Origin of the sequence: Vibrio iocasae (genome assembly GCF_042245395.1) — a bacterium.
Classification (GTDB): Bacteria; Pseudomonadota; Gammaproteobacteria; order Enterobacterales; family Vibrionaceae; genus Vibrio; species Vibrio iocasae.
The window spans coordinates 2,245,147-2,706,519 of the sequence record NZ_CP145311.1; the positions used below are offsets into that span (position 1 = coordinate 2,245,147).

Annotated in this window: 438 protein-coding genes, 6 tRNA genes, 1 other RNA gene, 5 pseudogenes and 1 riboswitch (1 of these 451 only partly in view); of the genes and pseudogenes, 194 read left to right on the forward strand and 256 right to left on the reverse strand. The window is 43.7% G+C overall.

Annotated elements, in window-relative coordinates; translation table 11 throughout:
- Window positions 1–215: 215 nt before the first annotated feature.
- The 6 genes from ycfP to hinT form a co-directional block, all read right to left on the reverse strand.
- Window positions 216–776 carry an alpha/beta hydrolase YcfP gene (gene ycfP / locus SNR28_RS19890; RefSeq protein WP_375750359.1) on the reverse strand — a complete coding sequence of 187 codons (561 nt, stop codon included), beginning with the start codon at window positions 774–776 and terminating at the stop codon, window positions 216–218.
- Window positions 777–878: 102 nt separating this feature from the next.
- Window positions 879–1,739: a phosphotransferase gene (locus tag SNR28_RS19895; RefSeq protein ID WP_375754124.1), complete on the reverse strand. Its 861-nt coding sequence runs from the start codon at window positions 1,737–1,739 to the stop codon at window positions 879–881.
- 39 nt (window positions 1,740–1,778) lie between these two features.
- Entirely contained in the window at window positions 1,779–2,369 is a 591-nt protein-coding gene (gene lpoB / locus SNR28_RS19900; protein WP_375750360.1) for a penicillin-binding protein activator LpoB, read from the reverse strand.
- Between the two features lie 12 nt (window positions 2,370–2,381).
- Entirely contained in the window at window positions 2,382–2,771 is a 390-nt protein-coding gene (locus SNR28_RS19905; protein WP_375750361.1) for a YcfL family protein, read from the reverse strand.
- On the reverse strand, window positions 2,771–4,186 hold the full coding sequence (locus SNR28_RS19910; protein WP_375750362.1) for a COG3014 family protein: 1,416 nt from the start codon (window positions 4,184–4,186) through the stop codon (window positions 2,771–2,773). The genes SNR28_RS19905 and SNR28_RS19910 overlap by 1 nt, the downstream gene beginning before the upstream one ends.
- A gap of 64 nt (window positions 4,187–4,250) precedes the next feature.
- On the reverse strand, window positions 4,251–4,601 hold the full coding sequence (hinT, locus tag SNR28_RS19915) for a purine nucleoside phosphoramidase (protein ID WP_375750363.1): 351 nt from the start codon (window positions 4,599–4,601) through the stop codon (window positions 4,251–4,253).
- A gap of 242 nt (window positions 4,602–4,843) precedes the next feature.
- On the opposite strand from hinT, the gene SNR28_RS19920 reads away from it, so the two are divergent.
- The 5 genes from SNR28_RS19920 to SNR28_RS19940 all read left to right on the forward strand — a co-directional run bounded on the left by SNR28_RS19920 (window position 4,844) and on the right by SNR28_RS19940 (window position 11,413).
- Window positions 4,844–6,835 carry a methyl-accepting chemotaxis protein gene (locus tag SNR28_RS19920; RefSeq protein WP_375750365.1) on the forward strand — a complete coding sequence of 664 codons (1,992 nt, stop codon included), beginning with the start codon at window positions 4,844–4,846 and terminating at the stop codon, window positions 6,833–6,835.
- Window positions 6,836–6,995: 160 nt separating this feature from the next.
- A complete protein-coding gene (locus SNR28_RS19925) occupies window positions 6,996–8,156 on the forward strand; it encodes a DUF1887 family protein (RefSeq protein ID WP_375750367.1) in 1,161 nt (386 codons plus the stop codon).
- Between the two features lie 430 nt (window positions 8,157–8,586).
- The gene (locus SNR28_RS19930; protein WP_375750368.1) at window positions 8,587–9,693 is read left to right on the forward strand and encodes a carbohydrate porin; all 1,107 of its coding nucleotides are present in this window, start codon (window positions 8,587–8,589) and stop codon (window positions 9,691–9,693) included.
- 261 nt (window positions 9,694–9,954) lie between these two features.
- Entirely contained in the window at window positions 9,955–10,854 is a 900-nt protein-coding gene (locus tag SNR28_RS19935) for a transcriptional regulator (RefSeq protein ID WP_375750369.1), read from the forward strand.
- The gene (locus tag SNR28_RS19940) at window positions 10,841–11,413 is read left to right on the forward strand and encodes a regulatory protein ToxS (protein ID WP_375750370.1); all 573 of its coding nucleotides are present in this window, start codon (window positions 10,841–10,843) and stop codon (window positions 11,411–11,413) included. Before SNR28_RS19935 ends, SNR28_RS19940 begins: the two co-directional genes overlap by 14 nt.
- 60 nt (window positions 11,414–11,473) lie before the next feature.
- Here SNR28_RS19940 and udp read toward each other — a convergent pair whose 3' ends face one another.
- The 7 genes from udp to SNR28_RS19975 form a co-directional block, all read right to left on the reverse strand.
- Complete coding sequence (gene udp, locus SNR28_RS19945) at window positions 11,474–12,232, reverse strand: uridine phosphorylase (protein ID WP_375750371.1); 759 nt, start codon at window positions 12,230–12,232, stop codon at window positions 11,474–11,476.
- A gap of 244 nt (window positions 12,233–12,476) precedes the next feature.
- Window positions 12,477–14,792, reverse strand: coding sequence for a zinc/cadmium/mercury/lead-transporting ATPase (locus tag SNR28_RS19950; protein WP_375754125.1), 2,316 nt, complete (start codon window positions 14,790–14,792; stop codon window positions 12,477–12,479).
- Window positions 14,793–14,903: 111 nt separating this feature from the next.
- The gene (locus SNR28_RS19955; RefSeq protein ID WP_375750372.1) at window positions 14,904–15,377 is read right to left on the reverse strand and encodes a response regulator; all 474 of its coding nucleotides are present in this window, start codon (window positions 15,375–15,377) and stop codon (window positions 14,904–14,906) included.
- Between the two features lies 1 nt (window position 15,378).
- Window positions 15,379–16,707, reverse strand: coding sequence for an ATP-binding protein (locus tag SNR28_RS19960; RefSeq protein WP_375750374.1), 1,329 nt, complete (start codon window positions 16,705–16,707; stop codon window positions 15,379–15,381).
- Window positions 16,708–16,725: 18 nt separating this feature from the next.
- The gene (locus tag SNR28_RS19965) at window positions 16,726–18,144 is read right to left on the reverse strand and encodes an SLC13 family permease (protein WP_375754126.1); all 1,419 of its coding nucleotides are present in this window, start codon (window positions 18,142–18,144) and stop codon (window positions 16,726–16,728) included.
- Between the two features lie 196 nt (window positions 18,145–18,340).
- Entirely contained in the window at window positions 18,341–19,807 is a 1,467-nt protein-coding gene (locus SNR28_RS19970; RefSeq protein ID WP_375750376.1) for an MATE family efflux transporter, read from the reverse strand.
- Window positions 19,808–19,866: 59 nt separating this feature from the next.
- Complete coding sequence (locus tag SNR28_RS19975) at window positions 19,867–20,283, reverse strand: CBS domain-containing protein (RefSeq protein ID WP_375750377.1); 417 nt, start codon at window positions 20,281–20,283, stop codon at window positions 19,867–19,869.
- A 247-nt stretch (window positions 20,284–20,530) separates the two neighbouring features.
- Here SNR28_RS19975 and SNR28_RS19980 point away from each other — a divergent pair, with 247 nt between their 5' ends.
- From SNR28_RS19980 to SNR28_RS19995, 4 genes are all read left to right on the forward strand, one after another.
- Window positions 20,531–21,829 (forward strand): patatin-like phospholipase family protein, encoded by a 1,299-nt coding sequence (locus SNR28_RS19980; protein ID WP_375750378.1) that lies wholly within the window; start codon window positions 20,531–20,533, stop codon window positions 21,827–21,829.
- A 78-nt stretch (window positions 21,830–21,907) separates the two neighbouring features.
- Window positions 21,908–23,263, forward strand: coding sequence for a patatin-like phospholipase family protein (locus tag SNR28_RS19985; RefSeq protein ID WP_375750379.1), 1,356 nt, complete (start codon window positions 21,908–21,910; stop codon window positions 23,261–23,263).
- A gap of 156 nt (window positions 23,264–23,419) precedes the next feature.
- Window positions 23,420–24,511: a PfkB family carbohydrate kinase gene (locus tag SNR28_RS19990; RefSeq protein ID WP_375750380.1), complete on the forward strand. Its 1,092-nt coding sequence runs from the start codon at window positions 23,420–23,422 to the stop codon at window positions 24,509–24,511.
- Between the two features lie 10 nt (window positions 24,512–24,521).
- The gene (locus SNR28_RS19995) at window positions 24,522–25,436 is read left to right on the forward strand and encodes a pseudouridine-5'-phosphate glycosidase (RefSeq protein ID WP_375750381.1); all 915 of its coding nucleotides are present in this window, start codon (window positions 24,522–24,524) and stop codon (window positions 25,434–25,436) included.
- 166 nt (window positions 25,437–25,602) lie between these two features.
- Here the strand turns inward: SNR28_RS19995 and SNR28_RS20000 are convergent, their stop codons facing one another.
- Window positions 25,603–26,229 carry an HD domain-containing protein gene (locus SNR28_RS20000; RefSeq protein ID WP_375750382.1) on the reverse strand — a complete coding sequence of 209 codons (627 nt, stop codon included), beginning with the start codon at window positions 26,227–26,229 and terminating at the stop codon, window positions 25,603–25,605.
- A gap of 54 nt (window positions 26,230–26,283) precedes the next feature.
- A complete protein-coding gene (locus tag SNR28_RS20005) occupies window positions 26,284–27,177 on the reverse strand; it encodes an AraC family transcriptional regulator N-terminal domain-containing protein (RefSeq protein WP_375750383.1) in 894 nt (297 codons plus the stop codon).
- 169 nt (window positions 27,178–27,346) lie between these two features.
- Between SNR28_RS20005 and SNR28_RS20010 the strand changes: the two genes are divergently transcribed.
- The gene (locus tag SNR28_RS20010; protein WP_375750385.1) at window positions 27,347–28,495 is read left to right on the forward strand and encodes an iron-containing alcohol dehydrogenase; all 1,149 of its coding nucleotides are present in this window, start codon (window positions 27,347–27,349) and stop codon (window positions 28,493–28,495) included.
- A 116-nt stretch (window positions 28,496–28,611) separates the two neighbouring features.
- On the opposite strand, the gene SNR28_RS20015 is transcribed toward SNR28_RS20010, so the two are convergent.
- From SNR28_RS20015 to SNR28_RS20045, 7 genes are all read right to left on the reverse strand, one after another.
- The gene (locus SNR28_RS20015; RefSeq protein WP_375750387.1) at window positions 28,612–29,910 is read right to left on the reverse strand and encodes an HlyD family type I secretion periplasmic adaptor subunit; all 1,299 of its coding nucleotides are present in this window, start codon (window positions 29,908–29,910) and stop codon (window positions 28,612–28,614) included.
- 22 nt (window positions 29,911–29,932) lie between these two features.
- Window positions 29,933–31,648: a type I secretion system permease/ATPase gene (locus SNR28_RS20020; RefSeq protein ID WP_375750388.1), complete on the reverse strand. Its 1,716-nt coding sequence runs from the start codon at window positions 31,646–31,648 to the stop codon at window positions 29,933–29,935.
- Between the two features lie 156 nt (window positions 31,649–31,804).
- Window positions 31,805–34,030 (reverse strand): cadherin-like domain-containing protein, encoded by a 2,226-nt coding sequence (locus tag SNR28_RS20025; RefSeq protein WP_375750390.1) that lies wholly within the window; start codon window positions 34,028–34,030, stop codon window positions 31,805–31,807.
- Window positions 34,031–34,589: 559 nt separating this feature from the next.
- A complete protein-coding gene (locus SNR28_RS20030; protein WP_375750392.1) occupies window positions 34,590–36,365 on the reverse strand; it encodes an HD domain-containing phosphohydrolase in 1,776 nt (591 codons plus the stop codon).
- Window positions 36,366–36,440: 75 nt separating this feature from the next.
- Window positions 36,441–37,538 carry a lipocalin-like domain-containing protein gene (locus tag SNR28_RS20035; protein WP_375750393.1) on the reverse strand — a complete coding sequence of 366 codons (1,098 nt, stop codon included), beginning with the start codon at window positions 37,536–37,538 and terminating at the stop codon, window positions 36,441–36,443.
- The gene (locus SNR28_RS20040; RefSeq protein ID WP_375750394.1) at window positions 37,535–40,036 is read right to left on the reverse strand and encodes an FtsX-like permease family protein; all 2,502 of its coding nucleotides are present in this window, start codon (window positions 40,034–40,036) and stop codon (window positions 37,535–37,537) included. The genes SNR28_RS20035 and SNR28_RS20040 overlap by 4 nt, the downstream gene beginning before the upstream one ends.
- Window positions 40,029–40,694 carry an ABC transporter ATP-binding protein gene (locus tag SNR28_RS20045; protein ID WP_375750396.1) on the reverse strand — a complete coding sequence of 222 codons (666 nt, stop codon included), beginning with the start codon at window positions 40,692–40,694 and terminating at the stop codon, window positions 40,029–40,031. Before SNR28_RS20045 ends, SNR28_RS20040 begins: the two co-directional genes overlap by 8 nt.
- Window positions 40,695–40,933: 239 nt before the next feature.
- On the opposite strand from SNR28_RS20045, the gene SNR28_RS20050 reads away from it, so the two are divergent.
- The 4 genes from SNR28_RS20050 (at window position 40,934) to SNR28_RS20065 (ending at window position 45,934) form a co-directional block, all read left to right on the forward strand.
- On the forward strand, window positions 40,934–42,505 hold the full coding sequence (locus tag SNR28_RS20050; RefSeq protein WP_375750398.1) for a BCCT family transporter: 1,572 nt from the start codon (window positions 40,934–40,936) through the stop codon (window positions 42,503–42,505).
- Between the two features lie 178 nt (window positions 42,506–42,683).
- Window positions 42,684–43,787, forward strand: coding sequence for an agmatine deiminase (gene aguA, locus SNR28_RS20055; RefSeq protein ID WP_375750399.1), 1,104 nt, complete (start codon window positions 42,684–42,686; stop codon window positions 43,785–43,787).
- Window positions 43,788–43,846: 59 nt separating this feature from the next.
- Window positions 43,847–45,241, forward strand: a complete 1,395-nt coding sequence (locus SNR28_RS20060) for an APC family permease (protein WP_375750400.1) — start codon at window positions 43,847–43,849, stop codon at window positions 45,239–45,241.
- Between the two features lie 69 nt (window positions 45,242–45,310).
- Window positions 45,311–45,934, forward strand: coding sequence for a TetR/AcrR family transcriptional regulator (locus SNR28_RS20065; protein WP_375750401.1), 624 nt, complete (start codon window positions 45,311–45,313; stop codon window positions 45,932–45,934).
- A gap of 178 nt (window positions 45,935–46,112) precedes the next feature.
- Here the strand turns inward: SNR28_RS20065 and SNR28_RS20070 are convergent, their stop codons facing one another.
- Window positions 46,113–46,643: a transposase gene (locus SNR28_RS20070; RefSeq protein ID WP_375749397.1), complete on the reverse strand. Its 531-nt coding sequence runs from the start codon at window positions 46,641–46,643 to the stop codon at window positions 46,113–46,115.
- Window positions 46,644–46,892: 249 nt separating this feature from the next.
- Complete coding sequence (argF, locus tag SNR28_RS20075; protein WP_375750403.1) at window positions 46,893–47,948, reverse strand: ornithine carbamoyltransferase; 1,056 nt, start codon at window positions 47,946–47,948, stop codon at window positions 46,893–46,895.
- A gap of 317 nt (window positions 47,949–48,265) precedes the next feature.
- On the opposite strand from argF, the gene aguA (SNR28_RS20080) reads away from it, so the two are divergent.
- The 3 genes from aguA (SNR28_RS20080) (at window position 48,266) to SNR28_RS20090 (ending at window position 51,994) form a co-directional block, all read left to right on the forward strand.
- Entirely contained in the window at window positions 48,266–49,363 is a 1,098-nt protein-coding gene (aguA, locus tag SNR28_RS20080; RefSeq protein WP_375750404.1) for an agmatine deiminase, read from the forward strand.
- A gap of 66 nt (window positions 49,364–49,429) precedes the next feature.
- The gene (locus SNR28_RS20085; protein WP_375750406.1) at window positions 49,430–50,818 is read left to right on the forward strand and encodes an APC family permease; all 1,389 of its coding nucleotides are present in this window, start codon (window positions 49,430–49,432) and stop codon (window positions 50,816–50,818) included.
- Window positions 50,819–51,028: 210 nt separating this feature from the next.
- Entirely contained in the window at window positions 51,029–51,994 is a 966-nt protein-coding gene (locus SNR28_RS20090) for a sensor domain-containing diguanylate cyclase (RefSeq protein WP_375750407.1), read from the forward strand.
- 13 nt (window positions 51,995–52,007) lie between these two features.
- Here SNR28_RS20090 and SNR28_RS20095 read toward each other — a convergent pair whose 3' ends face one another.
- The gene (locus SNR28_RS20095) at window positions 52,008–52,568 is read right to left on the reverse strand and encodes a TetR/AcrR family transcriptional regulator (RefSeq protein ID WP_375750409.1); all 561 of its coding nucleotides are present in this window, start codon (window positions 52,566–52,568) and stop codon (window positions 52,008–52,010) included.
- 147 nt (window positions 52,569–52,715) lie between these two features.
- Between SNR28_RS20095 and SNR28_RS20100 the strand changes: the two genes are divergently transcribed.
- Entirely contained in the window at window positions 52,716–53,267 is a 552-nt protein-coding gene (locus SNR28_RS20100) for a dihydrofolate reductase family protein (RefSeq protein ID WP_375750411.1), read from the forward strand.
- Window positions 53,268–53,285: 18 nt separating this feature from the next.
- Here SNR28_RS20100 and SNR28_RS20105 read toward each other — a convergent pair whose 3' ends face one another.
- On the reverse strand, window positions 53,286–55,166 hold the full coding sequence (locus tag SNR28_RS20105) for a methyl-accepting chemotaxis protein (RefSeq protein ID WP_375750412.1): 1,881 nt from the start codon (window positions 55,164–55,166) through the stop codon (window positions 53,286–53,288).
- Between the two features lie 156 nt (window positions 55,167–55,322).
- On the opposite strand from SNR28_RS20105, the gene SNR28_RS20110 reads away from it, so the two are divergent.
- Window positions 55,323–56,036 (forward strand): substrate-binding periplasmic protein, encoded by a 714-nt coding sequence (locus tag SNR28_RS20110; protein WP_375750413.1) that lies wholly within the window; start codon window positions 55,323–55,325, stop codon window positions 56,034–56,036.
- Window positions 56,037–56,091: 55 nt separating this feature from the next.
- On the opposite strand, the gene SNR28_RS20115 is transcribed toward SNR28_RS20110, so the two are convergent.
- The 4 genes from SNR28_RS20115 to SNR28_RS20130 all read right to left on the reverse strand — a co-directional run bounded on the left by SNR28_RS20115 (window position 56,092) and on the right by SNR28_RS20130 (window position 61,938).
- On the reverse strand, window positions 56,092–56,940 hold the full coding sequence (locus tag SNR28_RS20115) for an ABC transporter ATP-binding protein (protein WP_375750415.1): 849 nt from the start codon (window positions 56,938–56,940) through the stop codon (window positions 56,092–56,094).
- Window positions 56,941–56,989: 49 nt separating this feature from the next.
- Window positions 56,990–57,958, reverse strand: a complete 969-nt coding sequence (locus SNR28_RS20120) for an ABC transporter permease (protein ID WP_375750416.1) — start codon at window positions 57,956–57,958, stop codon at window positions 56,990–56,992.
- A 66-nt stretch (window positions 57,959–58,024) separates the two neighbouring features.
- Complete coding sequence (locus SNR28_RS20125; protein WP_375754127.1) at window positions 58,025–59,338, reverse strand: CmpA/NrtA family ABC transporter substrate-binding protein; 1,314 nt, start codon at window positions 59,336–59,338, stop codon at window positions 58,025–58,027.
- A 578-nt stretch (window positions 59,339–59,916) separates the two neighbouring features.
- Window positions 59,917–61,938: an alkyl/aryl-sulfatase gene (locus SNR28_RS20130; protein ID WP_375750418.1), complete on the reverse strand. Its 2,022-nt coding sequence runs from the start codon at window positions 61,936–61,938 to the stop codon at window positions 59,917–59,919.
- A 116-nt stretch (window positions 61,939–62,054) separates the two neighbouring features.
- On the opposite strand from SNR28_RS20130, the gene SNR28_RS20135 reads away from it, so the two are divergent.
- Together SNR28_RS20135 and SNR28_RS20140 are read left to right on the forward strand one after the other, a co-directional pair.
- Window positions 62,055–62,954, forward strand: coding sequence for a LysR family transcriptional regulator (locus SNR28_RS20135; RefSeq protein WP_375750420.1), 900 nt, complete (start codon window positions 62,055–62,057; stop codon window positions 62,952–62,954).
- Between the two features lie 117 nt (window positions 62,955–63,071).
- Entirely contained in the window at window positions 63,072–64,019 is a 948-nt protein-coding gene (locus SNR28_RS20140) for a LysR family transcriptional regulator (RefSeq protein WP_375750422.1), read from the forward strand.
- 328 nt (window positions 64,020–64,347) lie between these two features.
- Here the strand turns inward: SNR28_RS20140 and SNR28_RS20145 are convergent, their stop codons facing one another.
- The gene (locus SNR28_RS20145) at window positions 64,348–65,235 is read right to left on the reverse strand and encodes a LysR substrate-binding domain-containing protein (RefSeq protein ID WP_375750424.1); all 888 of its coding nucleotides are present in this window, start codon (window positions 65,233–65,235) and stop codon (window positions 64,348–64,350) included.
- A 113-nt stretch (window positions 65,236–65,348) separates the two neighbouring features.
- Between SNR28_RS20145 and SNR28_RS20150 the strand changes: the two genes are divergently transcribed.
- The gene (locus tag SNR28_RS20150; protein WP_375750426.1) at window positions 65,349–66,317 is read left to right on the forward strand and encodes a TDT family transporter; all 969 of its coding nucleotides are present in this window, start codon (window positions 65,349–65,351) and stop codon (window positions 66,315–66,317) included.
- A 66-nt stretch (window positions 66,318–66,383) separates the two neighbouring features.
- Here the strand turns inward: SNR28_RS20150 and SNR28_RS20155 are convergent, their stop codons facing one another.
- Entirely contained in the window at window positions 66,384–67,460 is a 1,077-nt protein-coding gene (locus SNR28_RS20155; protein WP_375750428.1) for a bifunctional transcriptional activator/DNA repair enzyme AdaA, read from the reverse strand.
- Window positions 67,461–67,653: 193 nt separating this feature from the next.
- Here SNR28_RS20155 and SNR28_RS20160 point away from each other — a divergent pair, with 193 nt between their 5' ends.
- Window positions 67,654–68,598, forward strand: a complete 945-nt coding sequence (locus SNR28_RS20160; protein ID WP_375750429.1) for a DMT family transporter — start codon at window positions 67,654–67,656, stop codon at window positions 68,596–68,598.
- A gap of 4 nt (window positions 68,599–68,602) precedes the next feature.
- Here SNR28_RS20160 and SNR28_RS20165 read toward each other — a convergent pair whose 3' ends face one another.
- Together SNR28_RS20165 and SNR28_RS20170 are read right to left on the reverse strand one after the other, a co-directional pair.
- Window positions 68,603–69,448, reverse strand: coding sequence for a hypothetical protein (locus SNR28_RS20165; protein WP_375750431.1), 846 nt, complete (start codon window positions 69,446–69,448; stop codon window positions 68,603–68,605).
- 219 nt (window positions 69,449–69,667) lie between these two features.
- Window positions 69,668–69,835: a hypothetical protein gene (locus SNR28_RS20170; RefSeq protein ID WP_375750433.1), complete on the reverse strand. Its 168-nt coding sequence runs from the start codon at window positions 69,833–69,835 to the stop codon at window positions 69,668–69,670.
- A 206-nt stretch (window positions 69,836–70,041) separates the two neighbouring features.
- Here SNR28_RS20170 and SNR28_RS20175 point away from each other — a divergent pair, with 206 nt between their 5' ends.
- From SNR28_RS20175 to SNR28_RS20210, 8 genes are all read left to right on the forward strand, one after another.
- Window positions 70,042–70,938 (forward strand): DMT family transporter, encoded by an 897-nt coding sequence (locus SNR28_RS20175; protein WP_375750435.1) that lies wholly within the window; start codon window positions 70,042–70,044, stop codon window positions 70,936–70,938.
- 95 nt (window positions 70,939–71,033) lie between these two features.
- Complete coding sequence (locus tag SNR28_RS20180; protein WP_375750437.1) at window positions 71,034–71,606, forward strand: TetR/AcrR family transcriptional regulator; 573 nt, start codon at window positions 71,034–71,036, stop codon at window positions 71,604–71,606.
- A gap of 255 nt (window positions 71,607–71,861) precedes the next feature.
- Window positions 71,862–72,635 (forward strand): formate dehydrogenase subunit gamma, encoded by a 774-nt coding sequence (locus tag SNR28_RS20185; protein WP_375750439.1) that lies wholly within the window; start codon window positions 71,862–71,864, stop codon window positions 72,633–72,635.
- Window positions 72,636–72,648: 13 nt separating this feature from the next.
- Window positions 72,649–73,362, forward strand: coding sequence for a 4Fe-4S dicluster domain-containing protein (locus SNR28_RS20190; protein WP_375750441.1), 714 nt, complete (start codon window positions 72,649–72,651; stop codon window positions 73,360–73,362).
- Window positions 73,350–76,412, forward strand: coding sequence for a molybdopterin dinucleotide binding domain-containing protein (locus SNR28_RS20195; RefSeq protein ID WP_375750443.1), 3,063 nt, complete (start codon window positions 73,350–73,352; stop codon window positions 76,410–76,412). The genes SNR28_RS20190 and SNR28_RS20195 overlap by 13 nt, the downstream gene beginning before the upstream one ends.
- 125 nt (window positions 76,413–76,537) lie before the next feature.
- A complete protein-coding gene (locus SNR28_RS20200) occupies window positions 76,538–77,074 on the forward strand; it encodes a GNAT family N-acetyltransferase (RefSeq protein WP_375750444.1) in 537 nt (178 codons plus the stop codon).
- Window positions 77,064–77,555 carry a GNAT family N-acetyltransferase gene (locus SNR28_RS20205; RefSeq protein WP_375750445.1) on the forward strand — a complete coding sequence of 164 codons (492 nt, stop codon included), beginning with the start codon at window positions 77,064–77,066 and terminating at the stop codon, window positions 77,553–77,555. Before SNR28_RS20200 ends, SNR28_RS20205 begins: the two co-directional genes overlap by 11 nt.
- A 17-nt stretch (window positions 77,556–77,572) precedes the next feature.
- Complete coding sequence (locus tag SNR28_RS20210; RefSeq protein WP_375750447.1) at window positions 77,573–78,472, forward strand: GyrI-like domain-containing protein; 900 nt, start codon at window positions 77,573–77,575, stop codon at window positions 78,470–78,472.
- 21 nt (window positions 78,473–78,493) lie between these two features.
- On the opposite strand, the gene SNR28_RS20215 is transcribed toward SNR28_RS20210, so the two are convergent.
- Complete coding sequence (locus tag SNR28_RS20215; protein ID WP_375750448.1) at window positions 78,494–78,685, reverse strand: hypothetical protein; 192 nt, start codon at window positions 78,683–78,685, stop codon at window positions 78,494–78,496.
- Between the two features lie 120 nt (window positions 78,686–78,805).
- Window positions 78,806–80,026 (reverse strand): HD-GYP domain-containing protein, encoded by a 1,221-nt coding sequence (locus SNR28_RS20220; RefSeq protein ID WP_375750449.1) that lies wholly within the window; start codon window positions 80,024–80,026, stop codon window positions 78,806–78,808.
- A 343-nt stretch (window positions 80,027–80,369) separates the two neighbouring features.
- On the opposite strand from SNR28_RS20220, the gene SNR28_RS20225 reads away from it, so the two are divergent.
- Complete coding sequence (locus SNR28_RS20225; protein ID WP_375750450.1) at window positions 80,370–81,305, forward strand: alpha/beta hydrolase; 936 nt, start codon at window positions 80,370–80,372, stop codon at window positions 81,303–81,305.
- Between the two features lie 206 nt (window positions 81,306–81,511).
- On the forward strand, window positions 81,512–81,862 hold the full coding sequence (locus tag SNR28_RS20230) for a YajD family HNH nuclease (protein ID WP_375750452.1): 351 nt from the start codon (window positions 81,512–81,514) through the stop codon (window positions 81,860–81,862).
- Window positions 81,863–81,917: 55 nt separating this feature from the next.
- On the opposite strand, the gene SNR28_RS20235 is transcribed toward SNR28_RS20230, so the two are convergent.
- Window positions 81,918–82,805 (reverse strand): LysR family transcriptional regulator, encoded by an 888-nt coding sequence (locus SNR28_RS20235; protein WP_375750454.1) that lies wholly within the window; start codon window positions 82,803–82,805, stop codon window positions 81,918–81,920.
- A gap of 106 nt (window positions 82,806–82,911) precedes the next feature.
- On the opposite strand from SNR28_RS20235, the gene SNR28_RS20240 reads away from it, so the two are divergent.
- Entirely contained in the window at window positions 82,912–83,778 is an 867-nt protein-coding gene (locus SNR28_RS20240) for an MBL fold metallo-hydrolase (RefSeq protein ID WP_375750455.1), read from the forward strand.
- A gap of 133 nt (window positions 83,779–83,911) precedes the next feature.
- Here the strand turns inward: SNR28_RS20240 and SNR28_RS20245 are convergent, their stop codons facing one another.
- Window positions 83,912–85,549 carry an alpha-glucosidase gene (locus SNR28_RS20245; RefSeq protein WP_375750457.1) on the reverse strand — a complete coding sequence of 546 codons (1,638 nt, stop codon included), beginning with the start codon at window positions 85,547–85,549 and terminating at the stop codon, window positions 83,912–83,914.
- Window positions 85,550–85,702: 153 nt separating this feature from the next.
- Between SNR28_RS20245 and SNR28_RS20250 the strand changes: the two genes are divergently transcribed.
- Window positions 85,703–86,602: a LysR family transcriptional regulator gene (locus tag SNR28_RS20250; protein WP_375750459.1), complete on the forward strand. Its 900-nt coding sequence runs from the start codon at window positions 85,703–85,705 to the stop codon at window positions 86,600–86,602.
- 36 nt (window positions 86,603–86,638) lie between these two features.
- On the opposite strand, the gene malE is transcribed toward SNR28_RS20250, so the two are convergent.
- On the reverse strand, window positions 86,639–87,817 hold the full coding sequence (malE, locus tag SNR28_RS20255) for a maltose/maltodextrin ABC transporter substrate-binding protein MalE (protein ID WP_375750460.1): 1,179 nt from the start codon (window positions 87,815–87,817) through the stop codon (window positions 86,639–86,641).
- A 422-nt stretch (window positions 87,818–88,239) separates the two neighbouring features.
- On the opposite strand from malE, the gene SNR28_RS20260 reads away from it, so the two are divergent.
- Window positions 88,240–88,488, forward strand: a complete 249-nt coding sequence (locus SNR28_RS20260) for a type II toxin-antitoxin system Phd/YefM family antitoxin (protein WP_005377003.1) — start codon at window positions 88,240–88,242, stop codon at window positions 88,486–88,488.
- Window positions 88,478–88,768, forward strand: a complete 291-nt coding sequence (locus SNR28_RS20265) for a type II toxin-antitoxin system RelE/ParE family toxin (RefSeq protein ID WP_375750462.1) — start codon at window positions 88,478–88,480, stop codon at window positions 88,766–88,768. Before SNR28_RS20260 ends, SNR28_RS20265 begins: the two co-directional genes overlap by 11 nt.
- Before the next feature lie 71 nt (window positions 88,769–88,839).
- Here SNR28_RS20265 and SNR28_RS20270 read toward each other — a convergent pair whose 3' ends face one another.
- On the reverse strand, window positions 88,840–90,612 hold the full coding sequence (locus tag SNR28_RS20270) for an alpha-amylase family glycosyl hydrolase (RefSeq protein ID WP_375754128.1): 1,773 nt from the start codon (window positions 90,610–90,612) through the stop codon (window positions 88,840–88,842).
- 210 nt (window positions 90,613–90,822) lie between these two features.
- Here SNR28_RS20270 and SNR28_RS20275 point away from each other — a divergent pair, with 210 nt between their 5' ends.
- Window positions 90,823–91,251 (forward strand): universal stress protein, encoded by a 429-nt coding sequence (locus SNR28_RS20275; RefSeq protein WP_375750463.1) that lies wholly within the window; start codon window positions 90,823–90,825, stop codon window positions 91,249–91,251.
- Window positions 91,252–91,311: 60 nt separating this feature from the next.
- Here the strand turns inward: SNR28_RS20275 and SNR28_RS20280 are convergent, their stop codons facing one another.
- A complete protein-coding gene (locus tag SNR28_RS20280; protein ID WP_375750464.1) occupies window positions 91,312–92,112 on the reverse strand; it encodes a DUF2189 domain-containing protein in 801 nt (266 codons plus the stop codon).
- A gap of 491 nt (window positions 92,113–92,603) precedes the next feature.
- Between SNR28_RS20280 and coxB the strand changes: the two genes are divergently transcribed.
- The 5 genes from coxB to SNR28_RS20305 all read left to right on the forward strand — a co-directional run bounded on the left by coxB (window position 92,604) and on the right by SNR28_RS20305 (window position 97,253).
- Complete coding sequence (gene coxB / locus SNR28_RS20285) at window positions 92,604–93,719, forward strand: cytochrome c oxidase subunit II (protein WP_375754129.1); 1,116 nt, start codon at window positions 92,604–92,606, stop codon at window positions 93,717–93,719.
- A gap of 23 nt (window positions 93,720–93,742) precedes the next feature.
- Complete coding sequence (gene ctaD / locus SNR28_RS20290) at window positions 93,743–95,344, forward strand: cytochrome c oxidase subunit I (protein ID WP_375754130.1); 1,602 nt, start codon at window positions 93,743–93,745, stop codon at window positions 95,342–95,344.
- A gap of 63 nt (window positions 95,345–95,407) precedes the next feature.
- The gene (locus SNR28_RS20295; RefSeq protein ID WP_375750466.1) at window positions 95,408–96,022 is read left to right on the forward strand and encodes a cytochrome c oxidase assembly protein; all 615 of its coding nucleotides are present in this window, start codon (window positions 95,408–95,410) and stop codon (window positions 96,020–96,022) included.
- The gene (locus tag SNR28_RS20300) at window positions 96,019–96,918 is read left to right on the forward strand and encodes a cytochrome c oxidase subunit 3 (protein WP_375750467.1); all 900 of its coding nucleotides are present in this window, start codon (window positions 96,019–96,021) and stop codon (window positions 96,916–96,918) included. Before SNR28_RS20295 ends, SNR28_RS20300 begins: the two co-directional genes overlap by 4 nt.
- 14 nt (window positions 96,919–96,932) lie before the next feature.
- Entirely contained in the window at window positions 96,933–97,253 is a 321-nt protein-coding gene (locus tag SNR28_RS20305) for a hypothetical protein (RefSeq protein WP_375750468.1), read from the forward strand.
- Here SNR28_RS20305 and SNR28_RS20310 read toward each other — a convergent pair.
- Window positions 97,247–97,495 (reverse strand): DUF2909 domain-containing protein, encoded by a 249-nt coding sequence (locus SNR28_RS20310; RefSeq protein WP_375750469.1) that lies wholly within the window; start codon window positions 97,493–97,495, stop codon window positions 97,247–97,249. The genes SNR28_RS20305 and SNR28_RS20310 overlap by 7 nt on opposite strands.
- 52 nt (window positions 97,496–97,547) lie before the next feature.
- Here SNR28_RS20310 and SNR28_RS20315 point away from each other — a divergent pair, with 52 nt between their 5' ends.
- Genes SNR28_RS20315 through cyoE form a run of 4 tightly spaced genes read left to right on the forward strand, consistent with a single transcriptional unit; the run spans window position 97,548 to window position 100,897 of the window.
- Complete coding sequence (locus SNR28_RS20315) at window positions 97,548–98,336, forward strand: SURF1 family protein (protein ID WP_375750471.1); 789 nt, start codon at window positions 97,548–97,550, stop codon at window positions 98,334–98,336.
- On the forward strand, window positions 98,333–98,905 hold the full coding sequence (locus SNR28_RS20320; protein WP_375750472.1) for a hypothetical protein: 573 nt from the start codon (window positions 98,333–98,335) through the stop codon (window positions 98,903–98,905). The genes SNR28_RS20315 and SNR28_RS20320 overlap by 4 nt, the downstream gene beginning before the upstream one ends.
- A gap of 17 nt (window positions 98,906–98,922) precedes the next feature.
- Window positions 98,923–100,005 carry a heme A synthase gene (locus SNR28_RS20325; protein WP_375750473.1) on the forward strand — a complete coding sequence of 361 codons (1,083 nt, stop codon included), beginning with the start codon at window positions 98,923–98,925 and terminating at the stop codon, window positions 100,003–100,005.
- Complete coding sequence (gene cyoE, locus SNR28_RS20330) at window positions 99,998–100,897, forward strand: heme o synthase (RefSeq protein WP_375750475.1); 900 nt, start codon at window positions 99,998–100,000, stop codon at window positions 100,895–100,897. Before SNR28_RS20325 ends, cyoE begins: the two co-directional genes overlap by 8 nt.
- 314 nt (window positions 100,898–101,211) lie before the next feature.
- On the opposite strand, the gene SNR28_RS20335 is transcribed toward cyoE, so the two are convergent.
- From SNR28_RS20335 to SNR28_RS20345, 3 genes are all read right to left on the reverse strand, one after another.
- Window positions 101,212–103,656 carry a molybdopterin guanine dinucleotide-containing S/N-oxide reductase gene (locus tag SNR28_RS20335; RefSeq protein ID WP_375750476.1) on the reverse strand — a complete coding sequence of 815 codons (2,445 nt, stop codon included), beginning with the start codon at window positions 103,654–103,656 and terminating at the stop codon, window positions 101,212–101,214.
- Window positions 103,657–103,687: 31 nt separating this feature from the next.
- Window positions 103,688–104,776, reverse strand: a complete 1,089-nt coding sequence (locus SNR28_RS20340) for a NapC/NirT family cytochrome c (RefSeq protein ID WP_375750477.1) — start codon at window positions 104,774–104,776, stop codon at window positions 103,688–103,690.
- A 168-nt stretch (window positions 104,777–104,944) separates the two neighbouring features.
- Complete coding sequence (locus SNR28_RS20345) at window positions 104,945–106,051, reverse strand: hypothetical protein (protein ID WP_375750478.1); 1,107 nt, start codon at window positions 106,049–106,051, stop codon at window positions 104,945–104,947.
- A gap of 239 nt (window positions 106,052–106,290) precedes the next feature.
- On the opposite strand from SNR28_RS20345, the gene SNR28_RS20350 reads away from it, so the two are divergent.
- Both SNR28_RS20350 and SNR28_RS20355 read left to right on the forward strand, forming a co-directional pair.
- Window positions 106,291–106,842 carry a helix-turn-helix domain-containing protein gene (locus tag SNR28_RS20350; RefSeq protein ID WP_375750479.1) on the forward strand — a complete coding sequence of 184 codons (552 nt, stop codon included), beginning with the start codon at window positions 106,291–106,293 and terminating at the stop codon, window positions 106,840–106,842.
- Between the two features lie 24 nt (window positions 106,843–106,866).
- Entirely contained in the window at window positions 106,867–107,214 is a 348-nt protein-coding gene (locus tag SNR28_RS20355; protein WP_375750480.1) for a hypothetical protein, read from the forward strand.
- A gap of 26 nt (window positions 107,215–107,240) precedes the next feature.
- On the opposite strand, the gene SNR28_RS20360 is transcribed toward SNR28_RS20355, so the two are convergent.
- Together SNR28_RS20360 and SNR28_RS20365 are read right to left on the reverse strand one after the other, a co-directional pair.
- Window positions 107,241–108,200, reverse strand: a complete 960-nt coding sequence (locus SNR28_RS20360; RefSeq protein WP_375750482.1) for a glycosyl transferase family protein — start codon at window positions 108,198–108,200, stop codon at window positions 107,241–107,243.
- Window positions 108,201–108,331: 131 nt separating this feature from the next.
- The gene (locus SNR28_RS20365) at window positions 108,332–108,763 is read right to left on the reverse strand and encodes a c-type cytochrome (RefSeq protein ID WP_375750484.1); all 432 of its coding nucleotides are present in this window, start codon (window positions 108,761–108,763) and stop codon (window positions 108,332–108,334) included.
- 154 nt (window positions 108,764–108,917) lie between these two features.
- On the opposite strand from SNR28_RS20365, the gene SNR28_RS20370 reads away from it, so the two are divergent.
- Together SNR28_RS20370 and SNR28_RS20375 are read left to right on the forward strand one after the other, a co-directional pair.
- Window positions 108,918–109,541 (forward strand): cytochrome b/b6 domain-containing protein, encoded by a 624-nt coding sequence (locus tag SNR28_RS20370; RefSeq protein WP_375750485.1) that lies wholly within the window; start codon window positions 108,918–108,920, stop codon window positions 109,539–109,541.
- Between the two features lie 179 nt (window positions 109,542–109,720).
- A complete protein-coding gene (locus SNR28_RS20375) occupies window positions 109,721–110,692 on the forward strand; it encodes an SLAC1 anion channel family protein (protein WP_375750487.1) in 972 nt (323 codons plus the stop codon).
- A gap of 52 nt (window positions 110,693–110,744) precedes the next feature.
- Here SNR28_RS20375 and SNR28_RS20380 read toward each other — a convergent pair whose 3' ends face one another.
- Entirely contained in the window at window positions 110,745–111,800 is a 1,056-nt protein-coding gene (locus tag SNR28_RS20380) for an MBL fold metallo-hydrolase (protein WP_375754131.1), read from the reverse strand.
- Between the two features lie 138 nt (window positions 111,801–111,938).
- Here SNR28_RS20380 and SNR28_RS20385 point away from each other — a divergent pair, with 138 nt between their 5' ends.
- A complete protein-coding gene (locus SNR28_RS20385) occupies window positions 111,939–112,547 on the forward strand; it encodes a TetR/AcrR family transcriptional regulator (RefSeq protein WP_375750488.1) in 609 nt (202 codons plus the stop codon).
- Between the two features lie 53 nt (window positions 112,548–112,600).
- Here the strand turns inward: SNR28_RS20385 and SNR28_RS20390 are convergent, their stop codons facing one another.
- A complete protein-coding gene (locus SNR28_RS20390) occupies window positions 112,601–112,804 on the reverse strand; it encodes a hypothetical protein (protein WP_375750489.1) in 204 nt (67 codons plus the stop codon).
- A 322-nt stretch (window positions 112,805–113,126) separates the two neighbouring features.
- Here SNR28_RS20390 and SNR28_RS20395 point away from each other — a divergent pair, with 322 nt between their 5' ends.
- Window positions 113,127–113,270, forward strand: coding sequence for a hypothetical protein (locus SNR28_RS20395; RefSeq protein ID WP_375750491.1), 144 nt, complete (start codon window positions 113,127–113,129; stop codon window positions 113,268–113,270).
- Between the two features lie 81 nt (window positions 113,271–113,351).
- Here the strand turns inward: SNR28_RS20395 and SNR28_RS20400 are convergent, their stop codons facing one another.
- Window positions 113,352–113,528 (reverse strand): hypothetical protein, encoded by a 177-nt coding sequence (locus SNR28_RS20400; protein ID WP_375750492.1) that lies wholly within the window; start codon window positions 113,526–113,528, stop codon window positions 113,352–113,354.
- A 240-nt stretch (window positions 113,529–113,768) separates the two neighbouring features.
- Between SNR28_RS20400 and SNR28_RS20405 the strand changes: the two genes are divergently transcribed.
- The 3 genes from SNR28_RS20405 to SNR28_RS20415 all read left to right on the forward strand — a co-directional run bounded on the left by SNR28_RS20405 (window position 113,769) and on the right by SNR28_RS20415 (window position 115,128).
- Window positions 113,769–113,990, forward strand: coding sequence for a hypothetical protein (locus SNR28_RS20405; protein ID WP_375750493.1), 222 nt, complete (start codon window positions 113,769–113,771; stop codon window positions 113,988–113,990).
- A gap of 204 nt (window positions 113,991–114,194) precedes the next feature.
- Window positions 114,195–114,335: a hypothetical protein gene (locus tag SNR28_RS20410; RefSeq protein WP_375750495.1), complete on the forward strand. Its 141-nt coding sequence runs from the start codon at window positions 114,195–114,197 to the stop codon at window positions 114,333–114,335.
- A gap of 235 nt (window positions 114,336–114,570) precedes the next feature.
- Complete coding sequence (locus tag SNR28_RS20415; protein WP_375750496.1) at window positions 114,571–115,128, forward strand: gamma-glutamylcyclotransferase family protein; 558 nt, start codon at window positions 114,571–114,573, stop codon at window positions 115,126–115,128.
- On the opposite strand, the gene SNR28_RS20420 is transcribed toward SNR28_RS20415, so the two are convergent.
- The 5 genes from SNR28_RS20420 to SNR28_RS20440 form a co-directional block, all read right to left on the reverse strand.
- Complete coding sequence (locus SNR28_RS20420; RefSeq protein WP_375750497.1) at window positions 115,118–115,393, reverse strand: hypothetical protein; 276 nt, start codon at window positions 115,391–115,393, stop codon at window positions 115,118–115,120. The two genes, SNR28_RS20415 and SNR28_RS20420, sit on opposite strands and share 11 nt — an antisense overlap.
- Before the next feature lie 134 nt (window positions 115,394–115,527).
- Window positions 115,528–117,642 (reverse strand): alpha-galactosidase, encoded by a 2,115-nt coding sequence (locus SNR28_RS20425; protein WP_375750498.1) that lies wholly within the window; start codon window positions 117,640–117,642, stop codon window positions 115,528–115,530.
- A 67-nt stretch (window positions 117,643–117,709) separates the two neighbouring features.
- Window positions 117,710–120,805 carry a beta-galactosidase gene (locus tag SNR28_RS20430; RefSeq protein ID WP_375750499.1) on the reverse strand — a complete coding sequence of 1,032 codons (3,096 nt, stop codon included), beginning with the start codon at window positions 120,803–120,805 and terminating at the stop codon, window positions 117,710–117,712.
- Window positions 120,806–120,886: 81 nt separating this feature from the next.
- Window positions 120,887–122,251 (reverse strand): melibiose:sodium transporter MelB, encoded by a 1,365-nt coding sequence (gene melB / locus SNR28_RS20435; protein ID WP_375750500.1) that lies wholly within the window; start codon window positions 122,249–122,251, stop codon window positions 120,887–120,889.
- A gap of 305 nt (window positions 122,252–122,556) precedes the next feature.
- The gene (locus SNR28_RS20440) at window positions 122,557–124,110 is read right to left on the reverse strand and encodes a methyl-accepting chemotaxis protein (protein WP_375750501.1); all 1,554 of its coding nucleotides are present in this window, start codon (window positions 124,108–124,110) and stop codon (window positions 122,557–122,559) included.
- Between the two features lie 163 nt (window positions 124,111–124,273).
- On the opposite strand from SNR28_RS20440, the gene SNR28_RS20445 reads away from it, so the two are divergent.
- The 5 genes from SNR28_RS20445 to SNR28_RS20465 all read left to right on the forward strand — a co-directional run bounded on the left by SNR28_RS20445 (window position 124,274) and on the right by SNR28_RS20465 (window position 130,824).
- Window positions 124,274–124,813, forward strand: a complete 540-nt coding sequence (locus tag SNR28_RS20445) for a GNAT family N-acetyltransferase (RefSeq protein ID WP_375750502.1) — start codon at window positions 124,274–124,276, stop codon at window positions 124,811–124,813.
- Between the two features lie 50 nt (window positions 124,814–124,863).
- Window positions 124,864–125,058, forward strand: coding sequence for a DUF2986 domain-containing protein (locus SNR28_RS20450; protein ID WP_375750503.1), 195 nt, complete (start codon window positions 124,864–124,866; stop codon window positions 125,056–125,058).
- Window positions 125,059–125,308: 250 nt separating this feature from the next.
- Window positions 125,309–126,784 (forward strand): putative basic amino acid antiporter YfcC, encoded by a 1,476-nt coding sequence (gene yfcC, locus SNR28_RS20455; RefSeq protein ID WP_375754132.1) that lies wholly within the window; start codon window positions 125,309–125,311, stop codon window positions 126,782–126,784.
- Between the two features lie 121 nt (window positions 126,785–126,905).
- On the forward strand, window positions 126,906–127,901 hold the full coding sequence (locus SNR28_RS20460; protein ID WP_375750504.1) for a succinylglutamate desuccinylase/aspartoacylase family protein: 996 nt from the start codon (window positions 126,906–126,908) through the stop codon (window positions 127,899–127,901).
- 145 nt (window positions 127,902–128,046) lie between these two features.
- Complete coding sequence (locus SNR28_RS20465; RefSeq protein WP_375750505.1) at window positions 128,047–130,824, forward strand: LamG domain-containing protein; 2,778 nt, start codon at window positions 128,047–128,049, stop codon at window positions 130,822–130,824.
- Window positions 130,825–130,932: 108 nt separating this feature from the next.
- On the opposite strand, the gene SNR28_RS20470 is transcribed toward SNR28_RS20465, so the two are convergent.
- Entirely contained in the window at window positions 130,933–131,181 is a 249-nt protein-coding gene (locus tag SNR28_RS20470) for a hypothetical protein (RefSeq protein WP_375750506.1), read from the reverse strand.
- Between the two features lie 92 nt (window positions 131,182–131,273).
- On the reverse strand, window positions 131,274–131,465 hold the full coding sequence (locus SNR28_RS20475; protein WP_375750507.1) for a DUF1289 domain-containing protein: 192 nt from the start codon (window positions 131,463–131,465) through the stop codon (window positions 131,274–131,276).
- A 116-nt stretch (window positions 131,466–131,581) separates the two neighbouring features.
- Here SNR28_RS20475 and SNR28_RS20480 point away from each other — a divergent pair, with 116 nt between their 5' ends.
- On the forward strand, window positions 131,582–132,913 hold the full coding sequence (locus tag SNR28_RS20480; protein WP_375750508.1) for an MFS transporter: 1,332 nt from the start codon (window positions 131,582–131,584) through the stop codon (window positions 132,911–132,913).
- Window positions 132,914–133,060: 147 nt separating this feature from the next.
- Here SNR28_RS20480 and tkt read toward each other — a convergent pair whose 3' ends face one another.
- The 10 genes from tkt to SNR28_RS20530 form a co-directional block, all read right to left on the reverse strand.
- Window positions 133,061–135,049 carry a transketolase gene (gene tkt / locus SNR28_RS20485; protein ID WP_375750509.1) on the reverse strand — a complete coding sequence of 663 codons (1,989 nt, stop codon included), beginning with the start codon at window positions 135,047–135,049 and terminating at the stop codon, window positions 133,061–133,063.
- 1 nt (window position 135,050) lies between these two features.
- Window positions 135,051–136,001, reverse strand: a complete 951-nt coding sequence (gene tal, locus SNR28_RS20490; RefSeq protein WP_375750510.1) for a transaldolase — start codon at window positions 135,999–136,001, stop codon at window positions 135,051–135,053.
- 82 nt (window positions 136,002–136,083) lie between these two features.
- Complete coding sequence (locus SNR28_RS20495) at window positions 136,084–136,533, reverse strand: PTS sugar transporter subunit IIA (protein WP_375750511.1); 450 nt, start codon at window positions 136,531–136,533, stop codon at window positions 136,084–136,086.
- Window positions 136,530–137,786 (reverse strand): PTS ascorbate transporter subunit IIC, encoded by a 1,257-nt coding sequence (locus SNR28_RS20500; protein WP_375750512.1) that lies wholly within the window; start codon window positions 137,784–137,786, stop codon window positions 136,530–136,532. The genes SNR28_RS20495 and SNR28_RS20500 overlap by 4 nt, the downstream gene beginning before the upstream one ends.
- Window positions 137,787–137,798: 12 nt before the next feature.
- Complete coding sequence (locus SNR28_RS20505) at window positions 137,799–138,068, reverse strand: PTS sugar transporter subunit IIB (protein ID WP_375750516.1); 270 nt, start codon at window positions 138,066–138,068, stop codon at window positions 137,799–137,801.
- Between the two features lie 258 nt (window positions 138,069–138,326).
- On the reverse strand, window positions 138,327–138,836 hold the full coding sequence (locus tag SNR28_RS20510; protein WP_375750513.1) for a hypothetical protein: 510 nt from the start codon (window positions 138,834–138,836) through the stop codon (window positions 138,327–138,329).
- A 228-nt stretch (window positions 138,837–139,064) separates the two neighbouring features.
- Window positions 139,065–139,430: a universal stress protein gene (locus SNR28_RS20515; protein WP_375750514.1), complete on the reverse strand. Its 366-nt coding sequence runs from the start codon at window positions 139,428–139,430 to the stop codon at window positions 139,065–139,067.
- Between the two features lie 274 nt (window positions 139,431–139,704).
- On the reverse strand, window positions 139,705–140,964 hold the full coding sequence (locus SNR28_RS20520) for a PTS ascorbate transporter subunit IIC (RefSeq protein ID WP_375750515.1): 1,260 nt from the start codon (window positions 140,962–140,964) through the stop codon (window positions 139,705–139,707).
- Window positions 140,965–140,976: 12 nt separating this feature from the next.
- Window positions 140,977–141,246 (reverse strand): PTS sugar transporter subunit IIB, encoded by a 270-nt coding sequence (locus SNR28_RS20525; protein ID WP_375750516.1) that lies wholly within the window; start codon window positions 141,244–141,246, stop codon window positions 140,977–140,979.
- Window positions 141,247–141,522: 276 nt separating this feature from the next.
- A complete protein-coding gene (locus tag SNR28_RS20530) occupies window positions 141,523–142,017 on the reverse strand; it encodes a hypothetical protein (protein ID WP_375750517.1) in 495 nt (164 codons plus the stop codon).
- 255 nt (window positions 142,018–142,272) lie between these two features.
- On the opposite strand from SNR28_RS20530, the gene SNR28_RS20535 reads away from it, so the two are divergent.
- Window positions 142,273–142,623: a rhodanese-like domain-containing protein gene (locus SNR28_RS20535; protein ID WP_375750518.1), complete on the forward strand. Its 351-nt coding sequence runs from the start codon at window positions 142,273–142,275 to the stop codon at window positions 142,621–142,623.
- Window positions 142,624–142,671: 48 nt separating this feature from the next.
- Here SNR28_RS20535 and SNR28_RS20540 read toward each other — a convergent pair whose 3' ends face one another.
- Window positions 142,672–143,046 (reverse strand): YybH family protein, encoded by a 375-nt coding sequence (locus SNR28_RS20540; protein ID WP_375750519.1) that lies wholly within the window; start codon window positions 143,044–143,046, stop codon window positions 142,672–142,674.
- A 110-nt stretch (window positions 143,047–143,156) separates the two neighbouring features.
- Between SNR28_RS20540 and SNR28_RS20545 the strand changes: the two genes are divergently transcribed.
- Window positions 143,157–144,023, forward strand: coding sequence for a LysR family transcriptional regulator (locus SNR28_RS20545; RefSeq protein ID WP_375750521.1), 867 nt, complete (start codon window positions 143,157–143,159; stop codon window positions 144,021–144,023).
- Between the two features lie 20 nt (window positions 144,024–144,043).
- Here the strand turns inward: SNR28_RS20545 and SNR28_RS20550 are convergent, their stop codons facing one another.
- Together SNR28_RS20550 and SNR28_RS20555 are read right to left on the reverse strand one after the other, a co-directional pair.
- Window positions 144,044–144,454 carry a PPC domain-containing DNA-binding protein gene (locus tag SNR28_RS20550; protein ID WP_375750522.1) on the reverse strand — a complete coding sequence of 137 codons (411 nt, stop codon included), beginning with the start codon at window positions 144,452–144,454 and terminating at the stop codon, window positions 144,044–144,046.
- Window positions 144,455–144,499: 45 nt separating this feature from the next.
- Window positions 144,500–144,922: a DUF3859 domain-containing protein gene (locus SNR28_RS20555; RefSeq protein ID WP_375750524.1), complete on the reverse strand. Its 423-nt coding sequence runs from the start codon at window positions 144,920–144,922 to the stop codon at window positions 144,500–144,502.
- A gap of 180 nt (window positions 144,923–145,102) precedes the next feature.
- Here SNR28_RS20555 and SNR28_RS20560 point away from each other — a divergent pair, with 180 nt between their 5' ends.
- Together SNR28_RS20560 and SNR28_RS20565 are read left to right on the forward strand one after the other, a co-directional pair.
- A complete protein-coding gene (locus tag SNR28_RS20560) occupies window positions 145,103–146,458 on the forward strand; it encodes a patatin-like phospholipase family protein (RefSeq protein WP_375750525.1) in 1,356 nt (451 codons plus the stop codon).
- Window positions 146,459–146,817: 359 nt separating this feature from the next.
- Window positions 146,818–147,744, forward strand: coding sequence for an alpha/beta hydrolase (locus SNR28_RS20565; RefSeq protein WP_375750526.1), 927 nt, complete (start codon window positions 146,818–146,820; stop codon window positions 147,742–147,744).
- 57 nt (window positions 147,745–147,801) lie between these two features.
- Here SNR28_RS20565 and SNR28_RS20570 read toward each other — a convergent pair whose 3' ends face one another.
- Window positions 147,802–148,680: a LysR family transcriptional regulator gene (locus tag SNR28_RS20570; protein WP_375750527.1), complete on the reverse strand. Its 879-nt coding sequence runs from the start codon at window positions 148,678–148,680 to the stop codon at window positions 147,802–147,804.
- Between the two features lie 110 nt (window positions 148,681–148,790).
- Between SNR28_RS20570 and SNR28_RS20575 the strand changes: the two genes are divergently transcribed.
- Window positions 148,791–149,462: a type 1 glutamine amidotransferase domain-containing protein gene (locus SNR28_RS20575; RefSeq protein WP_375750528.1), complete on the forward strand. Its 672-nt coding sequence runs from the start codon at window positions 148,791–148,793 to the stop codon at window positions 149,460–149,462.
- A 160-nt stretch (window positions 149,463–149,622) separates the two neighbouring features.
- Here the strand turns inward: SNR28_RS20575 and SNR28_RS20580 are convergent, their stop codons facing one another.
- Entirely contained in the window at window positions 149,623–150,105 is a 483-nt protein-coding gene (locus SNR28_RS20580) for a DUF2255 family protein (protein WP_375750529.1), read from the reverse strand.
- An 18-nt stretch (window positions 150,106–150,123) separates the two neighbouring features.
- Window positions 150,124–151,137, reverse strand: a complete 1,014-nt coding sequence (locus SNR28_RS20585) for an alpha/beta hydrolase (protein WP_375750531.1) — start codon at window positions 151,135–151,137, stop codon at window positions 150,124–150,126.
- Between the two features lie 985 nt (window positions 151,138–152,122).
- On the opposite strand from SNR28_RS20585, the gene SNR28_RS20590 reads away from it, so the two are divergent.
- A complete protein-coding gene (locus SNR28_RS20590; protein ID WP_375750532.1) occupies window positions 152,123–152,890 on the forward strand; it encodes a hypothetical protein in 768 nt (255 codons plus the stop codon).
- A gap of 125 nt (window positions 152,891–153,015) precedes the next feature.
- On the opposite strand, the gene SNR28_RS20595 is transcribed toward SNR28_RS20590, so the two are convergent.
- From SNR28_RS20595 to SNR28_RS20605, 3 genes are all read right to left on the reverse strand, one after another.
- Entirely contained in the window at window positions 153,016–153,486 is a 471-nt protein-coding gene (locus SNR28_RS20595; protein ID WP_375750533.1) for a GNAT family N-acetyltransferase, read from the reverse strand.
- 91 nt (window positions 153,487–153,577) lie between these two features.
- Window positions 153,578–155,050 (reverse strand): sulfatase-like hydrolase/transferase, encoded by a 1,473-nt coding sequence (locus SNR28_RS20600; RefSeq protein WP_375750534.1) that lies wholly within the window; start codon window positions 155,048–155,050, stop codon window positions 153,578–153,580.
- Window positions 155,051–155,250: 200 nt separating this feature from the next.
- Window positions 155,251–156,123, reverse strand: coding sequence for a LysR family transcriptional regulator (locus SNR28_RS20605; RefSeq protein WP_375750535.1), 873 nt, complete (start codon window positions 156,121–156,123; stop codon window positions 155,251–155,253).
- Between the two features lie 153 nt (window positions 156,124–156,276).
- On the opposite strand from SNR28_RS20605, the gene SNR28_RS20610 reads away from it, so the two are divergent.
- The gene (locus SNR28_RS20610) at window positions 156,277–157,593 is read left to right on the forward strand and encodes an anaerobic sulfatase maturase (RefSeq protein WP_375750536.1); all 1,317 of its coding nucleotides are present in this window, start codon (window positions 156,277–156,279) and stop codon (window positions 157,591–157,593) included.
- A 283-nt stretch (window positions 157,594–157,876) separates the two neighbouring features.
- Here SNR28_RS20610 and SNR28_RS20615 read toward each other — a convergent pair whose 3' ends face one another.
- From SNR28_RS20615 to SNR28_RS20630, 4 genes are all read right to left on the reverse strand, one after another.
- A complete protein-coding gene (locus SNR28_RS20615) occupies window positions 157,877–158,998 on the reverse strand; it encodes a GGDEF domain-containing protein (protein WP_375750537.1) in 1,122 nt (373 codons plus the stop codon).
- Window positions 158,999–159,623: 625 nt separating this feature from the next.
- Complete coding sequence (locus SNR28_RS20620) at window positions 159,624–160,640, reverse strand: IS110 family transposase (RefSeq protein ID WP_375750538.1); 1,017 nt, start codon at window positions 160,638–160,640, stop codon at window positions 159,624–159,626.
- Between the two features lie 346 nt (window positions 160,641–160,986).
- Window positions 160,987–161,083, reverse strand: an RNA gene (gene ffs, locus SNR28_RS20625) — signal recognition particle sRNA small type.
- A 180-nt stretch (window positions 161,084–161,263) separates the two neighbouring features.
- Window positions 161,264–163,180 carry a winged helix-turn-helix domain-containing protein gene (locus SNR28_RS20630; protein WP_375750539.1) on the reverse strand — a complete coding sequence of 639 codons (1,917 nt, stop codon included), beginning with the start codon at window positions 163,178–163,180 and terminating at the stop codon, window positions 161,264–161,266.
- A 141-nt stretch (window positions 163,181–163,321) separates the two neighbouring features.
- Here SNR28_RS20630 and SNR28_RS20635 point away from each other — a divergent pair, with 141 nt between their 5' ends.
- Window positions 163,322–163,861 carry a hypothetical protein gene (locus SNR28_RS20635; protein WP_375750540.1) on the forward strand — a complete coding sequence of 180 codons (540 nt, stop codon included), beginning with the start codon at window positions 163,322–163,324 and terminating at the stop codon, window positions 163,859–163,861.
- A 26-nt stretch (window positions 163,862–163,887) separates the two neighbouring features.
- A complete protein-coding gene (locus SNR28_RS20640; protein ID WP_375750541.1) occupies window positions 163,888–164,250 on the forward strand; it encodes a group 1 truncated hemoglobin in 363 nt (120 codons plus the stop codon).
- Between the two features lie 49 nt (window positions 164,251–164,299).
- Here the strand turns inward: SNR28_RS20640 and SNR28_RS20645 are convergent, their stop codons facing one another.
- The gene (locus tag SNR28_RS20645) at window positions 164,300–165,031 is read right to left on the reverse strand and encodes a hypothetical protein (RefSeq protein WP_375750543.1); all 732 of its coding nucleotides are present in this window, start codon (window positions 165,029–165,031) and stop codon (window positions 164,300–164,302) included.
- Between the two features lie 232 nt (window positions 165,032–165,263).
- On the opposite strand from SNR28_RS20645, the gene SNR28_RS20650 reads away from it, so the two are divergent.
- Window positions 165,264–165,566: an MGMT family protein gene (locus tag SNR28_RS20650; protein ID WP_375750544.1), complete on the forward strand. Its 303-nt coding sequence runs from the start codon at window positions 165,264–165,266 to the stop codon at window positions 165,564–165,566.
- A gap of 78 nt (window positions 165,567–165,644) precedes the next feature.
- On the opposite strand, the gene SNR28_RS20655 is transcribed toward SNR28_RS20650, so the two are convergent.
- Window positions 165,645–166,094 carry a YbaY family lipoprotein gene (locus SNR28_RS20655; RefSeq protein ID WP_375750546.1) on the reverse strand — a complete coding sequence of 150 codons (450 nt, stop codon included), beginning with the start codon at window positions 166,092–166,094 and terminating at the stop codon, window positions 165,645–165,647.
- Window positions 166,095–166,223: 129 nt separating this feature from the next.
- Here SNR28_RS20655 and tesB point away from each other — a divergent pair, with 129 nt between their 5' ends.
- The gene (gene tesB / locus SNR28_RS20660; RefSeq protein WP_375750547.1) at window positions 166,224–167,084 is read left to right on the forward strand and encodes an acyl-CoA thioesterase II; all 861 of its coding nucleotides are present in this window, start codon (window positions 166,224–166,226) and stop codon (window positions 167,082–167,084) included.
- A gap of 16 nt (window positions 167,085–167,100) precedes the next feature.
- Here the strand turns inward: tesB and SNR28_RS20665 are convergent, their stop codons facing one another.
- The 3 genes from SNR28_RS20665 to SNR28_RS20675 all read right to left on the reverse strand — a co-directional run bounded on the left by SNR28_RS20665 (window position 167,101) and on the right by SNR28_RS20675 (window position 171,916).
- Window positions 167,101–167,562: an Lrp/AsnC family transcriptional regulator gene (locus SNR28_RS20665; protein ID WP_375750549.1), complete on the reverse strand. Its 462-nt coding sequence runs from the start codon at window positions 167,560–167,562 to the stop codon at window positions 167,101–167,103.
- A gap of 134 nt (window positions 167,563–167,696) precedes the next feature.
- The gene (vexH, locus tag SNR28_RS20670) at window positions 167,697–170,810 is read right to left on the reverse strand and encodes a vibriobactin export RND transporter permease subunit VexH (protein WP_375750551.1); all 3,114 of its coding nucleotides are present in this window, start codon (window positions 170,808–170,810) and stop codon (window positions 167,697–167,699) included.
- A complete protein-coding gene (locus SNR28_RS20675; protein ID WP_375750553.1) occupies window positions 170,810–171,916 on the reverse strand; it encodes an efflux RND transporter periplasmic adaptor subunit in 1,107 nt (368 codons plus the stop codon). Before SNR28_RS20675 ends, vexH begins: the two co-directional genes overlap by 1 nt.
- Before the next feature lie 306 nt (window positions 171,917–172,222).
- On the opposite strand from SNR28_RS20675, the gene SNR28_RS20680 reads away from it, so the two are divergent.
- The 4 genes from SNR28_RS20680 to SNR28_RS20695 all read left to right on the forward strand — a co-directional run bounded on the left by SNR28_RS20680 (window position 172,223) and on the right by SNR28_RS20695 (window position 174,403).
- Window positions 172,223–172,307, forward strand: a tRNA-Tyr gene (locus SNR28_RS20680).
- A gap of 75 nt (window positions 172,308–172,382) precedes the next feature.
- A tRNA-Tyr gene (locus SNR28_RS20685) sits at window positions 172,383–172,467 on the forward strand.
- Between the two features lie 89 nt (window positions 172,468–172,556).
- Window positions 172,557–172,641: transfer RNA gene (locus SNR28_RS20690), tRNA-Tyr, on the forward strand.
- Between the two features lie 286 nt (window positions 172,642–172,927).
- Complete coding sequence (locus SNR28_RS20695) at window positions 172,928–174,403, forward strand: peptide MFS transporter (protein WP_375750555.1); 1,476 nt, start codon at window positions 172,928–172,930, stop codon at window positions 174,401–174,403.
- Between the two features lie 75 nt (window positions 174,404–174,478).
- On the opposite strand, the gene SNR28_RS20700 is transcribed toward SNR28_RS20695, so the two are convergent.
- From SNR28_RS20700 to moaA, 11 genes are all read right to left on the reverse strand, one after another.
- Window positions 174,479–175,951 (reverse strand): MFS transporter, encoded by a 1,473-nt coding sequence (locus SNR28_RS20700; protein ID WP_375750556.1) that lies wholly within the window; start codon window positions 175,949–175,951, stop codon window positions 174,479–174,481.
- A 261-nt stretch (window positions 175,952–176,212) separates the two neighbouring features.
- Window positions 176,213–177,220 carry a murein tripeptide/oligopeptide ABC transporter ATP binding protein OppF gene (gene oppF / locus SNR28_RS20705; RefSeq protein WP_375750558.1) on the reverse strand — a complete coding sequence of 336 codons (1,008 nt, stop codon included), beginning with the start codon at window positions 177,218–177,220 and terminating at the stop codon, window positions 176,213–176,215.
- The gene (locus tag SNR28_RS20710) at window positions 177,217–178,188 is read right to left on the reverse strand and encodes an ABC transporter ATP-binding protein (RefSeq protein WP_375754133.1); all 972 of its coding nucleotides are present in this window, start codon (window positions 178,186–178,188) and stop codon (window positions 177,217–177,219) included. The genes oppF and SNR28_RS20710 overlap by 4 nt, the downstream gene beginning before the upstream one ends.
- Before the next feature lie 15 nt (window positions 178,189–178,203).
- Window positions 178,204–179,106 (reverse strand): oligopeptide ABC transporter permease OppC, encoded by a 903-nt coding sequence (gene oppC, locus SNR28_RS20715; protein WP_375750559.1) that lies wholly within the window; start codon window positions 179,104–179,106, stop codon window positions 178,204–178,206.
- 16 nt (window positions 179,107–179,122) lie between these two features.
- On the reverse strand, window positions 179,123–180,043 hold the full coding sequence (gene oppB, locus SNR28_RS20720; RefSeq protein ID WP_375750561.1) for an oligopeptide ABC transporter permease OppB: 921 nt from the start codon (window positions 180,041–180,043) through the stop codon (window positions 179,123–179,125).
- 170 nt (window positions 180,044–180,213) lie between these two features.
- Window positions 180,214–181,845 carry an ABC transporter substrate-binding protein gene (locus SNR28_RS20725; protein WP_375750563.1) on the reverse strand — a complete coding sequence of 544 codons (1,632 nt, stop codon included), beginning with the start codon at window positions 181,843–181,845 and terminating at the stop codon, window positions 180,214–180,216.
- Between the two features lie 808 nt (window positions 181,846–182,653).
- On the reverse strand, window positions 182,654–183,109 hold the full coding sequence (gene moaE / locus SNR28_RS20730) for a molybdopterin synthase catalytic subunit MoaE (RefSeq protein WP_375750565.1): 456 nt from the start codon (window positions 183,107–183,109) through the stop codon (window positions 182,654–182,656).
- A gap of 1 nt (window position 183,110) precedes the next feature.
- Complete coding sequence (gene moaD / locus SNR28_RS20735; RefSeq protein WP_375750567.1) at window positions 183,111–183,356, reverse strand: molybdopterin synthase sulfur carrier subunit; 246 nt, start codon at window positions 183,354–183,356, stop codon at window positions 183,111–183,113.
- Complete coding sequence (gene moaC, locus SNR28_RS20740; protein ID WP_375750568.1) at window positions 183,353–183,832, reverse strand: cyclic pyranopterin monophosphate synthase MoaC; 480 nt, start codon at window positions 183,830–183,832, stop codon at window positions 183,353–183,355. Before moaC ends, moaD begins: the two co-directional genes overlap by 4 nt.
- Window positions 183,833–183,837: 5 nt before the next feature.
- Complete coding sequence (gene moaB, locus SNR28_RS20745) at window positions 183,838–184,350, reverse strand: molybdenum cofactor biosynthesis protein B (RefSeq protein WP_375750570.1); 513 nt, start codon at window positions 184,348–184,350, stop codon at window positions 183,838–183,840.
- Window positions 184,351–184,406: 56 nt separating this feature from the next.
- Complete coding sequence (gene moaA, locus SNR28_RS20750) at window positions 184,407–185,396, reverse strand: GTP 3',8-cyclase MoaA (protein ID WP_375750572.1); 990 nt, start codon at window positions 185,394–185,396, stop codon at window positions 184,407–184,409.
- Window positions 185,385–185,518, reverse strand: a riboswitch (molybdenum cofactor riboswitch). Its footprint overlaps the gene before it by 12 nt.
- Window positions 185,519–185,691: 173 nt before the next feature.
- On the opposite strand from moaA, the gene SNR28_RS20755 reads away from it, so the two are divergent.
- Window positions 185,692–186,579, forward strand: coding sequence for a YvcK family protein (locus SNR28_RS20755; protein ID WP_375750574.1), 888 nt, complete (start codon window positions 185,692–185,694; stop codon window positions 186,577–186,579).
- On the opposite strand, the gene SNR28_RS20760 is transcribed toward SNR28_RS20755, so the two are convergent.
- The 3 genes from SNR28_RS20760 to uvrB form a co-directional block, all read right to left on the reverse strand.
- Window positions 186,576–186,917 (reverse strand): Hpt domain-containing protein, encoded by a 342-nt coding sequence (locus tag SNR28_RS20760; protein WP_375750575.1) that lies wholly within the window; start codon window positions 186,915–186,917, stop codon window positions 186,576–186,578. The two genes, SNR28_RS20755 and SNR28_RS20760, sit on opposite strands and share 4 nt — an antisense overlap.
- Before the next feature lie 22 nt (window positions 186,918–186,939).
- Entirely contained in the window at window positions 186,940–188,367 is a 1,428-nt protein-coding gene (luxO, locus tag SNR28_RS20765; protein WP_375750576.1) for a quorum-sensing sigma-54 dependent transcriptional regulator LuxO, read from the reverse strand.
- Window positions 188,368–188,641: 274 nt separating this feature from the next.
- Complete coding sequence (uvrB, locus tag SNR28_RS20770; protein ID WP_375750579.1) at window positions 188,642–190,672, reverse strand: excinuclease ABC subunit UvrB; 2,031 nt, start codon at window positions 190,670–190,672, stop codon at window positions 188,642–188,644.
- A gap of 529 nt (window positions 190,673–191,201) precedes the next feature.
- Here uvrB and SNR28_RS20775 point away from each other — a divergent pair.
- The 3 genes from SNR28_RS20775 to SNR28_RS20785 all read left to right on the forward strand — a co-directional run bounded on the left by SNR28_RS20775 (window position 191,202) and on the right by SNR28_RS20785 (window position 193,859).
- A tRNA-Asn gene (locus tag SNR28_RS20775) sits at window positions 191,202–191,277 on the forward strand.
- A gap of 165 nt (window positions 191,278–191,442) precedes the next feature.
- Window positions 191,443–192,672, forward strand: a complete 1,230-nt coding sequence (locus tag SNR28_RS20780; RefSeq protein ID WP_375750580.1) for an integrase domain-containing protein — start codon at window positions 191,443–191,445, stop codon at window positions 192,670–192,672.
- A 170-nt stretch (window positions 192,673–192,842) separates the two neighbouring features.
- Complete coding sequence (locus SNR28_RS20785) at window positions 192,843–193,859, forward strand: IS110 family transposase (protein ID WP_375748274.1); 1,017 nt, start codon at window positions 192,843–192,845, stop codon at window positions 193,857–193,859.
- 295 nt (window positions 193,860–194,154) lie between these two features.
- Here SNR28_RS20785 and SNR28_RS20790 read toward each other — a convergent pair whose 3' ends face one another.
- Entirely contained in the window at window positions 194,155–195,066 is a 912-nt protein-coding gene (locus SNR28_RS20790) for a LysR family transcriptional regulator (RefSeq protein WP_375750582.1), read from the reverse strand.
- Between the two features lie 92 nt (window positions 195,067–195,158).
- Between SNR28_RS20790 and SNR28_RS20795 the strand changes: the two genes are divergently transcribed.
- A complete protein-coding gene (locus SNR28_RS20795) occupies window positions 195,159–195,434 on the forward strand; it encodes a DUF1330 domain-containing protein (RefSeq protein ID WP_375750583.1) in 276 nt (91 codons plus the stop codon).
- A gap of 243 nt (window positions 195,435–195,677) precedes the next feature.
- On the opposite strand, the gene SNR28_RS20800 is transcribed toward SNR28_RS20795, so the two are convergent.
- The 3 genes from SNR28_RS20800 to SNR28_RS20810 form a co-directional block, all read right to left on the reverse strand.
- On the reverse strand, window positions 195,678–196,169 hold the full coding sequence (locus SNR28_RS20800) for a hypothetical protein (RefSeq protein ID WP_375750585.1): 492 nt from the start codon (window positions 196,167–196,169) through the stop codon (window positions 195,678–195,680).
- Between the two features lie 487 nt (window positions 196,170–196,656).
- Window positions 196,657–197,286 carry a DsbA family protein gene (locus tag SNR28_RS20805; protein ID WP_375750587.1) on the reverse strand — a complete coding sequence of 210 codons (630 nt, stop codon included), beginning with the start codon at window positions 197,284–197,286 and terminating at the stop codon, window positions 196,657–196,659.
- An 11-nt stretch (window positions 197,287–197,297) separates the two neighbouring features.
- Entirely contained in the window at window positions 197,298–197,837 is a 540-nt protein-coding gene (locus SNR28_RS20810) for an NADPH-dependent FMN reductase (RefSeq protein WP_375750588.1), read from the reverse strand.
- A gap of 106 nt (window positions 197,838–197,943) precedes the next feature.
- Between SNR28_RS20810 and SNR28_RS20815 the strand changes: the two genes are divergently transcribed.
- On the forward strand, window positions 197,944–198,825 hold the full coding sequence (locus SNR28_RS20815; protein ID WP_375750589.1) for a LysR family transcriptional regulator: 882 nt from the start codon (window positions 197,944–197,946) through the stop codon (window positions 198,823–198,825).
- Here the strand turns inward: SNR28_RS20815 and SNR28_RS20820 are convergent.
- Window positions 198,822–199,721 carry a LysR family transcriptional regulator gene (locus SNR28_RS20820; RefSeq protein WP_375750591.1) on the reverse strand — a complete coding sequence of 300 codons (900 nt, stop codon included), beginning with the start codon at window positions 199,719–199,721 and terminating at the stop codon, window positions 198,822–198,824. The two genes, SNR28_RS20815 and SNR28_RS20820, sit on opposite strands and share 4 nt — an antisense overlap.
- A 100-nt stretch (window positions 199,722–199,821) precedes the next feature.
- Between SNR28_RS20820 and SNR28_RS20825 the strand changes: the two genes are divergently transcribed.
- Together SNR28_RS20825 and SNR28_RS20830 are read left to right on the forward strand one after the other, a co-directional pair.
- Window positions 199,822–200,727: a DMT family transporter gene (locus SNR28_RS20825; RefSeq protein ID WP_375750593.1), complete on the forward strand. Its 906-nt coding sequence runs from the start codon at window positions 199,822–199,824 to the stop codon at window positions 200,725–200,727.
- A 23-nt stretch (window positions 200,728–200,750) separates the two neighbouring features.
- The gene (locus SNR28_RS20830) at window positions 200,751–201,107 is read left to right on the forward strand and encodes a nuclear transport factor 2 family protein (protein ID WP_375750595.1); all 357 of its coding nucleotides are present in this window, start codon (window positions 200,751–200,753) and stop codon (window positions 201,105–201,107) included.
- Window positions 201,108–201,438: 331 nt separating this feature from the next.
- Here the strand turns inward: SNR28_RS20830 and SNR28_RS20835 are convergent, their stop codons facing one another.
- On the reverse strand, window positions 201,439–202,992 hold the full coding sequence (locus SNR28_RS20835; RefSeq protein ID WP_375750597.1) for a sigma-54 interaction domain-containing protein: 1,554 nt from the start codon (window positions 202,990–202,992) through the stop codon (window positions 201,439–201,441).
- A gap of 164 nt (window positions 202,993–203,156) precedes the next feature.
- On the opposite strand from SNR28_RS20835, the gene SNR28_RS20840 reads away from it, so the two are divergent.
- The 4 genes from SNR28_RS20840 to SNR28_RS20855 all read left to right on the forward strand — a co-directional run bounded on the left by SNR28_RS20840 (window position 203,157) and on the right by SNR28_RS20855 (window position 205,865).
- Entirely contained in the window at window positions 203,157–203,429 is a 273-nt protein-coding gene (locus SNR28_RS20840) for a hypothetical protein (protein WP_375750598.1), read from the forward strand.
- 91 nt (window positions 203,430–203,520) lie between these two features.
- Window positions 203,521–204,390, forward strand: a complete 870-nt coding sequence (locus SNR28_RS20845) for an SDR family oxidoreductase (protein WP_375750600.1) — start codon at window positions 203,521–203,523, stop codon at window positions 204,388–204,390.
- Window positions 204,387–204,962, forward strand: a complete 576-nt coding sequence (locus SNR28_RS20850) for an NAD(P)H-dependent oxidoreductase (RefSeq protein WP_375750602.1) — start codon at window positions 204,387–204,389, stop codon at window positions 204,960–204,962. Before SNR28_RS20845 ends, SNR28_RS20850 begins: the two co-directional genes overlap by 4 nt.
- Before the next feature lie 117 nt (window positions 204,963–205,079).
- A complete protein-coding gene (locus tag SNR28_RS20855) occupies window positions 205,080–205,865 on the forward strand; it encodes a class I SAM-dependent methyltransferase (RefSeq protein ID WP_375750604.1) in 786 nt (261 codons plus the stop codon).
- A 786-nt stretch (window positions 205,866–206,651) separates the two neighbouring features.
- Here SNR28_RS20855 and SNR28_RS20860 read toward each other — a convergent pair.
- Genes SNR28_RS20860 through SNR28_RS20870 form a run of 3 tightly spaced genes read right to left on the reverse strand, consistent with a single transcriptional unit; the run spans window position 206,652 to window position 208,395 of the window.
- A complete protein-coding gene (locus SNR28_RS20860; RefSeq protein WP_375750606.1) occupies window positions 206,652–206,879 on the reverse strand; it encodes a DUF2798 domain-containing protein in 228 nt (75 codons plus the stop codon).
- Window positions 206,880–206,930: 51 nt separating this feature from the next.
- On the reverse strand, window positions 206,931–207,473 hold the full coding sequence (locus SNR28_RS20865; RefSeq protein ID WP_375750607.1) for an NADPH-dependent FMN reductase: 543 nt from the start codon (window positions 207,471–207,473) through the stop codon (window positions 206,931–206,933).
- Between the two features lie 58 nt (window positions 207,474–207,531).
- On the reverse strand, window positions 207,532–208,395 hold the full coding sequence (locus SNR28_RS20870) for a pirin family protein (protein ID WP_375750608.1): 864 nt from the start codon (window positions 208,393–208,395) through the stop codon (window positions 207,532–207,534).
- 109 nt (window positions 208,396–208,504) lie between these two features.
- Between SNR28_RS20870 and SNR28_RS20875 the strand changes: the two genes are divergently transcribed.
- Window positions 208,505–209,416 (forward strand): LysR substrate-binding domain-containing protein, encoded by a 912-nt coding sequence (locus SNR28_RS20875; RefSeq protein ID WP_375750609.1) that lies wholly within the window; start codon window positions 208,505–208,507, stop codon window positions 209,414–209,416.
- A gap of 24 nt (window positions 209,417–209,440) precedes the next feature.
- Here SNR28_RS20875 and SNR28_RS20880 read toward each other — a convergent pair whose 3' ends face one another.
- From SNR28_RS20880 to SNR28_RS20910, 7 genes and pseudogenes are all read right to left on the reverse strand, one after another.
- The gene (locus SNR28_RS20880; protein WP_375750610.1) at window positions 209,441–209,989 is read right to left on the reverse strand and encodes a DinB family protein; all 549 of its coding nucleotides are present in this window, start codon (window positions 209,987–209,989) and stop codon (window positions 209,441–209,443) included.
- Window positions 209,990–210,126: 137 nt separating this feature from the next.
- Window positions 210,127–210,576 carry an anthrone oxygenase family protein gene (locus SNR28_RS20885; RefSeq protein WP_375750611.1) on the reverse strand — a complete coding sequence of 150 codons (450 nt, stop codon included), beginning with the start codon at window positions 210,574–210,576 and terminating at the stop codon, window positions 210,127–210,129.
- A 504-nt stretch (window positions 210,577–211,080) separates the two neighbouring features.
- Complete coding sequence (locus SNR28_RS20890; protein WP_375750612.1) at window positions 211,081–211,599, reverse strand: flavodoxin domain-containing protein; 519 nt, start codon at window positions 211,597–211,599, stop codon at window positions 211,081–211,083.
- A gap of 59 nt (window positions 211,600–211,658) precedes the next feature.
- A complete protein-coding gene (locus SNR28_RS20895; protein ID WP_375750613.1) occupies window positions 211,659–212,072 on the reverse strand; it encodes a DUF4345 domain-containing protein in 414 nt (137 codons plus the stop codon).
- Window positions 212,073–212,105: 33 nt separating this feature from the next.
- The gene (locus tag SNR28_RS20900; RefSeq protein WP_375750614.1) at window positions 212,106–212,933 is read right to left on the reverse strand and encodes a hypothetical protein; all 828 of its coding nucleotides are present in this window, start codon (window positions 212,931–212,933) and stop codon (window positions 212,106–212,108) included.
- Between the two features lie 119 nt (window positions 212,934–213,052).
- Window positions 213,053–214,069, reverse strand: a complete 1,017-nt coding sequence (locus tag SNR28_RS20905; protein ID WP_375750616.1) for an AraC family transcriptional regulator ligand-binding domain-containing protein — start codon at window positions 214,067–214,069, stop codon at window positions 213,053–213,055.
- Between the two features lie 92 nt (window positions 214,070–214,161).
- Window positions 214,162–214,876, reverse strand: a pseudogene (locus SNR28_RS20910) (IS5 family transposase); the annotation flags it as partial.
- A 406-nt stretch (window positions 214,877–215,282) separates the two neighbouring features.
- Between SNR28_RS20910 and radC the strand changes: the two are divergent.
- From radC to SNR28_RS20945, 7 genes are all read left to right on the forward strand, one after another.
- The gene (gene radC, locus SNR28_RS20915; protein ID WP_375750617.1) at window positions 215,283–215,756 is read left to right on the forward strand and encodes a DNA repair protein RadC; all 474 of its coding nucleotides are present in this window, start codon (window positions 215,283–215,285) and stop codon (window positions 215,754–215,756) included.
- The gene (locus SNR28_RS20920) at window positions 215,753–216,190 is read left to right on the forward strand and encodes a DUF2787 domain-containing protein (RefSeq protein WP_375750619.1); all 438 of its coding nucleotides are present in this window, start codon (window positions 215,753–215,755) and stop codon (window positions 216,188–216,190) included. The genes radC and SNR28_RS20920 overlap by 4 nt, the downstream gene beginning before the upstream one ends.
- Window positions 216,191–216,255: 65 nt before the next feature.
- On the forward strand, window positions 216,256–216,699 hold the full coding sequence (locus SNR28_RS20925) for a DUF2787 domain-containing protein (RefSeq protein ID WP_375750621.1): 444 nt from the start codon (window positions 216,256–216,258) through the stop codon (window positions 216,697–216,699).
- Window positions 216,700–216,702: 3 nt separating this feature from the next.
- Window positions 216,703–216,870: a hypothetical protein gene (locus tag SNR28_RS20930; protein WP_375750623.1), complete on the forward strand. Its 168-nt coding sequence runs from the start codon at window positions 216,703–216,705 to the stop codon at window positions 216,868–216,870.
- Window positions 216,871–217,017: 147 nt separating this feature from the next.
- Window positions 217,018–217,758: a transcriptional regulator gene (locus tag SNR28_RS20935; protein ID WP_375750624.1), complete on the forward strand. Its 741-nt coding sequence runs from the start codon at window positions 217,018–217,020 to the stop codon at window positions 217,756–217,758.
- 23 nt (window positions 217,759–217,781) lie between these two features.
- Window positions 217,782–218,162 (forward strand): hypothetical protein, encoded by a 381-nt coding sequence (locus SNR28_RS20940; protein ID WP_375750626.1) that lies wholly within the window; start codon window positions 217,782–217,784, stop codon window positions 218,160–218,162.
- Between the two features lie 46 nt (window positions 218,163–218,208).
- Window positions 218,209–218,436 (forward strand): hypothetical protein, encoded by a 228-nt coding sequence (locus SNR28_RS20945; RefSeq protein ID WP_375750628.1) that lies wholly within the window; start codon window positions 218,209–218,211, stop codon window positions 218,434–218,436.
- 167 nt (window positions 218,437–218,603) lie between these two features.
- Here SNR28_RS20945 and SNR28_RS20950 read toward each other — a convergent pair whose 3' ends face one another.
- The 8 genes from SNR28_RS20950 to SNR28_RS20985 all read right to left on the reverse strand — a co-directional run bounded on the left by SNR28_RS20950 (window position 218,604) and on the right by SNR28_RS20985 (window position 225,186).
- Complete coding sequence (locus SNR28_RS20950; protein WP_375750629.1) at window positions 218,604–218,831, reverse strand: hypothetical protein; 228 nt, start codon at window positions 218,829–218,831, stop codon at window positions 218,604–218,606.
- A gap of 103 nt (window positions 218,832–218,934) precedes the next feature.
- Window positions 218,935–219,936, reverse strand: a complete 1,002-nt coding sequence (locus SNR28_RS20955; protein WP_375750630.1) for an alpha/beta hydrolase — start codon at window positions 219,934–219,936, stop codon at window positions 218,935–218,937.
- A gap of 119 nt (window positions 219,937–220,055) precedes the next feature.
- Window positions 220,056–220,424 (reverse strand): hypothetical protein, encoded by a 369-nt coding sequence (locus SNR28_RS20960; protein ID WP_375750632.1) that lies wholly within the window; start codon window positions 220,422–220,424, stop codon window positions 220,056–220,058.
- Window positions 220,425–220,481: 57 nt separating this feature from the next.
- The gene (locus SNR28_RS20965; protein WP_375750634.1) at window positions 220,482–221,018 is read right to left on the reverse strand and encodes a GNAT family N-acetyltransferase; all 537 of its coding nucleotides are present in this window, start codon (window positions 221,016–221,018) and stop codon (window positions 220,482–220,484) included.
- Complete coding sequence (locus SNR28_RS20970; protein ID WP_375750636.1) at window positions 221,011–221,247, reverse strand: hypothetical protein; 237 nt, start codon at window positions 221,245–221,247, stop codon at window positions 221,011–221,013. The genes SNR28_RS20965 and SNR28_RS20970 overlap by 8 nt, the downstream gene beginning before the upstream one ends.
- 19 nt (window positions 221,248–221,266) lie before the next feature.
- Window positions 221,267–221,836: an outer membrane protein gene (locus SNR28_RS20975; RefSeq protein WP_375750638.1), complete on the reverse strand. Its 570-nt coding sequence runs from the start codon at window positions 221,834–221,836 to the stop codon at window positions 221,267–221,269.
- 108 nt (window positions 221,837–221,944) lie between these two features.
- Window positions 221,945–224,503 (reverse strand): LuxR C-terminal-related transcriptional regulator, encoded by a 2,559-nt coding sequence (locus SNR28_RS20980; protein ID WP_375750640.1) that lies wholly within the window; start codon window positions 224,501–224,503, stop codon window positions 221,945–221,947.
- A complete protein-coding gene (locus SNR28_RS20985; RefSeq protein ID WP_375750641.1) occupies window positions 224,500–225,186 on the reverse strand; it encodes a hypothetical protein in 687 nt (228 codons plus the stop codon). The genes SNR28_RS20980 and SNR28_RS20985 overlap by 4 nt, the downstream gene beginning before the upstream one ends.
- A 139-nt stretch (window positions 225,187–225,325) precedes the next feature.
- Here SNR28_RS20985 and SNR28_RS20990 point away from each other — a divergent pair.
- Window positions 225,326–226,194, forward strand: a pseudogene (locus SNR28_RS20990) (SDR family oxidoreductase).
- A gap of 588 nt (window positions 226,195–226,782) precedes the next feature.
- Complete coding sequence (locus SNR28_RS20995; RefSeq protein ID WP_375750643.1) at window positions 226,783–227,556, forward strand: GNAT family N-acetyltransferase; 774 nt, start codon at window positions 226,783–226,785, stop codon at window positions 227,554–227,556.
- Window positions 227,557–227,687: 131 nt separating this feature from the next.
- Here SNR28_RS20995 and SNR28_RS21000 read toward each other — a convergent pair whose 3' ends face one another.
- Entirely contained in the window at window positions 227,688–229,340 is a 1,653-nt protein-coding gene (locus SNR28_RS21000) for an EAL domain-containing protein (protein WP_375750645.1), read from the reverse strand.
- A 187-nt stretch (window positions 229,341–229,527) separates the two neighbouring features.
- Between SNR28_RS21000 and SNR28_RS21005 the strand changes: the two genes are divergently transcribed.
- From SNR28_RS21005 to SNR28_RS21015, 3 genes are all read left to right on the forward strand, one after another.
- Window positions 229,528–230,496 (forward strand): GlxA family transcriptional regulator, encoded by a 969-nt coding sequence (locus SNR28_RS21005; protein WP_375750646.1) that lies wholly within the window; start codon window positions 229,528–229,530, stop codon window positions 230,494–230,496.
- A gap of 135 nt (window positions 230,497–230,631) precedes the next feature.
- Window positions 230,632–232,089 (forward strand): methyl-accepting chemotaxis protein, encoded by a 1,458-nt coding sequence (locus SNR28_RS21010; protein ID WP_375750648.1) that lies wholly within the window; start codon window positions 230,632–230,634, stop codon window positions 232,087–232,089.
- Window positions 232,086–232,508, forward strand: a complete 423-nt coding sequence (locus SNR28_RS21015; protein ID WP_375750649.1) for a hypothetical protein — start codon at window positions 232,086–232,088, stop codon at window positions 232,506–232,508. Before SNR28_RS21010 ends, SNR28_RS21015 begins: the two co-directional genes overlap by 4 nt.
- A 959-nt stretch (window positions 232,509–233,467) precedes the next feature.
- Here the strand turns inward: SNR28_RS21015 and SNR28_RS21020 are convergent.
- From SNR28_RS21020 to SNR28_RS21050, 7 genes and pseudogenes are all read right to left on the reverse strand, one after another.
- Window positions 233,468–234,160 (reverse strand): DJ-1/PfpI family protein, encoded by a 693-nt coding sequence (locus tag SNR28_RS21020; RefSeq protein WP_375750651.1) that lies wholly within the window; start codon window positions 234,158–234,160, stop codon window positions 233,468–233,470.
- Window positions 234,161–234,762: 602 nt separating this feature from the next.
- Window positions 234,763–235,209 (reverse strand): ribonuclease HI, encoded by a 447-nt coding sequence (locus SNR28_RS21025; RefSeq protein WP_277432736.1) that lies wholly within the window; start codon window positions 235,207–235,209, stop codon window positions 234,763–234,765.
- Window positions 235,210–235,289: 80 nt separating this feature from the next.
- Window positions 235,290–235,490: pseudogene (locus SNR28_RS21030) on the reverse strand (AlpA family transcriptional regulator).
- A gap of 73 nt (window positions 235,491–235,563) precedes the next feature.
- Window positions 235,564–236,163 (reverse strand): inovirus Gp2 family protein, encoded by a 600-nt coding sequence (locus SNR28_RS21035; RefSeq protein ID WP_375750653.1) that lies wholly within the window; start codon window positions 236,161–236,163, stop codon window positions 235,564–235,566.
- Window positions 236,164–236,216: 53 nt separating this feature from the next.
- Entirely contained in the window at window positions 236,217–236,900 is a 684-nt protein-coding gene (locus SNR28_RS21040; RefSeq protein WP_375750655.1) for an inovirus Gp2 family protein, read from the reverse strand.
- 60 nt (window positions 236,901–236,960) lie between these two features.
- Entirely contained in the window at window positions 236,961–237,638 is a 678-nt protein-coding gene (locus SNR28_RS21045; RefSeq protein ID WP_375750656.1) for an inovirus Gp2 family protein, read from the reverse strand.
- Window positions 237,639–238,012: 374 nt separating this feature from the next.
- Window positions 238,013–238,402, reverse strand: a complete 390-nt coding sequence (locus tag SNR28_RS21050) for a helix-turn-helix transcriptional regulator (RefSeq protein WP_375750658.1) — start codon at window positions 238,400–238,402, stop codon at window positions 238,013–238,015.
- A 334-nt stretch (window positions 238,403–238,736) separates the two neighbouring features.
- Here SNR28_RS21050 and SNR28_RS21055 point away from each other — a divergent pair, with 334 nt between their 5' ends.
- From SNR28_RS21055 to gloA, 10 genes are all read left to right on the forward strand, one after another.
- The gene (locus SNR28_RS21055; protein ID WP_375750660.1) at window positions 238,737–239,966 is read left to right on the forward strand and encodes a hypothetical protein; all 1,230 of its coding nucleotides are present in this window, start codon (window positions 238,737–238,739) and stop codon (window positions 239,964–239,966) included.
- Window positions 239,967–240,415: 449 nt separating this feature from the next.
- Entirely contained in the window at window positions 240,416–240,751 is a 336-nt protein-coding gene (locus SNR28_RS21060) for a hypothetical protein (RefSeq protein WP_375750662.1), read from the forward strand.
- Window positions 240,752–240,972: 221 nt separating this feature from the next.
- On the forward strand, window positions 240,973–241,554 hold the full coding sequence (gene rsxA, locus SNR28_RS21065) for an electron transport complex subunit RsxA (protein ID WP_375750663.1): 582 nt from the start codon (window positions 240,973–240,975) through the stop codon (window positions 241,552–241,554).
- Window positions 241,554–242,132, forward strand: a complete 579-nt coding sequence (gene rsxB, locus SNR28_RS21070; RefSeq protein ID WP_375750664.1) for an electron transport complex subunit RsxB — start codon at window positions 241,554–241,556, stop codon at window positions 242,130–242,132. Before rsxA ends, rsxB begins: the two co-directional genes overlap by 1 nt.
- Window positions 242,133–242,140: 8 nt before the next feature.
- On the forward strand, window positions 242,141–244,495 hold the full coding sequence (gene rsxC / locus SNR28_RS21075) for an electron transport complex subunit RsxC (RefSeq protein WP_375750666.1): 2,355 nt from the start codon (window positions 242,141–242,143) through the stop codon (window positions 244,493–244,495).
- Window positions 244,495–245,541, forward strand: a complete 1,047-nt coding sequence (gene rsxD / locus SNR28_RS21080; protein ID WP_375750667.1) for an electron transport complex subunit RsxD — start codon at window positions 244,495–244,497, stop codon at window positions 245,539–245,541. The genes rsxC and rsxD overlap by 1 nt, the downstream gene beginning before the upstream one ends.
- 9 nt (window positions 245,542–245,550) lie before the next feature.
- A complete protein-coding gene (gene rsxG / locus SNR28_RS21085; RefSeq protein WP_375750669.1) occupies window positions 245,551–246,189 on the forward strand; it encodes an electron transport complex subunit RsxG in 639 nt (212 codons plus the stop codon).
- Window positions 246,179–246,871, forward strand: coding sequence for an electron transport complex subunit E (locus SNR28_RS21090; RefSeq protein WP_375754134.1), 693 nt, complete (start codon window positions 246,179–246,181; stop codon window positions 246,869–246,871). Before rsxG ends, SNR28_RS21090 begins: the two co-directional genes overlap by 11 nt.
- Window positions 246,872–246,920: 49 nt before the next feature.
- Entirely contained in the window at window positions 246,921–247,562 is a 642-nt protein-coding gene (nth, locus tag SNR28_RS21095; protein ID WP_375750672.1) for an endonuclease III, read from the forward strand.
- A 14-nt stretch (window positions 247,563–247,576) separates the two neighbouring features.
- Window positions 247,577–247,993, forward strand: coding sequence for a lactoylglutathione lyase (gene gloA, locus SNR28_RS21100; protein ID WP_375750673.1), 417 nt, complete (start codon window positions 247,577–247,579; stop codon window positions 247,991–247,993).
- 53 nt (window positions 247,994–248,046) lie between these two features.
- Here the strand turns inward: gloA and SNR28_RS21105 are convergent, their stop codons facing one another.
- Window positions 248,047–248,643, reverse strand: coding sequence for a VOC family protein (locus SNR28_RS21105; RefSeq protein ID WP_375750675.1), 597 nt, complete (start codon window positions 248,641–248,643; stop codon window positions 248,047–248,049).
- A gap of 205 nt (window positions 248,644–248,848) precedes the next feature.
- Between SNR28_RS21105 and argS the strand changes: the two genes are divergently transcribed.
- Complete coding sequence (argS, locus tag SNR28_RS21110; RefSeq protein ID WP_375750676.1) at window positions 248,849–250,582, forward strand: arginine--tRNA ligase; 1,734 nt, start codon at window positions 248,849–248,851, stop codon at window positions 250,580–250,582.
- 117 nt (window positions 250,583–250,699) lie between these two features.
- Window positions 250,700–251,134 carry an HIT domain-containing protein gene (locus tag SNR28_RS21115; RefSeq protein ID WP_375750677.1) on the forward strand — a complete coding sequence of 145 codons (435 nt, stop codon included), beginning with the start codon at window positions 250,700–250,702 and terminating at the stop codon, window positions 251,132–251,134.
- A gap of 619 nt (window positions 251,135–251,753) precedes the next feature.
- Here SNR28_RS21115 and SNR28_RS21120 read toward each other — a convergent pair.
- Window positions 251,754–252,974 carry a helix-turn-helix transcriptional regulator gene (locus SNR28_RS21120; RefSeq protein WP_375750678.1) on the reverse strand — a complete coding sequence of 407 codons (1,221 nt, stop codon included), beginning with the start codon at window positions 252,972–252,974 and terminating at the stop codon, window positions 251,754–251,756.
- A gap of 185 nt (window positions 252,975–253,159) precedes the next feature.
- Complete coding sequence (znuA, locus tag SNR28_RS21125; RefSeq protein WP_375754135.1) at window positions 253,160–254,038, reverse strand: zinc ABC transporter substrate-binding protein ZnuA; 879 nt, start codon at window positions 254,036–254,038, stop codon at window positions 253,160–253,162.
- A gap of 96 nt (window positions 254,039–254,134) precedes the next feature.
- Here znuA and znuC point away from each other — a divergent pair, with 96 nt between their 5' ends.
- The 4 genes from znuC (at window position 254,135) to SNR28_RS21145 (ending at window position 257,206) form a co-directional block, all read left to right on the forward strand.
- A complete protein-coding gene (znuC, locus tag SNR28_RS21130; RefSeq protein WP_375750680.1) occupies window positions 254,135–254,920 on the forward strand; it encodes a zinc ABC transporter ATP-binding protein ZnuC in 786 nt (261 codons plus the stop codon).
- On the forward strand, window positions 254,913–255,698 hold the full coding sequence (gene znuB, locus SNR28_RS21135) for a zinc ABC transporter permease subunit ZnuB (protein ID WP_375750681.1): 786 nt from the start codon (window positions 254,913–254,915) through the stop codon (window positions 255,696–255,698). Before znuC ends, znuB begins: the two co-directional genes overlap by 8 nt.
- Window positions 255,699–255,778: 80 nt before the next feature.
- Entirely contained in the window at window positions 255,779–256,282 is a 504-nt protein-coding gene (locus tag SNR28_RS21140; RefSeq protein WP_375750683.1) for a VC2046/SO_2500 family protein, read from the forward strand.
- Window positions 256,283–256,525: 243 nt separating this feature from the next.
- A complete protein-coding gene (locus SNR28_RS21145) occupies window positions 256,526–257,206 on the forward strand; it encodes an SDR family oxidoreductase (protein WP_375750684.1) in 681 nt (226 codons plus the stop codon).
- Window positions 257,207–257,322: 116 nt separating this feature from the next.
- Here SNR28_RS21145 and adhE read toward each other — a convergent pair whose 3' ends face one another.
- Window positions 257,323–259,995, reverse strand: a complete 2,673-nt coding sequence (gene adhE / locus SNR28_RS21150; protein WP_375750686.1) for a bifunctional acetaldehyde-CoA/alcohol dehydrogenase — start codon at window positions 259,993–259,995, stop codon at window positions 257,323–257,325.
- Between the two features lie 556 nt (window positions 259,996–260,551).
- Here adhE and SNR28_RS21155 point away from each other — a divergent pair.
- Entirely contained in the window at window positions 260,552–261,397 is an 846-nt protein-coding gene (locus SNR28_RS21155) for an ion transporter (protein WP_375750687.1), read from the forward strand.
- A gap of 47 nt (window positions 261,398–261,444) precedes the next feature.
- Here SNR28_RS21155 and SNR28_RS21160 read toward each other — a convergent pair whose 3' ends face one another.
- The 4 genes from SNR28_RS21160 to yejK all read right to left on the reverse strand — a co-directional run bounded on the left by SNR28_RS21160 (window position 261,445) and on the right by yejK (window position 265,278).
- Window positions 261,445–261,975 (reverse strand): type II secretion system protein, encoded by a 531-nt coding sequence (locus tag SNR28_RS21160; protein WP_375750689.1) that lies wholly within the window; start codon window positions 261,973–261,975, stop codon window positions 261,445–261,447.
- A 149-nt stretch (window positions 261,976–262,124) separates the two neighbouring features.
- A complete protein-coding gene (gene asd / locus SNR28_RS21165; protein ID WP_375754136.1) occupies window positions 262,125–263,237 on the reverse strand; it encodes an aspartate-semialdehyde dehydrogenase in 1,113 nt (370 codons plus the stop codon).
- Between the two features lie 195 nt (window positions 263,238–263,432).
- The gene (locus SNR28_RS21170; protein ID WP_375750690.1) at window positions 263,433–264,122 is read right to left on the reverse strand and encodes a hypothetical protein; all 690 of its coding nucleotides are present in this window, start codon (window positions 264,120–264,122) and stop codon (window positions 263,433–263,435) included.
- Between the two features lie 154 nt (window positions 264,123–264,276).
- Window positions 264,277–265,278: a nucleoid-associated protein YejK gene (gene yejK / locus SNR28_RS21175; protein ID WP_375750691.1), complete on the reverse strand. Its 1,002-nt coding sequence runs from the start codon at window positions 265,276–265,278 to the stop codon at window positions 264,277–264,279.
- An 85-nt stretch (window positions 265,279–265,363) separates the two neighbouring features.
- Here yejK and SNR28_RS21180 point away from each other — a divergent pair, with 85 nt between their 5' ends.
- From SNR28_RS21180 to SNR28_RS21190, 3 genes are all read left to right on the forward strand, one after another.
- Complete coding sequence (locus SNR28_RS21180; protein ID WP_375750692.1) at window positions 265,364–265,582, forward strand: YejL family protein; 219 nt, start codon at window positions 265,364–265,366, stop codon at window positions 265,580–265,582.
- A 31-nt stretch (window positions 265,583–265,613) separates the two neighbouring features.
- Window positions 265,614–267,419: a DUF3413 domain-containing protein gene (locus SNR28_RS21185; protein ID WP_375750694.1), complete on the forward strand. Its 1,806-nt coding sequence runs from the start codon at window positions 265,614–265,616 to the stop codon at window positions 267,417–267,419.
- Window positions 267,420–267,496, forward strand: a tRNA-Pro gene (locus SNR28_RS21190).
- 84 nt (window positions 267,497–267,580) lie between these two features.
- Here SNR28_RS21190 and SNR28_RS21195 read toward each other — a convergent pair.
- The 3 genes from SNR28_RS21195 to SNR28_RS21205 are packed head-to-tail and all read right to left on the reverse strand — an operon-like array spanning window position 267,581 to window position 271,114.
- Window positions 267,581–268,837, reverse strand: a complete 1,257-nt coding sequence (locus SNR28_RS21195; protein ID WP_375754137.1) for an ABC transporter substrate-binding protein — start codon at window positions 268,835–268,837, stop codon at window positions 267,581–267,583.
- Between the two features lie 50 nt (window positions 268,838–268,887).
- Window positions 268,888–270,393, reverse strand: a complete 1,506-nt coding sequence (locus SNR28_RS21200; protein ID WP_375750695.1) for an ATP-binding protein — start codon at window positions 270,391–270,393, stop codon at window positions 268,888–268,890.
- Window positions 270,386–271,114 carry a response regulator gene (locus SNR28_RS21205; RefSeq protein WP_375750696.1) on the reverse strand — a complete coding sequence of 243 codons (729 nt, stop codon included), beginning with the start codon at window positions 271,112–271,114 and terminating at the stop codon, window positions 270,386–270,388. The genes SNR28_RS21200 and SNR28_RS21205 overlap by 8 nt, the downstream gene beginning before the upstream one ends.
- A 378-nt stretch (window positions 271,115–271,492) precedes the next feature.
- Here SNR28_RS21205 and ptsG point away from each other — a divergent pair, with 378 nt between their 5' ends.
- A complete protein-coding gene (ptsG, locus tag SNR28_RS21210) occupies window positions 271,493–272,887 on the forward strand; it encodes a PTS glucose transporter subunit IIBC (protein ID WP_375750698.1) in 1,395 nt (464 codons plus the stop codon).
- Between the two features lie 207 nt (window positions 272,888–273,094).
- Window positions 273,095–273,185, forward strand: a tRNA-Ser gene (locus SNR28_RS21215).
- A 509-nt stretch (window positions 273,186–273,694) separates the two neighbouring features.
- On the opposite strand, the gene SNR28_RS21220 is transcribed toward SNR28_RS21215, so the two are convergent.
- On the reverse strand, window positions 273,695–273,841 hold the full coding sequence (locus SNR28_RS21220) for a hypothetical protein (protein ID WP_375750699.1): 147 nt from the start codon (window positions 273,839–273,841) through the stop codon (window positions 273,695–273,697).
- Window positions 273,842–274,081: 240 nt separating this feature from the next.
- On the opposite strand from SNR28_RS21220, the gene SNR28_RS21225 reads away from it, so the two are divergent.
- Genes SNR28_RS21225 through SNR28_RS21235 form a run of 3 tightly spaced genes read left to right on the forward strand, consistent with a single transcriptional unit; the run spans window position 274,082 to window position 277,764 of the window.
- Window positions 274,082–275,476 carry a 3'-5' exonuclease gene (locus SNR28_RS21225; RefSeq protein WP_375750701.1) on the forward strand — a complete coding sequence of 465 codons (1,395 nt, stop codon included), beginning with the start codon at window positions 274,082–274,084 and terminating at the stop codon, window positions 275,474–275,476.
- A 2-nt stretch (window positions 275,477–275,478) separates the two neighbouring features.
- The gene (locus SNR28_RS21230) at window positions 275,479–276,114 is read left to right on the forward strand and encodes a DarT ssDNA thymidine ADP-ribosyltransferase family protein (RefSeq protein ID WP_375750702.1); all 636 of its coding nucleotides are present in this window, start codon (window positions 275,479–275,481) and stop codon (window positions 276,112–276,114) included.
- Window positions 276,115–277,764, forward strand: a complete 1,650-nt coding sequence (locus SNR28_RS21235; protein WP_375750703.1) for an ADP-ribosylglycohydrolase family protein — start codon at window positions 276,115–276,117, stop codon at window positions 277,762–277,764. It abuts the gene before it with no gap.
- Between the two features lie 168 nt (window positions 277,765–277,932).
- On the opposite strand, the gene SNR28_RS21240 is transcribed toward SNR28_RS21235, so the two are convergent.
- The gene (locus SNR28_RS21240) at window positions 277,933–278,673 is read right to left on the reverse strand and encodes a TrmH family RNA methyltransferase (protein ID WP_375750705.1); all 741 of its coding nucleotides are present in this window, start codon (window positions 278,671–278,673) and stop codon (window positions 277,933–277,935) included.
- Window positions 278,674–278,835: 162 nt separating this feature from the next.
- Here SNR28_RS21240 and rlmE point away from each other — a divergent pair, with 162 nt between their 5' ends.
- The gene (rlmE, locus tag SNR28_RS21245; RefSeq protein WP_375750706.1) at window positions 278,836–279,456 is read left to right on the forward strand and encodes a 23S rRNA (uridine(2552)-2'-O)-methyltransferase RlmE; all 621 of its coding nucleotides are present in this window, start codon (window positions 278,836–278,838) and stop codon (window positions 279,454–279,456) included.
- Between the two features lie 96 nt (window positions 279,457–279,552).
- Here the strand turns inward: rlmE and fdxA are convergent, their stop codons facing one another.
- Window positions 279,553–279,876, reverse strand: a complete 324-nt coding sequence (gene fdxA / locus SNR28_RS21250; RefSeq protein WP_375750707.1) for a ferredoxin FdxA — start codon at window positions 279,874–279,876, stop codon at window positions 279,553–279,555.
- 173 nt (window positions 279,877–280,049) lie between these two features.
- Here fdxA and SNR28_RS21255 point away from each other — a divergent pair, with 173 nt between their 5' ends.
- Entirely contained in the window at window positions 280,050–281,657 is a 1,608-nt protein-coding gene (locus SNR28_RS21255) for an NAD(P)/FAD-dependent oxidoreductase (protein WP_375750709.1), read from the forward strand.
- A 162-nt stretch (window positions 281,658–281,819) separates the two neighbouring features.
- Here SNR28_RS21255 and SNR28_RS21260 read toward each other — a convergent pair whose 3' ends face one another.
- Window positions 281,820–283,661, reverse strand: coding sequence for an acyltransferase family protein (locus SNR28_RS21260; protein ID WP_375750711.1), 1,842 nt, complete (start codon window positions 283,659–283,661; stop codon window positions 281,820–281,822).
- Between the two features lie 430 nt (window positions 283,662–284,091).
- Between SNR28_RS21260 and SNR28_RS21265 the strand changes: the two genes are divergently transcribed.
- The gene (locus tag SNR28_RS21265) at window positions 284,092–284,778 is read left to right on the forward strand and encodes an SDR family oxidoreductase (RefSeq protein ID WP_375750712.1); all 687 of its coding nucleotides are present in this window, start codon (window positions 284,092–284,094) and stop codon (window positions 284,776–284,778) included.
- 83 nt (window positions 284,779–284,861) lie between these two features.
- On the opposite strand, the gene SNR28_RS21270 is transcribed toward SNR28_RS21265, so the two are convergent.
- The 4 genes from SNR28_RS21270 to SNR28_RS21285 all read right to left on the reverse strand — a co-directional run bounded on the left by SNR28_RS21270 (window position 284,862) and on the right by SNR28_RS21285 (window position 291,191).
- Window positions 284,862–286,487 (reverse strand): methyl-accepting chemotaxis protein, encoded by a 1,626-nt coding sequence (locus SNR28_RS21270; RefSeq protein WP_375750714.1) that lies wholly within the window; start codon window positions 286,485–286,487, stop codon window positions 284,862–284,864.
- Window positions 286,488–286,562: 75 nt separating this feature from the next.
- Window positions 286,563–288,491: a DNA topoisomerase III gene (locus SNR28_RS21275; RefSeq protein ID WP_375750715.1), complete on the reverse strand. Its 1,929-nt coding sequence runs from the start codon at window positions 288,489–288,491 to the stop codon at window positions 286,563–286,565.
- A gap of 101 nt (window positions 288,492–288,592) precedes the next feature.
- Window positions 288,593–289,141, reverse strand: coding sequence for an NAD(P)H nitroreductase (locus tag SNR28_RS21280; RefSeq protein ID WP_375750717.1), 549 nt, complete (start codon window positions 289,139–289,141; stop codon window positions 288,593–288,595).
- A 46-nt stretch (window positions 289,142–289,187) separates the two neighbouring features.
- Window positions 289,188–291,191, reverse strand: a complete 2,004-nt coding sequence (locus SNR28_RS21285) for an FAD-dependent oxidoreductase (protein ID WP_375750719.1) — start codon at window positions 291,189–291,191, stop codon at window positions 289,188–289,190.
- Between the two features lie 234 nt (window positions 291,192–291,425).
- Here SNR28_RS21285 and sppA point away from each other — a divergent pair, with 234 nt between their 5' ends.
- Window positions 291,426–293,288, forward strand: a complete 1,863-nt coding sequence (gene sppA / locus SNR28_RS21290; protein WP_375750721.1) for a signal peptide peptidase SppA — start codon at window positions 291,426–291,428, stop codon at window positions 293,286–293,288.
- Window positions 293,289–293,383: 95 nt separating this feature from the next.
- Here sppA and SNR28_RS21295 read toward each other — a convergent pair whose 3' ends face one another.
- Genes SNR28_RS21295 through cysD form a run of 5 tightly spaced genes read right to left on the reverse strand, consistent with a single transcriptional unit; the run spans window position 293,384 to window position 299,126 of the window.
- Window positions 293,384–294,340 (reverse strand): DHH family phosphoesterase, encoded by a 957-nt coding sequence (locus SNR28_RS21295; RefSeq protein ID WP_375750723.1) that lies wholly within the window; start codon window positions 294,338–294,340, stop codon window positions 293,384–293,386.
- 35 nt (window positions 294,341–294,375) lie between these two features.
- A complete protein-coding gene (gene cysC / locus SNR28_RS21300; protein ID WP_375750724.1) occupies window positions 294,376–295,011 on the reverse strand; it encodes an adenylyl-sulfate kinase in 636 nt (211 codons plus the stop codon).
- A gap of 6 nt (window positions 295,012–295,017) precedes the next feature.
- On the reverse strand, window positions 295,018–296,745 hold the full coding sequence (locus SNR28_RS21305; RefSeq protein WP_375750725.1) for an SLC13 family permease: 1,728 nt from the start codon (window positions 296,743–296,745) through the stop codon (window positions 295,018–295,020).
- A gap of 60 nt (window positions 296,746–296,805) precedes the next feature.
- Window positions 296,806–298,218: a sulfate adenylyltransferase subunit CysN gene (cysN, locus tag SNR28_RS21310; RefSeq protein ID WP_375750727.1), complete on the reverse strand. Its 1,413-nt coding sequence runs from the start codon at window positions 298,216–298,218 to the stop codon at window positions 296,806–296,808.
- Window positions 298,218–299,126 (reverse strand): sulfate adenylyltransferase subunit CysD, encoded by a 909-nt coding sequence (gene cysD, locus SNR28_RS21315; protein ID WP_375750728.1) that lies wholly within the window; start codon window positions 299,124–299,126, stop codon window positions 298,218–298,220. Before cysD ends, cysN begins: the two co-directional genes overlap by 1 nt.
- A 245-nt stretch (window positions 299,127–299,371) precedes the next feature.
- Here cysD and ansA point away from each other — a divergent pair, with 245 nt between their 5' ends.
- Window positions 299,372–300,391 (forward strand): asparaginase, encoded by a 1,020-nt coding sequence (gene ansA, locus SNR28_RS21320; RefSeq protein ID WP_375750729.1) that lies wholly within the window; start codon window positions 299,372–299,374, stop codon window positions 300,389–300,391.
- A gap of 8 nt (window positions 300,392–300,399) precedes the next feature.
- On the opposite strand, the gene SNR28_RS21325 is transcribed toward ansA, so the two are convergent.
- On the reverse strand, window positions 300,400–300,675 hold the full coding sequence (locus SNR28_RS21325) for a YeaC family protein (RefSeq protein WP_375754138.1): 276 nt from the start codon (window positions 300,673–300,675) through the stop codon (window positions 300,400–300,402).
- Between the two features lie 129 nt (window positions 300,676–300,804).
- Between SNR28_RS21325 and SNR28_RS21330 the strand changes: the two genes are divergently transcribed.
- Window positions 300,805–301,632: a DUF2989 domain-containing protein gene (locus tag SNR28_RS21330; protein WP_375750730.1), complete on the forward strand. Its 828-nt coding sequence runs from the start codon at window positions 300,805–300,807 to the stop codon at window positions 301,630–301,632.
- 38 nt (window positions 301,633–301,670) lie between these two features.
- On the opposite strand, the gene msrB is transcribed toward SNR28_RS21330, so the two are convergent.
- On the reverse strand, window positions 301,671–302,090 hold the full coding sequence (gene msrB / locus SNR28_RS21335; protein ID WP_375750731.1) for a peptide-methionine (R)-S-oxide reductase MsrB: 420 nt from the start codon (window positions 302,088–302,090) through the stop codon (window positions 301,671–301,673).
- Window positions 302,091–302,415: 325 nt separating this feature from the next.
- On the opposite strand from msrB, the gene gap reads away from it, so the two are divergent.
- The 5 genes from gap to SNR28_RS21360 all read left to right on the forward strand — a co-directional run bounded on the left by gap (window position 302,416) and on the right by SNR28_RS21360 (window position 306,885).
- Complete coding sequence (gene gap, locus SNR28_RS21340; RefSeq protein WP_375750733.1) at window positions 302,416–303,411, forward strand: type I glyceraldehyde-3-phosphate dehydrogenase; 996 nt, start codon at window positions 302,416–302,418, stop codon at window positions 303,409–303,411.
- A gap of 125 nt (window positions 303,412–303,536) precedes the next feature.
- On the forward strand, window positions 303,537–304,418 hold the full coding sequence (locus SNR28_RS21345; RefSeq protein ID WP_375750735.1) for a D-hexose-6-phosphate mutarotase: 882 nt from the start codon (window positions 303,537–303,539) through the stop codon (window positions 304,416–304,418).
- 119 nt (window positions 304,419–304,537) lie between these two features.
- Complete coding sequence (gene rlmA, locus SNR28_RS21350) at window positions 304,538–305,350, forward strand: 23S rRNA (guanine(745)-N(1))-methyltransferase (RefSeq protein ID WP_375750737.1); 813 nt, start codon at window positions 304,538–304,540, stop codon at window positions 305,348–305,350.
- A gap of 76 nt (window positions 305,351–305,426) precedes the next feature.
- On the forward strand, window positions 305,427–306,368 hold the full coding sequence (locus SNR28_RS21355; RefSeq protein ID WP_375750739.1) for a ChaN family lipoprotein: 942 nt from the start codon (window positions 305,427–305,429) through the stop codon (window positions 306,366–306,368).
- Between the two features lie 172 nt (window positions 306,369–306,540).
- The gene (locus SNR28_RS21360; protein WP_375750740.1) at window positions 306,541–306,885 is read left to right on the forward strand and encodes a hypothetical protein; all 345 of its coding nucleotides are present in this window, start codon (window positions 306,541–306,543) and stop codon (window positions 306,883–306,885) included.
- A gap of 78 nt (window positions 306,886–306,963) precedes the next feature.
- On the opposite strand, the gene aqpZ is transcribed toward SNR28_RS21360, so the two are convergent.
- Window positions 306,964–307,656: an aquaporin Z gene (gene aqpZ / locus SNR28_RS21365; protein WP_375750742.1), complete on the reverse strand. Its 693-nt coding sequence runs from the start codon at window positions 307,654–307,656 to the stop codon at window positions 306,964–306,966.
- Between the two features lie 158 nt (window positions 307,657–307,814).
- Window positions 307,815–308,072: a YkgJ family cysteine cluster protein gene (locus SNR28_RS21370; protein ID WP_375750743.1), complete on the reverse strand. Its 258-nt coding sequence runs from the start codon at window positions 308,070–308,072 to the stop codon at window positions 307,815–307,817.
- A gap of 110 nt (window positions 308,073–308,182) precedes the next feature.
- Here SNR28_RS21370 and SNR28_RS21375 point away from each other — a divergent pair, with 110 nt between their 5' ends.
- Window positions 308,183–308,644, forward strand: a complete 462-nt coding sequence (locus tag SNR28_RS21375; protein WP_375750745.1) for a YcgN family cysteine cluster protein — start codon at window positions 308,183–308,185, stop codon at window positions 308,642–308,644.
- A 48-nt stretch (window positions 308,645–308,692) separates the two neighbouring features.
- On the opposite strand, the gene SNR28_RS21380 is transcribed toward SNR28_RS21375, so the two are convergent.
- From SNR28_RS21380 to SNR28_RS21405, 6 genes are all read right to left on the reverse strand, one after another.
- Entirely contained in the window at window positions 308,693–309,292 is a 600-nt protein-coding gene (locus SNR28_RS21380) for a hypothetical protein (RefSeq protein ID WP_375750746.1), read from the reverse strand.
- A 55-nt stretch (window positions 309,293–309,347) separates the two neighbouring features.
- Window positions 309,348–309,947: a recombination mediator RecR gene (recR, locus tag SNR28_RS21385; protein WP_375750747.1), complete on the reverse strand. Its 600-nt coding sequence runs from the start codon at window positions 309,945–309,947 to the stop codon at window positions 309,348–309,350.
- A 17-nt stretch (window positions 309,948–309,964) separates the two neighbouring features.
- Window positions 309,965–310,297 carry a YbaB/EbfC family nucleoid-associated protein gene (locus SNR28_RS21390; protein ID WP_277828474.1) on the reverse strand — a complete coding sequence of 111 codons (333 nt, stop codon included), beginning with the start codon at window positions 310,295–310,297 and terminating at the stop codon, window positions 309,965–309,967.
- 159 nt (window positions 310,298–310,456) lie between these two features.
- Window positions 310,457–312,661, reverse strand: coding sequence for a DNA polymerase III subunit gamma/tau (gene dnaX / locus SNR28_RS21395; RefSeq protein ID WP_375750748.1), 2,205 nt, complete (start codon window positions 312,659–312,661; stop codon window positions 310,457–310,459).
- 13 nt (window positions 312,662–312,674) lie between these two features.
- Complete coding sequence (gene apt, locus SNR28_RS21400) at window positions 312,675–313,220, reverse strand: adenine phosphoribosyltransferase (RefSeq protein ID WP_375750749.1); 546 nt, start codon at window positions 313,218–313,220, stop codon at window positions 312,675–312,677.
- 277 nt (window positions 313,221–313,497) lie between these two features.
- The gene (locus tag SNR28_RS21405) at window positions 313,498–314,598 is read right to left on the reverse strand and encodes a response regulator (protein ID WP_375754139.1); all 1,101 of its coding nucleotides are present in this window, start codon (window positions 314,596–314,598) and stop codon (window positions 313,498–313,500) included.
- 226 nt (window positions 314,599–314,824) lie between these two features.
- Here SNR28_RS21405 and SNR28_RS21410 point away from each other — a divergent pair, with 226 nt between their 5' ends.
- Complete coding sequence (locus SNR28_RS21410; RefSeq protein WP_375750751.1) at window positions 314,825–315,706, forward strand: LysR family transcriptional regulator; 882 nt, start codon at window positions 314,825–314,827, stop codon at window positions 315,704–315,706.
- An 86-nt stretch (window positions 315,707–315,792) separates the two neighbouring features.
- On the opposite strand, the gene purF is transcribed toward SNR28_RS21410, so the two are convergent.
- The 11 genes and pseudogenes from purF to fabB form a co-directional block, all read right to left on the reverse strand.
- Window positions 315,793–317,307 carry an amidophosphoribosyltransferase gene (gene purF / locus SNR28_RS21415; RefSeq protein ID WP_375750752.1) on the reverse strand — a complete coding sequence of 505 codons (1,515 nt, stop codon included), beginning with the start codon at window positions 317,305–317,307 and terminating at the stop codon, window positions 315,793–315,795.
- Between the two features lie 34 nt (window positions 317,308–317,341).
- Window positions 317,342–317,833, reverse strand: coding sequence for a CvpA family protein (locus SNR28_RS21420; protein WP_375750753.1), 492 nt, complete (start codon window positions 317,831–317,833; stop codon window positions 317,342–317,344).
- A 62-nt stretch (window positions 317,834–317,895) separates the two neighbouring features.
- Window positions 317,896–318,183, reverse strand: a pseudogene (locus SNR28_RS21425) (SPOR domain-containing protein); the annotation flags it as partial.
- An 89-nt stretch (window positions 318,184–318,272) separates the two neighbouring features.
- Window positions 318,273–318,459 (reverse strand): annotated as a pseudogene (locus SNR28_RS21430) (cell division protein DedD); the annotation flags it as partial.
- Window positions 318,449–319,723, reverse strand: a complete 1,275-nt coding sequence (gene folC / locus SNR28_RS21435; protein WP_375750755.1) for a bifunctional tetrahydrofolate synthase/dihydrofolate synthase — start codon at window positions 319,721–319,723, stop codon at window positions 318,449–318,451. The pseudogene SNR28_RS21430 and the gene folC, both read right to left, overlap by 11 nt.
- 39 nt (window positions 319,724–319,762) lie before the next feature.
- The gene (gene accD / locus SNR28_RS21440; protein WP_375750757.1) at window positions 319,763–320,731 is read right to left on the reverse strand and encodes an acetyl-CoA carboxylase, carboxyltransferase subunit beta; all 969 of its coding nucleotides are present in this window, start codon (window positions 320,729–320,731) and stop codon (window positions 319,763–319,765) included.
- A gap of 223 nt (window positions 320,732–320,954) precedes the next feature.
- Window positions 320,955–321,752 carry a tRNA pseudouridine(38-40) synthase TruA gene (gene truA / locus SNR28_RS21445; protein WP_375750758.1) on the reverse strand — a complete coding sequence of 266 codons (798 nt, stop codon included), beginning with the start codon at window positions 321,750–321,752 and terminating at the stop codon, window positions 320,955–320,957.
- Between the two features lie 83 nt (window positions 321,753–321,835).
- Window positions 321,836–326,359, reverse strand: a complete 4,524-nt coding sequence (locus SNR28_RS21450) for a FimV/HubP family polar landmark protein (RefSeq protein ID WP_375750759.1) — start codon at window positions 326,357–326,359, stop codon at window positions 321,836–321,838.
- Window positions 326,360–326,579: 220 nt separating this feature from the next.
- Complete coding sequence (locus SNR28_RS21455) at window positions 326,580–327,593, reverse strand: aspartate-semialdehyde dehydrogenase (protein ID WP_375750761.1); 1,014 nt, start codon at window positions 327,591–327,593, stop codon at window positions 326,580–326,582.
- A 3-nt stretch (window positions 327,594–327,596) separates the two neighbouring features.
- Window positions 327,597–328,727, reverse strand: coding sequence for a 4-phosphoerythronate dehydrogenase (locus SNR28_RS21460; RefSeq protein WP_375750762.1), 1,131 nt, complete (start codon window positions 328,725–328,727; stop codon window positions 327,597–327,599).
- 201 nt (window positions 328,728–328,928) lie between these two features.
- Window positions 328,929–330,140 (reverse strand): beta-ketoacyl-ACP synthase I, encoded by a 1,212-nt coding sequence (gene fabB / locus SNR28_RS21465; protein WP_375750763.1) that lies wholly within the window; start codon window positions 330,138–330,140, stop codon window positions 328,929–328,931.
- A 141-nt stretch (window positions 330,141–330,281) separates the two neighbouring features.
- Between fabB and mnmC the strand changes: the two genes are divergently transcribed.
- Together mnmC and SNR28_RS21475 are read left to right on the forward strand one after the other, a co-directional pair.
- The gene (gene mnmC, locus SNR28_RS21470; RefSeq protein ID WP_375750764.1) at window positions 330,282–332,288 is read left to right on the forward strand and encodes a bifunctional tRNA (5-methylaminomethyl-2-thiouridine)(34)-methyltransferase MnmD/FAD-dependent 5-carboxymethylaminomethyl-2-thiouridine(34) oxidoreductase MnmC; all 2,007 of its coding nucleotides are present in this window, start codon (window positions 330,282–330,284) and stop codon (window positions 332,286–332,288) included.
- 115 nt (window positions 332,289–332,403) lie between these two features.
- The gene (locus SNR28_RS21475) at window positions 332,404–332,880 is read left to right on the forward strand and encodes a GNAT family N-acetyltransferase (RefSeq protein WP_375750766.1); all 477 of its coding nucleotides are present in this window, start codon (window positions 332,404–332,406) and stop codon (window positions 332,878–332,880) included.
- 150 nt (window positions 332,881–333,030) lie between these two features.
- Here SNR28_RS21475 and SNR28_RS21480 read toward each other — a convergent pair whose 3' ends face one another.
- The 3 genes from SNR28_RS21480 to SNR28_RS21490 form a co-directional block, all read right to left on the reverse strand.
- Window positions 333,031–333,891 carry a nickel/cobalt transporter gene (locus SNR28_RS21480; RefSeq protein ID WP_375750768.1) on the reverse strand — a complete coding sequence of 287 codons (861 nt, stop codon included), beginning with the start codon at window positions 333,889–333,891 and terminating at the stop codon, window positions 333,031–333,033.
- Window positions 333,892–334,548, reverse strand: a complete 657-nt coding sequence (locus SNR28_RS21485) for a DUF1007 family protein (protein ID WP_375750769.1) — start codon at window positions 334,546–334,548, stop codon at window positions 333,892–333,894.
- 121 nt (window positions 334,549–334,669) lie between these two features.
- The gene (locus SNR28_RS21490; protein WP_375750770.1) at window positions 334,670–335,209 is read right to left on the reverse strand and encodes a helix-turn-helix domain-containing protein; all 540 of its coding nucleotides are present in this window, start codon (window positions 335,207–335,209) and stop codon (window positions 334,670–334,672) included.
- A gap of 101 nt (window positions 335,210–335,310) precedes the next feature.
- Between SNR28_RS21490 and SNR28_RS21495 the strand changes: the two genes are divergently transcribed.
- Complete coding sequence (locus SNR28_RS21495) at window positions 335,311–336,480, forward strand: benzoate/H(+) symporter BenE family transporter (RefSeq protein ID WP_375754140.1); 1,170 nt, start codon at window positions 335,311–335,313, stop codon at window positions 336,478–336,480.
- Between the two features lie 78 nt (window positions 336,481–336,558).
- Window positions 336,559–337,320 carry an alpha/beta fold hydrolase gene (locus tag SNR28_RS21500; protein WP_375750772.1) on the forward strand — a complete coding sequence of 254 codons (762 nt, stop codon included), beginning with the start codon at window positions 336,559–336,561 and terminating at the stop codon, window positions 337,318–337,320.
- Window positions 337,321–337,356: 36 nt separating this feature from the next.
- Here the strand turns inward: SNR28_RS21500 and SNR28_RS21505 are convergent, their stop codons facing one another.
- Window positions 337,357–337,563: a hypothetical protein gene (locus SNR28_RS21505; RefSeq protein ID WP_375750773.1), complete on the reverse strand. Its 207-nt coding sequence runs from the start codon at window positions 337,561–337,563 to the stop codon at window positions 337,357–337,359.
- 16 nt (window positions 337,564–337,579) lie between these two features.
- Window positions 337,580–338,182 (reverse strand): LysE family translocator, encoded by a 603-nt coding sequence (locus SNR28_RS21510; protein WP_375750774.1) that lies wholly within the window; start codon window positions 338,180–338,182, stop codon window positions 337,580–337,582.
- Window positions 338,183–338,321: 139 nt separating this feature from the next.
- Here SNR28_RS21510 and SNR28_RS21515 point away from each other — a divergent pair, with 139 nt between their 5' ends.
- Window positions 338,322–338,804, forward strand: a complete 483-nt coding sequence (locus SNR28_RS21515) for an Lrp/AsnC family transcriptional regulator (protein WP_375750775.1) — start codon at window positions 338,322–338,324, stop codon at window positions 338,802–338,804.
- A gap of 90 nt (window positions 338,805–338,894) precedes the next feature.
- Here SNR28_RS21515 and SNR28_RS21520 read toward each other — a convergent pair whose 3' ends face one another.
- From SNR28_RS21520 to prmB, 4 genes are all read right to left on the reverse strand, one after another.
- Entirely contained in the window at window positions 338,895–339,158 is a 264-nt protein-coding gene (locus SNR28_RS21520) for a YfcL family protein (RefSeq protein WP_375750776.1), read from the reverse strand.
- A gap of 9 nt (window positions 339,159–339,167) precedes the next feature.
- Window positions 339,168–339,698, reverse strand: coding sequence for an elongation factor P hydroxylase (locus SNR28_RS21525; protein WP_375750778.1), 531 nt, complete (start codon window positions 339,696–339,698; stop codon window positions 339,168–339,170).
- Between the two features lie 65 nt (window positions 339,699–339,763).
- Window positions 339,764–340,849: a chorismate synthase gene (aroC, locus tag SNR28_RS21530; RefSeq protein ID WP_375750779.1), complete on the reverse strand. Its 1,086-nt coding sequence runs from the start codon at window positions 340,847–340,849 to the stop codon at window positions 339,764–339,766.
- Between the two features lie 174 nt (window positions 340,850–341,023).
- Window positions 341,024–341,959 carry a 50S ribosomal protein L3 N(5)-glutamine methyltransferase gene (gene prmB, locus SNR28_RS21535; protein ID WP_375750781.1) on the reverse strand — a complete coding sequence of 312 codons (936 nt, stop codon included), beginning with the start codon at window positions 341,957–341,959 and terminating at the stop codon, window positions 341,024–341,026.
- 311 nt (window positions 341,960–342,270) lie between these two features.
- On the opposite strand from prmB, the gene SNR28_RS21540 reads away from it, so the two are divergent.
- From SNR28_RS21540 to smrB, 3 genes are all read left to right on the forward strand, one after another.
- The gene (locus SNR28_RS21540; RefSeq protein WP_375750782.1) at window positions 342,271–342,906 is read left to right on the forward strand and encodes a hypothetical protein; all 636 of its coding nucleotides are present in this window, start codon (window positions 342,271–342,273) and stop codon (window positions 342,904–342,906) included.
- 232 nt (window positions 342,907–343,138) lie between these two features.
- Window positions 343,139–343,813, forward strand: a complete 675-nt coding sequence (locus SNR28_RS21545; RefSeq protein ID WP_375750783.1) for a hypothetical protein — start codon at window positions 343,139–343,141, stop codon at window positions 343,811–343,813.
- Between the two features lie 115 nt (window positions 343,814–343,928).
- Window positions 343,929–344,459, forward strand: a complete 531-nt coding sequence (gene smrB / locus SNR28_RS21550) for an endonuclease SmrB (protein ID WP_375750785.1) — start codon at window positions 343,929–343,931, stop codon at window positions 344,457–344,459.
- A gap of 85 nt (window positions 344,460–344,544) precedes the next feature.
- On the opposite strand, the gene sixA is transcribed toward smrB, so the two are convergent.
- Window positions 344,545–345,009 (reverse strand): phosphohistidine phosphatase SixA, encoded by a 465-nt coding sequence (gene sixA, locus SNR28_RS21555; RefSeq protein ID WP_375750787.1) that lies wholly within the window; start codon window positions 345,007–345,009, stop codon window positions 344,545–344,547.
- Window positions 345,010–345,294: 285 nt separating this feature from the next.
- Between sixA and SNR28_RS21560 the strand changes: the two genes are divergently transcribed.
- Window positions 345,295–348,072 (forward strand): insulinase family protein, encoded by a 2,778-nt coding sequence (locus SNR28_RS21560; RefSeq protein ID WP_375750788.1) that lies wholly within the window; start codon window positions 345,295–345,297, stop codon window positions 348,070–348,072.
- Window positions 348,073–348,134: 62 nt separating this feature from the next.
- Here the strand turns inward: SNR28_RS21560 and nagE are convergent, their stop codons facing one another.
- Window positions 348,135–349,619 carry an N-acetylglucosamine-specific PTS transporter subunit IIBC gene (nagE, locus tag SNR28_RS21565; RefSeq protein WP_375750790.1) on the reverse strand — a complete coding sequence of 495 codons (1,485 nt, stop codon included), beginning with the start codon at window positions 349,617–349,619 and terminating at the stop codon, window positions 348,135–348,137.
- A 251-nt stretch (window positions 349,620–349,870) separates the two neighbouring features.
- Here nagE and nagB point away from each other — a divergent pair, with 251 nt between their 5' ends.
- The 5 genes from nagB to asnB all read left to right on the forward strand — a co-directional run bounded on the left by nagB (window position 349,871) and on the right by asnB (window position 356,684).
- Window positions 349,871–350,674, forward strand: coding sequence for a glucosamine-6-phosphate deaminase (nagB, locus tag SNR28_RS21570; protein ID WP_375750792.1), 804 nt, complete (start codon window positions 349,871–349,873; stop codon window positions 350,672–350,674).
- Between the two features lie 15 nt (window positions 350,675–350,689).
- Complete coding sequence (gene nagA, locus SNR28_RS21575; protein ID WP_375750794.1) at window positions 350,690–351,826, forward strand: N-acetylglucosamine-6-phosphate deacetylase; 1,137 nt, start codon at window positions 350,690–350,692, stop codon at window positions 351,824–351,826.
- 2 nt (window positions 351,827–351,828) lie between these two features.
- Window positions 351,829–353,046: an ROK family protein gene (locus tag SNR28_RS21580; protein WP_375750796.1), complete on the forward strand. Its 1,218-nt coding sequence runs from the start codon at window positions 351,829–351,831 to the stop codon at window positions 353,044–353,046.
- A 145-nt stretch (window positions 353,047–353,191) separates the two neighbouring features.
- A complete protein-coding gene (locus tag SNR28_RS21585) occupies window positions 353,192–354,835 on the forward strand; it encodes a cation:proton antiporter (protein WP_375750798.1) in 1,644 nt (547 codons plus the stop codon).
- A 172-nt stretch (window positions 354,836–355,007) separates the two neighbouring features.
- On the forward strand, window positions 355,008–356,684 hold the full coding sequence (gene asnB / locus SNR28_RS21590; protein ID WP_375750799.1) for an asparagine synthase B: 1,677 nt from the start codon (window positions 355,008–355,010) through the stop codon (window positions 356,682–356,684).
- 60 nt (window positions 356,685–356,744) lie between these two features.
- Here asnB and hemH read toward each other — a convergent pair whose 3' ends face one another.
- From hemH to htpG, 3 genes are all read right to left on the reverse strand, one after another.
- The gene (gene hemH / locus SNR28_RS21595) at window positions 356,745–357,713 is read right to left on the reverse strand and encodes a ferrochelatase (RefSeq protein WP_375750801.1); all 969 of its coding nucleotides are present in this window, start codon (window positions 357,711–357,713) and stop codon (window positions 356,745–356,747) included.
- An 81-nt stretch (window positions 357,714–357,794) separates the two neighbouring features.
- A complete protein-coding gene (gene adk, locus SNR28_RS21600; RefSeq protein ID WP_375750803.1) occupies window positions 357,795–358,439 on the reverse strand; it encodes an adenylate kinase in 645 nt (214 codons plus the stop codon).
- Between the two features lie 237 nt (window positions 358,440–358,676).
- Window positions 358,677–360,581 carry a molecular chaperone HtpG gene (gene htpG, locus SNR28_RS21605; RefSeq protein ID WP_375750805.1) on the reverse strand — a complete coding sequence of 635 codons (1,905 nt, stop codon included), beginning with the start codon at window positions 360,579–360,581 and terminating at the stop codon, window positions 358,677–358,679.
- A 288-nt stretch (window positions 360,582–360,869) separates the two neighbouring features.
- On the opposite strand from htpG, the gene SNR28_RS21610 reads away from it, so the two are divergent.
- Together SNR28_RS21610 and SNR28_RS21615 are read left to right on the forward strand one after the other, a co-directional pair.
- Complete coding sequence (locus SNR28_RS21610; protein WP_375750807.1) at window positions 360,870–361,712, forward strand: transcriptional regulator; 843 nt, start codon at window positions 360,870–360,872, stop codon at window positions 361,710–361,712.
- 14 nt (window positions 361,713–361,726) lie between these two features.
- Entirely contained in the window at window positions 361,727–362,251 is a 525-nt protein-coding gene (locus SNR28_RS21615) for a regulatory protein ToxS (protein ID WP_375750809.1), read from the forward strand.
- Between the two features lie 68 nt (window positions 362,252–362,319).
- Here the strand turns inward: SNR28_RS21615 and yfcE are convergent, their stop codons facing one another.
- The 5 genes from yfcE to SNR28_RS21640 all read right to left on the reverse strand — a co-directional run bounded on the left by yfcE (window position 362,320) and on the right by SNR28_RS21640 (window position 365,202).
- The gene (gene yfcE / locus SNR28_RS21620; RefSeq protein ID WP_375750811.1) at window positions 362,320–362,865 is read right to left on the reverse strand and encodes a phosphodiesterase; all 546 of its coding nucleotides are present in this window, start codon (window positions 362,863–362,865) and stop codon (window positions 362,320–362,322) included.
- 73 nt (window positions 362,866–362,938) lie between these two features.
- A complete protein-coding gene (locus tag SNR28_RS21625) occupies window positions 362,939–363,340 on the reverse strand; it encodes a CBS domain-containing protein (protein WP_375750813.1) in 402 nt (133 codons plus the stop codon).
- Entirely contained in the window at window positions 363,337–363,687 is a 351-nt protein-coding gene (locus SNR28_RS21630) for a P-II family nitrogen regulator (protein ID WP_375750815.1), read from the reverse strand. Before SNR28_RS21630 ends, SNR28_RS21625 begins: the two co-directional genes overlap by 4 nt.
- The gene (locus tag SNR28_RS21635) at window positions 363,677–364,471 is read right to left on the reverse strand and encodes a DUF1538 domain-containing protein (protein ID WP_375750817.1); all 795 of its coding nucleotides are present in this window, start codon (window positions 364,469–364,471) and stop codon (window positions 363,677–363,679) included. Before SNR28_RS21635 ends, SNR28_RS21630 begins: the two co-directional genes overlap by 11 nt.
- Complete coding sequence (locus SNR28_RS21640) at window positions 364,468–365,202, reverse strand: DUF1538 family protein (protein WP_375750819.1); 735 nt, start codon at window positions 365,200–365,202, stop codon at window positions 364,468–364,470. Before SNR28_RS21640 ends, SNR28_RS21635 begins: the two co-directional genes overlap by 4 nt.
- A gap of 270 nt (window positions 365,203–365,472) precedes the next feature.
- Between SNR28_RS21640 and SNR28_RS21645 the strand changes: the two genes are divergently transcribed.
- From SNR28_RS21645 to SNR28_RS21675, 7 genes are all read left to right on the forward strand, one after another.
- Complete coding sequence (locus SNR28_RS21645; protein ID WP_375750821.1) at window positions 365,473–366,381, forward strand: TIGR01777 family oxidoreductase; 909 nt, start codon at window positions 365,473–365,475, stop codon at window positions 366,379–366,381.
- A 1-nt stretch (window position 366,382) separates the two neighbouring features.
- Complete coding sequence (locus SNR28_RS21650) at window positions 366,383–367,210, forward strand: SDR family oxidoreductase (RefSeq protein ID WP_375750823.1); 828 nt, start codon at window positions 366,383–366,385, stop codon at window positions 367,208–367,210.
- 322 nt (window positions 367,211–367,532) lie between these two features.
- Window positions 367,533–368,387, forward strand: a complete 855-nt coding sequence (locus SNR28_RS21655; protein ID WP_375750824.1) for a co-chaperone YbbN — start codon at window positions 367,533–367,535, stop codon at window positions 368,385–368,387.
- Between the two features lie 144 nt (window positions 368,388–368,531).
- A complete protein-coding gene (locus SNR28_RS21660) occupies window positions 368,532–369,461 on the forward strand; it encodes an SPFH domain-containing protein (protein WP_375750825.1) in 930 nt (309 codons plus the stop codon).
- 3 nt (window positions 369,462–369,464) lie between these two features.
- Window positions 369,465–369,917: an NfeD family protein gene (locus SNR28_RS21665; RefSeq protein ID WP_375750826.1), complete on the forward strand. Its 453-nt coding sequence runs from the start codon at window positions 369,465–369,467 to the stop codon at window positions 369,915–369,917.
- A 322-nt stretch (window positions 369,918–370,239) separates the two neighbouring features.
- Complete coding sequence (locus SNR28_RS21670) at window positions 370,240–372,237, forward strand: methyl-accepting chemotaxis protein (protein WP_375750827.1); 1,998 nt, start codon at window positions 370,240–370,242, stop codon at window positions 372,235–372,237.
- 13 nt (window positions 372,238–372,250) lie between these two features.
- Complete coding sequence (locus SNR28_RS21675) at window positions 372,251–373,486, forward strand: ABC transporter substrate-binding protein (RefSeq protein ID WP_375750828.1); 1,236 nt, start codon at window positions 372,251–372,253, stop codon at window positions 373,484–373,486.
- 38 nt (window positions 373,487–373,524) lie between these two features.
- On the opposite strand, the gene cueR is transcribed toward SNR28_RS21675, so the two are convergent.
- The 5 genes from cueR to zipA form a co-directional block, all read right to left on the reverse strand.
- Window positions 373,525–373,917 (reverse strand): Cu(I)-responsive transcriptional regulator, encoded by a 393-nt coding sequence (gene cueR, locus SNR28_RS21680; RefSeq protein WP_375754141.1) that lies wholly within the window; start codon window positions 373,915–373,917, stop codon window positions 373,525–373,527.
- 30 nt (window positions 373,918–373,947) lie between these two features.
- Window positions 373,948–374,715 (reverse strand): hypothetical protein, encoded by a 768-nt coding sequence (locus SNR28_RS21685; RefSeq protein WP_375750829.1) that lies wholly within the window; start codon window positions 374,713–374,715, stop codon window positions 373,948–373,950.
- Window positions 374,716–374,799: 84 nt separating this feature from the next.
- A complete protein-coding gene (locus SNR28_RS21690) occupies window positions 374,800–375,807 on the reverse strand; it encodes a porin (RefSeq protein WP_375750830.1) in 1,008 nt (335 codons plus the stop codon).
- A 464-nt stretch (window positions 375,808–376,271) separates the two neighbouring features.
- Window positions 376,272–378,293: an NAD-dependent DNA ligase LigA gene (gene ligA, locus SNR28_RS21695; RefSeq protein ID WP_375750831.1), complete on the reverse strand. Its 2,022-nt coding sequence runs from the start codon at window positions 378,291–378,293 to the stop codon at window positions 376,272–376,274.
- 141 nt (window positions 378,294–378,434) lie between these two features.
- Entirely contained in the window at window positions 378,435–379,289 is an 855-nt protein-coding gene (zipA, locus tag SNR28_RS21700) for a cell division protein ZipA (RefSeq protein ID WP_375750832.1), read from the reverse strand.
- Between the two features lie 216 nt (window positions 379,290–379,505).
- Here zipA and cysZ point away from each other — a divergent pair, with 216 nt between their 5' ends.
- From cysZ to crr, 5 genes are all read left to right on the forward strand, one after another.
- On the forward strand, window positions 379,506–380,237 hold the full coding sequence (gene cysZ / locus SNR28_RS21705) for a sulfate transporter CysZ (RefSeq protein WP_375750833.1): 732 nt from the start codon (window positions 379,506–379,508) through the stop codon (window positions 380,235–380,237).
- Window positions 380,238–380,408: 171 nt separating this feature from the next.
- A complete protein-coding gene (cysK, locus tag SNR28_RS21710; RefSeq protein WP_375750834.1) occupies window positions 380,409–381,377 on the forward strand; it encodes a cysteine synthase A in 969 nt (322 codons plus the stop codon).
- 301 nt (window positions 381,378–381,678) lie between these two features.
- On the forward strand, window positions 381,679–381,936 hold the full coding sequence (locus SNR28_RS21715; RefSeq protein WP_275129855.1) for an HPr family phosphocarrier protein: 258 nt from the start codon (window positions 381,679–381,681) through the stop codon (window positions 381,934–381,936).
- A gap of 126 nt (window positions 381,937–382,062) precedes the next feature.
- Entirely contained in the window at window positions 382,063–383,790 is a 1,728-nt protein-coding gene (gene ptsI / locus SNR28_RS21720) for a phosphoenolpyruvate-protein phosphotransferase PtsI (RefSeq protein ID WP_375750835.1), read from the forward strand.
- A 41-nt stretch (window positions 383,791–383,831) separates the two neighbouring features.
- A complete protein-coding gene (crr, locus tag SNR28_RS21725; protein WP_277828562.1) occupies window positions 383,832–384,341 on the forward strand; it encodes a PTS glucose transporter subunit IIA in 510 nt (169 codons plus the stop codon).
- A gap of 58 nt (window positions 384,342–384,399) precedes the next feature.
- Here the strand turns inward: crr and fadJ are convergent, their stop codons facing one another.
- Window positions 384,400–386,511 carry a fatty acid oxidation complex subunit alpha FadJ gene (gene fadJ / locus SNR28_RS21730; RefSeq protein WP_375750836.1) on the reverse strand — a complete coding sequence of 704 codons (2,112 nt, stop codon included), beginning with the start codon at window positions 386,509–386,511 and terminating at the stop codon, window positions 384,400–384,402.
- Window positions 386,511–387,818: an acetyl-CoA C-acyltransferase FadI gene (fadI, locus tag SNR28_RS21735; RefSeq protein WP_375750838.1), complete on the reverse strand. Its 1,308-nt coding sequence runs from the start codon at window positions 387,816–387,818 to the stop codon at window positions 386,511–386,513. Before fadI ends, fadJ begins: the two co-directional genes overlap by 1 nt.
- A gap of 513 nt (window positions 387,819–388,331) precedes the next feature.
- On the opposite strand from fadI, the gene SNR28_RS21740 reads away from it, so the two are divergent.
- The 4 genes from SNR28_RS21740 to SNR28_RS21755 all read left to right on the forward strand — a co-directional run bounded on the left by SNR28_RS21740 (window position 388,332) and on the right by SNR28_RS21755 (window position 392,813).
- Complete coding sequence (locus SNR28_RS21740; RefSeq protein ID WP_375750840.1) at window positions 388,332–388,907, forward strand: sigma-70 family RNA polymerase sigma factor; 576 nt, start codon at window positions 388,332–388,334, stop codon at window positions 388,905–388,907.
- Window positions 388,900–389,616 (forward strand): DUF3379 domain-containing protein, encoded by a 717-nt coding sequence (locus SNR28_RS21745; protein ID WP_375750841.1) that lies wholly within the window; start codon window positions 388,900–388,902, stop codon window positions 389,614–389,616. Before SNR28_RS21740 ends, SNR28_RS21745 begins: the two co-directional genes overlap by 8 nt.
- A 276-nt stretch (window positions 389,617–389,892) precedes the next feature.
- Window positions 389,893–391,188 carry an outer membrane protein transport protein gene (locus tag SNR28_RS21750; RefSeq protein WP_375750842.1) on the forward strand — a complete coding sequence of 432 codons (1,296 nt, stop codon included), beginning with the start codon at window positions 389,893–389,895 and terminating at the stop codon, window positions 391,186–391,188.
- Window positions 391,189–391,556: 368 nt separating this feature from the next.
- Entirely contained in the window at window positions 391,557–392,813 is a 1,257-nt protein-coding gene (locus SNR28_RS21755; protein ID WP_375750844.1) for an outer membrane protein transport protein, read from the forward strand.
- Between the two features lie 122 nt (window positions 392,814–392,935).
- Here SNR28_RS21755 and SNR28_RS21760 read toward each other — a convergent pair whose 3' ends face one another.
- From SNR28_RS21760 to SNR28_RS22000, 49 genes are all read right to left on the reverse strand, one after another.
- The gene (locus tag SNR28_RS21760; protein WP_375750845.1) at window positions 392,936–393,724 is read right to left on the reverse strand and encodes a VacJ family lipoprotein; all 789 of its coding nucleotides are present in this window, start codon (window positions 393,722–393,724) and stop codon (window positions 392,936–392,938) included.
- A 69-nt stretch (window positions 393,725–393,793) separates the two neighbouring features.
- Complete coding sequence (gene ccmI / locus SNR28_RS21765) at window positions 393,794–395,017, reverse strand: c-type cytochrome biogenesis protein CcmI (RefSeq protein WP_375750847.1); 1,224 nt, start codon at window positions 395,015–395,017, stop codon at window positions 393,794–393,796.
- Window positions 395,017–395,499: a cytochrome c-type biogenesis protein CcmH gene (locus SNR28_RS21770; RefSeq protein ID WP_375750848.1), complete on the reverse strand. Its 483-nt coding sequence runs from the start codon at window positions 395,497–395,499 to the stop codon at window positions 395,017–395,019. Before SNR28_RS21770 ends, ccmI begins: the two co-directional genes overlap by 1 nt.
- Entirely contained in the window at window positions 395,496–396,050 is a 555-nt protein-coding gene (locus tag SNR28_RS21775; protein ID WP_375750849.1) for a DsbE family thiol:disulfide interchange protein, read from the reverse strand. Before SNR28_RS21775 ends, SNR28_RS21770 begins: the two co-directional genes overlap by 4 nt.
- Window positions 396,051–396,053: 3 nt before the next feature.
- Window positions 396,054–398,012 (reverse strand): heme lyase CcmF/NrfE family subunit, encoded by a 1,959-nt coding sequence (locus tag SNR28_RS21780; RefSeq protein WP_375750851.1) that lies wholly within the window; start codon window positions 398,010–398,012, stop codon window positions 396,054–396,056.
- Window positions 398,009–398,494, reverse strand: coding sequence for a cytochrome c maturation protein CcmE (gene ccmE / locus SNR28_RS21785; RefSeq protein ID WP_375750852.1), 486 nt, complete (start codon window positions 398,492–398,494; stop codon window positions 398,009–398,011). The genes SNR28_RS21780 and ccmE overlap by 4 nt, the downstream gene beginning before the upstream one ends.
- Complete coding sequence (gene ccmD, locus SNR28_RS21790; protein ID WP_375750853.1) at window positions 398,491–398,697, reverse strand: heme exporter protein CcmD; 207 nt, start codon at window positions 398,695–398,697, stop codon at window positions 398,491–398,493. Before ccmD ends, ccmE begins: the two co-directional genes overlap by 4 nt.
- A 20-nt stretch (window positions 398,698–398,717) precedes the next feature.
- Entirely contained in the window at window positions 398,718–399,455 is a 738-nt protein-coding gene (locus SNR28_RS21795) for a heme ABC transporter permease (protein ID WP_375750855.1), read from the reverse strand.
- Window positions 399,456–399,596: 141 nt separating this feature from the next.
- Window positions 399,597–400,265: a heme exporter protein CcmB gene (gene ccmB, locus SNR28_RS21800; protein ID WP_375750857.1), complete on the reverse strand. Its 669-nt coding sequence runs from the start codon at window positions 400,263–400,265 to the stop codon at window positions 399,597–399,599.
- 1 nt (window position 400,266) lies between these two features.
- Window positions 400,267–400,884 carry a cytochrome c biogenesis heme-transporting ATPase CcmA gene (gene ccmA, locus SNR28_RS21805; protein ID WP_375750858.1) on the reverse strand — a complete coding sequence of 206 codons (618 nt, stop codon included), beginning with the start codon at window positions 400,882–400,884 and terminating at the stop codon, window positions 400,267–400,269.
- A gap of 209 nt (window positions 400,885–401,093) precedes the next feature.
- A complete protein-coding gene (locus SNR28_RS21810) occupies window positions 401,094–401,597 on the reverse strand; it encodes a DUF2802 domain-containing protein (protein WP_375750859.1) in 504 nt (167 codons plus the stop codon).
- The gene (locus SNR28_RS21815) at window positions 401,597–402,091 is read right to left on the reverse strand and encodes a chemotaxis protein CheW (protein WP_375750860.1); all 495 of its coding nucleotides are present in this window, start codon (window positions 402,089–402,091) and stop codon (window positions 401,597–401,599) included. The genes SNR28_RS21810 and SNR28_RS21815 overlap by 1 nt, the downstream gene beginning before the upstream one ends.
- Before the next feature lie 35 nt (window positions 402,092–402,126).
- Window positions 402,127–403,227 carry a chemotaxis protein CheW gene (locus tag SNR28_RS21820; protein ID WP_375750862.1) on the reverse strand — a complete coding sequence of 367 codons (1,101 nt, stop codon included), beginning with the start codon at window positions 403,225–403,227 and terminating at the stop codon, window positions 402,127–402,129.
- Window positions 403,220–403,996, reverse strand: coding sequence for a ParA family protein (locus tag SNR28_RS21825; RefSeq protein ID WP_375750864.1), 777 nt, complete (start codon window positions 403,994–403,996; stop codon window positions 403,220–403,222). The genes SNR28_RS21820 and SNR28_RS21825 overlap by 8 nt, the downstream gene beginning before the upstream one ends.
- 9 nt (window positions 403,997–404,005) lie before the next feature.
- Entirely contained in the window at window positions 404,006–405,133 is a 1,128-nt protein-coding gene (locus tag SNR28_RS21830; protein ID WP_375750865.1) for a chemotaxis response regulator protein-glutamate methylesterase, read from the reverse strand.
- Between the two features lie 15 nt (window positions 405,134–405,148).
- Entirely contained in the window at window positions 405,149–407,395 is a 2,247-nt protein-coding gene (locus tag SNR28_RS21835) for a chemotaxis protein CheA (RefSeq protein ID WP_375750867.1), read from the reverse strand.
- Window positions 407,396–407,404: 9 nt separating this feature from the next.
- Window positions 407,405–408,124, reverse strand: coding sequence for a protein phosphatase CheZ (locus tag SNR28_RS21840; protein ID WP_375750868.1), 720 nt, complete (start codon window positions 408,122–408,124; stop codon window positions 407,405–407,407).
- Window positions 408,125–408,167: 43 nt separating this feature from the next.
- Window positions 408,168–408,536, reverse strand: a complete 369-nt coding sequence (gene cheY, locus SNR28_RS21845) for a chemotaxis response regulator CheY (RefSeq protein WP_232767174.1) — start codon at window positions 408,534–408,536, stop codon at window positions 408,168–408,170.
- Between the two features lie 44 nt (window positions 408,537–408,580).
- A complete protein-coding gene (locus SNR28_RS21850; RefSeq protein WP_375750870.1) occupies window positions 408,581–409,315 on the reverse strand; it encodes an RNA polymerase sigma factor FliA in 735 nt (244 codons plus the stop codon).
- Window positions 409,308–410,195 (reverse strand): MinD/ParA family protein, encoded by an 888-nt coding sequence (locus SNR28_RS21855; protein ID WP_375750872.1) that lies wholly within the window; start codon window positions 410,193–410,195, stop codon window positions 409,308–409,310. Before SNR28_RS21855 ends, SNR28_RS21850 begins: the two co-directional genes overlap by 8 nt.
- 14 nt (window positions 410,196–410,209) lie before the next feature.
- Window positions 410,210–411,724 carry a flagellar biosynthesis protein FlhF gene (flhF, locus tag SNR28_RS21860; RefSeq protein ID WP_375750873.1) on the reverse strand — a complete coding sequence of 505 codons (1,515 nt, stop codon included), beginning with the start codon at window positions 411,722–411,724 and terminating at the stop codon, window positions 410,210–410,212.
- A gap of 28 nt (window positions 411,725–411,752) precedes the next feature.
- Window positions 411,753–413,846, reverse strand: coding sequence for a flagellar biosynthesis protein FlhA (gene flhA / locus SNR28_RS21865; RefSeq protein WP_375750874.1), 2,094 nt, complete (start codon window positions 413,844–413,846; stop codon window positions 411,753–411,755).
- A 526-nt stretch (window positions 413,847–414,372) separates the two neighbouring features.
- Window positions 414,373–415,503: a flagellar biosynthesis protein FlhB gene (gene flhB / locus SNR28_RS21870; RefSeq protein ID WP_375750875.1), complete on the reverse strand. Its 1,131-nt coding sequence runs from the start codon at window positions 415,501–415,503 to the stop codon at window positions 414,373–414,375.
- Window positions 415,504–415,512: 9 nt separating this feature from the next.
- Entirely contained in the window at window positions 415,513–416,295 is a 783-nt protein-coding gene (fliR, locus tag SNR28_RS21875) for a flagellar biosynthetic protein FliR (protein WP_375750877.1), read from the reverse strand.
- A gap of 8 nt (window positions 416,296–416,303) precedes the next feature.
- Window positions 416,304–416,573 carry a flagellar biosynthesis protein FliQ gene (gene fliQ / locus SNR28_RS21880; RefSeq protein WP_375750878.1) on the reverse strand — a complete coding sequence of 90 codons (270 nt, stop codon included), beginning with the start codon at window positions 416,571–416,573 and terminating at the stop codon, window positions 416,304–416,306.
- Between the two features lie 16 nt (window positions 416,574–416,589).
- Window positions 416,590–417,462 carry a flagellar type III secretion system pore protein FliP gene (gene fliP / locus SNR28_RS21885; RefSeq protein WP_375750880.1) on the reverse strand — a complete coding sequence of 291 codons (873 nt, stop codon included), beginning with the start codon at window positions 417,460–417,462 and terminating at the stop codon, window positions 416,590–416,592.
- On the reverse strand, window positions 417,449–417,838 hold the full coding sequence (gene fliO, locus SNR28_RS21890) for a flagellar biosynthetic protein FliO (RefSeq protein ID WP_375750882.1): 390 nt from the start codon (window positions 417,836–417,838) through the stop codon (window positions 417,449–417,451). The genes fliP and fliO overlap by 14 nt, the downstream gene beginning before the upstream one ends.
- A 4-nt stretch (window positions 417,839–417,842) precedes the next feature.
- Window positions 417,843–418,250, reverse strand: coding sequence for a flagellar motor switch protein FliN (fliN, locus tag SNR28_RS21895; protein WP_375750883.1), 408 nt, complete (start codon window positions 418,248–418,250; stop codon window positions 417,843–417,845).
- A gap of 54 nt (window positions 418,251–418,304) precedes the next feature.
- Window positions 418,305–419,357, reverse strand: coding sequence for a flagellar motor switch protein FliM (fliM, locus tag SNR28_RS21900; RefSeq protein WP_375750884.1), 1,053 nt, complete (start codon window positions 419,355–419,357; stop codon window positions 418,305–418,307).
- Between the two features lie 7 nt (window positions 419,358–419,364).
- A complete protein-coding gene (fliL, locus tag SNR28_RS21905; protein WP_375750885.1) occupies window positions 419,365–419,868 on the reverse strand; it encodes a flagellar basal body-associated protein FliL in 504 nt (167 codons plus the stop codon).
- A 79-nt stretch (window positions 419,869–419,947) separates the two neighbouring features.
- Window positions 419,948–421,957, reverse strand: coding sequence for a flagellar hook-length control protein FliK (locus SNR28_RS21910; RefSeq protein WP_375750887.1), 2,010 nt, complete (start codon window positions 421,955–421,957; stop codon window positions 419,948–419,950).
- Window positions 421,958–422,070: 113 nt separating this feature from the next.
- Window positions 422,071–422,511, reverse strand: coding sequence for a flagellar export protein FliJ (gene fliJ, locus SNR28_RS21915; RefSeq protein ID WP_375750888.1), 441 nt, complete (start codon window positions 422,509–422,511; stop codon window positions 422,071–422,073).
- A complete protein-coding gene (gene fliI / locus SNR28_RS21920) occupies window positions 422,511–423,842 on the reverse strand; it encodes a flagellar protein export ATPase FliI (protein WP_375750890.1) in 1,332 nt (443 codons plus the stop codon). Before fliI ends, fliJ begins: the two co-directional genes overlap by 1 nt.
- Window positions 423,842–424,645, reverse strand: a complete 804-nt coding sequence (fliH, locus tag SNR28_RS21925) for a flagellar assembly protein FliH (protein WP_375750892.1) — start codon at window positions 424,643–424,645, stop codon at window positions 423,842–423,844. Before fliH ends, fliI begins: the two co-directional genes overlap by 1 nt.
- A gap of 35 nt (window positions 424,646–424,680) precedes the next feature.
- Window positions 424,681–425,742, reverse strand: coding sequence for a flagellar motor switch protein FliG (gene fliG / locus SNR28_RS21930; protein WP_375750894.1), 1,062 nt, complete (start codon window positions 425,740–425,742; stop codon window positions 424,681–424,683).
- The gene (fliF, locus tag SNR28_RS21935; RefSeq protein ID WP_375750896.1) at window positions 425,735–427,477 is read right to left on the reverse strand and encodes a flagellar basal-body MS-ring/collar protein FliF; all 1,743 of its coding nucleotides are present in this window, start codon (window positions 427,475–427,477) and stop codon (window positions 425,735–425,737) included. Before fliF ends, fliG begins: the two co-directional genes overlap by 8 nt.
- Before the next feature lie 15 nt (window positions 427,478–427,492).
- Complete coding sequence (fliE, locus tag SNR28_RS21940; protein WP_375750898.1) at window positions 427,493–427,804, reverse strand: flagellar hook-basal body complex protein FliE; 312 nt, start codon at window positions 427,802–427,804, stop codon at window positions 427,493–427,495.
- 90 nt (window positions 427,805–427,894) lie between these two features.
- Complete coding sequence (locus SNR28_RS21945; protein ID WP_375750900.1) at window positions 427,895–429,313, reverse strand: sigma-54-dependent transcriptional regulator; 1,419 nt, start codon at window positions 429,311–429,313, stop codon at window positions 427,895–427,897.
- Complete coding sequence (locus SNR28_RS21950; protein WP_375750901.1) at window positions 429,313–430,335, reverse strand: PAS domain-containing sensor histidine kinase; 1,023 nt, start codon at window positions 430,333–430,335, stop codon at window positions 429,313–429,315. Before SNR28_RS21950 ends, SNR28_RS21945 begins: the two co-directional genes overlap by 1 nt.
- 144 nt (window positions 430,336–430,479) lie before the next feature.
- Window positions 430,480–431,940: a sigma-54 dependent transcriptional regulator gene (locus SNR28_RS21955; protein WP_375750902.1), complete on the reverse strand. Its 1,461-nt coding sequence runs from the start codon at window positions 431,938–431,940 to the stop codon at window positions 430,480–430,482.
- A 313-nt stretch (window positions 431,941–432,253) separates the two neighbouring features.
- Window positions 432,254–432,664 (reverse strand): flagellar export chaperone FliS, encoded by a 411-nt coding sequence (gene fliS / locus SNR28_RS21960; protein ID WP_375750903.1) that lies wholly within the window; start codon window positions 432,662–432,664, stop codon window positions 432,254–432,256.
- 13 nt (window positions 432,665–432,677) lie between these two features.
- A complete protein-coding gene (locus SNR28_RS21965) occupies window positions 432,678–432,983 on the reverse strand; it encodes a flagellar protein FliT (RefSeq protein ID WP_375754142.1) in 306 nt (101 codons plus the stop codon).
- Between the two features lie 3 nt (window positions 432,984–432,986).
- Complete coding sequence (gene fliD, locus SNR28_RS21970) at window positions 432,987–434,999, reverse strand: flagellar filament capping protein FliD (protein WP_375750905.1); 2,013 nt, start codon at window positions 434,997–434,999, stop codon at window positions 432,987–432,989.
- Window positions 435,000–435,019: 20 nt separating this feature from the next.
- Window positions 435,020–435,451, reverse strand: a complete 432-nt coding sequence (flaG, locus tag SNR28_RS21975) for a flagellar protein FlaG (RefSeq protein WP_375750906.1) — start codon at window positions 435,449–435,451, stop codon at window positions 435,020–435,022.
- A gap of 78 nt (window positions 435,452–435,529) precedes the next feature.
- Window positions 435,530–436,666 carry a flagellin gene (locus SNR28_RS21980; RefSeq protein WP_375750907.1) on the reverse strand — a complete coding sequence of 379 codons (1,137 nt, stop codon included), beginning with the start codon at window positions 436,664–436,666 and terminating at the stop codon, window positions 435,530–435,532.
- 156 nt (window positions 436,667–436,822) lie between these two features.
- Complete coding sequence (locus SNR28_RS21985) at window positions 436,823–437,077, reverse strand: hypothetical protein (RefSeq protein WP_375750908.1); 255 nt, start codon at window positions 437,075–437,077, stop codon at window positions 436,823–436,825.
- Between the two features lie 322 nt (window positions 437,078–437,399).
- A complete protein-coding gene (locus tag SNR28_RS21990) occupies window positions 437,400–438,530 on the reverse strand; it encodes a flagellin (protein WP_375750910.1) in 1,131 nt (376 codons plus the stop codon).
- Between the two features lie 311 nt (window positions 438,531–438,841).
- Window positions 438,842–439,171 carry a PAS domain-containing protein gene (locus SNR28_RS21995; protein WP_375750911.1) on the reverse strand — a complete coding sequence of 110 codons (330 nt, stop codon included), beginning with the start codon at window positions 439,169–439,171 and terminating at the stop codon, window positions 438,842–438,844.
- 289 nt (window positions 439,172–439,460) lie between these two features.
- Complete coding sequence (locus SNR28_RS22000; protein ID WP_375750912.1) at window positions 439,461–440,492, reverse strand: tyrosine-type recombinase/integrase; 1,032 nt, start codon at window positions 440,490–440,492, stop codon at window positions 439,461–439,463.
- A 126-nt stretch (window positions 440,493–440,618) separates the two neighbouring features.
- On the opposite strand from SNR28_RS22000, the gene SNR28_RS22005 reads away from it, so the two are divergent.
- Together SNR28_RS22005 and SNR28_RS22010 are read left to right on the forward strand one after the other, a co-directional pair.
- Window positions 440,619–441,497: a YDG/SRA domain-containing protein gene (locus tag SNR28_RS22005; RefSeq protein WP_375750914.1), complete on the forward strand. Its 879-nt coding sequence runs from the start codon at window positions 440,619–440,621 to the stop codon at window positions 441,495–441,497.
- On the forward strand, window positions 441,484–441,876 hold the full coding sequence (locus SNR28_RS22010) for a (deoxy)nucleoside triphosphate pyrophosphohydrolase (RefSeq protein ID WP_375750915.1): 393 nt from the start codon (window positions 441,484–441,486) through the stop codon (window positions 441,874–441,876). The genes SNR28_RS22005 and SNR28_RS22010 overlap by 14 nt, the downstream gene beginning before the upstream one ends.
- Before the next feature lie 179 nt (window positions 441,877–442,055).
- On the opposite strand, the gene SNR28_RS22015 is transcribed toward SNR28_RS22010, so the two are convergent.
- Both SNR28_RS22015 and SNR28_RS22020 read right to left on the reverse strand, forming a co-directional pair.
- Window positions 442,056–443,966, reverse strand: a complete 1,911-nt coding sequence (locus SNR28_RS22015; RefSeq protein WP_375750916.1) for an AAA family ATPase — start codon at window positions 443,964–443,966, stop codon at window positions 442,056–442,058.
- A 78-nt stretch (window positions 443,967–444,044) separates the two neighbouring features.
- The gene (locus SNR28_RS22020) at window positions 444,045–444,719 is read right to left on the reverse strand and encodes a phage repressor protein CI (protein WP_375750918.1); all 675 of its coding nucleotides are present in this window, start codon (window positions 444,717–444,719) and stop codon (window positions 444,045–444,047) included.
- A gap of 143 nt (window positions 444,720–444,862) precedes the next feature.
- Here SNR28_RS22020 and SNR28_RS22025 point away from each other — a divergent pair, with 143 nt between their 5' ends.
- The 11 genes from SNR28_RS22025 (at window position 444,863) to SNR28_RS22075 (ending at window position 452,853) form a co-directional block, all read left to right on the forward strand.
- Entirely contained in the window at window positions 444,863–445,075 is a 213-nt protein-coding gene (locus SNR28_RS22025) for a hypothetical protein (RefSeq protein ID WP_375750919.1), read from the forward strand.
- Window positions 445,076–445,194: 119 nt separating this feature from the next.
- Window positions 445,195–445,737, forward strand: coding sequence for a phage regulatory CII family protein (locus SNR28_RS22030; protein ID WP_375750920.1), 543 nt, complete (start codon window positions 445,195–445,197; stop codon window positions 445,735–445,737).
- Between the two features lie 9 nt (window positions 445,738–445,746).
- Entirely contained in the window at window positions 445,747–446,031 is a 285-nt protein-coding gene (locus SNR28_RS22035; RefSeq protein ID WP_375750921.1) for a hypothetical protein, read from the forward strand.
- A gap of 92 nt (window positions 446,032–446,123) precedes the next feature.
- Window positions 446,124–446,705, forward strand: a complete 582-nt coding sequence (locus SNR28_RS22040; RefSeq protein WP_375750922.1) for a hypothetical protein — start codon at window positions 446,124–446,126, stop codon at window positions 446,703–446,705.
- On the forward strand, window positions 446,702–446,929 hold the full coding sequence (locus tag SNR28_RS22045) for a hypothetical protein (RefSeq protein ID WP_375750923.1): 228 nt from the start codon (window positions 446,702–446,704) through the stop codon (window positions 446,927–446,929). The genes SNR28_RS22040 and SNR28_RS22045 overlap by 4 nt, the downstream gene beginning before the upstream one ends.
- Complete coding sequence (locus tag SNR28_RS22050) at window positions 446,926–447,267, forward strand: hypothetical protein (protein WP_375750924.1); 342 nt, start codon at window positions 446,926–446,928, stop codon at window positions 447,265–447,267. Before SNR28_RS22045 ends, SNR28_RS22050 begins: the two co-directional genes overlap by 4 nt.
- Window positions 447,268–447,273: 6 nt before the next feature.
- Window positions 447,274–449,730, forward strand: coding sequence for a replication endonuclease (locus SNR28_RS22055; protein WP_375750925.1), 2,457 nt, complete (start codon window positions 447,274–447,276; stop codon window positions 449,728–449,730).
- Window positions 449,731–449,743: 13 nt separating this feature from the next.
- Entirely contained in the window at window positions 449,744–449,944 is a 201-nt protein-coding gene (locus SNR28_RS22060; protein WP_375750926.1) for an ogr/Delta-like zinc finger family protein, read from the forward strand.
- Window positions 449,945–450,204: 260 nt separating this feature from the next.
- Window positions 450,205–451,611: a choice-of-anchor L domain-containing protein gene (locus SNR28_RS22065; protein ID WP_375750927.1), complete on the forward strand. Its 1,407-nt coding sequence runs from the start codon at window positions 450,205–450,207 to the stop codon at window positions 451,609–451,611.
- A 55-nt stretch (window positions 451,612–451,666) separates the two neighbouring features.
- Window positions 451,667–452,254 carry a peptidoglycan-binding domain-containing protein gene (locus SNR28_RS22070; protein ID WP_375750928.1) on the forward strand — a complete coding sequence of 196 codons (588 nt, stop codon included), beginning with the start codon at window positions 451,667–451,669 and terminating at the stop codon, window positions 452,252–452,254.
- Between the two features lie 377 nt (window positions 452,255–452,631).
- Window positions 452,632–452,853, forward strand: coding sequence for a hypothetical protein (locus SNR28_RS22075; RefSeq protein WP_375750929.1), 222 nt, complete (start codon window positions 452,632–452,634; stop codon window positions 452,851–452,853).
- Here the strand turns inward: SNR28_RS22075 and SNR28_RS22080 are convergent.
- Window positions 452,850–453,101, reverse strand: a complete 252-nt coding sequence (locus tag SNR28_RS22080; protein WP_375750931.1) for an ogr/Delta-like zinc finger family protein — start codon at window positions 453,099–453,101, stop codon at window positions 452,850–452,852. The genes SNR28_RS22075 and SNR28_RS22080 overlap by 4 nt on opposite strands.
- Window positions 453,102–453,203: 102 nt before the next feature.
- On the opposite strand from SNR28_RS22080, the gene SNR28_RS22085 reads away from it, so the two are divergent.
- Both SNR28_RS22085 and SNR28_RS22090 read left to right on the forward strand, forming a co-directional pair.
- On the forward strand, window positions 453,204–453,434 hold the full coding sequence (locus tag SNR28_RS22085; RefSeq protein WP_375750932.1) for a hypothetical protein: 231 nt from the start codon (window positions 453,204–453,206) through the stop codon (window positions 453,432–453,434).
- An 83-nt stretch (window positions 453,435–453,517) separates the two neighbouring features.
- On the forward strand, window positions 453,518–453,688 hold the full coding sequence (locus SNR28_RS22090; RefSeq protein WP_375750933.1) for a hypothetical protein: 171 nt from the start codon (window positions 453,518–453,520) through the stop codon (window positions 453,686–453,688).
- Window positions 453,689–453,691: 3 nt separating this feature from the next.
- Here the strand turns inward: SNR28_RS22090 and SNR28_RS22095 are convergent, their stop codons facing one another.
- Together SNR28_RS22095 and SNR28_RS22100 are read right to left on the reverse strand one after the other, a co-directional pair.
- Window positions 453,692–454,726 carry a phage portal protein gene (locus SNR28_RS22095; RefSeq protein ID WP_375754143.1) on the reverse strand — a complete coding sequence of 345 codons (1,035 nt, stop codon included), beginning with the start codon at window positions 454,724–454,726 and terminating at the stop codon, window positions 453,692–453,694.
- Entirely contained in the window at window positions 454,723–456,483 is a 1,761-nt protein-coding gene (locus tag SNR28_RS22100) for a terminase large subunit domain-containing protein (protein WP_375750934.1), read from the reverse strand. Before SNR28_RS22100 ends, SNR28_RS22095 begins: the two co-directional genes overlap by 4 nt.
- 176 nt (window positions 456,484–456,659) lie before the next feature.
- Here SNR28_RS22100 and SNR28_RS22105 point away from each other — a divergent pair, with 176 nt between their 5' ends.
- From SNR28_RS22105 to SNR28_RS22135, 7 genes are all read left to right on the forward strand, one after another.
- Window positions 456,660–457,538: a GPO family capsid scaffolding protein gene (locus tag SNR28_RS22105; RefSeq protein WP_375750936.1), complete on the forward strand. Its 879-nt coding sequence runs from the start codon at window positions 456,660–456,662 to the stop codon at window positions 457,536–457,538.
- A complete protein-coding gene (locus SNR28_RS22110; RefSeq protein ID WP_375750937.1) occupies window positions 457,539–458,540 on the forward strand; it encodes a phage major capsid protein, P2 family in 1,002 nt (333 codons plus the stop codon).
- A gap of 10 nt (window positions 458,541–458,550) precedes the next feature.
- Window positions 458,551–459,264 (forward strand): phage terminase small subunit, encoded by a 714-nt coding sequence (gene gpM, locus SNR28_RS22115; protein ID WP_375750939.1) that lies wholly within the window; start codon window positions 458,551–458,553, stop codon window positions 459,262–459,264.
- A gap of 105 nt (window positions 459,265–459,369) precedes the next feature.
- The gene (locus SNR28_RS22120; protein WP_375750941.1) at window positions 459,370–459,834 is read left to right on the forward strand and encodes a head completion/stabilization protein; all 465 of its coding nucleotides are present in this window, start codon (window positions 459,370–459,372) and stop codon (window positions 459,832–459,834) included.
- On the forward strand, window positions 459,831–460,313 hold the full coding sequence (locus tag SNR28_RS22125; protein WP_375750942.1) for a phage tail protein: 483 nt from the start codon (window positions 459,831–459,833) through the stop codon (window positions 460,311–460,313). Before SNR28_RS22120 ends, SNR28_RS22125 begins: the two co-directional genes overlap by 4 nt.
- A complete protein-coding gene (locus tag SNR28_RS22130; RefSeq protein WP_375750943.1) occupies window positions 460,310–460,969 on the forward strand; it encodes a phage virion morphogenesis protein in 660 nt (219 codons plus the stop codon). The genes SNR28_RS22125 and SNR28_RS22130 overlap by 4 nt, the downstream gene beginning before the upstream one ends.
- A 1-nt stretch (window position 460,970) precedes the next feature.
- A protein-coding gene (locus tag SNR28_RS22135; protein WP_375750944.1) for a DUF2586 domain-containing protein crosses the window boundary here: on the forward strand, window positions 460,971–461,373 show its 5' end (the start). The gene runs 731 nt beyond the window's last position; the window shows 403 of its 1,134 coding nt (coding positions 1–403); the start codon lies at window positions 460,971–460,973; its stop codon lies off the right edge, out of view.

Here is a 461,373-nt window from a genome sequence, read left to right on the forward strand (position 1 = left end):
ATTTTTGTTACATCTCATTCAGGAATGCTCAACTTTTTTTGATATAAATCAACAAAAGTTATAATCCACATTATAACTAGGTATTTTTTTAGAGCAAGAAATAATTGCGCCAGATCAATTTTTAAAGATTAGTCAGAGACGAATGGGCATAAAAAAACCAGCCTTAACAGCTGGTTTTCTGATATATCTTGAGAGACTTTGTTAAGCTGAGACTGTTACTCTGACACAGCCTCAGAAGCTTGTTCTTTAAACGCCTTCATTTTCTGAAGGTGCTGAGAAATCTTCTTGAACTTGTGTTCTTGAGTCTCATCCCAGATGATCTCATAGTAGTCTTCAAGTTCCGATGCGATGCCCTGAGTATCAAGCACACCGTCCTGCTTCGAAAGAATGGCTAAACAACGCCCTTTGTTCTTGGTTCTGAATTGAGAAACGCACTTAGTTGCGATGTCTTCGTACTCTTCCGGACGATCTATCTTACCTTCCATATTACTTTCTGGGTGCAGGTTCGGGTTAAAAATCACCTGCTTAATACCACACAAGAATCCAATACGCTCTGACCAGTATCCACCCAGGCCAACACCACAAATAATTGGGTTCGGATCATTAGACTGATCGACGACCTTATGCACTTCTTTCAGCAGGTGTTGCATATCGTGTTTTGGATGCAGCGTACTGTAGTTAATAAACCTTACATCATCATCAATAAACTGTAGCTGAAGAACCTTCTCGTGGTTACCAGGGCTTGTTGAGTCAAAGCCGTGTAAATATATAATCATGGTACCTCCCCACTCCTCGTAGGTACTTGTTAATGCTCTAGCCGTTTTCTAAATCTACCACGATTCATAACTTTTGAAACATTATTCTTACGTATTAGAACACTAAAAATGAGATTTAAGTTTTACTGCTTCCTCAAGATAGTGCTCTTCCTTCCACAACTGATAGCCCAGCAGATACCACAGAATAGCCATCATCCTGTTTCGTGGAACCCACTGGTTCACTCCTTTAAACCAAATATCAGCATTGTCGATTCCTCTTAGCTTACAGTAGTCTGCAACCGCTTTAGGCATATCAATTCCATTCACATCTATCGTCATTGCCAAGTCCATTCTGGGATCAGCGACGCCAGCATACTCCCAGTCTATAACGCGGATACCTTTGTCTGTCCTGATCACGTTATAACTACCTAAATCAAAATGGCAAAGTGTAGCTTCTACTGGTTCGACATTTGGAAGCTCTCGATATTCCTGGTACAGGGCTTGATATTCTTTTGTTAGGAGGTGTGGTTCTCTGGCTCGAAGCTGATGCCAATAACCATCAACTTTTGCAGTAAATGAAAATAGTGGTATAGGTTTGTTATGGATGTTGATGGCATGAACTCTGGCGAGCGTACCGATGATTTCAGTTTCACTCAATGGAAAGCGTTCTGCCACCTCTCCTTCAATCCATTCGACCAAAAGACCAGAATCGTTGAGGTGTACAGGTTTAGGGGCTAAAAGCTTGTCATGACTGCTGCACAACGCTTCCAACATGCGGTACTCTCTCATTCGGGAGACGCCATAAGTGTTAGTAACAGAAGAGATAGGTCGCCATACGAAGGATTGACTTGTGTTGGAATCAACTTTCCAACAACGATTGGTTAGCCCTCCACTCAGCAGTTCAGCAAGTTTAGGCTTACCATTAAAAAAAGACTCCAGTGACAACAATGACTGGTCTAGCGAACAAGCTTCATTCCAGGTCATTTTAGCCACCAGAGCCTCCTATACGCTTTTGTAGCTGACTTACAGTCCTAACAGGCTCTTAGATTCCTGCTTACGGATCTCAGTTTCGTCAGCCCATTCGATAAGACCTGTTTCAAGATCCATCAGACGCATCGTCATCTTGTAGTATACGTCTTTGTCGCTTCCAGCCTGTTTAACGATACTTGCCAGGTTGCCGTAAAGCATATATTCAGCACCAACCATCTTACCGAATTGAATTGCACTGCTCTGGTCGACTAGCTCATCATTGTTCTGGAAGTTAAGTTGCTTACGAACAGACTCAACACGGTCCATATCAACAAAGCGGAACTTACCAGAATTTAGCATTTTAGTGCTGATTGAATCGGTAATAGATTCTGTATCAATATGTTCAGCTGTTTTGTTTTTAATGGTTTCAACAAACACGATTGGGCGATTGTCACGAGTAATATACGCAACAGAACCAGACATCAGCATGCTATCAACCATTTCACCTGCAATCTTTTGCAGGTCACTTGAGCCAAAATCAATCGTCGTTGTTTCAACGGCTTGAGCATCCCCATAGCTCACTTTGTTAGAACAGCCGCCTAAAATAACCGCTAAACCAAGTAGCGCAATAACACCTTTTTTCATTTTTATTCCTCTTTAGTCCGCCTGACGAATTTGCACGCGGAACTGTTTTCCATTCGGGTTAATCGATACTTCCGAGATTGTAATCGTTTCAAAACCATGAACAATAGTCTGCTTCCAGGCAGCCTGTTTAGAGTTTACTTCAACACCATCGTTGTCATACCAGTAAAAACGGTATTGTAAGTGCTGCTCGCCTGAGTACTGGCTAGAAACAGTAACAGCGCCACGGGCATGTCCATCAACATCGACAGTTGCGATATTCTCAATACTTAAGCGGTTGCCAAGAACGTTGTCACCAAACAGAACATTCTGGGTATCCCCTTCTACTCTTAATCCAGCAGTATTCTTTCCTGAACAACCTGCGATTGCCAGAACTGCTGCCAACGCTAATACTACTTTTTTCATCACAAAGCTCCCAATTGCTTATGCCATACCACGGCGTTGTTTCCTTGCCTTGAAATCCAGACCAAAGCCGTTCTACCTGCTTTTACTGATACTTCATATTCTTCATCGTTAAAGCTTAACATGTGTTGTCCGGCTTCAACGGTATATGAGCTACTATATACTTGGGCTGGTAATGTTTGCCAACTCCGAGTATCTGGCTGTTCGGTTAATACGTTCCATACGTTGAACAGTATATTCCCGATATCTTCAGCACCGCTATTGCCATTACCATTGTTTCCGCCAGACGCCTCTCTTCTAAGCTGCTCTTTAGCAACAACTCTTAACGCTTGCCTCATAACTATAGTCGGCATTCGTTCAGTAAGATCTTGACTCGCCATCAAATTCACATCAACCAACAGTGAGTTGTCTACCTTTCGATCATCCAACCTCAAACTTGGATAGTACTCCGAAACTGCGTTTGGGTAGTATGGCAGAGCCAACGTGTACCATGACGTACCATGACTACTGCTTACTGGTAAAGACTGTTTCCATCCCTGACGAGCAAAGACAACCCCCTGCTCATCGATAATAATAATTCTCGATTGCTCCGCAGAGAGAGCCTCTGGCTTACCATATTGTGCTTCTAGCTGTTTTAAATCTTCCCACATCCCGATTTTTCGGGCGACTCGCAAGGTTCCTTCGACTACCTGATCGTTGTCAGGTAATACAGCTAACGCTCTTTTATAGTCAACATAAGCGCTATTAAGTTCATTCGCAGTTTCGTATAGCAACGCCGAAAGATAGAGAAGATAGCCGTTTTGAACGGCCTGCAGCTTCTGCCCTGCATCAGGGTATTGAGAAAGCACCGAGCCAAGGTTGGCACTCATGCCATTTTGCTGAAGATCGTAAGCTGCTGATTGCAAATCACTCTCACGGGTTCTCTTTGCCCTTTCCTGTACTTGATTTGCTTTTCTAACTTCGACTAAAGCACCTTCCAGCGAGTTTTTATGCAAATAGTTCAATCCAAGATATAGATGAAGAAATCCGAGTTCATAATCTGCAGGAACATAGTTTTGAAGATTGTCGTTGACCGCCAGCGAGCCAATATCTGTTGCCGTTTCAGAAATAGAAATTACGGCTTGATCCTGCTGCTGCCTGACAGCGACTTCGCTCAGTTCAAAATAAGTCTGGCTTGGTTCAAACTGCTGGTTAAGAAAAGTGACTCGCCCTTTCTCAAGGTTATCCAGAATATCTCCGGCCACATACTCGGGTAACAGATCTTCCGCTTTCTGATACTGTCCAGTTTCCACAGCCTGATAGACCCCCCCATTTTGAGCGGAATAATGGCTAAACAAATTCCCGGCAGAAAGTGTAGAACAAGCGGTTACTGCCGCTGTGAATGATGCAACCAAAGTGAGTCGAAAAAACTTCTTCACCAAAAACCTCTAAAAAACAACCTCCCGGATTTTACACCGGAAGGTTTCATTCGAAATCGAGTTGTTAACCTAGTAGTAAAGGACCAAGCGGTCTGCCACCCAATAGGTGCATATGGATATGATAAACTTCCTGACCACCATGAGAGTTACAGTTAACGATCAATCGGTAACCATCTTCGTCAATACCCTCGTCCTTCGCCAGCTTTTTAGCAACAGTGAACAGTCTTCCTAATGCAAGCTCATCTTCTTCTACAATGTCATTAGTAGTAGGAATCAGCTTGTTAGGAACAATAAGAATATGGCTTGGCGCCCTCGGGTTGATGTCACGAAATGCAGTGACTAAATCATCCTGATACAGTACATCTGCTGGAATTTCCTTGCGTATAATCTTGCTAAATATAGTCTCTTCAGCCATTCATAACTCCAATAAGTGCTATCCTTTATAAGGGCTTAAGTATGCGATAAGCCCACCGAAATCACAATAAAAACACTGTTCCGATACAAACTTTAAAATTCGGAGCAATAATTAATTCTGTTTTGCGTGTTCAATCATATTCTGTTGAGAACTTTACCATTAGGATTACATGTTATTTTTATTAATTATTTAGAAAGCCATTTTGCTTTCTGTTCATGCTTAATGCTACGTAGGAGAGGATAATGAAAGGCTCTGTAATCAGACGAATGTACGCTGGTTTTTCATTAATTGTCATCATGTTCGTGATTACCATCGGCTTGATGATGAACGGTATGAATGACATTCATACCAAATTTGGAACTGTAACCCAAAACTCATTGCCGTTTGTCTCGCTATCTAATAAGACAAGCTTGCAATTACTTTCATCAGATAAGTTATTTAAAGACTTTCTCACTTCAGACGACCAGGCAAGAATGGATCAAACTCGTTCTGATTTTGCCGCATCACAAAGTAGTTTTCAGGATATTTTTTCTCAGCTAGAACAAGTTAGTAAAGTTTATCCAGAAGCTCAACAATATATAGATCAGCTAAAAGTCATCGAGAACCAATACTTCTCAGAAGCGCAAGTTGCAATGAACAACTACATTGACATGTTCAACGCTGAAGAACAGGTAGCAAAATCTACTCGCGACTTCCAAAGATTGAATGTAGAGCTGACCGTTGGCATGAAAGAGATGGTTGCGGGAATGCCGAGCATTTCAGTGAAGCTTATGGCAAAAAGCTACTTCTCGAAACTGGAAGAAGCTTCCGATGTGACTGTCGACGCGCTTTCCAGTAGTGATACTGAGTTAGTTAAAAAAGCGGTTGCAGTAAACAAAAAGGCCGTATCACATCTTAACTATGCATTTAATGGACTTGCCGCTCAGTCACCTCAGATAAAAGAAGAGTTCTCAGAAAGAGTGGAAGCATTTACCAAGGATATTGGTAAACCCGGCGGTGTGCTTGATCAGCATTACGCCTTTATTGTCGCGCAAAGCAAATTATTCGAGAACATCGCTAACCTGACAAGACAAGTCGACTCCGCCATGGAAATCATGGACTACTTTAACCAGTTAGCGACTAAAGAGCTGAATACCTCATTGGAAGAAGCTGGCAGTATCTATGATGACGGTGTAATGAAAGCCATTATTATCGGTATCGCCGTTGTTATCTTAGCCGCTGCTATCGGTTACAACGTTGCTCACAGTGTTCGTGAACCATTAACTAGAATTCTGAGTTCGCTGGAAGGACTGGCTAATGGCGATTTAAGCCAGAGAATCGATATTCGTCACAACAACGAGTTTTCTCGTGTTAGCGGACACATCAATACATTAGCTGATAACCTGCATAATATTGTTACCCAGCTTAATCGTGGGTCGGATAACCTGACCTCAGCAACCAACCAAAATCAGAACACATCCCTTGAAGCACAGGAGCAACTCGGCCATCAGCGAGAGAAGACTGCAAGCGTTGCAACAGCGATGACTGAAATGGAGCATTCCGTAGTTGAAGTCGCTCAAAGTGCACAAAGCACTACCGAGAAAGTCAACATGGTTGAGGGGGCTGCCGATACTGGCCGCAACGTGATGAATGCCAACATTACGACGATAAACCAGCTCGAAAACCGCTTGAATGAGTCTGTATCTGCCGTGGCCGAATTGCAGCAGATGAGCGGACAGATAGGTAGCATTCTGGATGTTATCCAAAATATCGCTGAGCAAACCAACCTGCTGGCACTTAACGCAGCTATCGAAGCGGCGCGTGCAGGTGAACAAGGCCGTGGTTTCGCAGTTGTAGCAGATGAAGTACGTGTGCTGGCAAAACGTACGTCTGAATCGACCGCTGAAATTGAAGATATGATCAGCAATCTGCAAGCGAGCTCCTCTACGGCCGGTAAGGTTATAGAAAGCTGTATGCAGGATATGGAAAAATCCGTTGCTCAAGCCTCTGACGCTAATAGTTCAATGGAAGAAATTCAGGCTCTGATTCTGGAAATCAGCCAGATGAGTACGCAGATTTCGCAAGCTGCAAACGAGCAGAGCGAAACGACTTCTGAAATTGCTCGTAGCTTAGAAGACATTAACCACATCGCTGAGCAAAGCCATGAGGCTATGTCTGAAATTGCATCAGTAAATGAAAATCTGACGCAACTTGCCAATGAACAGGCTGGATTGGTACATCAATTCAAACTCTAAGCATGCGTACTGTTAATTAATGGTCAGAAACAAGGGAGAATTATTATAATTCTCCCTTGTTTTTTATAGGATTAATACCATATCTTTAATACAGGCCCGCTGAGCTTCTTTTCTTTATCAATCTTTTGCTGGCCATAAATTATAATTACGAGGGCATGATATGGCCGTTCATGTAGGCATCATAGATCAAGATCCGATAAGACTTGTTACACCACTTTTAGATCACCGTTCAGTTTGCAAACATGTCGTCTTCATTGGCGACGAAACGCAGTTTGAAATGTATAAGAGGCTTGAATCTGTTTTAAATCAAAGAGATATTCAGGCTGAATTTTTTGAAATCCCATCTATTGTCGATACATCTCTGATTCGAAAAGCCATTCATAAACTGGAAAAAGATTTAGCTTCCAGAGGGAAAGAGGTCAAGTTGAATGCGAGCTGTGGCCTTCGTCATCGTCTTCTAACCGTGTATGAGATGTTCAGACAAAACCGATGGGAAATTTTTGTCGTCGAACCAAACAGCGACAAGATTTGCTGGCTCTATCCTGAAGGCTTACCAGATATACAGTTGGCTGACAAAATTACTATCTCCGACTACCTAACTATTTTTGGGGCAAGAGCAGAATTCAATGAGCTGGAGGTTTCTGAGCACCTTGATCAGAAGCTATACGAGTTAGGACAGAAATGGGCGGGTAACGCTCTGGAGCTGGGCCCTGGCCTGGCGACGCTAAACTACCTTGCCACCACTTGCCGTAAAGAGCAGAAACTCGATGTTGAACTGACAGAGAAGCAACAAGGTTACCGAGAGCTGAACATGCTCCTTGAAGACTTAGTTGCGACTGAGCTTGCTGACTACGAAAACGGTATTCTGACTTTCAAGAGCGAAGATGCAAGACGCTTCTCAAATGGTGAGTGGCTGGAAACCCTTGTGCACAGCACCGTAAAACAAATTCAAGATGAACTGCCAACCATTCAGGATCGCTCTCTGAATGTTCAGGTATATCGTCAGCTAGGCGAACGCGAAGTGAGAAACGAGCTTGATGTCGCCTCTGTTGTTAACAATAAGCTCCACATCATCGAATGTAAAACCAAAGGCATGAGAGATGATGGCGATGACACGTTATACAAACTCGAATCCCTTCGAGACCTTTTAGGCGGACTGCAAGCACGCGCTATGTTGGTAAGCTTCCGTCCTTTACGACACAACGATATCACTCGCGCAGAGGATTTGGGACTTGCTCTAATAGGTCCGGACGAGCTAAAGGAGCTGAAGAGCCATCTAAGAGTGTGGTTTAATGACGCTGGCGGCCACGAAGATTTGTGATCATTTGAAATACGCTAATTAGCGAACTCAATACCTTAATACCGCTTTCCCTATATAAGCGGTATTTTTTTGTTCAAAGTTCAGAGCTCAAATTTAATATCTTAACTCTGACTATAAAATCCCACGAGAATTCCCTGAATCACACCATCAACACTTATTAACTTGGCCTTAAACTCCATACCTCTGTTCCTACCTACTTTCAACACCCTCCTCTTTTAGGAAATTTATAGCCAATTAATCTGCTTTTATCTTTATTTACATGTAACCAACTGTTTTTAATTACTTTATTCAGCCACTAAATTTACGTGATTGATATAGAAGAACCCCTCACAACAATTGTTCAGACGGTCCAAAGCCAGCAAACTTTGAGCACAGGTCAACACACAAACTGAACTAAAAAAGTATTCTAATACTCACATAGGGTTAAATAATGAAAAAAGCATTTAAGTACTCGATCGGTGCTATTTTGGTCTCTGCTGCGCTATCAGCAAACGCTGGTGTTACGGTTGTAGATAATGAGGAAGGCAAATTTTCGATCGGTGGTGACGTAGAATTTGATTTCAACTACAGGGATAGCGAATCCAAAGCATACGGTAAAGGCTTTGATCAGTCCGGTCGAATTCTCATGAACTTTGCCGGTGAAAGATATACAACATCTGATCACTATTTCAAATTAAATGCTCAGGCACTGTTTGATACCAGTGGAAACATGGGCGTCGATGATGCATGGTTCTCTTTTGGTAAGAAAGATGGCTGGGATATTAAAATGGGCCGCTTCGAAGGAACAGACATGTTCCCTGTAGGTCAGGATACTTTCCTGGAATACTCTGGCGATACTTCGAACAGCCTGCATAACGACGCAGCTTTCTACACATACCAACTTAAAGAAGCTCGCGGACGTGGTGCAGAAGGTCAAGCCATGTACAGTCAGCAGTTTGGCGACCTATACGTAGAAGTGGGTACCATGTTTGGTGACCGTACTGCAATGTTCACTGACAACACATACCATGGAAGAGAACTGCAATATAATGAAGACTCTTTCCTGATTCGTCCGGTCGTTTCCTATCAGGCAGGTAACTTTAAGATCTCTGCGGCAATGGAAACAAACCTAGTTAGTGATGCAATCACGACAAAAACTGGCAATGTCGATGTATCTGATCGTACCGGATATGGTGTGACCGCAAACTACAGCATCGACGACCTTTCTATAAACCTAAACTGGGCACACATGGATGCGGTTGACGAAACCAACTCAACCGTGGGTCTAAACGTACTCTACAAAGGCTTCGGTGTCGGTTACGTACAGGGGGAAAACGAGTACGAAGTTAACGAGATCAAGGGCGGCTTGCTTGAAGGTGACGCATCCATTGAATCCTGGTACGCCTCGTATCATTTCGCAAATGTTCTGGACGTAGAAGATTTCTCCGTTTATGTCGGTGCTTACCTGTCTAGCATTGATGATGATGACCTTACAAGAGGAGAGTTCACCGAGCACGACGACAAAGGTTACCGTATTAGATTTAAGTACTTCTTCTAAGACTAAAAATAAAGCAACAACAAAAGGTGCCACGCTCTCATAAAAAAGGCGCTTTATATAATACTTAAAACGTCAGTTGGCTACTTCTTGCAACTTGCTGCAAGAAGTAGCCATTAAAATTCAATAAGTTAACAAGGCTCTGATAAAACCATATCTTTGTTAAATGTATGTCATTTAAATATCACTTTAGACACTTCAATAAACCCAGCTGATATAATTTCTTTCAATTTGTCCCTGATTAACAAGATGAAAATTCTATAGATGACTTTAATATTTGAACCATCTGAAACTCTATTGATTGGAAATCGATTTACTTTTCAGCCCGCACGGCATGAACTCATTGACTGCCAAGAAGGTAAAACAATTAAACTCAGTGAACCTGGATCCAGACTGCTTTACTTTCTGGCTTCTCACTCAGGTCAGAAGTTGAGAAAACAGCGGATTATTAAGTATGTATGGCATGATCTGGGACGGATTGTTCAAACCTCAAGTTTGGTTCAGGCCATATACGAACTGCGCAAAGCGTTTGGAGAGAAAGGGCTGAAGCACCCTTGCATTATAACGGTCCCAAACTATGGCTATGTGTTCACTGCTAAGGTCGAGTTAGAAAGTGATGTCGTGGCATCGACTACTGCTAAAGATACCTATGGTAACGACCGTGGTGATGACTTGATTTCTGATGCTTTAGTTTCTGATACTTTGGTTTCCAATGCTATGGCTTCCTCTGTTGCTTCAAGCCAATACGCGCCCAAGCTACATAGCTCTATCTATGCGGGAATAGCACTGATGAACAAAAAGGTGCTGCTATCTATGGCCCTTGTATTGGTAAGCGTCACTATCACAGCGTTTCATCACTTGTCCCCCATGACACTTACTAGCCAGTCATACAACTCCAACATGCAAGAGATAGAGGCGATAAACGGCATAAGCGTTTTTACCACAGAATCTAAAATATCGAATACCTTGTTTTCTAACGCTGAACGCTGCGTAAACCAATATATGGACAAAAGTAACGAAAACTTTGCGAAGCCTTATAAGCTATTAATAACAAAAAACATATTCAACAAAGCATCTCTGCATATCATGTTTCAACCACCGTATCAGCATCTAAACAAGTCTATACGCGCCAACAATAAGAATGAGTTCTATGAAAATTGCTAGCCTATTAAGTAAGTCTAACCTATTGGTGGTGGCCGCAGCTGTTTTGCTTGCTGCCGTATTTTGTTGGACAGATAGTCACAAGGCAGCAAGCCAACTGCTCACCCATAGCGAGTGGCACTCTGAGGTTAAACTCTCGGTAGATGTTCAAAAGGATGATTCTTCTCAGATTGAACACTTAGATGTCGTTGTGACGAATAAATATGAGTTCCTGGATAACAATATATTTATCCGTTCATCGCAAATTGAAGTGCCAGAACAAAAAAAGTCCTATGACTTTGTCGCTATCGGGCACTGGGATTTAGAAGAGGACTATCTGCTCTTTGATAAAGTCAGCTATCAGGGAAAAGATAAAGCTAACGCGCATATGAAGTCGCAAATTGATCGCTTTATCTTCCACTCAGAGCAAAGCTGGCAAATTCTAAGCCTTACTCAGGACACGCTTCTTGTAGAAACCGTAGGAGATGGAAGTATGGTCCTGTCAACCTGCCAGGACGAATGCCTGCAACTGAGTGCTGTCTTGAACGCGAAAGATGACTTAAGAGAGACACAGTACAATTAGTGAATACAAAAAAGGTTGGCAAAAGCCAACCTTTTCAATCAGTCATCTGTTTTTTACAGATTAAAGCATCTTACGTGCTGCTTCGATTACAACCTTGATTGAACGAGCTTCTGTCTCTTTTAGCGTAGAGTGATCTGGAATCTCTTTCTGAGTACGGTTGATGATAACACCAGCTACACAGCCTGCTTTCAGACCAGAGCTTGCACACATAGTAAGAAGCGTTGCTGATTCCATTTCAAAGTTCAGAACACCCATGTCCTGCCACTCTTGCATAGAGCCCTGGAAACGCTTAACTACACGACCAGAGAAAGTATCGTAACGTTCCTGACCTGGGTAGAAAGTATCACTTGAAGCCGTTACACCCATATGAACTGATGCACCAGTCTCTTCAACAGCCGCTTTCATTGCTGTCGCAACTTCAAAATCAGCAACAGCCGGGAACTCCATAGGAGCGAAATGCAAGCTAGCACCGTCAAGACGTACTGAACCCGTTGATACGATCATGTCACCAACATTCACGTCAGGCTGGATTGCACCTGTAGTACCAACACGCAGGAATGTACGAACGCCACACTGTGCCAATTCTTCAACAGCAATAGAAGTAGAAGGACCACCAATACCAGTCGAACAAATGACTACCGGAGTACCGTCAAGCTCAGCCAGGTAAACATTGTATTCACGAGCACGAGCAAGTTGTACCGGATTCTCCATCTCATTTGCAATCTTAGGCACACGATCAGGGTCACCAGGGATAATTGCAACTGTTGCACCTTTAAGGTCTGCTTCAGTAATACCTAGATGGAAAACAGGTTGAGACATAGTTGACTCCTTTTATTGGCGTAATTGTTCGCCGTTCAATGTTGTGGGGATACCAAGAAACTGTAGCTCAAGAATTCAATTATTAAAGTGATAAACATCACATACGAGAATGAATGAAATTTCAATATTACATAATTAAACGGTTTGCATCACACTTTTGACGATAATAGCTTAATAATCACTCTGTAAATAAAAGGGCACCTGCCTAACAGATGCCCTCGCCTACTCGCTCATTTTCATTCTGTTAATCGACTTGTTTCCCAAGCCTTAACAACCGTAACGCATTGATTGTAACTAGTACCGTAGCACCACTATCGGCTAAAACAGCCACCCATAGGCCAGTAATACCCAGGACACTCGTTACCAAAAATACCCCTTTAAGCCCCAGCGCCAACATAACATTTTGTTTTATGTTGCTGATGGTGGCTTTCGACAGTTGGATCATGCCTGCAACTTCGTTCAATCGGTTGTGGGTCAATGCTGCATCTGCTGTTTCCAGGGCAATATCACTTCCCCCTCCCATCGCGACACCAATGGAAGCCGCTTTCATCGCTGGTGCATCATTAATACCATCACCTATCATCGCAACGTTTTTCTCTGCTGCTATGCGACTCACCCATTCGACTTTGTCTTCCGGTAATAACTCTGCCTGATAGTTGATGCCAATTTTTGAACTCATCGATTTGGCACTTCTGCGATTATCTCCAGTAAGCATGATGCTTTCGACACCCATACTGGTTAGCTTACTTATCGTGGCTTTCGCTTCATCCCTTACCTTATCCTGGAGAGCGATAATCCCGATACCCTCGTGGTTTCTGGTCACCACCGCCACCGTTTTCCCTTCGCTCTCAAGTTCGGCCGCTTTTTTGAGAATGGTTTCGCCTATCCCTTCCGGCAGCTTGCTCGGTGAAAGAATCGATAGCTGTTCACCATCAAGTATTCCCTGGACACCCATTCCCGTTAATATCATTCTCTCTTGAGCTTCAGGGATATCGATATTCATGGCTTTTGTTTTTTCAATGATGGACACCGCCAGCGGATGAGAAGACCCTATCTCAATAGCCGATGCATAGGCTAATAGCTTTGCTTCCGCTAAGCCGCCAAATGGTACGATATCTGTAACTTGCGGCCTGCCCTCAGTAAGTGTGCCCGTCTTATCAAACGCTACTGCCTCAACATTGCCAAGCTGTTCCAGCGCAGCTCCACCTTTGATTAATACACCACGTCGGGATGCAGCAGCTAAACCAGAAGTTATTGCTGCTGGTGTTGAGATAACTAACGCACAAGGACATGCGATTAACAGAAGGGCTAAACCACGGTACAACCATGTTTCCCACGGCTGAGCAAAGAGCAATGGAGGAGTAACAATCACAAGCAGCGATACAAGCATCATTAGCGGCGTGTACCAACGGCTAAACTTATCAAGAAAACGCTCCATTGGTGCTTTATGTGATTCTGCATCTTCTATAAGGTGCAGGATACGGTCGACCGCATTTTCACCTTGCTCTGAGGTGACTTGAATACGCGTAACCTTATCTGCCACTACCGAACCGGCCATCACTTGTGCACCTTCCGGGCGCTCAACCGGAACCGACTCACCCGTCAATGCACTCTCATCAAAGCTTGCCGCTGCCTGCACTAAGCCATCAGCGGGTAATCTTTCTCCAGGACCGACTTCAATCACATCACCAGGGATAAGTGATTTTGCAGATACCTCTACCCGCTGGCCATCAACAATCTTGGTTGCCATTTCAGGTAAAAGCTTCATCAGAGACTGCACACCGCTTCTTGCTTTTGAAGAGGCGAAAGCTTCCAGCTTTTCACCAAGCAAGAAAAGCAACAACACCATAGCCGCTTCAGCGGATTCGCCGAGATATAAAGCACCAAGAGCAGCAACACTCATCAGTGTTTCAATAGAGAATGGAGAACCAGACTGTGCTGACTGCCAGGCTTTCTTAAGAATTGGCATTAAACCAAGCAAACAGATGGCAATAAACGCCCAATGACTAAATACAGGAAATGAAGATTTCGCCAGTGCTGATATTCCCATTGCAAGGCCAAGGGAAATAACCTGAATATTCTGCTTCAACAGAGACTTGGGAGAAAAATCGTGTTCGGGAATCGCATTTTTCTCATCATCGATAGTGAACCCAGTATTGATCACTGCATCTTCAACCAGCGCTGCGGTTGCTGAACCATCGAGCTGAACAACGAGTTTTTCTGTAGCAAACAGTACTTTTACCTGACTAACGCCTGCTATTTTGCGAACGGCCGTTTCCACTTTGCGCGCACAGGCGGGGCAATCCATACCACCCACTTTCCAGCTTTGAGTCTGTTGGGTGTTAGATGACGAGTTGGGTTTTAAACCGGAGGGTTCGGGCTCCTCACTGCCCGGATCAGCACCAGAACAGCACGAAGACTCCTGACTATCACAACAAGATGCTGGCTCTGTGCTCTCCATCTTAATGGAGGCAATTTTAGGGGCCTGCGTACAGCCACAAGCGTCGCTTATCTTGTGAATACTCACCTTAGAGTTACAGGCTTTTTGTTTTGCACACATCATTCTTTCCTTTCTATAAACTAGTTAGGCTATTACGCTAGATGTCATAACTCTAAACCTTAGAGCATACTCTAAGGTCAAGAGTTATTTGTACAAAATTAAGAAGTAACTTTATCTTAGCCTTTGTAGAACTACCGACTGATCCAGTTCATTCTGATAATCCGTGTAGTCCAAACCTTTATCGAAAATAAACTCGGTTACCAGTGTTCTTACTCGTTCAACAAGTTGTTCTGCAGACCATGGCTTCTCAAAGTAGCTTTCAATACGAGCTAAGTTAATCGCTGTAATCGTATCGTGATGCGTTGCCTGACCTGTCAGCAGAATCTTTTTAGTCTCTGCAAAACGTGAATCCTGAGAAATCTCGGTCAACAGTTCAACACCGGTTTTACCTGGCATCACATGGTCGGATATCACCAACGCAATAAACTCTCCTTCTGCGTCAAAGTCATCCATTAACTCAAGGGCTTCGTCGGCTGATTCACAATCTTCAATATTGATCCAGCGGCTTAGAGGTTCCAGATCTTGCAATACTGCACTTAGCACCTCTCTCTGGTCATCGACACAGATTAGATTCAACTTCTCCATATTATTCCTCGACTGGTAATTTAATTCTGAATATGGTTTTTTCAGCGCTGCTTTTCACCGCAATCGAACCACCATATCCACTGATTATTCGTTTCACGATAGACAAACCGAGTCCCAGACCAAACGAGAGTCCACCCTTTTTAGTTGTAAAGTTGGGTTGAAATATCTTCCGCCTCGTCGCTTCATCAATTTCAGGACCGTTGTTGGTTATCGTGATTAAAATTCTGTTGTTTGTATGACGCGTAGAAATCTCTATCGATGGTTCCGATGTCCTCTCCATCGCGTCACACGCGTTTTTCATTATGTTGGCCCACACCTGCACGAGCTCGGTTGATGAACCTTTGAACTGTGGTAACGTGGCAGCAGGACTAAGGTGAACAGAGACACGCCTCAGATCGCTTTGTAGCAGTGATATCGCTTTGTTGATCGACTCGTTAATATCAAGCCATTCATCCGTATCGATATCAGTACGACCAAGCTGTTTCACTGACTTAACAATGCCAACAGAATGTTTGGCTGCCAGCCTCATATCTCTGAGATCACGCCCGACACTCCAATACTTCACAGCCTCTTCCGGGTTAGCTAACCAATGTTTTGATATTTCACCTTCCGGTACCGCGCGCGCCATCGCTTTTGCTGTCTCTCTGGAAAACTTATGACTCGATTCCAGCGCTTTGGCTCGCTTACGTACATGTGAGGAGCTGGCAACTTGGCCGTGTTCTAACCCTTGCTTCAGAAAATCCATCGCTTCGGGATGCATCTCCTGTAGCAACTGAGAAACCACGTTCTCCAGCCTTTCCGTTTTGCTGTTTACAACACCGATAGCATTGTTCAGCTCATGAGCGATGCCCGCTGCGAGCTGACCCAGGGTTGTCATTTGCTCTGCGGTATAAAGCTTCTGAAGTGCTTCTTCTTTGGCGACAGCCTCTCTTACCGTTCTCATTTGGCGGTTTCTGAGTTCATGAATCAAAACCGGCGAGAACTGTTCATTGATGTCACCATAGATATCGGATGCAACAGGCCGTGTTTCTTTATCAATCCAGGTAAGGACCGATTTCTCTCTGGCAATCACCGTTGATGATGAAACGCCTTCTGACGAGAAAAAGCTGTATACACCAATAAAAGTGCCCTCTGTCGCTGTGAAGATTTTGGTCAGTCTCATGCCATCTTCATCAGCGACATAGCCTTCTAATGTTCCGCTCTGTACGTAATAGAGGCGATCGTTTTTATCACCTTGGTTAAATACAGGCATGTTTGCCTCTACCTCTATCGAACGCTTTGAGTTCGAGAAGTAGCGACTAATTAAACGGCTAATATTGGAAGCTTCCATAGTCTTAATATAACTCTCTTAACCTATGAATCCGACAACATTTAGAATCCACACAAGTACAAAGCTTCCCATAACACCAACAACACCCAGAATGACACCCACTCTCGCCATCTGACTGCTCTCAACATTACCTGTTGCATGAGCCAGTGCGTTAGGCGGTGTACTGATAGGAAGCGACATACCCAACGATGCAGCGAATGTAACCACCAGAATCAAGGTCATCTCTCCACCTAGCGGCGCTAGTGAGGCCATGGACGCACCAAGTGCCGCCATAATTGGCATCAACAGGTTTGCCGTTGCTGTGTGAGACATGAAGTTTGCCATGACAAGACAAAGGAATGCCGCACCAAACAGAACGATATATGGCGAGAAAGAATCAAATGGAATACTGTTTACAACCAGCTTTGCTAAGCCTGTTTTATCTAACGCCAGGCCTAGTGCAATACCACCAGACACCAACCAAAGTACATCCCAGGAAATCTTCTTCAGGTCTTCTTTATTAATAATCCCGGTAATAGAGAAAATCGCGACAGGGATAAGTGCAACAGTATATGAGTTCATACCATGCGCAGAGCCCATCAACCACAATAGAATAGTCAGACCAAAAGTAATATAGACGGTAATAGCCTTAGGTGTTTTTAGGAACTTACCTTTGATGTTCAACTCAATGGTTTGCTGTTCAGCTTTGTACAGAGTCTTTATCAGGTACCAGGCCAGCGCCATCATCAACACAACAAAAGGAACACCAAATGACATCCATTCACCAAAGGTAATCAGGTTGTCACCGACAAGATATTTAAGTGCAATCGCATTCGGTGGGGTACCAATTGGCGTACCGATACCACCAATGTTTGCCGCAACAGGGATACATAGCGCAAACGCAATTCTGCCTGGATCTTTCGGTCCAAACACCGCGATCACCGGAGTCAGGATCGACAACATCATTGCTGTAGTCGCTGTGTTTGACATGAACATGGAAAAGATACCGGTAATCAGCATCAGGCCAAGCATCACAAATTTTGGATCCTTGCCAAATGGCTTTAACAATACCCTTGCCAGGTTCACGTCGAGACGATATTTGGTCGCTGCCATTGCAAGAAAGAAACCACCAAGAAACAGCATGATGATAGGGCTGGCAAATGTCGCCATAATATCTTTGTAGCTTAACAAGGTACCAAAGCTCGGATCATCAGCACCGAAGCGGAAAAAGATAAGCCCCTTGTTAGAGAGTAACAACAGCTCCAACACAATAATAACGACAGAAGTAGCATAAATAGGGATAGGTTCGAAAACCCAACACAAGGCGGCAAGAAGAAAGATGGCGATAACGCGCTGTTGAATAACCGTAATTCCCTCAAACGGAAATGCAGACAAAGGCATTAACAGTATGATTAATGGGATAATTAACGGAATGATATATTTGCTGTATTGACGCATAACTAAATTTAATTCCATTTTGGAGTCTAAAGTTAAGATGGGCTCAGGATGTTAAAGCCCGAGCCCATCATTTCTGCGTCTATTATGTTTCTATTTCAAAATTAAATATCTGGCTATAGATCAAATTTCATGCAACAGATGAAAAAAAATTACGGTTTTATTGGTTTTAATTACCAAAATTATGCTTGTTGATAATTTACCCTGTAGATAAGCGCTCTTTTTCCTCTAACTCTTTGACAGGTATATCTTTTACACAAACACTATCTGAAGAACAAAATGGTGTCATGTTGACACTTGCTGTTGCAGGATCTTCTTCTTCCAGCTCAACTTCTACGTCTGTCATCAAATCAGAGATGTGTTTACGTAAAACTAAAAAGCCTAATACACCAAATAAAACGCTACCCAAAGCCTGACCATAAAGTACACCTAAAGCGCCAAACCATTGAGAACCAAAGTAAACAAATGGCAAGGTGCCTAAAGTGGCTTTACCCAAATTCAGTGTTGTTGAATAGAAAGGTTTACCCAAATTGTTGAATGAAGCATTCGCAACAAACAAAGCTCCGTTGAAAACAAATGAAAGAGAGACGTAGGTACAAAAAGCCGCCAGTATCACAGCTGCGTCACCGGTTAAGTTAAATCCTGCAATAATTAGATCCTGTAATAGAAACAAAATTACAGATACAGAAACGCAGTAAAGAGTCACAAACAGCAACGCATTGTTTAAAGTTTGCTTCACCCTGTCCAGTCGTTCCGCACCGTAGTTCTGTCCGATTATCGGCCCTACTGCACCAGATAGCGCAAAAATGGCAGCGAAACTTACAGGCATTAAACGACCGATAACAGCGAAACCCGCAACATAGTCTTCCCCAAATCGAGCAATCGAGGTTGTCACAATAGCGTTTCCTATCGGTGTGGCTGTATTCGTAATAATGGCAGGTACAGCAATTGCAACAATGGCACGAATGTCTTCTCTGATTTTTGCGAAACGAGGAAAGGTAACCAGGTTGTGTATCTTAATCAGAGGATAGATAGAGAAGAAAAGAACCGTAAATCTGGCGCAAACCGAAGCCAGTGCCGCCCCTTCTACATTCCAGTTAAAACCAAAGATAAAGAGCGGATCCAAAATGGCGTTAACTATACCGCCAGATAAGGTAGCCCACATTGAACGTTTTGCGTCACCCGCAGCTCTTAAACCTGCGCCCGCGGTCATCGCCAGAGCAATCACCGGGCTACTTGGCAGCAAAATACGCAAGTAAGCTTCTGCTCTCTCAGCCGCAAAACCCTCAGCACCAATGGCCGTAAGAAGCTCCGGAATATGCAGAAACATCAAAATTGTCACAATGACGCTTATCACCACACCAACACTCATGGTGCTTGCAGCAATTTGTCTGGCGTATTCGTGTTTTTTTGCTCCAAGCGCCCTTGATACAAGCGCGCCCATGGCGATAGAAGTACCGATAGAAACCGATGTAGAAAAGAAGATGAGCGTACCGGCAAACCCTACGGCAGCAGCAAGTTCAACCTGACCAAGCAAGCTGATAAAGAACATGTCCAGCAAATCGACAAGAAAAAGCGCCATCAGCCCTACCGAAGCTGAACCGGTCATAACCAGGATATGGCGCATTGTCGAACCTTCAACGAACTTCGCGTTATTGTCTGCCATTCATTTCTCCACCAAAAAAGGCGCATTGTGCGCCTTTTAAGTTAATTGTTACACTAATTTTATACCGGATGTTGGAAGCAATCATCAAGGCTCTGACCAATCGCTCTAAGAACATCACGTCTGGTAATAATACCGACTAATTTCTTATCATCAACAACAGGATACACCTTTGGTTTACCCACCTTTATCAGCTCTGCCAACTCAATGATACCCATATCAGGAGATACCGTTAACACATCCTGATACATACAGTCACTGACTATGTGAGTGTCCTGACAGTAGTAACTCACCTTAACCAGCTTATCGAGTAAATCCTGTTCAGATATAAAACCAATCACTTCGTCGTTCTCATTAACAACAGGCCCACCCAGGTGTTGAGAGGTCATCACCTTATCGAGCGCGGCAGTAAGAGACATTTCTGGTGTAAACCTTACAGCGCGCTTTTCCATGAAATCTTTAACTTTTAATGCATCCATATTTTCCATCTCCAAAAATACTGCGTCATCGCACGTTTACTATAAGTGTAGTCACTTCTTATTATGTGGCTAATTATTATTGTCGTCTAAATTCTTGATTTTGCTAAATGGAAAAAATCAATTTTATTGATAGGCAATATCAATACATAGCATCCATACGATTCACAGCATAATTATTAAACGGTATACTTACCGTTAAGTATCCGTATTTCGTCAATTCGAATCCGTGTTTAGGGAGCTTTTAGCATTGCGTATTCTCACTCTCCTGTTTGTTTGCTCCGCCTTTTTTACATCTAATATTCTCGCATCTATGGGCAACCAGAGACTGCATTATGACACCCAAGTAACTGACCTTTACTCTCTCGCCAGTACTGCTACAAAGCGCCACAATGGTGAACATTCGGTATTTATTGCTATGTCCGGTGGTGGTACACGTGCAGCGGCTCTCTCTTATGGCGTGCTTAAAGCGCTCAGAGAAATACCCATGAAAAAAGAGGAAGAACAGAGCACGCTGCTTGATGAAGTTGATTTTATTAGCGCGGTTTCAGGTGGCAGCTTTACAGCTGCATACTATGGACTTTTTGGAAATAAGTTATTCACGGATTTTGAACGGGACTTTCTTTATGCAGAAGTAGGTAAAGATCTGTTCTGGCGAACATTTAGTCCAAAGTCTTGGATCGGGTCTGGTCCCGATAGCAATAGCGCGATCAGTTACTACCAAAAGAAATTGTTCAAGGGCGCAACCTTCGCAGACTTTGATCAGGAAAACAGCCCGTTTGTTATCATAAATGCGACTGACTTAGGTGGAGAAGTGCGATTCTCTTTTACTCAAGAGTACTTTAATCTGCTTTGTTCAAATATCTCAAGTTACCCCGTAGCTAATGCCGTTGCCGCTTCCTCTGCAGTCCCGATTGTGTTTGATCCGGTTGTTCTGAAAAATCATACAGGTTGCGGTGAACAACAACTTTTAAACCTCGACGAAGAGAGTTACAACGGTGATGATTTAACCAAATCCACTGCTAAGGCCCTTCAACAGTACGCTGACAAAGCAAAAATACAATATGTACACTTAATTGATGGTGGTATCACTGATAACCTCGGCTTGCTCGCGATGTATGACATTATCAGTCTGAGCGATCAACGGTATCTGGATAATGCCCTTTCTGGTGATAAACCAAGCTTATTATCCATATCGGTTAATGCATCCACCACACCGACATCGACGATACACTCATCTCCGGAGGCGCCCGGTGTCGTTGAGATGCTAACGATGATGACAGGTGTTCAGATTCACCGACTCAATGACGTAGCAAAAACATACTTTAAACAATCTCTTTATCGGTATGGGCAGGCTCATAACGTCAAAGTTTACTTTGTAGATATAAATCTCTCAGATATCGCCGATCCTGATCTGCACGAATATATGAACAATATCCCTACTGACATGCAGCTAGAACCTCATGTTGTAGATACTCTTATTGCAGAAGGAATGAAGCAGCTGAATAACAGCACTGCATTTAAGGATTTTCTCCAAACATTGGATTGATACTTTTCGTTATATCCCAAAATCTAACGCATTAGATTATTGATATAAATCTAGAACAGACTAGAGCAAGGACGATTTATGCATAAATGGATTATTGTTGTTTGGCTCTTATTATTGCTTGGGACTCCCGTATACGGTGCTGCGGAAAACACGGCATACACTACGAAAGACTTACAATCTGCGTACTCGATTAAAAACTACATCGAACGTAATAATGGTGGCGAATACCGGATTGTAATCGCAATGTCTGGCGGAGGAACCAGAGCAGCGGCCTTGGCGTATGGGGTACTAAAAGCACTCCGTGCGGAAACGCTTCCCAGACGTTCTCATGAAAGCTTGCTTAACGAAGTAGATGTTATCAGTTCCGTTTCAGGGGGAAGCTTTACAGCTGCGTATTATGGATTATATGGTGAAAAAATATTCAGTGACTTCGAAGAAGACTTTTTATACTACGATGTCGATAGCGATCTCTATAGCATATTATTAAGTCCTTCCCGTTGGTTTTCATCTCAGGGCAGAACAGAGAATGCTATTGAATATTACCAAGATAAACTCTTCCCAAACGCCACCTTTGCAGATCTACAAAAAGCAGATGGGCCATTGGTGATTATTAACGCATCAGATCTAGGGAACAGTGTGCGTTTCTCTTTTTTGCAAGAATTTTTCGATCCTCTTTGCTCAGAACTTTCAAGTTATCCTATCGCAAACGCAGTTGCTGCCTCCTCAGCTGTCCCTGTCGTATTCAACCCTGTAGTACTAGAGAATCATGACACTTGTGACACATCGAAAAACAGATTTTTAGACAATGATTTCAGAGGTATATCTGAAATCACTCGCTCCACTCTTCGCGGTTTACTCGGATACAGGGGGGATAAGAAAAACAAAAAATACATCCACCTTGTAGATGGCGGAATCACCGACAACCTAGGGCTACTTTCATTGTACGACACGGCAGAAATTGCAGGCGGTCATGAAGTCATCATTGGCAAAGACAATAGAAAGCCTTCATCGCACTATGTACTTATTTCTATTGATGCCACAGCAGTGCCAGAGAATGCCATCAACCTATCGACAGAAGAGCCTAGTATTGGCGATACCGTTAGCCTCATGTCCAACATTCAGTTTCTGCGCTACAACACAAGTACCCGTAAGTTAATAAAGGAGTGGGTTGAAGAATATGTAGAAGTAGCAGCTAAACAAGGCGACAAGGTAGAACCCTATATCATCAATATCAACCTGTCAGAAATGGCCATACTGGATAATAAAAGAAGGAAGTTTCTCAACAATATTCCAACGGCTTTGACTCTCGAAAAAGAGCAAGTGGATGAGCTAATACTTGAAGGATACAATCAGTTACAAAACCATCCTGACTTTACGCGATTCCGAAACGATATTTCTAAAGCGAAGGAACCAACGCCGGAAACAAGCAACTAACGGCGATTTAAGACCTGCATCTCAAATTTAATGCAACACCTACATTGTTTCACTTATTATTAGTGACATAATCTAAAAATGTTGAGCGACTTGCTATATCCCTATCTATATTCGCCCTAACATCCAAACAAATGTTTACCAACCAAACATATGTTTATGACTGAACGCGAACAAGAAATTCTTAACCTGTTAAAGAAAGATCCATTGATCCCTCAGCAAGAACTGGCCGACCAACTTGAATTGAGCCGCAGTGCTGTCGCGGGCCATATCATGAACCTAACCCGCAAGGGTTTTATCAGAGGCAAAGGTTACATTCTGTCTCCAGAGCGATATGCCCTCGTGGTTGGTGGTGCCAACATGGATTTGTGCGGTAAAGCCGATGCATTGCTTATTGATGGCGATTCTAACCCTGGCAGGCTCACAAGCAGTGCTGGTGGTGTGGGAAGAAACATCGCAGAGAATCTCAGCCGTCTGGGTAGTAGCGTTCAGTTTATCGGAGCAATGGGCGATGACCAGTGGGGCGCGCAACTAAAACAAGCGTGCATCGATGCGGGTGTGGGAGTTGACCACTGCCTGACGCTTTCTGGCGTTACATCCAGCAGTTACCTGTCCATACATGATAGCAACGGTGAGATGAAGCTCGCGCTCAACGATATGGAGCTGATTAATAGCCTTAACGCTGAGCAGCTTGGCAAACGAGATAGTATTATTTCGAGGGCATCCGCTTTGGTTTTAGATGCCAACTTAAGCGAAGAAGCTCTGGACTATCTATTCAATATCTATGGAGATATGCCAGTTTTTGTGGATCCTGTGTCCACAATTAAAGCCGCTAAACTTCTACCTTATCTAAATCGAATCCATACCCTCAAGCCAAACAAGCTCGAAGCTGAGTTGCTTGCTGAGCACAAAATTGAATCGGATGAAGATCTGCCGATAATCGCGAACCGCATCCACGAAAAAGGGGTAAAGCGCGTTCTTATCAGTCTTGGTAGCAAAGGGGCTTACTCTAGTGACGGCGTCACGCAGAAGTTCATCCTACCGGGTAAAACACAAGTCAACAATGTCACTGGTGCTGGTGACGCTTTGATGGCAGGGCTTGCTCACGGATTTATGCAGCAATGGAGTTGGGCAGATTCTGTCGACTTTTCCCTTGCCGCAGCCAAACTTGCTCTTGTAGCAGACAAAACTATTAATTTATCTATGTCAGAACAGGCTGTTCTGAACTATCAGAAACAGGCAACAGCCTAGAGGAACCCTCATGTTAGAAAATTACCTTGATATTCAACCAGAAGTCGCTGAAGCGCTTAAAAATAACCAACCAGTCGTTGCTCTGGAATCTACGATCATTTCACACGGTATGCCATACCCACGAAATGTTGAAACAGCACTTTTGGTAGAAAACACCATTCGTGAACAAGGCGCTGTACCTGCAACTATCGCGATCATTGAAGGTCGCCTGAAAGTAGGCCTAAATGAAGAGCAAATTACATACTTGGGCAAAGCAGGTCAGGATGTGACTAAGGTTAGCCGCCGTGATATCCCGTTTATCGTTGCTGGTAAAAAAGATGGCGCAACAACGGTAGCGGCAACCATGATTCTTGCTGCAATGGCTGGCATCAAGGTATTTGCAACAGGTGGTATCGGTGGTGTTCACCGAGGAGCTCAGGAAACATTTGATATTTCAGCCGACCTGCAAGAATTGGCAAACACAGATGTCGCTGTAGTATGTGCTGGTGCAAAATCCATCCTGGATCTTGGTCTGACACGTGAATACCTTGAAACACAGGGTGTTCCGGTTATCGGATACCAAACTGACACTCTTCCTGCTTTCTACACGCGTGAAAGTGAGCATTCCATCGACTACCGTCTGGATAGCGCTGAAGAAATTGCAATGGCTCTAAAAGCGAAATGGGAAATGGATCTGAAAGGAGGCGCTGTTGTAGCAAACCCTATTCCTGAAGAGTACGCGATGGCACCAGAAGCGATCAACCAAGCCATTGAAACAGCGCTAAAAGAGCTGGATGAAAAAGGCATTGGTGGTAAAGAATCAACTCCGTTCCTACTTGCTCGCGTTTGTGAACTGACAGGTGGCAACAGCTTAGACTCGAATATTCAACTTGTGCTGAACAATGCTCGCCTAGCCTCTCAGATTGCAATCAACTACTGCAAGTAAGCTCAAAGCGCTCAGAGAAACCTAAGCGGTTTTTAGAATAGTACAAAGCCAGCTTTACGCTGGCTTTGTTGTTCATATTATCTGAGACAAATTAATCAGTTGGGAATTATTTCAAGTAATTCTGTGAAGCTTGAGATTGACCAATACACCAGCTAAAAGTGGTCGATTATATTTCCATTCTCAACTGTTCCAGGAAAGCTTTCATATATGCGGTTCTTTTTTCCGCTTCTTTCTTAGCTGACTCGGTATGCATTAAATCTTTCAATTTGAATAGCTTGGTGTAGAAATGATCTATTGTGTATTGTTTGTCATCCAACTCTCTACTTATGCAAAAAGGATCGTCGGCATTGTACAGGCTGGCACCAAAACCTGTACTCACCTGAAGACACCTTGCAATACCTATCGCACCTAACGCATCTAATCTATCGGCATCCTGTACTATCTTCGCCTCTAATGTTTCTGGTGTGATATTCGCACTGAAACTGTGAGTAATAATTGCGTGACTTATCTCTGAATAATACTTCTCGGGATACTGGATGCTGTTAAGAAACTCGATTGCTTTATCAGCCGCATATTGAGAACTCTTTGCCCTGTCTGGATGGTTCTTAGGGAATGAAAAACAGTCATGCAAATAAGCGGCAGGAAGTACGACTTCAAGTTTCGCTTTTTCAACTTCACACAGAGATTTGGCTGTTTTTACCACCCTAAATACATGATTTAAATCATGCGCTAAATCTTGCTGCATTTCAGACTGAATAAATTCAATCAACTTCGGCTCATACGTTTCCGGCACTTAATCTCCTAAGATGGCTTATAAACTATTGTGATTCAATGCTAACCCGTTGTATTAAGATGCTTTGGCAAAACTCTCTTTTGGTGAGTAGCTGAAGTGACGCTTAAATTCTCGGCTGAACTGAGACGGACTGTTATAGCCTACCTTTCTGGCTGCATCCGCAGCGCGCAATCCCTCCGACATAATCAACTCTCTCGCCTTTGTTAACCTCACCTTTTTCAAGTACTGGAGCGGAGACTCCGTTGTCACCTGTTTAAATGCACGATGAAAGGCTGGAACGCTCATATGAATCTGCTCAGCAAGGCCTTCTACAGTCAAAGAATCAGCAAAGCTAGAATGAACAATATCTAAGACTTTAGCCACTTTCGCATAGTTACCATCCATGTTCGCACGCTCGTATAGGATATGCCCCATAGGGCCCCTCAATACCCTATAAGCAATCTCTCTCACTATCCCATCGCCTAAGAACTCCGCTTCTGAATCATCCTGTAAAACTTTGACCAATCGTAAGAACACTTCTTCCAGCGGATCGCACAAACTCATGCAGCGCAATGCTAGTTGTTCGTTCGCTTTGTTACCTTCGGGGATAGGCTCATACTGCTTAATATGATTTATCGTCGCATGAAGTAACTTTGGTGTGACATCAATGGTGATTCCCAATATCGGTTTGCCCTCTTCCATCTCAGCATCACACTCCAAAGGAAGCGGCACACCTAACACCACATAATCACCTGGGCCATATCTCATTTTATGGTCACCGAGATAAATATTTTTGTAACCCTGCCCCATCAGAATAATGCCAGACTGATACATCAAAGGGACACGAGTGGTTGCGTTTGGTGCCCGGTAGAACTTAACGCCAGACACCGCGGTTTCGACCATCCCTTCCAGATTATGTAGTTGCTTTTTCTCTACGTAAGCATTCATGTATTTGGCTATCTGTTTCAATGTGCACTCCCCTATTGCTCAATAGAAATTAGCAAGATTGATATATTTAGGCAAGAAATCGAAAGAAATGTAGCTATAAATTATTTTAATTGAGTACTATTATGCAATGGTAAATCGAAACACCTGACACTTGGTGTTCTAACAAAAAATAAAACTACGGAGAAGCGTGATGCAGTTTACTTATGGAAACTCAACAACCATCCTGTTTGGACAGGGACAGATTGCAGCAATAAAACAACAGATTCCTGCAGATAACAAAGTACTGGTTATCTATGGTGGCGGTTCGATCAAGAAGAACGGTGTCTACGATCAGGTTGCAGAAGCTCTAGCCGATCATCAGTGGCAAGAGTTTTCGGGTGTTGAGCCAAACCCAACTGTTGAAACCATGGATAAAGCAGTCGCTATTATTAAGAAAGAAGGTATCGACTTTGTCCTTGCTGTTGGCGGTGGTTCAGTTATCGATGGTTCGAAATATGCGGTAGCAGCTGCTAAATATGATGGAGAAGGTTGGGACATTCTAACTGGTAAGCATCAGGTATCTGAAGCGGTGCCTCTGGCAGCAGTGCTCACGCTTCCTGCGACAGGTTCTGAATCTAACTCAGGTTCAGTAATCACAAAAGCAGCAACCAAAGATAAGCTGGCTTTCCTATCTCCGTTCGTTCAGCCTCGCTTTGCTGTGATGGATCCAGACACTATGAAGTCTCTGCCTGTAAATCAGCTACAAAACGGTATCGTGGACGCATGGGTACACATCTGTGAGCAGTATGTGACCACTCAGGAAACTGACATTATGGTTCAGGATGGTTACGCAGAAACCTTGCTGAAGAACCTACTGAAGCTTGGTAAAACATTTGAGGAACGTGACGACAGTTGGCGTGCAAATCTAATGTGGACAGCAAACCAGGCACTAAATGGCCTGATTGGTTCTGGTGTTAAACACGACTGGGCAACACACATGATTGGTCACGAGCTGACTGCACTTTATGGGGTGGACCATGGCCGTTCACTAGCAATGATCCAGCCTTCACTGTACCGCAATCAAATTGGCGCTAAGAGAGCGAAGCTAGAGCAGATGGGGCAAAACGTGTTTGGTCTTGAAGCCGGTGCTGACCTTGCTGAGAGAACCATTGAAGCAATTGAAGCTTTCTACCACAGCGTAGATGTTGCAACTCAGCTAACTGAACATGGCAGTGATAAAGAAGCTGCGGTTAATGATGTAGTTGGACGCCTTGAATCGCACGGTATGGTCGCGCTTGGTGAGCATCAGGCAATTACTCTGACCGAAAGCCGTAAGATTCTGGAATCAGCAATCGCTTAACTTCAGAATAAACTTATGCTTAGAAAACACCCGGACATTGAGTTCGGGTGTTTTTGTTTGGAGAAGGCAGTACATGCTTTCTCTCATCAGCTATTTGTCACATTGCAAACCTTTCACTAATCTTCTGTCAAAGAGCGGGCAAAAGCATTCTCTATAGGTTGCATCAAATACTGAAATAATGTCCGTGATCCTGTGTTGATTAAGACCTCTGCTGGCATACCTGGTATTAAAACAAGTTCATCTAAATCTTTTTTTCCTTTAGGTGTAAGTTCAAGGATAGCCAGATAATAGTATGTTCCAAGCTCCGGGTGAGTATGCGCATCCGCCGAAATACTCACAATGTTTGCCTCTATTACTGGTGTTGTCGCACTCTTAAACGATGAAAATCTGACATTAGCTCGTTGCCCATGATGAACTCTGTCGATATCTTCAGGCTGCACCTGAGCTTCAATCATCATTTCTGTATTTTGCGGAACTATGTATAACAGGTTTTCCGCTGGACTAACTACCTCACCAATCGTCGTCACTTCCAGTCCCATAACGACACCACTTACTGGTGCACGTATTTCCGTTCGATTGACTCTATCCCTGTCGGCTCTGATTCTATCTTCCAACATAAAGAGCTCTATCTGGCACTCATTTAACGCATTTACAACTTCTATCTGATGGGTTTTATCCAGCTGTAGCATTTGAAGTTTGGTCTCTCCAACCTGTATTCGCAATCTAGCAATTTCGGAGTCTAACTCAGCAACATCACTTTCAGTCATAGCAGAGTTGCGTTCCAGCGTTCTGAAATGCTGTTTATCTGTATATCCTTTCTGTAATAAACCAGTTATGTCCTCAATTTCTTCCTGATAGGAACGCATTAATTTCATCTTGCTTTTTTTCATGGTAGCGATGCCACGAATCTGACTTTCTAATTGATGAATACGGTGACTCAGTACATCAACTTCACCAAGACGAGCATTTGTCCCGGCAATAAACACCTGATTCTGGCTCTGTATTGCACTTAAGGCCCTAGGGTCATCCAATTGACTTAGCTCCGTCGGATATACCACTTCCGACAAACCATTTCTCTCTGCGAGTAACCTAGCCTCAAGTGCTAACTGTGCATAATATTGCGCGGTACTGATTTCTAGCTGAGCTCTGGCTTGAGTATCATCCAAACGTATCAACTGCTGATTTTTATCAACCTCTTCTCCATCTATGACCAAGAGCTCAGTAACAATACCACCCTCTAAGTGTTCTACACTCTTTCGATTCCCTTTAACCGTCACAGTGCCTGGAGCTAAAGCTGCGCTTTCTATTGGAGCAATGGCTGACCAAACTCCAAAAAGGCCGAAAGTCACGAAGATGATTAGAAACCCTAATCTCGCTGGTTTCATCATACTGCTGTGTTTGGTTAATAAGCTCACATTTAGTTTTCCTTAACCTTCTTTAACCTATGCTTTTACCTTTACTACCTTGCTTGGGTGAGGCGTGTTTATACTTATTGATGATTGAAGCAGAAGGGCCATAATCTGCGACTATGCCATTGTTCAGCACAAGAATATTATCAACTAACGTCAATACATTAGGTCTGTGAGAGATAATGATAACCGTCGTATGCAGGGCCTTGAGTTTCAGGAGTGTTTGGCATAATGCAGCCTCACCCAGTTCATCCAGATTGGAGTTCGGTTCATCAAGAACAACGAGTTTAGGGTTTCTATATAAAGCTCTTGCCAGGGCGATTCGCTGTCTTTGTCCTGCTGATAGCTGCCCTGACGTTGCTCCGATTACGGTATCGTAACCTTCCGGAAACCTTAAGATCATCTCATGAACATCCACCAGTCTAGCGGCTTCGACAACTAGGTGTGGGTCTACTTCTCCAAAACGAGCTATGTTCTCCGAGATAGTTCCATCAAACAGCTCTATATCTTGTGGTAAGTAGCCAACATAACGACCCAGATCTTCTCTGCTCCATTGATTTATCTCAGCTTCATCCAAGCGAACTGTGCCTGATACCGGGCTCCAAATACCCAATATAATTCTCGCCAACGTCGATTTACCAGCTGCACTAGGACCTATTACTCCTACAGAGCTTCCTGCAGAAAGAGCAAATGTGACATCTCGTAAAGTTGGTGATCTTCTTCCATGGACCAATCTGCTAACCGACTCTACTTTTAATGCCCCTTTTGGCTCAGGCAAACTCATTGGTGTCCGGTCCTCTTTGGTATTATCCAAAAGCTCATCGATACGGGAATATTGTAACCTTGCCTGCTGTATTCCCTTCCACCCACCAATAAGTTGGTCAACCGGTGCCATAGCACGACCAAGTAATATTGAGCCTGCAATCATCATTCCTGGGCTAATTTCCATGTTAATCGCCAGATATGCCCCAAGGCCTAGCGTAAGAGACTGCAGAATCATCCTGGTTGCTCGGGATGTTGCGGTAAAAATCGTGGATGTTTCTACAGAACCTTTCTGATTGACAATGTATTCCAAGTGGTAAGTATTCCAGCGCTTTCTAATATCCTCCATCATTCCCATTCCATAAATAACTTCTGCATTTCTCAAGTGGGCCGCGGCAAAGTTATTACTAACGATCTGAGCATTGTTTGATTTCTCGGTATCAGTCTTGGTTAAGTATTGGTTGACCCAAGTCAGGCAACAAATAATCAGAACACTTGCTATTGCCATCAAACCAAAAGAGGTATGGAAAAAGAACATGACGACGATATAAAAAGGAACCCAGGGAGTGTCAAAGATGGCATTAATCGCAGGACTGGATATAAAATTTCTTATTCCATTTAGATCAGAGATTGGTTGAGTACTACCCTTTCCCCCGTTGCTTATGGGGAGTTTGAACGTCGCCTCAAATACTCGCTTATTCAGAATCTCATCTAACCTAACTGATGCCCGGCTAAGTATGTACCCGCGAACACTATCAAGCGCTCCCATTGAAGTTAAAAGGAAAACCATTATCAACGTCAGTATGGACAGAGTTTCCAGACTTTGACTTGCAAGAGCACGGTCATATACCTGAAACATATAAACTGCAGGTACAATCATTAGCAAGTTGATAAAACCACTAAACACGCCAGCAGCAATAAAATAGGAGTAAAGTGGCTTTAACAAGTCTGGTAATCTGGAATGATTCCTGTTTGTAACCATATCCTGCCCAACATCGGTTTCACTTTGAACAGCAAAACAACTCAAAGTCTGTAATTTTGGTTATTGCTATTAAAATAAGGCAGGTTAGTCATGTTTTCTAACCCACCTTTTAAGTATATACATAAAGTGTGATACGCGAGTTCAGAACAGTATTATCTACGCAAATAAATCAATCTGTTCTGCTTCAAAATTCACTTCAAATGTATCGTTGTATACTTCAAGGCTCGCTATAGGAAGTGTACCTCCCAGATCGACAACAGGACCGAAGCTACCACTGTCTCCGATTGACCCTAGCGCACCGAGGTCGATACCATACCACCAGCCACCTTTGAGTAGATCAAAGTTGTAGCCAACATTAAAACCAACATCGGTTTCGTTAGTAAACATGGTGTCAACCAAGTCCATCATCACTGAAAACTCTACAACGCCATTATTGTCAGTATCCAGATGACTTGCGAAGTCGAAGCTTAGCTCATCACCAAAAGTAAACTCCGTTTCCGTACCATTTTCAAATACAAGCCTGGTATCCAAAATACCTGTATCTAAATGGAAATCCTGTAGGAAGTTCAATCCGGTAAAGACATCTACATCTAACAATTCCAGTTCAACACCTGCGATACCTGCACTCGCTTCCAAATCGAATGGATTGAATCCACCAAGAAATATATCCGAAATGGTTTGGTCTATATCAAGTCCGATATCCAGGAAGTTGTTACTTGCTCCGCTACCCGTATAGGTACCAAGCATATATTCGGAGCTTCCGACTTCTAAGTTAGGCCAGTCGAAAGAAGCATATATGCCGTATGGAAACTCAAATTCGAGTCCATCAGATTCTTCACTATCGTACTCAATCAGTTTGACAGAGTAATCATCACTAATTGACGCATCTATAAGCGGTACGTTTATGTTTGGGAATGGATCCGGTAGGTTTTTGTAAATTCTCAACCCTGCAGATAGTGCATACTCAAATATAAAATCAAGTTGATACTCAAGGCTTGGCCCTTCGGTATCAAAAAATCCTCCAGGCATAATCATCGCTGCGGTATCAATTGTCAGTACATCAGTGGTTCTGTTAAAACTGGTTCCAAAGTCCAACTGCCAGGGTATTTCCGCGCTAACTCCACCACCTTCAAACCGTAAATCCGACTCGAACCCCGCTTTAAGATCATAGGACCAGTCCGTTCTGATGAGTCCTCCGGTACTGCCACTATCTTCGATATCAAAACCTAAGAACCGATTGTCTGTGAAGACAAACTCTTCACCAGAAGTCCACATACTCTGATCTGTCGCGTTGAAGCTTACGTTATTAGATGACTCGTTATAATCGAGTACTACATTGACAGTCTCAGTTGTTGTTGCAGTGTCATTGTTTGATGACTCAGTAGACATCGCACTAACTGAAAAATCAAAATCAAAGTCCATCTCATCACTTAAAAGTAATTTAATGCTCTCTTGTCCACTAGGAAGCAAGACTTGATTACCGTTTACTCCCTGTAAAACAACACCCTCTGGCAGGTCACTGAAATAAAGTACGTAAGACTCAGAACCATCTGTATCAACAAGCGCACTCTGAATATCGATAACAACTTCGTTGACGTTATCACCCGCTCTCACAATTAATGAAAGGTCGGGAGCATCCGCCACCGCTTCCACATGCACAGTTGCTGAAGCCACATCATAACCACCACTACCATCAGAGATTTTATAGGTGAAAGTATCTGTTCCGCTCCAGTGTTCGTTTGCAGTGTAATGAATCTGATTGTCAACGATTTCAATCGTGCCGTTTAAAGCAGGCCCCACCTCTATAATGGTCAGTTCATCACCATCTGCATCCGTATCGTTTGCAGTCGCGTCAATAATTACAGTTTGATCTTCTAACGTGTAACTGGTGTCGTCCGAAGCATTTGGAGCTGCCGGAGATACAGTGGTGATTTTCTGTGCTCCACCATTTCGGTTTCCACCAGAGTTACCAGTGCTACTCATTCGAATACCAAACTCAACCTGCGAAATGAGATCAAGTGATAAAGGCTCACCATCTAAACTAGATAAGGTAAACGAAGTATCACTGATGATATCTTTACCTTTTCCTGCAGTACCAATATCCAAACCTACGTCGTATGGTTCCCTACCACCTCCTTTCATGTTGTTTCCATTATTAAAATTGGAGACATCTTTATACTCCTGGTTGTTGATATCTGAACCAACAACATTAAGATTATCCACTAGCGAAGGATCGGCCAAATTGAAATATAGTCCTCTTAAATCAGCGACTTCACCTTCTGGTGCAGATAGTTCGAATAACAAACTACCATCTGTCTGCTCAGTAGCATGTACTGTAATAGGTGGATAACCAGGTATGACAAATGTAATTTCTCTCATCATCCTGCCCTCCGTGCAACTTATCTTTCTCTATATTCAAGTTCAGGCATCGAAAAGCATAATATCCAGATATTAATTTGATGAAAGAAGTTAAATAAAGAGCGATAAGAACAAAAAACACATAGAAAGTGTCATTTCCTAAATTCCATCTTACAATTAACAACAAGTTATATTAAGGCTGCTCTTTAGATATTTTAATCATTTAAAGAGCCAGGCTTGAATGCAAATAAAAGTAAATACTCTAATTTACATAAATTACAACATGTTATTATAAATATAGCATCAAAAATAACTCATCAGACCAATAGTGGCATGTAACTTAAGAAATTAAGCAGGAGTCTTATAAATAATATTATTAATGTAGATCAATTTAACTCTTCTCAAAATACAAGATGGATAGGTAATTATAACCCCAGTACTTAAGTTTAAATGGAAATTAATATTACCGTAGTACCTAGATATACTAAACTAATCTAATTTAATTATATTAAGATCAATTCTTTGAAACTAACGAATTATAGTGACGAGATTAAAATTCACTAGGTATTAATTATCTGGTTAGCTACTTCGCATAGCTATACAAATGCTGTTCAAACTCATCGATGGATTTGATGCCCTCTTTCTCAAGTTGTTTGTGCTCAACCCTGAACAACAACTGATGATCTGAGAATCGGTTATTTAATTGAGTTGTCAGCCACTCTCTGTCTAGAGGTTCTCCGCTTAAAATCACAAAATCGTCACCGTGAACACGGAACAGAGGATTACCCGAAGCGTGTTCAGATAAAAACTCTGCTAACTCGACAAGCACTTTACTACCACCAGCCCATCCTAAGTTTTTGTTCAGATTGGAGAAGTTTCTGGTCAGGATAATCGTAGCATACTTACACTGAGCATTTTCCGGACAAAGATTAGCGTTATCTCTGGCCGCAAGTACAAGCTTTAAATACCTGAGGTTATACAGCCCGGTAAGCGGATCACTATAAAAATAAGCAAACCGCTTCTGTTCGATTGCGTTGTTCGGCAGTTGTCTGGAACCATCTAACTGAACGGTACTTAAAGCTTTTCTTGCTGCTGGGATTATCTCAGGATTGAACTGACTACCTGATAGGTTATCTAGTTCATTCAGTGTTTCAGCTACCGTTTTTTTGGTCTTGTAGATTCTATCTGTGGTCATGGCATCAAATGAATCTGCAACACTGAGTATTTGTGCGAGCAGGGGTATCTCCCTCCCCTTCAAAGCTGAAGGGTAACCTTTGCCATCGTGACGCTCGTGATGACACTTAACTATTGCTGCGATGTCCTGAAATAAATCGACTTTTTTCAGCAACTCATAGCCGTAAATAACGTGCTGCTTAATGATGTTGTACTCAAGATCACTCAAATCTCCGGGTTTTAGCAAAATAGCATCTGGGGTAGAGATTTTCCCGATATCATGAACCATGGCGGCACGTTGCAGTCGTTCTATTTCATCTTCGGTTAAACCCATCTCTCTGGCAATCAAGGTACTATACTCTGCCACCCTTTTAGTGTGTCCTGCAGTATAACTATCTCTTCCTTCAATCATCTCTACCAGAGAGTAGACATACTGCGTCAGGTTTTGCTGCCTTTCATCGAAGTACTCAACGACTCGCTTACGATAGTGATAGATAATGCCGCTACCCAACACCCAGAAAAACATCAATAAAACGCCTGCGATTCTTTGCTGATTGAATGCCTGGGCATAAAAACCTTCCATAGGAATCGCTATCGATAATCCACCACGAATGTCCCCTAGCTGATAACCCTGTTTCGCGTGACATTTCAGACAAGCGCTTTTAGTTATCATTGGCTGCATCAGCAATGCATAGTTCTTTCCGTCTATTTCGCGAAAATCGAGATACTCTGTTCTGGTTTTTTCCAGTTCTGCCAACGCTTCCGATTCCCACTGCGAGGGGACATTGTTAGGGTTGATGGGATTGAGGCTAGTCAGGTTACCTTTCACTCCATAGGCTTTGGAGTAATCTTCCGTCACCTGGGAAAGCATATAAGCCGGGTTCATCAGTGTCAGTTTCTGACCGTCATCTGTAGTAACGTCTCTGTTCATCACGTCTGACAAGTAGGGATTAGGCGGTGTCTTCTCAGTAACCGGTACATACACGCCACCATGGGAAGCCCCCCATTGACGATAGGCCATATCTTTTCGAATGCCCGCTCTGGCTTCGTTTAAAGCCAACTCCTGCGCAGAGTTATGACTTTGCCAAAACAAGGTTGCAGCAAAAAGGCTAATGATTAATGTCCAAAGAATAAACACCAATACACTTAATCTGTTAACAGTTCCTTGCTTTAACGTTGCATGCATCACTGATTACTTAGTCTTTTTATTATTCGAACAAATAATGGTACGCCATAAGGTCATTTTCAACATTAATAGATATCAATATCCGGTCAACTCCATATAGCCCTCTCCTGAATGGCTCCCAGAGATTAGAATCGGGCCTTCCCAATAAGGAATTGAAAGGGGCATTTTCGCTTTGGGATTTAGCGGTCTCGTTCTTAGGCTAATCTTTTCTTGTGGAATCTCGATTTGCCATCCAACAGGGTAATCTCGCCCTTCGATAGACTGCTGTTTAATAACTTGCATACTCACATCTGACGAATCAATACTATATCCGCTACCATCTGGGAACATTCGCTTCGCACTGTAAAAGTGTTCCATATCTTCGTTTGCGGACCTCAGCTGAAACAACATCAAAGTTGAACCATCACTTAACCGCAGTGAAAACCAGTCCCACCCTTGCTGGTCATCTGTCAGGAACTGAGAACTCCACTCGCGATCAAGCCATGCATTTCCAGTGACCTCTAACTGCTCATCCTGAACTTGTACACTGCCATTTACTTTAATAAAAGGCTGGCTGTAGTAGTACGAAGCAACTGAGCCGTCCGCACTCTTAATGCTGAAACCGTTTTCTCCCTGGAACTGAAGAGGCTTATCCCCCGTTAACGCTAGCTCATAACTAAATTCTGTCGAATCCACACTTAATATTGCTGGAAGTAACTTTTCACCTTCTGACTGCCATCGCCAGTCATCTATCCAGACAGTAAAAGGATTACCGCTTACGCCAGCGAGTTCCTTATGTTGCCGAGACCATTTTTCACTGGCTAAGTGCCTTTCGGAATCGGTAACAGCCGAGTGAGCAAGATAAACCTGATTTGCACGCCAGTGATTAGGCGTTTGTTTAGCAACCTCTTTTGTGCCAAGAGCCATACGAAATTGAGTCCATTGAATTCCGAGCTTTCGTCCATCTTCTGTCTGCAAGTTTGCCGTCAGGTACCACCACTCCTGCCGAAACCCCGGATGGGCAAGATGATCTTCAGGGAAGATAAAGTGCTTTCCTTTAACCACAGGCTCGTACTGGATCTGTTGTTCTGGCTCCCCCTGACCTACGATACTGCTCATCGAGCCATTAGACTCAGTATCTGTGCATCCTACGAGCAACACAATCAGTGATAAAACGAGCGTTAAACTTCTCATATCACCTCACTCTGCAAACTGGATACAAGCGGCCTTCTTGTTAATCGGTATAACGGCAGCGCCACAGCAATAACACTCGCAGTAATAGCCAACATAACAACCTCTAGGTATGCCTGCCAGTTCCAAATCATATGGATACTCCACCCAAACGCCTGAAGGGTGACTTTGTTTATTAAAACATACCCCAGCACTGCTCCTGTAGGTAGCGCAATGAGACAGGTTAGCAAAACTATGATGAGCATCTGGCTGACTACCATCATCGAAAGCTTTTTCTGACTCACACCAAGGCTGTATAGCCTGGCTATTGGTGCAACTCTGGCTTGCGTTAACATAAAACATGCACTGAACAGGCCAATCGCAGCAACCAGTAACGTTAGGCTATTCAACACCTTAGTTATTGCAAAGGTTTTGTTAAAGATGTCTATCGCGTACTGCCTGATCTGTTTCTGATCGAATAGCAAGGTTTCCGGTATGCGTAAATCGTCAATCAGTGCCTGACGAAGCGCTTCCTGACCACCAGCGATACTGGCACCTAAACTCGTTGGCATGGTAGAGAAATCTAGCGCTCGCCAAATAGATGGTGCTATCAGTACCTCTCCATAAGGGTTCCCATAGTCATAGAAAACGCCACCAACGGTGAATGTCCTGTCAGGTATCGCTTCAAGCGTGATAGCCTCCCTTTGCTCAATCCCTAAACGGACGGCCATCGGTTCGCTAAGAATAACCAACTCACCCTGATAGAAACGCTGCCAGATGTCGGGTTCCTTGCTCTTAAATATGGTTGTCTGCTCTAAAGTACTTTTATCTTTGGTTACCAGATAGATCGGAAAGCCTTCATAACTGCTTTCAAGGAAATACTGTTTATAAACCTTTTCCACCTGAGGCTGTTTCAACAAAAACTGTTCCGTTTGTTGCATCTGAGACTCCGCCGGACGCACATAGAGATCAGCATGCAAACGAGCACTCAACCAGTTCGTCAATGTCGACTCAAAACTACCAACCAGTGTGTTCATTGAGATATTCGCGGTTACCGCTAACAGCATCGCCATCATAGCGAGTGAAAGCGGAGCAACCAGTTCCTTGGTTTCCGCAATCTGGTAGTACGTAAGCCCCCTGGCTTTCATTTTGGTTGCCAATTCGGTAATCAAATGTGTTAGTGATTTAAGTAACCAGGGAAGTGCCAAAGGTATCGCAACCACTAAGAGACCCAGTAGCAGCATTGTGACACGATGATCTTTCGTAAGAGGTAATGAGATGACGACAATAAGCACCAGTAAAAGCGAGATTTTAATCTGAATGCGATAGACAACCGATGAATGAGTCTGTTGATTGTACTGACCTGAATGCCTGGAGAGTGGCTGCTTATATAACTGCATTATCAAGGCACTGGATGCAATAAGCGCTGCTCCCAAGGTCAGTGCTATCGCCTGGAAAAGCCAGCTCCAGTTCCATGCTCCGGGGAGTATCGTCGCTCCATAAAGTTGCTCGAGCGTGACAGAGACGAGCGGATGAAACCAGTGACTTAGCTGCAAGCCCAACACAAACCCAATAGTAGAACCGATCAACACCAGCAACAGTAGCTCAAGTGCCAAAGCAAGTATGAGCGACCTTTTTTCTGTACCCAACTGCTGTAACTGCGTAAACAGCCGCTGTCTTTTCAAAAGGCTATACCGAATGCCGTTATATGCGATAAAAAGCCCGACGACAAAAGCAAGCATACTCATTGCTGTCAGGTTTAAATGAAAACTGTCTGTTAGCGCATTCAGGCTATCTCCTTTGTCTGCCTGATTCAGATTTGCATCTTGTCCTATTAATTCAATGATTTGTTGAGTCTGTGCTGAGTTAATATCAAATAAAGCGATATAACTGAGCTGGCCCTCTACCCTTAACAGAGTCTGAGCCAAGGAGATATCCATTAAAATACGATTGCCGAGATTAAAGCTGTCTTCAAGAGTGATGATCTCGACTTCTTGTCCACCAAGCACAAATGGTTGCCGCGCTTCTAACTCATCCGCTTTTGACTGGCTCATTAGAACGACGGGTTCTCCTGCTAACATTCGGTTTAGCGGAATATTCGTATCGAGCAAGGATATCCGCTCAACTTCTTTATTGTTGTCCTGACCCGGCGCAGTAATCGCTGTAATGATATCGCTGCCCTGAATCTGCCAGCGTTTACCATCCGATGAACGGAGTCTACCCTCTACAACTGGCAATGAATGACTGATACCAGCTTTTCTTAACTCAAAATAGACCGTTTCTGTGAGGTGTTTTTGTCCGGTTGCAGGTGTAACAAACCAGTCCGCTTGCTGACTCAGTAACTCCGTCGTTTCGCTGTAGCTCCTTTTGGCATTCTCATTGATGGCGCGCACACCTGTAAGCAGCGTAACCGCCAGTATTATCCCTATGATAATCGCACCTGCCTGCAATGGTGCTTTTCTATAGTGAGCAACGAATACGCGCAAGGATAGAATGACTTTTCTGGCCAGATTGCTACTCATGCACTTTGCCCTTATCAAGGTGCCATCGTCGCTGCATATAGTTCGCACAGGTATGACTATGCGTCACCAGTAGCATGCTCGTGTTGTTTTCTGCTGTAAGCTCGCATAGGAGCTCCATCACTTCAAGACTTGCCGATTGATCAAGGTTGCCCGTTGGCTCATCAGCAAGTAACAGTTCTGGCTTGTGTGCTAATGCCCTTGCTATTGCAACTCTTTGTTGTTGTCCCCCTGACAAGTTTTCCACATGCCTTTGCAGCAGACTTTGTAATCCAAGCTTTTCTACCAGATAGTCACACCAATCATTCCAGTCGAGGTTATTGAGATGAAGAGGAAAAACGATATTCTCAGCAACACTCAATGGTGTAAGCAGGTTGAATTGCTGGAATACGATACCCAGATTTTTAAACCTAAACTCACTCCATTGCTTGTCTTCCCAACCTCTGCTGTTTTGATCTAACAGATGCAAATCGCCAGAACTTAACGGTTCAAAGCCCGCGATAATATTAAGTAGTGTGCTTTTCCCGCTACCACTGGCACCCGTTAGCGCGATGGTATCTCCACGAGATAATGTAAGATCCAGTGCATCTAATACCTGATGTTGCTGATCGCCATCTTCAAATACTTTGGATACCCGCCTGAGTTCAACTATATGAGTCATGCCTCTTCCTGAATTTGTTAACATTTATTTGAACACTACCCATTTCGAGAAACCACATTAGAGCAAAAATTCAGCTAACAAACTGTACTTTCTGCTTTTTGTGGCTAACTCTTAATCACTTAATGGTAATCCAATAGCAAAAGTGTAAAATTCGTCACAAATTTGAACCGATGAAATACAATGAACACAAACGTTTTATTGTGAAATCGGTTTGTGTGTTACTAACTTAGCGAGGAAACATGACTAAAGGCGTAGATAAATACAGTATAGACAGTACTGACTACACCGTTGGACAGGACAACGTCCAAAAGTGGGGGTTTGATGTCCATAACCCAGTATTTGGCACAAGTGCTGGGTTGATTATCCTGCTTCTCATCGCAACGGTTATTGTGGATGCAGAATCTGCGAAATCAGTTCTAGATGGCCTGAAGTGGAAAATCATTGGTGCATTCGATTGGCTGTTTATCTGGTCAGGAAATATTTTTGTCATTTTCTGTCTGGGTTTGATTTTTTCTCCCTTCGGAAAGATAAGAATCGGTGGTAAAGACGCAACAGCTGACTATTCATTTATGTCCTGGCTGGCGATGCTGTTCGCAGCAGGTATGGGTGTGGGCCTAATGTTCTGGAGTGTGGCAGAACCTGTTGCTTACTTTACAGGCTGGTATGAAACACCGCTCAATGTGGAACCAAACACACCTGAAGCTGCCAAACTGGCACTTGGTGCAACCATGTTCCACTGGGGTCTACACCCTTGGGCAATCTATGGTGTTGTTGCACTTTCTTTAGCATTCTTTGCTTACAACAAAGGGCTTCCGCTTTCTATCCGCTCGATCTTCTACCCGCTTCTTGGCGATCGTGCATGGGGTGTTGCAGGACATATTGTTGATATTCTTGCGGTACTGGCAACGCTTTTCGGCCTTGCAACATCGCTTGGACTAGGAGCACAGCAAGCAGCAAGTGGTATTCACCATGTGTTTGGCATTGAATCGAATCTGACCCTTCAGATGACGGTGATTAGCGTTGTTACCTTGTTGGCGGTGATTTCGGTGATTCGTGGTATTGAAGGGGGTGTTAAAGTGTTGAGTAACATCAACATGATTATCGCGTTTCTTCTGGTGATATTTGTTGCTCTGGTTGGATACGCAGTGACATTTGGCTCTATCCCTACAACACTCATGGCCTACATTGAAAACCTTATTCCGCTAAGTAACCCTGTTGATCGTGAAGATGAAGCATGGTTCCAGGGCTGGACAGTATTCTACTGGGCTTGGTGGATTTCATGGTCACCATTCGTAGGTATGTTCATTGCTCGCGTATCTCGTGGTCGTACAGTTAGACAGTTTATTGTTGCGGTTCTACTGGTACCAACAACCATTACTCTAATCTGGATGTCGGTATTTGGTGGCCTGGCTCTGGATCAGGTTGTAAACCAAGTAGGCGAGCTCGGCACAAATGGACTAACTGATGTACCGCTAGCGATGTTCCAAATGTTTGATGTCATGCCTTTTGGTACAGTGCTATCAATAATTGCAATCGTGCTGGTACTGGTGTTCTTCATCACCTCTTCTGACTCTGGTTCGTTGGTCATTGATAGTATTACCGCAGGTGGTAAAGTCGACGCGCCTGTACCTCAGCGCGTATTTTGGGCCATTATTGAAGGTGCTATCGCAGCGGCGCTGTTATGGATTGGCGGCACTGAAGCCATTCAAGCACTTCAGGCTGGTGCTATCTCAACAGCGCTACCATTTACAATCATACTGCTGCTAATGTGTGTCAGCCTGATTATGGGTATGCGTACAGAAGAACGTTAATCGACTCCTTCCAGGTTACAACATTAAACAGGGTGCCATGTCGCACCCTGTTTTTATTTTGACCCAACAGTACTAGTTTTGTTTATCTCTGTGACCTAGATACTGACTCGTCAGTCGCTATCGGTCAGTTTTCCAGTATGATGTTCGACTCAATTACGAAGTCTCTATCAATCTCGCGATGTCCGAAAAACTGAACACCACTCCTAAAGCCGATCACTTTAAAATGCCTGGGGAACATGAGCCTCACGAAGCCATCTGGCTTGCATGGCCAGAACGCTCCGACACCTGGCATTTACAAGCCAAGCCAGCACAACAATCCTTCGCTGAAGTTGCGACCGCTATTTCTGAGGCGACACCCGTCTATGTAGCAGTGTCTAAGTGTCAGTTGACGAATGCAAAGCAAATGCTTCCATCCAACGTTAACATCGTAGAGATGGAAACTAATGATGCCTGGATGAGAGATATTGGTCCAAGCTATGTTGTGGATGAAAAAGGAAACCGACGCGCAGTTGACTGGCAGTTTAATGCCTGGGGTGGTGAGTTGGATGGACTATATAGCCCGTGGGATGACGACGATAAAGTAGCCAGTAAAGTTGCGAGGTTCTATGGCGATGATTACTACAGAGCCCCATTTATATTGGAAGGTGGTTCTATTCATGTAGACGGAGAAGGCACCGCATATACCACTGAAGAGTGTTTGCTGCATCCAAGCCGCAACCCAAACTTGTCTAAACAGGATATTGAGGATTATTTAAAAGCCTACCTCAGTGTCGAGAAAGTCATCTGGTTACCTTTTGGCTTATACAATGACAAAGACACTAACGGACATGTCGACAACCTGATTCATGTTCCACGCCCAGGCGAAGTTGTCTTGTCGTGGACGGAAGATACTTCAGATCCTCAATACCACATCTCTTTAAAAGCGCTTGAAGTGCTGGAGTCCGAAAAAGACGCCAAGGGGCGAACATTAACCGTTCATAAGTTACCTCTACCCTCTCCTCTTTATATAACCGAAGATGAAGCAAAGACATTCGAGCAAAGTGATGGCATGGACAGAAGCACCGGAGAAAGGCTTGCTGGAAGCTATGCTAACTTCCTTATCACAAATAACAGAATCATCTTTCCATTGTTAGATGAAACTACAGACAAACAGGCAAAACAGGCACTACAGAAAATCTTTCCCGACTATGAGTTAGTCGGTATTCAGGCAAGAAACATCTTGCTTGGTGGAGGCAATATTCACTGTATTACTCAGCAGATCCCCTCAAAGAAGAACAAATAAAAACGGGACTAATACCACCCTAATTCCGGAGTGGATTTATATAAGCCAAGGAGCTTATTTTGGAAAAAACAACAAAGCTGGGTCTTTCTAGCATCGTATTTTTTGTGCTTGCAGGTCTTATTGGCATCGATGGATTAGTTCCAACCGCTAGCGTCGGCCCGTCCGTTTTTGGCTGGTGGCTACTGGTCATCCTTCTGTTCGTACTCCCTTATGTGTTTATTGTTTGCGAATTGAGTTCTGCTTTTCCCGGAGAAGGTGGCATCTACGAATGGACACTTCGGGGGATGGGTTCAAAAAATGCGGCTCGCGTAAGTTGGTATTACTGGATAAATGTTCCCTTTTGGATTCCATCGGTCTATCTCATTTGTGGCGGTATGCTGTCCGAACTATTTGGGGAAGACGTTGGCATATGGGGAATGATAGGTATCGCCATCGCTATGGTTTGGCTCACTGTTTTCATTACCAACGCATCACTTAATATCGGCAAAGTAGTCAATATCATTGGTGGCCTGTCTAAGGTCGCTATCATGCTAGGTTTTGCATTGGGTGGCTATCTGCTTGTAACCCATCAGGGAGAGCAAGTCGTTGAGCTGACCGTTGACACCATGAAACCGTCGATGGGTGCCTCATTTATTTACGCTCCTACCCTAATCTATATGTTCCTCGGGGTAGAGATCGTCGCTTGTATGGGCTCAAGTATTAAAAATCCGGAGCGCAATTTGCCACTTGGTATCCTGATTGCGATCACAATCATTCTTGTGCTGTATTGGTTTGCCACCTCTTCAATGATTATTGCTATTCCACAAGAAGATCTTTCTCTGGTCGGAGGGTTAGTACAAACCCTAGAGATATTATTTGGTAACTCCGGGACTGGTCGACTATTTACCATTGCACTCTCACTTTTAGGTGCTGTTGGACTATTTGCTTCCATTATTCCCTGGATAATGGCCGCTTCCCGCGCAGCGGCAGAAGCCGCAAATGCCAATGAAATGCCGGCTGTTTTTGCGCTCACAAACAAAAATGGCTCACCCTACGGTTCGAATATGTTGACGGGCGCTATCGCAACCATTGCATTGGTTGTATACGGATTTATGGCTGGAGACGCCGATGACCTTTTTTGGTCACTGTTCTCCTTCTCTAACTTCTTATTGTTCGTCACCTACTTTTTCTTCTTTATCTCATTTGTTCGCCTTCGGGTCATTGAGCCCAATGCGAGAAGACCATTTCGAGTTCCAGGCGGTACTGGCTTCGCCACCATATTTACGCTCGTTCCTGCGGTTATTCTCTTTGTGGCTTGCCTTCTTTTTGTATTCCCGGAAATACTGGAAGGCAAAATTGACTGGAGTTACTCAAGCCCAACCGTTATCGCCATCATTGTGTCGCTACTACTCATTGAAATCAGTATCAATCAGTTGCGAAAAAAACGTCAGGTTAACGCCACAATAGAAGAGTGAAGTAGATGCCTTCCGATTCAAAACGTTGTATAAGTTTAAGTTAATGCTATCAGTAGGTTGGACATTGGTATGAAAGCCTCCAGAAAGGAAAAGATAGACCGCATCAAAACCGCGCTCATTAACGTTGGATGCCGAAAAGAACTCAGTGAAATATCAATGTATGATGTGGCACATGAGGCCGGAATGTCACCTTCTACGGTTTACCATTATTTCTCGAACATGAATGAGTTAATACTGGACTATCTGGTTGATATCTTCAGTAGCTTCGAAGAGATAGTGAAAACCTGTACCGACAACCAACCCATTACTCACTGGAAGCAGATAAACAAGCTTATCCAAACGTCCCTTTCTGATTACTGCGACGAAAATGCGATCGTAAAAAACATTCTCTACACTCATCACCAATATCATGATGTTAAATCCGCAATTGTGGAAAAGGACAATGAGTTGGGTAACGAAATTGAGGCGATTTACAGACGCTATTTTGTACTGCCTCAGCTACCGACCACTCACAATATTTTTGTGATTGCACTGGAAGCAAGTGACAGCGTGTACTTCTCAAGAAATGTTGGTTTGAAAGATAAAGCCGTGAATGAAGAAGCGATCATCGTGGCGGAATCGTACTTGTCTCATTACCTACCCGATTACCTTCCAAAAGTGGAACCGAAAGCAAGCCCTGCCATTGGCTGGTAAAACTCTAGGCTGATTAACCCCACTTCATGCTAACTTTAGCGAACAGCCAAGAGTAAATGCTCATTTTTTCCCATTTTTTGTCAAAAACGATGTATTAAATATCGACTGCGATAACGCATAGTTACGCATAAACCTCGTTCCCACGCTCTGTGTGGTAATGCATATCGAGCTTAATAAATCACCACGACTTGCAAATATCAATCAGTCCGTTTTCACCTTCATAATTGCGTGCACTTGAATATCGCCAGTGGGTAGCCAGATCAACATATCCTCTTTTAACCGGATTTTGGTGGATATACTCAACCTTCTGACGCATCATCTCATCACTTTGTATCAACTCAGGATGCACTCCTTCCTGCCAAAACTGATAAGTGCGGTCATTCTTGTGTGCCTTTTTGTAAAACGCTAACTGGTCGAGTATCGTTTTTACTTTGTTCTGGTTTAAATACGAAATTAGCTGTTTGGCCGTGTAGGATTTAAATCGAGCGATATCTCGACTTAATTGTTGGCTCTGGACGACCATATGCAAATGGTTTTCCAATATTACGTAGGCATGTATTTTCACACCTTCGTTCATTAGAAAAGTTAGTGAATCAAACAAGATGTCTACGGTTTGTGGTCGGGTAAAAACAGGTATCCAGTGCAAAACTGTTAGGGTTACAAAGTGAGGGGCATCTTGGTGCACGATTTTGTACCGACTTCTTCCCATGTTTCCTCTTTGTTTTAGTTCACTCGTTGCTGATTATGCATTGAGGAAGGGATGGAAGATGGAAGAAAATGTGAACTATGCGGGGAACCTCTAGGTCAGGTATGCATTACCACGCAGAGCGTGGGAACGAGAGAACTTAGGTCGAGTTACATCACTACGACCGTCAAAGCGAGTATATCTCACTCACTAAACAAAAACGGAACCAGAGCACTAACTCTGATTCCGAATTTGCCTTTCTAAGATCAGGTATTATTTCAGGCGAGTATCAAGGAACTGCCTCAACTGCCCTTCCGTGTACTGGCGAAGTGACTCGTCTGCCGCTCTCAATCGTGGGTAAAGAAGCCATGTCAGCAATCCTCTTTGAGTATGCAGACGGTTTTCCGCTTCCTGGAAAACAATGGAACGAGTCGGGTGATCCATCACTTCGCTGGTGATCTCCACGTCCCGGTTAGCTGGCAGACAATGCAATGCCTTACAGTGTGCAGGAGCGCGTTCTAGCATATCCATGTTCAGCTGATATCTAGGCATAAATGCTTCCATGCGATCCGCTTCTTCATCCTCGTATCCGTAGTAAGTCCACACATCTGGAATAATAAAGTCTGCGTCTTTAATCGCTTCATCTACATCGTCGGTAACCACTAATGTGCCGCCAGTTACTGCCATCTTGTCGCGGATTTTCTGCTGTTCTTGCTCAGACATGGAGTAACGAGCTGGGGATGCCACTGTGTATCTCAGCCCTAATGTGGCACACATATGACCGGTCTCTTTACTCATGATGCCGGTATCTTCACGTGAATCACCAACAAATACCACGTGAATATCTTCCAGCTTTTTACCTTCTGGCAGGTGCTCAGACATAGTAAAGAAGTCACACACACCCTGTGTTGGGTGGTTGTAATAAGTCATCGCATTGAACACAGGAACCGTTGCATGCTCTGCCAGATTCAAAATGCATTCGTGCTCTTTACTTCTGAACATGATGCCGTGACACATGCTGGACAATATCTTCGCCGTGTCTTTGATCGCTTCATGTGAGCCAAAGTGAATCTCCCCGGGTTTCAGGTAGAGCGCATGGCCGCCTAAGTCGGTCATCGCTGTCTCAAACGAAACTCGGGTTCGTGTTGATGGCTCCTCAAAAATCATTGCTAAGGAGGTGCCTTTCAGTAGTTGCGGAACAGCCCCCTGCATATCCGCTTCTTTCAGCATTCTGATGGTTTCAAAGAGATCGAGCATTTCTTGTTTCTCTAGATCGATGGTGTCTAACAAGTGGTTTACGCGACCTGTTGTTCTTGTATTTGCGTGCATATCGGTTTCCCTTAATTCGCTTTCGTTAATCGACGTCAAAAATAGTAGTGACGAAAAGCCTGGGAAAAATATGAACGAATCAAATATCGAAAAAAGCAGCCTGAATTGAGGGCCATATGTGGCATATGACACACAACAATATCGTGGGATTTACAAGAATTCGATAAACAATACAGCTCACAGTTTGGTCAACTCTTAGCTGGTTTATTAGACAGGTCTCAAGATGAAACATAACCAAAACCAATAAGAGTTTGAGGGTGCAGAAAGAACAAATTGCATCACGAAAAAACCCTTTAGCGTTTTCCAAAAGGTGAAATATGTCTAAGAAACTTACTACTACACCAAAGGCTGATAACTTCCGAATGCCTGGTGAACATGAAGCTCAAGAAGCGATTTGGATCGCCTGGCCAGAGAGAACCGATAGCTGGCAGTGGGGAGCCAAACCAGCACAAACTGACTTTGTAGAAGTCGCCTCTGTTATCGCAGAAGAAACTCAAGTCAATATGATCGTTTCAAGCGGTCAGTACCACAACGCACGCCAGCAGTTACCTCCACATATTCGCGTGGTTGAAATGACAACCGATGACTCCTGGATGCGCGATATAGGACCAACCTATGTTGTTGATGACAAAGGTCATCGACGTGCTGTCGACTGGGAGTTCAACGCGTGGGGCGGTTTATTGGATGGTCTCTACTTCCCATGGGATTCCGACGATGCAATCGCCAGCAAGGTTGCAGAGTTTCATGGTGATAACTACTACCGTGCTCCATTTATATTGGAAGGTGGCTCTATCCACGTCGATGGCGACGGCACGGCCTATACAACTGAAGAATGCCTGCTCCATCCAAGCCGAAACCCGGATTTATCAAAAGAGGATCTGGACCGCTACCTAAAAGAATACCTGAACGTTGAGAAAGTGATTTGGCTGCCATTTGGCTTATACAACGACGTCGACACTAACGGTCATATCGACAATTTAATTCACGTCGCGCGCCCTGGAGAAATTGTCCTTTCCTGGACAGACGACGAATCTGACCCGCAATACAAGATTTCAAAAGAAGCGTTCGAAATTCTGAAGTCAGAGACTGATGCAAAAGGGCGTAAGCTGAAGATACATAAGCTACAAACTCCCGGACCACTCTACATCACCAAAGCAGAAGCAAAAGGCTTTGACGTTTGTGAAGGTATGGAAAGGAGTGCTGGAGAACGTTTAGCAGGCAGCTATGCGAACTTCCTGATCACCAACAACCGGATCGTCTTCCCTCTATTAGATGAAGCAACAGACAAACTGGCTGAAAACACATTGAAGGAGATCTTTCCATACCACGACGTTGTGGGTGTCAACGGGAGAAATATTCTATTGGGTGGCGGAAATATTCACTGCATCACACAACAAATTCCCGCGATTAAATAACCTTCTATTGCTGCTCTCACTTAAATATAAGCAGAGAGCGGCCTGATATAAGCTGAGGTGCTTATTATGGAAAATAAAACAAAAATGGGTCTGTTCAGCATCATATTCTTTGTGCTGTCGGGTCTTATCGGTATTGATGGCTTGGCGCCCGCAGCCGGTGTTGGTCCATCTGTATTTGGATGGTGGCTGCTGGTCATCGTTCTGTTCGTTCTGCCTTATGTGTTTATCGTTTGCGAACTGAGTGCCGCTTTCCCCGGAGAAGGCGGAATCTATGAGTGGACGCTTCGCGGTATGGGCTCAAAGAATGCGGCTCGTGTTAGCTGGTACTACTGGATCAACGTTCCTTTCTGGATTCCATCTGTATATCTGATTTGTGGCGGTATGCTGTCGGAATTGTTCTGGCCGGATATGAGCATTTGGGGAATGATTGGTATCGCCATTGTGATGGTTTGGGGAACTGTGTTTATCGCCAATGCATCGTTGGATACAGGAAAACTTGTAAACATGATTGGTGGTTTGTCTAAAGTCGCCATCATGCTGGCATTCGCTGTTGGTGGGTACCTGCTTGTTGCCAATCAGGGTGAGCAGGTCGTAGAGTTAACCGTCGATACAATGAAACCATCAATGGGAGCTTCTTTTATTTATGCCCCTACTCTGATCTATATGTTCCTTGGTGTGGAAACCATCGCTTGCATGGGTTCTAGCATCAAAAACCCTGAAAGAAATCTGCCTCTCGGTATTCTGATCGCGATTGCTATCATTCTGGCGCTTTACTGGTTCGCAACATCATCAATGATTATTGCGATTCCTCCGGAGGATCTATCACTTGTTGGTGGGTTGGTTCAGACACTACAAATTCTATTTGGCAGCACAGGAGCTGGACAAGTCATCACTATCACTCTTTCACTGCTTGCGGTACTTGGTCTGTTTACCTACATAATTCCGTGGATCATGGCAGCATCACGTGCAGCGGTTGAGGCTGCGAACGCAAAAGAGATGCCCGCTATTTTTGCTAAGACCAATAAGAATGGTTCACCATATGGTTCCAACATGCTGACCGGAATTATCTCTACCTTTGCGCTTGTGGTGTACGGCTTTATGGCTGGAAGTGCCGACGACCTGTTTTGGTCACTGTTCTCATTCGCCAACTTCTTGTTATTCGTTACCTACTTTTTCTTCTTTATCTCGTTTGTTCGTCTAAGAACACTTGAACCAGATGCAAAAAGACCTTTCAAGATTCCCGGAGGAAACAGCGTTGCAGTGTTAATAGCGATTGTTCCGTCAATTATTTTGATTGTTGCGTGTCTGCTGTTTGTCTTCCCGGACATTCTGATTGGTGTGATTGACTGGGGATACTCAAGCCCAACTATCATCGCCATCATCATGGCTCTGGTTCTTATTGAATTCAGTATAATCAAGCTCACTAAAACACGTTTAGAAGAACAAACCAGTTAACGCTCAATCTTTGTAATCCACTGCCCATTTTCTTATGGGCAGTTTTATTGACTATCACTTTCTATTCTCACTATCACAAATAACAAGCCTAGAAACCTAGATACCCAGAAGCCTTTCTACAACCACAAAGCTAATGCGCTAAACTACTATTATTGATATGCTGAATATTACGTATTCGGTTCGGTATAGAGAAGTGATGGTGGTAAGTCGATGGTCAAACGCTCTCAAATAGATAAAAGCCATTTTCTATTGGATAACCCGAGCGACCTGATTTCGCTGGATAAATGGCAACAAACGGTAAACTTACTCGCTGAGCTATTTCACGCTCCGGCAGGCTTTCTTGTTCAATATACCCCTGCTGGGTTTCAAACCACCATATGTAGCCAACAAGATACCAACCCCTACCCTCAAGGCATTATCATCGAACCTGACGTCAATATCTTTTGCCGAAGAATCGTTGAAACGGGAAAAGAGCTCTATGTAGGGAACGCTAAAATTGACCCATGCTGGGATACCAATCCCGAAGTTCATAATGACGGCTTTAGTTCCTATTTAGGTGTACCTGTATTTTGGCCAAGTGGTGAACCATTCGGCACATTTTGTGTAATGGATTATGAAGTTACTGACTACGCCGAGACTTACTTTAAGTTAATCAACCAGCTTAAGGATATTCTGGAATCGGACCTTGCTCTGCTGGATCTGTATACCGAAGTTCAGACACTCGCAATCACTGATGCGCTAACCGGGATCAGTAATCGGCGTGGTTTCCATACATTAGCAGATCAACGACTAAAACTTGCCAAGAGAATGAAGCAACCTCTTGCTCTGCTATATCTGGATGTCGATCAATTCAAGCTAATCAATGACACCCACGGTCATCAGGTCGGTGACAAAGTTCTGAAAAATGTTGCCCAGTCATTAGAAGAACACACTCGCGAATCAGATGTTATAGGACGCATCGGTGGTGATGAATTTGCGGCTCTAATGCTTTTAAATCACCCTAACGACATAGACAGTGTCACAGATGCGCTGATGCAATCCATCAACAATAGCAGGTCACCCGAGTTGCCCGATTTTGGCATTACTATTGGTAGTACAGTTGTAAACGAGACTCAGGATATTGCTCATCTTCTTGATGTAGCCGATCAAGCGATGCTGAAAAACAAAAGGCGCTAAAAGGCCAAGCAGTCTAAATGTTTTCCAGCCCATTACAGTACATAGCCAAAGGTCCCTCTAACATTTCTATATTTAGTTTGGTTCGATCACTGTTGCAGTTAAGCGCGAGCGCGTATCCGTGCAAATAATCCACCAATAGATCAAGCGCATTCTTCGCGGAAACATCATCTAAGTTCAATGGCGCAATAACGGACTGAAACCTTTCTGCAAATACTTCTGCGGGGCTTTCAGAGTCCATAGAGAGAAGTATTTCCAGCAAACCAGGATAGTCATTTAACAAGGCTAAGTAGCTGGCACACAGTGCATACAGTTCGGGTTTCCACTCTTCACTCTCTACTGGCTCATAGACATCTTCTATCAATGACGTAGTGATCGCCTCCAGCAGTTTGTTTTTGTTCTCGAAATAGTAGTAAATCGCCATCGCGTCGACATTTAACTGAGATGACAACTTACGAATACTCGGCACTTTCCCGTCTTCTTTCATAAGAGATTTAGCCATCTTCATGATGATATCAGCACTAAGCTGACTACCAGCTCCTTTTGGTCGGCCTCGTTTTTTCTCCTTGACAGACATTCTTATCCCTCGATAGACTAATATTAATTTCTACAATGTAGAATTATTATAAATCATGCCAATCGTAATGCCAAGGATGAAGTAACGATTCGCACAATCAAACGAATCCATAAACGGTTCCATAAACCACAGCTTAATGGTGACAAAATGAAATGTTCTGTATTCATCGCAACAAGTGTTGATGGCTTCATTGCTAAAAAAGACAACAGCTTAGATTGGCTACACAGTGCGGGGAAACCTGAGATAGAAGTAGATAATGGCTGGAACAGTTATATCGCCACTATCGACTGTTTAATCATGGGGCGATCCACGATGGAAGTCATCTCTGCAATGAACCTGACAGAAGAACAATGGCCCTATGGTGACATACGAATCGTTGTGCTGAGTAACACATTGAAAGAAGCACCTAAAAACATGCGGGGTAAAGTTGAAATGTATTCAGGCGAACCAAACGAGTTGATAGCTAAATTAGAGGGTGAAGGTTATCAACATGCTTACATTGACGGTGGAAAAACCATCCAGACCTTCCTTGGCCTTGAGTTGATCGATGAAATGACCATCACTCTTGCCCCTATCTTGTTGGGAGAAGGCATTCCGCTGTTTGGCAACACAGCGAATGACATCAAGCTAGAACAAGCAGGGGCAACTGCTTTTGCCAATGATTTTGTTCAGGTGAAATACACCGTCAACTACCAGTAACGCGGTTCAACTTGCACCTTACAATCTGAATATCTCAACCGACTTATTAAGAGATTCAGCGACACTCGTTAGCTCCTGCGCCTTAGCAGTATTACTGTTGGAGCTCTCGAAGGTCGCTTTTGCTAAATCATTGATTTCCACTACATTGGCATTAATTTCCGAAGCGACATGAGTTTGTTCCTCTGCTGCCGTGGCAATTTGATTGTTCATATCGAGTATCATGGTGATTGAGTTCTGTATCGACTGCAATGCCATGTTTGCTTCTTCGGACTTGCTGGCCGTATTTTGAGCATCAGATACATTCGTTTCCATTAGCTGAACAGATCGCTGCGCCTCACTCTGAAGCCGGGTGATCATTTCCTGAATTTCATTGGTGCTCTCTCTGGTGCGATTCGCCAGATTGCGAACTTCATCTGCAACTACCGCAAAGCCACGACCATGCTCACCCGCTCTCGCGGCTTCAATTGCTGCGTTTAGTGCCAACAGATTTGTTTGCTCTGATATTCCTTCGATAACCTCAAGGATACCACCAATGCTTTGAGTTTCTTGCTCAAGCTTGTTGCTCACCTCTACAACGTTGGCAATGCCTTCAACCAGTGTGTTGATGTTTTGATTCATCTCGCCCACAACAGACATACCACGTTCAGAGTGACTATTAGCTTCCTGTGCGGCACTAGAGGCTGACAATGCATTCCTTGCCACTTCATCAACGGTCACCGTCATTTCATTCATTGCCGTTGAAGCTTGCTCAAGTTGCACCATCTGACGTTCAGAGCTGCGATTCACTTCAGATGCAGCACCAGACATTTGAACCGAAGAGTCGTTAAGATGCTCTGCGGCTTCATTTATTCGCTGGATAATAGAGCGAAGATTAGAAACCATGGCCAATGTCGCTGATAGGATTCCTGTATCATTATTACTGCCCTTCGCAGCGACACTCAGGTCTCCATCAGAGACACTTTTCACCATTTGTTCGATCTCTTTAGGCTCTCCACCAATAGGTTGGTACATCAATTTGGTAATTAAAATATAAGTGATTCCAAGCGTAAGAAATATCAGAACTACCGCAATCACAATTCCTTCAATTAGGTTACTGTTAGATGCAGTATTAATGTTTTCCCACGAGTCCCAAGACCAAACCGTCCAACCTGTTGCATCTGCCTTCGCGTTGATCACAAAGTACTCATTTCCATCAAAGGTATAGGTATGGCTGCTGCCTGGCTGATCCTTATACTGACGATAAGACGGACGCTCGTCGTAGAGATTTTTACCTACATACTCGGGATACTTTGCCGCCAGCACGAAACCATCTTCTCGTGCCGCAAAAATCTGATTGTTCTCAGTCAGGCTTTCAATAAACTCTGAGATTGCGTTCACGGGAATATTTGCGCATAACGTCGCAACAACTTTTCCATCGCGTATTACCGGAACCCCCAGAGCCATAACTAGATGCCCCTCGCTACTTGTATAGGGTGTGGTGATAATGTTTCTTTCTCCGGCAAACAAACGGTTATACCATTCTCGATTCAAGTCCTTTGCATTGAAATTAGGTATTTGCCCTTTAGGTAGGTAAGTAATTCCACTTTTTAGTCCAACATAGGACGAGAGAACATCTAAGTTGTTCTCAACATGTTTTAGCTGTTTAGTCATCTGGCCTATATCAATATTGCCTTCTTTATCGATCGCCAAACTATCACTAATCAAGTTCAGGCTATCAAAATAGCGCTGAATTTTTTGTTCCACGGCATTGGAGATGAGAAATGCCTGATCGTTCAACTTCTGTGTATAGCTATCAACCGAGGCTGATTTAAAGTTAAAGAAGCTGATCAGGGTGATGAGTAACATCACACCCGCAAAAAGAACTCCGGTCAAACTCAGAAGTTTAAATTTGGCAGTCATATAAACCGTCCTAATGTTGGGTTCATTGGATTTTTGAAATAGCTATATCTAGTTTGTTATCAGTAAAGTCTAGGAGAAATAGAACAGGCTTCAAGCGACATCGCCACTAAAGAAAAGCAGCTATACTTTTTTGTAATAAGCTTTTGGGTGCTAGTCATGAACAAACTCTCGATTCTACTGACCATTATTATTTTCCAGCTTTTTCCAGTAAAAGGATCCTCGACAGAGGCTCTGGAGTTTGTACGAATAGAAGGGCTTGCAGAACAAATCGCAGGTGAGGCCGTTATAAACGAGGTGTATCAACGTTTAGGCTATGACGTTTTAATTACGCCGATGCCCGGTAAACGAGCTTTCTATGAATCAGCCCGAGGAGGACGCGACGGGGAGATGCTCAGAATATGGTCCTATGGTAAAACAAACCCGTCACTCATTCGCATTCCAATCCCTGTCGCGTATATTGAAACACAAGCCTTCGCACGTTCTGATTTTAGTTACATCCATAAAGACAGAGCGAACTATGAGTATGCGATAGTACGTGGTGTTCAGCATACGCTCGATGCAACGATGACTTTCGACAAAGTCGTTGAGTTCACAGAGTCATCAACCATGATGTCATTTGTCCTGCTAGGACGAGCAGATATTGCTCTTTCTTCCAATCTTGATGGTCGCTATCAGCTTAAATTATTGGGAATTAAAGATGTTGTTCCGGTTGGAAAGGTATGGGCTCGCCATCCACTCTACCACTACGTGCATGAAAGACATCAGGCGCTGATTCCCGATATAACAAAGATGATTGCTGAAATGGAAAGCAATGGAGATTTGGAGAGGTTGTGGCACGAAGCACTCACTAACCTGCTTGATCCAGAATAATAGATGTGTAGGAACCCTGCCATATCAATCAGGGCTCCTGTGTATTCAAAATTAGTTAAGCAGTTTTCACTTCTTTCGGTGTCACCACGGACTTCTTCTCTTTTGACGTCGAGATCGGCTCTACCTTCACCTGCTTTTCATACAAGAATCGCAATACCGACTGACGATACTTCTGATATGTCGCATCATCGGCCAACTCTACCCGATTACGTGGTCTTGCGAGCTCAATATCCAGAACTTCACCGATGGTGGCTGCTGGGCCATTTGTCATCATCACAATTTTGTCTGACAACAAAACGGCTTCATCAACGTCGTGAGTAATCATAATCACGGTGTTATTCAGCTCTGCCTGAATCTTCATCAAAGAATCCTGCAAGTGCGCTCGCGTTAACGCATCCAGTGCACCGAATGGTTCATCCATCAATAACACCTTGGGTTGCAAAGCGAGTGCACGCGCGATACCCACACGCTGTTTCATACCACCAGAGATTTCATCCGGTTTTTTATCAGCAGCGTGCTGCATCTGAATCAGCTCAAGATAGTGCTCGACCTGCTCCTTAACCCAGGACGCTGACTTGCCTTTGCCAACCTGCTTAACCGCTAGCTCAACATTCTGATAAACCGTTAACCACGGGAGTAGAGAATGGTTCTGGAATACCACCGCACGCTCCGGGCCCGGTCCATCTACCTCTTTACCATCAACAATCACTCCACCGTCAGTCGCTTCAAGCAGACCAGCTACAAGATTCAGAACCGTTGACTTACCACAGCCTGAGTGACCAATCAGCGATACAAACTCCCCCTGATTGATGTGCAGGTTTACATCTTTTAGTGCAACAAACTCGCCCTTTGGTGTTGGAAATCGCATTCCCAACTGGGTTAAATCTAAAAATACCTTCGACATAACTTAATTCCTTTTCCCAGTTATTTTGGTTTAGCTCAATCGCTTCCAACTACCTAAGCTCTTGTTTCTTATCCCACGATAGTTTCTTCTGTAGCATTAACATTCCTCGGTCCAGTAGAAGACCAATAAAACCGATAGTAATCACTGCGACCATGATTCGGCCTAAAGATGCAGAACTGCCATTTTGAAACTCATCCCAGACAAACTTACCAAGCCCTGGGTTTTGCGCCAGCATCTCTGCGGCAATCAATACCATCCATGCGATACCCAGTGATAGTCTCAAACCAGTGAAAATCATAGGAATAGCCGAAGGCAGAACGATGGTACGAATGTGCTGCCACCAAGAAAGACGAAGTACCTTACTTACGTTTACCAAATCTTTATCAACGCTAGTGACGCCCACTGCCGTGTTGATCAGTGTTGGCCATAAGCTACATAGAGCGACCGTTAGTAAGGAGTTAACGAAAGACTTAGGTACTAAAGGGGCGCTACTTACGTAAGTGGCACTCACTACCATGGTCACAATTGGAAGCCATGCCAGAGGTGATACCGGTTTAAGTAACTGAATAATTGGGTTAAAGGCCTGGTATAGCCCCTGGTTTAGGCCAAGGATGATACCAAGAGGAATCGCTATCATTGATGCCAGAATAAAACCACACGCCACCGTGATAAGGCTGGTGCCTATCTGGTCAAAAAAGGTCGGCTTTCCGGTGTAAGGTCGGATCTTTACCTTAGCATCCGGGTTTTTCGCCAGCTTGGCAGCATTTCGCTTCTCTTGTCTCTCGATAAACGCGACTTCTTTTTCACGCTCTTCTACATGTTCACCTATCAGGTTAACGAACTGAGTGTAGGTCTGCACAGGGCCAGGAAGGGTGCCCAGTGAAGTCTGTACCTGTTTCGCAGATACATGCCACATAAAGAGGAAAAGCATAATTCCGAGTACTGGAAACAAAATCAGCTTTGACTGATTGGCTACCAATTTTCGACCTGGTAGCATAGATATAACATTGCTAGACATAATAACGACTCCTATAGGGCCCGGAAAACTCAGGCCCTAACCTTTAATCCTTTGGTAATGTATTGCTTAGACTTTATCTGCGCCTTTCAGACCAATTGAGAACTTTTTTAGGTACTCATTTGGTTTTTTACCGTCATAGACGATGTTGTCAATAAAGTGAGTTTGTGGAGATCGGAACCCGTCTTCTTTGCTAAACTCCGGGAAGTCACTTGCTTTAAGGTAACCATCTTCAATCAGAGCTTCTGCTGCTGCCTGATAGATGTCAGGACGATATACCTCTTTTGCTACATCCATGTACCAGTTGTCATCTTTCGCTTCAGAAATCTGTCCCCAGCGGCGCATCTGAGTCAGGTACCAGATTGCATCACTGTAGTACGGATAAGTTGCGTTGTAGCGGAAGAACACGTTGAAATCTGGCACTTCACGCTTATCACCTTTCTCGTACTCAAATGTCCCTGTCATACTGTTGGCGATAACTTCTGCGTCCGCACCTACGTACTGACTCTTCGCCAGCATCTTCACGGCTTCTGGTCGGTTGGCGTTATTATTCTCATCCAGCCATGCTGCTGCTCGGATCATCGCTTTCACAACACGAATGTGAGTGTTCGGATACTTCTCAGCCCAAGCTTTGGATACACCAAATACTTTCTCCGGGTTGTTTTTCCAGATCTCGTAGTCCGTTACAACAGGAACACCGATACCTTTGAATACGGCCTGCTGGTTCCACGGTTCACCCACGCAGTAGCCTTTGATGGTGCCCGCTTCCATGGTTGATGGCATCTGAGGTGGTGGCGTTACAGAGAGAAGGACATCTGCATCTTGCTGACCACTGTTATCACCAGATTCAGGTGCATAGTAACCAGGGTGAATACCACCAGCTGCCAGCCAGTAACGTAACTCGTAGTTGTGAGTTGATACCGGGAATACCATGCCCATATTGAACGGTTTACCCTGATCCTGATAACTGGTTACCACAGGCTTAAGAGCATCTGCCTTGATTGGGTGGACAGGCTTGCCGTCTGGTTGCATTTCAAGGTAAGGCTTCATCTGCTCCCAGGTGTCATTGGAAACCGTAATACCATTACCATTAAGATCCATACTAAATGCGGTGATAACCTCTGCTTTAGTACCAATGCCGATGGTGGCACCTAATGGCTGGCCGGCAAGCATATGTGCACCGTCCAGCTCGCCGTCGATAACGCGGTCTAATAGGACTTTCCAGTTAGCCTGAGCTTCCAGGGTTACGTACAGGCCTTCATCTTCAAAAAATCCCTTTTCATAGGCAACGGCAAGCGGTGCCATATCTGTTAGCTTGATAAAACCAAACTTCAGATCTTCCAGCTCTGGTTCACCCACTTCTGCCCATGCTGTATTGACCATACAGGTAGCAGACAGGGCGATTCCCGTCGCTAATTTCACCGCTTTTCTAATTGCTGACTTCTGCATATGAATTCTCCATTTCAATTGCTAAAACTTGTTTGTGCTGTGGTTGAGCTTAATTTTTATTTTGTAATAGCTTTATCAAGGAGTGTGCCAACGTGAATTTAATTAATTAATTCATAAAGTTAAGCCTTATTTTAAATTTCATCTAAACCGGGAGCGCATTTTTATAGTGCACCTCGCACCAATGTTATTTTTTTTGCGTAACCCCAAAGAGGTAGTCAATCCCAAGTTCCATATGTGATACGGTTCTCTTTTATTCTGAAATGTTCTTGCGAGGAATGACCAGATACGTGATATTGGTGGATGTGCTTGGCACATAATATAAAAACAATAAAAACAAGAGACTTTATTATGAAGAAGACTAGAAGAATGCAGCTGCAACGCTGCCGACATCAGTACTGGAAAGAACACTCAAAAAAGTGATTTCCGGGAAAAAATAGAACGGGGCCAATTGAATTGGCCCTTTTTGCATTTTGGAGGACAATAAATCTTCCGATTCACATACCACTTAGGCGTTATTTCTTAGGCATCGGCAAAATTTCAAACATGCCATCAAACTTATCTAATGTTCCTGCCAGCTTATCTAAAAGCGATGCATCACCTTTTATTTCAGCCTGACCTGATTGAACCAGCGCTTCTACCGTGGTCTGCCCTAACACCACTTGAGTAAAGTCGGTTTTGTTTATTACAAGTTCAAAGTCTACTGCGGGTAGTCTGTCGACTTCGATGTTCGACATGTTAGCGTTTGAAACCTCACCATAGTAATGCTCTTCAAGATCCGGATGATAAACACCAAAGTTGAAGTTCAACCCAGCAGTTTCGGCTTTTGGCGCATTCAAACTTACTGCAATGAAATCGAGGAACATACCTGTTGGTGTATTCGCAATAACATCAGCAGAAGCCAGCTTTATAGATGGCTGAACTTCACCAGTACGTAGCTCAACCGCACCCTGCAGGTAGCTATTACGCCAGGCCATGGTTTCAGACTGATAACCTTGCTGCTCAAAACTGTCAGCCAGTGCAAATCGGTATTTAATATTGTCAGGGTCACACTGCACTAAATCATTAAACAACTGAGACGCTTCCTGATACTCACCATTGCTGAAATGCGCTGTACCCGCGTTATAAAGAGTGTCTGCACCAGCCGCGTTTACATAAACGCATGACTTCTCTGTACTCTGCAATGGGTTCGTATTAACCGGATTCATATCGTGATATCCGAGATACAAATTGACAACTGCTCGCGCATTGTGGCTATAAGAACCGTGGTATCCGTTAGTGTGCCATGTGTCAATTTGAGATTGAGGCACTATTTTTTCTATCTCTCGGCCAACATCGTTGATGGTGACACCATGGTTTGCCAGCCTCATCGCCTGATTGTGAATAAATCCGTAATTGTCACGCTGAAGCGCCATGTATTCAGAAATTTCGTTTATATCAGTATCAGCCTCATTCCATACAGGGGCCGAATGTGCAGCGTGAATGTTGTCCACCAGACCACTATCGACATAACGCATCTTTAATTCTGTTAAATATTTGGTCCATATCAGAGCATCGCGCACTTTAGCACCTCGGAAGGTGTAAATGTTGTGCATGCCATCGTAAGTCAGCTCAGCCGTATTGAGTGAACGATATTCAGGTACATACAGAACGATTTCTGCTGGTGCTTCGGCTCCGGGCATATTAATGGCGTGAAACTCCAGTCCATCAATTGTTATCGCCTTTTCCCGCTCCTGAATCTCTTCTGTTGGTGCAACCAGTGTCACTTCTCCACGAGAGGTACCCAGCCCGAGCGCATTGTCTACGATGCCTTTAGTATTGTTGTCTAAGGTTGTACCGTACTGATAGTTAGCGCGTCGTCCCATAGCAGTACCCGCTATAACGTTCTCGTCTGCTAGCTCTTTAATAAAGTCTTTTGGTGCATAAATCTGTGCATCATCGGCAAAATCCCCAGATTCAAAGATACCCCGTGACCCGCCAAAGTGGTCTGCATGCATATGCGAATAGATCATGCCAGTAATTTTGTGTTCACCGTTAATTTTTGGAAGGTGCTCTTTCGCGAACGCCCATGATGCAGCCGCGGCCTCTTTAGAAAGAAGAGGATCATGAATAACATAACCGTTATCACTACGGTAGATTGTCATATTTGAAAGGTCTGCACCGCGAATCTGATAAACCCCGTCCGTTACCTCATACAGTCCACCAGCAGCATAGTTCAACATTCCCTGACGCCAGATAGATGGGTTCACCGTTGATGGTAAGTCATCCACTGACATGTCCGTCATGTATTCAAAACGATTTTTCAGCTCTCCAGCCTCGTGTGTTCCGAACTCAGCAATCAAACCACGGCTTGTACGGTCAAACGCAGTGGTATCTTCCCACGGAAGCATTTTAGAAACTGCGGCGTTTGCTTCAACCGTATGTTCGGATGCTGGCTTGCCTTCATACGTGTCTATTGATGCATAGTCATTAGCTGTCGCACCAAAAGAAACAATGATTGCTAAAGACAAAGCAGAAGGAGTAAAACGAGTATTCATAACGTGCCCCTGTGAGGTTTGATTTCGTGTATGGGGCTAATTTATCGCGTTGACACATACCAATACATGCATGAAAATATATTTAACACATCACGAACTGTTATGTTTGAGGCCAAATGCTAGCAAATCTGGATCTGAACCTACTTAAGGTGTTTGTTGCGGTATATCGGCATGCATCCATCACACTCGCTGCAGAAGAAATGAATATGACGCAGCCTGGAGTCAGTGGCCTTTTAAAGCGGTTGCAGCAACAAGTAGGAAGCCAACTATTTGTTCGTGCAGGGCGTGGTATCGCACCAACTCAACACGCTCATGAACTGATGCGCCATGTTGAACCTGCACTCATTCAGATCAGCAACGCGATTGAAAACCTGGAAGGGTTTAATACCGAGTATCCAAGGAACTTTGTCATCTATACATCGGAACCAGTTATGCTAATGCTGCTTCCGAAGATAGAAGCTGATGCCAGCCTAGGCAACATCTCAATCGAGCTGCAACCAACTCATGCAGACGAGGAGCAATTGATACATGACCTAAGCCAACATCAGGCAGATTTGGCAATAGAGTTCTCCAACTACTCTACATCTTCTTTTTTTACTGAGGAGTTGTTTGAAGATGACATCTGTATTATCACGCGTAAGAATCACCCTCGTTTATCTGAGAAAATAAATGTAGCTCAATACTACGAAGAGAAACACATCACATTAAAGCTTCGAAGAGAAGATTCTTATCTTGCGGATTATTTTACCGAAGAGAATATGAGAGAAAGGAAAGTAGCCGCAGAATGTACCTCTCTTTTGTCTCAAATGTCACTGGTTGCGACCAGCGACAGCATTGCGGTGACGTCACGTCATATCGCCAGCCTGTTTTCGGATAAACTGGGAATTCAGGCTCTACAACCACCTTTTAATACCATACCTATTCGCTATCGCTTAATGGTTCATAATCGTGAGCGGAACAGCCCTTCAAATATCTGGCTGCGGAACAAGATAAAGTCGTACTTCGAGTCTACGTGAATGAGTAGCCAGTAGTGAGTTCTATTGGCCAATTTTCTGATTATGGTTTTGTACGAAAACTTCTTCCGTAATATATTGGCTTGTGAAAAAAATATCTAAAGATCAAGGTAGAAAATCATGGCAATAACCAATCAGCTAGCGCTATTTCAGGATGTGGTTCAACAAGGTTCTTTCAGTAAAGCCGCTGATTTACATGATATGGACAAATCTTCCCTGTCTAAGCAAATTAAGAAGCTGGAAGCTGAACTGGGCGTTCAACTGCTTAATCGTTCTACCCGCTCTTTCTCTCTGACGCCCGCAGGTTATGAGATCCTTGAACAGACACAATCGTTGATGAATACCTTGCATCACATACAAGGTATCGCAGATTCATATCAGTCAGAGCCAAAAGGTAAATTGCGCATCACTGCATCCGTTCACTTTGGGCAGCTTTATCTTCAACCTGTTATCACGCAGTTTATGAAGCGGTATCCAGAGGTAGAGATCACTCTGTCTTTAGAAGATATTCGAACAGACATTATTGCTGACCATTTTGATATCGCTTTTCGGATAGGCAAACTTGAAGACTCTAACCTTATCGCCAGAAAACTCGCAGAAACCAATTTTGCTCTTGTTGCTTCAGAAGAGTTTATTAATAAACACGGCAGACCACAGACACCCGAAGAACTGATAGCGCTGCCCGCTGTTATCTACAGCAATAAAAACGTAAGTATCGACCTGATTCAGATAGGTGAAGAGCCACACAGCAAAGTGATCAAAAGCTATAAAATGAAAGGAAGTTACCGCACCAGTGATGTTCGGTCTGTCGTTGAAGCGGTAAAAGATGGACTAGGTTATTCGCTTATTGACCTTTTTAATCTGGAACAGTCCATTGATAAATTGAAGTTAATCCCGTTATTGACTGATTATCATCTGTCTACCATGGAGACCGGAATTTATGCGGTCTACCCTCACCGTAAGCAGACCAAATTAGTCACAGAGTTTATCAACGCATTTCAGGAGTATATTGGTACACCTCCGTTCTGGGAGAAGCATATACCTGGTTATGAAGATATGTATAAATAGGTGTAGAAGAGTCTATACTCAAGTGACCTCAAGATGCAGGATTCAGAGCTACATCAGAAGCGTTAGTTCAAGGAAAATATTTGTAGGAATGGCATTCCCTTTCAAGAATATTTGACGAAGAAATAACGCTTCTGATGAGCTCCCGAAGGGCGAGTTTTATTCGCTTCTACTCTGCGTTACTGATTTTTGATGTAGAACCACTATACCTTCAAATCAGTGTCTTGATTAAAAACGAATAAATTCTCGCTGAAAATGCATCTAGAGATTACTTGAGTATAGTCCCAGCTAATTTCGGTCTACTCCCCCCAACAAACCAGAATGCCCTCGCTTATACAGGCCGGTTCTCACAATGTCGAACAAAACTTTGGATAAGCGGGCTGCGATACTTCTCCTTGTGAAGTAACAACCAGAATTCTCTTTTCATATCTATTGGCACGCCAACTTGTTGAATACGGCCTTCACGAATAGCCGAATCCGCAGATAGTTTTGAAATGCAGCTAAAGCCTAATCCCGCAGAAACACTATTAATCAGTGCTTCTGTGGTGTTGAGTCTGAAACCCTCTCTCCAGCTAACCAACTGAGATGCGACAACCGTCAGAAAAAACTCTCGGGTACCAGATCCCGACTCTCTTAATATCCAATCCTGATTTTCCAGCTCAGACAAAGCATGCAGATCTGTTCCTGCCAGTTCATGCTCTGGTGGACAGATAATACACATTTCATCCTGGGAGAACCGACTTGCCAGCAACTCTGGATGCTGTGCTTCCCCTTCAATAAGCGCAATGTCTAGTTCGTAGTCCGATAGCTTCTGACAAATCTCAGCGGTGTTAGAGATAAATACACTCTGGGAACGATGTTGCGTCTTCCGTCGAAAGTGACTCAGCATAAATGGAAGTAATTGATTCCCGATGGTATCACTCGCACCAATTTTAAGTGTCCCGGACAACTCAGTATCGCTGTTAAACAAGTCTTCAATATTAGTTGAACGGCAGACCAACTCATCGGCAAGAGGCAAAAGTTTTTGTCCTTCTTGATTTAGGATAAGACGATTGTTGGCCCGATCAAATAGGGTATGCCCCAACTGTTTTTCTAGCTCTGACAACGCCATACTAACCGCAGCTTTAGACAAATAAAGCTTCTCTGACGCTTTTGTGAGCGTATGGTGCTGAGTAATAGCGACAAACACCCTAAGTTGCTTGAGTGTTATGTTATTCATTGAGTTGTACCTGTTTAGTTTTTCTGAACACATGTATAGATTTATTAGATATATTAGAACAACAAGAGCAATTAAAATAGCCACAAATGACACAGCCTGAACTTGAGGTACCCATGATTTCCAAAGTAAAAACCCGATTGCAAACTGTTCCTACTCCAATGGCAGGACTCGCTTTGGGGATAGCCAGTTTGGGATGGTGTTGGGAAAACTATGCGAATCTGCATGGATATGGACAGTGGTTTGGTGCGGGTATCGCATCTGTCTTGTTGTTCGTACTCACTTTCAAGTTTCTGCTTCATCCAAAACTTCTTCAGGATGATCTCGCTCATCCTGTTGTTGGTAGTGTTGTTCCTACATTTGCAATGGCGGTAATGGTTGTGTCGAACACAATCGGACAATTTTACCCACTGGCAGGAGATGCTATTTGGGTTTCAGCGGTCATACTTCACGCTATTTTCCTATTGAGTTTTGTCTACCACAGAATCGATGACTTGCAGCTTCACCATATGGTACCTAGCTGGTTTGTTCCGCCAGTTGGGATCATCGTTGCTGGGGTTTCGTACTCCGGAAACCCTGCCCTGTCGCTCGTTGCAGATGGTGCTCTGGCTTTTGGTATGACCGCTTATGCCGTGATGCTACCGATAATGATTTATCGATTTATGTTTTCTCAACAAGTACCCGACTCAGCCAAACCAACCCTAGCTGTTCTGGCTGCGCCTGCCAGTCTCTCTATGGCAGGTTACTTAACCGTAGCGTCGGAACCTTCCCCTTTGTTACTAAGTCTATTGTTTGGTATTGCCGTGTTGATGACACTGATTATCTATCTGTCGTTCTTTAAACTGCTCCGCTTGCCCTTTAGCCCTGGATATGCCGCATTTACTTTCCCGGTTGTAATCGGCTCTACAGCGCTGTTCAAACTAGCGAGCTGGATGGAGGGTGTGGGAATGAGCACTCAGTACATTCATCAAATTGAGTGGCTAGCATCATTGGAGTTATTGATTGCGACGGTTGTCGTTTTGTATGTCTCTGTAAGATATCTAAATCACTATAAAGGTTCATGGCTCCCTATCTTAAAGCCATAAAACCAATAAGCGGGCCTTTGAGACCCGCCTTGTAATCTAAAAGATTACTTACTCCAAAACGTGCAATCAACGCGTTTTTCGTTCCCTATCCAATAATGCTCTTTTACGCTCCAACCCCCAACGATATCCAGCCAGGGCACCATCACTGCGTAATACCCGGTGACAGGGAATAAGAATACCAACGGGGTTTTTGCCACAGGCAGTTCCTACTGCACGGACTGCCTTGGGGTTATCAATATGCTCAGCTACTTCACCGTAACTCATGACATCTCCCTCTTTGATACTTAGCAAAAACTTCCACACTTTTATCTGAAATGCAGTTCCTCTAATGTCCAATGGGACATCCGGCTTCGGTGCACCCTGACTTATGTGCTTATCCAAGGCCACCATCCAACTATCTAGCTCCGGAGCTTCTTGCGCTGCAGACAGAGCAAGCTGAGCCTTTGGAAACTCATCAGCTAGAAGGTTAACCAGAGATTCCACATCATCGCCAAACTGAACGGAGCAAACGCCCTTCTCGGTCGCGGCCATTATCATGTAGCCAAGTGCAGTTTCCCGACATGCGTAATGGATTAGTTCTCCTTCTCCTCCCGCACGGTAGGCTTTTGGCGTCATCCCAATATTTCGCGTGGCTTCACCATACACACGGCTGATAGAACCAAACCCAGAAGAGTATATAGCATCTGTCACTGCTTCCCCTTGTTTTAAAGAGCGTTTAAATTTACCCATCCGCACAGCGTCTTGATAGTGCTTGGGAGACACTCCAAACACTTCTTTAAATGTGCGCTGCAATCTTGAAGACGATAGCCCAGCAAGCTCACCTAGTTGGCCGAGCGTTAACTTTTCTTCCGCGTGCTCCTCTATAAAACGTGCGACTTGCGTAAGCCTATTGGTTCTTTCATCTTGGTTCGTTGGATTACAACGTTTGCATGGGCGAAACCCTGCTTGCACCGCTGATTCGATATTGAAAAAGAACCTCATGTTTTCTGATTTTGCTGCTTTTGTTGAGCAAGAAGGTAAACAAAATACACCTGTCGTAATCACGCCATAATAAAAATGCCTGTCGTAGGCGTTATCTCTTCGCTTTACCGCTTCTATCATTTCTTTTTCAGATAACTTGGACTTTTCTGATAACTCGGACATAGCAGGGCTCGCTTTCAATTAGGTTCAGGACTATCTCAACACACACTGTCATCGGATACCATCTGATTCTTGTCGGGTTATCTCTGATTACTGCGCTCCATTGAGTTTTGAATATGGCGCAATATTCGGATGTTTTGAAGTCATGACTGCAACTAGGATGAACTGAACAAACCATCAAACGGAAAAAATAATCATGACAACCTCGACCAATCACACAATGAGCGCTAAAGCGTGGATGATGCTCATCTTGCTATCCATATTATGGGGTGGATCTTTCTTTTTTGTCGGTGTCGCGGTCAACGATTTACCACCTCTAACCATTGTTACACTCAGAGTAGGAATAGCAGCAATAACATTGTGGGGAGTTGCAGCAATGATTGGCTTGCGTCCGCCTAAGAGTCTGAAAGTGTGGCGTTCTTTTGTAGGAATGGGACTGCTAAACAATGTCATCCCTTTTGCTTTGATTGTTTGGGGGCAAACTCAGATTGCATCTGGCCTTGCGTCCATTCTAAATGCTGCCACACCAATATTTGCCGTTGTTGTGGCTGGAGTCTTATTGCCTGATGAGCGGCCAACCCAATTGAAGTTACTTGGTGTTGGCCTCGGATTTATAGGGGTTGTCGTAATGATTGGCGTACCGACATTGAGTGGCGATAACAACTTGGTGGCACAACTGGCCATTGTTGCCGCGACCTTGTCTTATGCCTTTGCAGGAGTATATGGGCGACGATTCAAATCATTGGGAATCAACCCGGTAGTCACTGCTGCGGGTCAGATAACCGCTTCAGCTCTTGTTCTGCTTCCACTCACTTTATTTGTCGATGGTTCTGTCGATCTGGAAAAAACCAGCACGGGTACCTGGATAGCAATAACAGGTCTTGCGGTGATCTCCACCGCGATGGCTTACGTCCTCTACTTCAGGATTCTTGAACTGGCAGGAGCAACCAATGTCCTGTTGGTCACATTACTTATACCTGTCTCTGCTGTGTTGCTCGGCTCACTTTTCCTGGACGAATCTCTGGAAGTGATACATTTATTAGGTATGACACTTATAGCCCTGGGGCTATCGGCTATAGACGGTCGTCTGTGGCATAGAAAAAAGCCGAATTTGGCCCGACAAGCCACAAACGATAAGTAACAACTCAAGGGGAACGGAGAAACTGGTATTGATCTAACAGATGTTCCAGTTTGCTTCGTGCAGCCTCATCTAAGTAACTGAGCTGATATTCAACCCAAGGTGGACGAGAGCCTGCATCGGCAATGACTTTGTTAGTTTCCTGAATAATTTTCTTGCCCTGCTCTCCTTTGGTGCAACCAACATAGGAGAGCACATATTCAGGCATACCTGATATGGGAATATATTTAAGAGTGAGATCTTTTTTCTTCTCTACTTCACTAATATACCAATACATTTCGAATGGATAAGCCACAACATAATCAATTCTTTTTGCGATCAACTGCTTAATAGGAGTGTATAAATCTGCTGAATATAGAATACTCGGCTGGTTACCATGAACGCTATCCAGCGCGTCACTTACAACTGTTGGATAAGCTCTTCTTTTGGTTATAGAAGTGCTCAAATCTGTATTCGTCACCAGCTTTGATAGTTCCACTTTTCCTTCAGAGTCCAGATAAGGTTTAAGTTTATGAAAGTTGGCTTCTGTCACAATGATATGGTGAGGTAAAAGCACCATTATTGGACGACTATACTCAACAAACGGCTCTCGTTCCGGAATTTTAAGGAGCAAAGGGTTACAAGCCAGCACACCATTCTTCATAAGCCCGATCACCCGAGAAAGCGTTGCCAACTCATACTCATGCTGGAACTCAGGCATATGCTCTTTTGTATACTTGAGAAAGACTGCTGCCGGTCCATTCCCTATAGGATCATGTTTAGAAGGAGGATTTGCTGGTGTGAGATAGGGTGGGAAGCTATACAGAGCCCAGTTGACTTTTGTATCACTAGTATCCGCGATTACCGGTTTCACGCATAGACCTAAGAAAACGAAGACAATCAACAGCGATCTATTGAGAAGAATACTTCGCAGTCTATACATATGATGAATCTCCACGATGTTTGAATAGGTGGTGACCGTATATGAACACTTTAGCATACAAACCACGGTATTCGAACAAACTAAAGCTGGGGTCAGAAATGTAGACCCTTAAATCAGTTAGCGGTAAGAAGATGTTTTCAAAGTCGGTTGCTATTTATGTTGACTACCAAAGTCCTGGGCATCCTGCTTAAAGCGTTCAGCCTCTTGTTCCAACTTTTGCTTCTCATGCATCGCTTCAATCAACTGTCTATCAAGCTCTGCAAAAAAACGATCCTCTTCAGCTTTGCCTCTTAAGCGCATTTTTTCTACGAAGTCCATAATCACACCTCCGCATGACTCTGTTGATATAAGTATAGTTGAGATACGAATCAATGAACTTTAACAGCCCGGCATAAAAGCCTTATAACCCGTAAAATCACCTAATCTATATAACTAATACGCATAACTTCTTATTAAATCGGCTAGTTTTAATTTGTGATTCCATTCACTATTCAGAAAACTAATGATGTGGGTATCGGTTCTCGATGGCAATTAATGCAGAGTTAAAACTAAAAACTTACGTTCAAGTGAGCGCTGCAATGCTTGCATTTGCAGCTAACTCCGTCTTGTGTCGATTAGCACTACTAGAAACAAGCATGGATGCGGCCTCCTTTACTCTTATCCGGCTAATTTCTGGTGCGGCTACGCTACTATTTATTTTGTTCTTCATGCGCAAGGATGACTTGAAGCACAACAATATTCGTCGTCAGTTCCCCTTACTTGCTCTCACCTCCACGCTTCTGTTTAGTTACGCTGCTGCTTTTTCATATGCTTACATCAATATGGATACAGGAACTGGTGCCTTGGTGTTGTTCGCCTCAGTGCAGCTGGCAATGATTGGGTATCACTTAGTTTCGGGTAATCGTCTTAATTTCAAAGAGCTATCAGGGTTAGTGCTCGCATTAGCCGGGTTCGTTTATCTGCTTCTCCCTTCTTCATCAAGTCCAGACCTGATGGCAACAGTATTAATGATGATTTCTGGAACATCCTGGGCACTCTTTACTCTGCTTGGTAAGAGAGCGTCATCAAGCGACAGAGGTTTGAAGCCGATAGCCAGTATGACCTACAGCTTCTTCGGCGCTTCGTTATTGTCTCTCTTTGTGTTGGCTTGGCTCTGGGACTCAAACAGCGTAACGATTATAGGTCTCTTTTTCGCTGTAGCTTCAGGCTCCATCGCTTCCGCGTTGGGGTATGCAATCTGGTACTCTGTGCTGCCATCGATATCTGTTCTTCAGGCCTCTGTTGTACAATTATCGGTACCAGCCCTAGCGACTCTGGGAGGTATCCTGTTCCTTGGCGAGCTATTAACCCTACAGCTATCACTCTCTTCTGTTGCCATTTTAGGAGGCATCGCCATTGTGTTTTTAGGTCGAAAAACATAGAAGCACGCGGCCGCTGTGATTGCATCGATGCTTGTACCTTATTGAAACGAAAAGTATAATTTCACTTTTGAATTGATGCCCCGGAGTACCAAATCATGCCTAAACGAATGCTTAAAGGCGAGAGAAGAGAGCAGCTCTTATCTATCGCGGTCTCAATTCTCAAAGAAGATGGGGCGGAAGGCTTAACTCTTGCGACTGTTGCTGAAAAAGCCGGAGTGACAAAGCCAATCGCTTATAACCATTTTTCAAGCAAAGAAAATTTATTAAAGCAGATCTATCAAGGTATTGACCAACGCTTGATTGAATCGATACAGGTCGCCAAAGACAACAACAATCTCTCATTGGAAGAAACCGTTTCCATCCTCTGTGACTCTTACGTGAACTGTATGAGAAAAAATGGCGAGATATATGACATCACGCTGTCAGCATTAAAATGTTATCCGGAAAATGCTGGTCTTCAGGAAGAAGTTCTAGAGTTCTTCGTCAACTCCTACTCCGAAATTTTCCAGCTTCCTGTCCTTAAAGACGACCATAGTAATCGAATGAAACTCGTCTCTGTCTATGGAATTATTGAAGCTGTCGGTGAAGCCATTGTTACTGAAACCATCCCTTCAGATATTGGCCTCCCTTATCTGAAAACTCAGGTATACAAGCTCATTACTGATTAACTCAGGATACGTCTAATTTCATAAACAGTTACGCCCCAGAGTCCGCTAATTGGCTCTGGGGCGTTTTGTTTTCATGATTTAAATCAAGCATACGGTAAATTCCCCCTCGATTTATACCCACAAAGTAGAGATGGTTTTTGAAACGCTACAAGACTCACAATTCGCCTAAGTTACCAATGGTAACATTCGCAAAATCATTAGTTACCACTAGTAACTTAATCAGGATTTATCAATCTAAATCTCTAAGGAGTCTGTATGCAGCAATCATCAATATGGCTCGACATCTTGCCCAGTCAGGCCACTTTACCGTGGCTACTCGTTGCCAGTGTGGCAGGTGTAGCCGCCGTTATGGGGTTATTTGTCTTACTCAACGGCACATCGAAACTCGATAGTGGTTTTAGTGGCAAGCTGATTCAACGGTGGCCTTTGCGTAGTGTTTTAGTGCACTGGCTAGGTGCCATTCCATGTGTTGTTCTTATCCTCAGCGGCATTTTCATTGGTGCGGGAAAAGTAATATTTGAGCCGGGCTCCACAACTTGGGCTACTGCGGTTCAACTTGCATCTTCCTTGCATGAGGTGGCTGTCTATCCATTTATGCTTGGCGGGCTATTAATGATCGCTATGTGGTGGAAAAAGCAACTATTCAAATCTTACGACATCGACTGGTTTAAAAAGGCTGGTGGTTATGTGCGTTTCATTTCAAAACAGCACCCTGAAGCAGGATTTGCGAACGGTGGTGAAAAGCTTTGGTTCTGGGTATTCACCATCATGTTCCTGTCACTTTCTATTACTGGTTTGATGCTTCTGTTTCCAGAACTAGCACCATCACATCAGGCCGCCCCTATGATTATTGCCCTTCACGTACTTTCCGCCATTGTCGTTGGTGCTTTCGCTGTTGTTCATATCTTCATGGCGACAGTCATTTCTGAAGGCGGTTTAAGCAATATGATTACGGGTAAATGCGATGAGAACTGGGCAAAGCAGCATCACAATCGATGGTATGCATCACTAAACAAAGAACAACAATAAGGTGAACTAAAAAATGGATAGACGTAAAGTGATAAAATTGATGGCCGGTGGTGGCTCAATCACTCTGGTTTCCGCTTCACCTGTTCTCGGTTCCGTGATCGCGACAGACAAGAAGCAAGACGCTAAAAAACTGGCAATGGTGATCGACCTGCGCAGATGTAACGGCTGTAAAGCGTGTGTCACCGCATGCGGAAAAGAAAACGGAAATGCCCCGGACGAACACCGTACCCAAGTGCTGCAACATTCAGCAACCATAGGAGACAAAGAGTACGTGGTTAACCTCCCGCTGTTGTGTAATCAATGCGATAACCCAGTATGCACAAAAGTTTGTCCGACTGGCGCTACCTTTAAGCGCGAAGAAGATGGCATCGTGGTTGTTGATAGCTCAGGATGCGTCGATTGTAACTTCTGTGCCTATACCTGCCCTTATGACGGCGTGAGATTCAAGAACAGCAAAACAGGCACCATGGACAAATGTAACTTCTGTATCCAACGAACTACCCAAGGTTTATTACCTGCTTGCGTAGAAACCTGTACTGGCGGTGCTCGTGTGTTCGGTGATCTGAATGACCCAGAAAGTCAGGTTTCGAAACTTCTCAAAGAACACGAAGCCCTTGTTCTTCAGTCAGATAAAGATACCAAACCAAATGTGTTTTATATCGGACTGACCGCAGCAGAGAGCAATCAGCCTTATGACCTTAACTCAGAACTAACATGGCAGCGTTAATTATGGATCGTAGACAATTTTTAAAATCAGGCGCCGCAGTTGCAGCAACAGGTGGTCTGGCAGGTAAAACCGTTGCTGCAGAAAACAATCAATCTCAGGACATCAGCCGATTCGCACCTCTTAGTGCAGAACCGGAATTCTCAATTGCCCCGGATGGTAAGCTTATCAGCAACCCAGATCAGCGCTTCGCGTTCACCAAGTGTTTTGGTTGTTACAACGTATGTGGTGCAAGAATCCGGGTGGACAACAAGACTGGCCAGATCATTCGAGTCAGTGGTAATCCATACGCTCTCTCCACTCAGTCGGGCGATCCAGTCGCGATGGAGGTTCCACCTGAGGAAGCAATGCGTCAACTCGTCGGTGAAGATGGCAATACTAACCGCTCCACTCTTTGTGGACGAGGCAATGCCGCACCTGACGCTGTTACCGATCCACGCAGAGTCACTCAATGCCTTAAACGAGCAGGGAAGCGTGGTGAAAACAAGTGGGAGTCCATAAGTTACGAGCAGTTAGTGAAGGAAGTGGTGGAAGGTGGTGATCTATTTGGAGAAGGCCATGTAGAAGGATTAGCCGCAATTCATGATGAGAAAACTGTAGCCAACCCAGCCTATCCTGATTTTGGTCCCAAGAAGAATCAGCTTCTGATGACAGGCTGTTCCGAAGATCCAGCTCGTTGGGACTTTTTCAAGCGATTCTCTGAAGCAGCATGGGGCACACCAAATATTGGCAATAAAGATTCTTACTGTGGCCATCAGCAAGTTGCGGGTTGTGCATTAGGCGTTGAAGATGGCGCTAATAGCGGTGCCCTGCCGACAACGGATTTTGAGCATTGTGAATTTGCTATTTTTATCGGCACCAATCCCGGCCTGAGCGGAATTAGCCTTAACTCTGGATCGAAACGACTCGCTGATGCCAGAGTACAAAACCCGAAGTTTAAGTATGTCGTTATCGACCCAATCCTGCGTTCATTAACCAGCTCTTCAACCAGTGACAGGTGTGAATGGGTTCCAATCCGTTCCGGTGGTGATACTGCGTTGATGCATGCAATGATGCAGTACATCATCAACAATGACCGACATAACAAATCATACTTATCCGCATCTTGTCAGGAAGCGGCCTACAAAAATGGTGAAATAAACTATACCAATGCACCATTCCTAGTTGTGACCGATGAGTCCCACCCTCTTTATCGTCGATTCCTGACTGCAGAAGCTTGTGGTTTGGGTGATGCAGAAACTAAGGTGGTTATTGATGAAGTGTCTCAATCACTAACAACGTCAGATAATACTAAACCTTGCGATATTCGCTTCAGCGGAGAGATTGAGACTAAAGAAGGGCAAAAAGTTAAAGTCGCTACCGCTTTCTCACTACTTACTGAACGTGTGAACATGTACTCGCTCGCTGAATACTCAGAAGCTTGTCAGATCCCGGAAAATAAGATCATCGAACTTGCGAAAGAGTTTACGTCTCATGGGCGTCGGGTATCGATTGAAACCAACACGGGTTGTAACGCGACTGATGGTGGTCAATTTGGCTTTGCCATGATTATGCTTGCCACTCTTGTTGGTGCGCACAACGCCAAAGGAGGAATGCTTCACACCGGTAGCATGGGCTATGAAAACACCTCTCCACTGTATGATCTTATGGCGTTTGAACACTCTCATCTGGAAGGCTTCAACGCAGAGCGCTCCGGTGATTATCGACAAAGCCATGAGTATCAAGAGAAAGTACGTAAAGAAGAGAACCCATTCCCATCGGAACATCCTTGGAACGAAACCTTTATTCAGGATAATGCCGGTGAGCTTCTGGTTGCACACGCGAACGCGAACCCATTCCAGTTTAAAGCCTGGATTGCCTGGGCGAACAACCCTCTGTATGCCTGCTCAGGTTTGAAAGATCAGGTGGAAGAATCTATCCGCGACCCTAAGCAGTTAGGGCTTATCATCGCCTCCGATCCTTACTTCAACGAAACCAACGTATATGCAGACTACTTTGTGCCAGACTTAGCCCAATACGAACAATGGGGAGCATCCCGCCAGTGGGGAAGTGAGTTGATGGGAGATGTGGTTTCATTCCCTATTATCGAGCCAAGAACACCTCTTAATTCCGATGGAAACAGGGTTTGCATGGAGCAGTTCCTGATTGACGTATCCAAAAAGATTGGATTAAGCGGCTATGGTGACAATGCATTTAAAGATGCATCCGGAAATGCTTACGCACTAAACACGCCTGAAGATTACTACATCCCGCTACTGGCTAACCTTGCACATAGTGATACGGTATTACCAATACCAACTGAAGCCGATGTGAGGTTCACCAGTGTTGACCGTATCTATCCAGAACTTAAATCACGCTTAAAACCTGAAGAAATAGGGCCAACCATGTTCCTGTTTACCCGCGGTGGACGTTACTACCCGGTAGACAGTCGTTACGAAGGTGAGTTTTTTAACGAGATGATGCGCTGGGACGCAGAGTTTCAGGTGTACAACGAAGGACTGGCTCATATTACCAACTTCCATTCCGGTGAATATCTGGAAGGGGTTCCCGTCTACGACAAGCAAAGATTCTGGGACGGAACAGCTATTCGCGATGTCTGGAAAGAAGAAGAGTACCCATTTTACTTCTCAACATTCAAACATCAGTTACGCAGCCCTTACTCGGTAAACCTCAATAGCATCACCGCATTGGGGGATCACAACTTTATTCAGATGCACAAAGGTGATGCTGAAGCACTTGGACTTAAGAGTGGCGACAAAGCCAAAGTGACCTCTCCTAAAGGAGCAAGTATTGAAGGGATCGTACAAGCAGACCATACCGTTGCCAGAGGTGGCGTGGTTGTACCACTCGGATTCGGACATACCGCCTTCGGGGCGAGCGACATTACGATTGATGGTCAGGTTCTGCCCGCAATACCTGCACGAAAAGGTGGTATGGCCGTCAATGACTTCAATGTTGTCGACCCAACCCGTAAAGGTGCAAGTTTGTATCGCGACGTAACTTTTGGCTCGACTGCACGCCACGGTGTTCCGGTACGAGTCGACAAGGTTTAGTTTCTACTCTCTAAACTAAAGATACAGGCAGATGAAAATCTGCCTGTAATTCAAACATTTCCTCTTTCAATCCCTGACATTATCTGAGATTCTGACTGAACCGCAACCAATTAGGAGAAGTTGCTATGTTCAGTTGGAAAGTCGATAACGAAATAGAGCTCTGTCTGGTGGATTACCGACTCGCACCAGTCTACGTCGAGCTCGCAAAACAAAATTACGACAACCTCTCCCAATGGCTTCAGTGGCCGAGAGTTAGCAAAACCGAAGAAAACTTTAAAGCGTTTATCAAACAATCACTACACGATTACGCGGATGGAAAAAGTCTGGTATGTGCGATTCAATATAATGGCAAAATTGTTGGCAACATCGGCTTTAATACAATTGCCCCCGAAAGAGAAATGGTTGAAATTGGCTACTGGCTCGCTGAGCCTTTTCAGGGTAAGGGAATCGTCACTCGCTGCTGTCAGCACCTGATTCATCATGCATTCAATAACATGGGCATTTCCAAAGTTCAGATTTGTGCCGCAGAAGGGAACAAAGCCAGCAGGGCTGTTTGTGAACGCTTAGAAATGACCCTTGAAGGTGTCATCCGTCATAAAGAGAGAGTGGGCGAGAAAATATTGAATCACGCAGTTTATGGGTTATATAAATATGGAAATTAAGGTTAGACGCTCTGAACCATCAGATGCCAAAGCAGTAAAAGAGATCTATGAGTGTGAACAGGCGTATAGCGGGACTTTACAGCTTCCTCACCCTTCACTGGCACTTTGGGAAAGTCGGTTGGGTAACGTTCCGGACGAAGTGTACTCCTATGTCGCGCTTATAGACAGTGAAATAGTTGGCAACCTTGGCTTTAATGTGTGTGCAAACCCAAGACGCAGGCATGTGGGTTCGTTTGGAATGGGTGTTAAAGATAATGTCGCAGGCCAAGGCGTTGGCAGTGCGCTGCTCAAAACCGCAGTAGACCTTGCTGATAACTGGCTAAACTTAAAACGATTAGAGCTTACTGTATACGTGGATAACGAACGTGCGATAAACCTCTACAAGAAATTCGGGTTTGAAATAGAAGGTCAATCTGCCGCGTATGCCTTCCGCAATGGTGAGTATGTGGATGTTTACCACATGGCAAGAATAAAAAGTTAAACGGCAAAGACGAACTAATGAAAACCAATTACGATCAAAAGTTGAAACCGGTAATCCGCTACTTAGAGAAAAACTACAACTCTTCGCTCAACTTAGAAGAAGTAGCAGGGTTAGCCTCACTCTCTCCTTACCATTTCCATCGAGTGTTTAAGGCGGTAACCGGGGAAACGTTAAATGAATATCTGCGTCGCCTCAGACTACAGCAGGCGGCCCAGGATCTATTCTATAAAAAACCACCTATTGTGGATGTCGCACTTGAGTTTGGATTTTCTAGTTCGCAAAACTTTGCCAAAGCTTTTAAAAAATATTACGCCCTCTCCCCAACTGACATCCGGGAATGCACCAGCATTGAGCATTTTGCGGCTATGACGAGAAAGAGCAAGATAGGAAACACACTGCGCAAAAATGGAAACGCGACTTTCGATGAGAGTTCATATACTACCTCTAAACCTAAACAGAGGAGAATCACCATGGAAAGAACCACTTTTGAAAAATGCAATCTGGCGTACATTCGTGTAACAGGCCCTTACGGTGAGAACTACGAACCAGCTGTCGGAAAGCTTTATCAGTGGGCGACGGCAGAAGGTGTTGCTGATGCAACCTGTATATTTATCTACCATGACAATCCGGAAGTGACGCCTGCGGATAAGTGCCGAACAGACATTTGCCTGATGTTATCTGACGACGTGAAGGTTTATGGAGACGTAGAACTTCAGGAGTTTCCTGGTGGTGAATATGGAACGATGAGAACAACCATCACTGATAAATCTCAGTACGCTGAAGCATGGAACGAACACATATCACAAATCGTTGAGCTAGAACTGGAAATGGATGAAAGACCTTGTTTCGAGCTCTACCACAGCTATGACAAAGAAACCGATACAAGCGATGTTAGTTTCTGTAGCGCATTGAAATAATGAATAAGGCTTAGCACCCTGCTAAGCCTTGAAGCTAACTGCCAGCGCTGCTTGATCGTAATCTTCACTTGCAGCTTGTGACCAAGGGCCATTCATAGTGGTCACTCTGTGCTCAGGCTTTACAAACAGTCCAAATTCTACTGCAAGAAATGAAAACAAGATGACAAATGCCATCCCAAACATATATAGAGAAGAAAGTCCTAGCTGAGTCATAAATCACCATCCTAAACAATTAAGTTTCTGTTCGCTTAGTGACAGTATTGCTCTCTATAGTCAATAAATAAAATAGATTAATCCTATTCTATTAATCGTCAAAAACTATTGGTAACTTTTCTAATCGTAGAATTGTGATATGTCGATCCCCAGTGCTTTAGGCGCTAGTGCCTTTTCTACTGCTAATGGTGACTGAATAAGCTTCAAGGATTTAACCTCGGTAAACTTGTTGTATTTGCAGGAATAAAAGCATTTTACCTGAGGCTTTGCAGGCGCTTTCTTCTCTTTTTCCTCAACCAGACCAACACTTCCATCGGTAAGCTGAACAAGAGATCCAACCGGATAGATACCAAGGCAGTTAATGAACTTGTACACCAGATCCTGATCCAGCTTATGCGGTGTCATACTGAGCAATATTTTAAAAGCTTCAGAAGGGCTCATACCCTCTTTATAGCAACGTTCCGCGGTAAGTGCATCATAGATATCAACAATCGCACTCATCCTTCCATAGATAGGTATTTGCTCTTCTGTCAGTCCGTTAGGGTAACCGCTACCATCAAGTTTTTCATGGTGCATTAAACAGACGCTTTCACTGATTTCGCTCAAACCCGCGATATCGACCAACAAGTCGGACACAAATACTTGATGAAGCTTCATATGCTCAAACTCATCATCGGTCAACTTACCCGGTTTATTCAATACCTTATCTTTTACTTTAGTTTTGCCAAGATCATGAATCATTCCGCCAATGGCCAACTGTTTCAGCTCATCTTTTTCCAGCTTCAAGTACTTTCCGAAGGTGATGAGTAAACAGGCGACATTAACCGAATGTTCAAGTAGGTAAGCGTCTTTGCTTCGAAGTGCGGATACAAACTTAATCGCGTTAGCGTTCTCTAGAACGGCATCAATAATGTCATCCGCCCAGCTATCAAGAACCTCGATATTGACCGGGTTGCCTTCAAAGGTGTCCTGAATCAGTTTATTGGCGATGCTTCTGGCTTCAGAAACCAGTTTCTTAGCTTTTTGATGCGTAAACGAGGGACTCGCCTTCTTGGATCTAAGGCTGCCTTTAGCGATGTCAGGCTTTTCTTCTTCGGTTGGTTCTTTACCCGGCTCTGGTGCAATCACTATCTTGCAGCTTTTGTCTGAGAGCTTCTTATCAACCCAGACGTAACGAACGCCACTTTCAACCAGCTGCGCAATTGATTTCTCATTAGATACAAGGCCCGCTACTGACAGGCTCACCTTCTCGCTACGCTCGATGGCAGTAACAAACATCCCCAACTGGATATTATCAATGGCTACCCGAACAGATTCTTCTGGTTTGTATAGTTTTTTCATCAATTAGCCGCAAACGAATTTAAGTATTTAATTTTTGTATGGATTGATTATAGCTTTACGAACGGTATACGTCAGGAACTTGTTCAAAATCTGCTGAACTCAACCAAACCAGGACAAGAAGTTCGCCAGCTTTTGAGTTATTAACTTTTGGTATAAAGAGTTTGTCGTAGACTTAGGTGTTCTACAAATTATTAACAAAAGCAACAATATTCCAAAAACGTTCAATTATCTTCAATAAATCTCTCTTCCTAAACGGTAAATTAAAAACACTTCTCAGGTGCTTGTTGGAGTCGCCGTAAGCACTTTTAATCATGTACTGAATAGACAAACTGTGAGGTTTAAGATGGTAAAGAAAGCTCTGGTAACAGCAATCGCAGCAGCAACATTCGCTTCAAATGCATTCGCTGACACAATCGTAAAACACACAACACTTAACACGGAAGTTGGCGACTTAGCCGCTAATGTTTACCTACCTGACAACGTAGAAAATCCACCGGTTGTTGTCGTTACCGGTGCCTGGACAACAGTAAAAGAGCAGATGCCTGCGACTTACGCAGAGCACCTTGCTGAGCAAGGTTACGCTGCTGTGACGTTTGATTTCCGCGGTTGGGGCGAGTCAAAAGACAAGCTGAAGCAGTTGGAAGATCCGCAGCGTAAAATTGCTGACATCAAAGCTGTCTTTGCTTCCCTAGACCAAGTTGATGGTATCGATGCATCGCAAGCTTATGGCTTAGGTGTTTGTGCTTCTTCTGGCTACATGCTTGACGCGGTACTGGGCAACGAAGATGTGGTTGCAGCAGCGGCTGTCGCACCATGGCTACATGACCGCTCAGTGGTTAACGCGGTTTATGGTGGTGCGGAATCTGTTGCAAACCTAGTTCAGTCTGGCCTACGAGCTTTGACAAGTGATGAACCGCAAATCATTGAAGGTGCGAGCCTGACTAACCAAAGTGCCTTAATGTATAACGTCCCTTACTACACAGAAAAAGATCGTGGCCTTATCCCAGAATGGGATAACGCATTCAACGTAGGTTCATGGGCTGGTTGGCTAACTTATGACGCACATGCAACAGCGGCACAACAAGACAAACCTATCCTACTGGTTGCATCTGAAGCGATGGCCATTCCGGCAGGTACACACGGTTACCTTGATAAAGCGGGTGATAATGTTGAAGCAGTTTGGCTAGAGAATGTATCTCAATTTGATTTCTACGATGTAGAGAAAGATGTACAGGCAGCAACGGATGCAGTAGTAACGCATTTCCAGAGCAACCTGTAAGGGGCATCTAAGCAGTTAGAAGATAGACCCTCAAAACTGCCAAAAACTAATACCAACCAGCCCCTAAATGTCTGGGGCTAGCTTACACTTAGTGCAAAACATTGGGTTTCATCATACTCCCAACAATGAATTGCATTGCTCAACCAAGAATCGCTTATGATGGGATCCATACTAATGTTCAAAAATGATCAGTGAGGGTAAATATCATGGCATCCGACTATAACGGTACAAGTGCGGCGTATGCACGAAAAGAGAGCGGATATAGAGAGAAAGCACTGAAGTTGTTTCCGTGGGTGTGTGGCAACTGTGCCAGAGAGTTTGTTTATTCGAACCTACGAGAACTCACAGTACACCACAAAGATCACGACCATACCAACAACCCGGAAGATGGCAGCAACTGGGAACTTTTGTGCCTCTATTGCCATGACCATGAGCATTCTAAATATACCGACCACGATCTGTACGGTGTCGATCCTGTCGCTGAGTTAGATGACCACAAAAGTGCGACTCACAATCCGTTTGCCGATCTCGCTAACATGATGAATAAGGGAAAATAGGACAAAAAAGCGACTTCAGACTCGTTCATTTCGCGAAAACTCATTTCAGGATGTGCTACCAACGAGCGCTGGAGAAGTAGTCTGACAGATAATCTATCAATGCACGGACCGTCTGTGCCATGTGTTTTCTCGAAGAGTAGAGAACATAAATGGTAAGATCATCTGGCTTCCAGTCTGGCAATACATACTGAAGTTGCCCACTTTTAATGTACTGATTAACAAGATAAGTTGGCTGAATTGCTAAGCCAGCACTGTTCAATGCAGCATGCAATAAGGTTGTCGCTTCATTCGCTGTTAGGCGACAACTTACTTCAATAGATTGCTGAGAACTGCCCTTGGTCAAATGCCAAATATGTTGTTGGAAGTTTTTGTAGCCTAGACACGCATGTTCGGCTAAATCGCCTGGTTTTAAAATGGTGCTGCGATTGGCTAAATACTGAGGTGAAGCGACGATAACGGATTCACACACCGATATTGGCTTACCAATCAGAGATGGCTCAGGCGCAGAAGCGATACGGATAGCAAGATCGATCTGTCTTTCCGTCAGGTCCGCTACCGAATCCTGTAAGTCGATATCAATGTTTACCTTTGGGTGTAACGCCATAAACTTTTGAACAGCAGGTAATAATTGGGAGTAGCCAAATGACATACTGGTTGCTAACCGAACCGTCCCTGAAAGCTCACCACTTGTGTCTGCCAATCCACTTAGATTTTCTGCCTGTCTCAGCCATTGCTTCACTTCCGCCAGACAAGCTTCTCCTGCCGTTGTCAAAGACACTTTTCTTGTTGTCCGATGTAATAAACGGGTACTCAACCAGCTTTCCATCGTCTCAATGTATCTCGTCACCATTGGGCGAGACATTTCCAATCTGTCAGCTGTAGCAGTGAAGCTACCTGTCGTTGCGACATCAACAAACACCTTTGCAGCGGTTAGCCTGTCCATTTATTTGCTCGATATATGAAACAATCCTGCTCAGTTTGATGTGTTTTTCTGAACACGTCAATTCCTTATTATCCTTTTCGTCCCAAACACATTGAAGGAGAAAGATATGAAAAAATTAACTCTACTAGCTGCATCTGTCCTACTCGCTGCAAACGCAACTGCAGCAGAAAATGCACCATTAACACTTGATGTTTATAACGCAGACCAAAACAGCTTCCATGTAAACTCAACATTAATCATTGGTGAAAGTGAAGTCATGGTAGTCGATACTGGATTCACTAAAGCAGATGCTCTGCGTATTGCAGCGAAAGTGCTTGATAGTGGCAAGGAACTGAAAACCATCTTTATTAGCCAGGCTGACCCAGACTATTACTTTGGCGCAGAAGTACTACACGCACTTTTCCCTGACGCACAAGTTCTCAGCACTCCAGAAGTAAAGAAAGTCATAGAGAAAAAGCTCGCAGGCAAGTTAGCTTTCTGGGGTCCAAAAATGGGAGGTAACGCTCCGGTTAAGCCTTACCTACCAACAGCTATTGAAACCAATACACTCACCATTGATGGACATAAAATAGAGATTCGTGGCACTGAAGGTGAGCTTGCTCATCGCCCATACTTATGGATTCCCTCCAGTAAAGCAGTTTTAGGCAATGTTGCCGTTTACGGTAATCTGCATCTATGGATGGCTGATGCTCAGTCAGACAATAGCCAGAAAGCCTGGGTTGAACAGTTGAAAGAGTTGCAGGAACTAAATCCAGAGATTGTTGTTCCAGGACATATGCGAGCTGGAACAAAGCTTGATGTAAGCACGATAAGTTATTCGAAACAGTACTTAACAGACTTCCAACAAGCTAAAAGCAGTAGTAAGAATAGTGATGAACTGATCAATAAAATGTCTTCAAACTACCCTGATGCACAACTGCCAATGGCTCTAAGTATCGGTGCCAAGGTACACATGGGAGAAATGAAGTGGTAAGACCCACCACTTTATAAAGGATTAACGAGCGCCGTTCTCCGTGTAAGTGACAAAATTTAAAGGCGTGACAAAATGTCACGCCTCTTGTTCATATTATCGCCTTAATTAGCGAATCACTTGATTAAAGAACCTGTTACCCAGCTAGCTTCATAGCGAATGATTCGAATGGGTCCAGCTTAAGTTGCTTACCTAGAGTTGTCACAGGTTGATAGTTCGATATCAAACATTCTGCTTCTATATCTTGAAGATGTACTGGTAAATCAACCTCAACAATTTCTGAGCTGAAGTTACTAAACACAACCATATGTTCACCCTCGCCTCTTCGCTCGTAAGCAAAGATTTGCGGGTGGTCTTCTAGCATAGGAATAAAGTCTCCATAAACAATCACTGGGTGAGACTTACGAAGCCCGATAAGTGATTGATAGTGGTAGAAGATAGAGTTTTCATCTTCCATCGCCTGCTCAACGTTGATCTCATCATAGTTCGGGTTCACATCAATCCAAGGTGCTCCCTCGGTGAACCCGCCATGATTACTGCTATTCCAGTGCATCGGTGTACGTGCATTGTCACGGCCGTTTTCATGAATGGCATTCATCATATGCTCATGGCTGACACCCGCTTCTATCTTCTCTTTGTAGAAGTTCAGAGTTTCGATATCTTTGTACTTATCCAGGGAATCAAAGGAAACATTGGTCATGCCGATCTCTTCACCCTGATAGATATATGGCGTTCCCTTCATAAAATGAAGCGTCGTCGCGAGCATTTTCGCTGACTCGATACGGTGCACTTTTTCACAACCATATTTAGAAACAGCTCTTGGCAAGTCGTGGTTGTTCCAGAACAGTGAGTTCCAACCTTCATTTTTAAGCTCTACCTGCCACTTCGTCAGAACGCGTTTTAGATCAACTAGATTTAAAGGCTGAGGTTGCCACTTATCACCATGCTTCCAAGTCAGCGTAATGTGTTCAAACTGAAACACCATTGAGAACTCGTCACGTTCAGGGTTACTGTACAGCTTGGCGATTTCTGGCGTTGCCCCCCATGTTTCGCCAACGGTAAGTAAATCTTTGTCGCCAAATGTTGCTTTGTTCATTTGCTGAATTAGCGGATGCAAACGCTCACCATTGCCGGTAATACCTTTATCGATCTCTTTACCAATCAAATCAATCACATCCAATCGGAAGCCACCTATGCCCTGGTCAATCCACCAGTTCATCATATCGAAAACCGTATTATGAACAGCTGGGTTTTCCCAGTTCAGATCCGGTTGTTTTTTGGAAAACAGATGGAAGTAGTACTTTTGAGCTTGCTCATCCCATTGCCACGCGCTACCACCGAAGATAGAACTAATATCACTTGGTGCTGATCCATCTTCATTCGCGTCTCGCCAAATGTAGAAATCTCGATATTCGCTCTCTGGATTATCTCGTGACTCAATAAACCAGGAGTGCTCGTCAGACGTATGATTGACAACAAGATCCATAACAATACGAATTCCCCGTTGCTTGGCCTCATCAATCAGCTCTTTCATATCTTCCATAGCGCCAAACTCCGGCGCTATCGCCTGATAATCTGAGATATCGTATCCGTTGTCATCCATAGGAGACTGATAAACCGGTGACAGCCAAATGACATCGATTCCCAACTTTTGCAGATAATCCAGCTTCCCGATGATGCCTCGTAAATCACCGATGCCGTCGTTATTTGAATCGCAAAAACTACGAGGGTATATCTGATACACAACACTATCGTGCCACCAACGTTTTTCCATCTTACTCACCTGATTAATCTCTGTTGAACTCAATTCTGACTCTAACTATAGCTAACGAGTAAGACTAAAAATAATTGATTCTTTGAATTATCTTATAGAAAAAATCAATATCACCCGTTACTCTCTGCACATTAATGTTACGGAATAGCAAAGATGGACAAGCAATACCGATATTTTTACGAAGTTGCCCGACAAGGCAGTATAAAAACCGCCTCCGAAAAGCTTTTTATCAGTCAACCATCTCTGACGACTGCAATTAAGAAGCTGGAAGAGCACCTGGGGACAACCTTGTTTATTCGCAAATCGAAAGGAGTCGAGCTGACCGAGTATGGTTGGGTTTATTTTCGCTATGTTCAGGAAGTTCAGGAAAAGCACGCTCAGATGATCCATCAGCTGCAAGATATGAAACTTCGAAGCAGCGGTAAAGTAAAACTCGGTATCGGAGAGGCATGGTGGGAGTGCTTCTGCGCAAATGCAATTGAACAGTTTGTAGAGGCCTTCCCAAGCAGTTCGTTACATATTGAGTTTGGCAATGGTCTATCTATGCTTCACCACCTTGTGAACGATGATATCGACCTATTCGTAGGCCACGAAATAGCAGGAATAAAAAGCCAGTACCGAGTTAGGTTTATTCCCTTGTTTCAGGAAACTGAAGCCTGGTATGTAAGGCCAGAGCATCCTTTACTTGGCAAAAAAACGATCACAGAGATTGCAGAAGAGTATCCGATAATCAAAGTTACTCCAGATCATGCAAGGCATGGGGATATTTTAACTGAAGAAGGTGCAAAGCTTTTTACTTACAGCGCTCAGGACACCAGAATCACTTACGAACTCGACTCACTTTCCGCCAGTATTAAGATGCTTAAAATGAGCAACGCCATCATGCCTTATACATCAATGATGAAAGAATCATTTATTGAGCAAGGGTTGGAGTTGCTTTATCTCAATACTGACCAACTTGGTCAGGTGGGAATCTATACCAAAGCAGGCGGTCTTACTGAACCAACAGAGAAACTCATAGAGCTAATACAAAAAAAGGCCGGGGTATCATAACCCCGGCAAACACTATTACATTGGATAACATGAAAATTAATTAAGGATCTGTTTTGCGGCGGTATCAAGTGCTTCCTGTACGGTCTGCTTGCCTAAAATAGCGTTCTCAATCGCAGCACCTTCAGCAAACCAATATGCCGTCATTCCTGGGATGTTTGGCATAATCTCACCATTTTCCGCGTTGGTCATTGTTGCCTTAATCCGCTCATCACTTTCTAAAATCTTCTGGAATGATTTAAGTGTTACCGCACCAAGTGGCTTGTCATCGTTCATCACTTTCAACGACTCATCCACTAGCAGATAGTTTTCCAGAAACTCAACCGCAAGATCGGTGTTTGGACTTCCTGAGTTGATACCCGCGGACAATACACCCACAAAAGGATTGCCTTTGCCTCCATTTAAAGTTGGCAACTCAGCTACACCATAATTCACACCGAGTTTATCCAGGTTACCCCAAGCCCATGGGCCATTGATGGTCATCGCAACTTCACCACGGCTAAAGGCGGCCTCTGATACCGAGTAATCCATATCCGGGTTTACGACACCTTTATTAACCATATCCACAAGGAATTGCAGACCTCTCACACCTGCTTCATTGTTCACACCGGTTTTGTTTGCATCGTATCCACCGTCAACCGGAGCAAATGCGTATGCACCACCAGAAGAGATCATCGGCCAGGTAAAGTAGGCGTTCTTCACATCCCACATAATCGCTTCCTTACCTTGCTTCTTCATGTCAGCGTGAATCGACGCCAATTCTTCCCACGTTTTTGGCGGTTCTGGCAGTAAGTCTTTGTTGTATATCAGAGAAGGCGTTTCTACAGAAATCGGGTAACCCATAACCTTCCCGTTCACTGTTACAGCATCCCAACTAAAGTCGACGAGCTTCTCCTTAAACGCTTTGGACGGTTTCAGTTCTTTCAGCAAACCCGCTTCTGCGTAACCACCAAAACGATCGTGTGCCCAGAAAATGATGTCTGGTCCCATTCCCTGAGCGGCTGCTTTTTCAAATCGCTCCTCTGGTGATTCCGGGTGTTGAACAATGACTTTAATGCCTGTATCTGCTTCAAACTGCTTACCAATCTCTGCCAGACCTTCATAGCTTTTATCGCCATTTATCCAGATCATTAGCTCACCTTCAGTCATTGCAGCTACCGGAGCCGCAGTTAACAGAGCAAGAGTACAAACAGAGAAAGATTTTACGAACTTTTTCATAGGTCCCATCCGACGTTATAAGTATGAAACCAAATCTACCATCCAGGCGTTGAAGGAAATAATAGTTATTAGAAACTAGAATATAGACAAAAACTATAACAGTGTAAAAAGTGTGGTAGGTATCAAAAATTATGGCGCATTCTTAGCAATGCGCTTTAATCCAAAATCGAGGATGTGTGATTTGGTGCAAGAAAGACGACTGACACGCTTAAATCAGTGTATTAGATGCACGGATAACAATTAAACCTCGTTTACCGCATCCAAGAAACATCTTTCGTCCATTTCGTGTGACTGAATTAACGTTCCATCTATATCGAACATATAGTGTTGCATTGGTTTTAAACTCCTTTTGTCGAGCCTTGTTATAACAACTCGCACAAGCTAAAATGACCGATATAGAGACCACTTAAGAGACCTTTATCATGACCACAAGAATTTTAGCCGATGTTGCTGCAAGCATTACTGAATTAAAAGCTAACCCAATGAAAGTTGCAACAAGTGCATACGGTGAGCCTGTTGCTGTACTCAATCGAAATGAACCTGCATTCTACTGCGTACCAGCAGAAGCGTACGAAATGATGATGGACAGACTCGAAGACCTTGAATTACTCGCTATTGCTAAAGAAAGAGAATCTGAAGAGAGCATTTCGGTAAACATCGATGACCTATAAACTCGATTTCAAAAAAAGTGCGTTTAAAGAGTGGAAAAAGCTTGGCTCTACTTTACAACAGCAATTTAAGAAAAAGCTGATTGAACGCTTAGACAATCCTCATGTACCAGCATCAAAACTATCTGGTACTGACAACATGTACAAAATAAAACTTCGTCAATCTGGTTACCGTCTAATATACAAAGTCGAGGACAATATCATCACTGTCACTATTTTGGCCGTCGGAAAACGTGAACGAAGTGATGTTTACCGTAAAGCCATGAAGCGCCTCGATGACTAATAGGGATTATTATCGCTTTGAGTAGAGCAAAACCAACGAACCAATATCGTCAGTTCTGCCCATGCTTCAAACTAGATATCCAGATTCAGATACAGTGAGGCCAAAGGCTCTATATCAATAGCGATTCGTGCCCTCCGCTCGTTAACTGTCAGTGAGTATGTTTTATCATTGAGCAAGTCAGATACTCGATATTCCCCTTCAGTCAGGCGCCACTTTTCTATTAGCTCTTCAGGGATATCAAGATCAACTTCTTTTCCTTTTGTTTCGCTAAAGTTTGCCACCAATATAAGTTTCTGTTTTTCACTAGAGCGTGCAAAAGCAAACAACTGGTCCTGCATTTCCGCGAAGTTGTCGAAGTTTACTGCATAAAGGTCATGATATTCACCCATCAGGGCTGGACTATCTAACGTCAAGGTAAGCAGCTTCTGGTAGAAATTTCTCAGCGCTTTTTCAGAATCAGACAAAAGAGCACCATCGAACTTACCAAGGTTCATCCAACGCTGATGATGAGGGACACCAATGTAATCGAAAATCGACGTACGAGATTGCTGCCCGAACCCTCCTGTTTCTGCACCCGGCTCACCCACTTCCTGACCAAAATAGATCATCGTTGGTGATGTGGACAAGCAAGCCGATACCAGCATTGCGGGTTTACCTTTCTCAGCGCTACCTGCAAACTCAGGCGATGCCACACGCTGCTCATCGTGATTATCCAGAAAATGCAGCATGTGATGCTCGATATCTATTAGCTCATGCTGAATACGCCCAATTTCCCGAGTTGAACCATGCCCCTGCATCACCGCTTTTAAGCTGTCATAAAGATCCACTTTGTCATACAGATAATCCATCTTCCCTAGTTGGATATAATCACGGTAAAGATTCGGCTGATACACTTCCGCCATCAAAAACGCATCTGGATTCACACTCTTTATCCATGAGTTCATATAACTCCAAAACTCAACAGGCACCATTTCTGCCATGTCATAGCGGAAGCCATCAACACCTTTATTCGTCCAGTACAGTGCGATATCTCTAAACTTTACCCAAGAATCAGGCACCGTTTTACCCTGCCAAAACTGGAAATGCTCTTGATGGGATTTGTGGCGGTATTCTTCAGGTAAAAGCTCAAAGTCTTTTGTTCCGTCCGGCCTGACACCGTAATTGACTTTGATGGTTTCATACCAGTCATCATGGTTAGGCTTCGCGAGTCGAGAACCATTGCCCGTCCACTTAGCGGGATACTCTTCATAAGGTGAAGACAAACTCGGATGCACCTCACCACCTAAAGGCGGTTCCGCACTTAAAGCGTCTGGCAGTTCGAAATCTTGTCCGGGAATGTAATAAAAATTATTGTCTTTGTGGTATTCAAGAGACAGGTCATCATTAGCACCAAAATCACAAACACCTTCCGGGTTATTCAAGCCCCTATATACCCGTGCAACATGATTAGGAACGATGTCGATGATCACTTTCATGCCTGCGTTATGAGTTCTTTCAATCAGCTCATCGAACTCCTGATTTCTCTCTGCCGGGTTATCTGCCAAATCTGGGTTTACAGAATAGTAGTCTTTAACTGCATAAGGAGAACCTGCCCGTCCCTTTACGACGGAAGGGTGATCATTCTCTACACCAATATCCTGATAGTCATTAATCACTGCATGATGAGGAACGCCTGTATACCAGATATGCGTGATACCAAGCTTTTTGATTTCTGATAGTGCTCTCTCGGTGAAATCACTAAACTTCCCAACACCGTTTTGCTCGATTGTTCCCCAAGGAATATTGTTTTGGTTAGTGTTTCCAAACAGGCGGGTAAAAACCTGGTAGACGTTTTGTTTCTGCATCATTAACTAGCCTCTGAGTGTTTTTTTAAGACTAATTAAACCGAATGAGCCGCAACTCATCCTTTAGCCTATGAATGGGGGGCGTAGATAGTTAATATGTGATCTTGGTATAGAGAATGATGTTCAATTATCTATCTATATCCCAGCACATCGCTGCTGCTTATCTAAAATTAATAATAAAGCCAAATATAACTATAAGGACAAAAAATAATGAGTTACAAACACATACTCGTTGCCGTCGATTTAAGTGATGAAAGCCGTCTGCTTGTTGAAAAAGCCGCAAACCTAGCTTCTGCTGTGGGAGGAAAGCTCTCATTGATTCATATAGATGTCGTTCAGGATGATGATTTCACCCGTAGCATTGTCAACTCGCTAGTGGCTGAAAACGGTGATAACAAACTAATGAAAAAACTTCATGCCCAGTTAACCGATTTGAAAACAAATGCACCATGCGAAGTTGAACATACATTGGTCAGCTGTGGTGGACTTGTCGATGAACTTGAAAGGGCGGTTGAAGCTTATGAGATTGATCTGATCGTTAGCGGTCACCACCAGGACTTCTGGCATACTGTCAGCTCATCTGCAAAACAGATGCTTAAGTCTATCCCTGTCGATATGTTGATCATCCCTTTAAAATAATTTTTCCAACATAAAAATGCCCCGAACTCAGTTCGGGGCATTGACGCATTTTATAGAAATCTAAACGTTCTGATCGTGTCTGATTGTCTCTCTATAACCATGCCAGGTAGCGAAGCCAAGAATAGGGATTGTCACCAACATTCCTATTCCATAGGTAGCAAAGCCGAGTAACACACCACCGCAGATTAATGATGCCCACACGATCATAGCTGGGATATTCGATTTCACTGCGTTAAAGCTAGTAAAAACCGCGCTCATCATATCAACCTGGCGCTCAAGCATCAGTGGCATAGAGAATGCAGAGATGCTAAAAATAACGCAAGCGATAATAAAGCCAACAATCGAACCGACAATCAGGAACGGAACGAAATCAGCAAGTGGCGCTCCTTGAACGGATGGATACAGTGCATGAAGCAGTGCTGCAATACGCATCCAAAAGATCATTGCTACAGCCAGAAGAACTGCAAACGCCCATTGAGATGACGAGTTTCTGCCTATTGCTTTCATAGAATGGAACAAACTTGCATCATGCCCCTGCTCTCTTTCCCAGCTGGCATCATAAAGCCCGAGCGCCAGGAATGGACCAATAAGCATAAATACAACCAGTGCGGGTAGCACAACCAAATGCGTACCCTGCCACTGAATCAAAAGTACGATTGCTACAGCCGCTGCCATAAAGCAAAGGCCATAGAAAGCACTAATGAGTGGCATACGAATTAAGTCATGTACAGCCAGCGCCAGCCAGTGAAAAGGAGCTGATACACTGAGTTGGTTACAAGGGATTGTCTTTGCATATTCTGTATGCGCTGACGATTCTTTTTTCTTACCGTGTAAGTCTGAGGGATGTACCGTACGAGGCATAAATCCTCCTTGATCGATTCTCGTTAAGTGAAGAGTCACTTTCCAGCGAGCGCTTCACAGTCGATTCGATGCTCGGCCTACAGCATTTTGTTTTTCTTATCTTATATAGCAGTGCATCAACAGTTTATGTTTATACGAGGCTATTAAAATCTTGGATCAGCACATAACAATTCGCATTAACATTTATTTAACTATTGTTCAATTCGTCACCAAGATCAAATTAACTCTTATTGTTATTGCTTATAAATTTAATTATCAACACGTTACGAAAATCACTTATATTGATTTATATCAACTTCTTGAACAATTGCAATTCTGCGCCTAGCCTTAATTAACATAAAAATAACAACCAGCTAAGCACGAGAGCTTACTTCAAAGCTAATAAAGCACAAATGAAGTGAACTTATGGAAGATGGATTTGAGTGTCAGGGAGAGACCGAGTGCACAAGAAACCGACCATCCGGCTGTTGTTCGCCTATGCCGTATTCGCGATGACAACATCAGTAGTACAAGCAGAGTCAGAGTTTAACCTTACAAAAGGTGTCACAGATATAAGCGAGAAGGTTTATGACCTTCATATGCTCATTTTCTATATTTGCTGCGCCATCGCTGCTGTCGTATTTGGCATTATGTTCTACTCCATATTTCAGCATCGAAAATCCAAAGGTGCCATTGCCGCAGACTTTCATGAGAGCACCAAAGTAGAAATCATCTGGACCATCATTCCGGTGTTGATCCTTGTTGGCATGGCCATTCCAGCGACCAAAACACTACTTGCGATGGAAGACACTTCGAAGTCTGATATCACGGTTAAGGTGACAGGCTCTCAGTGGAAATGGCATTACAGCTACTTCGACGAAGATATCGAGTTCCTCAGTCTGCTTAGCACCAAGCCTGAACAGATCGAAGGAGATGCCACAAAAGGTGAACACTATCTTTTGGAGGTGGATAATCCACTTGTTCTGCCTATCAATAAAAAAATCCGTTTTCTACTCACTTCAGATGATGTAATTCACTCCTGGTGGGTGCCCGATTTCGCAGTTAAGAAAGACACAATTCCAGGCTTTATCAATGAAGCGTGGACCCGAATCGACAAACCGGGAATATATCGTGGGCAGTGTGCCGAGCTCTGCGGAAGAGCCCACGGCTTTATGCCTATCGTTGTTCATGCGATGACTCAAGCCAATTACGACCAGTGGCTCGTTGACAAAAAACAGGAGTTGGCTGAAGTCAAAGCTCAGGCAGAGGCAGCGTTGACCAGCACCATGTCGATGGAAGAATCGATGTCGTTAGGTGAAACCATCTATGAAGAACGTTGTGCTGTCTGCCACCAGCCAAATGGTGAAGGTCTGCCTGGCGTGTTCCCAGCGATAAACAAGAGCGCTATCGCAACAGGTGATATCTCGGTTCATATAGACACCATCGTAAATGGACGTCCTGGAACGGCAATGCAGGCGTTTGTTGACCAAATAAGTGAGCAAGAGATTGCAGCGGTTGTCACCTATCAGCGAAATGCATGGGACAACAATACCGGAGATCTGATTCAAGCTTCTGATATCAACGCGTTCAAAAACGCCAGCAGTGAAACTGCGGAGGACACTCAATGAAACCTTCTGACCATAAAGAAAAAATGTCAGCGGCAGAATCAGAGTCCGTTGCAGCAGGCGCGATTGTTGATGAACATGAACATCATGCACCGAAAGGCTGGGCTCGCTGGGTATACTCTACCAATCATAAAGACATAGGTACGCTGTATCTGCTGTTCAGCCTCGCAATGTTCTTTACTGGCGGTGCAATGGCAATGGTTATTCGCGCAGAGTTGTTCCAGCCGGGACTTCAGTTAGTCGACCCTAACTTCTTCAATCAAATGACCACAGTACATGGGTTAATCATGGTATTTGGTGCGGTCATGCCAGCGTTTACCGGTCTTGCCAATTGGATGGTTCCGATGATGATTGGTGCGCCAGACATGGCACTTCCAAGAATGAATAACCTGAGCTTTTGGATACTGCCGTTTGCCTTCTTGATTCTATTGGCCTCTCTATTTACTGAAGGTGGCGGCCCGAACTTTGGCTGGACTTTTTACGCGCCACTCTCTACTACTTACGCACCGGATAGTACTGCTCTGTTTGTATTCTCGGTTCATATTATGGGTATCAGTTCCATCATGGGTGCGATAAACGTTATCGTCACCATCGTCAATATGCGCGCACCGGGTATGACCTGGATGAAAATGCCGATGTTTGTCTGGACCTGGCTGATCACCGCCTTCTTATTGATCGCTGTGATGCCCGTTCTGGCAGGTGCTGTCACCATGGTACTGACAGACAAATACTTCGGTACCAGTTTCTTTGATGCAGCCGGAGGCGGTGATCCGGTGATGTTCCAGCATATCTTCTGGTTCTTCGGGCATCCGGAAGTGTACATCATGATCCTTCCTTCATTCGGTATCATGTCAGCCATTATCCCCGCTTTTTCTGGCAAAAAGCTGTTTGGCTACCACTCTATGGTTTATGCGACGGCCAGTATCGCCCTGCTCTCTTTCTTTGTCTGGGCACACCATATGTTTACCACGGGTATGCCAGTCTTTGCAGAACTCTTCTTTATGTACTGCACCATGTTGATCTCAGTGCCAACAGGTGTGAAGGTCTTTAACTGGGTCGCCACCATGTGGCGAGGAGCACTCACCTTTGAAACCCCGATGCTCTTCTCCATCGCCTTTATTGTCCTGTTTACTATTGGTGGCTTCTCCGGTCTGATGCTGGCGATAGCTCCGGCTGATTTTCAGTATCACGATACCTACTTCGTGGTTGCCCACTTCCACTACGTTCTGGTGTCCGGTGCCGTGTTCTCCATTATGGCGGCAGCGTATTACTGGTTACCAAAATGGACAGGACATATGTATGACGAACGACTCAGTTTATGGCACTTCTGGACTTCGGTTATCTCCGTCAACATCCTGTTCTTCCCGATGCATTTCCTCGGATTAGCAGGTATGCCAAGAAGAATCCCCGATTACGCCATCCAGTTTGCCGATGTAAACCAGATTGTCTCTATTGGTGGCTTTGCTTTTGGTATCTCGCAGTTACTCTTTTTATGGGTCGTTATCAAATGTATCCGTGGTGGTAAAAAAGCCAGTGCAAAACCTTGGGAACGTGCAGAAGGCCTAGAATGGACAGTTCCAAGCCCTGCCCCTCACCACACGTTTGAAAAGCCACCGAAAATCGATTAGCGATTAGCGATTAGCGATTAGCGATTAGCGATTAGAAATTAGGTACTTATTTAGGTAACTGGTATGGACACAAAGCAAGCAAACAGAAAACTGACGCTCAAGCTTATCGCCACAACCCTTGCTATGTTCGGCTTTGGATTTGCGCTGGTCCCGCTTTACGACGTGATGTGTGATGTTCTTGGCATCAACGGTAAAACCAGTGAAGTAGCGGCCATGCAGCCACACGGAATGCCTGTCGATGTTTCCAGAACAATAACTGTAGAATTGATGGCACACATTCCGCCCGGTATGCCATGGAAGCTAAAACCTAAACAGAGCACTATTTCCGTCCACCCCGGAGAAGTGATTCAGACCGCTTATCTGGCTGAGAACCTGTCCCAAAAAGCGGTTATCGGTCAGGCGGTACCGTCGGTATCTCCGGGTCAGGCCGCAACCTATTTCAACAAAATGGAATGCTTCTGTTTCAACCGACAACCTTTAGGTGCAGGTGAAAGTGCAGAACTGGCTCTGATTTTCTACATCGAACCTGATATTCCTGAATCGGTAAATACCTTAACTCTCTCTTATACGCTTTACGATATAAGTGACAAGGTCACGGACACTCAGAGTAAAGCAAGCGAACAGATTGCATTTAACCTTGCTTTAAACAATGAGCAAACTGAAAGGAGAATCAAATGAGTGTCAAAACCTCTGATTCTAACCACCAAACCTATTATGTCCCGGCTCAAAGTAGCTGGCCAATTGTGGGGGCTGTCGCCCTGTTCCTAATTGCCGTTGGCGCAGGCCTGACTGTTCAGGGAATGGCATCTGGAGGAGCAACCGAGATTCTGGGTAAATGGATACTGACCATCGGCTTTCTAGTCTTGCTCTATATGTTTGCTGGTTGGTTCAGGAACGTGATTACAGAATCCCTTTCAGGACTCTATTCCAGACAGATAAACCGATCATTTAAACAGGGTATGAGCTGGTTTATTTTCTCTGAAGTGATGTTCTTTGGCGCCTTCTTCGGTGCTCTGTTTTACGCCCGAATGTTCGCCGTTCCATGGCTCGGTGGTGCCGATAACAATGCAATGACGCACCAAGTGCTCTGGCCCGCTTTTGAAGCGATCTGGCCGCTAACGGAAACTCCGGCAGGAAACACAACGCAAGCCATGCCCTGGCAAGGCTTGCCCTTGATGAACACCATCATTCTTCTCACCTCGTCCATCACCCTGCACTTCGCTCATGTCAGTCTGGAGAAAGATCGTCGTACTGCATTGGTATTCTGGCTGGAGATAACCATAGTGCTTGCCGGGCTGTTCCTGTTTTATCAGGCCGAGGAGTATATCCACGCTTATCAGGAGATGAACCTAACTCTGCAATCAGGCATTTATGGTAATACCTTCTTTATGCTGACCGGGTTTCACGGAATGCATGTGTTACTCGGCACTATAATCCTGATTGTGTTGCTCGGACGCATTGCTTACGACCACTTTACCCCAACTAATCACTTTGCTTTTCAGGCAGGTAGCTGGTACTGGCACTTTGTCGATGTCGTCTGGTTATGTCTGTTTGTTTTTGTCTATGTTCTCTGACGGAGGAAGACGTTATGCCTCGCTTTTTACTTGTATACCTCGATGGAAATCCACCCACTTCGCACGAAGAGAGCAAAAAGCAACTGCAAAAATACAAAGAGTGGTTGGTATCGTTGGGGGATTCAGTTATTAGTCCAGCCAACCCGGTGACTAATACCCATATCGTTAACCCTGATGGTTCAATCAGCGAAGGGGGCAAAACCAGTATGTCCGGCTACACCATTATTGAAGCCGAATCTATCGAACATGCTTTAGTACATGCTACTCAGTGCCCGTTCCTTGAAATGTGTGGCTCGATGGAAGTGTCTGAGCTTGTAGAGATGAATATTCAGTAAGGCCGTGGATTGGGATCAATCCAGCCAGAGGTTAATGCAATGATCAGCAGAACAACCACAAGCGCTGACAGCATTAATCTTCGGCCTAGATAGTGACTCATGGGAGGCTGGTTTTCATGTTCTGAAGCTTGTCTATCGGACGCTGAAGGCTCCTCTCTCACCATTTGGAAAAGTGCTTTTGCCAGATTAAATATGATGAAAAGTAACAGCAGTACAAGAACCACTTTTAGTACCAGAGCCATATCTGCTTCTCCTGTGAAGTCCTCTTCGGCCGCCAGGGGGAAAGGCCGATTGGTGTCTGTCTCTTTTATTGGTTTAACTCTGTTAACTTTGGTTGTATTTGCCCTATTGGTCAAACTGGGGTTGTGGCAACTTAGTCGTGGGGACGAAAAACAGACCATCGAAGACCAACTTAAGCAAAGAGCAGTTGCACCGTTTGTGTCTATTTCATCCATTACTTCTACCTCATCTATAACTTCTATCTCATCCACTACTGATAGTCCGGCTGATATTACTGGATTAAGAGTGACTGCAAATATCACGAATCTATGGGATAGCAACAAAATCTATCTCGATAATCAGGTTCATCAAGGTAAAGCTGGATATTTGGTTTATCAGGTTGTTCAAATTGAATCTTCACCAAAACACCTGCTAGTGGAGCTCGGTTTTATTGCAGGTGGAGCGGACAGAAATACGCTGCCTGACATCTCTTTCGATGTTCCTACCGGTGAAGTCTCAGGTCGACTTTATAGCAGAATGGCAAACCCTTTGAGTTCAGATCTTTTCCCCGAATCACTGACTCACCTTCGAATCCAGAACCTTAACTTAACCCAGTTGAGCCAGGAGATTGGCTTGCCTCTATTGCCATATGTATTGCAGCCTCAATCCACTGAACCGTGGCCACTTCCCCAGCCTTGGAAGCCATTACCTATGGCATCAGCCAAGCATTATGGTTACGCCTTTCAGTGGTTTTCTATGGCAGGCGTATGGTTACTACTTATGGTGATTGTTTCTATTCGAACTATCCAGAGCCGAAGCATTAAGAACCATACCCCTAAAAATAAGACAGGGAGTCGTTTATGAATACTGCTCTTACCGATCCAAAAATTATCAATCGCAACAAAGGCAGACTTATTTTAGTCAATCTGGTTTTACTGTTTGCGTTGCCAGCGATTATTGCCAAAGTCATTTTGGTTCAAAACTGGTATCAATCGGGGGTTACCAATAAGGGAGAGCTTATTGAACCCAGGCTGACCTATTCTGATTTGAGTATATCCGTTTCCAGCTCTATTGAGCAGAGCTGGCATTTAGGCTTCGTTATTCCAGCAAAATGTGACAGGTTCTGCGAAAGGCAACTTCATATACTCAAACAAAGCCATGTTGCTCTGGGCAAATATCAACCGCGAGTCAGCCCCGTCGTATATGTCACTCAATATAGCGACCCATCAGTGAATACCAGTGGGCTGAACAGTATCGTTGTGAACGCAGAGTTCTCTGACTTAATCGCGTCATCGGAATATCTGGTCACTGACCCGCTTGGTCAGCTTGTTATGAAATATCCAAAAGTAACTGACGAGCAAACGCTTCAGGCTCAAAGCAAAGATCTACTGTTCGACCTCCGTAAGTTGCTTAAATTGTCTCGCGTCGGCTAGACCAAAGGGGATATGAAATGAATGCAAAGGATATGCGTCTGGTTTGGTTAATAAGATTTGCGATTGTGTTCACTTTGGGCGTGATTGTACTTGGTGCCTACACCCGCCTGACTAATGCTGGGCTTGGATGCCCCGACTGGCCCGGATGCTATGGGCAACTAACGGTGCCTGCAAGCTCCTCTGATTTGCAAAAAGCATCCGAACTTTTCCCGGGAAATACTGTTGACCAACCCAAAGCGTGGGCCGAGATGGTTCATAGATACTTCGCGGGATCTTTGGGCCTTCTGATTTTTGCTATCACCTATATAGTGTTAAAAACAAGGCAAGCAGGAGTCTTCCTCCCTGTATCATTAAGCGCGCTCGTTGTCGGTCAGGCTCTGCTCGGAATGTGGACAGTCACTTTAAAACTAATGCCTATTATTGTGCTTGCTCACTTGTTTGGTGGCTTTACCTTGTTATGTCTTCTGGTGCTGCTGCATGCACGACTAACCTCTGGAGTCGGATATTTTGGCGACACAATTGCACCAGCCAATCCGTCCACCCGCTACATAGCTCCAATCACACTGGCCGTTGTGATCATACAAATATTTTTAGGGGGGTGGACCTCCTCAAACTACGCGGCCTTAATGTGTACAACGCTACCAATCTGTCAGGGTGACTGGACAAGTTTTCTCGACTTCCGAAATGCCTTTACTCTCTATCAACCGGGTCATGAGAATTATGAGTTTGGCGTGCTGGAATACCCTGCACGAATGACGATTCATATAACTCACCGTATTGGCGCTATCGTTACTTTGATTACTGTTGCGACCTTGTGTTGGAGCTTATACAGACAGCCAGATTACAGGCGAGTTTCTACGCTACTTTTTTTGTTGCTGGCTATCCAGTTCACTCTGGGCATCAGTAATATTGTGTTCCATCTACCACTCGCCGTTGCTGTGATGCATAACCTTGGTGGAGCACTCCTATTAGCCTGCACAGTTCAGGTCAACTATATGATTTTCGCTACTTCAACATCAGCTGACACAGCCTCTGCAAGAGGCAACGATTTGGCCGGAAGCAAGTACCTCACCAGAAACACAGGAGGCTCTCATGAGTAAAACAATTTCAACGCAAAACGCTGAACTACTCGAAGTCTCCCGCTGGCGGCTCTATCTGACACTGACTAAGCCTAAAGTCGTTGCACTTATGCTACTGACAGCAGTAGTAGGAATGTGTCTGGCGGTTCCGGGGGCACTGCCATTACAAGAGAGCTTGTTAGGTATGTTAGGCATCGGCTTGATGGCAGGTTCTGCCGCTGCCTATAACCACCTTATCGATCGTCGCATTGATGCCATGATGGTCCGAACACACAAGCGCCCTCTTCCTTCAGGAGATCTGAGTTCTACTGATGTTTTTCTATTCGCATCCGCTATTGGATTAGCCGGTTTTGCTATTCTCTATGCTGGAGTAAACGAGTTAACTGCATGGCTGACCTTTGTCAGCTTGCTAGGTTATGCGGTGATTTACACCATGTACCTAAAGCGCGCGACGCCTCAGAACATAGTGATTGCAGGTATTGCCGGGGCTATGCCTCCACTTCTTGGCTGGACCGCAGTCACCGGAGAACTTCACCCAAATGCGTGGTTATTGGTGATGATTATCTTCACCTGGACACCACCACACTTCTGGGCGCTGGCTATTCATAGAAAAGACGATTACGCCAAAGCGGATATTCCAATGCTCCCGGTAACTCACGGTGTGGAATACACCAAAACCAGCATAATGCTTTATACAGTCTTACTATTTTTGGTCTGCCTGTTCCCGGTTCTGGTAGGCATGAGTGGAATGATTTATCTCACTTCAACCATGATTCTGAGTGGCGGATTTATCTACCACGCATGGAAGCTTAAATATCGTAGTGACGAAAAAACCGCTATTCAGACCTTTAAGTTCTCCATCTATCACCTGATGCTTCTGTTTGTGGCTTTGTTGACTGATCATTACTTATAACTGGATAGATTCCTGCCTTCGCAGGCGCGCGGCTAGCGGAATGACGTGATTTGACCTCGTTCCCACGGTTCCCGTGGGAATGCATATCAGATTCAAGGTTATCAGTCAGATTACAAACCGTCATTGGGGCACCTTTAAATTTTTTAGCGAGTTACGTGTATATATTCAACCACGGTATGCATTACCACGCAGAGCGTGGGAACGAGCTGACGAGCTACATTGATGCATTAGACAATGCGCTAAATATATATAAAGCAATCAAAAAAGGGAGCTTTCGCTCCCTGAAACACCTGAGATGAAATCTCAGCTAGCCATTAAGCATTTTTAGGTGGTGTGAACGCCATTAGTGTTGGCGCTTCGCCTGTGTATTTCTCAATACGAACCAGAGAAGAGTTGGCCGCACAACCGTTTGACAGACGTGATGCTGGAATGTCGCGAGTCAGCACGTTTGGACCACCGTTACGACATAGTCCATTTTCGTCCTGATCCGGCCATGCACCTTCGTGCACACATACCGTACCCGGCTTGATGCCGTCAGTAACCTGAGCACCAACCAAAATCTGACCACGGTCGTTAAACGCACGAACTAAGTCGCCATTCTTGATCCCGCGTGCTTTCGCATCTTCGCTATTGATCGTAATTGGTTCGCGGTTTGCAATCGCATACTCATCACGCAGCTTCGCGTAGTTGAACTGGCTATGCAGACGGTGTGCAGAGTGAGAAGTAATCAGCGTTAGTTCACCCTTCTTAGCATTACCTGCCCATTCGCCCGGTACCATCCAGGTTGGATGTGGAGGACAATCTTCAAGACCAAAACCTTCGATGGTTTTCGAGTAGATTTCAATCTTACCTGACGGTGTGCCAAGAGGATTCATCACTGGATCTTTACGGAACTTCTCATGACGAACAAACTTCGCGTTCTTCTTGTTCGGTTTCATCTCGATCAGTTCGTTCTTATCCCAGAACTGCTGGAACTTAGGCATACGAACACGGGCACGTTTCGCCCCTTTCGCTGCTTCATCGTAGAAGTACTTCAGCCAATCCATCTCTTCTTTATCTTCAGTAAAGATAGCGCGACCTTTACCCGGCATCAGAAGTTCTGACATGCGAGCAAATACTTCAAAGTCGTTCAATGCTTCAAACTGAGGCTCAACCACTTTTGGCATAGGCACAATGTGCTGCTTTGAGTAGTCACCTGTCATTGTCAGGTCATTACGCTCAAACGATGTTGTGATAGGCAGAACTACGTCTGCGTGTTTTGCTGCTGCTGTCCAGTAGATTTCTGATACAACGGAAAGTTCTAACTTCTGCCACGCTTCAACCAAGCGGTTGGTATCCTGATGGTGAGTAAAGTTACCACCACCTGTCCACCAAACCAGTTTCAGATTCGGGAACGTCAGCTCATGGCCGTTGTGCATGTACTTCATGCCCGGATTTTCAATCGCTTCAATAATACGTGCCGCTGGTACCGCATTAACCGCTTCTTTTGACTCAGAACGCGCACCAGATTTTGCAGATTTACCTACAGTTGCACCCATTGCTGGAAGTACACCACCGTCACGTGTTGGGTTACCACCGTTAGAATAGTGGTAAGAAAGACCAAAGCCACCACCCGGAAGACCAATCTGACCAAGCATCGCCGCAAGTGTTGCCAGCATCCAGTGGCGCTGCTCACCATTTTGCTGACGTTGCATCGACCAGCCGGACATTAGCATAGTGCGGTTTGCACTAAAGATGTCCGCCAGCACTTCCATCTGCTTAGCGGGTACACCACAGATTGACTCTGCCCACGCCGGTGTTTTCGGAGTGCCATCCGTTTTACCTAACAGATACTCTTCAAACTTGTCAAAACCTACGGTGTACTTGTTCAGGAATTCTTTATCGTGCTTATTCTTTTCAACCAGTGAATAAGCAACGCCCATCATCATCGCTGTATCTGTGTATGGGTGAGGCGCAATCCACTGCGCTGCATCACCGAAGAAATCGATGGTTTCAGAGCGCATTGGGTCGATACAGATCAGTGTCTTGCCCGACTTTTTAAGCTGATGGAAGAACTCGATACCTGAGTTTTCAGTAGACGTCCATGCAATGCGGAGTGTGTTCATCGGGTTCATGCCCCAAAGAACAACTACGTCCGAATTTTCCATAACAACTGGATGAGTTGTTTGCTGCTCATAAACTTCGATGGAACCCATGACATGAGGCATGATGATCTGTGAAGCACCTGTTGAGTAGTCACCCAGATGGCTAGTGTAACCACCAGCAAGGCTCATATAACGACGAAGCAGTTCACGTCCTTTATGAAGGACACCAGAAGAGCGCCAACCGTATGAACCCGCAAAAACAGACTCATCACCGAACTCGCCACGAATACGCATATGCTGTTCGTGAATAAGTTTCAATGCTTCATCCCATGACACACGAACATACTCATCTTTACCACGAGGCTTAGCTGGGTTCTCTGGGTTTTCCAGATAGCTCTTACGTACCATCGGGTATTTAATTCGCGCTTTAGTATGAACCTGATCCGGACCGGTTAACTGCAGGCTGTTAGGCACAGTTTTTGGTAGTGCACCTTCTGTCGAAACCAGCTTGCCATCTTTAACAACTGCGTACAGAGGTCCCATTCGAGAAGCAGTAAGCACACCTTTTCCCTTTGTATTTGCGTTTACGCTCATAGGAACGAGCGAAGAAATCGCCAATGCGCCTGCTGTGGCACCTGTACCTTTCAGAAAACTACGGCGAGTAATATTGTCCATAGTATTGTTCCTTTTGTTTTAATAATCAAAATTAGTGAGCAGCACCAGCGATATCTTTCGCGTGGTTCTGGAAGTATTTCGTTAAGATTTCTAAATCAAGCTCTGAGATATCAGTACGGTCACCCATACCTTTTGCTACGGGTCCCCAGGCATTAACCGTAAAGTGGGAAGCCGGAATTTTTGCGTGACAAGCCGAGCAGTAAACGTTGTCCAACTCTTCTGCATAAGCCCAAAGCGGATCGGAAGATGGTAATACCGGGGCGTCAATTGTTGCGGTTAGCTCAGCACTGCGCCATTTGTTACCGTACTCATCTTCTTTATATTCACCAGTTTTTAGCTGGCTCTGACCTACCTCGGTAAGTGAAGCAATAATGGAGCGCTGACCCTCGCCCATATAGATAACCTGCTCTGCGCCTTCCATCTGATAACCGTGCAGAAGGACTTCGCGCTGATTACCATTTGCACTGACCACATCCAGAGAAACTGCCGGGTTAATGCGACCAAACTCGCCCATTTCAGCACTGCTTACTGTGTAAACATGCTTCGCGGATTCAGGCGTATCTTGAGTTTGCGCGACCAGGTTGTCATAAGCTTCAGAGTCCATTTCCGCAGTAGGTGGGAAGTGCGCCACACCTTTATGGCAGTCAATACAGGTCAGGTTATTTTCCTGTCCGTACTCATGCATCTTCACTGCATTTTCTGACTGCTCGTAGGTGTCCATCGCACCAAAATCGTGACATGAACGACAGGTCGCAGAGTCATTGGCTTTCATCTGATCCCAGACCGTCTGGGCCATTGCCATACGGTGTTCTTCGTACTTTTCTTCTGTATCAATCTTGCCAGTGACAAACTCATGGTAGATATCTTTAGAAGCACGGACTTTGGTCCAGACATAATCGATAGGATCTTTAGGGATATGACAATCAGAGCACTCTGCACGAATACCTTTCGCATTCGAAAAGTGAATCGAGCCCTGATATTCCTCAAAAGGGATCTGCATGGTATGACAAGACAGGCAGAATTCGGTATCAGAAGTAGCGTGCATGACCACTTGTGTACCTCCGAGCGTAATCCAGCCAATTGCTAGTCCAATCAACAGAATTACTATTGTTTTTTTCATGATTGCATCACCGTGTAATTTATTCGTTTCTACATTTCGTAAGTCAGGTGGACAACATTCTCATCCCTGATAGCGAACGATAGAACCACATAACGAACGCATTGTACGATATAGCGGACAAAAAGATCTATATCACGGATCACAAGTTTTTATTGATAAGATGAATTTTTATCCGATTGGGGTATTGTTTTTATCACTGTATTTAATTAGTAAGAAACGCACAGTGATAACAGAAAAGACAAGAAAGCCCGCCAAACCACAATAGGTGAGTATGACATTAAGCAAGGTTTGATAAGGGATATAGAGGGTGACGATGTAAACGAGGACGCCAATACATACGCAGCTCAGCTTGTAAGCATTACTTTTTTCGTCGCGAACGCCCATGGACACACATGTCCACAATATCGGACACAATGAGCTATAGATTGCCAAGAGAATAATGATAGAGAATAAATCGCCAACTGAGCCAAAGATATGATTTGCAAGCAATAAGTTGGGAATCGGTACCTGACTTGCCTCTTCTATGTTACCTATATGGTTCAGTCCCATTACGATGTTCACAAATGGAATCGCAAAAGCAGTCACTCCCAGAATAATGTTGGTGTACCTAACTTTGTACGACCTAAGCTCAACACCCACGCGTCCAACCATAGCGGACACTAGTAATATGCACACTCCTCCATAAGATAAGCCGGACAGTACTAAATTTGCTCCAGCCCGAACTACCTCAACTTTTCCACTAGCAATAATCGCATTCCCTTCTGCGATACGCGGATAATACTCTTGAGATGAAACGATGCCGATAAATAAAGTGAACAATATAAGGAATGGCCCCAGCTTTCCGATGACCTTTGTCATGCGAGTCAAGCCCGTGGCGGCTGTCGTCACTGACAAAATAACGGCTAACGCACAACCGACTTCAAGAGGAACAGCCCATTGTTGCAACAAAACACTACCAAAACCCGAAACCATAAAAACATATGCACAGCCGTTAAACATCCAGGCAAACAACTCAAACAACTTGCCGATCTCAGTGCCAGCATAGAATCTGAAAATACCAGAAACATCTCTGATCTCATGATTTCGCCCGGCATAAGCGTAAGCAGAATAGGTAGCGAACATCATCAAGAAACTGATCACACCAACCGTTATTGATGCCCACACAGAGCCCCAGCCAGAGTAAAACTGCACGGTTTCCTGACCTGTTGCAAAACCAGCACCGACCAAATATGCACACAAGGCACCAATCAGAGTCAACTGCTTGCTTAGACTCATTTTTTGACTACCCATGCTCAGAGAACCTCGCTATAAATTCGAGCAGCTATTGTTACGGAATTTGCTGAAAATCGGATGCTATTTATTACAGAAACTTGAAGTAGACTCATTCGTTCACTATATTGGACATCTGTGCGTCATATGGTTAATGACCATTTTATCAATGCCTGATTAAAATCAATAGACCTAGATCAATCAGTTAAAGTAGTTACTCAAAAATAGATAGAAGGTAATGTTCGATGGAAGACTTTTCAGCCCTTGGGGAAAAACTAAAAAGCACCAGAAACAAAATGGGATTAAGTCTGAATGAAGTCTCTTCACGAACTGGTGTAAGTAAAACCATGTTGAGTCAGATAGAAAGATCTGAATCTATGCCGACCATTGCTACCATCTGGAAAATTGCCAATGGATTGAAGATAAAGCTGGAAACGTTGTTGGACAACTCAAGCAAGACTTACGATGTGAAAAACATAAAAGACATGATTCCTGTAACGGACGATAAAAACCAGTTTATTATCCACAGTGTCTTTCCGTTTTCTCCAACCAGCGGATACGAAGTGTTCTACGGTACCTTTAAACCCGGCTGCAACTACACAGATCCAAACAGTCACACCACCAGCACTACAGAACAGTTGTTTGTTACTGATGGCGAGTTGGAGATAGTTGTGAACAACAAGAGTTATGTGCTGACTTCCGGCAGCTCGCTCACATTCGACTCAAAGGACACCCACACCTATATAAACTCAAGCGATGTGGATGCTCATGTGATGATTATTGTGAACTATGAGTAGTTAAGCAAAAATCTGGAGTCAAACTTGATTAGAAAACTACTTAGCTTTGTGTTGCTGGCAAATATGGCGATTGTCGGTACCTTATATCTGACCGATCTATTCTTCGGTTGGATAAAGGCTCAATATGTCAGCGATTACTTCTTCTACTCGTTTCTACTTCATATCATTTTGGCTGCATTTGTTGCTGTATCTCCGCCACCAAAGCTTAGATACCTTAAACACAGCCCCAGCAAAGAAACAAAAGTAGCGGCATCGATGATTCAACAGAGTACCGAAAGTGAACAAGAACACTTTTCCAGTGCAGATCTAAGTCTGGGCCTGAAGCTGCTTTTATCGGGACTCACAAGTTTCGTCATTTGCCTCTGTTTATAATGTCACTATAAACAGAAGAGAAAAGACTAACCTACCCAGCGCTTCCAATACTCGAAAGCTTTTTCAAAGGCTTCGTCTCTATCGTTCGTTTCTGTATAGAGTACAGCCGCCATTGTCGAAATCACAGTGTTAGCCATCAATACCATATCTTCTGATTTGGTTTTCATTGGCGCGATTTTGGGTAACGGAATATCTGACAACATCATTTCAGCCCAATAATGAGAGCTCACACCTTCGCTGTCACTGCGCCAGACTGTCTGACTTACCTTTGGGTTATACTCTGACTCGCCCGAAGCACCTTTAAAAGAGACAACAGCGTGACTGGTTTTACCAACACTTTGTTCTACCTCTGCATGCAGCTGTTGAAAGCCGGGATGAAAACTACCACGCAACCCCAACCTTGCACCACCAGGGTTGAGTGCTCTTACTACCGTATTTACTGGTGTTCTCAGACCATATCGACTCTTCCAACCCAACATGGTAACCACTTGCGAGGCAAAATTAGACAGCGGAAGGTAGGCAATATTGTCTGACTCTAACAGAGCCTTCGCATGCGATGCGTCTTTTGCAACTGATATAGAAAAGTCGTTTAGATAGTTTTCAGCATGGTCACGACCACTTTGCTTGTCGTAGTAACCATGTAACAACACTTTGTAACCGTTATCTGCCAGAATTCTAGCAGCGATCAAATGCCATGGTTGTCCCGCACTTTGACGTTTTCCGGCATAACAGGGCCAATCAATATCTGCTCCGATCTTGGGTACTCGTTTCTGGAAAGCTTTTACAAATCCGGCTATCTCATCGTGTGTTTCATTCTGCACCCGAATCAACATCAGCAGCATCGCCATCTGATCATCACCTACAGAGCCATCAAGATATTCATCCATAACCTGGTAAGCCTGATCAAATGTCAAAGGCTTTCGCCCTCTCTCCCCTCTTCCAACGGTGCGGATACAATCCAAAATACTACTTGTTGGCTCTATCATAACCTTCCTGCTGTTTTATGTTTTTCCTTTCAAAGAATTTAGCACACATAAAAAACGCCTGTCTTCCCAAACAGGCAGACAAGCGCTTAACCATTATTTATATCTTATTCAGAAAATCGTCTTGCTAATAACTACTTTTTCACTCTGAACTTACGATGACACGCTTTGCATGTTCCGGTTGCATCTTCAAATGCAGACATCGCAGCCCCTTTGTCCTTGCTCTGCGCAGCCGCATATAAGTCATTAAAGCCGGTATTCAGTTTTTCAAGCCCCATCATGAACTTATCATTGCTCTTCCAAACTGCTGATTTGGCGTTACTTCCATCCTGACTTCCCTCTGGAAACAAGTCCTTCAGTGGAGCAGAAGCTTCAGCTAAGTTTTTACCGTACATTTCCATTTTAGCCCAGTCGATGTTTCTACTTTCAAACATCTCACCAACCATTTCGACATTGTTTTTAACCGTATCAAATCCATTCTGTCTTGCTTCGATTTCTTTAGAAAAATCGGCCGCAAAGGTGCTCATAGAAAATGGAATTAACAGGCCCAATACTAATTTTTTCACAACTTCTTCCTCCGTGACGTCATTTTTACTGATTATTATTTGTTCAATTACATAAATATAGTTACACAAACATTATGGTAATGTAAATTATGTAACCATATATAAGTTAAGGCTTTACAGAAATTTACAAAACATCATTTATAGGACGTCATTTATGAAAGTTTGGGATCTTCCAACCCGACTTTATCACTGGGTGCAGTTGGTATTATTTATTGGTCTAGTTGTGTCAGGACTAACAGAAGAAGGGCCTCACGTGATTGCAGGACTAATACTGCTGTCTCTCTTGCTATGGCGGGTGGTATGGGGATTTATAGGAAGCGAAACTAGCAGATTCACACAGTTCGTAAAATCCCCTCGTGTGGTCACTCAATATCTACAAGGGAAATATCCTGAGAAACCCGGACATAACCCAGCTGGCGCTCTTATGGTATTGGCACTGATCAGCTTACTTTTATTACAGTGCTTCACTGGTCTGGCACTGGCTGGCATGCTCGATCCACTTCCGGGTTCCGAAGTCTGGCTGACTGACGAACTGTTTGACCTCTTTGTCCTTGTCCATGAAAACCTGTTTAAAGGCCTGATCACCCTTTCCGTTCTGCATGTACTCGCGATCATTGTTTACAAAATTAAATCCAAACCACTGGTTAAAGCAATGTTTACTGGAGTCCAGGAAAACCGTCAGCAAGAAACTGTCTATTTTGCGTCCACTTATATTGCAGCATTAGTTTTGTCATTGACTTTAGTCATCAGTTACTTGCTCTACTATTTTCATTTGTAACCTGACCTATACTCAAACAACTAGCGAAGCTCAATGGCTAAAGATATAAACAGCTCATCAATTGAATACAATATTAAGCATTTACTAATATATGATTTTTTATTACTCTACGCTTATTGGCAAATGCCAATAATTTATAAATAAAATCATCATTCGACTAAGAATCTAAGTGAGGAAACATGAGTTTTTTAGACCCAGAGGGAGAAACTCAACAACCTAAACTGGTTTACTTCCCAATCTCGTTTTTTGCTGTTGTCATGGGGTTAAGTGGACTAACTTTAGCCTGGAAGGCCGGTGCTCAGGATTTCGCACCGGAAGCTTATCAGTGGTTTGGCGCCATTGCTTCCCTCGCAATGATAGCTATCACGTCGGTATACGGATTTAAAGTTGTTCGCCACCCTCAAGCCGTTGTACAAGAATCACGCCATCCGGTAAAGTTGAACTTCTTCCCTGCATTTTCAATCAGTTTTCTATTGCTCTCCGCTGTCTGGTTAGAAAACCCGGCTTTAAGCAACGTTCTTTGGACAATCGGTGCCGCACTGCAAATTTGTATGACGGTATATGTTATTAGCAGTTGGCTTCATCATACTCACTATACGCTTTCCCATGCGAATCCTAGTTGGTTTATTCCGGTTGTCGGAAACATCATTGTCCCGTTGGGAGGAAGTCATCTGGGTTACATAGAAATCAGTTGGTTTTTCTTTAGTATCGGTATCGTGTTCTGGATAGTGTTATTGACCATCGTAATGTATCGACTTTTCTTCCACGAACCACTGCCAGAAAGAATGACGCCAATGCTGTTTATTCTTTTGGCTCCTCCCTCAGTGGGCTTTATTTCCTACACAAGCCTGATTGGCGAAGTGGATGTGTTTGCCAGAGTACTGTACTTTTCTGCTTTATTTATGAGCATGGTACTTTTCTCAAACATTATTCGATTTTTAAAAGTTCCTTTCTTTATTTCTTCCTGGGCTTACTCTTTCCCGGTCGCTGCGCTAACAGCAGCAACGGCAAAAATGAGTGGCTTCTTCCCGAATTTTTTCTACAAGACACTGACCATGATTTTATTAACAGCTGTAACCTTGCTACTAACATGGCTTGTCTATCGAACCATTACCGCCATCATCAACGATGAGATGTTCAAACCCGAATAAGAAAACAGGCTCCTGAAATTCAGGAGCCTGCTTAATTGTTTCTTATGAGCTTTTATTTCTCTAGAGCCAGTTCACTCAAGTTAAACTTAGCTTCAACGTCACGCCACCACGCATAATTAGCCTGAGGTGCTTTAACGGGTACTGGCTCACCAAACTTCGGTGTGACTAACTGTACATTTCTTTCCATTGCTAGATCAGAAATTACCTCAAACGGTTCGTACCATTCATGCATAGAGAGATCAAACGTCCCGTTGTGAATCGGTAACATCGCTTTTCCTTTCAGATCGATATGAGCCTGTACACTTTGCTCTGGAAGCATATGAATTTCCGACCAAAGCTCATTGTAGGCACCCGACTCAACCATAGTCAGATCAAACGGTCCGTACTTTTCACCAATATCGCGGAAACCTCCAAAATAACCACCGTCACCACTAAAGAACAGATTGGTGTTCTCAGATTGAATAACCCAACTAGCCCAAAGCGTCTGATCTCTGTCTAGCAAGCCTCGTCCTGAAAAGTGTTGTGCTGGAGTTGCTACTAACTTCAATCCATCAATTTGCTTCTCTTGCCACCAATCAAGCTGAGTGACTTTGTTTTTATCAACGCCCCACTCTATCAGGTAATCGCCTACTTTTAGAGGTGTAACAAAATGCTCGACTTTATCGTTAAGCTTTTTAATTGCTGCTTTATCTAGATGATCATAATGGTCATGACTGATAATCACGACCTTAATATTCGGTAACTCTTCGATAGAAATAGGAGCCTGATGAAAACGCTTTGGACCAATCCACTGAACCGGAGAAGCTCTGTCACTGAACACTGGATCCGTCATGACATACTCACCGTTTAGTTTCATCAAAATGGTAGAGTGACCTAAGCGATATATGGCATCTTCAGTTTGGTTTTCCAAAACCTCATTACTCAGTTGTTGAACCGGAATTTCACCGTTGGGCACAGCGGCTTCACGCTTTACTTCCATACTTTTCTTAAAGTAATCCCAGATATTCCCCATAGACGTTTCGTATTGAATCTCTGAGTTTCTGAACTTTCCTTTCTCCTGCTCTGCACCTTTTTCCGTAGCACATGAAGTAACAATGGCAGCTGACATAATTAACGCTCCTAACAGGGTAATCTTTTTCATCGGTTTACTCTTCATCAAAGTACACTACATAGTTTACATTTAAGTTTTAAAAAGTAAACCCCTTAGTGTAAAATCATAAAAGTTGTCATTTTTGGTAGTAATAGCATGTCGAAAAAAACGAGAAGTGAGCTTAAGCGCGAAGCCATTATTAACGCCGCAAAACAAGCATTTACTGAGTATGGTGTTCAGGGGACCAGCATGGATAAGCTTTCCGAACTTGCTCAGGTTTCTAAAAGAACGGTATATAACCACTTCGAAACCAAAGAAGTACTGGTGATGCACATCCTTAGTGAACTATGGCAAAAGGCAACGGTGGATATCGACATTTCTTATGATGCGTCCCTTCCTTTACAACAACAGTTGTCTGCTCTTCTGCTTGCCGAAGGAAAAATCATTGCATCACGAGAGAACATTGAGTTATCACGTGTCGCATTCGGACACTTTTTTTATAATCCTGAAGCACTGAAAAAGGAGATGGTGAAGTACTCTGCTCGCGAAACAGCATTGTATAAATGGCTTGAAGCCGCGGTAGCCGATAGAAAGCTGAAGGATATGGATTTTGAGTTTGCTAACGGTCAGTTGCACAACTTACTAAAAGGGAGCTGTTTCTGGCCACTTCTACTTGGCATGAACTGTAGTGTTGAAGATACTGACTTGTCTAAACTGGCAAATGAAAGTGCTGCCATGTTTTTGAGCCATTATGAGATAAAGTGAATCCATCAAGAAAGCTCAGTTTTGGAGTAATACGCAAAGTGTGTGTTACTCTATTACTTAGCGGAAACACGAAACATATAATTTCCCCAAAGATCCAAAGCAATATTTTGCTCCAGCTCTCCAATTAACCTCGCAGGTACTTCCGTAGTATAAATATGGTTGTTTCTCACTTTAAACATCTGTTGACCTTCGACATCCTTGATCACGTCACCATCAAAGGTACCAACTGTACTACCATCAATATTCACTATGTTCATTAAGTTATCTCATTAATTACATGTATATACATATGATATATTAAATCTGGTCAATGTATATACCTTAACAAAAACTTAATATGGCTCCTTCCTTGAAAGCTGACAAAGCGTATATAAACATTTCCTTCCTTTATATGCCGCACAGAATAACATTCCGTAAAATTATATATTAAATTAAAAGTGTTAACAGTTGTAAAATTCCGTCATGCGTGGCTTTTTCGATATTTTGAAGCATTTACTTCGTCATAAACGACTTTACATCTCAAAACTATTTCCCTGCCTCGAATAAAATAAGCATATACACACATAGAGAGGTAAGAGTATGGACAAGATTATTAATGCCATAGCGGTTTCACTATTCGCATGTAAGTATGCCGTCGTAGTTATTCTGGCTGGTTTATCGATTTCGACAGGGGCAATTGCAGCAGACTTAATGATGATGACCGGGTTGGAGTCGAGCGAGTAACGCTTTTTAAATCTAATTTAACTCACAGACTTCAACGATTATTAGGTAAAAGCCAGCAATTGCTGGCTTTCTTATTACTCTTTAACTTTCAGGAAACTCTCCTTTCCCTTTAATTTCTTTACCTTCAACTTGCCAGTGTTCTTCCGGATCAAATGCTTTGTCACAGATATCGACAGAGAAACCCATATCAACAACTTCTTTCAGAGTTAGGTTATCCGCAAGCTGAGTAGTTTCACCGCGTTTGTTACGTAATTCCATAATTGACTCCCGTCACCCGTCCATTCACTTTAACTATAGACTCACGCGAAAAGCCATGCTCTGACTCACCTGCTCTAATTATGAGACGCCAATTTATTTAGGATTGCTAATAAAATCGAACACGACAACTGTATACATAAACAGTATTTCTTGACACATACTGATAACAGATCAATACTGTATGTATAGCCAGTTACCAAATCGGTAGCAAGCTATGTGGTAAACAGAAAGGAGGGAAGTATGCTATCGCTAACTGAACGACTTGAGCAAATCAACGAATTGCGCAAACAGGCCTTGTCTGATCCAGAGTTTATCCAGTCTGCTAAGGCTCATGAAAAAGCCATCCAGAGTAATCACACTAATAACAGCAACCCGAAAAGACGAAAACAGAAGCAAAAGACATTCGCTGATGTATATCGGGAAACAAATTTTTCCGTTAATCCTGCTGGGTCGAATCACTAGCCCCAGCTATAAATTGAACAAAATTCAACCAGATATCTACTCATTTGCCAGAGAGACTGTGAGCTCTCTGGCATGAAATGACCCTTATAGAAATATTTCACTTATATTTCACTTTTATTTCAATAAATGTATTGCTTTCAAATTACATTGTATATACCATGTATATGTTTCCACTAGACATTGAGATTACATAAAGGGGGCCACATGGCAACACGCAAAGAACTAAAAAAAGCTCTATCTTCTTGGAGCAGAAAAGACGTTAAAGAATTTAGCGAAGCCCCACTAGCATTTAGGCTGATTGGTGTAGCTATCGTTTCTTTTCTAGCGGCTATCTCTGTTATCTAAATTAAAAAGTAGCTATTGCAGATAGGAAATGGGCGCGTTTAGCGCCCTTTCTATTTCTAAAACCAAATAATTTTACTCAAATCCATTCGTAAATATAAAGAAATTGTTAAAATTTCTGCTTTTTCTTGTTTCCCACTCTTTCGCAGTCCACACATAGCCCCAAATAAATCCATTGCACTGTTCAAATTTCGTGGCACTATTGCCGAATTAATGTCCACTCTTGCAAAAGGTTACTATGTATATTTTTGGCTACGGCAGTTTAATGAATGAAGCTTCCCGAACATTAACTGGGCACACAGGTCACGCCATCCCCGCAGTAGTCCACGGAATGGTAAGAAGCTGGAGCAAAATAGATGACTCATACCGGGCATCCCCTGTTGCGGTTGTTGAAGGTGAAGGTCAGGTAAACGGTGTTTTGCTTGAAATTGATGATATCGCTTTAAAAGAGTTTGATGTTCGAGAAGCCGGGTACCATCGAATAAAGCTCAAACCGGAACAGATTGAGTGCGTAGAAGCGTTTGACTCGGAAAAGCCTATTTGGATATACGTTGTCAATGAAGCCAGTGCACCTTGCCACAATGTGCCTATTGTGATGAGTTATGTGGATACTGTTCTGGCAGGCTGCTTAGAGATATCAGATGCTTTCGCAAAGCATTTTGTAGAACATACTCAGGGTTGGCATCATCCTTTGAAGAATGACAGGGACAACCCTGTTTATAGTCGAGTAGCTGGCGTTGAGTCACATCACCAGAATCGCGTTGATGAGCTCATTGCGTGCTGGATTACTGATTGATGAGTTTTGCCGCTTCCTGTTCACTCATTCGGGCGGCATTAAAGACAAAGTAGCAATCTTGTGATTTGGCAATAGAAACATCACCAGTGAAGCCAGCGCTCTTTAAACGCTTACACAACTGTTCTGGAGCGATTTCGAAAATCACATTAAGGAAAGGAAGCATGCTCCCGTTGATAATATGGTTTTGATTAAACATATCGATTGCTTCTTCATACTGGTCCGAATCGGTATATTCAATAATTTCTAGTGCTTGTTCTAACAACATTAATTGCTCCGTTTAATTCCTGGAAAGAGCGTTAGCTAAGTCCGATAAGATAGCATAAAACCGTTAAAACCGAACAAAAAAACAGGCCGGACTTTAAGCCGGCCTGTTACATTATGTGTCTTTAGCAAGTATCTCTAACTGACACTTTCCAACTTAATTAGCACCGCGGTTTCCGGGTCCAGAACCGGGGTTGCAATACCCGCTTTTGCCAGCCACTCACCAGAGCACACAATTTCGCGCTCAGTCCACAACGGCTGACGATTTACGATGTCGTAGAAGTTCTCCGGGCAATCGAGCAACGTGATCTTGTATTGTTTCGAAGCAATTAACCCAGGTATACGTAGAGTACTGCTGAGTGAGTTCGTTGGCATCGCCAACTGAGCAATCATAATCACTGCCTGACTTTGATCAGAGCTAATGACACCATGCGCCAGATGAGCTTCATCGTCTGTAACAAATCTGACGCCATTTCCACTATGTAAAAGAGGACGGAGCTGCTTATGTAGTTCTATGTACTTCACAAAGCCTTCTTTTTCCTGAGCTGACTCTTTTACCGGATCCAGCTCAATACCCATATGACCAAACAGTGCGGTTAATCCACGGAAGTTTATATCATGAGTACGTCGCGTGCTGTGGCAATGTCTGGCTCCTATATGACATCCCATCACCTCTGGTGGGAAGAAATAGCTCATGCCTCTTTGGATCTGCTGTCGTTCTAACGCATCGTTGTTGTCAGATGCCCAGAAACGTAATGTACGCTTTAACACTTCATAGTCGATACGACCACCACCAGCAGCACAGGATTCAATTTCCACTTCCGGATGTTTTTCCATTAGCTTGTCTACCAGTTCGTAGTATCTTTCTACCTGACGGTGACCAGAGGCAAAGCCATTGTTGCCCGGCTGCACAATCTCACGGTTCATATCCCATTTGATATAAGCAATATTGTAACTACTTAGGAAATGATCCAGACGAGCAAGCAGATAATCGAAGGCGTCGTCAATTTGCAGGTTAATGGCGTATTGGTTTCTGCCTGTCGGTTGCTCATAACCTTCGAGAGCGAGCAACCACTCAGGATGAGCACGGTAAAGATCAGAATCCTTGTTTATCATCTCTGGTTCAAACCATAGCCCGAATTCCATTCCCAGGTTATTTACATGCTCAACAACCTTGTTCAAACCGTCCGGATATTTATTCTCATCCAGATACCAGTCACCCAGCGCGGCTTTATCACCATTTCGATTTCGGAACCAGCCATCATCGATAATAAAGCGCTCGACACCCATTTCCGCTGACTGGGTCGCCATATCCATGATGTAATCAGGATCGTGGTCAAAATAAATACCTTCCCAGGTATTCAGGTGAATTGGGCGAGGTTTATTCGCCATTCTCTCGCCTAGAATGCTGTCTCGAACATGTTGATGAAAATGCTGACTCATCTGGTTCAGGCCATTTTCACTGTAAGTCGCATAAAGCCATGGTGTTGAAAGGCTCTCCCCCTGCTCAAGGACGATTTCGCCCGGAAGGTAAAGCGCTTCGGCCTGCATAAAACGTCGCCCATCCGCTTTTACATCGATTCTCATGCGGTGGTTTCCGCTCCATGCCAAGTGGAACCCCCAGGCTTCTCCAGACATCTCATCAAAACCTTTGGTGCCAGCGATAAATGCTGGATAGTGCTCGTGAGATGTTCGTCCACGACGGTTTTCTTGCTGATATCCACCTTGCGTGAGCAACATTCGGGTTTGCTGAAACTCATTAACCCAGCGGCCATAGTATGTGAGCAATTCTTTTGCTCTTTCCGGCAGAGGAAGCGTATTAGCAAGTCGGTTAACAGAGTATGGGCCACTCTGGTTGTTAGTCAGTGTATGACGAGCCTTAACCACATCGTTTTTGTCCAGAAGCAACTCAGTGACGAGAGTTAACCCCGCCTGAGTGTCGACCGCAGTTATAATTAGCGAGTCATCTTTCTGTTCTACCGACTGATTGACAAAAACCGGAGCCCAATGCTGACCGTTTCGGTGTCCTTCTAGTGCCGGGCTGCTAAACAGGCCACGTCCTAGCTCAGGCGCTAACGTCATCGGAATATCTGTATCAAGACGGCCATAAGGAATAGCACGGGACAGAGTTTGCTCCTCACTCTCTGAATGTGTACTAATCGCCTCTCCCCAATACAAAATTTCAGTGCTGTCAGAAAGACTTAAAACGATTTCAGTATCATGACCTTTCAGGGACAATACATTTTGCTTCATGTTATTTCTCTTATTATTCTTTCTGCTCCGGATTGAGTTTTCCGGAGCGGTTATTTCAGCGTGTTACTTAGTCAGCTAGTGACATGGTAAACCCAAACTTGTACTGCGAATCTTCAAGCAAATACTCGCTATGAACGCTAGGACTCCAGGAATCATCACCACCAATTCCCATTGAAAAGCCATCCAGGCGCACATACAAGCAATCATCGGCTTCAAGCTCATTGGTATGCTTTGCTTGTGTTAGATTAAATTGGCTATAACGACTTACTGAGAAGTTAAAGTTACCTTCTACCAGAACTCGTCCAACCTTAACGCGCTTCACATCACAACGCAGACCATTCTCTGATGGGAAAATGTAATCGGTATGCATTTCCTGATACGACAGCGCGTATTCACCAAAGTGCGCGGCTGTTTTTCGATCCGGATAGTTTTCATGAGGCCCACGTCCATACCATTTCACAGCGTCTGCCGGGACAGGTAGCGCAAACTCAGTGCCTACTCTTGGCAGAGATGGAAGGCCCTCGGCAACATCAACAGAAACCATTACCTCAATTTTGCCATCACCAAGTATCTGGTAGCGACGATTCGAGATAAGGACAACTTCACCATTCGCAATATGATGGTGTTCTGCCTCAACCAAGATACTGTCGGAGGTTTCTTCAACAGAAAGGGACTGGCACTCACGCATAAGCGAATCTAATCCCGCAGCACCCCACTTACTGATCCAGGAGTTAGGGTCAACAAAGTCCGCTTCACTGGTACCAATATCGTTGTCTAATGGTGCGCGGTAAAAATTGTCTCTCATCGCTCTTTGCATCAGATTTTCGCCGTCTGCTGACCAATCAGAAATTGAACCACTCGCTTTCTCAAAGGTGACTCTGCCATTCGCGGTTTCTATTCGAATGTACTGTCCGTCCTGAACAACCGTTGGTTTGTCTACGTTATCTTTTTTCGCTGTCTCACTCAGCGATAATGATCCAGCCAGAGGGATCTGTTCCATTGCTGTAACATGACCACTTTGAGCCCAGCTAACGTCTCGGTTTAATACGACTTCCAGATTAAGGTGTACTTCCTTTCCTGCCGCTATTTCTGGCAAGTGTTTCGCGAGCTCGTAAACTTTGCTACTTAACGGCTCAACACTCAGTTCTATTTCACCGCTAAGTACTTCCTCACCTTCCTGACAAACCTGCCACTTCAGTGATTCTGAATCGCTGACGGTAAACAGATGTTCACTTGCTACTTTGATACTCAGACTTTCGGATTCGCAAAGCTCGAACTGATAGAACTGCTGTGCTTTCTTCACCTCAAACAGAGATGGGTGCGGTGTACGATCCGGGAAAAGTAAGCCATTAATACAGAACTGGCGGTCATTGATCTTGTCACCAAAATCACCTCCGTATCCCCAGTAGCGTGTACCATTTTCGTCCTGTTTACTTAAGCCCTGATCAACCCAGTCCCAGATGAAACCGCCTTGTAACCTTGGATACTGACGAAATGCATCCCAGTACTTGTTAAAGCTACCTGAGCTATTACCCATAGCATGAGAGTATTCACACAAGATTAGAGGGCGATTTTCTCCCGGACGAGTAATCCAACCCTTAATTGCCCATTTAGGCACAGCTTCAAATGGCTGATCTTGATCGACTCGTGCATACATCGGACAGATGATATCCGTAGCAGCAGTATCTGCACCTCCACCTTCATATTGCACCGGACGGCTAGGATCTCGTTGCTTGGTCCACTGATACATAGCATGGTGGTTAAATCCAATCCCAGATTCGTTACCAAGGGACCAAATGATGATAGAAGCGTGGTTCTTGTCCCGTTCAACCATACCAACCATACGTTGCATATAGGCGCTCATCCACTGAGAGTCATTCGACAGACGGCTCATCGGGAACTGCCCATGGGTTTCGATGTTCGCTTCATCTACCACATATAAACCATACTCATCACATAGGTCGTAAAAAGCGGGATGATTTGGATAGTGCGCGGTTCTGACAGCATTAAAGTTGTTTTGCTTTAGCAGCAACACATCTTCACGCATGCTCTCCAGACTTACAGCATGGCCATCTTCCGGGTGGTGCTCGTGGCGGTTAACACCTCGAATAAGTACAGGCTTACCATTCACTTTTAGCAGACCATCGGTGATCTCAACACTTCGAAATCCCACACGATATGCTTCGCAATCCACTCGTTGGTCATTTTCATCTAACAGAGAGATAACGCAACGGTACAGATAAGGAGACTCTGCACTCCACTTCTTAGGTTCTTTTATCTCGATGTCATGGAAAGCGATGTCTTCCCAACAGCCTTTTTCATCAATAACTTTAGTGTCACACTGACTGATGTAACCCGTTGTTTCGCCAACAGGGTTGCTTTCAGAATCAAACAGTTTTACAACTATTTTGTGAGATTTGGTTTTCTCGCTAAGACGGGTTCTAAGCTTTAAGTTTGCGTCACGATACGTCTCATCAAGAACCGTTTCTATAGTGATATCTTCAAGGCAGACTTTCGGTTTACTGATAAGTGATACATCACGGAAAATACCGCTCAGCCACCACATATCCTGATCTTCCAGATAAGAACCATCCGACCAACGTATCACCATTACTGCTAACTGGTTTTCTCCGTCTTGCAGATGTTTAGTTAAGTCAAACTCAGCAGGAAGGCGACTGTCCTGGGAATATCCTACCCAGTTTCCGTTACACCAGAGGTGCATCGCGGAGTTTACTCCTTCAAATACGATACGGGTTGTTCGCTCTTCCCAGCCTTTATTCAAAGTAAATGATTTGCGGTATAGCCCGGTCGGGTTTTCTGCCGGGACATGAGGTGGATTGTCTTCGAAAGGATACTTAATGTTGGTATAAATCGCGTTGTCGTATCCTTGCATCTGCCAATTAGAAGGTACCGTAATTTCATCCCAATCATTGTCGTCAAAACTATTCCCAACAACACTCTCTTGCACCAACTCAGGTTTATCAAAAAGCGCAAACTTCCAGCCGCCATTAAGCGAAGCTTTGAACTCCGAACTTTTTTTTGCAAGTGCATCTCGTTCACTAGCGTAAGCATTTAATGGTGCGTGAGCTGCTATCTTATTGGCTTCAATAACCTGATGGTTTTCCCAATCTCTAGCACGAATAATTTCTTCGAATGTTTTCATCTTAACTACCAAAAGTCTTTCCAAACAAATTAACTCCATAACCGATAAACAATTATGGAGTTAATAATTCATCAATCGCGATTACGCTTTCACAGCTTCTAGCTCTGTTTCTTGTTCTACTACATCTTTGTTGAAGCCTTCATGCAGACGATAGAAGCGTTTGTAGATAACCCCACTGCTCGTCATCATCACTGCAGGAATCACCAACATCATTACCTGAAGACCAAAGATTGTGCTCTCAGCCTGCTCAACATTTGGAACATAGCCGATAGCCGACAGGCCAACACCAGTAATGAAACCACCAGCAGCGCCAGCAAACTTAACCAGCATGGTCTGGATAGAGAAGATAACACTCTCGCTACGACGACCTGTTTTGTGCTCACCGTAGTCTACAACGTCTGCTAGCATGACTGTCTGAAGTGCGTTCGCAATACCAACACCGAATTTAATCGCAGCACCAGACAGGCCAATTAGCAGTGCATTACCCGGTGCAGCCATGCCCATGAATACAAGAATCAGGCAAGAAACAATTGGGAAGCCACAAGCAATCATCCATAGGTGTTTACGTGGTAAACGGCCAGCGATGTGCGGGAACAGGAATACACCTGCTACCTCTGCAGCACCTGCCACCATCATGTAGATAGGGAACAGTTCAGCGTTACCAAGTGCGTAAGTGAAGTAGTAGATAGCAAAACCACCAACCAGCATGTTTGCAATCTGGAAAGAAAGAACCGTGCCGATAAGTGCTTTTAGCTGGTCGTTCTGGCCGATGATGGCAAGAACATCTTTAATATTGAATTTTTCAGTTGTTGCAGCAGGTGCCGCTTTCTCTTTTACGTTACGCGCAATAAGGAATGCACTCATTACAAACAAAACCGCAATCAACATAGCGACATTGAAGAAGCCCTGACCCTGATCACCATTGCCAAGCTCACCAACAATGTGCAGACCATAAGTACCTGTCACGAACCATGCAAGGCTTGCGAACAGACGAGGCCATACAACCAGTTTTTCACGCTCCTGACGTGAGTCCGACAGCGCAGGGATCATTGACCAGTACGGAATATCCATAATGGTATAAGTCAATCCCCACAGAATGTACGCAGCTGCTGCATAGACATAAAGCGCAGTGCCTTCAAACATATGAGTACTGAAAAGAGCGACAAGAACAACTGCGTTAAGAATGGTGCCAATCACAATCCATGGGCGGAACTTGCCAAATTTAGAACGAGTGTTATCAACAATCATGCCCATCATCGGGTCAGTGATTGCATCAATAATACGGGCAGCAAGGAAGATGGTACCAACAAATGCTGCTGGTAGACCCGCAACATCCGTAAAGTAGAACATAAGGAAAATGTAAATTGGAGCACAGGCAAAATCTTTACCTAGGGCACCAAGGCCATATGACATTTTAGTTTTAAGGGTGATCGCCGAATCGGACATAAAAATCTTTCTACCTATTAATTAGAGTATTACTTACTAAGGAGGCTGAATATTTATATATCTCGATAGAACATTCCGTGAATTAGATCTCAATTGGAAACGTTTACATCAATAGAGATTTAGAGTCGTATTTATTTTGTGATCATAATCACTAAAGATAACCAGAAAGATTATATTCAGCGCACAAATGTAAGTTTCACGAGATTTGCATCACAAATAAATGTAACAGAAACTTTGTTACATGCAGACAGATTATGTTCGCACGAACATTGAAATGTAAACGTTACCAGCAATTTAACCAAAAGTTATCTGAAGCTCTTTCCGAGCGACATTAACTTTTGGGATTGCTCCTCAATTTTGGAAGCGTTGTGAGCGATCTGCTCAACTTGAGATATGTTATTGCCTGAAGTTTGCTCAATTGCATCGATATTCATACAAACATCCATGGCGACAACACTGAGTTTTTCCGCAGCGGAAGAAACCTGAGTCGCATCATCCGTGATTTCGGAGATGATGCTACACAATGCCTGCAGTGATTCTTGAGTTTCGTTTGTGACATTCACACACTCTTGTGCGTTTAGCTGACCGTTCTCCATTGCTTTATTTAGCGATCCCAGAGTGGTTTGAATCCCATCGATTGACTTTTGAATTTGTTCCGTGGCATCCTGAGTTCGTTGGCTCAGCGCTCTCACTTCATCGGCCACCACTGCAAAACCTCTTCCCTGCTCTCCTGCTCTTGCCGCTTCTATCGCTGCATTCAAAGCTAATAAATTGGTCTGATCCGCAATACCCTTGATTTCAGCCATCATGCCATTAATTTTTTCAGACTCTTCGGTCAGCTCATCGGTAATATGGGCCGACTGTTTTACTTCATTATTTAACAGGTCAATCGTCTCGTGTGTATGAGAAAGTTTATTCGTAACCTGATCAGCGGTGTCTTCTGCTTGTTTGGTTCGGTTAAGAGTATCGTCACTGCTTTCGGCAATACCCGCAATGGTCTCGACTGTCTGTTCCATCGCTTCAGATACTTTTTCGAGCTCCTTTTTCTCATCCTGAATATTCTTCTTTGCAGCCTGAGAAGACTGAGCAAGCGTATCTGCATCTCCTAAAAGAAACTTACTGCTATCAGTTACCCTTCCAATAATTGTCCGGAATTTCCCCTCCTCCATTTTGAGATGATACTCAGGGATGTTCTCTCCATCCTCACAAAACACGAGCCTTGATACGCTGTCGTAATCACTGGCCAGTTTTTCTGAGAATTTGGGTCTTAGAACAATGTCCGGATAGAAAAAAATGAATGGAAGAACGGGCAGTAATATAGATAGGTAAGGAGAAACCATCACCGTCAATGCGACAATGATCAGACTCAGTAACGTGAACAGTGCTAGTTTTTGTGAAAAACCTAACTTAATAGAACGAATAGAAAGCCCTTTACTTGAACTTTGTTCACTGGCAAGCACCGTTTTATAAAGCTTTATCGCCCTCTTTTTCTCCGCTTCACCTAAGTTAGTTCTAACAGACTGATATCCGGTCAATATGTCCTTTTCATAAATAGGTGTCACAAAAGCATCGACCCAGTAATACCGACCATCTTTACATCTGTTTTTTACAGCACCTCGCCAGGCTTTCTTCTTATTTAAATTATCCCAAAGATCTTTAAATGCCGCTTTTGGCATATCTGGGTGTCGGACAATATTATGGTTTTTGCCCACGAGTTCTTCTTTTGTATAACCAGCAACCTGACAAAACGCATCATTCGCATAAGTAATGATGCCTCTCTTATCAGTAGTTGAAACTAACTCGGTTCCCTGAGGATAAACAACTTCCTCATCTATAATCTTTTTAGATTTCTTTAACATAGCATCAGCGAGTCCATTGGGAAGTTCTCAGTAATTATAGTAAACAGATGCACAATTTGTGTTGTCTTCAAAGAGAACAACACCTGTTGATTCTTAAACTCATAATCCAGCTCACATGACGATATAATAAAAGCAGTGATCAATTTGAAACATAGAGTGATGAATGAAAGCTCCAGTACTAGAAACATCCCGATTTACCATCCGAGCATTTGAGAAAACAGATCTAAGCACTTTTGCGGAGTATCGAGCGCAAGAGTCTGTTTCTCGATATCAAACATGGACAGACTATTCGTACGAACAAGCGCTCGCTTTTTTTGAGCGTATGGATTACACCCACTTTGCTGATAATGGGCTTTGGTTTCAGTTGGCTATCGCTTCAAAAACCTCGAATGAGCTACTCGGGGATGTGGCGCTCCACTTTATTGACAACGAACAAATAGAAATTGGCTTCACCATTGCACCAAAACACCAAAAGCAAGGTGTCGCTACCGAAGCTGTCTACGCCGTTCTTGACTACCTGTTTAATACACTTAATAAGCATCGTGTCATCGCAACAACCGATGCAAGAAATGCAGCTTCATACCAGTTGCTTGAAAAACTGAGATTTCGTCGAGAAGCACACTTTGTTCAAAACATTTTCTTTAAAGGAGAATGGGGAGACGAATATCAATACGCATTGCTAAAAACCGAGTTTGCTAAATAGAGCGAAACTGGCTATTCTCCTCCACCGCACAAAATCAGGACATATTCGGTATGAACAGAAAAAAGAAGATCAATCAGATTCTGAAACAAAAACAAAAAAAGCGAAACGCCAAGCTGCATAAAAGCAACAAACCAAAATACATCTCGAAGGCAGAGCGCGCGAAACTGGAACAGGAAGCTGAGCAGCAAGGTACAGAGGCGATAGAAACTGAAACGGTAGAAACTGAAGTAGAGACAGAAGAATAGTGCATGGCTAGTTCGCTCACTATTTAGAACATTCAAAAACTTCGATTTATTGATTTACAGACCAACAAGCAACCTAACCATATATAATCTTGATTGGCGACAAACAATTAGTACAAATAACCTAATATGCATTTGACACCCATATTATCTTATGGATATTTTGTCCCGCATAACGTTTTATTTGGAATATTTCATGTCACATGCAGATTCTCGAACGCTAGATTCGGCTACAGAAAAACAGTCATGGCAGATGCCTGACACCCTCATTCTTATATTCATTATTGGTATTCTGGCAGCCGCTGTTACCTACTTTGTACCTGCTGGCCATTTCGACAGCCAGCAAGTTTCCTACATGGTTGATGGCGCAGAAAAAACGCGAACCGTCATTGATCCTGCCTCTTTCGCTTATGCGACAGACGAAAACGGAGAACTTGTTTACAACAAAGTTGGTCTGTTTGCTTCCGGTGGTGGCATTGGCCTTATGAACTTCCCATTTGAAGGACTGGTATCAGGTTCAAAATGGGGAAGCGCCATAGGTGTGATCATGTTCATGCTGGTGATCGGTGGTGCTTTTGGCATAGTGATGCGCACTGGAACAATCGACAACGGTATTCTTCGTCTTATAGACAAAACCAAAGGCAGCGAATCTTTGTTTATCCCGGTCCTGTTCCTGCTGTTTTCACTTGGTGGTGCCGTATTCGGAATGGGTGAAGAGGCTGTCGCTTTTGCCATTATCATCGCACCGCTTATGGTTCGGCTGGGCTACGATGGCATCACAACTGTTATGGTCACATACGTAGCGACACAGATAGGTTTTGCTACTTCATGGATGAACCCATTTTCGGTTGCTATTGCTCAGGGCATCGCTGGTATCCCTGTTCTTTCAGGTATGACCGTTCGCATGGGGCTATGGTTAGGGTTTACGCTTATCGGTATCGCTTTCACTATGGTGTATGCGTCACGCATTAAAGCGAATCCTGAACTGTCTTACAGCTATAAAACTGACGTACATTTCCGCACAACTGAAGATAACAATCACGTATCGCGCTGGAACCTAGGAGATACTCTTGTCATCCTGACAGTTGTAGCAACAACCGTTTGGGTAGTATGGGGGGTTGTCGTTAACGCATGGTACATTCCTGAAATTGCATCCCAGTTTTTCACTATGGGATTCGTTGTCGCGATCCTTGGTACGCTATTCCGACTGAACAACATGACATTAAATGATGCGGCTGATGCCTTTAAAGAAGGTGCTGGCATTATGTTAGCTCCTGCTCTGTTGGTCGGTTGTGCAAAAGGTGTCATGTTGATTCTGGGAAGTGGCACTACTGACGAAGCTAGCGTATTGAACACCATCTTGAATAGTGCTGGTGGTTTTATTAGCGGTGTACCAGATGTAGTAGCTGCATGGTTGATGTATGCTTTCCAGTCCATCTTCAATTTCTTCGTTACTTCGGGTTCAGGTCAGGCAGCTCTTACAATGCCGCTAATATCCCCGCTGGCAGACATTGCGGGTGTAACGCGTCAGGTAGCCGTGCTGGCATTCCAACTTGGTGATGGTTTCACCAATGTGATTGTTCCTACATCGGCTTCGCTAATGGCAACATTAGGTGTATGTCGAATCGATTGGGGTGACTGGGCAAAATTCTGCTGGCGATTTATCCTGATACTATTTGCTCTATCCAGTGTCGTTGTCATCACTGCGCATATTATGGGCTTCGCATAAAATCAGACAAAGAGGCGAGACAAGATCTCGCCTCTTCTGTTTAATAGAAACCGTTTTCAACTAAGATTGGCTTAGTTACATTGATTAAGCCTTATTATCAGATGTTATGGAGTAACTACTAATGGCAACACTGTTTGTTGACGATGTCATCCAAGGTCATAAAGTCATTAGCGCTTTAGATGTAAGCGATATCGAACCTGGGGAACATAAGTTTTGGTTCCAGGTCGCAAGGAATGCAGTATCTCAGTGGCAACACTTACCGGTTCTTGTATTTAAGGGCAAAAAAGCAGGTAAGAAGGTGCTTATCACTGCGGGTGTCCATGGCGATGAGTACAACGGTGTACTCGCGGCTCAGAAGCTTGCTCGCGATCTGGTTGATACCGAACTAGCCGGCACCATCACTATTGTTCCAAGCATCAACTTATCAGGTATGCTCCACCACAGCCGGGATTTCTTTTCTGCCGATCCGGATACCTCTCCTTCGAACCTTAATCGTTACTTTCCAGGAAAAAAATCGGGAAATGAAGCAGAGCGCTATCTCCACTCACTTTGGCAAAACCTGTTAAAACCCAATGCAGACCTCGCTATCGATCTTCACACCCAGACCAGTGGAACCGTCTACCCTCTATACGTATTTGCCGATTTTAGGATTGAACAATCGTTGAAAATGGCACGCTTAATGAACGCTGATGTCATCCTTAATGATGGTGGTGACACAGGTGTATTGGAGACAGTGTTTAATAACAATGGTATCCCAAGTATAACCGTAGAAGTTGGCATGGGTCGTTATACCGAAGAACATCTCATCGATCGTACAGTGGAAGGTATCTTCAATATTCTTAAGCACCATGGTGTGATCAACGCAGAGCCCGCACCTTATATAGAGAGCTTAGAAGGAAATGAAACGTTCAGCATTCGCGCTGAGTTAGGTGGTTTTATTCTTCCTCAGGTAAAAATGCTGGAAAAAGTCGAAGAGGGTCAATTACTGGCGGTTCAGTACGATGGATTTGGCAGTGAGATACATCGTTACCACGCTCCGACATCAGGAACTGTACTGAGCCACAATATCGAGTCCATCCGAGCTCCCGGTTCTTTAGTCGTACGATTGATTAAATAGCTTTCCAATATAAACGGTGCCATAACATTACAAAAAATTAATCTTCCTGTTAGAGGTGGTTTAAGTTCCAGACGAACAATGTACCCAACTGGTTACTCCTTTGTTCAGATGCGACTTACCATTTCTATACGGAGATTATATTTCCATGGCACTCCAACTGCTGCCCTCCTTTACCTTTCTGGCTTTATCTCTTATAGCCGCAACAAGCACTAGCAGCTTCGCAAACGCAAACACCGATTTTAAAACCTATTATACAAAGCTTGCGAAAGGTGAAAGTTGGGAAGCCACATCGCGTACATGGCTTCATCCCGACATTGTGGTACAGGTAAACAGTCAACTAAAAATAGAATTCTGGCGCGGAACCAGTTATTTACCCGTGCTGGTCAGTGAAAAAGGTCGTTACCCCTTTCCAGAGATTGTTCCCCGTAAAGGAGACGGTTCCAAAACAATGCCTGACAAGGTCAACATGTATTCTCATGTGAAAGTGATCGAATCCGGTACAAACAAGGCCATTGTTCAATGGCGTTACATGCCCACATTCTCTGCAGGCAATCCTAAAACAGATGAAAGCCATACCAAGTTCGTTGATGAGATTTTCACGTTTAATTCCGATGGTTCGGTGAGCCGATCGGTCAGGCAAGGCTCAGCAAAGTATGATGACTGGGCGGATCCACTAAATAAAACCGTTCAAATTTATAAGTTAACTCAGAATGGCATCACAACCCTTTCAACCACCTCCCCTAACTCATCATCAACGAGTCCATCAGCAATACCGAGCGAGGTTAAAACACCAATTGCCACCTCACCCAGGTTTTGGCTAAAACTCGATGAGGGCTCAGGTTCAGCAGCACAAGACGCCATTTCAGGAAGCAATCTGACTATCACCGGTGACAAAGCAAACTGGAAAAGAGGCGTGTCGGGCACAGCACTCGCACTAAACGGATATACCAACTATCTGAGCGATCCCGCCACCAACCTTCAGGCAATCAGTCAGGCAGTAACCATGGAAACCTGGATAGCCATCGGAGCATACCCCTGGTATCAACAAGCCATACTTCATAAAGGTGATGTAGACACTCTCGAATCCTTTGGTTTGTACATCGATGAAGGGGGTGAGTTGTTTATGCGGATTCGCAACGGAACTTCAGTTGAAGAACTGGTGTACCCTACAAAGCTCTCGACACGAAAGTGGTATCACATAGCAGCGACATACGAAGCAAGCAGCGGTTCGATTGCACTGTACTTAAATGGGGTTCTTGCCACCTCCAACACGGTTTCCGCAAACCCAATAAAAACAGGAAGCGCACCATTACGTATAGGCCATGGGCTATCTGATAGTGGCTATAACTACACGCTAGATGCTCTAATTGATGAGGTCAGAATCTACGACGTAGCTCTTAGTTCATCGCAAATCTCAGAGTCATACAACAAGTACAAACCTGAGCAAAAAGGCATTAATAACCCCGATATCGAAAAGCGGACCATACCTGAAGGCAGCACCCAAGGTCGATTTGGGGCTCGTTACGAAAAGCTAAACTTCTACGATACCTGGGAACAACTAATGCGTGACAGTGAGTATGCTGACATTGTCATTGAATATGATGACGCTCCGCTCAAAACTATTTTCTGGCGAGCTGCTACCTATTCTCCCATCCACCTCAATGACAATAAAGGCAGGTTTAACTCGGAATTTAATGAGAACTTTCGCTATATAAACGGCAAGCAATACTGCTGTGCTGAACCCATGTCAGACAAGCAACATCACTACGGACACGCTCGAATTATCGAGAATAGCCCCGCAAGAGTGGTTGTTCATTGGCGATATGCTCAAGTATTTGATGACCATATGAACAACAACTACGATTCATCCACAGGCTGGGGAGATTGGTCAGACTGGTACATGTATGCTTACCCGGATGGTGTGACGGCTTATGAAATGATTTTTTGGTCGTCTAGTCTGAACAATTACGTGGAATGGGGAGAAAGCATGTTGCTTCTTGCTCCGAATGAAGTCCCTGAAGATATTATCCCGTTTAACAACACCGTTGAAAACATCAATCAGTCCAGCACAACCGCCTGGAATTGGTCAAAAGACTGGAACACACTCGACAAACTACACAACACGGGGACTAAGCCACAAATCCAACGAATCAATATCAAAGGCAGTGAGTACAAACCCTTCACCATGGTGGATGACTCAACACTAGAATTCTGGGGACCTTACAATGACTTTAACCGTTATAGCCATTGGCCTGTTGGTCAAAAGAAAACACACGGTGAAAGTGATTACGGAAAATCTTCCAGAGTGGCACACACATCCATATTAAAAACAGCACCACCCAATCGAGGCTACGTAAACGGGCGCATCGCTTCCGGGACATGGCGTAAAAACAACCGACTGGAAGGCATGAGTAACAAGAATACCAATGAGCTAAGAAAGTTGTACCGCTCCTGGTCACAACCACCAGCCATGTATAATACCAGTGGTATTTCAGGTCGTTATTCTAAGGATGAAAGAGCCTTTAAGCTAACCTCTTCAGCAGAAGTTATGTCATTTGATGTTGCGGCCTCTTCGGCAAACCCGTTGATTAACCCGTGCTTTGTGATTCAGAACTGGGGAACCAAAAACGAAGCCATTATCAAATTGGATTCGTCCCCTGTCACTGGTGCAAAGCAAGGGATTGTCTACGGCACGAATGGGAATCCTTCAATGGTGATTTATCTTCCCATCACATCCGAAACGAACACCAACATTTCTATCCAGAAGGGAACCGCTCCAATATCAGATAAGCCATATCCGGAAAATGAAACACCCGTTACCTCAATAGGATCGGGTGGCGGCTTGTTCTTTTCACTTGGAGCACTGGTTGGACTGGCAATGTATAGAACGGTAAGCAATCGTATCTCAAATCCTGCACGATAATATCTTCAATTACCTTATCTTTCAGGCCAGCAACCTATCTGCTGCTGGCCTGAATTCTTATTTGAGGACTTAGGGAGTAAACAAGGAAATTATTGAGATCCGTTCACGTCAGATAGCGTAAAAACCAAATAAATGGTTCACCTTCACAGGGCAGTCACCGATCTGATGGAGGACCATTTTTGCATCTTCCGGACTATTGAAGCTTAATGGGATCTCCAGATTGTCTGTGAATGGGACTTCATTACCTTCATTGTCGTGAAAGTTAACGTGCCATCCACAGGTGTTTACATCGTGGACAATATTCGCATCAACAAGGACATGTGCCGCTAGTTTCCTACGGCATTCTGAGATTTCCATACCACACTCCATTACTGACAATCTCATTAATAAAAATAGTCCCGTTTCGTGATTTTTGCTAGCCGCTTACTCGTACTTAGAATATCAATTTCTTAAGCTCCGTTCTGTTTCGCAATCCGTTTTTTACATCGGATAACAATACTGATTTTTTCATCTTCGGATTTATTTACCCAATCAGCAATTTCTGATGAAGACCTAAAACAGCCTTTGCAAATCGCGCCTTCATCCAACTCGCACCGACCTGTGCACGGGGTAATGACACTTGTATTATTTCCTATAAACATGCCTGTTTGATCCGATCAATATAAATGAGTAAAGGAAATCTTATAAAACAATCGCTTTTCATAGCAAGCAAACATACCATTAGGAATAACGATCTTTCTCAAAGTGCGCAAACTTTATGACTCTCAAAGATATCCTTCGTATTCGCAATGTCCGTTACTACTTAATGTTTCGAAGCAGTTACTTTGCGCGCTTTTACTATCCGGTATTCACCTTACTCTATCTCGATTACGGTCTAACCCTTTCTCAGTTTGCCATGCTCAATGTCGTTTGGGCTGCCACCATTGTGCTTGCTGAAGTTCCATCAGGTGCATTTGCCGACACCTTGGGTCGCAAGAAGCTGGTAGTTCTATCTTCGATAGTTATGTTTATCGAAATAGCCATGATCGCCTTTGTTCCAACGGGTAATCCCACTTTGGTATTTTTCGTGTTTTTGATAAACCGGATATTAAGTGGACTAGCAATGGCTCTGGCCAGTGGCGCGGATGAGGCGCTGGCTTATGACACTTTAAAAGAGCAAGACAAAGAAGATTTATGGCCGCGTGTATTACAGATCCAGCTTCGCATCGCCTCTGGTGTGGGTATTTTTGTCACCTTAATCGGGGCCGCGATGTATGACGTGAACTTTATGGCGAACATATACCAAGCTCTTGGATTTCCAAAACCTGAAAGTACTCAAGAGATCATGCGCATCCCAGTGTATGCCACCTTGCTTGTCGCGTTGGTCGCTATTTACTCTGCTACAAACATGAGGGAAGAAAAAAGGGTTTTACCCAATAATAGCAGTAGGCTAGCAACCACAATAGCAAGCCTGAAACTGACAATGAACACAGGTAAATGGGTGCTTTCCACACCCTATGTACTTTTTATATTGCTCTACTACAGCTTGTTTGAGCACACATCCCGCATGTTTTTAACCATGAACAGTCAGTATTACACGGCCATTGACATCCCCGTTATCTACTTCGGACTTATAGGTGCAGGGATCAGTGTGTTAAAAATAATATTGGCAGGACAGAGTCGTAGATTAGCGGAAAGCATCGCACCAAGACGATTTATTTTTATCATGGGTTTAGCCAGCATGGCGACCTATTACTGGATCAGTCTGGGATGGTCAATTTACGGTGTATTACCCGCTCTGATCTTAATTTTCATCATTATGACGATGAATATTTTTATCAGTTACCACCTAAACAAAAAAACTGACTCACACAACAGAGCAACCGTACTCAGTTTCAAAGGGTTAATGTTTAATCTGGGATACGGCTCGATAGGTATCCTATACGCCTACTACTATAAATTGCTGTCTCAGAACTACACCGAGCAACAAGTTGAACAACACCTCGATTTTCTGGCCTCACTCTCTTCATTTTTCTACTATTTCTCGTTTTTGTTCATTTTGATAACTGCGATTTTCTATTTTAGAGACAAAAAGAAGGCGATATTTTAAGAGGGTATTGTGGGGTAGTGAGAGCACGAAAAGTATTCTCAAACATATCAACTAACGTCCAATATACACTCAAACAAAAAAGCCACGCACCAAGACATGGATTGTGCGTGGCAACCGGATTTTACGGTTAAAGGAACCTAGAAATTGTTAGATAATTTCTCTGGCCTTCTCTACTACGTTTTCAACAGTGAAGCCAAACATCTTGAATAGCTCACCTGCTGGTGCAGATTCACCGAAGGTTGTCATACCGATAATGCGACCGTCGAAACCTACGTACTTGTACCAGTAATCAGCAATACCTGCTTCGATAGCAACACGAGCTGTCACATCAGAAGGCAGTACAGATTCACGGTACTCAGCGTCTTGCGCATCAAATACGTCCGTTGCAGGCATAGATACGACGCGTACCTTCTTACCTTCAGCCGTTAGTACTGCTGCTGCCTCTACTGCTAGCTCAACTTCTGAACCTGTTGCGATGAAGATAAGCTCTGGCTTGCCATCACAATCTTTCAGGATGTAAGCACCTTTCGCAATGTTCGCTACCTGCTCTGCATCACGCTCTTGCTGTGCAAGGTTCTGACGAGAGAAAATAAGAGAAGTCGGGCCATCTTTACGCTCGATAGCGTATTTCCAGGCAACTGCTGATTCAACCTGGTCACATGGACGCCATGTACTCATATTTGGCGTCACACGTAGAGAAGCCATTTGCTCAACAGGCTGGTGCGTAGGACCATCTTCACCCAGACCGATAGAGTCGTGCGTGTAAACCTGAATGTTCTGAACTTTCATTAGCGCAGCCATACGCATTGCGTTACGAGCGTATTCCATAAACATTAGGAAGGTTGCACCGTAAGGAACAAAGCCACCGTGAAGCGCGATACCGTTCATGATAGCCGTCATACCGAACTCACGTACACCGTAGTGGATGTAGTTACCAGAGAAGTCTTCACGAGTCAGCGACTTAGAACCAGACCACATAGTCAGGTTAGAAGGTGCAAGGTCAGCAGAACCACCCATGAACTCTGGTAGCATAGCACCGAACGCTTCTAGAGCGTTCTGAGAGGCTTTACGTGATGCGATGTTTGCAGGGTTTGCCTGAAGGTCAGCGATGATGGCTGATGTCTTCTCTTCCCACTCAGCAGGTAGTTCACCGTTTACACGACGCTTGAATTCAGCTGCCAGCTCAGGGGAAGCGGCTGCGTATGCTTCAAACTTCGCATTCCAGTCTGCTTCTTTCGCTGCGCCTGCTTCTTTTGCATCCCATGCTTGAGCGATATCAGCCGGGATTTCAAATGGACCGTGTTCCCAACCAAGGAATTCACGTGCTGCTGCAATTTCTTCATGACCCAGAGGTGCACCGTGACAGTCGTGAGAGCCAGACTTGTCCGGAGAACCAAAACCGATGATAGTTTTAGTACAGATTAGTGTTGGACGAGGGTCTGCTTTCGCTGCAATGATAGCCGCATCAATTGCCGCTGCATCGTGACCGTCAACAGCAGGAATTACGTGCCAGCCGTAAGCTTCAAAACGCTTAGGTGTGTCGTCTGCAAACCAGCCTTCAACGTGACCATCGATAGAGATGCCGTTGTCATCCCAGAATGCGATTAGCTTACCAAGGCCCAGTGTACCTGCCAGAGAACATGCTTCGTGAGAAACACCTTCCATCAGACAGCCATCACCCATAAATGCATAGGTGTAGTGGTCTACGATTTCATGATCCTCTTTGTTGAACTGTTCTGCAAGAGAGCGTTCAGCCATCGCCATACCGACTGCGTTAGTAATACCCTGACCCAGTGGGCCTGTTGTTGTTTCGATACCTGGCGCATAGCCGTACTCTGGGTGACCCGGAGTTTTAGAGTGTAATTGACGGAAGTTCTTCAGGTCATCGATAGACAGCTCGTAACCAGTCAGGTGAAGCAGAGAGTAAATCAGCATTGAGCCGTGGCCGTTTGAAAGGATAAAGCGGTCGCGGTCAGCCCACTCTGGGTTTTGTGGGTTATGGTTCATGTGGCCACGCCAAAGTACTTCGGCGATATCAGCCATACCCATAGGTGCACCTGGGTGACCTGAGTTAGCTTGTTGAACACCATCCATGCTTAGTACACGGATTGCATTTGCAAGTTGTTTATGTTCCATATTAAAGCTTCTCCTCTATCATTGACTCTAACTTACCCTGATCGATAGCAAAGTTACGGATACCTTCAGCAAGTTTATCAACAGCCATGGCATCCTGATGATGTTCCCAGTTAAACTGCATTTCTGTCATAGGTGCGGGGCGTTCTTTCAATTCAGCCGCAGGCTTTAGTTTTGCTACCACCTCTCCCTCTGCTGCTTCAAGTTCAGCTAATAGTTGAGGAGCGATTGTCAGGCGATCACAGCCTGCAAGTTCAAGAATTTCACCAATGTTTCGGAAACTAGCACCCATTACGATTGTCTTGTAATCATGCTCTTTGTAGTAGTTGTAGATCTTGGTGACAGACAGTACACCTGGATCTTCAGCCGCTTCAAAATCACGGCCTTCTTTCGCCTTGTGCCAGTCCATGATTCGGCCAACGAAAGGAGATATAAGGAATGCACCTGCTTCAGCACATGCGCGAGCCTGAGCAAATGAAAATAGAAGAGTCAGGTTACAATTGATCCCTTCTTTTTCTAGGATCTCTGCTGCACGAATTCCCTGCCATGTAGAAGCTAACTTAATTAGAATTCGATCGTTGGAAATGCCTGCATCATTGTACATCGTCACAAGCTTACGTGCTTTCTCAACACTTGCTCCTGTGTCATAAGAAAGGCGTGCATCGACTTCAGTTGAAATGCGGCCGGGAATGGTTTTTAAGATCTCTTTACCAATGTTTACTGCAAGCATATCGCAGGCATCCTCAACCTGCTGAGCCTTATCTTCGCTGTTTGACTGAGCAAACAGAACTGCGCTATCAATAAGCGGTGCATACTCTTCAATCTGTGCTGCTTTAAGGATAAGCGAAGGGTTGGTGGTAGCGTCTTCTGGCTGGTACTTACGGATAGCATCAATTTCACCAGTATCTGCAACTACTGTGGTGATTTTACGAAGCTGAGTTAACTTGTTATCCATGTTTCATTCCTAATAAATCTAGATTTCGTTAAAAAGAAGCCCTCTTGCGGAGGGCTTAGATATTCGCTTGAATAGTAAGTAATTAATACTTCTTCAAGATCGACACTATTTCCGATTCTGATTCTGCTGCGATAATTGCATCAACATCGTCGTCATTCTGGAACAACTCTGATAACGCCATAATGGTTTGTATATGACTGTCAGAATCCATAGCTGCTAGTGTTATTGAAAAATAAACATCACCATTATCATCTGACTCCAGGTCTACACCGTTTTTGAAAACTGTTACCTGAAGACAAGCTTCATTCACGCCATCTTCAGGGCGGGCATGAGGCATCGCTATCTTTGGTGCAAGCACATAATATGCACCAATCTCTTTGTGTTTGGTTTTAATCGCTTCAAGGTAACTTGGTTCAACCTTGCCTTGTTTTAGCAGTTTTGAACAAGTGATATCCAATGCTGCATCAACACTTAAGCCTTTTTCCTCAGTGATAACGATACCGTTGTCACCAATCAATTTTAAAATGCTCATTGTACAATCCACCCTAGAATCAGACCTACTACACCAAAGTCAAAGTCAGCAAACGTTGTTGCCTCAAGACCTAAACCACCCAGTACAGGTAACAGAAGCATTGGCAGGAATGAGATGCACAGACCCTGCGTAAATGCACCGAGTACTGCGCCACGAAGTCCACCTGTCGCATTACCATAAACACCTGCTGCACCGCCAACGAAGAAGTGAGGAACAACTCCCGCTACGATAATGGTCCAGTCAAGTGCACCCTGAATACCCATTGCGACTAAACCAGCGGCAAATGAAGACAGGAAACCAATCAATACTGCATTCGGTGCTACCGGGAAAACCATAGGACAATCAAGGGCTGGTTTTGCACCTGGTACCAAAGTATCTGAAATCCCCTTAAATGCAGGAACAATTTCTGCGATAAGCATCTTCACACCCTGCAGAACGATATATACACCACCAGCAAATACTAACGATTGCATAAAAGTGAAGACAACCCAGTTTTGGCCACCAGAGACTGTTTCTACAAATTCACCGCCAGCAAAAATGGATGACAGCATAAAGAAAACCGCCATTGTTGTTGCTACTGCTACTGGTGTATCACGAAGGAACATCAAGCTCTTTGGTACATTCAAATCCTCTGTTGATTTTTCCGTGTTACCAAATTTGCTACCGATAAAGCCAGCAATAACATACGAGAACGTCGAGAAATGACCGATTGCCAGTTGATCTGTGCCCATTACCTTTTCAGTATATTTCTGGCCAATAGCTGGCATGATAACCATTAGAGCACCAACCAGGATTGAACCAGAAGCAACCAGTGCTGTACCTGTCATACCCGAAGTTGAGAGGATTACTGCCACCAACATCGACATAAACATAGTATGGTGACCGGTCAGGAATATATATTTTAATGGAGTAAATCTTGCTAAAAGGATATTAACGATAAAAGCAAAGAACATGATTAACGCCATTTCATAACCAAATGCTTCTTGTGCTAGAGCAACAATAGCTTCGTTATTTGGTATAACACCACTTACGCCAAATGCTTCGGTAAATACAACTGAGAAGTTATTTAAAGCTCCAACGAGCGCACCAGCACCAAAGCCTAAAATAAGGAAACCCATGACGGTTTTAATTGTTCCCTTAAGAACTTCAGATACATCTTTCTTTTGTGCAACCAGGCCTACAAATGCAATTAAACCGACCATTATCGCGGGCTCTTTTAGAAGCCCAAGCATAAATTGAAAAAAGCTTTCCATTATTATTTCCCCTTAAAGGTATTTTTCCAGTTCATTTTGAATTGCGTTCTTGTCAAAGATATTTGCAAGACCAATTACGTTTTCTTTACCTGCTGCAGTTAATTGCTTAGCTACATCATTAGCTGCCACCCAAATATCGGCATTACTTGACGCAGCTGAAGATAAATCCTCATGATCGACTTCCGCTTCAAAACCAATTTTCTTAGCAACTTCTTTAACGGCCATCTCCATCATTAAAGAGGTACCAAGACCATTACCGCAAACTACCATTATCTTTTTCATATACGCTTTCTCTATAGGGTAAATACTTTGAAATATTTCTATCTCGTTATTGAGTGAGTAAATAATATATAAAAAAGCGATCATAAATACGGATCCAGATCACAAGATCAAACTGACCTTGTGACATATATCACATTTAATACAAAAAAAATGGCTAACCCAAAATTGAGGGTTAGCCATAGAGGTTTTGTAGTTAAACTTTAAATTCGTACTCTGAATTCAGCAAAAAATACCTAGAAAATAAAATTTACTTATAGCCTAAACTCTACTTTCTCCGTCTCCATAATCAGTTAACATCTTCCTAAGCATACTATTAACATCTCTAGTTTTCTTATTTCTTTTAGTTAGCTCACTCAATGATGTAGGAAGCTCTAAAGGTTTATTAACTTCAATCGTTTCTTGATTTAGTTCAGAACTATATATTAAACCCTGCACAACGGATAACAGTAATCTAATTTCTTCTCCGTCAAGATTAGTTAAAACCACAATATTCTCTGACTCGATCTTATTTATCGTAAGAATGCCATATTGTTCAGTTTCAACTTTTTGACCAATTAATAAAGACTGAGGAGGAACAGATCGATCCGTTAACTGCCCACTACGTAGTTTTGCTGCAGTTATAGATCGAATGTTTCCTGTATTCTCAAACGCAACAATAACTGTATAGGTATTATAGTATTCAATAACAGAGACATAACCATGCTTCTTGGTTTCAAATCTTGTACCAATTTGCATATCATGAGGAGCTTCTAGCTTTTTAACTAGCATCCGACATCCATAAAATAAAAAATAAAACAAATATAAACCGGAGGAGTATACACTGAACATCGTTCAAAATAAATACTGTGTTGAATAGTGTAACCGCTTATTGAACGTTCGATATTAATATTGGCTATAGAATGACTCACACAAGGAGACGACAGCTAAATAGATAGTGGAACATTCACAAGAAAGGTATCAGGGGAGGCGCCGATACCTTTGGCGCAAGTTAAATGACTAACGGACTGACACTACAAAAAGATCGACATCTACAGCTTTCATCAAATCAGCTGCGGTGGAGAACAATGAATGCCAAAAGTCGTGGTGATGAAAGCAGACAACCAGATCCACACCTTCATCTTTAACCGCTTTTTCTATGCGTTCACTAATACTGTCATCCCCAACTAAAATATTTTTAATTGGGTAATCAGCAACCTCTTTATGAGCTTCTAGCTTTTCAGCGTGATCAACACCGTAAACTTCATCTGCACTCATAAAGGACAGATCAGCACCCGTTGCTTTAGCAAGCAATACTGCTTTGTCTAACAACAACTTAGAATCCTCTGAAGGATCCATTGCAACTAATATATGTTTGTAACTCATAGTATTACCTCCATGCATTGTGGTTGCACTATAAGTATAGCCTGCAGCAGTACCGCTGATTGACTTACGATTGAGATTAGATAGGTTATTGAACCGCTATAATGAAGATCCTCAACGGAGTATCTGTCGCTAAAAAATAGCCTCCCAATTCTTTAGTTCCAGAATACTCCGTCGAGGAAATACTTTTTGAAGAATAAAAAAGCCACGCAATCAAACACGGGGATTTATGCGTGGCTACCGGAATCGTACCGTGAATAGGAGCGAACCTTTGTTGTTATAGTGATACTACCCAGCCTAAAATCAGACCTACTACACCAAAGTCAAAGTCAGCAAACGTTGTCGCCTCAAGACCTAAACCACCCAGTACAGGTAACAGAAGCATTGGCAGGAATGAGATGCACAGACCCTGCGTAAATGCACCGAGTACTGCGCCACGAAGTCCACCTGTCGCATTACCATAAACACCTGCTGCACCGCCAACGAAGAAGTGAGGAACAACTCCCGCTACGATAATGGTCCAGTCAAGTGCACCCTGAATACCCATTGCGACTAAACCAGCGGCAAATGAAGACAGGAAACCAATCAATACTGCATTCGGTGCTACCGGGAAAACCATAGGACAATCAAGGGCTGGTTTTGCACCTGGTACCAAAGTATCTGAAATCCCCTTAAATGCAGGAACAATTTCTGCGATAAGCATCTTCACACCCTGCAGAACGATATATACACCACCAGCAAATACTAACGATTGCATAAAAGTGAAGACAACCCAGTTTTGGCCACCAGAGACTGTTTCTACAAATTCACCGCCAGCAAAAATGGATGACAGCATAAAGAAAACCGCCATTGTTGTTGCTACTGCTACTGGTGTATCACGAAGGAACATCAAGCTCTTTGGTACATTCAAATCCTCTGTTGATTTTTCCGTGTTACCAAATTTGCTACCGATAAAGCCAGCAATAACATACGAGAACGTCGAGAAATGACCGATTGCCAGTTGATCTGTGCCCATTACCTTTTCAGTATATTTCTGGCCAATAGCTGGCATGATAACCATTAGAGCACCAACCAGGATTGAACCAGAAGCAACCAGTGCTGTACCTGTCATACCCGAAGTTGAGAGGATTACTGCCACCAACATCGACATAAACATAGTATGGTGACCGGTCAGGAATATATATTTTAATGGAGTAAATCTTGCTAAAAGGATATTAACGATAAAAGCAAAGAACATGATTAACGCCATTTCATAACCAAATGCTTCTTGTGCTAGAGCAACAATAGCTTCGTTATTTGGTATAACACCACTTACGCCAAATGCTTCGGTAAATACAACTGAGAAGTTATTTAAAGCTCCAACGAGCGCACCAGCACCAAAGCCTAAAATAAGGAAACCCATGACGGTTTTAATTGTTCCCTTAAGAACTTCAGATACATCTTTCTTTTGTGCAACCAGGCCTACAAATGCAATTAAACCGACCATTATCGCGGGCTCTTTTAGAAGCCCAAGCATAAATTGAAAAAAGCTTTCCATTATTATTTCCCCTTAAAGGTATTTTTCCAGTTCATTTTGAATTGCGTTCTTGTCAAAGATATTTGCAAGACCAATTACGTTTTCTTTACCTGCTGCAGTTAATTGCTTAGCTACATCATTAGCTGCCACCCAAATATCGGCATTACTTGACGCAGCTGAAGATAAATCCTCATGATCGACTTCCGCTTCAAAACCAATTTTCTTAGCAACTTCTTTAACGGCCATCTCCATCATTAAAGAGGTACCAAGACCATTACCGCAAACTACCATTATCTTTTTCATATAGACTTTCTCTGTAGTGTAATTAGTTGAGACATCTCTATCTCGCTATTGCATGATTGCATGGTATATAAAATAAGCATGATTTTAAGAGATACAAGTCACAAGCCCAGATTGATTTCGTGAAGCAAATCACACTAAAGGATCAAAGATCCACTTTTTAAACGAATAGAGGAAAAGGACGATAAATAAAATTACTTATCGCCTTATGAGTTTAAGTTGATATTGAGTGTTTTGATACGAGAGGTGTTTAAGACCGGAAAAGAAAGAATCTAATAATTACTTACCATAATCGTTTAACATTTTTCTTAGTAAGCTATTAACATCTCTTGTTTTCTTATTTCTTTTAGTTAATGCACTCAATGAGGTAGGTAATTCCGGAGAGGTTTTATCTTCATCTACTTGTTCTGAGGATTCAGTTTTATCTATTAACTTCTGGACGGTAGCTAATAAAAGTCTTACTTCTTCACCATATTCATTCTCTAGTACAACAATATTCTCTGATTCTACTTTTATAATTGTCAAAGCACCATGTTTATCGGAATCTACTTTCTGACCAATTAATAAAGACTGTGGTGGTACAGATCGATCAGTTAATTGTCCACTACGAAGTTTGGCTGCTGTAATAGAACGAATATTTCCTGTATTTTCAAATGCTACGATAACAGTATGTGTGTTGTAATATTCAATTACCGTTACGTAACCATGCCTCTTGGTATTAAATTTTGTACCAATTTGCATATCATGGGGGGGATCCATTTTTTTGATTAACATCTAATATCCGTAATACACCGCGTGGAAATACATCCTCCTAAGTATACACCCAAGGCATTCCAATACAAACTACTTACACGAGCACTATACATGCATGAACGTAAGTTGCGATTGAAATCAGGGGTACCAACACCCTTACATACAACTCCTTTCCCATTCAAACATTCACCTCGTTATATGCAAAAACTAGTAAACTATTTTAGAATATACTAATATTCATTATCTTTACTCAAATGGCACCTACTGATCATGGATATGCAACTACTCATTTTTTTAGCCGCTATCATCTTATTTATCGCTTATAAAAAGTATCGCTCTAATCAAGTTGTATCTGCTCTTTCCGAGCTCAATGCTGATGAACTTCAGTTACTTGATGTGAGAAGCGAAGCGGAGTTTGCAGGCTTTAACGCCCCAGAAAGCCTGAACATACCGGTACAAGCTTTGATGGCTGGAAATACAAAAGGGTTAGACAACTCGAAAACGATTCTCGTCTATTGCGCGTCAGGAATGCGCTCGGCACCTGCCGCTACCTGGCTGAAAAAGCAGGGATACAATGTGATTAACGCGGGTACCGTGGGGAATGTCATTCAAAGTATTAAGCTGTAGAGTCGTATCTACTAAGTAAGGTAAGTGCCTTAAACACTTACCTGTCCATTAACGTTCACCCTGAACTTCAAAGTCATCATGAACCAATCGGGCATGGCCATCATCCTCAACCACCCAATGCTCTCTATGAACCACTCCAAATGCGCTATTCATCGTCCATTTCGAAGTCAGAATATACCCGTCTTCTCCACAAGGTTCCCAGTTAACATCTGTATATGCTACATCCTTAAACCCTTTGTCCATAATATCTTGCCAGAATGCCTGAATTGCAGCTCTACCTTCAAATGTACCAAATGGTCGAGCATGCATTGTGCAGCCATGAGAATACTGGTCTGCACACCCTTTAGCATCCTGTGCGTTAAACGCCTTTTGCCACGCCCCAATACCCTGTTTACAAGCAGCTAATACATCTTGATCGAACATTATTTTCTCCTAATTTGATGCCCTAACGATTCGAAGAGCAGAATACCCATATCAATCAAGCTGAAAAACAGAGATAATAAAAATTACTGTTTGAATTAATAGAACAACCGATGAATAAACTAAGACAGATGTCAATCTTTGCTCATATCGTTGAAGAAGGTTCCGTTTCGGCTGCTGCTTCCAAACTCGATCTCTCTAAGTCTGTGGTAAGTCAGCACCTTAAGGCTCTTGAAACTGAACTGGGTGTAACACTGATTAAAAGAACGACAAGAAGGCAAAAACTCACTTCAACAGGGGAAGCCTTTTATCAGAGCTGCAAAAACATCAACATCATTGCACACTCAGCATGGGAAAGTGCCCAGGAATCTCTGGTTGAGCCTCAGGGGCGATTGCGTATTACAGCACCAAACGCACTAATGGATATACTCGTCGCACCGGTTGTAGCTGACCTGATGAAGCGTTACCCAAAATTGAAACCAGAGCTTATAAGTGATGATCAACCACTAAATCTTATGAAGCATGATGTTGATCTTGCTGTTCGGGTCGGTACCTCAGAAGACAGTAACCTTAAGCAAAAACGAATTGGTGAGTTCCGGGATGTGTTCTGCAGTACCCTGGAAGTAAAGAAAAAAGGCATAAACGACGTACCCTATATCGCTAATCATTGGCAAGGAAAGTACGTTCAGCATAGCTTTACGTCAGCAAACGGTGAGTCATTAGTTTATGAGAAAGAAGCAGACTGTATCACTAACTCATTTCACAGTTGCCTGGCATTGATTCAATCAGGTGCAGGCGGTGGCATCATTCCAGACTTTTATTTCTCTCAGCTCAATACAGAGCTTGTGCCACTACTACCGGATATGGAGCTATCCAAAAACACGGTTTATGCTTTAAACCCATTCAGTGAAAGCACTCCCTTATCAGTAAAGCTATGTATCACCGCCCTCGAAGAACGATTAAAAAGCCGTTTGGAGTAACCATATCGGTCCACTCCCGTTTATACAGAGTTATCTTGAGAGTTCACGGTCAACTCTGTATAACCTGTTGTGCTATCAAAACTACGAGAGAATCGAAGGGATAGATAGATATGAACAATCAGTTCAGCAGTCGTATCGACAATACTCCCTTCTAGTAAGTGCCCGCCAACCACAACACCATCACTGTCTGATACCGAAACGTGAATATGCTGATGTTCTGGCGTTAAAGTCCCCATTACAGATACGATCTCTAATGGTTCTTCCAGTAGCAATGTTTTTTGTGCTCCCGCTAAGCGAAGGTTTACAGAAGACAAACAGCCAACACACGAAGCAATACTACCAGCCTTGATATCATGTTCAGCCACAAGTTGTGCGATTGCTCTTTTTAAATCCGAACCTCGGGTTAACCTAATTACAATGGGAGATATCATTGATTAATTCCGCGTAAAGTACAGCATTGAGTAGACGAATCGTTTTTAAAAGCCACGACGTTTCCAAAACTCGCCTTCATCTCTGGCATAAACATCAAAAGTCTTGTCCGCGATGATTCGGTTATCTAGCTCAACCGTCATTCGCCACTTCCCTACTTTGTTATCGATTGGCTCCCAGATTGTATCCCCAAGATAGAAGTCCCAGTCATTGTTTCCGACATGTTCTTCACCATCAAAAGGATCTAACACTTCTCCATCGGGAGATGTGATATTGGGGTGATAGATACAGTAGCGAATCTTCTTCCCTTTCGCTTTTTTGATATTAACAATAAAACCAAACTCAATATCTATCTCCGCAGGTACCTGAGTGGTGAACTCCTGAACCTTGGGCAGTTGTTTAGACTTGGCATCCCAGGTAGAAAATATGCCATAAGAAGTAATTTCAATAATGGGAGAGCGTTTGGCCATGGTGTTTTATGTTCTATTTGGAAATAATTAGACGCGGCAGTGTAACACTACTGAGCAACAAGCTGAAATGTGTAAACGCTATGTCAGGCAGTATCTTATTTGCGCTGATACTGATTTGCCTTTTTATTGTTAAGGTGCAAGTATTCACCAGTTCAATAAATAGATATATGGAAATAACAAATGCGAATACTACTGCTCGCGCTCACTGTGTTTATCGTTATCGGATGTAGCGATAATAGCTCAGTGGATAATGTTCCTATCAGTGACTCAATGGGTAAGAAAGCCTACTCGTTTGAGAACTCTGTGAAGATGCTAAACGATGGCAAATACACCATTGTGATTGCTATGTCTGGCGGAGGAACAAGAGCAGCAGCATTGTCATACGGGGTATTACAAGCTTTACAAAAGCAAGCTCACCCTTTGTTACAGCAAAGCAATTTACTCAACGAAGTGGACGTTATGAGTGCTGTATCAGGAGGAAGTTTCACAGCCGCATACTACGGTTTGTATGGTGATCGTATCTTTTCAGACTATGAAGAGAGATTTCTTTACCATGATGTCGGAGGAGATTTAACAACCCGTTTTTTTAATCCGTTGTCATGGTTTTCGAATCAAGGGTTAACTGAAAAAGCCATCGGTTATTATCAGAAACAACTATTCGGAGATGCTACCTTTGCAGATTTTCAGCGAGAAGGCAGTCCACTGATCATCTTGAACGCCTCCGATCTTGGCAATGGTGTCCGCTTTTCATTCCTTCAGGAGTATTTTGACTTCGTATGCTCTGACCTACTAGATTATCCCGTCGCTAACGCTGTTACTGCGTCCTCTGCTGTTCCGGTATTATTCAGTCCTGTTGTACTAAAAAACTACGATACTTGTGAGATTGATGATAGTTTCCTGATGCGTGATTTAGACGCGCTACCTCCAATCACACGCGATACGCTAAAAGGATTGTCCAGCTACGGAAAAAAAGACAAGCGCAGATATATTCATTTAGTAGACGGCGGAATTACAGACAACCTAGGACTACTATCACTTTATGATATCGCTGACTTAGGTAATGGACGCATGGAGTTCTTAGAACAGACAAAAGAACAGATCCTTCCTCATTATGTGATTATTTCCATCGACGCTTCTGCTAAGCCAGAAACCGATCTTGAAAGCTCACCCGTTCCACCTGGGATTTCAGAAACAATTTCAGCTATGACAGACGTACAGCTTCATCGATTCAATGCAACGACATACGGGCTAATTGAAAAATGGCGAGAAGACTACACAGCCATGACGTCAAAGATGATGGGCGCAAGTGTAGAGACGTATCTCATCAACATTAACCTTTCAGAACTTGCCATTGATAACGAAGATAAACACCGCTTCTTAAACGATATCCCAACCAGCTTTTCCTTAGAGAAAGAACAAGTGGATGCGCTGATTAAAGAAGGAAGCTCTCAATTGCAAAACCACCCGGACTACATAAGGTTTTTAAGCAACATATCTGAACAAGCTGAGTTTCATCCAAAAAAAGAAATTCACTAAAACATAAAGCTATTCCTTGTTTTTTTAGAAAGCCGGACAGCTTTTAACTTGAATCTATTAACCCAAAAGTCGGTGCCAGTTAACACGTATTTTTGTATCCAATTTACGTAGATTTGTGCACTGACTACCCACCTTTTTCTGACTAATATTTCCCCGAACCAACGAACAGTTAAGTATCGTTTTCCATAAAAAAGGGTGAATCAGTCATGGATACAATCCACTACTCAAACATCTCGGATTTCAACAAGGCGTTGGGCTTGCGAGATCCTGAGTATCTGCCCCGCTACCCTCTTGGAATCAACATAATTTACACCGCAAGAATAACAGTCCAAGTGGACACCCTATCAAAGAGGTAACGTATGAATACGCAAAGAATAACTTTTAAATCATTTGGCGTAGATTTAGTTGGTGACTTATATCTTCCAAATGATTTTGATGAAAACAAAAAATACAAAGCTATTGTTAGTGCTAGTCCATTTCCTCAAGTAAAGGAGCAAATTCCAGCAACTTATGGACCTGAAATGGCAAAAAGAGGATTCGTGTTCTTGGGGTTTGATTATCTGGGAATGGGAGATTCTCCAGCGCTACCAGGTGAGTTCAAAAAATCCAGATACATGTTTAGATTGATCGAGAATACTTGGGATGCCGTTTCATACCTGGGAACACTTCCTTTTGTAGAAGAAATATACGGATTAGGGGTATGTCAGGGTGGGTCAATTATTGCTTCAGCAGCTGTCACTGACCATAGAATTAAGAAAATTGCTATGGTTTCAGGAATGATGGCAGCAGACGCTTTCCAATGGACAAATAAAGAAATGGCGCACCAAGTAATTGCTGCAGCTAACGCATCTGCGCAAAAAATGTATGAGACAGGTGAGCCTGATTATGTCACGCCTTTCGGCCTGAACGATGAGCAATCAAAAGAAGAATTTGTTGGCGCAGCAGATTACCCAGAGATGGCTGAAGAAACGTATAGCTATTATGGAAGAGATGGATTCAGAGGTCCGAAAGCGGTTAAGAACTTCTCCAATACGCATATTGGGGATCAGCCGATGCAATCTCTCTTCTCTATTTGTGAGCACTATGCAGATAAAATTGTGCAGCCATCTTTAGTTATCTACAGTAAAACTGCAATGACCGCTGTTTGCTCAACGGCATTTATTGAGAAGCTGACAAATAAAAATGAAGAACTCGCGTTAGAAGAATTTAGTCATGTCGATTTCTATTACAAGCCAGATGTGGTAAAAGTCGCAACTGATGCAGCCGCAGAGTTCTTCAATAAGTAATCTTTTATAACGAACCTAAGAGTTTTGATTTTAAGGAGTCAAAACTCTTCTTAATACTTAATTCCAATCAGAAAAATGGTTAACCAAATAGTCTATTGCTAACCGTGCACGCAATGGCAAAAATCGTTGATTCTGATATACGATCCAACTACTGCTACCTTTGCCCCAGAACTCTTGCAATATCGGAATAAGAGAACCAGAGTCTAAACCTTTCGCCAGACTACTTCTGGGCATATAAGCGATTCCCAACCCTTGTTCGCACGCTGAGACAACAGCATTTGAATTATTACTTCTCCAACGACCGTGGACACGAGTGCTGATAGAATTTCCACCGTTTTCGAAGAGCCAGTGATCATTATTGGCAACAATACAGCTATGTTGTTTAAGTTGGCTTGGGTGGGTCGGTTCACCACAACGCGTTAAGTAATCCAGGCTGGCTACGGCTGCCATAGGCCGATCAACAAGCTTTCTTGCGACCAACCCCGAATCTTTTAACGCTCCGTAACGAATAGCAAAGTCGATACCATCTTCTATAAAGTTAACCATACGAGAGTTAAAATCCATCTCTATGGTAAGTTCGGGATACAATTTCGCAAACGCCATTAAAGCGGGAGCGACATGTTCTTCGGCGAATGCACCAGCCGCACTGACACGTAATGTGCCGCTTAGAGTAACTTGTTGAGTACTCAGCCCCTCGTTTGCTTGTTGCAGCCCAGCCACCAACTCTCTGCACTGTTGATAGTAGAGCTGACCAGCATCTGTTAAGTTTACCAGCCGGGTTGAGCGGGCTAACAAGGCCACACCTAATCGTTCTTCTAATCTGGACACCTGACGGCTAACGTGACTGGTACTGCATCCCAACTGTTTAGACGCAGCAGAAAAACCATGACTTTCTGCCACAGCCACAAACTCAATGATCCCATCGAAACTGTTCATAAATCCCATCTTTGCTAATTAGCAATAATGTTTTACCAATTTACCGTATTATCAGCTATATAGTTTTGAATTAGTATCTTTTTCGAAGTCAAACATTCAAGGAAACCACGATGAAAAAGATCCTAATCCCTGTAACAAACCACGCAACATTGGGCGAAACTGATCAGGCAAACGGCACTTACTCTCCAGAGATCACGCATGTAATCCATGAGATCAAAGAAGCGGGGTTTGACTATGAAATCGCCTCAATTGAAGGTGGAAAAGCACCGCTTTATGGTACTGATATAGAAGGTGATGAGGTTAACAACACGGTGCTAACTGGCGATGACTTTCAAAATCGCATCAAGAACACTATTCCTGTGTCTCAAATTAATATTGATGAGTATGACGCGGTATTCTATCCAGGAGGTTTTGGACTTCTATCTGACCTTGCAGCAAACGCGAGCTTCGCTAAGTTAGCGGCAAAGCATTATGAAGAAGGTGGTGTTATAGCGGCCGTATGTCACGGTCCAGCAGCATTACTTCCAATTACATTAAGTAGCGGTGAAAGTTTACTTGCTTCTAAGTCAGTGACGGGATTTACACGTGAGGAAGAGATCGACTTTGGAACAATTAATGACATTCCTTTCCTATTAGAAGAATCACTGGCAAGAAAGGCAGCTCGTTTTAACAAAGTACAACCTTGGCAAGAGCTGGTTATTGTTGATGACAGGGTAGTTACAGGTCAGAACCCTACAAGTGCCCATGGTGTTGGCAAAGCGCTCGTTACTTTGTTGTCATAAACAGAAGAAGCAATCCGCGGAATAAGCTAAGTGCTTATATTATATTGTTTTCTAAAAAGGGTTTGCTAAAAAGAAGGCGGTCAGGGGAGTTAAGTATGACCGCCGAAAAAGGCAGCGCCCGTGCTCTTCACTTGAGCGCTATACCAACTGCGTATTGCTACTAAGTTTCTGAGAGAAAAAGTTCAATAGTACTGGCGTGTGCGCGAGGCTCGGTTGCCCCGGCAAGTAAAAAGCTGGCCCCTAGTTGCTTAAGCTTTTTCTGATAAGCCTTGTCGACGTCATGAAGAATGTCGCCCATATCTTCCGGAGCCCGAGCTTCGATATTCACGATAGTTTTATCTAGCTTAATTTGCCCCTGTGGTGAACCAAGTAGAAAAGCGCTATGCCAGGATGGTTCGCTATATGTGTATCGACGACAAAAAACCCGGCTACCGACAGTGACAAACAGAATCGTGATAAAGCGATGAGTAAAACCAGCCCGCACTTCATGTACAAATGATTCCTCAACAAGCTTGGCCATGAGTCTTTGAGTGGTCGGGTGCGGTTTAGGCTTACGCATAGCGACTCGTATTGGTTTAACTGCTTGTGTAACGACCAACTTCGGTGTTTCAACCATCAGGTTAAGGATATTCAGGTTTTTCATAGGAAGTATCTCAATAAGTTACCAAGGAAATGGCCCTGACGAGCCATTCACAATACAGAAAACGTAACGACCGCTTAATTTAAAGTAAGCGATGGTTGCGTCTATCACCTGGTCGACATATTGATCTTTATCGTACAAATCAACATGGCCAGCCCCTTTAATGGATACGCGCTTTTTCGGGCCTTTTTTCGCCCAATGGAACAACCATGAGAATACTTTAGTCGTGGCTTTTGAACCGTAGATGGTTACCGTCGGTGTAGTGAGAAAACGAGCTATCGCACGCGCACTGTGTCTTGCATTGTCTTCCACAAAAAACTCAGGTGTTTTATGTGTGTAGGTCGGATAAGTCTCCGCTCCTGCGCGCGCTGTCATGTAATAATCGTAACCTTGGCGTTGGTCTTCTATCTTGGAGTTTTTAGCTGTGCCATCGTCCATGCCCAGAGCATCAAACGGGATAGCTTTACCGGATTCGTAGAATTCTTGACGAACCACATTCGCTTTTTCAAACATCGCCTCGGCTTTCTTTTTACCATTGGCCGTAAAATGCACCATGGTGTTGACCAACATACCTGCGACGAGTGAGATTTTCTTAAGACGCTTGTCAGTAAGCGCGGCATAAGCCATGTGGGAACCACCAGCACAGATGCCGACGCCAAACAGACGCTCACGGTCAACAAAGCTTTGCATACTCAAAAAGCTAACCGCGTCATGAATACCTTCAATCTTAGAGGGTGCATATTCATAATTTCGGATCTGACCTTCACTTTCACCGTACCCTTGGTGATCAAAGCTCAATGCAATGTACCCTTGCTTAGCAAACTTGCGTCCATAGACCGCACAAGTTTGCTCCTTTACTTGGTTGAATGCACCTGTCAGCACAATGGTTGGATAGGTTTTAGATGGATCAAAGCCTTCAGGAACAAACAACAATCCTGCCAGAGTTAAGTCTCCTCCCATGGTCCTCGATATAAAGCTAACTTTGTTCTCACCTGGAGAAAGGTTTTCTATTTTCTGTGCACAGTTTGTGTTCATTACATACACCTCAAAAGCTGTTCTATTTGGTTACTGTCAAAGCTCACTCTCGTTTCGCTTTGACAGACACATAATAAAAAACACACTTGGGTGAATCACTGCACAAATCTGCGTAATTTGGATACAAATTTACGATACTGCTTTTTAACTCAAGAGCTTTAGAGGATAAAAATACTTTGAGTAACCAGAAAAATGGTCAGTGACCTGTAAGCAACTTACATTAACAGAGGTATGGGCACTCTAACTATCATATCAGTGCAATTAATCCCCCCTTGCATCTTTAAAACATCACACTGCAAAACATCGCTTTCTAAAACATTTTTGGACATTTTCGAGTCACGACCACAGGCTTGTTTCTACCCTTAGGATAAGTTTTAGTACTGTAAAATGCAGTACTACGCCCTTTCCTGAGATACCGCACGTCAACGAAAATGGACAAAATGCTTCACTTTTTTACAGTTCTAGTCCAGCTTTTGGTGGGCATAATTATGCAGAACAAAAGAGTGATTCGCTCAGAAAAAGATATGCAATGAAAAGAATAACGCATTTTTACTTCCATGTTAGTACTATTTCCCAACGATATTTTTGAGTTAATAAATACCGAATGATGTCATTTACTTTTCTATCCTTTTTCCAGCTGAAATAAATCCTTTAATATAGTCAATTTGCTGGTAACCGCCAATCTCTTCAACCATCTAGTCAGGCAATACAGCGACTCCTCGGCCTGCAGCTACAAGTTGAAGAATGAAGCTTTTTGTTTCAACCTTGTATATCGACGTGGTTCTCACCGAGATGGAGCTAAAAAACGTGAGAATATATCTTTCCTTTAGCGCAATCACTGCCTTCCCTCAATTCAACCCGGCTCTTTTACACTCTTTCTCTGGAGACTTAGGAAAGGAGAAACTGCACTAATATCGAATGGGGAGTTCGAATCAAACACATTATTGCTACTAAGTCCGTGTCCATAAGATGAAAGAGACTAACGATGAAACAAGCAATTATCAGCGCATCTATTCTTGGTGCTATTAGCTTCTGCAGTTTTGCTGATGAAAGTCAGGAGATTCAAGATATGTCTGATCCGCTCGCAGTTTACACTCAGGTTGGAGCGGGGATCACCGACCTAGGTATTAACTTGAAGATTGGTCAAACATTCGATACAGGTGTCGAAACCACCATGGGTATGAATGTGTTCGAAATCAAAGGTGCCATGGGGGATACCTTAGGTTTTAGAGAACGAGCAACAGACAGTATCGATTATCTGCGTTTTCGTCGCTTTAACGTTGATCTGACTAACGGCTTAGGTGGTCAGCTGGATGTTAATTATAACTTTGATAATGAAGCAGGTAGCCTGTCTTATAGCGTAATTCAAGCTTTGCCAGCATTGGGCGCTTTGCAGCTATACCCACTTGCAGGATTAGGTGCGGCTTTTGGAAACAATGTTGAAGGAGACAATGGTGAAGTCATCAGCGGATATACTGTTCCTGGTACATTCAGCGTTGTCGGTGCGTACACCAAATTTACAGTGACTGATAAAATCTGGCTTAACTATAACCCAATGTGGATGAGCACGATTTCAGGTTCTGATACCTATAAGGCTCAGGGCTTTAGTGGTCACTCATCCATCTTTGCACATGAAGTTGCCGCGTCATACCAGATTAATCCCAGATTTAATGTTCGTTATTTTAGTAACTGGTCTGAATACACCAGTTTCAGAGATGGTGAACACCGTATCGAGTTTAACTACCAAATCTAGTGACTCGTTGTGTGTTCTAATCGTAAGTAAATTAAAGCCCGCTAATGCGGGTTTTATTGTACTTATCAGGTATCGTAATGAAGAGCGCTAGGTTAACAGCAGCGTATTAATTAGCAATCTATACCTCAGTCATAGGGGGATCTAGCTCTATAGGTAAAGTGTTCGTCCTCATGACTGATATTAAAGCCCAAATTTTCATAGAATCTACCAATGGTCTCACTCTTCAAATGTAATAGCTTAACGGGCAATCCCTCATTGTCCGCTTGTTGGAGTCGTTCACGTAGCACCTGATGACCTATTCCCTGTCCCTGTGATTTCTTTTGGATATAAAACCTGCCAAAGTAGAAGTGGTCATGGTGCTTTTCAAACAGATAGCACCCAATTGGTCTCATGTGCCGTTCGACAATCATCGGCCTGGCCTCCTTCCATTCTTGCATGTGGATCTTATGTTGAAGTGACTCATCCCAGCCGAATGTTTGTTCAATCGCGCTTCTCATCGTGGAGACTTTTAATTGATACAAGAAATCAAAATCGCTTTCGGTTGCGGCTCGATAAGTCAGGGGCATTGATCGGTTTTCGTATTGATTTTTGAGCATTGAATCTTTCTACTCGTTGACTGCAGACAACAAAAAGATCCCCGCAAATGAAAATGCGGGGATTGCTATAAGTGGCAAGGTAGCTAAAACACTATTCTCTCGTTGGTACGTAATCGACTGGCGCACCTAGAGGAATAAATGGTTCTTCCTGAGCTGATTTTTGGAAGTCGGTCAAGATCTTGGCAACGTGCGCCATCACCCATGAGTGGATGTGAGGGTAGTTGTAAGCCTTCTCTTCTTTTGGGTCTACATCCAGATTAATGACGTGTGGTGTCGCGAGCCGCTGCGGTGCTTCGTGCATGTTCATCTGTTTAACAAATGCAACTTTAAAGTTTTGCCATTTAACACCGTAAATGGTTTCTCCCATCCAGTATGGGAATCCCTCGCGGAACGACTTCTCTGAACGGCCTTCAAAGAACTCACGCTGATCAATGCCATCTATGATTCGATCCGTAGGGACTTCTGCACCCGCCCATTTTAGTAGGGTTGGGAAAATATCCACGATATGAACGATTTCATTACTTTCTAACCCGGCAGGAACCACTCCTGGATACTGCATTAAGAACGGCGTTCTCAGATTACCTTCAGAACCAGAGAAATAAGATCCGGTAAAGCGGCCAGCATCACCGCGCCATGGCTCCATGTATTCAGGGCCATTTTCACCTGCGAAGATAATGATGGTTTTATCGGTTTGCCCCAGATCTTCAACCATCTGAACCAGCTTTTCTACATCATGGTCAAGTTGTAACAATGCGTCTGCATTGTCTCCACGGCCAGATTTACCTTTAAACTCATCACGAGGGATCACTGGCATATGCATGAGAGTATGGTTGAAGTATAAGAAGAAGGGTTTTTCATCTTCTACCGCTTGAGTCATAAAGCGTTGGCTGCGCTCCAGAAACTCTAGGTCCAGATCAACTTTCACATCAACGGTTAACTGGTTTAGGCGCGTTGGCTCTTTTTGTCCTTTGACTGACTCATACATGTACGAGACTGGATCACGCTCTGGGTCATACCAGGGATCATCCGCCCAAAAAGCTTCTTCATACGAGTGTTTTGGACCATACCATTCATCGAAACCATGATCGGTTGGGTAACGTCCTTCAGATGCTCCAATGTGCCATTTACCCTGAATCGACGTAGCATATCCAGCATCAGAGAGGAGCTCACCCATCGTCTTTTCCCACTGCACTAGCCCGCCGTCACTGCCGGCAAGTGCCACCGTGTGGTTGCCAGAACGAATAGAGTATCGGCCTGTCATTAGTGCAGAACGTGATGGTGTGCACTGGGACTCTGGCGCAAAGTTCCATAGTTTCACACCATTCTCACCAATCTGATCGATATTTGGTGTCATGGCCCCACGTGTTAAACCGCCATCGTAACTGCTTAGATCGCCAAAACCTAAGTTATCGATATTTACATAAACGATGTTTGGTTGAGATTGAGGGGCATTGATAGAGGCTGAAGAGGTCGCCGCTTTAACACCAAACGAAGCCGACGTCGTTAAAACGGTTGCCAGGACACTGAGTTTTAACCCTGTGCCAGTGATAGTAAAGTTATTCATTATGAACCTTTGAGATAGAGCTTGGTTATATAAAGACCTTCCTGCTTGCTACAACCAGAACTCAGCTTTGAAATTCCAAATCAAAGCCGACATATCAAATCTAACGCTAGAAATTGATAGAGGGTGTCTGTGCTGCTACAGGTTGAATCTATCAAGGTCGAAATGAACCTGAGGAAAGAGGGACTTTCGAGTTGGGAAAGTTACTCGTTGAATACTGTCTTGACGAGTTCGATGAGATAAAGGTTCAATAAGCTCGCTCGCTTCGCAAGGCTTGCGCTCACAGCAAACTTCACATCCATCTCTACACTGCTTGGTGCAGGAATGTACTTATAATCGTTACCCAACATTCGCTTAGGTAAAACATTCGCTATTCGGTTTGTTTGCATTAGGGATAGTGCAAATGAGGCTACCTCAGTTTCATATTGATAGTCATGCTGTATGCCTGAGCCTTGTATGTACTCAATATACTGCTTGCGATAGTCACTCCAGCCATGGCTTTTCAGGCGCACAAATGGCCAGGCTTTTACCTCATCCCATGTGACATTCTCATGATGAGAACTTGCTATGCAGACAACCAACTGATCATCTAGGATTGTTTTCTGATAGATATCGACGGGGCGCTCATCATTCCAAAGGTTAATCGCAATATCTAGCTCATTATCAATAAGTTGCTTGGGGGTGTTTTCTTCCCAAAGCTCGAGCTGTATTGGTGCATTGGGTAAGTCTGTGGCGAGTCGGTTATATAGCTTTAGCCCCAATACCTCGATAAAGAAAGGAGGCATAGCGATACGAACTGGTTTGTCATAGGTTGATGGGTCAAACGTAGACGGTTGAACGAGACTATCCAGCGTACGAATAGATTTAATAACAGAGGGTAAGATTGCCAAAGTGAATGCTGTTGGCTGTAACCCAGCAGACGTTCTTTCAAAGAGTGGGTCAGAGAATGCTTCTCTAAGCTTGCCTAGCTGTTTACTCACAGCACTTTCTGAGAGCCCTAATTTCACACCAGCCAGCTTTAAGTTTCGTCTTTCACTAATAGCAATTAGCGCTCTTAACAAGTTGAGATCGATCATGATTAAACCCTCGAAAACCGATTACCTTAACGACTTTAACTTAATCTTCGCTCAAGATTAACTTTCCCTCAAGGAAAGTTTAAGGCTCTACCCTATGCACTAATCTAAAGGATCATCACTATTGCAGGGCAGCGGTTTAGTACTGGAGAAGTCATGTCGAAAATCACCCCTACCATCAATAGCTGCCGTGTGATGGCAAAACCTTCGAGTAGTGTTTGCAATCTTGACTGTGAGTATTGCTTTTACCTTGAAAAAGAGAACCTTTACCCAGAGCGAAAAGCAAACTGGAAGATGTCCGAAGAGACACTTAAGGCATACATAAAGCAGCAAATAAATGCTCAGTTCAACGGTGAGGTGACGTTCTCATGGCAAGGAGGCGAACCGACACTACTTGGCATTGAGTTCTATCGAAAAGCGATTGAACTGCAACAACATTACGGTTCTCACCTCACGATACACAATACATTTCAGACAAATGGCATTTTAATCAATGAAGATTGGTGCAATTTTTTCAAAAAACACAATTTTCTAGTTGGGTTATCAGTCGACGGCCCGGCTGGATGTCATGATAAATATCGATTAAGCCGTTCAGGCAAGCCAACTCACAACAAAGTGAACCGTGCTTTGCAACTTCTACAGAAGCATAAGGTTGAGTTCAATGTTCTTACCGTAGTTAATGCAGAAAACGCTAAGCATCCGGAAGCGGTATATGAGTACTTAGTTTCATCGGGAGTTAAGCACATTCAGTTTATTCCTTTGGTTGAGCAACGCGGAAATGAAGTGACCAAGGAAGGGTTAACTTTAATTCACCCTGAGCTCGATATGGGATATCGCGTCACCGATTGGTCTGTGTCCGCTAAGCAATATGGCGAATTTTTAAAAGGTGTATTTGATATCTGGGTAAAACGCGATGTTGGCAGAGTGTTCGTCAACATGTTTGAAAGTACTTTCTCAGCATGGTGTGGAGAAGCCCCCGGGTTATGCGTTCTATCTCCGACTTGTGGTCACAACTTCGCCCTTGAGTCGAATGGCGATATGTACAGCTGCGATCATTACGTATATCCAGAGTTCAAGCTAGGCAACATTCATCAGCAAACCATTCTTGAGATGAACAATAGTGAGAAAGCTATCCAATTTGGAATGGTTAAAAGAGATCAACTCACTGAGCAATGCAAAAGCTGCATATATCGATCTGCCTGCAATGGTGGTTGCCCAAAGCATCGCTTTATCAGTTCAAGCCAAGGGCAGCCTCAACATAACTACTTCTGTGAAGGGTACATACTGTTTTTTCAACATGTCACTCCCTATATGAATGTCATGAAGGACCTTCTGCTAAAGGGAATCGCTCCGAGCCAGGTTATGATGCTTTTACACCAAAGCGTACTCGCATCTCGTCGTAACCTAACAACCGGAAGAAATGACGCTTGCCAGTGCGGCAGTGGTAAAAAATACAAAAGGTGTTGCATGTGATTGATGTAATGATGATATTTTTACATGAGTACATATTATGAAACTTTAGTTCCCTTTCACAAAAGTGTAGGAGATTAAAAAAGTTTCATGCTGAGCATTAAAGTATCTTACTAAAATAGTAGCTAGCGAATAGTGCCACTGAAATCACCATATTTTTCTCATCGCTGCTATTAGCGGAGCAGTGAAAGGAATCTCTGATTTCCACGCATGAACAATTCTTTAACCCAGAGATATTTACCTGCATTTTTATGCTAATTTGAACTGAAAACGTATTTAGTTAGCTTTACGAACCACTTGAAACGACCTGATTTCTACCTTCAGATTTGGCTTTGTAAAGGGATTGATCTGCTCGTCTTAATGTATCATCTAAATCATGGTTTATATCGAAATTCGCGACACCAAAACTTGCAGTCAATGTGACTCTGCCTTTTTCTGTATCTAGCTCTATATTTTCTATGTTTTGCCGCATTCTCTCTGCAACATTAGCCGCATCTTTAAGGTCAGTTCGTGGTAGCAGTATAACGAACTCTTCCCCACCGAATCTGGCTAAGATATCTTCTTCTCGAATTACTTCTGCTACAGTGTCAGCAGTTTTTTTTATCACTAGGTCTCCGATGTCATGACCATACTTATCATTGATTTTCTTAAAGAAGTCTATGTCCATAATGACCATGCTAAGTGAGGAATTTGTTCTCCTGTACGTGCTAATCTCTTTCAAAGCAAATTCACTAAAAGCACGCCGATTAAACTTACCTGTTAATGGGTCTGTTGTTGCCTCAATCTCTAGCTGTAGACACGTATCAAGCAAGTTGCTAGTTATTAAAAATATTCCTAATGCGGCAATGAATGCGGGAGCAACAACAAATACGCTAGTAGTAATATCGATATCAAAATCGGCAAAATCAAAACTCCCAATAAGTGAAGTGATAGTCACTATTTGAAACAACGACCAAGTAGATAGTGTGGCGAGCATGCCGTAGTCGCCTAGATTTAACTCCTTTTTCTTGACCAATAGCCACGATGAAGCTGCATGGGTCACAAGTGAGTAGATATATCCAGCTAGGATGCTGTACTCTTGCGAAATCTGATCTATCAAAAAATAAACAATTGCCGCTCCAAAAATATAGTTTTTCTTTGGAACTAACTGGCAATGCCAAGCAATACCCACCACTAATGCAGCTTGTCCTACAGCAAGCGCCACATCACCCAAAGTTTCGAACAATACATACTCAAAAGTAATGAATGAAATAATTGAAACGTAAAATGACACCGAACTGACAAAATAGACACGAAAAGCAAGCCGAGAACGTCTGTCATTTCTCTTTTCAGGTAGCAGAAAAGCCACAGTAGCCATTGTTAGGGCCACAAAGAGAGAGGTAAAGAAATAGGCTAGGCCAGAACTCATACAGCTATACTCTATCGACTAAAAGGTACAGGTTCAAAATCTCGAAATCATTATCAAGCCAGAATCTAAAAAGGTCTTTAACCATCTTTGATAGGGGACACTGAAGAAATGCGCCAATTGAATCCTGATATTCTTGCTATTAATTGAATTATAAACTATTTCAGGATATTTGCTTTGATGAACTATAAAGCAATAGCCGTTTCGAACAAAGTCACTAACTTGTTATGCAATAAGTCGACATAGAGTGAACAAGGCAGCGTAGTTGACGGATGAACGAAATTATCCAATAGTGAGCATGACCTTCTCCTCGCCAGGCATTTAGAAAATCTAGGGCAAATTTTGACAGGATTTATCGGTCTAAAATCTCGCCGACATGGAATGGGGCAAAATGTATGGTACGCCCCAGTTTTGCAAGTAGATAACTTAAAATAACTGAGCTGGTTTGCGCCAATGTATTCAGAGTCTATATGGACTTTTATTCATTAGTCCCGCTCTACGATGAGATCCGCGCCAGATTGTCCTCATAAGCGTGAAAGCACTACTTAAGTTGCTGTTTTGCCCCTCAGGTCTTCAATCTGGTGGTCTGACCGTCTTGTCATCTTTCATTATCATTTGCAAACTTGGTTTAAATTCTTACTTCAAACGGTTTTCGTGTTGCCATAACTGACCATGATATTCGGGCCAATTTATTAGCCTGTGCCACAACAGCTACATTAAACGGTTTCCTGCGTTTCATTTCAGTTAACCAAGGGCCAAAGTACCGCTCTACCGAGGAATCTCGCCATAGAATTGACCTCGCCGCGTGAATGAACAGCTCTCGCAGTTCTTTGTTTCCACGCTTTGATATACCAAGCATTCGAGGCTTACCCCCTGTTGAATACTGATAAGGTACTAAACCAACCCACGCAGCAAAGTTTCTTCCATTTGAAAAGTCTTGTGGATCACTTACCGCCGACAAGCAGCAAGAAGCCGTCATAGGTCCTATGCCTGGAACACTCTGCAATAAACCCATGAGTTCATTCCCTTCGTTAAGCTGTTCAAGTTTCTTCTCTTGCTCTTTTATCCATTGGTTTAAGAGATTGTAATAATCTAGTTGCTGTCTTAATTCCATAATCAATAGTGGTGGTACAGGCTCTTTTTTATCTGCCAACCACTGAAAAAGCCCTTTCATGTAATGATGGCCACGGGGAAAGCTGATACCAAATTCAAGAAGCATAGAGCCTATTCGATTCATACAAGCAGTTCGTTCTTTAATATAACCAGACCGAATCCTACGGATTGCTATAGCTACCTGTGCTTGCTCACTCTTTGGCGAAACAAACCTCATCTTAGGTCGCATAGCTGCTTCTGCTATTGCATCAGCATCAATGAAGTCGTTTTTGTTCGTTTTGACGTAAGGCTTTACATATTGTGCAGGGAGCAGTTTAACGTGATGACCATATTCCTGACATTTTCGAGCAAACCAATGGCACCCACCGCATGACTCCATTGCTACGATGACTGGTTCATGAACTGAAAGTAGCTGAAGTGTTTTCTGTCTGGATAGTTTTTTGCGAAAAGTCTCCCGGCCCGAAAAATCGTGGCCGACAAGATGAAAAACATGTTTTGCTAAGTCGATGCCGATAATGTGTGTGTTGAGCATGATGGTCACCTTTTCCCTTTCCTCAATACTATCGAGTGTAGTGGAATGAAGGGGCGTACCATCTAATTAGCATTTTAAGCGCTTATCTTGTTTTACATGTCTCGCATGAGTTTTTGCATACAATAAAGCTGCGTCGTAGATCTAGGATGCAAGTTAACATTCAAAAGTGCATGGCTGATATCGAAACAGCTACTTTCCGTAATACTTAAGAGTCAAATAAAGCATTTTTAGTACCGTTGTTTAGTACCAAACGAAAAGAACACACTATTTTTAGAGTTAATTCTTTGATTTGAAAGGTATCAGATAGCAAAAAGCCGCTAATAAAAGCGGCTTTTCTAATGGGTGGAAGCCCCAGCCACATCCCGGCACACAAGTCGTCCACCCTGGCTGCTTCCTTCCGGACCTGACCAATTAAACGGAGTATTGTTGCGAGAGGACCAGAGCCTCCATAGATTCTGTTTCAAAGGCCTTCGGCCAGTGAGTGCGAAGGATTATCTGTCATCCAAAACATCAATGCAAGCTATTCAGCTCCCGATTCTTTAGATTAGGGTTTAAATGCTTAATATTTGCTCTGGTTGGGTAGGTCTAAAAAAGAATCACAGGTCTCCTCTTAGTCGATACGCTCAATCCTCTGAGTATCTGTAACCTGTTCCTCGTACAGACTGAACCAGTTTTGACTTCTCTTTTAGCTTTTTTCGAAGAGACAATATGATGGTATCGACAACATTGCTTGAGCCTTCATATTGAATACCCCAAACCTGTCTTAACAACTCCTTGCGCGTCACAGCGCCTCCCTTTCGCTGAATCAACCAATCTAGAGTGCCAAATTCTAACGGAGTTAGATCAACACGCTGCTCACTAATGCACAGTTGTCTGGCCTCTTTATCAAACCAATCGGGTGAAGAAACATTCTCCGTATCTCGACTCACTTCATTCAACAAACGTTTGGAGATCCAACCATCTACCGAACCTTCTCCCATATCAAGAACAGCAGAGTAGTATTTGCGACCGTCAATATCGATATCCTGTTCAATAACCTGAAAACCAAGTTCTGAAGCAACAGCAGCATAAGGTTGCAGGTCCGTCAATGTGAGATACACGTATCTCAGCTCTGGCCTCATTTCAAGGTAAATACGCTTTATATCAAGCCAGCAACTCGCTTGTATCCCGCTAAGGCTTTCACCTTCATTGAAAGACATCCATCGACGAATGAAAATTCTACTGTTTGGTTTACTTTGACAGTCGAGACTGTGCTTATTCCACAAATCGGTCATCGGGTCCTGAGCCAATAAGCGGGAAGAAACGGCATCAGGGTTAATCAGACAATAGAACCCTTGCACCAAGTCGCTGTTGTCTTTCACAACATGAAACACATTACTATGTCTTTCCCACCAACGATGATAGATATCAACACAAGATGCTGGCTCATGCTGCTGAACGATATCCAATATAGCTTCTTGGTTCTCTTCATTTGCTGGCTCGACACTATACTCTCTGAAATCATCTGGCGGGAAAAATGCATTTCTGATCACGTTATTGTCTACCAGATAGAGGATGTCTGAGGTATAGCGCCATAACTGGCTAGACGTAACACTTTTCATCTCATTCAACAACACTTCACTCGCCCGATGACGATATTCGCAATACCGATCAGGGGCTCTCGCTTTCAGGTTGGAAGACAATACATTTTTAAGCACGTCATGCAGAGATAAACCGTCTTGTCGCAGCTCGATAAAATCAATTTCGGCAAGTTGTTCATAGAGATTTGAAGCCTCTGACTGGCCTATGTTAAGCATGGATGATAAAAGAGATTCACTTATCCGCCTCACTATTGAGGTTGCTTCAAGCGCTCTCCGTAGATCCGGACTTTGAACATCTTCAAGAAAGTAATTAACCAGAGTCAGAATCACATCATTAGGTGGCGTTTCAGCCAGGCTACGTTCTGGTTGCTCATGAATAGCATGGCTTGCCAACTTCAGAGCCAACGGATGACCATTAGCAAATTGATTAATTCCCATCGCGACAGCCTGAGTATGTTTTTGCAACTTAAGGTAATCCACCGATGCCTGAAAGCTCAGACTGTTCAACTTAAAGCAGCGGTAGTTCATCTCTAACGGTGGATTTATTACCCACTGATGATCTGGATGTAGTCGACCCGAGAACAGATACCTCACACACCCTCTCATTTCAGGGATAAATACTCTTCGTAACCAAGACTCAATGAGGTTAATTGATTCAAACTGATCCAATACCAGTATAGATCCAGACTCAAACCCAGAACGTATGCTGCCTAAGTTACTGTCATCACTTTTGAGTAGCACTTGCAGCTCTTCGCAAAACGCTTTAGGAGTCGGTTCAACCAACTGACAATCTATCTTGATACATTTTTGTTGGTGTAACTTCACAAATCGATTTATCAGAGAACTTTTTCCAATACCCGCAATGCCATACAAAGCGACGATATCCGCTTCTTGAGCAATCAATTGTTGTTCAAGAAAATCGAGCTCTACTTTTCTGGTGATATCGATGATCGAATCCACACGCTGTTTCCAGAGTCCCTACCTGATACTCATAATAGTAGAGCTCATCATTCTCACATTGAAATCTCATTAAATTCTCATCAATAAAACTATCAATAGAGACTAACTTTACTAATGTAATAACAAGTATGCGGAGGACATATGTCTCTAATACGAACACCTGTAATAATCACCGCTCTATGCGCTGTTGGATTATTTTCATATACCGAGCACGGAGTGGCTGGAGAAGAAGAAATACACAGAGCTGAAAGTGCGGCTCATTCCGATCTGAGCTCTAAAGCGACCATTATCGATACTGACGGGAACGTCTTGAGAAAAGGCAACTCACATTGGCACTGCGTACCGGGAATACCAGTCATTCCGGGAGATAAGCATCCCATGTGTAACGATTCTGTCTGGGTTGAACTTCTTCAGGCTGCTGCAGAAGGAAAACCATTTAAAGCCGATAAATTAGGTATCTCTTACATGATGCAAGGCGATGCTTATGTCAGTAATTCGAACCCGGCAGCAACAGACCCGAATAATGGTGATGTTTGGGTTAAAGAAGGGCCACATTTGATGATTATTGTCCCGCATGAACTATTGGAAGGGATAAGTGATGATCCATTCAATGGTGGACCATATGTGATGTGGAAAGGCACACCGTATGCGCACATTATGGTTCCGATCGGCAACAAGTAAATTCACTCTATACAACAGAGGATGAAATGATGAGTGACTCTCTATATGAAAGACTTGGTGGTTCCGAAACCATCACACAGATATCCAGTGATATTGTAGACCTGCATCTGGATAACCCAGTTGTCGCGACTCGATTTGCAAACTCAGATACCACCAGACTCAAGAAAACAGTATCCGAATTTTTTATTACCGGTACTGGAGGACCAAATCTGTACACTGGCCCCGATATGCGTACAGTCCACAAAGGAATGAACATTTCTGCTGTTGAATTTATTGCTGTTCTGGATGATGCTTTGGCCGCCATGCAAAAAAACAATATCGGTCAGAGAGAGCAAGAAGAAGTACTGTTTGTGCTCTATAGTATGCGTTCAGAAGTCATCTTAGTTTAAGTGCTCCATAGGTGGAGGCACTATCCTCCACCTTAAACACCTTTAGTCGCTAATCTAGGGACTCCATATTCAAAAAATAGTCCGTCATCCATGCAGTTCCAAACATAAAGATCCAGGCGATTAAAACCTGACTCGGCATCTCCACATCTGGGAACAACAACAGTGCAGAGAAACCAACGGTCGGGAGTGCCCAGCAAAGAAGTTTCCCCCAATCAAGCTCTTCAAGGTTTTTTAACGACTCAGAAACCGAAATAATACCAGTCACTGAAAGCGCAATAAGCGCGGCCTGTTCTAACCCTGCTATCCACATTGGAAGAATAAACAGAAGCGAGCCCCAGCTATGTGCTTTTGAAGAATGCCAGTTAAAGGTGACATACCATATCAGCGCAACGGAAAGAAGTTGAATCAGTGTGGCGCTGGTACTTCCCCCTAAACTGCCGTTACCCTGAGCCATAACAATTCCGGAGTACATAGCCAGAACACACAAGCCAAGTACGCCACGAACGAAATTGTTACTCTTGGGTTCAAATGCCACCAGCAACATTGGGAACAAAATCCAGGAACTAATAGAGAGAGCTAAGGGTTGATGAGATAATGTCAGGCCGTATATGCTCATTGCGATGAGAAGCAAGACGCCATTAATTCCACTTTGAGGGTAAATCCACAAAGCTGGAATCAACAAAGCGATCATCGGAACTTCGCCTTGCGCCATATTTAGTGAGTATGTACAAACAACTGTAAGAGCTAAGATCGTTAAGAACCGGATAACTGACATTACCATTAAATACCTCCGTCAAAACTTATTTCCGGGAAATACCTATATATTAATAATATGCCAGTTATTGAAGATAAGTAGGATTTTGCCTCACTTGTTGTCAAATTTTACTGATATTCAGACAAAGCTCCCTAAATTGAAATTTATCGGCTCAAGCTGCTCAACTCTTATTTCACTCATTGCGTTAACTACCATCCACTAAATATACTAGTGAAATCAAAAATGAATATATGATGTTATGGATAATTTTTTACCTCAGATATATGCGGTTATCTACCAGATTCCTTTCGGAAAAGTGACGACTTATGGCGAAATTGCCAAGCGCGCCGGCTACCCCGGATACGCGAGACACGTTGGCAAGGCGCTAGGAAACTTACCAGAAGGTTCTAAGCTTCCCTGGCACCGGGTTATCAATAGCAAAGGTGAGATATCACTTACCGGAGATTCTTTCATTCGCCAAAAAACGCTACTGGAATCAGAAGGTATTGGTGTTAATGCAAAAGGAAAAGTAAGCCTTAGACTTTATCGTTGGGTGGAGTAAAAAGTAATCAGAAGCAGAGACAGCACTAAAAGTTGTCTCTGCAAATAGTGATTCAGAAATGAACTACAAAAACGATGATTATCGAACGCCTACCATCATCAGGTTCACTTCTTTGGTTTGTGCTGAGTCCGTAATGACTGGATTAGAAGTGTCGGTTATAAATCTAAGTTTTCCATCCACAACAATTGATGCACGAACACTGTATCTGTGATGCTCATTAATTTCATTGGCATCGTAGCTGAGTTCAAAATCAAACGGTACCTGAGCACCTTCAGTGGTAAATGTTTGCTTGGCAATCACCTTTGCCGGGGCATCCATCAGAGACACGTCTTCCAGAGCTATGGTTACGACAGCATCGTGTGGCAGAGCAATACGCTCGCGATAGGTGATCATACCTTTCACAGATTCCATCACCGCCTCTTTTTTAGCAGCTGTCTGACTTTCTGGTTCCTGATGTTTTGTAGACTCACAACCAACTAAGGTGACACCCAACAGCGCTGATAAGAACAAAACTAACGCCTTTTTCATATTGCCTCTCTTTATACTATGATTTGAATTTGCTCTATGAATACAAGCAAGTGCTAAAACATTATAAGAAGCTATTGTAATTAAATCCTTAACAGAGTATTTAATTAACAAAGATTTGACGGAGGTCTAATGAGCAGAGTATTGAACGAGTTGCTAGAGCTACTAAAACTAGAACAACTAGAAAAAGGGCTTTTCAGAGGCCAGAGCGAACATCTTGGCTTGCCTCAGGTATATGGCGGTCAGGTACTAGGTCAGGCACTATCAGCAGCTCGCTATACCGTGGACAATGATAGAACCGTTCACTCTTTTCACAGCTATTTCCTCTATCCGGGAAACCCCGAAAAACCAATCATTTATGATGTAGAAAAACTTCGTGATGGCAGAAGTTTAAGTACTCGAAGAGTCAAAGCAATTCAAAATGGGCGACCTATTTTCTACCTAACCGCGTCTTACCACGGCGCAACTCCCGGTTTTGAGCATCAAAACACCATGCCTGAAATCGCAGAACCAGAAAACTTTGCATCAGAGTCAGAACTTGCTGAGCAAATTGCCGACTTTCTGCCAGACAAAATAAAAGAGATCTTTTGCGGCGATAAGCCGATTGAAGTTCGACCTGTCAATGTCGTCAATCCGCTTAAGCCCGTAAAAACAGAGCCTAAGCAGTATCTTTGGATAAAAGCAAATGGGCAGGTACCAGACAATCAACTCATTCACCAGTACCTGATGGCATATGCTTCAGACTGGGGCTTTCTGGTAACAGCTTTACACCCGCACAAAGTTACCTTAATGACGCCAAAGTTCCAGGTGGCAACCATCGATCACTCAATGTGGTTCCATCGTCCATTTAAGATGGATGAGTGGCTGCTTTATGTCATTGAAAGCCCTACTGCCAGCAACAGTCGAGGGCTTGTTCGTGGTGAGATTTTCGATAAAGAAGGCAACCTGGTAGCTTCTGCTATTCAGGAAGGTGTTATGAGGTTTACCGAGTAAGACTACCAGTCAACCACTAGTCTAATGGTAATGCCGTTGTGTATTTCAGCGGCTCCATGGCAAACGTAGATGTCACATCAGAAATGCCATCTACGCTGTTGACGAGTTTTTTATAGAACTCGTCAAAGTGCTTCATATCTGTCACCTGCACTTTCATCATGTAGTCATAATCTCCTGCCATACGATAAAACTCCATCACCTCAGGGAATGGTGTCACCGTATCAACAAACCGGCTATACCATTCATGGGAATGGTCACGTGTTTTGATCATCACAAATGAGGTAAATGACAAACCCAATAACTCAGGGTTCAAAAGTGCGACTCTCTTACGAATAATGCCACTTTCTTCAAGACGCTTAAGCCTTTTCCAACACGGTGTTGTCGTCAGGTTCACCGCTTCTGCCAGTTCATTGAGGGAAATTGTCCCATCTTCCTGCAACATAGAAAGCAACTGTTTGTCGGTTTTATCAAGCTTCATAGCGATATTATCCTTTTATGGCGTGCGACATTTAGAGAAAATAATCGCGCATTTTACCAATAAGTTAGAAAAATATCACATACCATTCCAATAAAAAGAACCCCACCGTATTGAGGTGGGGTTCTTGTTTTTGTTTAGCCGTGACTTGTTCTGGCTTTAGTGTCGTGTGACATCAACTTATCCAGTTCTGCCTCTACGTGGCCAGGAGCCTTCGTTGATGCGGATATCAAGCGATACATCGCAGGAATAACAAACAAGGTCACTAGTGTCGCAAATGCCATACCGAAGAAAATGACGGTACCAACCGCTATCCGGCTTTCATAGCCCGCACCGCTGGATGTAATCAACGGAATAGAACCGGCAAGTGTCGTGAATGCCGTCATCAGAATAGGTCTGAGTCGACGGGCAGAGGCATCAATGATCGCTTTTTCAAACTCGACACCTCTGTCTCTCAACTGGTTCGCAAACTCGACAATCAATATACCGTTCTTCGTTACCATTCCGATAAGCATGATCATGCCGATCTGACTATAGATGTTCATGCCCTCACCCATAACAAAAAGTCCGACAAAGCCGCCAAACACGCCCATTGGAACAGTAAACATAACCACGAGTGGGTTGATGAAGCTTTCGAACTGGGCAGCAAGTACCAAATAAGCCACCAGCAGCGCCAGTGCAAATACAACTAACACGCTCGACTGGTTTTCCTTGAAATCTTTAGATTCACCAGAATAGTTGACTGAGATATCTCCCGGCAGATGCTCAATGGCTTTTTGATCGAGGTAATCCAAAGCTTCACCCAATGTGTATCCATCAACAACATTGGCAGAAACCGTAATGGATTTTTGCTTGTTGTAGTGAGACAGCCTGATTGCTGACGCTATCTCCTCGACTCTGGTTACCGTATCCAGCGTCACCAATTCTCCACCAGCGGTTCTCAGATAAATCTGGCTAAGATCAGCCGCATTGTTAAAGCTGTTTTCATCGCCTCGCAGATAGACATCATACTCTTCACCACGATCAACATACGTGGTCTCACTCTTACCACCCAGCATGATTTCCAGAGTTTCGGAAATGTCACTAATCTGAATGCCCAGTTCTGCGGCACGCTGTTTATCTACCGCCACCACCAACTCAGGTGTTTTTTCAGAGTAATCAATCTCGGCACTTTCCATCATCGGGCTGTCTTCGGCATCTTGCTTGAGGACTTCAGCCCAATTTCTAAGCTCTTCATAATCGGAACCACCAAGAACAAACTGCACTGGTTCACTCGAACCACCACGGAACCCTGGAGTAAACGGGAAGACACGAGCGTCAGGTATACCTGTTAGCGCTTTACGTATCACCCCCAGCGCTTCCTGAGCAGTGACGGTTCTATCATCCCAGTCTTCCAGAATCATAATCACAAAACCTGTCTGATCACCGGCATTACCACCAAAGGCAGGCGTCTGGATACTAAAAGACTTCAAAATACCCTGCCCTAACAATGGCATCAGTTTCTGCTCGACCAAGTCCATGTTTCCTGACATTCGGTTATAACTGGTTGCATCAGCGCCTCGAACGAAGGCAAATAGCACCCCGCGATCTTCTGATGGTGCTAACTGAGATGGCACCAGATTCATCAGCGAGTAACTACCACCAATACATCCCAAAATAATTAATGGGGCAATCAAGCGAACACGCATTGCCTTCGTCAACAGGAATCGATAACCGCGCTCGAGCCCGCTAAACATAAAATCGACACCGCGATTAAATGCATTTGGCTTAACATTCGCCTTCAGTATCTTGCTACCTAATACGGGGGTTAGTGTCAGTGCAATCAGGGAAGAAAAAATCACAGACATTGCCAGCAACACTGAGAACTCCGTAAACAGAAGTCCAACCATTCCTTCCATAAAGGAGATTGGCAAGAACACCATCACAAGCACCAGAGTCGTGGCAATAACCGCAAAACCTACTTCGCGCGTACCTTTATAAGCGGCTAATAGCGGTGACTCCCCCTGTTCTATGTGATGGAATATGTTTTCGACCACAACAATGGCGTCATCCACAACCAAACCAATGGCCAGAATCAGAGCCATTAAAGTAATAAGGTTGATTGAGAAACCAAAGAAATACGCGGAAATAAAAGCAGAAATCAAAGAAACCGGAACGGTTACCGCGGGGATCAATGTTGCACGTGCCTGACCTATAAAGATATAGAGAACCAGTACGACCAAACCACCCGTGATAAATAGGGTGTTGTATACCTCACTAATCGAACGGTCGATGAATACGGTTGAATCATAATCAATGGCCAGACGTGTACCTTCCGGTAAAAACTTCTGAATAGCTTCCACTTCTTTGTGAACAGCTTTGGCCACTTCAAGCGGGTTTGCATCCGACTGAGGCACAACCCCCATACTCACGTTTACAACACCATCACTTTTGAAAGTTGAACTCTCGTTCTCAGCTCCGATGTACACGTCAGCGACATCTTTCAGATAGATTGGCGTGCCGTCACTGGCACGTCTGACAACCAGATACTCAAAGTCTTCAGGTTGATTATAGATACGAGCGGTACGGACCGACATCACGATCGCATCGTTACGAACTTCACCCCCCGGACTTTCTAAGTTTTCTGCTTTTAGAGCAGAAGTAATGTCCGCCGAGGTGACTCCGCGCCCTGCCATCAACTCAGGTTTAAGTTTGACGTACATAACCTTGTTAAGCCCACCAGAGACAGAAATAGAGCTGACCCCTGAGATAAGGCTGAATCGATCCATCAATACACGGTCGATATAGTCAGTAAGCTGAGTTCGGTCCATTTCGGAAGAGCTCAGGTTGACGTAAACAGAAGCCTCACCGGACCCATTATCTTTGTATACGATAGGATCATCGGCTTCGTCTGGTAACCTTCGTTGAGCACGGGCTACTGAGTCACGAACATCACTCACACCTGTATTCAGGTCGTAACCTAACTCGAAGGTGACTTTAATTCTGGAGGAACCATTGCGAGTAGTCGACGAGATCTCATCAACCCCACTTATACCGGAGAGCTGATCTTCGATTACTGACGTTATCTGACTTTCGATAATGGTGGCAGAAGCACCTTCGTATCGGGTTGAAACCGTCACAGCAGGGCTTTCTATATCGGGCATCTCCCGCACGGCTAATCTGTCGAACGAGACGATTCCAAATACGACAAGCAACATGCTCAGTACCAGAGCAGCGACAGGCCTTTTTACTGATGCATCAGATAACCACATTATGAATTATCCTTCTTCTGTTCCTGGTTTGGTTTGCCTTGTGGTTTTGCTGCCTGATCACCAAGCTCTTTTACGCTCGCGCCATCACGCATGTTAACCAAACCCTGAACAACGATTCGGTCACCAACTTCCAGACCTTTTTCGATAACCACTTCATTATCGACGCGAGCACCAAGTATCACTTCTGTTTTATGCGCTTTGTTATTGTCATCTACAACATACACGTAACGCTTAGTACCAGAATATTGCAGAGACTGGACAGGTACAATTGGTGCTTTTATCGGTGGGAATTCAAGATCAGCAGACATCAACATCCCAGGCTTAAGCTTGGATTCGATGTTTTCAAAATTGATTCTTACTCTAAGGTTTAGAGTTTCACTGTTAATGCGCGTATCAACACCTGAAACCTTGCCGTTGAACACCTCTCCACCCCATGCATTTGAGGCCGCTTTTACCTTCATACCTTCAGCAAGCATTGGCAAATAACGTTCTGGGACATTTAGATCTAATTGCATATTAGAAAGGTTATCCAGTGTAAGCAGTTCGTAACCAGCGCTCACCATTTTCCCTCGGCTAAAATCGATAAATCCGACAGTGCCATCAAAGGGAGCCGTGATGTTCATATCTTTGAGATTGGCTTTTTCTGCCGCCAGCCTTGCACTGGCAATGTCGACACTTGCCTTCTGAGCATCGATTTCGGTTTGAGTAATGGCTCCGCGCTTAGATAACCGGATAAACTCTTGCAGTTTTCGCTGTTCATCTTTTAAGTATGCTTCTGCTTCAGCAAGGGCCGCACGTACTTTGTCGTCATTTAACTGTACTAACAGTTGTCCGCGCGTCACTTTTTGATTCGCTGACACGTTTATCTGATCTATTTGTCCTGATACTTCCGGCGAAATAATCACAGACTCTTCAGCCTTGAGTTTGCCTATCAGTGTTAACGTTTGAGAAATTTCGTGCACATCAACCTGTTCAGTGACAACTAACGTTGAACGAGCGCCCGCTGGCTTTCCGGCTCTACCCTGCCCTTTGGCGAAAGCATCGGTAGGATACGAAACAGCAATTGCTACAGAAAGACATATCGCCTTTAAAGTATTCTTTTTCATTCTAATTACGCTCAATTTAATCCTCACGCTATTCTATCAACTCCATTTGTGTTGTACGTAAAGGAATGTAAATGTGGTCAAAAATCGCATTTTTTCTGAATTAACCAACAAAGAAATATCGTCAGAGCACCTTTGTAACCTGCTCATCCATCAGCAAATGTTCACTTTTTAGCATCTTTGCCCAAAATTAAAGCAGTCGCGCCAAAATTATAATAAAACACTTTACAGCACAGTCGAGTTTGCTATTATGCGCACCTCACTTGATGACGGTGTTGGGAAAACAGTCGTTAAGTATAAAAATACCCTGGAGGGGTTCCCGAGTGGCCAAAGGGAGCAGACTGTAAATCTGCCGGCTCCGCCTTCGATGGTTCGAATCCGTCCCCCTCCACCATTTTCTACCTTGTATAATAAGGTAACACTTGATTGCTTGTGTTGGGAAAACAGTAATTAAGTATAAAAACACCCTGGAGGGGTTCCCGAGTGGCCAAAGGGAGCAGACTGTAAATCTGCCGGCTCCGCCTTCGATGGTTCGAATCCGTCCCCCTCCACCATTTTCTACCTTGTATAAGGTAGCACTTGATTACTTGTGTTGGGAAAACAGTAATTAAGTATGCTATTTATAGCATGAAAGTAATACCCTGGAGGGGTTCCCGAGTGGCCAAAGGGAGCAGACTGTAAATCTGCCGGCTCCGCCTTCGATGGTTCGAATCCGTCCCCCTCCACCATACACAAAAAGCCAGCTCATTGAGCTGGCTTTTTTGCATTTGAAGCAAACCATTAGTTTTATTTATCGAACATAGTCCCAAATTAACCATTCAACCTTATTTTCCAAATTCGAAAAATCAACAAAATTACGCTTTTAGCAACTTAATCATGCACTTATAAACTCATTAAAAAAACTAATGTATCAGATAAGTTTTATCATGCAACCTCCAGCAATACTATCAACCATTAAATGATAGAATACCATATGGTTAATTCTATCTTTTAACAAAACTACGAGACAATATTATGTGGAATAGACTCAATGGCTCAATGATGTTCTGTCAGGCCATGTTCGGTTTATCTTTCTATGGGGTGATGGTCATTCTGACCCGTTTCTTCCTGGAAGAGCTTGGTTACAGTGAAGCTGATACTATGATGGTTGTAGGTGCTTTCTCATCAATCGGCCCTCTTTTCGCTATCGCTGGTGGCTTTATCGCAGATAAGTTTCTTGGCGCTTATCGCTCACTGACTATCGCCTACCTTGGCTTTGCTTCAGGTTATGCACTACTTTTCTTGGGTGCTTCTGCTCAAAACGTTGCGATGGCACTGTGTGGTATTGCACTGGCAAGTTATTCGCGCGGCTTGATGTCCCCTTCTTACCCAAGTTTGTTTAAACGTACCTTTGCAACAGAAGAAGACTTCGAAAACGGCTTCCCAGTAAACTACTCCATCAACAACGTTGGTGCACTAATCGGTCAGTACGCTTTCCCTCTTCTTGTATTGGTTCTTGGATTTAACGGTAGCTTCGCACTTTCTGGTGTTTTGGCAGCCCTTGCTTTCCTTACTTTGGTCACTTTCCGTAAGCCACTGGTTAACTCAGCAGCAGAGCTTGATCAAACACCAGTGAGCAGCAAGAACTGGATTTTATTTGGTATTACTTCTGCAGCGATGATTGGTCTGGTATTCTTCATGTTCTCTAACATGGAAATCGGCAAAAACATCGTTTACGCAATTGGTACTGCTGCAATCCTTTACTTCATTTCTCTGATGTTCAAATCACAGAAATCAGATGCACTTAAGATGGGTACCATCCTGATTGTAGTGGTACTAACAACAGCATTCTTTGTTTACTACGGCCAGATGATGACATCAATGACGATGGTTACGATCAATACAATGCGTGGCGATCTGTTTGGTATCATCCCAATTGCTCCTGAAGCATCAATGGCGATGAACCCACTATGGTGTATGGTTGCGGGTCCTATCATCTCTTACACTTTCTCTACTCTTGAGAAACGTGGTGTTAGCTTCTCTACAGCAACGAAAATCGGCTTTGCTTTCATTCTAACGGCTATCGCATTCGGTATTCTGACCGTTGCAGTACTATCCGTTGGTGAAGACGTAATCATTCGCCCTGAAGTATTCCTGGCGATCCACTTCTTCCAGGCATTTGCTGAGGTAATCGTAGGTAGCCTTGTGGTTGCATTTATCCTGTCTGTAACACCAAAGCACATTGAAAACTTCTCAGTAAGTCTTTTCTCTGTAGCGATTGCTCTTAGTGGTATCGTTGGTGCGGTATTCTCAACATCTATCGCACTGGAAAAAGGCCAGGAGATCACTCAGGAAATCGTACAAACAGTTTATGGTGATTACTTCAAACTGCTAACCATCCTGGCTGTTGTGATGGTTGCTATTGCTCTTGTTGCATCTGCTGTGATTCGCAAGATGCTTGATAAAGCAAAAGATACGGAAGAAAAACCAGAGTTGTCTGAAGCACATTAATTTCCAGCTACAACTATAAACCTAAAAAGGTCATCCCTTGCTAAAGGGATGACCTTTTATTTTACTCTCTTCGTATTAAGCTTCTGACATTTCTAACTGATGCTCTTCCATATCAGCCTTACTTAACATTCTGCGAATGATTCCTGAACACACCAAAGCAACCACCACCATCACAAGCGCCATGATCGTCAGTAAGCTAAAGTAGTTTCCATAGACGTCATGCACGATTTTCTGCGTCATTACCTGATCTTTGTCCATTGCAATACTGGTTGAGAAAACGGCACCAATAATGCCGCTGAGTGCGACCGCAACCGAATATAAGCTTACAGAGAAATTCTCTATGTGTTTAGGCGCAACAGAGAGGATAAACGCAACAACCATCGCCCCTACAATGACTTCCGCAAATGATTGGAAGAAATGAACAACCAAGAACACTTCCGGTGGAATGATCACGTCCTCACCAATGGTAAGAACGGAAGCCGTAAGGATGCCAAACGCAATGGCGGTAAGCGCAAAAGCCATTGCGACTTTGGTCGACGTTGTAAAACGGATACCACGCTTTTCAAGTCCAGAGAACACATAGGCAATAACCGGACCCGCAACCATGCACCATAATGGGTTCATCGCCATAGCCGCTTCTGGAGCAATAGGGATAATGCCGAACAGATCACCACGCATCACGTTAATGGTCACCATCGTCATGGACGTCATTATCTGACCATAGTAGACAAGAAACACGGTTGTAAGCGCGGTCATGATCAGTATGGTTCCCATCTTAATCTTCTCTGCCCTTGGTGCCTTTAGCATCAAAGAGACAAAGTAGAGAATCGCTGCAGAGCCGATGGCATATACGATATTCTTTCCGATATCCATGTTAGAGAACATAAAGAACACCAACGCGATCATAGCTGCAGAAGTTATCAGGAAAAGGCACCAGTTCTTTATACCAACAGGTTGCACATCGATCCCTTGTGAAAGGTTGACCAGCGACTTCCTGAACAAAAGAAGTACGACTAAACCAATACCAGCCATTACCGCTGATAACGCAAAACTCCCCTTATAGCCAATGACAAAAATGAGCATGGGATAGCTATATTGCCCGATGACTGCACCTAGATTCTTTACGGAATAGTTTACAGGATAGGCGTTTTCAAAGTCGCCCTGAGACTGAAACGTTTTTCTGTACAGACTTGGATAAGAAGGCGCCATAAGGCCCGCAGCGTAACTCGCTAATGCGATGCCAGATAAACTCATTTGGATATTAAGCGACGAAGCACCATATACAAGCAAAGCGTAGCCAGCACTAAACCCGATAAAACTGATCGTCAATGAACGATATGAGCCAAGGAACTTATCCGCAATAAACCCACCAGCAATAGCGAATAGTGGTCCCACAGCAGAGAAAGCACCCACAACCATCATGGTATCCGCTTCGCTGTAGTTTAGTTCTTCAAGGAAGAAGCGTGTGAGTACCACCATCACGCCATAAAACGACAATCCAAACATCGACTGACAAAACATCATCGATGTATTAAGTCTATTCCACATAGTAAACCTTTCACTAACTCATATAGCCAGAATCATTGGGCGCGCATACTAGCATTGAGCAAAGTGAGAAAAAAATGAATATATACTACGTGTTAAACTGAAAGCATTAGTTACGTAAATACATGCAGTTATAGAACATCAACCTGTAAAATGAGTTCTTATATTTATATTTTCTATGCGGGGAAAGTCAGAGGATTTCAGATACAAAAAAAGCGCGACACTTTAAAAGCTGCCGCGCTTAAGCCCGTCACAGGCTGAATTTTAAACTTCTACATGCAAGCAAGAAACTGCATGTATGTCAGAGCCCTTAATTTCAGGCTTCTGTTGTGCACAAAGATCGGTTGCTTTAGGGCAACGCGTTCTGAACACACAGCCTGATGGTGGGCTGATAGGTGAAGGCAAATCACCTTCAAGCATCTGGATCTCTTTAGCTCGTTCTACTTTTGGATCAGGAATCGGCACGGCAGACATCAATGCTGTTGTATAAGGGTGTTTAGGGTTTGCGAACAAAGCTTCCGCTTCGCCCAGCTCAACCGCGTTACCCAGATACATTACCAATACACGATCAGAAATATGTTTAACCACTGATAGGTCGTGCGCGATAAATACCAAACTCAGGCCTAACTCATCCTGAAGTTCTTTTAGAAGGTTGACTACCTGCGCCTGAATTGATACGTCCAATGCCGATACTGGCTCATCACAGATGATCATCTTAGGCTTAAGGATAAGTGCACGAGCGATACCGATACGCTGACACTGACCACCTGAGAATTCGTGTGGGTAACGGTTGATAACGTTAGGCAGCAGACCTACTTTCGTCATCATCTCTTTAACACGATCCTTCACTTCCTGCTTAGAAAGCTCTGGGTAGAACGTCTGAAGAGGCTCAGCGATGATATCACCAACGGTCATACGCGGGTTCAGAGATGCCAGAGGGTCCTGGAAAATCATCTGAATTTCTTTACGTGTTTCGCGGCGCTTAACCTCATTCATCTTAGTCAGATCCTGACCAAGCCACACCACTTCACCGTCAGTCGCCTCTACAAGGCCGATGATTGCGCGTGCAAATGTAGATTTACCACAACCAGACTCACCTACTACGCCTAGTGTTTCACCTTCATACAGGTGAACATTAACGCCATCGACTGCTTTCAGATTCGCTGGCTTAGACCAAGGCCAAGCAGACTTAGATGCGATGCTGAAGTGAACTTTTAGATCTTTAACATCAAGCAGCATCTTTTTGTTGTTTGATTTCGCTTCTAAACTCATTTCTTCCAAGCCTCCCAATCAGAAAAACATGCACGCTGACGACCATCGCCAAATGGTGTCAGAATCGGTGCTTCTGTCTTACAACGGTCCGTTACACGGTGGCAACGCTCCTGATAAGGACAGCCCGGTGGAAGGTGCAGAAGGTTTGGCGGGTTACCTGGAATAGTAGGTAGTACTTCACCTTCTGTATCAAGGCGAGGAATCGCTTTAAGCAGACCTTCTGCGTATGGGTGACTTGGGTTGTAGAAGATTTCATCTACTGTACCGTATTCCATAGTACGGCCCGCATACATCACCAATACTTTGTCACAAGAACCTGCAACAACACCAAGGTCGTGAGTGATCATGATAATCGCAGTGTTGAACTCGCTTTTAAGTTCATTAAGCAGTTCCATAATCTGTGCCTGTACCGTTACATCCAGAGCTGTTGTTGGCTCATCGGCAATCAGTAGCTTAGGACGACACAGTAGCGCCATAGCAATCATTACACGCTGACGCATACCGCCAGAGAACTCGTGCGGATACATAGTGATACGCTTACGCGCTTCAGGAATCTTAACCGCTTCAAGCATGCGTACGGATTCTTCAAACGCTTCTGCTTTACCCATACCTTTGTGAAGCATCAAAACTTCCATTAGCTGGTCGCTAACTTTCATGTAAGGGTTAAGAGAAGTCATCGGGTCCTGGAAGATCATTGCGATCTGCTCAGAACGAACCTTGTTCAGCTCTTTTTCAGGCAGGTTCAAGATCTCTTTACCTTCGAACTTAGCACTACCTTTGATAATACCGTTCTTAGCCAACAGGCCCATAATTGCGAATACGGTTTGAGATTTACCCGAACCAGACTCACCTACGATACCCAGGGTTTCACCCTGATTCAGTGAGAAGTTTAAATCGTTAACTGCGGTTACGATACCATCTTGCGTGGTAAATTCGACGCGCAGATCTTTGACATCTAATAAGCTCATCATTCTTTCCAGTTCTTATCTATCTTTTGGATCTAACGCGTCACGAAGACCGTCACCTACATAGTTAAAGCAGAATAGGGTTACAACCATAAATGCAGCTGGGAACATTAGCTGCCAGATTGCTACTTCCATTGTCTGCGAACCTTCCTGAAGCAGTGCGCCCCAGCTTGTCATTGGTTCCTGTACACCAAGACCAAGGAAAGATAGGAATGACTCTGTAAGAATCATGCTCGGAATAAGTAGTGTTGAGTAAACCGCAACAATACCAAGTACGTTCGGTACGATGTGACGAGTGATAATTCTCCACTTGCTCACACCACAAACGTGTGCTGCTTCGATAAACTCTTTACTACGCAAACTTAGTGTCTGACCACGTACGATACGAGCCATATCCAGCCATGCGATAGCACCGATAGCCACGAACATCAGTACGATATTACGGCCAAAGAAGGTAACCAGTACGATAACAAGGAACATGAACGGTACAGCGTATAGGATTTCCAGAATACGCATCATTACACGGTCCGTACGGCCACCAATAAAGCCAGAGGTTGCACCGTAAAGCGTACCAATTAATACCGCTACAAATGCACCTAACACACCTACCATCAAAGAGATGCGTCCGCCAACCAGAGTTCGGACATAAAGGTCACGACCAAGGCTGTCTGTACCAAAAATATGCTCTGCTGATGGCGCAGCGTGAAGCGCATACCAGTCAGTGTCATCGTAAGCAAACTCCGCCACCATAGGCAGGAAGATAACACCAAGAGTCATAACAAACAGGATAGCAAGGCTCACCATTGCCGCTTTGTTACGCATAAAGCGGATGCGCGCATCTTGCCAAAGACTGCGGCCTTCGATTTCTAAGTTTTCAGCAAACTTCTCGACCGCTTCAAGGTTTTCTTTTTTCGTTAACATAATTTCCGCACCCCAATTAATAACGAATTTTCGGGTCGATTGTCGCTAGTAAGATATCAACAATGGTGTTGAACAGAATGAATAGGAAACCAATTAGGATGGTTACACCCATTACTAGCGAGTAGTCACGGTTGAATGCAGCGTTAACGAACAGCTTACCGATACCCGGCAAGCCGAAGATCGTTTCGATAACAACAGAACCAGTAATGATACCTACGAACGCAGGGCCCATGTAAGAAACTACTGGAAGCATCGCAGGCTTAAGCGCGTGCTTAACAACAATATACGGATAGCTAAGGCCTTTAGCGCGAGCAGTACGGATGAAGTTACTGTTCAGCGTTTCAATCATGCTACCACGTGTAATACGTGCAAAGGTTGCAATGTAAAGGAAAGACATTGCCAGAACCGGAAGGGCCATATAGTACAGTGAGCCGTCATGCCAGCCCCCGGCCGGTAGCCACCCCAGATTCAGAGAGAAAATATAGATGAGTACTGGTGCAAATACGAAGGATGGCATTACCACCCCGACCATGGCGGTCGCCATGACTATATAGTCGAACCAGGAGTTTTGCCGGAGTGCGGCAATGGTTCCGACAAATACCCCCATAACCACTGTGAAGATAAATGCGACTGCACCAACTTTTGCTGACACAGGTAGTGCACCAGCAATTAATTCGTTTACGCTGAAGTCTTTGTATTTGAATGAAGGACCAAAATCGCCCTGCATAATGTTAGTAAGATAAGTCAGGTACTGTTCATGTACTGGCTTATCAAGACCGTATTTAGCGTTAATGTTCGCCATTACTTCCGGTGGAAGCGGGCGTTCTGTTGAAAATGGGTTACCTGGTGCAAAACGCATCAGGAAGAAAGATACTGTAATCAATACCAACAGTGTTGGAATCGCTTCTAATATCCTTTTTGCAATGAATTTAAACATAAACTCACTCTTGTTCAGTCTGTGACGTATGCCTTCTCAATTCTTATTAACCTGATGAATATAAAAGGTTAAATCGATTGATTTGACAATAAAATTAATAGTAAACAAAAAGACGCTGCATGTGTTTCCACATGCAGTGTCCAAAATTATAGTTTTATTGTAGTTAAGAATTACTCAGCTTTGATGTATAGATCTTTAGAGAAAATCTTATCTTCTGCGTTGTTAACCGGGAAACCGCCTACGCGTGGGTTAACAAGACGAGCTTTAACATACTGGTAGATAGGAGCAATTGGCATATCTGCCGCTAGCTTCTTCTCTGCATCGATGTAAAGCTGTGCACGCTCAGCGTCGTTAGTAGACAGTAGCGCTTTTTCCATGATCGCATCGTACTCATCGTTGTAGTACTTAGGATCGTTAGAGCTGTTGTTGCTCTGCATTAGAGATAGGAAAGAAGAGGCTTCGTTGTAGTCACCACACCAACCTGCACGAGTTACGTCAAAGTTGCCCTGACGACGTGTATCCAGGTAAGTTTTCCACTCTTGGTTTTCTAGCTGAATATCAACACCTAGAGTCTTCTTCCACATAGACTGGATTGCAGCAGCAATCTTCTTGTGGTTTTCAGATGTGTTGTAAAGAAGAGTAAACTTCAGAGGGTTGCTCTTATCAAAACCAGCTTCAGCTAGTAGACGTGCAGCTTCTTCATTACGATCTTTCTGAGACATCTGGCCATATGCAGGTAGCTCTGGGTTGAAGTTTGCAGTGATTTCCGGAGTTAGGAAGTATGCAGGCTTCTGGCCTTGACCTAGCAGTGCTTTAGTGATGATGTCACGGTCGATAGCGTAAGAAAGTGCCTTACGTACACGTACGTCATCAAACGGTGCTTTCGCATTGTTGAAGCCGTAGTAGTATGAACATAGGTTACCCTGAATAGAAACTGAATCTGCGTGCTCTTTCTTCAGACGACGGAAGTGCTCGTTTGGCAGTTCGTTCGTGAAGTCGATTTCACCAGAAAGGAAACGGTTCATTTCAGCTACCTGGTTTTCGATAGGTAGGAAAGTCACCTTAGTAAGAACTGTACTTTCGTTGTCCCAGTAGTTTTTGTTTGGAACCATTTCGATTCGCTCGTTCACTACCCACTTATCTACAACGAATGCACCGTTACCTACGAAGTTATCAGGCTTAGTCCACTGATCACCAAACTTCTCAACAGTCGCTTTGTGTACAGGCTTAACCGTAGTGTGGCCCATCATCATTACAAAGTATGGAAGAGGTGTAGTCAGTTTAACTTCTAGAGTGTGAGCATCTAGTGCTTTAACACCTAGAGTCTCTTTACCCGCTTTACCAGCAATGATTTCAGCAGCGTTAACCATCTGAGTCATTTCCAGGTACCAAGAGTAAGGAGAAGCGGTATTTGGATCGACAGCGCGCTGGAAGCTGTATACGAAATCTTCAGCAGTTACCGGATCACCGTTAGACCACTTAGCATCTTCACGTAGGTGGAATACGAATGTTTTGTTGTCTGCTGTTTCCCAAGACTTTGCAACACCAGGGATTGTGTTACCGTCAGCATCTTGGTTTACAAGACCTTCTAGCAGGTCACGGATTACGTGTGACTCTGGCACACCTTCCGTTTTGTGTGGGTCGATAGACGCTACTTCTGTACCGTTACCACGAACCAGTTCCTGAACCTTAGCTAGCTTTGTGCCAGCTGGAACATCTGCTGCAAGAGTTGAGAAAGAAGTCGCTGCAACAGTTAAGCTAGCACCTAGTAAAAGGGCTTGTGTGATTTTGTTTTTGTACATGCAATTAACTCCAAGTAATTTTTTGTTTGCATCCATGACGACTTTAGTGAGTCCCGAACGGCAGGCTATCTTTATAAGTTTTTAGATTAATCAATTTTTAAAAACCTATAATCTCACCAAAGATTGCGTGACAAGCTACCAACAAACGAAGGGATTTGCCATAAAATTGTAGTAATTAACCTTTTAAATTTTAACGTTGGTCAATATATTGGTTATATAATCTACTATTCAAAAGACTTTCAGTCGAAATCCAGAATGCCTGCTCAAAGGAGCAAATAAAGAGATCTAAATCACGTTTTTATTTTAATTCAGTTTCTTATTCGCCCAAATTTCATTGAGTTATTGATGAGAGTATTAGTGAGATTCATTTTCAAATACGAAGTTGATTGTGAACAAAAGCCACACATTCAGCAATTTTCGCAAAATAGAAGTCATTAATATTTCTTCATTTTGTAAACTTTTCTATACACATGTTAAACCAAAAGTTTATCTACCAACATGCCTAAAGATTATTTTCTCTTACATATCAACGCATTAATCTCGAGCATAAGATTACCTTGATAGTTCTGTATGTTATTAAACAAACCTTATAACAATCATTTGTTCTATAAAATGAATTATGCGCCCTTCAGCAAATATTGCTTATTGTACCCAAAGCGATTATGCACATTCGAAATATCTATCGCTCACAAAGCATTCAATCATTCGATTAATAAATATACCGAATAAAGATCCATAAAATAATAAAAGCCTGCATTTTTATGCAGGCTTTTATTATTTTTATCCAGATTTTAAAAAACACTGGTTATTATTTATTCCACCTGGATGCCGCAGAATGATCAGAATCTCTGGCCTCCACCCAACGTGTATTATTTGTCGTGCGCTCTTTCTTCCAAAATGGAGCCTTAGTTTTTAAATAGTCCATGACAAATTCACAAGCTTCGAAAGAGGCCCCACGGTGTGCACTAGTCACACCTACAAAGACGATTTGATCACCAATATCTAAATCACCTACTCGGTGAATCACTCTAAGTTTAAGTATCGGCCAGCGTTTCATTGCTTCTTCGCAGATTTCGGACAACGCTTTCTCTGTCATTCCCGGATAGTGTTCCAACCTTAGCCCTACAACACTATCACCAAGGTTCATATCACGAACTTTGCCAGAGAACATGGCGACTGCGCCCGCTTCTGTTCCTTCTGCTAACTGGTTATATTCGTCACCAACAGAGAAGTCATCTTCTGTTACCGTTATCTTTATTGACATATTAGCCCCCTGTAACTGGTGGGAAGAATGCAACCTCATCGCCATCGTTAACAGTTGTCTCTAGCGGCACAATCGTTTGGTTGATAGCAACGAGTAGTTTGCCCGCCTCTAAAGCAAGCGCCCATTTGTCACCTTTTTCAGCCAACTCGGCTCTAAGCTCTTCAGCGGATGCGTATTTAGCTTCTACTTCCAGGCTATCCAGCCCTACCAACTCTCGGGTTTGTGCAAAGAAAAGAACTTTGATCATGACTCCACCTTAAAATGTCCTGATTTGCCGCCTTTCTTTTCAAGCAGACGGACGTTTTCAATCACCATATCTTTTTGCACAGCTTTACACATATCGTAGATAGTTAATGCAGCAACGGATGCAGCGGTCAACGCTTCCATCTCAACACCTGTTTTACCCGCTAATTTACAAACAGATTCGATACGAACTTTATTTTCTGCCTCAATCGCTTCTAGCTGTACTTCAACCTTCGATAGCAATAACGGATGACAAAGTGGAATCAGATCCCAGGTCTTTTTAGCGGCCTGGATACCTGCAATACGCGCAGTAGCGAATACATCACCTTTGTGGTGGCTACCTGACACGATCAGCTCAAGAGTTTCTGGCGCCATATGTACGAACGCTTCGGCTCTCGCCTCACGCACTGTCTCAGTTTTTCCTGAAACATCGACCATGTTTGCTTCACCAGAAGCATTAATATGAGTAAATTCTGACATCTTTTTTACCCTTTTAGATGAGGCATAAAGTTACATGGACGATGGGAAGCATCCAGTTGTTGTTTTATGATTTTGGTCCAAGCTGTTTTACATGCACCAGGAGAACCCGGTACCGCGAAGATGACCGTTTTATTTGCCATTCCAGCAAATGCACGAGACTGAATAGCGGATGTACCAATCTCTTCAAAAGAAAGCATACGGAATAGCTCACCAAAGCCTTCTACTTCTTTATCGAACAAAGGAAGGATCGCTTCCGGTGTATTGTCTCGTGATGTGAATCCAGTTCCGCCAGTCATTAAAATAACTTGAATGTTGTCATCAGCAATCCATTGAGAGACAGCGGCTCTCAGTTGATAAACATCATCAATCACGATTTTTTTATCTATCAGGTTATGACCGGCTTCTTTTAGTTGTTCTACAAAATAGTGGCCTGAAGTGTCGTTCTCTTCTGTGCGAGTATCAGAAACAGTTAAAACTGCGATATTCGCAGGCTTAAATGCGCTTACAGCGTGTCCCATAATTTCACCTATGTTCTTTAACTTTTTTGGTATAAGTTGTCTGGCTTAAACTTAAACTAACCGCCAATCGATGCTAGATGCGGTGTCATACCCGAGTTGCCATCATGTAAAAAGTGGCTAACGGTTTTGTTTTGAAGTTCGTATTGGATACGTGCGATAAGCTCTTCCTGTTGCTCGTCATTTTGGAGCAATTCACGAAGTTCAATGCCCTGTTCACCGAACAGACACATATGCAGCTTACCCAACGCAGAGATGCGCAGTCGGTTACAACTTTCACAGAAGCTTTTTTCATATGGCATTATTAGCCCTATTTCACCTTTGTAGTCTGGGTGAATAAAGACTTTTGCAGGGCCATCGTTCGCTTCTTTTACTTTTTGTATCCAACCTTCCGCGATAAGTTTATTTTGGATGCTAACACCAGACTGGTGATGCTTCTGGAAAAGAGAGTCCATCTCGCCTGTTTGCATCAACTCGATAAATCTAAGTTGAATTGGACGGTCTTTAATCCAGTTCATAAATGCAGGCAACTCACCAGCGTTCAGATCTTTCATAAGTACGACATTCGCTTTGATTTGCTCGTAGCCAACCTCAAACGCTCTGTCGATCCCGGACATCACCTCATTGAACTTATTTTCACCTGTAATCTGGTAAAACATTCTTGGATCAAGGCTATCCAAACTGATGTTGATATTGCTCAGACCCGCTTCTCGCCACTCATGGACATTCTTCTCCATGCGGTATCCATTCGTTGTCATCGCAACTTTTTTAATACCGTCAGTAGACGCAATAGTATGAACAATATCGGTAAAATCTTTACGCAATGTAGGTTCACCACCGGTGATACGAACTTTGGAAGTACCACAATCCGCAAACGCGCTTACCACACGTTTGATTTCCGGTAATGATAAAAAGGATGAGTTCTTACGCCCGGATGGTTTATAACCATCAGGTAGGCAATAAGTACATTTAAAGTTACAGACATCTGTAACAGAAAGACGCAAATAGTAAAATTTGCGATTAAAACTATCTTCGAATTGTCTCGCCACGGAACACCTTTCCAAATACGGGAGGCTGATTCATTTCTAAACCAACCCTGGTGGCAACATGCCACTGGCTCTCCATGCATATTTTTAAACTTAGCAACAAGAGCTCGGAGTTATGGCAGCTATATAATTTAACTAATCAATACAGCAGCTACTTATTAAAATAATAAATAAACTTGCCACATACCAGTGTTTCATGGCAAAAACGTTGTGTTTCCCACATTTCAAATTTACTTTTAAAACCTTGTTAACGGGAAACCCCTACAAATTGAATAGATGTATTAACAAATAAAATTAAATGACAATTTATAAACAGAAAAAAATCGTCGCAATTGGCGGTGGACATGGGCTGGGTCGTGTACTTGCTGCGCTTAGCGACTTTGGTGGAAACGTAACCGGTATTGTTGCTACAACCGATAATGGTGGTTCGACAGGGCGAATCCGAGACTGCCAGGGCGGTATTGCCTGGGGTGATACCAGAAACTGTATTAATCAGTTGATCACTCAACCATCCATTGGTTCGATGATGTTCGAATATCGCTTTAAAGGTACTGGCGAACTTTCGGGGCACAACCTCGGAAACCTAATGCTGACAGCGCTCGATAATTTATCTGTCAGACCTCTGGAAGCCATTCAGCTAATCAGAAGCCTGCTCAATGTGGATGTGAATATCGTGCCCATGTCGGAACACCCTTCTGATCTAAAGGCACTGTCTAATGATGGAACCTGGGTGCACGGTGAAACCAGTGTCGACGAAATGGAGCAAGAGCTTCAACGTTTAGATCTTGAACCTGAAGTACCTGCAACAAAAGAAGCGCTGATCGCCATTGAAAATGCGGACTGTATCATCCTTGGTCCGGGAAGTTTTCTGACCAGCATAATGCCTCCTCTTCTCCTACCCGAGATTTGCGGAGCCATTAACACCAATACTCAAGCAAAAATCCTGATGATTGAGAACCTTTCTCCCGAGTATGGACCAGCAGGCAGAATGAGTTTCAAAGAGAAGTTGGAATGGAGCGAAAGAGCTTGCCGAGGAAGAAAAATAGATACCGTACTCACAGCCTTTGAACACCCGGAACTAGAAAGTGAGTGGAATATAGCAGTAAGACCACTCGCGTCGCCAAACAGACCATGGCGACACGATAGGGATAAGCTTCACGATGCTATTGTGGAGCAGTTACGTTAATAAGCTAGGTCGTCATCCTTAAGAGAGTGATATACGCGGATGGTTTCCCGAATGCTTTCGAGAATCGATTCGCGATATTCTACGGTGTTTATCTGCTCACCCGCTTTCGCTCTCTGATCGATTTCTTTTGCCAGCTCACATAAATTATCTGCTCCAAAGCTCGCTGCACTGCTCTTTAAGGCATGGCTGATCTCTTGCAATGGTGATTGAAGGTCTTCAAGCTCACCCGATAACACGTTTTGATAGCCATCCAGTTCACTCAAAAATATCTCTAGCAAAACCGGCAGGTTATCTTTACCTATCTCATGGCATAGATCATTAACTTTATGAGAGTTCAAATAACAAGTCACTTCTTTCCCTTCACTGTTCTGAAAGTTTCGTCCAGCTTTGAATTTTTCTGTAAATCGTCGATGGGCTGACTTCAAGAGCATTCGCAGCTTTAGGGATGTTGCCATCAAAAGCTTCGATTGCTAGTTCTATTGTACTTTTTTCAACCAACCACAAAGGGGAAACATCCGAAGGCAACATTTTGGTTGACTCTTCATCTGATTTCCCAATAGCTGAACTATCTAAATTAGCTAATGCAATTTTTGTGCTAGGTTGGTTAAGTGGTGGAGGTAACATGCTAAGTGTGATCTCCTTTCCATGATTTAACACCACGGCATTTCGAAGAACATTTTGCAATTGACGCACATTGCCAGGCCATTCGTAGTTCACAAATCGCTTTACAACATCTTCAGAAAATCTCGCAAAATCTTTGCCTTCTTCGAGGGACATAAATCCAAGCAGCGAGTACGCAATCTCAACCACATCTTCGCCACGTTCTCTCAATGGTGGTAGATGCAAAGGTATAACATACAGTCTGTAGTAAAGGTCTTCACGGAACCGCCCTTCCTGTACCTCTTTCCAAGGGTCTCTGTTGGTTGCGCAGACAAATCTTACATCCACACTCTTCATATGTGACGAACCCACTTTCTGGAAAGTACCCGTCTGAATAAACCTAAGTAGCTTTGTCTGAAGATCTAGGTCCATTTCACACAGTTCATCAAGGAACAAGGTTCCACCGTTAGCAAGCTCTGCAGCCCCTTCTCGCTCTGTTGCCGCACCAGTAAAGGCCCCTTTAACATGACCAAACAGTTCGCTTTCTATCAGGTCTTTTGGTATTGCAGCACAGTTAATCGCGATAAATGGCTTGTCACGACGCCTACTGGCGGCATGAATTGCTTCTGCACACACCTCTTTACCTGTACCACTTTCACCAGTAATAAAGATGCTGGCTTTACTGGCTGCGGCGGAGTCTATGGTTTTGTATACAGACTGCATGGTGTGGCTACTACCGATGAAACCCTGGTAGTTATTGTTACCTTTAATTTCACTACCACCGTCCGTTTTCAGCTTCGTTGCTTTTCGGATCGCGTTGTTGACCGTTACCCGCAGGCGGTCCGCTTCACAAGGTTTTATTAGAAAGTCTTGCGCACCGTGCTGCATCGCTTCAACGGCAGTATCAATAGAGCCGTGCGCTGTCATAAATATAACCGGAACGTCAGGGTGATCCTGCTTTACGCTATAAAGCACATCCATCCCCGTCATATCGGGCAATCTAAGGTCGAGCAAAATTAAGTCAGGAATCTTGCGATTAACACTTTCTATAGCATCTTTACCTGTTCCGACTATCTCAATATCGATACCTAAAGGCATGAGAAAAGAACGATAAAGCGCAGCGACAGAAGCCGTATCTTCCACCATTAACAGGTGTTTAGAGCGTTGATTTGAATTTGAAGTACTCATCGATAGCCAACATATTATTTATTGCATTTTGAGAAATGATTGCACTATGCATTGCATTTTGCAACAAACTTGTAAGAGAAACTTCAAAATCGGCTGGAATAAACCTACTTTTGGTATGAAATTGTTGGCACACATAATGCTACTATATATATGACCCTAACGGGTCACCTAGCCAACTGACGTTGTTAGTGAATATTATTATTCACAGAATATAGCCAATCGGAATCATTACCGGTTGGCTTTTTTTTATCTGAATTTTAAGGAAAAAAACGTTTTAACTATTCTGTATAAACTGCTTTTTCAAGTTTTCTATTCTGTCCCTTTTCTCAGCAGCAAGCTCAAACTCCAGGTTCTGAGCATGTTGATACATTTCAGATTCAAGCTTTTGAATCTCTTTATCCAGTTGCTGAGGAGATAGTACGTCATAGCTATTAGAAGGTTCAGCCACCTTAGATAGAGGAACAGCTTTACTTGTTTTCTGTTTTCTCGATTTCGCAATATCTCCAATTTCCATGATGTCTTTGATATTACGCTTCAGAGCCTGAGGCTGAATACCTCGTTCTTCGTTATATGCTCGCTGTTTTTCCCTTCTGCGGTTAGTTTCATCCATCGCTCTTTTCATTGAGCCAGTTATGGAGTCCGCATACAAGATGGCTTTACCTTGTAAGTTACGTGCTGCACGACCGATTGTCTGAATTAAAGAGCGCTCAGAACGGAGAAAGCCCTCTTTATCTGCATCAAGAATCGCTACCAGCGAAACTTCGGGCATATCAAGACCCTCACGGAGTAAGTTAATACCCACTAACACATCAAACTCACCAAGTCTCAAGTCACGTATGATTTCCACTCGTTCCACGGTGTCGATATCTGAATGAAGGTAACGCACCTTTACATCATGCTCGTGAAGATACTCGGTAAGATCTTCAGCCATACGCTTAGTCAGTGTTGTAACCAGCACTCGTTCTTCTTTTGCTGCACGAATGCGAATCTCTGATAACAAATCATCGACCTGTGTAGCAACCGGTCGCACCTCAAGTTCAGGATCAAGCAATCCTGTCGGCCTTACCACCTGATCGGCAACCTCACCACTGGACTTTTCAAGCTCGTAGTTACCTGGCGTTGCTGAAACAAAAATCGTCTGAGGCGCGAGAGCTTCAAACTCTTCAAACTTTAACGGCCTGTTATCCAATGCAGAAGGTAGTCTAAATCCAAACTCTACAAGCGTTTCCTTACGAGAGCGGTCACCCTTATACATGGCTCCGATCTGAGGTACGGTCACGTGAGACTCATCAATGATTAGTAAGCCATCGTTAGGTAGGTAATCAAACAGTGTTGGTGGCGGCTCACCCTCAGCACGACCACTCAAATAACGTGAGTAGTTCTCAATGCCAGAACAGAAACCAAGTTCATTCATCATTTCGATATCAAACTGGGTTCTTTGCGAAATGCGTTGTTCTTCCAATAACTTATTATTGTCTTTCAGGTAAGTCTGTCTGTCCTTAAGTTCTACCTTGATGTTTTCAACAGCTTCCAGAATACGCTCACGAGGCGTCACATAGTGAGTTTTCGGATAAACCGTATAACGAGGTAAATCACGTTGCGTCACAGCTCCTGTTAGCGGATCAAACAAGCTGATACATTCAACCTCGTCATCGAACATTTCCAGCCTTACCGCATCCTGATCGGATTCAGCAGGGAAAATATCTATCACCTCCCCTCTGACGCGAAACTGTCCACGCTCAAAAGTGACATCATTTCGACTGTATTGAAGCTCAGCAAGTCGGCGAAGAATATCACGCTGGTTGATGACATCTCCTCTGGTGACATGAAGCATCATTTTCAGATAAGAGTCAGGATCACCCAAACCATAAATAGCCGAAACTGAAGCCACGATAATGGCATCTTTTCGCTCAATCAAAGCTTTGGTTGCAGAAAGCCTCATTTGCTCGATATGTGCGTTTACAGAAGCATCTTTCTCGATAAACGTGTCCGTCGTCGGCACATAAGCTTCAGGCTGGTAATAATCGTAGTAAGAGACAAAATACTCTACCGCGTTATTGGGAAAGAACGCCTTCATCTCACCATATAGCTGTGCAGCCAATGTTTTGTTTGGAGCAAGAAGAATCGCTGGTCGTTTCGCTTTTGCAATAACATTGGCTAATGAAAATGTTTTACCCGATCCCGTAACACCAAGTAGCGTTTGGTGAGCTAAACCAGAATCTAATCCATCCAAAAGCTGCTCTATCGCAGCAGGCTGATCACCCGAGGGCTGATAGTCTGAAACTAATTCGTATTCTTTACTCATATTTAAAACACAGTCATTTCGTGAGTGATATGAACACCAAAATACTGGGTATTCATACAGAGGTAACAAGAGTATATACCTAACTGCTCTTAAAATGCGCTTTAATTCGATATTTAATATTAAATTGGAAATGAAACTCTATCTCTGATAGAGTTTTGGTCCCTTCGTAAAAAAGCATCAGTTAATTCTAATTAAATAATCCACGACTTTTCCCCAATTTGGTGCGGAATCAGGATTTTTTTATGACAATTCGAATTTAGTCACAACCCAAGTCAAAAATCTAAAAAAATATATAACAATAAAAAACAACAAGTTAAAAATGAATCAAATAGATTTATTGCACTAAAATATTAGCTTTAAAGAATTACTAAAAAAGCATTAACACACTTATCCACAAAATTCGTGGATAAGTACTTCTAGCCTTTTTCTGTTCAGGGCTTCAAGAATATCAATCTTTTTTTTAATTTTTTTCTTTAATTAGACCGTTGACAGTGAATTCTCATGTCGCTAAGATACGCGCCTATTCGATTCCCCCTTAGTTCAGTTGGTAGAACGGCGGACTGTTAATCCGTATGTCGCAGGTTCGAGTCCCGCAGGGGGAGCCAAATTCAAGAAGAAAGACGTCCTAGGACGTCTTTTTTTGTATCTAAACCTCGCTAGTAAAAGAGTTGGCATTCTCTTAAGGTCTTAACCAAACTCGTACTAGCTTAGAAGTTTAGGTACACAAATAGGTACATTGTCCGTACGTTCCAATTTACGGTGTACCAATCATGGCAAGAACAACTAAATCTTTAACAGATAAACAGCTCTCTAACGCTAAACCACAAGAAAAAGAGTTCACGCTCTTCGATGGTAACGGCCTTCGTCTACGTGTAAAACCAAACGGCACAAAAACGTGGCTATTCAACTATACACGCCCACACAATGGCAAACGCGCTAACATGACGTTTGGCAGTTACCCTAGCCTATCCCTTACTAATGCAAGAAAGAAAGCTCTTGGAGCGATAGAAACGCTTCAGCAAGGTATTGACCCTCAAATTAAACTCAAAAATCAAATAAGAACTGAGAAGCAGCGTTTACAGTCTACATTAGCTGAAGTCACAAACAGTTGGTTAGAAGTAAAAAGTGCCTCCATCAGTGAAAAGACACTAACCAATCTCGAACGCCTCTTAAAACGCCACTTGCTCCCAAAGCTTGGAAAGTATCCAGTTACTGAGCTCACTGCACCATTAGTTATAAATGCCCTTCAACCACTTCAAGTTAAAGGGCACCTAGAAACACTGCGTAGAGCCTGCCAACGCATAAACGAAATAATGAATTTTGCTCAAAATAGAGGACTGATTGAGTTCAACTCACTATCAAAAATCCATTCCGCATTTCTGAAACCCGTAACAACTAGTATGAAGTCGATTAATACAGACGAACTGCCAGAGTTAATGAAAACACTGACTCGCGCCAGCATCATGTATACCACTCGCTGTATGATCGAATGGCAACTTCACACCATGACTCGACCTGCAGAGGCCGCCGAAGCCCGTTGGGATGAAATTGACTGGGAAGAGAGTCTATGGGTGATTCCCGCAGAAAGAATGAAAAAGCGAAAAGATCATCTAGTCCCCCTCACACCACAAACCTTAATTTTGTTGAAAGAGATGAAAAAAATAAATGGTGGTAGCGAATACATCTTCGCTTCCTATAAAGATCCAATGAGACCAAGTAATAGCCAAACTGCTAACATTGCACTAAAAAGAATGGGCTTTAAGGGTCGTTTGGTGTCTCACGGCTTACGCGCCTTAGCAAGCACAACACTAAATGAAACTAAGCTATTCCATAATGACGTTATCGAGTTAGCGTTAGCTCACGTAGACAAAAACCAAATTAGAGGCATTTACAATCGAGCGCTATACATTAATCAACGTCGCGAGATGATGCGTTGGTGGAGTAACTATATCGAAGAGGCTTCTATGGGTAACCTATCAATCGGTGCGACACACAAATAAAACCTCTTACAATAATAAAAGCTTGTTGGCTAATTTCGGTTAGCCAACAGTTTTTTGTATCAACGCATACATCACACACATACATCACAAGCATCGTACTCGTTAATAAGATGGTACGCCCCTCCTATCCACTAAACTCGATAGTATCGAGAAAAGGAAAGGTAACCATCATGAACAGCACAAATATTATCGGTATCGACTTAGCAAAACATATTTTTCATTTGGTTGGTCACGATCATGCTGGAAGGGAGACTTTCCGCAAGAAGTTAAGCAGGCAAAAAACTTTACAACTACTCTCTGTTCACGAACCAGTTATTGTCGCGATGGAAGCTTGCGGAGGCTGTCACTGGTTTGCACGTAAGTGTCAGGAATTTGGGCATGAAGTTAAGCTTATTCCTGCTCAATACGTAAAACCGTATGTTAAAACTAACAAAAATGACTTCATTGATGCTGATGCGATAGCAGAAGCAGCCATGCGACCAAAGATGAGATTTGTTTCGCCAAAAACTGAACGAGCACAACTCGGTATCGTGATTCGAAAAGTACGAACTGGCTATATCAAGGAGCGAACTGCTTGTATGAATAGAATAGGTTCCATTCTTCTGGAATTTGGGGTCAGTTTTCCCAGAGGCCATCACCATATGAAAAATCTGTTTCAATGGTTAGCAAATAAAAAGGAGCCTGTCCCACCACTCCTTACTCTTGAACTAAGGCAACAGCTAGATTACTACAACTTTCTAAACCAGCGGATAAAAGAACAAGAAGAAAAGCTTATAGAACTAAATAAAGATAATGTATTAAATGACTTATTGCAGAGTATCCCTGGAATAGGCCCTATGACTGCTTCATGCTGCCTATCAGTAGTTGGCAATCCTCATGACTTTTCAAGTGGAAGAAATTTTGCTGCTTGGATTGGCTTAGTTCCCTACCAATACACAACTGGAGGTAAGCCTAAAATGTTGGGTATATCTAAGCGAGGGAACAAAGAGTTACGCGAACTATTTATTCATGCCGCACGCTCAGTTCTGTGGAGAGATTCTTCAGTAGAACGATATTTCGGCTCTTGGTTGATAGAGCTTAAGAAAAGAAAGCCATTTAATGTCGCAGTTGTAGCACTGGCTAACAAATTAGCCCGAATAGCGTGGTCAGTCATGACAAGCGGAACATCCTTTGAAGTAAGAATATAACCAGAATTTGCATATGATAAGTAGAGATGACAAAACGGTCAGACCACCAGATTGAAGACCTGATGTCCAAAACAGCAACTAAAATGCTTTCACGTTTTTGAGGACAATCTGGCGCGGATCTCATCGTAGAGCTGAGACTAATGATGTCTCAACCAGACTCTGAATACATTAGCGCAAACCAGCTCCGTCATTTTGAATTTATCACTTGCAAAACGGGGCGTACCATACATTTTGGACAAAAGTTTCTATTCCCTATTCCAATACCAAGACTTATAGAACTACCGAAATTTTTAGATTAGTTCCTGATTAAGGAGGTCTTGCTAAAATAATGGCAAAGCAGTTGATAGAAGCGGTTAACGTGTATTGGTTTATCTTTTTGGTATTGGTGTAAAAAATAAAAATGCCATGCTCTTCCTTGAACTTCTGGTAACACCCTAACTAATTGCTCACGAAGTAATGCTTGCTGTGCCAGAAACTCTGGGTAAAGCACGATACCCATGTCACAGAGCGCCATTTCTAACGCTGTGGAAAGGGAATTGGTTTTTGCAGAATGATCAACAGTAAAAAGTTGTTTTTTTTGTTGATCGTTATCAAAGAGCTGCAACTCCCGATTTTGCCACGGAGTGGCAATAAAACAGTGAGCTGATAGCTGATCAATATCCTGTAATAAACCATTTTGTTTGATATAGCGTGGGGAAGCACAAAAGATCTCCGCCACTTTACCTATTGATAGTGCACGGTAATTACAATCTTTAAGTTCTCCGCCAAAAATTGCCACGTCCAAACTATGTTCGATTAAGTCTTGCCACCCTCCTGCTACCACCACCTCAGGTTGAATCTTAGGAAACTCGATACACAACTGTCGGATGGCTGGAATAACGATACCTTTTTCAAAAAACGGCGGTATGGATACCTTAAACACACCGCTTGGCTGCTCTTTGGCATTATCAAGCTCTGTTAAGGTAAGACTGAGTTGCTCACTCAATAATTCACTGCGTGATAGTAATGACTCTCCGATAGTCGTCAATACTACACCTCGAGTGTTACGCACAAGCAACTGATGCCCCGTTGCTTTCTCCAAACGTTTTATCTGCTGACTAATGGCTGATTTACTCAACCCAAGTTTTTTTGCAGCTGCAGTAAAAGAGCGCTTCTGGGCAACCTCAACGAAAATCAACAACAGCGGTGCTAGCTTTACACTGTTCATATTATTAAACACACTGTTTATTTACTGGCCATTGTTTAATATTTGTTAACTTTTATTCTATGTCAACACCACCAACCAAAGGAATCGTTTAGATGACTTGTTTAGTAATTGTTGACTTAACCCCGACGGACAAAACACAGCTATCAAATTACAGTGCGCAAGCGGCTGAGACCGTGGCCGCATATAATGGTAAATTTATTGCCAAAGGAGAAATAGAGACGCTACATGGTGATACCCCTCATCCGATCAAAGTAGTAATTGAGTTCTCAGATAAAGAGAGTGCACGGAATTGGTATAACAGCGCGTCTTACCAAGCCCTAATCCCCTCGCGTAATAAAGGAATGAACAGTCAATTTCACTTAATTTAAAACCAATACAAGGCTAGCCATTGTTGGCTAGCCTTCTGACACACGTTCGACTCTACTGAAGTTACACATGCTGAGAAATAGAACATTAGTATACAATCCAAACTAAATAACTGACGACTTTGTCTTAGATAGTATCTTTAGCAATATCGTAAAGCTACAAATTGAATGGCCTAGTTTATTTACCCACTACAGGTGGAGTCAAAATGCCAAACACTGGAAATCTCTCTTGAATGTTGTTAAGCATTATTCTGCGCGCGGCAGTAATTTTAGCATCACTTCAACTTGCCGTTTTGAAGCAAAGAGAACCTCTGAGGGGGCGTTTCTGTAAGCTGCATTTGCTTGAAGAAAAATTGTTCCGTAATCAATAACCATGGAAGGCTTACCGTAAAGCCTAGTGAGTTCGTTAATGACTTTAGCTTTTTCTTCACTTGGCAATAATATCCAGATCAGGTCTAGTTGATCATCTTGGAACACTAGCTCAATTTTTCTTGGCTTGCCAGCATATATGAACCCAAAACAGTCTATTTGTTTTTGGCTTATTAGAGCCAAAGGCGCTGTTATAGGTACAATTTCTTTTTCAGAAATGCTCTTGCATACGCTCAGTGCTTTTTCCCTCGAAACATTATAGCTTTCTCCCAGAACAAACTCTTCTGGCTTTGAAACTGAGTATTGCTGAGTAGCGCATCCAGCTGTAAGTGCCAAAAATATTAGAAAAACAGATATAAGCCTATCCATCCATATAGCCCCCAAGATTTGAAATTGTGTTATTACGCCGCGTCGTTAATCTGCTTAGAACACTTGTATGGTAAAATTATATTTGTGTATTCCATGCTAATTAGTCTTTGTCCCTAGACGCACATTCCTCCCCGACAAAGCACTCACGCTAGAAATAGGACAAAAAGTTAAACTCGTCGTGTATAGCGAAGAGTAATGGCTGGATTTGCAGACTATCTATCATAGCAAACGAGATTTAAGACATGTATCGCCAAATCTATCCCAATGCTCTGTGTACTGTTCATGATGGCCACTTTTCCTGTCATCGACACGATCGATTTTAGTGGAATCGAAGGGCGTACCATCTAATTAGTTTACAAATCACCTGCGCTCGCTACTTGGCAATGCTTGTATTAGAATACGCATAAGCAAACTTTTAGCTTCTATTTACACTGACTAACTAAGATTTTCTTAATAATTACAGTTAAACATACGAAGTGATGAGAGCTCAGGTTGCTGTTAAGGTGCCAAAGTAAGCATCTAGCGCTTCATATCGTGTCGTGCTTCTAAATACCTCATACCCATCAACCGAAAATGCGGGTATGGTTTGAATATCCAGCTCGTTAGCCAATCGGTTATCCTCTTCAATACTTTCAAATGTCGATGGATTATACATAGCCTTGAGGAACTCGTTGGAATCAAATCCTAGTTGAACAGCCGTTTTTAAAACAATATCAAGGTCGCCAATATTCTCAGCTCGTTGTAAATGAGCGCGTTGTAAAGCGTCAAACATGTCCCAATGAGCACTTGGTCCCGCTAATTTGTCCGAAGCCTTGCACGCTTGAGCTGCTAGCATCCCACTCGGGTAACTAAATGCAGCTTTATGCATGGCTTCAATATTAAATCGCCCTACCGACCCCTCAAACTTTTGGCAGGACTCCCAATGTCTGAGAATTTCTTTTTTTGCGTTATTTAGTGAGCCAAATCTAATTGCCATTTCTTGTGGTGTTCTTTGCAGAACGAAGCAACGGTGTATAACTTCAACATTGTATTTTTCTTGGATTTTGCGAAGGATGGGTGACTGAATGTAACACCAACCACATACTACATCGTGGAAAAACTCGATTCGAATAGCCATTTGAATATACCTCACACGTTTTTTTCAAAGTCAGATACCAGTTGTTTGATGGCCAGAGCTGTCTCGTTAGCAAACTTTCCGTTGAGGAAGTGGGTGTTGAAGTTACCAAGACTATACGTTGCAGTCACCTCGGCGCCCCACCAAGGCATCAAGCCCTTCATCGTTTGAAGGCTGGTCGCTCCTCCATTTGCTCCTGGAGAGGTACTAAGTAATAGGACGGGGATATTGGGTGTGCCAAAGAAACCTGTATCCTTGGTTGCCATTCGAGATAACCAATCAATCACGTTTTTTAGAAATACAGGCATAAATCCGTTGTGTTCTGGTACCGAAAAAATCAAAGCATCATGGCTGGCGAATATATCCCATAGTACTTTTGCATTATCCGGAATTCCGGCTGCCTCAATATCCTGACTGTATATAGGCAAGGGATACTCGGTCATGTCTAAATAGGTCACTGCGTGAGTATCAATATGCGATATGGCATGTTTGAGTAATTTAGTGTTAATCGATTGTGAGTGGTTGCTGCCGGAGATGGCAAGAATCTTTTTCATAACGAACCTCAAGTTTATCTGTTGCGTTAGTCGTTACTATAATGTTTACTCATGAAAAATTAAGACCACTATAGTGGCAATACAATTTACTGTGAGTAAACAAAGTATGGATAAACTCGTTGCGATCAAAGTATTCAAGAGAGTGGTGGAGCTTGGGAGTTTTTATGGTGCTGCTGAAGACTTAGGGTTGTCTCGCGCAGCTGTGAGCAAAAATATTGCGGAGTTAGAGCGGCATTTGGGCACAGCTTTGATAAAACGCACGACTCGTACCATGCATGTCACACCCAGCGGGCAAGAGTACTATTATCGCGTTCGCGAACTTCTAAATCTATGGGATGTTGCAGACCAAAATGCAAAGGCGGCATCAAACACAGTAAGTGGTGTTGTCACTATTACCATCCCTATGTCATTAGGGCTTGTATCTATTCAGCCGAAATTGTGTTTATTTGCAAGTCAATACCCAGACGTAAAGCTAAATGTCATTTTGTCTGATGAACAGGTTGACCTGGTCTCAAATGGCATTGATGTCGCTGTTCGTGGCAGTGGGCATTTGCAAGACTCCACTTTACGCGCCAAAAAGCTCGATACACTTCCACGTGTGCTTTGTGTGTCGCCTGGCTACTTCAGTTCATCCAACAAAGAGTTAAATCATCCCACAGATATATATCAGCACCCTTGCTTGGTGTATACCTTATCGTCATCTCCCACATGCTGGACCTTTTTCTCTGAAAAAGAGGAATGCCAAGTGGAAACTACACATGTCCGTATGCAAACCAACAATACGCTTGCTCTCAAGCAAGCTTGTCTTCAAGGTCTAGGTTTAATGCTTACGCCAGAAATCTTGGTACGCGAAGAATTGATGGATGGGAGATTGCAGCATGTTCTGCAAGAGTGGAGCGTCGCGAATCATGATTTATACGCTGTTTACCCTCAACACAAAGAACATTCAGCGACGGTCAGTGCATTAATCCATTTTCTAAGCCATTAGGTGAGAACTGGTGTCAGCTCCTTCGTCAGGTAATCTAAAAACACACGCAGTTTTATTGGCATGTGGTCTCGCTCTGGAAAAATCGCATAAATACTCTTTTCTTGCATGACATAGTCCGTCAGCAATTGAGTCAGCTCTCCCGATTGAACGTATCGCGTTGCAATAAAGTCTGGAAGCCTAGCTAGGCCTATGCCCTGAAGCACAGCGGTTAGCAATGCCTCGCTATTATTCACTCGGTAGTTGCCATGAACCGTTACACTCTCAATTTTACTTTCTTGGGCAAATGTCCACTCCATAGTTTCAGCTGAGTGCCGATACACAAGCGCATTGTACTGACTTAACTCCGAAGGCATTGTGGGGTGGCTGAGTCCGGATTTGGCAAAGTAACTCGGCGCTGCACATACGATACTTCGACTGGTCATGAGTTTGCGAGCAATCAAACTAGAGTCTGTAAGGTCACCACCGCGAATCGCCACATCATAACCTCCTGCAACAACATCAATGTAGTCATCACTCATGGTCATATCGATATTGATGCCTGGGTATTGCTCAAGGAATGAAGGGATTAAAGGTGCGATCGTCAAGCGCCCAAAGGACATAGGGGCACTAATTTTAAGTGTTCCTAATGGCTGATTTTGCTGGCTAGTTGCAGCATCTTCTGCTTTTTTAATCCAGTAGTCTGCTTTTCTTATATATCTATGGAAGTTGGCACCCGACTCTGTCAAAGAGACTTGGCGTGTGGTCCTGTGGAGCAGTCGAACACCCAAACTCTCTTCTAGCTGAACCACCCGTTTATTGACTGCGGAGCGAGAAATACCAATTTCGCGTGCAGCTTTGGCAAAGCTTCCTTGTTTCACTACTTCCAAGAAGAAAGGGATAGCGTCAAGGTTATCCATGACTGTCTCCGTTTTGGATACGCTGTGTGTAGTATATGCCCTCTTCTGGATACATTAAAGTCGTCGTATGATTTTGTTGTCCCCCAACCAATGGAGAGCAATGATGAAAGTACTACCTATGACAAGCGCAAAACACGTCGAGAGTATAAACCGTGCTGGGTTACGAAAGCTATTCTATGTGGTATCCATCGGTGTATTGGTGGCATGCAATTTTGCCTTGTCTAAATATGCAGTGACGAATGGGCTCGCTCCAATCGATGTGACCGTTATACCTATGGCTGGTGCCGCATTTTTACTTGTAGTACTGCTGCTTATTCAGAAAAAACTCAAAATATCCGAATTTAACCATTTTCAATATTATGTGATTGCAGGATTACTGGGGGTAAGCTTGCCAAATTTGGCCTCAAGCCTTGCGTTGCAAGAGCTCAACGCCAGCACCTTTAGTGTTCTCGTAACACTCTCGCCGATATTCACCTTATTGTTTGCCTTTCCTTTTGAACGCAAAAGCCTCACGAAATCTAAAACCATGGGTATTTTTGTCGGATTGCTATCTGCCTTGTTGGTTACAGTTAATCCTTCGTTGGAAACAGAAATCACTGCCAAAAGCTTACTCATTGCTCTCGCCGTTCCTCTCCTGTTGGGTGCCGGAAATGTTTATCGCAGCAAGGCCTTTCCCTCGAAAGCCAACCCTATCGCTTTAGCGGCTGGAATGTTGACAATCCAGAGTCTTCTTTGGCTCCCCGTGTCAAACATCTCTGCAGGTTGGGTTGCCACAGGCTATGAGTGGGTGTTGGGAGTGATGACCATCAATGCTGCTCTGAGCTACTTACTGACATTTCGCTTTCAACAAGTGACTGATGGCGTTGGGTTCAGTCAAGTCGGAAATGTAGTGACGGTCACTGGTGTATTAATTGGTGTCACTGTCTACGGAGAGGCGGTGACATTCGAGCTTATACTGGCCATTTTATTATTGGGGTGCAGCTTGTATCTATTCAACAAATCTTAATTCAATTGAACTGGAGAAATAACATGACGACTTATCGCAATTTTGTTCGAACTCTTTATAACGTGGTTGATGCGAAAGATACTCAAGCTTTGGCAGAGCTTCTTCATCCAGATGTATCATTCGTATTCTCGAACTCCGACCCAGTAAAGGGTATCGAGAATGTTCTGGCAATTAATGCCCAATTTTTCACGACAATTCATTCGATGACCCACTCGTTTTATGGGATATATGAAGATGGTGATGATTTAATGTGTGATGGCCAGGTAAGTTATATTCGCCTTGATGGGACTCCCCATAAAGCGAACTTTGCGACAGTTTTAAGGTTGCAGGACGGTTTGATTCGCGAGTACAAAATCTATGCTGACTTATCTGAGCTTTAACTTCCGCACAACAGGTTTATAAATCTGATAAACCTCGACATAAGCATGTCGAGGTTTCTATTATTGTTTTTTTATGCTCGAACGTCTACCAAAGCGTTTCATCAAAGCTGCAGTGAAATCGGTTTGAAACTAGCACATAGTTTTCGAATTAGAGTTTATATCTTGACAAGACTCTATCCGAACTTTGTACATAATGGTGGTGCACGGAATAAATGGCACATGTAATTCCAGTTAGATAAATGTCACCTTGACATGCGAAGCTGAAAATGGGGTTATGAGGCGTAAAAAATCTCCAATAAACCTAACAGCGCAAAAGAATTATAGTTTCAACTTAAGAGCGGCGACCATAGACAATCCCCAGCTTGTTCATGCGAGAACGAAGAGTGCTAGGGTTAACGTTCAGAATCGCTGCGGCACCATTGCTACCATGTACTTTACCATCTACAGAGCTGAGCACTTCGATAATGTACTTTCGAGTCACTTCGTCAAGAGTCATAGGACGGGAGCCGCTTAGGATTGAATCTTGTGGTTGCTCTCTTCTTGGCGTGTTTGGCAAAAGATCCTCAACTCTCAATTCTCTTCCCCCCGATAAAATCAAAGATCGTTCAATCACATTCTCGAGCTCTCGGACGTTACCTGGCCAATCATACGACACAAGTTGGTCGATGACAGCAGGGGACATTCGTGGCGTCTCTATCAAGTTGAGACGTTTACATTTTTGTTGAACAAGAAACTCCGTTAATGCTGGTATATCTTCCTTTCGAGTTCGAAGTGGCGGGATATTGATTGGAAACACGTTAAGTCGATACCACAGATCCTCACGAAATTCTCCTTGTCTTACCATTTCTCTTAGATCTCTATGGGTTGCGGCGATTACACGAATATCCACTTCAATGGTTTTTTCTCCACCAACTCTCTCTATCTCCTTACTTTGTAGAATACGAAGTAGTCTGGTTTGAGCAGGTAAAGTCAGCTCACCTATTTCATCTAGAAAGATAGTTCCACCGTGAGCACGCTCAAAGCGGCCTCGCTTTTTCTGAAGAGCTCCGGTAAACGCCCCTTTTTCGTGACCAAACAGTTCGCTATCCATTAAAGAATCCGGAATAGCACCACAATTGACCTTTATCATTGGACCAGAGCATCGGTTAGAAATTTGGTGAATGTGATTGGCGATAACATCCTTACCTACGCCAGTTTCTCCCATAAGCAATACCGGACTGTCGTGCAATGCGACCTGTTGAGAAGCGATAATGACATCGCGTAATCCGAAATCTGCGCCGATAATCTGTATACCCGAATCTCGAATGAGCTCCTGGTGTAAAAAACGATTATCATCGTCTAGAAGATCCTTTAAGCGGAGGATTTCTCGATAACGTGCCGCATTTTGTATGGCTACTGCAAACGGCACCTTTAGCAAACCGAATAGCGCTGCATGCTCTTCCGTGAACTGAAACTCTCCAGGCGCTGTAACAACCACGCTACCTACAACCTCGTTCTCTATTGATGGGTATGTGCCAAGCACTGACGTTTCAAGTGGTAACTTTAGAGCATCAAGCATGGCTCTTGAAACTGGATCGGCTTTTGGTTGATTAACAATGAATACATTGTCAGTTGGAGATTGGTTTCTAAAGCTCGTAACAACTTTGCGCTGTGCGGCAGTCATAGTCACAAGCATATCCATTGACTCACCAGTTTCTGGTGTTGCGCGTGCAATAGAACGAATGGCTCCCAAGTCATGTTCATAGACTTCTAGGTACATCTGTCCTACGGGCATCATCTTGGACAATAGCTCTGCACATCCACGCAATCCATCCTCAGGCTGCAAATGCTTACAGATAGTGGCCGTTGCCTCACGGAAAAACGCATCACCTATCTCAGTTGTCATATTTCACACTCCATACAAACATTGTGATATATGACAACAAATTTTTGCGAAATACAACACTTCCTTAGCTTAATTGATTCTATCTAGCTGTTTTTATTTAACTTTAAATTCTGGCATGTCTTCTGCAATCATAACAGTCAAATAGACAGCATGAGAAGCTAAATATGTGGCTAGAAACTATCACTGTACGCACATCTCAAAGAAAGGTCCTTGAAGAAGAGCTCTTGAGCTTGCTTGGGTCGCTGAAGAACACCACTGAAGCGCCTAAAGTCTCCATTTACAGAAAATATCCACCCGCGAGCGATCTGAGCATTCATTTACTTTGGTCATCTCGTTCCACTGAAGCAGAAAAATGCGGCATTCAGTTGGCTTCTGACTTGATGGAATTTGGTGCTGTAGATCATGCGAACTGGTTACAACTCAACAATCCGGATTGATACGTTGTGTAACCGACTGGAGTTTTTAAATTTCTTTGGTTCTCGCGCACGGATTTTAAGTTAACAAATCACAAACCTAGAGGAAGATACGATGAATACTATCGCGGTTATTGGTGCTACTGGCTATTTAGGCACCTTCGTTTGTAAAGTATTGGAAGCACGAGGCTTTCAAACCCGATACCTAGTTCGCTCTAAAACGAAATTGATAGAGGCTGGTGTTTCTGACAAATCGATACGACAAGTTAACGTTACTTCACCCGATTCACTTAAGGGCCAGCTTGAGGGCGTCGATTGCGTTATCTCTTGTTTAGGTATAACCAGACAAAAAGATGGGCTGAGTTATATGGATGTCGACTACCAAGCAAACGTAAATGTGCTAGATGAAGCTCAAAACGCTGGCGTCAAAAAGTTTATATACGTATCAGTATTTCGAGGAAATGAGTTCAGAGATGTCGCTTTGTGTGATGCAAAAGAGCGTTTTGTTGACTATCTAAAGAAATCTCAGATGCAGCACTGTGTCATTAGACCAACAGGCTTCTTTTCTGATATACAGGATTTCTTAGACATGGCCCGAATGGGGCGAGTTTACCTCTTTGGTAGCGGCTCGCAAAAACTTAATCCGATTCATGGCGAAGATTTAGCGAACTTCATTGTTGATGCTGTAAAGAAAGATGAGAGTAACCTGAATGTTGGAGGCCCACAGGTTTTTTCTCACGTCGAAATAGCAGAACTTGCTTTTGCATCTCTGCATCAAAAAAACAAGACAACACACCTACCAGATACTGTAAGGAAACTTGCACTCTGGATAGGGAAGCGCTTTCTATCTGAATCTAAGTTCGGCCCGGTCGAATTTTTCTTGACTGTTCTAGGCAATGACATGGTCGCACCTGGCTTTGGACATCAAACTCTCGAGTCGCATTTTAATCGCATTACCAAAGGAACCGAAGGAGAAAAGTCATGAGCAAAAATATTCTGATCATCAACGCGAATCCCAAGTCAAAAAGCCTTTGCAAATCACTCAGTGAGACCTATGCAAAAGCAGTCGAAGGCCAAAACCAAGTGAGAGTGATTCACCTTCACGACTTGGAATTTAAAATTAACCTTGAAGAAGGGTATGATCAAAATATCCCTTTAGAGGAGGATTTAGAACTTTTCCAGCAACATTTAGCTTGGTCACAACATATTGTCATTATCTCACCTGTATGGTGGGGAAGTATGCCAGCAAAATTTAAGGGGCTGATTGATCGTACATTTTTGTCCGGCTTTGCGTTCAAGTATGAGAAAGGAAAAACGATTCCCAAAAAGCTGCTAAAGGGACGAACTTCAGAAATGATTATTACACTAGACACCCCACCTTTGTGGTACCGCTGGGTGCAAGGAAACGTTATTTATCATCAGCTAAAAAAGACAATCTTATCCTTTTCTGGGATCAATAATACTTCTACAATCTACTTTGGCCCAGTAATTAGCGCCAAAAAAGAGCAGATAGATGATTGGTTCACTAAGACTCAGAAACTGGCCCAAAAGCACTGAGTTTCAGTTTCTTTTTAAAAACTTGCTCTACTTTCCTAATCAGAGCCAGATATCTTCGAAGTGTTTATCATGCGATAAATGATTTTAGCTATTCTATAAACGAAATTAGGTATTAAAGTGAATTACTTAGAAATGAATAAAAAGGCGTGGGACTCTCGAACCAATATCCACGTCAAGTCAAAGTTTTATGATGTCGAATCCTTTGTAAACGGTCAATGCTCACTAAACCCACTCGAGCTGAGATTGCTGGGAGATGTTAAAGGCAAATCTATATTGCACCTTCAGTGTCATTTTGGACAAGACACTCTATCACTGGCACGTATGGGTGCCGATGTAACAGGGGTAGACCTGTCTAGCAAAGCGATTGAGCAGGCTAACTTGCTCAAAGAGTCGCTGGGATTGAATGCGAAATTTATAGAAAGCGATGTTTGTCAGTTTGCCCAGATTAACGATGATCAATTCGATATCGTTTTTACTTCATATGGCGTCCTGTCTTGGCTACCAGACCTGTCTAAGTGGGCGAACACAATAGCAAGCTCACTAAAAACGGGTGGGCAGTTTCATATTGTAGAGTTCCATTCAATCAATGATTTGCTAAGCGGCTATTCCTACTTCGCAAAGAGTGAGCCAGATGTTGATGAAGAAGGTACTTATACTGAAAACTGCGATGGTACAACTTCAATCATGGCTACATGGTCTCATTCGATTAGTGAAGTAATCAGTGCCTTGTTAGCAGCAGGGTTAACTATTGAAGCCTTCTCTGAGTCGCCCTATAGTCCATATAACTGTTTTACAGGATTAGATTATATCCCAGGTGCCGGTTATCAAATGTTACACAAGAATCAACAGGTCCCGCTTATTTATTCGCTCACTGCTCGGAAAGCTACTGGCATTCTCAGGTAGTAGGTACATTACATTGTACCGTTAATCCTTGTTCATTTGTCGGTGAGATATGCTTCGTTATGTCTATTGCGCTTGCGGCACTATGATTACCGGTGCCTAGTTGCGTTTTGGAGTACTAGAAGATATCAGAAGGCCAATTTGCAACCAATGTCTCAGGCTCAAGTTCTGCACTTTTATTGGCTAAGTATAAATCTACCAGCCTCCTGAATATCAAGAATACTTGGCGAAGAGGCAATACAGTAACTCTTGGCAGGAGTCTGTTCTCTCAGCCTTATAAGTTGTTTGGTACCAACTGGTACCTTCGTGAGGGCTTAAACCTAGTAAGATGAAAATTGCACGCTGAATTTCTAAAGGAAGAAACTTGTTAAAAAGTGTCAGGGCTTCATGTCAATCACTGTTCAGTTATTGGGGGACAGTTGTTCTAAAATTTGAAAAAAACGCCAGTTGAGAATGCAGGTATCAATGAAACCTCAAGGAATGTAGGTAACTTTTCTAGGTAATGGATATCCGTATCCGCTCGGAGATAAAGGTAATGATTATATCTTATCCCCTATGACACCGACGAACTAACTCCACTCTGATAAAGTGTTCTGCTTTCCCCTACAATGTAGTCTCTTTTGCCTTCATGGCTGACATAACCTATGTTAACTAGTCGAATAAATCTAAAGAAGCACTTCGAGTCAGTTAAGCAGATATCGATAAACAAACCTTCCTTAAGGACGGACCTAAAGAGCTCCATTGATGGGGTAATGCATACTCACTATCGATATCCGAATAAACTCAAATTTAGGGACTGTAATTTAGAAAAAAATCTACGACTCGCTTAGTAATGGGGACCACCAGAATACTGAGAGGTAGGGCTACCCAAAAAGATGTGAACCATGCCGTTGGCCAATTTGATAAAGCATCAGAAAAATTCCCGTGCAATAATGCCATCGCTAATGACATACCTCCTGACATAATAATCGACATAATAGTCGAAAATAAGTAAAACTCTTTTTCTTCACGACTCATATTCCTACCTCCCAAACTTAAACATTAACGCATTAGGAAAATCAGATAGTTTTAACTATTCTGATGATTATCAACGAGTTGTTCCAACAGGCCATCAAGTAATAAGTCGAGCGATTCGTCTTTAAGTTGTTTATTTTCACTATCAAAGTTTTCATAGAAACTTGGAATGCTTAAAGAGCCGACTACGTGACCACCAAAATACGGTACTGCATCAATGGCCTGCTTCAAAACAGTGCTAGCACCACTTTCACCTGGAGAAGTTGCTAACAGAAGTACTGGTTTATTTCCATACACATTGCGGTCTATTCGACTTAGCCAGTCGAATAGGTTTTTGAATGCAGCCGTATAGCTTCCATTGTGTTCTGCGAATGAAATGAGTACAGCATCTGCTTGTTTAATACGCTCCTGAAAAGCATGAGCTACGTTTGGAATGCCAAATTTCTGTTCTAAATCTATGTTGAAAATTGGCAAATCAAACTCATTTAGCTCCACGTAATCTACATTTGCGGAGTCGATTTTTTCAGAAGCATATTGAACCAATTGTTTATTAATAGATTTACTGCTATTTGTTGCTGCAAAACTGAGGATTTTCATACTTACACCTGTTATTTGGTTTAAAGACAATCATGTTACATTCTCGCAATTAAGGTATTTAAAGATTCCCTAATTCTCCCTGTTGATAACGTTGAATAACATCATCAATTTCTTTTTCTGTGTTCATCACGAACGGACCGTACTGTACAAACGATTCATTTATGGTTTTACCAGATAGAAAAACAAAATGGCTATTTGTAGAGCTCGTCCCCCTGACCTTTAAACCCGCTCCATTCAAATCAGTTAATGCTACTGAGTTGCCTTGTTCAAGGAGGAACCACTTATCGTGAATTTGATATTCCAGACTTCCTTCAACGCTATATAGCCAACCATTAAAATGTTTGGGTACTTCATGTCCGAAGTTCGAATTATTGTTAACAAAGCCATCCAGGACGGTGAAAGGCCATACAGGAGAATTGACAGCCTTAAGACCATTACTCTGCCCCAGAGCTAGCCTCACCCTAAACCCATCTCCATTGAGCGTCGGCATACTGTCCTTTTTAACGTGTAGGGAGCTGGGGGCTTGATGTCTTAAATGAGCAGGTAAGTTCACAAAGATTTGAAGCCCGTGAATCATAGAGCCCTCTCGTGGAGCTTCGTCGTGAACAGCACCACTTCCAGAGTTAAGCCAATAAAGGTCTCCTGGTCGAATATCGAAATCGTTACCAAGTGAATCACGGTTATGAAATTGACCGACAGTATCTTCAAAAAGTAATGAAATGGCTGATAAGCCTGCATGAGGATGTTCCCCAAACGTAGGGCTAGTCATCGTGTAGTGGTCCACCATAATAATAGGATCCATAGATCCTTGGTATTGAGTGTGCCTAAACCCAAGGCCTGTAAAACCAGTACCCACACTTAAATGTTCCCCTGCGATACTAACAGGGTCACAAGCGTAAGGTTTTGATTGTGTATTCATCATACTCATAAGTCATCGTTCTATTTCTCAAACACAAAACCAATATATCATCTCGATTTTTATTCAAAAATGCCTATAATTCGAACACTTAGTTCCAAAAATAGAACAAAGCATGAAAATCGACCTAAATGATTATTTCTACTTCGTACATGTAGTTGAAAAGGAAGGCTATACCGCAGCCGCACGTTCACTAAATATGCCAAAATCACGTTTGAGTCGGCATGTATCTCAGTTGGAAGAGCGGTTAGGAGTGCGATTACTGCAAAGAACATCACGGGCTGTAGCAGTTACAGAGGAAGGAAAACGTTTCTTTCTACATGCACGTAGACTTGTTGACACAATGGAGCTTGCAGAAGCATCGATTTCAGAGTGCTCAGAGAGTTTGTCAGGTAAGGTAACATTTAGCTGTTCAACGGGTCTCGCGCAGTTTGCACTACGTGATATCATTTCTGATTTTGCCAGACTCCACCCAAACGTCGTTATTGAACAACGCATCTCCAACACTATTGACGACCTTATCGCAGATGGAATTGACTTTGCGCTTAGAGGTCACGGCGGAGAACTTCCTGACTCTTCATTGATTAAACGTTCAATTGCGAAGGTAGATTGGCCTCTTTTTTGTGCACCTAGCTATTTGAAAAAAATGGGTAGGATTGAAAGTCCATACGATCTGGCAAATTGTCATTTTTTAAAGCTGGGGCGAGCGGCTACGAAAGAAGCGATTCCATTGCTACATAGTGATGGACTAAGAACACACCAAACAACAAATATAATGATGTGTACAGAGGATATGGCTACCTTGAAACACTCTGTTATCAAAGGGCTGGGTGTAACAACCCTTCCTGATTATGTGTGTGTAAGCGCCCTAAAAACAGGACAACTTATTCGAATTTTACCGGATTGGATATCACAGTCCGCTAGTTTAAGCCTTTTAATGCCCTCAAGATTGGGGGTTCCACAGCACACAAGGATGCTTATTGAGTTTATCCAAGAGAGGTTACCGCTGGTTATCGGTATCAAGTAAAGCTGAACAATCATTGCATTCAACCTATTGTTTCTTTAATCCTTTTAAATACTCAAGATAATCAAGGTTATATGTATTGTCACCATTTTGGCTAAGTATTGTCGTTAATTGGCCTCGGTGGTGAGTTTGATGATTGAAAAAGTGTGTAATAAGGTCAATGCATGGAGCAGCGATACTTTTACCCGAACTATTGTTGTAGGTAAGCTCCATTTGAATAGTGTCTTCGCTAGGGCTGTCAACCCAGAGAACGATGCTCTTATCTATTTTTCCTCTCACAGAAAATAACTCATTTAAGTTGACATAGTTGATTGCTGACAGATTATTCGGGAATGGGTATGCTTCCAAGTCAGAGGCTAGTTCGTAATCACAAGGAAGTTTAGAGAACCTGTTTAACCATATGAGGTCACAGTTCAAGATATGATGAAGTGTTGAAAATGCTGAACCAAAAAAAGCACCACAGTTTTTGGTCAGAATATCTGAGTTCATTTTTGCAAAATGACAATAAAGTCGCTCGTTAGTCCAAAGGTTATAACTTGCGAACTTTTGGAAGTTCCTCTTAATTACAGAACTCATGGTATCCCGCCCCTACTTTAGATGGAAAGCATATAGAAAGTTTGAAGCAATGAACTCTTTTCAGACAACAATTCATACTCAAATGAAGCTTTAACGCTGACGTAATAACGTCTTTACACCTTCCTATCTCGATGTGTTTAGAATAAAAAACCTGCTACTGCTAGAGTCGAAATATAGTAGCGACGTTGATTCCAGAGTACCCAATGTACAAGATAGTGTTCCCACATATTTATGTCGCTTTCCGCTGCAAGAGCTAAGCGATTATTAAGTGGTACATTGAACCGAATGGTAATAAGAAAACCTAGAATTGAAAGTAAAGTACCAAAGAACAACGGTGTTTGTGTCGTTAACAGCCCTCCAGTAAAGCCAATGATGAGCAATAAGAGGCTACATACGGGTGACAATACAAAAATGGTCAAAAAGGTTTTGTTCAAGATGACTTTATTTATCCTATTCATCATTTTCATACCATCTTGCTCTGCAAGCACTATCATGACTGTGTTGTGAAAGATAAAGTAAGTCCCAGCTAATAATGCTGTTGAAATTGCGGCCATCAAGCTAAGGGTTTGAAATGTAGTTACAAGCATTTAGTTTCTCTCATCATCGAATAGTTTGCCTATTACAAATCATTCAGTGATAAATTGATTTGCAGGAAATCCCAGAAGATTTGCAGGAAGTACAATTATGGTTGACTTCAGGTAAGCTTGCTCTGCAGTTTGAGACGCATTCTCGGCACTTCTAGCCACTTCATCGATGAGCCATCCGAAAGGGTCACATACGCATTAATCATTCATTGAGCTTTACTATCGAGTTCAGTTGCCCCATAAGAGTTCCTAAGTCTAAAATCACTTATCTAGATATTAGAACAACACTATATACAGTCATCTATACATCGAAATCTCTCTCAACTCGCTGCTCTAGAGCGCCCCGATGAGCAAGCTTTCTATTGACAACAACTGTTGATAGTTCATTGCCGATTCGTTCTGAAAAGAAGGTAACCCCAGCCAACAACTGTAATCACAAAGACAAAAAACAGCATACCTAAAATAAGCAATAACTTTCGACTCAAGCTCATGCTTTCTTGTGCACGGCTATAATTTGTTTGCTAGTTGGTTAATCCAGGTTCTTATAGTGCTCCAGTCTCTATAATCGCAGCCTTTTAAGCCCTTTGACATAGCAATTGAGCCAATAAACATTCGCATGTACCATGGCATTACTTTGTAATTTAAAGCTCCCGCAAACCCTCCAACCATGATTGGTTTTATTGTAGAGTTCATTGCCAACAGTCTAGAGTCGTAAATTTGGTCAGAATCTGGTGTTGTTGGATTGGCAGCAATAGTCAGGCAGCTGTAAAAATAGACCACCTTAAGAGTTGCCAGCATGTCCTGATGCTGGTCAAGATAAGCTTTGGCATCAAATAACCATCGGTCATAGCGAATAGCACTGCCAATGATCACTGTTTCATCTTTATTTGGTGGTCGAGCAATATCAGCTGATTGAACTTCCACTTGGAAGTTTTTGGCATGAAGTAGTTCCGCTATTACATGAGCCACTTCTGTGGTGGATCCGAATCCCGATGCATAGACAATTAATACTTTCTTGGTAGTCATTTGGGTAATCCTAGATAAAACGGCCCCTTAATGAGCCGTTCTCTTTCTTTGATAGTTGACTATGCACTCGTAGTTTTTGTGAGCTTGCTAGTGTTGGAACGTTTGCCAAATGCAGTCAGTAATAGCGCGCCCATAACAATTTCTATCGCGAGTGCAAGTAGCACACTTTCGGATGGCACACCATCAGCGACAATGCCAACTACTCTACCTATAGGAAATGCCAGAAAAATGACCAGAGCAATCGCAATAGCGCTTTTCTCCAAGGATTTAATGAATAACCCAGACACAATTACAGCTCCTAGTGCGGCAAGGTTAGCACCAGGTGCGCGTAACTCGCTCAACAAATTAGGGTCACTATCGAGAGTAATCCCATAGCCCGCATAAAAGGCTAGAGGTGTAAGTGCGATAGATGAACCAATGATAAAAGCAATAAAGCCAGACAATCCAAGAATGATTTTTTGAAATTTAGACATCAACATAATTGTTTCTCCAAATAAAATAATGACTTATACCGAGACATTCCAGCAACCAGTCTCGAAAGCTTTTAGTGCAAACTCAGTGAAGTCTCTAGAAGGACGGTTCAATAAAAGTTCGACATCATCTGAAAGTATTGCGTTTCGACCATCAAAGGTCTCTCTCGCAATATTCGTCACAATGTCGGCATATTCTTTATCCGTGGTTCGCTTCAACTCTTCGTAAAAAGTCTCAAAGGTAATCGGGATATATTGGATTTGGCGGTCAAGAGTCTCAGTAAGAATATCCGCGACTTCACCGAAAGTGATTATCCTTGGCCCGGTAATTTCATAAATCTTATTTTCGTGGCCGGACTCAGTCAGTACCTTCACAGCTACCTCAGCGAAGTCATCAAGGTCAACAATCGGTTCTCCATTACCATCTCCCGGTATTGGGATAGCATTCTCCATCACAGACTGATGGAATGATCCTTCCGAAAAGTTCTGAGCAAACCAGGCTGAACGCAAAATAGTGGCGGAAACTCCCGAATTTAAAATGATCTCTTCTCCGAGTTGGGCATGACGCTCACCTCGGCCAGTTATCATTACAAGGCGCTCAACACCTGCTGATTTGGCAGCTTCTGCGAATGCCGTCAGCGTGTCTAAAGCGCCAGGAAAGGCAAAATCGGGGTAATAGCAAATGTAAACACACTGCACTTCCTGCAGAGCAATTGGCCATGTTGCTACGTCCTGCCAGTCAAAGATTGATTGGGAGTAACGCGAACCACGACGAACATCGAGGCCTGCATCCTCAAGAAGTTTACTGATACGAGAGCCGCTTTTGCCCGTGGCACCGGTAACTAGGATGGTAGTTGACTTCATTTTTGCTCTCCTACTGATAGAAAGGAGAGCACATGATAGAACTCAGACTAAAAAAGATATTGGCATGCCATGACAAGTTTTTTGCATCTCGTGCCAAGTTGATAATATAGCTTTTAGACTTAATACATAGACCGAATGAACCTTGTGGGAGTCTGCCCATGCCATCGTTTAAAAGCCCGCGTGAAAGTGCTTTGCTCAGAATATCCAGTTAAGAATGCGATCTCAGCGAGACTGTATTCGTTCTTTTCCAGCAAGCGGATAGCAAGATCACGACGAGTATCATCAACTAACCCTTGGTATACCAAACCTTCGTCAGAGAGCCGTCGTTGCAATGTTCTGCTACTCATGCCCAACTGCTTGGCAATTTCATTGAGCGATGGGACACCTTCGCTCAGTGCCTGTGTTACATGTCTGGCGACCCGCTGGTCGATTCTATTTTGGTCAACTATTTCAGCAAGTTCTGAATTGAGATGGGTATCAAAAAATGCTGAAACTGCATGGTCACCCAAGCGATTACCTGCAAACAGCAAGTCATTGGAAATCTCCAGACCATCTTTATCGGATCCAAATATTACAGGGCATTGAAAATACTGCTCGTGATCTGAAATATCTGATGGAGCCTCGTGGGAGAAATGAACAGCTGTCGGTGTAAATTGTTGGCAACTGACTTCCCTGCAAAGCGATGTAGCTGCAGCGACCGCCAACTCATTAGTAAGTAACAAACCTATTCGACTGTTAGCGTCTTTTTTAACCGCCATGAATGTAGAGTGATTGCTTTGCACAACAGAGTAATTGGCAATATTCGTTACTACCTTTCCATACCGTTCAACTCGCTGGAAGGAACCCGACAAGTCTCTCGCTGTTTTAAAGGCTAATCCGAAAGCACCATAGTCATCGCATTCCATAGTTTCACCCACACGAATCGCTATGCTGTTTCCCCTTTCATAATTGGCAGCAATATGTTCTAACAACCCGAAAAAGGCTACATCGTTGATCATATTCTTTTGGTTTGAATTACCGTTTTGGTCAATACCAGCAACCTTGCACAGCTCGGCAAACCGAGCTTGTTTATCATTGAGACCTTGTGAAGCTATGTCGGCTGCACGAAGGGCGAAGAAAGTTGCTATATAACCCATCAAAAAACTATAGCACCTACCATTCAAGTTGTATAAGCAAACTTTTTATTGTGAATGCTAAGCCCTAAAGATCTTTGCTGTATATGCTTTGTTCAACAAAACATAAGCAGCCACATTATCGCAAATGCTAGTGATGCATACTGGCGTAGTTTCTTGCTAACTTGTCATACCTTGTTGATACTGAGCAAAAGTGCTTACTCCATGCGAAAGCATTCTCTACTAGATGTCAATATTTATAGAGACACCAACCAACGCTTTCCTTGTCGATATCTTACCCATGATTTCGCAATTGGCGTGACAACTTCAGTGCCTTTTGAGTCGACATATGCCCTTAAAAGCTATCTGTCATAAACTATGTTAGCAAGAAAGTATTAACTTCCTTTAGATGGTTAACGAGACTATCTGCGCTAGCAATATCATGTTTTTGATCTTCAAATAGCTCAAACAGATAGGCAGTCCGCTACTATCCGCAACCAAGTGAATTTTGGTTGAATTGCCTCCACAACTCCTTCCAATGCACTCTCTATCTGACGTAGCAGCGTTTAAGTGATGCCGGTGAGCTTTAACTATCGAGCCGTCTGCAAACGACTAGCCACAGTCGAAGTACATTGATAACACATTGAATAGTTTATCCAATAGACTTTTTAGTCCCCAAATTAAAACGCAGATCCAGTCACCAAACTCTGTGGTTATATCGCTTCACGGAGTGCCTGTTCGAAATCCGTAAAGAATACCGTCAAAAGTTGGTAAACGTTCGGGCTTGTCGTAGATGCGGTCAGAGCTCGTTACTAAGTAAAATAAATTTTCTCACCGGTTATCGGTTAGAATTAGTCACGGTATAGTGATGCTCTCTTCATGAACAATCTCTTATTTTCATCCATTATCATCAGATCGATTCTGGACATTCTTCGAATTTACTTTCTGCCCAAGCAACAGCCCAACCTCCTAGCGAATATGATTTAGAAAGCATGTTTTTATACAGTAAGTTGGTGCTAATTTAACGACTTGCAATGTTAGTGACATCACTTCTATTTGTATTAGAAATCTTATAAAAATTATATCCTATGCCTTATATGCCCTTGAGAAAGGCCACCAGCGTTAAAAAAAGCAGTACTGCTTCCGCTCCTCGATTCTCCCTACATCAATTCAAAAATCCTTCAGGTATATGTCATTACCGTGAATAACCACGATTGATTCCTACAAGGAGCCTGAAATGAATACAAAAAATTCCGACTACCAAAACCAACAACGTTATCAGGAAAATGAAATCCTAGAGCATGCCGCTGAAATACTGGCTACCCGCTATGTGCGTGGTGACGCCCTAACCAAGCCTGAAGCCACGAAGGAATATATACGATTCAAACTAGGAGGGTATGAGCGAGAGGTCTTCGCCTTATTGCTATTGGATAACCAGAACCGCTTGATTGAGTTTAAAGAACTGTTTCAAGGAACGGTCGATGCGGCCAGCGTTTACCCGCGTGAAGTGGTGAAAGTGGTCTTAGAGTCTAACGCTGCTGCGGTGATTCTCTCGCACAACCACCCTTCAGGAGATTCGACACCTTCTCAGGCTGATAGACGTATCACCGAGAGGTTAAAAGAAGCGTTATCGCTGGTGGATGTACGTGTCCTCGACCATATCGTGACAGGTGAAACTTGTACCTCATTTGCTGAGAGGGGCTGGTTATGATTGAGCTGAATTATGGCGATATCGCATTGGATAAGTCGCTACACACCCATTTACTGGCTACTGTAGAGAAACATGCCATTCCCGATAACGCTGCCCATATTGTGCTTAATTGTCGTCAAATGGATTACTACCGAGCCAAGCAAGGGCTGCACCCAATTGAGGTTCAGTTGAAACGAGAGTCCTTATCGAGTGCTTGGACCGTGGTGTTCTTTGCCAGCTTTTCTTATCCCGATGAGAATGCTACTAGCGTTGAGCCTGAGCTGTATTTCCATCTTACCAATCGATGGTGTTATCAACCCGATACGGGAAGTGCTGATTTGTCTCACCCAGAGGTACAAGAGCTGTTCTCCGTGTGGATGAAAGCCTTTGCTCGTCATCTCTCCTTAAACGCCTTTGATGATATCCAGTTATCCATGGTGGGCACGTTCAACTAATCCCAACACGTATAAATTACCTTTCTATTGTTTATCGATTCATCCTGAAACAAGGAGGACTCTTTATGTCCCAATTAACCTTTACCGACTCTACATTGCCTGTTTCTAAGAAGCTACATACCCTACTCAGTGAGCGGTATGTTACCGAGCTTTTAGACAATGAAGCTCTCGCCACCAGCGCTTACATGGTCTTCAACTTTCGAGATAAAGATTATAGCGCTGAGGCGGGCGGTTTTCATCCGGTGGAAATCGCGATTTGTCATTCATCCACTGGACAATGGAATATTGAACACATCACTGACTTTGCCTATGCTGGAAATCACTACCCTGAGTTAGAACGCCATTTGGACTTTGATTTTCGGGTCAGTCAGTTCTTTATCGCTTATCAGGGATGGATGCCCATGATAGGCAGTCATGAAGCCAGAGAGTTATACCAATTGTGGGAGAGTAACTTTATGGCCTATGTCGATATGGGCGTCTTTGACGAGATAACCCTCACCCCGCAATAACTCATGACCTCTCTTTTGCTTCAAATCATTAAACTTGTCTCTGCTCTAATAACTCTGTTTACCCTCTCCCCGTTCTTTGGTGCCATTGGAAGCCTGACCACCTTAGGCTTTGCCTTGGTGCTGGTGATTGGGTTAGTGGTGTTCATTGCAGAGCTTCGAGACAAGCATTAACCACGTTAATGTTAATTGGCTCACGCTTTCGTGAAGTCAATTGATGCCCTTTTAACCGTTGGACATTATCTGTCTAACCCCTCTCTATTCTCCCGACATTAAATGTCCGCCTCCGGTATGGAGCTTTGATGTATTGAGAGAATTGTCATGAGCAATAAAACCAGCATTGAAGGGTTATCCGCTTTGCTGCACACGCTGATGCTTATTCCTCAACATCGTTGGATTACCGTTAGGGAGTTGCAGCAGCAATTAGCCCTGATGAACATCCACCGAACCACACGAAGCATTAAACGCTACCTTGATGAAGTCATTGTCGACGTGTTTAACGTGGAGTGTGATTCGATGAGCATGCCGCATGTGTACCGTAAAAAGTCAGAGCAGCTTCTGAAGCTCAACAAACAGGAAATGCTCTATTGGCAACTGACCAATCAGTACTTACTGCCTGTGGTACCGGATGAGCTCAATTATGGCTTGGGTCGGTCTTCGGAGAGAGACAAACCCTTATACCACAAGGGTTCAGCTAACACCAAAGAACAGCAGTGGCTCGACAAGATACACGTTACGCTACCGGATATCCGAGATTGGAATGATGAGCAGAAGCAGGTATTGAGCGCGGTACAGTCGGCACTGCTGCACTGCCGAATGCTCAAAATATCTAGTCAAGTTTTGCAGCAAGAGAAGGCGCTCATTGAACCTCTGGGACTCTTGGTTCAGTGTGACGCGCTCTTGCTGCTCTTTCGCATATCCCATCAACACCCGATACGCACCATCGCCTTACCTCTGATAGATGAGGCCAGTGTATCGACGTTTAGCTTTACCTATCCCGCTGACTTCAACCTAAAACAGTTCATCCAAGAAAACTCAGGTGTCAGCTCATCCCAAATTTAACTCACCCAGTTGGAGAGATAACCATGATTGCAATAAAACCACTATTCAAACTGTCCGCTCAAATCACAGCCCTTACCATCCTGTTTAATGGATTAACAGCTTGCTCAGAGGCAGAAGAAACACAACAAGCCCCTGCGGATATCGAAATGTCGATTTCCACCAATGAACATTGGGGAACCTTGGTGTTTAACCTGCAAGCCATCACAGATAACACCACCATCAGCAACGTGGTCATCAACCGAGGCAATTGTCGCCTACCTGCTGGCACCACTTCCGAACTATCAAGAACGGTCAACCTGAACTTTGGAGAAACCTACACTGGATACAGCAACAACTGCACGGTAGATAGCGTGAAGGAAATCGAAGTCACCTCAAGTGCTGGCATCTTTGTCTACACCTTCTAACCCGTAACTCACGACATCAAAATCAATCAACGAAAAAGGATAAACTATGAACAAGTTATGTTTACTCGCAACCATCACGGCGGCTATCAACATTTCAACAGCTAGTGCTCGAGGAACACTGGGTGGGAATGCTCCGGCAGACTCTGGAGCAGTCAATGTCAGTATTGGCAAATGCATTCAATACATACTGGATGTAAAAGCAGCACAAGAAGATGGTAAAAACGCGTCTACGGTTGTCATTCCTAAAGGCTGTGAAGCTATCACAGAAAAGTGATGCCACCAGCATCGATAAAAATGAAAATGGGGAGCAATCACGCTCCCCACTCTTTTTTTGCTTCTGAAGATGTGCTCACCTTGTCATTACTGAGGGAACGTGACGGGATAAGTACCAACCGATTCTGTCATGCTCTTACATTCTAGCCAGGATTGACACTTCTTGCCTTATACATCGATATTCAGTGATTGTAATTTTTTAACCCTAAGCTCTCTGGTACTCAGTTTTTCTTCTTTCCAGATGTTTTTAATCGTGCCGATACTCACAGTAATATTGTGCTCTTTTAATTCCATCATCAGTTGCATCAGCGTGAGATGAGGTTTCTGTGATGTTAGCTCGATAATTTTGTCTTCCGCGTGCTCTGGTATACGGAACATAGGAGGGAATCTATCCATCAAGGGGGGTATCTCTCAAACAAGGGAACGACCATCAAAAGTCACCTTTCCACGGCTTTGCTTACGATGGCAGTATCAATTGTTCTCAATTTAGCTTTCGCATTCAGCGGTTTGTTCGCTTCAATTCCTTATCATATATTTTTTCGAGCCATGCCAGCATGATATCAACCGTTTCATGGCTGTTTGGCAAGTCTAGATGTTTAGCGCCTAATATTATTCTCAAATCAGTTTGCGGGGCGTTTTCCCTAAAAACCTTCTCAAATTTATAAGCATAAAATGCTTCGTCATTCTCTCCTACCAACACTAGAATGTTATTGTTATTTTCTTGTAGGTCAGCAGCAAAAAACTGAGGAGAAAAAGACTCGTTCATCCGAAAGGTATAGCTATCTACTTGAAACTCGTCATCAATAGTTACAGGTCGATTAAAATATAGTACTGACAGATAGTTGAACAGCTTAATCCCTACGTTATTCAGCATAGCTAGCCCAGCGTATCTGGCTTGTCTAACTTGCACCCACCCTCCGGAGTTCGGGCGAACAGTCGGTGCTTTGTAGCCTAAATATGGCGCTAACATCATATAACCATCGTATTTTTCAAGCTCATTGCCACCGTACTTAACAACTAGCCCTCCACCAGACGAATGCCCTCCAAGGATGACCTTGTAATCAGGGAATTTAAATGCAAGTTCCTTTTTTAAATCTTCAAGATCGTGCTCCAATTGACCTAAGTAATCTACATCACCCATACCCCCCAATGCAGACTTTCCATGGCCGCGAAGGTCAGGCAATACAACAGATATATTTAGAGAGGCATTTAATCTTTCTGCTAAAGGAAGTAAATACCTTCCTTCCGTTCCAGAACCGTGGATTAAGACAACAATAACTTTTGAGTCCCCTAACAAGAAGCGATAAAAAAGGTCACTTCCATCGCGCGCAGTATAATATTTTTCAGCGATATTAATTTCAGGAGCACTATCAATGTGTAGAACGTTAAAATCTAGCCCTTTGTCGGAATGCTCTCTACTAAAAGGTAGCGAGAGTAGGGAGAAAGCAATCACAAAGTAAATCAGCGGAGAAGCTATCAATAATTTTAAGATAAACTTCATATTTTCCTCTTTAGATACTGCCCTTAAAAAAGGGCCGTATGGTCATAGTTTGTGCTCTATTGATAACTCATACGAGCATGACATTATCCAATGTCTCGAGCCAGAATTAATGTTATCAATTACATAAATACGACATAAAGTGCCAATGTTAACATCAGAGTGGTAATGGGTGCCCATATGAGCCTCTCTATTCGGGAGGGAGTAATCCAGTTTAAAAGGGTACTTAAAGCCTGTATGGTCAGTCCAGTATAGGGGACCCATTTCGGTAAACCTGCAATCAGCTTAGCCTCGGAGGCGATACCTATCGCCATAAAGCCGAGTAACACGACAGAGATGCCAGCGGCCACTCGCCCGGAGACAGGTAACGAACCTTCGTGACGGCCACCTTGAGTCATTCTTCCCCAGGGCGCTCCGGCAATTAGGCAGAACTGAAAAACAATCACTCCCAGAATAATGAATATATAAGTAGTAGCAGCCAATTGAACCATATTTTCTGTCCGTGTTTATCCTCTGAATAAAACAGTAACTGAGTGACCGTTAGTTTTCTAACTACCATCCCACTCATCTCGCAAGATAGCCAGCACGACCGTATCCCACCATTGACCTTTGAAGTAACGGTTTTCTCTAAAGTGTGCCTCTTTTCTCATGCCTAAAGCTTGGCAAAGCCTAATTGCAGCCCGGTTTTGGCTGATGGTTTCTGCGTAAATACGGTGAACTCCCAGGTTAGAGAATCCATACTGAGCCAATGCCTGAGCGGCTTCCAGTATCAGTCCACTACCTTGGTACTCTCTGGATAGCCCAGCCCCAATGGATGCTTGCTTTTCTTTTTCAAGGCGTAAGCCGATCGTTCCAACAAATTGCCCGGTCATTTTATTCTCAATGGCTAATTGATAAGATTTCCGAGGCCTTTCGGATGCTTGTTCAATAAACAACTTTGTCAGTTCGCGATATTTATTCGGTTCACAATCCGATTCATCATAGAAACGCTGATATTTCGCATCTTGAGAAATAGCGACGAAAGTCGCCTCATCCTCAAGCTGCATATCTCTAAGTATCAGTCGTTCCGTTTCCAATTTAAACATCTACAGAAAACCCTTGTTTTATCACTGCTTGCAACTTCAGCCCCATATTGAAAACCAAATTCACAATACCGTGAAGCTCTGACATATCTTTGCAATAAACCTCAATACAGGTTCCGCTTGCTACTCTGTGTACGGTTACTTCTGAAAAAGTTTGTTGCCAGTCTGGAGATAAATTCTCTTCTACATATACGTTAAAGAGACCGAACTCTTCATTGTGCACATTACGCATAATCCACCTCACGTGCTGACTAAAAGCGGTATCCGATATTCGCTCCCCAGCCAATTCCACCGGCATCACGTGTTTCTCCATTGAGTTCTACATCAGCACTGGAGTAGCGTGCATCAATACCAATTGACCACCGCTGTGCAAATAGATAATCGATGCCACCTCCGATCCAATAGCCGGTACCGGTATCTTCGTAGTTTCTTTTAACACCTGAACTGTATTCTTCCAGCTCTACTGATACATAGCTAATCCCAGCACCCAGATAGGGCGCAAAAGCACCTGCTAAAATAGTCGGTTGGTACCTTAGTCCGAGGTTAATTTCACCTACGGTTGTTTCGGTCGTGTTTCCACTATTCTTGTTTTCATTCCCACTTCCAAAAAAATCCAGGGCAATGCCAAAAGGCAGCGATGCGGGTTGGTAGGTAGACTGGAACCCAATTGTGTCCATTGAGTCATCTTTTCCCCAGTCAGAGTCTAACGATTTGCCACCAAGCAACACCTTAAAGGAAGAGTGGTTTTCTGCGGCATTAGCGACTGTACCAAAAAGTAATATTAAGCCAGACATTGCCAGAAAACTGAGTTTTGAGTTCATAATAAGCCCTTATTTTATTGAGAGGTTAAGCGGATTTGCTTAATGGCTAGATTACCCACAGGGCTCTTTACACACATCACCAGATGATGTGATTTATCATAGTTTGGTTCAAGAAAGTAACTTATGTAACTTCGCTTTATTTATGGCGGCGCGGCGGTTACTGACGCCAAGCTTTGAATAGATGTTTTTTGTGTGAGTTCTGAGCGTATTGAGGCTAACGAAAAGCTTTGACGCAATTTGAGGGCCGCTGAGTTCAGTGTCTAGCCACTGCAGGACTTGCGTCTCTTTTGCACTTAAAGGCTCAACCAGTGAATCTGCTGTTATCACTGGTGAGAGCTTCTTCGGTGCTAAATCATATGTTGTAAATAACTCATGTATGGCTTTGATCTCTGTACGCCATACATCGGCGCCATTCTCTGCCATTAGCAATACCGCCTGCCTAAGTGCATGCTCTGCAGATTTTTTATCTTTGTTAGCGTCAGCGTCGATAGCACAAACCACTTTCTGAACAAACTGTAATGTAGGCGGTGTATCCTCAGAGAAGGCCTTATTAAGAGTCGTCGTGACTTCCCTTCGTTCATTTGGCTGTGCAATGAGATAAGTTAAATAGGCTAAGCTATTGATATGAAAAGGTGTGAAACAAGGGGTCTGTTTTGTGAGTAATTCGCGGCTGCCCTGATTAAGTAGGATAATACCTTTCCAGAGCGAGGGTGGTCGATGGCATGGATTGGGCGTCTCAACATACAGGGCTTCTGCATCACTGATGTACTTTATAGCATCTTCAATACGGTTCTCTACAGAAGCAATTCTTCCAGAAATGAGCGGATAACGGTATTTTGTTTCCTGCATAGAGCCTGAAGTACCAAACTGCTGAGCTGTATCAAGCAAACTCAATGCACTTTCAATGTTTCCTTGCTCAAATTCAATTTCTGAAAGCAGCAGGTATACATCAGCACTCCCTTCGACGGTGTAGCTTCTATTTTGATCAACCCTATCAATCGCCGATTTGACAACAGACCTAGCCTTAGTCAACCAGCCAAACTGGTAATAGAAATCTCCCAGTAAAAAACGGCTTGTGATTTTAGCGCTGATATCTTCAGAGCGGTCCATATTGGCGACAGCGGCTTTAAGGCTACGTTCCGCGGCAGAAACCTCACCATCTCGCCATAACGCTATACCTTCTAAGGCTCGGGAAGAGCCACGCCAAACCTGTTCTTTTGTCGGTAACACATTCAAAGCATTACGAATCCGTTCAAGTACTTCTCTGGTATTACTTTGAGCCGCATGAATATAGGCTTGCCCGATATTGACTATACCCAGAGTTGTTTTTTCCTGGTCGTTTAATGGTGTGACACATCGCTCGAAATGTTCCTTTGTTGTATCGAGCAAAAAGATGCCTTGCTCGGGGTTGTGAGGCAAAAGCACCAAACTGTAGTAGCCGGCTAAAACTGGAAATGCTTGAATACGTTCTATATCGACCGATGCGAGCCACTCTATCAGTTGAGAATCATGTGAATGTGTACGTGCGGTTGGCCAATGACTTTCTAATAGCCTCAGCAGTTCTTTTTCCCCACAGCAACGGACATATTGAACCGCATCAGCAAGGCGACCCTTGTTGGCCATCCATGCCGCCGCGCGCATATTCAGCTCATGCATTCTCTCCTCTGTGCTATGGGCGTGAATGCGTAAAACATCAGCAAAGAGGTGATGATAACGGTACCAGTTTCTCTCATTATCCAGAGAGATAAGAAAGATGTTGTTTGACTCTAGGTAAGTGAGTATTTCACCGCAATCTTCCCTATTTAGTACATGATTACAAAACTCTACAGAAAGCTCTTTCAGGAAGAAAGTTTCACGTAAAAAGTGTCGCACCTTTTCGTTCATACTAGAGAGAACTTGCTCTGTCAGGTAATCGAGAATATAGGTATGCGTACCTGAGAGCCGAGTGATTATATCTTCAGGATGAGCACTACTATTGAGTGCCAAAGAAGAGAGTTGCAAACCAACTGCCCAACCTTCCGTTATTCTATTTACAGCGGCCACATCACTCTTTTCCAACTGCGCATGACAGGTTTGACTCAACAGCTTCCCGGCTTCTTCATCCGTAAATTTTAAGTCGGATGCGCGAATTTCAATAAGCTCTCCTTCTGCCCTTAGCCTGGCGAGAGAAATTGACGGATCTGAGCGCGTGATGAGAACCAGGTGAATGTTTTCAGGCATTCTGGCTAGAAAGTTGTTGATAACAGAATCTGTCGCAGCGGAGCTAGCTAAATGATAATCATCCAGTATCAAAGTTAACTCATTCGGATAATAGGCTAACTCATTTATGAGGCTGGTAATTACGTGGTCTGCATTGACCTCTTTCTGCACTTGAACGAGATCCCATGCTTCTTGCGCAAGGGTAATGTCCACCTCTCTGAATGCGGCGATAAGGTAACTCAGAAAAGTGTCAGTGTTTTTGTCATTACTGTCCAAAGATAACCAGGCGAGCTTTTCTTCCTTTCGGGAACACCAATCCGCAACCAGGTTTGATTTACCAAAACCTGCAGGAGCGGATACAAGCGTAAGTTTAGTATTGATAATTTGCTTTAGTTTTTCCGATAGAACCTGTCTCACCACGTAGTTTGATTTCGGCTCAGGAATGTAAAGTTTCGTTTTAATGATCATTCATATGCTCTGGTACATTGTTCTCGCCCTTTCCAAGTCTGAAAAGAGGTTGGAAGTACTATATACAATAGTAAAAACCAGAGTATCAAGGCAACTCCAAACAGACTAGTGAAGGTTTCATAAGATTCAACCAAGGTACACAGTCCCAAAAAAGTCGTAACATAGCCAAATCGTTTGGTTAGCGTTGATATCCCTTTTTGATGAGGCACCATATAGGAAATCAGACCCACCCAGATAGCGCCAATTAGCTCGTTGCCTCCACCAATACTCTCGTGAATTAAGCTTCCTGTTATCCATATTTTTACCGCAAGCTCTCGATTGTTTTGATAGAGATCTGCAACGCTATTTATAAGCTCAATCGCCAGTCCACCACTGAACAACATATAAGCTGACCAAATGCTTCCCATAACTAGAAAACCAGTCGCTGTTTGCGGTGTCGTCCGCTTAGCTGCAAAAAACAAGGTAACGGTCAGATGGAGCAGTGACAAACCGTAAGTTAGGTAAATAATTATATTCCAGCTCAGGAAATACTGGATATCTAACAGTAACATATCCAGTATTTGGCTGTGAGTGAATTGCTCATCCTGCAAATATTGAAACTTACTGATTAGCAACACCAACCCATAAACAAAACTGAAAATGTTGACAAGAAGTGCGGCTCTAGCCTGGTTTATTGAGTTCATAGCAGTGATTCCTGAGTAAACAAAACAACGGCTCACACTATCAATAACCATGGAAAACATAATCACTACATATGGTGATTTAATGACTAAGATTTCGGTGTAAGCTTTCAGAACTAAATTCAGTTGGGGAGAAAAACAAGTGAAGAGTAAAACAAGAAAAGTTCTGGTCGCAGGAGCAACTGGATACCTCGGCCGCCATATCGTTAACGAATTAAAAAACACAGGTGAGGAGTTTTTTGCTTTAGCAAGAAATGCAGAAAAACTCAGGCAAACCGGGCTTAATGATGCACAAATTAGAATAGCAGAAGTTACCAGCCCTAATAGTCTAAAGGGATGTTGTGAAGAAGTAGATATTGTTATTTCATGTGTTGGTATCACAAGGCAAAAAGATGGCCTCAAATACATGGATGTCGATTATCAAGGCAACCGTAATTTACTGGAAGAAGCGCTGCAGGCCGGAGTAAAAAAGTTTATCTATATTTCAGCATTCAACGCACCTGAGTACAGACATGTTCGTTTGCTCAATGCCAAAGAGACGTTTGCTGACAAGCTGCTCTCCACAGAACATTTAATCCCGTGTGTCATAAGGCCGAACGGATTTTTTCCGACCTGGAAGAATATTACAAAATGGCGCAATCGGGTCGAGCGTATGTATTTGGAAGCGGAGAAACTCAACTAAACCCTATCCATGGTGAAGATCTTGCGGATTTTTGCGTAAAAGCCATCGACAGAAATGAGCGTGAATTAAGTGTGGGCGGACCCGAAGCGTTATCTGTAGGCCAGATAGCAGAATTAGCATTTGAATCTCAGAACCGAAGCGTGAAAGTGACACATTTGCCAGACTGGGTACGAAAAACAGCTTTGTTTATTGCAGCTTCTCTACCTGAGCGCATAGGAGGACCCGCAGAGTTTTTTCTTACTGTCAGTGCAGGAGATATGATAGCTCCCCCGCATGGGAATAAAAAACTGGCCGACCACTTTCGAAAACTCTACCTCTTAGATAAGTGATATCAACAACGACACAAGGCAATGCTGGCAATAAGATGAACTACTTAAAATTAAACAAAAAGGCATGGGACTCCAGAACTGACGTCCATATAAAATCAAAATTTTACGATGTTGAGTCATTTAAATGAGGGAAATATTCGCTCAACCCACTCGAGCTCACTTTGCTGGGAGATATAAAAGACAAGTCTTAACTGTTTGAGCACAATAGCCTTTTTAAAAAATTGACAGGAGTTGCCGTGATGAGACCGCCATTTACCTACAGACTAAACTTCACGGTATACATTCCATGGTTTTTTATTGTGGTCCAGTCTATTTTGATTGCCAGCGATTTTTTCCAATCTACTGACCTACATATACACCTAGCGGCATAATATGATCTTTTCTTTACACTCAACACCCAACCAATTACACGCAAAAACTGACTAATTTAAAGCAAAAACTGACAATGTGCTATTACAACCAATGCTTATTAGGCACACCATGCTACGATTTTTGAATTCAAGATCAGCAATTTCGTAATCTAACAACAGAGTCAGAATCTGATCGGCAGGCAGCCCAAATTAAGCTTCATATACATAAGGATCTAAATTGGATAAAGAAAAGGTAATGCAGGAGTACAACAAGTACGAGCGGAAGAACATAAATGCTTTTAACGGCACAATTCTGACGACGCGCGAGGTAGTTAAGTTTGTGTCAGATGATACTTTCGGTAGCTACATATCCTATTTTGACTTCTCGGAAGAGAAAATGCTTAATGTAATACACAACGAACTTGAGTTTTTTCGTCAGAGGAATATACATTTTGAATGGAAGATGTATAGCACAGACTCCCCTGGCACACTCGACAAAGCACTGGTGGATAATGGTTTTACCTCAGAAGGTACTGAATCATTTATGGCACTGGATCTTCACAACATCATAATCTCCGACTGTAGTCATTCCGCAATTACTGAAGTATATAACAGCTCAGGTATTCGCGATGCAATTGAAGTACAAGAGCAGGTCTGGGGGAAAAACTTAGAATGGCAGTACCATTACTTACTTAAACTAAAATCTGAGGTTCCAGAGGATATTTCTATCTATGTTGTTTATATAAATGAGCAACCTGTTGCCTCTGCATGGGTCACCTTTAATGCTGGAAGCCCATTCGCAGGGATCTGGGGTGGAAGCACTCTAAAGGCCTTTAGAAATAAGGGCTACTACACAATGCTTCTTAACATACGTATCCATGAAGCTATTAAAAGAGGCAAACAATACTTGATAATTGATGCTTCAGATATGAGTCGGCCAATAGTCGAGAAACATGGGTTTGAATTTATTGCAACTACTACAGGTTTTGTCTCGCCAAGAACGGTCAAGTGATAAAACATGCATAACGTCGTTGCCTGCTTTTAGTATCATTCTACAAACTGATCCACACCAGTTGTTTTGGACACTGAGTTAAGTGAGTTGGACTGTCCAGTCTGGCTGGAGCAGATCAGTCGTACTAATATCTAACGTTCTTCCATCAACCAATATTCCGGCTCTGAGGGTCTATGCAAACCAAAACCCTGTAGCAATGATGCTCCCTGACTCACAACTTGGTTTTGCATTTCTTTGCTCTCTACCCCCTCTGCTACCAAGCTGATGTTCTGGCTTTTACTATACTGGGACAAATAATCTATCAAGCCACAACATGAGGCATTCGCCATCGATTCCCGAACTAGCTCCTTATCAATCTTAATTTGAGAAAGAGGCAAATAAAACAAGCTGGTTAAGGAGCTTAAGCCAGTACCAAAATCATCAAGTGATAGGTGAAACCCCCTACTTTTTAGTAGCATAAGTTGTGCGATACTCTTCTTGTTGCAATCGAGCAAATGAGATTCCGTTATCTCGAATACAACACGATCGGTGCTAATTCCTTGACTATTAACAATATCTTCAGCCCGAGATGTAAAGTTATCATCAACGAGTTGAAGTACAGACACATTGACATTTATAGAGACCCTATTATGTCCTTTGCGTCCATCATATTCAGATAAAAATTTGCACGCCTGCTCTAAAACAGAAAAACCTAACTCACCGATCAAGCCTTTACGTTCTGCTACAGGTATAAATTCGTCTGGATAAACAACACCTAATTCAGAGTGGCTCCAACGTGCTAAAGCTTCAAAGCTGTTAAGCTCACCGCTTTTTGCATCGATAATGGGCTGTAGAGCGATAGATAGCAGGCCAGATTGAATTGCGCCTTCCAGAGCGTCAGAAACCATAAAATGGCGATCAATAGCTTTCTTAGCTTCTCCCTGATATGTAACGATAAGGTCTTGTTCGTACGCATACTCAACAGTTTTTAATAGTAAGTTAACCGAGTTTTCGTTGGTTATATCCCTCTCGGGGACTATGCCTATTGCGACATCATTGATAGCTACTGAATTGCTACTGTTCGAGTGCGTAAACTTACATTTGATTTTTTTAGCTACATCTAGTTTTGATTTTGGGTCTAATTCATCTTTGTGCCAAACTGCAAAAACATCCTGAGTTATACGATAGATATCGTATTTGTTCGGAAAAAGCTCTTCAAGGCATGTGACAACCAATGATATTGTACTCTGTATTGCAACCAATCCCCATCGACGCTGATAGCTATTTAAGTGAGCAATTGAAATCGCGAAAATGGTTCCTTTTCTGGGTAAGCTCCCGTTTTTTATGTCTTCGAGCCACTTTTGACGATTACACAACCCAGTCTCAGAGTCATGAAAGGCAGCGTGAGTCAGGTACTCATTGAGCAATCGTTGCTCCGAGATATTCCGGTGGGCTCCAACCATATAAGATTTACCCTGTTCTTCAACGATGATACCTGTTGCCTCAATCCAGACATAACGACCCTGCCTATTTCTCACCCGATACTGGCTCACCACCCGGGAAACATTTTTGTCGATTTGTCGAGCCACATTATCACGCAGTACTTGCTTATCTTCCGGATGTATCAGTGAAATCCAAGAATCTAATGTGCTTTCACCAAGAGTGATGTCAAATTGTTGATAAAAGGTGTTGTTGTAAAAATAGACCACAAAATTATGATCCATGCACCATAAACCGCCGTCATCGGAGTCAAATACATGGATGAGTCTATCAATTAGCCAACTTTGTTTGTCCCTAACTACCATCGCTCTAAGTTCCACTTTGCAAGCAAATAATAATTATCTCAGTTTAGTAATACTAAGCTGATACTCAATGCCTTATAGCAAATATGTCTCTTTTTGCACCCAATCTGTCTTGAATCGCATTTTCGTGCAATACACTGCTGATATAGCTATTATTTATGCAAACAACCACTTGTAACAATAAACAATTATGAGACTTATATTCTATTGCGCAGATAACTTTCAATTAATGGACTTATCTGGTCCTGCAGATGTTTTTGCAATCGCAAATGTCATTGCAGAAAAGCCATTGTTCGAGCTAGTGTACGTCAGTGAGCGAGGAGGCATGCTTCAATCAAATGCAGGTATGTTTATATCGTCAACTACGATTGAGGAAGTAACAATTAACAGCAATGACATTGTTTTTCTGATCAATGGCATCAATATCAACAAATCTAATAGCTCTTCAGTGACTAAGTTTGTACGACAGGCTCACCAGAAAGCCGAGAGTGTTTGTTCAATTTGTACCGGGCTTTTTATTCTAGCGGATGCACTTTCTGATACTCCATTTTCTGCAACTACACATTGGTTCTATCTGGACGATATCAAAAAAATGTACCCAAATGTCACGCTCAATCAGAAAGCGCCGTTTGTTCAACACGGCAAGCTCTGGTCTTCAGCGGGTATAAGCACTGGTATAGATATGGCGCTTCATATTCTTGAGATGAAAACAGGCCGCGAATTAACACAGCATGTTGCGATGGCCATGGTCTTGCCAAGTAGGCGCAGGCAATCTGACTCACAGTTGACGTTCCAGCTAAGATTGCAGTTTGAGTGTAGCTGCTCTAAGTGGGAAGACTTGCTGCACTGGATTCAAGAAAATATCACTGAAGACATTAGCACTGAACAGTTAGCATCGTTTATGGCGATGAGCCCACGCAATTTTACCCGGCGTTGTAAGGATGAGTTCTCACTCACCCCAAAAAAATTGGTTGATCAAATTCGAATTGAGATGGCCTCACACCTAATACGCGAGACTACACAAACGACCTCATACATAGCTAACCGCTGTGGTTATAAACGTGAGGAAAATATGAATCGAGCGTTCACACGCCAGTTTGGTCAAACTCCTACAGAGTTTCGGTGCAATATGAATAGGAAATATCGTCATCCAGCATAGTTTTTAATTTCTTTAAACCTTAAACATTCACTTCACAATACATCAAGGCTGTCCTAATTTGCGACCTGTTTGGCCGATACTTTTAAAAGACATCTGTTATTTGTAGAACTATGTTCAACAACAGGAGCAGACTTTATGAAGTCGCTAACCTTTACTAAATCAACTCATATACTCTCGGGACTATTTTTTGCTTTAACTTTTATTTACATGCTCCGCTATGGCTTTTCCTACGCGGATTTCACTGTTAATACAGCTTTAGCGATTGCTATCTTAGTACTGAACCGAGAATCACTTAAAGTTATAATACCTTACCTACTTTATGGATTTGTGGCCTTACATATACATCAGGCATATGGTGATACCATGTTGCACTTTGAGGTATTTATACTGTTAGCATGCACGACGATATACAATGACTGGAAGATGGTGTTCCATTGTTTAATTGCTGCTGCTACTCATCACATTGCTTTTTATTACCTTCAATTTCATACAACGGTAGGTTTATATATTTTCCCTCCAGGCAGCCCTTTTATGATGGCAGTTGAGCATTGCCTATACGCTATATTTCTGGCTGGTATTTGTATTTACGGTAGTCTTTCACTAAGCCAAAGCCTACAAAAACTATCTTATATTGAGAATACTGTTGACAACATGGTGCAAGATGACCGGCTATTACTCAACATTGAGCTAAACCACCATGGCGAATTTGAACAAAAGTTCAATCAGATAGTGTTGCGCCTAAGGGAACTTTCGGAAACACAATCCGCAACTATCGACTCTTTGACCCAAGTATCTAGCTCATTAATGACAGATATTGACAGTATCAACCACGAACTATCATCTCATACTGTTAACACAGAGCTTGTGGCAACAGCTGTTGAAGAACTTGGAACATCTTTTGATACCGTTACATCTGCTACATCCGAGTGTAGTGTTAACGCTGACAAAGCCAACAAGATTAGTCAAAGCAGTCTTTCAGAAGTAGAGAAATGCCACGGGGGTTTGGAGCAACTAACTGCCCTTGCAAACGACACGCAGCAGATTATTAATCGTGTTACGGAAGATACATTGCAGATATCGAGCGTCCTTGACACCATCGCTAACTTATCCGAGCAAACGAATCTACTTGCTCTCAACGCGTCAATCGAATCTGCTAGGGCAGGAGAAGCTGGTCGCGGTTTTGCTGTAGTAGCTGATGAAGTGCGCCAGTTAGCACAGAGAACAGATTCCAGTTTGGATCACATCAAAGGATCTTTGAGTAAATTGTCAACTAGTGTAGATACGTCAACTACTCAGGTAGCAGGAATGCTCAAATCAGCTTCTCAAGTTGCAGCATTGCTTGATGCAATATTAGATGGCTATCAACAAATATCTTCAAACGTAACTAACGTAAATGATGAAATGTACCAAGTATCCTCTGCAGTGAATCAGCAGAATACGGCTCTTAGCCAGATAAGTAGTAATATGGCAGACCTAAATACTAGCTCTCAAAGTGTGTCCTTTAGAATGGAGTCTCAACGTCGATCTATCGACTTGCTTCAACAAGAAATGTATTCATTGCAAGAAGTCAGCAAGAAATTGGTATTGCAATGAGTATTTGGGTAAAGCTCGCCGTATTGTCGTTGGTTGCTCTCACTGGGTATACATTACCTTTCGTAGCTCCCACTAAAGTGAAGTTTGCTAACCAATCTGCGCCGGGAGATATAGAAAAATGCAACTGGAGAGGTGAGAAATGTGTTTCAAAGAACTACGAATTAACGTTGTATTCGGGTAATTTTTCCCCACTTGAACAAACAGTGTTTGGCCTTTCACAAAAAATTGCCTCAGTACAAAAAAATCGTTTATTTGTTACATCGGATGACCAACGTTTTGGTGTCATAGAAGCACAGCAACTTAACACTGATCTTTATCGCATATTAATACCTTTTTGCTCTAATGCTGAAATGAAGATAATCATCCTTATAGATAAGGACACAGCGATAATGCTACCAAAAAATAGCACCATTCGTTAACAACGAATTTATCATTGTGAATCAAAAGCACCAAACAATATAAATTTTATTTTTCGGCATCTTTTCTTCATTTCAGCTGGTTTAGATGAAAATATTCACATGCTTTCCATTTTAACCCATGTAAATGCCTTAATATATTAACTAATATGCCTTTTTTGCCTTTGGTAAGCCCTTTTATACAAAGGGCTATTTTTTATTATTTAATAATATACGTTATATTTCCGTTGACTGTAAGTTTTCCGGTATTTATATACAAATCAACAATAACGAAAGTTAACCTTAAAACTATACTCTGTGTCTCACATAACAAGTAGGATGAGGCGTTACTTTCTCATCCCTCTTACAGAACCGAACATACGGACCTCGTATACGGCTCATGCAGACTTAAAGTATGCATCCTCCCTTCGCAACACTAAACGCTTTTGGCAAGTTGGTGCTCCATCAGACACACTGCTGATGGTCAGCTCGGTTTTCTCCTCCACACCATTACTGGGCTTCTCAGGCCGAGCTTTACTAACTACTACGGATTCTTCTTCCACCTCGCACCAACGCAAGCCTTGGTTTTCACCTTGAGTTTGCGCTTCCGGCATTTGCCCGGATGTGGTGTCAGGCTTCCTCAGTTACTACACTGGCTCCCTGTTAACAATGCCACTCTCAAACACAGCATAGGTCTGACTGAGTACCGGGCTTCGCGCTATTTAGGACGCTTACCCACCTAAGCCGCCGAATCAGGTTTACTTGCGTTGTGTACTGTTAACTTCCTATCGCTTCCTTCAGACCCTGCCGTTGGCCAGCAACGCTCTTGCGATTCGGGTACTCTTCCCCTCCGTCGGGGTGATTCAGATTTCTTTCAACCTGACGGGTTTGCCAGCTTCGCTGGGCAAACAAAAAAAGCGTGCACTACTGCACGCTATATAGAAAGTAAATTTATTGGCGAGTTTCTATACGAAACCGGATAGCTAAAGCCGTGATTGAAAAAGCGGTCTTGCAATTGAGTAAACCATACCTTGCACTTGTTCTTTCAGTTTTTTGTCAACTTCATCTGAGTTACCCGTTTTGAAAGGAGGTTGTGGGTCATACTCAAGTAGTAGTTCCAATGCCTGAGCAGTTGCCGATGAACCAGTAATCTCTGCAATAAGCTCTAACGCAAAATCAATTCCGGAAGTAATGCCACCTCCACTTATACGGTTTCTGTCCTTTACTACACGTTCATTTACTACAGAAACTTTTGAATAATTTGCCAGTGCTTCTCGGTATGCCCAATGGATAGTCGCATTATAGCCATCCAGTAGGCCTGCTTCTGCTAATATCAACGTACCTGTGCACACTGATGTAATGTATTTAGCTGATCCGCCTATCTCTTTGATACGGTTTATAATATCTGCGTCGTTAATCGCATTCGAAGGGTTTGCACTACCAGGAACTATCAATACATCTATTGGTGGGCAATTTTTAAAACCATAATTCGGTAACAACATCACTTTTGCATCTGACAAAAGTGATTCACCTAACTGAGAAAATGTAAAGACATTAACTTCATCACAAAGCGCCAATAGCTGTAATGGGCCATACGCATCGAGCATGGTAACATTCGGATAAAGGAATATGCCTACATTTAAACGACCTGACTCTAACTTATTGTACTTATTCATATTACAACCTTACATATACACGTCCATCCAATATTACAGATCAGGAAGTAAAAGGTTTGGACATTTCAACCGCAAATTAAGACAGTTAGACTATCGAATGATCAATAACTTGTTCGAACAAATAGAGTAAAGCTGATAAAGCAATAATTGTGGAAGATTTTGATATCTCAATATCTATCTATACGCAGGGTGCCACCTTAGTTGTCGAATCCGGCAAAAACGGTGTAGGCAAACAAGCCTTCAGGAAAGCAACTTATTTCTATAAAAAGGAGCATGGTGGTCATTGGATACAGCAAGAGTTACCGGAAGAAACAAATCGGGCAATCTTAAACTGTCTCTCAATAAATGACGTATTGACGCAACGCGGATCACTTCGGGACCGTTACTCATTAGTTTGAGTTGACTCTCCCGAAGTAACGTCTGTTCAGAAGATATTTAGCCCAATATATGGAATGGGGCAAAACGTGCTATCAGTTGAATTGGAGCCGTATCTGCCCCCGCTCTCACATCGCATATCCCTTCAGATATATGTTATCTAGAAAAACGCAAATAACAGGTACTAGCGGCTTGTAGATATCAACCCTACAAGCAGCATTGATGTGTTAGTCGATGTCGTTTCTCGCTGCATCTACCGCCAACATATCCGCTCTCTCATTTCCTTCAATGCCAGAGTGCGCTTTAACTTTAAGTACCTCGACATACTTTCTAGAGCGCAGTTCATCGACTTGCTTCCAAAGTTGACGATGTTTAACTGGCTTTTTATTCGCTTTACGCCAACCTCTATCTTTCCAATCGTCCATCCAGATATTGAAACCTTTCACGCAGTAATCATTGTCTGAAAAGATGACATCACCATCTTCGGCGTACTCTAGCCCTTCGATAAAGGCCATTAACTCCAACTCCGCACAATCCGTCTCTCTATCAATAGTGATACTCTCTTCATGCACAATCTCATTGTCTTCATCCATGACCACCAGCCCGATGCCACCTCTTGTACAAACGTGTTGATTGTTTGGGGCTGCGCCGTCTACGTAAATTGAGTAACTCATTTTTTATCTCTCTCTAATTGAAAAAGGGCGCATGACTTTGCTTAGCCAGCGCCCCGTTGATGGTTTATCTGATATTTGTGTTACTGAAAGGATTCTTGGTTGTCTCGCATACTCAGACGCGATTCCATCCATTCCTCGGTTTCACTTTCTACCTAAGCCACTGCTCGCCCACCGAGTGGCACACTCTTAGGAAAGTCGGTTTCATCTGCCATGAATTTATAGATAGTGGAGCGGCCTAGTCCTGTTAGTGACATCACGTCTTTCAGTCTTAGAAATCTCATTGTCATTGGGAATCGTCTCCTGCTTTGTATATACCCATGTGATAAGCCGCCACTGTAAAAAAATGCAGTCGGTCTACTCCAAGCTAGAGCCAAAGCTATAACGCTGTTCATTCCACGTTTCAGCAAGGATGCTCATACGGTGAAAGACTGTGCGTTTAATGTTGGTGTCTTTACTTCGACAACGAGTCCCTAAACCATAGTTACCTCGGTCATTGAAAAGCACTATTGACCGTGATTTGCCGTTGTAGTGTTTATCTACCGCTTCTTTCCAAGTATCTCTAAGGTGAGAAACCAATTCGGAGCGTTTGTCCCAGCAAATAGCGGGGCCAAAATACTGGTTGTAGTCAGTAAACAGCATCACGCGATAGTTGAGTGATGGGACTTTGTCCTCTCGCTTACGCCACACATAGAACAATGAATCCGCCTCGAGCTTTTCGTTAAGCTGCGCAAAGTAATCGTTAATGATGGTGAGGTCGGTATCTCGACAGCCTTTTGGCAGATACAAATCAATGCGCATAGCCAAAGCAGCCTCAAACTCCTCCATCGCTTGTTCAAAGACTGTTGCCATGGTAATTAAGGCGGATTCGTATAACCCTTTGTCACTGAAAAACACGGGGTATTCGTTGAACGTTCTCGAGCGGGTAATCGTCGGTCGGTCAGTGTTGTTCGACATGAGTAATTCCTCTATAAATGTGAATGACATAGGAATTACTCGCGCTGTATTTTTTAAGGTGAGTCGTGACTGCAACCAAAGCTCTTGTTGCGATTATCAGCGTGTTTGGTGGTGGGCTTCGCGAGACGACTTATCCGATAGAAGAGCTCATTTAACTGCAATGGAAACGCTTCATTCCCTTTTTGAAGATCATACACATCATCAGCAGGGGAATAGGCCAGCCCTAAGCATCTTCTACCGTAGTCGGTTTCCACTGCCCTATCCCACGCTTTTCTGACTCTAGACAGGTAACGACTCCTCCCGCATCCACTTTTGCCTAAACAAAGATAAAGCCGTTTATCAAAGAGCAAGACAAGGTTGTACTGGCTGGTAGACTTACACGCCTTGGACAAAACATGGCGTATGACCGTTTGATGAAATTGCTGAGGCCTACGCCTGTACTTCATTAGACACAACTCATTGGTTTCCGACTCCAAGGTGCGAAAGAAACGACTAAAGACCTCTGAATGGTCTCCATCGAAATCACTCGGTAGACGTACATTAAAGTGAGCGACACAAAGCTTAGGGTATTGGCCTAGTGCTTCAGACAGGACTCGATCGATTTCCTCGAGATGCTCAAGGATAAGACCATTCTTTTGGTAGTAAAGCGGTTTTCCATTAAACGTTCGGTCATGGGTGATAGTGAGGTGGTTAGACGCGTCTAAGCGATTGTGAGCAACGTTAGGGTGATTTGACATGATGAGTTCCTGTGGTTTGTTGTTAATCTCACAGGAACTATGACTACCGTTATTTTTTAGCTACTTGTGGCTATGGCCGAAATTGCGTCTACCGCTACCAAAATGCTTCGTACTCTCTTTTGCCAGATAGCTAATGTGTTTGAAGAACTCGTCAAACGCATCATCAAAGTCTTCTGATTTACTGTTCAAGCGGTGTATTTCCACACTGTCGCTGTTCTTTCTCTTTGAAAAATGAACCAGTCCATTAGCTTCTTCATAATCGACACCAACCACCCTCGCCCATGCCTCTACGATGAAAGAGCCTAAGTTCTCCTGCTGTGTTTGAGTTTTCCCCAACCAGTTAAATCTATCTTTGTTGAACATGAGTACTAGGTGATAGTGGTCGTTTATCGAGCTAGAGCGTTCTCTCACCCAAGCAATCCGTACTTTGCAGGGATGCACTCTACTCCCTTCTCTTTTCTTTCGTTTCCCCGAGTGATCAATCTGTGACTGTAATGAGCGTAGAAAGTCGGTCATGACATTACCGCATATTTCGTTTTTCCTTAGCTTAGGGAACCTCAAATCCACACGAATAGCCATCAGCCGAGGATACTCGTCTAATGCCCGATCAACCGTATCGTACATTTTTTCTAAGTAATCGATGTAGAGTGGACCGTGATCAGTCTGGATAGGTCTACCGAGAAAGGTTGGCTTTGTGGTCAGCCTGAGGTTTTTGTTTTTTCTAGAACGTACATTCATTTCTATCTACTCCTGTGTTTAGGTTCATAGATAGGCCTGTGTCGTTATTTTTAACTGTGTACTGTGAGTCACTAGGGGTGACTCAGTGATATCAGTTACATTGTGTTGGTGTGTAGCTATGCAGTGATACAGTGGATATGTAGGTATGATGGCATACTGGTATGTGACAGTAATAATACTAACCAGACAGACATTCATAACCTTTTATCACAATAACATTCCATTCTATTTAAGTAAGTAGAAAACCATTCACCCTTAACAAACACAATAAATAGTTGTAACAATCCATTTTGCACAACAGAATCCGTATAGAGGTTACTTACAAATTAAATGACAAGAATTTAGAGAGTAAAGAAGGGAAAGGATGAGTGATTTTAGAAGCTACTGGCATCACGGGCTATGATACGTTTCGCAACCCAAGTGACGATATCGTTATGCTTCCACCGTGGTATATCTTTCGAGATACAAGGTGGAAAATCCCCTGCTTTGATCATCCTGTACAGCGTATCCTTATTAAAGCCAATCATGCTCAATAATGTCTTTCTGTCCACCAGCTTCATTGAATTTTCAAGCTCTGGTGAGGTAGTCATACCTTCATACCAAACCCCGTCTACCCATGCTTGAACTTCCTCTGCTATCCACGCAGAAGCACGTTTACCAATGTGAATTTGTCTAGGGAACTTCCCTTCCCCAATCAGCAAATACAAGTGAGCACGACTAATGCCTGTCAATTCTGAAAGCTCTTTACGTCTGATAAGTTGCATGATGTGAATCCTTTAGTTATTTCGTTCACATCAAAGGCAGTCGCCGTTAATTTTTGCGGTTAGCCGATACTCAACGTTCTTTCCATTACGACAAGTAAAAGACGACATTTCTATTCACCCAATACAGCAAATACTCACTCACCAACCTTAGTTATCACTCACCTAGTTCCAAAAACAACTTTCATATCAGATAACCATCACCACCACCCCTTTAAACACGTAAGGTAAAGATTATTTTTGTCGAATAACTTCTAATTAAAAATTCAATTTATTGCATTTTTAGGCCTAAAAATATAGCCTAAATATGTGCATTATTTCTGAGAGAAAAACAATAATGAAAGGACCGAGTTACCGATTTAAACTTGTTCGAGATACCACAGCGAACAATCATCTACGCTTTTATATGAACTACATGCACTACCATCGGCACAATGAGCTCTTGAATGGTTATGACTTATCCGTCATGCAGAAACGCGGATTGAAGCACCACTTCACAGAGATGGTGGCGGAAGAGCTTAATATTGAAACTGAAGCTTTAGAAAGTGGTGAGCTTGATGATTATAAGAAGAAAGAGTTAAACACACTGCTCAATGATCTTCGCATTGCTGCTAAAAAGTATATGCTGCCAAACTGGCGTACCTCTTGGCTCAATTGTTACAGGGCAGTGTTCTTTCTATATTCTGCTATTAATGTTTCGATAAAAAGCAACATACTAATAACAAACAAGGAGTATTCGAATCTACGCATAGGGCAATCATTATGGTTTTCTTCAAACTCTGTCGGTCAAAAAACAAGAGAGAGAAAACATGAAGAAGACGTTCGCACCATGCTTATCGAAAAGCGAATTAGAGAGGAAAGAGAAAAGGGAGAAAAGAACGCTTACCTCCCAGACGAACACTTTCAAAAAATGTACCGCGATGATGAGTCTTTAACCGAAGAAGTCGCCGCTTTTATCTTGCAAGAGAAACAACAAATTGAAAATCGTCGTTTAATCGGCGACCCATATATAGAGGCTTTATCCCAGATCGAAAATTACGATCCTGTAAATGATGACCATGCCTTAAAAAAAATGGTTGACCATTTCAATTTCATCGCCTTTACAAAAGAAGCTTATCGCTCAGAGAATGAAAACTTCTTAAAACAACTCGAACAACTCTATCGTAAATGTTGTAAACAAGTATCATCGTCTCACGGCGTCGTAAGAAACGAGAATCCCACTCTCATTAACCACACGTATGACAGATTAATCAGGCAGTACGATATTCTTCGATTCTATCCATCCACTGAAGATCCTGTGATTAGGCAAGAGTGCATTATTGCCTTTCTAGATATTCTTAGTGCTACAACCTGTGAGGATGAGTTTAAAGAGCGGCTTAAATTGATCGGGGATAAATTTTCGTTAGACAAAAAAAGTTCCCCAGATTTCACCATCACACTCTCCCAAAAACAGTGGGGCATGTTAATTGATATAGCGGACTCTAAGTTCCCTTCGAAAATAAAACAGGCCCTCAATAAAATGATAAGAACAAGGCATAAAGAGTGGAAGCAAGAGTCAAAAAGCTAGCGATTGACTTTAGGTACACGGGTAGGTACGTTGACCTCAATCCTTAGCGCAACTAATAAGCGCTTAGGCCAAGCAGGACATAGAATTTATCTATTTGTGTTTGGCCCCCGCAGGGGGAGCCATATTTAAGAATAAGCCGCAGCATTTGTTGCGGCTTTTTCGTATCCAACTGCGACGTTGCTTGTTCCAAGCAAATGTCTCCGGACTAGGCGCCCCCCAAACCTCTCTGACTGTTCCTTTAATTTCCTCAAAGAGAAGACCTTCATAGAGTAGCTATGACTCTATAAACCTATGGAAGAACAAATATTAATCAGAATGTGACACACCTTCGGTTATCTTATACTGCACAGTTGTAAAATAACTTAAGGTAATCCACGCGAAAGAAAATGAACTAACGATTCAGATGGAGTTTTATCGAATAGCGCTTAAAAGGGAATAGGTGAATTTATATGTCAATATCTGGCCCGAAAGACAAAGTTAACGCCGCACTAAACACTCGGTTTTCAGACCGACGTGCCATAGAAAGTATCGATCAGCCAAAAACTAATGTGCTATCAAACAAGTATGTTTTCTCAAAAGAAACCGAACTGAAAGAAGCAACTGTTGCTCTTCAATCGTTACTTAAATATTTAAACCTAAATTTGGATGTAAAGATGGGCTCGTTAAATGGCGAGCCGCAAATCGCTGTTTACGATAACGAATCTGAACAAGTCATAAAGACTATAAATTATAATCAGTTGAAATCATTGCTAAATGGGCGATATGTAATGTCCGAGAAAGTATAGGCTTACACAGCGAAATATATACTCTATCCATATAACTCTTCAGTAGTATGCGGAAGCCACAAATAGCATCCATTCTCATCTAGCACTCTTTTAAGATCATAAAACGCTAATATAATGCGTAAATTTCCGGCAAATAAGCAAAAACCCTGCTAAACCTCGGTTGTTATTAGTGTTTCAAAACACGATAATAGACGGATCAAAATTCCCTAACATATATAATCATGACCGAATATTTGTTGTTGTTAGTCGGCACCGTGCTGGTTAACAACTTTGTACTCGTTAAATTCCTTGGTTTATGCCCATTTATGGGGGTTTCTAAAAAACTAGAAACCGCTATTGGCATGAGCCTGGCGACAACTTTTGTGCTTACACTGGCATCCGTCTGTGCATATCTGGTAGAAACTTATGTTCTTCAGCCTTTGGGAATAGGCTACTTAAGAACGATGAGCTTCATTCTGGTCATTGCTGTAGTTGTGCAGTTCACTGAGATGGTTGTTCACAAAACCAGCCCGACTCTTTACCGTCTGCTGGGTATCTTCATACCTCTTATTACCACAAACTGTGCAGTATTAGGTGTTGCTCTTCTTAACATTAACGAGAACCATAACTTTATCGAGTCCATTATTTACGGATTTGGTGCAGCAGTAGGTTTCTCTCTCGTGCTTATCCTCTTTGCTTCGCTGCGTGAGCGTATCGCAGCAGCGGATGTTCCGACACCATTCAAAGGTGCTTCTATAGCGATGATTACTGCTGGCTTAATGTCGTTAGCCTTTATGGGCTTTACAGGGTTGGTGAAACTGTAATGAGTGGAATATTAATCGCAATACTTGCTGTTGTTGCTCTCGCCGCTGTCTTTGGTGGGCTACTAGGTTTTGCATCCATCCGTTTTAAAGTTGAAGCAGACCCTATTGTCGATAAGATTGATGAAATCCTTCCGCAGACCCAATGCGGCCAGTGTGGGTACCCAGGTTGTCGACCCTATGCTGAGGCGATTGCCAATGGTGACAGCATCACCAAATGTACCCCTGGTGGACAGGCTGCTATCGAGAAAATCGCAGATCTTATGGGCGTCGAACCCGACCTTTCTGAGCAAGCAGAAGAACCTGTTAAAAAAGTCGCTTTCATTCATGAAGACATGTGTATTGGTTGCACAAAATGCATTCAGGCATGTCCGGTTGATGCCATTGTAGGTGGCACAAAAGCACTCCACACTGTTATCAAGAGCGAATGCACTGGCTGTGATTTATGTGTCGCACCCTGCCCTACAGATTGCATTGAAATGGTTGAAGTAGAAACCACCATAGACAACTGGAAATGGAAACTAGATGCCATACCTGTTGTTGATATTACTGACTCTAAAGACAAAGAAGCCGCGGTATAGGAAGAAAAATGTCATCACTTATTCAACAAATTCGTCATGGCTCTCTTTGGACCTTTCATGGTGGTGTTCACCCACCTGAGAACAAACAGCAGTCGACAACCAAGCAAATTGTAAAAGCGGATGTTCCATCTGAGCTAATTCTTCCTATTAAGCAACATATCGGCCGACCAGGTGATCTCACAGTAAAAGTGGGTGATAAAGTTAAAAAAGGTCAGGAGCTAACCCGATTTACCGCCAGTTTTATGCTGCCATTACACGCTCCCACATCGGGTACGATTACAGCTATTGAGCCACGAGTCACTGCTCACCCATCCGGCCTGAAAGAAGTAAGCATCGTTCTTCAATCCGATGGCGAGGATCAGTGGCACGATTCGATAGCAAACGCTGAAGCGCGAAATCCTTCTGAGATAGCGACAGATGACATCATCGAAATTATCCGACATGCCGGAATAGCGGGCATGGGTGGTGCTGGTTTCCCTACAGCTAGAAAAATTCAGTCTGGTTTAGCCAAGACAGAAGTCCTGATCGTAAACGCGGCAGAGTGTGAACCTTATATTACCGCCGACGACATGCTTATGCGTGAGCATGCTGAAGAACTCATTCAGGGCATTAATATTGTTGAGCAAATTCTAAAGCCTAAGTTAGTTGTCATTGGCATTGAGGACAACAAACCAGAAGCTCTGAAAGCACTTCAGGACGCATCTCTGAATCAGAACAATTTGGTCATCAGAGCGATACCAACAAAGTATCCTTCCGGTGGTGAAAAGCAGCTCATTAAAATTCTCACTAATAAGGAAGTACCGAAAGGTGGAATTCCTGCTGATGTCGGTGTTTTGGTCCAAAACGTGGGCTCTCTTTACGCTATAAAAAGAGCGGTTATAAACCATGAACCGCTCATCGAACGTGTTGTTACTTTAACGGGTAACGCGTTCCGTCAGCCAAGAAATGTTTGGGCGAGAATTGGTACACCAGTCAGAGATCTTCTGAAGCAATTTGACTATCACGCAGAGAAAAAGCATCCAAGACTCATTCTGGGTGGTCCTATGATGGGTTTCACACTGCCTACTGATGAAGTACCGATCACTAAAATATCCAACTGCATTCTGGCCCCTACTCGTAAAGAGTTCGCACCCAAGCGTAACGAACTGGCTTGCATTCGATGTGGACAGTGCGCAGAAGTATGCCCTGCAACACTATTACCACAGCAAATGCTTTGGTACTCGAAAGATAAAGATTATGACAAGTGCGAAGAGCTAAATATCGCTGACTGTATTGAGTGCGGTGCATGTGCCTACGTCTGTCCAAGTGAAATACCACTCGTTCAATATTATCGCCAGTCGAAAGCTGAAATTCGCTCCGCCAAGCAAGAGGCAGAAGCAGCGGAACGCGCTAAACAACGTTTTGAAGAGAAGAAAGCTCGTCTTGAACGAGATAAAGCAGAGCGCGAGAACAAGTTTAAGAAAGCGGCTGATGATCGTCGTAAGAACATGCAAAAGTCAGGCGATGGTGATGCTGTTGCTGCCGCAATTGCTCGTGTCAAAGCCCAGAAAACAGCTCTGGAACCAGAGAAGGACTCTCCTAAACCAGCAGTAGCAGCTGCGATTGCGCGTGCAAAAGCGAAGCAAGCCGCCGCAAAATCTGGTGGTAATGCAGAACCTGACAACGCTGAAATGAATAAGCTCAGAGAAGAGAGAAAACAGCAAGCACGCGAGAGAAAAGCAGAAAAAGCGGCTCAAGAAGCGAACGCTAGTCCCTCAGAATCAGAAAACAAAGACGACAAGAAGGCAGCTATTGCTGCTGCTATCGCGAGGGCTAAAGCGAAGAAGCAAGCTAAGCAGGAAGAACCATTTGAGCCAGTTGAAGCTGAGCAAACAGAAAGCAATGAATCTCCGGCAGACAAAAAGAAAGCCGCTGTAGCTGCTGCTATCGCAAGAGCTAAAGCGAAAAAGCAAGCTAAGCAGGAAGAACCATCTGAGCCAGTTGAAGCTGAGCAACCAGAAAGCAATGAATCTCCAGCAGACAAAAAGAAAGCCGCTGTAGCTGCTGCTATCGCAAGAGCTAAAGCGAAAAAGCAAGCTAAGCAGGAAGAACCATCTGAGCCAGTTGAAGCTGAGCAACCAGAAGCCGAAGCGTCTCCAGAAGATAAAAAGAAAGCTGCTGTGGCTGCTGCTATCGCAAGAGCTAAAGCGAAGAAGCAGGCTAATCAGGAAGCTCAAGCTGAGCCTATTGAAGCTGAACAATCAGAAGCCGAAGAGTCTCCTGAAGATAAAAAGAAAGCCGCTGTGGCTGCTGCTATCGCAAGAGCCAAGGCTAAAAAACTAGCCGCGGAAAAGAACAAACAAGCTAACGAGGAAAACAACTAGTGTCATTTTTCATCGCCAGCTCTCCACATGCCCATAGTAAAAAAAGCACTGTGGATCTAATGAAGTGGGTAATTTTGGCGGCGATACCAGGTATCGCAGCTCAAACCTACTACTTTGGTTGGGGAACCTTAATACAGATCTTGCTTGCAGTCGTAGCCGCTGGACTTATGGAAGCCACAGTTATGTTACTTCGTAAGCGCTCTCCTGTAGCAGCTTTGAGTGACGTTAGCGTGTTCGTGACGGCCGTGTTGTTAGCTATCGCCATACCACCACTATCACCTTGGTGGATCTTAGTAATAGGTCTGTTTTTCGCCATCGTAATCGCCAAACATCTGTATGGAGGATTAGGTCAGAATCCATTCAACCCAGCCATGATTGCTTACGTGGTGCTACTTATCTCATTCCCTGTTCAGATGACCAGTTGGATGTCCCCTGAATCAATCAGTCCGAGTGATAGTAGCCTATATGATGCCTGGAAGCTGATTTTCACAGGGTTCGACGACGATGGTTTTTCACTGCAGCAAGTACGTACCAGCATAGATGGTATTACAATGGCAACGCCACTTGATGCATTCAAAACCGGCGCTGGACAAGGCTTATCTGTTACAGAAATTTATCAGGGTAAGCAGTTTACTTTGCTCGGTGGATTAGGTTGGAATGCCGTGAACTTAGCCTATCTCATTGGTGGCTTAGTGTTGATTAAAGCCAGAGTTATCCAGTGGTACATTCCGGCAGGCATTCTGGGCGGCTTACTGGCAGTGAGCACCTTATTCTATTTTCTACTTCCGGGAGCAACAGCTTCCCCTCTCTTACATTTGTTGTCTGGCGCAACCATGTTAGGGGCGTTCTTTATCGCTACTGATCCTGTCACAGCAGCCACTACGGTAAAAGGGAGACTTATCTTTGGTGCTTTGATTGGTATTCTCATCTACATAATCAGAACCTGGGGTGGTTTTCCTGACGGTGTAGCTTTCTCCGTACTTATTGCGAACATGGCGGTTCCTTTAATCGACCATTATACAAAACCAAGAACATACGGGCATTAAGGGAGAGTTATGTTAACCGCAATCAAAAATAACGGAGCAACATTGGCATTGTTCGCCTGTGCCTCGACAGGTCTTGTTGCTATCACAAACTATCTGACCGTAGATAAAATTGCAGAGCAGGAACGAAACCAGTTAATAGCACAGCTTAGTGAGGTCATTCCTGACAGTCTGCACGATAACGAACTGTACAAAGCTTGCACTCTAATTGAGTCGGAATCATTGGGTTCTGCCGATCCTATGCCTGCCTATATAGCAGAACTAAACAATCAGCCAAGTGGCATAGCAGTCCAAGCCATCGCACCAGATGGTTACAATGGCTCGATTAAGCTCATTGTAGGAATGGATATCGATGGTGTTATAACTGGTACTCGAGTTCTGGCTCACAATGAAACGCCTGGGCTTGGTGACAAAATCGATACTCGAATTACCGACTGGATACTAAGCTTTAATGGAAAAACCGTTACGAATGAAAACCTGCAAGACTGGCAGGTAAAAAAAGATGGTGGTTCGTTTGATCAGTTTACTGGTGCAACGATCACTCCTAGAGCTGTTGTTAAAGCAGTGAAAAAGGCAGTGAGTCACTTCCAGCAAAATCGTGACGATATTCTTGCTCAACCACTGAACTGTGGAGGAAATGATGACAAATGAACATAAAGAACTGATTACTAATGGGATGTGGAAGAACAACCCTGCGCTGGTTCAGTTATTAGGTTTGTGTCCTTTACTTGCGGTTTCATCAACGGTAACCAATGCACTTGGGCTCGGTATTGCTTCCACACTTGTACTAGTGTTTTCGAATCTCACTGTATCTTTAGTGCGTGATTACGTGCCAAAAGAGATTCGACTCCCTGTATTTGTCATGATTATCGCCGCTCTCGTAACCTGTGTTCAGTTATTGATGAACGCATATGCATACGGACTGTATCTGTCCTTGGGTATTTTTGTGCCTCTAATTGTAACGAACTGCATCATTCTTGGACGAGCAGAAGCATATGCGGCCAGCAATGAACCATTACCAGCCGTATTAGACGGACTTTGGATGGGCCTTGGCATGACATCGGTGCTTGTCGTATTGGGAGCAATGCGTGAAGTATTAGGTAACGGAACTCTGTTCGATGGTGCTGACCTGCTGCTTGGTGATTGGGCTGCCGTGCTTCGAATAGAAGTATTTGAAGTTACAAACAACTTCTTATTGGCTCTGCTACCACCAGGGGCGTTTATTGGTGTTGGATTTTTGATCGCTTTTAAAAATATCATCGACTCGAAAATGGAAGCTCGCAAGCCAAAAGAAGAAAAAGCAGTTATAGAAAGAGCCAGAGTCACAAACTAATTACTAACTACTAATTATTAAATAGCAAAGTCACTGGAAGTCAGCTCAAATGAACAATACAAAGAGAGTAGAAATTCTCAAGCGGTTGAGGGATAACAACCCAAATCCGGAAACGGAGCTCAACTGGAATACACCGTTTGAATTGCTAATTGCAGTATTGTTGTCTGCTCAGGCAACAGATGTAAGCGTAAACAAGGCCACAGATAAACTGTACCCTGTCGCGAACACACCTGAAGATATCTTGGCGTTGGGTGTTGATGGCGTTAAGGAGTACATCAAAACAATCGGGCTGTTTAACTCTAAAGCAGAGAACGTCATTAAGACTTGTAAAATTCTTATTGAAAAGCACAACAGTGAAGTTCCTGAAAACAGAGAAGCACTTGAAGCACTACCAGGGGTAGGACGCAAAACAGCTAACGTTGTACTCAACACAGCCTTTGGTTGGCCAACTATTGCAGTGGACACGCATATCTACCGTGTTTCAAATCGCTCAAAATTCGCAATGGGTAAAACAGTGGATGACGTTGAGAACAAACTTCTTAAGGTCGTACCAAAAGAGTTCAAACTGGATGTGCATCACTGGCTTATCTTGCACGGGCGTTATACCTGCATCGCCAGAAAACCACGCTGTGGTAGCTGTATTATTGAAGATTTATGTGAGTTTAAAGACAAAGTCTATCCAGACAATTAAAGGGAGATCTAAACATGTCTAAAGGTCGTGTTCTACACACCATGCTACGCGTGGGAAATCTGGAAAAATCTATTGAGTTTTATACCAAGGTTATGGGTATGAAACTGCTAAGAACCAACGAAAATAAACAGTATGAATATACACTTGCATTTGTTGGATTTGGAGATGAGTCAGAAGGCTCAGTCATTGAGTTAACGTACAACTGGGGAACCTCAGAGTACGATTTAGGTAACGCATTCGGCCACATTGCTCTTGGCTTCGATGATATCTACTCAACCTGTGATGCAATTAAAGCTGCGGGTGGTATCGTGACTCGCGAACCAGGCCCTGTAAAAGGTGGTACAACTGAAATTGCATTCGTAAAAGACCCAGACGGCTACATGATTGAACTTATTCAAAATAAGTCAGCGACTTCTGGCCTGGAAGGTTAAACCCAAAAGTAAGCGGCTCTCTAAAGATGGCCGCTTCTCTCCATGCTTCCGCTTTACTCTGCTTCAGACTCAACAACCTGCTTAAGTGACCACGGATGAAGCTTGATACATACTCCATTCTTCTTAAAAGCCACAGTAGGATTAGGTAACCGTTCGCCCTCTCCTTTAGGACTGGAAAGCTTAGTCTTGATCCCTGACTCTTCAAAAACGCTCCAACGTTCTGCTAATACGGGAAACTTGTCCTTTAACTCTTCCAGAAAATCATCTGCATTTGATGCTTCTGACGGAACAACAAACTCAACATGTTCCCAACCTTCTTGAGGATAATACTTTCCTTTTGCAGGAAATGGTAACTCCAAACATTCAACCTCATGGCTAAACAGGGTTGGTTTCCTGCTCAGTTCAATAACAATAATTGGGCGCCCATTGATGGTCGCATTAGAAATCTCTCTACCGTAGTTTTTCCATTCGGTGTGCGCCTGCTCTGCACTATTCTGATCATTAATTCTTAAGGCAACATGGTCGGGAACCAGTTCGGATACATCAACGCCAATATCTTGCGCAAGCGACTCTATTTTCAGACAAAATTCGGAAAGATCTTCCAACATTTGTTCAGGAAGTAGGCGTTTATTTGACAGACTACTGCTCATATTGTTATTCCGTTTTAAACATGGATGCATGATAGTACCAACAACAAAGAAAAAAGTAGAAAAATTACTTTATCTTATCTATTAGTACGTTTCGTTACTTGTTATCATTAACCCCATTTTTTATTACATTAGAAATGCATAAGGCCCCTTTTTCGCGCCATTTTTTTGCATAGCTATACATTTCCAGAAATTGAAGGAAACACGAGTGAATATCCAAGCGCTGATTAATGACAAAGTATCTCAGGCTCTAGAAGCCGCAGGCGCACCAGCAGGAAGCCCTGCTGCTGTTCGTCAATCTGCAAAACCACAGTTTGGTGATTACCAGGCAAACGGTGTAATGGGAGTAGCGAAAAAGCTAGGTACTAATCCCCGAGAATTCGCGCAGAAGGTACTGGATGTTCTGGATTTAGATGGAATTGCAAGAAAAACGGAAATTGCTGGTCCGGGCTTTATCAACATCTTTCTTAGCGAAGAGTTTTTGGCAAACGCTGCAGAAGCTTCACTTTCTGACGAGCGCCTGGGCGTTGCAAAAGAAGAAACTAAAACCATCGTTGCAGACTACTCTGCTCCAAACGTAGCGAAAGAAATGCACGTTGGTCACCTACGTTCAACCATTATCGGTGATGCCGTTGTTCGAACTCTTGAGTTCCTTGGGCACAAGGTTGTTAGAGCTAACCACATCGGTGACTGGGGTACTCAGTTCGGTATGCTTATCGCTAACCTGGAGCGAGTTCAACAAGAGTCTGGCGAAGTATCAATGGAGCTTTCTGATCTGGAAGCTTTCTACCGCGAATCTAAAAAGCTTTATGACGAAGATGAAGAGTTTGCAGCACGCGCGCGTAACTATGTAGTGAAACTACAAGGTGGCGACGAGTACTGTGCAGAGATGTGGAAGAAGCTGGTTGATATCACGATGATTCAGAATCAGCGTAACTACGACCGCCTGAATGTATCCCTGTCTCGTGATGATGTGATGGGCGAGAGCATGTATAACGACATGCTACCTGGCATCGTTGCTGACCTGAAAGACAAAGGTCTTGCACAGGAAGACGATGGCGCTCAAGTTGTTTTTCTTGACGAGTACAAGAACAAAGATGGCGAGCCTATGGGTGTTATCATCCAGAAACGCGACGGCGGCTTCTTATATACAACAACCGATATCGCGTGTGCAAAATATCGCTACGAAACGATTGGTGCAGACCGCGTTCTTTACTTCATCGATTCGCGTCAACATCAGCACCTGATGCAAGCGTGGACAATTGTTCGTAAAGCTGGCTACGTGCCTGAAGAAGTAACACTCGAACACCACGCATTCGGAATGATGCTAGGCAAAGATGGCCGACCATTCAAAACTCGTGCTGGCGGAACTGTTCGCCTTGCTGATCTACTTGATGAAGCTGAAGATCGTGCGCTTAAACTGATTGAAAGCAAAAACCCTGATCTAGAATCTGAAGAGAAGAAGACGATTGCAAACACAGTCGCAATGGCAGCGGTTAAGTATGCGGATCTTTCTAAGCACCGTACTACCGACTACATCTTCGACTGGGACAACATGCTGGCGTTTGAAGGTAATACTGCGCCTTATATGCAATATGCCTATACTCGTGTTGCTTCTGTATTTGCGAAAGCAGGTATCTCAATGAGCGACCTGACTGGTGAAATCCAAATCACAGACGCTAAAGAGAAGGCACTGATTGCTAAACTTCTACAGTTTGAAGAAGCGGTTCAGGCGGTTGCTCGTGAAGGTCAGCCTCATATCATGTGTGGTTACCTATTCGAGCTAGCGGGTCAGTTCTCAAGCTTCTACGAAGCGTGCCCAATCCTTGTTGCTGAAGATGAAGCTGTTAAGCAGAGCCGTCTGAAACTTGCTGCACTGACAGCAAAAACCATCAAACAAGGTTTGTCCCTGCTAGGTATCGATACACTAGAACGTATGTAACCATACTTACCCTCTAGGTTTATTTCTTCAAAAAGCATCCTTCCTAAGGATGCTTTTTTTATAGATTAAAGTTAAAGTGAAGCTTAGCTAACTGGATAATTATAAATAGGAAAATAGATGTCCTTTACCCTGCACCCAAGACTGCAGCTAACATCAACTCTGATCGGAGAGCTACCGTTGTGCTCGGTGCTGCTTTGTAAGGACAACAGTGTGCCCTGGGTAATTCTGGTTCCAAAGGTTGAAGGTATCAGAGAGTTATATCAACTGCCTATAGAAAACCAGCACCAATATCTCATCGAAAGTCAGTATGTATGTAAGGCGATGGAACATTTGTTTTCTCCAGACAAAATGAACATCGCAACCATTGGCAACCTTGTCCCCCAGTTACATGTTCACCATGTTGCGAGATACGTATCGGATGATGCCTGGCCTGGAACTATCTGGGAAAACACAAGTGGTGTTGACCGAAGTGAGGAGCACCAAAAAATTCTTACGACTCAACTTAGAGAAGAACTGAGCAGAGATCGCTCTTTCCACTTTATCTCTGCTTAGTAATTTAGATAAAAACCTCATACACGCGTCCAAGATACTCTTGTCTAACCCAAGAGTATTGGTTGTTACTGGAGGTGCTCTCTTTCGAGTCCAACCCGTCTAGGTTTATTGCGTCAATTCAGTCAAAACAACCCTGTCAAAAGCGTCAATTAAGACATGTCGTTCATTTATTGTACGGTAAATTTTTTGTCGTATTTGTCATAACCGATTGGCGTGTATCTCATAGAGAATTTTAACCGATCCACATATAGTAACTCCCATACCGAGGAACGCTCCTCCCAACGAATTCCAGAAGTGACATGGCGCTAGCTATGTCACTCCGGCAGCAAGCGAAGGTGTCCTTGACACCCGTGGTATGGTCCCCCGGCTATACCACGTTTTTTTTTGCTTCTGAGTCTCCTTTTACTACTCTCCAGTAAACCCACCAAGCTTTATATGGCAACGCTAATAGGGCTATCATCGCAATGCACGGGTTAAACAACCAATACGCAATATGAGCCCTTCGCTAGCTTATAAGCAACCAACGTGATGTGTAAGAGGACATTCAGATAAAAGGAATTATCTTGGGGTCAGACGTCTCTGAAATATGCTGTGAGACAGATATCTAAGGTACTGTTATTTAACTCATACCCTGCATCTCTGAGCCGGATTGAAAGCAATACTTGGATGGTGAGACACCATAGTGGTTTCGGAATTTCTGACTAAAGTAGGAAGGATCGTTAAATCCAGTGTTCATAGCAACGTCGCAGACCTTGTGACCATTTTTTAAAAGGCCGCACGCATTTTTTAGACGAACTTGCGTGAGGTACTCAGTAAAAGTCTGTTGAGTGAGGCTTTTGAACTTTCGTTGCAAACTTCTTTCCGACAAGAACAAGCACTTCGATGCTGATGAGGTGCTAAACTCAGGTTCATGATAACGTTCATCAATTAGCTTCATCACTTTACGCAACCACTTGTCTTGCGCTTCGTCGTCATCCAGGCTCTCAGTTGAGTTCCAAAGACTCCAAGAGACCACGATTTCATTGGACAAGTCATTCGAGATAAGTTGGTAGCGACCACCACTGTCCTCAACCATTTTCTGAATAAACTGAGTGCTATTGAGAGAACCAAAACTTGTAGTATTCACCTCTGATTGTCTAATCTGCCAATTACTATCGACAAAACAGACGACTAATCGCCCATTGTTCTGCCGGATCCGGACATCTATCTCTTGGCTTACATAACTGCAATTATAAATATGGGTGATAAGCTGGTTTAAGAGATCGTCGATATTGACGCATTTGGCTTTGATAAAAAGGTCATCCGTTTCCATCATCAACCGAACATCAACACCCACCTCTTTGAATTCAGCCCGCCAGGCATCGATGACAGCGTTAACCAAGGAGACAAGGTCAACTTTGACATATCCGTTTTCATCACAAAAATCTGATTCCAACGCTAAAATGCTGTCAAAGCTAACTCTAAGCTGTGATTTGATCTTAAGAAGCTCAGGGCTGAGAGAGGACTCTATCGGTTGCTCGCTCAGTTGCTTGGCTTGCTGAACGATATTGTTTGTGTAAATTGAGCGAACAGTCAGTTTTTTTCTAAGCTGATTGTTGTACTCCGAGAGACTCTCTCTTTGTTTTACAAATTGGAGCTCTCTGTTTTTTATTCGGGTTTCTAGGTTACGATTAATATCAATAGACTTTTTTGCAAAGATAACTGACCCGACAAAGTTAATCGCAACAAGCGTAACAGTAAAGACTAATACTGAGTTCTCATCTAAGTGAGTTGCTGTGTATATAGCAAGCAAAGTACCTAAAAAAACGACAAATGAACCTATCAGGTAACTATTACGCAAACTTTAACTCCGGGCCGGGATACGAGGGGAATGAGGTGCTCCGGGACTAACCAAGCGGGAGAAAGGGTATGCGATCAGTTGAAGAATTCAAACAGCGAATAAGTAACGTAACGTAAATTTTTGGTAAGCATTGCGACAAGTCGTTATGAATGTCACTTGTCGCATATGCAAACTAAATAAAGCGCTTATTTATTAACTGATAAGCAGCCATATAAGCTATCAGACATACTTTTCAGAAAAGTAGAGTAACTCGATTTTCCAACCGGAATATCTGTCCCTAACGGATCAAGAACCCCTATCCCAACATCGGTCCCTCTTGTCACGGATGTAATAATAGAAGGCTTAAACTGAGGTTCAGAGAAAACGCACTTGACCTCTCCGGTTTTCAACGTTTTCTTTATGTTGATCAGTGTCTTAGCGCCTGGTTTTCGCTCTGGAGAAACCGTAAACTGCCCTAGATTGTTCAATGAGAAGTATTCTTCAAAGTAGCCGTACGCATCATGAAAAACGTAGTAGCCTTGACTCTTTACTGGCTCTAACTGCTTTGTAATATCTGCTAGTGTTTGCTCAAGCTCTGTTACAAATTGCTGATAGTTGTTTTGATAGTTTGTTTTATTTTCTGGATCAATATCAGAAAGCTTGTCAGTGACTATTTTTGCAATCTGCTTAGACTGATCCGGACCTAACCATACGTGAGGATCATGAGTACCGTGGTCATGACCATGTCCCTCATGACCATGAGCGTGACCGCTACCAAACTCTCTAAGAGCGAGTCTCTTATCTTTGCTTAACTGAAGGGATTGAGGCTGGTTCGAAAGAACTTTTTCTAAAAATGGTTCCAGCTCAGGTCCAAACCAAATAACCAAGTCTGAATTCTTTATCTTCTTAACATCAGATGGTCTAAGTGCGTAATCATGTGGAGAAGCATTGGCTGTAACAATAAGATCTAACTCTGCCGTTCCTTGCGTAATCTCATGCACAATGAACTGAATAGGTTTAACACTAACAGCAACATTAAGCTGATCAGCTAAAGCTGGGAAAGGGATGAGCACTAACGCAATCATCAGTTTAATTAGTTTATTCAATGTAAAACTCCGTGTAGAATCAAAAGCGCATAAATGTTATATTATCACACTTTTGTTCGTAAATGAGAATTATTCATGACTACTTTAGTCAGAATGACTGAAATTAATGTTACATTTGGAGAAAGGAAAGCTCTGGATTCCATCAGTCTGGAATTAAAGCAGGGAGAAATTACCACTCTTATTGGTCCGAATGGAGCAGGTAAATCTACTTTGGTTAAGGTGCTTCTTGGCCTAAACAAAAACTACTCAGGAAAAGTAGAGAAATCAAAAAAGCTCACGATTGGTTATGTTCCTCAGAAACTTAAGCTAAACGAATCGCTCCCTCTGGATGTAAACCGTTTTCTAAAACTGGCTGGCAAGTATAGCGAACAAGAGAGAATTGATGCATTAAAACTGGTAGGGGCAGAGCACCTGCTAAAATCGAATATGCATGCGTTATCGGGTGGAGAGAGTCAGCGAGTTTTGATTGCGCGCGCACTGCTAAGACGCCCTTCCCTATTGGTACTAGATGAACCAGCTCAGGGAGTAGACGTTCAAGGGCAAATCGACCTGTACAACCTGATTGAGTCCATCCGACACCGTTTTAACTGCGCGATACTCATGGTTTCTCACGATTTACATTTAGTGATGGCAAAAACAGACAATGTTATCTGTATTAATCATCATGTTTGTTGCTCTGGCACGCCAGATCATGTCGCCTCTCACCCATCTTATGTATCTATGTTTGGTGGAAACATCGCAGACAAATCTCTTGCCTTTTATAGTCACGGTCATAGGCATCATCACGATCTCTCCGGAAATCCAGTAGAGGGTGATATTGAATCTTGCGGTAATCACAACCACGGGCACCATCATGATTGAGTTTCTTCTCCCCGCTATTTTGGCTGGCCTTGGTATAGCCATTATTTCTGGCCCGCTGGGTTCTTTTGTCGTCTGGCGTAAAATGGCCTACTTTGGCGACACTTTAGCTCATGCTTCTCTGCTGGGTATTTCTTTAGGTTTTTTATTGGACGTGAACCTATACGCGGCACTTGTTGTCTGTTGCTTAGCCATCGCTGTTATTTTGGTTGCACTGCAAAGGAAATCTGTTGTGGGTACAGATACTCTATTGGGTATTCTTGCGCACAGCTCTTTATCTTTAGGCATGGTGGCGATTAGCCTACTAGACAACGTACGTATCGATTTAATGAGCTATTTGTTTGGTGATTTGCTTGCTGTTACACCCGAAGATCTGACGTTTATTTTTGCTGGTGTCGTTGTTGTTTCTACGATTTTATTCCTGCTATGGAAACCACTGCTATCGACAACAGTCAGTGAAGAACTGGCCGCCGTAGAGGGGCTCAATGTCGATTTGATTCGTTTGGTTCTCATGCTGTTAGTCGGGATTGTGATTGCCGTTGGTATGAAGTTCGTCGGTGCGCTCATCATTACTTCTCTGTTAATTATCCCTCCGGCAACTGCCCGCAGATTTGCGCGAAATCCAGAACAAATGGTTGCGTTGGCATCCGCTATCGGTGCGGTTTCAGTCCTATGCGGTATTGCCCTCTCGTGGCAGTACGACACACCTGCCGGGCCATCTGTTGTTATCAGCGCAGCAGGTTTCTTCATATTGAGCCAGTTCAAACCTCAAAAGATCTGATTTACCAGCGAAATAACATTAAAGAAACTGTCCGGTGGGACGATACATAAGTATCTCCACCGGAAAGTGTTTCACAGGTAATGCAAGTTCAGGAAGCTATCGCTGATATTCAGATAAACGAGCTCAATTTTGGCAGCCAGATAAATAATGCTGTTGAACTTGGCAATCGTTCTGATTTTGCTCTACTGTTGGCGATGCTTTCCGGAGATGCTCGCGAAATTGAACCCATTGAGTACCTCGATACTACCGTTGATTCCGAGAATGACATTCGAATCAGACTAGGTGTTAACCCTTCTCAGCCACTCAGTTCTAGTAAAGAAACCTATTCGAAAGGCGCAGCTATTTCTCACAACTTCCATTCTGGCGGTATTGAAAGTGCCCGTCTGCAAAACGGGTTATGCCCTGACGCATTGGCCTATGTTGCTGAAAACACGCAAGGGTTGGGGGAAGATGTCTATCGAAACTTGTCTGAGCGAGAGCAAAAATTAGCGGCCAATAAGCCGATTTCCCCTATGGACACAAACGACTTATATCATAAGTTGGTAGTAGCTAACCGCACCAGTCAGATTAATGCTCAGGTCTAAATAAGATCTGATCAACCCGTCTAACTTTTGTGCGATTTCATTTCTTATTCCACATCTAAATGTGAAGCAGCCCTAAATCTACCACTTTGGTAGACAGTCAGTTCCTCCTTTCATGATGCCTTTCACAACTTAAACGCAGTATTCCTACCAATATTATTCTAAAAGAAAAACATTATGTTCCACTCAGGCTTTTATTTCAGCCACTTATAGCTCAGTCAGTTGTTCACAGAATTGGTAGTGTTTATGGATATTAATAACTCGGTCGTACTCATCACATCAGCAGGTTCCCCACTTGGAGGAATTCTGGCCAATCACTTTGCTCGTTTAGGGGCGAACATCATCCTATCTGACACTGACGAGAATAAACTGAAAGAGGTAAGTGAACGATGCAAATCCATCTCGGATAACATAAGCGACTTTCTTTTACCTGATCACTCTGACCATAGCGTTCAGGAGTTGCTCCACTTTGTTTCCGATAAGTATTCAAACGGTATAGATGTCTTGATCAACTACTGGCCAAGCAATCCATTTCCTACTTTAACCAGTGATGTGAACGGAAGTGATTTTTCTGAAACCTACGCTAAGTTTGCCTCATCTTTATTTAACTATGGACAAGCCTGTGCTCTGCAAATGCGCGACCACGAAAAGAATGGTGTCATTGTTAATATTCTGTCTCTATGTGACAACAAAGATACCCTAGGTATCGATAACGCCTCTTCCATTGTTTCCGGGATGACAAAAAGTTGGGCAAAAGAACTCAATCAGTTCAATATTCGTGTAGGTGGGGTCGTGCCTTCGCTTTCTCATTCCGCAAATGACGAATCGTTACATTGGTCTGAGTTAAATGATGAGTTGATAAGAAATACAGAATACATCGTGTCGAACGATTATTTCAGCGGTAGAGTCGTCTCGGCCGAGGTATAGAGTTACTTTCCTACAAATAGCAAAAAGCCCTATCAAGTGATAGGGCTTTTGTCTTATGAGACGATCGTGCTAGCGAAAAGATCTCATAACTTCATTCTTACTCTTTCGAGTTCGAATTACTTCTTCTCAGCTGGCTTCTGGTCAGCTTTTTTCTTGATTACTGTCGTACCTTCGAAAGTTTCACCTTCAACGTACGGCTTACCGAAGTAAGAAGCAATCAGAACTTCCTTAAGCTCAGAGATTAGAGGGTAACGAGGGTTCGCACCAGTACACTGGTCATCGAACGCTTCTACAGATAGCTCGTCAACCTTAGCCATAAAGTCTGCTTCAGAAACACCAGCTTCCTGGATAGACTTAGGCACATCAAGGTTAGTCTTAAGCTCGTCTAGCCATGCTAGTAGACGCTCGATCTTCTGAGCAGTACGGTCACCCGCCTGAGAAAGACCTAGGTGGTCAGCTACTTCAGCGTAACGACGACGTGCTTGTGGACGGTCGTACTGAGAGAACGCAGTTTGCTTAGTTGGGTTGTCGTTAGCGTTGTAACGTACAACGTTAGCAATAAGTAGTGCGTTAGCAAGACCGTGTGGTAGGTGGAACTCAGCACCGATCTTGTGAGCCATTGAGTGACACACACCCAAGAATGCGTTCGCAAATGCAACACCAGCGATAGTTGCTGCGTTGTGTACTTTCTCACGAGCGATTGGGTCGTTAGCACCGTTCGCGTAGCTTGAAGGTAGGTATTCTTTAAGCATCTTAAGAGCCTGAAGAGCCTGACCGTCAGAGTATTCGTTAGCAAGAACAGATACGTAAGCTTCTAGTGCGTGAGTTACTGCATCGTAACCACCGAACGCTGTTAGAGACTTAGGCATGTTCATTACTAGGTTAGCATCAACGATAGCCATCTGAGGAGTTAGCTCGTAGTCAGCTAGTGGGTACTTAGCACCAGTCTCGTCGTCTGTAACAACAGCGAATGGAGTAACTTCTGAACCAGTACCTGAAGTAGTAGTGATACATACAAGCTCAGCTTTCTGACCCATTTTAGGGAACTTGAAGATACGCTTACGGATATCCATGAATCGCATCGCTAGTTCTTCGAACGCTGTTTCTGGGTGCTCGTACATTACCCACATGATCTTAGCAGCATCCATTGGAGAACCACCACCTAGAGCAAGAATTACGTCTGGCTGGTAGCTCTGCATCATTTCAGCACCTTTACGTACAACAGATAGAGTTGGATCTGCTTCTACGTCGAAGAATACCTGAACTTCCATGCCTTGTGCTTTAAGCAGGCTAACTACATCGTCAGCGTAACCGTTGTTGAATAGGAAACGGTCAGTTACAAGGAATGCACGCTTCTTACCTTCTAGGTCGCCAAGAGCGATTGGAAGGCTACCACGGCGGAAGTAGATAGACTTAGGTAGTTTGTGCCACAACATGTTTTCAGCTCGCTTAGCTACAGTTTTCTTGTTGATTAGGTGCTTAGGACCAACGTTCTCTGAGATAGAGTTACCACCCCAAGAACCACAACCAAGAGTTAGAGACGGTGCAACGTTGAAGTTGTACAGGTCACCGATACCACCGTGAGTAGTAGGGATGTTGATCAGGATACGCGCAGTCTTCATCTTGTCGCCGAAGTACTTGATGCGGTCTTCGTTAGTGTCCTGGTTTGTGTATAGGCCAGATGTGTGACCGATACCACCGATTTCAACCATAGTTACTGCCTGAGCAACTGCGTCTTCGAAATCGTCAGCTTTGAACATACCTAGTAGCGGAGATAGTTTCTCGTGAGCGAATGCGTCTTCGTAAGCAACTTTACCCAGACCTTCACCAACTAGAACTTTAGTATCTGCTGGAACTTTGATACCTGCCATTTCAGCGATAGCTGGAGCTGGCTGACCAACGATCTTAGCGTTAAGAGCGCCTTCGATAAGGATGATATCGCGAACTTTCTTCGCTTCAGCTTTAGATAGAACGTGAGCTTTGTGAGAAGCGAAACGCTCTTTAACTTCTTCGTATACGTCTTTGTGTACGATAACAGCCTGCTCAGAAGCACAAACTACACCGTTATCGAAAGTCTTAGACATAAGAACAGATGCTACAGCACGCTTAACGTCAGCTGTTTCATCGATAACTACAGGAACGTTACCTGCACCTACACCGATTGCTGGCTTACCAGAAGAGTAAGCTGCTTTAACCATGCCTGGACCACCAGTTGCAAGGATAAGAGCGATGTCATCGTGCTTCATTAGGCCGTTAGAAAGCTCTACAGAAGGCTGGTCAATCCAACCGATGATGTCTTTTGGAGCGCCTGCTGCGATAGCTGCATCAAGAACAAGCTTAGCTGCATCGTTAGTAGAGTTCTTAGCGCGTGGGTGTGGCGAGAAGATAATACCGTTACGAGTCTTTAGAGAGATAAGAGACTTAAAGATCGCAGTAGAAGTCGGGTTAGTTGTTGGTACGATACCACAGATGATACCTACAGGTTCTGCGATAGTGATAGTACCTAGGTTTTCGTCTTCTTCAAGTACGCCACAAGTTTGCTCGTCTTTGTACTTGTTGTAGATGAATTCAGAAGCGAAGTGGTTTTTGATTACCTTATCTTCCACGATACCCATGCCAGATTCCTCAACAGCTTGCATAGCAAGAGGGATACGAGCTTGGTTAGCTGCAAGAGATGCTGCACGGAAGATTTTGTCTACTTGCTCCTGAGAGTATGTAGCAAATTCTGCTTGAGCCGCTTTAACGCGAGCTACCAGAGCATCAAGTTCAGCCATATTAGTTACAGGCATAATGAATCTCCATAAATATAAAAATTAAAAATTAAAAACTATTTAGTAAGGTCACTGAGTTCACAACCTTTTGAAAAAATGAAAGAACCCTACAAACTTAGTAAATTGTTTTCAGGACTGATTATAATATTTCACGCAATGAAAAAAATTGACGCAGATCAGTTATGAAAATTTAATTAATCCCTTTGGGTTAGACAACTTGAAAAACAAACCCTAACCAACTGTATTATAAGCCTTTACACAAATTGAGCAGAACGTGAGCAAATAAAACTTTCTGGAATTATTATTAATTTACTTAACAACAAGTCGTGTAAAAAACTTTCATTTTTATACAACTTCAATACAAATAACACCACATTCTCGTGCCACAAGCAGTATAGCCACTGTGATTAAGATCACCAGAACATAAAAAGTGTTTTTTAAAAAAGTGTGCTCTATATAACACTTTTTGGTTATTTGACGCTTTATTGCACAATATAGTCGAGCGAAAACTATCCGATTCTGACATCTATTGAGGTTATAGTTGCCTGTTACTCGCATCTGATAAGTAGAGACAATGGAAGACAAAAAACTAAAACATCAACTCTATGTCATTATCTTTGGCACCCACACCAAAGCCGGGAAAATCTTCGACCTCTCGTTAATCGCACTGATTTTAATTTCACTGGTTGTGTTGGTCCTGGATTCGATTCCGTCTATTAATGATAAGTGGGCAGCTTACTTGCGGGGAATGGAGTACGCCCTGACTGCTCTATTTACTCTGGAATACATTGTCAGGTTGTGGTGCTCACCTCAGCCAAAAGCCTATGCCACCAGCTTTTACGGTGTCGTTGATTTTCTTGCCATTTTACCTACGTATCTTGCCATCCTACTTCCTGGTGCAACATTCATGGGGGTGATTAGGCTGATTCGTGTACTAAGAATATTCAGAATCCTGAAACTTGTTAGATACCTTCAGGATTCGAACATCTTGCTTCGCTCCTTGCTTATGGCTCGAAGGAAGGTCTTTATATTCTTTAGTGCGGTTGCGATTCTGGTCACCATCTTCGGCACTATGCTGTTTGTTATTGAAGGACCAGAGAACGGATTTACAAGCGTTCCTCAGAGTATTTACTGGGCAATTGTTACGATTACGACTGTAGGGTATGGAGATTTAGTTCCACAAACTGCGCTTGGGAAAGGTGTGGCTGCAGTAACTATGCTGCTCGGTTACTCTATATTGGCAGTACCAACAGGGATCATTACTTCCGAATTAAATAGAGAAATGAACTCGCACAAGAGTTTAGTGAAATGTCCAAACTGTATGAAAACGGGTCATGAAGCTGACGCCATGTACTGTAAACACTGTGGAAGCGAACTGGCAGATCCTGATAAGAGGGTTGTACCCACCAGTTCACCATAAAGCTTCCGTTGAAGCTTTATGTTACATGCGAGCTTATCGCCATAGCTTTACAAGCAAGTATGGAACACTATTTGTGGCTCGTATCCCACATCTGATGGCGCAGTGTATTGAACATTACAGTTTCCGAAATCACCCGCGCTTTCATCTTGTAGGTCGGATGCTCTGGTTGCCAAAGCAAAAGAGATAGAATCTATGTCTTTTATATCGTACACCCACTCACTATCAATATCCGAATCACCGACATAATCTGAATCGTCCAAGCCAGATACCGCTAAGAAGATGCCTTCTAAGTTCCCAGCCGGGTAACCATAATGAGTTTCTATTTTTGTACCATCACTCAACTCTATATAAGCATCTGGGCTAGACTGAGCTAATGATTCAGTACCTTGAACAATGGCTTTGCCGTGTACGATCTCTACAGCCGAGGCCATGGCTCCTTTTAGACCGTGCGTTGTAGCCTCTGCGGCATCATCCTGAATATTAAGAAACTTTGGCGCTGCTGTAACCGCCAAAATTCCCAAAATAACAATAACAACAACAAGTTCGATTAGGGTAAAACCTTGACTCTTTTTCATCATTCACCTCGATTCATAAGACGAGGGAATATTAGCCATACCTAATCAAGCAAATGTCACGATAAAGTCAGAGAATAGAAAGTAAACGTTTGTACTTATTTTACCTATAAAAAAGGGCGCTAAACGCGCCCTCTCATCTCATTATACTGGTATCACTTTTCGTTCAGGATAATTCGCAGTGTACGACGAAGTGGTTCTGCTGCACCCCAAAGAAGCTGGTCACCTACTGTGAACGCGTTCAGGAAGTCGTTACCCATTGCCATCTTGCGCAGACGGCCTACAGGAACAGAAAGTGTGCCTGTTACCTTAGTCGGGCTTAGCTCTTGTGATGTAATATCACGATCATTAGGGATAACCTTAACCCACTCGTTGTGAGACGCGATGATGTCTTCGATCTCATCCATAGGAACATCTTGCTTAAGCTTGATAGTAAGCGCCTGAGAATGACAACGCATCGCACCGATACGCACACACGTGCCATCAATTGGTACTGGGTTATCAGAAAGACCAAGAATCTTGTTGGTTTCAACCGTACCCTTCCACTCTTCCTTACTTTGACCATTTTCACGCTTAACATCGATCCATGGAATCAAAGAGCCAGCTAGTGGTACGCCAAACTGATCCGTAGGGAAATCACCAGAACGCATGGTTTCTGCCACTTTTCTATCGATATCCAGAATCGAGCTTGCCGGATCGGCTAGTTCGTCTGCTACAGAATCACGGATAACACCCATTTGAGAGATAAGTTCACGCATGTTCTTCGCACCAGCACCAGAAGCAGCCTGATACGTCATTGCACTCATCCACTCGATTAAGCCCTTCTCATATAGACCACCAAGGCCCATAAGCATCAAACTCACCGTACAGTTACCGCCAACAAAAGTGTTAGTACCCGAGTGAATACCTTGCTGAATCTGAGCAAGGTTAACCGGGTCAAGAGTGATAATGGCGTCATCTTTCATACGAAGTGTCGAAGCTGCATCAATCCAGTAACCTTTCCAACCTGCCTGACGTAGCGCTGGATATACTTTTTCAGTATAACCACCACCCTGACAGGTGATCACTGCGTCTAGCTGCTTAAGGCTTTCAAGATCGAAAGCATCCTGAAGCATACCTGCATCTTTTCCAAGGTTAGGAGCAGGAATGCCTACCTGAGAAGTACTATAAAAAACGGGTTCGATATGATCGAAATCTTTCTCTTCAACCATTCGTTGCATCAGTACAGAACCAACCATACCGCGCCAACCAACTAAACCTACTCGCATCATACTTCTTCTCTCCATGTAAATTATTCAGTAAAGTACATTCATCAATAATAAATTACGCATGAGAAAACAAGCTTTTTTCAGCGAAAAATGAAATTATTATTGCGAAACGCCTATTTTCAGTAGTTTAGTAAGATCAAAAAAAGCGACCATTGGCCGCTTTTTTACATTCATGACAGTCGATTTGATCAGGTATTAACTTTCCAGAGAAACATTCGCCACAGGAAAAGTCTGTGAAATGTATTTCGACAGAGCATAAATCAGAGTCGCAATGCCAAGCATCTCGAGCGTTTCTTCACAGGTATAAGAGATAGAGTAAATCAGTGTATCTTCACCGGTTGAATCCGCTAGCGCACCACCCAACAACTCGAATCCTATCGCACCACAGAAAAATAGAGTAGCAGCCAAAGCAAACAGTTTCTTCATGTTGCTTGCCAAACCCAGATAGAACTTCAAGTAAGTTGCAGCAAGAATCAGGGCCAAAACACCGTAAGGGATTACCCATGCAAAGTAAAAGATACCTGATGCCCCCATTGCATCTCTCACAGGATGAACAAACATCTCGTGAAAAGCCGATGTTTCATCGATTGCCAGGTAGACAAAAATCAGTGACAAACCGAACCAAGGTACAGATGCTTCCTCTCTTTTATAATGAGTGTAGCCAATCAATAGCAGACCAATCGCAGCGACCAACATTGCACAGGAAGAATAGAGTGTTGCAATGTTCATCTCTGTATCGAAATCGACTAAGCGGATAAATGTTTTTATATGGGGAAAGTTCATGAAATGCTTTGCTATCACACCGGCGATATTAGCAAGCAATAACAACCCTATCACTGAAAGAAAAAATTTCAGAACCTGATTTGGGCGTATAACGATATTCACAGTTGCTCCTACATGCACTTGTTGTTGGAAGCGCGGAGACTATTACGCATCTCATACTGCAATGTTAGGTAACTGTCTTGTTTTTAAGGGTTTTTTCAATGTTTGGTCAAGAAATTAAAAGGGGATTATTATTTATCCCCTTTTTGACTATAAGTTAACTGTTTCGAGTTAATTGGTCCTTGAGATTCGGTGGCGTCCCTTTTATAGTCAGGGTGTCGGTATCCGGATCATAGAAAATACGCTCACCTAACAGCATGCTATCGAAGTTGATGCTTAAACCACCACCTGAGCCAACATACTTAGCCAGTTTTCGCACCGTTCCTCTGTCAGCAGGGAAACTCTCTTCTAACTCGTAGCCTCTCTCCTGAGTGTAATCAAAGAAGCTAGTACCATCATCACTAACAGGCAGTTCACCTGACAGCTCTTTTACTTCAACTTCTTCGTTAGACTTTATCTGCTCATTACAGTATTCGAAAACCTGCTTTTTATAATTGTCTGACTCTTCTTTATTAAGCTGAGAATCAGAGCAGTAGTCCTCGACTGCTTGCATCAGAACCTGATTCTGAACTTTTGTATCCAGTCCGACTTCTGCCTGAAGGAAATCAAGGAAAAAATCTGCAACTTTGCGCCCTACTCTCCCCTTTATGTAGGACAAATATCGGTTGGATTCAGAATCAGTCTCTAAAGTTGAGAGGTCAACTCTTGCCGCAATATCCATTTTACTGATATCAAGGTAATCCGTTGCACTGATATCCAGCTTGTCGTTTACCTTCAGGCTTTGCATTGACGGCAACAATGCGATAAAAAGGTAATCTGTTGCAAGTGACTGATATTCAGCTAAAACCAGTATGCCTTCTTCGGCAAATGGATATTTTTTTAGCTCTTCTTTTAGTCGCTGAGCACTTTTTTGTGAGAAATCGTAAAAAGTTTGATCTTTGTGGCGAAGTTCTTGCAACCACTGATGAAATTCGCTGTCAGACTGAAAAGTGCCAAAGCCCTTACCGGCTTTTGCATTGAAAACCCGATGTAGCTCAGCTACCAGGTTTTCAGAAAAGGAATCAAGTTCGAGTGCATCGTCTCTGTATTTAACGACCAGTTCATCCTGATCGTTTTTAACTAACTGATGTAAAATAACGTTAGAAAGTTTAAGGCTCATAGCTATAAATTCACTGCTCGGGTTTCAGTTGTGAGGAAGAGTAGGTTATCATAAGCCGCTTTTACTATCATTATTTAGAGTCACTATGCCAATTACTTCAAAATATAGCGATGACCAGGTCGAACTTATCCTTACCGAGGTTGCAGCCGTTTTAGACAAACACGGAGCAAGTTCAGAGCTTTCACTTATGATCGCGGGCAATATCGCAACTAACGTACTAAATAGCAAAGTACCGGCTGCACAGCGCAAAGCAATTGCTGAAAAATTTGCACAAGCTTTACTGTCTTCCGTAGAAGACAAGTAAACTCAACAATTTACTCAAGAACGAAGAATAAATGGTAGATAGCGGAAATTCTTACGGCGAAAAGGTATCAAGATTAGTAAGTTGGGGACACTGGTTCACCTTCTTTAATATCATCGCCACCATGTTGATTGGTACGAGATATATCACTCAGTCACCATGGCCTGAAACATTCTTAGGCCAGACTTACCTTGCATTGTCATGGATTGGTCACTTTGGCTTTCTGGTATTCGCGCTGTATCTGTTAATCCTGTTTCCGCTTACCTTTATTGTTCTTTCCCGTAAGCTATACCGACTGATTGCCGTTACATTTGCAACCGTCGGTCTTACCATTTTACTTCTTGATACAGAAGCTTATCAGCAGATACACCTTCACCTGAATCCGGTTGTCTGGGAGTTGCTTTTAGAAGGTGAGGCGAGTGCTATCACCATAGAATTACAGCAACTCTTTGTTGTTATCCCAATTATCTTCCTGATGCAACTCGCCCTGTCAGAGTGGGTTTGGCGTAAACAGCGTAAGCTATCGCATAAGCATGTCGGGCGCCCTATTACTGCCCTCTTCTTTGTCTGTTTTATTACCAGCCACCTGGTTTATATCTGGGCAGATGCCTATTTCTATAGCCCTATCACTAGCCAGAAAGCAAACTTCCCTGTGTCTTATCCGATGACGGCTAAAACATTTATGGAGAAGCATGGTCTGCTTGATAGAGAGGAATATCAAAAGCGTCTTGAAGAGAGTGAAGGACAGGTTGATCTAGTTAGTTACCCGACTGAACCACTGAAATTTAATAACCGTCCACAAAAGTTAAATGTGCTGATGGTAATGGTGAATAACCTGCGCTCAGATACTATGAACGCGGAAGTGATGCCAGAGACCTTCAACTTTGCTGCGCAAAGTCAGAAGTTTACCAATCACTATAGTGCAAGTAACGATAGCTATGGTGTCTTTGGCTTGTTCTACGGCATTCCGAATAGCTATGCCGGAAGTATCAAGTCTCAGGGCTCATCGCCTCTTATCTTGCAGACAATGAAAGAGCAGGACTACGACATAGGTTTGTTCAGCGGTACAGCTTTTGAAGATGACCTTTATTACGAAGCGATATTCAAGTCAGATGCGGTGACGCTAGACAAAGAGCAGCGTCAAATGGCGTCAGATGGCAAAGCCGTCGCAGACTGGGCTGCATGGATAGAAGAGTCTAAGTCCCCTTGGTTTAGCTACCTAGAGCTGACAACTGTCGATGCTTACGAAGATTATGAAGTTGAAGACATCGCGAGCTCTCCGAAAGAACGCTTGAACAGAGCTTACACCAAGGCAGCCACGGTAGCCGATGCTTATATAGGTGATATCCTTTATACGCTTTCAGCAAACGAGCTGCTTGAGGACACGGTTGTTATCATCACTTCAAACCACGGTACTGAGTTTAACGAAACCAATACCAATAGCTGGGGTGCAAACACAAACTACAGTAGCTATCAGCTAAAGGTTCCATACATCATGCATTGGCCGGGTAAAGCTGCGACTCAGTATTCGCACAAGTCCAGTCATTTTGATGTATCAACAACCCTGCTACAGGATTTGATGGGAGTTACTTCCAAGCCTAGAGAGTTCAGTAGTGGCAGAAGCTTGTTTAACACGTCTTCACGCAAGTGGATTCTGGCTGGTGATAACCGTGAAATCGCACTGGTCACTGACAGAAGCACGACCGTAGTTGACCAGTTTGGCAACTACAAAGTTTATGACGAGAACTACAAGCGTCAGAGAGATGCAAAACCTAAGCTTTCTATCCTAATGCAGGGGCTGTCTGAACTTAAACGCTTCTATACAAGAGAACAAAATTAACGGGATGTAGCGCAGTTTGGTAGCGCACCGTGCTGGGGGCGCGGTGGTCGCAGGTTCAAATCCTGTCATCCCGACCATATTAAAAAAGCCGATATATCACTACGATAATCGGCTTTTTTCTTGTTCAAACATTCAGCTCGATGGCAACGACCTGATTGTTACTACATGGCGGCTTTAATCGCCCTTGCCAAGCGTTTAGCTGCTACGTCAGAGTCTGCGTCCGGGTCATTAAAGAATTCGTTCACCACATCTAGTATGGCGGCTCTTACGAAACTTGTCGTGGACATATCTGCCGACATACTAGGTAGCATGTTTGCACTGCCTTCCGCCTTTCTTAGAGCGTCCATCGACGCTTTAGCACACTGATCAAACTTCTCTATGGATACATCTGTTCTAGCAGGTAAAGAACCTTTACTGTAGTTGAACTCTTCCTGAAACGGTTTAGACATAATCGCGCTGGCTATCTCCTTCTGCCCTACCCCTCGTGATGGGTCGTGGGATTTGAAGAAAACAAAGCTATCGATGTTATATGCAAACTTTCCATTTGTTCCTGGTGCCGCTGTACAAACATAGTCTTCTCCAGGAAATTTGCCTGCTACAGTAAACTCACCTTTCGCCCAGTCACCCATGATTTGCATTGCAGCTTCACCATTGATAACCATATTTGTCGCAACGTTCCAGTCACGGCCTAATATCTTGTCATCGGTATAGGTGCGCATCTTTTTAAACGATTCAAACACCTGGACCATTTTCTTACCGTTGAGCACATCCATATCGTGCTCAACAAACGCTTTGTAGTAATCCTCAGCACCAAGTTCAGCAATGGCTACCGCCTCAAACAAAGTGGCGTCCTGCCATGGCTGGCTACCGTGAGCTAATGGAATGTATCCAGCAGCTTTTATCACTTCAGCAGCAGCAAAGAACTCATTCAGTGTTTTTGGCACCTCGATATTGAGTTCATTAAATATGCCCTTGTTCGCCCAAAGCAGGTTTACTCGGTGAATATTCGCAGGCGCAGCTACATATTTGCCTTTGTACTTCATTGTCTCGGCAATAAACGCAGGGAGCAAAGCGTCCCAGTGCTCTTTCTGTGCAACACCATCCACACTACTCAAAAAGTTAAGCTGGCTCCATTCCTGAATGTCGTAGCCCTTTATTTGAGCCGATGTCGGAGGGTTACCCGATACGGCTCTGGCTTTTAACACCATCATGGCGCTTTCACCGCCGCCACCAGCGACAGAGAAGTCTTTCCAGTCGTAACCTCTCTCTTCTACTGCAGCTTTTAGTATTTCTGCTGAGCGAGCCTCACCACCAGATGTCCACCAGTGCAGAACTTCAACTTCTTTTTCACCGGTATAAGGGGGGAAGTCATTGTTAGCTATCGCGTATCCACTTAACGTAGATGCAATCACAGTCATTGCAAAAGTACGTTTACGGATTTCACTGAATAACTTCATTTTTTTTCGTTTCATTTAATTGTGTCTCTTGGCAATCGCACTTCGACGCGCAATCCACCAGCCTGATGGTTGCTAATTGTCAGTTTTCCTCCATGTGCACGGATAATACTCCTTGCGATCCCCATACCTAAACCATGCCCTGTATTATCATCAGACAGCCTGAAATAAGGTTTGAATACGTCTTCTAATCTGTTTTCCGGAATACCCGGCCCTTCATCTAGGATAGTGAGCTCTAGCCATTCAGACGTATCCTGAATGACAACCGTCACTCTATCTCCATATTTAACGCCATTATCTATTAAGTTAGACAAACAGCGCTTAAGAGCCAAAGGCTTACATTGATACGGTTCGATATCCGTACCATCAAAAATCACCTTGTTCTGATGTGTATTGTGGTGCTCCGCAATATTGTCGAGCATCTCTCTTACGTCAACCAAAACCAGGTTTTCGTGAATATCGGTGTCTTTTACTATCTGAAGTGCACCTTTTACCATCAACTCCAGTTCATCGAGATCTTTGTTGAACTTAAGGCCGCGCTGCTCATCTTCAATCAGTTCAGAGCGAATGCGTAATCGGGTAATCGGTGTTTTTAAATCATGTGAAATAGCGCTAAACAGGCGTTCACGATCATCAATATGACGCCTTAGTGCCTTTTGCATGTGGTTAAATGCCTGAGTTGCGGTTACAAGCTCCGAAGCGCCCTCTTCTTTTAAAGCCGGTTGATCGATATCTCTACTTAGTGAGTTTGCAGCCTGAGCCAGGCGTTTAAGCGGTTTTACCTGCTTACGTATCATAAAGTAAGCCAGCAGCATCAAACAGGCGGTAATAAAGAAGATAAAAAACATCTGATTGGTCGAGATGAAGTCATCTTCTAATGTTGTGTAAGGTGCTGGTAACAAAGCAGCGATGTAAAGCCACTCTTTTTCGGCAAGCTGAATCTGCACGACAAGAATAGGCGGGTTAAGCGGCTCAAGTGTTAGTGTGTAGTGCGCCCATGACTTAGGTAAATCCCTTAGCAGGGTGTCATTGGTCAATACACGAAGTGTCTCTGGGCGTGAAAACTCGACTTTTAAATGTTCAGGAGAAGGTGTTTTTTCAAGTTTTTGTTCAAGCACTTCACGAAATACGTTTTTGGCCACATTTCGCATTTCACTCTCTTTCGCTGGATCGATTTTGATCTCTTCTTCGTTAAATGAAACAAAGAAACGCGTACCACCAATGTTACGTAACTGATTCAGCACCACGTGACGATACTGTAGCGGCAGAGACTGAAAGAAGTTTGCAGTTGATACAAAGTTACTCGCCATACTGGTTGCGGTTGAATGCAAACCCTGTAAGTCACGATACTTTGAGTTACTGTACCAAACGTTCGTCGCCACAAGTTGAGCCAGAATCACGGGCAACAAACTTAGCCATAACGTCCTTGATACCAAAGACTTGGGCATAAACTTAGCTAACCGCTGCTGAATCGCGGTGAGTACTGGCGGAATATCGATTCCTTCCGTCTTATTAGTCATCGTAATATTTCACTTCGGCAGACAATATGTAACCGTCTCCGCGCATGGTCTTAATCAGCTTCGGATGTTTCCCGCTGTCTCCTAATCTCTGGCGTAGTCGAGAAAGCTGCACATCCAACCCCCTTTCGGTAGGCAGTGCGTTCCTTCCTTTTATCGCCTGAGTAATTGTATCCCGGTCAAGAACTTGATTCGGGCTTTCTAAAAACAGTACTAATAAAGCAAAGTCTTTTCCTGAAAGCTCTATTTCTTCATTTGTTTCAACATTCGTAAGCAGGTGCGTAATAGTATTAAGGCGCCACTGAGCAAACTCAATATATTTAGGCTTTGGCTTCTCTTCTTCAATTTCAGGACTTCTCGTCCTACGTAACATTGCTTTAATTCTTGCAACAAGCTGGCGAGGACTAAAAGGTTTCGCAATGTAATCGTCCGCTCCGATCTCTAAACCAACAATCTGATCGGTCTCATCGGATACAGCCGTTAACATAATAATGGGTACGTTAGATGACTTTCTTATGTATTGGCAAAGTGTAAAACCATCGTCGCCAGGCAACATGATATCTAGCAGAATAAGATCAGGTTCCCGTACCAGCAGGTGACGTTTCATCTCCTCACCTTCTTCTGCCAATACAACGCTATAGCCTGATTTTGTAAGGTATTCATCGAGCAGTTCGCGAATCTCACGGTCATCATCGACCACAAGTATTTGCTTTTTTACAGACATAAATAAGGTCCTATTTCACACTAGTTTTTATCTAATTTTTATTTTAGCAATGCGTCTAGTATATGAATAAAAGCGCACTTAATGTTCTTTATGTAACACGGTAATTGGTAGTTTGTAACCCAAGTCTACCATGATTTTACCTGTCCATTACGTAGCATTGCACTACGTTACGTTATGTTACATTGGGCGTGACCATGCCCTCGTTAACTAAATACTCAGCAATTTAATATATACCCGTTCAATAAAACTTAGGTATTCAGAAGTACGCATCTGCATAGCTAAATTTTATTTACTAGATTTCAAACCATCTTAATAAAAGCTGGTTTCTTATTTTCTACTAGTTTTAGTAAAAAATTACATTTATAAAATCAATCGGGGTTGAAAATGAACGTTTTTAGTACAATGCAAAAGATGGGACGCAGCTTGATGCTCCCTGTAGCATGTATGCCTGCAGCAGGTATCTTGCTAGGTATCGGTGGTAACTCAGAAGTTGCTAAATTCCTTCCAGAGATCGTTGCACAGATCATGACCGAGGCTGGTCTGGGTGTGTTTGCAAACATGGCGCTACTATTCGCAATCGGTGTAGCACTTGGTTTCTCTAAGAACGACGGTGTAGCAGCACTAGCAGCAGCACTTGGTTACCTAACAATGACTCGCGTACTTGGTGTAGTTGCTCCTGGTACTGACACTGGTGTATTCGGTGGCGTAATCATGGGTCTTGTTGCAGCGGAACTCTTTAACCGTTACCACACTATTAAGCTGCCAACATACCTAGGCTTCTTCGGCGGTAAGCGTTTCGTTCCTATCGTAACGTCTCTAGCAGCGTGTGTGGTTGCAGCTATTCTTGCAATCGTATGGCAGCCAATCGGTGCTGGTATCGCAGCGTTCTCTCACTGGGCAGCATACCAGTCTCCAGAGCTAGCGTTCGGTATCTACGGTATCGTTGAGCGTTCTCTAATTCCATTCGGTCTACACCACATCTGGAACGCACCATTCTTCTACGAAGTTGGTTCATTCACAACGGCTGCTGGTGAAGTTGTAACTGGTGAAATCCCACGTTACCTTGCTGGTGACCCAACTGCTGGTAACCTAGCTGGTGGCTACATGTTCAAGATGTTCGGTCTACCTGCAGCGTGTCTAGCAATGTACGTAACTGCTAAGAGCGACAAGCAAAAAGTAGTAGCTTCAATCCTAGGTTCTGCAGCACTAACTTCGTTCCTAACAGGTATCACTGAGCCAATCGAATTCGCATTCCTATTCGTTGCTCCACTACTATACGTAGTACACGCTCTACTAGCTGGTTCTGCATTCGTAGTGATGATTATGCTAGGCATTAAGCACGGTACTACATTCAGCCACGGTCTATTCGACTTCACACTACTGTTCGGTAACTCAACTAACGGTTGGATGCTACCAGTAATCGGTCTTGTATACGCAGCTATCTACTTCTTCGTATTCGTAGCGCTAATCAAAGCGTTCGACCTTAAAACTCCAGGTCGTGAAGATGAGTCTGAGTCTCAGGTTGAAGTTAACACTGACGGCAGCGAGCTAGCAGCGAACATCACTGAAGCATTCGGTGGCAAAGCGAACATCAAAGACCTAGACGCATGTATCACTCGTCTACGTGTAACAGTTAACGATGGCAGCAAAGTAGATACTGAAAAACTGAAAGCACTAGGTGCAGCAGGTGTATTTGCTAAGGGTGACAACTTCCAGGCAGTATTTGGTACTCACTCTGAAATCATCAAAGGTCAGATGGAAGCACTAGCTTAATTCCACAACCTTTAGAAATACCAAGCCGGGCTTCTTAGCCCGGCTTTTTAGTGTTTGTAACACAGCGTATCACCACCTCAATCTCACCACTCAATCTCCGCTTTCTTACTCAGCCAAAAAAATCCTGCTTTTCTGCACATAAATTCATCAAACAGTGCTAACAGGGCTTTACAATGTTTTCATAGCCTTATATTATGCCCCGCACACGGAGAGATGGCTGAGTGGTTGAAAGCACCGGTCTTGAAAACCGGCATACGTTAATAGCGTATCTAGGGTTCAAATCCCTATCTCTCCGCCACACTTTGAAAAGCCCGTTGAGAAATCAGCGGGCTTTTTTGCATCTAATACTTCCTCAAATTCATAACACCTTCACTACAGTCTTTTTTGCGTGAGCCATATCGCATACAGTTCGTTAAAAACCTCTTATAAATGATTGGGTTTCAACAACAAGGCTAGGAAAAATGAACAAAATCATATGGCTAATATGCCTACTTGCAGCAACCTCATCGCCTATTGCGTCTTCTCACCCAGGAAGGACAGCTTCAGATGGCTGCCACTATTGCCGAACAAACTGCGCCCAGTGGGGAGTCCCGCAAGGACAAAGACATTGTCATTTTTACTCGAAACCCTCTCAAGATGTTTTACAACAATCAACTCTCATCAAGAAATACTCTGATGAACGAATAAGTTTTGTCACTTTTAAGAAAGGCGATACCTGGAGTACATATCAAACTAAAGGTCAGGAAACGAGCACCAACAAACTTTAAGCTGCATCGGTGGCACAAGCACCTGTATAGCTTGAGCTGGTTATACTTCGACATCGCTATGAAGGCCAGCAGAGGTACTTCTGGGAACGCCGTGATAAACCGCAAAGTTGGTATGCTCTACGACAAGTGGGTTAATGCTCGATAAGCCAAAATCGATAACTTGAAGGAGTTGTATGCTTAGACCCATCTACACCACCACACTGCTAGACCGGGCGTTAATAACTCCAATAACTGTTCTAATTGATCAGTGGAATTAATGTTGTAGGGTATGTATCCCCCAACATCAGTCATACTCACCTTTTGATCAGCTTTGAGTCAAATAACCACAATTAATTTAAGTCTTTTGCTTCAAGGTGGTTGATTGCGGCAAGCTTATGTGATACTCAATTGAATGCACTTCTGTTTAATAAATACAAGGACTTAGCGCGTGAAACCTCTTGGAACAATAAAACCTACAGACGAACAGATGCAGCTTTTCACCACCCCTCACCCGATGAACCGAGTGATTCGCGGAGCAGCAGGAAGTGGAAAAACTACTATCGCACTGTTGATGCTGAGATTAGCAATAACATTTCATAGAAATAGTCGCCAAAGGAGTGGAGAGGAGCATAAGCCTATTCGTGCTATTGTATTCACTTTCAATACCACTCTGAGTTCATATATCAGACAACTAGCTCAAGAGATTGGTCATGATATTGACATTGAAGTCCAAACACTTGCTAAGTATTGTAGAAATAAGTTCCCCGATATCAATAAGCTAACGCTCGTAAACAACATTGCCGATAGTCACTTCCCAATTATAGAATCCTATGGTCTAGACATTGATTATCTTCATTCAGAAGTAGACTACATTTTGGGCAGATTCCCTCAAGGAAACTTAGATCTCTATCTAGATACAACACGAGTTGGTCGTGGTTCGAAACCGAGAGTAGATAGAGCCTTGCGAGAAAAAATTCTTAACAACATTGTGCGTCCCTATCAGGCTTATAAGAAAGCAAACAACCTCGTTGACTGGAACGACATAAACCAATTTCCAGCAACTAACTTAAACGACAAGTTCGACATAATCATCGCTGATGAGACCCAAGACTTTTCAGCCAATGAACTTCGAACCGTCGTATCTATGTTACATGAACAGTCGCACGGAACCTTCGTCATTGATACCGCACAAAAAATATACAACAGAGGATTTACGTGGCGAGAAGTAGGTTTAGATATACGACCTCAGAACTCTTCTAGGTTGACAAAGAATTATAGGAACACGTTTGAAATCGCTCGATTGGGATATCAATTACTCAAACAGGTTGGAATAGATGCGGATGGTACAGTACCTGATTATGAAAGTTGTACAGTATCGGGAAAACTACCAAAGATAATTTGCGGTCTATACAATCAGCAGACCAATTATGCAATTGAGTGCATTATAAATGATATTGATCTGAGAAATGAAACTGTGTGCTTTTTAGCTAAGTCACAAAAAACTCAACGCTACCTCAAAGCTCAGCTTCAAAACAGTGGTATCCTTTTTGCGAACTTAACTAAATCAACAGACTGGCCTGATATCGATACTAATGTGGTTCTGTCAACAATGCATTCAGCTAAAGGCCTCGAATTTGATCATGTAATTTTGTTAGGCTTGAGCGATGAGTTTCTTAGGTACGACGAGGATGCTGAGTCAGACTCGTACTCAAATATCTGTAAACTGTTAACCGTATCTATTACTAGAGCCAAAAAGTCAGTAATGCTAGGGTACAAGCAAGGTGATAAGCCAAGTATTCTTGACCTCATCGACAATGATACTTACGAATATTTGGAACTGTGACAGTGATAGAGCGAATAATATCTGAACGAAAAATCGACGAAGTGCTTCACTTTACAACAAACCATGGTTTAGTAGGCATATTCACTTTAAATAGACTGGTATCAAGGGATCAACTACCCAACGAGCAGGCTCTAGAGTATATCACTAAATACAACTCTAAGTTCCGCTCAGACCCACAGTGGACGTCATATGTAAATCTTTCTATATCTAGGATAAACTCTAGTTTTTTCGGGCATAGCAAAAGCTGGCATAAGGAAGAGTATGATTTCTGGGTTATTTTGGCATTTGATGCTGAAATCCTTAACCATGAGAGCGTTGTATTCACCACTACCAATAATATTTACAAAAATGAATGCGTGCGGGGTGTAGGTTCTGAAGGCTTACTCAAGTTATTCAATAGTCAAGTAATGTCAAAACGAGGCAATATGAAGTCAAGAGCCTCTTCATTACCAGCTAACTGGACAACGTGTGAAGAAGCTGAGGTCCTATACCCAAAAGAGATAAGCCTTTGCTATTTGAATAAATTATATGTTCCCGATGAAAACACGTATGCGCTTGCAAGTGCAGCTTTGTCATTTGATGAGCGCTTAAAAGATATCACTATTGAAGTTAACGAAGATAAATTCAAAGGACTATAGATGAGCAACTTTCGTAGAACAGCAACCATAAATTCTGCACTTTGGGCTGCTTATGCTGATGCCTTGGGTTTTATGACAGAGTTAGCTAAGACAAAAAACACGATAAAAACACGGACAGATTTTGAAATAGTAACAGACACTATTCCATGGAAACGGAAACTAGACGGAATTTATGGCACACAAGTAAGTCTCCCTAATGGGACCTATTCGGATGACACTCAACTGAGACTTAGCACCTCAAGGGCTATTAATGGAAGAGGCTACTTTGACATAGAAGCTTTTGCGAAATGTGAGCTTCCCGTGTGGTTAAGTTACGCTTTGGGGGCTGGTCGAGGAACAAAAGTCGCCACTAACAATCTTGTAAAAAAATCTGTGAACTGGTATTCAAATTTTTATAGCCAAAAGGATTCACAATATGTAGTCGGTGGTGGTAACGGGGCTGCTATGCGCATTCAACCACACGTTTGGGCAGCAACAGATCTTGCAGATATAGAAACGTACATCCTAGATGTCATTAGGAACTCTATTGTTACTCACGGGCATCCAAGAGCTATAGCAGGAGCAATGCTACATTCTTTATCCTTAGCACGAATCCTTCGGCAAGAAAGCATAAAAATGGAAACGCTCATAGATGATGCAATGATTTGCAGCAGAGCTTCATTCTTCATTAAACAAGATGACATGCTAGAAACATTCTGGCTGCATCAGTGGGAAACTGAGACTCAGCAAACATTAGACGAAGCATTTGCAAGTGTCGCTGAAGAGATAATTAGAGATATCGAAGCAGCTTCAGACTGGTTGCTTTCACCAAAGCTCGACTATAAGCATTTAACACAATTGCTCGGGCTTACTGAGCCATCACAAAGAGGATCTGGAAGTAAGACCTCCCTCGCCGCTTCGCTATTAATGATAAAAAGCTACAGATTAAATGATCCTAAAACACTTCTCATCGATGTTGCGAATGAGTTGCAAACTGACACAGACACCATCGCTACTATGTTTGGTGCTCTTTATGGAGCTAGCACACAATCTCAACCATCAGGACACATACAAGATATCGACTACATATTATCTGAAGCTACTAGAATGTATGAAATTAGTAGAGGAAATGAAGTCAACTCTTTTGAATACCCAGATGCTTTAAACTGGGTGCCTAATAGATCTTCGTTAGACAACGTTACCATCCTAGATAACAAGTTAGTTATGTTGTTGTTTGGTGAAATAACACCAATTTCTGAAGCATTTGAAGACAAGAAAAAAGGCCACTTATACAAGTGGTACTCAACTAAGTACGGATTTTCACTATTATTGAAGAGAAGGATATTCGCGAATTTCAATGAAAGTCAGCTAGGTATTTGTCCCAAATCCAAGCTCAGTGATTCGGAACCCAAAACGAAGGAACTCGACACCTCAGAAATCCCCGATCCAAACTATTCACAACCCTCTACTCAATCTAAGAATATATCGCAGAGTAGAGATACTGTTCATGATATGAAATCTTTGACCATAGAAGCCATAGAAAGTGGTTTTGATGAGACCCTCATTGGGAAGCATATTAAGTTATTAGCAAACAAGAAAAATTACTCTATCGAAAGCGTAATCGCGTATAGTTCTATAATTGCGAAAGCATACAGTGAGTATGAAGTCTAATTAGACATGGAGTATGCTTAACCAAAAACATGGTTGACAAACACACTTGGTTATAGGCACATGCAAAAAGCCCGCTGAGAAATCAGCGGGCTTTTTGCATTTCGTAAGGTTTTAGATATTAACTCTTATAGATGAGAAACCAGCTTTCAACCAGTTGTAACGGTGCGTTTATATCGACAACTGATAGACGCAGATATTCACCGCACTGGCCAGGTTTAAAGAATCTATCTTGCCGCTACCAGTGATAGTAAAAGGCTGAGCGTTACAATCCGCTAAAGCTTGCTTAGGCACACCGCGCGCTTCGTTACCAAATAGATAGCAGTCATACTCGGAAAACTGAGGTGTATTAACCTTCTCACCCTGCATATCAAGATAAGCAAAGCGCTCAAAGCGCTGATTTAGCTCAGTAAGCTCAACACCTTGCTCGATAGGCAAGTGGAAGATAGCCCCCATGCTTGAACGCACGACTTTTGGATTATAAGGGTCGACACTGTTGTTACTCAATAACAAGCGAAAGTGACCAAACCACGCTAGGCTGCGCAAAATCGTGCCCAGGTTGCCGGGATCTTGTACTTCATGTAGGTAGATACAGCGCTCACCATCTTGCAGAGGTGCTCTCTCGGCCTGTGCAGGTAGAGGGACACAAGCGATGATACCTTGTGGCGTTTTGGTATCACTTAGTCCTGCCATCTGTTTTTTACTAATAGTCGTGACAGTGTAAGAGTGCTTGAGCTGCTTTGCCCATTCCTGGTACTCCTCAGTCACATATAAAATCGTGTTTTTAAGATAAGGTTGAGACTGTGCTGCTTTGTCCAGTTCCAGGATCAGATGCTCGCCTTCAACTAAATAGTGACCAAACTGTTCGCGATATTTTTTTTGATGTAGCTTCTTTGCATTATCCAGTTTCATAGATGGCCCTGTTTCATAAATTGTGTCTCACTAAATTTTCGCAGGCGATTGTACTCTTTTGTTTGTCAGAATGTCACCTCTGGATGTCAGGCGATATTTGCAAAACATAGGGATATGATTACAATATCGCTCCCTATATTTTACCAACATGGCGAACAACCTATGGCACGCTCAAAAACCAGTAAGAAATGGCTCGACGAACACGTTAACGATCCATATGTAAAAAAAGCGCAAGCCGATGGTTATCGATCTCGAGCAAGCTATAAGCTAATAGAAATTAATGAAAAAGATCAGCTTATCAAGCCGGGCGATGTTGCTATGGATCTTGGTTCCGCACCAGGGGGATGGTCGCAGATAGTCGCTCCTATCGTTGGTGATAATGGTACCGTTATTGCGTCAGATATCTTGCATATGGATGGCATGGTAGGCGTTACGTTTATTCAGGGCGACTTTACTGAAGAAGCTGTATATGAGCGTATTTTGCAGACGCTAGATGGCAAAGGTGTTGATGTCGTGATCTCGGATATGGCACCCAACATGAGTGGCGTTAAAACGACTGATCAATACAGCTCTATGTATCTGGTTGAGCTGGCGCTAGATATGGCGCGTAATGTCCTAAAGCCGGGCGGCAACTTTTGCGCTAAGGTATTCCAGGGTGTTGGGTACGAAGAGTATGTGAAAGATGTTCGAACGTCTTTTAACAAAGTGATTATTCGTAAGCCTGCTGCTTCTCGCCCACGATCTAGAGAGGTATATGTAGTCGGTAAAGGATTTAAAGGATAGTTCAGCCACTTAACTCCCCCTCTTATGTAAGGTTGTACGTTTCAACCTTGATAAATGTGCCGAGGGGAGAGTTCTTCAATCTACTTTCTAAGCTTTTTACTTTTCCAGCATTGAACGTTTGTTTGGTACTCCATTCCACTCATCCGCATCCTCTGGTGGTGGTATAACCTCTGTAATATTTGGCCAAATCTTACAGAGTTCAGCGTTAAGCTCTATGAACTCAACTTGATCAGGTGGAACTTCCGTATCCTGATAAATGGCATCGGCTGCACATTCTGGCGCGCACAATGAGCAATCGATGCAAATATCTGGATCAATTGCTAAAAAGTTAGGACCTTCAAAAAAGGCATCGACTGGGCAAACCGCCACACAGTCTGAATACTTGCATTTGATGCAGTTTTCAGTCACTACAAAAGTCATTTAAACGCTATATCTTCAGTTCATCAAGTGTGGCGCAATTTTAAAGAATAACCCTCAAAACACAAGTTTCTTTAAGAGTGATATCGTGTAAAATCCTGCCCATAATTTCGTATTTCGATCTTATCCTGCCCTGACGGAAAGGCCGTCCGGCATACACAAAGAGTAATTTAACTATGCTACGTTTAACTGACATCAAACTGCCCCTCGATCACGATGAGCTTGCGCTCGAAAAAGCCATTTTGGAAAAGCTAAAAATTAAAAAAGCGCAACTGTTGTCTTTTACGATGTTTAGACGTGGTTACGATGCCCGCAACAACAAAAACATTCAGCTCATCTATACACTGGATATTGAAGTAGAGAACCAAGCGCAACTACTGGAGAAATTTGCTAACGATCACCGCGTAAAAGAAACGCCAGACATGAGCTATAAGTTTGTTACGCAGGCACCAGAAGCGCTAGAGGAACGTCCGGTTGTAATCGGTTTTGGTCCAAGCGGATTGTTCTCAGCACTTATTTTGGCTCAGATGGGCTTTAAACCGATTGTGCTTGAGCGTGGTAAAGCGGTGCGTGAGCGTACAAAAGATACCTTTGGCTTTTGGCGTAAGCAGCCACTAAATACTGAGTCAAACGTGCAGTTTGGCGAAGGTGGTGCTGGTACTTTCTCTGACGGCAAACTTTATACTCAGATCAAAGATCCTAACCATTATGGTCGTAAAGTGATCAACGAGTTTGTTGAAGCTGGTGCACCAGAAGAGATTCAGTATGTCAGTAAGCCTCATATCGGTACTTTCAAGCTGGTAGGCATGATTGAAAAGATGCGAGCAAAAATCATCGAACTTGGTGGTGAAATCCGTTTCAGTGCACGTGTGGATAAACTCGATCTTGTCGATAACCAGGTTAAAGGGGTACATCTATCAAATGGTGAGTACCTGAAAAGCCAACACGTCATTTTGGCGGTTGGTCATAGTGCACGTGATACTTTCGAAACACTTTATGACCAAGGTGTCTATATGGAAGCAAAGCCGTTTTCAGTTGGCTTCCGTATTGAGCATGAGCAGAGTGCGATTGACCGCTGCCGCTTTGGTGATAATGCAGGGCACCCTTTACTGGGCGCAGCTGACTACAAATTAGTTCATCACTGCAAAAATGGACGCAGCGTTTATAGCTTCTGTATGTGTCCGGGAGGAACGGTAGTAGCAGCGACTTCTGAAGAGGGTCGTGTGGTGACAAACGGTATGAGCCAATACTCTCGACATGAACGTAATGCTAACAGTGCCATTGTGGTTGGAATATCTCCAGAAGAGGATTACCCAGGTCATCCATTAGCAGGGATTGAGTTTCAACGTAAGTTAGAAGAACTGGCTTTTAAAGAAGGTGGTGAGAACTACCATGCACCAGCTCAGCTTATTGGTGACTTCCTGGCTGGCAAATCAAGCCAACAACTTGGTGAGGTTCAACCATCTTACACGCCAGGTATAACGCTTGCCGATCTTAGCAAGGTGGTGCCGGAGTATGTTACCGAAGCAATCCGTGAAGCGATTCCTGCTTTCGAGAAGAAAATCAAAGGGTTCTCTAAACCCGATGGCATGTTGACGGGTGTTGAAACTCGTACTTCTTCTCCTATCTGTATCAAGCGAGGTAAAGATTTCCAGAGTATCAATACCTCAGGTTTATATCCTGCTGGTGAGGGTGCTGGCTATGCAGGAGGCATTCTATCGGCAGGGATCGATGGTATCCGTGTTGCTGAGGCCGTCGCACGTGCTATAACTGAGCAATCATAGATACTACACACTACATACGAAAGGCCCGCCGAGAAATCAGCGGGCTTTTTGCTATCTACGGGTATCAAATAATCTCCTTCGATTACACAGGGGTTTCCGTAAACAAAAAACCGCTTTATATCATCATATAAAGCGGTTTGAGGTGGTTAGCTGTAACAATACTTAAGATTCAAAAATATCATCCATATACGACAGCTTCTTCTTTACGTACCAAGGCCTCAAGTGACCTGTGTCTTTGTAGTAGAACTTACCGTCTTCCGCTCTTGTTTTACAGATGCCGTTTTCACAAAGATGTTCGATTGGGTCAACCATCTTAATGCCGCCTAACTCAGTTAGATTGCTCAAAGCATAGTTATGTATCTTATATGAGGCTCTGACTTCTGCCTCTGTTACATAATCATCAAGCCCTTGCTCTAAAGCCAGTTTAGGATCGAATGCCTCTCCTCTTGGCTCACCGGTAATCAAGTAAAGATCTTCAGTTTCAGCCTTAAGGTCACGAAGGAATACATCATATTCTGCTATCCGGTTATCTATCTCCTTCTCTGTTTCGTCCAAAGAACAATGGAAGCAGAAGAAAGAGGTGACGATTCTGTCGAAATTAACCTCTGATAATAGGTCCTTGTAGCCCTTAAGGTTTTCACATCCAGACGTCGGCTTTCTCATAGACTCAGTGGCAAAACAGCCTCCCTGAGTTAGGAAGTAAATATTGTAGTCCTCTGCGTGGTTCGCCACATAAGGATACAAATGCTCTATGTGGCTGGCACCAATCAGAAGCAAGTTCTTATCCGATTTTCCATCAATGTATCTTACTTCCAGACCATTGATGTTCATATTGCCATTCGGATAACCCCAATCACCCTGCGCAGCAATGGCTTGCACATAGGATGTCTTTTCCGGCTCTGAATATCGGTCCAGAACGCCATCAAAGTGATATACACAAAACGCGCTTAAAGCAACGGCAGAAAATGTAGCGATGTTCCACGCAGAGTTCATATTTAGCATATGAAGCTTGCTTATCGCCCACTTTGTTCCAACCTGCTCAATAAAGTTGTAACTGAACCATCCAAGAGCAACCGAAAGAATCAGACCCGGAACATACCAGTTTTCTATTTGGTGGGAGCTGCCAAATGCAACAATCGGCCAGTGCCAGAGGTAGATAGAGTAAGACCACTTACCTACCCGCTGCAGTATATTGCTTTTCGCAATAACGCCATCTTGTTGGTTAGCCACCAGTATAAAATACGCACCTGAAACAGGTACCATTGCCAGATAACCTGGCCAATAAACATCACTGGAAATCAGAGCGTAAGAAAGACCTATCAGCAAAAGACCAAGCCAACCAACCGCAGACTGCTGCTTACCTTTCAAGTTCCAAGGGTACAAGTAAGCCAGACCACCAGCCATCATTTCCCAGGCGCGAGTAGGCAGTAGGAAATAAGAAGGATCTGCCCACTTCATGGTAGCGAACCAGCTAAACAGGAACGCAACGCCCGTAGCAACAACCAGCAGACGTTTTATGTTCTCAATAGAGAACACCTTGTTCAAAATGAGCAGTACGATTGGATAGATAATGTAGAACTGCCATTCAACAGAGAGTGACCAGGTGTGAAGCAGCCAGTTATCTTCAGCACTTGCGGCAAAGTAACCAGACTCGCTCCAATAAACAACATTAGATAAAAAGACTAAGCTGCTCGCAATATGTCTGCCTAATGGCTTGTAATCCAGCGGGTTTAGGAAGAACCAGCCATAAACCAACAAAACAACACTGACAGCAAAAAGCGCTGGAATAATTCGTTTTGCCCTTGCTCTGTAGAACTTGAGTAGATTAAAATCTGCACTTTCTAGTCCACGGAATATGATTCCGGTCATTAAGAATCCAGAAATTACAAAGAAAACATCAACACCAGCAAATCCACCGGGTATCCAAACGGGATTAAAGTGAAAAAGTACAACAGCTATAACGGCTATCGCTCTTAATCCGTTTATATCGTATCGAAAATTCATAAAACCACTTAATTTATACAAAAATCATATTTCAATAAGCAAGCAACGCTTGTTTACTTGGCTAATCAAAAAAATGCGGCCCATAACATTTGCCTATAGTTAGAGGAGCCAAAGAGCGCGACATTTGTTAACACCATCCAACTAAAATTATTGAAAGATATTAAAAAGCTCTTTTTGAAAGGCCGGATTTTCTCACGACATAAGTCTGAAGTTGTTTGTAGAAAGTCAGCATCTGACACACACCAGAATAAATGTAAGGTATTGATAGTATTGAAATATATTTTTATACAACACATCAATCTGTAATATATTTCAGAGCGATAGCCAAGCTAAGTTGTTTTCTTTCCCGTAATATTTCGTCTTTCACCCTTAGCTGACAAACGTCATTAAGTGCAATACAGTGTTCATAACAGACTAAGGAGATATTGTTATGCCAACTGTTTTTATCACAGGCAGTAACCGGGGAATTGGTTTAGCTCTTGTCAGAGAGTACTTATCACTGAATTACACTGTTCACGCGACCTTTCGTTCAGAAGGTTCCGCAGAAGAACTGCTTGCACTGGCAAAAGAGAACTCATCACTTACGTGCCATCAATTAGATGTCACCGACTATCAGGCCGTCCTAGATTTAAAAGGGAAACTGCCAGCAATTGACGTACTAATTAATAACGCAGGCTACTATGGGCCTAAAGGGTATGGGTTTGGTAATACAGATATTGAAGAGTGGAGAAAAGTTTTCGAGATAAACACTATCGCGCCGCTTAAACTGGTCGAAGCTTTCTATCCGTTGCTAATGCAAGGTAACTTAAAACGTATCGCTTGTGTCTCTTCAAAGGTTGGCAGCATGACGGAGAACACCTCTGGCGGAGGTTACATCTATCGTTCTTCGAAAGCCGCCCTAAACTCTGTAGTTAAGAGTTTGAGTAATGATTTATCACCGGAGGGATTTACTGCGGTGGCTCTTCACCCTGGCTGGGTCCAAACTGAGATGGGCGGACCACGAGCACTTATCAGCACTCAGGCGAGTGCAAAAGGATTGGTTGATATTATCGAGAACCTCCCCCCTTCCGACTCAGGACGTTTTCTTAACTACGATGGCACTGAACTGCCCTGGTAAGTATACTCAAGTATATGTAGAACGAAGCCCCGGACTCTTCAATATTATCTGGGGCTTTTATGTTCCAGGGGGCTGTTTTCGTCTTACACAATAAACTGATTAACGTCGCCAGCCAGTTTTTCTGACGAACCATCAATTTCCGTGGCGATCTGATCTATCTTTTCAGCCAGTTCCATTCCTTCTCTGTTGCCATCCTTCAATGTAATCAGGTTGCTGTTAATTTCTTCAGATGTCGTACTCTGCTCTTCTGTCGCTGCAGCAATCTGGCTTGCCATATCATTAACCTGTTCTGTCGAGCTTTGAATATTCTCAAACATAGTTTGAGTCGAACTCGTCAGCTCAACATTCTTCTGAACACGGTCGGCACCATCTTTGATTGAATTCACCGCGTTTTGTACACCAGATTGGAGCTTATCGATCATCTGTTGGATTTCTTCTGTGGATTGCTGAGTCTTGCTTGCCAGTGATCGCACTTCATCAGCAACAACTGCAAAGCCTCGCCCTTGCTCACCCGCCCTTGCCGCCTCGATAGCCGCATTCAGTGCTAAGAGATTGGTCTGCTCCGCAATATTACGGATAACATCTAACACCGAAGCGATGTTGTCAGAATCTTCGGCAAGAGTTTCTATTGTCAGGTTGGCATTGCTGATTGAATCTGACAGTTCCTGAATATGTCTGACCGATTGTTCAATAGTACCAACCCCTTCACGAGTTAGATTAACGGTGTCCGTCGTCACCTGAGAGGCATTTTGCGCATTCTCCGCAACTTCTCGAACAGAAGCGCTAAACTCATTCACCGCTGTGGCTATCATCTCTAAACTCTGACTTTGCCTTGAGTTCAGTTGCTGGCTGCTCTCATAACTTACCCGAAGGTTGTTGGAGCTATCGTTCAACTGATTCGAACCCTGACTAATCTCCTTAATAAGATGCTGCAGTTTTGAAATGAATCCATCGAACTGATTAGCTAAGTTGCCTAGTTCATCACTTTTGGATGAGTTGATGCGCTGGGTAAGATCACCGTCCCCCTTGCTTATCTCTTCAATGCGGTGTGCTAACTCGTTGATGCCATCAACGGTCGCTTTCGGAATCAGATAGGTAATAACTCCACTGACTATCAGTGCGAGAACAACAAAGATCAGTAACCTTCTTTCATTCTGTAATGTGTTGGTATCGAGCTGCTCTATGGTCTGTTTTGCATGACCATCCAGATACTCTCCCGCAGCATCATAAAGATCTCGCAAGGCAGAAAACTTGTCACTGACGCTGCCTGACAATAATTGTTCAGCACCGACAATGTTTCCAGAATCGACGAGGCGGAAGAAGTTTTCTGATTCTTGTTTCCAACTATTAAAGCGCTGATCAAACGATTCAAGTTTGCTCTGAACTTCAGAGTATTCCTTCATCAGTTCTTTGTACTTGTACATCCTGTCTTTGGCCTGCTGAGCGTTTTCATCAAAGGAGTCACGCTCACTCGCAGCTTGAGTATCTTTGTATTTAAGCTGCGCAACGTATGCCTGATAGAGGTCTCTGTCCGCATTCAGGATGGCAGAAATAGACGGAAGATACCTAAAACCAAAGGAATCAACACCATAGTTGAGCTTATGAGTCAGGGAGCTGTAAGTAATATAAACAACAAGGAGTAACAGGGTGACGATACCGATTGAGAGCGTCAGCTTCGCTCGGATACTTTTTTTGATGAGATGCAACATTGGAACATCCTTTTTATTGCTGTTGCCAATATGCTAAATGTAGCTTAATAAAATGAGGATATTCGCTCCAAAAGCTTATTTACTCCTTTTTGAGTACCTCTTTTTGCTCCTGAATTTTTTCCGTTCAACGGGAGGCAAAGAGCGTAGCGAATCTGGGACCGGAGAAGTCTTCACCTGCTCAATTAAGCTTTGTACGCTGGTTGTTAATGTACTGATGAACGGTTGATAGCTCTGTTTCTTTTCAACCATAAGCTGTAGCTGATGTTCCCAGTGTGCCGTCATGTCAGGATAGGTCGATTCCGCGGGTAATGCATGTATCAATCCGCGACCAGCTTCGGTACTCAGCACTGTTTTACCTTGTCGTTTCAACAGCTTTCTTTTGAACAACGTGTCTAATATGCCCGCACGTGTTGCTTCAGTACCAAGGCCATCCGTTTCTCTTAATATCTTCTTTAACTCTTTGTCGTTTACAAACCTCGCGATACCTGTCATGGCTTGCAGCAAAGTTGCCTCGGTGAAATGTTTAGGTGGTTCGGTTTTACGATCCTTAATTTCGCCCTCACGACATGTGAGTACGGTGCCCTCTTTCAGAGGTGGAACCGTATCAACACCCTCTTCATGCTGTTGTTTCGTCCCCATAATGGACTTCCAACCAGCACTCAGTAGCTGTCGTCCTTTGGCGATAAAGGTGCCCCCAGCAATATCAAATACTAACTTCGCTTCTGCATAAATGGCGGGCGGGTAAAATTGAATAAGGTACTGACGAGAAATGAGTTGATATACCTTCATTTCATTGCCTGAAAGAGCATTAACCGATGCCTTCTTCGGGGTAGGAATAATCGCATGGTGGGCATCTACTTTTTTGTCGTTCCATGCTTTGGACTTAATCTTTGTATCTGCCCCCGAAACATCCTGTTGCATCTCTTTAGCGTTGTGAGCAATGGCATCTAAAACCGATGGCGCTTGTGAATAATGCTCATTTGGCAGATATCGGCAATCTGAACGTGGATAAGTGATGAGTTTGTGTTTTTCGTATAAAGACTGACAAACATTCAGAACATCCTGCGCACTCATACCAAACCGCTTTGCTGCATCAATCTGAAGCGCAGATAATGAATACGGAAGCGGTGCGTACTGTTTTGTCTCTTTTTGCTCAGACTCCGTCACCGTTGCAGGCTGGTTCTTAATCCTGTTTGCCACGTTTTCGACGAGCTTACGATTAAGTACCCTGCCTTCTTCATCCTGCCACGGTTTACACGCTTCACTCGGTTTCCAGCGAGCCCGTATGTCGAAACTCTCATTTTCGTTTTGATAAGGGATAAGGGCATGCAGCGTGAAGTAGTCTCTCGGAACAAAGTTCTCAATTTCTTCGTCCCTTCGGACAACTAATCCCAATACAGGTGTCTGTACTCGTCCTACTGACAACACGCCACCATAACCCGCTTTTTGACCAAGCAATGTATAAGCACGGGACATGTTCATGCCATAGAGCCAGTCGGCTCTGGAACGGGCTAATGCAGACACAGACAAAGAGATAAATTCTTTATTGCTGCGCATTTTACTAAGCGCACGCTTTACTGCTGGCAGGTTGAGGTCGCTTATCAGCAGCCGCTCAATGCGTTCTTTTTTGGTTTTGCTCACCCTTAAGTGCTCAATCACCTCATCAACAAGCAACTGTCCTTCACGATCCGGGTCACCAGCATGAACAATTTGGTCTGCTTCTTTCAATAGTTTACGAATTACGGTGAGCTGTTTACTGGCGCTTTTTCTTGGCTTGAGCTGCCATTGTTCCGGCACAATTGGCAAATCCGCCATGTTCCATTTTTTATAGCGCTCATCGTAAGCGTCTGGCTCAACTTGCTCTAATAGATGCCCGATACACCATGTCACGACATCGCCATTTCCACAGCGGATAAAACCCTGATCTTTTTTCTGAGGATTTGGCAGTGCGGCTGCAATAGCTCGCCCAAGGCTTGGTTTTTCTGCGATGAACAGTCGTGACATATTCGATAAACGGCTAGACAATAAAAAGGCCACATTATCGAATGCGGCCATAAGAATGCAAGTAAAAACTGGTTATTTATACAGTTCTTTGTTGATTAGCTCTATAAGTACTCAACATATTTGCTGAGATCTCGTTCAGGCACTTTCATCGGTGTGCAGCCTGGAGTACCAAGATAGAGGAATCCGACAATTTCGTCCTGATCTTCTAAACCGAATGCTTCGTGTACAACTGGGTGAAACATCCATGAGCCAGAACGCCAGAATCCCTGATAGCCCTGTGCCACAGCCGCCATCTGCATTGCCTGAGCGGCACAACCCGCAGACAGGTGCTGTTCTAATGGCGGTACTTTATCGTGAGGCTTCACTTTCGCTATCACCGTAATCACCATTGGTGCTCTGAATGGCGCCTTACGCAGCTTTTCTACCACCACTTCTTCGCTGTTCTCTGACTCTGCAGCTCGAACAAGAATGGAAGAAAGCTTATCTAAGCCTTCTCCTTCTGAAATAACAAAGCGCCAAGGCGTTAAGCCACCATGATCAGGCGCTCTTAGCCCAGCTTTAAGAATATTTTCCAAAGCCTGCCCTTGTGGTGCAGGCTCAGAAAGTTTGGCGATAGAACGACGATTTAACAGAAGATCCAACGCATCCATACGGAACCCTTCTAATTTTTGAGAATGATTATCAATATTAGCCTATTTACAATTTAATTCCCAGTTCGAGTCCCTGTCTTATTGCGCGTACAGCATCCAATTCGCCTGCCTTATCAGCGCCACCAATTACGTGAAGCTTCTCACCCATGGACTTCCACTGCTCTTCAAATGGTCTTACAGACTCTTGGCCTGCGCAGATTACGACTTTATCTGCGTCCAACAACTGCTTCTTACCTTTGAACTTGATGTGTAATCCACCGTCATCAATACCTTCGTAGCTCACACCGCCCATAAGATTTACGCCGCGCTTTTCTAATGTGCGCTTGTGAATCCAACCCGTGGTTTTGCCCGGTCCTTTACCTACACGACTCTTACGACGCTGCAACACCCACACTGTTTTGTCGCTCACCATGTCAGGGTAAGGATACAACCCTCCAGGGTGTTCCATTTCCGGGTCGATTCCCCACTCCTGCAACCAATCGACAAGCTGATGCCCTTGAGGCTCAGTGATCATCGTGGCGATATCAATACCGATACCACCAGCACCTACAACAGCCACCTTTTCACCAACATAGGTTTTTTCTTTAATCAGTGTTTGGTAATCGATGACTTTTTCCGGGTTATCAATGCCTTTAATTTTTACTTTTCTAGGTGCCACACCCGAAGCCATGATCACTTCGTCATACTCTTTCAGGGTGTCAAAATCAGCTTCGGTATTTAGCTTCAGATTCACTCCCGTGATATCCAGACGATTTGCAAAATAACGAATGGTTTCTCTGAACTCTTCTTTCCCAGGGATCTGCATAGCCAGTCTGAACTGACCTCCAATGCGATCTTGTCTTTCAAACAGATCTACCTCATGCCCGCGTTCGGCTGCGGTTGTCGCAGCAGACAAACCAGCAGGGCCCGCACCAACAACAGCGACTTTTTTCTTCACTTCAGCTGGTTGAATCTCCAATTCGGTTTCGTAACAAGCTCTAGGGTTAACAAGACAACTCGCTCGCTTACCACGGAAAATATTGTCTAGACATGCCTGATTACAACCAATACAGGTATTAATTAAGTTTGAGTTTCCTTCGGCCGCTTTCTGCACAAACTGTGGATCGGCTAAGAATGGTCTTGCCATGGAAACCATGTCGGCTTTTCCGGTTTCCAGAATATCTTCCGCTTCTTCCGGGGTATTAATTCGGTTACAAGTAACAATCGGTACTTTAACGTGAGGTTTCACTTTTTCAGTCACCCAGGTAAACGCCGCTCTAGGTACCTGAGTGGCAATTGTCGGAACTCTGGCTTCATGCCAGCCGATACCCGTGTTGATAATGGTGACACCAGCATCTTCCAACGCTTTAGCCAGCATGACCACTTCTTCGAATGTGCTGCCTTCTTCCACAAGATCCAGCATAGATAAACGGAAAATGATGATGAACTCTTCACCGACCGATTTGCGGATCGCTTTGACGACTTCAAGAGGGAATCGAATACGTTTCTTGTAAGTACCACCCCAATCGTCATAACGCATATTGGTTCGCTTACAGATAAACTGATTGAGCAGGTAACCTTCAGAACCCATCACCTCAACACCGTCATAGCCGGCTTGTTGTGCCAGTGAAGCACTGTTGGCAAAGGCTTCTATGGTTTTCTTAATTTGTCTTTCACTCATTTTGCATGGAGCAAATTTAGCGATAGGCGCTTTAATACCTGAAGCGCTCTGCGAGAATGGGTGCATAGCGTAGCGACCAGCGTGAAGTAGCTGTAGTGCGATCTTTCCGCCATGTTTGTGCACCGCTTCGGTAATGACCTTGTGCTCTTTGACGTGTTTAGGCTTACTAAACTCAGCACTCAAAGGGTGCAGTCGCCCTCTCAGGTTTGGTGAGAAACCACCGGTAACGATAAGGCCAACACCTCCTTTTGCCCGCTCTTCATAGAATGCGGCAAGGCGTCCCATGCCTTCTTTATGTTCTTCCAGTCCCGTGTGCATGGAACCCATCAAAACTCGATTTCTTAATTGGGTAAATCCCAGATCCAGAGGCTTCATTAAATTCGGATACATAGCTGACTTCACTTCATCGTTATACTTATGGTCTGACCAGAATAGGCACTAAAAGAACAAAAATCAAACAAGCGTTTACATTTGTGCAACATTGATCAATTTTGCTTTGTAATGCGTATCACCTATCTGACGCATTTAAGAAGAAGTTTGTTGGATGGTTCAGAATGTCGTAGGATTGATAAATCTTATTACCGCTTAATTAACAGGCACTAATATGTGCCTGCAGGAATTAGAATGAGAACTGTATTTCGAATCATAGGTAAGTTTTTCAAGTTTATATGGATGTTAATAAATTTCATCCGACTTGCGGTTTACAACCTATTCTTTCTGTTTATTCTCGGAGCTATCTATATTGGCTACACACATACTCAGATAGAGAAGCCTGCCGCTCCTCAACCAGTAAAAGAAGCCTCTGCGCTGGTGTTAAACCTTGCCGGACCAATTGTTGAACAACGAACCTACGTCAATCCAATGGACTCCTTCACTGGCTCTCTTTTTGGTAAAGAACTACCACGTGAAAATGTCCTGTTTGATATCGTTGACACGATTCGTTACGCAGCGGATGATGAAAACATTTCAGGGCTTGTACTCGCTACCGGAGAGATGTCAGAAACTAACCTGACGAAACTGAGATATATTGCGAAGGCCATCAACGAGTTCAAAGCAACCGGTAAGCCTGTATTCGCAGTTGGTGAACTTTATAACCAAAGTCAGTACTACCTCGCGAGCTACGCTGACAAGGTATACATGGCACCCGATGGTGCTGTGATGCTTCGAGGCTACAGTTCGTACCCGCTTTACTACAAATCATTGTTAGAAAAGCTGGATGTGAACACACATGTCTTCCGTGTCGGCACATATAAATCCGCCATCGAGCCCTTCATCCGGGACGATATGTCACCTGAGGCAAAGGAGTCTGCAAGTGTATGGTTAAGTCAGCTTTGGGGCGCATATATTGATGATGTGGCTGAGAATCGTCAGATTGAAGCAAGCGCGATCAATCCATCTATGGATGATTTTCTGGCACAGCTAAGAGAAGTGAACGGCGACCTTGCACAACTTTCTAAAAATCTGGGCTTGGTTGATGAACTCACTACCCGGCAGCAGTTTAGAAAAGCCATGGGTGAAACATTTGGTGTCAAGGACAAAGATAGCTATCACGCAATCAGTTACTACAAATACCTCACTACTATGAGGGGCAACTTCAGCAGTAGTTCAGACGACATCGCTGTGATTGTTGCTAGCGGCACCATCCTGGACGGAAGCCAGCCGCGAGGCACCGTAGGTGGTGATACAACGTCTGCACTTTTACGTAAAGCTCGCAAAGATGACAACGTAAAAGCGGTCGTCCTTCGAGTAGACAGCCCTGGAGGCAGCGCATTCGCTTCTGAGGTTATTCGTAATGAAGTAGAGGCACTGCGTGAAGCCGGTAAACCTGTTGTGGTATCCATGTCCAGCCTTGCTGCATCTGGTGGTTACTGGATCTCTATGAGTGCCGACAAAATAATCGCACAACCAACCACCCTGACTGGTTCCATCGGCATCTTCAGCGTGATCACAACGTTTGAGAAAGGTCTGAACAAGCACGGGATCTACAGCGATGGTATCGGTACTACCCCATTCTCAGGCATGGGCATTACCCGAGGTATTTCTGATAAAGCTGGAGAAGCTATCCAACTTGGCATCGAAAATGGCTACAACCGCTTTATCGGACTTGTCGGTGAAAACCGCGACATGAGTATGGATAGTGTCGATCAAGTTGCACAGGGTAGAGTCTGGACAGGACAAGATGCTATGAAAGCAGGTCTGGTTGATCAGATGGGCGATTTTGATGATGCTATTGATGTTGCCGCTGAACTTGCTGGCGTAGAAGATTACAACATCTACTGGGTAGAAGAATCGCTGACTCCGACTGAAGAGTTCATTCAACAGCTCATGGACAGAATCGAAGCGTCTGTTGGTATTGATGTGTCATCCATGCTGCCAAAAGCACTTCAGCCAGTCACACAAAAGGTGATGCAAGATGCGGAACTACTTAGTAGCTTCAACGATCCAAAAGGTTACTATGCATTCTGTCTGAACTGTGCGGTTGAATAAACTGTCGCTTCCGCAAGATCCGGTTTAATCAAAACAAATAAAGGGCGCAGATGCGCCCTTTGTCTTGATTACGAATCCTTTTGCTTTACAGAAGGTTATGAATAATACGCTTCTACCGTGTCGATAAACCTTTGCACCTCTTCTTTGGGCAAGGCGTTCACTCCTGCAGCGGCTTCTCGGCCTCCTCCTGTCGGAAAACTTCCACAGATCTCACCAGCCCCTTTTTTGTTGTTTAACGGAGCGCGTAACGAAACGGTATAGGTCTCATCTTTGTTTAAAGTGAAAACTGCATGCGCTGAGTCAGGGGTTTGGTTTGCGAGCATATTGCCAAACACTCCGCTAATACGACGTGAAGCCGCACTATCAGGCAATTGGAAAACTTTCAAAACGTTACTTTTATGTGTGGGTTCCGCCGACAAGGCTAAGTCCATATCACCTTTGTAAGCTTTCTGAAGCTGATAAAAGGCAGAGTTCTTGTCTTCAAGAACATCAAATGGTGAGGAGTAACGCAGTAACGATTTGAATAGCTCTGCCGGGTGGAAGTGCAGATCTTCTATCTTCTCACCATAACCGTTGTAATTAACCAGCGTGCCCAGCTCTTTCAACTGAGCCTTTTGCTCATCTGAATACCCTGCTATATCCGCCAGCTCATCCGCTTTCGCAATCAGGTTGTCACCATATGCTGCTGCTATTGCCCACTCGTGATATTGCCCTTCAAGCAACTTATCCACTATCAGTGCCGTGCAGCTATTTGCATCAAGGTCTATGTGTGCTTCCAAATTTGGAAACTCAGGAATATCACCAGACTGATGATGGTCCGCATAAAACACCTTGGCTCCAACCTCTAACGCTTCAATCAGGGCTTTGTCGTTTTTCAGCATAGATACATCCAATACCGTCAACTCATCACCCGGCTCCGGACTAATCTTGCTTAGCAGGTTAATATCTCGCTTAACGCCGGTAATCAGTTCCGAGTCTTTCGGGTTGGCTAAACGAAGTTGGATGAGAGCAATAATCCCGTCCGCATCACCGTTAAATAGATCGTAATTCATTGTTATGTCCGTATCCTGCCTGACGCTAATTCTTATTATGACTGAACGTAGCCCTTGCTTGTCAGATACTCAATCACTTCCTGAGCACATGCTTCGATGGACTTCTCGGCTGTCCTTATATGAATCTCCGGAGATTCAGGAAGCTCATAGGCAGAATCGATTCCGGTAAAGTTTTTAATCTCTCCAGCACGAGCTTTTTTATACAAGCCTTTCGGGTCTCTCTGCTCACACACCTCAAGAGGCGTATCGATAAACACTTCGATAAACTCACCTTCGGCCAGTGTACTTCTGACCATTTTCCGGTCAGCAACAAAAGGAGATATAAATGCTGTTGATACTAAAAGCCCTGCATCCACAAACAGTTTAGACACTTCTCCGATACGTCGGATGTTCTCTACTCTGTCTTCGTCCGAAAACCCAAGATCACCATTCAAACCATGACGAACGTTATCACCATCAAGCACATAGGTTTTACAGCTCAAGTCATGCAGCATTTTATCGACGGCATTTGCTACCGTTGATTTTCCAGAACCACTTAAACCTGTGAACCACAATACCGCAGGTTTGTGTCCATTCAGAGCAACACGCTCATCATGCGAGACACTTGCCTGATGCCAGACAACATCTGAAGACTTTTCTTTATCTGTTTCTATTTCTTTATAGGGTGACATCGTTTTTTATACTCCATATACCCAGATAATTGCGCTGACGGCCGTAACTCCATAGACCAGACTAACGGGTAATCCTATTTTTACAAAATCTGCAATTTGGTATCTACCAGCGTTGTAGACCATTAAGTTGGTTTGATAGCCGTAAGGACTAATAAAGCTGGCGCTAGCGCCAAATGCCACTGCCATAATGAAGGCCAGTGGATTTGCGTCAAGCCCGATAGCTAAGCTATACGCGATAGGAAAAATTAAAGCAGCCGCTGCATTGTTGGTAACAAGCTCAGTCAACAACCAAGTTAATACATAAATCGCTATCAAGCCAAGTACGGGTGTTAAATTATTGAGATATTGGGTCTGAAACTCGTGCAAGTTGTCCAGTACACCAGTATTGGTTAGAGCTATTGAAAGCAAGAGTGCTGAAGAGATAATCAGCCAAATGTCACTGGGAAAGCGACGTACTATTTCTCGCGAACTCAAAGTGCCACTCAAAATCAATGCAGCCAATAACAGGAACATGCCTTTGAATAGCGGAAGTACGCCGGTTGCAGACAACAGAAGTGAGCTTATAAACCCACCTACCACTAATACCTCTTTTTTCCCGCGAAGCATTGAGTCAGGCTCTAATCCAGAGAGTAAGATAAAGTTTTTGCTGAGATTATGGCGAGATTTAAAATCGTTACCTACTGCCAATACCAGATAATCTCCGGCCTGAAGTTTTACTTCTCCCAGTTTTCCAGAAACACGCTCACCATCGCGACGAATCGCCACAACTCCGGCATCGAAAAGAGCGCGGAAGCCTGCATCCTTTAAGGTTTTGCTTATCAGGGTGCTTTCAGGTCGAATCACCACTTCAGTTAAGTTGTTCAGCGGTAAGCCATTCTTGTCTGCAAAAATAGAGAGCCCTTCAAACTGATGCAACTGCATTACTTTCGTGACATCACCAGTAAAGACCAATCTGTCGCCTTCCTGAATTACTTCGGTAGGCGCGACCGGAATGATGGAGCCAGACTTGCGAATGATCTCAACCAGGAAAAGTGACTCCAGATGTCGAAGGCCATTCTTTTCTATGCTTTTGCCAATAAGCGGTGAACCCCGCTGAACTTTGGCATCGATAAAGTACTCTTTGTAGCTCTCTTGTTTGGTTTCTCTTTCAGGGAGAAAGCGAGTTGAAAACCACAGCACCACCCCAGTAACCAGAACAACGCAGATACCAACCGTCGTGAAATCGAAAAACTTCAGCGGCTCCAGATCATTTCCAATCACCAGACTATTAACAATAAGGTTTGTGGAGGTTCCCACCAAAGTCAAAGTACCACCTAAGATTGCAGCATACGACAATGGAAGCAAAAGTTTGCTGGCGAAGTGGTATTGATTGCTACGAATTGGCGCCAGCATGGTGGATACCACAGCCGTATTGTTCAAGAAAGCGGAAGTTAATGTCGTTAAACCAAAAAGACGAAGCCAGGTTCCAGAGTATTTTTCTTGTATTACTAGCTTAGCGACAGTACGCAGCAGGCGCGTTTTTTCCAACGCTAACGAGCAGGTCATCAGTAGAATCAGAGTAAGTAAACCTTCATTGGACATGCTGGATATCAGGTCGTCTGCAGAAACAACACCTGAAGCATAGAGAAGTACCATGGTAAACCCGAACACTCTGGCTGGACGGTGTTGGAATTTAATCAAACCAGCAATGGTTGCCACGAACACTGAAATGACAAAAAGAGATTCTACATTCATAAGATAAGCTACCGCTACAGCCTGCCAGCTAACATCCTGTGTTAGCTGGCAGAATACCTACTACCCTAGCTTTTTGGCACCCCAATGAGGGAAGTGCTTGCGAACCAGCGCATTCAGCTCTAATTCGAAATCGCTGTACTGAGCAGGCGCTTTCGAACCAATCAGGCCACTGTCGAGAGGTTTGCGAATCATCCCTGCACCAACAGTGACGTTCGTTAGTCGGTCTATAATGACAAAAGCACCCGTATTGCGATTTTGTCCATATGAATCGAACTGGACTTCCTCAGTAAAGCTAAACTGACAGTTACCTATCTCATTCAATGCCAACTGTGTTGCGTCTTCACGCTGCATGTTGTTGACGTTGACTTTGTAGTTGATCGCCTGTGCTTCACCAAATACTGATTTAGTCCCCGCCTTAACTTCGTATTGACGATCAAGATGCATTGGCTCTTCTGTCATCCAAACCACGTCTGCCTCGACATGTGAACTTGAAAATGGTTTCTCGTGCGGGCGAACCAGAACATCACCACGGCTAATATCGATTTCATCTTCCAGTGTCAGAGTGACTGCCATGTCTTTCGATGCTGTCTCAAGGTCGCCATCGAAAGTCACAATGGACTTCACTTTGCTCTCTTTTCCCGAAGGCAGAGCAACAACGGTGTCTCCAACTCTTACATCACCCGCAGCAACGGTACCCGCAAAACCACGGAAGTCGAGGTTAGGTCTGTTGACGTACTGCACAGGGAAACGAAACGGCTGGAAGTCATCCCTGCGAATGTTTACTGAGTTAAGCAGTTTCATCAACGGAGAGCCTGGGTACCAGGTCATGTTTTCGCTTTCATTAACGACGTTGTCACCTTTAAGTGCCGAAATAGGCACGAATCGGATGTCGTCGAACTCTAGGTCGCTGGCAAATTCACGGTAATCCGCTTTAATTTTCTTATACACATCCTGATCGTAATCGACGATGTCCATCTTGTTCACAGCTACAATGATGTGCTTGATACCAAGAAGTGAACAGATGTAACTGTGCCGACGCGTCTGAACCTGAACACCATGGCGCGCATCAATCAGAATAATGGCTAAGTCACAGGTTGAAGCACCCGTCGCCATATTACGTGTGTACTGCTCGTGCCCTGGAGTATCCGCGATAATAAACTTACGTTGCTCTGTCGAGAAATAACGGTAAGCCACATCAATGGTAATACCCTGTTCACGCTCAGACTGAAGCCCGTCAACCAGCAGTGCTAAGTCAAACTCTTCACCAGTCGTGTTAAAACGTTTAGAGTCTTTTTCTATCGCTGACATCTGATCTTCAAAAATCATTTTGCTATCGTAAAGAAGACGGCCAATCAGAGTCGATTTACCATCATCCACGCTTCCACAAGTCAGGAAACGTAGCATATCTTTGTTTTCATGAACCTTTAGATAAGCCTTGATGTCTTTTGCAATTAAGTCGGATGAATGTGACATTAGAAGTACCCCTCCATCTTCTTCTTCTCCATTGAACCCGCAGAGTCATGATCGATGACTCGGCCCTGACGCTCTGATGTTGTTGTCAGCAGCATTTCCTGAATTACGTCAGGCAGTGTTTGAGCTTCCGACTCAACCGCACCTGTTAGCGGGTAACAACCCAACGTTCTGAAGCGTACCATTCTCATTTCAGGTACTTCGCCTTCTTCAAGAGGCATGCGTTCATCGTCAACCATGATCAGGGTGCCGTCGCGCTCAACGACTGGACGTTTCTCGGATAGATACAGAGGAACAATCTCGATATTTTCAAGGTAGATGTATTGCCAGATATCCAACTCAGTCCAGTTCGACAAAGGGAATACACGAATACTTTCGCCTTTCTCTACTTTAGAGTTGTAAATACTCCACAGCTCCGGGCGTTGATTCTTAGGATCCCAACGGTGGTTTTTATCGCGGAAAGAATAAACACGCTCTTTTGCACGGGATTTTTCTTCATCTCGACGCGCGCCACCAAAAGCAGCATCAAAACCGTACTTATCCAGAGCCTGTTTTAAACCTTCTGTTTTCATGATGTCTGTGTGCTTAGCACTACCATGGACAAACGGGTTAATGTTCATTTCCAGCCCACGCGGGTTCTTATGAACAATTAAGTCGAAGTCATATTCTTTTGCCAGACGATCGCGAAACTCGATCATCTCTTTGAACTTCCAGTTAGTATCAACGTGAAGCAAAGGGAAAGGGATTTTTCCCGGATAGAAAGCCTTACGTGCCAGATGAAGCAGCACTGAGGAGTCCTTACCAATCGAGTAGAGCATTACCGGGTTATCAAACTCCGCAGCAACCTCTCTCATGATCTGTATGGATTCCGCTTCTAACGCTTTCAGGTGTGTTAGTCTGTTTTTGTCCATGTCCGTAGCGCACCTTATTCTTATTTCTAAGGTTTACATCAACCTTAATAACCAAAATACATATGCAGACTAACACCACCTCCGTTCAAGGCTAAATTCCGAAGTTTTATAACTTATAGCAATTAATGTTCTATTACTTATAACTTAAATCCTGAAAAAATTTATGGGAATGATAGCCAGAGCTAGGTGCAACTGTTTGTTTGCTCTATAATTCACAGCAACATTGACTCGCAGTAAAACACCCTATGACGAACAGTAAAAAACACATCTACATTGCCTACACGGGCGGCACTATTGGAATGCAGAAGTCTGACAACGGCTATGTGCCGGTAGCAGGTTTTATGGAACGCCAACTTGCGAACATGCCCGAATTCCATCGCTCTGAGATGCCGGATTACACGATTCATGAATACGAGCCATTGATTGACTCTTCAGACATGTCTCCAAAAGACTGGCAGCAAATCGCGGATGATATAAAAGCAAATTACGATAAGTACGATGGTTTCGTTATTCTTCATGGTACTGACACCATGGCTTACACTGCATCTGCGTTATCGTTTATGTTCGAAAACCTTGGTAAACCTGTCATTGTTACAGGTTCACAAATACCTTTGGCAGAGCTTCGTTCTGACGGACAAGCAAACCTGTTAAATGCGCTTCACATTGCAGCGAACTACCCGATCAATGAAGTCACTCTATTCTTCAACAATCAGTTGATGCGTGGAAATCGCAGTACCAAGTCTCACGCTGATGGTTTTAATGCCTTTACATCACCAAACCTGCCTCCGCTACTTGAAGCTGGTATTAATATCCAGATAAGCAATAGCATTGAAGTCGATAAAAAGCCTGAAGGCGAGTTTAAAGTTCATCAGATCACGCCTCAGCCGATTGGTGTAATCACCATGTATCCGGGAATCTCCCACGAGGTTATCCGAAATACACTTCGCCAGCCGGTGAATGCGATGATTCTTCTGACGTTTGGTGTGGGTAATGCACCTCAGAATCCTGAACTATTGGGACACCTAAAAGAAGCATCTGAGCGCGGAGTGATTGTGGTAAACCTGACCCAGTGTCTGGCAGGAAAAGTGAATATGGGCGGTTATGCCACAGGATGTGCGCTTGCTGAATCCGGTGTTATTAGTGGCTACGATATGACACCAGAAGCTGCTCTGGCGAAGCTTCACTTTCTATTAAGCAAAGAACTTTCTTACACCGAAGTAAAAACAGAGATGCAGAAAGTCCTTCGCGGTGAGATGAGTTTGTAAGGAACCCGCTAGAGCTTAGTTCTGACGATCTCGTCTTCTTGTTCGGAGAAATCACGTTTTAGTTCCGCTTTAGACTTAAACTTGATTTCTCCCCCTTTCCCTACACTCATATGTTCTGCATTCGAGTTGTGCTTTGACTGATAAAGCATAACCGCCTGCATGCAATAATCTCGTTGTTCCTGAGTAAGTTGAGTTCCTTCAGGCCAGCGCCCCGTTTCAACGGCATACTGCAATCTCTCATATGCTTCTGGCGTAATCGACGCAATTAGTTGTTCTACTTCCATTTCCATAATCGTTTTCTGCTTGTCTATTCAGATTTATAATGTTTTTCTTGCATTGAACTTTCCAATCCCTTATCAACTATACTCAATAAAACTTATATAAAACAGAGCCGTCAGTCACACGTGATTAAGATGAACGTCAAAAACCCCCTACTACTATTAATTTCGACTATTACGCTTACCGGTTGCTTTGAACCCAGGTTAAATACCAATCAACTCTGCGACAAATATGAACAGCTCAATTGCGCCAACTTAAATATGAATGATGGTCAATGCCGTATCGCCAGAACTGATCTTATCTGGCACCGCAAAAGTGTTATGGACGACCCGACCGTTCAAAATAAGGTAAAAGAGTTCCGACTCGTGTCTGAGTATCAGAAGTGTCTGGATTTAGCCGCACAAATAGAGCCAACAAAATTAGGAGATAAAAAAGAGCGTCGATTCAATGCTCTGATGCACACCTACGATGAGCAAAAGCGTTTATTAGCAGATATCAGCAGCTATGACTCTCCAGAGGCTCTTTACTTTATGTGGACTCAGGGAGATTCGCGCGCAATTTTCAAGTTCCTGAGATACGAGAAAACAACTAAGCTAAATACCGCTGAGCTTCAGTATGCTCTGGCAACTTATTACATCACCAGAGACAAAGAAAAGACCATTAATATCCTGCATAAGTCTTTAAGCTATGGTCCGACTGACAGCGAACTGATTGCCAACGTCGTAGAATCGCTGGCCAGTGTCAATCAGAACCTGAAGAGAACAGAGCATGCTTATATATGGGTGATGGTCGGAAAAGAGTTAGGGCTACCTATAGCTTCTGAACGAAACCTGAATGTTCTCTATAACTACGACGATGAGAAACGTGAACGACTGATGGGGATTGCAGAAAAGGTACTGGAGTCGATAGAGAACAAAAATTTCAGAAGCTCAATGGTTCCGAAACTGGAATCATTGCAATAAATCTGATTAACATGTAATCAAAATACAAAGAGGACCCGTTATTGGTCCTCTTTTTCCTTTTTGTTGAAAATTAACGACACAGAATTGACGCAAAAACGCTCTCCTGTCGTTTTTGGACCGTCTGGGAAAACATGCCCAAGATGGCTATCGCAGACCGCGCAACGAATTTCAGTTCGGATCATGCCATGACTTCGATCTTCCAAGTAACGAATGACATCCTTATTGATTGATGCATCAAAGCTCGGCCAGCCGCACCCGGAATCGTACTTATTGTCGTGATGAAACAAAGGTGTTTTACAACAAGTACATAGATACTCGCCAGACTCTTTACTATGCAAAAGTTTTCCCGAGAAAGGCGCTTCTGTTCCATGTTGACGACAGACTCTGAACTCCTCATCGCTAAGTAATTCGCGCCATTCCCGCTCTGTTCTGTTTACTTTCTCTAATTTATCATTCATACCAATTTAACGTATTAGTCTCAATTATTATTCAGATATTATGGCACAAAGACTTGCACACATCAGGGTTTGTAGCACATACTTTGAGCCAACTTAGATTATTGGTTTTACGCTTTAACTAAAGCCACTTACTGGTCTAAAGGTTACTTAGTCGTCAGTAAAGAGTAAAAAACAGCCGTTTATTACGAGTAGTAAAAAAAATGTGCTGATTTTTTTTGACTTTGAACAAGTAAAGATCGATTATTTGTTGCAGTCAATTGCTGGGTTTTGTAATTTTACTACCAGTTTATCTTTCATCAGAAAATTAAGTTGTGGAGCAACTATAATGACTATCAAAGTAGGTATTAACGGTTTTGGCCGTATCGGCCGTTTCGTATTTCGTGCATCTGTAGAGCGCGCTGACATCGAAGTTGTAGGTATCAACGACCTTATCGACGTAGAATACATGGCGTACATGCTTAAGTACGATTCAACTCACGGCCGTTTCAACGGTACTGTTGAAGTTAAAGACGGTAACCTAATCGTTAACGGTAAAACAGTTCGCGTAACTGCTGAGCGTAACCCAACTGACCTTAAGTGGGACGAAATCGGTGTTGACGTTGTAGCTGAAGCAACTGGTATCTTCCTAACTGACGAAACTGCACGTCAGCACATCACTGCTGGTGCTAAGAAAGTTGTTCTAACTGGTCCTTCTAAAGACGCAACTCCAATGTTCGTTATGGGTGTAAACGAAGACACTTACGCTGGTCAGGAAATCGTTTCTAACGCTTCTTGTACTACTAACTGTCTTGCACCAATCGCTAAAGTTCTTAACGACAAGTGGGGCATCGAGTCTGGTCTTATGACTACAGTTCACGCTACTACTGCTACTCAGAAGACTGTTGACGGTCCTTCTGCTAAAGACTGGCGTGGTGGTCGTGGTGCTTCTCAGAACATCATCCCATCTTCAACTGGTGCTGCTAAAGCTGTAGGCGTTGTTCTTCCAGAACTAAACGGCCTTCTAACTGGTATGGCTTTCCGTGTACCAACTGCTAACGTTTCTGTAGTTGACCTAACAGTTAACCTAAAAGAAGCTGCTTCTTACGAAGCAATCTGTGCAGCAATGAAAGAAGCTTCTGAAGGCGAAATGGCTGGCGTTCTTGGTTACACTGAAGATGCAGTAGTTTCTCAAGACTTCATCGGTGAAGTAAACACTTCTGTATTCGATGCAGCTGCTGGTGTTGCTCTAACTGACAAATTCGTTAAAGTTGTATCTTGGTACGACAACGAAATCGGTTACTCAAACAAAGTTCTAGACCTAATCGCTCACATCTCTAAGTAAGCATTAGTTTAGACTTTCTTTGAAAGACTATAGAAAAGGCGGCCATTGTGTCGCCTTTTTTGATTTTTGAAGGTTCAAAATCCCCCTCAGGACCATCCCCTAACCTGAAAAGGAACAATAGACTCATGGAAAATTTTAATTCTGTTGTTAACCCACTTGCTGATTGCGTCACTATCGTTGAGCGTGAAGGTGCGAAAATCGTTCGTATTGCTCATGAAAAAGCATACGCTGAAGTCGCTTTACATGGTGCACACGTACTGTCTTTTAAACCAACTGGCCAGGAAGAGGTAATCTGGCTGAGCGAAAAAGCAGATTTTAGCCCGGAAAAAGCGATTCGTGGCGGCATTCCTGTTTGCTGGCCATGGTTTGGTCGTGTTGCTGCACCAGCACACGGTTTTGCCCGCACCAGTGAATGGTATGTTGTGGAACACAGAGAGAACGAAGACGGTGTTATCGTCTGTCTTGGTCTTGACGAAAGCGATGAAACTCGTGCTATTTGGCCAAACTCATTTGAGGCTCGTCTGTATGTAGAAGTGTCTGAGAAGATGAAAGTGACACTGGAAGTAACCAATACAGATGACAAAGAATGGAAGTTCTCTGGCGCGCTACACACCTACTTTAATGTTGCGGATATTCGCGACACGATTACTACAGGTATGGGCGCAGAATATGCTGACAGTCTTCAGGGCGGTAAAATTTGTCAGGGTGGCGCAGAGCTTCAACTGACTGATACAATTGACCGCGTTTACACCAAACCAGAAGATGTCATTTCTATTCGAGATCCTAAAAACGAACGTACTATCGAAGTTCGTAACGATGGGGACAACTCTGCTGTTATCTGGAATCCGTGGGCAGAAGGTGCTCAGGGCATGGGTGATATGGCGGATAACGGTTATGAAACTATGCTGTGTGTTGAATCAACACTGCACGCCAACAGCATTGAAGAAGGTAAGGTACTTCAGCCAGAAGAGTCTTATCAGCTAATCACTGAGATTTCGGTGAAGTAATTCTACTAAAAGCATTTCGACGCTTCTGTGTCGAAATGCTTATACGTTCCCACGCAGGCGCGTGGGAACGAGAGAATAGCCCTCGAAAAAGAAAAGTCACACAACAGGAATAAACAGATATGCACTATCAGTGTCCTCTTTGCCAACTCCCTCTATCGCTAAGTGATCGCACCTACAAATGCGACAACAACCACCAGTTCGATATGGCAAAAGAAGGCTATGTAAACCTGATGCCTGCCAACCAGAAGCGATCCAAGAACCCAGGTGATAACACCGAGATGATGCAGGCAAGGCGAAACTTTTTGAATAGTGGCCACTATGACCCGCTAGCAAACCGGGTAGCAGAGATCTGTACTCGATATGCAAAAGCATCATTACTAGATATTGGTTGTGGTGAAGGTTATTACACCAACAAAGTTCAACAGAAGCTGAAAGAAGATAGTCAAAATGCTACCGTATTCGGGTTAGACATTTCCAAAGTCGCTGTACGATACGCTTCTAAGCGTTACTCTCAGTGTCACTTCTCAGTTGCATCAAGCCATCGTCTGCCATTTTCTGATGCGTCACTAGACGCAATTCTACGTATCTATGCTCCGTGCAAAGCAGAGGAACTTAGTCGTTGCTTAAAAGCCAATGGTGTCGCTATAACCGTGACTCCTGCAGCTCGTCACCTATTTCAATTGAGAGATCGCATCTACGATGGTGTGAGGCTGCACGATGAAACACCTGAACAATTAGACGGATTTACTCTGTTACACGAAGAAAAACTCAACTATGAAATGGCATTGAGCAATGGATTAGCTTTTGATCTCTTACAGATGACACCTTTTGCCTGGAAAGCGACAGATGAGTTTAGATCAGAACTGAAAACTGCTTCAGAGTTCATCTGCGAGTCAGACTTTATGATTAGGGTTTACCGAAAAGAGAGTTAATCGCCTGATAACTTGAGGATATATCCCTTTATGCTCTAGTATGAAGGGTATCTCTGGTAATCATCTGGGCTTTATCATGCGTACTCTCGCCACTCTAGGTATAACATTGTTAGCTGGCTGCACTGGCCTGAACAATTCAACTGACTCAATAGCAGAGCCAATTAACACCTACTACGATTACCAACTCTACTCTAACACTGGCCGTTTACTGTCGGAAACAGAAGCATCTCAAGCTTTAAGTCAGTTCGATGTGGTTCTGATTGGCGAGTGGCATACACATCCAGGTGTGCACTTATTTCAAACTCGCATGCTTGAACACCTGCATTCAGAAAACCCGAATACCGCCCTCTCGATGGAACAATTTAGCCGGGATAAACAGGCCATTGTCGATCAGTATTTAAACGGTGAAATTGGTGAACAGACTTTGATTTCAGAAGGTGATGGCTGGCCCAACTATGAAAGCGATTATAGGCCTCTAATCGAATATGCAAAAGCCCAGAAACTCGATGTTATCGCTGCTAATGCACCAAAACCGATGGTGCGATGTATCGGGCAAAAAGGTATTTCCTGGCTGGACACATTGCCAAGTGAAAAACGGGGACAAGTAGCAGAAGAAATAAATACAGCGGATACACCTTATAAAGAGAAGTTTATGGCTTCACTCCATCATGGTAAACCGGAAGATAACCAGAACAATTACGCTGCACAGGTAACCTGGGATGAAACCATGGCAGAAAGTATCACTCGCTATTTAGACAGCAACGCTAATAGCAAAGTTGTTCATATTGCTGGTAAGTTCCATACAGAAGATGGGCTAGGTATTGCCGCTTCTATCAAAAACAGACGGCCAGATACCTCTGTTGCCGTTGTCACTCCTGTATCTGAAGTATCCTCTGAGACTAATGACTTTCAACTGCATGTCTTAGCTCCACCGATAAGATATGTAAAAAAAGACAATAGAATCAAAGCCATTCATAAGATCATGACTCGAAAACAAGACAACATTTGTAGCGAGTAAAATCGAGTCGCCTTAGATGGTCTGTTTTTTGCTTATTAAAGTTCGACAAAGCATCGATAAATATTATGGCAATGACGCTAAAGTTTTGCCGTATTTATCCGATAAGTAATTATCGACAGAGATAACAGTATTTTTGTCGTTGAATAGTAAGCAACTATCATTGAGGCCGATTATGACGCCAGTAGGAATGAATAGCGCTACTAAGCCTTATTCAGCACAAAATAGTGATACTCAGGCTCCGGTTCAGCCAGCAAAGGCTGAAACTGATGGGGCAGAGAAAGCTGTGCAGACAGAAAAGAACGGGCTTGTTCTTACAGAAGAAGGGAAAGCACTGCTTGCTGCGCTTTCAGAAATTGATAAGGAAGCGAAAGAAGCAGAAAAGTCCAGCGTTAAGTCCTTTGCTGACGGTGCTTTAGGTATCGATAAATCAGACGAAGAAAAAGACGGTAGCTACTCAGCAGGTCAGTACCTTAAAGGTGCCGCCACTGTTGGAGCATTATTGCTGGCTATTGTCTAACTAAAACGTTTAGCTGAGACTTAGCCCGAAAACAGTTTATACGGGAAAGCAGATCAACTGCTTTCCCTAACTGCGTTTTTACGCGTCTTCCGAACCAATGATTTTGTAGATTATTGCACCCAGAATCGCACCTGCTATTGGTGCTACCCAAAACAGCCACAGCTGAGAAACGGCCCAGTCACCAACATATAGAGCAACCGCAGTACTACGAGCTGGGTTAACCGACGTATTTGTAACCGGAATGCTGATTAAGTGAATCAACGTCAGGCACAGACCTATCGCAATTGGCCCAAACCCTTGCGGAGCACGCTTATCCGTCGCACCCAGGATCACAACTAAGAACATCGCTGTCATCACGACTTCAGTCACCAGAGCTGCCGTCATGGAATATTGACCAGGAGAGTGCTCACCATAGCCATTGGAAGCAAAACCAGAAGCGACTACGTCAAAGCCAGCTTGACCAGTGGCGATAATATACAGAACGCCTCCAGCTAATACCCCGCCAATGACTTGAGCAATGATATACGGAAGCATGTCTTTAGCTTCAAATCGGCCACCAACCCATAAACCAACAGATACCGCTGGGTTAAGATGACATCCCGAAATATGGCCAATGGCAAACGCCATGGTAAGTACTGTCAGACCAAACGCCAAGGATACGCCAGTCAGCCCAATACCGACATCCGGGAAAGCGGCTGCCAACACTGCGCTGCCGCAACCACCGAGTACTAACCAAAAGGTACCAACTAACTCTGCAAGATATTTTTTCATGTTTTATTAATCCTAGATTCCTTTAGAAACATGAAAGGGATGGTACTGAGCGTTCGGAGTGAAATGACTAAGAAAAGATATTTTTCAGAAAAGATTTAGTTAATTCAGACGATTAGCAAGCACTTGGTTAATGTTTTTTAGTACATACAACACTACGACTAATCACTTATCGTGACAGACTCAAGCTCAGTAAGTATAGATAAGGCTTGTTTATTGTCAGAACCACACACCCACTCTGCTGCCTGAAAGTTATGACATACCTGCGGTCGTTCAGACTGACCAAACAACTTACATAGATTATTTTCATCAAGCTGCTTACATCGCTCTCCCGCCTTTTTCCCATTAGGGTGTAGCGGGTAACTAGATGAAATACTTGGGGCAATACAACAGGCACCACAGCCTAGGCGACAATCCATAACAAACCTCAGATTCAGAAGGGTCGCAATGGTAGCAGAATTAAGCTTGAACTTTAACCAACAGAGGAGTATAAATCTCAGCCCATCCATACCATAGTTAGGCAGTAGTAATGAACCAAGCATTCTGGCAAGAAAAACCTTTAGAAGAGATGAGCGAAACCGAATGGGAATCTCTGTGCGATGGTTGCGGAAAATGCTGTCTGCATAAGCTTATGGATGAGGATACAGATGAGGTTTACTACACCAACGTTGCCTGCAGCTGGTTAAACAGCAAAACGTGCAGTTGTAAAGATTACCCTAACCGTTTTGAATCCGGGGAAGAGTGCCTAAAGCTGAGCAGAGATAAAATCCCTGAGTTTCACTGGCTACCTGATACATGCGCCTACCGCTTGCTAGCAGAAGATCAGCCTCTTCCTGAATGGCACCCGCTAATAACTGGCTCGAAATCCGCCATGCATGCCGCAGGGGAAAGTGTTCGCAATAAAGTGGTCTATGAGATTGATGTTGTAAATTGGGAGGACCACATCTTGAACCATCCTGATAGAGAGTATCTGGAAGTCAGTAGAGATTAAGCCCTCTTTTTCATGTTGCGCCTTGATGCCAAGGCGCTCATATAACAACTACGAGCTCTTGCCCTCTTCAAGCCTTTCTAATCTTTCCATCAGTGCTAGCTGAGACTTGTTTACTATCTCTAATGAAGAGGCTGTTGAATCTATACTTGCGGCCATATCAGAAATGTTGCTGGTGGCTCCAACCACTGTTTGTTGCATTGGCAGAATGACAAAGCGATAAAAACAGTACAAAACAATCGCCAGAATGACAGCGATGATGCCCAAAATGATCACGCTATACACTTTCACATCATAAAAAAACACCTCGCCCGTTGTTCTTAGCTCTTCTCTGGCACCAGATACTGCGTTAGGCAATCCTTCAACGATGCTATTCGATGAGGAAACAAGGTGATTGATGTTGTCCGTTGTTTGAGTAATCAGCTCTGCCTGCTCTTTAGTCAGCTCTTTGTTTTCTGCTATTCGGACAAGCACATCTTTTATCTCGTGAAGCTTCTGATTGGTATCTGTAATCGCATCCGCAATTCCCTGAGTATCAACACTTACGTTGAGTTTTACTAATGCCTGTTCAGATTCTCGTTCTGGACTTTGCTCTGCAAACACAGAAAAGGAAATAAAGAGCAGAATATATGTGCCAACTGCTTTTAACATAGTCATTTACCCGACTTATAGAAATAAAAAAAGCGCCTCTTAGGCGCTTACAATCTTACAGTTTTTGTCTTCCCAGAAGGGAGTGTGACAAGGTGGTGCCATCGACTAACTCGAGCTCTCCACCTACCGGTACACCGTGTGCTATCCGGCTAGCCGAAACATTGTGTGCATGGCACAACTCAGCGATATAGTGCGCTGTTGCTTCCCCTTCCACTGTAGGGTTTGTTGCAAGAATCACTTCCTTCACATCCCCACGCTCAAGGCGAAAGTCCAGCTTGTCTAAACCAATATCACTCGGACCAATGCCATCTAACGGAGACAAGTGCCCCATAAGAACAAAATATCGACCTGAATACTGACCCGTTGCTTCTACCGCAGCAATATCTGCCGGGCTTTCAACAACACAAAGCAGTCCGTTTTCCTGACGCTTTGGATTTGTACAGATATTACAGACAGGCTCTTCAGTGAAGGTTCGGCACTCTTCACAATGCCCGACTTCGGTCATTGCTTTTGTTAGTGCATCTGCCAGCTGTAAGCCGCCTTTTCTGTCTCGCTGTAACAAATGAAAGGCCATACGCTGAGCCGACTTGGGGCCAACCCCAGGCAGACAACGTAAAGCCTCCATCAATTGTTCCAGCATATGGCTGGTACGCATAAACTATTAAGCTTTTATTAGAAAGGCATCTTCATACCTGGTGGTAGTTGCATACCGCCAGTTACAGAAGCCATTTTCTCTTTTTGAGTTTCTTCAACACGACGAGCTGCATCGTTGAATGCCGCAGCAATCAGATCTTCCAGCATCTCTTTGTCGTCTTCCATCAAACTTTCATCGATATCAACACGACGGACACTATGGCTACCAGTGATTGTAACTTTCACCAGACCTGCACCTGATTCACCAGTTATCTCCATATTTGCGATTTCTTCCTGAAGCTTTTGCATACGCTCTTGCATCTGCTGGGCCTGCTTCATCAGGTTGCCCATTCCGCCTTTACCACCAAACATGTTATATCTCTCTGTTTGCTTCAATAAATGATTAATTACATTATAGGTCGAATAAGAATGAAACTAAGACCTATCTACTGCGATGTTTTATTTGGGTCGCTTACCCAGAAATATGCGGACTGAAGAGTCATTCTTCAACCCCTTTAATGACGATTCGTGCTATATCGGTCTAACACTATCGTTATCTAGCTCTGCAGAGAAACGCGTTAGAATAAACTCTACATTCGGGTCGTCTGCCAGGCTTTGGTGTGCCGCCTGAAGTTTACCTTGATAAAGCTCCTCTCGCAGTTCAAGCGGAGTTTTACCCTGAGTTCCTACTTCGACAGTAAGTGTACACTCCTCTCCCAGAGCCTGATTAAGCGCTTCTAATAGTTCACTTTGCGCCTTATCAGTATTTAGGTGTGCCTGAGGTGCTCTTAACGACAGTGCAATGGTGCTGCCTTGCTTACTAAATGCCGAGTTTAACGCCAACTGCTCTACCAATTTCGCAGTATTTAACCTTTGGATCAGAGCAGACCATTTGTCCTGCTCTATGGATTCTTTGGTGAGTTTTTCCGCCATCTCTGGTGTCTTAGTGTGCTCCAGAGCCTGCTTAATTTGCGTTGGCGTTAACTCTTCCTTTTTATCCACTACAGGTTGAAAGCTTGGCTTCCATTGATATGGTTCGTTGTCTTCAGGTACCTTCGATTCTGCCTGAGTACTTTGCGACACCATGCCAGAACCGCCACTTTTTTGAGCCACACGCTCAATTACTGACGTTGGAGATGCCGCTTTAGACTTTTTTTCAGGCCTGCCTTTTGTTGCCTGTCCAGCTGACGCTCTTCGGGAGCGCAACTGATGCCTGAGTCCACCAAGTGCGGACGGTTTTTGAGGCTCAACCGGAGCTTGCCCTCCTTGAGAGGAAGATGGCGTGGATTGCTGTGATTGTTGAGCAGGCTGTACCTGAACTGGTTGGGAGTCCTGATACTGTGGCGGCACAGGTTGATAGTCTTCTGACTCATCGTATACCGGCATATCGTCATAGCTTGGACCAGATACCACTGGAGCAATGGACTCTTGTTGCTGAGGCTGAGATTGTGGCGTTTCTACTGGCTTCGATACTGCTTGTTGCGCTTTTTCAGGAGCAACTGTTGGTCGCACAGGTGCTGGTTCTTCTGTTTTGGGCTGAGCAGGTTGAGCACTTACCGGCTCGGGAGCCGCCACCGCTTTCGGCATCGGCTGAACAACTTCTGCTGGTTCATCTGCAGAAGCTCGAACAATTTTCGTTGCGCCTGTAACTCTGGCAGGTCGAAATGCCATCATTCGAAGAACAATCATTTCTAACCCGATCTTTTCAGTTGGGGCTAGTGCTAACTCTTCTCTGCCTTTTGTCGCGATCTGATAGCAAAGCTGTACATCCTGCGGATTTAGCTGTGCGCTGAGGTGTTCTATTTTTTCTGAGTCAGGGCGAGAGGGATCTAATGAACCAGGCAAAGCCTGATACATCGCTACTCTGTGCAACTGCGTTGCAAGCTCTTTGAGTAGCCCTTCCCAGTCAACACCATTTTTAGCACATTCCCCAAGCGCAGACATCGCAGTCTGAATTTGTCGGGTACTAATCGCTTCCAAAAGATGAATAGCTTGATCCGTGTCCAGCGTACCTAACATGGTTGAAACAATTGGAACCGCAACCGTTCCGTTGCCAAGTGCTATCGCCTGATCAGTCAGGCTCAAAGCATCTCGCATACTGCCATCAGCAGCGTGTGACAACATGCCGAGCGCCCTTTGCTCTACGGAAACGTTTTCTTTTTTAAGAATAAAATCAAGCTGCTCATGGATATCATCTGCGCTAATAGGCTTCAGATGGAACTGTAAACAGCGGGATAAAATGGTTACCGGTAGCTTTTGAGGATCCGTTGTTGCCAGAAGGAACTTAACGTACTCAGGTGGCTCTTCCAGCGTCTTCAACAGGGCATTGAAGCTGTGACGAGATAGCATGTGCACCTCGTCAATCAGGTAAACTTTAAACCTGCCGCGGGCAGGTTTATATTGAACGTTATCCAGCAGCTCGCGAGTATCTTCTACCTTGGTACGTGACGCTGCATCGATTTCTAGCAGGTCAACAAAGCGTCCTTCATCGATCTCTCGACAAGTCGAACACTCTCCGCAAGGTGTGGCGGTAATACCCGTTTCACAGTTAAGCCCTTTTGCCAGCAATCGACCGATAGTGGTTTTACCAACCCCTCTCGTCCCGCTGAAAAGATAAGCATGATGCAGCTTGTTTTGGTTTAAGGCATTCTCAAGTGCGGTTAACACATGAGCTTGCCCTACAACCTGATCAAACTGCGAAGGACGCCACTTACGCGCTAATGCTAGATAACTCATTAGTTTCCTTTAATTAGTGACCTTCAAATTCACAGATGCTGTAAACATTCAGGCCCAAACCTTCCAGACGCTTGTCACCACCGATTTCCGGTAGGTTGATAACAAACGCTGCATGTTCAACTTCACCACCCAACTGGCGGATAAGTTTTGTTGTTGCTTCGATAGTACCACCAGTCGCAAGCAGATCATCAACTACCAGTACTTTATCGCCAGGCTGAATTGCATCAACATGGATTTCAAGTGTATCCATACCGTACTCAAGCTCATAAGACTGACCTACTGTTTCGCGAGGTAGCTTGCCCGGCTTACGTACAGGAACAAAACCAAGACCCAGCTCAAGAGCAAGAGGCGCTCCAAACAGGAAACCACGAGCTTCTGTACCAACGATTTTGGTGAAACCCATGTCTTTATACTTTTCAACCAGCAGCTGAATCGTTGCCTGATACGCTTTTGCGTCTTCCATCAGGCTAGTTACATCACGAAACAGAATACCTGGCTTCGGATAGTCTTGAATAGATTTGATACTTGATTTGATTAAAGAAATTGTTTGTGTAGTCATGGTTCTCGGATTCAGTTAAGGCTTGTGCCTTTGAGTTCTGGTTATTTTTATGTTCGGCAATACAAGCGTGGATTCTTAGCGTCAAAGCCTCAGAAAGTAGATCTTTCATCCTGCGCATAAAAAATAAACGCCCACTCTATACTCATATAGAGTGGGCACAACCCTGTTATGTTAGTGTCTTTCTTTTTATTGAGCAACTAACTTAGAAAAAGCAAACGTTCAAATTGTCGCTAATCGGTAAAAGTTTGTTCGAAAGCAAAAAATTTCTTTCGTAAACTTAAATTCCCGTTGGTCTGATATCCAATGAAAAGTGACTGACGCCTAAGTTAGCGAGGTTCAGTTTGCCCCCCATATTCACGTTTAGCTCTTCGACCATAGCCAAATCCGAAATCCCTTCACCTAACCTGACACCAGGCTGAAGTCGGACATTGTGTTTTCCTTCACTCCAAATCGCATCGAGCCCGGCAGAAAGAACTTTCATTGTGCTATCTGTCATATCAACAATGCCCACTAACGCATTGACGGAAGAAACGCTATCCAGACACTCAATCCCTTTTTCAATGTTCTCAACAAACTCTTTTAATTTATCAACTCGCATAGTTTGTCTGCGAAGACTATCGTTGAACAGAGCACGAACCAGCAGAGAAGTAGCGACCCCGTTATCGTGGTCAGATGCTGAATCGATAATATAAAAAGCGAACTGGCCGTCCATCAGCCAGGCATAATCAAATACCAGTGGCATCGACTCAGAAGATTGCAGCAGGTTATAACTGCAAACCCATTTCCCCTGACGCGCATCTCTGTCTGGTAACAATGCTATTAACAGGTCTTTTGCCGCGCTCGGATTATTCTTCAAATAATCTAAATGCCAGTAGAGTTCTTTATCGGCAGGGACCTCACCTTTGTCGCCAAGCCTGAACCACTGACTAGAGAAATCTTTTGGTGCTAACGAAGTATCAACATCCTCTTCTAATACGTTTGATATTGCTGATGTGAGATGTTCTGGCGAAGTGATAGGCTTGGTGAGAAAGTCCTTTATACCAAAGCGCAAAGCTCTAGCGACATCGGACATATCCTCTGTTGCAGACACAACTATCATCGGAGTATCGGGATATTCCCAACTGACCTCTTCAGCAAACTCAATCCCATTTAAAATAGGCATAGACAGATCGCACACTATCAAATCAGGAACTCTGTTTTTCAGCTCTCTCAATGCATCCAAACCATGTTCCGCTTCGGTCACCTCATAGTTGTATTTTTCAAGCAGCGCCTTAATGAACCGTCTGAAGACCGGATCATCATCGACCAATAAAATGTTCGGCTTATCTCTACACACATCTGGGGATGCTAGCGTAGAGCCCGCGTAGCGACTCATAATCAAAGACCTCGTATACTCAGAATCAGCAAAAACAGTACTAGGTACCTTTCCCAACTCCCCTATAAAAAGTAGTCTCGAAACCCGAATTATACAACATATGGATTTCTGCAATGCATTATGTCAATAGTCAAATCGTGAAACCGAGCGAGATTTTGATATTAAGCAAACTACCCACAAAGAGTTAAGGGTACATTGTCTGGACTAAAATAAAGATGTAAATATTCTAATGAAATTTGACGATTTGAACCTTTTCCGACTTGTTGTGGAAAATGGTAGTTATACAGCCACATCTAGAAAGACTTTAATTCCGGTAGCGACAATCACCCGACGTATCCAAGCACTGGAAGATGCGCTCGATCTCAGACTCCTTAATAGACACGCTAGAAAGTTAACTCTGACTGAGGCCGGAGAACGTTTTTATCAGGAGTGCTCCCCGCTTCTGAAAAGACTTTCATCTACAACGGAAGAGATCGCTGATGACTGTAAAGGCGCTGCGGGTAAGGTAAAAGTGTGTGCCCCCTCTAACCTGACCAAACGCTTAATCTTGCCTATGTTCAACCTGTTCATGGCAGAGTATCCGGACATCAACATAGAGTTGTACATGAGCAATCAGGCCGAAGAGATTGATCCAACTGAATGGGACGTGATGTTCCGTGTTGGTCCTCAAAGAGACTCCAGTCTGATCGCCCGTAAAATCAGTGAAGTAAAAGATATCCTTGTTGCGAGCCCAGATTACATAAATCAGGCTACTTATCCATTAGAGCATGCTGAAGATTTGTCACATCACGCGTTACTTAAGGGTGACCCACTGTTGAAGTGGCAACTTACTAACTCCAAAGGTGATACGGTCATCAATACAGATAAAGGTCGATTTGAAGCGAATGAGCTAAACGTAATCCGAAGAACAGCGGCAAGCGGGCTCGGTGTAACTCTAATGCCAGACATCATGTTACAAGAGTACTTCGAACGCGGGTCACTGGTGAGAGTTCTGGACGACTGGAGCGCAAACCCAAGAGATATTTATATGGTGTATAACCATAAGGACCATCAACCAGAAAAAGTTCGTTTACTTATTGATTACGTAACTCAGTACTACAAGCAAAAGTAGTTCACAGACGTTACCACTCACAAATTAAGAAAGGCTTGGTTTCGCAACCAAGCCTTTCTTTGATTCGTACAACACTGATTAGTGTGTTAAGCGCCTTCGTTATACAACTCCAGACTTGCTAAGTCTTGCTGGATATCTTTCTGAAGCTTCGCGTCATCGTTACGCAGTTTATCAAGAAAATCCAGATAGCTCTGATCGATATCACCGGTAACGTATTCGCCATTGAATACCGAAGTCTCAAACTGAGTAATATCTTTGTTACCCTCTCCAACCGCTGCAACCAGATCTTCAAGGCTCTGATAAATCAGTGCATCCGCACCAATAATCTTAGCGATTTCATCGGCATCACGACCATGTGCAATAAGCTCGTTTGCAGTGGGCATGTCGATACCGTATACGTTAGGGAAACGAATTTCCGGCGCCGCAGACACCATGTACACTTTCTTAGCACCAGCATCACGAGCCATTTCAATGATTTGCTCAGAAGTCGTACCGCGCACAATAGAATCGTCCACCAGCAGCACATTCTTACCTTTAAATTCTGAACGAATTGCGTTGAGCTTGCGTCTTACAGATTTCTTACGCTGCTGCTGACCTGGCATAATAAAGGTACGGCCAACATAACGGTTTTTCACAAATCCCTGGCGGTATGGAAGATCTAACTTTTGAGCGATTTGCAGAGCGATATCGTTCGAGGTTTCAGGAATAGGAATAACGACGTCCACATCCAGATTCGACCATTCATTCTTGATCTTGTCACCAAGCTTCTTACCCATTTCTACACGTGCACTGTAAACCGATATCTTATCGATAAAAGAGTCAGGACGTGCGAAATAAACGTATTCAAAAATACATGGATTAACCTGAGGGTTGTCAGCACACTGTTTAGTGAATAGTTCACCATCGAAAGTCACATACACAGCTTCGCCAGGCGCTACATCGCGAACAAAGTCGAAACCAACAGCATCAAGAGCAACAGATTCTGACGCAACCATGTACTCAAACTTACCATTAATCTGACGTTTACCCAGACATAGAGGTCGAATGCCGTGAGGGTCACGAAATGCGATCATGCCGTGGCCGATAATCATTGCTGACACAGCGTAAGCACCACGAATGGTTCTATGAACATTGGTCACCGCTCTGAACACATCTTCTGATGTCACATTACCTTTTACGGTATCAATTTCGTGTGCAAGTACGTTAAGGAGTACTTCAGAATCTGACGTTGTATTAACGTGACGACGGTCTTTTTCAAACAGCTTTTCTCTGATTTCAGCAGCGTTCGTTAAGTTGCCGTTGTGCGCCAGAGTAATACCAAATGGAGAGTTTACATAAAACGGCTGTGCTTCCGAGGCACTTGAGCTACCTGCTGTAGGGTATCGAACATGACCAATACCTACGGTACCTTGCAGACGTTGCATGTGTTTTGCTTCAAATACATCTTTTACAAGACCGTTTGCCTTTCTAAGACGAAAACGATTGCTATCTATGGTAACAATACCCGCGGCATCTTGGCCACGGTGCTGCAACACAGTCAAAGCGTCATAAATTGACTGGTTTACTGGCGATGTGCCCACGATTCCAACAATACCACACATGTCTAAATCCTCGATTCTAAGAACGCTAACACGATTAAATCGTGTTAGTTAAAAAGCTTGATGTTTCCTTTAAGTGTTCAAAAAACGGTTCTATTATTCTGCTGAACTCTGGAATAAGCGTTGATTCCCGCCACCAATCTGAACTTGGAATAGCAGTGAAAACATCGACAAAAAAGAGCGCTGCGGCCACTATCAGGACACCCCTGAGAGCACCAAAGACAATTCCCAGTATTCGGTCAGTACCGGAAAGTCCGGTTTTCTGCACCAGTTGCGCAATTACATAGTTCAAAACGGCACCCACAATCAGTGTGGATATCATTAGAACCAGTACTGCCGCTCCCTTCCGAAACAGGTCGTCATCAATTTTTGTGAAATAAACAGCTAACTTCTCGTAATACTGATTTGAGATAAATATAGCACTTGCCCAAATAACTAGTGACAAAGCTTCTTTCACAAAACCGCGAATCAAACTGATAAGAGCTGAAAGTCCTATCACCCCTAATATGACGAAATCTATCCAATTCATTTTATGTACATCTTAAAGTTGGCGCGCATTTTAACAGAAAATCGCGCGACGCAAACGTTTTCTTAAGGATTTAGTGGTTTAAATTTTTGCAATTGCCCTTTCGAGCCAGTAATTTTTTGCAGCTCTTTTATCTGCCTCTCAAGTTTCACCTTGGAAACATCAGGGCCAACAATAACTCGCGTAAAACCATTTTCATTTTTTGTGAATGCGCGATATCCACGCTTTTGTAAATCTTTGACCAGGGTTTCAGCATTCGCTGCGTTTTTTAACGCCATTAGCTGAATAATCCAGGCGCTGTCCTGATACTCGTTCTTGGCAGGCACTTCTTTTTCGGTAACCTGGACTATGTCCTGGTTGGGCTCTTTTGGTTTAGGTGTATTCTGTTGAGGATCTTCCTGTTCGTCGATTGTCACCTCTGCAAAAACCGGTGATTCAGCCTCAACCTCTACAGGTTCAAGCACTTCAAACGTTTCACCACTATTTTCAATCTCTGGTTTGATCGGTATAGCCGCAAACTCTTCTTTATAGTGCTGCTTCTCTCCATCGAGAACATCTGGCAATACGATAACACCTATCGCCACCAAAACTATCGTACCGACTAAGCGACTTTGGAACCTACTTGCCACTGGAACTCCTTTGTAACTCTAAGTAAACCAGAATTTCTGCCACGGTATAGAACGAGCCCGCCACAATGAGCACATCATCTTTTTCAGCAGAGACTAGTGCCTCTTTAAACGCCAATGTAGGAGAACCGTACGTTTTCGCTCTGGATGATGTATGTTGTGACAACTCTTCTGCGGTAGCCGCTCTAGGGCCTTCTAGCGACCCTAAATACCAATCAATTACGCTTTTCTCAAGCACTGCAATTGTCGCTTCAATATCCTTGTCTTTTAGCATGCCTAAAACACAATGTATTTTCTTACCCGGATATTGCTTCTGCAACTGAGTCACAAGATACTCTGCAGAATGAGGATTATGGGCAACATCGAGGATAATGGTTGGTGCGCCAGATACCCTTTGCATTCGCCCCGCTAACTTGGCATTTTTTAGCCCATTAACGACATTTACATCGGTGATTTCCAACCCAGAAACACCAAGCGCTGTCAGAGCTGTTGCTGCATTAGGAAGTGGCAGTGAAGGTTTAGGCAGCGCTTGCATATCAAATGCACCACAATACCAATCCCAGGTATCTTTGTTTTCCTGATAACGGAACTGATAGCCAACTTGATACAACTTGGCACCGATATCATCAGCATGTGCCGCAACCGATGACGGAGCGTCTGGTTGTCCACATATCGCTGGCTTGTCACCTCTGAAAATACCTGCTTTTTCGTAGCCGATAACTTCTATGTCATCCCCCAGCCAATCAACATGATCGACAGCCAGGCTAGTAATAACAGATACATCATGATGAACGATGTTTGTTGCATCCAGACGACCACCCAATCCAACTTCAAGCAATATCACATCGACCTGCTCTTCCTGAAACAACTTAAGCGCAGAAAGCGTTCCGAACTCAAAAAAACTAAGGCTGGTATCGCCACGCTGCTGTTCAATAAAAGCAAATGCCTGAGAGTGACGCTGGTCAGCTAACGCATGCCCGTTAATACGAACTCTTTCGTTGTAGCGGATTAGGTGTGGAGAACTGTAAACACCGACCTTGTAACCAGCATCGAGCAGTATGGCTTCCATGATGGCGCAGGTTGAACCTTTCCCATTGGTACCGGCAACGGTAATGATAGTTTGAGCAGGCTTTCGTAGATTGGCTTTGTCGGCAACGACTTCTACTCGGTCCAGACCGAGGTCAATTGCACTGGTGTGGATATTTTCTAAATAATCAAGCCACATCGGTAATGACGATGTGGCTTGAGGAATATTGATATTACTCATTAACGCAAATCTGTATTGAATTGGTTGTTAATGAATACTTTACTCTTTTTCCTTGTCCTGCGCGACTGGTACTTTATAACCATCTTCTGATTCTGCTTCAGGTTCGGCAGTTTTTACTTCTGCTACTGGAGCGTCATCAACAGAAACAACAAGCGGTGATGGCTGGTTAGTCATTTTAGCAACCATACTTGCCACACGCTGTCGCATTTCGCGACGGTCAACGATCATATCAATCGCACCGTGGTCTAGCAGGAACTCACTACGCTGGAAACCTTCAGGAAGGTCTTCACGTACTGTCTGTTCAATAACACGACGACCAGCGAAACCAATTAGAGCGTTTGGCTCACCAATATTGATATCACCCAGCATTGCCAGACTCGCTGATACACCACCCATCGTAGGGTCTGTCATTACTGATACAAAAGGCAAACCTTTTTCAGAAAGACGCTCAAGCGCAGCACTGGTTTTCGCCATTTGCATTAGGGACATTAATGCTTCCTGCATACGGGCACCACCACTTGCAGAGAAACAAACCAAACCACAGTTGTTTTCCATAGCAGCTTCAACCGCTTTTACAAAGCGAGCACCTACAACAGAACCCATTGAGCCACCCATAAATGAGAACTCGAATGCACAAGCGACGATTGGCATGCCCATTAGCTCACCCTGCATTACAACAAGGGCATCTTTCTCACCACTGTTTTTCTGGGCAGATGCAATACGCTCTTTATAGCGTTTTGAGTCTTTAAACTTCAGTTTATCTTGTGGTTCCAGATCATTTGCCAGTTCCACACGATTGTTTTCATCTAGGAAAGCTTCTAAACGACGACGAGCTTTCATTCGCATATGGTGTCCACACTTAGGACAAACTTCCAAATTACGCTCTAGTTCAGCGTGATATAGCACTTGCTCACAAGAAGTACACTTCGTCCAAACCCCTTCTGGGATCGACGCTTTGCGAGAACTTACAATACTGCTTTTGGTTAATATTTTTTCAAGCCAGCTCATGGAAGACCTTTTTTCTATTTCTCCCCCGCACATTGCGTAGGAGATGTTATTCAGTTTAAGCCGAAAGATTAAACCACAGATTATACGTTCTGTGGACTAAAAACTGGTTGTACCTATATCTAAATCACCTGAAATTTAAACTAAGCTAACAAAAGTTTAAGTATATGTTCGGCTAAGTACGAAATTAGACAATAATATTACAAACCTTTGAGACCACTAGTTCTTATAAGTTCAAATTATCAGGCAAAAATAATGGTCCGATCGGCATACGCGGTAATTGATACTCTTCAGGATAATCAACATCAACCAAATATAGACCCTCTGCCTTGCCAGTTGCGCCTGCTAAAGAGCGATTTTTACTATCAAGCAACCACTTAATCCACTCAGGTTTTTGATCACCTTGCCCGACAACAATCAGGCTACCCACAATATTTCTTACCATGTGATGAACGAAAGCATTGGCTTTAATATCCACCACAATGTAGTTCCCATGTCGGGAGACATTCAGATGCATGATGTTTCGCCATGGGCTTCGGGACTGACAATGGGCTGCCCGGAACGAAGTAAAATCATTCTCTCCCAGGAGGTACTGCCCCGCTATGTGCATTTTTTCTGCATCCAAAGCGTTGTGGTAATGGCTGATACCCGAAAAGTGAATTCCCGGCCTTAGGGAGTGATTATAGATGATATAGCGATAGCGACGAGCTGTAGCGGTAAAACGGGCGTGAAACTCGTCAGGGACCTCTTTAGCCCAACGAACAGCGATATCCTTAGGCATATTGGCATTGACACCCATCGTCCATGCAACAGGCTTTCTGATGACATCTGTATCAAAATGAACAACTTGTCCTGTACCATGGACACCAGCATCGGTTCTGCCTGCACATTGCACCTCTACTGGTTTGTTAGCGACAACTGACAGCGCCTTTTCAAGTTCACCTTGTACGCTATTCGCATGGCTTTGTCTTTGCCAACCAGAATAATTGGTACCATCATATTCGATGCCAAGCGCTATCCGCATATCTATGTTTCCCGAGAATTAAAAGCAGGTGAGTATATAAGAAAAAAGAGCGACTAAAAAGCCGCTCTTCATGATACTCATTGTTACCCGTTAGTTAGCTTATCGATAAGCTCCTTCGCCTCCCGGCGAGTGTCATCTTCTCCATACACGATAGCTTCTTCCAGTAACTTTATCGCACCTTCTACATCGTTCATTTCGATATAAATTTTTGCAAGGTCCAGTTTACCTGCCCCTTCAGAATCACTATCTACATCGAATTGTTCAATTTCACCGATAACATCAGGGAATTCATTTAGTCCAACATCCAGATTCAGCTCTTCTTCCTCTGGATCGACCTCATCACCTTCTGAAACCTGTGCCATCAGTTCTTCTACACTCATGAACTGTTGAGCATCATTCTCGCCCGAACTATGCAACTCATCCTGGTCGCCCCAATCCTCATCAGAAACACTCGCTTGCTCAGCTTCAGTATTCCATACATCGAACTGGTCTTCTGGAATCTCTTCTGGCGAGGATAACTGCTTGTCTTCAGACAGATTAAATCCATCCCAATCCTCACCCATCTCAAGCATAGTGCCGATATCCATACCAGCGCTATCAATGGTTTCGGTATCCAGATTTTGCTCTGCAATAGGGGCAGACTGCTGAGTTTCAGCTTCATCCAGCAACTCAGCTAAGTGTGCCGATTCATCTATAGTATTGAGCTCGCTCTGTGGAAGCTCATCATCCGTTTCTGGCTGAGATAGCTCTTCGATTTCGTCTATTTCGGGCTCTTGCGGTTCTTCGACATCCGCAACTTCAGGGGTTACTTCTTCTGATACTGGTTCTTCAAAGTTGAACTCATCCAAAGCCGCTTGTTCATCGAACTCACCCAGTTCTTCATCGCTAATTTCAACAAGCTCATCAATTTCTGGTTTTTGCGACTCTTCGACATCCGTAACCTCAGGGGTTACTTCTTCTGATACTGGCTCTTCGAAATCAAACGCGTCCAAAGCAGCTTGTTCATCGAACTCACCCAGGTCTTCATCGCTGATTTCAACAAGCTCATCAGTTTCTGGCTCTTGCGACTCTTCGACATCCACAACCTCAGGGGTTACTTCTTCTGATGCGGGCTCTTTGAAATCAAACGCGTCCAAAGCAGCCTGTTCATCGAACTCACCCAGGTCTTCATCATTGATTTCAAGAAGCTCGTCAATTTCTGGCTCTTGCGGTTCTTCGACATCCGCAACTTCAGGGGTTACTTCTTCTGAGACTGGCTCCTCAAAGTTGAACTCATCCAAAGCCGCTTGTTCATCGAACTCACCCAGATCTTCATCGCTGATTTCAAGAAGCTCGTCAATTTCTAGCTCTTGCGGTTCTTCGACATCCGCAACCTCAGGAGTTACTTCTTCTGATACTGGTTCTTCAAAGTTGAACTCATCCAAAGCCGCTTGTTCATCAAACTCACCCAGATCTTCATCACTGATTTCAAGAAGCGCATCAGTTTCTGGCTCTAGTGATTCCTCTACATTCGCAACCTCAGGGGTTACTTCTTCTGACGCTGGTTCTTCAAAGTTGAACTCATCCAAAGCCGCCTGTTCATCGAACTCACCCAGCTCTTCATCGCTGATTTCAAGAAGCTCATCAGTTTCTGGCTCTTGCGACTCTTCAACATCCGCAACCTCAGGGGTTACTTCTTCTGACGCTGGTTCTTCATAGTCGAACTCATCTAAAGCTGCTGGCTCTTCGAACTCTGGAGTTTCCGGAAGCTCTGATTCTACTGGTTCGTCAACCAGCCAGTCATCATCCTGAGGAACACCAAATTCGTTAGCTGGCTCTGGCTCTGGCTCTGGCTCTGGCTCTGGCTCTGGCTCTGGCTCTGGCTCTGGCTCTGGCTCTGGCTCTGGCTCTGGCTCTGGCTCTACAGATTGTTCGTGCTCTTCGAGCTCGTCAACATATTCCGAACCTTCAATTTGAGGGTTAAATTCGAACTCGTCCTCAATAGATTCCGCTACCTGATCACTGGCATAAGCTTGCTCCTGCCAGTCCTCAATAACTTGGTCATGTTCAGCAGGAGTAGATACAGGTTCAGATGCCTCTGCACTACCCGACAAGCTCTCTTCGCTTTCTGTTACTTCTGGTGCGTCGAACTCACTTGTGCCATCAAGCAACACATCTGGGATATCATCATCGACACTTAACTCACTCAACTCAGATGGTTCAAGAAGCGTCTCTTCTGGAGATGACTCAATTTCTAATGCTGGTTCTTCTTCCTGTGCTGCCTCTTCATCTAGCGCAGGCTCTTGTTCCAGAGCTTCGAACTCGTCTTCCAGAGACTCGAATTCTTCCGTTTCATCCAGAGTAATCAGTTCATCTAAGATATCTGACTCTTCATCTACCAGAGCGCTTTCATCTAATTCAGGGTCGGTAAACTCGTCATCTGAAATCAGATCGTCAAGCAACTCCGTACTGTCTTCATCCAGATTGATATCATCCAGTTCAGACGTAGAGAAATCATCGTCGGTAATTAACTCATCAAGTAGCTCAGTACTATCTTCATCTAAGCGGATTTCTTCTTCGTCAGAAGTTGTGAAATCGTCATCTTCGATAAGCTCATCCAGCAAATCGGTGCTGTCTGTATCTAAGTTAAATGCATCTTCCGGTTCAGCGACTTCGTCCAGTAACTCATCAAGAAGCTCTGTACTGTCACTGTCTATTTCGACTGCACTGTCTTCCTCTGTGTCAAACAGGTCATCTAGCAGTTCAGTGCTGTCCTCGCTTACCTGAGGTAATTCTTCATCATCAGCATCGATCAGTTCATCAAGCAGATCCGTACTACTCTCTTCCAGATTGTCGGTTCCACCAAACTCTGAGAGTAAATCATCGATATCGTCTGTGGATTCTACCGTTGTATCTGATTCAGGTATTGCAGGTCCAGATACCTCTTCTGGCTCTGATTCTGCCTTAGGTTCAAACTCTGCCAGTAAATCATCAATATCACTGTCGTCAGTCAATACCGGTTCTGCGCTTACCTCTTCATCATCAGACAACTCGAAATCTGACGTATCAAGCTCTCCATCGCTTAACAGAGAGTCAAAGTCCAGATCAGACTCATCAGCGCCACTCTCTTCTGTTGACGCGTTATTAAACAGGTCATCAAGCATTGATTGATCTAGCGAGTCACCGTCAAGGGCCTCTTCCGGGTCATCTGTTGCAAGAAGCTCATTCAGATCATCCTGAGAAATCTCGTCTTCATCTGATAGATCGAAGTCACCTAAAGAGGAATCATCTGAAGAGTCCGTTGGTTCCTCATCCAGTGCTCTTTCCATCTCTTCCAGACTTAGCGCTTTGTCATCACCGTTAACAGCAATACCGTTAGCACTTTCATCTAATCCATCCAGATCTGTATCGACCGAGTCCAGGTCACCATTGTCATCGATGCTAGCGAATGGGTCTTCGCTGTCACCGTCATCCAGATTGAAGTCCAGATCACTGTCGTCAAGGTTCGCAAAGATGTCATCGGAAGACTCTTCTTCACCTGACTCATCTTCAATATCAAAGATGTTGTCATCAGAATCCTCACCGAACAGGTCGTCTTCTATCGCAAGATCATCTTCAATATTGTCATCCAGGTTGATTTCGTCATCGTCATCATCGACTAAATTAATAACGTTAGAATCTTCCTGAACACTCTCTTCTACTTCGTCAGTTGACTTACGTCTTGTGACAAGTAGTACAATAATAAGTACCAGCAGCAAGCCTGGAATTAACGCAAGCACACCGACCAGCATCTTGTTTGCAAGCAGCTTATCAAGTGCACTAGGTTCAAGTGCTTTCATTTCTGCTTGTTTAAGCCTTTCGTCAGCTAGTAGTTTTTCGACTTCTTCACGAATACGGCTCTCATCACCAAGCTCATCTTTTAGAACGCCAACTTCACCTTGAAGATCAGAAAGCATCAGTCTGAGTTTGTGGTTTTTCTCTTCCAGAGCAACCAGCTCACCTTCCGAGGCACTTAGCTGGTTCTTTAATGTTTTAACCTGTCCACTTTCAACGACAACTTCTTTCTCCGCTGTTTTCATTTCTGGCGGCACTGTTTCGGTTGTTGCAGGTTGAGTCACTGCGGGTTTTACAGGCTCAACAACCGGAGCTGTTGGTTCCGCTGGCTTAGTAATCGCAGGTGGTGTAGGGGTTGTTTGAGCAGGTTGCAGTTTTCTTTGATGCTGTTCCAGTACTCGTCTTGCTTCTTCAGTGCTTTCTGCCTGAACCTGAGCGAGAGATGGAACACGCAGGCGGCTACCCGGAATAAGCTCGTGAATATTCTGATTATCAAATGCCTGAGGGTTGATCTGATAAATGGCCAATAATGTTTGCTGAATTGAAACGCTATTTGAGGGTCTTAATTGAGTTGCAATAGACCACAAAGTTTCGTCTGCACGAGTTGGTCCATATAATCGGCTTTCTGTATTCGATGTTGATGAACGCTGGCCGAGTGGCTGAGAGAACTGGGGAGCAGACTGGATATTTCCATCTGGCCCAACAAGACGGATTGTTTCCGCATCAACCAACGAAATTTGAGATGATAATAAAAGCGCTAAAGGCGTTACGAGACGCTTTAGAAAATGGTGCATATAAGACTCGGCTATGTGCTTTCTAAAAATAAATACAGATCTGCTAAATATATCGGATCAATACGATAAAACTATAGCGGAAGGCAGAAAAAATGTGCCTTGACGGGGGTTTTATTTGAATTTTGTACTAAGTTTCACAGGTTTGGATAAAAAAGAAGCTCCTTTAGTAGGAGCTTCTATATACATTACTTGTAGCTAATCAGAACTGAGCTAGTACCACTTAGAAGTAATCTCGGATAAGTACTTCGGCAATTTGTACCGCATTGGTCGCAGCACCTTTACGAACGTTATCCGCAACAACCCACATGTTGATACCGCTATGATGGCTAATATCGTTTCTGATTCGGCCAACCATTACGGTATCTTTACCGCCTGCATCACGAACTTGCGTCGGGAAATCTTCGCCATAGAAAACTTCCACACCTTCGGTTTGCTCTAGAAGTTGAGCTGCCTGTTCTGCATCGATTGGGGAGCTGGTTTCAATATGAAGAGATTCTGCGTGACCATAAAAGACAGGGACTCGAACACAAGTCGGGTTAACAGCAATGGCAGCATCATTAAAGATTTTCTGGGTTTCCCAGACCATCTTCATCTCTTCTTTGGTATAACCGTTATCCATGAACTGATCGATCTGAGGGATACAGTTAAAAGCAATTTGCTGGCTAAACTTCTCTGGCTCTGCTGGACGACCATTCAATAGTTTTGCAGTCTGACCGGCAAGTTCATCGATACCTGATTTACCTGCACCAGATACTGATTGATATGTAGAAACGTTGATACGCTCGATACCTACAGCGTCATAAATAGGTTTCAGAGCCGCCAGCATCTGAATCGTTGAGCAGTTCGGGTTGGCAATAATATTGCGGTTACGAAACTCTGCTACGGCTTCAGGGTTTACTTCTGGCACAACGAGTGGAATGTCATACTCATAACGGAACTGTGATGTGTTATCGATAACAACAACACCTTCATCTGCCGCAATTGGAGCCCACTTTTCAGACAGCTCACCACCTGCAGAGAACAGTGCGATATGGCACTGAGACCAGTCGAAGTCCTCTACATTCTGAACTTTGACCGTCTTACCGTTAAATCGATAGGTTTTCCCTTCGCTTCGCTCGCTTGCAAGCAGGAAAATTTCACCTACAGGAAACTTTCTTTCCTGTAGTACTTCAATCATGGTTTCGCCAACAGCGCCTGTTGCGCCAAATACTGCGATATTGAATTCCTGGCTCATAACTTAATTAACCTCAATTTGAAAACCTAACTCACTTAAAGGTGATAAGTTACAGCTCTTATCCCCTGTCAGCGTTATTGCACTGTACTCTCTTCTGTCCCAGTAGTTTTTACGCATTTCATCAAACGCACCTTCTGGACCGATTTTTCGACGGAATATAGCGTCATCATGGCGTACATCGTAAATCAACTGGATAAGATTTTGCAGAGTCGATTCAGTCCACTCTCTATCTAACTTAACCTGTGGAATTGGAGCTGTCGGCAGCAACGCGGCTGCACTGGCTCTTTCTTCTCTTTTCAAGAACTCACAAAAAAAGTTGAAAATCATTGTCGTCCCACGCGCTTTCCCCTCAAGGCCGTAGCCCGCAACGTGGGGGGTCGCGAAGTCTAACAGAGGCAGAAGCTCCATATCAACTGTAGGCTCATATTCAAACACATCTAATGACGCGCTGAATCCATCCTGTTGAAGTAAGCGTTTCTTAAGAGCCTGATTATCAACGACCGGGCCTCTTGCTGCATTAATCAGAATCTGATCTGCTCTAAGCTTTTCTAATCTGGCTTCATCAAGCAGGTGATGAGTGGGGTATTCACCATCCTTAGTTATCGGAGTATGCAGAGTAATGACATCCGATTGTTCCAGAAGGTACTCCAGCTCAACAAATTCTCGCTTATCGCCTTCAGCCTGCTTTGGCGGATCATTCAGTAGTACTTTGATACCGATACCGTTCAGACATTCAGAAAGATAGCTACCTACTTGCCCTGCACCAATAATACCTACCGTCTTATCGAAAACAGAAAACCCCTGTTGCTGAGCCAGAACCATAAGGACGCTGATGACATACTCTGCTACCCCAACCTTGTTACAACCCGGAGCTGCCGTAAAAAAGATACCGCGCTCTTTCAACAGTTGCTGGTTAACGTGGTCCATTCCCGCTGTTGCAGTACCAACAAACTTGAGCTTATTCGCTTGAGTAAGCAAAAATTCGTTTACTTTTGTCACTGAGCGAATCATCAACGCATCAACGTCGATTAGATCTTCCGGTGTAATTTGTCGGCCAGGTTTCGTTGTGACTTCCCCAAGCTGAGAAAAAAGGTCTACCGCGTAGGGCATGGCCTCATCAATAAGAATTTTCATGTAGATACTTATAATTTGAAGAGATGTCGAGAATTGTGCAGCAAAGTGGGCAAGTTCGCCATATAAAAATGCCCGGCTGATTGCTCAACCGGGCAAGATCCAGAACAAAAGGTCATATTCCGCTCTCATAGGAATATGGTTGCGTCTGTTTGATCAGTTCCCTGATCGATTCTGGAAACCCTGAGGTTACTTCCCTGAGAATTAACCTTCGTATTTCTTAATCACTAGTGTCGCGTTAGTACCACCAAAACCAAAGCTGTTTGACATGATGGTTTTGATTTCCTGATCACGACGCTCAGTGACAATATCAAGACCTTGTGCTGCTTCGTCCAGTTCCTCGATATTGATACTTGGCGCAATAAATCCGTTCTCTAGCATAAGTGTAGAATAAATTGCTTCATGTACACCTGCCGCGCCCAGAGCGTGACCAGTCATCGCCTTAGTTGCAGAGATTGCAGGGCTGTTGCCGCCAAACACTTCCTGAATGGCTTTTAGCTCTGCACCATCACCAACTGGTGTTGATGTACCGTGAGTGTTCACATAGTCGATGTCTTCAACATCCTGCATCGCCATCTTCATACAACGAACAGCGCCTTCACCTGATGGCGCTGTCATGTCGTAGCCGTCAGATGTGGCACCGTAACCTACTACTTCACCGTAAATCTTCGCGCCACGAGCAAGTGCGTGCTCAAGTTCTTCGATAACAACGATACCGCCACCACCAGAGATAACAAAACCGTCACGGTTAGCATCGTAAGTACGAGAAGCTTTTTCTGGAGTTTCATTGTACTTAGTAGATAGCGCGCCCATTGCGTCGAACATCATAGTCTGAGTCCAGTCCAGCTCTTCACCACCACCAGCGAAAATAACATCTTGCTTGCCTAGCTGGATAAGCTCAAGTGCGTGACCGATACAGTGTGCAGACGTTGCACATGCAGAACTCATTGTGTAGTTCACACCACGAATTTTAAATGGTGTTGCAAGACATGCAGAAACTGTTGATGACATAGTACGAGGCACCATGTAAGGACCAACACGACGAACACCACGCTCACGCAGTGTGTCTACAGCAACAGTTTGGTTAAGTGCTGATGCACCACCAGAACCGGCGACAAGACCTGTACGCTCATTTGAAACCTGATCTTCAGTCAGACCAGAATCCGCAATTGCTTGTTCCATTGAAAGGTATGCGTATGCAGCAGCATCACCCATAAAACGCATTTTTTTACGATCGATGTGCTCAGAAGGGTTAATATCCAGATCACCCCAAACCTGAGAACGAAGTCCCATTTCTTTGAATTGCTCAGACGCGTTGATGCCTGATTTACCTGCTTTAAGAGACTCTAATACTTCTTCAACGTTATTACCGATACTAGAAATAATACCCATACCAGTGATGACAGCGCGTTTCATTTCACATTCCTATAAATATATAAACCGTTAGATAATAACTAAGTTAACAGCTAAAAGTGGTCAGCTTTCCTTGAAAGCCGTACAATCCCTGCCAATTTCGTTAAACTATCCCCTGACTAACTCTACTTGTACACAAAACCTATGACCTCTATCTCTAACGCTGATCTGGGCTGGAATGAATCCGGCACCCCCGTATCTGAACACTTTGACGATGTCTATTTCTCTAACGTAAACGGTCTTGAAGAGACTCGATACGTTTTTCTCAAACAAAATCATCTGCCAGAAAGATGGCAATCTTATGATCGTAGAAGATTTGTTATCGCAGAAACTGGCTTTGGTACAGGTTTAAACTTCTTAGCAGTATGGCAGTGGTTTGAGAAATTTCGACAGGAAAACCCAGATTCTGCTGTAAAAGAGCTGCATTTCATCAGTTTTGAGAAGTTTCCTTTAAGGAAAGAGGACTTAATCAAGGCTCATGAAGCATGGCCAGAGTTGTCAGAATACGCAGAACAACTGCAAAAACACTATCCAATAGCGGTTCCAGAGTGTCATCGAGTTGTGTTAGCAGATGGCGCCATCACTCTTGATCTGTGGTTTGGCGATATCAAAGAGTGCATGCCAAAAGTACCAACTAACGAGGATGGTATTGTTAACGCGTGGTTCCTGGATGGCTTTGCGCCTAGCAAAAACCCAGAAATGTGGAATCAGGATCTGTTCAACAACATGGCTAAATTGGCTAAGCAAGACTGTACCTGCGCCACATTTACAGCAGCTGGTTTCGTACGTCGTGGGCTGATTCAAGCTGGCTTCGACATGAAGAAAGTAAAGGGGTTTGGAACCAAGCGAGATATGATCGCAGGCAACTTACCTGTCAAACCCGCATACACAAACCATGTTCCTTGGTATAGCCGACCACAAAATCATGATGTACAAGATATCGCCATTATTGGTGGTGGTATCGCCAGTGCTACGCTCGCACGCTCTCTGGTGAATCGAGGTATTCAAGTATCTCTGTATTGCGCAGATTCCGAAGCTGCAATGAACGCATCAGGTAACAGACAGGGAGCGGTATATCCGCTATTAAATGGCTCACATACTGGGTTATCTCGCGTGTTTGCCCCTGCATTTATTTTTGCCAGACAATTTGTAGAGCAAGCTGCTGAACGCTTTCCTTTCGACCACGACTGGTGTGGTGTCACTCAACTTGCCTGGAACGACAAAGCCGGAGAGAAGCTAGACAAGATGTTGGAAGGTGGGTTTACTGAAGAGCTTATTCAAAAACTTTCACCGGAAGCGACCGCTAACGCTGTTGGCCTCGATACAGGAACTGAATCCGTCAGCTACCCGCTTGGTGGATGGCTATGTCCTAAACAGCTGACTCAAGGGTTAATCTCGGAGTTAAATGAAAACGAATGCTTTAATGTCTACTTTAACCACTCTGTTGACAGCTTAGAGCAGGCTGAAGATGGAAGCTGGGCAATATCTGTAAACGGCAAAACAATTTCCCATCAAGCCGTTGTGATTGCTAATGGCCACAAGTTCAGCCAGTTTGAGCAGGCAAAGCATATTGCGGCTTCAAGCGTAAAAGGACAAGTAAGCCATATCCCAACGACAGAGACACTTTCCAAACTCAAAACTGTCCTTTGTTACGATGGTTATATGACACCTCAGAATCCAAGCAACGGTCATCACTGTATCGGTGCCAGCTATGATAGAGAAAATATCGATCAGGTTTTCGACCAGGATGCTCAAGCAGAAAATGGATTAAAGCTGGCTCGTTGTTTACCACAACAAGACTGGGTAAAAGACGTCGATACCAGTGGTAACCAATCTCGTCAGGGAGTGCGTTGTGTAACTCGCGATCACCTACCGTTCGTCGGTAACATCTGCGATTTTGAAAAAACACTCGAACAATATGCCGATTTAAGGAACAACAAAGAGAGTGCTGAGCTAATTCCGGTTTACCAAAATCTATTTGGTTTTATTGGGCTTGGTTCAAGGGGCCTAAGCTCTGCACCATTAATGGCAGAACTGCTGGCCTCTCAAATCGCAGGGGACCCGCTACCTCTGCCAGTAGATGTACTTGAGGAACTCCATACTGGAAGAATGTGGGTTAGAAGGCTGTTGAAAGGGAAACCTGTGGTTTAATAATTAACATCCTCTCGCGACTGATACGTTGGAAACTTACCCTATTGGATTAACTCATATCAAAGCTAATCCTGCACGGCCTGATAGCTCAACTTATTGGAACTTCGGTTTAAATATGAAACTAGTACATTTTTCTGAACAATATTACGACATACTGATACAGTGGATAGACTCTGAAAAACTGAACTATCTATGGGGGGGCCCGCACTTCCAGTTCCCATTAACGTTAGAGCAAATCTCAGTTCATTGTGCGAAACCTGAGGTTTACCCTTATGTTCTTGTTGTCGAAGGTAAAAACGCCGGGTATGTCGAGCTCTTTAAAGTCTCTGAAGATCATTATCGTATTTGTCGTGTTTTTATCGCTAAAGAGTTCCGAGGAAAAGGCTTATCTACAAGCATGCTTGAGGCATTAATATCAAAGGCCAAAGAACAGCTTAATTGCACCAGATTAAGCCTCGCTGTCTTTACTCATAACGCTCCAGCAATAGCTTGTTATAAATCTCTGGGATTTGAAGTTGTAAAGACAGAGAACAACAGGGTTACCTTTGAAGGTGAGTCCTGGGATCTATACAGAATGGAAAGGTCCATATAGCAAAGCATATTTTTAAGCTGCTATTAACCAACAGATATTATGATTTTTTCTGCCATCGCCATCGCCATCGCCATCGCAATATGTTGTATGGAATATGCTGCTTCATTAAATTTACTCACTATATTCCCTTATTAACGAATCAAAATATTGTTAACGAACAAAGCTCTGAAGCCCTGACAAGTTGGCAAAACTAAACAAAATAAAGCCTGAAAACATCATTGCAAATGACAACAGTACAGTAGAGAGATTTCTCAGCCATTGGTGTTTATCAGACCCAACGTGATTAAGGTTACTTTGAATGGTTAACGCATTGAATACTAAAAACGAGTTGGTGATAGCCGTTCCTAACGCCATAACAAGTGTACTCATCAGCCCCCAGCTAAAACTACCCAGCATGTTAGCCAGAAACAGTACTAATACCGCTCCTGTGCAAGGTCTAAGTCCAATAAGCAGTAGTGCATACCAGGAGATAGTTTTCTCGTTGCTCTCTTCATCGCTACTGTCCGAACCCTTGTGCCTTATTCCGTCTACAGCTAACTCGATCAACTCCTTGACACCAAGTGCAATAATCAAAACACCACAGCTTTGAGTCAGAATGCGGACATTGTCGGCCAGTTTTAGAGAGAATAGTTCAGCAAGGAAAGAAGATGCTCCAAATAACACGCAGGCACTGACGGCCTGAAGAAACGCGATTGCTCCTACCAACAATATTGCTCTGCGACGACGGTAATTATTAATTAGTGCAATCGAGGTGATAGCAGTTTTGCCATGACCAGGAGAAACCGAGTGCAACAAGCCATATAAGAAACTGAATGCCAATATATATAAGCCAAACTGGGTTTCCCCTTGACTGATCAACACCAGATATTCGCTAAGGGAGTCAACAATATCTCTCTGAAGCTTTAACAGTTGAACCCAGTAAGACGGGAAGTTATTCCAGACCGTTACTAAAAGCGCAGAAAAGACCAACAATGCCGAAGCTGCGACTATTTTGACAGAGAAGAAACGCATTTAATTATTCCTCGGCTTGCAGTTCAACCGAGCACGTTGTGTGAACAATTTCCCCAGTTCACTATCTGGATCGTCATCAACAGATAGAGACATTGCATAGGCCAGTTGTTCTGCAGTTGGGGTCGGCTGAATAATTTGAATATCGCACACATCGGAATAAGTATGAGCCAACTTAATAGACTCTTCTTGCTCCCAGCTCATATCAACGAAATGGGTTGAATCAAATATCAACAGACTTAAGTCTTGAGTATCTAGCCCTACTGGTTCTGCCATTTCAAGCTCGAAACTTAGCGTCAGCTTAGCGCCACGCTGAACCAACTCGCCAGTTTCCACTTTCTTATAGCGAATAGGCTCTTCACCACGATAAAAGTAGGTGAAGTAATGGTTGGCTAACATATTCTCCACTATCTCATTGGCAATGCGGCTGAAGGTTTCTTCTCTGTTACTGCTATTTATGTTTTCGTCTGACAACATATACGCAGACGTCATCGCATCAAATTCCCACTCCATAGAGAGCGAGACGATACTTTCGTCGTCGACATTGATGGTTGTATCCAGAGACACCCAAGAGTGCGGGTGTGCGATAGTACTGCCGGAAAAACAGGCGAGTATAAAAGCCCCAAAAAAGGTCAGTAAGTAGTTTTTGTTTGAGAACATGATACAAAATACAGAACAAGAAAATAAACGTTATAACATAACGTTTATTTTCTTGCGATGACACGAACTAAGAACGAACTCATTTCAATGTTAGTTTTTCGTCAATTACTCAACTATCACTTCAACGTGGATAGCAAACTATATTCTGGAAAGTGGTTGATTCGGTGATCGCTTCGTATCCATGAGGCTGATCGCTATAAAAACGGATACTGTCCCCTGCGCTCATTCGGTGCCATTGATTATCGAAAAAAAGATTAAGCTCGCCTTCTAACACATGAACATGTTCGATCACCCCAGCAGCATGAGCAGAAGAGAGCTGTTGGTGATGTTCTTTCAGAGTAATCTCAAACATTTCCATACCAGAGTCCGCTTTGTATGGAAACAAAGTGTTGACCTTCATTCTTGGGTCATCCGGAAAAGCCCTGTCGCTTGAACGCAAATCAGGCTCGCTAGCAAAGAAGGCTGAAAAAGAAGTTCCTAAACCACTGGAAATCTTCCATAGCGTAGAGATCGTTGGGCTGGACTCTCCTCTTTCTATTTGCCCTAACATCGCTTTAGATACGCCAGTTAATTTAGATGTTGCATCTAAACTCAGCCCTTTATCCTTTCGCTCTGCTTTTAGTTTGCTAGCTATCTCAGTTTTAAATATCGAATCTTTCACGTTCAAACTCTCCCTTGTGCGCTATAACGCACAGTGATATCTTGTTCCTTGTGCGTTATTACGCACAAAAAGATACTAACACAATATCGGTGGAGGTTATGATGAAAAGTTTCTTCAATGTGAGTCACATGGCAGCAGGCTTCACCGCTGTTTTAGTCGGATATACCAGTTCCGTCGTGATTATTATTCAAGCGGCAACGGCATCAGGGGCGACACCAGATCAAATTGAAAGCTGGCTTCTGGCTCTAGGTATCGCTATGGGACTGACCTCCATTGGTTACTCCTGGTTTTATAAAACCCCGATTCTAACCGCCTGGTCTACACCCGGGGCGGCAATGCTAGTAGGTGCTGCGTCTCAATATGAGATGGCAGAAGTCATTGGTGCATTTGGAATATCCGGCTTGCTCATTTTGCTTACTGGGTTAATTACTCCTTTGAGCAAAGCGCTGGAACGTATCCCCCCTCAACTCGGTACTGCGATGCTGGGAGCTATACTTTTGCCATTTTGCCTCAAAGGTTTTGAAACGGTTACCAGCACACCACTTATATTTTTAGGCATGTTTGCTACCTACCTAATGGCAAAACACTTTCTACCCAGATACACCATGCTTGTTTTGTTATTAGCCGGTATATTGTTTGCCGCATTTTCCGGCAGTTCAGCAAATAGTACCGCGTTTCAAACCGCTAACGTATCTATTGCTATGCCTGTCTGGAGCTCCCCGGAGTTCGATTTCTCAGCCATGCTCAATCTTGCTATTCCTTTGTATTTAATCACCATGATTTCTCAGAACTTACCCGGAATAGCTATGATGAAAAGCTACGACTACAAGACACCGATTAAGCCGATTCTTGTCGGCACTGGCCTAACCAACATTTTATTTGCTCCCTTTGGTGGCCTGAGCGTTAACCTCGCTGCAATTTCGGCAGCAATATGCATGACACCGGAAGTTGATGCTAATAAAAACCAACGTTATCGGGCGGTATTGTGGGCGGGAGGTTTCTATCTTATCGCCGGTGTTTTTGCTACTTCCGTCGTTGCAGTATTTCTATCGCTGCCACAACAGATAACGGCAATACTTGCAGGTTTTGCACTATTGGGAACCTTGCTGATGTGCCTGCAAACTGCGTTTAAAGAAGAAGGCTATAAAGAGTCAGCACTACTTACATTTCTCATTACGCTCTCCGGGATAAGCTTTATGGGTATTAGTGCAACATTGTGGGGATTATTGGTCGGTTTACTGCATCTTAGGATCACAAAGGTATCCAGATAAATAGAATTTTTTATTGCAATTTAGATGCAAACATCTTTAAAGTACACTCGATAGTTTACTTTTATCACTTAATTTTATATGAATAAATTTATATCTGTTCTTATTAGTTCCCTGCTTCTATTCATCGCAGGTTGCTCTACGTCTGCCAATGAGCCAAAGCAATATCAGCCTGACGATCAGGTGGTTGTGTTAGCTCATGGTCTTGGTCGAAGTGATTTCGCCATGTGGCGCTTTACCCAACGTCTTGAGAATGCTGGCTATATTGTCTGTACCCTGAACTATTCCAGCATTGGTGAAAGCATCGAATCCGTTCTTTCTTCAACCACCGAACAGATGGACTTTTGCACAAACTCTGCACCTAAGGTGCACTTTGTTGGTCACTCGCTTGGTGGGTTGGTTATTCGCTCCTATCTGCAAAATCATGAAGATTTTGTTGGAAGTGAACGCCTCGGTGAAGTGGTGCTGATGGGAACACCCAACAAAGGCAGTGAAGTGGCAGATCACTACAATAATTCATGGCTGATGGAAGTGGGTGGAGAGATAAGTCAGGCGCTTGTCACAGGCGAAAACAGCCTAGGTAATCAACTGAAAGAACTGGATATCAACATTGGTGTGATTGCAGGAACAAAAGGGACCAGTTTCACAAACAGTTACTTTGATGGCCCTAATGATGGATTAGTTTCAGTCGAATCAACAAAGTTGGATAACATGAGCGATTTTATCGAAATTGAAGTCGGTCACTCAAACATGCGTTACCATGCTGAAGTTGCAAAGCAAGCGATTTACTTTCTACAACATGGCAGTTTTGAGCACTCACAGAGCATAGTACAAAGCCACTAGTCATTTTAGTTCGCCGCTATCTAGACTTTAGGACTGTTACTTTGAGTGAGATTGGTTGTCGCTGGTTATCGCATAAGCTCTACGGGTTCGAAAGCTTTTCTTTCTGGCAACCTTTTGATTGCCAGTATTCGCCAAGATAACAAGGTAGCTCTTTTCATTGGTGCTACCTGACTCATCACGACAAACAGCCATTCCATCGTGAAAGGTGTAGTTTACCTTCATAGCCAAGTTTACCTTCATCACAATACGTCACATCTACTTAGCTCGTTTGAGTCAGCATAAACACGACCGTCATAGCCAGTATGGCTCCTAGACAGCGGTTTACCGCAAGCATCTGATTAGGCGAATGCAGTAATCGTTTTAATAGTGAACCAAAGTACGCCCATATCGTGGTACTCAATGTCGTGACCAACAAGAATGCAGCGATAATTATGACAACCTGAACTAAGTAGTTTCCTGACGTCTCAATAAACTGTGAGAAAACCGTCATCGCAGCGATCCAGGCTTTCGGGTTTAATACCTGAATCAGTGTTCCCGATATAAATCCCGATGACGAATCCGAGTTAGCCTCTTCTTCCATCCTGAATGTGCATATCCCCCACGCAATATATAGGAGATACAAAGCGCCAAGATACTTAATTACGCTGTATAACTCAGGGATAGAGTTTAGAACACTCATCAATCCGGCACTGGTCCCAGCAAAGACGATCAACACACCAAAAGTTGTCCCCGCCACAAATGGAAGAGCCGCTGAAAAACCAAATCGATTAGATATACCCAGCAACGTCAGGTTGCCAGCGCCTGGTGTAATAGTCATGGATACAGCGAAAAATAGAAAGGCAACGATAACCTGAGCACTCATAAGTTCTCCCCCATTAAGAACACAATAAATCAGTCGGTGTTGATTGGTAACAGAGATAGTTTATTAAACTGGAGAGGAATAAATTTGCTTTTTACGTTATCATTTAAACAATTATAGGCAGAATATTTCCACTTTATTTATGAAAAAGAAAGAATCACCTCAAGAGCTACTTGACGATACGGATCTGTCAATGCTGAGATTTATTCAGAGTGACGGGCGAATAAGTAATAGCAAGCTTTCAGAAAAGGTAAATCTAAGCGAAACACCATGCTGGCGCAGGTGGAAAAGACTGGAAGAGGATGACTATATCTCCGAATACACAGCTGTACTAAACCGTAAAAAACTGGGCTTTAGTATGGTGGGTTTTACCCTTGTCTCATTGGGCAGTCACGAGATAGAAAATACGGATTACTTTGAAGAGTTTGTATCGTCAACAGATTGGATCCCACTTTGTCACTGCATTGCTGGTGGTGCCGACTACATTGTTCAGGTGATCGCCCGTGACCTTGATGAGTACTACGAGCGAATCAGTCTGCTAAGGCGAGTAAAAGGAGTGAGCGCACTACACTCCAATATCTCAGTAAAAGAAGTGAAAAACAGTCAGATGATTCCGCTGGACTGAACAAGCTAAACTCACACTGAAGTCACGGTGGTCAAAAAATGCCAACCAGTAAAACTGATTGGCATTGAGTTGCTATTTAGCGGAGAAAACTTATGCTTCTGATTGTAATCTGGTCCAGAGATCGCCAACGACGACTCTGTCAGCCGGCGATAATTCAGAACGGGCATCATCAAGGCTCTGATTAATTTTGTTCTGCAATTCGGAGATATCATCTACCCCTTCCGACTCACACGCTGCTGCGGCAAGTGAAATGTGGCCTCTTAAATATCCCCCGGCAAATAGCTCATCATCGGAAGCCGTTTCAACAGATGCATCGATCATCTCAAGTAATTTTTCTTCGTATTCTAAAATCATTATCTATCTCTATTTGACTTCAAACTGAGCAATATCCAGTTCGGACTGATGGTAAAAATCTCGTAGCGCCTCGGACAGTGCTTTCACACGAGGTGGCATTCCACTATCAAGAATCCCACTTACCTCTTTATGTACTTTTGCCATAAACGCTAACCTATCCGGCTCAAAATCACCATGAAGGTTGTCACAGCTTACGTTGAACGGAAAACTCGCACTCATTGATAATATCCATTCATAGGCCTGCGGTCTGATTTCCACCTTTTCAAACTCAGCTTGTACCTGCTCGGTACGTCCATCAGGTTCATACCAATAACCGAAATCCTCCAGCAACCTTCTCTTAGGGCCTGCAACACACCAGTGTGCTATCTCATGTAACGCTGATGCATAAAATCCGCGCGCAAAAATAATACGGTGGAAACTCACCTTTTCATCTGCAGGTAAATAGATCGGTTCATCGCCACCTAATTCGAGTTTAGTATTGAACTCATCATAGAAAGTCTGATTGAAAATGGTGATTAAGTCTTGATACAGATGTGGCATGTAAAGTCGTGGACTGAATAGTTAGGACAAAAAATAGCTCCCTTCCTGCGAAGGGAGCCACTGGATTAGATTTGCGGAGTTTCTGTAATCACACCCTGATTCTGACCACGGTGTCTTAACAGGTGGTCCATCAGAACAATCGCGAGCATCGCTTCAGCGATTGGCACCGCACGAATGCCGACACAAGGATCATGGCGACCTTTGGTGATCAGCTGAGTCGGTTCACCCGATTTTGTAATTGTTTCACCTGGAACTGTGATACTTGAGGTTGGCTTGAGTGCAATATTGGCCACCACATCCTGACCGGATGAGATGCCACCCAAAATACCACCAGCATGATTGCTCTTAAAACCTTCAGGAGTAAGAGGATCGCGGTGCTCACTGCCCTTTTGTTTCACAACGTCAAAGCCGTCTCCGATCTCAACACCTTTAACAGCATTAATACCCATCAGCGCATGAGCGATATCTGCATCCAGGCGATCAAATACTGGCTCACCAAGGCCAACAGGTACATTTGTTGCGACAACCTGGAGCTTAGCACCAATAGAGTCACCTTCTTTTTTCAGGTCTCTTATCAGTTCATCAAACGCTTCAACTTTATCCGCGTCAGGACAGAAGAATGGGTTGTTTTCGATTTCATCCCAATCCACTTTATCGATAGCTACGTCGCCCATCTGCGAAAGGTAGGCTCTTACTTCGATACCGAATTCTTGCTGAAGGTATTTTTTCGCAATGGCACCTGCGGCAACACGCATAGCGGTTTCGCGTGCAGATGAACGTCCACCCCCTCGATAATCCCTTACACCGTATTTTTGGTGATAAGTGTAGTCGGCATGTCCAGGGCGGAACTTGTCTTTAATTTCTGAGTAATCTTTGGAGCGCTGATCGGTGTTTTCAATCAACAGACCAATGGAAGTGCCCGTCGTTTGACCTTCAAAAACACCAGATAATATTTTAACTTCATCCGGTTCACGACGCGCGGTGGTATAGCGGGATGTTCCCGGTCTGCGACGATCGAGATCTTTTTGCAGATCCGACTCATCAATTTGCAACCCCGGAGGGCAACCGTCGACGATACATCCCAGTGCAATACCGTGACTCTCACCGAATGTGGTTACTCTAAAAAGTTGTCCAATGCTATTTCCTGCCATTACATCCTCATTGTAAAGCTCACTTTACATAGTGAACTTAAAATTTCTGTTTTTCGTGCCAAACATAGTCGCTTTATCATCAGGCGATGTAAAGTCCTTATACCGACTATTCACATAAAAAATCACCAGCGCAAGGCTGGTGATTCTTAACAACATGATTTTGTTAGACTGATATTAGTCTTTATACAGGCTAAACTCATCTGAGTGTTCCAGCATCTGCTCTCGAGTCAGCATGAACACACCGTGTCCGCCATTTTCAAACTCAACCCAGGTGAATGGGATCTGAGGATATTGCTCCATCATATGAACCATTGAATTACCGACTTCACAGATAAGGATGCCATTCTCGTTCAGATAGTCTGGTGCATTTGCAAGTATACGACGAACCAGTTTCAAACCATCACTACCTGCAGCCAAGCCAAGCTCTGGCTCGTGAGTAAACTCTTCAGGCAGGCTACCCATATCTTCTTCGTCAACATATGGAGGGTTGGAAACAATAAGGTCGTACTTGTCACCATCAGGAAGGTCTCGGAATAAATCAGAGCGAACCGGGAACACTTGCTGTTCCATGCCGTGATCCTGAATATTCTGTTCTGCAACTTCTAATGCATCTGCAGAAATATCAATCGCATCCACTTCTGCTTCCGGGAACGCGTGAGCACATGCGATCGCGATGCAGCCACTGCCAGTACACAGATCCATAATGCGGTGTGGCTCCTGAACAAGCCAAGGCTGGAATTGCGCTTCAATCAGTTCACCGATTGGTGAACGAGGCACAAGTACACGCTCATCAACAAAAAACTCCAGACCACAGAACCAAGCTTTGTTAGTAAGGTACGCGGTTGGGGTTCTTTCATTAATTCGTTTCACCACTCGATTCACGATGCGCTGGCGCTCACTTGTTGTCAGCCTTGAGTTCAACACGTGAGGAGGAACATCAATAGGAAGATAAAGCGTAGGTAGTATCAGCTGAACCGCCTCATCCCATGCGTTGTCTGTACCGTGACCATAAAAAAGTCCGGCTGCATTAAAACGACTTACTGTCCAGCGAACCATGTCCTGAAGGGTATACAGCTCTGATACCACTTCTTCCACAAAAATCTTATCCAATATTGCCTCCCAGAAGCACAGTTAACCAGATTTCGGTAAGCCAGGGCTTACACCTTCACAACCTGATTATTCATGTACTCCATCGATCTGTTCTAAGATGTATAAATTAGTAAATTTGCGCGATTCTACAGTATAAACAATTTCACTTTAAGCGAATTGCTAGAATTGCTTCAGGTCAACAGCACTGCCGCAGTAACAAAAGGGTACTAGCTATCTCTTGCATTTCTGCTTATACATCGCCTAATTTCAATATGTTAACATAGAGTCATACGCAAATACTGGAATACCTAACTCAATAACAGGGACAAGATATGGATCAAAAAGCTAAGCAACAACTTGGTGAACTCATCGTTGAGCAAGATAAGTTATTGGAAATACTCTCATTCAGCACGACTGCGTTAGAAAACTACCCCGACCTTCAGGCTCACGTTATGGAGAAAAACCAGAACGCAGTTGCCTTTCGTCGCGCTATTCGAAACAAAGACTTTACTAAAGAAGATTTTCGCGATGCCATTTTGGAACGCGTCGATTTTATAGGATACGAAATCTGCATATCGCTAGATTTGGATTTCTTGATTAATCGAGTTGCGATTCAGGTTGGTGACGATATTGAAGCGATTAAAACGATGACAATAAAAGAGTTAGGTCCAGATATGTTGTCAAAGTTGTTGCATCAGGTAGGTAGTGCTGTTTACAGCACACAAGATGCTAAGCCTTCTTACCCATGGAAGAGTACAAAAGGACAGGCCAACCCTAAGTTCTGGATGAATGCGCATAAAGCGTTTGATCTGATGAACGAGGGATATTCAACGCACTGGAAGCTGAATTCCGTATTTAAGGACAAATACGATATTTCTGTCCCTCAGTCGTTTACAAGATTTGCGCGCGCCTACGGTGACCCTCGCGATATTGCAGAGTGGCGCGAGTGGGCTGATTACAGCGAGTAATTAAGCAAACTTCACTTTTAAATCCCTGTTTTCATCTAGTATAGGTAGCTGGTTTATACACCAGCTATCTCATACTATTTCATTTCTAGCCTCCTCTAAAACCGTTTAAATACTCTCGAAAAAGCCTCTCCAGCATGATGGCACCAATTCGAAACAACAGTGAGCTTGCCAAGTGTTTAATCACGATACAAATCGCAAGTCTCACCCAAACAAATATTTTTGAGAGGCAACCATGAAAAAATCTCTACTGGCAATAGCTCTTACATCCCTATGTCTAAGTGGCGCTGTTTTGGCGAATGATACCGCAGAGCAAGTGAACTACGGTGATCCAACCGCTTCATACCGTGGTCTTGGCATTCAGGGCAGCGATGACGCTTATCAGGCTGTAGGTGTGTTTGGTTTCGGTGAACATATCGCTTCATTCGACCTAGGCAAAAACACCAAGACGGATTCGCTAGACTATCGTGCACGATACTTCAACGTAGACAAAGATAGCGGTTTTGGTTGGTCTGTTGATGTGCTTGGAAGCAAGGGAGATAAAGCAAACTCCAATGGATTGATGGCAGGACTGGTTCAGAAAATTCAGGTCACTGACAACATAATAATGGTCCCGATGCTGGCAGCGGGTAAAGTTTCTGGTGAAGATAAAACGCTGAACGCAAAATCATCTTCATGGGTTGCGCAGCCTGGCTTATATGCAATGTATGCTTTCGATGCTGGCCACTGGCTATATGCAAATCCTAAAAGCACATATGTCCATGACGCCAAATCCTGGTCCGCAGAACTAGAGCTAGGCGGTGGCTATATGACGAGTGACAACACAAGTGTAGGCTTTAAATATGAAACTTCACGCTTTAAAGGTGCGACAGATAGCAAAGGTTGGTTGAACGCATACTTCTACTTTTAACGCATAGCAGAGAACGGGGCCTAGCGTTTGGTTAAGCCCTGTTTAATATTTTGGTTAGCTATGTAAAAGCGCTACAATACCGGCATAAGTGTTTTAGCGAATATAAAGAAGTCAAATGAGTAACAAAGACGATAGCTTCGAGGACGACTTCTCGTTGTTTCAAAACGAAGTAAAGGGTATCAAAAAGATCCAGCAAGATACCGTCGTTCAAAAACCGAAAAAAAACACCAAGTCAAAAGAAGCGGCTCGCTCATTCCGAGAAGCCAAAGACAACGAGTTTTTCTTCTCTGATGAGTTTATTCCACATCTCGATGAGGATGGTCCGACACGTTACGCCCGTGATGATGTGTCGAAGTTCGAAGTGAAGCGCCTTAGACGAGGAGTTTACGTTCCAGATGTTTACCTGGATATGCACGGAATGACTCAGCAAGAAGCGAAAGCTGAGCTTGGCGCCATGATTGCGCATTGCGTAAAAGAAAATGTGCATTGTGCTTGCGTCATGCATGGCATAGGTAAGCATATACTCAAGCAGAAAGTGCCGCTTTGGCTGGCTCAGCACCCGGATGTGATGGCCTATCATCAAGCTCCACTTGAGTTTGGTGGTGATGGTGCACTATTAGTGCTGCTTTCAATTCCAGAGAAATAGAGACTTTCTCTACTACTTTCTCAATCAATAGAAACCTAGAAACCAAAACAAGGGCGCTCTGCCCTTATTTCAATTCAAACCCAAACTACGGATGTACGTGCCAGAGAAACTCACCTTTACCACTTTCTGGATCATACTCTATACAAACAAGCCCAGAAGTAGGAAACATCGGAGGCGTCATACCTGTCACAAACTCTGACGTAAGGTAACCAACCAAAGGCAAGTGCGAAACAATAATCACACTCTCTAGATTTTTTGTTTCAATCAAAGCAGAAATATACTGAAATGCATCGGCAGACTGACCATAAGGTGTCACCTCTTCATAGGTTTCCACTTCTTTTGCTGAGAAACTCTCTGTTATCGTTTCCCAAGTTTGATTCGCTCTAATATAAGGGCTAACCAAGGCGTAATCGAACTCGCTTATTCCCTGAGAGACAACTGCCCTGGCAACAGCAGCAGAATTAATACGGCCTCTCTCTGTTAATTCTCTCTCCGCATCACTAGCCGCGAAGTGTTCAGCTTCGCCATGGCGCATTATGAGAACTTTCATACTATTTCACCTTTAAATCCATCAGCGTAAAGGGTGCATAAACGCGCACCGCTCCTTTTCGTTTGAGCACTCTTCAACTAAACTAATATAATCGTTGTACATTTTACGTATACTCGATAGCTGGCGCTGATATACAAACTCAAACAATTACAATATTATCAATTACCTTGCCATAAACTTCGGCTTTGATGTTAATACTTGAAAATCAACAACTATTGCCGGATCCTATAGGCATCAGGTAGCTTAAAAACAACCTTAGACTATCACTTAACGCCGGAGAGCACTGTGCACTTAAGCCCAAATGACACCAATCAATACCGATATGTAACATTGAGCAATGGGTTACGCACACTATTGATTCACGATAGCACTGCGACAAAATCTGCTGCTGCACTAGCGGTTCATGTTGGCCATTTTGATGATCCAGTTGAACGCCAGGGTTTAGCTCACTATCTTGAGCACATGCTTTTTCTTGGCACGGAAAAATACCCTAAAACCGGTGAATTTCAAGCATTCATTTCACAACATGGTGGCAGTAACAATGCATGGACCGGTACTGAAAGCACATGCTTCTTCTTCGATATTACTCCAAAAGCGTTCAAAAAAGCGTTAGATCGCTTTAGTCAGTTCTTTGTTGCTCCGTTGTTTAATCCCGAAGCGTTGGATAAAGAGCGTCAAGCCGTCGACTCTGAGTATCGCCTAAAGTTAAACGATGATATGAGACGCCTGTATCAGGTTCACAAAGAAGTCGTTAATCAGTCTCACCCTTTTGCAAAATTTTCAGTCGGTAACCTTGAAACACTTGGTGATCGCGAAGAAGGTTCGATTCGGGATGAAATAATCGAATTTCATAGTAAGAACTACTCTGCAGACATTATGACTCTGGCTGTTATTTCTCCAGACTCACTAGAACAGCAAGAAGAGTGGGTAAATGAAAGGTTTAGTCTTATACCAAACCATAACCTCATTGATAAAGCGATAGAAACACCTCTAGTTACTGAAAAAGAGTCTGGCATTTTCGTTCAGGTAGAGCCGATTAAGGAAACCAGAAAGCTGGTCATTTCTTTCAATCTACCTTGTATGGATCAGCATTACGACACTAAGCCCCTATCTTACATTGCACACCTTTTGGGTTATGAAGGCAAAGGCAGCCTGATGCTTTACCTCAAGGATATGGGCTGGATTACGTCACTGGGAGCCGGTGGTGGTGTAAGCGGCAGCAACTTTAGAGAGTTCACCATCAACTTTACCCTAACTCCACTTGGGCTTGAACATACCGATGATGTTACCAAAGCTGTATTTCAGTATATCCAGCTCATAAAGCAACAAGGCTTGAATGAGTGGCGATATAAAGAGAAACAAGCGGTGCTTGAATCGGCATTCCGTTTTCAGGAGAGTGCAAAGCCTATCGATCTGGTCAGCCATCTGGTTATTAACCTTCAGCACTACCCGGAAGAAGACATCGTATATGGTGATTACAAAATGGCGGGGTATGATGAATCGCTACTTGAGTCTGTGCTCACTTATCTCACGCCAGAAAACAGTCGAATAACGCTTATCGCAAAAAATCTGCAGTATGACAGAACCGCCAAGTGGTACTTCACCCCTTATTCTGTATCCAAGTTTTCTCAAGACCAGCTTTCAAGCTGGAATGAAACGGAGTTAAATCCAGAACTAGAACTACCTGAAGAGAATCCATTCATCTGTTATGACCTTGATCCAAGAGCAATCGAAGATGAAGCAGTTCACCCTGAACTCATTCAGGAGCTTCCTGGATTCAGGCTGTGGCATCTACAGGAAAAAGAGTTCAGAGTTCCCAAAGGTGTGGTCTATATTGCTATTGATAGTCCTCATGCAGTTTCAACGCCCCGGAAAATTGTGAAAATGCGCTTGTGTGTCGAAATGTTCCTCGACTCGCTGGCTAAGCGTACCTATCCAGCAGAAATTGCGGGTATGGGCTACAACATCTATGCCCATCAGGGTGGCATTACTCTTACTATTTCTGGTTTTAGTCAAAAACAACCAGAGCTCCTTAAAATGATTCTTACCCGCTTTGGTGAGCGTGATTTCAGTCAGGAAAGGTTCGACAATATCAAACAACAAATGTTGAGGAACTGGAATAACGCCTCCCAAGATAGGCCAATCTCTCAGCTGTTTAATGCAATGACGGGAATACTGCAACCAAACAACCCTCCTTATCCCGCGCTAATAGAAGCGATCGAGTCTATAGAGATGGACGAGCTTTCGAATTTTGTTGAGGCACTTCTCGCAGAGTTGCACGTTGAGATGTTTGTATACGGTGACTGGCACCGAAAAGATGCCCTTGCTGTCGCGGAAATAACTAAAGATGCATTGAGGGTGCAAAACCAACAGTACGAAGAATCTTTGCGTCCGTTAGTCACATTAGGTACTACGGGTTCATTCCAGCGAGAAATATTCTGTGATCAGGAAGATTCAGCCATCGTGGTTTATCACCAGTCACAGGATATAGAGCCTCGAAGCGTTGCTTTATACACTTTAGCTAACCATTTGATGTCGGCGACTTTCTTCCACGAAATCCGCACTAAACAGCAACTAGGTTATATGGTTGGTACCGGCAATATGCCCCTTAATCGCCACCCTGGTTTGGTCGCATATGTGCAATCACCAAAAGCGGCACCGAAGGAGTTACTCAAAGCGATAGATGAGTTCCTCAATGCGTTCTATATGGTTCTTCTTGAGCTGAATGAGTATCAATGGCATAGCAGTAAAAAAGGGTTGTGGCACCAGATCGCGGCACCGGATAGCAACCTGCGAAGTCGGGCTCAGCGCTATTGGGTTGCTATTGGTAACAAGGATTACGACTTCAACCACAGAGAACTAGTTCTGGAAGAGCTTAAGAAACTCACCCGTGCTGATATGATCCGCTTTGTTGTCGATATTCTGAAACCTAGAACGGCAACTCGTTTAATCATGCACTCTAAGGGAAATGCTCACGAAGATGCAGAGTCGCTTGATGCCGGACATGAAATTGGTTCAATCGACGAGTTTCAATTGAGGCCGAAGGATACAGACTTAGGGTAAAGGATTAAGAAAAGAGCCTTCCGCATGGAAGGCTCTTTAGTATTTAGCTATTCAGTTTTGACTTAAGGCGTTACAACTTCCTTTAGGTCTACATTAGCAGGGATATTTTTCATCTCACCTGCAATGATTTCAGCTAGTGGACCAAGAATAACCTGTAGGTTGTTATCACCCAGTCTTACTACACCCATTGCACCAAGAGCTTTTAGTTTTGACTCATCGATGATTTCTGCATTCTTCACTGTCAGGCGTAGACGAGTGATACATGCATCGATGTTTTCCAGGTTTTGGTGACCGCCAAGTACTTTTAGGTACTGCTTAGCAAGTTCTGCAGAATCGCCCGCTTGGTTTGCTTCTGCTGCATCTTCGTCTTCACGACCTGGCGTCTTAAGACCAAACTTCAGGATAACTGTACGGAACAGTACATAGTAGATACCGAAGAACACAACACCTTGTACTAGTAGCATCCACCACTTGTTAGCCAGTGGGTTCTGAGCTGACAGTACCATATCCACAAGACCCGCAGAGAAACCAAAGCCAGCAGTCCAGTTCATCATGTCTGCGATGAACAGAGACAGACCAGTTAGTGCCGCGTGCAGTACGTATAGTAGCGGTGCAAGGAACATGAACGAGAATTCTAGAGGCTCTGTTACACCAGTAAAGAATGATGCAAAGCCCGCAGCGATCATGATAGAAGCAACACGTGTTTTGTGCTCAGGCTTAGCCGTGTGGTAGATAGCAAGAGCTGCACCAGGAAGACCAAACATCATGATTGGGAAGAAACCAGCCATGTAGCGGCCTGTTTCACCAACAACACCAACACCAGCTTCTACTGCGTTCGGAGTCCACCAGTTACCAAGGTCATTGATACCAGCCATGTCGAACCAGAATACTGAGTTAAGAGCGTGGTGCAGACCAACAGGGATAAGAAGACGGTTAAAGAAGCCGTATAGACCAGAACCTACTTCACCCAGACCTACAATTGACTCACCGAAGCCAATCAGACCACCAAAGATGATTGGCCAAGCGAACATCAGTACAAAAGAAATCGCAATCGCCGCAAAAGAAGTCAGGATAGGAACAAGGCGTTTACCACTAAAGAATGCCAGTGCTTTATGCAGCTCTACCTGGTAGTAGCGGTTGTAGATTTCAGCAGCAACGATACCAGAAAGGATACCTACGAACTGGTTACCAATCTTAGCAAACGCAAGTTTTGAACCTTCGTCCATTGCAACAAGGCCGATAGACTCTACTGCTCCAGGGCTACATAACGTTGTGATAACCATGTATCCAACAAAACCTGCAAGCGCTGCTGCGCCATCTTTATCTTTAGACATACCGTATGCAACACCAATTGCAAACAGTACAGACATGTTATCAATGATTGCCGCACCTGCTTTAATAAGGAAAGCAGCCAGAGCATTGTTACCACCCCAACCCGTTGGGTCGATCCAATAACCAATACCCATCAAAATTGCAGCAGCAGGCAGGGTTGCTACCGGCACCATCAGTGCCTTACCTACCTTCTGAAAATATCCAAGAATATTCACCGTATGTTCCCCCTATAGGACATTATTTATATGTGGAAAACTTATTTTTGCTCTCCAATTTAGTCCTTATCAGTTTATGACTTTAATTTTACATCGCAAATTAAAAGCAACTTAATTGTGACATTTGTCACCTCTAATTTGAGAAAAGCGGTGATTTTGCTAGCTGGATCATAAAACTTATTTTATAATTCGAAATAACCAAGCTATCAGCTTAAGATTTAATCGTTCACTTAATCATTAGAGGTGTTACCGTGAGACTCATTCCATTAAACTCAGCCCAAGATGTAGGCCTTTGGTCAGCTCGTCATATTGTTAAAAGAATCAATGCATTTAAGCCAACTGAAGAGCGTCCTTTTGTATTGGGTTTACCTACTGGCGGCACGCCTCTCAATACATACAAGCGTCTAATTGAACTTTATAATGCTGGTGAAGTAAGTTTCAAACACGTTGTTACATTCAACATGGATGAGTACATTGGCATCCCAGCTGACCACCCAGAATCTTACCGTTCATTTATGTACAACAACTTCTTCAATCATGTTGATATTCAGGAGAAAAACATTAATCTTCTGAATGGAAACGCAGAAGACCACGAAGAAGAGTGCCGTCGTTACGAAGACAAAATTAAGTCATACGGCAAAATTAACTTGTTCATGGGTGGTGTAGGCAACGATGGTCATATCGCATTTAACGAGCCAGCGTCTTCTCTTTCTTCAAGAACTCGTATTAAGACATTGACGGAAGATACCCGCATTGCAAACTCTCGTTTCTTCGACAACGACATCTCTCAGGTGCCTAAATACGCTCTGACTATCGGTGTAGGTACTCTGCTTGATGCAGAAGAAGTGATGATTCTTGTGATGGGTCATAACAAGGCTCTTGCTCTGGAAGCCGCAGTTGAAGGTTCTGTAAACCACCTATGGACAGTATCTGCTCTGCAACTACACCAGAAAGCAGTTATTGTTGCGGACGAACCTGCAACTCAAGAGCTAAAAGTTAAAACAGTGAAATACTTCTCTGAACTAGAAGCAGAGAATATTAAAGATTTGAAATAAGTGAGGACAAACATCATGTATGCGCTAACTAACTGTCGAATCTTCACAGGTAGCGATGTACTGGATAATCATGCTGTCGTTATCGACGGCATGAACATCAAAGCGGTATGTCCTGCAGATGAAGTACCATCAGACGTAGAAATAAAAGATCTGAATGGTGCATACCTAAGTCCCGGTTTTATAGACTTACAACTGAATGGTTGTGGTGGCGTTATGTTTAACGATGAAATAAACGCTGAAACCCTTCAGATAATGCATTTGGCTAACCTAAAATCCGGCTGTACCAGCTACCTACCGACTCTGATCACATCTTCTGACGAAGATATGCGACTTGCAGTAGAAGCAGAAAAAGAATATCAGAGCCGTTATCCAAACCAATCTCTCGGACTTCATCTTGAAGGTCCTTACCTGAACGTAATGAAGAAGGGCATCCATAACCCTGATTACATTCGTCGCTCAGATAAAGAGATGATCGACTTCATGTGTGAAAACAGTGAGTACATCACTAAAGTCACTCTGGCTCCTGAACAAAATGATCATGAACATATTTCGCGTCTGAAAGAAGCAGGTATTGTCGTGTCTATTGGTCATACTAATGCAACCTATGCTGAGGCTCGCAAAGGCATCGAAGCGGGTATGACGTTCGCCACTCACCTGTTTAATGCGATGACGCCTATGGTGGGTCGTGAACCAGGTGTTGTTGGTGCGGTACTGGATTCTTCTGAGGTTTATGCAGGTATTATCGCTGATGGTTATCACGTTGATTATGCAAACATCCGCCTTGCTCATAAAATCAAAGGCGAGAAGCTGGTATTAGTGACAGACGCCACAGCTCCAGCTGGTGCCAATATGGAATACTTTATTTTTGTTGGGAAGAAAGTATATTACCGTGATGGAAAGTGCATTGATGAAAATGGCACTCTCGGTGGCTCAGCAGTAACCATGATTGAATCGGTTCAAAACTGTGTTGAGCACGTTGGTATCGCACTGGACGAAGCTCTCAGAATGGCAACGCTCTACCCAGCTAAAGCAATTGGCGTAGAGAACAGGCTAGGTCGTGTTAAAAAAGACATGATTGCTAACTTGACCATATTTGACAGCAGCTATAACGTCCGTGCAACAGTAGTAAACGGACAATACGAGCAAACATAAATATGACAAGCGGACAGATAGGTAACGTAGATTTAGTCAAACAGCTTAACAGCGCAGCGGTTTACCGCTTGATCGATCAGGAAGGACCTATCTCCCGCATTCAGGTTGCAGATGTCAGTCAACTGGCACCGGCAAGCGTCACTAAAATAACCCGTCAGCTCCTTGCTCACGGGTTAATCAAAGAAGTCGCCCAACAAGCATCCACCGGTGGACGCCGCGCAATTTCTCTTACTACCGAAGTCGAACCTTTTCATTCAATCGCAGTCCGTATCGGCCGTGATTACCTTCATTACAGTCTTGTAGACCTAGGTGGCACTGTTCTCGCTGACGAAAGCGCAGAGTTTCTTTATGACAATCAGGACGACCTGCTAGGTGGTCTAATTACTCATCTAAAAAGCTTTCTCGATAAAAATCGCGATATCCTGATGAACTTTATTGCAATAGGTATTGTTCTTCCTGGCTTAGTTAATCCGGAAACCGGTGTTGTCGAGTACATGCCTAACACTGATATCGACAGTCTGGAACTGGCTAACGAGATTAAAAAACAGTTCAAAGTAGAATGCTTTGTGGGTAACGACATTCGTGGACGTGCTTTGGCTGAGCATTACTTTGGAGCGAGTCGTGACTGTCAGGATTCCATCTTGGTGAGTGTACACCGGGGAACAGGCTCGGGAATTATCGTAAATGGTCAGGTTTTTCTTGGATTCAACCGCAATGTTGGTGAGATAGGTCATATTCAGATCGATCCACTTGGTGAGCAATGTCAATGTGGCAACTTTGGCTGCCTGGAAACCGTGGCAGCTAACCCGGCTATCATCGCTCGTATTAAAAAACTCATCGACAGAGGGTATAACTCATCGTTAGCTGAACTTGATGAGATAACAATGCGAGACGTATGTGAGCATGCGCTTCGTGATGATGAACTGGCAAAAGAGAGTTTGGTTCGTGTTGGCAACATGCTAGGTAAAGCGATTGCGATTACCGTAAACCTGTTTAACCCGCAAAAAATTGTTATTGCGGGAGACATAACACACGCTGAAGATATTGTGTTCCCGGCAATACGAAAAAACGTTGAAACACAATCATTGAAAGATTTCCACAAAGATCTGCCAATCGTCGCGTCTGAGCTGGAAAGTCAGCCAACCATGGGGGCATTTGCTATGATTAAGCGAGCAATGCTCAATGGCAATCTACTGCAAAAACTGCTCGAAGAAGAGTAACACGTCTAGCCGTTCCATTATTACTTCGACAGTATTGTCAGAATGCCCAAGGGTTGTACTTGTAAAGTTACAACCCTTTTTAATATCATGAACTCAAAAATAACTCTGCAAACTTTTGATTTTTATATAACTTCGGAGATAAATAATGCCTTTAGAAGTAACCCTGATCACCGCTGCTTTCATCTCAGGGTTTATTGCTCTCAAATTGAACCTTCCCCCATTAGTTGGTTTTCTGCTGGCGGGATTTGGTCTTAACTTTCTTGGATATCAGAGCAATGAAACCATCGTACTCCTTGCGGATCTTGGTGTAACACTTCTGCTATTTACGATTGGCCTTAAGTTAGATATCAAAACTCTACTATCAAAAGAGATCTGGGCCGGAGCAACCATACACAATCTTCTGTCTACCGCATTTTTTACCTGCTCGTTTCTGGTTCTGAAGATTCTTGGCATTCACTTCTTGGCTGATATGAGTATCGACCAAATCATTCTCCTTGGTTTCGCCCTCTCCTTCTCTAGTACTGTTTTCGCTGTTAAGTCTCTACAAGAGAAAGGGGAAATGAATGCGACCTATGGCACCCTAGCTATTGGTATTTTGGTTATGCAAGATATCTTCGCGGTGCTGTTCCTGACTGTTTCAACTGGTAAGTTACCTGAATGGTATGCTATAGGCTTGTTTGCCCTTCCGTTTGTCCGACCGCTTCTATACCGACTTCTTAGCAAAGCAGGGCACGGTGAAATGCTGGTCTTATTCGGCATTTTTGCAGCCTTAGTTTTAGGTGCTGGCCTGTTTGCTGCCACTGGCATGAAGCCGGATCTTGGCGCCCTAATATTGGGTATGCTGCTGGCCGGCCATAAAAAAGCCTCCGAACTCTCTAAATCCTTGTTCAACCTTAAAGAATTGTTTTTGGTCTGTTTTTTCCTGAATATAGGACTGGCAGAACAACCTACATGGTCAGGTTTGGCTATGGCTGTGCTCTTTATGCTTTTGTTGCCAGTGAAAGGTTTCCTTTACTTTGCCATCCTTAACGGTTTTAAGTTTCGAGTACGCACTTCCCTGCTAGCAGCATTCTCACTATTCAACTACAGTGAGTTCGGACTGATTGTTGGAGGCTTGGCCTATAAAATGGGTTGGCTGGACGGAAGCATTCTTGTATCGATCGCGCTAGCAGTTTCCATCTCATTCATTGTTGCCGCACCTCTGAACAACTTCAGCAACAAAATATACCAGCGCTCTTCCCGTTGGTTAAAAGAGCACTCTGCGGAATCTTTGAACAACAGAGATCAGCTGATTAACCCAGGGAATGCCCAGGTCCTGATATTAGGTATGGGCCGTATTGGTACCGGGGCTTATGATGAGATTACCGAACGATATGGCTCTATATGTCTTGGTATTGAAGTTCACAAGGAAGCGGCAGTCCAACACGCTGAAGAGGCCCGAAATGTTATCTGTGAAGACGCGACCGATCCGGATTTCTGGGAAAGGATTCTGGATACTGGTAACGTCAAACTTGTTCTCCTGGCTATGCCTCACCACCAAGGTAACCAACTCGCATTGAGCATGTTAACGAACAAGGGGTATCAGGGTCAGATAGCCGCAATTGCGGAGTACCAGGATCAGGTAGAAAGTCTTTACGAACAAGGAATCAGTGCTGCATTCAATATTTATCGAGAAGCTGGTAGCGGTTTCGCCCGGCATGTATTCGAAAGATTGGAGCTTGATTTAACACCAGTATCGGAAAATATCCATTCATCTGAAGAAGTGGAACAAAAACACAGCACCATTTAGAAATAATTTAATAAAATGGGATATTTTTAAATAATGTTTACCATACAAGTATTATTATCAACTTTTTCGTTAACAGAGGTTGCTTTTTTTTATTGAGCTGGCAAATTGAACGCATATAACCAAACCACATTTAAAATTATTCAGACAGAATTAATATTGGGATTTGTATCGTATGTGTTCAATTTTCGGCATCTTAGACATTAAGAGCGACGCTTCTGCTCTGCGACCAACCGCACTGGAAATGTCCAAAAAACTTCGTCACCGTGGCCCGGACTGGTCAGGTGTTTACGCTTCTGATAAAGCTATCCTTGCTCACGAACGTCTGGCAATTGTAGGCCTAAACAGTGGCGCTCAGCCAATCTACAGCCCAGACAAAAAACTGATTCTTGCAGTAAACGGCGAAATTTATAACCACAAAGAGATCCGTGAAAGATACGCCGACAAATACGATTTTCAGACAGATTCAGACTGTGAAGTTATCCTAGCGCTATACCGCGACTACGGTGCAGATCTGCTAGAAGAACTAAACGGCATCTTTGCATTTATCCTTTATGATGAAGAGAAAGATCAGTATCTGGTCGGCCGTGACCATATTGGTATCATTCCTATGTATCAGGGCTATGATGAGCATGGTAACTACTATGTAGCATCTGAGATGAAAGCTCTGACACCAGTTTGTAAAACTATTTCTGAATTCCCTCCAGGTAGCTACTACGGCAGCGCTGATGCAGAACCACAACGTTACTACGTTCGTGACTGGATGGAATACAATGCGGTAAAAGGCAACACAACAAGCAAAGAAGATCTGACTAAAGCACTGGAAGATGCCGTTAAACGCCAGCTGATGACTGACGTGCCATATGGTGTGCTTCTTTCTGGTGGACTTGATTCATCTATCACTTCCGCTGTTGCTAAGAAATTCGCAGCTATGCGTGTAGAAGATGACGATAAATCAGCAGCATGGTGGCCACAGCTTCACTCTTTTGCTGTAGGCCTTGAAGGTGCTCCGGATCTTAAAGCCTCACGTGAAGTTGCGGATAAATTGGGTACTGTTCACCACGAGATGACTTACACCATTCAGGAAGGCCTGGATGCGATTCGTGATGTTATCTATCACATTGAAACCTATGATGTAACCACCATCCGTGCATCGACTCCTATGTACCTGATGGCACGTAAGATCAAGGCGATGGGCATTAAGATGGTTCTGTCTGGTGAAGGTGCTGATGAAATCTTTGGTGGTTACCTGTATTTCCACAAAGCACCAAACGACAAAGAGATGCACGAAGAGTTGGTACGTAAGCTACTTGCACTTAACATGTTTGACTGTGCTCGCGCGAACAAATCTCTTGCAGCATGGGGCGTTGAAGGCCGAGTACCATTCCTGGATAAAGAATTTATCGACGTGGCAATGCGCGTAAACCCTAAAGATAAGATGTGTGGCGCTAACGGTAAGATGGAGAAGCACATCCTGCGTGAGTGTTTTGAGCATTACCTGCCTGAGTCTATCGCATGGCGTCAAAAAGAGCAGTTCTCTGATGGTGTTGGCTATGGCTGGATTGACGCTCTGCGTGACACAGCAGAAGCGAAAGTGACAGATCAGCAACTGGAAACAGCATCTTACCGCTTCCCATACAACACGCCACAGACCAAAGAAGCGTACATGTACCGCGAGATCTTCGAAGAGCTGTTCCCGCTGCCGTCTGCGGCTGAGTGTGTACCAGGTGGTCCTTCAATCGCTTGTTCTTCTGCAAAAGCTATTGAGTGGGATGAAGCATTTAAGAACATGGCTGACCCATCAGGCCGCGCTGTACAGACCGTTCACAACGACTCTTACGAATCGCTGTAAGTTTCAAAAGAATCGATACTTTAAGGGCTACCATCTGGTAGCCCTTTCTTTTGCATGCAGTTATTTGAACGGTTTCTCTACAACTAGCTTCGCCATCATTTCGATATGAGCATCATCATCGTTCAGACAAGGGATAAAGCGATAGTCACCGCCACCAGCAGACTGATAAACTTCACGACACTCTTCTGCAATCTCTTCCAGTGTTTCAAGGCAATCAGCAGAGAAAGCAGGGCTAATGATATCCAGTGAGTTGATACCCTGCTTAGGAAGTGATTCCAGAGTCGCATCAGTATAAGGCTTCACCCACTCTTCTTTACCAAAGCGCGACTGAAAGCTCATCCCAATTTGCTTGTCTGATAACTCAAGCTCTTTAGCCAGTAACTCCGTGGTAGCCTTGCACTCTTTCGGATAATCATCACCATTGTCAGCGTATCTCTGAGGGATGCCATGATAAGAACAAAGTAGATAGTCAGCCTTGCCGTTCTCAGCCCAGTGCTTTCGAACCGATTCAGCAAGCGCTTTGATGTATAGTTCGTGATCGAAATAACTTTTTACTAGCGAGTGAGCAGGTTTACTTTCTATCTGATTGAGCGCTTTTTCAAGTGCATCTTCAACAGCTCCGGTTGTGGTTCCTGAGTATTGAGGATATAGCGGGAGAACAATTATTTGCTCGACACCTTTATCAAGTAGCTTCTGCAATCCACTTAGCATACTTGGGTTACCATAGGTCATTCCCAGCTCAACAGGAATATTCAGGCTCTCCTCAAGCTTCTCAGCCTGCCTTTTTGAATAAACCATTAAGGGTGAACCTTCGTCCATCCAGATACTTTTGTATAACTCAGCAACCTTTGGTGAACGCTTAGGCAATATGATCCCATGTAAAACAGGACACCATATCCAGCGAGTGGTATCTACAACTCTCTTATCATGCAAAAACTGGGACAAGAACCGTTTCACTGCCTGAGGAGTGGGTTCATCCGGTGTACCAAGATTTACCAGCAGGACACCTTTGTTATTCTTCTGTTCCATCTTTTATCGGCTTCCATTTTCAGTAGATACAAAAAAGCGACCCTATCGGGTCGCCTTTAATATAGCAAAACTAATCGCTGATTATGCTAGTGCTTTCTCAATATCTGCACTAACTTCAGCAACTTGCTTAGTACCATCAAATTTAAGGTACTTTGTGTTGCCAGCTTCAGCTTCTTTACCGTAGTAGTTGATTAGTGGAGCAGTCTGCTCATGGTAAACACCAAGACGAGCACGTACTGTCTCTTCTTTGTCGTCATCACGAACAACCAGGTCTTCACCTGTTACGTCGTCTTTACCTTCAACCTTAGGCGGGTTGTAAACTACGTGGTAAGTACGGCCAGAAGCAATGTGAGCACGACGACCAGCCATACGCTCAACGATTACATCATCAGCTACATCAAATTCAATAACATAATCTACATTCACACCAAGATCCTTCAGACCATCTGCCTGAGGGATAGTGCGTGGGAAACCATCTAGTAGGAAACCTTTTTCGCAATCGTCCTGTGCGATACGCTCTTTAATCAGGCCCAGTATGATGTCATCAGATACAAGCTGACCAGCATCGATTACTGCTTTAGCTTGTTTGCCCATTTCAGTACCCGCTTTGATTGCAGCACGAAGCATGTCACCCGTAGAGATCTGTGGGATGCCATATTTCTCCATGATGAAGTTAGCCTGAGTACCTTTACCAGCACCTGGAGCACCTAGAAGAATGATGCGCATGTTATATCCTCTTTTATTTTTAAATTTATACCGAAGCTCACTATCTGGCACTGGGCCGAACAAACGGTAAGTTTCGGTATAAGATTGACATTGCCAACAAAGCTATAACGTTAACTTATTGCTATTATTGGAATATTTAAAATTTACTTAAATACATTCACATTCAGGCCCGCGATTCTATCACAGAATGCGGGCCTGTTGCTTAGCATTTATATCATCTATATGGGTTTTAAGCTCTTAAACCTTAGTCAAAAGCTTGTTTACCGCACTTAGGAACTGGCTCGGGTCTTCCATAGAACCGCGCTCTGCTAGCATCGCCTGACCTAGCAGTAGCTCAACCCAACGACCAAATTCTTCCTCGTCAGCTTCATCAGCCATACGCTTAACAAGAGCATGTTCCGGGTTGATTTCGAAGATGTATTTCACTTCAGGCGCTTCCTGACCCGCAGCTTCAAGCAGCTTAGCCATTTGCGTACCCATTTCGTAGTCGTCAGTCACAACTACTGCCGGAGTTGTTGCCAGTTTAAAGGTTGTACGAACCTCTTTAACGCGCTCGCCAAGGTACTCTTTTGTACGCTCAACAACTGACTTGAACTCTTCTTCCGTCTCTTTCTGCTTCTCTTTCTCAGCTTCGTCTTCAAACTTGCTCAGATCCAGGCCAGCTTTGGTAATTGACTGAAGTTGCTTACCGTCAAACTCTGTCAGGTAGCTCATCATCCATTCGTCGATACGATCAACCATCAGGATAACTTCGATACCTTTTGCCTTGAACTGCTCAAGGTGCGGGCTATTCTTAGCCGCTGCGTAGCTGTCTGCAGTCAGGTAGTAAATCTTATCCTGCTCTTCTTTCATGCGCTCAACGTAAGACGCAAGAGAGATAGTCTGATCAGCAGAATCTTTTTCAGTAGATGCGAAACGCAACAGGCCAGCAATTTTCTCTTTATTTGAGAAATCTTCCGCCAGACCTTCTTTTATCACCTGACCAAACTCATTCCAGAATGAAAGGAACTTCTCGTCATCATTCTTCGCCATGCGTTCAAGCATAGTTAGTACTCGCTTAGTACAAGCATTACGTAGCGACTGAGTCACCTTGTTGTCCTGAAGGATTTCACGAGATACGTTCAAAGGAAGGTCGTTTGAATCTATCAGACCACGAACAAAACGCAGGTAAGTTGGCATAAACTGCTCTGCATCATCCATGATAAATACGCGCTGTACATATAGCTTCAGGCCGCTCTTATGATCACGATTCATCATATCCCAAGGTGCTTTTGACGGGATGTAAAGCAGGCTTGTGTAGTCGTTCTTACCTTCTACGCGGTTGTGGCTCCATAGAAGTGGATCGGCAAAGTCGTGAGAAACGTGCTTGTAGAACTCTTTGTATTCGTCTTCTGAGATATCAGACTTGTTACGAGTCCATAGCGCTTGAGCTTTGTTAATCTGCTCCCACTTGCCTTCGTCTTTATCGTTGCCCTCTTCGTCTTTTTCAACGGTCCAGATAGAAACAGGAATACCGATATGGTCTGAGTATTTGCTGATTACGTCACGGATGCGCCATTCAGACAGGAACTCTTCACCCTCTTCACGCATGTGAAGAATGATGTCTGTACCACGAGATTCTTTGGTGATGTCTTCGATGGTGTATTCACCTTCACCGCTTGAGTGCCACTGAACACCTTTATCCGCATCAAGACCTGCTGCACGAGTTCGCACTGTTACAGAATCAGCGACAATAAATGCAGAGTAGAAACCAACACCAAACTGACCGATTAGCTGAGAGTCTTTGCTCTGGTCTTCCGACAGTTTTGAGAAAAATTCAGCTGTACCTGATTTCGCGATTTTACCCAGATGCTCGATCACATCATCACGGCTCATACCGATACCGTTATCGGATACTGTCAGAGTTTTAGCCTCTGCATTAAACGTCAGTTTTACACCTAGATCGGCATCACCCTGATACAAATCTGGCTGTGACAACGCCTGGAAGCGAAGCTTGTCAGAAGCATCGGATGCGTTTGAGATCAGTTCACGCAGGAAAATCTCTTTATTGGAATACAATGAGTGGATCATTAGGTGAAGTAACTGTTTTACTTCGGTTTGAAAGCCTAATGTTTCTTTGTTATGAGTTGCTGTCTCAGTCATTTTAGCTCCATGAATTCTGCTTTTTATGACGGTTAAAATATCTAAATGGATATAATTCTCACCATTTTGAACAGTATTCAGTTGTATACTGCACGTATGGATAGTAAACTACGCCCACGTTGTGTAAATTCCCTGTAAATAAACATAAAATGGATTCATTTTTTTTATCAATCCATTATCCTTTCGGCAAATATCTCAAATAAGGTAAAGCCGGCTAAATCATTAGTTGAGTTCATTTACTAAGTTGCACACTGTTATAGGTATATAGGGTTAAAAAAGAAGATTTCAATGAATCAGTTCGGTACTAAGTACATACTTGCACAAAGATTTGTTTTTGATCCCAACAATAACTCTCTGACTGACCAAACAAACGACAATGAAATTATTCGTTTAGGCAGCAATGAGAGTAGGATCCTATTGATGCTATCTGAAAGACCAAATCAGATTATTAGCAGAGATCAGCTGCACGAGTTCGTATGGCGCGATCAAGGCTTTCAGGTAGATGACTCTAGCCTTACTCAGGCTATTTCCACGTTGAGAAAAATGTTGGGTGATTCGACCAAATCCCCTGCATTCGTCAAAACCGTACCTAAACGTGGATACCAGTTTATCGCCAGCGTTGCTCAGACAGAACAAACTGAAGAGGCAAGCACAGAAGACGAAGGTGAGCAGATCGTTTCTGAGGTGCTTTCTGCACAGCCAACGATTCAAAGTGCAGGTACACTTGCGATTGAGGAGCCTACAACCAAATACAGTAGTGCTGAGAAAGAACAAACCAACCTGATTGCGAAGCTAGCCCTCATGGCTGCAGTAATTCTGCCGTTGCTCGTATACCTGACTATGGATCCTGCTAAGTCGCGATTCAAGCTACTGGATACGGTAGAAGAGATCCCTTTGATGACCACTGAAGGTCATCCGCCGCTAGATGCGTGGCAAGCTCAAATCAAGCAGTGCGCAACGGTTTATATAAAAAATCATAAAGGCGAGCAAAAACCTGAAGAGATCATTGTTACTGCTGGCCCTCGTAACAACATCATGTTAAATGCTGTGCATTCGGAAGCATACTCCAGTGAGAACGTCACAATTCAACTGGTAGCAAGTCAGCAAGACCTTGAAAAGTTATGCAATTAATCAGGAGAGCTAAGATGAAACAGAAAATAGCGTTAACTATTCTGGCTCTGTCCTGTGTCTTTAGTGCATGGCTATATTGGGGTTCAGATGTAAAAGTAGAGCAAGTGCTTACCTCTCGGGAATGGCAATCGACGATGGTGACTTACCTTTCTGAAAATATTCAGGAACAGGCCGGAGAGCGCGTTGGTCCACTATCCAAGATCTCGGTAAACAGCAACGTGAAGTATCTGCCAAATGGCAACTATATTCGCGTATCTTATGTTGAGATGTTTGATGGAGAGTTAGCTTTATCTAACTCACTGACCATTTCCGAATCTGGCACATGGGAACTGTCCGATGATTATTTATTGGTAAGCCCAGCTGAGTTCAAAGATATGTCGGCACCAAATGAAAGCGTATTTACAGAGAAGCAAATGGAAACGTTCAAGCAGTTGTTTATGGCGGACGCAGAACAAAGCAGAAGAGTAGATATCGTAAACAGCCGTGCAATACTATTAACCAGTTTAAATCACGGCTCTCGTATTCTGTCTTCAAACTGATTGAAAGACTAAATGAAAAAGCCTCTGCTTGTTCTCAAGCAGAGGCTTTTTTAATGAACTTAAGCAATCTAAATAGACACTTCTCGAAGGACTTCGCCAGAGAAGGTCACAACCTTCAACTTACCTTGCTCAAACAACCCATAACTTCTTTCAAATCCACCTTTCGGAAAAGTCACTGAGCCGGGATTATAGATAAACTGATCACCATCTTTTTCTGCAACAGGCAAATGAGTATGACCATGGGCAATAACATCACCCTCTCTCAGACTAGGTCGATGGCTACTATTGTAGATGTGCCCATGCGTCAAAAAAATCCGCTGTCCCCCTTCTAATAAGATCCAGCTAGAATCCATCAACATAGGGAATTCAAGCAGCATCTGATCAACTTCACTATCGCAGTTACCCCTAACAGCGATGATTTGATCTCTATACTCATTAAGTAGCTCGGCGACCTGTGCAGGTTGATAGCCTTCAGGTACTGGGTTTCGGGGGCCGTGGTTTAAAATGTCGCCGAGAAGGACAAGGTGCTCAGCACCCGACTGATTATATTTGTTGATCGTTTCCTGAGTTGTAGGTAAACAGCCGTGCAAGTCAGACGCAAAAAAGAGTTTCACGCGAAATTCCTATTTCTAATTGAAGCCTGACTTGCATTTTACCCGGAAAAACTCATGATTCCGAATCGAAGAGTTAGCTTTCTAATGCCATTCCATTTACAACAATGTTGTTGTAACTCACCATGCCAATGACTTTGCCATTTTCAATAACCGGAGCACGGCTAACACCAAAACGTTCGAATAAACGCGCACAGTATTTGACGTTCATATCCGGAGAAACAGAAAGGGCTGGCTTCGTCATAATTTCGTAGATGTTGGTTCTCTCTGGTGACTTATTCTGTGCCAACACCTTTTTCGCGATGTCGTTCATAAGCACAATACCAAACTCATCATCGGCATTGCGCTTGTCGACAATCAGAGCCTTTACAACATGTTGCCGTGCTAATCGAATCCCTTCTTGTACTGTTGTCAGCCCGTCCACCATTACATATGTGTTTGCCATTACATCCCGAATCCGAATGACTTCGTGTTTCATAGCTCGTCCTCTACCACTTTTGTTAATGTTTCGACCTGATGCGCAACACCCACTGCATCTTCGATATCGATCTGAATTGCTATTCCCTGACCAGAAGCAGAGTCAAACTCCCCTACCTGATTGATTTTTTCTAGGATATGCCTCGACAAATGCTCTTCTACCACGAACAAAAGAACGTCTTTCTGGACCTCAAGCGTTAGCCCAAAAAACGTTCGCTTCTGCTTAAGACCTTCGCCCCGGGCATTATTAATGACCGTCGCACCTGTCGCGCCAGCTTGCCTGGCAGCATCCATAACCGCGTCTGTTTTTGCATCCTCAACAAAGGCCAGGATTAGTTTAAAGCGCATTCTCACTCTCCTTTGAGGTTGAATTTTTATTGAGCCATTGGGTTATCTGGGCGTATGCCATTACCGATATAATTGGGAACAGGCTGGCAAACGCGATAAGTCCAAAACCGTCTATCACAGGGTTTCTTCCAGGAACCGTTGATGCCAAACCTAACCCCAAAGCAGTCACCAGTGGAACCGTCACGGTTGATGTCGTGACACCACCTGAGTCGTACGCCAGCGGGATGATCAGTTTTGGCGCAAAGTAGGTCTGAATCACCACAACGATGTAACCCACAATGATGTAATAGTGAATCGGGTCACCCACAACAATGCGATAGCTACCAAGCGATATACCAACTGCAACACCCAGTGCTACCGCTATTCGTAGACCATTTACACTTATTGCACCACCCGATACCTGATTCGCTTTAATAGCAACCGCAATAAGCGAAGGTTCGGCGATAGTGGTACTAAAACCAATGGCAAACGCAAAAATGTAGACCCAATAGTAATCAATCCAGCTTAGAGATTCTGTGAGACTGTCTTTAAACTGATATAGAAACTCAGGTGCGGTCAGCTGTGATGCCATCGTTTCCCCTAGCGGGAATAACGCCATCTCAAGACCAAGTAAGAACAGTGACAAACCCAAGATTACATAGAAAAAGCCGAGTAAAACCCTGGTTAAATTCGCGACAGGCTTTTTTAGAACGGCTATTTGAAAACCGAAAATAATCGTCGCAATAGGAAGCACATCTCGAACGGTCGCCAGAAAGGTATCAAGAAGATGAGTAAAACTAATCATGCCAGCACCATCCCATAAACCATAACGAACATCATTGGCAACAGTGAGGCAAATGCAATTAACCCGAACCCATCAATCATCGGATTACGCCCTTTGATAGCCGACGCTAATCCTACCCCCAATGCTGTTACCAAGGGGACGGTTATGGTTGAGGTTGTTACCCCTCCTGAATCGTATGCAATACCGATAATTGTCTGAGGTGCAAACCAGGTAAGGATAACAACACCGATATAGCCAGAAATAATCATCACATGGATAGGCCACCCTTTCAGGATTCGTATTACCCCCAATACAATAGCAATACCCACGGAGAGAGCGACGGTTACCCTCAATCCATTCGCATAATCATCCATTTCTGCTTCGGTGTGAGGAATTAATCCGCCCTCTGCGGCCACTTCCGCCGCTTCTGCTGCCACAGCTGTTAACGCTGGCTCTGCGATTGTCGTACCGAAACCAAGACAGAATGCAAACAAGATCAGCCAAAACACACTACCTTTGCGGGCAAAGGCTTGCGCCATTGACTCACCAATAGGGAATAACCCCATTTCCAAGCCGAAGATAAAAAATGTCAGACCTAATACAACCAGCAGGAGACCGAAAAGAATAGAAAGAATGTTAGGAAGAGGTTCCTGAAGTACGACAAGCTGAAAAAAACCAATCACAAAGACGATCGGTAAGAGATCTCTTAAACTACCAAGCATTGCTTTAAATAAAGCGACTAATGCTCCCATTCACTCCCTCCCTCTGTTTCAGCGTATCCTTCGCCTATTAAGCTCATGTATTCACATCATTTATGGTGGCAAATATCATCCGGTAAGTTTGTGATTAACCTTACGCGCTGTAATATTTGCTTAAGCTTTTTTACAATAATGAGACATTTAACCCCGTTCAATTAACAAATAGTCTTAGTAAAAGGCCTGTTAAATGAAATTTGTCTTGCAACTGATCCTAGGGCTTAGACTTAGGTATATACTTATATCGACATGGAAAGTGGAGGTAACATGCAGATATTAATAACGGGAGGCACAGGGTTTATCGGTTCAGAGCTGATCAAACACCTGATAACACATAAAATATTTCTCCTAACCCGTAACCCTCAACAAGCCCAAAAAACTCTGCATTTCGCTGACAACGGCAATATACAGTACATATCCTCTCTTAATGAACTGCACGATCTGAACGGCTTTGACGCAGTAATAAATCTGGCCGGAGAACCCATCGCTGGCAAACGCTGGACAGAGAGTCAAAAAAAGAAAATCTGTGATAGCCGATGGAAGATTACAGAAAGACTGGTAGAGCTATTCCACGCTAGTACCGAGCCACCAGCAACCTTTATTAGTGGTTCAGCAGTTGGAATTTATGGTGATCAACAAGAGCACCCCTTTGACGAAAGTCTGCATACTCATCAGGAAGGTTTCACACATCATACCTGCGTAAAGTGGGAGTCGATTGCAAAAAAAGCAGAGCATACCGACACAAGGGTTTGCTTACTTCGAACTGGGATTGTATTAGGCAATAAAGGTGCACTAAAAATGATGCTACCCGCTTTTAAGTTTGGCGCAGGCAGCATTTTAGGATCGGGTAAGCAATATATGCCCTGGATACATATTCAAGACATGGTTCGGGGAATCATTTACCTTCTGGAAACACCCTATGCAAAAGGGGAGTTCAACTTCTGTGCCCCTCACCCTGTAAGCAACTACGTTTTCAGTAAAACCCTTGGTAAGGTTCTGAAGAGACCCGTTTTCATCTATACACCTAAATGGTTCTTTAACCTCGCTATGGGTGAAGCAAGCTGCCTTCTTTTTGACAGCATCCGAGCTAAACCAAAACATCTGACCGAACTGGGTTTTAACTTTACATACTCACGACTAGAGCCCGCTCTTAAAAACATAATGGAACACAACTAGAATGAAGAAATATGTTCTTATTACCGGTTGTTCAACCGGTATTGGGTACACTTGCGCTCACGCTTTAAAAAAACAAGGATACGAAGTCATCGCCTCTTGCAGAAATTTAGAGGATGTAGAAAGACTAAAAAATGAAGGGTTAACCTGTATTCAGTTGGACTTGGCTTGTTCAGAAAGCATTAGCCAAGCAACAAACGAAGCCGTTCACATCTCTCATGGAAACATTTATGCGCTATTTAACAATGGCGCCTATGGCCAAACCGGAGCGTTAGAAGATTTACCTGTTCAGGCACTTAAAGAACAGTTTGAATCCAACTTTTTTGGGTGGCATCAGTTGGTTTGCGAAATACTGCCGCACATGAGAAAGCAAGGTTTTGGACGTATTATCCAAAATAGCTCGGTTTTGGGTTTTGCCGCGATGAAATACCGAGGAGCATACAACGCCTCAAAGTTTGCCTTGGAAGGTTGGACAGATACACTCAGACTTGAACTTCATGAAACTGAGATCAAGGTGAGTTTGATAGAGCCAGGACCTATCGAAAGCCAGTTTCGGGCCAACGCTTTGACAAAGTTCCAACAATGGATCGATGTTGAATCGAGTGCACACAGAGAAGAGTATGAATTACAACTAAAAAGGCTGGGGAATGAAAAGTCAGGAAACCGCTTTGTGCTTCCGTCAGAGGCAATCATCAGCCCGCTGATTCATGCCCTCGAATCGAAGAAACCTAAGTTGAGGTACCGGGTAACCACACCCACAAAAGTGTTCTCAGTTTTGAAAAGAGTGCTTCCAGAGCGCTGGTTAGATTCAATTTTACGCAAAGCAGCCTGACCCGGTGAAGGTTTTTCTAATTATTGTGTGTATTGTAATCAAACGATCATATTCATCTATTAGTATGCCGTCGTTGCTATCCCCCAACAGTCTCAAGAAGGTCGATACTACCGAGCTCACTTGAGGAAATGCGTAACTCGGAAAGTAAGATGACATTAAACCAACTGAACTGGATTGGTGTATGTGTTGCGCTTATATTTTTAGTGTGGCTATAACACCAACATAAAATGCTCCTTTATTCGGAGCATTTTTTGTTTCTACTTGATTATTTCCTCATTCGTCCTTATTTAGTAAGAGAACCGAATTTTATAAGGAAAATCAAATGCAGCCTGAGTTCATCGTTGAGTTAAATGAACAAAACTTCCGTCCAGTGCTGGAAAGCTCTATGGAAAAGCCCGTCCTGATTCACTTTTGGGCTCCAGCGGTTCCTGAAAGCTCAGATGTTATCCCTCAACTTCAGACACTCGCTCAACAATATGCGGGAGCATTTACCCTGGCATTGCTCAACTGCGAACAAGAGCAGATGATTGCCGGTCAGTTTGGTGTTCAGGCACTACCAACAATTGCACTATTTTCCAATGGTCAGCCGGTAGACGGATTAGGCGGACCTCAAACTGTTGAAGCTATTACTGAAATGTTGACCAAACATCTCCCTAGCCAGGATGAGTTAACATTCAATGCAGCGCACACAAAACTAAAAGAGGGTTTCCACGCTGAGGCTCTAGCTCTTTTAGAAGGCATATCAGAAGAGTTCTCTAATAAGGCGGAAGTGAAACTGATTAAAGCTGACTGCTTACTTGAAACTCAGCAGTTTGAAGCAGCTAAACTACTTCTGGATAACATCCCGCTCGAATATCAAGACAACTACTATAAGGGATTGGTAGCCAAACTAGAGCTTCACGAGCAAGCAAAAGACAGCCCGGAAATTCAGGCTTTAGAAGCAAAACTTAACGCTGAGCCAGAGAATGCAGAAGTGGCAAGTGAACTGGCACTGCAATATCACCAGACAGGCAGAAGCGAAGAAGCGCTTGAGCTGCTTTGGGGCTATCTGCGCAAAGACTTAAATGCGCTGGATGGGGAACTCAAAAAGTCGTTTATGGATATACTAACCGCACTTGGTCAGGGTAATCCAATAGCAGGAAAATATCGCCGACAGCTATATTCACTGCTCTACTAGCCCGTTAGTATTCAGTATACAAAATGATACGCAGCTCCAATTAAATTCTAATTGGCGCTGCTTTTTTTTGCCTGTTCTCAGGAACTGATCAACAATCCTTATGTCCTAACTATAATATATTTCAATAAGTTGAAGGAACGTCTTATGGCTATTGATACACTGATTACGATTGGTATTTTTATCTTTGTTGCCGTTGCATTTATTGCAGCTGGTGTCAAAACAGTCCCTCAAGGAAACAACTGGACCGTCGAAAGATTTGGTCGTTACACACAAACACTGAAACCCGGCCTGAACCTGATTATTCCATTTATCGATCGCATCGGTTCCAGAATCAATATGATGGAACGTGTTCTGGACATTCCGGCACAAGAAGTCATTTCAAAAGATAACGCTAACGTTGTCATCGATGCAGTGTGTTTTGTCCAGGTCGTTGATGCTTCTAAAGCCGCGTATGAAGTTAACGACTTAGAACATGCCATTCGCAACCTGACACTCACTAACATTCGTACGGTATTGGGCTCGATGGAACTGGACGAAATGCTCAGCCAGCGTGACATGATCAATACAAAACTGCTGTCTATCGTAGATGAAGCTACAAACCCTTGGGGCGTGAAGGTCACTCGTATAGAAATTAAAGACGTACAACCACCTTCAGATCTAACTGCAGCGATGAACGCCCAGATGAAAGCCGAACGAAACAAACGTGCTGAAGTGTTAGAGGCTGAAGGTGTGCGACAAGCCGAAATCCTTAGAGCTGAAGGTCAAAAGCAATCTGAAATTCTTAAAGCCGAAGGTGAAAAGCAATCTGCTATTCTGCAGGCAGAAGCAAGGGAACGTCAGGCTGAAGCAGAAGCCAAAGCAACAGAAATGGTTTCAAATGCTATCGCCAAAGGTGATATGCAAGCAGTGAATTACTTTATCGCCCAAGGATATACTGATGCATTAAAATCTATCGGGCAGGCAGAAAACGGTAAGATTATTATGCTACCGCTTGATGCTGCTGGACTGATGGGTTCAGTTGCCGGTATCGCAGAGATGTTCAAAGACCAGACATCAGATAAAAAGCAGGGATAAGTTTTGATTGAACTATTAGAACAAGTTAACCATTGGCATTGGCTTGCCTTTGGGTTGCTACTCCTTTCAGGCGAACTACTTGGTACTGCTGGTTACTTTTTGTGGTTAGGTATATCTGCAATTGTCGTCGGTTTAATCCTTACTGTTATCCCGCTAGGCTGGCAACTTCAGTGGGTCAGTTTTGCGTGCTTCTCTTTGTTTACAACTTGGTTGTGGTGGCGTTACCAGCATAAGAAAGATACCAATGCTGAGAAAAACAGCCTGCTAAACCAAAGGGAAAAACAGATGATAGGTAAAACTACCCGAGTTGATGAAGATGTTCTCAGAGGCAACTGCCGTGTTCGCATTGGTGATACGACCTGGTCGGCCAAGTGTCATGTCGATATACCAGCGGGAACCTTAGTCAAAGTCGTTGATGTAGACGGGATAGTGTTAACAATCGAGCCAGAAGATTAACCCAAGAAATTTATTAAAACACAACTGACAATCCACTCATTACAATTACTTATCTTGTAGCAAGGTTACATTCATTCAGAAAAACATAGCTGCAAGATAAGTGTCATGTTTTTGCTTTCTCATTACACCAGTCCAGTAAACATAACATTATTGCTGTTCTTAGAGCAGATCCCCCTTGTTACGCTTTCTATCAGTTTAGAGCAACACATTGCTTGAACCCCTTCACATTAGAACGCATACGAAAGAGAATTTTTAGGTCATACATACGCAATATTTTTACATCCGTATAGGCTTAAATAAAAACGACAAGAGGGACTAACCTGTGAACCTAACCGTAATCAGCCGAACCATTTTGGGTTTCTCGGTGGTAGTTGTACTTATGACACTACTAGCGGTTGCCAGTTTTTTTGCTCAACGGCAGGCATCCAGTGCCTACGAAGAAACAGCAGAGGTGCTGGTACCTATAGTACAAAACAGTTATCAACTTGCGATTTTTGCACAAAATGCCAACAAAGCTGTATCCCAACACGCCAGTGCAATCACGCTTAATCAGCGAAACCAACTGGAGAACGAGTTCAATTCTTCGGTCAGCCAATATCGCGAGTATAGAGATCGGTTAAAAATATCGCTAAAAGATCAGGGGCAATCAGCGAGGTTGCTGGACAATGCCGATGCTACGCTCGAATCTGCAATCGCTCTGGGACAAAAACAAATTGCAGCAAGGAATGATCTGATAAAAACAAAAGATATATCCCGCTCAGAAATTCAAAACTATACGGCGAGATGGATTACGTTCGCAGATGAAAGAGATGCAGCGGTACTGCTGGCTAGCAACCTGGGGTTAGTAGAAAACTTTGCGGTTTCCATCATCGCTGACAGCCTGACTTTGGCACAAACCACACTCGGTGGGGTGAACAATATTGAGAACCTACAGCTGTTAAGCAATATCAGAGAAAGGTTATCCAAAGACAGTGAAAAAACGATAGAACGAATTAAAAAACTGGAGTCAATGGCACCAGCTTCCGCTGAAAAGCTGAAACCTTTTTCTGACTTCCTTAACTTCTCTGTTGAATCTGAAAATGGCTACCTTTCGTTACAGGTAAGATTGGTAGAGCTCAACGAACAGATAAGCCAAAACTTGTCGGAGATGGGTAATCTTATCAACAGTGGAGCAAACCAGCTAAGTGAACTGTCCGGCTCTATAGATGCGTTAGTTAAACAAACAAACGAGCAAGTGGAGCAGTCTTCCGCACAAACGCTAACTATGACTGCAAGTCTCTTCTTAATAGCCATAGCAGTAAGTGTTGTTATCGTACTGACTCAGATACGTAGCATTAAAAAACCACTCAAAAACATTACTGTTGCATTGAAAGAGATGAGTGAAGGCGACTTAAACCAAAATATTGATCTGGTAAGTAAAGATGAGTTTGGTCAAATAGGAGAAGGTATCAACGACCTAGCGAAGAAACTCGGTGGTCTGCTGGCCAAAATCAAGCAAAGCTCATCAACTCTGGCTCAGTCGACAGAAGGAGCAAGAAACGCGACACAGCAATCTGAACGTATGCTTCAGGAACAAAAAGTTCAGACTGACTCCGTTGCGACAGCAGTAACAGAAATGGAATCTGCAGCGTCAGAAGTTGCTCGCAACGCAGACTCTTCTCTTGGGGAGATTCTGACCATAAAAGACCTCGCATCAACGGGTCAGTCACAGATGGACAAGTCGATAGATTCAATTCAGGCTCTCGATCAGGATATCAGTGAAGCTGCGGCAACGATCGAACAAATGAAAGTCGAGTCTGAAAACATTGAAAGCATCTTGGGAGTGATTACTGGTATCGCAGAACAAACCAACTTGTTAGCTCTGAACGCAGCCATCGAAGCCGCACGTGCTGGTGATCAGGGACGTGGATTTGCAGTCGTAGCAGATGAAGTTCGAAATCTAGCAAGCAAAACTCAAAGCTCTACCGAAGAAATATATCGAATGATCGAGTCCTTGCAAAAAATCACTGCCAGCTCTGTCGAGATCATGAAGAAAAACAGCCAAACCGCTAATGATGTCGTCAGTAATTCAAATGAAGCCGCTCAGTCTCTGGCGACTATATCCGGTGCTATCGAGTCTATGACTCACCTCAGTGAACAAATTGCGTCTGCCGCACAGGAGCAATCGCACGTTTCCAGAGAGATAACTCAAAGTATTGTCTCCATCTCAGATTCAGCGGAAGAAGTTCATCAGCTTTCAAGAGGTAACAGCAATACATTTGATGAGCTAATGGCACTTTCCGAAGAACAAGCCACGATGACCAAACAGTTCAAGATGTAGAGGGTTGAATTTAATGAAAAAGTTATTACTGGTATTAAGTTTGGCTTCTGCTGGATTGGCACAAGCAAGTTCAACAGTGGAAGTATTGCACGGCTGGTCATCTGGGGGCGAAGCCGCAGCTGTCGAAGTGTTAAAAAAGAACCTTAAAGAGGAAGGGGTTGAGTGGCAAGATCTTAAAGTTGCTGGGGCCGCTGGTGCTAATGCTCAAAACTACCTACGCGTACGCGCTGCATTTGGCAATCCTCCTACTGCAGTGCAAATGGGAGGCACCACACTCTACGCCTGGGGTGAAGAAGGTGTAATGGCGAACCTGAATAATGTTGCTCAAGCCGGTAACTGGGACTCCAAGGTACCACCAGCATTGCAGCAATTTTCCAAACACGAAGGACAATGGATTGCATCGCCTGTAGGTATTCACAGAACCAATTGGGTTTGGGCAAACAAGCGTATTTTTGATGAACTTGGCCTGGATATTCCGACTACTTTTGATGAGCTAATCAAAGCGGCTCGAACCATCGATGAGTATGGTTACATTGCGTTTGCCGGAGGTGGGCAAACCTGGCAAGAAGTCACGATATTTGACAGTGCGGCACTGAGTGCTGGCGGTGTAGACTTCTACCGTAAAGCCTTTCAAGACCTAGACTACAACACGTTAAAGAGCGCGAAAATGGCGCAAGCCTTTGAACAGCTCCGCGAAATTCGTTCTCTTGTAGATAGTGGTTATCCAGGTCGTGACTGGAACAAGGCAACCGAGATGGTCATCCAAGGCAATGCTGCGATGCAAATCATGGGAGACTGGGCAAAAGGTGAGTTTATCAATAACGGTAAAGTACCTGATCAAGACTTCCTCTGTTTCCAATATCCTGGTACCGAAGGCAGCTTTATTTTTAACTCAGACCAGTTTGGTATGTTTAACGTAGCACAAGAGAAGCAACAAGCTCAGTATGCCATGGCTAAAGCTATCATGGACCCTGGCTTTCAGGCTAAGTTCAATCAGGTCAAGGGATCGGTACCCCCAAATATGGAGGTGAGCGATGCCAACTTCGATGCTTGCGCCAAGAAGTCGATGGCCGACCTAAAAGCCGCAGTAAAAGAAGATCGAATGGTAGGCAGTATCGCTCATAACCATATGGTACCCGCTGAAGTTCAGAAAGCGATTTATATGGTTGTTGGAGAGTTTATGAACTCAGATATGACGGCCGATCAAGCCGCACAGCTAATGGCAGATAGTGTTGAGTTCTTAAAGTAGGTTCAAAGTTATAAATGGAATAAGAGGAAACTGGTTGTTCAGCTTCCTCCTTTTAGATCATCGATGATAGGGCAGTTAGATTCAGAGTTCCCCGGGCATTCAGAAATCCATTTTTCAAGCTGAGATTTTATCTGGTGTAACTCAGCCAGCTTTACGTTTACTTCGGCAAGTTTATGTTGTGCTTTTTGCTTCACTTCAGCGCTTGTTCGTTCACTATCTTTAGCGAGTTCAACCAGAGCTTTACATTCGTCCAGCGAAAAACCGGCACGCTTTGCTCTGCCAACAATCATCAACTCATCGATATGTTGTTGATTGTAATTCCGATAACCATTTTCTGAACGCAAAGGCGCACTGATTATGCCTTTGCTTTCGTACAAACGGATCGATTTAGCGGACAAACTGGTGATTTTCGCGATCTGACTGATATTCATAGTTAACTTTAAACTTGATGCCATTTCCGTCTATTGTACTACCAACCAGGACAAAATTTGTTTTCTTTCCTCAACGGATGCTTTTTCAAACCAATACACCATCATCTCTTCTTCTTTGCTCTGAGTAGAAAATGGTTCTACAACCTCAATCCGGTTATCAAATGCCCACTGAGTAAATCTTGATTGACTCTCAGCAGAGGATTCCTGATACCAGTATTCAACCATTTCTACTGGTTTGGATATTTTTGCTTCTTTTGCTTTTTGAACTGAAACCTTCTGATTGAAATAGCTCGTTACAGCATCTATGTAACCTTTGGGAATGTTGAAACTAAACACAGAGTCTTTACTTGCACTTTCCAACTCAAATGTCAGCCCACTGTGATCAACATTGTTTAGAATTTCATTCTCAACGGGAATAGACAGATAGTACTTGCTGGTACAGTGTTCTGAACAAGTTTCTGATGCGGGAGCATAGGTGTTAACCTCAACTAACTCACCCTGGTATCTCACGGTTTTATACTCTGAATAAGACTTGAACGTCGTGATGTCTAACTTGATATGTGAGCTTGGTGCTTTGAAATCACTTTCAGAGTAACTCCCGATAAGAGTGAGCTTCGAATCAACAAGGTTCGAGCCTTTGATTGTTGTTGATTCAGGAGACAACGTCTTAGCAACGACTTGTTTATATTTGCCTTTGGAGTTAACGGCAGCAATAGCATCATCAAAATTACTGCTCGAATCCAGAGTGGAACACCCTGTAATGAATAGTGCAGAAACAATAGCCAGAACTCGAAGCATAAGCGAAAAACCTCATAGAGATAAAATAAGAAAGACGCTGGCACCTTACCAGCGTCAAATACAAGGCAGAGTGTTAAAAATTGTTTAGAAACCGTACTCTATACCTACACGTACAAACATTTTGTCATCATCTTTACCCGCTGTACCGTCATTGTACGCGTTGTGGGAACCTACACGTAAGTAAGGTACAAAACCGTTGTGTACATACATCAACTGACCAGAAATGATTGATTCATCATCGTTCTGCTTAACGCCTTTCACTTCTGACTCTTCGTTAAACGCGTAGCCTAGTTTGAAGCCCCAAGGACCATTCCAGTACTGACCGATTAATGAGTACTGTCCTTGCTCTGCTTCTTGACCAGCAGCACGCTTGAACTCACCTTTGTTATACTTATACGCACCAGCTAAACCAAAACCTCCAGGCAAAGGAAGTTCAAAACCTGCGATATAAGCCGTTGAATCAATATCAGAACCATCGTGTTTAGAGTTAGACTCAAAACCACCATGTAACGTAACAACATCTGCAACGTTATAGTGTAGAGAGCCACCGAAATGATTAGAGCCATCTGTGCCAGTATCACCTCGGCCTGTAGAAAGACTGAATGTCAGGCCACCAAATGCAGGAGAATCATAGCGAGCAATGTCGCCTTTACGATCATAATGAGCTTTAACGTCGCCACCCCAGTCAAACACTCGACCTAAACCAGGGTTTGAATATGGCCAGTCAACGATTTCATATAGCGGTGTCAGCATACGACCAAAACGTACTTTACCCCAGTCACCGCCAAGACCAATGAAGGTATCACGAGCACCTAGCTTTCCGTTTGTACCGTCGTCACCAACATAACCAGATTCGATTTGCATAAATACGTTTACGTTATCGAACATGTCTTTGTTTGCACGAAAGCCAATTCTCGACTCGTTTTCATAATCATATCCAGTGCTATCTTCCTGATAAAAAGCAGAAATTGCTGCAACACCGTATACTTCTACATCAAAATCTGAGTTGACACCTACCTGCTTTGCAAAAGCCCCGGTTGACGCCATCGCCACTGCTGCACCAATTAAGGTGCGCTGAAACATTTTTTCCATGGAAAACTCCTAAAAAATTACATAGCTGTTTTTAGCGTTATCTCTCTTTAGTTGGCCGCCGTAGAGAGAAAACTATTTTTAATACCACCGATAATAACCTTCAAAAAATTTAGCATTACCGGACGCTGGTATGTAATAAAGACTAAATTCGCGATATAAAATATCCAATAAAAAAATGTCTTTCTTTTATAAAAACTTGAAGAGCAGCAAAGTTTTTACAGAACAGAGATCTAAATCACATTCACTTATAAAATATTGCAATTACTTAACATAAATCCCACTAATTTATACTTTATGCATTGTTTTATATGGGTTATTTAGATCTAAAGAAAATGTAACTGGCAAGAAAAGTTATACTTATATAACAAATTTGAGATGATTCGCAGTTTTACAAACCACCATTTTTTACAGAAATAAAAAAAGCACTCTAAAAAAAGAGTGCTTTTTTGGAATAAATATCTAAATTAATTAACGGAGATAATTAAGTCTACCAATGCTTGTTCGTCTCGCACTTCGATACCTAAATCTTGAGCTTTTGCGAGTTTTGAGCCTGCAGCTTCACCAGCAAACAGAATGTCTGTTTTTTTAGACACGCTACCCGTTACCTTTGCGCCAAGTGCTTGTAGCGCTGCTTTGGCATCACTTCGCCTTAGCTGAGACAAAGAGCCCGTTAATACGACCGTCTTACCAGCCAAAGGCTGAGGCGTTTCTTCGGGTACTTCCTCTAAGTCGGCCCAACTTACTCCCTGATCAATAAGGTCCTGAACAACATGCTGGTTCTTTTCCTGATGAAAGAAATGTACGACGTGACTTGCTACAATCTCACCCACATCTTGAACTTTAACCAGCTGTTCCAGGTTGGCGGATTTGATGTTATCCAGCGTTTTGAAATGCTGAGCAAGGTTAGCAGCGGTTGCCTCCCCTACTTCACGAATCCCAAGAGAATATAAGAAGCGTGGTAACGTGGTTTGTTTGGACTTCTGTAATGCATCCACAACATTTTGTGCAGATTTAGGTCCCATACGTTCAAGCGCAGTTAACACACCCGGAGAAAGCTTGAACAGATCCGCTGGCGTTTCAACCATCTCTTTGTCGACTAGCTGCTCAATAACTTTGACACCTAACCCGTCCACATCCAATGCTTTACGCGATACAAAGTGTTTTAGTGCTTCTTTTCGCTGAGCCTGACATACCAGACCACCGGAGCAACGGGTAACCGCTTCACCTTCTACTCGTTCAACTTCAGATTCACAAACTGGGCATGCTGTAGGGAAAATAATCTCTTTTGCAGCTTCAGTACGACGGTCTAAAACTACTCCGGTAATTTGTGGGATCACGTCACCAGCACGCCTGATCACTACCGTATCACCGATTTTTACTCCTAATCGCTCAATTTCATCTGCATTATGCAAGGTAGCATTGCTAACAGTCACCCCACCGACAAAAACAGGCTCAAGCTTAGCAACAGGTGTTATTGCACCGGTTCTACCAACCTGAAACTCAACATCATTAAGCACTGTAATTTCTTCCTGCGCCGGGAACTTGTATGCAATCGCCCAGCGAGGAGCTCGTGCAACAAACCCAAGCGCTTCCTGAATCTCAATATCGTCAACTTTGATAACAACCCCATCGATTTCGTAGGCCAAGTCATCGCGACGATTTAAAATATCCTGGTAGTACGCCTTCACATCAGTTAAAGAATCGACTCTCTTGGTTTCAGGGCACATTGGTAAACCCCAACGCTTGAGCTGCAAGAACCTGTTGTAATGGCTTTCTGGCAGTTCTGCACCTTCAACAACACCGACACTATATGCGTAAAAGCTCAACGGACGAGAAGCGGTGATTCTTGAGTCAAGCTGTCGCAAACTTCCCGCAGCGGCATTTCGTGGGTTAGCAAATACTTTTTGTCCTGCCTTGCGAGCATTATCGTTCAACTTGTCGAATCCAGCTTTAGGCATAAATACTTCACCACGTACCTCAATACGTTGTGGCCAGTCATCACCCTGAAGTTTTAAGGGAATAGCTTTAATCGTGCGGACATTTTCAGTGATATTCTCACCAGTAGAGCCATCACCACGTGTCGCTGCCTGGACAAGTGTACCATTCTCATACAGTAAACTTACCGCCAAACCATCTAGCTTAGGTTCGCAACAATATTGGGATATTTGACTGCCAATTAGACGATCTTGTGCTCTTTTCTGAAATGCTTCCAGCTCTTCATCACTAAATGCATTGTCCAGTGATAGCATCGGAATTTCATGAGCAACCTGAGTAAAGCCCTCTAGTGGTGCACCACCAACCCTTTGGCTCGGGGAGTCTATCGTTACCAGCTCAGGATGCTCTGCTTCAAGTTCTAAAAGCTCACGCATCAGGCGATCATACTCAGCATCAGGAATTTCCGGATTATCTTCTACGTAGTACTTTACTCCATGGTAATGAATGGACTCACGGAGTTGACTGATTTTCTCTTTAGCAGTTATAGACATATCGATACACTTTTATTCTGGATTCAGCTGTAGCCTAAGTATGTAGGACTAGTGACAGCTATATAAATACTAATTAGCAAAAACTTCAAGGGCTCCTTGCTAGAGGAGCCCTTGCTAAACAAATTGTCTGCTTATCTGGCGTTATTTTGTTCTTTCATTAAACGCTCTAATTTGGGAGCGGTAATCTGCGAGGCGATCTGGTGTCATAAGGTTACGCTGGTCATCTAAAACATTGCCACCCAAATCATCTGCTATCTGCTGCGCAGTTCTAAGCATCAGCTTAAAGTTCTGATCGGCTTCCCCAAAACAAGGAAGTGTCATAAAGAATGAAATACCCATAGTGGTAAAAGTATCCGGGTCATCGTGTTTCAGCGTCCCTGGTTGCATCATATTAGCGACACTAAACAAAACCTTTCCAGCTCCCGAGAGGTCATTGTGACGGTGGAATATGTCCATTTCTCCATACTTTAAGCCATTCTGTTCCATACTGTCGAACAGCTTAGTACCTACAAAAGGAACGTCACCCGAGGTATGCACGTTAAGTACAAGCACCTCCATTTCCGGTTCTTCTTGCTGAGCTTCTTGCGGCTCTAACGGTTCAGAGCTTTCTGCGTCTGAAGACTCTTGCACTTCAGGATCACTTGCCAGAGGCATCTCTTCCGAGCCACTATCCGTAGCCATATTAACTGTTGGCAACTCGTCATCGATATATTGATCGTCAAGCTGTTGATGTGAATCAAGAGGGTCTACTAAAGGGTCATCATCAAAAGTTGGTTTTGCTCCGAAGCTAGGCTCTCTCTTCGGCTTTCGAATGATCTCGTAGTCGTCATCCGCTGCGCCCTGCTGAGCCTCATTTAGCATTTCATTTTCTGATTCTACCGCTTTAGAACCAAACTTAGATTTGCCTTCCTTTTTGTTTGACCATAAACCATGAATCAAAAGTGCCAGAATGGCCAAGCCGCCTACAACAATGAGTACTAATCGCAATTCCTGCATTATTCACTTCTCATATAGATTCAGCATTATCAGACGCTGAACATTATTTTTATTAGCTAATCAACGTACTTTACCAAAACTCTATGAAGTTTTTGAACAAATTAATGCAAGATGTTCAAGAAACCTTGTGATTCTCCCCACGCTTTTTTTCTTTTTCATTACAAGTACAATAGTCCGGGTAAGCAAAAGTTAATAAAAAATGATTAGGAAGGTTTAATGAAACAAAGTGGCGTTGGATATTTTTTCCAGGGATTCAGTATTGCAATGACACCCGGCATTCGCCGTTTTGTCATATTCCCGCTCGTGGCAAACATTCTATTGCTCGGTGGTGCGATGTTTTATCTATTTTCTAATCTCAATGATTGGATTAACGGCTGGATGGGATATGTGCCTGATTGGCTATCCTGGCTCTCATATCTGTTATGGCCAATTCTAACCATCACAATACTTGGTACGTTCTCCTACTTCTTCAGCACAATTGCCAACTTTATCGCAGCACCCTTCAATGGCCTGCTCGCAGAGAAAGTTGAAGAAAAGCTGAGTGGTAAGTTGGATAACAGTGCTGGCGTACTTGATCTGTTGAAAGACACGCCAAGAATCCTGGGGCGTGAATGGCAAAAACTGATGTACTTTGCTCCAAAAGCGATTGGGCTATTTATTCTCCTCCTTATTCCTGCACTTGGTCAGACGGTCGGCCCGGTATTATGGTTTATCTTTTCTTCTTGGGTATTAGCCATTCAATATTGCGACTATCCATTTGATAACCATAAAGTCCCATTTCGCACGATGAGAGATGATCTAAAAAGTAATCAAACGAAAGCTTACGGTTTTGGTGCCATGGTTGCTCTATTTACTGCAGTACCGATTCTGAACTTAATTGTGATGCCAGTAGCGGTCTGTGGCGCAACGGCTATGTGGGTGCAAGAATTCAAGCAAAATCACAATTAATCCCTTATAGTTCAAGCAGTAAATCTATCTGGTTATCATCACCGTGAATGATAACCAGATATCCATAAGATATAACCTTTTGATCCTTCCCCGATTTTTCGTTCCCGCTTATTCTGTATCCATAGAACGTGAGATGTAACACACGCCACAGACAAATAAGGAATTTCAGACATGAGCAAAATCTACGAAGACAACTCGCTAACCATTGGTGACACTCCACTTGTACGTCTAAACAAAGTAAGTGGTGGTAACGTACTCGCTAAAATAGAAGCTCGTAACCCAAGCTTTTCTGTAAAAGACCGTATCGGTGCAAACATGATATGGGAAGCAGAGAAGTCGGGTAAGCTAAAGCCTGGCGTTGAAATCGTTGAACCAACGAGTGGTAACACTGGTATTGCTCTTGCTTTTGTTGCAGCAGCTCGTGGCTACAAACTCACTCTTACAATGCCTGAGTCAATGAGCCTTGAGCGTCGTAAGCTTCTTAAAGCGCTTGGTGCTAATCTGGAGCTAACTGAAGCAGCTAAAGGCATGAAGGGAGCGATTGCAAAAGCTGAAGAGATCGTTGCAAGCGACCCAGCTAAGTACATCCTTCTTCAGCAATTTGAAAACCCTGCTAACCCAGCAATTCACGAGCAAACAACGGGTCCTGAAGTATGGGAAGCAACCGATGGTGAAGTAGATGTGTTTATCGCAGGTGTGGGCACAGGTGGTACTATCACAGGTACAGCACGCTACATCAAAGGCACTAAAGGTAAAGCAATCACAGCCGTTGCTGTTGAACCTGCAGAATCTCCAGTAATTAGCCAAGTGCTTGCAGGTGATGACGTTCAACCGGCTCCACATAAGATTCAGGGTATCGGTGCAGGCTTTATTCCTGGCAACTTAGACCTGGAATTGCTTGACCGTGTAGAAACGGTAACATCTGATGAAGCAATTGAAATGGCGCGTCGTCTAATGGAAGAAGAAGGCATTCTGGCTGGTATTTCTTCAGGTGCAGCGGTTGTTGCTGCAAATCGCATCGCAGCATTGCCAGAGTTTGAAGGTAAAACAATTGTTACAGTTCTACCAAGCTCAGGTGAACGATACCTAAGTACAGCGCTGTTTGCAGGCCTATTTACAGATAAAGAAACAGAGCAATAATTTCTTAACAAACATGTGTTGAAATCAAATTTGCGCAAAAAAAGCCCCTATTAGGGGCTTTTTTTATTGATCCTATTCCCACCTTTGGTAATATCAGACTTGTTTTATTTCTAGCATCAAAATAAAACATTCAGAAAACAAATTCTGTCACGAGCCTGTATAGCTTGTGACCAAAGTAATACTGACATAGTGCTAACATTCTATGATCTGAGACCAAATTAATGGCAGGATTATTACAAGCAGCAAACGTTGTCGGTTAAAACATACAAAAAATTTAATCAAATCAATTGGGGTATACCACATGTATCAGAAGCAAGTAGAAATCACTGCAGAAAACGGCCTACACACTCGTCCAGCAGCTCAGTTTGTTAAAGAAGCTAAGTCTTTTGACGCAGACATCAACGTTACTTCTAACGGCAAGAGCGCTAGCGCGAAGAGCCTATTCAAACTACAAACTCTTGGCCTTGTAAAAGGTACTGTAGTAACTATTTCTGCAGAAGGTCCTCAGGCTCAGCAGGCTGTTGATCACCTAGTAGCTCTAATGGACAAGCTAGACTAATCTGCACCAAATCTTAAGCAAAGCCATTTTGTTATCCAACAAAATGGCTTCGTTTGGATTGAACATTAGAAATAGTACCTAGTACTAATACTCTCCCTATTCAATACATCAGTTTAAGGTAAGGCGATGATTTCAGGCATTCTAGCATCCCCAGGCGTTGCTTTTGGTAAAGCACTGCTACTTCAAGAAGACGAAATTATTCTTAACAAAGGCACTATTGCTGACGATCAGGTTGAAGTTGAAGTTCAACGCTTCTTTGACGCTCGCAACAAGTCATCTCAACAACTAGAAGTTGTTAAACAAAAAGCGCTTGAGTCTCTGGGCGAAGAAAAAGAAGCGATCTTTGAAGGTCACATCATGCTTCTTGAAGATGAAGAGCTTGAAGAAGAAATTCTGACTCTAATCAAAAATGACAAGCTATACGCTGACAACGCTATTCACACAGTTATTGAAGAGCAAGCAACGGCTCTTGAATCACTGGATGACGAGTACCTGAAAGAGCGTGCAACGGATATCCGTGATATCGGCAAGCGTTTCGTTAAGAACGCACTTGGTATAAACATTGTCTCTCTTGCAGATATTGACGAAGAAGTGATTCTTGTTGCTTACGATCTAACTCCATCAGAAACAGCACAAATCAACCTGGACTACGTTCTTGGTTTCGCATGTGACATCGGTGGTCGTACTTCTCACACATCTATCATGGCTCGCTCTCTTGAACTGCCTGCGATTGTTGGTACTAACGACATCACTAAGCAAGTTAAGAACGGTGACACTCTGGTTCTTGATGCAATCAACAACAAGCTGATTGTAAACCCTTCTGAAGCTGAGCTTACTGAAGCGAAAGCGGCTCGCGACGAGTTCCTTGCAGAAAAAGAAGAGCTAGCGAAACTAAAAGACCTTCCAGCAGTTACTCTTGACGAGCACCATGTAGAAGTATGCGGAAACATCGGTACTGTTAAAGACTGTGACGGCATCAACCGTAACGGTGGTGAAGGTGTTGGTCTGTACCGTACTGAGTTCCTATTCATGGACCGTACAGCGCTACCTACTGAAGAAGAACAGTACCAGGCATATAAAGAAGTTGCGGAAGCAATGAATGGCCAGTCTGTAATTATCCGTACTATGGATATCGGTGGTGATAAAGATCTGCCTTACATGGATCTTCCACAGGAAATGAACCCATTCCTGGGCTGGCGTGCTGTTCGTATCAGTCTTGACCGTCGTGAAATCCTTCGCGACCAGCTACGTGGTATCCTGCGTGCTTCTGCACACGGTAAACTTCGCATCATGTTCCCGATGATTATCTCTGTTGAAGAGATCCGCGAATTGAAGAAAGCGATTGAAGAATATAAAGCTGAACTACGTGCTGAAGAACTTGCTTTCGACGAAGACGTTGAAATCGGTGTAATGGTAGAAACACCTGCAGCAGCCGCTATCGCACACCACCTTGCGAAAGAAGTTTCGTTCTTTAGTATTGGTACAAACGACTTAACCCAGTATACTCTAGCGGTTGACCGTGGTAACGAGCTAATCTCTCACTTGTACAATCCACTATCACCTGCTGTACTTACAGTTATCAAGCAAGTGATCGACGCTTCTCATAAAGAAGGCAAGTGGACGGGTATGTGTGGCGAACTAGCTGGTGACGAGCGTGCTACTCTACTTCTTCTAGGTATGGGGCTAGACGAGTTTAGTATGAGCGGTATTTCAATTCCTCGCATTAAGAAAGTAATCCGTAATGCGAACTATGCAGAAGTTAAAGCAATGGCAGATGAAGCTCTGCAAATGGCTACTGCTGCAGAAATTGAAGCGCACGTAGAAAAATTTATCGCAGAAAAATCAAACTGCTAATATAATTCATTAGAATAAAGTTAAACGTTTAGGAGCACGACATGGGTCTGTTTGACAAACTGAAGAAGCTAGTATCTGACGACAGCGCTGATGCAGGAGCAATTGAAATTATCGCACCACTATCTGGTGAGATCGTAAACATTGAAGATGTGCCAGATGTTGTATTTGCAGAGAAGATTGTTGGTGACGGTATCGCAATCAAACCTGCAGGTGACAAGATGGTAGCTCCTGTAAACGGTACTATTGGTAAGATTTTCGAAACTAACCACGCATTCTCTATTGAGTCTGACGACGGTATTGAGCTTTTCGTTCACTTCGGTATTGATACAGTAGAACTAAAAGGCGAAGGCTTTACTCGCATCGCTGAAGAAGGTCAGTCAGTTAAAGCTGGTGACACTATCATCGAATTCGATCTAGCGTTCCTTGAAGAGAAAGCGAAATCAACTCTAACTCCAGTTGTAATTTCTAACATGGATGAAATCAAAGAGCTGAACAAGCTTGCTGGTTCTGTAACCGTTGGTGAAACACCTGTTCTTCGTGTTACTAAGTAAGATTACTTTTTGTAGTCAGTAAGATTGAAAATGCCCGCTTTTGCGGGCATTTTTATTTTTATTTGTAAAAACCTTCGCCTACTCCTGCTCTGGTCAATAAGCCATCACAAGGGGCAAATCTGTCTCCGTACTTCTCGGCAAATTCATTCATTTTGTTCACCAGATTTTCGATTCCATACTGATCCATAAATCTAAATGGTCCACCAAGGAATGGAGGGAAACCAATACCAAAGATAGCACCGATATCACCATCTCTTGGAGAACGTATGATTCCCTCATCCAAACAACGTACCGCTTCATTCAACATCGGCAGAACACAACGTAGAGCAATGTCCTCTTCAGACAGTTTTTTCTCTGGAGTTAAGTTAAGTAGTTTGTAGACTGACTTATCAACTTCTTTCTTCTTGCCTTTGTAGGTATAAAAACCTTTTCCGCTCTTACGTCCTTTTCTATCATCGTTAAGCAAAGTGTCGAAAACATCCGGCCCCTGGAATCGCTCACCAAGTTCGTTTACCAAAATTGGCATAATTTTCGAGCCTACATCGACACCAACTTCATCCAGCAACGTGATCGGACCTACCGGGAAACCAAAGTTTAGTAGCGCGTCATCCAGGGCATCAATAGGCTCACCACCTAACAATACTTTGGCAGACTCATTCATATATGGAGCAAGGATACGGTTCACATAGAACCCGGCAGTGTCTTTAACAACAATTGGCGTCTTTCCTTGCTTACGAGCGAACTCAACGACAGTTGAGATTGTTTCATCAGAAGTTGATTCGTGTGGAATAACCTCGACTAAAGGCATCTTCTCTGCTGGGCTAAAGTAATGAAGACCTACTACATTTTCTGGGCGCTGTGCTTTTTCTGCAATCTTATGGATTGGTAAAGAAGAGGTATTTGTCGCGAATATAGTCTCTTTTTTCGTATTCTCTTCGATATCTGCAACCATCTGCTGCTTTAAGTTGAGATCTTCAAATACAGCTTCTATTACAATGTCTATATTACTGAAACCAGTGAAGTCCGTACCACCAGAAAGAGACAACATTTTTGCCTGTACCTGAGCATTAGATAGAATGCGACGCTTACGCTGCTTCTCAAATAACTTGTAGTTGTATTTGAGCGCGTTAAGGACACCATCATTAGAAATATCTTTAATTTTTACCGGTACTTTCGCTTTAGACACACTCACATGGCTAATACCCGCCCCCATCAATCCTCCACCCAACACAGCCGTTTTGGTGATAGATTTAGGCTCAGCATCACTCCCGTTCTCTTTTTTCATCTCAGTCGTGGCGAAAAAGATAGAACGCAGAGCTTTAGATTCAGACGTCATGACCAACTTACCAAACTCCTGTGCTTCGTATGCCAGACCTTTCTTCATTCCATTACGCAAACCGTAATTGATAACATCCAGAATCGCATCTGCTGCCGGATAGTTACCGCGCGTTTTCTGCTTTGTTTTCTTCGAGGCCTGGTCAAAGATAACTTTCCTTCCTAAGCCATTTCGGGAAATTAGACGCTCTTTGTTGGTAGTTTTAACTTTACGCTTACTCTTGAGTGCGTATTGTTTTGCAACATCCAGAAGAATAGTCTCAGGAACTGACTCTTCAACAAGACCAAGCTTCTTCGCTTTTTTGGCTCTTAATTGTTTGCCTGTAAGAATAACATCCAAAGATGGCAGTAGACCAATTAACCTGGGTAGTCGTTGAGTACCACCCGAACCTGGTAATAACCCTAACTGAACTTCAGGCAAGCCTAAGCGAGTTTTATCATCATCGGAACAGATTCTGTAATCACACGCTAGTGCCATCTCCAGACCACCACCCAGGCAGACACCATGAATAGCAGAAACAACTGGGAATTTAAGTGCAGAGACTCGATCAAATACCTGTTGGCCTTTTGCTGCTAGCTCTTCGGCTTCTTTCGCGCTTTCGCAAGCATCCAACATTTTTACATCGGCACCGGCAATAAAGCTGTCTGGTTTACCAGAACAAATAACCATGCCTTTAATTTCTGTCATTCCAGCTTCAAGCTCAGAGAGAACAAGCTCCATTTCCTCGATGAGATCACCACGGAGAACATTCATTTTCTCATCGGCGACATCCAGTGTAAGCCATCCAACTTTATCTTCATCTATCTTGAAGTTTAATGATTTCATTTCGCTCATTACTCTGCCTCCAGAACCATAGCTGCACCCAAACCACCAGCAGCACACGCAGTATTAAGCGCTAAACCACCACCTCTTCTCTTAAGCTCGCGTAAGGTTTGAACCATCATTCGTGCACCCGTCGCTGCAAAAGGATGTCCATAAGCGATTGAACTTCCCAGTACATTGAATTTGTCCATATCGATCTCACCGATCGCTTTAGAACGACCTAGCTGCTCTTGAGCAAACTTGTCACTGGCGAACATTTTGACGTTTGCCAGAGTTTGAGCAGCAAATGCTTCATGCATCTCTATAAGGTCCAGGTCTCCTAGCTCGATACCCGCTCTGTCTAGCGCCATAGGAGTTGCATAGGATGGTCCCATCAGTAAGTCGTACTCGACCTGAATTGCAGAAAACGCATATGAACGGATGTAACCAAGAACATCTAAGCCTAGCTCTTTCGCTCTACCCTCCCGCATAAGCATTACAGCCGCTGCACCATCGGTTAGCGGAGTACTATTCGCTGCCGTTACCGTACCAAACTTACGGTCGAAAGCCGGGCGAAGCTTAGCGTAACTTTCCAACTGTGAATCATGACGGATGTTGTTATCTTCATCGATCCATTTTTTATAAGGTTCTGGAAATGCCGTCATTACCTCATCGCGCACCAAACCTTCTTTCCAGGCTCTTGATGCATTGCTGTGAGAACGGTGAGCTAACTCATCCTGTTCCTGACGGGTAATGCCGTAAGACTTGGCCATTTGCTCTGCCGTCTGGCCCATGGTTAAGCCTGTCGAATACTCCGCAACAGCTGGAGGAACCGGAGCTAGGTCTTTCAATGAAAGTTTGCGCGCTATCTTAAGCTTCTGTCCCAAAGTCTTAGCTTTGCTTAGAGCAAGAAGGCTAGAAGCAAGTTTTTTGGACACAGTAATTGGTAATACAGATGTTGAATCTGCACCACCCGCGATACCGATATCGATATTGCCGGCCATAATACTTTCTGTCACATTAACCGCAGACTGAAAACTTGTCGCACAGGCACGAGTCACACTATACGCATCTGTATTGATGTTCATTCCGGTCCCCAAAACAATCTCTCTGGCGATGTTTGGGGCAGCTGGCATCTGAATGACCTGTCCGTAAACCACCTGTTCAACTAACGCTGGGTCGATTTCTGTACGCGCCAGTAATTCGTTAACTACCATCTTTCCTAGGTCCACAGCAGGGACCTGACCAAATTCTGTGCTCTGTCTGGCAAATGGTGTTCTTAAACCAGCGACGACCGCTATCCTTTCACCAGATCGAGTTGTGACTTCTTGTCTGCGCATTTCTTCTCCTTTACCTAAAGAGGTCTGACCTCGAAGCATTGTAACGAAATTGTTAACAAATTCAAACATACGTTTGAATAAAAGTGAGATTGATTGCTTTGTGTCGGGTAACTCACTGAAAGTTAGGAGATTAGAATATAAGAAATAAAGAGGTATGATCAGTAAAATGTTAATAGTTACGAGCAGTTTAGGTACAATACAAAATACTGATATGTAAATGCGCTAGTATAAGAAATAAAAATAAGGCAAAAAAAAACCACACGATACTGTGTGGTTGGAATTTCTATAAAACAATTAACTTACGCCAATTGAAATAATCAGTTTCCTGATTAGGAGAAAGTAAAGTCAGCCTTCAAAAGGAAGTGTCATCTTGCTCAACATACTAGTCCGAAAACTAGCTAGATGACATGACTTACTATAACTCTATAGAGATGTAAGATTTTGAAGTAGATCAATTTAAAGTCGATTTACCTTTGTTGATCTTACATTAAACCGGGGGCTACTAGAGAGCAAATGGAGGCTCAAGTGTCGATTATTAGTCTTTTCGGAAAGAAAAGTTCGGCTAGTCCGGTCAACTCTGATATGGACAAGCATAGAAAATACGAAGCTCTTGTGCGGGCTTATCACAGAGACCTTTATCGCTATGCATACTGGTTATGCAAAGATAAAATGGTAGCCGAAGACTTGGTTCAGGAAACCTGCTTACGCGCATGGAAATCACTGGATAGTCTTCAGGATGATAAGGCCGCTAAATCCTGGCTAATAACCATTCTCAGGAGAGAAAATGCAAGGCGCTTTGAAAGGAAACAGCTAGAGCTGGTAGATATCGATGATCACGGAGCTGAGACAAAAGTCAGTGACGATGCTCATCACCAGCAAGAATGGTTACAAGCGCAGATTATGAAGCTGGATATAGAATATCGGGAGCCTCTGTTTCTGCAGGTAATTGGCGGGTTTAGTGGCGAAGAGATAGGAAGCATCCTGGATCTAAACAAAAACACCGTTATGACTAGACTTTTCCGAGCGAGAAATCAGCTCAAAGAAATGATGGACAGTAATGAAGATATGAGGGGGCTTCAAAATGGATGATTTAGAATTTCGTCGTCGCATCTTGTCGGAGCCAAAATTCCGCGATGAAGCACTTCTGAACGCGATGGAAGAGAGTGAAGTAAACGCGCGCTTTGCTGATGACATCTTCAAACTCGATGCCAAGTTAGAAGATGCATTTAAAGTAGACGTACCTGACGATCTCGCAGATCGCATACTATTTAATCAAACTGCTCAGCCCGTAAAGCCAAGCTTTACAAAAAGAGCATTGGCAATGGCAGCCACTGTTGCGTTTACCGCTGGTGTACTGATAGGTCAGGTAAACTGGTCTCCTTTGCTTGTAAATCCAGCCTATGCAGGTTTGGCAAGTACAGCGATGGAACACGTTGAACACGAGTCACCATTTACCGATAAACTTGACGAGCGTGTTACCTCTAATCAGATAAACGCAAAACTTGCGCCGTTCTCTTATCAGTTTACCGAGGCGTTCCCTTATCACGTTTATTATCTGAATCATTGTGGATTTGGTGAATCGAATGCCCTGCATATGGTATTTCAGGGAGAAAAGGCCAGAGTGACACTTTTTGTTACTAATATTGGATCCGAGAATGAGCTGGACTTCAGTAAAGATGGTATGTCTGGTGTGGTTATTCCCGTGGATGGATCGAGCATGATTCTGGTGGGTACTGATGGTGAAGACATCCAGAAAATAGCCTCTGTTCTTACCCCAATAATTCAACCAATGTATTAACAGTTGCACGAAGTTAACGTGTTTTAACTACAAAAACCCTCACTTTGAGGGTTTTTTAATGGCCCATTTAAAACAATCGTTTAGAGCACTCGCTCTAAAAAGTGTCATTTTAAGTCCTTTTCTTGCTAACCAGCCTCCACTTTTAGCATTTTCTTAACATATTAGCCAATGGTCGGATTTCTACTACATATAATACAGAATAATATCAGCCACAAATCGAGTGAAAACTCAAAAAACGCCCATAAAAAGAGGCGAAAACAATAAGGAAATGACTTAATGAGTAATACGCGTCTGTTTAAAAAAACAATTATTGCTGCTGCTATTGCAACAACTGCTATAACATCTCAACAAGCTCTCGCTGCTGGTTTCCAGCTTAACTCTCAATCTGCAACTGGCCTTGGTCGTGCTTTCGCTGGTGATGCAGTAATTGCAGATAATGCGTCTTCTATGGCACGTAACGCCGCGACTATGGCACTTTTTGATGAAACTTCTATGTCACTTGGTTTTGTATCTATTACTTCAATGATCGAAGTTAAAGATGCTACATACAATCAAACTGTGTTGAGTCCAACACTAACTCCTGTGTCATCAACAAATACTTCAGCTAACTATGACGATGCTGGTGATACATCAATCGCTCCAAACTTACATTTGATCGTTCCTGTAAACGACAAGTTTGCATGGGGTGTAAATGCTTATACGAACTTTGGGACAAAAACTCAGTTCTCAGATACATATGTCGCTGGTGAATTTGGTGGTTCAACCGACGTTAAGAGCTTTAACATCGGCCTAGCTGGCTCATACAGAATCGACGAGAAGTGGTCTGTTGGTGCTGGTCTAGACATCATTTACGGTTCAGGTAAGTTCAAACGCGCATTAACCTCGACAAGCACGACTTTAACAGAGATTGACGCTGACGGTTGGGCGCTAGGCTTTAACCTCGGAACCGTTTACGAACATAACGAAAACAACCGCTTTGGTTTAGCTTATCACTATAGTCCAGAGCTAGAAGCTAAAGGTGATGTGAACTATGCAGGTTACACCGGAGCATCAGGCGCTATTAACGATACAGTATTAATGCCGCTACCCGATATTATTGAGTTTTCTGGTTTCCATAAAATCGAAGATACCAAATTTGCTGTACACTATAGTGTTCAATGGATAGGCTGGAGCTCTTTTGACAAACTCGAAGCAAAAACAAGTGGTACTATTAACACGTACGACTGGCAAAATGGTATGCACTACTCTATCGGCGGTACATACTACCTAAACAACGATTGGACTCTACGTGCTGGTTATATGCATGATACTAGTGCGCAGGATGAAAAAACGTCGATTTCAGTACCTGACTCAGACCGTAACTGGTTCTCCGGTGGTTTTACATATCACCTAACACCTAAGTCAAACATAGACTTCGGCTTCACTTACCTATTGGGTGAGGATGTTGATGTAACAGAAACAGCGACGTTGCCTACTGGGAATTCAAGCGCACCGTACATGAAAACAACTATTACGGGCAAAACTCACGCAGACGCAATCCTAGTTGGTCTACAGTACAGCCGTTCATTCTAAGCAAAGCTAGTATTTAAACGACATATCAAGGGCTGAGTTATTCAGCCCTTTTCATTTTTAGAGAACAGACATCTCTTCTTTCAGCTTACAATCGTAAGCTGCAACGCCAGTTACATCTAACATGTGTTCGCTGAATTATAATAATTAGAGTTTTTGCACTAGTTATTTATTTCTTGGATATAAATATTCGCGATATATAACACTGTATATTGTTCGAGTTTTGCAATTCATTTTTAAAGTAATTACTCAAACTTTAAAATCTACTCCGAACTAACTCCCTATTTATCAAGCTTCTTCAGCTCTACCATCTCTATCTGGTATCAGAACTTTTCTGAAGTAGCGTAAACGGAATTTCAGCGAACATTACAATGAAAATAAATAAGTCTATTCTGGCTACTTCTATCGCTTGTAGCTTACTCACAATTTCTATTCAATCTCATGCAGCGGGTTTCCAGCTAGCTGAGTACTCAGCAACTGGCCTTGGTCGCGCATACGCCGGCGAAGCAGCAATGGCAGAAAATGCTGGTGCACAGTGGCGTAACCCTGCAATGTTAACGTATCTTGAAGGCACACAAGTTTCGTTTGGTGCTATGTATATCGACCCAAATGTCGACTTAAATGGTACAGTTCACGGTTCTATTCCAGCTAACTCCAGTGACTATGCAGATAGTGCCGTTGTTCCTAACCTGTATATTTCCCACAACTATCATAACAAGTACGCTGTGGGCTTTGCTCTGGGAAGCAACTACGGATTTAAGACCCATCTTGGCGAAGACTTTATGGGTAGCCATGTAGGTCAACAAGCTGAAATTATTACACAAGAAGCAAATCTAAACTTCGCTTACAAAGCAACAGATGCAGTATCAATCGGTGGTGGTCTTCGCTACGTAATGGCAGAAGGTAAAGTTGCGGCGCGAGTATCTACTGCAGCCCCTTCATCTAGCGCAGGTGCCACATTAAAATATGTTGAAGGGGATACAACTGATTGGGGTTGGCAAGCAGGTATCGCATGGCAAGTCAATCCGGAACACCGTGTTGGCTTTACCTACAAATCTGAAGTAAAGCTTAAGCTAGAAGGTACAGCGACTGGAGCAGGGTTCGGATTAGTTGGAACGACTAGTCCAGGTTCATTACCACTTGCTTTGCCAGCAACTGCTGAACTATCCAGCTTTAACCAACTCACCGAGAAGCTTGCATTACACACTAGCATAAACTGGACTGACTGGAGCAGCTTCGAGAAACTAGAAGCCGATATTGATGGTGTAAGTAACGGCCATATCAAAGACGAAAACTGGAAAGACAACTACCGCTTCGCTGTAGGGTTCTCATATCAGGCTGATCCTAAGCTAACATTGCGCACCGGCGTCGCATACGATACTTCTGCTGTAGATGATGAACACCGCACAGTCACCATTCCAGAAACAGATCGTACCTGGTTAAGCATCGGTGCAGGTTACGCGTGGTCTGAACAGCTCACTTTAGATGCTGGATTTACCTATATTATTGCGAAAGATGCGAACGTTGCCGAAGCTGCTGAGGCGGGCACAACAGCATTAGGTGATTTCGAAGGGGTAACTTCTGCAAACGTATTAATTTACGGTGTACAAGCAAGCTACAAATTCTAATTCCCTAGAATCATAAAACGGAAAGATACTTTAAATCATTCCGGTATAACCTACTAAAAAGGCTGATTAATCAGCCTTTTTTATATCTACTTGCCAGTTCTGTTTCAACTTACACAACCGTATTACTCGAACTCATACTCATCCAGGTATTCATCTAGCAGCTCTTCATCTTCTTCGCTGTAGTCATCCTTAACAATCTCAGCTTTGAAGTCCTGACGCTGGATATAAACGTCTCTGGTGAAGATGTATGAATCTGGAGAAGTCTCCAGCAAAGGTTCTTGAGAAACCAATGCAGCACGGGTTTCCATCCCTTCCAGGGCCCATTTGCCTACCGCTCCCCAGAAGTTTAGCAATGATAACGGTACGTATAGTGTATCGACCTGGTCAGCAACATCACGCACCGTAGCAGGTCCATAACCTGGCACCATCACATAAGGACCATTTCCAACGCCATAGTGGCCAATGACATCACCAAACTCTCTCTCATCTTCTTTTGTAATTCCGGCAGCGCCTGCAACATCAAACAGGCCGAGGATACCAAACGTAGAGTTTATCCAGAAACGATTAAAATGCGTCACAGCCAACTTGCCATTGCCCATTAACGCATCGTTGATCATGCTAGCCGGTTCATCGAGGTTAGACAAAAAGTTAGAAATACCGGTTCTTACAACTGTGGGAGTATAGTTCACGTACGTAAGAGATACTGGTCTTACAAAATATGGATCGAGGTAGTCGTAGTTGAAACGCCACATAGCTCGGTTGAAGCCTTCAAACGGGTCGTATACCCCTTCTTCAACTTCTTCGTTAGTTAGTTGCTCGGTTTCCCCTGTCGCATCCTGAGCAGACGAACATCCCATCAAAGTCGCTGCAAGCAAAAAGGCAACAACATATTTCCATAACGCAGTTTTCATTCTGAATCTGTATATCCCAAAAACAGATAAGGCTGGATTAAACCAGCCTTATTTATATCCATAGATGCATTAATACTGTTTATCTATAGTAATTTCAACTTGTTCGCCCAATTTCGTTACCGCACTCTCTCCATACCAGTCGCCATCTTTACTAGCGACATTGCCATCAGCATCAATGCGAGCCCTAACAATAATGGTTTCAAGTGACGACATAGACTGTCCATCCATCATGACATTACCGTCATCTAAAACAACGGTACGTGGGAAAGAGCCAGCCGGGTATCTTGCAGCAGCGATAGGAATTGGTGAGCCTGCACCATCGTGTACAGAAACAATAAGTACACCTTGACTGCCTACCTGAATACCCTGCCCTAGCTTAATGCTTACAGGAACGCTGGTTGTAGATACTGATTTACCAAGCTGGCGCTCCGCATTTTCAATACTTCTATCAAGCATGGAGTAACGGCTGTCCTCAGGACCAATCATCTTCTGCATCGTTCTCCAGTAGCGAATTGCAGACTCATACTGATTGTTCTGATAAGCATCAAAAGCCAATAGCGAGTATATGCGAAGATCCACATAGCTATCCTGTAGCAAGCCAATCAGCATAGAACGAGCCATTGTTCGTTCCTGCTCATTCTGAGACATCATCTTCGATTGAGCATACCCAAGTCTGATATCTGGATTTTCAGAGTCCAGCTTATAAGCTTTCTCAAAGGCTCCTGTCGCTGTCTCCCCATCTTGATTGGCTAACGCAATTCTACCCAATAGAAGCCAGCCATTGGCATCGTCAGGAGTTTTGTGTAACTGAGTACGTAAACCTAACGTAAGAGCGTCCATTTCGGCATCTGTTAGCGATTCATCATTATTTGGTGACATCAGTTTCTGCGTTAGCTTAGGAAGTTCAGACAGTGTATCTTGCCAATCAGTAACCTTGTCCATACTACCAAAGGAGGCATACATCCCGTAACTCACTGCGACAAGCAACAAAAGAGAAGGGATAAAGACATGCATTGGTTTGAAGTCAGTCTCTGCTTGTCTTACAGCACCAGCGCCCTGTGGAATGTCATCCAGTAAAGACTGCTTAAGGTCATCTACTAGCTCCGAAGAATCGGAGGCAATACCTTCTGCGGCTTCTTCTTCAAGTTCACTGAGTCTGTCTTTAAAGAATGCTTTATTGAGTTCATCTCGCCTTTCGTCGTCATCAAAACCCTTAGTCTTGAATAAAGGCAGCGATAGCATAACGGCACAAGCAACGACAATTGCTGCGGTTGATAGCCAAAATAGTGTCATTACTTCTTATCTCCGTTTTGGTCATCTTCCAGCAGAGCCTTCAAGCGAGCTTCTTTTTCTTCATCCCACTCTTCTTTTGTCTCAACAACTTTTGCCTTTCTCTTCTTACCGCGCATGACGATAATGGCAAAACCTAAAAGCACAACAATAAGTGGACTTAGCCAAAGAACCGAAGTGGCCGCAGTAAATGGTGGTTTGTAAGTCACAAAGTTTCCGTAGCGATCGATCATGTAATCGACAATTTCGTCTGAGCTTTTGCCATCTTTGGTCATCTCATAAACCTTCTTTCGAAGATCCTGAGCCAGTTCAGCATTTGAGTCAGCAATCGTATTGTTCTGACATTTCGGACAACGAAGAGTCGCACTCAGCTCCTTAAATTGCTGTTCCTGCTCTTCGTTATCAAACTCATAGACGTCGATTGCCGCTATAGAGGCTGTTGAAAAGAAGAAACAGCTAACGAATATTAATAGTAACTTTTTCACTGAGCTGTCCCCTTAACCAGTTCCATATACATAGGCTCAAGTGTTTCAGCCCAATTTCGGGAGTTTACGTCACCTACATGTCGATAACGAATCACACCATCCGCATCGATCAGGTATGTTTCCGGTGCGCCATATACCCCAAGATCAAGGCCGAGCATTCCGTCACCATCGAAAAGACTGATCAGATATGGGTTGCCAAGATCGTTCAGCCAACCAACCGCTTTCGTGCGTTCATCTTTGTAGTTAAGCCCTATGATTTTGACGCCACGAGCCGCCAGTTCGTTCAGATATTGGTGTTCTGCGTAACAGGTTGGACACCACGTAGCCCAGACATTCAGCAACAGTGGTTCGCCTTTAAAGATGGACTGATCGTAAAACTTACCCGGCTCAGCCAGGTCTTCTAGCTTAAATACTGGTACAGTTTTGCCAACCAGCACAGACTCAAGTTTTGTTGGATCATCTCCCCCAGCATTTTTGAAAAGCTGGGTAAGCAGAGGAATAGTCATCACTAAAAACAGTGCTAACGGAATAAATAAAATCTTCTTATTCATCTTTTACGCCTCTACTGACTTTGCTTTTTTACGGAAGCGATAACGTTTATCACTAATAGCAATTGCACCACCCAGAGCCATCAACAGGCTGCCGGCCCAGATCCAACGTACAAATGGCTTGTAGTACAAACGTACTGCCCATGAGTTGTCGTCTCCCAGACGCTCACCCATTGCGATATAGAGATCACGTGTAATACCTGGGTCCAACGCAGCTTCAGTCATCATTGAGCCAGCATGGCGATAAAAACGCTTCTCTGCGTGAAGTGTCGTTACAGCCTTACCGTTTTTGGTGATCTCAAAGTCTGCGATGTAGCCATCATAGTTCGGACCATCTTTATCGCGCAATCCAGCAAAGTAGAAATCGTACTCCTGTAACTGGAAGTGCTCACCTGGAGCAAGGCGTACGTCTTTCTCGATACTGTAGTTCTGCACCATAGCGATACCAATTACCGATACTGCCAGGCCGATATGGCCCATCATCATCGCCCAATGGCTGCGTTGTAGCTTCTTGATGCCAACAGCAAATGTGTGCCTATGAGTCGCACGCTGGTGAATCTCATATCCATGCAAGGCAATTATCCAGATCGCCATTATCCAACCAAGGAACGCCATACCGCTGAATCCATCGCCCAACAGAGCAACCAAACCAGCGCCCAGAGCAACAGAGATGACACCTGACACAAGCATAGGTTTAACTAGTGGACCAATTTGATCACGTTTCCAACGGATAAGAGGACCGATACCAAGCAAGAAAGAAAATGGAATCATCAGCCAGGTAAACAACGTATTAAAGAACGGTGCACCGATAGAAACAGACCCGAGGCCAATCTGTTTATGTACAAGAGGCAACAACGTACCGATAAGTACAACAACCAGGGCTGCAACGAGGAGAACGTTGTTTGCAAGAAGCGCATTCTCACGAGAGAACAGTTCAAAATTACTTCTTACTCGAACTGTCGATCCTTTGAGTGCAAACAGCAGTAGAGAACCACCGATAACAAACACAAGGAAGCCCAGGATAAACATGCCTCGCGCAGGATCAGATGCAAATGCGTGTACCGAAACCAAAATACCAGAACGAACTAAGAAAGTACCAAGTAAGCTTAGCGAGAACGCAGAGATAGCAAGTAGTACCGTCCAAGCTTTAAACGTACCGCGCTTTTCTGTCACTGCTAATGAGTGCATTAGCGCTGTACCTGCTAACCAAGGCATAAAAGAAGCATTTTCTACCGGATCCCAGAACCACCAGCCACCCCAGCCTAGTTCGTAGTAAGCCCACCAAGAACCCAGCGCAATACCTAAAGTCAGAAACAGCCACGCAGCGATGGTCCAAGGGCGTGACCAACGAGCCCATGCAGTATCCAAACGGCCTGACATTAGTGAAGCAATAGCGAATGCAAAAGCGACCGAGAAGCCTACATAGCCCATATAAAGCATAGGAGGGTGGATAATCAACCCAGGGTCCTGAAGCAATGGGTTCAGATCTCGACCATCAATCGGGAAGAACGGTAATGTTCGATCAAATGGGTTAGAGGTCATGATAATAAACAGCAGGAAACCCACCGTTATCATGCCCATCACGGCAAGAACTCGTGCGACAGACTCCTGAGGCATACCACGACTAAATACTGCAACCGCAACTGTCCAGCCAGCCTGTATCAGAGCCCATAACAGTAAAGAACCTTCGTGAGCCCCCCAGACAGCCGTTAGTCTGTAGTACCAAGGCAACTCTGTGTTTGAGTTACTGGCTACGTAAGCGACAGTAAAATCGTTGGTGTAAAACGCCCACAACAGTATTGCGAAAGATAGCAATAGAAGTAGGAACATACCCCAGGACAAAGGACGCGCAGTGCTCATCAACATAGATGACCTTTGCTGCGCACCCACCAATGGCAAAATACTTAGTAGCACTGACATTCCAAGGGAAACGATCAGTGCAAAGTGACCAATCTCAGCAATCATTGATCACTTCCTTTTGTTTGCTCTTCTGAGTACTCAAGCGGTGTATGGATTTTATCCATCGCTTCAGCAACTTCAGGTGGCATATAATCTTCATCGTGTTTTGCGAGTACTTCAAACGCTTCGATGGTTTTCTCGTCCGTCATTACACCTTGAGCAACTATCCCCTGCCCCTCTCGGAACAAGTCAGGAAGAATACCTTCATAAACAATAGTGACAGCAGGGCCAACATCCGCTAAGTCAAAGCTAACTTTCAACGAAGAAGGATCGCGTTTCACCGTTCCTTCTACTACCATGCCACCAATACGCAGGCGTTGCCCTACTTCTGGCTTGCTGCCATCTGGCTTACCATAAACCATTTCGGTTGGAGTATAGAAAAGGTCCATATTCTGGTTTAGCGCGTAGACGATAAGACCAACAGTTGCACTTACACCAAAAAACAGGGCAAGAAGAAGGCCCATCCTTTTTTTACGTCTTGGGTTCATAGGGTATTCTCCAAATTCTTCGCAGCATCGATTCTCGCCTGACGAGCCTGCTTAGCTTTAATTTCTTTAGTAATCTTTTTGCCCGTAGAAATACTGTTCCAAAGCAAGATAAAGAGCGCTAAAAATGTAATACCAAACGCACTCCAGACATAAGCGCCATAACCGCTCATTGCCAAAAGATCAGAAAAACTCTCAAAATGCATAATCTTAATCTCCCGATCTCTTACTTATCCGCCACGAGCGCCTGAACCCAAGGTCTATGGCTCTCTTTGGACAATATTTCGTTTCTGAATCTTACCAGCGTCACACTGACAAAGAAGAAGGCAAAACCAAAGATATTAAGAAGCAGTGGCCAAAGCATGTCCCCTGAAATCGATGGTTTTTCAAATTTAGTAATTGTCGCACCCTGATGAAGAGTGTTCCACCACTCAACAGAGAAGTGAATGATCGGAAGGTTTACAACACCAACGATCGCAAGAATACCTGCAGCTTTTGCTGCCGTCTTCTGGTCATCAAACGCATGGTAAAGCGCGATTACACCAAGATAGAGGAAAAGAAGAATAAGTTCAGAAGTTAACCTTGCATCCCATACCCACCAGGCACCCCACATCGGTTTACCCCAGATGGCTCCAGTAAGCAATGCAATAAACGTGAACACAGCTCCGATTGGCGCCATTGCAGCAGCCGCCATATTCGATAATCTTAGTTGCCAGACAATCCCTATAAACGCAGCAATTGCCATAGACATATACGCACCCATCGACCAGATAGCAGAAGGCACATGAATATAGATAATTCTAAAACTATCTCCTTGTTGATAATCAGAAGGGGCGAATGCCAATCCCCAGATCGTACCTACGCCCAGACAAAAAATCGCCAGAACCGAAAACCAGGGTAGAAGTTTGCCACACAATCGATATGTGGTTTCAGGTTTAGAATATGGATGGAGCCATTTCCACATTGTTAATCTCACTCTTGCTTCATTAACACAATATCGACCTATTAGTAGTTAGAATGCCGATATAAACTTAAATTCATCTGACCAAAGATTTATCCTAATACTTTAGTCGTAGCAATACCCCAAATGGGGTGTTTAAGGGTATCAATTCACACTAACTCGAAGTGCTGCACTTATTGCAAACGGTGTAAGCGTAATAGAGCCTACGAGCATAGCAGCCATGATGGCCAGTTGTCCGTTGTATGCCATTCCCAGACTCGCAGCATCGATAGCGGAAGTTGCAAAAATCAATACAGGAATAAACAGCGGCAAGATCAACAAACTTAGTAGAACGCCACCTTTTTGTAGTCCGACTGTCAGCGCTACACCAATCGCTCCAATGAAGCTAAGCGTTGGTGTTCCGACCAACAGAGTCAATACAACTGTTTTCCATGTATTAAAGTCCAGGGATAACAATACAGCTAATAGAGGACTAATTAGAATAAGTGGCAAACCGGTAAGCAACCAGTGCGCTATAACCTTTGAAATAACGACAACTTGAAGCGGGACCGGAAACAACATCATCTGCTCCAGTGCACCATCAGCAAAATCATCCCTAAACAAGCGCTCCATTGAGAGGAGAACAGATAACAGAGCGGCCACCCAAATAATACCCGCAGCGATACGCGCAAGTAGGTTCGGTTCCGGGCCGATACTCAGTGGAAATAATGTGATAACGATAATGAAGAACCAAAGAGGGTTAAGAATATCTGCCTGACGGCGAAAAGCTATCAATAACTCTCTGCGGATTATGGATATCATAGAACTCAGCATATCATTCACCCAATTTTATTTTTCTAAGTTTTGGTGAATCTTCAAACATATCCTGATGGGTAGTTAGAAGTACGATTCCGCCTTTTTCGGCATGCTCTAGAAACAGGTTCTCCAGAACTTTCACGCCCTGCTTATCAATTGCGGTAAGCGGCTCATCAAGAATCCACAAAGGTTGTTCACTAATCCACAGCCGAGCCAATGCAACACGTCGCTGTTGTCCTGCGGAAAGCTGGGCTACCGGAACATCTTCACGACCAGCGAGACCAACCTGAGCCAGCGCCTGCCATAGGATCTCTTTGTCAGCACTCTTTTGGTGGATAGACTGATAGAAAGCGAGATTTTCAAAACCAGACAGTTCTCTTTTTACACCGGTTTGGTGACCTAAGAACAGGAGATCTTGATGGAACGCGTCTCTGTCAGATTGCGTTGACACCTGTTTCCAGAATACATCACCGCCATCTTTGTCACCCAGTCCTGCAATGATCCTGAGCATAGTCGTCTTGCCGGTGCCATTTCGCCCTTCAATCTGGACAATTTCACCTGAGTTGACCTTAAAGGAGAGATCTTCAAAAAGAACTCTTTCATCCCTTATTGCCGTAAGATTTGATACTTCTAACATGAACGTAATAATTTATGAAATAGACGGTTATCTTAACATAGTGCGAAAGAGCGCAGACAGTGCGTATACAGCCGGAAACCTAAATATTTTTCTTGTGATTCGCTGCTTTATCACAAAATTACAAAAAAATATCGTTACATAATACTTTAGAGGTAGTTATAAAAAAAGAGCGCAAGCGCTCTTTTATGTAACCTTTTGATAACAGTCCATTATCTTTTGATTGGTTGTTTTCTTTGTGCAGTTGCACGTTTACCCTGATTAGTTGCTTGCCTGCTTAGAGGAGGGACACTCTCCTTACCAGCAATTTTATTCTGTAGCGACATCATTAGCTCAGCTTCAGCTTTTGGTAGTTCGCACTCTTCGATTAATTCATCAATGCCCGCACCCAGTTGAACCATTTTACTGGCTCTTGAATATAGCCGACTATCAGAATCTACGTGCTCAAGCTCATTGACTCTTTCTGAGAGGTGTTGAATCAGGTCTTGTTGCTCTGTGACTTTCTGACCAAGCCCTACAACCACGGAGCGCACTTCAAGGAGCTGATTGTTCGCTTTCTGAAGCTCTTTATCCATCTGGCGGGTAGCTTGACGTAACTTATCAGATTGCTGCTGTGCTTGCGCTCTGCCTCTTAACCATACGAACAGAACAAGCACCACAAATACAATTCCCCCGATTGCCAGGGGAATCAAATTTGCGCTAACCGACTCAACCATTACAGGTGCGCCATTTCAGCCCATTCTTCGTCAGTAAGAAGTTTGTTCAGGTCAACAAGAATCAACAACTTACCATCACGGTTGCTTACACCCTGAATAAACTTAGCACTTTCATCAGTACCAACACTTGGTGTTGTGTCGATTTCTGAAGAGCGTAGGTAAACAACTTCAGCAACACTATCAACCAGAATACCGATTACCTGACGTTCTGATTCAATAACAATAATACGAGTATTATCCGTTACCTCACCTTCCATCAAACCAAAACGAGAACGTGTGTCGATAACGGTGACAACATTACCACGCAAATTAATAATGCCCAGAACATAGTCTGGAGCACCTGGTACTGGTGCGATTTCTGAATAACGCAGAACCTCACGGACTTGCATTACGTTAATGCCGTAAGTCTCTTCTTCCAGTTGGAAAGTTACCCACTGAAGTACTTCGTCATTAGCTTGATCTTTTTTAGCTTCTACTTCATTCACTTGAGACATGGTTTATCCTCTCTGTGTCACTACGGACAAATTGATCAACTATCTAGAGATTTTACATCCAGACCAGCATTTAACATTTTTATAAGTGCTTCAACATGAATCAAAGCACACATTTTCTCTCTTACCATTCCCGCAAGCCACGGTCTCTTACCTGCCTGCGTACGCCAATTTACTTTATCAGCGTTTAAGGTTTCAGTACCTTTCAGTTCTGTGCTTGCCAGTCCCCAATTACTCAGTCCTAACATAACAACATACTGATAGTTTTCTTTATGGCTGTCATCGGTAAGGCGATCGGCCATTACCCATTTAGCCGTATCAACAACATCCAATTGGTCTTCTTTGTTTGTCTGAAGTCCTAAATACCACTCTGGACGCCCAATCAAATGACTCATATCACCCTTTCGGTGAATACCACCCAGCTCATCTAGTGGAACCGCAAAAGTAATACCACTTACTTCAAAATAGAGTACCTGGAAATCTTCAGTACGTTCTGTACTTTGCCAGTCGGAGATATCCAACCCACCAGCCTGAATTTCCAGTTCAACCTCTTCTTCGACAACGATTTCTTCAGTAACTTCTGCTACTTCGGATACAACTACTTCTGGTTCAGCAACAACTTCCTCAGAAATGACTTCTTCAACTTCTGGTATAACCCAGTCCTGAATCTCTTCTACTACTTCAGCAACTGGTTCTGTTACCACTGATTTCGCTATTTCATCAGTGTTTTGCTCCATGATAGTAGAAACGTCAGCCGCAAAATCGGTCGTTTCGAGTTTATCAAGTAAACGCTGCACATCTTCGAGTGCGGGTACTTCAAACTCGTTGTACTCAAGTTCAGTATAGGACGAATGAAAGTCAGGTTGTAATTTTGCTTCAGGTACAAGAGCATCAACATCCGAAGCCGATGCTTCTGCTTCCGCTTCTTCACTATATGCGAGTTCAGCCACCGGTTGTTCAACTGGAGCAGACTCAGTTACTGCTGCTTTGACCGCAACTGTCTCTGCCGGAGCCTTGTCAGAAACGACAACCTCTAAAGCCGGAGTTACCGAAACATCTTCAAGCTCTTCTTCCAGCAGCGCTGTAAAATACTCATCCAGCGCTTCTTCACCTGACAATATATGGTCTCTTCTATCCATCAACCGCAAGCCTCTCCAAATAAATCAGCAGTTGTTTATAAGCAAACACACCCCTGCTCCCTTCAGCGAAATGAGAGGCTGGCAAACGTTTCAAACTTGCATCTCGGAATTTTGTATCGATTGGAACGGCTGAAGTCCAGACTTGATCCGGGTAGTCCTTCTTAAGTTGCGTCAGTGTCTGTAACGACGCTCTGGTACGCTTATCATACATTGTCGGGACGATGGTCGTTTTAAACTCACGATTACGCGACTTCTGCATAATCGCAAGAGTGCGAACCATACGTTCAAGGCCTTTCATTGCCAGAAACTCAGTTTGGACTGGGATCAGTATACGATCACTTGCTGCCAGAGCATTCACCATCATTACGCCCAGTATTGGCGGACAATCGATCAGAACATAATCATAATCGTTGTGAAGCGCCAATAATGCCCGTTTGAGGATAAGCCCCATCCCACTGCGGTTACCCATAACACGATCTAATGTTGCAAGGGACATATGAGCCGGAACAAGGTCAATGTTCTCAACCTCTGTTTTCAGGATAAGTGGTAGAACACTTTCACGATCCAGCTCTGGCAATTGGAAAAGGTCGAATAAACTTTTAGCCACCGCATCGGAGTCAAAACCTAAATAGGTTGTCAAAGAGGCATGAGGATCCGTATCAACCAACAAAACTCGATGACCTTTTTTCGCCAGCAGACCAGCGAGAGTCACTGTTGTCGTTGTCTTACCAACACCACCTTTCTGGTTTGCTACACTCCAGACTATCATCAACGACTCCTACGCCATGCCAATTTCGACAAGCATTCGTTCTGATATGCGTTCCAAAGGCAAGTCTTCTGAAGAAAGCCCTGCCTTAGCAACAGCCTGTGGCATGCCATAAACCACACAGCTCTCTTCATCCTGAGCCCAAATGGTTGCACCTGCAGATTTCAGCATACGTGCACCTTCGCGTCCGTCAGCCCCCATGCCTGTTAGCACCATGGAAAGAACTTTATCGCCATATATCTTAGCCGCAGATCCAAAAGTCACATCGACACAAGGCTTGTAATTCATACGGTCACCGCCGTCCAAAACTTTAAGTCTGGCACTTCCAGGGCGACCATCTATCATCATCTGCATGCCGCCAGGAGCAAGATAAGCAACCCCCGGGCGCAGAGCATCCCCATCTTCGGCTTCTTTCACTTGAATCTTACAAAGTGAGTTCAGGCGACTGGCAAAAGCAGCGGTAAACGTCGCTGGCATATGCTGTATCAGCACGATTGGATGCGGGTAGTTAGCAGGAAGTTTTGTAAGAATTTTCTGTAGAGCAACGGGACCACCTGTGGATGTGCCAATTGCGGTAAGTTGATACTTCTTACCGCTGGCCCGAAACTTGGCTCTGCTGGTAACAGATTCAGTTCGACCGGACGCTGGAGCCGCAGTCGTACTTCTTAAAGTACTTGTGGTGGTCCTTCTTGTCGTCGTTGTTGGAGCTGCTGGCGCAGATGCGGTTCTTCGCATAAATGCGCGCTTACGAGCTATCTCCGCAACCCTCTGTTGGAGGAGCTGAGTTGCTTCATCTCGGTTTCTGGCAATGTCCTCAAACTTCTTAGGTAAGAAGTCCAATGCACCAGCATCCAGAGCATCAAGAGTTGCTCGCGCTCCGTCATGAGTAAGAGAAGAGAACATCAAAATCGGCGTTGGCTGAACTTTCATTATTTCTCGTACAGCCGTAATGCCATCCATAATTGGCATCTCGATGTCCATTGTAATTACATCTGGCTTAATCTCTTTTGCCTTCTGTACTGCCTCTTTACCATTGGTTGCTACATCCACTACTTCAAGACGCGCATCGGAGTTAATAATCTCACTTACTCTGCGTCTAAAAAAGCTTGAATCATCTACAACCAGTACTCTTACTGCCATAAATCCCTTCTTCAATTACATGCGAGAACGAGTTGCGTACTCTTTTAATAAGTTTGGTACATCAAGGATAAGTGCAATATGACCATCACTAGTGATCGTTGCACCAGCCATTCCTGGCGTGCCTTGTAGAAGTTCATCTAGTGGCTTAATGACCACTTCTTCCTGACCGATCAACGAGTCGACAACAAAACCAACTCGCTGACTACCAATTTGAACAATTACGACGTGACCATGCCCTTTACGCTGATCGACCATACCTGCTTTAGGTACAAGCCAGTTTTGCAGATAGAACAATGGAATAGATTTCTCACGGACAATAATTGTTAGCTGACCATCAACCACATTTGTCTTGCTCAGGTCCAGATTGAATATCTCATTTACACTTGCTAGTGGTAGTGCAAATGGCTGCTCACAAACTCCAACCATCAGTGTCGGAAGAATTGCCAGAGTCAGAGGTACTTTAATGGTTATCTTAGTACCTTTACCCATCTCTGAGTCGACATCTACTGAGCCATTAAGCGTATTGATCGCCGTTTTAACAACGTCCATACCAACACCACGGCCTGAAATATCTGAAATCTGGTCTTTACTAGAAAAACCTGGTGCAAAAATAAGGTTGAAACACTCTTTGTTCGTTAAACGCGAAGCGGCTTCTGTATCCATAAGCCCGCGTTTAACAGCGATGCCTCTCAGCTTATCCGGGTCCATACCGCCACCATCATCAACGATAGCGAGTTCAATATGGTCACCTTCCTGAGAAGCAGACAGAATAACTTTGCCTGTGCGAGACTTACCTGCTTTCTCACGTATGTCCGGCATTTCGATACCGTGGTCAACAGAGTTACGAACCAAGTGAATAAGTGGATCAGCAAGGGCTTCGACAAGGTTCTTATCCAGATCCGTATCTTCGCCACGCATTTCAAGAACAATGTCTTTCTTAAGTGTTCTTGCAAGGTCACGTACTACGCGAGGGAATCGGCCAAACACTTTTTTGATTGGCTGCATACGCGTCTTCATAACCGCGCCCTGAAGGTCAGCAGTTACAATATCTAGGTTAGCAACCGCCTTTGACATTTCTTCATCGTTACGGTTTAAACCAAGGCTAACAAGACGGTTTCGTACCAATACCAGCTCACCCACCATATTCATAATGGTATCTAGTGTTGAGGTATCAACACGAACTGTTGCCTCTGCCTGAGGTTTAGGTGCCTGATTTTGTTGCTTAGCGGCGCCAGGTTTCTCAGCAGCTTTAGCAGGAGCTGCTGCTTTTTTAGCGGCTGGCTTCGCAGGTTTAGGCGTCGGTTTTGCTTCCGGTTTTGGAGCCGCTGGCGGTGGTGTCGCTGGTGTAGTATTCGCTGTTACTGGCTTAGTTGCAGCATCAAGCTCTTCTATACTTGGCCCCTTACCAGTGCCGTGCAATTGATCCAAAAGCTTCTCAAACTCATCATCTGTCATGAGATCGTCATCTGCAGCCGGATTACTTACAGGTGCTTTAGCCACAGGTGCAGAAGCAGCGGGAGGGTTAGCCGCAGTTGCCTGACCAGGAGCAGCACCTTTGCCATGGAGCTGGTCGAGCAGTTTTTCGAACTCGTCGTCTGTTATATCGCCACTATCAACCGTCGGAGCTGCCTTTTCTGGTACAGCCGCTTTCGGAGGAGCTGGAGCAGCAGGAGCTTCTTTCGTAGCACCTGGTGCAGTACCTTTACCATGAAGTTGGTCTAAAAGTTTTTCAAATTCGTCTTGAGTAATGTCGTCTATAGAATCAGCATCAATCGCAGTTGCTGGAGCTTCTTCAACAACAGGAGCTTCTGGTTCTGCCGGGATTTCGACCTCAGCTACCGGCTCAGACACTGCCGCCTTTTCGTCAGCGCTCTCTGGTTTGCTCAACCTATGAAGTTCCTCTAGAAGAGCAGGATCTGCCGGAGTAAGAGGTTCTCTCTCCTGAACGGCGGCAAACATAACATTTACTGCATCTAATGCCTGAAGGATGGTATCCATCAGATCAGCAGTAACACTGCGTTGACCATTTCGAAGAATATCGAAGACGTTTTCGGCACCGTGACAGGCATCGACTAACTCTGTTAATGAAAGGAAACCAGCTCCACCTTTTACAGTATGGAAGCCGCGGAAAATTGCGTTTAACAGATCGCCGTCTTCAGGGTTATTCTCGAGCTCTATAAGTTGTTCTGACAACAGCTCTAAGATCTCACCGGCTTCAACCAGAAAGTCCTGAAGGATATCTTCATCTAATTCGTAGCTCATACATTACCTCTAGAATCCTAGACTAGACAACAAGTCGTCGACGTCGTCCTGGGAGGAAACAGCATCTTCTCTCTCGTGCGGGTTAAGAATCGGTCCTTCTGGCTCTGTGGACACATTTTGTGCTGTTTCTGTTTTATTCTCTTTTTGATCAACACCAAAAGTCGTCAATATCTCGACTAAACGGTCTTCCACTTCCCGTACAAGGGTAATTACCCTGGTAATAATCTGCCCGGTTAAATCCTGGAAGTCTTGCGCCATCAAAATCTCAGTGAGCTGGCCTCTAAGTTCAGTACTGTCCCCTTCGACTTGCGACAATAAGTCATCAACTCTGTGGCATAGCGCTTTAAACTCAGCTAACTCAATTTTCCCAGCCATAAGCTGGTTCCAGGTCGGACGGATAAGCAGAAGGCTCTCATGCAACTTGTCTGCAATTGGCAGCGTGGTTTCTACCGCATCCATGGTTTTGTTAGCTGCTTGCTCTGTTTTTGCTATCACATACTCTAGCCTGTCTCGGGCATCCGGTATCTCTTCGTTGGCTATCTGACTCATCCGTGGGTCAAACCTGAACTCAGCCAGAGAATCGTGCAGATTCCGAGTTAACTCACCGACCTCTTTTAGCATCGGGTTGGTGGTATCTTGTTGCAGTGATAAAACGAGCTGATCAGCTTCTTCCTGCTGGTCGTTTTCCAACAGTTCTACTAATTGTTTTGCTTGCTCTAAAGAAATCATCTTAATAAGCCCTTTCAACGCTTACTGATTACTCGCCAAGGCGTTATAAGCGTTCGAAAATCTTATCAAGCTTTTCTTTTAACGTAGCAGCGGTGAAAGGCTTAACAATGTAACCATTAACACCAGCCTGAGCTGCTTCGATAATTTGCTCTCGCTTAGCTTCTGCTGTAATCATTAAAACTGGTAAGTGCTTTAGTTCTTCATCTGCACGAATATTCTTTAGCAGATCAATCCCTTGCATACCCGGCATATTCCAGTCGGTCACCACAAAGTCGAATTCACCTTTCTTCAACATTGGTAGCGCCGTCAAACCATCATCCGCTTCCTGGGTATTATTGAAACCCAAGTCACGTAGTAAGTTCTTTACAATTCTGCGCATTGTTGAGAAGTCATCAACAATGAGGATCTTCATGTTTTTATTCAAAATTGCCTCCACTGAGTTTCAAGTCAGTGTTATTAATCGTTTTGAGTCCACGCACTAAGTTTAATGCGCAATCGTTGCATTGACTGGCTAAGTATTTGACTGACGCGAGATTCGCTAACACCCAAAACTTCACCTATTTCTTTTAAATTTAGCTCTTCATCATAATAAAGTGAAAGAACTAATGCTTCTCTTTCGGGAAGACTTTTGATCGAATCGACTAAAGCCTGACGAAAATTCTCATCCGCCACACCCTGAAACGGTGTATTCTCATCAAGATTGTCTTCTTTGGTGATGACATCTTCCGATACACCTAAATCTTCAATACCAACCAAACGGGAACAGTTTATATCAGATAGAGCAGCGTGATACTGCTCAAGTGTCAAATTTAGATGAGCGGCAACTTCTGCGTCCGTTGGATCTCTTTTTAGAGATGATTCCAGCTCATTTATAGCCTGACTTATCGTTCGATTATTTTTATGGACTGAGCGAGGTACCCAGTCACCTTTACGAACTTCATCTAACATTGCCCCTCGAATACGAATTCCCGCATAAGTCTCGAAACTCGCACCTTTAGAGGCGTCATAATTCTGCTGCGCTTCAATCAGGCCTATCATTCCAGCCTGTATTAAGTCTTCTACCAAGACACTAGGAGGCAATCGCCCCAATAAGTGGTGGGCGATTCTTTTAACCAAATCTGAATACTGCTCCAGAAACGATCTCTGTGTACTGAGATTCGCTTTTTGGTCATATGTTAGCGCCTTATTCACCAAAAGGCTCTCCTACTGATTCCTTCTTCATCAGCAATCTTTCCACAAAAAACTCGAGATGACCACTAGGGCTTTTCGGTATTGGCCATGTTAACACTTTATTTGCTAGAGAGCTCAAAGCAAGTGCCGCTGGCGAACGTGGATATGCATCTACCACAATTTTCTGTTTTTTGACTGCCTGACGAACTTTATCATCCAATGGAATACATGCTACGAGTTCAAGGCTCACATTCAAGAAGCGCTCTGTGACCAAGGTCAACTTTGCGAATAATTCTCTGCCTTCTCGGTAACTTCTGACCATATTTGCAACAATTTTGAAGCGTTGTACCTGGTGTTCGCGACTTAACAGCTTGATAAGTGCATATGCATCCGTGATCGAAGTAGGTTCGTCACACACCACCACTAAAACATCCTGAGCTGCTCTTGAAAAGCTTACTACCATGTCAGAAATACCCGCTGCCGTGTCGATAAGAAGAACATCCATCTCCTCTTCAAGCGTACCAAAAGCACGTATCAGACCGGCGTGTTGAGCATGGGACAGCTCAGTCATGCTCTGAGTCCCGGACGTTGCCGGAATGATTCTGATTCCATATGGGCCTTCTACGATCGCATCTTTCAGCTCACATTCACCCGCAAGTACATGTCCAAGGTTTCTTTTACTCTTGATACCAAGCATTACGTCGACGTTTGCTAACCCCAAATCAGCATCAAGAACCATAACTTTTTTACCCTGGCGGGCAATAGCAATAGCCAGACCTAACGTAACATTTGATTTACCTACACCACCTTTACCGCCGGTTACAGCAATAACCTTGGTAAGTGTAGGTTGTGCTAAGCGACGGAGGCCGCTTGCTTGATCATTAATCATATTATTTGTCATAAATTCGTCCGCCGCTAGAATCCTTCAGAATCGCTATTCCAGTAATGAGGTTCATTCTCTGTTGATTTCTCAAGCAACTCGTTTGCTTTTGCGACCATATATTTAGGTTGAGCTATCACGATATCTTCCGGTACACGCTGTCCATTTGCTATGTAAGCAACAGGCAAAGCGTTTTCTACGACAACGCTGATAAACTCACCAAGGCTTAATGACTCATCAATTTTCGTTAATACACAGCCCGATAACGGGATGCGCTTGAAGTGTTCTATGGTTTCTTGCAGAACTTTTCTCTGCGCAGTAGCAGGAAGAACCAGGTAGCTACTGATCGCCTCTCCACTGTTTTGCATAAGTGTGTCTAGCTGTTCCGATAGCCTTACATCTCTTTGTCCCATCCCAGCAGTGTCTACAAGAACTAAGCGACGGTTTCTAAGTTGATATATTACTTCGGCCAATTCATCAGAATCTTTAGCAACTCTTACCGGACAGCCCATAATTCGACCATAAATTGCCAATTGTTCATGAGCACCAATTCGGTAAGTGTCTGTGGTAACCAGTGCAACATTGTCTGAGCCGTATTCCATCGCAGCTCTGGCAGCAAGCTTTGCAATCGTTGTTGTTTTACCCACACCAGTAGGACCTAACAACGCGACTACACCACCTTTTTTGAGAATATCGGTTTTGGTTACGACTATCTGATCTGAAATCAATCCTAATAGTGCTTTCCAGGCCTGCGCTGGCTGCGTGTCTTCAGGTATATAACATGCTAACTGGTCGGACAGTTCAGAAGATAGACCCATTCTCTCTAGGCGTTTAATGAGCATAGCGCGCAGAGGTTCGCGACGTTCAACTTCCTGCCACATCAAGCCAGACACCTGATGCTCTAGCAAGCGACGAATCGAGTTCATCTCCTCTCGCATCGACTCCAGCTCCTGAGCGGAATCTGCTTCATTCTGAGGCTCGCTACGCTTCCTGTCGTAACGTGTAGGATCGAGTTTAGGCGATTGTCTTGGTGCATCTCGATCTTCTGCGATAAGACGTGCTAAACCCGACTCTTCTGATAATGACGAAGAAATAGCGCCCCGGCCACCTCTACTCATGTCTTGCGTCTGATCTCTGCCCTCAGCTTGCCTTTTTAACAACGAAGCTAACGAGTCTGCTTCTGTAGACGCTGGCGCATTTTGCTGACCTTCTTCCTGGCTATATTGCTTCAGCATGTTAGCAAAGCGCTTGGTCATCGAACCTTGACCCGCCCCGGTAGGAGTCTGAGCTTGTAGACTCACTCTGTCTTCTTGTAGCTCTCGGGAGGCATATCGGTTATTGACCTGAGATTGAGAGAAGTCGTTAGAGTAGCGACTGTTTTGTGTTGGAGCCGGAGTTACTGGAGTTGAGTCACCATCAACAGCCGCAACAATCTCTACGCCTCCGGTCACCTTTTTGTTGGACATAATTACAGCTTCTGCTCCAAGCTCTTCTTTGACCTGAAGCAGTGCCGTTCTCATGTCCTTTGCGAAAAATCGTTTTATCTTCAAGATACTTGTCCAAGTTTAATCAGCACGGTTAATTACCCACTGCCTGTACAATTCGAATCTGTTTTTCATCAGGAATTTCTTGGTAAGAAAGCACCCGGAGATTCGGTATTGTGTTCTTCACAAACTTCGCTAACGTCGTCCGGAGTACTCCGGAGGTTAATAATACTGCTGGCTCACCCTTGAGCTCTTGCTCTTGTGTCGCCTGACTCAATGAAGACTGAAGCCTTTCAGCTAATCCAGGCTCTATACCCGTTGATTCTCCACCAGAAGCCTGCATGGTCTGATGCAAGATTTGTTCCAGTTCAGGAATCAATGTAATCACTGGCAATTCAGGCTCTATCCCATTGATTTCCTGTACAATAAGGCGTTTCAACGATATACGAACAGCCGCTGTTAAAATGTCAGGTTCTTGACTCTTACTCGAGTACTCCGACAGTGTTTGAACAATTGTCCGAACGTCTCGAATTGGAATCGCTTCATTCAACAAGTTTTGAAGTACTTTCACCACCACTCCAAGGCTAAGCTGATCCGGCACAAACCCTTCAACCAACTTCGGTGCCGAACGTCCCAGCATCTCAAGAAGGTTCTGAACCTCTTCGTGTCCAATAAGTTGTGACGCATTATTGGTCAGTAATTGACTCAAGTGAGTTGCTAAAACCGTTGCTGAGTCTACTACAGTATAGCCCAGTGCTTGCGCATGCTCTCTGTGCTCTTCTCTGATCCAAACCGCTTCCAAGCCAAATGCTGGGTCTACCGTCGGTTCACCTTCAACCATACCGTATACCTGACCTGGGTTAATCGCTAATTCCTGATCCGGTCTGATTTCAGCTTCACCAACCGCAACGCCCATAAGGGTAATGCGATAGCTGTTTGGTGTTAGTTCAAGATTGTCCCTGATATGTACCGCGGGAATAAGAAAGCCAAAGTCCTGAGAAAGCTTTTTCCGTACACCTTTAACTCGCTCTAGAAGCTCTCCACCCTGATCTCTGTCCACCATTGGAATCAGGCGATAGCCCACTTCTAGGCCAATTACATCAACTGGCTGAACGTCATCCCATGAGAGTTCTTTCTGAGCCGGTGCTTCACCCTCTTTCACTTCTGGCAACTTAGGTTTGGCTGCTTCTTTCTTCTGTTTTTTATGTATCAGGTACGCACCAACACCAGCTAAAGTACTAAGAAGTAAGAATGCAAAGTGTGGCATGCCAGGTACGATACCCATTACCCCTAAGATCCCTGAAGTGATAATCAGGGCTTTTGGGTTATCGAACATCTGGAAGACCATCTGCTGACCCATGTCTTCATCAGTATTCTGACGGGTCACCATGATGGCAGCAGAGATAGAAAGTAAAAGAGATGGAATCTGAGCAACCAGACCGTCACCAATAGTCAGCAGGGTATATATCTCAATCGCTTCTTGAAAACCAAGATCGAATTGAATCATACCGATAGAAAGTCCGCCGACAATGTTAATAAACAGGATTAGAATACCTGCAATCGCATCTCCTTTTACAAACTTAGAAGCACCATCCATCGAACCGTAGAAGTCGGCTTCTTTAGTCACTTCGAATCGACGTGTTCTTGCTTGTTCCTGATCGATTAAGCCTGCGTTTAAGTCGGCATCAATCGCCATCTGCTTACCTGGCAAGGCATCCAACGTAAAGCGGGCGCTTACTTCGGAAATACGTCCTGCACCTTTGGTAACAACCATAAAGTTGATGATCATCAGGATTAGGAAAACCACTAAACCTACCGCATAGTTACCGCCAATTACGACGCTACCGAAGGCTTCAATAACGTTACCAGCGGCATTACCACCCTCATGACCATACAAAAGAACGACCCGTGTAGAAGCAACGTTTAGAGCAAGCCTGAGCAAAGTTGCTATCAGAAGTACTGTCGGGAAAGCAGCAAAATCGAGCGGACGCCTTGTATAAACCGTTACCAATAGAACAACCATTGCCAGGGCAATATTGAAGGTAAAGGAGATATCCAGCAGTAACGGAGGGATAGGCAGAACTATCATTCCGAGGGTAGCAAGTACTAGTACAGGTGCCCCAATAGCAGGAAGGGCTCTGGTAGGTATACTTGGTAACCTGTCGGAATAAGGTAAATTAAACTTCATATATCAGCTGAGGTAGTTTCAAACCTATTGATAATCAACAGGTTAATTTATGGATAATAGCGCTTAGGGGGTAATATGCAATATCTAGTCCATGGTTTTCAGTCAAAAAGTTGACTGGTAGGCTTGCTTCATTGAGTCCATACCCGAATCGGGCTCTTACTTTGAAGGGGCATAACGGGAATACTTTATTCCATAGCCGTTGTTTAAAGGTTTCACATTCAGTGGTGAGATACCTGAAATGTGTACTGGGAATGCCCTATTCCATCAGCCGCTATTTAAAATCTAGGTGGATGAATCACATTTCTCATTTTGGCATGCTGATTCCATAGGGCACACCCAATACACACCTACCAAGATACGATCATTCAGATAATGTATTTATTGCACGGAACTGGAGTGATTTACCGGGTGTACTCGCTGTATTGAACATGCCAAATAAAAACTGGTAAATACAATCGTTGATCTTTTAAATAGCGGTTCATGGAAGCGAGTATTCCCGGTGAGTCACGTACTCTAACGATCGACCCTAATAACGCAGATCCGGTGGAATCGGCATATTCTCTTCTGCTAGCACTGGCCTTTGACCACCACGTTTCCGGAACTGTTTTAACTGGAATACATAAGCAAGCACCTGCGCTACCGCAACGAACAAGCCATCTGGAATTTGTTGTTCTAACTCAGTGGAGTGGTACAAAGCACGCGCTAAAGGTGGAGCTGGAATGACATAAATATCATGCTCTCTGGCAACTTCCCGAATTTTTAGTGCCATGTGATCGGTACCCTTGGCGACGACAATCGGCGCTTTATCGGTTTTGGTATCATATCGCAGTGCAACAGAGAAATGCTCCGGGTTAGTAACAACAACATCCGCAGTCGGTACTTCTGCCATCATTCGACGTTGGGCAGCTTCTCGCTGGAGCATACGAATCCGGCCTTTTACTTCCGGCTTACCTTCAGTTTCTTTATACTCATCTTTCACTTCCTGCTTCGTCATTTTCAGCTGATCGGCATGCTGCCAAATCTGAAATGGAATATCGATGGCGACAACCACCAGCAATGAACAACTAATAAGTAGAATAAAACTCAGAAGAATTTCTAATGCATGGAAAATGTTTTGTGGGAATACATCCATACTCAGCTGAAACAGATCTACCTTCGAGCGTTCTATAAGATAAAAGGCTACCCCAGCAACAAGAGCCACTTTAAGAATAGATTTGATTAGCTCGACCCAACTCTGCAATCCGACCATGCGTTTTAGCCCGCTGAGTGGGTTCATTTTAGACGCTTTAGGCATCGCAGCTTCAACAGAAAAGCTAATACCACCCACACCTGCAGCGCCAATTAATGCCGCAACAAAAAGAGTAAACAGAACCAGTGTTAAAGGCAGAAATAATTGTACTAAAGCCCCAGACGCAATATCCAATAGTTTAGTTGTATTGAAAATCTCATCGCGACTCAGGGAAAACAGGCGCTCCATCATGCGGAACAAACCCATCGCAAGAGTTTCTCCGTACATCATTAATGATAAAGCCCCTACAACAAGCACTGAAACTGATGCCAGCTCCTTAGAGCGGGCGACCTGCCCCTTTTCTCTCGCCTGTTGTAACCGCCTGGGCGTGGCGTCTTCGGTCCGTTCCTGACCGTCTTGTTCTGCCAACTCAGCCTCCTAGCAATCCAGCCTAATCAATCGACAAATCTGCTGCTCGCCTTCAAGCCAGTAAAGATCGTAATGGCTAAATAGTCCAAGCAGTATGTACCAACACAGTAATAGACCAACAATTAACGCAAATGCAAATCCAAGCGAAAAAATGTTCAGCTGTGGTGCGGCACGCGTCATTACACCAAATGACAGGTTAATCGTAAGCAGAGCGATAATCCCCGACAAAGACATACTCAATGCCGTTTTGAACATGATACTTAACCAAAGCGCCATTTCACGAAAGTCTGTCGTTGTCAGCGAACCCGAACCGATAGGTAAGCTCTTGAAGCTGAACACCACCAGTTGTATCAATTTTAGGTGACCATCTGTTGCAAGAAAAAACATGGTCGCCACAAACATAAACAACTGACCAAGCAAAGGGGTGTTCTGCCCGTTCGCTGGATCTACCATCGAAGCAAAACCCAGACTCGACTGCATACCGAGGATCTGGCCTAGCATAACGAAAGTCTGGATCATAAACTGCGTCACCATACCCATGGCAACCCCAATAAGTATCTGTTCAAAGGTAGTGAGAAAGCCTTCAAAAGAGAGGAGTTGAAGCTCTTGGGGAACGGCCGGAATCGCTGGCATCACGGCAAAAGTGACCGCCAGAGAAAGGTAGAGCCTCAATCGGGTTGAAACAAAGCGAGCGCCCGTTACCGTCATCACCATAAACATGGCTGAGATACGAGTAAACGGCCAAAAATAGTTGGCTATCCAATCCAGAATGATGGTTGTTGGATACTCCATAATGGAACCTAATAGAGAATCGACGGTAGCCTGTCTACCATCTCGAAGAAGAATCCCATTAACGACTGTGTCATCCAGTGCCCGAGGAATGACAAAGCGAGCAACGTTACAATCAAACGTGGTAGAAAACTCAGTGTTTGTTCGTTAATCGAAGTTGCCGCCTGAAAAATCGCCACGATCAAGCCAACCAGAAGGCTTGGTACTATGATGGCACACACCATAATCAGCACCATCCAAAGCGCCTCGCGGAATATCTCGACAAACATCTCTGGTGTCATATTCTGCTCTCCTTAGCTACAACGCGAAACTGCCCGCGAGGGTAGACAGAATCAAGTTCCATCCATCCACCAGCACAAATAGCATAAGTTTAAATGGCAGCGATACAATCATTGGAGATAGCATCATCATACCCATCGCCATCAAAATGGAAGCAACAACCAGATCGATAATCAAAAATGGCAAAAACAGCATAAAACCAATCTGGAAAGCTGTTTTTAGCTCAGACGTAATAAACGCTGGAATCAAAACAGCCATAGAAACATCTTCTGGATTTTGTGCGTCTGAACCTGAGATATTTACAAAGGTTTCAAGATCTTTCACCCGGGTCTGCTTCAACATAAAACTTTTCATCGGCCCTTGAGCCTGGTCAAATGCCTGCCTTGCCGTGATTTCTTCATTCAAATAAGGCTGAACCGCATCTGTGTTCACCTTATCGATAACCGGTGACATGATAAAAAAGGTAAGAAAAATAGCGATACCAATGATCACCTGATTCGAAGGTGTCTGCTGAAGACCCATAGCCTGCCTGAGAATAGACATGACCACTACAATACGGGTAAACGAAGTCATCAAAATAACCATGGCGGGCAGGAAGCCAAGCATGGTCATCAACGCAAGAATTTGCAGGTTTATCGAATAGTCTTCACTACCATCCGGATTCGCGGTCATGGTAAAGGCAGGAATACCACCACCACCAGAACTGCTTCCTAGCGCTATTGTCTGGCGATTTCCATCTGCACTCTCCATCGCCTGAACCGTAATGGTTTCAGCTCCGGTAGCCGTTGCTGGTATCTGCGTTTCCAATTCTTCCTGCGCTAATGCAAAAGGGGAGCAGATTAAAAACACAAACGCTGCCAGTAAGGCAGCGATAGTACTATTTCTTCGCATCTTTCTTCAGTATTTGTGATAGTTGATTGGCAAATGGTGTCGATTCCGGCACTTCGGTGTCTAGGGTTTTATCTAACCGGGAAATTAAATTTATGGAGTTTGGCGTGATACCGACTAAGTACTGTTCTTCTCCGGCTTGCACGACGGCAATTCGTTCCTTAGTGCCTACAGGTATTTGCCTAAGAATCTTAAGATCTTTCTGACTTCCTATCGCAGGATGCTGCATTCTTTTTAACACCCATGCCAAAACAAGGATAAGAGCCAAAACAAAGAGTAGCGAACCCAGAGTGGTCGCAATATCCATGCTAGATGCACCGGCAGCAAGTACCGGTGTGCTAAGCAATAATGAGGAGAAAAGCGCAGCTAATAGCTTCATATTATTATCGAAGCTTCTTGATACGCTCTGTCTGGCTGATAACGTCAGTGAGACGAATACCAAACTTATCGTTGACCACAACCACTTCGCCATGGGCAATCAACGTACCATTAACCATCACGTCCAGAGACTCACCAGCTACTCTGTCTAGCTCTACAACCGAACCCTGGTTGAGTTGTAGAAGGTTACGAATACTGATTTGAGAGCGCCCGACTTCCATTGAGATAGTCACCGGAATATCCATAATGGTATCCAGTTTACGACGCTCATCATCCGTAATTGGTGCAGAGGTATCCGATAGTTCTTCCAGCGGTGCCGCTTCTATATCATCAGAGCCACCCTGTGCCGCTGGGTCTTCACTTAAGGCTGCGGCCCATTCGTCTGCTAATTTTTGGTCTTCATTCGGATCCATTGTTACTATCCTTATTCTTGATTTCCGCTACCGGAAACCTTAACTCACTCTGTATTATTCATCGTCGTCCGACTCACCTTCATTACTGATTTCAGACATAATGTCTTTACTCAGGAAGGCGATATCAGATTTGACCACTTCAGGACGTTTGATCTTCTCAGAAACCTGAACTGCTAGCCTGTCATCGGAACGCCCCATCTTAACTCTGTAAGTAGGAAGCTCTTCCACATACATCACCGCATGTTCTGGCATATCGATAGGAATAACATCACCCGGCTGCAACTCCATCAGGTCGCGCAGAGAGATGTCTCTTTCCAGCAGGTTAACGCGGAAATTCACCGGAACGTCCATTATTTCGTCTCTGAGAGCAGTACTCCAACGTACGTCCGTTTCCATCTTGTCCGACTGAACACCGGCATCAAGCAGTTCCCTGATAGGTTCCACCATGGAATATGGCATTACAACGTGGAAGTCACCACCGCCACCATCCACTTCGATGTGGAATGAACTCACAACGATCACCTCTGTCGGGCTCACGATGTTAGCCATACTAGGGTTTACCTCTGAATCGAGGTATTCAAATTCGACCCCCATAACTGGAGACCAGGCTTCTTTGTAGTCAGAAAAGACAATTTTCAGAAGCAACTGGATAATTCGTCGTTCAGTAGGTGTAAATTCTCGACCTTCGATTTTCGCGTGGAACCGACCATCACCGCCGAAGAAGTTCTCTACCAAGATAAATACCAAACGCGCTTCCATGGTGATCAACGCCGTACCTTTTAGCGGTCGGAATCTCACCATGTTTAGGCTCGTTGGTACATACAATGTATTTTGGTATTCACCAAACTTCATCATCTGTACACCGTTGATGGAGACTTCTGCTGTCTTTCGAAGCATATTGAACAAGCTGACTCGCATATGACGTGCAAATCGCTCGTTAATAAGCTCCAGAGTCGGCATCCGACCACGGACAATCCTATCCTGAGATGAGAAGTCAAAGGTTACGGCAGATTCCGACTCCTCATCGAGCAGCTCTTCTTCTTCATCAACGTCATCAACACCGTGTAAGAGCGCGTCAATTTCGTCCTGGGTTAATAGATCAGTCACTTGAATCCTATTGAATTACAAAGTCTGTAAAAAGTACTTTCTCGACAACCGGCTTCCCAACAACCTCATTCATTGTCGCGCGAATATCATCCGTCGCTTGATCACGAAGCTGCGTACGGCCTGTTGGTGTTCGTAGCTGTTCAACGGTCGCTGTACTAAATGTGTTCAAAAGCGTACTTTCAATCAATGGAGAGTGGTGTCTCGCCATATCTTCATTATCAAGACCACGAACCATCAACTGCACTTTAACCTGCACCAGTCTGTCCCGCTGCTTTCCCGGAGCACTAAACAAAAAAGGTTGAGGTACGTTTACATAAGACGCGGGTTCAGGAAGTGCCGCTCTTGAGCTGTCTGCGATTTCTTCAGTTTGCTCAGCGTCATCCGACCCCATCAAAAAGAATGCTGCACCACCACCGCCAGCCAGTAAAACGACTACTGCAATAATGATAATTAAAAGTTTCTTTTTCCCTTTGGGCGCTTCACCGCCTTCTGTGTTTTCTTCTTCAGCCATACTCGTCTCTAACTGATTAATATTCCATTACTTCAGTGCAGCTTTATACACTGAAAAGAGTGTGTCGAACATAAAAATATTAAGCGTAATAGCTTATTCCATCATCTTTTGAAGCAATATTCGCATTAAGATTGATGGCTTCATCAAGGTTTAGCTCATCTTCTGCTGAAGAACCACCCGATAAGCCGTTACCATTAGAGTTATTTCCCGCTGCATATTCTTGCTGCTGACGTCCGGAATTCTGCTGCTGAACCGATGAGTCTGCTAGCTGAATACCCTGTTGAGATAACATTTCTCTTAGTCGTGGCATTGCATGTTCGACCATATCTCTCGCCTGTGGATTCGAAACGGTAAACTGCACCGATGCCATATCGCCATTCATCGACATACGAATCTGCATTCTTCCCAGTTCAGGTGGGTCGAGGCGAATATCTACGTTTTTCAGATTCTTCGACATCATCATTTGAACGCGCTCAGCCAACTGCTCACCACCAACTTCTCTTGCTAGCTGTAGTGGAGATTGTGCCGCGGCCTGTTGCACTTCACTTCGAATTTGTGCCTGCTGAACACCCTGTTGTCCAGCAATACCAGCCAACTGCTGACTTAAATCTTTATCTTTTTCCTTGCTCTTCGCAGCCATTGCTCCTGCTGCACCAGCAGCTGTCATAGAAGCTAACATGGCTGCATTGTTAGCAGTTCTGTTGGCTGAGTTAACAGTTTGCATCTGCTGTGCTGATAAATGAGATACATCCACAGGTATCGCATTTGGATTAGTACTTACCGGTTGCGAAATCTGTTGAGCCACCGCTTTTTCTGCTTGCTGACTCGCTAATTGAGCCTGCTGTTGTAACGTTTGATATTGCTGAGCCTGAGATTGCTGATTTAAAGCGTAAGCAGAAGAACTCATTGCAGCAGACTTAACCGAATCAGGTACTTGCTTAGCGACTTCCTGAACCGCCGCAGCATTGCTTGAAGCCTGAGCCAATATTTGCAACTCTTCTTCGGTTAGCTCGCTCGGATCTTTGCTCAAAATTTGCTGAGTCAAACTGGTTTCTATTGGCAACTCAACGGCTGTAGCACTCACACCAGCAGCTTGTACTGCTAATGGCTCAGCCGCATGAAGAGCGGCACCAACACCGACTGCACTTGCCGTTTTTCCTGTTTCCCAAATTAATGATTCAGGGCTAATAGGCTCTTTTTTATCCTGTCCTTTCGTTGCCTGCGTATTTGGGGTATTCACACTTGTCGCAGCCTTTAGTTGACTGACAGCCAGAGCGGAAACATCAATATCTTCACTCTTATGCTCTTCAGTATCTAACTGAACAACTTTGTTATTCATTTGAAGCGCTACTTGCTCGGTATCCGGCGTCTCTCCTTCAACCACTTTCACTTGCTGTTTCTCTAGCGCTTCAAATTTCTCTGTTATTTGCTTCAAAGAGTCAGCGTCGGTTTCGCTAAGCTCTTTCGTATCAGTCCCTTTTACCTGGACATACTTTGATACTAAATCCTCTGGAATCTTCGCTTCATCACCAGCCGTTTTTAATTTGACTGAATCAGATTCGATAAACTTGCTCACCTTATTCTGGCCATCTTCCAGGTGTTGCTTGGATTCCTGAGCTAGTTTTTGTGGCAACTCCTTGCCGGAGTTGTCATTTTTGAGCGCCTGATTAGACTCATCCAAACGTTCCAGTAATGCGCTGCCTTCACTCATGGTTTCAGAGACTTTTTTCTCTCCTTTGGATAGAGGTTCCAGCTCAGTTTCAAGGCTGTTTTTGTTGCCTTGCGGGTCTGAATCCACTTCTTCACCTTCAGTGAGATCTCCCTCTAGTTCCAATAGCTTAGTAGCACTCTCACCATCGCCCTCTGCTTCAGTGGCTTCAAGACTTTCACCCACTGCTTTATCGGCATTTTTAACATCTTCAGTGCCTTTCTCAGTACCTTCCGTTTCGGAACTAAAAATGGAGCCTAAGACACTTAGAAAACCGTCTGATTCCGATGCTTCACCTGATGATTGGCTGCTGCCTGCTCCGGCTTGCAAAAGCGCAGATGACTTTCCAACCTCTGATACAGAAAGGGTATTTTGACTCATAGACTTACACTCACATCAGGTTTAGCGACACGTACCTGAACAAAGGTCAGATACGCCTGTTTGTGTAAAACCTGCAATATTCGAGCCAGATTAAAGCTCTAGTCAGGATGAAACTAGGAGTGACGCTTTCGGCTGAACTGAAGCGTGGAGAACTCATCCATCTGCTTCTGCTCTTGCTTATCCAACATCCTTTGTTTTTCTGTTTTCTTTTTGTCTATCATCCACTCGTAAGAGCGGCGCTGTTTACGCATTTCAAGCCAGTAGTCCTGACAGTTTTCCACCTGAGACTTAAAGTGCTCTTCAGCTTCTTTCTGTTTTTTTAATGTTTCATCAAGCTGAGTCAAAAAGCGATTAAGGTGCCCATACTCACTCGCACTAAGACCTTGTTTACCTCGGTCAACTAACTGCTGACAGTAATCCAGCCGATATTTCTCTATCTGAGCAACCTGAACATAATAGTCATCCAGCTCTGCTCTAGCCTTATTCAATGCCAATACCGCCTGATCTTCTTTCTCCTTCGCCTGTTCAAGAAGAAAGTTCATTGCGTTGTCCATTAAGCACCACCGTTAGGCTGCAATATGCTCTTCAACATGTTGATACACATATCGTAAGGGACCGTCTCTTTCATACTCTGTTGCAGGTATTGGTCCAGAGTCGGCTTGATAGTAAATGCGCTATCTATGGCTGGATCTGTTCCCGGTTTATAAGCACCAATAGAAACAAGATCTTGATTCTTCCGACAGATAGAAAGAACTTGTCTGACGGCTTTGGACATCAGAACGTGTTCATCTGTCGTTATCTGAGGCATAACACGACTAACAGATTTCTCAACATCTATCGCTGGATAGTGGCCCGCATCTGCCATTTCACGGGAAAGCACAATATGCCCGTCGAGAATCGCGCGGGATGCATCAGCGATTGGGTCCTGAAGATCGTCTCCCTCAGTCAGAACCGTAAAGAATGCCGTAATAGACCCCTGCTCTGGACTGCCGTTACCTGCTCGCTCAACTAGTGCAGGTAACTTGGCAAATACAGAAGGTGGATAACCCTTGGTTGCAGGAGGCTCACCGACAGAAAGCGCGATTTCACGTTGTGCCTGAGCAAAACGTGTTAGCGAATCCATAAGTAGCAGAACATCGAGCCCCTGATCGCGAAAGTACTCTGCAATAGTCAGCGCTGTCTGACACCCTTTTAATCGCATAAGAGGGGAAGCATCAGCAGGAGCCGCAACAACAACAGAACGTCGACGCCCATCTTCTCCAAGTATCTCTTCAATAAACTCTTTTACTTCTCGACCACGCTCACCAATCAGGCCTACAACAACAACTTGTGCCGTGGTACCCCGAGTCATCATTCCAAGCGTCACCGATTTACCAACACCAGAGCCGGCAAACAGGCCTATTCGCTGCCCTTTACCAACCGTCAACAGGCCGTTTATGGCTTTCAAGCCAACATCGAGAGGCTCAGAAATTGGTTTTCTTAAAAGTGGATTCATTGGTTCAGAACTAAAGGATGCGGTTTGCTCGGTATAGATTTCACCCAATCCATCTATAGGGTTACCCACACCGTCAATAACGCGTCCTAGCAACTCCATACCCACTGGTAAGCCGCTTTCTCCTGTCATCGGAGTCACTTTGGCTCCAGGAAGCACACCGGTAATCTGCTCACTTGGCATTAGAAAAAGGTTATCTCCGGAGAAACCAACCACTTCGGCTTCCATCTCTCCAGATAGCGTTTCTACTTTACACAAGCTTCCGATAGGTGCCTTGCATCCCGTAGCTTCAAGGGTTAAACCAACCACTCTGACGAGTTTTCCAGATGCGATTGCCCGGGTTCGTAGACCCGTGGTTTTATATTGGGTAAGACGATCTGCCAGAGCCAGCATTACTCATTTCCTGGTTGATGACGATTTACACCACAAAAGGAGCTCAGGACAGAGCGAACACGCTCTTCCATTTTGTAGTTAACGCTGGACTCACCCGCTTCAATCTGAACATCACCACGACTCAGGGACGGCTCACTCAGCAGTTTCCAGTTCCGGAAGTTGAGTTCTTCCTCACCATATGCCGACTGAACGATCTCGACATCTTCAGGGTTTAACTTAAGTGTGATTTCATGACCTGCTATTGGCAGAGATTCAACCGACTCTTTCACGGTGTCTAAAATGATCTGAGGGTTTGTCTGGACCTCTACGTGCACAACTTCACGGGTAAGCGCAATGACCATATCAACAAGTTGTCTTTCTACCTGAGCATTCATTAGCTCTAACGGCTGCGCAAACTGGTTTGCCAGATTAACAAACTGCTCAACCTGCTGCTTAATATGATCCTGACCTGCAGCAATACCTTCAGCTTTTCCGTTTTCTAAACCTTCAGCGTGGCCAGCTTCCAAACCTTTTTCTTTACCTTTCTCAAACCCCTGAGTAAAACCCGCTTCCTGCCCTTGCTGATAACCTTCCTGGTAAGCATCCTTTTGAATCGCTTCTAGATCTGCAGCACTCAACTCAACAGGTTCTTCTTCAACAGGCTCGTCAAAAGTAGGTATCCAGCCCGGATCGTAATTCATTGCGGTTTCGCGGGCTTCTTTATGGGTATCGGAGGAGTAATCAGGCATTCCCCATTTTTCTGGCTTAATATCTGATTCATCCTCACCGGGACGTAAAAAACCACGCTTACGCTCAAGAGCCATAGGAATACCTTTCTAAATTTTTTATTTCTAACGCGTTACAAGAACTCGTCCGCGCCACCAGCCAGCATAATCTCACCACTGTCAGCCAGTTTACGGGCAACAGCGAGGATCTCTTTCTGAGCAGCTTCTACATCAGCAACACGTACAGGCGGCATTGCTTCGATGTCGTCACGCATCATCTCAGCTGCACGCTTAGACATGTTCTTGAACACTTTCTCACGCAGACCTTCATCTGCACCTTTGAGTGCTTTCTGAAGAACATCCTGAGGAACATCACGCAGCAGCTTCTGAATACCCATATCGTCCACTTCGATAAGGTTGTCGAATACGAACATAAGATCCTGAATCTGAGTCGCCATATCTTCGTCCTGATCGCGAATCTGATCCATCAGCACACCTTCGATGCTGTTGTCCATAAAGTTCATGATCTCTGCAGCAGCCTTCAGACCACCAATCTTCGCAGCCTGAGCACCTGCCTGACCTGCAAACTGTTTCTCCATGATTTCGTTCAGCTCTGCCAGAGCAGATGGTTGAATTTCTTCAAGGTTGGCAATACGCATCATTAGGTCAAGGCGTACTCGCTCTGGGAACTGAGACAGGATTTCTGCAGACTGATCCGCTTCCAGATAAGAAAGTACGATGGTTTGAATCTGAGGGTGTTCGTTTATGATGATGCTGGCCACCTGACGAGGGTCCATCCACTTAAGTGAATCCAGACCTTTCGAACCAGTTCCAAGCAGAATCTGATCAACAAGGTTGTTTGCCTTGTCTTCACCAAGTGCAGTAACCAGCGCTTTACGCATAAAGTCTTCACTGCCCATGCCAATGTTCGTGTACTTCTGGATATCTTCCAGAAAAGCTCTGTGAACCGCACCAACCTTATCGTTGTTCAGGTCAGTCGCCCGTGCCATCGCGCTACCTACGCGCTGCACCTGCTTTGGTTCCAAATGACGAATAATGCCAGCCGCATCTTCTTCGCTCAGACTCAACAGAAGAATGGCGGCACGCTCATCACCTGCAATAGAGCCAATATCAATTTCAGTCCCGGTTGTGGCGACTTCTCCGCCTTCTTCGCGTTTTACAATTTCATCAGGCATCTGCAATCCAATTCTTCACTACTTGAGCGGCAAGCTCAGGTTCATTAGCAACAAGAGCACGAACAGCTTTTAGCACATCTTCATCTTTGTGCAGGTTCGGTAGTTCAATACCAGAACCAAACTCGAACGCCTCTCCGCTCTCTATATCACTGCCAATCAGGCTGGTATCATCGGCACCAATCGGTAATCCATCCGGGCCAAGTTCACGCCCTTGTTCATCAACTTCGGCAGCAGGATTAAGCAGTTTCTTCATAGCCGGACGGATCAGAACTAATACCACAATGATGACAACCAGAGCACTTGCAAACCAACGTACCCAGTCATTAAAGTTCGGATGGTTCCAGATTGGTTGTTCAACCGCAGTTTCAATCTGTGGCTCTGCGAATTTCACGCTTAACACGTTTAGCAAGTCACCACGCTGCTCATTGAAACCAACAGTACCAACCAATACCTGGCGAATAGCATTTAACTCACTTTCAGACAGTGGTTCATAACTCACTTCACCAGTATCAGGGTTGGTAACTGAACGATTTTTGACGGCAACGGATACTGTTTGTCTGTTTACAACTCCGGTTTGGCGACGTTCATGGCTAATCGTGGTATCCAACTCAAAGTTACGTGTGGCTTCTTTGTGAACAGAACCCTGCCCCATTACGGAACCGTCTTTCATCTGCGCAACGTCTTGTGGGATAGAAGCATCAGCGGGTGGCTGATTACTTAAAGCCCCAGGAACACCAGCAACAACATTGCCGTTATTGTAATCTTCTAAGGTGTATTCACTGCGGGTAGATGCAGTGTTTGGATCAAATCTTTTACGGGTTTGTTCGATTGAGCTGAAATCAAGTTCAATATCAACTTGAGCGGTATAGTTACCAATACCCAGAATCGGAATAAGTACAGAGTCGATTTTTTGTCTTAAATCCTGCTCTTGTTTGCGTTCTAAGTCTTGCTCTTTACGCCTTGCTGTCGCGAGAGGGTCCTGTGAACCAGAGCTGAGTAGTCGACCATGTTGATCGGTGACAGTAACGCGAGTCGGTTTCATTCCGGGTACTGCACTGGCAACCATATCGACAATGGAATCCACTTCTTCTTGATCTAGAGTATTACCTGTGCGAAGCGTAACAAACACAGTAGCAGACGCATCCTGGTTCTGACGGACAAAGACACTTTGCTTAGGCAGAGCCAGAAGCACCGATGCTTTTCGCACCTGTCTCATCTGTTCAATGGCTTTGCCGAGCTGCCTTTCGCGGCTTAACTTCAATCGTTCACTTTCAAGACGTTGAGATACACCAAAACCCATGTCGTTCAACAAAATGTCATCACCAGCCGGATCCGGCTGGTTCAGACCTGCGCGGGCAAGGCTCAGCTTTAAGCTGTCATATTCTGAAGCGATAACCTGAACGGTATTTCCATCCAGTTTGTATTCTGTTTTCTGTTGGTCTAAATAATCGAGGACCGTAATGAGTTCATCGGTTTCGTAAGTGCCTAAAGGTCTCATTTCAGGCTCTTTTACCCAAAAGAACATCATCACAATGAGTGCGACACAGATAGAAATCGACAGAACAAGAACTACCTGACGCAATAGGTCCAAATCGCCCATAGCCAAATCAAATTTGGAGGCGCTTTTCTCATCTAAATCAGGATTTTGTGTTCCGGAATCCAGTTCTGGATCGGTCAGCGCAGTACTACCCGAACTTGTCACTGCTAGATCTGTTGATTGATTTTCTTCAGCCACGTTGGATCACCTGAATTAAACTGGCATGTTCATCAGTTCTTTATAAGCTTCTACAAGCTTATTTCGAACCTGAATGGTCGCATCAAACGCAACGCTGGATTTGTTTTTTGCAATCATGACATCAGAAAGGGAAACATTTTCATCGCCACGATCAAATCGCATCTGCATATCACCCGAGGCTTTTTGTAATGAGTTTACGTTGTTGATAGCAGAATTAAGCAGCTCACCAAAATCGGCTCCGACTTTCTGACCTGTAGCAGGGGCAGAAGTGTTCATTGCTTCCATCTTCATTGCCTGCATTTCACCGTGAATTCCACTAATACTCATCTAAACCTCGGTTGCCAATTTATTGACTCTATTTTTCGACCTTATATTGACGCTGCAATTAGTATGCCACCGAACAATGAACTGCCATTGTTATGGGATCTCAATTCCGGCATCACGCATTTTCGCTAGTTTATAGCGTAAGGTTCGTGGGCTAATGCCTAGTTTTTCAGCAATATCTTTCCTTCGGCCGTTACACTCAATCACTGTTTCTAAAATAATAGCGTATTCCTGTTCTCTCAATTCACCACCCAGTCCTTCAGTTCCCGTTGGCTTAGGCGCTGACATATTTGCCAGAGGAGAATCTGGCTCAGCAACAGGCTTGATGCTTGGAGCAACTTCACCGGTTTCTACCGCATTTTGCAGACTGTTTGCATCATTCCAGTCAACACCTTCAAGAAGAATGTGGTCAGAGTTAATATTTCCCTGTTCACTTAAGATCAGCGCCCTTTGAACAACGTTGTCTAACTCACGCACATTACCCGGCCAACCATAAGACAACAGTTTATTCAGTGAGTCGTTCGAGAACTCAGGAACCGGAAGGCCGAGTTTCTGGCAGTGACGTTCCGCAAGGTGCTTAGCCAGTGGTTCAATATCACCTGTTCTATCTTTCAGAGGTGGCCAGGCAATAGGGAAAACATTCAGACGGTAATATAAATCCTCACGGAAATTCCCTTCGTTGACATATTGCTTCAGGTCCCGGTTACTGGTTGCGAGCACACGAACATCCAGCTTGATGCTCTTTCGACTACCTAACCTTTCAACTTCTCTTTCCTGAAGAACACGAAGCAGCTTAGCCTGAAGGTTCAGATCCATCTCACTGATTTCGTCAAGTAAAATGGTGCCACCCTGTGCCTGCTCAAACTTACCTGGGCATGCCTGAATCGCACCAGTAAAGGCACCTTTTTCGTAACCAAATAGCGTTGCTTCCAGCATGTTGTCCGGAATTGCGGCACAATTGATCGCCACAAATGGGCCATCTTTACGGTTCGATGCATTATGGATATAACGAGACATTACCTCTTTACCAGAACCACTTGGTCCCAAAACCATTACGTTCGCATCTGTTTTGGCCACTTTATCTGCCAATGCCAGCAACTTAAGGCTTTTTTCATCGGCAACAACCGCATCACCTTCATCATCAGATTTTACCGGAGCATAACGGCTGACCATATTAAGCAGTACTTCAGGTGCGAAAGGTTTCGCCATATAGTCAATCGCACCTTCTTTCATCGCAGCTACTGCATCTTCGATGTTAGCGTAAGCCGTCATAAGCAGAACAGGCAGGTTAGGCCAATGCTGCTTAATATTGCGAAGCAATGCGAGGCCACCCATACCAGCCATCTGTACATCAGAGACAACAATGTCCACTTCCTGAGCTTTCAGCTTAACCAATGCATCTTCTGCACAGTCTGCTTCTATCCATTCGTACCCAGCCAGCGCAAGGGTATCGACCAGCGCTTCGCGTAGGCCTTCGTCATCTTCAACAATGAGTACTTTACTTTGTGCCATTACTCTTCTCCGGATACGTTTTCAACCAGAGGCAGGCAAACTGTAAAGCATGCGCCATCCCCAGGCTCTGAAATTAATTCTAGTCTGCCCTTATGGGCTCTGCACACCATTTGAACCACCGCTAATCCAAGGCCTGTACCTTGGGAACGTGTCGTAAAAAATGGCTCCATGATCTTGCTTTGCAGCTCTTGTGGTACACCTGGCCCACTATCTTGTACGGAGACTTTCAACTCTCCTGCAACTGGCCTGAAAAAGACATCCAGTTGTGACTCTTTCCCAGCAATTTGAATCGCGTTAATCACCAGGTTACTAATTGCTGAGGCAACGGCATTTACATTGCCCAGTAGTTGTGAATCATCACCTTCGACTTCCAGGAAATAATCGATGTGATTGTTCTGAATAGCGGTTTCAACCATAGGAGTAAACTCTGCGACTAGATCTTCAACACTAAATGACTTCACAACCTTGTTGTCACCACCCTTAGCAAAAAGCAGCATATCGTTTACCTGCTTTTCCAGATCATGCAACCTGTCCATCAGCTTATTCTGGAATCTTTCTCTAGTCGGAGCAGGTAAGTTGGGTGCGCCCAAATTTGAAGCATATAGCATGGCACTGGAGAGTGGTGTTCTTACCTGATGAGCAAGAGAAGCAACCATCCGACCCAATGAAGATAAACGCTGGAGGTCACCCACCCGAGACTGCAACAGCCTTGTTTCGGTCAGGTCCGTTATCAATATCAGTTGCCCCGTTGAAGAAGCGGATATTGCCAGCCTTACCTTGCGGCCATTGCGCAGAGAAATCTCATGACCATCATCATCCTGAGGCGAAAAAGCACTCTGAATAACGGAAAACCACTTTTCACCAACCAGAGGAACTTCTAATAAACGTTGTGCTTCAGGGTTTGCTTCCTGAATCTCACCTTGGGTATCGAGCAAAATAACGCCTGCAGGCATAACATCCAGCACTTGTTTATAGCGAACGACCTGTTCTTCTAAATTGTCGGGATATATCGGGTTTTCCATAAGGTGTGTCGAGATTCCAGCTAAATAAAACAATGACTTGACATGCAAATAGCACACCAAGTCATTTCTTATTTATAATCAATAATTTAGAATCAAGACAACGTCAATTTGTTGACAACAGCTCTAAAAGGAAGGAGTAAAAACTTATCGCTGTAGATTGTACTTTTTCATTTTCTCAACCAATGTTGTGCGTCTCATTCCCAACATATCAGCTGCACGGGCAACAACACCATCCTGAGCATCAAGCGCCTGACTAATCATGTTAACTTCCATATCAGCCAGCAACTCTTTTAGGTTAACACCTTCAGGTGGCAGTGCATTTGAAGCACCAAACGACGAATCAGACTCTTCCTCGAACACAAAATTTTCAGAGAAAATACCATTGAGCGCTTCTCGTTCCTGTTCCTCTACACTACCCAGGCTGGTGTCATATTCTGGTTGGAACTCAGGTATGTCTGAGTATCGATATTTAGTAGGGAGCTGATTTACATCCACCAAACTATTCGGATAGAGGATCATCATACGCTCGACCAGATTAGCCAACTCACGAACATTACCCGGCCAGTTGTGCTCCATTAGAGAGTCTACCGCTCGCGGTGTGAAACTTATCTGTTGGCTACCTTCCGCTTCCATTCGCGTCATTAATTCCTGCAACAACAAAGGAATATCTTCCTGACGTTCTTTTAGGGCGGGCATTTCAATAGGGAAAACATTCAGACGATAAAACAGATCTTCCCGGAAACTCTGTTGCTCTATCATGGTTTCAAGGTTTCTATGGGTGGCAGCGACAATTCTGACATTCACTTTTATCGTGCTATTTCCACCAACACGTTCGAACGTTCTTTCCTGTAGGACCCGAAGCAACTTAACCTGCATCGGCATTGGCATATCACCAATTTCATCAAGGAAAATCGTACCGCCTTCCGCCATTTCGAAGCGACCTTTACGCGCAGTAATTGCGCCGGTAAAAGCGCCCTTTTCATGGCCAAAAAGCTCACTTTCCAATAGCTCTGCCGGAATTGCACCACAGTTAATAGGAACAAATGGTCCGCTGCTACGCGCAGAATGGTAGTGAACATTGCGGGCTACGACTTCTTTACCCGTACCTGATTCACCAAGTATTAGAACGTTAGCTTCAGTACCGGCGACTTGCTCGATTAGATGCCTGACTTCCTGAATACCGTTACTCTGACCAACTAAGCTGCGGAAGAGAGTGCTTTTACGTGATGCACTAGCCGTTAGCCCCTGTTTACCCTGATAAATAGCACAATGACGAAATGCATTGCTGAGTTGAGGGTAATTCAGTGGCTGAGCCAGTTCACCTATATAGTGTGGGTACTCGTCCAGACGGACAGTACTGTTTCCTAGTTTAATCAGGGGTATATGAATCGCGGTACTGAGAATATCAGTGATCTTTGCAACCACCTTATCATCCGTAATTGTACCAACAATACAACCAGTCCATTCCTTAGATAGATCGACCTGTCCGATTTGATCTGAGTTTATTACCTCAGCATGTTCTCCAACAAATTCAAGAATCGTACTTAATTGAAATTTCTGATCCTGATTATCCTCGATGACGAGCAACTTTGCCAAAACCTGCATAAAAATAAAATAGCGCCTTTTCTTAAAATTCTACTGTTACGGCTTTATCTAAAATCCCTTGAGCTTATAGATAAACAATAGACAACTTCTCTCAATCTGCACACGTATCCAATCACAATTACAGAAAAGTGTTATAAATCTGATGCTATACAGATAAATATCAAGGAGAACAGAAACAAGAATACCCACTACTTGAGCGGGTAAATATAAGAGGCTTATTTTATTTAAATCATGAGAGAAGGCAACTCAATCATTGTCAGATGTGAACCAATTTAAAAAAAGAATTCACATAGTTACCTTTCTTATTGATAGATCACTGACCTAATTCAGCAGAGGTGAGGTTATGGTACTCCGTAGGAATTTGGTCCCAGGCTGACTTAATCTCTCTAATAATATCAACGACATCATCAATAGCCTGCGGATTATTTTCTGCATTAGCTTGTGTTATCTGTGCAATAACAAACTCATACAGCTGATCCAAATTCTGTGCAACATCACCACCATCGTCCATAGAGAGGCAGCTACGAAGGCTAATTACAATATCAAGCGCCTTTCCTAAACGTTCGCCCTTTACTGCAATATTCCCCTGTTGCATAGCCGCTTTACCCTGCACCAAGCGTTCAATTGCACCTGCCATCAGCATCTGTATCACCTTATGCGGAGACGCAGCACTAAGCTGACTGTCTACAGATACCTTTTTATATGCCTGTAATGAACCTCGCATGGTATTCCTCTTCTTATAAAAACTGCTGGTAGCGTTGAATAGACTTACTACCATGTCTGAATTTTTTAAGTTGTGCACCAATTTCATTGGTTTTACTTTGCATCAACTCAACAACTTGTTTTGTTCTAACCAAGGCTTCGCGCCACTCTGGCGACTCGTTCAACGCTGGGTCAGATTTTTGTTCATTTAAAATGTTTTGCAAAATCTGTTCCCTTATATCGACAAGCCCTACAATTTCTTCAGCGTTAATATCGCTTTCTTGTAAAAGAGACAATAATTTGTGATCTATCTCATGTAACTTCTTTAAATAGCTCACCAGTTATCACCCCAACGCACTCATCATACCGGATAACTGACTCTGCATTTTTGCCGTCGCATCCTGCATTGCCGCAAACTTATTGTGTGTTCGTTGCTCGAGACCTTCCATTCGTCTGTCTAATGACACTTGCTCATCCTGCAAACGGAAATTCTGATCGCGAAGCGTATTTTCACGAGTTCTTAGTGTACCCGTCGGTCCGGTTAATGTTTGAATTGCGTCTTCTACTTTTTTGGCGAAACCATCCTTCCCACCAAAAAACTCTCCTAAACGAGTAAAGTTGTTCTCCAGTTGTTTATCAAGCATCTCATAATTTATTTCTAGCGTACCTTGTCGGGTAGTAGTAATACCAAACTCAGTCAGCGTTTTGAGATCTTCCGGCGCACTATTGATGGAAGAAGTGAACACATTTTTAAGACGGGACTCTGCAGTACGGACAATACTATCACCAGCCAGAGGGCCTGTTGCCCCGCCCGGTTGGTTAAGTGATAGCTCTTTACTCGTGGCATAAAACTGATTGTAAGCATTCACAAACTGTTCGATTTCGTTACGAACCGTTTCTCTATCGTACTCAACATCAATCTCGGTAGACTTTTTATTCGGATCAGTAACACCCTTTACCGTGATATCAATCCCCTGAATAGCATCCTCAATGACATTATTTTCACTGCTTAACTGAGCGATACCATCGAGCATGACAATCGAGTCCTGAGCACTTTGTGTCTCCGTCATCCCTCGATAAGCGTTCATGGAATCTTCCGCGGCTCTCAGAGCCGCCTGAGTATCATCGATTTTAATTTGGTAGGCGCGCTCTTCAGGAGACATTTGCTCAAGGCGCATTTGGTGAGCCTGCTCTTCTGTGATTTCACCTTTATCGAGCGCAGCATCAATGGCATCAGAGCGCTCCTGAAGTAGTTTTTGCCTTGCTTCTTCTGCTTCTTTAGGCGTCTGATACGAATCTGTAAGCGTGCCCGATGCAGTATTTGACCAACCCGGGACGGCCGTCATTTTTTCAATAGCGATCTCATCTAACTCGGGCATTGGAGCCCTGTAGGAGTCAAGTAATGTACCGGAAGCGGATTCGTTCCAGCCAGGAATTGTGTCTTCAGGGAGAATGGATTCACCAGCGGCTGCAGCGCCATCCAAAGCGGAATCAAGACCTGACGCGGCTCCTACCTGGCCAGCTGTAGCAGCAGCGGTGAGTGCTTCTGCCGCCCCTGTAAGTGCATCAGCGGCAGCGCCTAAACGGCTCGCATCATCATTGATTTGACCGGCAGCCTGACCTTCGCCCTCTTGTTCGGCATTTGGGTCAGGATCGGCAACTTCTTGCCCTGGTCGGGGAGCAGCCAACGCATCAGCAGCTGCCCTTCGTGCCTCTTCCAGAGATTTAACCCGCTCTTCGAGTGTCTTGTACTCTAATTTTCTGAGTGGGTTATTAACATCTGTTTCAGCACTGATTTTGACTTGGTTTTCTACTCCTGATTTATCAGAAGCAACAATTAATCTTTGGCCTTCGGTATCATTGATCACTGACGCCCGAACGCCTGGGTTTCCGCTCGCCCCATTGATGCCGCGGACGACATCCATGAGTCTCGCGTTTTCATTAACTTCAACAGTAAACTTGTTTTTGCCAAGCTGAATCTGCAGCTTGCCAGGCCCAAAGCGTAAGTCATCACCAAGAGGCTCTGACGCAACTTTCTGGCTCTGAGCAAGCTGCAACACATCGATAGCATATCTACCAGCGATAGCGTCCGTCGTAGCTGTGGCTGATACTGCTTCCTCATCGGTAGATTCGACTTTCCGGACCGCAAAAGCCTCCTCCCGACGGAAATTAGCCATCAGGTTTTTCATGGTATCCAGTGACTCTCTGAGTCGCCCATAAGCACTGATACTAGTATCAATACGGGTGCGTTCACCATCGATGCGCTGTTGTTTAGGAACACGCTCCGCATCAACGATTTTCCTGACCATGGAATTGATATCCATGCCAGTTCCGCCACCCAATGGGTTTAAACTCATTCAACTCACCTTCATGATAGTTACACCTTCTCCTCGACGAATAAACCCGAGTTTCTGGCTGCTAAACGCCTAAGGATAATTAGCATCTCTTCATCAGGGATTTGTCTGATTACGTCGCCTGTACTGGCTTCGTATATCGTAACAACCTCTCTCCCTGCTTCTTGATCGACACGGAAGGACAGACCTTTATTGATAGAATTAACGAAATCATTCATTGTTTCCATCATTTTTTCCAGTTCCTGCTTGTTCTGCTCGTTTCTCTCTTTAACAAGTTTCTCAAGAGGATTGGGTTTGTCTACTACTTCCTTACGCTGAACCTTTTCAGGCTCTTGTACTTGTGTCGTTGTTTGGGTCGATACTGCATTCTTAGCGTTTTCACTATCTGAAGCAAGTTTTGTGCCACCAGAAGGACCATAAGGCTGGATGTTCGATGTGTAGGATGTAATGTCCATACCGATCTCCCTTCCACCTTCTGGGTTAGCGATTAAATCACTCTCGATAGCAAGCGCAGGTTATTCACCCGAACCTACTTAACCCAACAAGCTTAGAGCTGCCGATGGAGTCTGTTTTGCCTGAGCCAGAACAGATGTACTCGCATTCTGAAGAATTTGAGACTTAGTCATCTGAGTGGTCTCTTTCGCAAAGTCAGTATCCTTGATACGGCTTCTGGAAGCATTTACGTTCTCGTTAATGTTTTCCAGGTTATTGATAGCATGGCTGAAACGGTTTTGGAACGCACCTAAGTTAGCTCGTTCACTATCCACCGCTTTCAGTGCACCATCAATAACAGACACTGCCTGCTGGGAACCAGCAACAGTTGTAACGTTAATATCGTTAACTGTTTTATTTTCACCAGCAGATAAGTTCAACTCACCCGCAAGTCCACCACTGAATGACAGTTCACCACCCTGAACAGCTTGGTTTGTTGCGAAGATTTGTAGCTTATTGTCTTCACCAACAGAAGCTTTGATATCTTTGTGCTGACCATTGATATAAGTCGCTAGCTCTTCAATATCATTACCTTCTTTAGCGTTCAGCGTTATTTCTTGTGCACTGCCCCTACTATCAGTATAGGACACTGTAAGGTCACTAGCACCACTAGACACTGTCCAGTCAGCAGCCTTAGCTTCTGTAGCCTGATAAAGCTTACCACCCATACCAGCGGTGTCAGTACGCATGTTGCTGATAGAAAGACTTACTGCCTCACCTGAGTCAGCTCCAATCTGGAAGGATTGAGCACCGAACTGACCATTCAATAGCTTGTTACCACCAAAAGATGTGGTTTCAGCAATGCGGTTAAGTTCGTCGTTAAGTGCAGTAACCTCTTCCTGAATTGCCACACGTTCCGAACGAGAGTTCGAGCCGTTAGCAGACTGCAAGGAAAGGTCACGCATACGTTGAAGGATGTTGGTCGTCTCATTCATTGCACCTTCAGCTGTCTGTGCAATAGAGATACCATCATTTGCGTTACGCACGGCCATATCAAGGCCGCGGCTTTGAGCGGTTAATCGGTTGGAGATTTGTAAACCCGCAGCATCATCTTTCGCGCTGTTGATTTTATAGCCTGAGGACAGGCGCTCCATCGATTTATTCAGACCTTCATTCGCCCCTACGAGGTGACGTTGAGCGGTCATAGCAGACACATTCGTGTTTACATTTATTGCCATAATTGATCTCCTTTGGCATTAGAGTTTGATGGCCGCCACGTCTCTCACCTCGCTTAGGCACATCATTTCATTTCTCTCATTCCCCTTAACGGCGAATGAAATAGATCCTTTAGAGAAAAATTAATTTTTTTTCGGCTTTTTTTTGTGAAGGGGTTTTTATGTGATCGTGATCATATGGAATGCAATTTTTAGTTTTCTGTTTGGCTCATTATTGTCTCTCAAAGGCTTACCGGATATGCTCTCTTCCGCTAACCGTATAAGGTCTGTGTTTACCTTGCATCGCAGTACAGATATCCACATGTTTGCTGCAGAGAGCATAACCGGCAATCCTTCCAACCTGTGCGTGCTGTCTGTGAAACTATCTGTATAGCTTCTTAGTGCACTTAATGCTGGGAGTATGCTGGTAACCATCTCCACTTTTGCTTATCCGGTGTGCTTTATGGAGTGAACATGCGAATACCACATAAATACCTTCACCATAAAAACTCCAAAAAGCAGTTCAGCGGAATAAAGCATTCCGGGTGAGCATTTAGGTATGAAATAGTGAATGTTTACCTGGCGTGCTCCATGCAGTGAGCATGCGAATATTTCAGAAAGTTATTCAACTATTAGCGGTAAATAAGCGGCTCAAACGGAATAGAACATTCCAGGTAAACATGTTGCAGCACATTCTTCCAGGCAAAGAAAAACCCAGTCGAAACCGGGTTTTCATTCATCCTCACTAACTCAAAGCTTAGCCAAGTAGGCTCAGTGCCGAGTTTGGTGCCTGCTTCGCTTGAGCAAGGACTGAAGTCGAAGCCTGCTGCAGAATCTGAGATTTCGTCATCGCAGTCGTTTCTTTCGCGAAGTCCGTATCCTTGATTCGGCTCTTAGACGCGTTCACATTCTCATTGATGTTGTCTAAGTTGTTAATCGCGTGGTCGAATCGGTTCTGGAAAGCACCCAGCTCTGCACGGTGTGAGTCCACATACTTGATAGCTGCATCCACAATCGCTACCGCTTCCTGTGAACCACCCACTGACGTTACGTCAATCGTATCTACCGTTACCGCTTTGCCTTCACCCATGCTTAGCTCACCAGCAAGGCTACCACCAAACGATACGCCACCCTGTACTTTATTCGTACCGGCAAATACCTGTAGCTGACCGTCTTCGCTCACGGACGCTTCTACATGGTCTTGCTGACCATTGATGTAAGTTGCCAGCTCTTCAATATCATCGCCTTGCTTCGCGTTGATAGTGATATTCTGCTCCTGACCTGCATCGTCTGTTAGAGCGATAGTCAGGGTTGCATCTTGACCTACTGACCAGTCTGCACCTTTTGATTCGGTTGCCTGGTAAGACGTACCACCCATCATGGTGTTGTCTGAGCGCATGTCTTTTAACTGAAGCATTACCGCTTCACCGTTGTCCGCACCAATCTGGAAAGATTTCGTACCGTGCGTACCGTTCAGTAGTTTGTTACCACCGAAAGAAGTCGTTTCCGCAATACGGTTCAGTTCGTCGTTCAGTGCCGTTACTTCTTCCTGAATCGCTACACGGTCGGCTTTTGAGTTCGCACCGTTCGCAGATTGTAGGGATAGGTCACGCATACGCTGAAGGATATTCGTGGTCTCGTTCATTGCACCTTCTGCTGTCTGTGCAATCGAGATACCGTCGTTCGCGTTTCGTACCGCTACGTCAAGGCCACGGCTTTGAACATTCAAACGGTTAGAGATTTGAAGACCCGCTGCGTCGTCTTTCGCGCTGTTAATTTTGAAGCCAGAAGACAGGCGTTCCATTGAACCACTCAGGTCATTCGCTGCGCTGTTCAGGTGACGCTGTGCTGTCATTGCTGCTACGTTAGTATTTACATTCACTGCCATGGTGATTTCTCCAATTGATTTTCCGGTATAGCGGTTTCCGACGTCTCGGAAAACCAAGTAGTTCTCTCAAAGTTACTTTCATTAACGGCGGCAAATATGATTCCTTTAGAAAAAAATCGGAAAAATAGTTAAGAAAAACCGCTAACTGGCGTGAACGTGACAGGGAATTTAAAAATCAATCAAATATAAAATAAAGCACTAAAGTATCTGCATCTAAGGCCGATAGGATGGGATTTTAATATAAAAACTTACTTCTGACAGGTGGAAGAAGTGGCAAAACGGCTATCACAGAAATAGCCGTTATATCTAGACTACTCTACAGGAGTAATTTCACAGAACGTCCTTTCAAACTCCCCTTTATCTGAGTACTTAGAGGTACCATTTAACGTCACTGTGACAGTTTTGCCACTCTTGCAACGAATGGTCAGACTAACGTTATCGACATAACCAAAGTCTTTCAGGCAAGGAAAATTCTTGTCGACTCTAAGAAGAGACTCTACATCCAAGAACTCGAGAAAGTGCCTTCCTAATACTTCCCCTTTGCTATATCCGGTTAAATCTAACCATGCTGGACTCACATCCAGAATTGAGCCACTGTAATCAAGTGACTGAACCATCCTTTTTTTATCTCTTAAATCCATACAGTGGGTTCTGGTATGGATATATTCTTCCCGACAAACGTCCATAAGCTAGCATCCACATTTGGTTTATAATGATTTACTAATATTAACTCATTTGCGTATTCAAAAAAGAGACTGGGGTTAAAAGTCAGGGATGAAAAAAAAGAAATGCCCCTTTCCTTGGATAATACACCCAAAATCAGTAACTTATTGATTTAACTAAAGTGTAGCCTAAATCACAAATCAGAATGAAACGAATAATGGCGACAATTGGCGACCTATATTGAGCGTTGTCGCCACTTTGTCGCCATTAATTTTCTAGTGGATTGAGGCTCACAGCTTCGATTAGATGCTCTGGTGCAAAGTGAGCATAGACCATGGTTTGCTCAATTTTCTTATGACCTAAAATTCTTTGAAGAACAAGGATATTGCCACCGTTCATCATAAAGTGACTGGCAAATGTATGCCGCATTACGTGAGTAGCCTGCCCTTTAGGAACATAGTCAGGAAGTGAGTTTTTAACAATGGCATTAATAGCATTGTAGGGAATGTCGAAGACTTGGTGATCAGAAACTGCGATGTCCAGTATCTCTTTATATAGAGACTCAGAGATTGGAACACTTCGATTCTTCTTACCCTTGGTATCGATGAATGAGACTTTGTGTTTACTGATATGACTTCGTTTTAATCCAGCCGCTTCCCCTACCCTCGCCCCAGTAGCCAGGCATATTTTACAGATAACATGGGCCTGTTTTGCTCTTGGTCGAACTGTACAATGAGAAACTTCCTCCAGGAACGGTTCAGTATTCTCTTTAGTCAGATACGCCATTTCACGCTCTGACACCCTGATCTCTTCAACTTGCCCAACAGGGTTAGGTAACTTCCAATCACCATATTTGATCAACGTGTTGAACATTGCCTTAAAGTTACCCAGTTCAACATTCAAGGTTGTTGGTGATACTGGTTTATCTCTTTTTTCTGGGTGATGCCATCCCCTACTAGCTCGATAGTTAAGATAGTCGTGAGTGGTTAAGTGAGAAGCAATTGGATTGCCTAACTCTCTAACAGTTCTTTTGAGTAGGTTGTAAGTCTTAAGACCGGATTTATTATTCTGTCCTCGAACCAGCCACCAACGTTCAAGCAACTCAGATAAGCGCCGGTGATCAGGCTTATTACCCAACCACGGCTTTTCGTCGGTTTCTTTCATTAAGTAGCGTTCGTAGGCGGTAGCCTCACCTTTAGTGGCAAAGCGCTTTCTTACGCGTTTACCACTTCGACCGTTTGGGTAGCATTCGCATAGCCATGGTCTAGGGGAGTTATCTTTTAGGTTTCGAACTGACATAACACACCCATAAAATACTGGATACATAAACAGTAAAATGGTTTTGAACGTTATACAATGTTTGATATCCATTTTGAGATACAATCAATAGAATTAATTAGTTATAAAAACTATTAGGATGAGATTATGGCTCCTAAAAGGCCAAATGTGTTTGGTGATATTCCAGGGATAAAAGAAGGCCACTGCTTTGATGGTCGCAAAGAGATGATGCCTACAAGCTTCCATCGAGTATGGACTTCTGGGATCGATGGTAACGGGAAAGAGGGAACATCGGCGATAGTGCTGAATGGTGGGTATGCTGATGATGCAGACTTTGGTGATGAAATCCTTTATACCGGTGAAGGCGAAAACAAGAATGGTAAAGTATCTGCCGATCAATCCTGGAAGTCTCCAGGTAACGCAGGACTCCTGACTAGTTGGGATCGTGGACTACCAGTTAGGGTTGTGCGTGGCTACAAACATAAGTCAGAGTGGTCCCCCAAGAAAGGATACGTTTACTCAGGCCTATACAGTGTTGTTGATGCAAGAGAAACCATAGGTAAAGACGGTTTCAAAATATGTTTGTATCGACTTATCTATTGTGGTTCTAATCCTAAAAGATCTTCATCAGAAGAGATTGAGCTCGATTATACGAAAAGCACCTCTGAAAGACGCAAAGGGACTGTTTTACGTATCGTACGTGATACCAAGATCTCTCAAGATATTAAAGACTTGTATGGCTACAAATGTCAGGTATGTGGTACAGCAATTAAAACGAAAACTGGATTGTACGCTGAAGGAGCACACGTAAAACCGATAGGACGACCTCATAATGGTGATGATTGTCTAGATAACCTAATTTGCCTCTGCCCTAATCATCACGTTATGTTCGACAAAGGAACTTTCTCTGTCTCTGATGACTTTACCTTGCTAGGTCAAGAAATTGGTAAGCTAGCGGTTCACCCTAAGCACAAAATTAACCTAGAGAATTTTAGATATCACAGGAGTAGCCATGGCTACGATTAAAGTAACTTGCGGGCTAATTTTCGATGGTGATAAAATTTTTATCTGCCGTCGAAAGCCAGAAAAGTCTATGGGTGGCTACTGGGAATTTCCAGGTGGAAAAGTTGAAGAAGGTGAGTCTTATCAGGAGTGCCTAAAGCGCGAGTTAATAGAAGAACTTGATATGAAAGTTGAGGTGTTTAACCACTTTAAAACCGTCCTCCATGATTACGATAACTTTCAGATAGAGCTTATCGCATATACCTGTTCGTATATTTCGTCATCTTACCGGTTATCAGATCATGATAGATATGAGTGGTTGGCTCTTGATAATTTGCTTGAATACGACCTAGCTCCGGCCGATATACCAATGGCGAAACAATTACTTGAAGAACATTGCTAGTTATTTTGATGCTTTTAGTTTGGTACTCCATCATTCATCTGTAATGATGAGGGCCCGTCGCTTGACGAAATTAATCTAAAAAGAAATTCTTCTACTTCAGCTGCGGGTCTAATTAAGAAAAGGCTACTTCAGTTGAGACCATGAGTAAGCCTATGCCTATTCGTAGATTTACGTTTAGGCTAGTTGGATTGCTCAATATGAGTCCAGATTTTATCGCAGAGTTCCGTTATCTCAGGAATAAGTTCCCACTCAAGTTCTTCGGAACTCATCAGCTCTACCGCCTTTTTGCAGAACTTCACTTTATCTTTGATAGTGCCAGAATCCGCCTCAAAGAACTTACGTTCAACTCCACCTGTTTTTGTAACTGCTTTTTCAAGTGTTCTACCTATTCCAACATTCTTAGCCCGAACACTACGAGACTGTATGTTTTCTAAACGATCTAACTCACACCCACTTGTTCCATTGAACGTTTCCCAGCGCGCTTTGGCAGTTTCTACAACAACATTCAAAGGAAGGTGATTTTCAATTTCTTTAAATGGCAAAAGTGCGAATTTGTCTCCCAATTGAGCTTGCAAGTCTACTGTTCTATTACTCTTACCATCGATATCATGGTCAGCAATCAGAAAAACGTTACTGCTTAGTTTCTTAGCAGGCGTATTATTGCCCTCTACGCTATCCGAGAAATCCCAGTGGGTGATATTACTACCCTGATACTCCATAAATACATAGTGGAGGTTTTCTTGGTAGGAGCGTAATTTGTCAGCTCGCTCTTTGTCGCTCTTATCTATTAACTTTAGGTACTTTTGCATGAAGGCTCTGAGATAAAGCTTGTCTGTGATGCCTTCAACCCATATCGAGCAGTTTGCCAAGAGTACTGATGATGCACGGACACCAAGATCGGCTAGTAGACTGCTGTAGTCCCCTTGAGATTGGATAAATGATATCTCATTATTTTCGTCATCTATTTCTTGCCAAATTCTCTGTATGCCAACATCATCTCTTTCCTGAGCAATATCTATAAAGTGATTTGAATGCGAAGTCACAAAGTACATGTGTTCAGGGAATTGAGACATAACATCTATCAGTATTCTTTGTAAGCTAGCATGCAAGTGTTGTTCAGCTTCCTCAATGAAGAACATGCTTGGTAAGTCTGCATTAAAAATTGGGAAAGTAATGATGATTAATGCCTGTATACCATCCCCCAATAAATAGATAGGCCTTTCTTCTTTATCACCAACCTTGAAATAGACAACATCTTCATCGATTCTAGGTGTTAAAGTCAGTTCTTGGTTTCGAAAAAAATACGTAGATAAGAATTTTTCAAACTTTCTTACTTTCGCTCTTTCTTGGTGGGAGCCTAATAGAGCCTTTTTGAGATCCCTATAAATAGAAGCTCCAGTAAATATAATATGGTCCGGAGCTATAGTGTTGCCATTTTGAAAGTAATCTTTGAGAGTCCTTTCTTTGTATGTGTCTATATCACTTTCGATGTCTGTGTTCACTACCGGTCTTAGCCCACGAAGAACAGGTATATAGGTAAAGCTTTTATAAGTGCTATTCAATGCTACAGATATATCTTGAGCTTTACAGTCAATTAGCACTTGCAAAGCTTGAGTTCTGAAAACCTGCTTAAACTGTTTATTTCTTGTACCAAAAACTTTCGTTACCGCTAAGTCTGCTAGTTGTGGCAACTGGCTTGCGTAGAAAGAGTAATCCTTCATTTCTCTAGAATTAACACATTCTCTAGATAACTGAGCGAAATGCGACTGCACAGTATTTATCTGTGATATCCCGGGTACACCACCAAGCGAGTATGTCAAACGCTCAGCAATAATATCTCCTATCTTATCGAAAGGAAGAAAATCACTATCCAGTGACGAGAAGTTTGAATGTTGGAATATCGACCTAAGTAGTCTGCTTTTTCCAGAGTTGTTGGCACCGAGAAAAACGTTCACCTGCTTTAAGTTACCAAGGTCCCATATCTGGTTATCCTGATTCTTAAAGTTTTTCGCAATAGATTCATCTAGTCGAATCCTATTAATCAACTTCCCTTTGGGAGTAGTGATGAAATCGTTATACTTAGTATTCAATTTGTACTGACCAACCGACGGTTATTTATGTGATTGTAAAACAGGCTCTGAGTAAGTAGTTTTTAGAAATATTGCCTTTTATACTTTTCTTCTGATATCTAAAACTACTCTACCAACAATCTTCACGCTCAGTTCATCCACTGCCAGAGTAGAACCATTAAACGCGATAGCCAACTGCTTACCAGGTAATCTTTGAATTTCGTTAAGCGACATCAGGCCATCCATATCCACTAAATACGTACCACTTACTGCCTGATTAATTTCTTTATCGATGATGACCGTTGAATCTTCTGTGGTAACTGCCATTGGGTTACGAACGCCGATGCTGTTAAGTAGCGAACGGTCAAAGACAAGGGCTTCTTTATGAACGAGCTGGCCGTTTGAAAGTTTGAAGCTTTGAATAGATAGGCTTTTATCTTCCGATTTTGTTAGACGTCTTGATATCGCTTCAGTATTGCACTCGGTATTTATTAGCTCTTCTGCAATTTTATACAACTCACTTTCAGGTAAAGCGAGCTTCTTCACGGGAATACCCAGGGCCAAATGCAATCGAACTATTAGCTCATGTGAGGTTCTATCGTGTTTAGCCCACGTGCTAAACGTTGACTTAGGCACTCCCAACAAATTTTCAAGTTCTTGATGAGATCTGCAACCTAATGTTTTTTTTAGGTTATCTACGAAAACTGACCCTTTTAGGTACTCATATGGTGGGATTTTTTTATCTGCGTCCATTTGACCCGCTTTTAGATGCATTTCACACACAGGCTAATAAATCGCCTAAACAGGCTTGATATCAGCTCATTTACGATCAATAATCTTGTTGTATTTGAGCTAAACAGCATGACAAGCCTTGAGAAAGCTCAAATAAACATGAATGAATTTAAGAGGATAACACTATGCTTTCCTATACTGTAGCCCCACAGGCGCCATTTGTTACCCATGACAAATATATGGAGCTAACCGGATTGCCAAAAAGCACTCTGGACGACCTTATCCGAGACGGCAAAGTCATCGTCAAAAAGAAAGAAAAACGTGGGCAAAAGATACTGATAAACATGGTTGCTATGCACGAGATAGCTGCACGTGAAGCCATTGAATTCTTGGGGTAATGCTATGAAATTTATCCCAAAACCATCTGCCGCTGCTTGGCGGTTTTGCTTCGAGACTGTGGGGTGGCTCATTTTTATCTACTCCGCGATTCCTTTCGTCTTCTTTAGGATTTTCGGATATGGATACTAATGTCGCCATGTGCGAATTACGTGAACGCAAACAGCGATGTTATGACGCTGTTTGTTGTGATTTCGCGCTCAATCACAACATGGAAAAACTAGCTCAGCGTATCGGTGTGAAAAGCGGAACCATGCTCCGCAACAAACTTAACCCAGCTCAACCCCATAAATTAGACCCGATTGATTTGGCGCTTCTTTGCAAGGAATCGGGCGATTTCACCATCCTTAATACTCTAATGGCTGATCTTGGTGTGGTTACTGTCCAGGTACCAGACCAACAAGACAACAAAAACCTAGTCGAGAGAACGTTACTTAACAACGTCTACTCTGGTGAGCTGTCTAGCGATGCATTGAAGCTGTGCAACGCAGACCGTTTACCCCGCAGCAAAAAGCGCAAAACCTTAGTTAAAGCCCAAGCAGCTTTAGGCAATTTGGTTTTGTTCATCAGCGAATTAGAAGAACGTACCACTGGCTTACACCCTCTTGTACAGATGGGCTCTGAGATCTTAGCCAACGGTTCACCAATCCCCGGAATCGCCTAGGAGCCAATCATGCAAACACAAGATATCCCTGTTTACTCTCATCCATCACATCTGCCTTGCCCTGATCTGATGAGCAACCCGTTAACAGAAGCCCAGAAAGAAACAGGGCTTAAAGGTGTTCAAAGTGCTCGCCAACATTTGATGGAAATACAGCTCAAGCCACTGCGAGAAAAAACAGCCGAGCTTAAAGAACGCGGTAAAGCCACTGACAACCTGTCAGAGCAGAAAACTATCACCAACGAGATAGCCCGCATTCAAAGAGAAGCCCAACGTATTCAAGAACGTTGGGGATAACCCCAAACCTATATCCCTAGCCATTTGACCAATAGGTCACGCCCTCAACAGGGGGCGATTTTTTACAACCTAAATTTGTGTAGGAGCAAATTATGAAAGATAGACATGGGCGACATATTCCACCAAGACCAGTCCCACCTAAAACCGAGCTGACGTTAGCTACTGAAGCAAGAGAAGATGCAAAAGGTTATTTAGCTAAAGCTGAAACCTGTCTGGAGAAAGCTCGTGAAGTTCACGACCATACATTATCCAGTCAGCGAAAGATTGCGTTCGCTCTGAGTTCCCTTATCGGTAAACCAGTAGAGCTGAATGAAAGCAATTTCGCATGTGATGTTGTTCGAGCAATAGAAGAATCCGAAGAGCGTATTAATCAGCGTCAAGAGCTTGAAGTAATAAACACAATTATGGGTTTAGCCAAAGATAATACTGATGTGCTTCATATCTTTTTATCGTACCGAGCGCACTTAGACCAGCTAGAAGTCTGTGTTCATCCTGCCGACTTAGATTACCTGACACAAGTTCGTATTACTTTGTTGTGGAGCGAAGTTTGGCTTAACAATAAGAACGAATCAAAGGTAGGTAAATCGCTAGATAATCTTTTAAAGCTAGAAGATGAACTCATCGAACTAATTGCAGAAGCTCGTGAAAAACAGCAATTAAAGGTGGAAGCATGATGTACTCCGCTGTTCGTTTATGTCCGGATGGTGGTGTTGTCCGCCACCCGGATACACAAGAAGTCGCTAATGAAACTGTTGGCGATTTCGACTCAATTGAAGATGCCATCAAACAAGCTTGTGAAACCTTTAAATGTATTCAGCTTAAAGACGAAGTGATCTCAAAAGGACGCTTTAAAGGTGGATACATGGTTGTAAGCACTCAGGAACTGGAGGCTGTATGAACATGGAAATCAATGAAATTAGATGTGCAATTGATGATGCTCGAAAGGAGTATGAGCAAGGCGAGGAAATCGCGAATAGCGCAGAAAGGTTACTGGAAGCAGTATCAGAGCTATTGGACTGTATGCAAAAAGCAGATACAGGCAGGGTATTGGAACGAATTAGTCAATTAGAGCAGTCGGTTGCGCTAAGCTATTCTAAAGCTGGAAGAAACGCTAGACCTGACCTAGCAGACAAACAACTCCAAATAACCTCTGAGCTCGATGGATTGTATTTTAGCCTTGGTAAAAAACGTCCTAAATTTGCATGCGACGATTTCCCTCCAACAAGGTTTCGATAAGCATAAATGCATTACTTATCAGAGCCAAAAGAAATAGAAAAACACCTAGCGCCCTTATCACCTTTAGATGGGGCGCTTGCTTGCATTCCCCATAACTATCAGCCAATAGATATTGAGCCTGATGACCAAAATTTTATTGAAAGAGACTTATACCAACTCAACCCACAAGACCATCAATGGCGAACTAAGAACAAGTACTTTCAAGATTTACCGATCTATCTAACTAAGTACTTTGCGAAACGTTATAAAGACATATTCAAGAAAAAAGGTCGCAGCGAAGCAAACAAGTATCTCCGGGAAAAAATGGCGCCAGCGAAGAAACGGGCTCAACTGGTATTGCGCAAATACAGTCACCTTCCCAATACCCACAAAATTGCTTTGCTCTGTGAACACAACTCAGAACAAAGTGATTTTCAGTCGAACCAGCAAATTAAGTTCGATTTTGAACGTATCGAAGAAAAAGCTAAACCAGCCAAAGCAAGAATATTGGCAGAGCTTGAGGTTGATGAGCTTACTGATATGGCATTCAAACTATCCAGCCTGGTCGTAAAACTGCAAGACGAGCTGACGACAGATATTAACTGTGAAACAGATTCAGGCTCATACATCGCTAGTTTAATGGTGTTCAGACGAACCGTAGATCTAGTAAAGAGCTTTGGTTTCGCTCCACCTGTCGACCCTAGAAAAGTAACAGAAGAAAAAGTGTTTCAGGCCATCTCCAAAATGCGCGACGAGAAATGGTTTCTCACCAAGTTAAAACGAGCCAGAAAGCTAATGCGTGAACACTTAGCTATTGCAATGGGTCAGGTATCTTCAAAAGCTTCAGCATACTGCTCGTGGGATTGTGTTCGTGAACATCAGGACCAACAAAAGAAGAACTGGGAGTTCATCAAGAATCAGTCTCTTTGGGAAGAACTGACAGAAGAAGAAATAGAGCTTCAGGGCATGGTTCTGAAGAGCCAGGCTAACCCGGTTATTCGTCGTCATGAGCTAATGGTTCGAACTCGAGGCTGTGAAGACATTGGCAATGCAATGGATTTACAAGGCCTGTTCCTGACACTGACTGCTCCATCCAAGTACCACAACAGTTATAAGAAAGGCGGCTTTATCCCTCACTGGAACGGAGCCAGCCCTGCAGACACGCAACGCTACCTAAACCACGTTTGGCAACTTATCCGCTCAAAGCTTAGCAATAAAGGATTGCGCTGGTTTGGTGTTCGTGTGGCAGAACCGCATCATGACGGAACCCCACACTGGCACCTTCTAATCTGGGTACAACCAGAAGATGTTGACGCTATCAGCGAAATTTTTATTGATTACGCGACTCGCGAAGAGAAACAAGAGCTAATTGACAAGCAAGGTAAGTTCGACCACACACCACGCTGTGATGTTGGGCTTATCGATCCAGAAAAAGGGACAGCTACCGGCTATATCGCTAAATACATTTCTAAAAACATTGATGGTTATGCGATGGATGATGATGTATCCGACGAAACAGGCAAACCAGTACAGGAAATGGCTAAACATGTAACAGCATGGAAGAGCCGTTGGAACATCCGACAGTTTCAGTTCTTCGGAGGTGCACCGGTGACTACTTACCGGGAGTTACGTCGTTACGCCAATCTGGATAAGGCGTCTTTCCTTAATTACCTGACCATGCTTCACCGCAATCAGATACTCCAAATCTATCGTGATCTTACAGAAGACCTCGTTGGCCCAGCTATTCCTGATCACAAGCTTGATAACAGTGAGCTGTTTAAACGCCTTGGTGAACGATACCAACCAAGCATTGAATCTAACAATGCCAATGTGGTGAAAGCAATGCAGGCTGCTGACAACGGTAACTGGCAAGATTACATCATGGGACAAGGAGGCCCGTTTGTTAAACGTACAGACCTGCTTATTCGCAATGCATACGAAACACTGCCTTTCGCCAGCCCTCACGGGGAAGACGTTAAGAAAATCGAAGGCTTTGAAGCATTCGGAGAGAAGTATAAAACCCGCACCAGAATTTGGACGATTAAGCCGAAGTCGAAAGTGATTGATGAAGCCGAAGGTACTGCCAATGGGAGCGAAGCGACCGAATTTGGAGCCTCTGGCTCCTCTCGGAGTTCTGTCAATAACTGTACGGAGCACCCTCCAGAACAGGTTACCAATAAGGTTAAAAGAGAATTAGATCCACTCGTTGAACATGAGATTCGAAGGCTAATTCTGGAATATGACCACCCAGATGAGTTCGAACAGCAACTCAGAGAAGGTAGATGGGTGGTAGTTGAACAGACAAATGAGAACACCAAGAGCGTGAAAGTGCTGTTTGGGGACGGCCAGCGCCGACCAGACCAGATAGTTTACCGAAATGAAGAGATTACAGACCTCAGTTGGCTGGGTTTAGACAATGTAGCTGCCCCAGTTCCTGCAACTGATGAAGATGAATATCTACAACCAGATTTAAGTCTGTTTTAAGGAGTAGATAAAGATGTTGATTACCTGCCCTAAGTGCGAAAGCAAAGCCCGGATTGCGACACCTAACCCCTTGAGTAAAGAGACCTGTGAAGTGTATTGCCAGTACCTCAACCTAAGTTGTGGTCTTGTTTGTACTACGTTGACAATTGTGAACAAGATAATTTATTTGGGTTACACCTTGGATGAACCCTTCCATTGGATGCTGAATGTTTAAACTAGCCGTTTTCATCAGTGTCAGTAGCTTTTACACCTTAATATATCGTTCTTCGCCTCAAAAAATGAGCAATTAAAAAATGAAAATCAATAATTTATTTAAGGTTATTTCACTTAAAATTGAGTCTTAGCCCCTTATACAGTTGTCAAAAAATTTTACAGTTCACATACATATATAGAGGCATTTCAAACACTTAGCTTATGGTCTAAATTATGCATCCAAATGCATTGGACGAAAAACACAAGTATATGGAGATATGTATGAAACCCCACATAGTTACAAGGGTTGGTAGTATAATTGTTGGTTTAATGTTCTTTACCTCAGCACAAGCCATTCAAATTACTACAAATACTGACCCAGATGAGCTAGTAGACGCACTGGTAATACCAAATTCAGGAATAACAGTTACTGGGAGCTATATTGACTATGGTTTACCCTTTGATGGCGAGTTTCCGGGAGATGGTGAGTTCCCAGGAGACGGAGAGTTCCCAACCGATGTCTTCAGTGCATTTTCTCTAGATAGCGGAGATCCCGCCCCTCCATCACAGTCCGGTATTTTTACTAACGCTTCAGGAACATATGGACTACCAAGTGAAGGCGGTATAGTTTTTAGTACCGGTAATGTGCAAAATTACGAAGATGGTCCTAATACTTCCGATGACATCACTAGCGAGTTTGGCACTATTGCGAGCGAAGCTCAAAATGATCGATTATCTGAACTAACCGGACAATCTACTCACTTTGACCCTATCGAGCTCGGATTTACATTTGACGTGAGTGATGATGTAGATACTCTCTCATTTATTGCTGCCTTTGGTTCTGAGGAGTTCCCTGAATATGTTGGAGGTAATGTTACTGACGGTTTCGGACTGTACATCAATGGTGTCAACGTGGCGGGAGCACAATTAAGCGGCGCTGGCCCAGATGATCCTTTACTGCCAATTAATATTGATCATCCCGATTTCCTTCCTATACCAGGGACAGAACTGGACGGATTGTTAGCTCCTAACAACATACCTTTGTTGAGGTTTGATGTTCCCGTGCTGCCTGGTAGTACAGGAAACACCTTGGAGTTTTTACTTGCAGATGCTTCGGATTCAGCTGTTGATACAACTATATTTTTAAGTAGTTTTGGTAATTTTGATGTAGAAAGTGGTGAATCTGAGTTTACACCTATTTTGCCAGATGCAAATAACCCAACGAATGATGAAGGTGAGTTCGTATTTGAGTTACCCGAGATTATTAATATCGGAGAAACTATTTGGTTTGACCCAGACATAGCGACAGGATACTTCTATTCCACCGATGGACTATTTGCGAGTGTCACAGCTCCTTCTCTTGCCTCTGTTCCTGATCCGAATGGTTATATGTTGACTTACAATGATGGCATATCGGACATAACTATCGCATTAGCTGCCGGGGAGACATATTTGTTCACCGTGCCTGTGAGCGAGTTTACCCTTGAAGATATTGACGTTTCACTGATGCTCGATCCAACAGATGCGACAGCATTCGTAACCGGTGTTTCTTTTGATCAGCCGGGAACGTTTATTACACAATCACCAATCACTACATTTGTAAGCGACCCAACAGACATCCCAGAACCACCACTTTTCTTTGCTTTTTTGATGTTTACGGTATTATCTTTATTGCATAAGCGGAAGTAAGTTTTATATAGCCAACCCCGCGATATAGCGGGGTTGTTTCCATGGAGGAATATATATGAGGTTCATTGGGCTAGTACTAGTTTTACTTTCATTGACTTGTAACGCTGCAGACGTTAACAGCAAGTTTGCGGTAAAAGGGGCTGGTCGTAAAAGTTGTGAAGACTTTGTACGAGTAATGGACAGTAAAACTAATGATTATTACGTTTATGGAGGTTGGTTAGAAGGTTATATCTCTGGATACAACCAATCTCAAGTTGATAACTATGACATAGCCCCGTGGCAAAGCACCGAGTTGATGTTATCTCTAATAAAACATCAATGTAAGACTAACAAAGAAATGCCATTCCTTACTGCAACCAATATGCTTATTAAAACGCTGTTTCCGGTTCGATTGAAACAAGCAGATAGTTTAGTGAGAATCGATTTCAATGATCATCACTCATACTATTATCAGAGCACTCTAATTAATGCTAAACAACGTTTAAAAAAGCTTGGTTTCATTTCTTATGAGATAGATGACTCCTTTGAGGATAGAGATGCTAGTGCATTTTCCGAGTATCAGAAAAAAGCAGGTCTAAGAGTTACGGGTGTACCTGATCAGGTTACCCTATCTACATTATTCCTAAAATCTCGCAAGAAGTAACTTAGCATCAATACATATATAAGGCATTACAGTAAAACACCGAGCAAGATCGCTAGTCTCTTAAATACGCACAAAAACGATCTAAAATGCTCTCTATATCCGCAATCAAAAACAGCCCTTGATTCAGTTTCCACAAGGGCTGTGTTCCAATCAACCTACCGAAAAAATGTGCTCTCAGAATCGCGAACTTACAGTATGGTATTTTGGTGTGGAGGGATGGTGAGCCCGAAATAAGCTCTGTGTAATTCCTTACTATTCGACTCGATTATATTTCTCAGTTGCTGAAAAGCAGACCAAATTCAAACTCCTGAAAAAACTTGTGTATATACAATGAAAAATACTGTACATTCATACAGGTGATTTCAGAGAGGTTGGCTATGTCACTAACAGAAAAAGATATTTTCCAGCAGGCGTTAGAGGTAATAATAGACGGAGTTGCCCAGAGCCACACGGAAGAACAAAGGACACAGGCGGGAATTTATCTGGCCGGATTGGTAATGGCAGATAACAAAGGCAGGCTGGATTCAGACAAAATAAAAGCCATTTGGAGTTTGATCGAAATGGCTGGCGAGGTAGATAGTTCAGATATATTCAGTTAGAGCATCGAAAGTTGTTCGTGGAGTTGTTTCTGCTTTTCAGGGGAAAGTGCACTAACCAGTCTAACGGCCAGGTCACTGGTCGTTTTTGCTGATGGGCTTAAGGTATGGCTGTAACACAAGTTCACCACAAAGCTATGCCCACATTCCGGGTCTGAACAGGAGCAGTAAAGATCTGAAACCTTCGATGTGATTCGGTTGGTTTTCCCAATTCGGGCTTTCGCCCCACAATCCGGACAAATAACTCGCATAAGCACTACCTAACTGATTGACTGACTAGATCATAATACTGCAAAAGGCTGTATTTTTGTACAGGCTTATACTGCCATTAAAAAATTACTTGAGGATTACTAATGGAGTTAGCATCACCTGATGATATCGCATATCTACGAATGCTATTTTCTCCTTTTGATACGCGAAAGTCTGCTGTTGATTTTAATAAGATTAAAGTCACTTATGACCTTTTTGCAGGAGAACAGCGAGGGATTGTTCATCCGAGGCTAATCTATGAATACCTTCGCGAATCAAAACCATTGCCCAGACAGGGATATATTATGATTGTTGAACTGATGACAGCGCGTTAATTCGCAATCAGTTGATTATAGTCTTGCACCTGGTAATTTATACAGGCCGTATAAATTACCAGGTGCTAGATAGAGGCTATACTATGAAATTGATTAAACTTGAAAGAACTGGAACTCCTGTTTACGTTAACCCTGCAAAGGTATCCGCGGTAATACCGTTAAACCCTAACCTGAGTAAAGTGGTAATGGATGATGGCTCTGATTATTCTATTAACCAGCCAGCCAAAGATGTAATTGAACGATTGCAGTCATAATAATCATTCTTCGCTTCCCGTATTCAAATCAAATTGTACCTTCAGCGATCCAGAGGTTTCTGGATCGCTATTTATTTCATCAGCAATCAGTTTACACACTGGCACAATCTCATCTTTAGCGTACTCACTGCCTATTTTCACCGGGTCGCCCATATTGGCCGTTCCCTGAGGAATAATGCCTGCTTTTCCTGTCGGAAATCTGTGAGAAACCAATATGTCCTGCGAGGTAATATTTTTAATACGCTCGAACTCATCTTTCGTGGCAATGTCTCCAACTGGTATTAACTGAATACCTTTCTCGCTTCCTCCTGGAATATTCACAAACATACTGCGGAAGTTACCAATACCCTTTGAACTTTGGATTGCTTCCTTCATATATTTCTCATCTTCCACACTCAGGTTTTCATCATTTGCGTAGAAGATAAAACCCATATGTGCACCATTCTTGTAATATCGACGACGAAATAAAGTTGCATCGGTATTCAGCAATCCACTTTGAATACCTCCCAGATAATCCGGCAGACCATAAATTTGTTGTGCCGGGTCGTATTGAGGAAGAAATATCACATCTTTTTGCTTATAAACTCGCTGCTTATTATCTCGCTCAAGTACGACAAAATCCCCATTTTTGCGCCTGCGCATATGCATGCCCGGCAACGGGTGCAGTCGTACAACTTTTCCGAACCCATTACGAATCTTTAATAATCCGCCATCCCCAAAGGTAAAATAGTCGCGACAAAAGGCTTGCATCTGCCTTAAACGCATCCCTCCACCTGTCACAAAGCGTGCTGCTACGTAATTAGCTCGCGCTATCAACAGTGAGCCGTGATATGCGTTGGCACGTGATATTTCGGATAAACCATTACGGGATATTGGGGGCTCCCAATAATCATCCATTTCGTTATAAAACAACTCTGAGTATGCGGTCATCCAGCTACTAGAATCAACGGGCTCTGGAGTCGGGTCAAAGGAATAGACTGACGATGATTCTTTTTCGTTGTCTTCTTGCTTGCTTAATATTTCTTTGCTCTCGGTCATGCTGCTGTGGTCCATGTGGATTTTCGTACGTGAAGGTCTAAAGGTTCATTCGCGACTGCGTGTGATATTGCCCAGAAAGCATCGGCATGGCCTGTGGTTGCACTGCGCTCTGCTTTAAATGTCATGGCGTTACCGCTCTGGGTCGGTACTCGCTTAATAGCCATAAATGCCATAGCAATGTCTTTGTGTTCAGCATCGAACTGAATCCGCTTAGCTTCGGTGACATCAATCATCTTCATCACTAGGCGGTTCTTATTCTCGTTGCTGTAGTGAATGGCTTTGGCTTCGCGTGGATGCTTCTTAGATATCAGATCCCATACACCACCACCGATGCCAGTGGTATCCACTCCGATATAGGTCACGTTGTATCGCTTAAATACTTTTTCTATTTCCGCAACGTGGTACTGGAAGTTCAGCCCTTTCCAGTAATGCTTTTCCAGAATCCTGAACTTTTCACCCGGTACAGCTGGCGGTGCCACCACAACTAAGCAGGCATTATCCCGAGTTCGGGAAGGGTCATAACCCAGCCACACTTCACGTGCTCCGAATGGCCGCTTGTTGTTTGGCTTGTAATCCTGCCAGTGAGCGGAGTCCACCATGCCTTTTTCAAGGTCAGAGAACTTGAAGACAGAGAGCGAGCCATCCACAAACACGCACATAAACAAGTTGTTGAAATCGTCTTCGCTGTATTCATCGCGCAGCTCTTCGATATCAAACAGGTCACAACCACCTTCGGCTGCATCTTCAATGGTGACAACATAACGCCACTGCTTATCTGGGCACTCTTTACCACCATCGCGAAACTCATCGAAAGACGGAAACTCAATGTATTTCCGAGTGTCTTTCTCGCCGCGCCATTTATCGCCAGTCCAGAATGGGTAAGCCTGATGCATCTTGCTTGATGGCGTAGAAAAGTAGGTTTTACGCCACTTTTTATGAGTCGCCATTGCCGAAGCAAGTTTGTTTAGCTCATCAAACTTAGGGATCCAGAAGTACTCATCCACATACACATGGCCGTGGTAACTCTGCGCGGTTTTACTGTTGGTTGAAAGGAAGCGAAGCTCTGCACCGTTTGAAAGAATAATCGGGTTACCAGACAGTTCTATATCTAAGAACGCTTTGGCGATAGCAATAATATAACTGCGGAATACCTCAGCCTGAGCGCGGGAAGCAGAAAGGAATATCTGGTTATCACCAGTCAGAATTGCATCTTCCAGCGCTTCACCACTGAAGTAATAGGTAGCACCAATCTGACGAGATTTCAGGATATTACGAATACGCTGCTTAATGTTGTCACGCATTGTATGTTGGTATGCAAACAAAGAATCGTGCCAGCGCTGAAAGTCTTCTGCTTCTATTCCTGAAATATCGTTTTTGCGTTTACGGCCTCTTTTCTTTTTACTACCTGTGGAAGATGAAGACGGCTGATGTGAATGGGCTCCATCAGATTGGGTTGATTTCGATCCTCCGTCAACCGAGACTGCCTTTTTCAGCTTTACATGATGAGAGATTAATCTGTCCATCTCCTTCAACTGCTGATCCGTTTTCTCTTCCTTTTCAATCAGCACCGCCAGCCTGCGGGTGATCATCTGCTCTACCGATAAATCATCCAGCAAAGCCGCCCAGCCAAATTTCTCCGACCAGGAATAAACAATGCGCTCACTATTTAGCTTGAGTTGGGTTGCAATCTCTTTAGGAGTAAGCCCACGTAAAAACAGCTTTTTCGCGGCTTCTCTGATTTCTTCTGAATATGCCATAAGCGCATCATACGCGCCGAAAACACTCAAATGACTAACCAAAATTCGGATGGGTTCGGATATCGCTTAAATCCGAATTTTCAGGAACTTAAGTGCATGAATCGACTTATTTAAAGGCGTATTGTTTGCCGTATCAAAGATGTATTTGACGTAATTTGAACAGGCAAATAACACAAATGAGCAAAACCTCAGACTGGAAAATTGTTGCTACTGAAGGCTCTACGGTAGACGGTAGAAAAATCACAGCATCCTGGATTAAGGATATGGCTGAGCTGTATTCTTTAGATGAGTATCCCGCCCTCATTTGGCCTGAACATTCCCGTTCTCGTTGGGATGTATACCAAGGGAAAAACTGGGGCGAAGTTATCGCGCTAAAAGCGGAAAAGAAAGACGGAAAATTACGTCTATTCGCTAAGCTAACACCCAACAAATACCTACTCAATGCAAATGCAGATAGCCAAAAGCTATTCACATCCATCGAACCTGATCCTGATTACAAGGGTGAAGGCCGTTGTTACCTAACTGGCCTAGCTGTGACTGACTCCCCAGCCTCCACTGGTACAACGCGCCTTAAATTCTCTCGTAATGACCAAAGCACAGAGCTGGAATGCAGCGCACTGGAAGAACTTAATCTGGATGATTGCTTTACACGTTCTGATCGCTTTTTTGCTATGTGCACCAAATTCTTCACTTCTGACGAGCAGCCGGAAGTATCCACCGAACCAGAGGACACTGACGTGACCAAAGAAGAACTAACAGCAGCACTGAAAGAACAGTTCAGTGTGATGAAAGGTGAACTGAAAACTGAGCTAAATGAAGAGTTCAGCAATAAGTTCGCTCAGAAACAATCGCCAGTCGAACCAGAGCCGGAAGTGAAAACCGAAGGAGTCACCGCTGAACAGTTCTCTGTCGAACTAGCCAAAGCGCTACAGCCAGTAACAGAAAAGCTGAATGGACTTGAAACCAAGTTCAACAAGCTTGCCGATGAAGTGCCGAACCAGGAACCAGAAGGTGAAGGTACAGACAACAAATTCTCAGCCAAGGAGATGTTTTAAATGCTAAATGCTGTAACAACTCAATTCCTTGAAGAATTCTCTTCTGCTGTAGCAGAAGCCGCAGGTGCAGCGCCAACCGCAAAGCACTTTAACATTACGCCGCCAATGGAATCGAAACTGCAGGAAGCGATTAAGCACTCTCACAGTTTCCTGAACATGATTCACCTTGGTCTAGTTGATCAGATTAAAGGTCAGGTGGTTGATGTTGGTCTGGATGGCCTTGCAACGGGTCGTGTTACTGATGGCCGCTTTAGTGTTGGTGTTGACCAAAGTGGTAACACCTACGAACTGACAAAGACAGATTCCGGTGCTCATATCCCTTGGGAACTGATGACTCAGTGGATTAATTCAGGTAGCAAGAACCAGTGGCTAAACTTGATGAAAGACTCCATTGCTAAGCGCTTTGCGCTGGATATGCTGCGTATTGGTTTTAATGGTACTTCCATCGCCACACCAACTGACCCGGTTGCGAATCCGCTTGGTCAGGATGTTAACAAGGGCTGGCTGACCATTGCCAAAGAAAAAGCCGCGGCTCAGGTTCTTCCATCAGCGAAGTTAGATCCAACAGGCGCAGCTGCCGGTTCTTATAAGAATCTGGACTCTCTGGCTCAGGATTTGATTAACACAACTATCCATGAAGTACACCGTCAGGATGACGACCTAGTGATTGTGATTGGTTCAAATCTGGTCGCATCAGAGCAACACCGTTTGCTGGAATCTGCGGACACACCAACTGAACACAAAGCGGCTCAGTCTCTGGCTAAGACCATTGCTGGCAAAAAGGCCTATGTTCCACCTTTCTTCCCAGCCAATGCGATTTGGATTACCAATCTGAAGAACCTGCAGATTCTGACTCAGAAAGGTACCCAGTGGCGTAAGCAAGAAAACAACACTGATCGTCTTCGCTTTGAAAGTAACCATATCCGCATGGAAGGTTATGCAGTCGGCAACTTAAACAAGTTCGCAGCGATTGAAGACGTCACTATCGTCCAGCCTGCATAAGGGATAACTCATGCATAGCCCATTAGCAAAACAACGTCAGCAGATATTGGATCAACAGGCAAAAGGGGAAGCGGTTGCCGTTGCCCCTAACACTGAAAGCTTGCACCTAAAACTGGTTGAGTTCGAAAACGACAAAAAGGCGCTGAAGAACATCAATTCCATTGCGGAAAAGGCCAAGCATAAACGTGAAGTGCTGATCCCAAAATATCAGCCTTCTGTTGAAGCCTACCTTGAAGCGGGTGAAGTGTTCGAAAACCCAATCTTTACGCTGATGATTATCTGGCTGTTTGACATTGGTGATATGGAAACCGCCATCAACTGGCTGACCCGTGCTATCGAGTTGAACATTCCAACCCCAGCGGGCTTTAAGCGCGAAGACTGGCAAACCATTTGTGCTGATGAAGTACTTACTTGGTCAACGGAGCAATCCAAGAAAGGTCAGTTTGTTGAGCCTTACTTTAGCCAGGTAAAAGAGAACATTTTTGGTGGCTGGGATATCAACGAAGCGATTAAAGCGCAGTACCTGAAGTTTGAAGCTTTAGAACTGCTAATGAATGACAAGCGCGAACCGCAGCCAACGGCTATCGGTGACGTAGATGCACTGAAAAAGTCCATTGAGCTGATGGAGCAGGCTGAAGCACTCCACAGCAAAGCGGGTGTTGGCACTATGCGCAAAAAGGCAGAACAGCGAGTTCGAGCACTGGAAACAGGCAAGAACCTTTAAAGACTCCTACACCGTCGCGCCTCCTCTGACGAGGGTATGACAGCTAATTAGCTAATCAGAACCCGTCGACTCAGTGGTTAGAGGCGCCCTATTTGAGGATTAGCAATGTTTAGTGGCTCATCAGGTACCGATTATCAGGACACCACCATCACCAATGACGGCTTTTGGCCGAATGTGAATGCCGGTGATTTTGAGCGCAAGCGTGGTACTCCTACCGCGCAGGATGATGAGCGCATTGCTAATGCTGTAGTAAACGCCATTGTGTCGGTCAATCTGGAGCTGGAAAAGCTGAAAGATAAGTATCTGGATGAAGGGGTGGCGAAAGCGGCTGACGCACAGGTGTTCCCGAAAACTGGCGAAAAGAACCACTTGGTGATTCAGTACGAATCCGCCGTATTTGCCAGAGCGAAAGCGGATTTACTGCCGGACTTCTCAACGGTTCATCAGAAGGATAAAGGCGACCATCTGGCAGAACGTAGCCTTGAAACCAAAAGCGAGTTACTGGCTGAAGCTGTGCGAATTACTCGCGCTATGTATGGCAAAGGCCGAGCAGGAGTAGACCTGTTATGAGCACGCAATATCAGGCGGGTTACAAACTCCGTGATCTTAAAGCGCATATTGCAGCGTGTGTTGGGAAACATATCGCTAAAGGGCTTGATGCAGAAATGCTGGATGTGGAACTCATTCTGACCCCAAAGCATATGGGGCATGGCATGAACATGATGAATCAGCGTTATGTCGCAGAGTTCTACTTTGATCGGTTCCCGTTCAAGAAGTACGACCCTGCGGTGCTGTTCGCCAATGTGGGTGGTTGGTTGATGGATAACGATGGTGAGCGTGAAGAAAACGACAACCTGGACGATCCCGAAATTGAAGTGGTTATTGAAGATGAAGACAGCGCAGAAATCATCATCAATGTTCATTTCGAAGAGCCAGTGAAGGTCGTTGAGAACCTCAATGGTGATATCCACTGGCGCGGAAAGCGTTGGAGCATCGAACAGTATGAAATTTGGGTGGCTGAAAATCTGACTGATGTGAGCGTTCGATGATTGAGTTCGATGCCAACGATAAGAGTTTTCTCAGAGCGAAAGAGCAACTTGAGTTGTTGGGACTACCGAAGAAATCACGACAGCGAATATTGAAAGAGCTGGGTAAGTACTACACCAAACAGACGCGCAAAAACATCCGCGCCCAACGTGGACCAGATGGAGCACCTTGGAAAAAGCGTCAGAAAGGCAGACGCAAGATGATGCGAGGCTTCACCAAAAAGCTAAAGCATTTCCATAAAAACAAAAACTGGGATCTGTTTGTTGGTTGGCCTTCTGCCCGCGGAACTGTGGCATTTGCTCACCACCACGGAAAAGAAGAACAAAGTGGCCTGACTAAGCGAAAGCGCCAGGCTAAGAAAAAGAAAGAGCCATCAAAGTCGGAACCCGCGACCAGAGAACAAGCGAAAGAGCTCAGAGATTTAGATTATCGCCTGCCAAAACAAGGCAGACAGAAGCGAGGCAAGAAGCCAACCATCAAGTTCATTATGCAGAACATGACCGTTGGTGAAGCTGCAAAGAAAATTCAGGAGCTGGAAAACAGAACCCCAGCCCGAAGTTGGGACATTAACCGTCCAGAACGTCGCTTAATCGGAGCCAGCCCTAAACGGGTTGCAATGATTATCAAGCGGGAAATGAAGCGAATCAGGAGCAACTAACATGGCATGGCCTACCGTCATAATCAAAATTCTCAACATGATGAACGGACCTATTCCGGGTGTTGAGTTTCACTTCTTATTTTTAGTCCATGGTGTGGTTGAGGGCGAAACCCGCAACCTCATCATGATCGATAACACTACTGATCTGGATGATGACCAGTTCAGCAAAGTGAAAGCCGAACATCTTAAGATGCTTAAAGCCGCTCAGCTCAATGGTAAACAAAACTGGACAGCGGGCGTCATGATTCTGGATGAAGCGGACAACTGGCAGGACGCCGTGTTCAAGGCTAATGAAACATCCAGCTTCGAAATGAATGTGATTGGTTGGCCTGCCACGGATAAAACTCTGTTGGAAGCGGCGATTGCTCTGCGTACTGAGCTTAAAAACAAGTTAGGCCGTGAAG

Excerpts from the sequence above, each read along its gene's own strand:
- SNR28_RS22055 (WP_375750925.1), top strand. The coding sequence starts at position 447,274 with ATGCATTACTTATCAGAGCCAAAAGAAATAGAAAAACACCTAGCGCCC.
- SNR28_RS20600 (WP_375750534.1), bottom strand. The coding sequence starts at position 155,050 with ATGAATAACTTTACTATCACTGGCACAGGGTTAAAACTCAGTGTCCTG.
- SNR28_RS20580 (WP_375750529.1), bottom strand. The coding sequence starts at position 150,105 with ATGAAAAACCTGAATATCCTTAACCTGATGGTTGAAACACCGAAGTTG.
- SNR28_RS21690 (WP_375750830.1), bottom strand. The coding sequence starts at position 375,807 with ATGGAAAAAATGTTTCAGCGCACCTTAATTGGTGCAGCAGTGGCGATG.
- SNR28_RS20640 (WP_375750541.1), top strand. The coding sequence starts at position 163,888 with ATGATGAGTGACTCTCTATATGAAAGACTTGGTGGTTCCGAAACCATC.
- SNR28_RS20040 (WP_375750394.1), bottom strand. The coding sequence starts at position 40,036 with ATGAGTAGCAATCTGGCCAGAAAAGTCATTCTATCCTTGCGCGTATTC.
- SNR28_RS19965 (WP_375754126.1), bottom strand. The coding sequence starts at position 18,144 with ATGCGTCAATACAGCAAATATATCATTCCGTTAATTATCCCATTAATC.
- SNR28_RS20870 (WP_375750608.1), bottom strand. The coding sequence starts at position 208,395 with ATGATGAATACACAATCAAAACCTTACGCTTGTGACCCTGTTAGTATC.
- SNR28_RS21260 (WP_375750711.1), bottom strand. The coding sequence starts at position 283,661 with ATGAATTTTCGATACGATATAAACGGATTAAGAGCGATAGCCGTTATA.
- SNR28_RS20620 (WP_375750538.1), bottom strand. The coding sequence starts at position 160,640 with ATGCTCAACACACACATTATCGGCATCGACTTAGCAAAACATGTTTTT.
- SNR28_RS21510 (WP_375750774.1), bottom strand. The coding sequence starts at position 338,182 with ATGAGTGCTCAGGTTATCGTTGCCTTTCTATTTTTCGCTGTATCCATG.
- SNR28_RS22025 (WP_375750919.1), top strand. The coding sequence starts at position 444,863 with ATGCTTTCCTATACTGTAGCCCCACAGGCGCCATTTGTTACCCATGAC.
- SNR28_RS20210 (WP_375750447.1), top strand. The coding sequence starts at position 77,573 with ATGAAAACCAATTACGATCAAAAGTTGAAACCGGTAATCCGCTACTTA.
- SNR28_RS20845 (WP_375750600.1), top strand. The coding sequence starts at position 203,521 with ATGAATACTATCGCGGTTATTGGTGCTACTGGCTATTTAGGCACCTTC.
- SNR28_RS20800 (WP_375750585.1), bottom strand. The coding sequence starts at position 196,169 with ATGGATAGGCTTATATCTGTTTTTCTAATATTTTTGGCACTTACAGCT.
- SNR28_RS20030 (WP_375750392.1), bottom strand. The coding sequence starts at position 36,365 with ATGCATGCAACGTTAAAGCAAGGAACTGTTAACAGATTAAGTGTATTG.
- SNR28_RS21360 (WP_375750740.1), top strand. The coding sequence starts at position 306,541 with ATGACGCCAGTAGGAATGAATAGCGCTACTAAGCCTTATTCAGCACAA.
- SNR28_RS22110 (WP_375750937.1), top strand. The coding sequence starts at position 457,539 with ATGCTAAATGCTGTAACAACTCAATTCCTTGAAGAATTCTCTTCTGCT.
- SNR28_RS21240 (WP_375750705.1), bottom strand. The coding sequence starts at position 278,673 with ATGAAACTGGATAATGCAAAGAAGCTACATCAAAAAAAATATCGCGAA.
- SNR28_RS20610 (WP_375750536.1), top strand. The coding sequence starts at position 156,277 with ATGTCGAAAATCACCCCTACCATCAATAGCTGCCGTGTGATGGCAAAA.
- fliH (WP_375750892.1), bottom strand. The coding sequence starts at position 424,645 with ATGGCTCTTGAGCGTAAGCGTGGTTTTTTACGTCCCGGTGAGGATGAA.
- SNR28_RS21280 (WP_375750717.1), bottom strand. The coding sequence starts at position 289,141 with ATGGATGCGTTGGATCTTCTGTTAAATCGTCGTTCTATCGCCAAACTT.
- SNR28_RS21520 (WP_375750776.1), bottom strand. The coding sequence starts at position 339,158 with ATGATTTTAGAATACGAAGAAAAATTACTTGAGATGATCGATGCATCT.
- SNR28_RS20265 (WP_375750462.1), top strand. The coding sequence starts at position 88,478 with ATGACCTATAAACTCGATTTCAAAAAAAGTGCGTTTAAAGAGTGGAAA.
- SNR28_RS21060 (WP_375750662.1), top strand. The coding sequence starts at position 240,416 with ATGTCAATATCTGGCCCGAAAGACAAAGTTAACGCCGCACTAAACACT.
- argF (WP_375750403.1), bottom strand. The coding sequence starts at position 47,948 with ATGCACGCAAATACAAGAACAACAGGTCGCGTAAACCACTTGTTAGAC.
- fdxA (WP_375750707.1), bottom strand. The coding sequence starts at position 279,876 with ATGACTTTTGTAGTGACTGAAAACTGCATCAAATGCAAGTATTCAGAC.
- uvrB (WP_375750579.1), bottom strand. The coding sequence starts at position 190,672 with ATGAGTAAAGAATACGAATTAGTTTCAGACTATCAGCCCTCGGGTGAT.
- lpoB (WP_375750360.1), bottom strand. The coding sequence starts at position 2,369 with ATGAAAAAAGGTGTTATTGCGCTACTTGGTTTAGCGGTTATTTTAGGC.
- SNR28_RS22050 (WP_375750924.1), top strand. The coding sequence starts at position 446,926 with ATGAACATGGAAATCAATGAAATTAGATGTGCAATTGATGATGCTCGA.
- SNR28_RS21380 (WP_375750746.1), bottom strand. The coding sequence starts at position 309,292 with ATGTTAAAAGCAGTTGGCACATATATTCTGCTCTTTATTTCCTTTTCT.
- SNR28_RS21580 (WP_375750796.1), top strand. The coding sequence starts at position 351,829 with ATGACAAGCGGACAGATAGGTAACGTAGATTTAGTCAAACAGCTTAAC.
- SNR28_RS20375 (WP_375750487.1), top strand. The coding sequence starts at position 109,721 with ATGAGTTTTTTAGACCCAGAGGGAGAAACTCAACAACCTAAACTGGTT.
- SNR28_RS20280 (WP_375750464.1), bottom strand. The coding sequence starts at position 92,112 with ATGCCTCGTACGGTACATCCCTCAGACTTACACGGTAAGAAAAAAGAA.
- ccmB (WP_375750857.1), bottom strand. The coding sequence starts at position 400,265 with ATGCTGAGTTCTATGATATCCATAATCCGCAGAGAGTTATTGATAGCT.
- SNR28_RS20360 (WP_375750482.1), bottom strand. The coding sequence starts at position 108,200 with ATGATAGAGCCAACAAGTAGTATTTTGGATTGTATCCGCACCGTTGGA.
- SNR28_RS20225 (WP_375750450.1), top strand. The coding sequence starts at position 80,370 with ATGGTAAAGAAAGCTCTGGTAACAGCAATCGCAGCAGCAACATTCGCT.
- rsxA (WP_375750663.1), top strand. The coding sequence starts at position 240,973 with ATGACCGAATATTTGTTGTTGTTAGTCGGCACCGTGCTGGTTAACAAC.
- SNR28_RS19905 (WP_375750361.1), bottom strand. The coding sequence starts at position 2,771 with ATGAAAAAAGTAGTATTAGCGTTGGCAGCAGTTCTGGCAATCGCAGGT.
- SNR28_RS20130 (WP_375750418.1), bottom strand. The coding sequence starts at position 61,938 with ATGAATACTCGTTTTACTCCTTCTGCTTTGTCTTTAGCAATCATTGTT.
- SNR28_RS20860 (WP_375750606.1), bottom strand. The coding sequence starts at position 206,879 with ATGAGTCGTGAAGAAAAAGAGTTTTACTTATTTTCGACTATTATGTCG.
- SNR28_RS21455 (WP_375750761.1), bottom strand. The coding sequence starts at position 327,593 with ATGAGCCAGGAATTCAATATCGCAGTATTTGGCGCAACAGGCGCTGTT.
- aguA (WP_375750399.1), top strand. The coding sequence starts at position 42,684 with ATGTCCGAAAAACTGAACACCACTCCTAAAGCCGATCACTTTAAAATG.
- flhA (WP_375750874.1), bottom strand. The coding sequence starts at position 413,846 with ATGAAGTTTAATTTACCTTATTCCGACAGGTTACCAAGTATACCTACC.
- SNR28_RS21655 (WP_375750824.1), top strand. The coding sequence starts at position 367,533 with ATGCAGCCTGAGTTCATCGTTGAGTTAAATGAACAAAACTTCCGTCCA.
- gap (WP_375750733.1), top strand. The coding sequence starts at position 302,416 with ATGACTATCAAAGTAGGTATTAACGGTTTTGGCCGTATCGGCCGTTTC.
- SNR28_RS20960 (WP_375750632.1), bottom strand. The coding sequence starts at position 220,424 with ATGGTTCAATTGGCTGCTACTACTTATATATTCATTATTCTGGGAGTG.
- SNR28_RS20465 (WP_375750505.1), top strand. The coding sequence starts at position 128,047 with ATGGCACTCCAACTGCTGCCCTCCTTTACCTTTCTGGCTTTATCTCTT.
- SNR28_RS20810 (WP_375750588.1), bottom strand. The coding sequence starts at position 197,837 with ATGAAAAAGATTCTTGCCATCTCCGGCAGCAACCACTCACAATCGATT.
- SNR28_RS20475 (WP_375750507.1), bottom strand. The coding sequence starts at position 131,465 with ATGTTTATAGGAAATAATACAAGTGTCATTACCCCGTGCACAGGTCGG.
- fadJ (WP_375750836.1), bottom strand. The coding sequence starts at position 386,511 with ATGAGCGAAATGAAATCATTAAACTTCAAGATAGATGAAGATAAAGTT.
- nth (WP_375750672.1), top strand. The coding sequence starts at position 246,921 with ATGAACAATACAAAGAGAGTAGAAATTCTCAAGCGGTTGAGGGATAAC.
- htpG (WP_375750805.1), bottom strand. The coding sequence starts at position 360,581 with ATGACTGAGACAGCAACTCATAACAAAGAAACATTAGGCTTTCAAACC.
- zipA (WP_375750832.1), bottom strand. The coding sequence starts at position 379,289 with ATGCAGGAATTGCGATTAGTACTCATTGTTGTAGGCGGCTTGGCCATT.
- gloA (WP_375750673.1), top strand. The coding sequence starts at position 247,577 with ATGTCTAAAGGTCGTGTTCTACACACCATGCTACGCGTGGGAAATCTG.
- SNR28_RS20605 (WP_375750535.1), bottom strand. The coding sequence starts at position 156,123 with ATGATCGATCTCAACTTGTTAAGAGCGCTAATTGCTATTAGTGAAAGA.
- SNR28_RS21410 (WP_375750751.1), top strand. The coding sequence starts at position 314,825 with ATGAAATTTGACGATTTGAACCTTTTCCGACTTGTTGTGGAAAATGGT.
- ccmE (WP_375750852.1), bottom strand. The coding sequence starts at position 398,494 with ATGAACCCAAGACGTAAAAAAAGGATGGGCCTTCTTCTTGCCCTGTTT.
- SNR28_RS20350 (WP_375750479.1), top strand. The coding sequence starts at position 106,291 with ATGGAAGACTTTTCAGCCCTTGGGGAAAAACTAAAAAGCACCAGAAAC.
- flaG (WP_375750906.1), bottom strand. The coding sequence starts at position 435,451 with ATGGACATTACATCCTACACATCGAACATCCAGCCTTATGGTCCTTCT.
- SNR28_RS20615 (WP_375750537.1), bottom strand. The coding sequence starts at position 158,998 with ATGAGTTCTGGCCTAGCCTATTTCTTTACCTCTCTCTTTGTGGCCCTA.
- SNR28_RS20930 (WP_375750623.1), top strand. The coding sequence starts at position 216,703 with ATGACCTCTCTTTTGCTTCAAATCATTAAACTTGTCTCTGCTCTAATA.
- cysN (WP_375750727.1), bottom strand. The coding sequence starts at position 298,218 with ATGTCACATTCATCCGACTTAATTGCAAAAGACATCAAGGCTTATCTA.
- SNR28_RS19930 (WP_375750368.1), top strand. The coding sequence starts at position 8,587 with ATGAAAAAAGCATTTAAGTACTCGATCGGTGCTATTTTGGTCTCTGCT.
- SNR28_RS20795 (WP_375750583.1), top strand. The coding sequence starts at position 195,159 with ATGACTTGTTTAGTAATTGTTGACTTAACCCCGACGGACAAAACACAG.
- fliP (WP_375750880.1), bottom strand. The coding sequence starts at position 417,462 with ATGCGAAGAAATAGTACTATCGCTGCCTTACTGGCAGCGTTTGTGTTT.
- fliQ (WP_375750878.1), bottom strand. The coding sequence starts at position 416,573 with ATGACACCAGAGATGTTTGTCGAGATATTCCGCGAGGCGCTTTGGATG.
- hemH (WP_375750801.1), bottom strand. The coding sequence starts at position 357,713 with ATGGAACAGAAGAATAACAAAGGTGTCCTGCTGGTAAATCTTGGTACA.
- SNR28_RS20385 (WP_375750488.1), top strand. The coding sequence starts at position 111,939 with ATGTCGAAAAAAACGAGAAGTGAGCTTAAGCGCGAAGCCATTATTAAC.
- SNR28_RS21640 (WP_375750819.1), bottom strand. The coding sequence starts at position 365,202 with ATGGGAGCATTAGTCGCTTTATTTAAAGCAATGCTTGGTAGTTTAAGA.
- SNR28_RS20545 (WP_375750521.1), top strand. The coding sequence starts at position 143,157 with ATGAATAAACTAAGACAGATGTCAATCTTTGCTCATATCGTTGAAGAA.
- SNR28_RS20125 (WP_375754127.1), bottom strand. The coding sequence starts at position 59,338 with ATGGTCAATACAGCATGGGCAGAAGTGGGTGAACCAGAGCTGGAAGAT.
- SNR28_RS20140 (WP_375750422.1), top strand. The coding sequence starts at position 63,072 with ATGGCAATAACCAATCAGCTAGCGCTATTTCAGGATGTGGTTCAACAA.
- SNR28_RS20510 (WP_375750513.1), bottom strand. The coding sequence starts at position 138,836 with ATGCTAGTTAAAAAGCTAGAAGCTCCTCATGATATGCAAATTGGTACA.
- SNR28_RS19960 (WP_375750374.1), bottom strand. The coding sequence starts at position 16,707 with ATGGAAGCTTCCAATATTAGCCGTTTAATTAGTCGCTACTTCTCGAAC.
- SNR28_RS20650 (WP_375750544.1), top strand. The coding sequence starts at position 165,264 with ATGGATAATTTTTTACCTCAGATATATGCGGTTATCTACCAGATTCCT.
- SNR28_RS20875 (WP_375750609.1), top strand. The coding sequence starts at position 208,505 with ATGAAAATCGACCTAAATGATTATTTCTACTTCGTACATGTAGTTGAA.
- SNR28_RS21835 (WP_375750867.1), bottom strand. The coding sequence starts at position 407,395 with ATGAGCTACGAATTAGATGAAGATATCCTTCAGGACTTTCTGGTTGAA.
- SNR28_RS20480 (WP_375750508.1), top strand. The coding sequence starts at position 131,582 with ATGACTCTCAAAGATATCCTTCGTATTCGCAATGTCCGTTACTACTTA.
- SNR28_RS21515 (WP_375750775.1), top strand. The coding sequence starts at position 338,322 with ATGAAAAAGAAAGAATCACCTCAAGAGCTACTTGACGATACGGATCTG.
- SNR28_RS20220 (WP_375750449.1), bottom strand. The coding sequence starts at position 80,026 with ATGAAAAAACTATACAAACCAGAAGAATCTGTTCGGGTAGCCATTGAT.
- rsxG (WP_375750669.1), top strand. The coding sequence starts at position 245,551 with ATGTTAACCGCAATCAAAAATAACGGAGCAACATTGGCATTGTTCGCC.
- hinT (WP_375750363.1), bottom strand. The coding sequence starts at position 4,601 with ATGGCTGAAGAGACTATATTTAGCAAGATTATACGCAAGGAAATTCCA.
- SNR28_RS21205 (WP_375750696.1), bottom strand. The coding sequence starts at position 271,114 with ATGTCTGTAAAAAAGCAAATACTTGTGGTCGATGATGACCGTGAGATT.
- fliG (WP_375750894.1), bottom strand. The coding sequence starts at position 425,742 with ATGCCTGATGAAATTGTAAAACGCGAAGAAGGCGGAGAAGTCGCCACA.
- SNR28_RS22060 (WP_375750926.1), top strand. The coding sequence starts at position 449,744 with ATGTTGATTACCTGCCCTAAGTGCGAAAGCAAAGCCCGGATTGCGACA.
- fliE (WP_375750898.1), bottom strand. The coding sequence starts at position 427,804 with ATGAGTATTAGTGGAATTCACGGTGAAATGCAGGCAATGAAGATGGAA.
- SNR28_RS21200 (WP_375750695.1), bottom strand. The coding sequence starts at position 270,393 with ATGACTAATAAGACGGAAGGAATCGATATTCCGCCAGTACTCACCGCG.
- SNR28_RS21005 (WP_375750646.1), top strand. The coding sequence starts at position 229,528 with ATGAGACTTATATTCTATTGCGCAGATAACTTTCAATTAATGGACTTA.
- SNR28_RS20110 (WP_375750413.1), top strand. The coding sequence starts at position 55,323 with ATGAACAAACTCTCGATTCTACTGACCATTATTATTTTCCAGCTTTTT.
- SNR28_RS20880 (WP_375750610.1), bottom strand. The coding sequence starts at position 209,989 with ATGAGTTCTGTAATTAAGAGGAACTTCCAAAAGTTCGCAAGTTATAAC.
- SNR28_RS21955 (WP_375750902.1), bottom strand. The coding sequence starts at position 431,940 with ATGCAGGTTTTGGCAAAGTTGCTCGTCATCGAGGATAATCAGGATCAG.
- SNR28_RS20585 (WP_375750531.1), bottom strand. The coding sequence starts at position 151,137 with ATGAACACAAACTGTGCACAGAAAATAGAAAACCTTTCTCCAGGTGAG.
- SNR28_RS21185 (WP_375750694.1), top strand. The coding sequence starts at position 265,614 with ATGGTAGATAGCGGAAATTCTTACGGCGAAAAGGTATCAAGATTAGTA.
- SNR28_RS20070 (WP_375749397.1), bottom strand. The coding sequence starts at position 46,643 with ATGGGAAGAAGTCGGTACAAAATCGTGCACCAAGATGCCCCTCACTTT.
- sixA (WP_375750787.1), bottom strand. The coding sequence starts at position 345,009 with ATGAAAGTTCTCATAATGCGCCATGGCGAAGCTGAACACTTCGCGGCT.
- SNR28_RS20635 (WP_375750540.1), top strand. The coding sequence starts at position 163,322 with ATGTCTCTAATACGAACACCTGTAATAATCACCGCTCTATGCGCTGTT.
- SNR28_RS20895 (WP_375750613.1), bottom strand. The coding sequence starts at position 212,072 with ATGTCTAAATTTCAAAAAATCATTCTTGGATTGTCTGGCTTTATTGCT.
- SNR28_RS21330 (WP_375750730.1), top strand. The coding sequence starts at position 300,805 with ATGAACGTCAAAAACCCCCTACTACTATTAATTTCGACTATTACGCTT.
- SNR28_RS20530 (WP_375750517.1), bottom strand. The coding sequence starts at position 142,017 with ATGTTAATCAAAAAAATGGATCCCCCCCATGATATGCAAATTGGTACA.
- truA (WP_375750758.1), bottom strand. The coding sequence starts at position 321,752 with ATGCGGATAGCGCTTGGCATCGAATATGATGGTACCAATTATTCTGGT.
- SNR28_RS20675 (WP_375750553.1), bottom strand. The coding sequence starts at position 171,916 with ATGAAAAAGAATACTTTAAAGGCGATATGTCTTTCTGTAGCAATTGCT.
- SNR28_RS20905 (WP_375750616.1), bottom strand. The coding sequence starts at position 214,069 with ATGGGTTATATAGCAACTTTCTTCGCCCTTCGTGCAGCCGACATAGCT.
- SNR28_RS20460 (WP_375750504.1), top strand. The coding sequence starts at position 126,906 with ATGGCAACACTGTTTGTTGACGATGTCATCCAAGGTCATAAAGTCATT.
- SNR28_RS21145 (WP_375750684.1), top strand. The coding sequence starts at position 256,526 with ATGGATATTAATAACTCGGTCGTACTCATCACATCAGCAGGTTCCCCA.
- SNR28_RS20160 (WP_375750429.1), top strand. The coding sequence starts at position 67,654 with ATGACAACCTCGACCAATCACACAATGAGCGCTAAAGCGTGGATGATG.
- SNR28_RS22020 (WP_375750918.1), bottom strand. The coding sequence starts at position 444,719 with ATGCATCTAAAAGCGGGTCAAATGGACGCAGATAAAAAAATCCCACCA.
- SNR28_RS20340 (WP_375750477.1), bottom strand. The coding sequence starts at position 104,776 with ATGAAAAAAACAATAGTAATTCTGTTGATTGGACTAGCAATTGGCTGG.
- SNR28_RS21825 (WP_375750864.1), bottom strand. The coding sequence starts at position 403,996 with ATGATAGTCTGGAGTGTAGCAAACCAGAAAGGTGGTGTTGGTAAGACA.
- rlmA (WP_375750737.1), top strand. The coding sequence starts at position 304,538 with ATGCACTATCAGTGTCCTCTTTGCCAACTCCCTCTATCGCTAAGTGAT.
- SNR28_RS21500 (WP_375750772.1), top strand. The coding sequence starts at position 336,559 with ATGAATAAATTTATATCTGTTCTTATTAGTTCCCTGCTTCTATTCATC.
- SNR28_RS20835 (WP_375750597.1), bottom strand. The coding sequence starts at position 202,992 with ATGACAACTGAGATAGGTGATGCGTTTTTCCGTGAGGCAACGGCCACT.
- coxB (WP_375754129.1), top strand. The coding sequence starts at position 92,604 with ATGACAACATCAGTAGTACAAGCAGAGTCAGAGTTTAACCTTACAAAA.
- SNR28_RS22045 (WP_375750923.1), top strand. The coding sequence starts at position 446,702 with ATGATGTACTCCGCTGTTCGTTTATGTCCGGATGGTGGTGTTGTCCGC.
- SNR28_RS21815 (WP_375750860.1), bottom strand. The coding sequence starts at position 402,091 with ATGTCTCAAGTGAATGAAGTAGAAGCTAAAAAAGATCAAGCTAATGAC.
- SNR28_RS22125 (WP_375750942.1), top strand. The coding sequence starts at position 459,831 with ATGAGCACGCAATATCAGGCGGGTTACAAACTCCGTGATCTTAAAGCG.
- malE (WP_375750460.1), bottom strand. The coding sequence starts at position 87,817 with ATGAAAAAGTTCGTAAAATCTTTCTCTGTTTGTACTCTTGCTCTGTTA.
- SNR28_RS20540 (WP_375750519.1), bottom strand. The coding sequence starts at position 143,046 with ATGTTCGATCAAGATGTATTAGCTGCTTGTAAACAGGGTATTGGGGCG.
- SNR28_RS21495 (WP_375754140.1), top strand. The coding sequence starts at position 335,311 with ATGAAAAGTTTCTTCAATGTGAGTCACATGGCAGCAGGCTTCACCGCT.
- SNR28_RS21910 (WP_375750887.1), bottom strand. The coding sequence starts at position 421,957 with ATGAGTCAAAATACCCTTTCTGTATCAGAGGTTGGAAAGTCATCTGCG.
- SNR28_RS20500 (WP_375750512.1), bottom strand. The coding sequence starts at position 137,786 with ATGGAAAGCTTTTTTCAATTTATGCTTGGGCTTCTAAAAGAGCCCGCG.
- SNR28_RS21355 (WP_375750739.1), top strand. The coding sequence starts at position 305,427 with ATGCGTACTCTCGCCACTCTAGGTATAACATTGTTAGCTGGCTGCACT.
- SNR28_RS20555 (WP_375750524.1), bottom strand. The coding sequence starts at position 144,922 with ATGGCCAAACGCTCTCCCATTATTGAAATTACTTCTTATGGCATATTT.
- SNR28_RS20250 (WP_375750459.1), top strand. The coding sequence starts at position 85,703 with ATGGACAAGCAATACCGATATTTTTACGAAGTTGCCCGACAAGGCAGT.
- SNR28_RS20215 (WP_375750448.1), bottom strand. The coding sequence starts at position 78,685 with ATGACTCAGCTAGGACTTTCTTCTCTATATATGTTTGGGATGGCATTT.
- SNR28_RS21740 (WP_375750840.1), top strand. The coding sequence starts at position 388,332 with ATGGAGGCTCAAGTGTCGATTATTAGTCTTTTCGGAAAGAAAAGTTCG.
- fliL (WP_375750885.1), bottom strand. The coding sequence starts at position 419,868 with ATGGCTGAAGAAGAAAACACAGAAGGCGGTGAAGCGCCCAAAGGGAAA.
- cysC (WP_375750724.1), bottom strand. The coding sequence starts at position 295,011 with ATGTCACCCTATAAAGAAATAGAAACAGATAAAGAAAAGTCTTCAGAT.
- znuC (WP_375750680.1), top strand. The coding sequence starts at position 254,135 with ATGACTACTTTAGTCAGAATGACTGAAATTAATGTTACATTTGGAGAA.
- SNR28_RS20175 (WP_375750435.1), top strand. The coding sequence starts at position 70,042 with ATGGCAATTAATGCAGAGTTAAAACTAAAAACTTACGTTCAAGTGAGC.
- SNR28_RS21810 (WP_375750859.1), bottom strand. The coding sequence starts at position 401,597 with ATGGTTGAGTCGGTTAGCGCAAATTTGATTCCCCTGGCAATCGGGGGA.
- SNR28_RS21040 (WP_375750655.1), bottom strand. The coding sequence starts at position 236,900 with ATGTCAAATCACCCTAACGTTGCTCACAATCGCTTAGACGCGTCTAAC.
- cysK (WP_375750834.1), top strand. The coding sequence starts at position 380,409 with ATGAGCAAAATCTACGAAGACAACTCGCTAACCATTGGTGACACTCCA.
- SNR28_RS21255 (WP_375750709.1), top strand. The coding sequence starts at position 280,050 with ATGCTACGTTTAACTGACATCAAACTGCCCCTCGATCACGATGAGCTT.
- adhE (WP_375750686.1), bottom strand. The coding sequence starts at position 259,995 with ATGCCTGTAACTAATATGGCTGAACTTGATGCTCTGGTAGCTCGCGTT.
- SNR28_RS20785 (WP_375748274.1), top strand. The coding sequence starts at position 192,843 with ATGAACAGCACAAATATTATCGGTATCGACTTAGCAAAACATATTTTT.
- SNR28_RS21755 (WP_375750844.1), top strand. The coding sequence starts at position 391,557 with ATGAAAATAAATAAGTCTATTCTGGCTACTTCTATCGCTTGTAGCTTA.
- rsxC (WP_375750666.1), top strand. The coding sequence starts at position 242,141 with ATGTCATCACTTATTCAACAAATTCGTCATGGCTCTCTTTGGACCTTT.
- SNR28_RS21195 (WP_375754137.1), bottom strand. The coding sequence starts at position 268,837 with ATGACTGTGATTGCATCTACGTTAAGTGGATACGCGATAGCTAACAAT.
- SNR28_RS21010 (WP_375750648.1), top strand. The coding sequence starts at position 230,632 with ATGAAGTCGCTAACCTTTACTAAATCAACTCATATACTCTCGGGACTA.
- sppA (WP_375750721.1), top strand. The coding sequence starts at position 291,426 with ATGAGAACTGTATTTCGAATCATAGGTAAGTTTTTCAAGTTTATATGG.
- SNR28_RS20295 (WP_375750466.1), top strand. The coding sequence starts at position 95,408 with ATGGACACAAAGCAAGCAAACAGAAAACTGACGCTCAAGCTTATCGCC.
- SNR28_RS20655 (WP_375750546.1), bottom strand. The coding sequence starts at position 166,094 with ATGAAAAAGGCGTTAGTTTTGTTCTTATCAGCGCTGTTGGGTGTCACC.
- SNR28_RS20105 (WP_375750412.1), bottom strand. The coding sequence starts at position 55,166 with ATGACTGCCAAATTTAAACTTCTGAGTTTGACCGGAGTTCTTTTTGCG.
- SNR28_RS20985 (WP_375750641.1), bottom strand. The coding sequence starts at position 225,186 with ATGAACTCAATAAACCAGGCTAGAGCCGCACTTCTTGTCAACATTTTC.
- SNR28_RS20090 (WP_375750407.1), top strand. The coding sequence starts at position 51,029 with ATGGTCAAACGCTCTCAAATAGATAAAAGCCATTTTCTATTGGATAAC.
- SNR28_RS20755 (WP_375750574.1), top strand. The coding sequence starts at position 185,692 with ATGACAATTTATAAACAGAAAAAAATCGTCGCAATTGGCGGTGGACAT.
- melB (WP_375750500.1), bottom strand. The coding sequence starts at position 122,251 with ATGTCCGATTCGGCGATCACCCTTAAAACTAAAATGTCATATGGCCTT.
- purF (WP_375750752.1), bottom strand. The coding sequence starts at position 317,307 with ATGTGTGGTATTGTTGGAATCGTGGGCACATCGCCAGTAAACCAGTCA.
- SNR28_RS21275 (WP_375750715.1), bottom strand. The coding sequence starts at position 288,491 with ATGTCACGACTGTTCATCGCAGAAAAACCAAGCCTTGGGCGAGCTATT.
- nagA (WP_375750794.1), top strand. The coding sequence starts at position 350,690 with ATGTATGCGCTAACTAACTGTCGAATCTTCACAGGTAGCGATGTACTG.
- aqpZ (WP_375750742.1), bottom strand. The coding sequence starts at position 307,656 with ATGAAAAAATATCTTGCAGAGTTAGTTGGTACCTTTTGGTTAGTACTC.
- SNR28_RS21375 (WP_375750745.1), top strand. The coding sequence starts at position 308,183 with ATGAACCAAGCATTCTGGCAAGAAAAACCTTTAGAAGAGATGAGCGAA.
- SNR28_RS22000 (WP_375750912.1), bottom strand. The coding sequence starts at position 440,492 with ATGTCAGTTCGAAACCTAAAAGATAACTCCCCTAGACCATGGCTATGC.
- SNR28_RS20955 (WP_375750630.1), bottom strand. The coding sequence starts at position 219,936 with ATGAAGTTTATCTTAAAATTATTGATAGCTTCTCCGCTGATTTACTTT.
- SNR28_RS19990 (WP_375750380.1), top strand. The coding sequence starts at position 23,420 with ATGACTGAACGCGAACAAGAAATTCTTAACCTGTTAAAGAAAGATCCA.
- SNR28_RS21855 (WP_375750872.1), bottom strand. The coding sequence starts at position 410,195 with ATGACAAATAATATGATTAATGATCAAGCAAGCGGCCTCCGTCGCTTA.
- SNR28_RS20645 (WP_375750543.1), bottom strand. The coding sequence starts at position 165,031 with ATGGTAATGTCAGTTATCCGGTTCTTAACGATCTTAGCTCTTACAGTT.
- SNR28_RS22085 (WP_375750932.1), top strand. The coding sequence starts at position 453,204 with ATGGAGTTAGCATCACCTGATGATATCGCATATCTACGAATGCTATTT.
- SNR28_RS20590 (WP_375750532.1), top strand. The coding sequence starts at position 152,123 with ATGAAACAAGCAATTATCAGCGCATCTATTCTTGGTGCTATTAGCTTC.
- SNR28_RS20390 (WP_375750489.1), bottom strand. The coding sequence starts at position 112,804 with ATGAACATAGTGAATATTGATGGTAGTACAGTTGGTACCTTTGATGGT.
- SNR28_RS20010 (WP_375750385.1), top strand. The coding sequence starts at position 27,347 with ATGCAGTTTACTTATGGAAACTCAACAACCATCCTGTTTGGACAGGGA.
- fliO (WP_375750882.1), bottom strand. The coding sequence starts at position 417,838 with ATGAAGCTATTAGCTGCGCTTTTCTCCTCATTATTGCTTAGCACACCG.
- msrB (WP_375750731.1), bottom strand. The coding sequence starts at position 302,090 with ATGAATGATAAATTAGAGAAAGTAAACAGAACAGAGCGGGAATGGCGC.
- SNR28_RS20395 (WP_375750491.1), top strand. The coding sequence starts at position 113,127 with ATGGACAAGATTATTAATGCCATAGCGGTTTCACTATTCGCATGTAAG.
- SNR28_RS21265 (WP_375750712.1), top strand. The coding sequence starts at position 284,092 with ATGCCAACTGTTTTTATCACAGGCAGTAACCGGGGAATTGGTTTAGCT.
- SNR28_RS20935 (WP_375750624.1), top strand. The coding sequence starts at position 217,018 with ATGAGCAATAAAACCAGCATTGAAGGGTTATCCGCTTTGCTGCACACG.
- moaB (WP_375750570.1), bottom strand. The coding sequence starts at position 184,350 with ATGGGACACGCTGTAAGCGCATTTAAGCCTGCGAATATCGCAGTTTTA.
- SNR28_RS20970 (WP_375750636.1), bottom strand. The coding sequence starts at position 221,247 with ATGCGTAATGTGCACAATGAAGAGTTCGGTCTCTTTAACGTATATGTA.
- SNR28_RS20925 (WP_375750621.1), top strand. The coding sequence starts at position 216,256 with ATGTCCCAATTAACCTTTACCGACTCTACATTGCCTGTTTCTAAGAAG.
- SNR28_RS20145 (WP_375750424.1), bottom strand. The coding sequence starts at position 65,235 with ATGAATAACATAACACTCAAGCAACTTAGGGTGTTTGTCGCTATTACT.
- SNR28_RS20135 (WP_375750420.1), top strand. The coding sequence starts at position 62,055 with ATGCTAGCAAATCTGGATCTGAACCTACTTAAGGTGTTTGTTGCGGTA.
- ycfP (WP_375750359.1), bottom strand. The coding sequence starts at position 776 with ATGATTATATATTTACACGGCTTTGACTCAACAAGCCCTGGTAACCAC.
- SNR28_RS21235 (WP_375750703.1), top strand. The coding sequence starts at position 276,115 with ATGAGCAACTTTCGTAGAACAGCAACCATAAATTCTGCACTTTGGGCT.
- SNR28_RS20190 (WP_375750441.1), top strand. The coding sequence starts at position 72,649 with ATGGATAGACGTAAAGTGATAAAATTGATGGCCGGTGGTGGCTCAATC.
- ccmA (WP_375750858.1), bottom strand. The coding sequence starts at position 400,884 with ATGTTAGAAGTATCAAATCTTACGGCAATAAGGGATGAAAGAGTTCTT.
- SNR28_RS20185 (WP_375750439.1), top strand. The coding sequence starts at position 71,862 with ATGCAGCAATCATCAATATGGCTCGACATCTTGCCCAGTCAGGCCACT.
- SNR28_RS22035 (WP_375750921.1), top strand. The coding sequence starts at position 445,747 with ATGCAAACACAAGATATCCCTGTTTACTCTCATCCATCACATCTGCCT.
- SNR28_RS21780 (WP_375750851.1), bottom strand. The coding sequence starts at position 398,012 with ATGATTGCTGAGATTGGTCACTTTGCACTGATCGTTTCCCTTGGAATG.
- SNR28_RS21045 (WP_375750656.1), bottom strand. The coding sequence starts at position 237,638 with ATGAATGTACGTTCTAGAAAAAACAAAAACCTCAGGCTGACCACAAAG.
- SNR28_RS19895 (WP_375754124.1), bottom strand. The coding sequence starts at position 1,739 with ATGACCTGGAATGAAGCTTGTTCGCTAGACCAGTCATTGTTGTCACTG.
- SNR28_RS22065 (WP_375750927.1), top strand. The coding sequence starts at position 450,205 with ATGAAACCCCACATAGTTACAAGGGTTGGTAGTATAATTGTTGGTTTA.
- SNR28_RS20495 (WP_375750511.1), bottom strand. The coding sequence starts at position 136,533 with ATGAGCATTTTAAAATTGATTGGTGACAACGGTATCGTTATCACTGAG.
- SNR28_RS20780 (WP_375750580.1), top strand. The coding sequence starts at position 191,443 with ATGGCAAGAACAACTAAATCTTTAACAGATAAACAGCTCTCTAACGCT.
- SNR28_RS20245 (WP_375750457.1), bottom strand. The coding sequence starts at position 85,549 with ATGGAAAAACGTTGGTGGCACGATAGTGTTGTGTATCAGATATACCCT.
- SNR28_RS20195 (WP_375750443.1), top strand. The coding sequence starts at position 73,350 with ATGGCAGCGTTAATTATGGATCGTAGACAATTTTTAAAATCAGGCGCC.
- SNR28_RS20440 (WP_375750501.1), bottom strand. The coding sequence starts at position 124,110 with ATGTTAAAGAAATCTAAAAAGATTATAGATGAGGAAGTTGTTTATCCT.
- SNR28_RS21295 (WP_375750723.1), bottom strand. The coding sequence starts at position 294,340 with ATGAATTACGATCTATTTAACGGTGATGCGGACGGGATTATTGCTCTC.
- tesB (WP_375750547.1), top strand. The coding sequence starts at position 166,224 with ATGAGCAGAGTATTGAACGAGTTGCTAGAGCTACTAAAACTAGAACAA.
- SNR28_RS20370 (WP_375750485.1), top strand. The coding sequence starts at position 108,918 with ATGAAAGTTTGGGATCTTCCAACCCGACTTTATCACTGGGTGCAGTTG.
- moaC (WP_375750568.1), bottom strand. The coding sequence starts at position 183,832 with ATGTCAGAATTTACTCATATTAATGCTTCTGGTGAAGCAAACATGGTC.
- ccmI (WP_375750847.1), bottom strand. The coding sequence starts at position 395,017 with ATGACACTATTTTGGCTATCAACCGCAGCAATTGTCGTTGCTTGTGCC.
- SNR28_RS20470 (WP_375750506.1), bottom strand. The coding sequence starts at position 131,181 with ATGGAAATCTCAGAATGCCGTAGGAAACTAGCGGCACATGTCCTTGTT.
- SNR28_RS20035 (WP_375750393.1), bottom strand. The coding sequence starts at position 37,538 with ATGAGAAGTTTAACGCTCGTTTTATCACTGATTGTGTTGCTCGTAGGA.
- SNR28_RS20300 (WP_375750467.1), top strand. The coding sequence starts at position 96,019 with ATGAGTGTCAAAACCTCTGATTCTAACCACCAAACCTATTATGTCCCG.
- fliD (WP_375750905.1), bottom strand. The coding sequence starts at position 434,999 with ATGAGTTTAAACCCATTGGGTGGCGGAACTGGCATGGATATCAATTCC.
- SNR28_RS20565 (WP_375750526.1), top strand. The coding sequence starts at position 146,818 with ATGAATACGCAAAGAATAACTTTTAAATCATTTGGCGTAGATTTAGTT.
- SNR28_RS21745 (WP_375750841.1), top strand. The coding sequence starts at position 388,900 with ATGGATGATTTAGAATTTCGTCGTCGCATCTTGTCGGAGCCAAAATTC.
- SNR28_RS21650 (WP_375750823.1), top strand. The coding sequence starts at position 366,383 with ATGAAGAAATATGTTCTTATTACCGGTTGTTCAACCGGTATTGGGTAC.
- SNR28_RS21645 (WP_375750821.1), top strand. The coding sequence starts at position 365,473 with ATGCAGATATTAATAACGGGAGGCACAGGGTTTATCGGTTCAGAGCTG.
- aguA (WP_375750404.1), top strand. The coding sequence starts at position 48,266 with ATGTCTAAGAAACTTACTACTACACCAAAGGCTGATAACTTCCGAATG.
- SNR28_RS21980 (WP_375750907.1), bottom strand. The coding sequence starts at position 436,666 with ATGGCAATAAATGTAAACACGAATGTGTCTGCTATGACCGCTCAACGT.
- SNR28_RS20415 (WP_375750496.1), top strand. The coding sequence starts at position 114,571 with ATGTATATTTTTGGCTACGGCAGTTTAATGAATGAAGCTTCCCGAACA.
- SNR28_RS21000 (WP_375750645.1), bottom strand. The coding sequence starts at position 229,340 with ATGGTAGTTAGGGACAAACAAAGTTGGCTAATTGATAGACTCATCCAT.
- SNR28_RS21025 (WP_277432736.1), bottom strand. The coding sequence starts at position 235,209 with ATGAGTTACTCAATTTACGTAGACGGCGCAGCCCCAAACAATCAACAC.
- SNR28_RS21795 (WP_375750855.1), bottom strand. The coding sequence starts at position 399,455 with ATGTGGAAATGGCTCCATCCATATTCTAAACCTGAAACCACATATCGA.
- SNR28_RS19955 (WP_375750372.1), bottom strand. The coding sequence starts at position 15,377 with ATGGAGAAGTTGAATCTAATCTGTGTCGATGACCAGAGAGAGGTGCTA.
- fliI (WP_375750890.1), bottom strand. The coding sequence starts at position 423,842 with ATGCTGGCTCTGGCAGATCGTCTTACCCAATATAAAACCACGGGTCTA.
- SNR28_RS19950 (WP_375754125.1), bottom strand. The coding sequence starts at position 14,792 with ATGTGTGCAAAACAAAAAGCCTGTAACTCTAAGGTGAGTATTCACAAG.
- asd (WP_375754136.1), bottom strand. The coding sequence starts at position 263,237 with ATGCGAGTAGGTTTAGTTGGTTGGCGCGGTATGGTTGGTTCTGTACTG.
- SNR28_RS20840 (WP_375750598.1), top strand. The coding sequence starts at position 203,157 with ATGTGGCTAGAAACTATCACTGTACGCACATCTCAAAGAAAGGTCCTT.
- apt (WP_375750749.1), bottom strand. The coding sequence starts at position 313,220 with ATGACTACACAAACAATTTCTTTAATCAAATCAAGTATCAAATCTATT.
- tkt (WP_375750509.1), bottom strand. The coding sequence starts at position 135,049 with ATGGAACATAAACAACTTGCAAATGCAATCCGTGTACTAAGCATGGAT.
- SNR28_RS21540 (WP_375750782.1), top strand. The coding sequence starts at position 342,271 with ATGGATCAAAAAGCTAAGCAACAACTTGGTGAACTCATCGTTGAGCAA.
- SNR28_RS22095 (WP_375754143.1), bottom strand. The coding sequence starts at position 454,726 with ATGACCGAGAGCAAAGAAATATTAAGCAAGCAAGAAGACAACGAAAAA.
- SNR28_RS20205 (WP_375750445.1), top strand. The coding sequence starts at position 77,064 with ATGGAAATTAAGGTTAGACGCTCTGAACCATCAGATGCCAAAGCAGTA.
- SNR28_RS20425 (WP_375750498.1), bottom strand. The coding sequence starts at position 117,642 with ATGAAGCAAAATGTATTGTCCCTGAAAGGTCATGATACTGAAATCGTT.
- smrB (WP_375750785.1), top strand. The coding sequence starts at position 343,929 with ATGAGTAACAAAGACGATAGCTTCGAGGACGACTTCTCGTTGTTTCAA.
- SNR28_RS21585 (WP_375750798.1), top strand. The coding sequence starts at position 353,192 with ATGCCTTTAGAAGTAACCCTGATCACCGCTGCTTTCATCTCAGGGTTT.
- ansA (WP_375750729.1), top strand. The coding sequence starts at position 299,372 with ATGACGAACAGTAAAAAACACATCTACATTGCCTACACGGGCGGCACT.
- SNR28_RS20450 (WP_375750503.1), top strand. The coding sequence starts at position 124,864 with ATGAACAGAAAAAAGAAGATCAATCAGATTCTGAAACAAAAACAAAAA.
- SNR28_RS20400 (WP_375750492.1), bottom strand. The coding sequence starts at position 113,528 with ATGGAATTACGTAACAAACGCGGTGAAACTACTCAGCTTGCGGATAAC.
- SNR28_RS20505 (WP_375750516.1), bottom strand. The coding sequence starts at position 138,068 with ATGAAAAAGATAATGGTAGTTTGCGGTAATGGTCTTGGTACCTCTTTA.
- SNR28_RS20405 (WP_375750493.1), top strand. The coding sequence starts at position 113,769 with ATGCTATCGCTAACTGAACGACTTGAGCAAATCAACGAATTGCGCAAA.
- SNR28_RS21630 (WP_375750815.1), bottom strand. The coding sequence starts at position 363,687 with ATGCGCTTTAAACTAATCCTGGCCTTTGTTGAGGATGCAAAAACAGAC.
- SNR28_RS21020 (WP_375750651.1), bottom strand. The coding sequence starts at position 234,160 with ATGAATAAGTACAATAAGTTAGAGTCAGGTCGTTTAAATGTAGGCATA.
- SNR28_RS21820 (WP_375750862.1), bottom strand. The coding sequence starts at position 403,227 with ATGGATAGAAGAGACCATATATTGTCAGGTGAAGAAGCGCTGGATGAG.
- SNR28_RS20200 (WP_375750444.1), top strand. The coding sequence starts at position 76,538 with ATGTTCAGTTGGAAAGTCGATAACGAAATAGAGCTCTGTCTGGTGGAT.
- SNR28_RS19940 (WP_375750370.1), top strand. The coding sequence starts at position 10,841 with ATGAAAATTGCTAGCCTATTAAGTAAGTCTAACCTATTGGTGGTGGCC.
- SNR28_RS21105 (WP_375750675.1), bottom strand. The coding sequence starts at position 248,643 with ATGAGCAGTAGTCTGTCAAATAAACGCCTACTTCCTGAACAAATGTTG.
- SNR28_RS20260 (WP_005377003.1), top strand. The coding sequence starts at position 88,240 with ATGACCACAAGAATTTTAGCCGATGTTGCTGCAAGCATTACTGAATTA.
- SNR28_RS20170 (WP_375750433.1), bottom strand. The coding sequence starts at position 69,835 with ATGGACTTCGTAGAAAAAATGCGCTTAAGAGGCAAAGCTGAAGAGGAT.
- SNR28_RS20230 (WP_375750452.1), top strand. The coding sequence starts at position 81,512 with ATGGCATCCGACTATAACGGTACAAGTGCGGCGTATGCACGAAAAGAG.
- SNR28_RS21325 (WP_375754138.1), bottom strand. The coding sequence starts at position 300,675 with ATGGAAGTAGAACAACTAATTGCGTCGATTACGCCAGAAGCATATGAG.
- SNR28_RS21985 (WP_375750908.1), bottom strand. The coding sequence starts at position 437,077 with ATGGTTACCAGCATACTCCCAGCATTAAGTGCACTAAGAAGCTATACA.
- cueR (WP_375754141.1), bottom strand. The coding sequence starts at position 373,917 with ATGAATATCAGTCAGATCGCGAAAATCACCAGTTTGTCCGCTAAATCG.
- SNR28_RS20975 (WP_375750638.1), bottom strand. The coding sequence starts at position 221,836 with ATGAACTCAAAACTCAGTTTTCTGGCAATGTCTGGCTTAATATTACTT.
- cysD (WP_375750728.1), bottom strand. The coding sequence starts at position 299,126 with ATGGACAAAAACAGACTAACACACCTGAAAGCGTTAGAAGCGGAATCC.
- SNR28_RS20020 (WP_375750388.1), bottom strand. The coding sequence starts at position 31,648 with ATGGTTACAAACAGGAATCATTCCAGATTACCAGACTTGTTAAAGCCA.
- SNR28_RS20380 (WP_375754131.1), bottom strand. The coding sequence starts at position 111,800 with ATGTCAGCTGCCATTGTTACTTCATGTGCTACGGAAAAAGGTGCAGAG.
- SNR28_RS20900 (WP_375750614.1), bottom strand. The coding sequence starts at position 212,933 with ATGAAGTCAACTACCATCCTAGTTACCGGTGCCACGGGCAAAAGCGGC.
- SNR28_RS20560 (WP_375750525.1), top strand. The coding sequence starts at position 145,103 with ATGCGAATACTACTGCTCGCGCTCACTGTGTTTATCGTTATCGGATGT.
- SNR28_RS20310 (WP_375750469.1), bottom strand. The coding sequence starts at position 97,495 with ATGGCTCTGGTACTAAAAGTGGTTCTTGTACTGCTGTTACTTTTCATC.
- SNR28_RS20085 (WP_375750406.1), top strand. The coding sequence starts at position 49,430 with ATGGAAAATAAAACAAAAATGGGTCTGTTCAGCATCATATTCTTTGTG.
- SNR28_RS21615 (WP_375750809.1), top strand. The coding sequence starts at position 361,727 with ATGAAACAGAAAATAGCGTTAACTATTCTGGCTCTGTCCTGTGTCTTT.
- SNR28_RS21990 (WP_375750910.1), bottom strand. The coding sequence starts at position 438,530 with ATGGCAGTGAATGTAAATACTAACGTAGCAGCAATGACAGCACAGCGT.
- oppB (WP_375750561.1), bottom strand. The coding sequence starts at position 180,043 with ATGTTTAAATTCATTGCAAAAAGGATATTAGAAGCGATTCCAACACTG.
- SNR28_RS21160 (WP_375750689.1), bottom strand. The coding sequence starts at position 261,975 with ATGATGAAAAAGAGTCAAGGTTTTACCCTAATCGAACTTGTTGTTGTT.
- SNR28_RS20790 (WP_375750582.1), bottom strand. The coding sequence starts at position 195,066 with ATGAACAGTGTAAAGCTAGCACCGCTGTTGTTGATTTTCGTTGAGGTT.
- SNR28_RS21370 (WP_375750743.1), bottom strand. The coding sequence starts at position 308,072 with ATGGATTGTCGCCTAGGCTGTGGTGCCTGTTGTATTGCCCCAAGTATT.
- SNR28_RS20850 (WP_375750602.1), top strand. The coding sequence starts at position 204,387 with ATGAGCAAAAATATTCTGATCATCAACGCGAATCCCAAGTCAAAAAGC.
- vexH (WP_375750551.1), bottom strand. The coding sequence starts at position 170,810 with ATGTGGTTATCTGATGCATCAGTAAAAAGGCCTGTCGCTGCTCTGGTA.
- SNR28_RS20275 (WP_375750463.1), top strand. The coding sequence starts at position 90,823 with ATGAGTTACAAACACATACTCGTTGCCGTCGATTTAAGTGATGAAAGC.
- SNR28_RS21220 (WP_375750699.1), bottom strand. The coding sequence starts at position 273,841 with ATGGGTCTAAGCATACAACTCCTTCAAGTTATCGATTTTGGCTTATCG.
- mnmC (WP_375750764.1), top strand. The coding sequence starts at position 330,282 with ATGACCTCTATCTCTAACGCTGATCTGGGCTGGAATGAATCCGGCACC.
- SNR28_RS21420 (WP_375750753.1), bottom strand. The coding sequence starts at position 317,833 with ATGAATTGGATAGATTTCGTCATATTAGGGGTGATAGGACTTTCAGCT.
- SNR28_RS20830 (WP_375750595.1), top strand. The coding sequence starts at position 200,751 with ATGACGACTTATCGCAATTTTGTTCGAACTCTTTATAACGTGGTTGAT.
- SNR28_RS20100 (WP_375750411.1), top strand. The coding sequence starts at position 52,716 with ATGAAATGTTCTGTATTCATCGCAACAAGTGTTGATGGCTTCATTGCT.
- SNR28_RS20805 (WP_375750587.1), bottom strand. The coding sequence starts at position 197,286 with ATGGCTATTCGAATCGAGTTTTTCCACGATGTAGTATGTGGTTGGTGT.
- crr (WP_277828562.1), top strand. The coding sequence starts at position 383,832 with ATGGGTCTGTTTGACAAACTGAAGAAGCTAGTATCTGACGACAGCGCT.
- SNR28_RS21830 (WP_375750865.1), bottom strand. The coding sequence starts at position 405,133 with ATGGCAGTAAGAGTACTGGTTGTAGATGATTCAAGCTTTTTTAGACGC.
- udp (WP_375750371.1), bottom strand. The coding sequence starts at position 12,232 with ATGTCTCAACCTGTTTTCCATCTAGGTATTACTGAAGCAGACCTTAAA.
- folC (WP_375750755.1), bottom strand. The coding sequence starts at position 319,723 with ATGAGTAATATCAATATTCCTCAAGCCACATCGTCATTACCGATGTGG.
- yejK (WP_375750691.1), bottom strand. The coding sequence starts at position 265,278 with ATGAGCCTTAAACTTTCTAACGTTATTTTACATCAGTTAGTTAAAAAC.
- adk (WP_375750803.1), bottom strand. The coding sequence starts at position 358,439 with ATGCGCATCATTCTTCTAGGTGCTCCAGGTGCTGGTAAAGGTACTCAG.
- SNR28_RS20575 (WP_375750528.1), top strand. The coding sequence starts at position 148,791 with ATGAAAAAGATCCTAATCCCTGTAACAAACCACGCAACATTGGGCGAA.
- SNR28_RS21475 (WP_375750766.1), top strand. The coding sequence starts at position 332,404 with ATGAAACTAGTACATTTTTCTGAACAATATTACGACATACTGATACAG.
- moaE (WP_375750565.1), bottom strand. The coding sequence starts at position 183,109 with ATGTCAATAAAGATAACGGTAACAGAAGATGACTTCTCTGTTGGTGAC.
- SNR28_RS20695 (WP_375750555.1), top strand. The coding sequence starts at position 172,928 with ATGTGGAATAGACTCAATGGCTCAATGATGTTCTGTCAGGCCATGTTC.
- SNR28_RS21305 (WP_375750725.1), bottom strand. The coding sequence starts at position 296,745 with ATGAATGTAGAATCTCTTTTTGTCATTTCAGTGTTCGTGGCAACCATT.
- SNR28_RS21775 (WP_375750849.1), bottom strand. The coding sequence starts at position 396,050 with ATGAATAAGAAGATTTTATTTATTCCGTTAGCACTGTTTTTAGTGATG.
- SNR28_RS20940 (WP_375750626.1), top strand. The coding sequence starts at position 217,782 with ATGATTGCAATAAAACCACTATTCAAACTGTCCGCTCAAATCACAGCC.
- asnB (WP_375750799.1), top strand. The coding sequence starts at position 355,008 with ATGTGTTCAATTTTCGGCATCTTAGACATTAAGAGCGACGCTTCTGCT.
- SNR28_RS20240 (WP_375750455.1), top strand. The coding sequence starts at position 82,912 with ATGAAAAAATTAACTCTACTAGCTGCATCTGTCCTACTCGCTGCAAAC.
- moaD (WP_375750567.1), bottom strand. The coding sequence starts at position 183,356 with ATGATCAAAGTTCTTTTCTTTGCACAAACCCGAGAGTTGGTAGGGCTG.
- SNR28_RS22070 (WP_375750928.1), top strand. The coding sequence starts at position 451,667 with ATGAGGTTCATTGGGCTAGTACTAGTTTTACTTTCATTGACTTGTAAC.
- SNR28_RS20535 (WP_375750518.1), top strand. The coding sequence starts at position 142,273 with ATGCAACTACTCATTTTTTTAGCCGCTATCATCTTATTTATCGCTTAT.
- SNR28_RS20885 (WP_375750611.1), bottom strand. The coding sequence starts at position 210,576 with ATGCTTGTAACTACATTTCAAACCCTTAGCTTGATGGCCGCAATTTCA.
- SNR28_RS20550 (WP_375750522.1), bottom strand. The coding sequence starts at position 144,454 with ATGATATCTCCCATTGTAATTAGGTTAACCCGAGGTTCGGATTTAAAA.
- SNR28_RS21480 (WP_375750768.1), bottom strand. The coding sequence starts at position 333,891 with ATGCGTTTCTTCTCTGTCAAAATAGTCGCAGCTTCGGCATTGTTGGTC.
- znuB (WP_375750681.1), top strand. The coding sequence starts at position 254,913 with ATGATTGAGTTTCTTCTCCCCGCTATTTTGGCTGGCCTTGGTATAGCC.
- SNR28_RS20180 (WP_375750437.1), top strand. The coding sequence starts at position 71,034 with ATGCCTAAACGAATGCTTAAAGGCGAGAGAAGAGAGCAGCTCTTATCT.
- SNR28_RS19975 (WP_375750377.1), bottom strand. The coding sequence starts at position 20,283 with ATGGATGCATTAAAAGTTAAAGATTTCATGGAAAAGCGCGCTGTAAGG.
- SNR28_RS20345 (WP_375750478.1), bottom strand. The coding sequence starts at position 106,051 with ATGAGTCTAAGCAAGCAGTTGACTCTGATTGGTGCCTTGTGTGCATAT.
- SNR28_RS22090 (WP_375750933.1), top strand. The coding sequence starts at position 453,518 with ATGAAATTGATTAAACTTGAAAGAACTGGAACTCCTGTTTACGTTAAC.
- SNR28_RS19925 (WP_375750367.1), top strand. The coding sequence starts at position 6,996 with ATGGCCGTTCATGTAGGCATCATAGATCAAGATCCGATAAGACTTGTT.
- SNR28_RS20270 (WP_375754128.1), bottom strand. The coding sequence starts at position 90,612 with ATGCAGAAACAAAACGTCTACCAGGTTTTTACCCGCCTGTTTGGAAAC.
- SNR28_RS20710 (WP_375754133.1), bottom strand. The coding sequence starts at position 178,188 with ATGAGCTTATTAGATGTCAAAGATCTGCGCGTCGAATTTACCACGCAA.
- fliJ (WP_375750888.1), bottom strand. The coding sequence starts at position 422,511 with ATGGACAACGCAATGAACTTTCTTCTTGAACAGGCGAAGGAGAAAGAA.
- oppC (WP_375750559.1), bottom strand. The coding sequence starts at position 179,106 with ATGTTAACGAAAAAAGAAAACCTTGAAGCGGTCGAGAAGTTTGCTGAA.
- SNR28_RS20065 (WP_375750401.1), top strand. The coding sequence starts at position 45,311 with ATGAAAGCCTCCAGAAAGGAAAAGATAGACCGCATCAAAACCGCGCTC.
- SNR28_RS20445 (WP_375750502.1), top strand. The coding sequence starts at position 124,274 with ATGAAAGCTCCAGTACTAGAAACATCCCGATTTACCATCCGAGCATTT.
- SNR28_RS21635 (WP_375750817.1), bottom strand. The coding sequence starts at position 364,471 with ATGATTAGTTTTACTCATCTTCTTGATACCTTTCTGGCGACCGTTCGA.
- SNR28_RS20050 (WP_375750398.1), top strand. The coding sequence starts at position 40,934 with ATGACTAAAGGCGTAGATAAATACAGTATAGACAGTACTGACTACACC.
- SNR28_RS21450 (WP_375750759.1), bottom strand. The coding sequence starts at position 326,359 with ATGCACCATTTTCTAAAGCGTCTCGTAACGCCTTTAGCGCTTTTATTA.
- cysZ (WP_375750833.1), top strand. The coding sequence starts at position 379,506 with ATGAAACAAAGTGGCGTTGGATATTTTTTCCAGGGATTCAGTATTGCA.
- SNR28_RS22030 (WP_375750920.1), top strand. The coding sequence starts at position 445,195 with ATGGATACTAATGTCGCCATGTGCGAATTACGTGAACGCAAACAGCGA.
- fliR (WP_375750877.1), bottom strand. The coding sequence starts at position 416,295 with ATGGAGTATCCAACAACCATCATTCTGGATTGGATAGCCAACTATTTT.
- SNR28_RS20115 (WP_375750415.1), bottom strand. The coding sequence starts at position 56,940 with ATGTCGAAGGTATTTTTAGATTTAACCCAGTTGGGAATGCGATTTCCA.
- fliN (WP_375750883.1), bottom strand. The coding sequence starts at position 418,250 with ATGGATCCGAATGAAGACCAAAAATTAGCAGACGAATGGGCCGCAGCC.
- cyoE (WP_375750475.1), top strand. The coding sequence starts at position 99,998 with ATGAGTAAAACAATTTCAACGCAAAACGCTGAACTACTCGAAGTCTCC.
- SNR28_RS20725 (WP_375750563.1), bottom strand. The coding sequence starts at position 181,845 with ATGTACAAAAACAAAATCACACAAGCCCTTTTACTAGGTGCTAGCTTA.
- SNR28_RS22010 (WP_375750915.1), top strand. The coding sequence starts at position 441,484 with ATGGCTACGATTAAAGTAACTTGCGGGCTAATTTTCGATGGTGATAAA.
- SNR28_RS19995 (WP_375750381.1), top strand. The coding sequence starts at position 24,522 with ATGTTAGAAAATTACCTTGATATTCAACCAGAAGTCGCTGAAGCGCTT.
- SNR28_RS20665 (WP_375750549.1), bottom strand. The coding sequence starts at position 167,562 with ATGAAGCTTGATAAAACCGACAAACAGTTGCTTTCTATGTTGCAGGAA.
- SNR28_RS21675 (WP_375750828.1), top strand. The coding sequence starts at position 372,251 with ATGAAAAAGTTATTACTGGTATTAAGTTTGGCTTCTGCTGGATTGGCA.
- SNR28_RS21485 (WP_375750769.1), bottom strand. The coding sequence starts at position 334,548 with ATGTTCTCAAACAAAAACTACTTACTGACCTTTTTTGGGGCTTTTATA.
- SNR28_RS20920 (WP_375750619.1), top strand. The coding sequence starts at position 215,753 with ATGATTGAGCTGAATTATGGCGATATCGCATTGGATAAGTCGCTACAC.
- fadI (WP_375750838.1), bottom strand. The coding sequence starts at position 387,818 with ATGCGCAGACAAGAAGTCACAACTCGATCTGGTGAAAGGATAGCGGTC.
- oppF (WP_375750558.1), bottom strand. The coding sequence starts at position 177,220 with ATGAGTTTAGAAGCGAAATCAAACAACAAAAAGATGCTGCTTGATGTT.
- cheY (WP_232767174.1), bottom strand. The coding sequence starts at position 408,536 with ATGAAGATCCTCATTGTTGATGACTTCTCAACAATGCGCAGAATTGTA.
- SNR28_RS21285 (WP_375750719.1), bottom strand. The coding sequence starts at position 291,191 with ATGTATCCGAATTTAATGAAGCCTCTGGATCTGGGATTTACCCAATTA.
- accD (WP_375750757.1), bottom strand. The coding sequence starts at position 320,731 with ATGAGCTGGCTTGAAAAAATATTAACCAAAAGCAGTATTGTAAGTTCT.
- SNR28_RS22075 (WP_375750929.1), top strand. The coding sequence starts at position 452,632 with ATGTCACTAACAGAAAAAGATATTTTCCAGCAGGCGTTAGAGGTAATA.
- SNR28_RS20820 (WP_375750591.1), bottom strand. The coding sequence starts at position 199,721 with ATGGATAACCTTGACGCTATCCCTTTCTTCTTGGAAGTAGTGAAACAA.
- SNR28_RS21035 (WP_375750653.1), bottom strand. The coding sequence starts at position 236,163 with ATGTCGAACAACACTGACCGACCGACGATTACCCGCTCGAGAACGTTC.
- SNR28_RS20865 (WP_375750607.1), bottom strand. The coding sequence starts at position 207,473 with ATGAAAATCCTCAGTTTTGCAGCAACAAATAGCAGTAAATCTATTAAT.
- recR (WP_375750747.1), bottom strand. The coding sequence starts at position 309,947 with ATGCGTACCAGCCATATGCTGGAACAATTGATGGAGGCTTTACGTTGT.
- radC (WP_375750617.1), top strand. The coding sequence starts at position 215,283 with ATGAATACAAAAAATTCCGACTACCAAAACCAACAACGTTATCAGGAA.
- SNR28_RS21115 (WP_375750677.1), top strand. The coding sequence starts at position 250,700 with ATGTCCTTTACCCTGCACCCAAGACTGCAGCTAACATCAACTCTGATC.
- SNR28_RS22040 (WP_375750922.1), top strand. The coding sequence starts at position 446,124 with ATGAAAGATAGACATGGGCGACATATTCCACCAAGACCAGTCCCACCT.
- SNR28_RS21525 (WP_375750778.1), bottom strand. The coding sequence starts at position 339,698 with ATGCCACATCTGTATCAAGACTTAATCACCATTTTCAATCAGACTTTC.
- SNR28_RS20305 (WP_375750468.1), top strand. The coding sequence starts at position 96,933 with ATGCCTCGCTTTTTACTTGTATACCTCGATGGAAATCCACCCACTTCG.
- SNR28_RS20150 (WP_375750426.1), top strand. The coding sequence starts at position 65,349 with ATGATTTCCAAAGTAAAAACCCGATTGCAAACTGTTCCTACTCCAATG.
- SNR28_RS20430 (WP_375750499.1), bottom strand. The coding sequence starts at position 120,805 with ATGAAAACATTCGAAGAAATTATTCGTGCTAGAGATTGGGAAAACCAT.
- SNR28_RS20950 (WP_375750629.1), bottom strand. The coding sequence starts at position 218,831 with ATGGATAGATTCCCTCCTATGTTCCGTATACCAGAGCACGCGGAAGAC.
- SNR28_RS20965 (WP_375750634.1), bottom strand. The coding sequence starts at position 221,018 with ATGTTTAAATTGGAAACGGAACGACTGATACTTAGAGATATGCAGCTT.
- SNR28_RS20515 (WP_375750514.1), bottom strand. The coding sequence starts at position 139,430 with ATGAGTTACAAACATATATTAGTTGCAATGGATCCTTCAGAGGATTCT.
- ctaD (WP_375754130.1), top strand. The coding sequence starts at position 93,743 with ATGTCAGCGGCAGAATCAGAGTCCGTTGCAGCAGGCGCGATTGTTGAT.
- rlmE (WP_375750706.1), top strand. The coding sequence starts at position 278,836 with ATGGCACGCTCAAAAACCAGTAAGAAATGGCTCGACGAACACGTTAAC.
- SNR28_RS21055 (WP_375750660.1), top strand. The coding sequence starts at position 238,737 with ATGAAAGGACCGAGTTACCGATTTAAACTTGTTCGAGATACCACAGCG.
- SNR28_RS20525 (WP_375750516.1), bottom strand. The coding sequence starts at position 141,246 with ATGAAAAAGATAATGGTAGTTTGCGGTAATGGTCTTGGTACCTCTTTA.
- SNR28_RS20700 (WP_375750556.1), bottom strand. The coding sequence starts at position 175,951 with ATGTGGAATAGACTTAATACATCGATGATGTTTTGTCAGTCGATGTTT.
- luxO (WP_375750576.1), bottom strand. The coding sequence starts at position 188,367 with ATGAGTACTTCAAATTCAAATCAACGCTCTAAACACCTGTTAATGGTG.
- SNR28_RS21840 (WP_375750868.1), bottom strand. The coding sequence starts at position 408,124 with ATGATTTCTTTAGAGCAAGCAAAACAATTAGTAGAACTGTTGGAAAAC.
- SNR28_RS22105 (WP_375750936.1), top strand. The coding sequence starts at position 456,660 with ATGAGCAAAACCTCAGACTGGAAAATTGTTGCTACTGAAGGCTCTACG.
- SNR28_RS21180 (WP_375750692.1), top strand. The coding sequence starts at position 265,364 with ATGCCAATTACTTCAAAATATAGCGATGACCAGGTCGAACTTATCCTT.
- SNR28_RS20335 (WP_375750476.1), bottom strand. The coding sequence starts at position 103,656 with ATGGACAATATTACTCGCCGTAGTTTTCTGAAAGGTACAGGTGCCACA.
- SNR28_RS19985 (WP_375750379.1), top strand. The coding sequence starts at position 21,908 with ATGCATAAATGGATTATTGTTGTTTGGCTCTTATTATTGCTTGGGACT.
- SNR28_RS21660 (WP_375750825.1), top strand. The coding sequence starts at position 368,532 with ATGGCTATTGATACACTGATTACGATTGGTATTTTTATCTTTGTTGCC.
- SNR28_RS21760 (WP_375750845.1), bottom strand. The coding sequence starts at position 393,724 with ATGAAAACTGCGTTATGGAAATATGTTGTTGCCTTTTTGCTTGCAGCG.
- SNR28_RS20410 (WP_375750495.1), top strand. The coding sequence starts at position 114,195 with ATGGCAACACGCAAAGAACTAAAAAAAGCTCTATCTTCTTGGAGCAGA.
- SNR28_RS20890 (WP_375750612.1), bottom strand. The coding sequence starts at position 211,599 with ATGACTACCAAGAAAGTATTAATTGTCTATGCATCGGGATTCGGATCC.
- SNR28_RS20025 (WP_375750390.1), bottom strand. The coding sequence starts at position 34,030 with ATGATGAGAGAAATTACATTTGTCATACCTGGTTATCCACCTATTACA.
- tal (WP_375750510.1), bottom strand. The coding sequence starts at position 136,001 with ATGGATAACAAGTTAACTCAGCTTCGTAAAATCACCACAGTAGTTGCA.
- SNR28_RS21345 (WP_375750735.1), top strand. The coding sequence starts at position 303,537 with ATGGAAAATTTTAATTCTGTTGTTAACCCACTTGCTGATTGCGTCACT.
- SNR28_RS20570 (WP_375750527.1), bottom strand. The coding sequence starts at position 148,680 with ATGAACAGTTTCGATGGGATCATTGAGTTTGTGGCTGTGGCAGAAAGT.
- SNR28_RS20320 (WP_375750472.1), top strand. The coding sequence starts at position 98,333 with ATGAATACTGCTCTTACCGATCCAAAAATTATCAATCGCAACAAAGGC.
- SNR28_RS20045 (WP_375750396.1), bottom strand. The coding sequence starts at position 40,694 with ATGACTCATATAGTTGAACTCAGGCGGGTATCCAAAGTATTTGAAGAT.
- fliS (WP_375750903.1), bottom strand. The coding sequence starts at position 432,664 with ATGCGAGGTTCATTACAGGCATATAAAAAGGTATCTGTAGACAGTCAG.
- SNR28_RS21685 (WP_375750829.1), bottom strand. The coding sequence starts at position 374,715 with ATGCTTCGAGTTCTGGCTATTGTTTCTGCACTATTCATTACAGGGTGT.
- SNR28_RS21050 (WP_375750658.1), bottom strand. The coding sequence starts at position 238,402 with ATGCAACTTATCAGACGTAAAGAGCTTTCAGAATTGACAGGCATTAGT.
- SNR28_RS20945 (WP_375750628.1), top strand. The coding sequence starts at position 218,209 with ATGAACAAGTTATGTTTACTCGCAACCATCACGGCGGCTATCAACATT.
- dnaX (WP_375750748.1), bottom strand. The coding sequence starts at position 312,661 with ATGAGTTATCTAGCATTAGCGCGTAAGTGGCGTCCTTCGCAGTTTGAT.
- SNR28_RS19970 (WP_375750376.1), bottom strand. The coding sequence starts at position 19,807 with ATGGCAGACAATAACGCGAAGTTCGTTGAAGGTTCGACAATGCGCCAT.
- SNR28_RS20595 (WP_375750533.1), bottom strand. The coding sequence starts at position 153,486 with ATGCTCAAAAATCAATACGAAAACCGATCAATGCCCCTGACTTATCGA.
- SNR28_RS21715 (WP_275129855.1), top strand. The coding sequence starts at position 381,679 with ATGTATCAGAAGCAAGTAGAAATCACTGCAGAAAACGGCCTACACACT.
- SNR28_RS21625 (WP_375750813.1), bottom strand. The coding sequence starts at position 363,340 with ATGAAACACGAAGTCATTCGGATTCGGGATGTAATGGCAAACACATAT.
- SNR28_RS22080 (WP_375750931.1), bottom strand. The coding sequence starts at position 453,101 with ATGCGAGTTATTTGTCCGGATTGTGGGGCGAAAGCCCGAATTGGGAAA.
- SNR28_RS21460 (WP_375750762.1), bottom strand. The coding sequence starts at position 328,727 with ATGAAAATTCTTATTGATGAGGCCATGCCCTACGCGGTAGACCTTTTT.
- ligA (WP_375750831.1), bottom strand. The coding sequence starts at position 378,293 with ATGTCTATAACTGCTAAAGAGAAAATCAGTCAACTCCGTGAGTCCATT.
- SNR28_RS21750 (WP_375750842.1), top strand. The coding sequence starts at position 389,893 with ATGAGTAATACGCGTCTGTTTAAAAAAACAATTATTGCTGCTGCTATT.
- SNR28_RS21270 (WP_375750714.1), bottom strand. The coding sequence starts at position 286,487 with ATGTTGCATCTCATCAAAAAAAGTATCCGAGCGAAGCTGACGCTCTCA.
- SNR28_RS19920 (WP_375750365.1), top strand. The coding sequence starts at position 4,844 with ATGAAAGGCTCTGTAATCAGACGAATGTACGCTGGTTTTTCATTAATT.
- SNR28_RS21995 (WP_375750911.1), bottom strand. The coding sequence starts at position 439,171 with ATGGATTTAAGAGATAAAAAAAGGATGGTTCAGTCACTTGATTACAGT.
- SNR28_RS20235 (WP_375750454.1), bottom strand. The coding sequence starts at position 82,805 with ATGGACAGGCTAACCGCTGCAAAGGTGTTTGTTGATGTCGCAACGACA.
- SNR28_RS20095 (WP_375750409.1), bottom strand. The coding sequence starts at position 52,568 with ATGTCTGTCAAGGAGAAAAAACGAGGCCGACCAAAAGGAGCTGGTAGT.
- SNR28_RS21545 (WP_375750783.1), top strand. The coding sequence starts at position 343,139 with ATGAAAAAATCTCTACTGGCAATAGCTCTTACATCCCTATGTCTAAGT.
- SNR28_RS22120 (WP_375750941.1), top strand. The coding sequence starts at position 459,370 with ATGTTTAGTGGCTCATCAGGTACCGATTATCAGGACACCACCATCACC.
- yfcC (WP_375754132.1), top strand. The coding sequence starts at position 125,309 with ATGCCTGACACCCTCATTCTTATATTCATTATTGGTATTCTGGCAGCC.
- SNR28_RS21945 (WP_375750900.1), bottom strand. The coding sequence starts at position 429,313 with ATGGCACAAAGTAAAGTACTCATTGTTGAAGATGACGAAGGCCTACGC.
- SNR28_RS21140 (WP_375750683.1), top strand. The coding sequence starts at position 255,779 with ATGCAAGTTCAGGAAGCTATCGCTGATATTCAGATAAACGAGCTCAAT.
- SNR28_RS20825 (WP_375750593.1), top strand. The coding sequence starts at position 199,822 with ATGATGAAAGTACTACCTATGACAAGCGCAAAACACGTCGAGAGTATA.
- gpM (WP_375750939.1), top strand. The coding sequence starts at position 458,551 with ATGCATAGCCCATTAGCAAAACAACGTCAGCAGATATTGGATCAACAG.
- aroC (WP_375750779.1), bottom strand. The coding sequence starts at position 340,849 with ATGGCAGGAAATAGCATTGGACAACTTTTTAGAGTAACCACATTCGGT.
- SNR28_RS20325 (WP_375750473.1), top strand. The coding sequence starts at position 98,923 with ATGAATGCAAAGGATATGCGTCTGGTTTGGTTAATAAGATTTGCGATT.
- SNR28_RS20420 (WP_375750497.1), bottom strand. The coding sequence starts at position 115,393 with ATGTTGTTAGAACAAGCACTAGAAATTATTGAATATACCGATTCGGAC.
- SNR28_RS21950 (WP_375750901.1), bottom strand. The coding sequence starts at position 430,335 with ATGGAAAACCCGATATATCCCGACAATTTAGAAGAACAGGTCGTTCGC.
- SNR28_RS20520 (WP_375750515.1), bottom strand. The coding sequence starts at position 140,964 with ATGGAAAGCTTTTTTCAATTTATGCTTGGGCTTCTAAAAGAGCCCGCG.
- fabB (WP_375750763.1), bottom strand. The coding sequence starts at position 330,140 with ATGAAACGCGCTGTCATCACTGGTATGGGTATTATTTCTAGTATCGGT.
- SNR28_RS21610 (WP_375750807.1), top strand. The coding sequence starts at position 360,870 with ATGAATCAGTTCGGTACTAAGTACATACTTGCACAAAGATTTGTTTTT.
- SNR28_RS22005 (WP_375750914.1), top strand. The coding sequence starts at position 440,619 with ATGGCTCCTAAAAGGCCAAATGTGTTTGGTGATATTCCAGGGATAAAA.
- SNR28_RS22100 (WP_375750934.1), bottom strand. The coding sequence starts at position 456,483 with ATGGCATATTCAGAAGAAATCAGAGAAGCCGCGAAAAAGCTGTTTTTA.
- SNR28_RS20120 (WP_375750416.1), bottom strand. The coding sequence starts at position 57,958 with ATGTCTAGCAATGTTATATCTATGCTACCAGGTCGAAAATTGGTAGCC.
- SNR28_RS21015 (WP_375750649.1), top strand. The coding sequence starts at position 232,086 with ATGAGTATTTGGGTAAAGCTCGCCGTATTGTCGTTGGTTGCTCTCACT.
- ccmD (WP_375750853.1), bottom strand. The coding sequence starts at position 398,697 with ATGCATTTTGAGAGTTTTTCTGATCTTTTGGCAATGAGCGGTTATGGC.
- SNR28_RS20155 (WP_375750428.1), bottom strand. The coding sequence starts at position 67,460 with ATGTCCGAGTTATCAGAAAAGTCCAAGTTATCTGAAAAAGAAATGATA.
- SNR28_RS20980 (WP_375750640.1), bottom strand. The coding sequence starts at position 224,503 with ATGATCATTAAAACGAAACTTTACATTCCTGAGCCGAAATCAAACTAC.
- ptsI (WP_375750835.1), top strand. The coding sequence starts at position 382,063 with ATGATTTCAGGCATTCTAGCATCCCCAGGCGTTGCTTTTGGTAAAGCA.
- SNR28_RS21090 (WP_375754134.1), top strand. The coding sequence starts at position 246,179 with ATGACAAATGAACATAAAGAACTGATTACTAATGGGATGTGGAAGAAC.
- SNR28_RS19935 (WP_375750369.1), top strand. The coding sequence starts at position 9,955 with ATGACTTTAATATTTGAACCATCTGAAACTCTATTGATTGGAAATCGA.
- znuA (WP_375754135.1), bottom strand. The coding sequence starts at position 254,038 with ATGATTGCGTTAGTGCTCATCCCTTTCCCAGCTTTAGCTGATCAGCTT.
- rsxB (WP_375750664.1), top strand. The coding sequence starts at position 241,554 with ATGAGTGGAATATTAATCGCAATACTTGCTGTTGTTGCTCTCGCCGCT.
- SNR28_RS20815 (WP_375750589.1), top strand. The coding sequence starts at position 197,944 with ATGGATAAACTCGTTGCGATCAAAGTATTCAAGAGAGTGGTGGAGCTT.
- SNR28_RS21155 (WP_375750687.1), top strand. The coding sequence starts at position 260,552 with ATGGAAGACAAAAAACTAAAACATCAACTCTATGTCATTATCTTTGGC.
- SNR28_RS22130 (WP_375750943.1), top strand. The coding sequence starts at position 460,310 with ATGATTGAGTTCGATGCCAACGATAAGAGTTTTCTCAGAGCGAAAGAG.
- SNR28_RS21390 (WP_277828474.1), bottom strand. The coding sequence starts at position 310,297 with ATGTTTGGTGGTAAAGGCGGAATGGGCAACCTGATGAAGCAGGCCCAG.